This window comes from Hymenobacter sp. UYAg731 (genome assembly GCF_054061335.1).
Window position 1 is genome coordinate 172,485 of sequence record NZ_JBSSEC010000003.1, and the last position, 461,373, is coordinate 633,857.

Sequence of the window (461,373 nt, forward strand, 5' to 3'; positions counted from 1 at the left end):
CCGGCCCCACCGACGACCTGGACGTGACCGTGCGGGCCAGCAGCGAAGCCGGCACCCGGGTATCGCTTCCTCTTGATAATGCCGCCAAGGCTGAGAAGGCGGGCTACATCAAGTTCGTGAACAACAACCCGGTGGGCGATACTGTCATCACGAAAAAGGCTGTGGTGGTGGCCGCGCAGGACAAAGTGGACCTGTCGGGCATCAAGCTGAATATGAACCTGACCATCACGCCGGAGGCTTATGTCGAGATTTTGCTTGATGAAAGCACGGGGGATGTGATTCGAGGCTCGGCAGCCGGGCAGCTGCGCATGGCCATTGATACGCGCGGCGAGTTCAACATGTACGGGCAGGTGGAAATTGTGCGGGGCGCCTACAACTTTACCCTGCAAGGCCTGATTAACAAAGAGTTCGTAGTACGGCCCGGCGGCATTATTTCCTGGAACGGAGACCCGCTGGCTGGCGAAATGAACGTGACGGCGACCTATACGCAGCGCACCTCGCTGGCCCCGGTACTGGGCGCGGGCTCGTCGGGCAGCGTGGCCGTGGTGCCCGTAACGGCCGTGATGAACCTGACCGGGCCGCTGCTGCTGCCCGCCATCAAGCTCAACCTGGAATTCAACGACACGCCGGGCACGCTTCAGGGCGATTTGGCCGCCTTCACCACCTCATTGCGCAACGACGAGCAGGAGCTCAACCGGCAGGTTTTCAGCCTACTGGTGTTTAAGCAGCTTTCGCCGCCGGGCTCGTTCGGCAACACCATTTCCATTCGGGGCCAGGATAACACGGCATTTAAAAGCCTGGGCCAGGTGCTGAGTACGCAGCTCGGCCTGCTCACCTCCCAAATCGACCAGAACCTGGAAATTGATTTCAACATCAACGGCATCACCGCCGAGCAGCTGCAAGCCCTGCAAGTGCGCCTCAGCTACTCGTTCCTGAACGGCCGCTTGCGGGTGACGCGCGAAGGCGGCTTCACCAGCAACTCAAACCTGGTAAACAGCACGAGCGGGGGGACAACTCCCGTGCCCGTGGGCACCGGCAACACCGCCGGCCAGGCCTCCCTGCTCGGCGACCTCAGCCTGGAATACTACCTGCGGGCCGATGGCAAGTTCCGGGCAAAGCTGCGCTACGAAACCACCCCGCGCGACTTGGAAACCATCAATCAGCCCCGGGCGGGCCTCTCGCTGCTGCACACCGAGCAGTTCAACACTTTCGGCGAGCTGTTCACTCGCAAAAACCCCAAAAAGAAGGAGCGCAACACCCAGAAAGCCCGCGAAGGCAAGGAGGTGATGACCGTGGACGAGGACCCGCGCACGAATCTTTAAATTGGCTGGAACTAGGAAAGCACGTTATGCTGGGCGGAGCCGAAGCATGACGTGCTTTTTACTTGTCCCTTCCGTTACCTTTGCCGGATATGGCTGCCCCAACCACTTCTCATTCCCGCAAGAAAAAGCTCGGCTCCTACCCTACTTTGCTCGTGGTGTTCAGCATTACGCTGGCCTTGGTGGTGATTGGCCTGTTTGGCCTGCTACTGGTACACGCCCAAAAGCTGAGCGAAGTGGTGCGCGAAAACCTGGAGGTGCAGGTATACCTCGACCGCGACCTGCCCGAAACAGAGCTGTTGCGCCTGCAACAGGACCTGGGCCAGCAGGCCTTCGTGGCCGAGCGCAACGGCAAGCCCCAAATCCGGTTCGTGAGCAAGGAAGAAGGAGCCCGCCAGCTGCTGCAAAGCACCGGCGAGGACTTCCGCCAGTTCTTGGGCGACAACCCGCTGCGCGATGCATATGTCCTCAAAATCAAGCCCGAATTCACCGACACCACCCACCTGGGCCAGCTCAACCGCAGCATTTCGGCCCAGCGCGGGGTGTTTGAGGTGCAGTATCCGCAGGATTTGTTCGCCAGCATCAACAACAACCTGACGCGGGTGAGCCTTGTGCTGCTGGGCTTTGCGGCGGTGCTGGTACTGGTGGTGGTCATTCTGATTAACAATACCATCAAGCTGGCGCTGTTTTCGCAGCGGTTTCTTATCCGGTCCATGCAACTGGTGGGCGCGACGCGGCTCTTTATCCAGCAGCCGTTTTTGCGGCGGGCTACGTGGCAGGGCCTCGCCAGTGGCCTGCTGGCCGCGCTGATTCTGGTGGCGCTGCTGCAATACGCCTACCTCGAAGTGGAGCCGTTGCGCCTGCTGCGCGACGACCTGCGCCTCGGCTTGCTCCTGCTCGGCGTTATCGGGCTGGGCGTAGTCATCGGCTTTTTCAGTTCGGCCCGCGCCGTGCATAAGTACCTCAAAATGTCGCTCGACGAATTGTATTAACATCCCAGAACGCCATGCCTCGATTTCGTTCAGCATGACGTCCTACCGACAACGAATAACTGACAATCCCATATGCAACCCACCAAACCCGCCTTCCGCTTCGCCTTTGGTCCCCGCAACTACCGCCTGATGTGGGCGGGCCTGGCCCTGCTGGGTGCCGGATTCATCACCATGATGTTTGGCGACAAGGCCAACTACGGCGAAGACTTCGTGGGCATCACACTTGGCCCGCTGCTACTCATCGCCGGGTTCATCGTGGAGTTTGGTGCCATCATGGTGCGCGATAAGTCGGTGGTTTCAGCCACGGAGGCCCATGCAGTCACCCCTGCTTTCACCGCCGAGACGGTGGCAGCTACCAATGCGCCCGCTGCCGCGCCCGCCTACAAGCGCCCTTATTAGTGGTTAACGGTCAGTGATTAAGGATTAATATACTTGACCGTTAACCACTAATCATTAACCGTTAACCATTACCAATGACTTATTGGCACGCGCTGCTCCTCGCCATCGTGGAGGGCATTACCGAGTTTTTGCCCGTTTCCAGTACCGGGCACATGATTATCGCCTCGGCCCTGCTGGGCATTCCGGTTACGCCGTTTTTCAAGCTCTATCTGGTCGTTATTCAACTGGGCGCGATTTTGTCGGTGTTTGTGGTGTACTACAAACGCTTTTTTCAGAACATCGACTTCTATCTGAAGCTGTTGGTGGCCTTTCTGCCCATTGTAGTGGTGGGGCTGCTGTTTAAAAAGCACATCGACGCGCTGCTCGAATCGGTGACGACCGTGGCCGTGATGCTCGTAGTAGGCGGCGTGGTGCTGCTGTTTATCGACCGCTGGTTTCCGCAGGAGGACCCGCAGGAAGGCGGCCACCCCGTTACCAATCCCAGCTTCAAGGAAGCCCTGATAATCGGCCTGTTTCAATGCCTGGCCGTGGTGCCGGGCACCAGCCGCTCGGCGGCCACCATCATCGGCGGCCTCACCCAGAAGCTCACGCGCCGGGCGGCGGCCGAGTTCGCCTTTTTCCTGGCCATGCCCACCATGGCGGCAGCGGCCGTAAAAGACGTTTACGATTACTACAAAGACGCCAAGGCGGCCGGTACCGATGTGGCGCACCTGTTTTCGGCCACGGAGCTGAAGCAGTTGGCGCTGGGCAACGTGGTGGCCTTCGTGGTGGCGCTGCTGGCCATCCGGCTATTCGTGGGCTTTGTGGCGAAGTATGGCTTCCGGGCCTTTGGTATCTACCGCATTATCGCGGGCGGTATTTTGTTGATTATGTTGGCGTTGAAGCTGCCCTTAAATCTGGTATAATGACGAAGACCCTGGCCGATTTCGACTTTGAAACGGGGGAAGTCCTGCTCCTGGACAAGCCCCTGACGTGGACTTCCTTCGACGTGGTGCGCAAGGTGAAGAACACGCTGCGCATCAAAAAAATCGGTCACGCCGGCACCCTCGACCCCTTGGCGACCGGCCTGCTTATCCTCTGCACGGGCAAGAAAACAAAGGAAATCGACCTGATTCAGGCCCAGGAAAAAGAGTACACCGGCACTTTCCGCCTCGGCGAAACCACACCCAGCTTTGACCTGGAAACGGCCGTGGACATGGCCCGCCCCTACGCCCACCTCACCGATGAGCAGATTACGGCCGCCACTCCCCAGTTCACCGGCCTCATCCAGCAGACGCCGCCCATTTTCTCAGCCGTAAAAATCGACGGCAAGCGTGCCTACGAGCTGGCCCGTACCGGCCAGGAAGCCGAAATCAAACCCAAAACGGTCGAAATCAAGACCTTCGAGCTCACGCGCATCGCGCTGCCCGAAATCGATTTTCGGGTGGTGTGCTCCAAGGGCACCTACATCCGCAGCCTAGCCCGCGACCTGGGCGTGGCCCTGGGCTGCGGCGCGCACCTCACGCGGCTGGTTCGCACCCGCATAGGCGAGTTTCGGGTGGAGGATGCCTTTACGCTCGAAGCCATTGAGGCGCTACGGCCGCCCCGGCCCGAGGGCGACGAGCCCGCCCTACCAGGTACGAACCGCCCCCGCCGCGAGCGGCCCCACACGGCCCCCAACCGCGCTGGCCTGCAATATTATGCCGCGCTGCAAGCCGATGCGCTGGCGGCGAAAGAGCATCAGGCGCACCAGGAAACGCCCGAGGCAAGCCCGGAGTAGCCACGCCGGATTCGTGCGTCGCTGCCGCGCCTCACCCCCCTGCCCGTTACCTTCGTGGCGCTTTTTACCTTTAATACGCTTCTCCGGCGCCTTATGCACGTCATCCGCGACCCGGCCCAGTTTCCGTTTCTTGGCAATGCCGTTGTGACCAGTGGCACCTTCGATGGGGTGCATGTAGGGCACCAGCGCATTCTGACGCGGCTGCGCGAGGTGGCGCAGGCCAGCGGCGGGCCGTCGGTGGTGATTACCTACTGGCCGCACCCGCGCCTGGTACTGGGGCCGCCCCCATCCCACCCCGAGCTGCTGGATTTGCAGCTGCTGAACACGCTGGATGAGCGCATTGCCAAGCTGGCCGAGCGCGGCGTGGACTACCTGCTCATCGTGCCCTTCACCAGGGAGTTCGCGCAGTGGACTTCGGAAGAATACATCCAGAACCTGTTGCTGAAAACCGTAGGTGCCAAGCAATTGGTGATTGGCTATGACCACCGCTTTGGCAAGAACCGCGAAGGCGGCTTCGACTACCTCAGCCAGAATGCCGACCGCTACGGCCTGACGGTGGAGGAAATCCCCCGCGAGGACGTGGACGCCGTGGGCGTGAGCAGCACCCGCATCCGGCAAGCGCTGCGCCAAGGCGACATTGCCACCGCCAACCGCTACCTGGGCTACTACTACCCGCTTACGGGCCTGGTAGAGCATGGCCAGAAGCTCGGCCGCACTATTGGGTATCCGACGGCTAATCTGGCCATTCCGGAGCCGCTGAAGCTGGTACCGGCCCGGGGCATTTACGCGGTGTGGGCCACCACGGCGGCGGGCACGCGGCACCAGGCCATGCTCAGCATTGGGGTGCGGCCCACGATTGGCACCGATTTGGCTCAGACGATTGAGGTGAACCTACTTGATTTCAGCGGCGATTTATACGACCAGCTGCTCACGCTGGAGTTTGTGGCCTGGCTGCGGGGCGAAGAAAAATACGATGGCCTGGACGCGCTAACCACCCAATTGGCGTTGGATGCGCAGAACACGCGGGCCGCGTTGGCTGCAAGCACAGAAAAGGCTATTTACCGGGCTATTGACGAAATACTCTGGAATGATTGGGACCCCATTGGAGTAAATGATATTGCACCGAGAGACGAGTATCAAATGTATACTCCCGAAATTTTTAGCTTAAAAACTACTGGGGCAACGGCAGATGTCATTGCCAAAAGATTACACGAACTCGAACAAATAAGGATGGGTTTGTCCGGAAATATTGAGCACTGTAAAGAAGTAGCTCAAAAAATTATTGACCTTTAATAAGAGCTATGCGCTTCCTATTATTTCTTACGCTGCTCACCAATTCGATATTTGCTTCTGCCCAGGGCAAGCTGACCGGCGTGGTACTGGATTCGGTGACGCACGAGCCGCTGGCTTTTTCCAGCGTTTTCCTGGCCAATACCACGCTGGGCGCTACCACCACCGAGCAGGGCAAATTTGAGTTTCCGAAAGTGCCGGCCGGCACTTACGACGTGGTGGGCTCCTACGTGGGCTACCGCCTGGCCAAGCAGTCGGTGACTATGACTGCGGCGACCCAGCAGCTCACGCTACAACTCGCCCCTACCGGCAACCAGTTGGGCGAAGTGGTGGTGAAACCGGAGCCCAACAAGCCCGAAGAGTATCAGAAATTTGCGAATCTATTCGTCGGCGGCAGCACCTTTTCGGCGCAGTGCCGCATCAGCAACCCCGACGATGTACGGGTTTTCTACGACGACTCGACCAAGACCCTGACGGCCCAGGCCAAGGAATTTGTGCAGATTGACAACGAGGCCCTGGGCTACCGCCTGAAATACTACGGCCTGTACTTCGCGGCGAACGACGACGACGGGTCGATTTCCTACTACGGCCAGCCGGTTTTTGAGGAGCTGAAGCCGCGCGATGAGCGCCAGCGCAAGCAGTGGGCGGCCAACCGCCTCACGGCCTACACGGGCTCTTTCATGCATTTTTTGCGGAGCGTGTACAACAACCGCGTGCAGGCCGAGGGCTTCCTGACCCAGAAAATTACTGTGGGCGAGAACCCGCGCTTCGAGCGCGCCGACGAGAAGCGCCGCACCCTGCTGGCCCGCCAGCCCGATAACCGGTTCACGGCCGCCGAGCAGGACTCGCTCGATAAATGGGAGGACATGGCCCCGGTTATTGCCACGCTCAACCAGGCACCGCTGCCGATTGACAGCATCCGCCGGGTGGGACCGAACGGACGGCGCACGTTCCTGCGCTTCACCGGTGAGCTCCAGGTGGCGCATTTCGGCGAGGCTCCCGACCCGCTGTATAAACGGCCGATGTCGCCGCTGGGCTACCCCAAAATCCCGTATCCGACCAAGCGGCAGGTGTCGCGCCTGAAATTGCAGGGCCGGGAGGCCGCCATTCAGGCCAACGGCTCGCTGCTGAACCCCCTAGACGTGTACAACGGCGAATACTGGGGCTTTGAGAAAATCGGGGAGTTTTTGCCGTTTGACTACATGCCGCCCACGGTATCTTCGGCCGCGCCCCGCAAGTAAGCGACCGGGTCGGTTCTTTGCCGCTTCATTCTACCTTTGCCCTGCCCGAATGCGCTTCTCCCCGGTGCTTTTGCTATTGTTGGCGCTGCTGCTACGGCCGGGTGCAGGGCAGGCGCAAGGCCGGTTGAGCGGTGTGGTGCTCGACTCGGTGACGCGCCAGCCGCTGGCCTTTGCCAGTGTGTTTCTGGCTAATACCACGCTGGGCGTGACCACGACCGAGCAGGGCCAGTTCAATTTCCCGAGCGTGCCGGCCGGCACTTACAACGTGGTGGGCTCCTACGTGGGCTACCGTTTGGCCAAACAGCCCATCACCGTAACAGCCACCGCCCAGCAGCTTACCCTCCAGCTGGCCCCCTCGGCCAACCGCCTTGGCGAAGTGGTGGTGCGCCCCAACCCGAACCGCGCCCGCGACTACCAGAAATTCACGGAGCTATTCCTGGGCCGCACCACGTTTTCGCGCCAGTGCCGCATCCGTAATCCCGATGACGTGCTGATTGATTTCGACCCGGAGGCTAATGAGCTGACGGCCACGGCCATCAACTTCGTGCAGGTTGATAACCAGGCCCTCGGCTACCGCATCAAATACTATGGGCTGCGGTTCAACACCAATTTCACCGAGCACGTCGTCACCTTCTACGGCCAGCCCGTGTTCGAGGAAATGACCACCCGCAACACCCGCCAGCAGCGCCGCTGGGAGGCCAACCGGGCGGCGGCCTACCACGGCTCGCTCACGCATTTTCTGAGCAGCGTGCGTACCGGCCGGGTGGCCGAGGAGGGCTTCACGGCCCAGCGCCTGCGCATTGTGCCCAACCCACACTTTGCCCGGGCCGACAGCCTGCGCCGCCAGTTGCTACGCAAGCGCGAAATGCTGGTGCTTTCGGCCGCCGATAATGACTCGATACGAATCTGGCGCAAGGTGCCGGCGGCGTTTTCGATGCTCTACACGAAGGCTTTGCCCGTGGATAGCCTGCGCCGCGTGGCGGCCGGGGGCGAGCCGGTTTTCCTACGCTTCCGCGACGACCTGCAGGTGAGCTACCTGCGCGAAGCACCCGACCCGTTGTACCAGCTCCGCCCCGCGCTACCGGCCAATGCGCCCTTCCCGCCCGCCGACCGGCAAGTGTCACAGCTGGTGCTGCTGGCGCGGGAAATTGAGATTCAACCCAACGGCCAATTGACGAACCCGCTGGCCGTATTTACCGACGAATACTGGGGGTTCGAAAAAATGGGTGAATTTTTACCCGTGAATTACCTGCCGCCGGCCTCAGCCGCCGCCTCCCAAACCCACCCATGATAGACAAAACCGTTCCCAACGTGCAGGCCGCCCTGCAAGGCCTCGCCGATGGCATGACCCTGATGCTCGGCGGCTTCGGCCTGTGCGGCATCCCCGAAAACTCGATTCAGGAAATCCTGCGCCTTGGCGTGAAGGACCTCACCTGCATCTCCAACAACGCGGGCGTCGATGATTTCGGCATTGGCAAGCTGCTGCAAACCAAGCAGGTGCGCAAGATGATTTCGAGCTACGTGGGCGAAAATGCCGAGTTCGAGCGCCAGCTGCTGAGCGGCGAGTTGGAGGTAGAATTAATTCCGCAGGGCACGCTGGCCGAGCGCTGCCGGGCGGGCGGCGCGGGCATTCCGGCCTTCTTCACCCCGGCCGGCTACGGCACCGAGGTGGGCGAAGGCAAGGAAAGCCGCGAGTTCAACGGCAAAATGTACCTGCTGGAAACCGGCCTCATTGCCGATTTCGCCTTCGTGAAAGCCTGGAAGGGCGACACGGCCGGCAACCTCGTCTACAAAGGCACGGCCCGCAACTTCAACCCGATGATGGCCACGGCCGGTAAAATCACCGTGGCCGAGGTGGAAGAGCTGGTACCCGCCGGCGAGCTGGACCCCAACCAGATTCACACGCCGGGTATTTTCGTGCAGCGCATCTACCAGGGCGCGCAGTACGAGAAGCGCATCGAGCAGCGCACGGTGCGTACCACTTAGGGCATAAAAAAGAGAACGTCATGCTTCGACTCCGCTCAGCATGACGTTCTGCTTACTTTTCTGATTAAGCCCATGAAAAAGTCTTCCCTTGCGCTGCTGTTGCTGCTGAGCGGTTACGGAGCCACGGCCCAGGTAGCGGCCCCGGCCCGCAAAGCCGTCCGCCCCGGCAAGGCTCCGGTACCGGCCGCCCCGGCCACCGCGCCCGCCACCATCGACCCGGACGCGGCCCAGCGCCTCGACCAATTGCTGGCTCAATACACGGCCGACACCGGCACGCGCGGCCCCCTGGCGCAGATAATGCCCGACGGCAGCGCGGCGTATCGCCCCGATAAGCACGTACCCGGCGCGGTGGCCCTGGTGCTGCGCGACGGCAAGGTGGTGTACCGCCGGGCCTTCGGCGTGGCTGATATCCCGGCGCAAACGCCGCTGCGCACCGATGCCATTTTTCGCATCGCGTCCCAGACCAAGGCCCTGACCAGCGTGGGGCTGATGATGCTGTACGACGAAGGCAAGTTCCAGCTCGACGACCCCATCGCGAAGTACCTGCCCGCCTTTGCCAACCCTCAAGTGCTGGCCACCTTCAACCCGCAGGATTCGACCTACACCACGGTGCCGGCCAACGGCCCGGTCACCATCCGGCAGCTATTTACGCACACTTCGGGCATCAGCTACCCGGTGATTGGCAGCCGGGAAGCCACGGCCATTTATGCCAAAGCGGGCATTCCGAGCGGCATTGGCACGCCCACGGGCACGCTGGCCACCGCCATGGACGCGCTGGCCAAGCTGCCGCTGCTGCACCAGCCCGGCGCAAAATTCACCTACGGCCTGAGCGTGGACGTGCTGGGCCGGCTGGTGGAGGTGCTCTCGGGCCAGTCGCTAGACCAGTTTCTGCGGCAGCGGCTGTTTCAGCCGCTGGGCATGAAGGACACTTATTTCTACCTGCCCGCCGACAAGCAGGCCCGCCTCGTGGAGCTGTACACCGAAGACGCCACCCGGCAAACCGTCCCCATGATGCCGCAGGGCCGCATGCGGCCCGACTACCCAAAGGCCCGGGGCACGTACTTTTCGGGCGGGGCCGGCCTGTCGTCCACCATCGACGACTACGCCGTTTTCCTGCAAATGCTGCTGAACAACGGTTCTTACCACGGCCGCCAGTTCCTCAAACCCGCCACCGTGGCCCTCATCACCCGGAACCAGATGGGGGCCGTGAGCCAGGGCGGCAACAAGTTTGGCCTGGGCTTCAGCATCACTACTCCCGAGAATGCGAAGGTGCCGGGCCTGTCGGCCGGCTCCTATGAGTGGGGCGGCATTTTCGGCACCACCTATTGGGTCGACCCGCAGCAGAAGCTGGTGGGCCTGATTTACACCCAGAAATACCCCAACAGCACCGGCCGCGACCTAGCCAGCAAGTTCAAAGCGGCCGTGTACGAGTCGTTTGTGCCGGACCAAAAAGTCGCGGCTGCGCCAGTTTCCCCAGCCGCTTCGGGCAGCCGATAATCCGCCGATTTCCCCTCTCAACCGGCCATTTCCCATCATTCCCACTCAATTTCAAATCCGCGAAATCTGTTAAATCAGCTAAATCTGCGGTTCAGGCAATTATGTTAGATAAACACGGCATCGCCCGGCGCATCGCCCGGGAAGTTAAAGACGGCTCCTACGTCAACCTCGGCATCGGCATTCCCACGCTGGTGGCCAACTACATCCCGGCCGGCATCAACGTCGAGCTGCAATCCGAAAACGGCCTGCTCGGCATGGGCCCCTTCCCCACCGAAGACCAAGTCGACCCCGACCTCATCAACGCCGGCAAGCAGACCGTGACCACCCTGCCCGGCTCCAGCATTTTCTCCTCGGCCGATTCCTTTGGGATGATTCGCGGCGAACACGTCGACCTCACCATTCTCGGCGCGATGGAAGTATCGGAGCGCGGCGACATTGCCAACTGGAAAATTCCCGGCAAGATGGTGAAAGGCATGGGCGGCGCGATGGATTTGGTGGCTTCGGCCAAGAACATCATCGTGGCCATGCAGCACGTTGCCCGCGACGGCTCCAGCAAGCTCTTGTCCGACTGCACGTTGCCCATCACCGGCCTGCGCTGCGTGAAGAAAATCGTGACCGAGCTGGCCGTCATCGACGTGACGCCCGACGGCTTCGTGCTGCGCGAGCGTGCCCCGGGCGTGACGGTGGCGCAGATTGTGGCCGCCACCGCCGGCAAGCTGGTGGTGCCCGAGGGCGAGGTGCCGGAGATGGTGCTATAGCATAATAGCTTAGTAACGTATGTTTTAGCTTGCGACGAGCGCAGCAAGTTCAGGCACCCGCACCGCCGGGCCGGCTTACTCGCTGCGCTCATCGCAAGCTAAAGCATATGCTACTCCCCGGCCGTATCTTCGCAGCCACCCATAGCCACGACTTTATGCGCCAAACGTTTACCTTTTTTGCGCTGGCCGCCCTGCCCGCGCTGGCCCAGGCCCAGGTTTCGCCAATAATTGACCGGACCGATATGCCGGCCACCACGACCACCGTGGACAGCCTGCGGCTGAGCGTGGCCAGCCCGGTGCTGCCCAACACCGTGCCGCTCCTAACCCAGCGCGGGGCCAACCAAACCTGGAACTACAGCACCCTCACGCCCGCCTCGCAGCGGGTCGAATCCTTCGTGTCGGCAAGTAGCGTGACGGCAACCTCGCTCACGTACGCCTTCATATTCGGGCCGTTTGGCGGGGCCAACCGGGCCACCGTGGCCTCGCCGCAGGCCCTGCCGCTGCCCGTGGCCCTGCCCATTCCCATCACCGATTCGTACCAGTTCTACGCTACTTCGGCGGCGGCAGCGGCGCAGCAGGACTTCCGTTCCGTGGGCTTTGGGGCTTCGCTCAATGGCGCGGCCGTACCCGTTACTTATGCCAGCGCGGCCCAGCAGGACGTGATTTACCGCTTCCCGCTGAGCTCCGCCAGCCTGCCCGATTCCAGCAATTCTTTCTTTTCGACCCCGGCGGCCATTGCTACCGTTGGCTACCTGAGCCAGAAGCGCAAGCGCGTGAACAAGCCCGATGCCTGGGGCACGCTCACCACGCCCTTCGGCACGTTCCAGACGGTGCGCGTGGTTACTAGGCTCATCGACCACGACAGCGTGGCTTTTGGGGGTATGCCCGGTCAGGGCTTCGACATCCCGCTGACCCGCGAGTATAAGTGGCTGGCCAAAACCCAGCACGTTCCGCTGCTCACCATCACCACGCGCACCATCGGCGGCACCGAAACCGTGACCGGCGTGGAATACCGCGACATCTACCGCCGCATCATCCGCACGGCCACCCGCGACGCGGCCACCGATGCCGTCCTGACGGCCTTCCCCAACCCCTCGGCCAGCGGCACGCCGCTCATGCTGACGGTGCCCGCCGGTAGCGGCCTGCTCACCGTGTCGGCCACCGACGTGGTGGGCCGGCAGCTGTTTCGGCGCAGCTTTAGCGGTAATTCGGGCAGCCTGCGCATTGATGCTGAATTCTTTGGCACCTTCCGGGGCGTACTACTGCTGACGGTGCAAACGGCGCACGGCACGGCCACCCGCCGGCTGGTGCGCGAGTAACAATACTGAAAAATTGCACCGTTTTGACCGTTTTGCCGTTGAAGGACCCGTTGGCGAACGCCGTCAACGGGTTTTTTTACGGGTAAATTTGCCGGGCTGCTGGCGGTGCCCGGCAACCGGACCGCTGGGCGGTCCAACCATTTACACAGCGCTTTTTCGATATTATGGCAACTTCTTCCAACGGCAAATCTGCTGCTTCCAACGGCAAGGCCGCGCCCGGCGGCGCGCCCGCCAAAAAGGTGGGCAAGCTCGCCGATGAGCTCCTCACCCCCACCGCCGTGCCGGCCCACAAACTGGTGCTGCGCACCCTGCGCCGCTCTGATTTCAAGGCCATCAAAGAAATCATGGACCAAGTGTACTCCAACATGGAAGGCGCGTGGTCGGCCGACGAGTTCAGCGCCCTGATTCGCAAGTTTCCCGATGGCCAGATTGGCATTGAGGACAACGGCCGGCTGGTAGCCGCCGCCCTGGCCATCATCGTGGACTATGACAAATACGGCGACAAGCACACCTACGCCAAAATCACGGGCAATGGCAAGTTCGACACCCACGATGCCGACGGCGACACGCTCTATGGCGTCGACGTGTTTGTGGACCCCGAGTACCGCAGCCTGCGCCTGGGCCGCCGCCTCTACGACGCCCGCAAGGAGCTGTGCGAGAACCTAAACCTGCGCGCTATGGTAGCCGGCGGCCGCATTCCCGGCTACGCCACCTACGCCAACGAGATGACGCCCGCCAAGTACGTGGAAATGGTGCGCAACAAGGAGCTGGTCGACCCCATTCTCACCTTCCAGCTTTCCAACGAGTTCTACGTTCGCAAAATTATTCGCGGCTACCTGCCCTACGACTCCGAATCGAAGGCCTATGCCACGCTGCTGGAGTGGATTAACGTGTATTATGAGGAAGAGGAAAAGCTCATCGGCAACACCAAATCCAACGTCCGCATCGGCATTGTGCAGTGGCAGATGCGCGCCACACGCAGCCTGGAAGACTTGTTGCAGCAGATTGAGTTCTTCGTGGATACGGTGAGCGGGTATAAGTCTGACTGCGTGATGTTTCCGGAGTTCTTCAACGCGCCGCTCATGGCCCTCACCAACGAGGATTCGCCGGCGGTGGCCATTCGGGCCATGGCGGCTTTCACCGAGCCCATCAAGGCCAAGATGATGGAGCTGGCCGTGAGCTATAACATCAACATCGTGGCCGGCTCGATGCCCGTGTACCTGGATGAGAAGCTGCACAACGTGGCCTTCCTGTGCCGCCGCGATGGCACCGTGGACGAGCAATACAAGCTGCACGTCACGCCCGACGAGGCCAGCTACTGGGGCATGCGCGGCGGCGATAAGCTGAAATGCTTCGACACGGATTTTGGCAAAATCGGCATTCTGGTGTGCTACGATGTGGAATTCCCCGAGCTCTCGCGCATGCTGAGCGACGAGGGCATGAAAATCCTGTTCGTGCCCTTCTGGACCGATACCAAGAACGCCTATCAGCGCGTGCGCCTCTGCGCCCAGGCACGGGCCATCGAGAACGAGTGCTACGTGGCCATCACCGGCTCGGTGGGCAACCTGCCGCGCGTCGAGAACATGGACATTCAGTACTCGCAATCGGCCGTGTTCAGCCCCTCGGATTTTGCCTTCCCGCACGATGCCATTGTGGCCGAAGCCACGCCGAACACGGAGATGACCCTGATTGCCGACCTTGACCTTGACTTGCTCAAGGACCTGAACACCAGCGGGGCCGTGCGCAACCTGCGCGACCGCCGCAAGGACCTGTACTCGGTGAGCTGGGTGAAGAAAACCGAGCGCGACGACGAGCTGCTGGCCCAGGGCGAGGAGCGCCGGCCCAGCACCGGCTCGCGCCGCAAGGCCATCGCGGCGGGGTAGTATTTAGCATTTCCTTATCTGAACAAGGCGGCCGTCATGTGCATGACGGCCGCCTTGTTCGTTATTTCCATCCTGTTTTAGTTGGCTGCCAACAGCTTATAATATAGCGCCGTGGCGTGCGGCTGCCCGTCGAAATTGATGAAATAGGCCGGAATAGCGCCCACAAACACGTAGCCCAGGCTTTGATAAAGCTGCTCGGCGATGTCGCCGTGGCGGGTATCGAGCACCAGCGTGGTGCGGCCCCGCGTGCGGGCGTGGTCTTCCAGGGCCACAAGCAGCTGCCGGGCCAGGCCCTGGCGGCGCGCCCGCCGGTGTACCAGCAGCTTCGATACTTCGGCGCGGAGCAGGGAGTTGGGGCGGGTGGCCAAGTCAAGCTGCGCGGTGGCCAGTAGCTCGCCGGTGCCGGGCTGGCGGGCCACCAACAACAGCCGATGGCCAGCTTCCAAGGCTGCGAATACGCTTTGCCAATAGCTATGGCCCTCAGCGGTATCCAGTGGCGGCAGGAAACCAACGGACGCGCCGGAGTCAACGGCATCATGGAGCAGCTCGTGGAGTTGGGGCAGCAGCGCCCGGGCTTCGGCGGCGCTGAGCGAGGTGATGAGAGGGGCCATAAGGGACGCAAGAAAACCATTCGGCGGCAAATCGGCTTGCGTAAATGGCCCACCCCGGCGGCGGGCCGGGCTTTTGTGCGTAAACTTCGGCCCCAATTCTTCCCGCTATTTCCTAACCACACCAAACACCTATGCGCGCTTTCATCACCGGAGCCAACCGGGGCCTGGGCCTCGAACTTACCCGCCAGTACCTGGAGCGCGGCGACCACGTATTCGCCGCCAGCCGCCAGCCGGCCCAGGCTGCTGAGCTGCAATCCCTGAAGCAGCAATACGCCGACCGCCTCGTGCTGCTGCCCCTCGACGTGACCGATGCAGCCTCCATCGCGGCGGCCGTGCAGGCCGTACAGGCCGCCACCGATGGCCTCGATGTGCTCATTAACAACGCCGGGGTGTACCCGCACGCGGGCTCCGGCGACGCCCACCAGCGCCTGGGCCACCTCACCCACGACGACGCCATGGAAACCATGCAGGTCAACGCCATTGGGCCGCTGCTGGTGTCGCAGGCGCTGCTGCCGCTGCTGCGCGCCGGGCGCAAGGGGCGCATTCTCAGCATCTCCTCGGGCCAGGGCTCGCTGACGTGGAAAGCCACCGGCGACCCCTACCACTACAGCGCCAGCAAGGCCGCCCTGAATATGTACATGCGCAGCCTGGCGGCCGAAATTGGCCACATGGGCCTGATTTCGGTGCTGGTAGACCCGGGCTGGATGCGTACTGAAATGGGCGGCGACCACGCCACCCAAGAGCCAGCCGATTCGGCCCGGGGCATCATCCGCCTGGTTGAGCAGCTGCACGCCGAGGAAAACGGCAGCTTCGTAACCTGGCAGGGCCAGCCCGTGCCGTGGTAGCCGCCGGGGACGCAGGCCGGGATTTACCCAGACAGTTGGCCTTAAATTAAGGTAACAGGCCGTTTATTAATTGAAGCCCGTTCAGTTGAGCAATCAACGGACGGGCTTTTTTATGGTTCTTCCCGAGCTGCCGCCCGCTGGCTGAGCCACCAGCACCGTTAGTTGTATGAATAAATGCTTTACAAAATATTTTCAATGCTAATTCTTCCAAATTATGAGCGTAATCTTTATGCAATAAACATTCAATTGGCATCCTCACTGACAATAAGCTGCCTTAATCAGAAATTCACAATTATATTCGGCAATTCAGTCACTCCTTTTTCACCAACCAACCACTCACATGAGAAAACACTTACTCTTATTTCTATTCATGGTGCTGGGCCTCACGGCGCACAGCCTAAAGGCCCAGGACCGGAACCTCACCGGCACGGTGGCGGGTTCCGATGGGGCTTCCATCCCGGGCGTGACGGTGCTCGTGAAAGGCACCAAAATAGGCACCTCCACCGATGCGGACGGCAAGTTTTCTCTGGCCGCCCCCGCCACGGCCACCGCGCTGGTGTTTTCCTACGTGGGCTACGCCACGCAGGAAGCAGCCATCGGCGATAAAAAGGCCTTCAGCATCAGCTTAGCGACCGACACCAAGAGCCTCGAAGAAGTGGTGGTGGTGGGCTACGGCACCCAAAGCCGGCGCGACCTGACGGGCAACGTGGCCTCCATCAGCGGCAAGGAGATTGCCACGGCCCCGGTGCAGAGCTTCGACCAGGCCTTGCAGGGCCGCGCGCCGGGCGTGAACATTACCACGCCCAACGGTGTGCTGAACAACCCGCCGGTTATCCGCATTCGCGGGGTTAACTCCATCAACCTGAGTTCGGCTCCGCTGGTGGTGATTGACGGCATTCCGGCCTTCAGCGGCAACAACTCGGCGCTGGGCAGCGTGCCCAACAACCCGCTCAGCAACCTGAATCCGGCCGATATCGAGAGCATGGAAGTGCTGAAGGATGCCTCGGCCACGGCCATCTACGGCTCGCGGGCGGCGGGCGGCGTTATCCTCGTGACCACCAAAAAGGGCAAGAAGGGCCAGAGCCACATCAGCTACGACACCTGGGCCGGCTGGTCGAAACCCGTGCGGCTCTACGACGTGCTGGGCGCGCAGGATTACGTGAACGTGAAAAACGAGGCCGTGCGCAACCTGAACGAAAACCGCCGGGCCATTGGGGCGGCGGCCACCAATGTGGAGGGCTTCAAACTGGCCGATGCCAACGGCAACGCGGCCGACACGCGCTGGTACGACTACATCTACCGCACGGGCTTTTCGCACTCGCATAACGTCAACTTCTCGGGCGGTACCGAGAAGACGAGTTTTTATTCGTCGGTGGGCTACACCAACCAGAAGGGCATGATTGTGAACAACGAATTCTCGCGCATCTCGGCCCGCCTGAACGTGGACCACAAGGTGTTCAAGAACTTTACGGTGGGCATGCGCGTGGGCTACTCCGGCACGCACAACTCCTCGCCCAATACGGGCTCAGTGGGCGACAACTCCTTCGGCTCGGCCGGGCTGGGCCGCGTGCCCATTCTGCTGCCGCCCAACCTGGCCCCCTACAACCCCGATGGCAGCCCGAACGTGAGCGGCACCAGCATCGGGGCGGGCCCCAACCTGAACCCCGCCGGGGGTGCCCCCTTCGTCATCGGCTTCATCAACCCGGTGGTGGACATCAAAAACAACAGCTTTAACTCCGACGGCAACCAGATTGAAGGCAGCGTGTACGCCAACTGGGAACTCATCTCGGGCCTGAACCTGCGCACCACCTACGGCATCAACAACATTTCCTTCGAGGACAAAGCGTTTTATACGTCGCGGCCCGGCTCGCTGACTCCGGCCGGCGAGGCCGACAACTTCTACCGCACCAACAAGCGCTGGAACTGGCAGAACACCGCGCAGTACGACCACACCTTCGGCGACAAGCACAATTTTTCGCTCCTGCTCGGCAACGAGCAGCAGAATACCGACGTGCAGCGCTGGGGCGCCATTCGCACCGGCATCGCCGATGACTTTTTCACCTCGTTTCAGGGCGGCTACACCAACATTGCGTCTTCGGGCCAGTTTCAGGGCACCAACTATCTGGTGTCGTTTTTCGGCCGCCTGAACTACAATTACGACCATAAGTACCTGGCCACGGTGAACGTGCGCCGCGACGGCTACTCGGCTTTTGCCAAGAAGTACGGCAACTTCTACGGGGCCTCGCTGGGCTACGTGGTGTCGGAGGAAGACTTCTGGAAAAACGCGCCGTTCTCGCAGGTCTTTTCGTTCCTGAAGCTCACGGGCAGCTTCGGCAGCGTGGGCAACAACCAGGGCATTGGCGACTTTGCCGCGCTGCAAACCTATTCCTCGGGCCTGTACGGCGCTAACGCCACGCTGTATTTCAGCGGCGCGGGCAACCCCAACCTGACCTGGGAAACCAGCAAGAAAAGCGACGTAGGCCTGGCCTTTGGCTTTTTGCAGGACCGCCTGCGGGGCGATTTTGCCTACTACAACAACCTCGTGGATGGCTTGATTCTGGACGTGCCCCAGGCCCCGTCAAAAGGCGTTCCGAACGTGCCCAATTCGGGTACCGCCGCGCCCGGCACGCTGGGCAACGTCATCCCGGCCAACGTGGGCTCGATGCGCAACTCCGGCGTTGAGTTGAACCTTACCTACAACGCCATTCAGGGCAAGAACTTTAGCTGGACCGTGAGCGGCAACGTGACCTCGCTCAAAAACCGGGTGCTAAGCCTGGCCACCGAAGGCCAGCGCATCGGCACGGCCACGGGCGGCCTCGAAACCTCCAACTTTACCCAAGTGGGCCATTCGGTGGGCGAAATTCTGGCCGTGCGCTCGTTGGGCGTGAACCCCGATAACGGCCAGCGCATGATTCGGAAAGCCGATAACAGCGTGGTGCAGTACAACCACCAGGGTACGACCGGCGTGGGCTCAACCGGCTGGACCACGCTCGACGGCAAAAACGCGTCGGCTCCCACCCAACTCACCGACGGCGAGTATTACGGCCCTACCCTGCCCACGTTCTACGGCGGCTTCGATAACACGTTCCGCTACCAGGCCTTCGATTTGGGCGTGTTCGTGCAGTTCTCGGGCGGCAACTACATCTACAACGGCACCAAGTCGGGCCTGCACGACCAGCGCTTCTGGAACAACCAGACCGACATCCTCAACCATTGGTCCGACAGCAACCGCAACGCCGAGTGGCCCCGCGTGGTGTACGGCGACAACGTGTCGAACGGCTCGGCCCTGGTGATATCATCGAACGTGGAAAAGGGTGATTTTGCCCGCTTGCGGCAGGTGTCGTTGGGCTACACGTTCAACCAGACGCTGCTGAGCCGCCTGAGCGTGGCCAATGCGCGCCTGTACGTGCAGGTGCAAAACGCCGCCCTGCTGACCAAGTATTCGGGCATCGACCCTGAGATTTCGACCAACGGCTCTAACAACACCGGCGCGGGCGTCGACCGCAATTCCGTGGGCCAGGCCCGGACTTACACTGTGGGCTTCAACATTGGCTTCTAACCGTACCTACCCGATGACTATTTTTCTAAACAATAAGGCGGCTGCCGCCCTGTGCGCGGTCCTTTTGGCGGTGGGCACGCCGGCCTGCCAGCCCGATAAGCTTACCCCGGCTCCCCTGACGCTGTTTTCCGACAAGGTGGTGTTCGACACGCCGGCCCGCATCGAATTGCAGGCCAACGGCTTGTACAGCTACGTGAAAACGGGCATCTTTCTGGGCGGTCGGTTCCAGATTTTCAACGACATCCGGGCCAACGACTTCATCAACAAAGCATCCAACCTCGTAACCGGCACGGCCGTGTGGAACCACACGCTCACGGAAACGTCGCAGAACGATGTGGTCAATACCTGGGGCGCGGGCTACGCGGCCATCAACCAGGCCAACGTGTTTCTGGCCGGCCTGGATGCCAACGCGGCTAAGTTTGTGGCCCCGATTTTCCCGGCCGATTTTGCGGCGAAGGCCAACAGCTACCGCGGCGAAGCCCGGCTGCTGCGCGCGCTGAGCTACTATGCCCTGCTACAGCTGTATGCCCGGCCCTACGCCGACGGAGCCGGCAGCAAGCCCGGCCTGCCCCTGCGCCTCAAAGCCGAAGGCGATGCAATTGGCAACGACCTGGCCCGCAGCACGGTGGCCGAAGTGTACGCCCAGATTCTGCTCGACCTGAACTTTGCCGAAACCAACCTGCCGCTGGCCTACACCGGCACCACGGCGGGCACCCTGAACGTGACCCGGGCGCACCGCAACACGGCCATTGCCCTCAAAACCCGGGTGTACCTGAGCATGGGCCGCTACGATGACGTGATAGCGGAGGCCAACAAGCTGGTACCCGCTACGGGCAGCTACGTGGCCCCAACCGGCGTGGCCAATGCCCTGAATGCCTCGGTGGCCGCCATCTTCACGGGCTCGGAGGAAACCCCGGAAAGCATCCTGTCCTTTCCCTTCACCACCTCCGACGGGCCGGGCACCCAGAACCAGTTTGCCTACTACTACCTGCCGGGTGGCACGGGCCAGGGCGGCAACGGCGAATACGCGCTGAATTCCGCCACGGGAGGCATTCTGGCCAATCCGGCCTGGGCCGCTACCGATGCGCGCCGCACCAGTTTCGTGCAGGTAGCGGGGGCCGACTCTTACCTGAAAAAGTACGCGAATGGCAGCAACGCCCCCTCCCCCTACACCGACAAAGCCCCGGTTATTCGCTACGCGGAAGTGATGCTCAACCTGGCTGAAGCGCTGGTGCGCAAGGCCAATGCCGTCAACCCGCAGGCCCTGGCGCTGCTGAACGCCGTGCGCGGCCGCTCCAACCCCACGGGGCAGTATGCCGCGTTTGCTTCCGCCAATGATATGCTGGATGCCCTGCTGCTGGAACGGCGCATTGAGTTCATCGGCGAAGGCCTGCGCAACATCGATATCATGCGCCTCAACGCCCCCATTCCGGGCAAGGGCTCAGTTTCGGCCGTCAACCCCACCGATGTGCTGTACGTGTGGCCCATTCCCTCCACCGAGCTGGCCACCAACAAGCTCATGACCCGCAACTAAGCAGCCCGTACTGCGCCGAACCGGACTCAGCGTTCCACGGGTTTTCGCCGCCCGGAACGTCGCCCGCCACAGCACCCCTCGTTGTCCGCTTAGCGGGCCGTGAGGGGTGCTTCTGGTTTTGGTCAGTAAAAGTAATTGTCATGCAGAGCGTAGCACGGCGGCCTTTTACCTGGTTGCTTTTGCACGACTGCTTAGCGTCAGAATGACCGGGGTTTTATCAAGTATTTTATATATAGTAAATAAATTAGATTAAAACCCTGTTAAAATGAATCCGCTTTGGCCATGGGCGCGTACCTCATTTTCATGCACTTCACTAATTCTTCACAAACATTTTAACTTTTACCCATGCACCACTTTTCCACTTCTTCCCGGCTGGCAGCAACGGCTGCCCTGCTGCTGCTGACGTCCGCCGCGGCCCAGGCCCAAACGGCTTATGGCCTGCAAACTTCAGCCACCGCCACCAGCCTCGTCACGTTTCAGGTGACGGCTCCGGGCACGCTCACGGCCACTACGGCAATCACGGGTCTGGGCACCGGCCAAACGCTGGTGGGCCTGGACAGCCGCCCCAACACCGGCCAGCTATTTGCGGTAGGCTACACGGCGGCCACTACTTCGGTGCAGCTCTACATCCTGAACGTGACCACCGGCGCGCTTACCACAGTGGGCGCGGCCCTCACGCTGGACCTGGGCACCAACACCGCCCGCATCGGCTTTGATTTTAACCCGACGGTGGACCGCATCCGCCTGACGGGCAGCAACAACACCAACTTCCGCCTAAACCCCAACAACGGCGCGCTGGCCGCCACCGATGGCAACCTGGCCTACGCCGCCACCGATGCCAACGCCGCGCAGACGCCGGGCGTGGGGGCCGTGGCCTACACCAACAGCTACATCGGCACCACGGCCACCACCCTCTACGACGTAGACGAGGCCAACTCCCGCCTGACCACCCAGAACCCACCCAACAACGGCGTGCTGAACACCGTGGGCGGGCTGGGACTTCCGGCCTTCGGCAACTCCGACCTGGACATCTACTTCAACCCCACCACCGGCACCAATGTAGCCTACTTCACGGCCGTGCCCACGGTGGTGGCGGGCTCTACCAATAGCAGCCTCTACACCATCAACCTCGCCACCGGCGCTCCTACGCTGGTGGGCGGGGTGGGCGGCAACCTCACGTCGCCCGTCACGGATATTGCCCTGCAAATCACGCGCACGGTGCCCGCTACCCTGACCGGCAACCTCGCCTATGCCCTGGCCGGCACCAACCTGATTACGTTTGATACGGCGCTGCCAGGCACCATTCGCACCTCGCTGGGTGTGACGGGCATGGCCGCCACCCAAACCCTGGTGGGCCTGGACGTGCGGCCCTTCACCAATACGCTCTTCGCCCTGGGCTACGATGCGGCCCTGGCCACGCCGGGCCTGAATGCCCAGGTGTATTCGATAAGCGCGGTAACGGGCGTGGCTACGGCCGTCGGCTCGGCCATTCGCCTGGAGCTGGGCACGGGCAAAGTTGGCTTCGATTTCAACCCGACGGTGGACCGCATCCGCGTCACGTCCGGCAACCGCGCCAACTACCGCCTGAACCCCAACGATGGCACCATTGCCGCCACCGATACCCAGCTGGCCTACGCCGCCACCGATGCCAACTCCGCCGCTACCCCCAACATTGGGGCCGCGGCCTACACCAACAGCGTGGCCGGCCCCCTCGCTGCCACCACCACTCTTTACAATTACGACCTGAGCCTAAACATCCTCACCACCCAGAACCCACCAAACAACGGCACGCTGAATACGGTGGGTGCTTCGGGCATTACGGCCAACGCCACGGCTTCCAGCCTTGATTTGGATATCTACTCATCCGTGGCCGGTACCAACGCGGCTTACCTGGTTGCTAATCCCGGCACCACGGCCAACACGAACCTCTACACCGTGAACCTGACCACGGGTGCCACCACGCTGGTAGGGGCCATCGGCAATGGCCTCGCGGCCCGCGACATTGCCGTGGCTGGCCCGGCCGGCGTGAACACGGCCGTGCGCGACCGTGCCGACCTGGCCGCCGGCGTGAGCCTGTACCCCAACCCCACCAGCGGCCGCACCGCCCTGGCCTTCAGCCTGGCCCGCACCGCCCGCGTCGAGTTGAGCGTGATGGATGCCCTGGGCCGCCGCGTGGCCACTGTGACGGCGGCCATGCTGCCGGCCGGGCCGCAGGAGCTGCGCTGGGAAGCCGGCGCGGCCAAGCCCGGCCTGTACCTGGTGCGCCTCGTGGTGGATGGCCAGTCCGCCGCCACCCGCCAGGTCGTGGTAGAGTAATAATTGCTCGGCCGCCTATTTAGGTGAGCAACAATGCGAAAAACACCCCATCGGACGCATCCGATGGGGTGTTTTTTTGTCAGAAAGCAATGAATTTTCTTAAAAAGAATTGGCTCCAGAAATTTTGCGGCAATGGTTTGCATTGAGTCGCCGGGGAAGTACTTCGGATGTTGTACTTTTAGTTTTCCTATTTTCAAATCGTTTCATCACTACATATCTTTTGCCCGTGAGTAAACCTTTTACCTTCCAAAAGCTAAGCCTGGCCCTGCTCGGCCTGCTGCCGCTTTCTGCGCTGCACGCGCAGTCTATCCCTCCTCAGCAGGCCATGGAGAAAGCGCTGGCCGTGCGCAGCCAGTGGGCCGGCCCCGGCTTCGCGCCGGCCGACCTGCGCCTAAGCAGCGCCTACACCGACGCCAATGGCCTGGAGCACATATATGTGCAGCAGCTGTACCTGGGCATTCCGGTGTTCAATAAAATACAGTCGCTGGCCTTCCTGGGCGGGCGGCTGGCCTCGCACACCGGGGCATTTGTGCCGGCTAAACAGCTGGTGGCCGTGCCCGCCACGCCGGCCATCACGGCCGCAGTGGCCGTGAGCCGCGCCTTGCAGCACCTGGCCCGGCCCTTTGCCGCTACCCCGGCTCGCCTCACGGAGGGAAATAGTCCCGAAGCCCGCCAAACCTTTGCCGCCAGCGGCGTGGCCCGGCGCGACATCGTGGCCAGCCTGACCTGGGCGTTTGACGAGGCCGGCAAGGCCCACCTGACCTGGAATGTCAACGTCGACCTGCTGGATTCGTCCGACTGGTGGAACGTGCGGGTAGATGCCGCCACGGGTGCCATCGTGAGCCAGAACAACTGGACCGTGAGCGAAGCCGCTGCCCACCAAGCCCGGCCCGCTGCGGCGGCCGCTAATGGCTCGGTAGCCAGGGCTGCTAAAACTGCGCAGTTCCTGCCCCCACCGCCCCCCAACACGACCTCGTCGTCTTACCTGGTAATTCCGTTCCCGCTGGAGCGGCCCGCTGCCAGTGGTTTTCAGACCGAAACCGACCCGTGGCTAAAAGCCGGCGCGACCAACAACGCCACCACCCACGGCTGGAATTTCGACGGCACCACCAACTACGCCCTCACGCGGGGCAACAACGTGGCGGCCTACGACGATGCGGCCAACGTCAACTTGCCCGGCAACTACGCTAACTCGCTCACGGCGGCTCCGGCCCTCAGCTTCAGCTACACGCCCAATTTCACCCTCGCGCCCGGCGGTGTTACCAACCGCAACGCGGCCGTGGTGAACCTGTTCTACTGGAACAACATCGTTCACGACGTTACCTATCAGTACGGCTTCACGGAGGCCGCCGGCAACTTCCAGGCCGATAACCTGGGCCGGGGCGGCAGCGGCAACGACTACGTGCGGGCCGAAGCCCAGGACGGCGGCGGCACCAACAACGCCAACTTCAGCACGCCGGACGATGGCAGCAGCGGCCGCATGCAGATGTACCTCTGGAGCGCCGCTACCCCAGCTTACTCCCTGACCGTGACGGCCCCCAGCACCGTGGCCGGCAGCTACCCGGCCGTGGAAGGCGGTTTCAGCACCAACAACAGCCTGGCCACGCTGGGTCCCATTTCGGGGCAGCTGGCCCTGTACAACGACGCGGGCAACCTGGGCTGCGTGGCAGCCACCGGCACCCCGCTCACTGGCAAAATCGCGCTGATTTACCGGGGCACCTGCAGCTTCGCGCCTAAAGTGAAGAACGCCCAGCTGGCCGGGGCCATTGCCGCCATTGTGGTGAATAACGTGGCCGGTGCCTCCATTGTAATGGGCGGCACTGATAACACGGTGACCATTCCTTCGGTAATGATTTCGCAGGCCGATGGCGCGGCCCTCGTTGCCCAGATTGCCAACAACATTCAGGTAACGCTGCCCCGCGCCGCCGCTCCCGGCCCCATGATTGATGGCGACCTCGACAACGGCGTGGTGGTACACGAATACGGCCACGGCGTGAGCAACCGCCTCACGGGCGGCCCCGCCAACAGTAGCTGCCTCGGCAATGCCGAGCAAGGCGGCGAAGGCTGGAGCGACTACCTGGCCCTGATGATGACCACCGACTGGACCACGGCCGCCCTGGCCGACGGCCCCAACGCCCGCCCCGTGGGTACCTACGCCGCCGGCCAGACGGCCGCCGCCAGCGGCATCCGGCGCTACCCCTACTCCACCAGCCTCACAGTGAACCCGTTGACCTACGCCAACGTGGCCACCAACCCCGAGGTGCATGCCATTGGCGAAATCTGGTGCGCGGCCCTGTGGGACATGACCTGGAACGTTATTCAGCAACGCGGCCGCATCGAGCCCAACCTGTATAACGGGGCCGGCAACGGCGGCAACAACATTGCCCTCCAACTGGTGATGCAAGGCATGAAGCTGCAGCCCTGCCAGCCCGGCTTCCTCGATGCCCGCGACGCCATCCTGGCCGCCGACTCGCTGCTTTACCAGGGCCAGTACCATTGCACCATCTGGAACGCGTTTGCCCGCCGCGGCATGGGCTACAGCGCCGTGGAAGGCTCCTCGGGCAGTGCCACCGACCAAACGGCGGCCTTCGATATGCCCCCCCCCATCACGCTACAAAAAGTAACGCCGCTGGTTTCCGGCAACACGTTCAGCAACGAGTATAAGCTGACCTGCAACTGCAGCCTGCCCACCGCACCCTACACCCTCACCGCCGAGCTGCCCACGGGCATGCAATTCGTGAGCAGTACCACCGGCGGCACGCTGGTGGGCAATAAGGTGACGTTCAGCAACCAGACGTTCACGGCGCTGGGCCAGACGCGCACGCTGCGCTTCTTGGCGCAGGCCACGGCGGCCGGAGCCTGCGCCCCAGTTACGCCCGTCAATGATAACCGGGAGGCCAACACGGCGGGCGGCTTCGTGGCCGCGCCCATCACCGGCACTTCTACCTGGGCTACCAGCACCGCCCACGCCAACAGCGGCACCACTTCGTGGTGGGCCACGGCCCCGGCCATTCCCACCGATTTCGTGCTCACTTCGGCTCCGTTCACGCCCACGGGCCTGTCGGTGCTCTCGTTTTATCACTACTTCGACTTCGAGGGCAGCTACGACGGCGGCACGGTGGAAATTTCCACCAACAACGGCACCACCTGGCAAAACCCGGCTACCCTCTGGCTCCAGAATGGCTACAACAGCATCTTCGATGCCAGCACCACGGCGCCCGGTCAGAAATGCTTTTCCGGCACCGGCGGCTTCATCCGCTCGGCGCTCGACCTGCGCTCCTTTGCGGGCATGCCCATGCTCGTGCGCTTCCGCACCCGCACTGACAATGGCAGCCCCAGCACGTTTGAGGGGTGGTTTGTCGATGACATCCAGGTTATCAATGGCTGCGGTGGCAACCAGATTGTGGAGCTGCGCAACGGTGCCAACGTCCTGCAAAGCACCCAGACGGTAACTACCTACCTGCTGCCCGCTGCGGTAACGGCCCAGAAAGCCGGCCTGGCCCAGGCCAGCGAGTTCACGGCTCAGCCCAACCCCTTCGGCGCACCGGGCCTGCAACTACGCCTGAACCTGCCTTCGGCCCAGCCGCAGATGGACCTCAACCTCTACGATGTGGCCGGCCGCCTGCTGCTGCACCGCACCGTGGAGCGCGTGGCCGCCGGCACCAGCACCCTCACCTGGAACGAAGCTGCCGGCCTGCGCGCCGGCCTCTATCTGGTGCGCCTGCAGCTGCCCGACGGCAGCAGCACCATGCTGCGCGTAGAGCGGGAATAATTGCCGGTTAACCAGTCACAAAAAAGGCCCGCTGAGTTTCAGCGGGCCTTTTTTTGCGGGCATAATTGGCTACCGGATAGCCCTCAGCCATGCACCGTCAGGTGGGCGTGGTCGCGCAGAACAGTTTTGAGAAACGGCCCATCCTGCAAGCTGGTCTGAATACCCGTGATGGCCTTCACTTTGTTGGCTACCTCATTCAATAGTAGATAGTTTTCCTGTTTGCTGCCGTGGTATAGCAGTTTGCGAATAAGTGCCACATCGTGGTCAGACAGCGCGGCGGCCTGGGCAAATACCGGCTGGTAGCCCGCAATGGCCGCCACCTCCCCGGCCAGGGGCGTGGTATGGTCGGGCCGTTTTTTGAGGCTGATGACGGTGGTGCCGGCCGCGAGGTCGCCCAGGCGCTGGCCCCGGCCGTTGAGCAGGATGGTAATCAGGGCCACCACGCCCGACGTGGCCACGATTTCGATGGGCCGCAGCAGCCAGCGCAGCAGGTAGTCGCCGAGGCCGGCGCGGGTGCCATCCAGCCGCACCACGCGCAGACTAAGGGCTTTTTTGCCCAGCGTTTGGCCGTTGAAAAACACCTCGCAGGCCAACATATAAAAGGTAGTGGGCAGCAGGGGTATCACCTGGCCGGCCCGCCCGCCGGGGCCGAGGTGGTACTCGCCATTGAGCACGCTCCAGGCAATGAACCAGACGAAATACAGGCCGTAGTCGATGAGCGACGCCAGGATACGGTCGCCGACGCTGGCAATCTCATATTCAAGGGAAACGTTTTGGGTAGTCTGAATGCGGATGGTACTCATGAGCGGGCAGGCGGAAGCAGCGGAATGATGTGAGCAGCTAGGATTAGATGGGGAAAAGTACGCCGCGACCGGGCATATAACCAGTTAGGCGTCACACTTGGCCCAACCTCTTTTCTTCTAACATTCTGCAACTGTCGCCGCTTTCGCTACCTTTAAGGTCCTATCCCACGCCCCATGCGCGAAGCCCTTTTCCTGCGGCAAAACCAGGCCCGCTGGCAGCAATACGAAACCCAGCCCGCCGCCAATCCCGACGAGCTGGCCGCCCGCTTCGTAGCCCTGACCGACGACCTGGCCTACGCCCAAACCTTCTACCCGGAATCGCCCACCACGGCCTACCTCAACGGCCTCGCCGGCAAGCTGCACCAGGCCATTTACAAGAACAAGGCCGAGGCCCGGGGTCGTTTAGGGCACTTCTGGGTGCGCGAGCTGCCGCTGGTGGTGAGCCGCCACCAGGGTGTGCTGGCCTGGACGCTGCTTTTTTTTGTGCTCTGCACGGCCCTCGGGGCCCTTTCGGCGGCGTACGACGACACCTTCGTGCGCAGCATTTTGGGCGATGGCTACGTGAACCAGACGCTGGAAAACATCCACCGGGGCGACCCGATGGCCATTTATAAGAGCGACGAGGAAACGTCGATGTTCCTGTTCATCACCTTCAACAACATCAAGGTGGCGCTCACGGCCTTTGCCATGGGCATCACGGCGGGGCTGGGCACGGGCGTAGCACTGTTCTACAACGGCTTGATGCTGGGGTCGTTCCAGTATTTTTTCTATAAGCAGCACGTCCTGGCGGCCTCGCTGCTCACCATCTGGATTCACGGCACGCTGGAGATTTCGGCCATTGTGCTGGCCGGCGGGGCGGGCTTTGTCATGGCGAAGGGCATCCTGTTTCCGGGCACCCACGGCCGGGCCGAGTCGTTCCGGCACGCGGCCCGCGAGGGCGGCAAGCTGGCGCTGGGGCTGGTGCCCATTTTCATCCTGGCTGGCTTCCTGGAGAGCTTTGTGACGCGCCACACCGAGATGCCGGTGGCGGCTAGCGTGGCCATTATTGGCAGCTCGGCGGCGTTCATTCTGTGGTATTTTGGGTGGTACCCGTGGCGGCTGCGGCGGCAGGGCGCGGCTATGCCAGCCCCCAATTCCTGATTTTTCACCTTTCTTTTCCCTTTATGCTTCCACGTACTACCCTGCGCTTCGCCCAGGAATCAGATTTCCGTCAGCAGCGGGATTTCGGCCAAAAGTTTTCGGCGGCGTTTGAATTCATTGGTGCGCATTGGCGGGGGCTGGGCCAAGCCATGCTCTATCTGGTGCTGCCAGTGGCCATTTTGCAGGGCATCGTGACGGCGCTGCTCCAAAAGCAGATATTTGCCCAAGCCCTGCACGTAACCGGTACCGGCGTGAGCAAGCTGCAGCAGCTGACAATGCTCAACGGAATGTATCAGTCGCCCATTTATTGGGTAAACGTGGCTGTCAGCGGCATTTTCGTCATGTTTCTGGTGCTCACCGTGTACGCCTACGTGCGGTGCTGCCTGCGGCCCATGCCCTCGGCCGAGCCCATTACCGTGGGGCAGGTGTGGGAAGTGGTGAAAGGTGATTTTATCGGCTCGTACCTGTCGTATTTCGGCTTGCTGGTGCTGATAATTATTGGCTTTTTCCTGCTGGGCTTTCCCGGCATCTACCTCTCGGTAGCCTTCAGCTTGTTTTATATCACGAAAGTGGTGGAAGGCACGGGGTTTGTGGCCACTTGCCGCCGCTGCCTGCAGCTGGTGCGGGGCAAGTGGTGGTCCACCTTCGGACTGATTGTGGTGATGTCGTTTGCGCTGGGTATTGTAATAGCCGTGGTGGGCAGCGTGTTGGGCGGCATATCGTATTTCGCGGCGAAGCAGGTTGGCTTCCTCCGGACCGACGACGCCAGCAGCTCCCTGGGCCTGTTCACCGTCATCACCTCGGCGCTTACGGGCTTTTTCAATCTGCTCATCTATCCACCGCTACTGTTGGCACTTGCCTTCCAATATTTTAACCTGGTGGAGCGTCACGACGGCGTAGGCCTGCGCAACATGGTGAGCCAGCTTGGCCAAGCCCCATCAGCCGTGCGCAACACCGACTACCGGCCCGACGACGAAGGCGAATACTAGCGTTATTTTCGGCAGTAGCCGCGCTTGCGCATTTGTTAAAAATCCGTCCTTCTTCCCTATAGCTTTGGCTGCTTTTTCTTCTTGGTTTCGGGCATTGCTGCTGCTACTGGTGCTGATTGCGCCGGCCCGGGCGGCCCTGCCCGACGCCCCCGAACGGCCCGCCGCCACCCGCCCCCTCCCGCCCGATGCCGGCCCGGCCCCGCGCCTGCGCCGCCCCGATGCCGCCCGCCTGCGGGAACTGCGCGGGCAGCGCGAGTTTCAGTACGTGGAGCCGGCCACCCGCGCTGAGCAAAGCACCTGGAGCCTGTTCTGGGGACGGGTGTGGCAGACGATTATGGAGTGGCTGAACAGCCGCAGCTACGGTCACTTCTGGCGCTGGGTGTTCTACGCGCTGTTTCTGGGGGCGGGCGTGTTCGTGGTGCTCAAGCTGCTGCAAATCGACTTCACGGCCATGCTGGGCCGCTCGCCCCGGCGCGGGCCGCTGGCCTACGACACCGCCGCCGAGAATATTCACGAAGTGGATTTTACCAGCCGTCTGGCCGAGGCCGAGGCGGCCGGCAACTGGCGGCTGGCCGTGCGCCTGGGCTATCTGCAACTGCTAAAAACATTGTCGGACCGGGGCCTCATTAACTGGCAAGCTGATAAAACCAACCACGCCTACCTGGCCGAATTACCGCCCGCTGGTTCAATCCGGCACGATTTCCGTGAAATCACCCGGCAGTTTGAGTTTGTGTGGTACGGCGAGCTGGCGCTATCAGGACCGCTGTACGAGCGGGTGCGCGCCGGGCAGCGTACTTTCCAAACGCTGGTGAGCGGTGCCGCCGCCCGTCGCGCCGCCTGAGTTAATTTTCCTATCTCATGACCTCAAATTTCCGCTGGTATCTGCTGGGTTTGCTGGCCCTGTTTGGGGCCTACGTGGCGCTGGAATACTACCGGCCCAAACCGGTGGACTGGACCCCGACACTCGTTAATAAGGACAAGATTCCCTACGGCACCTACGTGCTATACGACCAACTGCCCCGTCTGCTCGGCACCGATTCCGTCCAGACCACGCGCCTGCCCATCTACAACCAGCTCACCGGCCTCTCGCTGGAAGTAACCGATGCGCTGGCCGAATCGCAGTCGCGCACCATTACCACCGAAGCCCGCTCGGAGCCTGCTTCCGGCTCGGCCACAACTATTGAATCCGACTCCACCGCTTCAGAAGCAATTTCTTCTGTGCCGGATTCGGATTCTGAAACCGATTCCGATGCCACGGCTTCAGCCAGCACGCCCACCTCTTCGGAAGAAGCCGCTGAGGCGGATGAATCTGCGGCCACGGACAGCGCTACTCCGACCGAAAGTTCAGCTGAAGAGGAAGTTGAGCCGGAACACGATTGGGTAGCCGACCACCTGCGCCACGCCCGCGCCAACTACCTGTTTGTGAACACCGAATTCGAGGCGGGCAAGGCCGATGCGCACGCCCTGCTGCGCTTCATCGCCAATGGCAACGACGTGTTCATCGTAGCCGAGAATTTTGGCGATTCCACCAGCGCGCTGCTCGATACGCTGGGCGTGCGTACCCGCGTGGTGAAGCTGCCCACCCACGCCGGCCCGCGCGGCCTGCCCGTGCCCGATTCGGTGGCGGTGCGCTTCACCAACCCCGCCCTGGCCGGCCCGCGCTACCACCTGCCGGGCGGCGATGCCAACGTGCGCTTCGTAGTGGATTCGGGCCGTGTAGGCCGTGCCCTGGCCACCGATGCGCAGGGCCGGCCCGTGTTCGTGTGCCTGGACTATGGGCGCGGTCACGTTTACTTGTGCTCAGTGCCCATTGCCTTCACCAACCAGTTTGTGTTGCGGCCGGCCAGCAGCCAGTTGGCGGCCACGGCCCTCTCCTACCTGCCCGCCCGGCCTACGTGGTGGGACGAATACCAGAAGCAGGGCCGCCTGGGCAACCAGTCGCTGCTGCGCCTTGTGAGCGGCCACGAAGCACTGAACACGGCCTGGTACTTGCTCATCATCGGCGGGATATTATTTGTGCTGGTGGAGGCGCGGCGGCGGCAGCGCATCATCCCTACGTTCAAGGCCTTGCCCAATACTACGCTGCTGTTTACGCGCACGGTGGCCAGCCTCTACCGCCAGGGCAGCAGCCACGCCCTGATTGCGGAGAAAAAAGTCGGGCTGTTTATGGATTACCTGCGCACCCGCTTTCAGGAAACGGGCCCGGATTTTGGTGATGAGGACTTTCGGGAGCGGCTCAGCCAGAAGTCGGGCCTCGCCCGAAAGCGGGTCGATGAGCTGTTGCGGCTGGTGAATTTCGCCCGCACCGCTCCGCAGATGAATGACCAGCAATTGCTGCAATTAAGCCGGGCGCTGACTGATTTTAAACGCGAAGCCCGCCGCTAATCAATGCCCGCCATGCTCACCACGTCCAAGCTCGCCATCCTCATCAAGTACCGCTGGGATTACCGACGGTTCAATAAGCAGGGCCTGGCAGATGAAAAAGCACTGCTGGCCGACCTCGACTGGCACATGCTGGCCGAACTTCTGCAAGACCTCACGCTTTACCACAAGCACCTCGTCTCCGACGAGTATGCCGTTAAAATTCACGCCGCCCTGTGCACCGCCTGCGCCGACGACGAAACCGCTCAGACTTTACTTGGCTACGCCAGCACTTTGTAGATGGAACCCGAAAACCTCGACCTGACTCCCCAATCGTCCGCCCTGGCATCGCCCGAAACTACGGCGGCTCCGGTGCCTACCGAAACCGCTGAAACCTCCGCTACCTCGCCGGAAGCAGCCTTTGCCCCGCGCACCGATTTCGCCCGCCTCACGGCCCAGACCGCCGCCATCCGGACGGAAATCGGCAAAATCATCGTCGGCCAGACCGAGTTGCTGGAATTGCTGCTGACGGCCGTGCTGGCCGATGGCCACGTCCTGCTCGAAGGTGTGCCCGGCGTGGCCAAAACCCTCATGGCCAAGCTGCTGGCCCGCACCCTGGAAGTACCGTTCAGCCGCATCCAGTTCACCCCCGATTTGATGCCTTCCGACGTGCTGGGCACCTCCGTATTCCGGCAAAACAAGGCCGATTTCGAGTTTCGACCCGGCCCCATTTTCGCCAGTGTGGTGCTGATTGATGAAATCAATCGCGCGCCGGCCAAGACGCAATCCGCCCTTTTTGAGGTGATGGAGGAGCGCACCGTGACCCAGGACGGCACCACCTACGCCATGCAGGAGCCCTTCCTGGTGCTGGCCACCCAAAACCCCATCGAGCAGGAAGGCACCTACCGCCTGCCCGAGGCCCAGCTCGACCGGTTCCTCTTCAAGCTGCACGTAGGCTACCCCACCCTGGCCGAGGAAGTGCAGATTCTGACCGGCCACCACGGCGGCCAGGGCAGCACCAACCTGGAAGCCGTGCAGCCTATCCTCAGCGCCACCGACCTGGCCCAGCTTCGCCAACAGGTGCGCCAGCAGCGCGTAGAGGCCAATATCCTCGAATACATCGCCAAGCTGGTGGGCCAGACGCGGGCGCACAAGTCGCTGTACTTGGGCGCGTCGCCCCGCGCCTCGCTGGCCCTGCTGAATGGTGCCAAAGCCTTGGCCGCCCTGCGCGGCCGTGACTTTGTGACGCCCGAGGACGTGCAGTTTCTGGCCCCCAGCGTGCTGCGCCACCGCATCATGCTCACGCCAGAACGCGAGATGGAAGGCAGCACGCCGGATGAGGTGGTGAAGCAAATTATCCAGAGTGTGGAAGTGCCGCGGTAAGCATGAAATATTCAACTGAATGGCTGCTTGAACAGTTGGCGCAGGACACCAAGGTTAAGCACCTATTCTTCTGGGGTAATCAGCCCAGTAAGGATGGCACCATCACGAAATCCTGCCTAAGCCAATGGTGGCTGGCCGATTTTGTAGTGGCCGGCATAACTTACCGTTCAACCGAGCATTGGATGATGGCCGAAAAGGCGCGGCTGTTCAATAATGATGAAATAGCAGTCCAGATTCTAGCGGCCAAAAGCCCGGCTGAAGCCAAAAAGCTGGGCCGTGAAATCCAGGGTTTCGAGCCTGAGAGATGGGAAGCGCAAAAGGTCGGCATCGTGATAGCCGGCAACCGGCACAAATTCAGGCAGCATTCGGAGCTGGTGAAATTCCTGCTTTCTACCAACGACCGGGTGCTGGTCGAAGCCAGCCCGGTGGACACCATCTGCGGCATCGGGCTGGCCGCCGACTCAGCTGATGCCGCTAACCCCGCCCACTGGCTGGGGCCTAACCTACTGGGCTTTGCTCTGATGGAAGTGCGGGACAAATTGCGCTAATCATGACCCTATTCCTCACTCCCCGCTTCTTCCAAACGCTGGCCGCAATTGCCAGCGGCTTTGTGGTGGCCTTTTTTCTGCCCTGGCTGTTAGGGCCGATGAAAATCGCGCTGGGCATGTTCGTGGTGCTGGCGCTGCTTGATGCGCTACTGCTGTACGCACCAGCCAAGGGCCAGACTGCGCCGGTTTTCGGGCGGCGGGTGCTGGGCGAGAAGCTGGCCAACGGCTCGGACAACGACGTGCGGATTTACCTCGAAAACCGCTACCGTTTCCCTATTCAGACGGAGACGATTGACGAGATTCCGCACCAGTTTCAGCGGCGCGACGTGCTGTTCAAAACCGCCATTCGTCCCGGCGAAACGCAAATTATCGACTACCAGCTGCGGCCCGTCAAGCGCGGCGAGTACGAGTTTGGGGCGCTGAATATTTACGCCGCCTCGCCGCTGGGGCTGGTGCGGCGGCGGTTTCGCTACGCGCAGGGCAAGATGGTGCCGGTTTACCCGTCGTTTCTGCAAATGCGGCAGTATGAGCTGCTGGCCATCCACAACCGCCTCACGGAGGTGGGCGTGAAACGCATCCGGCGCGTGGGCCACAGCATGGAATTTGAGCAAATCCGGCCCTACGTGCCCGGCGACGACCCGCGCAGCATGAACTGGAAAGCCACCGCCCGCCGCGCCGGCACCGGGGCATCTGATGCACTGGTAGTGAATCACTTCCAAGACGAGCGGGCCCAACAGGTGTACTGCCTCATTGACAAGGGCCGGGTGATGCGGATGCCGTTCGACGGCCTGAGCCTGCTCGACTACGCCATCAACGCCACGCTGGTGGTCAGCAACATTGCCCTACTCAAGCACGACAAGGCCGGCCTGCTCACCTTCTCGAACCGCCCCGGGGCCGCGCTGGCCGCCGACCGCCGCCCCGGCCACCTGCTGAAGCTGCTCGAAATCCTCTACCGCCAGAAAACCAAGTACCTCGAAACCGATTTCGAGCTGCTGTACGCCACGGTGCGGGCCAAAATCAAGCAACGCAGCCTGCTGATTCTGTTCACCAACTTCGAGACGCTGCACGGCATGCAGCGCCAGTTGCCTTACCTGCGCCGCCTGGCCAAGGACCATCTGCTGCTGGTCGTATTCTTCGAGAACACCGAGCTGCGGGCCTTTTTGGAAGCCCCGGCAGCCACTACGGAGGACGTGTATAACCAGACCATCGCCGAGAAATTTGCTCAGGAAAAACGCCAGATTGTGCTCGAATTGCAGCGCTACGGCATTTATTCGCTCCTGACCGCGCCGAAGGACTTAACGGCGAACACCATCAACAAGTACCTGGAATTCAAAGCCCGGGGCCTGATATAGACCACGAATTCGCTCGGATTCAAGCGGATTCAGCTTCGCTGTCCTTCGGTTCACGGATTTTAACTTGCGCTGGCCTCCGGTTGTGGACGACTATTTGTAGGCGGCGGGGCATTCACTTTTAACTGAACACGATGCAGAAGGCTGGAAATGCGGTGAGCACATGCGCCAAATGGCTGATGATAATGTTGGGGCTGATGACACGCCCGGCGGTGGCCCAAACTGCCTACACGCTGCTGCCGCTGCCCGCCGAAGCCAGCTACGGCCAGGGCCGCCTGCCGCTGAAAGCCGCGTTGAAACCGCTGCTGCCAGCCACCGTGGACGCGGCGGTGGCAGACGCGGTGGGCCGTACCATCGGCCGCCTGTCGCCGGGCACCAAGGTTATTGGCCCGGCCATCCTGCAAATCCGCTACGGGCGCGTGGGCCGGCCCGAGCTGTTTGACGAGGAGCGGTACTCGCTGCGCGTGACGCCAATGGGCGTGAGCATCGACGCCGCTACCAGCCTGGGCGTGCTGCGGGCGCTGGCCACGCTGGAGCAGCTGCCGCGCACCGATAAAAAAGGCCGCTACCTGCCCGAGGTGGACATCCAGGACCAGCCGCGCTTTGCCTGGCGCGGGCTGCTGATTGACGCGGCGCGGCACTTTATGCCCGTGGCCGTCATCAAGCGCAACCTCGATGGCATGGCCGCCGTGAAGCTGAACGTGCTACACTGGCACCTCACCGACGACCAGGGCTTTCGCATCGAGAGCAAGGTTTTTCCGCGTTTGCAGACCGTGGGCAGCACCGATGGACTTTTTTACACCCAGGCCGAAGTGCGCGAGGTGGTGGCCTACGCGGCGGCGCGCGGCATCCGGGTGGTGCCGGAATTCGACATGCCCAGCCACACAACGAGCTGGATTGTGGCCTACCCGCGCCTAGCTTCCAACGACTCGGTGTACGCGCCCTACACGAGTTGGCGCACCACCAACGTGGCCATCGACGCCACACGCGAAACCACTTACACCTTTCTGGATTCGCTGCTGACAGAGATGACTGGGCTATTTCCGGACCCCTATTTCCACGCCGGCGGCGACGAGAACGATGGCCGCAACTGGCGGCGCACCCCACGCATCGTGGCCTGGATGCAGGCCCACAAAATGGTGAAAGCCGACGGCAAAACCGTGGACAAGCACCAGCTGCAAACCTATTTTAACCTACGCGTAATGGCGATGCTGCAACAGCACGGCAAAACGATGATTGGCTGGGATGAAATCCTTGGCCCCGACCTGCCGAAGGAGGCCGTCATCCAAAGCTGGCGCGGGAAAAAAGGTCTGAATGAGGCCGCCCGGCTGGGCCACCCGGTGCTGCTTTCAAATGGCTATTACCTGGATTTGAATTTCAGCGCGGCCAGCTCCTACCTCACTGACCCGTTACCGGCCGACACACCCCTCACGCCCGCCGAGCAAAAGCTGGTGCTGGGCGGCGAGGCGGCGATGTGGGCTGAATACGCCGATTCGACGGTGCTCGATTCGCGCATCTGGCCCCGGGCGGCGGCTGTGGCCGAGCGGCTGTGGTCGCCCCAGGCCGCTACCCAGAGCGTGGCCAATATGTACCGCCGGCTGAACCTGCTTTCGCCCCAACTCGAAACGCTGGGCCTGCGCCACCGCCGGGTGCCAGAACTATTGCTGAAGCAAATGGCCGGCACCAGCAACGTGGCTCCACTGCGCAACCTGGCCGATGTTATTGAGCCAGTGAAGGAGTACAAGCGTCATTTTCAAGGCTATAACTACACCACTTCCAGCGTACTGAACCGCCTGGTGGATGCCGCCCCGGCCGAGTCGGAAGTGGCGCGCCGCTTCGCCGAGCGGGTGGATAGCGTGGTGGCGTTCAAGCCCGCTACGCCCAACTGGCTGCCCGCCTCGCTGCGCCAGCTGGCCACATTGCGCGTCCAGGCTGTGCGCTGGCAGGCCAATGACGTACTGCTCCAACCCCTGCTGGCCGCCAACCCAAGCCTGACCGAGTACGGCCCGCTCTCCACCCGCCTCGCGGCCGTGGCAACCGTGGTGCTGGAGCGCCTCACGCAGCTGCAAACCGGTCAGGCCCCTTCCCTGGCCTGGCTGGCCGCCACCCGCACCACGCTGGATGCCGCGCAGGCCCCCGCCGGCCAGGCCGAGCTGGCCGTGGTGAAAGCCGCCCGCAAGCTGGCGGGCCTTTGACCGATGTAGGGACGCATCTTTGCATCTCTACACCTCCCGACTTTGCCAAAATCTACGTTGCGTCTGTACTTGCTCCGTCTGGCTTTGCTGCTGGCCCTGGCTCCCTTCCTGCTGCTTACCGCGTTCAACCAGCCGTTTTTCGACGATTTCCGCAACGGCTACTGGATGCGGGAGCACGGCACCTGGGGCGTACAGCTGTGGCTGTTTCAAACCTGGACCGGGCGCTTCACCACCACCTTCATTATGACGGTGCTCAACCCGGTGGCCTACGGTTGGCTGAACGGTGTGAAAGTAGTGGCGGCCGTTATTTTTCTGGGGCAGTGGGCCAGCTTGGCGCATTTGCTGCGGGCGGGGTGGCACACGGCTTTGCGCCGGGCTTGCTCCTGGGGCCAGGCCTTGTGGGTAGCGGGACTGCTGCTGGCGCTGTTCTGCAACGCCGCGCCCTCGCCGTTCTCGTTCCTGTATTGGTTCTGCGGCATTGTGGCCTACCAGCTGCCGCTGATGGGCCTGCTGAACTTCACGGCGCTGGCTTTGCGGGCGGGCTGGGGGCCGCCCCGTGCGCGGTGGCGCAACGCGGGCCTGGCCTGCCTGCCGCTGGTGCTGGCCCTCACCGGCAACGAGCTGACGCTGGTGCAGACCGTACCCGTACTGGCGCTACTGGGCTTCGTGCTGCCGAAAGCGGCCCGGCCCAAGCTGCTGCTATGGCTCGGCATCGGGGCGGCGGCCACGGCGCTGGCAGCGGCGGCCCCCGGCAATTGGGCGCGCGTGGCTGCCATGGCCCCGCCCTCCGACCCCTATCACGCCTACCGCTGGCTGGTGCTGGCCCCCCGCGCCGCTTATTCGATGGCACTATTTCTCAGCAAGCCGCTGATTGCGCTAAGTGTGCTGGCCGCCGGGGCCGTTGGGCTGTGGATTGGCCACCGACAAGCAATTAATAACCAATTTATTATGCACCTTACCCGTCGGCAGTGGAGCGCGGTATTGCTGGCGTTTGGGCTGCTGAATTTTATCGGCTTCCTGCTGTTCCGGCAGCTCGTGGTGGGGCCGCCGCTGCCCCGGGCTCAGAATGAGATTCTGCTGGTGCTTCTGCTGTCCACGGCCGGGCTGGGGTGGCTGGTGGGCCAACAGCTTCTGCGTCCAGCCAGCGCGGGCAAGGCTTGGCAGCTACCGCTTCAAGCGCTGCTACTGCTGCTGTTCATCGGCATATTCGGAGCCGGCCATGTGCCCGAAGCCTGGCGGGAGTTGGCCACCAGCGCCGCGCCTTTTGATGCCCAGATGCAGGTCCGCTTCACCGCACTGCGGGCGGCACACCGCGCTGGTACGCCCCAGCTTACGCTGCCGCCGCTGCGCCTTTCCTACGGCCGGGTGCTGGCCCCGCTGCGCCAGTTCGGCCCCGATATTGAGTTTGATATTGACCTCACGCCGGGCTGCGCGGGCAACATTAACGGCGTGATGGAGCGCTACTTCGAGGTACCCGACGTGTGCTGTGATGCCGCCACGCCACCCCTACCCGCCGCCCAATAACCCCGGGCCAATAGTTCAGATTAGCCCCATAGCGGCTAACTTGCCTGTTATGCAAGCAGAAATCACCCGGGCGCTGGCCAACCTCGACTTCACGGCCATCGACTTTGAAACTGCCAACGAGCGGCGCGAAAGTGCCTGCGCCGTGGGCGTGGTGCGGGTGCGCGGCGGCCAGATTGTGGAAACTTACGCCACCCTGCTGCGCCCTCGCGTGCTGCGCGTGGACTGGCGCAACCAGCAGGTCCACGGCATCTCAGAAGCCGAGTTGCACCACGCCCCCAGCCTGGCCGACGTGTGGCCCCAGCTCTTGCCCTACCTGCACCAGCAGCCCGTAGCGGCCCATAACTCGGCTTTCGACGTGAGTGTACTCGAATACAGCTGCCGCGATTTCGGCCTGCCCATTCCCGCCTTCCACGCCCTGTGCTCGGTGAAGCTGGCCAAGCTATGCTGGCCCCACTTCGAGCGCCACAAGCTCGACCACGTAGCCGGCCAGTTCGGCATTCCCCTCAACCACCACGATGCCCTGAGCGACGCCCGCGCCTGCGCCGAAATCACGGTGCGGGCCTTCCGCTCGGGCACGGCCTTGCCACTGTGCTTCAAGCAGCGCGAGCTCACGGCCGGGCTGGCGGCGCGGGCGGCCAAGCAGCGCATGGCCCTGGCCCGCTAGGTTTCCGGTTCTAAAACAGCACGGCCACCTGCATGCGGCCGGTGTGTACGGTGTTGAGGTTGCTGGCTTTGCGGCCGTCGTAGGCCAGCGTGATGTTGAGGCCGTTGCTGAGGCGCTGCTCCACGTTCAGGTTCCAGGTGAAGTTGCTGCCGGGGCGCAGGGCGTTGAGAATTTCGATGGCCACCACGGAGTTGAGGGCGGCGGGGTCCACGTCGAACTGCACGCGGGTGTAGTGCGTGGCCGCCGAAATAGTCCGCTTGCTCACCTGGCTCAGGCGGGCTTCGAGGCCCAGGTCGTCGAAGAGGCCGGGGTGGGTTTCGGCCGGGGTGGGCGTGGGCAGCGTGGCCAGAGGCGCATCGAGCGTGTTCTGCTTGAAAGTGTGCGCGTAGGTGCCCGTCAGGCGCAGGGAAGGCGTGGGCTGGTAGCTGATTTCGGGCTGGACGGTGTAAATCAGCAGGCGGTAGTTGCGGGCCAGCAGGTAGCTGCTGGTCGATTCGCGGATGTCGCGCGAGCCCGTGAGGCGGCCCGTGAACGACGTGGCCAGCGTGCGCCGCAGCAATATGCTCTGGGTGGTCAGGTTGCGCAGGTCGGAACCCTGGGCCAATAGCGTTTTTTGCTGGGTCTGCTGCACCGTGAATTCCGCCCCGAATATGGGATTCGACCGATTGAAATACAGCGTATTCCGAAACAGCTGATTGAAGGCCAGCAACTGGTTATCTTCTTTGTTGAAGCTGAACGGGCTGAGGCGCTTGAGCACCGACGGGTCGGTGGTGCGCCGGTCCACGGTGATGCTGGTGAGCGTGGCAAAGCGCGAGGCCGCCGCTCGCCAGCCGCCGGCTTCGCGCCAGCCGCGCGGGGCTGCCGTGGTGAGGCGGTAGGCCAGCCGGTTGGTGAAAGCGGTGATGTAGTCGGTGGTGGGCAGGTAGACCTTGATATAGGTGCGGTACTGCGCATCCGGCGTTTGCGCCTCAAAAAATTCGTCCTTGTCCTCGCGGTTGTTGCCGTTGAGGTCGCCGGCGTAGTAGTGCGTGCCCTGCCCCGCCGGCACGGCCAGAAACGAGTAGTCGCGCTTCAGCTCGCGGCCGGTAGCTACGCTATAGTTCAGTTCGGAGCGAATCTGGTTTTGCAGCAGGCCGGCGTTGTAGAATACCTGCCCCAGCACCGTGCGGTTGCGGGCCAGGCCCAGGGAGTCGAGGTCGCGGAAAGTGCCCAGCACCCGGATGTCCTGGGTTTTGCCGAGGCGCGAGGCCAGCGTGCCCTGCCAGGTTTGGGCGGTGCCGCGCCGTTGCAGGGCGTTTTGCTCGGCGTTGGGGGTTTGGTCGCGGCGGTAGGTGTAGTCGAGGCGGAACTGGGTGCGGGCCGAGTCGCGGCTCTGGATAAACACGTCGTGCTCATCGAAATAGTTAGCCGAACGAATGGTGTCCGTAGTAGCCGACGTGACGCGGTTTTTATCGAACCGATAGGCGTAGCCGGGCACGATGCGCCCGCCCACGAAGCGACCCGTGGCCTCCCCCCGCGCCCAGTTGGAATGGAAGCGCCCGGCATCCGAATTCAGCAGAAACAGCGAGCCGCGCATTTCCAGGTTGCCTACTTTCTGGGCCGCGTCCAGCCAGTGCTGGAGCCCGTTCACCTCCCCCGGCCGGAAGCGGCGGCTCAGGCGGTAGTTCACGCCGTTGTTCGCATCTTTATCGGCCCCCACGCTGAAATTGAAGATATTGTCCTCCCGCGCCACGGGCGTGGTGCCGGTGGCCACCGTGGTACTCACGTTACTCCAGTTCCGGTCAAACTCAATGTCGCGGTAGCGGTCAATCGGCGCGAAACGCTTGCCAGTATATTCATAATCCAGTGTCGAGCGCAGGCGGTAATTCTTCAAAACGCCCGTGGCCAGGGCGGCGGGCAGGCGGCGGTCCTGCATCGCATAGCCGACGTGCATGGCCCCGTCCTGGTCGCTGGCCGGCGAGAAGCGGTTGCGGTCGAGGCGCGAGCGGGCGGCGTCCACGAATACCGTCGTGCTGCTGTCTACTTGGTAGCTGAGGCCGGCCGTCACCATCTGTTTCAGCAGCGGCGTGGGGATGAGGCGCACCGGGCGGTAGCGGCCCAGGCCCGGCCCCAGGTACTCGTACACGGTGCCGTTGGTGGTGAGGAAGCGTGGATTGGTACTACGCACATAATCACCGTTGCCCTGGCCCACATCCGTAAACCGAACCGTATAGGAGCCGCGCAGCGAGTCAATCGGCACATCGACCCCCACGTAGGTGAACACCGGCACACGCTGGCTGCCCACCAGCCGCACGTCGCGGTGGTACTGCACAATGCGGCGGTCGTAGGCCACCGAATCGCCACCGGTGGCAGTAGCCACGGCCACATTGCCGGCCCGGCGCAGGTCGGCGCGCAGGGTGTCGTTCAGGTTGAGGTTGGGGGCGTTGTCGGGGTTGTCGCCTTCCTGGTAAAAGTTGCCGTGTACGCTCAGGCGGCCCAGCTGCTGGTAGTGGCTGGCGGCCACCAGCGAGCGGGAATAGTTGAGGTCCGAATACTCGAAATCAATCTTGATGCGCGAGTTGCGGGTAATGAGGTGGCGCGGCGTGAACGTGACTTCGGCCAGGTTGTAGTCGATGGTGTAGTCGGCATCGAAGCCCCGGCTTTGCAGGCGGCCATCGAGGTACACCTTCTCCGAGTTGGCCAGCACGATGATGAACTGCTCGCCGTTCGGCCCATTCAACCGGTACGGCCCCTGCACGTTCTCAATGGGCAGCACGTCGATGCTGGCAAATTTGCCCTTCGCCACCCCGCCCGCTATCGAGGTCGAGGAGCGCCACGCCAGCCCCTTGCGCACCCCGGCACTGCGCACGGTGGTGCCGGTCAGGCCGGCCTGGTCGCCCACTAGGGGCGCACCGGTGCCGGGCACCTGCCGGTTGGGGTCGGTCAGCTGGGGCTGGCTGATGGCTGGCGGGTTGAGTGTGGCCGGCGACGGCCCAGCCACCCCGCCGCCCGGCACCTGCCCGGCCACACCGTTCAGAAACACTGCGTTGGCCACGCCCTGAGTGGCCCCAAGACCGCTTAAGCCCACGATGGGCGGGCCAAAATTAGCCTCCACGGCCGCGCCCTGAATGTTTTTATAGTAGCGCAGGAAGTAGTCGGGCTTGTTGCGCAGCACCACGTCGCCGGCCGTCAGGTTCCAGTTGGGGTTGGTGAGGGTGATGTAGATTTTATCGAACTGCTGGAGCTGCTGGGTGTTGCCCTCGGGCTGAAACGGCACGTTCTGGTCCGAGATGGCGGCCGTGAGGTGAATATTTTCCGCGAGCTGGCCTTCCAATTGCAGGTTCAGGGCCGAGTTCACGAACACGTTCTGGGTATTGCCAAAGCTCAGGCCCCGGCTCAGATTCCCGGTTTTGCTCACGCCCGGCGTATTCAGAATCTGCTCTTTCACCGAGAAATCCTCGAACCGCGAAATCACCTGCCGGAAGCCCAGGCTGTCCATCAGGCTGCGGGGCCGCCGGAAGCGGGCCGCCGTGAGCCGCAGCGGCAGCACCCGGTAGCACACCAGAATGGAGTCTGCCAGGGGCGCGCCGCTGCTGTCGCGCGGCGCGGGGCGCACCCAGCGGTAGCGGTCGGTGCGCCCGTCGTAGTCCGCACCGCGCCCGTTAATAACCACCGACGAGGGCACCACCGTGAGCGAATCCAGCAGCGCAAAGCTGGTCGTATCGCGTCCCTGGGCCAGCCGCACCCAGCGGCAGCGCCGGGTGCTGGGCGGCGGGGCCTCGCCGGTTCGGGCCGGCCGGGCCTGCGCCTTTGCCTGCCGATTCATAAAAAACAGCGCCGCAACGAGCAGACCCACCAGGGGGAAGCACAGGCGTAAGCGACGAATCATGTGGTAAAGGTCGGGGTTGGCAGGTAACGACAGGGACCGGGGATTTCGTGCCGTGGCGGGGACATTCGGGTGGCTTTATCCAGCCAGCGGCAGTTCGATAAAAAAGTCCGTCCCCACTCCCACTTCGGTTTCAAACCATATTTTACCCCCGGCGCTCTCAATGCCGCGCCGGGCCACCGCCAGCCCAATGCCCGAGCCGCTGGCCTTGGTGGTGAAATTAGGCACGAACACCTTCTCGCGAACGTCCTCAGCAATGCCCGCGCCATTATCACGAATGGCTACCCGTACCCCCTTGCCATCCAGCGCTTCCAGCGACACGTCGATGTGCGGGGCGCGGCCTTCGGGCACGGCCTGGCGGGCATTTATCAGCAGGTTGTTGAAAGTGCGGACCAGCAGGTTTTCATCGGCAAACACCATGTAGCGGCCGGTTTCAGCATCGGGCGGCAGGTGCAGGGCCAGGGTGCCATCGTCGGCATCGGGCTGGTGCAGGCCGGCGCAGCGGCGTAGCACGGCGGCCACGTCCAGCCGCTCGGGGCGCATGGCGGGCAGGTTGGTGAAGGTGCTGAAACTGGTGGCAATGTCGCTCAGCACGTCGATTTGGGTGATGAGCGTCTGGCTGATGCGGCCGATGAGCTCCTCGGCGTTAGGGCGGCGCTCGGCAATGGCTTTTTGCAGGAATTGCAGGCTCAGCTTCATGGGCGTGAGCGGGTTCTTGATTTCGTGGGCCACCTGCCGGGCCATTTCGCGCCAGGCCGCCTCCTTTTCCTGGGCCGCCAGCTCGCGCTTGCTGGCCTCCAGCTTGGTGAGCATGGCATTGTACTCGCGCACCAGCAGGCCAATCTCGTCGTCGGAGCTGCGGTAGTCCAGCAGCTCGTTTTCGCCGGTGAGCGTGGTTTGGGTAAGCTTTTCGGTGATGAGCTTGAGGGGAGCCGTGAGCTGCCGCGCCGCCACGTACGCCAGCCCCAGAAACAACAGAAACATCAGCGTGAAGATGTTCAGAATCGTGGTAAACAGCTCCGTCAGCTTAGTATTCAGCGCCTTTTCCGAGTCGAAGAACGGAATGCCCACGTAGCCCAGAATCGGCCCCGTCGGCATGGCCATTTCATCGGCCGACGACCCGTCATCGTCGTCATACACCGAATTCACCGCGTAAACAGGCCCTTGCTTCGCGGAGCCGTTGGCTTTGGCGTGCCCCAGGGCGTGGCCCGCCAGGTCGGTTGCCACGGCCTCCCCCGCCCCGGCCCGCACCGGCAGGTAGAGCGAATTGAACGACAACGACCCCGCCCGCTCCGTGAGCAGGGCGCGGGGCCGGTTGCGCTCGCGCAGGGCCACCATGGCCTGCGGGTTCACCAGCGGCCCCAGCAGCCCGGCATCGAAAATGAGGGGCTGGCTGCTGGCCAGCAGCTCACCGTGGGCATCGTAGAGGTTGAGGTCGGTTTCGGTGAGGGCGGCCACGTTTTTGGCCAGCGCGGCCAGCGTGGGCCGGGCGGTGCTGTCGGACAGCAGGTGGCGCTGCCGGCGCAGGCTTTCCAGGGCCAGCTGGCCGCGCCGCTCATACGTGCGGGCCAAGTCGCGCTTGTACGAGTCGATGAGCTGACTGGCCGTGGCCACGCTCACCACCAGCAGCGGCACCACAATGCCCACGTTCAGCAGCAGCTGAATGCGCGTGCTGAAGTTGAGGCGGGGCAGTGCCCGGCCGCGCACCAGCAGCGCCGCGCCGCTCAGCAGCAACCAGAAAAACGTCGAGAGCAGAAACTGAAACGAGAAATTAGCCAGCCAGTCGCCGGCCGAATACGTGGCCGTGGTCACCACCACCGTCCGGTCCAGGGAGCCCCGCACCGCAAAGTGTTGGAATCCCTTGCGCGTGAGGCCCGTGGTGTAGAGGCGCGGCGCGGCCAGCAGCCCCGTGGGCAGGCGGTTGGCATAGTCGAAATCACCTTCGCTATACACCAGCCGGCCGTGGTTGTAGCCCGCGTAGCTGAGTTCGGTGGCCAGGCCGGGCTCGAAGAACTTCTGGTCCACCAGCAGCTCCGGCAGCACGCTGTAGGAAGTCAGCTTTTTGAGCGTTAACTCCACCCGCACGGCCCCCAGCGGCAGGCCAATGCCATTCACGCGCTGCCCCGGCACGGTGATGTGCGCCACGTAACGCCGCGAGCCAAACGGGTTGTCGGACTGCAACAGAAATACCCCGGCCTGCCCCGTGGGCGTGGCACTGCGCGCCGTAACCGCACGGGCCTCCCGCAGGCTGGGCGTGCCTTTCGCGGCTCCTATCGGGTCGCCGGCCGCATCATACAAGGTGATGTTGCTCTCGTACTTATCGAAATAGTGACTCAGGTATTGCCGGGCAATGCGCTCGCGCACGCCCTCGGGCCGCCCGAAAGCGGCGGTGAGGGCCCGGCGCACAAACGGGTCGACCGCAATTTTGTGCATCTGCTCGCTCAGTAGGTACTCCCCCTGAAAATCGTTATCCACGAGCAAGTTGCCGGCCAGGCGCTGCTTGTCAACCAGCAATTGCTTTTCAAAGTGTGCGTAGAGCGCCAGCGCGCCGGTGGCCGATGTAAGCGCCAGTAACAGCACCAAAAGCACCGAGGCTTGGTAGTTGCCGGTAATGGGCATAGCGCGCAAATTCACGGCCCGCACCAGCGCGGCAAATAGCAGGATGACCCCGACCAGCAGCAGCCAGGGTTCTCCCAAAGCCAGCCCCGCCCCCAACGCCAGCAAAGCCGCCAGAGCGGGCCCCAGCAGCAGCAGGCGGCGCGGCACCTGTTGCAGCAGCGCCCCGCCCAACTGCGTCAGGCCAAACAGGCCCACCAGCCACGCCGCCGTGTGCAGCAACACCGCCAGCGCCAATACCACCCAGGAACTGGTAATCTGGACACTGCGGCTCACATCTAGGTTCAGCTGCGAGCTGCCGAAAACGGTGGTGTAATAGCTGAACAACAGCCCCAGCAACGCACAAAAAGCCCCTCCTACCGCCACTGTCGCCATCATCTGTCGGCTCGGTGCGTGCGGTGCCCGCACCCGGAGCGGCACCTGAAAATGCCGCCATAAAGCCACGCCCCCCACAGCCACCAGTAGGACAAGTAAGGAATCAAGCAGCAAGTCGCCCAGGGAGGGTGCCCACCACGCCGCCGCATACACGCGCGGGTCGAACAAGGGCAACTCGATGAAGGAATACGGCAGGCCCAGATACAGCAGCAGCGCCCGCAGCACCACCAGCGGCAGCACCAGCGCGGCCACGGCGGCAATGGCCCGCCCGGCCTGCCACCAGCGCCAGGCCAGCAGTAGCCAACCCACCGCATACAGCAAGCTGCCCAGTGCCAGCAGCCCCAGCGGCACATACTGCCCCGTGAGCGGGTTGGGCTGCAAGCGCCTGATAGAAAACAGGTAATGCCCGTCAGAAGCTGCAAACCGCGCCGGGCCTTGGGCGGCGCTATCGGTCACTACCTGTAGCTCCATGCCCCTGAACAGCGCCTGCTCCCCCCCCTCCCGCAGGTACCGGTTGCTGATGTCGTAGTGTCGCTCCAGCGGCAAATAAATCAAAATGAGATAGCGACCCGCCCGGCGGCGCAGTTGCAGGAAACTGCCCACCGATGTTTCCACCAGTCGCTCAGATGCCTTGCTGGCAGCCTCAGCTTCGGGCCGTAAGGTTGCATCGGACCAGTAGCGCAACGCCCCGTTTTCCAGCACGTAGGTGGGGTACGTGGTTTGCGCAATCAGCTTCTGAAAGCTGTAATTGCCCCGCGGTAGCTCGGCGGCGACGGTGTCGGCTTCGCGGCGGGCGGTGGCTTCGGCGCTACGCACCAATTGTTGCAGGCGGGCCACGTCGGTACGCTGCACCACGCCGGGTATCTGCGCATACTGGCTGGCCAGGTAGCCGCCCGCGAAACACAGCGCCGCCCCCAGTAGCAACAACCACGGCAGACGGTGCCATGCGCGAGATGAAACAGGGGAAGAAGTATGATGCAAAAAAAGAAGCTGTCGGAGTCAAAAATCTGGCTAAGCTAACCAGCCGGCTCAAAGGAAAGGCATTCAGGCGTACGCCTTAGCATTTTCCGGTGGTTGCGCAACCCGCAAAAGTTAAGCCTAATAAAAAATGCCACCCCGAGGCAGCATTTTTTATTAGGCTTAACTTTTCAAAACTAGCGGCTTAAATAGCGTGGGTTAAAACTTGCCCCTCCAAATCCGTACAGCATTACCGCACGCGAGTAGCGAAACAACAGCGGCGTTACGGCTAACACGGCGGCCCCTACCGTCACAATGTATACCCAAAGTGGCGGGTCGTGGGCCAGATAGAACAGCAGAAAACCTATTGCCAGCAGAATACCCGTCGAAAAGCCCGAACTGATGTACATCGCGCCGTAGTAGAAGCCCGGTTCCGGCTCATACGTTTGCCGGCATACCGGGCACGCTTCCGGCATCTCCATAAACTTCACGCTCAAGGCCGAATGCGTGAATAGCTTGCCCGTATGGCAACGTGGGCACCGCAGTTGCAGTAGCGCCCCAGCCGTTGAGGCAATAGCCCCGGCAGGCGGCTCCACTATGCTTTGGCAGCCTTGGGGTGCGTGCGGCGATACCAGAAGTAACCCACTGCGCCCATTAAAATATAGGGAACCGTCATTATGTATAAAATGCCCTTATTAAGGCCGGCTACGTCATAATCATCACGTTCCTGCCGGGCCGCTTCCACCTGCGACTTACACATCGAGCATTGCGCCTGAACGGCCAGCGGGGCCAAGCTCAGCATCACTCCCAGCAACATGGCGAAAGCGGCAGCAAAAAATGTCTTTTTCATAACTAAATCAACACGAGAATTGAGGCAAAGTTTCTTGGTATCAGGTATAATACGGCGAAATCATGAAATACACGATAACGCCCGTCACCGACACATACAACCAGACCGGGAACGTCCAGCGCGCAATAGCCTTGTGTTTGGTGTACTGGCCCGTGAGCGCGAAATACAGCGTAAACAGCACCAGCCCCACCGTAACCACTGCCAGGCTGATATGGGTGAGCAACAGAAGGAAATAGATGGTGCGAATAGCTCCAACCCCGCCAAAATGCGTGCTTTCTACCTGCGAGTGGTATGCCACGTAAGACAACAGAAACAGCCCGCCCAATGCGAAAGCGGTACCCATAGCCGTACGGTGAGCCAGCACATTTTTCTGCCGGATAAAATAAAAGCCTGCCAGCAATGCCACGGCAGTCAGCGAATTGAGGCCAGCATTTACGGCCGGCAGCATGCGCAGGTAGGCATCGGCCCCTTCAATCCTGAAAATCCCTTTGAAATAGAACAGCACCGCTACCAGCAGCGGCACCACTATCCCCAAGCCACCCAGGATAATTTTGTAGCGCGTATAGCCCCCGGGAGCCATTACCGGGGGATGCAATTGTTCAGTGGGGGTGTTCATAATCGTAAAGCTGCACGGTTACTTCCGTCAGTAAGCGGTCTATTTCGCGGCCATCGGTGCCATCGTAAATGCCCCGGACCCGGCGCTGATTGTCAACCAACAACAACCGGCCGGCGGGGATGTTGGCCGTGTACACGGCCCCCGGCAGCCGCTTAGGGTCTGCCATCAGGCGGTATTCCTGCTGCGTAAGTCGCTTGAGGGTATCGGCTGCCCCAGTCAGGAAAAACCATTTGCCAGCAATGGTGCCGTATTGCTCAGCCAGTTTGGCGAGGACGGTGGTCTTGTTGGGGTCACCATTCAGCACGAAAGTGACCAGGCGCACGCGGGGCTCGTGCCGAAATTTTTCCTGCACCCGCAGCAATTGGCGGGCTACGCGGGCACTGGCTTCATCTGCGCCGAAAAACTGGGCGATATATAGGCCCTTGCTTAATTCCAGGCTGCTCACCTCCCGCCCGGTTGACGACGGCAACTGGAACGGTGCAATTTGGTGGAAAACAGTATCGCGCTGCCATTCCCCGCCAACCTGCGTGGAATCCACGCGGTCGGGCAGGTAAGTTGGCAGCGCGTAACGGTTGGAGCCGAAGCGGAATAGGAACAAAAAGGCCAGTACCGGCAACAATAGCAACAGCCCCAGCAAAAGGGTTTGGCGGGGCCGCATCTGCTATTTAAACATGCTTTGCAGGACTTCGCCGATGAACGAGCCTTCGGTAATCAGGGCTACCAGCAGCCATATCAATAGCGATACCGGCACGAGGATGGTCCAAATCAGGCCTTTGGTTTCATGCTTGAGGTGCATGAACTCGCCCACAATGAAGAAGGCTTTGAGAATCGTGAGGACGATGAAGATGCTGTTGCGTAGCGTGCTCGGGTGCATCAGGAACACAAAAACGAATTCGACGGCCGTGATACCCACCAGAATGCCGAATACCCGCCAAATCCAGGCGGTGTTCGGCTTGGCAATTTCGCCCGGTGCGAGGGCGTGTTCAGTAGTTGCGTGAGAAGCCATTGGGAGGGAATTATAAATGATGAATTATGAATGATGAGTTGGGACGGTTGCCACGCTCATATTCATAATTCATTATTCAAATTTTATAATTAGAATTAAACGAGGTAGAAGAAGGTGAATACGAATACCCACACCAAATCTACAAAGTGCCAGTAGAGGCCGATTTTCTCAATCATCTCGTAGTGGCCGCGCTTTTCGAACGTACCATTGGTGGTGGCAATGAAGCACCAAATCAACAAGCACACACCCGAGAATACGTGGGTGCCGTGGAAGCCGGTGATGAAAAAGAACAGGTCGGCAAAAAGCACCGGACCGTACTGATTCATTGCCAGGTTAGCGCCGTGAAATACGGTACCATCGGCCATTACCGTGCCCTCAGTGTGGCCGTGGATGAAGTGACCCCACTCCCAAGCCTGGCTACCCAGGAAGGTAGCACCAAACAGGATGGTCCAGAGCAGCCATTTCTGCACATCGGCTTTGTCCATGCGGTGGCCGGCTTCTACGGCCAGCACCATGGTCACCGAACTCAAAATCAGAATCATGGTCATCAAGGCCACGAAACCGAGGGGAACGTTCGCTTCGCCCATGCCGGGAAAAGCATTGAATACGTGGTCGGGAATGGGCCACCAACGCGTGCTGAACACAAAGTCTTTGGCTTCACCGGTGAAAACCTCGTGCTTATGGCGAATCATGCCATAGGTGGTGAGGAAGGCAGCGAAGGTAAATGCGTCAGAAAGCAGGAAGAACCACATCATCAGCTTGCCATAGCTCGCTTTGAAGGGTTCGTTGCCGCCATCCCAGTTGCCGGTGCGCGGGGCATCTTGGGTAGCGGAAGCCGCGGGGTGCGGCAAAGTGGTCGATTGGGCCATAGCAGACAGCGTAACGTCGTTTTAGTGGTTCAAAAGTAAGAACAAATACAGGTACAGCCAAAGCCCGCCTAGAAAGTGCCAGTATAAGGTAGCGTTGCCGATGGAGAGCAGGGCCCGCGAATGCACCTGATAGTTAAGCGTCCGCTTGAGGACTAGGGCCAGAAAAATAAGCCCCGTAACCAAGTGAAAAGCATGCACACCCATCAATACGTATACGAACGAACCGGAAGGATTGGCATCGGCCCCACCAAAGTAGGTATTGCCCGCCACCAAATCGCCGAAGCTGTGGTACTGCCCCACCAGGAAGGCCAGCCCGAGGACCAACGTGATAATCAGGCCTGTTTTAACCCGACTGATTTCATCCTTACGGGCTGAGAAATACGCCCATTGCATGCTGGCACTGCTCAGCGCAATCAGGATGGAGTTGATGAGCAGGGAACCAGGCAAATCAAATTCGCGCCAGTTGCCTTCATCGCGGCGCACAATGTAGCCGCTGGTAAAAGCCGCGAACATCATTACAATACTGAAAATGAGTAGGATGAGTAACACCCGCTTGGGGTGCCAGCCGAGCCCAACTTCCTTTTCGGATAACGTTTCAGAAGGATTCATAATCTAACTATTTAAGTATGAATGGTCAGTTTTCAATTGCTGCTTATTCGGTTTTTTCGGCTCCGATTCACAACTACATTGTTAACAACTGACTACTAGATTTTGTCCAGCACCAAAGCAATTTGTACGATGGGCAAGTACAAAAAAGAGGCGAACATGATGCGCAATGCCGCCTTGCGCGACTGCGTGCGCATGAGCTGCACCGTGAGCAGCAGAAACAGCACCCCGGCCACCACGGCTACCAGCGCCGAAATACGGCCCGAGATATTGAATTCCAGCGGCAACAGGCTCAGCGGAATCAGCAGCAGCGTGTAAGTCATAATCTGGAACGCGGTGCGCAGGTCACGGTTGCCCGGCGTGGGCAGCATCTTGAACCCGGCCCGCTTGTAATCATCATCGGCCACCCAGGCAATGGCCCAGAAATGCGGAAACTGCCACATAAATTGAATACCGAACAGCACCCAGGCTTCGACCCCGATGTAGCCCGTGGCCGCCACCCAGCCAATGAGCGGCGGCAAACCGCCCGGGATTGCTCCCACAGCCACGCAAATGGGCGAAATCGTCTTCAGCGGCGTGTAGATGAAGCCGTAGAGGATGAGTGACAGCAGCGAAAGGCCGGCCGTGAGCGGGTTGAAGTAAAACCAGAGCAGCGACAAGCCAGCCACGCCCAGAAGCACACAGAATACCCACGCCTCTGCTGGCGAGAGAATGCCTAACGGCAAGGGACGCTTGGCCGTGCGCGTCATAAGCTTATCCAACTCACGCTCGTGTACTTGGTTGATGATATTGGCCGAGCCGGTTACGAGCAGGCCGCCCAGCATCACCAGTAGCGCCCGGCTCCAACTGAGCTCGTGCGACCCCAGCATGTACCCAATGGCGCTGGAAAACGCTACCGTGAGCGAAAGCCGGAATTTGAGCAGCTGAAAATAGGCGCGGGCCTTAACCATTAATCGTACTAATAATTTCGTCGCCCGGCCCAACTTGTCGAAGCCATCCTCAACGGGGCCGCAAAGTTACGCAACAACCCGCCGGGGTGCATCCGCAGGTGCAATAGTTTCTGGGCTTTTACGGGCGCGAGCCACGGCTAGTAGTGCGAGGAACTGCACTCCAAACAGCACGGTAGCCAGCGTGAGGTGTACCGGCTGCACAATGGCCGGCAAGGCAAATAATGCCAGCACAAATCCCGCTATAATTTCCAGCCCAATGAGTGCCAGGGTAGCTGTAACCAAGTTGCGCAGGCGCTGTTGAGCTGACTGCCACAGTTCATAGCCTACATACACGTTCAGCAGCAACACCGCTGCCGACATGGTACGATGAATACTAAATACACTACCTAGTTTAGAGACCCATGTTTCGCGCCCCACGTACCCGGCCGCTGCCGACACGATATCAACCTGCTCACGTACTTGCGTACCCAGCACAATCTGCCAAAATGTGAGTAACAATGCTGCCCAAATCCACATTTGTAATGTGGCAGCAGGCCGCTGCATTGTCAGTGGCTTATCCATTTCTGCTCCAGTTGCAAAGGCTCCTTCCACAGTTTGCACCATCCCTGACTTTGCGCGGTCAACGGCATATAGCAATAACGCCACAATCACTAGCGCCAGCGCCATGTGTACCGTTACCATGACGGGCAGCAAATTGGTAGAAACTACTAAGGACCCCAGATACCCTTGCACACCCGTGAGTAAAAACGAGGCAAAAGCCAGCCAAAAAACAGTCCGGTCCCGCCGCCAATAGGGTAAGGCAAACACAACTGTGAGAAATACGAATACCCCAATCAGCGCCCCCAACAATCGGTTTACATATTCAATCCAGGTTTTAACCGGGTTGAAATCTGTCTCGATGTACTGCGTAGGATGTGCGAAAATACTGCCTGCTACTTGGGCAAAACCCATTTGTTGAAGCGTGCGCGCCAGTTTCTGATTTTTAGCCACCCGCTGCGCGGTATAAATTTCTTTATAATTAGCTGGTAACTGACTGGCTTCAGTCGGCGGCACCCAACTACCGAAACATTTGGGCCAGTCGGGGCAGCCCATACCGCTACCGGTACTACGGACTATACCACCTACCAAAATCAATAGATAAACACTCACAACGGTGAGAATTCCGACAAAACGGAAGCGCTGGATGGCGGGGCTCAACTGAGAATTCTGCATAATAAAAAGGCGGTGAGCACTGTCAAAGCATAACCGGAACAGGCAAATCGCGCATTAGATTAAATTCATCAATGGAAACCCGTGGCACAAAAACGGGCCGCCGTTTAGGCGGCCCGTTTCGGGACTTTTCCAAGTGAATTGGTTAATCAAACGTCTCCTAGTTAGTCGGCCAGTTCCTGTTCGTAGGGCAGGTTCGACGACTGTGTTTGCGAGTACGGTATATTCTGAGGAATAAAGTCCACATCCGAACCGGGCTTGCTGTAGTCATAGGGCCAGCGGTATACGGCCGGAATCTCGCCGGGCCAGTTGCCGTGGCCAGGCTCAACCGGCGTAGTCCACTCCAGCGTGGTCGAGTTCCAGGGATTCTCGGTTGCACGACGGCCACGGAAAATGCTGTAGAAGAAGTTAAAGATAAAGATAAACTGCCCTAAGAAGACGATGATAGCCGCAATAGAAATGAACTTGTTCATGTCAGCAAATTGCGAGAAAGCATCGAAGCCTGTCCAAGCATAGTAGCGGCGGGGGAAACCTGCGATACCAACGTAGTGCATAGGCATAAATACAAGATACACGCCAGCAAACGTCAACCAGAAGTGGATATAGCCCAGCTTCTCGTCCATCATACGGCCGAACATCTTCGGGAACCAGTGGTAAACCCCGGCGAACAGGCCGAAGAATGCCGAGCTACCCATTACCAAGTGGAAGTGAGCTACCACGAAGTAGGTGTTGTGCATCTGAATGTCCAGCGTAGCATTGCCGAGGATAATACCCGTCAGACCACCCGAAATAAACAGCGACACGAAACCAATGGCAAACAGCATTGCAGCCGTGAAGCGAATATTACCACGCCACAACGTTGCCAGCCAGTTAAATACCTTCACGCCCGATGGCACCGCGATAATCAGCGTCAGGAACATGAAGACCGAACCCAGGAAGGGGTTCATGCCCGTTACGAACATGTGGTGAGCCCATACTACGAACGACAGCAGCGAGATGCCAATCAGCGAACCAATCATGGCACGGTAGCCGAAGATGGGCTTACGAGCATTCGTAGCCAGTACTTCCGACACCATACCCATAGCCGGCATGATTACAATATACACCTCGGGGTGGCCCAGGAACCAGAACAAGTGCTGGAACAATACCGGCGAACCACCTTGGTTGCTCAAAGCCTGACCAGCAATGTAGATGTCTGACAGGAAGAATGAGGTGCCGAACGAACGGTCAAACACAAGCAGCAGAGCAGCCGAGAAGAGCACCGGAAACGACAGAATACCGAGAATAGCCGTCAGGAAGAAAGCCCAGATAGTAAGCGGCAGCTTGCTCATGCTCATGCCACGGGTACGCAGGTTGATAACCGTCGTCACGTAGTTAACACCGCCCAGCAACTGCGATACGATGAAGAACACCATGCTTACGAGCCACAGCGTCATGCCCGCGCCGGAACCCGGAATAGCTTGTGGCAATGCGCTCAGCGGCGGGTAAATTGTCCAGCCAGCCGCAGCCGGGCCGGTTTCAATGAACAGCGAGGAGAACATGATAACGCTCGATAGGAAGAAGAACCAGTACGAGAGCATATTCATGAAGCCCGAAGCCATGTCGCGGGCACCTACTTGCAGCGGGATGAGAAAGTTTGAGAACGTACCACTCAAGCCAGCCGTCAGCACGAAGAATACCATGATGGTACCATGCATCGTCACAAGTGCGAGGTAAAACTCGGGGTTCAGCTTACCAGCCTGAATCCAACCACCAAGAACCGGCTTCAGCCACTCCATCGTGCCTTCGGGCCAGCCGAGTTGCAAACGGAATAAGCTGGAAAGCGTACCACCGATGATAGCCCACAGCATGCCCGTAATCAGGAACTGCTTGGCAATTTGCTTGTGGTCCTGGCTGAACACATACTTCCACAGCCAGTGCTGGTCGTGGTGTTCGTGTTCGTGGTCATGATGATGTATATGGTCGCCGTGCTTGGTAGCCGGCACCGGAGCGGAACCAATACCGCCCTGCGTTTGCACGCCCGGAGAAAGATTGGGTTTGGGTGTCATGTCTGACATATCGGAATACCGTTAGTAGTTATTAGTAAGAAGCAGCCAAAGGCACGGGAGCAGCTTCTTTCTCCTTAGGCGCGGCAGCTACTGGAGTAACCATCATTTTGGCCTTCTGTTTGAAAGCAGCCAATACATCCGGATTTTTTTGAGCAAATGACTGCTGAGCGGCATACCAATTCTGATAATCGTCCGGCTCATCCACAATCACGGTAGCTTTCATGGCGAAGTGGCTGCCGCCGCACACCTGATTGCAAGCCAATTCATAGTTGAACTTGGGGTTACCCAGTTTAGCACGCATCTCGTCAGTCGTAGTGGTTGGCGTGAACCAAAAGCGAGTCGGCATACCGGGTACGGCGTACATCTGCACACGGAAATGCGGCATGTAAACAGCGTGCAATACATCGCGCGAACGAATCTTAATCAGCACCGGAACGCCTTTGGGAACGTGAATTTCGTTGGTCGTGAAATCATCCAGCGACGACTTGTCACTCAGGTCAAAACCCCACTCGTTCACGGCATCAATCATGCGGTAGTTGATTACACCAAGCTTCATATCGCGGCCGGGGTAACGCACCAGCCAGTTAAATTGCTTGCCCATTACCTCAACGACCACCGAATTTTTTGGCGCGGGACCAGTAATACGAGTCCATGCTTTCCAACCTGCGAAAATCAGCGAAGCCATTACGATGGCTGGGATAATCGTCCAGATAACCTCAATCGTGTTGTTATGAGCAAAGAAGTAAGCGCGACGGCCTTCCTTATGCTGGTATTTGTAAGAGTACCAGAACAACAACGTCTGAGTAATAGCAAAAGCTACCCCAATTACAGCCATTGTAATCCAGAACATCCGCTCCATCTGGTGGCCATGCACCGAAGCAATGGGCGGGTTCATCTTGTTGAAGTTTTCAACGAAAGAGTAGGCAAACCATGCCCCACCACCAACGAGGAAAACCAGCATCAGAATAGCATTGACGCTATTGCTCATGCCAATGTCGCGGGTGAAAGTACCCGAGAAAATAGAGGTAAAAATCTGCAGGCGAAACAGCAGGCCGAACACGACCAACAGCAGCACCAACACCAGCAAAATGGTAAGAGCAGTCATTGAGTTTTAGTATGGAGTACTAAGTATTAAGAACTGAGCGCACGTTTTGTTAACAGTTTGCGCTCAGTTTTTCAATCTAATGTCTAAGTAGTGTGGTGAATGCTCTCGTCAAGGAAAGGGTGATTAACCGGAACCAAGGAGGCTGAAGCCAAGCGGCGCGTGAACAGAATCAGGAAAGCACCGAGAAAAATGGCAGCAATGCCAATCTCAATCAGGAACCCGTTATCGCCACGCAAAGTGCCCGGCATCAGCATTAGATAGAAGTCGGACCAGTGACCGCACAGGATGGCGATGGCCACGATTTTCATGATAATCATTTGACGCTTGGCATCACGCGTCATCAAGCCTAGGAAGGGGAAGACGAAGTTGATGGCAATGTTGAAGAAGAACAAGAAGGTATAGCGACCCTCAAACCCACCCAGACGCTGGTTGAAGTATACTGCTTCTTCGGGAAGGTTGGCGTACCAAATCAGCATGAACTGCGAAAACCATACGTAAGTCCAGAAGATGCTGAAACCGAACATCAGCTTGCCCAAATCATGAAGGTGGCTGGCAGTCAGGGCACGGAGGTAGCCAGCCTGCTTCAGCAGAATGGCGGTTAACGCGATAGCAGCGATGCCCGATACCCACCAAGAAGCAAAAACGTACCAGCCAAACATGGTGCTGAACCAGTGCGTGTCAACCGACATCACCCAATCCCAAGCCGACATCGACGAGGTCACTGCGTATAGTACCAGAAACATCGCCGAAGCATTGATGCTCTTGTGAAACCAAACAGTGCCGCCATTCAGATCTTCCTGTAGCGACAACTGACGCAGTTTCCAACTGAAAAAAGCCCAGATGGAGACGTAAATAATGGTGCGGATGAGATAGAACGGCAGGTTGAGGAAACCGCTTTTGCCGGCGATGATGGCATCATAGTTCGGGCTGCCCTTATCCATGATACCCTCGTGAGTCCAATGGAATATGTCGTGGCGACCAACCAGAAAAACAATCAGCATAATCACGCCTCCCGGAATAACCCAAGCGCTGAGGGCTTCCGCGATACGCTTTACCATCACCGACCAGCCAGCGTAGGCTACGTAATTGATGGCTACGAATACCGTTCCAACGGTAGACACGCCAAGGAAAAACAGGTTGCTGTGCCAGAGGCTTACAAGCACGCGCTTAACCAGCACAGAACTTCCTTCTTCGTGGGCGGCACCGTGCGCGGCCGCCGCATGGCCGGCCGCTTCACTATGCTCAGCAGCACCCCAGCCCATTATCTGGGCCAAAATACCGATAATGAGTACCACCACACCGGTGACGATGATGGCAATAAATGTTTTACGGGCGCCATCCGTAACGACGAGCTGTTCAGCCGTGGCGCTTTCTTGATGCGTCAGAGTTGCCATAGTGCGTTAGTTGGCGGTGCCGTTAGATGCTTTTGTATTTCCTTGACCGGGCGTTTCAGCACCGTTGCCAGCCTGAGCCTGCCCCACCGGGGCCTGGTTAGTGGCATCTTTCATTTCAGTCGAGTCATTGGCCGTGCTGGTCGGGCCTTTGGCAATCAGCTTGCTGAGTGCGTCCGGACCTTCGCCACGCTGCAACACATGCACGTACATGGCAATTTTCCAACGCTCTTCGGGATTGACCTGCGAGCCGTGGGGCATCATGCGGTTGCGGCCCCATTCGATGACGTGAAAGATGTGGCCATCATTCATCGTCTTGTAAGCGCCGGTCGAGTAATTCGGCACCCCCTTGTAGATTATCCCAACCGGGCCCTGACCATTGCCCTGCTCACCGTGACAGTGTGAGCAAATGCGCGTGTAAAGCACTTTGCCTTCTTCCAAGTTAGCCTTAGTGTAAGGGAATGGGTTATGCAGCACCCGCTCGGCTATCCGCACACTATCCTTGGGGATGTGGTCGAAGTAGCTAAGCTTGCCGCGGGGAATGGTGCCGTTGGCAGGAGTTCGCTCATTGATACCGAACGAGTTCACGGTGTTAAACGTGGTCTGGCGCAGGGGCTCGTAGGGGATGGATTCGTACATCTCCGGGGCATATTCTACGCCGGGGTCGTTTCCATCGTGGGTGCAGGCCGTGGTGGCCAGTCCCAGGGACAGCAGCAGCGCCGAAACGCGCAGGCTCAGGGTCAGCGGATGCGTCATTAGTTGTTAGTCATTTCTTTTTGGTTGACTTCCGAAGCGCCATTATCGCGCAACAGCTGGGTCAGCCGGGGAAATTGCGAGCTCGTTTCGTCCAACTCGATGGCCAGTACAAACTTGTCGTCGGTGGCGCGAACATCCATTACCGGCACTTTGAAGCGCGGATACAGGCCCGTTATCGTGAAAAAGGTAATGGCCATGCCGTGACAGGTAAAGAACACCGTCAGTTCGAATGCTACCGGCACAAAGGCAGGTAGTGAAATCGCTGGTTTACCACCGATAATCATCGGCCAGTCGAAGCCTAGCATATAAATCTGCATCCACAGCGCGAAGGACAGACCCGTCATGCCGAAGAAGAAGGCCGCAATGGGCAGGCGCGAACGTTCAATGCCGAGGGCATCATCAATTCCGTGTACCGGGTAGGGCGAAAACACGTCGTGGATTTTCACGCCGGCGGCGCGCACGTTCTCAACGGCGTGCAGCAGTACATCCTCATCTTCGAAGATGCCAAGGGCGAAGCGCTTAGTCATGCTGGTTATAGGTTACGGGAGCCGAAGCAGGCACACCTGGCGTAGAAGTTTGAACGGGGGCGTGGTGCGCCTTTGCGGGGTTGTAAGTCGGACCGTTGTCGACGGTATACTTCAGAATGGTTTTCACCTCGGCCATGTTAATCACGGGGAAGAACTTGGCAAAGAGCAGGAATAGCGTGAAGAACAGACCAAGGGTACCAACATACAGGCCGATGTCGATAATCGAGGGCGAGAACATGGCCCAGCTCGATGGCAGATAGTCGCGGTGCAGCGAAGTCACGATGATTACGAAGCGCTCGAACCACATACCAATGTTAACCACAATCGACAGTGCGAACGTGAGCGGAATGCTGTAGCGCACGCGGCGGAACCACACCAGCTGCGGCGTAATCACATTGCAGGTCATCATCATAGCGTAAGCCCACCAGTAGGGACCAGTAGCGCGGTTAATGAAGGCATACTGCTCAAATTCCACCTGCGAGTACCAAGCGATGAAGAACTCCGTGATGTAAGCCACACCCACGATGGAGCCAGTCACCATCATGATTTTGTTCATCAGCGCGATGTGCTCCAGCGTGATGTAGTCTTCGAGGCGGAACACCACGCGGGTAATCAACATCAGGGTAAGCACCATGGCGAAACCTGAGAAGATAGCACCAGCTACGAAGTAAGGCGGGAAGATGGTGGTGTGCCAGCCTGGTACGACCGAGGTGGCAAAGTCCATCGATACAATAGTGTGTACCGAGAGTACGAGCGGTGTCGAAACGCCAGCCAAAATCAGCGAAACCGTCTCGTAGCGCGACCATGCTTTGGCCGAACCTTTCCAGCCGAAGCTCAGCATAGAATAGCTGAACTTGGCAATTGGGCCTTTGGCGCGGTCACGAATCGAAGCGAAGTCCGGAATCAGGCCGATGTACCAGAACACCAGCGACACGGTGAAGTAGGTCGAGATGGCGAATACGTCCCAGAGCAGCGGCGAATTAAAGTTGGCCCACAGCGAACCCAGCGTGTTTTGCAGCGGGAATACGTAGAATGCCAACCACGGACGGCCCATGTGCAACACCGGGAACATGGCGGCGCAGATTACGGCGAAGATGGTCATTGCCTCGGCAGCGCGGTTGATGGAGCTCCGCCATTTCTGACGGAACAGCAGCAGCACGGCCGAAATCAGCGTACCGGCGTGGCCGATACCCACCCACCACACGAAGTTGGTGATGTCCCAGGCCCAGTTCACGGTTTTGTTCAGGCCCCACTCACCAATGCCGTACCATACGGTGCGGTACACGGAGTAGAAGAACACCCCTAGGAAGAACAGCGCCACGCTCAGAGCAGCCATCCAACGGAGGTTGGGCTTGGCTTCGACCTGATAGCAGATGTCTTGCGTTACGTCGTGTAACGTCTTACCGCCAGTTACGAGCGGCTCGCGTACGGCTGATACGTGCTGCATAGTTGATATAGATTAAGCGTTTTCTTAAGCTTCTTGGCCGAAGAACTCCGACTCAGAGTTCCGAATCTTCGTCAGGTACGTAACGTTCGGCTGCACGTTAATGGAGTCGAGCGAGTGGAAAGCGCGCTCACCATCTTCGCGACGGAGAAGCTTGCTGATGCGGCTCTTGGGGTCTTTCATGTCACCGAATACGATGGCATCGGTGGGGCACGACTGGGCGCAGGCAGTTACAATCTCGCCATCGACCGGGCGGCGCTTCTGCTTTTTGGCTTCGAGCTTACCGAGCTGAATGCGCTGCACGCAGAACGAGCATTTCTCCATCACACCACGGGCACGAACTGTCACGTCCGGGTTCAGCACCATGCGGCCAAGGTCGGTGAACATATGGCCGTTCACGATTTCAAACTTCTCATTCGAGTAGTACGAGAACCAGTTGAAACGACGCACTTTGTATGGGCAGTTGTTGGCGCAGTAGCGCGTACCGATGCAACGATTGTAGGTCATCTGGTTGAGACCTTCCGAGCTGTGCGTGGTAGCCAGTACCGGGCACACCGTTTCGCAGGGTGCGTGGTTGCACTGCTGGCACATCATCGGCTGGAAAATAACCTGCGGGTTCTCCGAAGGGTCTTCCATGGCGGCGTAAGTAGCCACCTTGCCTTTGGTATCGAAGTCACTCTTATGCGTATCCGAGCTGTAGTAGCGGTCGATACGCATCCAGTGCATCTCGCGGCGGTTGATGACCTGCTGCTTTCCTACTACGGCGGTGTTATTTTCGGTCTGGCACCCAATCACGCACGAGCCGCAGCCGATGCACGAATTGAGGTCCACAGCCATGCCCCAGTGGTGGTTATTGTACTGATAGTCCTGCCACAGCGATACTTTACTGGGCGCTTCCATACCGTCGGGCGTGGAAATTTTTTCGTACTCAGTTACCTCTTTGGGATTCTTTTTGTAGTTAGCCAGCGTATTCTCTTGCACTACCGGGCGGCGGTCCATCAGCGTCTGGTGCGTCTGGGTCTGCGCTATGGGCGAGGTTGCGCTCGTCTTCTCCAGCGTCACTACATTCATGTACTGAATGCCGTTAGCCATCAGCGCGAGCGGAGCGGCGTTCTCCCCTACTTTGTCGCCGGCTTTACCAGCCATGGTCCGGCCGTAACCGAGGGCGATGCTCACCGTGCCATTGGTCTGGCCGGGCTGAATCAGCACGGGCAGTTCGATGCTGTGACCGTTAGCAGTCACTTTCACTACATCGCCCTGCTCCCACTTGTTGGCAACAGCCATGGCGCGGGGTACAGCTACGTAGTTGCCCCAGGTTGCTTTCGAAATCGGGTCGGGCAGTTCTTGTAGGAAGGGGTTGTTGGCACCGCAGCCATCCGCGCTCAGGCCTACTTTTTCGTAGAGAGCCAGTTCAACACCGTTCTGCTTGGCGGCACCGCTCAAGTGCGATGCAGCGGCGGCGGCGCTCATGGTCGTCATGGCCGGAGCGGCGGGGAGAGCGGTGCCCATGGCCACGCCATCATGCACTACTTTGTCCCAGGCCGCATCCGTTGGGGTCATCCCGCGCCAGTTGGCACGCAGGAAGCGGTAGTAAGTCGTGTTGTTGCCAGCCCAGTGCAACAGGCTTTCTTGGGCCTGGCGGGTAGTGAAGAGCGGCGTAATTACCGGCTGCGACAGGCTGAGGTAGCCAGCTTTGGGCTCAAAGTCGTTCCACGATTCCAGCCAGTGGCTGTCGGGAGCGGCATACTGGCAGAGGCTGCCGGTTTCATCCAGACGGTCGTTGAGCGAAATGGTTAGCGCCACTTTAGCAATACCAGCCTTCACTTTATCGCCCATCGGGTGGTTGAACACCGGGTTGGCATTATAGAAAATCACGGCTCCTACGCTGCCGTTATTCATGTCATTTACCAGCGCAGCCATCTTGGCATCATCGCCTTGGCGCACGTTGCTCGAAGCCGCACCAATAGCAGTGCCGGCATTGCCTAGAGCTTGGTTGATGGCGGTTACCAGCGACTGCACAGCCGGGTCGTTCGAACCCGAAACCACGAGGCTGGCACTGCCGCTTGCCTTCAACTCAGCAGCGGCGGTAGCCAACTGCTTGCCATAAGGAGCGGAAGTCGAAACGCTGCCACCGCTCACCACAGCATTGTACAGGGCGAGAGCTATGGCACCTTGCTCCGAAGGCTTAACCGGCACACGCACATCGGCGTTGGAGCCGGTGAGCGACATGGCGGTTTCGAACTGGAAGTGGCGCGACATGGTGCGCTTGTCCGTGCTCACCTTGCGGTTTACCACGTACTGCTTGGCGTATTCTACCGGCGAAATCCAGGTACCAAGGAAGTCAGCACCAAGGCTCACAATGACGTTAGCCTTGCTGAAATCGTAGCCGGGAACCACGCCACCGTTGGCTTGCAGCAGGCCGGTGGCCGAATGCGCGTCATACATAACGTGGGTGGTGTTGGGGTAGCGGGCGGCGAATTCGGCAATGGCCTTCTTTGTACTTGGGCTGATAATCGTGTGCGACACGATGGCGATACGGCCCGAAGTACCCGCCAGCTTCGTGCGGATTTCCTGGTCCACCTGCTTCACCTCGGCCTTCTGGCCTTTGATAGCGAAGTTCTGCAAACGGCCACCGTCGTACAGGCTCAACACAGCGGCTTGAGCGCGGGCCGACAGGCCACCTTTGGTGATGGGCGACTCGGGGTTGCCTTCCAACTTAATCGGCCGGCCTTCGCGGGCCTTTACCAGTACAGCGTTGTAGTCCGAGCCGGTGAAGTAAGTGGAAGCGTAGAAGTTGGAAATGAGCGGGTCAATTTCCTCGGGCTTGTTCAGATATGGGATGGCCTTTACTACCGGCGTTTCGCACGAAGCGAGTACGGCAGCACCTACGCCAAAACCCATAAGTTTGAGGAAGTCACGGCGGGGAGCCGAAGTGTCGTCCTTGCTCTCGTGGCTTTCCTTGACCGGCATGAACTCGGCAAAGGCCGATTGCATGAACTCCGGGGCGCTTTCCAGTTCCTCAATTCCTTTCCAGTACTTCATTTGGGAGGGTAATCAGTAATCAGTATTGGGTAGTCAGTAATTAATAACGAGCAGACTAGAATACTGACTACCCAGTACTCTCTACCGAAATCAGCTTATTTTTAGTAGTGGCACTTCGAGCACTCGGTACCGCCGTTTGACGACACGGTGAAGGGGGCCCCGGCATTTTTGGTGTCGTGCAGTTTCACGAGGTTATCATAGTACTTGTTGTTCTTCGTGTTGAGAGGCATCTCGCGGTGGCAGTTGATGCACCAGCCCATGGTGAGGGCCGAATACTGGTACACCACTTCCATGTTCTGGATGGGGCCGTGGCAGGTCTGGCACTGAAGGCCCGCCACCTGCGTGTGCTGTGAGTGGTTAAAGTAAGCCAAGTCAGGCAGGTTGTGAATACGAACCCACTGAATCGGCTGCTTGCGCTCGATGGCGCGGTAGATTTTCTTAATTTCGGGCGACTCCGTCTTAATCTGCGAGTGGCAGTTCATACAGATGTTGGCCGAAGGAATGTTGGCCGACTTGCTCTTATACACCGACGTGTGGCAGTAGGCGCAGTTAATCTGGTTGGTGCCGGCGTGCAGTTTATGCGAGAAAGCAATGGGCTGCGTGGGCTGATAGCCCTGGTTCAGGCCCACGGCCATTACACTTTGTACGCCTTCGTAAAGCAAAACGAGGGCAAAAACGACACCCACAATACCGCGCAGTACGGGCGAGCGGTAAAACTTGCCCCAATCGAAGCGCTGCTCTAGGATTTCGATGTCGCGGCCGTCGAGGTCTTTGCGGCCCCGTAGCACGTCCTTCATCAGGTTACCAATGATAACTAGCGTTACCACCAGCACAATCAGCACTACTACAAGGACAATAAGGAGTATGTCCATGTATTTGCCAGCACCAGCTTCAGCACCGTTAGCACCTGTAGCTCCATCAGCAGCAGCGGCATTGCCAGCAGTGACACCAGTGGGGGCAGCTGCCTTACCTTCTTCCGAAGTGATGTAAGCGACAATCGAGGTGATTTCCTTGTCCGAGAGGGCGAAGGAAGGCATTTGCTGCTTGTTGAACTTGTTGTAGAGCGCTACGGCATACTCATCACCGCTGGCTACTACTTTGCTGGAATTCTTAATCCATGGGATAATCCAGGAGATGGGACGGCGCTTGGAGATACCACCGAGGGCGGGGCCAACTACCTGCTCATTCACGGCGTGGCACTGGGCGCAGTTGCCTTTGAACAGGGCATCACCGGCGGCGATGGCCGCAGCATCACCACCACCGGCGGCCGGAGCAGCAACGGTTGCAGGCGTAGCGGCAGCCGTGGCACCGGGAACTACCCCTTGTTTTTTCACGTCGGCAGCTTCTTGGGCTGAAGCCTGCTGCATACCGGCAAACGTGAGCACTAGCGCCAGCAACAGATGAGGTAAGGAACGAAGTCGAATGCTATTCATAAGAAAATAGACGGTAAAACGAAATGCTAGGGCATTTCAAGGCCACAAATGTAGGTCAGGAATCGTAGGCGGCAAAAAGTGAAATACAATTTCCGGGCAGCGGCGGCCGTTTAGATTGGCCCTTTTGCACGCTTTCGCCGGCCAGGCAGACAGTAAGGGGCAATGAACCACGGAGCAATACCGATAGCAAAAAGCAACCGACGGCCACAGGTTAGGCAGTGATTTCTAAAGCCCTAAATCGGAACTGCTGGCAGCAGCTTTTGTTAGCTTGCGACAATGATTTCGGTGGATATTTTTCATTTGGCAGTGAAGTCCCACATTTGCTTTTATCTCCCCTCCTACTCCCCTCCTACTCCTTATATATAGGTATCACTAGCCGAAGCCACTGACACTGGTGTTTAATGACTGAGTACCGAACGCCGGGGACGCGAGGGTAATTCGGGCAGATGAATGCATTGGCCTTGGCAATGTGCCGGAAAGTCAGTACCTTTGCGCCCCAATCAATTTTTTTCACCCACAATTCACCCCCATCGTAATGGAACAAAGAAATTACGAGACGGTCTTCATCGTGACTCCCGTTTTGAACGAGAGCCAGGTGCAAGAAACGGTCGAGAAGTTCACTCAGGTGCTTAAGGAAAATAGCGCCGCCCTTTTGTCAAACGAAGCCTGGGGCCTGCGCAAGCTGGCTTACCCGATTCAAAAGAAAAGCACAGGCTACTATTTCTGCCTGTCCTACACTGGCGAAGGCAACATCGTAGACGTGCTCGAACTGGCTTTCCGCCGCGACGAGCGCATCATTCGTTTCCTCACGACCGTGCTCGATAAGCACGCCGTGGAGTACAACGCCCGCCGCCGCAACGGCGAAATGAACCAGCAGAAGGCTGCCAAAGAAACCGAAGCCGTAGCCCAATAATTTAGCAACGACATGGCATCTCCCGCATTCAACCGCAACAACGACCGGTCGGCTATGAACAAGCCGCAGGACACCCGTAAGAAATACTGCCGCTTCAAGAAGAACGGTATTAAGTACGTGGACTACAAAGACCCGAACTTCCTGCTGAAGTTTGTGAACGAGCAGGGCCGCGTGCTGCCCCGGCGTCTCACCGGTACCAGCCTGAAATTCCAGCGCAAAGTGACCCAGGCCATCGCGAAGGCCCGCCACTTGGCTCTGATGCCGTACGTAGCCGACGCCCTGAAATAGACTTTAGACATGAGACGTTAGACATGAGAACAGGAGTAAGATTGGGTTCACCCGCTTTCTCATGTATCATGTCTAACGTCTCACATCTCATTAAGACATGGAAATCATCCTCAAAGACGACGTTAAGGGCCTCGGGTACAAGAACGACATCGTGACCGTGAAATCGGGCTACGGTCGCAACTTCCTGTTGCCGCAGGGTTTGGCCATGCTGGCCGACAAGACGAACAAGAAAATCACGGCCGAGAACGTGCGTCAAGCCGCTCACAAAGCCGACAAAATCAAAGGTGACGCGCAGGCCATTGCTGACCAGATTGGTGGCATGGTACTGGAAATCCCCGCTAAGGTGGGTGAGAGCGGCAAAATCTTCGGTCGCGTAACCACCCTGCAATTGGCCGATGCGCTGAAAGCTAAGGGTGTGGACATTGACCGCAAGCGTTTGTCGTTCGACCAGGAGCCTGCTGCGGCTGGCGACTACACCGCTACGGCCAACCTGCATAAGGAAGTGAAGCACACGATTAACTTCCGCGTAGTAGCCGAGTAGTCTCGGTTTCTTTGCTAGTTTGAAAGAGCCCTGCCTGCTGGTGGGGCTTTTTTTATTCCGGTTTTCGGGCCATAGCCCGGTTACGGGCTATTTTTGCTTTAATGTTTAGAACTGAATTGACAATTGCCCCGGCCACCGGCCAGCTGGCGCGCACGGCGCGGGTGCTCACCATGGGTTCCTGCTTTGCCGACAGCATTGGGTCGCGACTGATAGCCAACAAGGTAGAGGCGCGGGTGAACCCGTTTGGCACGGTATTTCAGCCGCTGGCGCTGGCGCGGCTGCTGCGCGCCGCCGCTGGCGAGGATGTGGACTGGCAGCGCCATCTGGTGCAAGCCCGCGGCCGCTGGCAGAGCTACGACCTGCACGGCAGCGTTGGGGCCGATTCGCCGGTGGAACTGCTTCAGTACATCCAGGAAGTGGTGCGGCAAACGGGCGAGTTCCTGCGCAATACGGACGTGGTGGTGCTGACGCTGGGCACGGCCTGGGCCTACCGCCTGCGCGAAACCGGCGAATTGGTGAGCAACTGCCACAAGCAGCCGAGCGACCTGTTCGTGCGTGAACTGCTGACGCCGGATGAAATCATCAATGCATTGGCGGAGACGCATGCTTACCTGCGGCGCATCAATCCCGAATTACGATTTGTGCTGACGGTGAGCCCGGTGAGGCATTTGAAAGACACCTTGCAGCTGAATGCGGTGAGCAAGTCGGTGTTGCGGCTGGCTACGCACATTGTGAGCGACCTGCTACCGGGCGTGGCATATTTCCCGGCCTACGAGCTGCTGGTGGATGATTTGCGCGACTACCGCTTTTACGCGGCGGATATGTTGCATCCGTCGGAGGTGGCCGAAGACTATATCTGGGACAAGTTTGCCCGGACGTATTTCGATGCTGATTTTGGGCGTTTCCGCAAGGAATGGGCGGCGGTGCGGCAGTCGTTGGGCCACCGGCCTTTGCACGAGGGCGCGCCCGAGCACCGGCAGTTCCTCGAAAGCACCCGTGAAAAGCTGGAGCAACTGAGCCTGCGCAAGGTAGATGTGGCCGATGAGCTGCGCACGGTGCGGGCGCGCATTGCGGTGCTCCCGGAGCCGTTGCAAGTGCAAGTGGCAGCTGAGCTGGAGGATGACGAAGAACGGATTGACATTGGTGAAGGGGCAGAGGCTTCGGTGGTGACACGCGTGGCTCCTGCTAATGAAGGTGCGACAATTGAGACAGAACAGTCCAACATCAGTGCTAATACCAACCGCCTGCCCCGTTTGTCGCCGGAAGAATTCCGGGCGCAGCGGACGGGTCGTTCGGGGCGGCCAGAGCGCGGGCGGCGCGATGGCCGGGGCAAAGGCCAGATGGCTTCCCCTACCGAAACGGAAGCATTCCAGGCCGCGAGTTTTGGGGAAGCGGATGAATTTGCGCAGCAGCCTTTCCTAGGCAATGGAGATGCAGCACAATCTGAGGAGCTGATTCCCGTGGCAGCCGCCGCGCCCGAATCCACTATTGGCGCACCGGTTTCGGAACAGGACGCAGATGCAACCGGAGAAGAAATCGGCCGCAAGAAAAAGCGGCGCTCGCGGGGCGGAGCCAAGCGCACGGCGCGCAAACACGCCTTGCGCCTCGCCGCCGAATCGGATGTGGATGAAAGCCAGCTGCCTGCCTCGGAGGCGGCTTTGGAAGCGGCGGCCGGTGCATTGCCTCAAGGGCAGGGTATGAGCCCGGAAACGCCGAAATCCAGCGTTATCACCAAATCGCAGCCGGTGAAACGGGGTGGGCGGCGTAATGAGCCGGGCCGGGTATCGCGGGTGGAGCTATTTGCCGCGCCAGTAGCTGCCGAAGGTCCTGATTCGGAAGGCCCAATGGGTGATGCCGAAGCATTTGCACCGGTTGATTTTGAAGCAGCAGTAGCATTGCCGGACGCGCTCCCCATCAATGCCGAACTTGATTCCAACACTGCTACCACTCCTTCCCGCAGTAGCCGCAATCGCAATAAGAAGAAAGCGAAGAAACTAGCTGCTAATGCAGCCGGCACTGCAGTTCCGGAAACTCCGGCAGCTGATGCGCAGCAAACCCTGCCAATAGCCAGCGCGGAGCAGCTTTCCGGGCCGTCAGAATTGGTTGGTGAGAACCGCCGCGAAAATACGCGCCCGGCGCAGGAGCCTGTGGTGGCACTGCCAGTGGGCAGTCAAGTAACGGCCGCAGTGTCGACAGCGGCCCTTGCTGACGCCGTAGATGCCCCCGTAGCAAACCCGGCCCCAGCCAAGCAGACGGGACGTAAGCGACGGGCTGCTGTTGGTGGCCGGGCAGAAAAGCCGGCCATTGACACGCCAGTAATTCCGGTGGTTGACACTTTGGTTGTTCGTACGCAAGTGGCGGCGGGCCGCATGATGGGCTCATCGGCCACACTGGTGGCTCCAACTCCCGAGCCGAAAGCTACTGCTCCCAAAGCAGTAGTATCGAAGGCCGTCGTAGTCAATAAAGCCGCCCCGAAACCAAAGGCGGCCAAAGCGCTCGTGGTACCGGCACCCCCAGTGCCAAGCGCACCAGTGGCAACCAAAGCCCCATCTGCGGCAACCCCGCCAACGCCGAAGAGCAAGGCAGCAGCGAAGGAAAAAACTGTAGCTACACCTGCGCTGCCCAAAGCACAAGGCCCGGCCGCCACTACTACGGAAACGGCTCCAAAAGCCGCTATCAAGCCGACACCAGCGAAGAAAGCGGCTAAGCCGGTTCAAAAAGCTGCTGCTCCGGCAGCGAAAAATAAAGCACCGGCAGTAGTGAAGGCAGCTCCTAAAAAAGCGGTGCCTGAAGTGGCAGCTCCGAAGCCAGCGGCCACGAAGAAAGAAGTAGCCAAACCTAATAAAGTGGCTAAAACGGCCGCTAAACCAGCGGCCAAACTCAAAACGCCTAAAAAGTCAGCTTAGCTTCCAAACGAAATCCTGCTGAAATCCGGCGTGTTGCGTTATTTATTTCCCAAGCCCGGCCTTTTTCGCCGGGTTTGGTGTTTTAGCACCTCCCCTACTCCGCTTCCCTATGGCCCACGCTGCATCGCACACCAATCGTCTCGCCCAGGAAACCAGCCCTTACCTGCAACAGCACGCCCACAACCCCGTGGATTGGTACCCATGGGGACCGGAGGCGCTGAAGCGTGCCCAGGCCGAGCAGAAGCCCATTCTGGTGAGTATTGGCTACGCGGCCTGCCACTGGTGCCACGTCATGGAGCGCGAGTCCTTCGAGAGCGAGGCCGTGGCGGAAGTGATGAACGCGCACTTTGTGTGCATCAAAGTCGACCGGGAGGAGCGGCCCGACGTGGACCAGATTTACATGGATGCTTTGCACGCCATGGGTCTACAAGGCGGCTGGCCGCTGAATGTGTTTCTGACGGCCGATGCGAAGCCTTTTTACGGTGGCACCTATTTCCCGCAGGGCAACTGGACCAAGCTGCTCACCAATATCGGCCAGGCCTACGCTGGCGAACATCGCACTGAGCTGGAGCAGTCGGCCGAGCGGTTTATGGAGGTGATTGGCAAGAGCGAGCTGGCCAAATACGGCGGGCACAACCGCAACGCCGCCCAGGAGGCCGACTATGCCGCGCTGGAGGCCATTGGCGTAGCGCCGGAAACTGGGCCGGCTGGCGTTTCCGATGAAGAATTCAAACTGTTGGTCTATAACCTGAGCACTGGTTTCGACCGTGAGCGCGGCGGCACAAACCGCGCCCCGAAGTTTCCGATGCCCAGCATCTGGCGGTTTTTGCTGCGGGCCCATGCCGTTAGTGGGAGCCGGGCGGTGCTGGACCAGGCCGTGCTCACCCTGCGTGAAATGGCCTGGGGCGGCATTTATGACCAAGCGCACGGCGGTTTTGCCCGCTATTCGGTGGATGGCGAGTGGCTGGCCCCGCACTTCGAGAAGATGCTGTATGACAACGGCCAATTGGTGAGCCTTTACAGTGAGGCCTTCCAGCTGACGCAGGATGAGCTTTTCCGGGAAACGGTGTACGACACCATCGAATTTACCCGGCTGGAACTGACGAATGATGAAGGCGGATTTTATTCGTCGCTCGATGCCGACAGTGAGGGCGAAGAAGGCAAATTTTACGTCTTCACGAAGGAGGAACTGCGCGGGATTCTGGGTGATGAGGAGCCTTTGTTTTCCGATTATTACAACTGTACCGCCGCCGGTAATTGGGAGCACGGCCGCAACATCCTGCACCGCCGCGAAACCGACGAAGCCTTTGCCGCTGCCCATCAGCTGGCCCCCGGCGTGCTGCCCGAGCTGGTGACGGGCTGGAAGCAGAAAATAATGGCCGTGCGGGCCACCCGCGTGCGCCCCGGCCTCGACGATAAAGTCCTTACCGGCTGGAATGCGCTGATGCTGCAAGGGCTGACGGATGCGTACCGGGCCTTCGGCGAACCCGAATTTCTGGTAATGGCCGAGCACAACGCCCGCTTCATCGAAGCCAACCTGCGCGACGGCGTGGGCCTGTTTCGGACCTGCAAAGACGGCCGGGCCAGCATCAGCGGTTTTCTGGAAGACTATGCCTTGGTTATTCAGGCCTACATTAGTCTCTACGAAGTCACCTTTGCCGAAAAGTGGCTGCGCGAGGCCGAAGGGCTGACCGAGTACGTGCTCAGCAATTTCTTCGACCCGGCCGAAACGCTGTTTTTCTACACCGACACCCGCGCTGAGCCACTTATTGCCCGCAAAAAGGAGCTGTTTGATAACGTGATTCCGGCCTCCAATTCCACCATGGCGCACAACCTGCGCCGCCTGGGCCGCCATCTTGAAAAGGCCCAATACACTGATTTGGCAGTCGAGATGCTGCTCCAACTGCGCCACCTTGTGGTGAAGGAGCCGCAGCACCTCACCAACTGGGCCTCGCTCTACGCCGCGCTGTTATGCCCTGGGGCCGAAATAGCCATTCAGGGTCCGGCGACGGAGGAATTCCGCGAAGAACTTAGCCGGCAGTTCCTGTTTGATACCGTGCTGGCCGGCACCGAATCCGCCTCGGAACTGCCGCTGCTGAAGCTGCTGCCCACGCCCACGGACGGCCGCACGGCCCTGCACGTGTGCCGCAACTACGCCTGCCAGGCCCCGGTGTACGGCGTGGCCGAGGCGTTGGCGGCACTGTAGGGATGGCGCTGCGGTTCGCGCCAACGTCCTGTTATCTTTACTATCCGCCCCTACGATATACCCGTTTTGAGTATCACGCTTGATTTTATTTCTCCCGTGGCCGCGCCCGCAGCCGACCGGGTGACGCTGTTTGCCGACGTTATTCTGCCCCTGCCGCTGCCCCGGCTCTATACTTACCGGGTGCCGTATGAGTTGAACGACAACGTCGTCATCGGGGGGCGCGTCATCGTGCAGTTTGGGGCCAAAAAGACCCTCAGCTGCATTGTGGCAGCCGTGCATGAAACCGCGCCCAAGGATTATCAGGCCAAGTACATCCTCGAATTTATTGATGACGCGCCGGTGGTCACGCAGGCGCAGCTCAAGCTGTTTCGCTGGATGGCCGACTACTACATGTGTACCATCGGCGAGGTGATTAACGCGGCGTTGCCCTCGGCGCTGAAGCTTAGCTCAGAGTCGCGCATTCAGTTGCACCCGGGCTTTTCGCGGGAGGAAAACGAGTACCCGCTTTCCACGCAGGAAGAGCTGATTGTGGACGCGCTGGGCGTGGTGGAAGACGGCAAAGCCCTGACGTTTACCGAAGTCGGCGACCTGCTCGGCATCACGTCTTTCCACAAGGTCATCAAGTCGCTGATGCACAAGGACGTGATTTTCCTCTTTGAGCACACCGCCGACAAGTACGCGCCCAAGGTGGTGAAGAAGGTGCGGCTGGCACACCATTTCATATCAGAAGCCTCGCTGGAACAGCTCTTTGAGCAGCTCACCAGCAAGCCCAAGCAGCTCGATGTGCTGATGAAATACATGCAGCGCGTGCCCGTGTACCAGAACGAGCACGCCAACCAGAACGGCATCGAAAAAGCTTACCTGGCCAGTAGCCCGCACCTCTCCGCCTCGGCGGTGAATACGCTCATCAAAAACGGCGTATTGGAGCAGTTCGACGTGATTGTGTCGCGTTTCCCGCTCGAAAACGAGGGAGCCATTCACCTGAATTTTGCCCTCACCGAGGCCCAGACTACGGCGCGGGATGAGATTATGGCCCACTTTGGCGAAAAGGAAATAGTGCTGCTGCACGGCGTGACCGGAGCGGGCAAAACCGAGATTTATATCGACCTAATTCGTAAGGCGATGGAGGGCGGCGGGCAGGTGCTGTACCTGCTGCCCGAAATTGCCCTCACCGCCCAGATTGTGACGCGCCTCATGCGCGTGTTCGGCTCGCGGCTGGGGGTTTACCACTCCAAATTCTCGGATAACGAGCGGGTGGAAGTGTGGAACGGTGTGCTCTCGGGCCGCTTTCAAGTGGTGGTGGGGGTGCGCTCGGCGGTGTTCTTGCCGTTTGATAATCTGGCGCTCATCATCGTGGACGAGGAACACGAATCGAGCTACAAGCAGTACGACCCCGCCCCGCGCTACAACGCCCGCGAAGTGGCCCTAATGATGGCCAACTTTCAGGGAGCCAAAACGTTGCTGGGCTCGGCCACGCCGGCCGTAGAAACCTACTACCAGGCCAAGCAGGGCCGCTACGGGCTGGTGAGCCTCACCAAGCGCTTTGGTGAGGCCGGAATGCCGGAGATTGTGCTGGTGGACACCCGCAAGGCCCGCGAGCAGAAAACCATGCACAACCACTTCACCGCCGACCTGCTGGGCGAAGTGGAGCGTACCCTGGGCCGCCAGGAGCAGGTGATTCTGTTCCAGAACCGGCGCGGCTATGCGCCCGTGGTGGCCTGCCAGGATTGCGGTTGGATACCGAAATGCACCAACTGCGCCGTAAGCCTGAGCTACCACAAGCACAGCCACGAGCTGCGCTGCCACTACTGCGGCTACCACGACAGCATGGTGAGCAAGTGCCCCGCCTGCGGCTCGCGGGCCGTAAAAACCCAGGGCTTCGGCACCGAAAAGATTGAGGATGACCTCAAAATCATGCTCCCGCAGGCCAACATCCAGCGGATGGACCTGGACACCACCCGCGCCAAAAACAGCTACCAGCAAATCATCGGCGACTTTGAGAAGCAGACCACCAACGTGCTGGTGGGCACCCAGATGGTGACCAAAGGCCTCGACTTTGCCAACGTGAGCCTCGTGGGCATCATCAACGCCGACAGCATCATCCATTACCCCGATTTCCGGGCCCACGAGCGGGCCTACCAAATGTTTGTGCAGGTGAGCGGCCGGGCCGGGCGCAAGGGCAAAAAGGGTAAGGTCATTATTCAAACGGCCGACCCCACGCAGGTGATTTTCGACAAAGTGATTCGCAACGACTACATCGAGTTTTATAACTACGAAATCGTGCAGCGCCATGAGCACGGCTACCCGCCCTTCATGCGCGTCATCAAAATGACGGTGAAGCACATCGACCAGGGCGCGGGCGAGGCAGCGGCCATCCTACTCACCGAGCAGCTGGTGGAGCGCCTGGGCCGCGCCGCCGTGCTGGGGCCGGAAGCGCCCTACATCTTCCGAATTCGCAATTTTTACCTGCAGGAAATCACCATCAAGCTCGACCGCGCCCACACCGTGCTCAAGCAGGCCAAGCAAATGATTTGCGAAGCCATGGACGTGGTGCGTGACCAGAAGGAGTTCAAGCAGGTTCGCCTCGTGGCCGATGTCGACCCCATGTAAAAGGCCGGCATCAACCCACAGAAAAGCCCCGGCTGCCTTATGCAGCCGGGGCTTTTCTGTGGGTTGATGCCGGCAAAGCCTATGCTTGGTCGAGCAGCCAAAGGATGATGAACACCAAGCCAATGATGGCAAAAATGGCCCCGATAACACCAAAAATGCTGCTGATACCGCTGAAAAGCGAAATCAGCAGGCCCACGAGCAGGAAAATCAAGCCCGTGCGCAGGTTGCCGCTGATGGCTGCCGTTTTAGAAGTCGAGGCCGTATTATCATGCTGCCGCAACGCCCCCGATTTCTGAATCATCTTGTCCATTTTGCGGGTCACCTTGTTCATTGCAATGCGCTGCACCAGATTCAATTTGGGAGCCGGAGCATCCACAACCGCAGTCGGAGCCTGCACGGCCACAGCGGGCGTAGCTACGCGGGCCGTAGTTTGGGTGGCTGGCGTAGCCGCAACTTCCGCAGTAGCGGGCTGAGATTCGGCCATTGCAGCGGGAACTGACGCTACTGCAGGCTCGGCAACGGGCACAGCGGCTGTTTCGGGAGTGGCGGGCACGGGCGTGGCCACACGCGTAACGCCGTGGTAGGAGCTACCCTTGGGCAGCATGGCGTACTCAGAACGGCTGCAGCTGCCCAGCGTGAGGGCACAGGCGGCGAGCGCAATGAATTTGGCGAAGGGAGAAAAACAATTCTTCATAGGTGTGCGGGGTAAGAGAAAACTTGAATGCCCATTCTACGGCAAAAATTGCAAATAGGCGATTCCCTGGAATCACTTTGTTTGCTCCGTTCGTTTTTCAGATTGGTTTCCAGCGTGGTTCGCACTACGGTTCAGCTTGTTTCAGGTCGGGCAGTGGCTGAACGCAGCACGATAAATTGCTGTTGAATAGACCGGATGTGCTTACTTGCGAACCGTATGAGATACTGTTTTTCTACCTGGCAACGGGCTTTGGGTGTAATGGGAGTAGGAACGGGAGCCGGGATACTGGTATTGAGCTGCACGCAGCTACCGGCCGAAACCCGCCCCTCGATGAGCAACGAGCGCCGGATGCAGGCCATGCAGGTGGCCGATACCAGCGGCTATGAAACCGCCTCGCCCCGCGACCCCAACGGCATTGGCACCTATTACCTGGGCCGTCAGATTGCCCACGTAATGGGCCACGAAGGCGCGGGCTGGCTGGAGCGCAGGGGCCGCCGCCAGGAAGAAGGCACCGACCTCCTACTGAAAGAGCTGAACCTGAAGCCCACCGACGTGGTGGCCGACATTGGGGCGGGCACGGGCTTTTTCTCATTTCAGCTGGCCAAAAAAGTACCCAAAGGACAGGTACTAGCCGTGGATATTCAGCCCGAAATGATTGCGGCACTCCAGGAAAACAAGCGCCGGCAGAAGGTAACCAACGTCCGTTCCGTGCTGGGCACCACCACCAACCCCGGCCTGCCCGCCGACAGTGTGGACTTGGTGCTTATCGTGGATGCCTACCACGAGTTTGACCACCCGCGCGAGATGGGCCGGGCCATCCGGCGGGCCTTGCGCCCCGGTACCGGCCGGCTGGCCCTGGTTGAGTACCGCGCCGAAGACCCCAACGTGCCCATCAAGCGCATTCACAAGATGAGCATTGGGCAGGCCCGCAAAGAAATGGCCGCCGTGGGCATGGTCCTGGCCGATTCCATCGAGACGCTGCCCCAGCAGCACCTGCTGCTTTTTCGGCGCAAGTAGTGTAAGCTCCGGCTTGCGACCTTTGCAGGATGAACCCCGACCCGCGCCAGCTTGCCATTCTCGATTTCACCTACCCGCTGCCCACCGGGCGCATCGCGCCCGAACCCCTCCCCGACCGCGCCGCCAGCAAGCTGCTGGTGAGCCGCCATGGCCAGCTTACCGATAAAAACTTCCGCGACCTGCCCGGTGAATTGCCGGCCGGTGCGCTACTCGTCTTCAACGATACCCGCGTGGTGCGCGCCCGGCTGCTGGCCCGCCGGCCCACGGGCGGTCAGGTCGAGTTGTTTTGCCTGGAGCCCGTGGCCCCGCACCGCAGCCTGGAGCTGGCCCTGCAACAGACCGGCCACTGCACCTGGCGCTGCCTGGTGGGCAATGGCCGCCGCTGGAAAGAAGGCCCGGTGATGCTGGATTTCACGGCCGCCGACGGCCAGCCCGCCACCCTGCACGCCGAGCGCCAGCAGCAGGAAGAAGGCACGGCCCTCATTGGGTTTCGCTGGGAGCCGGCCGAGCTGCCTTTTGCCGAAGTGCTGCGGGCCGCGGGCCACCTGCCCCTGCCGCCCTACATCGACCGGCCCGACACGGCCGCCGACGCCGTGCGCTACCAGACCGTGTATGCTGCCGCCGAGGGGGCCGTAGCCGCCCCCACTGCCGGCCTGCACTTCACGCCCGAAATATTGGCAGAATTACAGGAAAAAGGCTTTTCGACCGGCCACGTTACGCTGCACGTAGGCGCGGGCACCTTCCAGCCCGTGAAGGCTGACCGCATGGCCGACCACCCCATGCACACCGAGCCCATTCTGGTCACGGCCGGGCTGTTGCGCCAGCTGCTGGCCCACCGCCCCCGGCCGGTTATCGCGGTGGGCACCACCAGCTTGCGCACCTTGGAAACGCTGTATTGGCTGGGCGTGGGCCTCCTGCATCCATCAAACGCCGCCGCTGAGCCCGCCGCAACCGCCGCAGTCGGGCTGCTGGTAACGCAATGGCAGCCCTACGAGATGGCCGAAGTGGCAGCCCACATCAGCCCCGAGATGGCCCTCACGGCCCTGCTCCAGCACCTGGAGGCCACGGGTACCGATACGCTGCAAGCCAGCACGCAGCTGCTGATTGCACCGGGATACGGGTTCCGGTTAGTCAATGGCCTCATCACCAATTTTCATCAGCCCGAAAGCACTTTGCTGCTGCTCGTAGCGGCGCTGCTGGGGCCAGGCTGGCGCGCAGTGTATAAGCACGCGCTAAGCTACGACTACCGCTTCCTAAGCTACGGCGACAGTTCGCTGCTACTGCCCTGAAGCACCTGAAAAAACCGATTATGGCCGCCACCCCAACTGCGGCACACTCCTTGCATCAACCTTTGTACGCAGGGAGCGTACAAACCCCTCATAACCCTTTTTCTTTCTTTTGACCCCATGAAAAAAGTAACCCTGTTGCTCGCATTCTCCGCTTTCGCTACCGCTGCTTTCGCGCAAACCACTCCTTCGACGGAAGTTAAGACGCGCGACAATGGCACCACCAAAGTGGTAACCAAAACCGGCAAAACCAACGTTGGCCAAGCCCTCGAAAACACGAAAGATGCTGCTGGCAACGTAGCCCACAAAACGGGTAGCGCCATGAAGCGCGGCGCGCACAAAACCAGCCATGCCGTGAAGCACGGTGCCAACAAAATGAGCGCCAAAACCAAAGAAGGTACCGAGAAAATGGAAGCCAAAACCGAATAGTCCTTTCCAAGAGCTGTTCCTTTCCGCTTTCCAGCAAGAGAAGCCCCGGCCTTGGTCGGGGTTTTTTCTTGCCTTATTATGTAGAAATGTGATTACTCCGCGCTGGGTTTTTCGCGCACTTCGTGCAGCACTTTTTCTACCACGCTACGCCCGAACAGGCTAAGGCCCGAATTGAGCACGACCAGGGCCGCCGTGCCAGCCATTATCCACTTTGATGCGGGTTGGCGTTGCTCTTTCAGGCTGCCGGCCCAATGCACCATGCTGGCGCCCGCGCCGATGGTGGCCAGCCCCAGCGGGGCAAAAATCAGCCATTTGGATTTATGCGTCATAGAAAAGAAGGGATGAGGGTGTAATGATGCGCCGCTTGCGCCGATTCAGCTTCCGGGCTGCCATCCGCACGTACCTTTCGGCTTTCTGCTTACGCACCGTGCCGGGCCGTGTTTCGCCTACGGATTTCGCCTTCGCTTTATGACGCCTTACGAACAACTGCTGCACCTCGCCTTCACCGCGCCCAACGACGTGAAGTACTACCTCACCCCCAATGCCTTGCAGGCCTACGACCTGCTGCGCAAAGCTTCGGCGGCGCAACGGCCCTTCCGGTTTGAGCAGGTGCGCCTGGGCCTGGCCATGGGGCTGCTCAAGCTGGTATCGGAACTGGGCGACCACGATGAGAGCCGCCAGGTGCTGGATGTGCTGCACCGCGCCCTGAACGAGGCCCGCTCGCCGGAGGATATTGACCGCATCATCGGCCGGGAGGCGCGCCTGTTCGACCGGCTGTACGAGAACCTGTACGTGAACGAAGAGGGCGAAGAGCTGCTCAACCTCTTCGGCCGCACGCTGGATGCCGATGCGCCCGAGCTGCTGGAAGCAGTAGCGCAGGAAGGCGTGGACCTGGCCCGCACCCTGGATTTCAGCCCCGATGGGGACGACTAAAACGCTTATCGGGACGTTGTGCCCAGCCAGCGTCTGCGCAGTTCAGGCATGACGCGCCAATGTGATTCACCCACCCAAAATCCTCCCCTCCCCATGTTTCTCAGCATTCTTGGTTTTATCATTCTGGTGCTGGGGCTCAATGCCAGCCGCTTCTCCGAACGGCTGGAACGGATGCGCGGTGGCCTCATTTTTCTCGGCGGCGCGTTTCTGATTCTGGGGCTGGCCCTGAGCACCATTGTGCAGGTGGGCGTGGGCCAAGTGGGCGTGCAAACGCTGTTTGGGCAGGTGCAGAAGCGCGTGCTGCAACCCGGCCTGAGCGTGGTAAATCCTTTGGTGGACGTGACCCGCTTCGACACCCGGACGCAGAACTACACCATGTCGGCGCAGCACGGCGAGGGCCAGCAGTCGGGCGACGATGCCATCCGCGTGCTCTCGGCCGACGGGCTGGAAGTCGTGATTGACCTCACCGTGCTTTACCATGTGGTGCCGGAACAGGCTCCCAAAATCCTGGCCACCATCGGCGAGGACTACCAGGATAAAATCGTGCGCTCCATTTCGCGCACCCGCATCCGCGACGGAGCCGTGTTCTACGATGCCGTGGCTTTATACTCGACCCGGCGGGAGGAATTCCAGACCCGCATTCTAGCCGCCATCGAAAAGGATTTCCGCACCAACGGCCTGCAACTCGACCAGCTCCTCATCCGCAACATTCAGCTGCCCGAATCGGTGAAACGCAGCATCGAAAGCAAGATTTCGGCCGAGCAGGACGCGCAGAAAATGCAGTTTGTGCTACAAAAGGAGAAGCAGGAAGCCGAACGCAAGCGCGTGGAAGCCCAGGGCATTGCCGACTACCAGCGCATTGTGAATACCGAGCTGAGCGACAAGCTGTTGCAGTACGAAACCATTAAGGCCAACCAGGCCATTGCCACTTCGCCCAATGCCAAGGTCATCATCATGGGCGGTGGGCGCGGCGCAACGCCGCAACTGCTGCTGGGCGATAAGTAGCCGTTGAACCGGAGCCACGGCCACGAAAAAGCCCCGTCGCAGCTGCGACGGGGCTTTTTTGCGTGCTTGAATCTGCCTACCGGTTAGAAGGTCGGATTTTGCACCAGCAACTCGTTCAGGTTGATGTCGTGCTGGGGGATGGGCAGAATCAGCTTGGGGTCGTTGGCCAGCACGGCGGGCACGGCGGGGTTGTCGGGCGTGGCCGGGACTGCGGGTGCGATGGTGGCATTGGTCCGCTTGAGGTCGTAGATGTGGAAGCCTTCGAAAGCCAGCTCCAGCTGGCGCTCGTGCAACACGTCTTCGAGCGTGACGGCGGTGAGCGGCGTTGCGCCCGACCGCGTCCGGATGCGGTTTACGTCGGCCAACGCATCGGCGGCATTGCCGGCTCGTACATCGGCTTCGGCCCGGATGAGGTACATCTCGGCCAGGCGAATGATGGGAATGTTCTGGCCGTAGGTGCGGTATTTGAGGCTGCGCAAGCGGCCGGGCCGGGCACCATCGCCTAGGTAGATGAGCTTGCGCGTGGCCGAAGCCGCCAGCGAATCGGTGCCGCGCGCGTCGCTATCCTCGTACTGGGTCGAGAAAGCGGGCAGTATCCGCACATCGCCCCGGCCCACGCCGCCGTCGCTGGCGAAGTAGGTAGCCAAGCCGTCGTTGGACGTGCCGGCGTTGTTCTGGTCGTTTTGCTGAAGCTCAAACAGGGTTTCGCTGCCGTTGCGGTTGGCGAAGATGGCGGCCACGGAGCCGGCCAGCGACTTGCCGCTGTTGGTGATAACCTCATCGGCGGCCGCGCGGGCATCCGTGAAGTTGCCTTGCTGCAAATACACGCGGGCCAGCAGCGCCTCGGCGGCGTAGGTGGTGGCGCGGGTGCCGTTGCTTTCCGGCAGCTTCTGCATGGCCATTGTCAGGTCGTCAATCACCTGGGCGTAGACCTGGGCCACGGTGGCGCGGGGCAGCTTCACGGTGGCCTGGTCAACGGTCGTGTTGGCCGAGAGCGTGATGGGCACGCCCAGCTGCGCATTGGGGTCGCCGGGCTGGTATTGCTGCGCGTAGAGCCGGACCAGCTCGAAATACATGGTACCGCGTACAAACCGCGCTTCGCCTTCATACTGCGCCTTCAGGCTGGCACTGGTGACCACGGGCAGGGCGCTGAGCACCAGGTTGGCCTGGTTGATGTCCTCGTAGGCCCGCTGCCAGATGCCGGCAGCCGTTGTGTTGAGCGACGTGAACGCCGACCGCGTCGCAATCTGGCGGTAGTTGGTGAACGTGCCATCCCAGCGGATGTAGCCTTCGGGGCCGATGAGTTCGGGCACCAGAATCAGGTCGGTACCGTACAGGCGCGGGTCGTCGAGCTTGGCGTACAGGCCCACCACGGCCCCGCCCACTTTCTCGGGCGTGGTGAGGGCCACCGAAACGTCGATGCCCTGTTGCGGAGCAATTTCCAGGGGGTCTTTGCAGCCGGTGAGGCTCAGCCCCAGGGCCAGGGCCAGCACGGCTGACCCAATAAATGTATGTTTCATATCGGAGAGGAAGTCAAAAGATTAAAAGCCCAGGTTCACGCCGGCCAGGAAGGTTTTGGCCAGCGGCGGCGTATAGAAATCGTGCCCCAGTACCGTGTTGGCATTGAAGAGACCCGATACCACCTCGGGGTCGTAGCCGGTGTATTTGGTGAATGTGGCCAGGTTCTGGCCCGTCACGTACACCCGCACCGATTGCAGGTAGCCCTTTTTCACCAGGTCAGCGGGCAGATTGTAGCCCAGGGTGAGGTTTTTGAGGCGGAAGAACGAGCCGTCCTGAATCCAGCGCGACGAGGTGCCCGTGCCGTTGCCTTCGCCGAAGCGGGCCTGCGGAATGTCGGTGATGTCGCCTTTTTTCTGCCAGCGGTTGAGCTGGTCGATGGTCTGGTTGTCGAAGAAATCGCCGTTTACCGACTGGTAGATGCCCGCGCCGTTGTAAATGTCGTTGCCGTAGGTGAACTGGCCCAGGCCACTAAAATCGAAGCCTTTGTAAGACATATTAAGCGTCACGCCGCCCGTGTATTTCGGGTTGGGGTTGCCCAGCTTCTGGTTGGGGGCGGTAGCGTAGTCTTTGGTCTTCGAGCCATCGGCATTGTAATAGAGCGCATTGCCGTTGTCGGGGTCAACCCCGGCGTACTTTTTACCCCAGAATACGCCAATGGGCTCGCCCTGGCGCACGCGGCTCAGCGTGTTGCCGCCGGGAATGATTTCATCCTTTAGCGTAGTGATGACGTTGCGGTTGAACGAGATGTTGCCGCCCACGCTCAGCTTAAAGTCGCCGTCCAGCACGCGGCCGGTCAGGGCCAGTTCCAGGCCACGGTTGCGCAGCGAACCGATGTTTTCGGTGATGATGCTGTAGCCGCCCGTGAAGGGAAGCTGGCGGTTGAGCAGCAGGCCGTCGGTGGTTTTCTGATACACGTCGGCTTCGCCGGTAATGCGGTTGTTGAGAAGCGCGAATTCTACGCCGATATCAACTTGCTTGGTGTTTTCCCAGGTCAGGTTGACGTTGCCCAGGCGGGTACCGCCCAGTGCCACCGTGGTAACCGGGGCCGTGCCCGACTGGTCGGCGTAGGGCAGCGCCGCAAACAGCGAGCGGGAAGCCAGGTTGGCAATTTCGGCGTTGCCGGTGAGGCCGTAGCTGGCGCGCAGCTTCAGGAAGCTCACCACGGCGTTGTCCTTCAGGAAACTTTCTTCCGAAACCACGTAGCCCACCGAGCCAGCCCCAAACGTGCCGTACGGGTTGTCCTTGCCGAAACGCGACGAGCCATCGCGGCGGATGCTGCCCGACACCAAGAACTTGTTGCGGAACGCGTAGTTCAGACGGCCAAAGTAGGAAATAAACGAGAAGCCCGTGCCAAATGACTGGTTGCCACTGGTTTTCACGGCAGCGCTGGCAATGCGGGTAAACTCCGACGTAGGGAAGCCGCGGCCTTCGGCGGCCGTCAGCTTGGTATCGGAGCGCTGGTAGGAGTAGCCGGCCAGGGCTTCAAAGCGGTTGTCATCGCCGAGGTTGAAGCCGTAGGTGGCCGTGTTGTTGGTGGTGTAGTTGATTACCTGGGTCTGGGCGCTGTAGGCGTAGCCCGTGGAGCCGCCGTCCTGCGTGCCGGCCCCGCGCACCAGGTCTTCGTTCAGGTTCAGGAAGTCGCCGCCCACTTCGGTGCGCAGCGTCAGCCCTTTCAGCGGCTCCCAGCTCAGAAAAGCCGTGCTGAAGGAGCGGAAGTTGCCAGCGCGGTTGCTGCCCAGCTGCTGGTCGAGCAGGTTGTTGTAGTACAGCGTGTTGGGGTTCAGCTTGCCCGATGTGGGGTCGTATACCGGCTGCAAGGGCGGCAGGGCGTTCAGCTGCAAGGGGTTGGCAAAGGCATTGTCATCCGAAACCCGGTCATTCACCGAGCGGGTGAGCGAGAGGTTGATGCCCACTTTCAGCTTTTCGTAGATGCTGTGGTCGAGGTTGAGGCGCACACTACCCCGCCGGAAACGGTTGCCGATGATGATACCCGTCTGGTCATTGAACGTGCCGCTCAGGTAAAAGCGCGTTTTGGCGTCGCCACCGGCCACGCTCACATCGTACTGGCTCACCGAGCCGTGGTCGCGGAAAGCCTGGTCGCCCCAGTTCACATCCGACTTCGAGTTGTAGTCAATTCCGCCAAAATCGGCGAAAACAGAGGCTACATCCGGGTAGGCGTTCGGGTCGGTGGGGTCTACATAGCCCGCGTTGAGAATGGCTTCGCCAAACAGCTCCTTGTACTGGGCCGCGTTCAGGAATTTCCGCTTGCGGGTGGGCGTGCTGCGGCCCACGTAGTAGCCCACGTTCACCTTGGTCTGGCCCTGGCGGCCTTTTTTGGTGGTCACGAGCACCACGCCGTTCGAGGCGCGCGAGCCGTAGATGGCCGATGACGAAGCATCCTTGAGGATAGAAATGCTCTCGATGTCGTTCGGATTGAGGTCGGCCAGCGGGTTGGCCCCGTCGGTATTGGCCTGCGACTGGTCCTGCGAGGTCACCGGAATGCCGTCAATCACGTACAGCGGCTGGTTTGAGGCCGTAACCGAAGCCGAACCGCGCACCCGAATCTGCACGCCCGCGCCCAGCTTGCCCGAGCCCTGGCTGATGGCCACGCCCGGCGTGCGACCCTGAATGGCCTGCTCAAAGCTCACCACCGGCTGGTTGGCCACGTCCTTGGCCGTGAGCTGGGTGACGGCCCCCGTCAGGTCGGCTTTCGTTTGCGTGCCATAGCCCACCACAATGGCTTCGGTGAGTTCGGTGGTGCTGGCGGCCAGCGTCACGTTGAGCGAAGTCTGGCTGCCCACGGCCACCGTCTGCGCTTTGTAGCCTACCGAGCTGATTACCAGCGTAGGATTGGGCTGCACGGTTAGGCTGAAGTTGCCATTGGCACCGGTGCTGATGCCGTTGGTGGTGCCTTGCTCCAGCACCGTAACCCCGGGGATGCCCCCGCCATCGGACCCGACCACCCGGCCGCTGATGGCCCGGCTTTGGGCCCAGGCCGAGGCAGAATACAGGCACGCCGCAAAGAGCAGCAGCAGTCTTAAATGAGTAATTAGTTTGTGTTTCATGAAAAATGGTTGGTTAACTGTTAAAAATGAACGAACCCCCGAATAGCAATTCGGGTAAAACGCAAAAAAAGCTGCCCGAAAACAAAAGACTGGCAATATTTTCATCCACCTAGTGCCAATCTCCTACCTCAAGATGCCTAAACGAAGGTAATTACACATCTTGAATTTATCCTTTCCATTAACATTTTCCGGCAGCCCTGTCATACTTCCCTACCTTTACCGCGCCATTACCCGCAGCGCTCCATCACCAATGCCGCTGATTTTTTCTTTGCTTCTCAATGCCCACCATTCATTACCTCACCACGGCCGAACCCATTGCCGCTGCCGCCGCGCACTTTGCCACCTTGCCGCGCATCGGCATCGACCTGGAATTTGATGATATGCGCCACCGTTATGGCCGCCACCTGGCACTTATTCAGGTGTTTGATGGCAACGAGGTGTATCTGATTGACCCCTTGCCCCTGCCCAACATGGCTGCCGACCTAGAACCGCTGTTCGCGGTGCTGCGCGACCCGGCCGTGGCCAAGATTTTCCACTCCTGCAAGTCAGATATTCTGTTGCTCGACGAGGTGTTCAGCGTCAATTGCCGCAACATCGTCGACACCAGCGTCCAGTTTACTTTATTGGCCGCCGAGGACAATAATATTTCGCTGGGCCGCCTCATTCAGTCCGAGTTAGGCTTTGAAGTTGACAAAGGCGAGCAGAAATCAAACTGGCTGAAACGCCCGCTCACGGAGGCACAAAAGGAGTACGCGGCGAACGACGTGCTCTACCTTTTTGAGCTCACCGACCGCCTCAGCGCCCGCCTCCAGGAGCTGGGCCGCGCCGACTGGGCCGCCCAGGAAAACCTGGCCCTTGAAGCTGTTCGCTACGGCCGCGACGACCCGCGCCCTTGGTCGCGCAACGCCGCCAAATTCAAGATTTCAGCCCAGGAAATGCCCATTTTTCGGGAGCTGTACATGCTGCGCGACGCTGTGGCCCGGCAGCTTGACCGCCCGCCCTACCACGTCCTTAGCAATGACCGGCTGGCCGAGCTGGCCCGCAACCCGCTCGAAACGGCCCTCCAGTTGCGCACCGCCAACGGCCTGCACCCCGAGCTGAAGCGCCCGCCCTACGCCGAGCAGCTACTGGCCATTGGCACCACCGATTTGGAGCCCGATGCCCCGCTGCCGGCCGACCAGCGCAAGTTCCCCTTCCGCCGCCGCCTTAGCGGCCCCGCTGCCGCCCGCGCCGATGCTCGCGAAGCCCTGCTTATGGCCCTGAAAGGCCACCTGGCCACCGACCACGGCAGCACCATGGCCAACATGGTACTCAGCAACCGGCTCATCGCCGACATCATTGAGCTGGGCACCGAGGCCGCCCTGCGCCCCTGGCAGCAGCAGCTCCTGAAAGGTTCGGCCGAGAAGCACGGCGAGGATTACGCCTCGATTGAGCAGCCTTTCTAGACCACGGATTCGCTCGGATTTTTCGGATTAATCGGATTTTGTGGGCGGCGCATCTTTCCGCGTAAATGCATAAAACAGAAAAGGCCACTCATGAGAGTGGCCTTTTCTGTTCAATTCGAGAAGCTCGTTCGCAGTGTTAATCGTCCACAAAATCCGATTAATCCGAAAAATCCGAGCGAATCCGTGGTCTAGAATTGCGCTTCCTCCGTGCTGCCTACCAAGGCGGCAGTGCTGGTCTGATTACTGGTCACTACGTTCTGCACGGCATCGAAGTAGCCGGTACCCACAAAGGATTGATGCTTCACGGCCTGGTAGCCATCCTTCGCCAGCGCAAACTCCCGCTCCTGCAACTCCGAGTAGCCGGCCATGCCGCGCTGGCGGTAGGCCTGCGCCAGCTCAAACATGCTGGTGTTGAGGGCGTGAAAGCCAGCCAGCGTGATAAACTGAAACTTGTAGCCCAGCGCGGCCAGCTCCTCGCGGAAGGTTTCCATCTGCTCCACGCTTAGCTTGGAAGCCCAGTTGAATGAAGGTGAACAGTTGTAAGCCAATAATTTGCCGGGGTATTGGGCATGAATGGCTTCGGCGAATTTACGGGCCTCACCCAGGTCGGGGTGCGAGGTTTCCATCCAAATCAGGTCGGCATACGGCGCGTAGGCCAGGCCGCGGGCAATACCAGCTTCCACCCCGCAGCGAATGCGGTAGAAACCCTCGTTGGTGCGCTCGGCTTCCTGGAGGATGAAGGGTTGGTCGCGCGGGTCTACGTCGGCCGTGAGCAGGTCGGCGGCGTCAGCGTCCGTTCGGGCCACGATGAGCGTGGGCACGCCCAGCACGTCGGCGGCCAGGCGGGCCGCCACCAGCTTGTTGATGGCCTCCTGAGTAGGCACCAGTACCTTGCCGCCCAGATGGCCGCATTTTTTGGCCGACGACAGTTGGTCTTCGAAATGCACGCCGGCGGCTCCGGCCTCAATCATCATCTTCATCAGCTCAAATGCATTCAGATTGCCGCCGAAGCCAGCCTCTGCATCGGCCACGATGGGTGCGAGGTAGTGAATGTCGCTCCGGCCGTCGAGGTGCTGAATCTGGTCGGCGCGCAGCAGGGCGTTGTTGATGCGGCGCACCACGGCCGGTACGCTGTCTACGGGGTACAGGCTTTGGTCGGGGTACATATGGCCCGCGCCGTTGGCATCGGCCGCCACCTGCCAACCGCTGAGGTAGATGGCCAGCAGGCCGGCCTGCACTTCCTGCACGGCCTGGTTGCCAGTAAGCGCGCCCAGCCCGGCCACGTACTCGCGGGTGTGCAGCAGTTCCCAAAGCCGCTCAGCCCCCTGCCGGGCCAGCGAGTATTCGATGTGTACGGAGCCTTGCAGCTTCACCACATCCTCGGGCGAGTACGGGCGCTGGATGCCAATCCAGCGGGGATTATGGGCCCAGTCGAGGGCGATTTCGGCGGCGCGTTGGGTTTGCGTTTTCATGGGACTTGGGGGTTAGGTTTGGGCAAAAGGGGACCGGGCTGCTTGTTGGAGCAGCTTTTTTGGGGTTCGGAAGTGGGATGTAGCGTGGACTCTGTGAGTCCACGCTACAGCGGGTTACGCCAGCTGCTCGTAGGCCGGCACGGTCAGGAATTCGATAAAATGCTCGCTCATCACCAGCTTATCAAACAGCCGGGCCGCGTTCAGGAAATGACCTTTTTCATAAGTTTCCTCCCCTACCTGAGCTTTTATTTTTTCCAGCTGCCCGGGCACCAGCGAGCGGTACAGCTCCGTGGTTACGGGGCGGCCATCGGCCAGCACCGTGCCCGGCGTATGCAGCCACTGCCACACCTGCGCCCGGCTGATTTCGGCCGTGGCCGCGTCCTCCATCAGGTTGTAAATCGGCACGCAGCCGTTGCCGCCCAGCCAGGAAGCCAGGTATTGAATGGCCACGTCGATATTCATTTTCAGGCCGTCTTCGGTGATGTTGCCGGTGGGCGCTTGCACTAAATCGGCGGCGGTGACATGCATGTCGGGGCGCTTGTTTTCGATTTGGTTGGGGCCGGGCATGAGGCGATTGAAGACTTCGAGCGCCACGGGCACCAGGCCAGGATGGGCCACCCAGGTGCCGTCGTGGCCGTTGGTGGCTTCGCGGATTTTGTCTTGGCGGACTTTTTCCAGCGCCGCATCGTTGGCGGCGGGGTCGTTTTTGATGGGAATCTGGGCAGCCATGCCGCCGATGGCGTGTACGCCTCGGCGGTGGCAGGTTTGCACCACCAGCGCCGAGTAGGCGGCCATGAAGGGCACGGTCATCGTCACCTCGGCGCGGTTGGGCAGGCGGAACTGCGGATTGAGGCCCAGGCGCTTGATGTAGCTGAAAATGTAGTCCCAGCGCCCGCAGTTGAGGCCGGCGCTGTGCTCCCGCAGCTCGTACAGGATTTCATTCAGCTCGAAAGCCGCTGGCAGGGTTTCAATAAGCACCGTGGCTTTGATGACGCATTTGGGCTGTTTCAACGACCATTGCGCGAAGCCGAACACATCGTTCCACAAGCGGGCTTCGAGGTGGCTTTCGAGCTTGGGCAGATAGAAGTATGGGGCCGTGCCCCGGGCACAGAGCTCGTGGGCATTGTGGAAATAGTAGAGGCCGAAATCCAGCAGCGAGGCGCTGATGGGTTCGCCATCGACCAGAATGTGCTTCTCCACCAAATGCCAGCCGCGCGGGCGTACCATGAGTACGGCGGTTTTCTCGTTCAACCGGTACTCTTTGGTGGGCGTGCTGAGCGAGATGGTGCGGCGCACGGCATCGCGCAGGTTAATCTGGCCCTGGATGACGTTGGTCCAGGTGGGCGCGTTCGAGTCCTCCAAATCGGCCATGAACACGCTGGCTCCGGAGTTCAGGGCGTTGATAATCATCTTGCGCTCCACGGGACCGGTGATTTCCACGCGGCGGTCGAGCAGGTCGGCGGGCAATGGCGCTACCGTCCAGTCCTGCTCACGCAGGCGCTGGGTTTCGGGCAGAAAATCGGGCAGGATGCCGGCGGCAAAATCGGCCTGGCGCTCGGCGCGGCGCATCAGCAGCGCCTGCCGGGTGTGGTCGAAGCGGCGGTGCAGCTCGGCCACGAAGGCCAGGGCCGAGGGCGTGAGAATTTCGGCAAAGGCCGGCGAGTAGGTGCCGAGGACCTTCACCCGCTCGGGGGTGAGATAAACTGGCGGAAGGGCGGGAGCAACGTCGATGAAAGTCATGGCTGATTCAGGTTAATGGTGAGCAATGAGTGGCAGAAGTTTGTTTTCAGTGATTAGACCTGATGCTTCTTGGCCGGGCCTGACACAAACATACGCTGCGAATTTTATTTTACCAGCGAATATTCGCTAATAAAATAAAATTCGCTAAAATCATGTCTTTAGCTAAGCCGCCGTAGCTTCGTTAAAAGAACCTGTGTGGGGAATGGTGCCGGTTTATGCGGTGAGCCCCCGCTGACTGCAAAGCCAGAATTTTATTTTCCCTATGCTCAATCACGGCCAGGTCGTTCGCCTCATTTTTGGTCTCAAGCTGCGCGAGCTGCGGCAGGAGCGCAGCCTCAGCCCGGCCGAGCTGGCGCGGGTCTGCGACGTGTCGGTGAGCTACCTGAACGAGATTGAGAAGGGCAAGAAGTACCCCAAGGCCGACAAGATTCTGAGCCTGAGCAAGGCCCTGGACGTGCGCTACGACCAGCTCACTTCGCTGGAGCTGCCGCGCCGCCTGGAGCCCATCGGCGAGCTGCTGAACTCCAAGCTGCTGAAGGAGTTTCCGCTGGAGATGTATGGGCTGGAGCCGGCCCGCATCATCGAGCTGATTGCCAATGCGCCGGCCCGAATGAATGCCTTCATCAGCACGATTTTCGAGATTGCGCGCAACTACGAGATGCGCCAGGAACACCTGTTTCTGGCCGCGCTGCGCTCGTTTCAGGAGATGCACGACAACTACTTTGAGGACCTGGAGCAGGACGTGCGCGCCTTCGTGGGCAGCCACCAGTTGAGCACTGCCGCGCCGTTTGACCTGAACCAGCTGGAGCGCGTGCTGACCCAGGAATACGGCTACACGCTGGACCGCGAAACGCTGGGCCGGCACGCCGTGGCCACCCAGGCGCGGCTGCGGAGCGTGTTTCAGCCCAAAACCAAGCGGCTGCTGCTGCGGCCGGGCCTGAGCCGGGGCCAGCAGGCCTTCGTGCTGGGCCGCGAGGTGGCGTTCAATTACCTGAAGCTGACGGAGCGGCCCTACGTGAGCAGCAGCCTGCAGGTGCGGTCCTTCGATGAGGTGCTGAACAACTTCAAGGCTTCTTACTTTGCCGGGGCGCTGCTGATGGAGGAGGAAAGCCTGCTGCGCGACGTGAAGAAGGTTTTCGGGGCCAAAAAATGGCAGCCCGAACTGCTGCTGAGCCTGATGACGCAGTACGACGTGAGCCCCGAGATGTTTATGCAGCGCCTGACCACGCTGCTGCCGCGCCATTTCGGGCTGCAAAGCCTGTTCTTCCTGCGCTTCGACCAAGCCGATTCCCTCGCGCCCTATGAGCTGACCAAGGAGCTGCACCTGGCCCGCCTGCACAACCCCCACGGCAACGAGTTGAACGAGCACTACTGCCGCCGCTGGGTGAGCCTGCGTCTGCTGGACGAGGCCCGCGCCCTGCCCCTGCCCGACACCGCCGAAGCCCCCGTGACCGTGGCCGGCGCGCAAAAATCCCGCTACTTCGGCACCGAGGATGAATACCTCTGCTTCACGCTGGCCCGCGCCGGCACCCCCACCCAAATGGCCCTGAGCGTGACCATCGGCCTGCGCTGCGACGACAACCTGAAGCAGCACGTCCGTTTCCTGGCCGACCCGGCCCTGCCCTTTCGCATCGTGAACGAAACCTGCGAGCGCTGCCCGATTGCGGACTGCGAGTCGCGCGCGGCGGCCCCCACCGAAATTGTGCGGCTGGCCGAACGGGCGGCCTTTGAGGCGGCCGTGGCGGAGCTGGTGGAAGGCAAAGTCTGATGCGGCGCGGCTACTTAATCGGCGGGATATTATTGGTGTTGCTGCTCGGCGTGGCAGGCTATGTGGGGTGGCGCGTGGCATACCGCCCCAACGTCACCGCCTTTGCCGAAGGCCCGGCCTACCTATACATCCGCACCGGCACGGGCTACGCGGCGGTGCTCGATTCGCTTGAAAAACACGAGCTGCTCATCGAGCCCGCCACCTTTCGCTGGATGGCCGAGCACCACGACTACCCGCCCCACGTAAAGCCCGGCCGCTACCGCCTCGACCCCGGCATGGGTAACCTCGACCTGTTGAAAATGCTGCTGCGAGGCCACCAGGACACAGTGCGCTTCGAGCTCAAGCCCTTTCACTACCTCGACCGCCTGCCCCGACAGCTGAGCCGGCAGCTCGAAACCGATTCCTTCAAGCTGGAGCTGTTGCTCGGCGATAATGAGGGCCTGCAACGGCGCTACCACCTCGATACCTGCACCATCCGCACGATGTTCATTCCGGGCCAGTACCGGCTGCTGTGGAACACCAGCGCCCCGGTTTTCCTCGATACCATGGCCGCCCGCTACCGCCGGTTCTGGCGGCCGGAGCGGCAGGCCCGGGCCGATTCGCTGAAGATGACCCGCACCCAGGTGAGCGTACTGGCTAGCATTGTGCAGCGCGAAACTGCCCAGCCCACGGATAAGCCCCTCATCGCCGCCGTCTACCTCAACCGCCTGCGCAACGGCCAGCCCCTGCAAGCCGACCCCACCCTGCTTTGGCCCCTGCACGGCCTGGGCACCCGCAAGCGCGTGCTCAACGTGGACAAGAAAGTTGACTCCCCCTACAACACCTACCGCCACAAGGGCCTGCCGCCCGGCCCCATCACCACGCCGCTGCCCGGCTCGCTGCTGGCCGTGCTCAAACCGGCGCACAACAAAAACCTGTTTTTCTGCGCCCGGCCCGACGGCAGCGGCTTCTCCGATTTCGCCGAAACCTACGCCGCGCACAAGCTGAATGCCCGCCGCTACCAGCACCGCCTCGACAGCTTGGGCGTGAAGCGCTGAAAAAAGACTTTAAGCGTAATCGATTTGAACTGTATACCAATAAACTAGTATCAAAACCGTATCGACCGCGCCCCAACTGCTTTAAAATCTTGTTTGAAGGGGTGCGGCCGTCACCGGAAGGCCTCAAATACGATTTTAAAGCGGTCTGGTCGTTACCGAAGGGCATCCCACAGGTATTCAGGGCACTCCGGCCGAGTCCGGACCGCTTCATACTCCTGTTGGAGGCAGTCCGGCCGTTGCCGGAGGGCTTTATACTGCGTTATCACGGGTCCGGCTCCGGGAAATGCCGCCGAACTTCATTTCTTAACACCTGCCATGCAAGGGCAACTGGGCTGCTACCCGTGGGCTGTGTACATTTGTTTCCCAATTTTCCGCAAAACCGCCCGTATGCGCCAACCTCTTCTTTTTCTGATTCCTGTCTTCTGTGGATTAACGGCTTCGTCGGCCCTGGCCAGCGGCTACGACAGTGGCCCGCAGGGTGCCCGGGTGCTGGGCCTGGGCGGGGCCAGCACGGCTTACATCAACAGCATTGCCGGCCTGAGCACCAACCCCGGCCTGCTGGGCCAGTGGGCCGACTCCCTCACCCGCGTGAGCCTGGGGGGCATCGGCCAAATACGGCGGGCCTCCTTTGTGGGCCAGGACACCTACCAGCGCACCGACCAGGACCTGGTGGTGCAGCCCGGCGGCTACCTCTACGCCACCCACGCCCTGAACAAGCGCGTGGCCCTGGGCCTAGCCGTCACCACGCCCTACGGCTACCACACCAAATGGCCCAGCACCTGGGAAGGCCGCTCCGTGATTCAGGAAAGCCAGCTCAATACCTACTTCGTGCAGCCCACGGTAGGCTTTCGGCTCAACGACAACTTCAGCGCCGGCGTGGGTTTTGTGTATGCCTTTGGCAAATACACCCAGCGCCGTGCCCTAGGCCAGTACGATGACCCGGCGGCTCAAACCCAACTCAGCGCCAGCGGCTCGGGGTTTGGGGTGAACGCGGGCCTGTACGGCCGCAGCGGCGACAACCTGTCCTTCGGCATCAGCTACCGCAGCCCCGTGCAGCTGAAAATGAACAATGGCACCCTCACCACCACCGGCGTGCCTGCCCGCGATGCCAGCGTGGCCCCGGCCTCCTCGGCCTTCACCACCCGCATCAGCATGCCCAGCACGCTGTCCGTGGGCATCGCCGACCGCATCACCAGGAAATTGCTGCTCACCTTTGACTTCTCCTTGAGCGGCTGGAGCACGGTCGATTCGCTGAAGCTGAACGTGGCCGCCACCGGCAGTGCCCCCGCCCGCACCCAAAGCAGCGTGCGCCGCTACGAGGATGCCCTGAGCTTCCGCGTGGGCACCGAGTACCAGGTAAGCCCCAAGCTGACCGTGCTCGGCGGCTTTCATTACGACGAGACGCCCGTGCGCGACGAGTATATTAACCCCGAGTTTCTCGACGCTAACCGCGTGGGCGTATCGGCCGGCCTGTGCTACCAGTTCAGCACCCGCCTGAGTCTGGAAGGCGCCTATTCCTTCGACTACGGCCAACTGCGCACCGCCCGCGTGGCCCTCGCCGATGAGAAGGTGGCCAACGTGGCCGGCACCTACCGCATGGCCGTCAACACGGCCTCGGTGGGCATTGCGGTAGCCTTCTAGGCCCGCCGCACTTCCCCTCATTCTGCATTTTCGTTTCCGATTTCCGCGATGAAGCATTTCTCTTTTACGCTCCTGGGCCGCGCCGGCCTGGTGGCCGCCACCGCCCTGATGCTCACGGCCTGTGCCCCCACCCAGGACACCCCCGCCCCCAGCGCCAGCCTCAACCTGAGCCACTACCTGGCCGTGGGCGACTCCTACACGGCCGGCCTGAGCGCGGGCGGCCTCACTCGCACCAGCCAGGAATACTCGTTTCCAAACCTGCTGGCCCAGCAGTTCGCGCTGGCCTCGGGCGGGGGCAGCTTCACGCAGCCGCTGCTGGAGCCGGGCACGGGCTCGGGCTACCTGAACTTTGTCGACTTCGCGTCTACGGGCTTGGTGCGCAGCACGCGCGTGGCCGGGCAGGCCCTGCGGGGCAGCGCCGTTATCAACCCCGGCACCTGCGGCACCCCCGACACGACGCGTCTGCTGGTGCGCTCAGCCACGGCCAGCGCCCTGCCCCAGAACCTGGGCGTGCCGGGCATCACCCTGGCCCAGCTCGAAACCATCGGCTTGGGCAATGAGGCCAACGCCCGCCCCGGCGTGGCTTTCAACCCCTACTTTGAGCGCCTGCTGCCGGCCGCCGACAGCCGCACCTACCTGCAAGCTGTGACCGATGCGGCCGCCACGGCTACCTTCTTCACCTACTTCCAAGGTCTCGACGACGTGATGCCCTACCTGCGTAGCGGCGGCCAGTGCGGGGCTAATGCGGCCGCGGTGCCCAGCATCACCATCATGCGCAACAACGTCCGCAAGGTGCTCGACCGCCTCACGGCCAAAGGCCAGCCGGGCGTCATTATTCGGCTGCCCACGCTTACCAGCCTGCCATTTTTGCGGGCTGGGCAGGGCCTGAGCCTGGAGGCTCGTCTGCAAGCCAGCTTCGGCGACACGGCCCGCATCTACATCGCCGACCCAATTGGCGTGAACCCGGCGGTGCATATCACCAACGACGACTACGTGCTGGCCACGGCCCTCGGCCGCATTGGCCGCCCCACGCCCGTGGTGGTGAACGGCACAACACTGATGCTGCCCTACGGCCGCGACAGCCGCAACCCCATCCGCGATGCTGATGTGCTCGATAAATCGGAGGAATTGAACCGGATTAACGGCGTGGTAACCAGCTATAATGGCGAGCTTGAACGCTTGGCCAGAGACGTTTACAAGCTCCCCATCCTCACTCCTACGGGCAGCTTAACTACCCTGGACCCGGATTTGCTGCTTTTCAACCAGGTATCCGGTGTTATTTCGGCGGCCGGCGTGCAATACTCGCCCGAGCTGGTGCGGGGCAATTTCTTCTCGCTGGATTACTACTCGCTCACGCCACGCGGCAACGCCCTGCTGGCCAACACCATCATTGCCGCCCTCAACCGCGCCTACCGCACCCAAATCCCGGCCATCGACGTGAACAAGCTGCCGGCAACGGCGCAATAGTGCCGGGCTGGCCGGTCTGTTCATCCTGTTAATTCGATTGAAAGAAACTCCGTGGTCTGGTCCTCTTGAAAGGGCTGAACCACGGAGTTTTTTTCACTGAATAACCGTGTGTTTTGCCGTGACTATTGCAGCCTGTACAGGCGCAGAGGCAGCGAGTCGGCCCGGGCGGCCTGGCACGCGGCCAGGGTTTCGGCGTAGCCCAGCCCCGTGAACTCGGAATGCTCCAGAAACAGCAGCGGCCGGTGCAGCGGCGGCTCGGGCCAGGCCGCCACCGGGCGCTGGGCCTGGAGCGAATCGAACCGGGCCACGCCCGCTACGTGCCGGTAGCCATCAAGTAGCACGTACTGCACGCCCTGGCGGCGCAGGGTGGCCAGCTGCCGCTCATCCGTGACGACGGTCAGGGTTTGTTGCTTATTCAGGTACGGGGCCAGGCCCAGGCTCACGGTGCTGGCCACCCGGGTGGCCCCGTGCTGCCGCAGCCACGCCGCCACCTGCGGGTAGTGCGTGGGCAGCGGCGCGAATAGCTCCTGTTGAATGCGGAATACATTCTGGCCCACGGCCGCCAGCAGCACCCCGGCCAGCGCCCAGCCGGGCAGCACGCGCCGGCCGCTCAGCACGGCCAGCGCAGCCAGCGGCAGGTAGGCAAACAGCAGCCCCCGGGGCGCTTTTACCACCAGGGACATGCCGGTCAGCAGCAGCGCGGCCCACACCAACAGATAGAGCAGCACCGGCCACTGCCGGGTGGCGGCCCACCCACCGGCCCGCCACTGGCGCAGCACAAGCCAAGCGGCCAGCCCCAGCCCCAGCAGCAGCGGCGACTCGAAGCGGCCCAGGTAGCGGAAGTAGTATAGAAAATCGGGTTGCAGCGTAGCCTGCCGGCCCGCCAGGTTAGCAGTTTTGGGCAGGGCCACGCGCACGTAGAAGGCCAGCCAGCGGTACCACGGCAGGCCCACCAGCCACCCCAGCGCGCCCAGCAGCACGTAGGGCGCGGCCAGGATGCTCAACACCCGCCCCCAGACGCGCGGCTGCCGCCACAGGCCGTCGGCCTGCCACCATTCCAGCACTACGAGGATGGGAATGGTGAACAGAAATTTATAATCCACACTCAGGCCCAGCGCCAGCCACAGGGCCACGAGGGGCAGAGCACTGAGCCGGGGCTGCTGCAAGCGCGCCAGGTGGCTGCGCAAAAGCCCCGCAAAAAGCACGAGGTTGAGCGAGCTCATGGTGAAATCGCGGCCCGAAAACGTGAGCAGCAACGAGGTGCCGCCCAGCAGCACCAGACCCGCCGCTTCGGGGCCGCTGAGGCTGGCTTTGCGACTCACCCAGGCCGCGAAAAACCCCAGCCCGGCCACGCCGAGCAGCGCATTGATGGTTTGGAATACCAGAAAGCGCTGCGCGAACAATGCCACCGGCAGGTAGAAAAGATTAAACCCGGGGCTGCCGTGGTGGAAAAGCTGGGAGAAATCGCCGTGCGCCAACTGCTGGGCTATCTGCCAGTTGCGCACCGAGTCGAAGTCGGGTGCGCCGGCCTCGGCCAGCCGCCACAGCCGGGTGCTGGCCACCAGCAGCAGCGCCCCCAGCAGCCACGAGCGGCGGGTAGCGGAGAAGGGGTCGTTATTTGCGGGGTCAGATGGGAGCATGAGCGGTGGCGCGGACGGGCGCGAAGGTCGGCACACCCGTCGCAACATTCGGTTCAGCTTCCGGCTTTACCCGTTTCACTAAAAAAATATGCGTCTCGTTATTCAACGCGTCAGCGAAGCCTCGGTTACCGTCGGCGGTCAGGTTACGGGTCAGATTGGCCCGGGCCTGCTGGTGCTGGCCGGCTTCTCCCCTACCGATAACACGGTTTCCCTCACCTGGATGTGCCGCAAGCTGGTGCAGCTCCGCATTTTCGGCGATGATAATGGCCAAATGAACCGCAGCGTGCAGGACATCGGCGGGCAAATCCTGGTGGTGAGCCAGTTTACACTACTGGCCGATGCCCGCAAGGGCAACCGCCCCAGCTACATCGGGGCCGCCCCACCCGCCGTGGCCGAACCGCTTTATGAGCAGTTTGTGGCGATGGTGACTGCCGAGTTGGGCCGGCCCGTACCCACCGGCATCTTCGGAGCCGATATGAAAGTCAGCCTGCTCAATGATGGCCCGGTGACCATCGTACTCGATTCGCCGGCCTAAACTCCGCCCCTTTATTTTCCAAATATGACCCTCGAAGAAGCCCAGAAGACCGTTGACACCTGGATTACAACCACCGGCGTGCGCTATTTCAACGAGTTGACCAACATGGCCATCCTCACGGAAGAAGTGGGTGAAGTGGCCCGTCTCATCTCCCGCCAGTACGGCGAGCAGTCGTTCAAGGAATCGGACAAGGGCCGCGAGCTGGGCGACGAGCTCGCAGATGTCCTGTTCGTCGTCATCTGCCTCGCAAACCAAACCGGCGTCGACCTCACCGAGGCGATGACCCGCAACCTAGCCAAGAAAACCCAGCGCGACAGCCAGCGACACCAGGATAATGAGAAGCTGAAGTGATTCAAATAGTTATAAAGGCCGTCATACTGAGCGAAGCCGAATCATCTCTACAGCATTAGTAATTATTTACTTACACGGTATAGATGCTTCGGCTTCGCTCAGCATGACCTTCTTCTATGTGCGGACTAACCGGTCCTCCCGCCACACGGGCAACACGTCGGCATAGGAATCAATCCGCAGGCAGAACTCAAAATCCTTGCTGGCCTCCAGTGAATTAAGCCGCCGAACATGGGCCGATTGCAGCAGATACGCTGGCAAGTCAGCCTTGCCCTGCTCCCACAAATTCAGGGCGGCCAGCGTGGCATCGGAGCCGCGCACGTCGAAATCCGCACTCAGCCGCTCGGCCAGCGCACCGCCGAATACGGTGTCTTCGAGGCAGAACTGGCCCTTCCAGCCAGCGCACACCACCAGTACATCGCGCTGCTGGCGGCGGGCGAATTCCGCCACGGCCGCCAGATTCAGGAAGCTGCCCACTACTACCGCTTCCGCCGCCAGCGAGCGGCGCAGCGCCGCCGTGCCATTGGTCGTGCTGATGGCGAGCGCGCGGCCGCGCACCGGCCGGGCCGCATCGAGAAAGCCGAATGGCGAGTTACCCAAATCAAAGCCGGAGGCAGCGAGGCCGTCGCGCTCGGCGGCAGTCAGGCTGCCGTGCTGCTGGCCGTAGGCAGTGCATTCCTCCAGCGAAGCCACCGGGAAAACGTGGGTTACCCCCTCCCCCAGCGCCGTGACGATGGTGCTGGAAGCCCGCAAAATATCCACGATAACGGCCACCTTACCGCGCAGGTTATACAAGGGCAGCAACTCGGGCGAAAAACAAATGTCTAGTTTAGGCATAAAACGAGTAGCGCGAAATTTCATTTCGCGTCGCCGCGCAGCGACGAATAAGACGTTGGATGAAAGCTAAAAAAAGGCGGCACCGCGCCAAATAGCACGGTGCCGCATTCGCCGCAAGGTGGCACCGCGAAACAGAATTTCGCGCTACTCCGGCAGCTACTCCTCTGTGCCTTTGGTCAGCGGCAATTTGCTCACCGTGGCGGGCAGGTTCTTGCCGCGAATCTGGACGAAAATCTGCGTGCCGGGGGCCGCCAGCTCGCTTTTCACGTAGCCCATGCCAATGCCTTTGCTGAGCGAGGGCGACTGCGTGCCGCTGGTGACGTCGCCGATTTTCTGGCCGGCGGCGTCTACTAGTTCGTAGTGGCCGCGCGGAATGCCGGGACCGTCCATCACGAAGCCCACCAGCTTTTTGGTCACGCCGGCTTCCTTCTGCTTCTTGAGGTTTTCGGAGTTGGTGAAGTCCTTGGTGAACTTGGTAATCCAGCCCAGGCCGGCTTCGAGCGGCGAGGTGGTGTCGTCGATGTCGTTGCCGTAGAGGCAGTAGCCCATTTCGAGGCGCAGGGTGTCGCGCGCGCCCAGGCCAATGGGCTTGATGCCGTAGGGCTGGCCGGCGAGCATGATTTTATCCCAAACCATCGCGGCGCTCTCGTTCGGAATGTACAGCTCAAACCCGCCCGCGCCGGTGTAGCCGGTGGCCGAAATAATGACATCGGGCGCGCCGGCGAAGGTGCCCTGCACGAAGGAATAGTACGGAATGCTGCTCAAATCCACGTCGGTGAGCGACTGCAGCGCGGCCTGCGCCTTCGGGCCCTGCACGGCAAACAGGCTGGTGCGGTCCGAGATATCCTCCATTTCCACGCCCTGCGTGTTGTGGTGCTGAATCCAGTTCCAGTCTTTTTCGATGTTGGAAGCATTGACTACCAGCAGGTAGTCCTCATCGGCCAGCTTGTACACCAGCAGGTCGTCCACGATGCCGCCGTCGTGGTTGGGCAGGCAGGAGTATTGGGCTTTGCCATCGGTGAGCTTGCTGGCGTCGTTGCTGGTCACGCGCTGGATGAGGTCGAGGGCCTGGGGGCCGCGCAGGCGGAATTCGCCCATGTGCGACACGTCGAACATGCCCACGGCGCGGCGCACGGTATGGTGCTCATCGAGGTCGGAAGAGTAGCGCACCGGCATGTCGTAGCCGGCGAAGGGCACCATTTTGGCACCCAGCTCGCGGTGCTTGCTATCGAGGGTAACGGTTTTCAGGGAAACGGTCATGTATGTGGCGGGTTGGCGGATGGGTGGGTTGGCGAATGGTGCTGCAAAGGTGGGGCAAAAAAGAAAAGCCGCTTCATTCTGAAGCGGCTTTTTCTGTAGCGCGAACTTTGTAGTTCGCGTCCCGGAACGATTTAAAAGGCGCGGGAACGCGAACTACAAAGTTCGCGCTACGGCTAATTATACAGCCACCATCCAGTTATGCACATCGGCACCTTCGCCGGTGCGAATGGCATCCAGGGCCGCGCCTACGCGCTTCGAGAAGGCTTTGGGGCCAACTGCGGGCAGCTCGTAGTCGTGACCTTCGTAGCCGATAACGGAGATGGGCGCGATGGTGGCGGCAGTACCAGCTCCAAAGGCTTCTTCCAACTTGCCGGCCTGCAGGGCTTCCATGATTTCGCGGCTGCTCACTTTGCGCTCTTCCACGGGCAGGCCCATGTCGTGGGCCAGTTCCAGCACGCTGCGGCGCGTGATGCCATCGAGGATGCTGGTGCTGAGGGCGGGCGTCACCACGCGGCCATCAATCACGAAAATGGCGTTCATCGTGCCCGACTCTTCCACGTAGCGGTGCTCCGAAGCGTCGGTCCAGATGAGCTGGTTGTAGCCTTCCTGCTGAGCCAGCTTAGTGGGGTACATGGCCGCGCCGTAGTTGCCGGCGTTTTTGGCAAAGCCCGCGCCGCCCTCGGCCGAGCGCACGTACTTCTGCTCGAAGCGTACGCGCAGGGGCTTATTGTAATACAGGCCCACTGGGCAAGTGAAAATCACGAATCGATATTCCTCCGACGGCCGCACGCCGATGAAGCCATCGGTGGCAAACATGAACGGGCGGATGTAGAGCGAGCTGCCGGCAAACGTGGGCACCCAGCCCGCATCGAGCTTGATGAGCTCGCGCAGCCCCTGCATGAACAGTTCTTCCGGGATGGTGGGCATGCACATACGCTCGGCCGAGGCGTTGAGGCGCGCCCAGTTGTCGAGAGGACGAAACAAGGCCACGCCGCCATCGGTCTGGTGGTAGGCCTTCATGCCTTCAAAAATGGCCTGGCCGTAGTGCAGGGCCGAGTTGGCCGGGCTCACGGAGAGGTCGCCGTAGGGCAGAATCTGGGCGTCCTGCCACTCGCCGTCGCGGTAATCCACCACGAACATATGGTCAGCGAAAACTTTGCCGAATTCGAGGTTGTCGAAGTCTTGCGTGGCCAGACGCGAGGCCGTGCTTGGCTGCGTATGAATCGGAAGAATGTCTATCATAAAAAGGCAGTTACGAGGTAAGCGTGGGTGGGATTTTCCGAGTACGGAATTGGAGAGCGAGTGGGTAATTAAGCGGGTATTTTGCAGGAGAGAACGTCGCGCATATCATAATCTATGCATGACGTTTTATTGTAGCAGTTCGGTTCAGATGCGGGCCTGCCAGGTCACTTCTTCCACGCCCAACTCGTGGGCCATGGCCCGGCTTAGCACAAACAGAAAATCAGACAGGCGGTTCAGGTACACCACCACCAGTTCGGCCACAAAAGCGTCTTCGGCGAGGTGAATGACGAGGCGCTCGGCGCGGCGGCACACGCAACGGGCTACGTGGGCGTGGCTTACGGCCGGGTGGCCGCCCGGCAGAATAAAGGCACGCAGTTCGGGTAAATCGAGGTTGAGGCGGTCCATTTCGTCTTCCAGCAGCGTCACATCGGCGGCGTGCAGGTCGGGCAGTTTCATTCTCGACTTCTCGGGGTCGGCCGCCAAGGCCGAGCCGATGGTGAACAGGCGGTCCTGAATCTCTTTGAGCAGGGGCCGACGGGCGGCATTCACCTCCTGGTCGCGCACCAGCCCGATGTGGGAGTTCAGCTCGTCCACCGTGCCGTAGCACTCGATGCGCAGGCTACTCTTGGGCACGCGGGTGCCGCCAATGAGGGAGGTCAGGCCTTTGTCGCCAGTTTTGGTGTAGATTTTCATGTTGATTTAAGTGCTAACGCTTTTAAAACGTCATGCTGAGCGCAGCCGAAGCATCTCTACTGCGCAACTAATTGGGTTTACTATTACGGTAGAGATGCTTCGGCTGCGCTCAGCATGACGGCCTTTCTAACGGCCGTTCAACTTAGTGGCCGGCTACGGCGTGCTTCATCACGTCGTGGTTGATTTCGTCCGTCTCCACCAGCCCGTCGCGCAGGCGCACGATGCGGTGGGCGTAGCGGGCAATGTCCTCTTCGTGCGTCACCATGATGATGGTGTTGCCCTTGGCGTACAGCGCCTCAAACAGGTCCATGATTTCGTGGCTGGTTTTTGAGTCGAGGGCGCCGGTGGGCTCATCGGCCAGCAGCACGCTGGGGTTGTTGACGAGGGCGCGGGCAATGGCCACGCGCTGGCGCTGGCCGCCGCTCAGCTCATTGGGGCGGTGTGAGGCTCGGTCGGCCAGGCCCACCGAGCGCAGGCTTTCCATGGCGCGCTCGGTGCGCTCGCGCTTGCTCAGACCGGCATAGATGAGCGGCAGGGCCACGTTATCTAGGGCGCTGGAGCGGGGCAGCAGGTTGAAGCTCTGGAAAACAAAGCCGATTTCCTTGTTGCGCACTTCAGCCAACTGGTTGTCGCTCATGCGGCTCACGTCCTGCCCGTTGAGGATGTACTGGCCCTTGCTGGGCGTATCGAGGCAGCCAATAATGTTCATCAGCGTGGACTTGCCCGAGCCCGACGGCCCCATAAACGCCACGTACTCACCGCGCGGAATCTTGATGCTCACCGAGCGCAGCGCGTGGATTTCCTCGGTGCCCATCACGTAGGTTTTGGCGATGTCCGTGGTTTCAATAACGTTCGGATTCATGGAGCAGGGAGCTTATTGCAGAGGTGAGGAAACGGGTGCTTCGGAGAAGGACGCCCCGGCCGCCGCGCGGGCTGCCTGATGAGCGGTGTACTCCGTTGCTAAAGTAGCATACGTAGCGGGCGGGAGCAGCCGGCGCAGCTGGGCCAGGGCCTCGGCGGCGTATTCGGTCAGGCCGGCATCGGCGGCGGCCAGCACGTAGGCCTTCAACAGCGGCAGCGACTGCGGGTTTTCATCGAGGCCGGTGCGCAGGGCCGAGTAGGCCGCTGTGTAGTCGTGCCGGCGCGAGTAGAATCCCGCCGCCGCGAGGACGGCCGGCGCGTTGAACGGGGCTTCGCGCACAATGCGCTGGTAAAGCTGTTTCTCCAAAGCTGTCTGGCTGCGCAGTCGAGCCAACACAGCCTGACCATAGAGAACAACTCCAACGGGCAATATTTTGCCATTTCCATTTGTCGCTTCAAAAGAGGCTATTTTAGTGAGCCAAGCTTCCAAAGCTACCGGAGTTCTATCTTTTGCCATCGCATCAATATGAACGTTCCAATGCAGTCGGTCCTCAAAATCGCCCCATTTATTATTCATCTCACGAAGGGCTCGCCGTGCATTTTGCTTATCCGTTGAATCTATCAAAGCATTCAATTCCTTTTGAATCACGCTCAGCGAATCCGGCCCATAACTAGCAAGCAGCGCAAATGAACGAGCGGGAAGCGTACCATTAAATCCATTACGGGCGGCCGAAGCTATTTGCTCAGCGGCAACAGCATACTGTTCTTGCTGCAACTGCCATAGCCCTAGCAAATACTGGAAATAGGCCGAAGTAGCCGCAGTACCCGCCGCCAGCGGCAACAGCAGTTGCCGCGCCACCTGCTCCTGCCCCAGCGCGTGCCGCGCCAGCGCCTGCAGAAACAAGAGCTGCTCGTAGTAGCTGGCATTGGCCGGCTGCGTGGCCAAGCGGTTTAGTTGCGTAAACAAGGCAGGCGTGAGCTGGGCCTTGCGCCGGGTCACGTCCCACAGCACCGCGTGGTAGAGCTGGGCAAAGCTGGCTTCGTCCAGCACCTGCACCTCGGCGGCCGGGGCGACGGGCGTGGGCTCCATCGGGGCAGCGGTGCGGAGCTGGAGCAGCGCGTAGTTGCTCATCAGGGCCGGCTCGGTGGTCTTCAGATTCAGCTTGGCCGCGCGCTGGCGGGCATCGGCCAGCAGGTTTTGGCTGAGCAGGAAGGCCAGCTGGTTGGTGCTGCTGGCGTAGCTGCCGGGGGCCAGCCGCTCGGCTTTATCGAGGTAGAAGGCCACGGAATCCGTGATTGTGGTGCGGGTGAAGAGCTGGGCCAAATCGCCGGCCAGCGCCGCGCTGCGCGGGTGGGCTTTCAACCCCAGCCGCAGGATGTCGAGGCCTTCAAACAGGTCATCGGGGTCATTATAGAGCGTGGCCAGGCGCAACGACACCTTTTCATCCGGGCCGCGCAGCAGGGCGCGGCGCAGGGATATTATCTCGTTCCGGCGCTGCTGGCGGAAACGGAAAATCGCCGCCCGGCCAAACTCGGCGTGCCGGTTGGCGCGGTACAGCACGTCGCCGCTTTCGGCGTAGTAGCGCTCGGCCAGGCCGGCGAGGCTGAGGTCGTCGGGCGCAGCTTCGCTTTGCTGGCGCGTGAGGTCGCCGAGGTAGTTGTACTGGCCGGCCATCACATGGTCGGGCAGCGGGAAATTCTGGCGCGACTGCACCGCCACCAGCCCGCCAATCCCCAGAATATATACCGCGTAGAATGGCAGCCGGCGCGGCTCAAACACCACCCGGTACACCCGCAGGCGCTGCCGGATGAGCGGCGCAAAATTCAGGAGCACATACAGCAGAAACGGTGCCCCGAGCAGCAGCAGCGCCAGCCCCGTGAAATCGCGGGCTGCCACCAGCAGCGGCGTATTGGCCGTGGCAAACGCGTAGCCCAGCGACCCGGCCGCGCCCAGCACCACCAGCGGGTACAGCTGTGCCGCCCCCCGGGCATACGGCACCCACGCCGCGTAGCTGGGTGCGCGCAGGCGCAGGCCCAGCCAGCCGGCCACCACGGCCGGCAGCAGCAGCACCAGCGGGTCGAGGCTCAGGCCGGGCAGCAGTTGCAACGCGCCGTCGTTCCAAACATACAGCAGCAGCGTGCCCAGGTAGAGCAGGCTGGCTGCCACAAACGGTAGCAAGCCGAACCGCCCCGCCGGCTGTTCCGCCTGGGTGTTGAACCACAGCAGGGCGCGGATATTCTCCACGCCCACCCACAGCACCAGCAGCCCCACCAGCACCGCGCCGCCCGGCGTAGCATACGCCGCCAGCTGCAACACGGTATCCACGACGGACAGCTGGCTTTGGGCAAGCAGCAAGGCGCTCAGCCCCACCACCACGGTGCCCATCGCCACGGCGCGCCGCCACAGCGGCCAGCCCTCCGCAAAAGCGTGCAGCACGAAGCCCACGCCGCCCACCAGCCCCAGCATCAGGTACAGGAAATACCGCTCGTTGGTATTGAAAATGCCCAGCGACTCGGTATTGAGCGACAGCAGCAGGAAAATAACCGGCACCATGCCGGCCACGAAAGCCGTGCGGGCCAGTGTGCTCACCACCGCCACCCAGCCCGCCAACAGCACCGCCAGCAGCACCAGAAACATGCCCGCCGCCACGGGCTGCGTAAATGGCCCTACCACGTCGTGCGTTAGCGTCACGATGAAGCCACTGGCCTGCACCGGCAGATGCACCGGGCCGGCCGCCACGCTATCCAGCGTTAGCGGCATGGTTTGCAGGTGCGCCACCTCCCGCACGGGCAGGGTGCTGTTTTCGCCCGTGAAATAATAAAAGATGGTCAGGCCTACGGCCAGCGCGGCCAACCAGACCAGCCAGCCGGGCCGCGCCACGGCGCGAGTGCTTACGGATTGCGGCTTCACCAACTATTCCAGCACTTTGGGCACGCGGAAGTAGTCCGAATCCTTGCGGGGCGCGTTGCGCAGGCCGTCCTGGTGGCTCACGGTGTTGCGGGCTTCGTCGTCGCGCAACACGTTGATTTCCTGCGAAAGGTGTACCAGCGGCTCCACACCGGTCGTATCGAGACCTTCGAGCTGGGCCACGAAATCAAGGATATTGTTCAGGTCGCCGAGCATTTGCTGCTCGCGGGTTTCGTCAAATTCGAGGCGGGCCAGATGGGCCAGGCCGCGCAGGGTGCCAAGGTCAGTGCTCATTTATAGTTGGGAGTTTTGAATTAAGAGTTAGGAGTTGGTTGCGGGCTGCTCCTTGGGTGGGACAGCGGCCACCGGGGCGCGCCAAGTGCTGCGACCGGGCTTCATGGCTCCTTCGGGCAGGAAATCGGCAGCTAGTTGCGCATATACCCGCGTCTTCAGTTCCGGAATATCCGCCAAAGTGAGGCCGGCGGTAGGAATAGGTGGGTGAAAAACGATTTTGAGCCGGTGGTAGCGCACGCGCAGGTCCTTTTCCACATCGGGCATAAACATGTGGTTCAGTGGCATGCCCACCGGCACGATGGGAACCCCGGCCTCAATGGCCATCTGAAACGCGCCGTCCAGAAACGGCAGCAGCTCCTTGCCGGGCATGGGCGAAATCCGGCCTTCGGCAAAAATGGCAATGCTGTTGCCAGCGGCCAGGGTACGCCGGGCGGCCACCATGGCCCGGCCCCGGCTCACGGCGCTAGCCCGGTCCACCGTAATATAGACGTTGCCAAAAAGAGGCCCCCACACCGGCACCCGCGCCAGCGAGGCCTTGCCCATCATATTCAAAAAGCCCGGGATGTACTTAAACAGCATCATGATATCGACGTACGAGCCGTGATTGGCCACGTACACGCAGGGCTGCGGATTGGGGCCTTTGCTTTCGCGTACCACTTCCACCGGCATGCCCCACATCGTAATAGAGAGCCACGACCAAAACCGGTTCAGCGCATGCACCACCCCACCGCCCGTGGGCCGCCGGCTGAAATACCACTGCAAAGGGTAAATCAAGACGAAGGGAATAATGAACCACACCACCGCCCACGTAGTGTAAAGGCGCTGGCCAAGGTAACGAAGCATATGGCGCATATCGGCAAAGTTAGGCTAGTTGGCCGTTGTGCATGGCGCAAACGGATTGGGTCAGGCAGCGAAGGGCTTACACAAGGCCGCAAGACTGCTCCCCGAAACCACTACTGAGCGCGGGCGGCCAGCACTTTCTCCGCCTTCAACAGGCCGGCCACGCTGATGCCATCCGTAATGCGGTCGTCCATCACCATGCGAATGGCTTCGGCCAGCGGCAGCTTCCACAGGCGCAGGTCTTCGGTTTCTTCGGGCTCTAGCTCGCCCTGCGTCAGGTCTTCGGCCAGGTACACAAAGCCTTCTTCGTCCGTCACCGAGTTGGAGGTGTGCAGGCGGGCAATGCGCGTCCAGCGCGCTGCCGTGAGGCCGGTTTCTTCTTTGAGCTCGCGCTGGGCCGATTCCAGCACATCCAGCTCGACGAGCCCGCCGCCCATCGGAATTTCCCAGCTGTACTCGTTCAGCGGGTAGCGGTACTGGCCCACCAGCCAGGTATTGCCCTCGGCATCGACGGGCACAATGCCCAGCGCCTTGTTCTTCATCGTAACCACCCCGTAGATGCCTTGGCCGCCGCCGGGGTTCTGCACCTGGTCTTCGCGCACCGAAATCCACGGATTATGGTACTTGATTTCGCTGCTGAGCGTATGCCAGGGATTATGGGTTTCGTCCACATCGGGACGGGTTACGGATTGCATGGCTGTTGGCGAGGGAAGTATGGAGTTGATAATGCAAAAATACGCCGGCTGCGGTCTTCATGAAGTTACCATTCGCAGATGCTTACCCGCCATCCGCCGTGAAAAACGTGCCGTTGGCCGCTTAAATCTTCAGATTAATCCAATAACACTTGCGTTCCGCCCTTCTGGTTTCGTAGCTTTGACCCATAAGTACCCCCGCACGGGCTGGAAATGTGGAAAGGAAGGACCTCTCGTGCGGCGGCGCTCTGGCTGAAAAGGTGGGGTAGACACCTCTAAGCCGGACCCGCCACTTTAAGGCCGTCACCCTTGGGTGGCGGCCTTTTTTGTGCCTTTCTGCTGGCAGATGCCTGCTGGTACGGCACTTAACCCAGAGCGGCTGGCTTTCGTATTAGTATACGGGAACTCACCGTTCACATTCCGGCGCGCTCCTGTACTGCTCATGGCCGATTCCTCTAAAAATAAGAAAGCTGATAACGCCAACGCTGAAATCCAAACCGGCGACCCGCTCTTTAACCTGCACCATGCCCAAGCCGAATCCGAACTGGCCAAGCACAACGGCGGCCTTGGACCGACTACCAACGTCTATGTAACCAACGACGAAGAAGAGAACATCGACGAGGCCAGTGCTCCTATTGATAGCCAGGGCTTTACCCGCGGCGCAGACGAACCTGGCATTACTGGCAGCAACGCTGGCGACCACAAATAGGATTGCGTCCGCTTTCGCAGGCATTCTTTCGTATTCAAAATTTTAAAAAGCCTTGTGGGCAGCTTATTGGGCTGCCCACAAGGCTTTTTGATGCCGCGTAATTGGGCAGGCCACTCATATTTTGATTTTTTTTGCGCTCCTTATGCTCCTTGCTTCCCACACCGGCCACGCACTCGAAGCGGGCCTCGACGAAGCCGGACGCGGCTGCTTGGCGGGTCCGGTGTTTGCGGCGGCTGTTATTTTGCCGCCTGACTTTGCCCCGCGCTTCCTCAACGACTCCAAACAGCTGAGCGCCAAACGGCGCGAAGCCCTGCGGCCCATCATTTGCGCCGAAGCCGTGGCGTGGGCAGTGGGGCGGGCATCGGTGGAGGAAATTGCTGACATCAACATTGCGCAGGCCAGCTACCTAGCCATGCACCGGGCCGTCAAGGCCCTAAATATTACGCCAGCACATCTTTTAATAGATGGCAACCGGTTCGCGCCAATGGTGGGCTTCGAGCACACCTGCATTATTGGTGGCGATGGCTTGTACCGCAACATTGCCGCTGCCTCCATCCTGGCCAAAACCTTTCGGGACGAGCATATGGACGCGCTGGCCGAAGAATTCCCGGAATACGGCTGGCAGCAGAATGCGGGCTACCCCACGGCGAGCCACCGCGCAGCTATCCGCGCCCACGGGCCCAGCCCGCACCACCGCATGGGGTTCCGGCTGTTGCCATAAACGGGCTAATCCTTGAGCTTGAGCAAGTCCAGAAACAAGCTGAACCCATCCACACTAGTCCCGCCTTCGCCGAAAGTGTCGAAGCTCAGGGGCTTGATAATGTAGCCGCTCACGGCCAACTCCTGCGCTTTCAAACGGTCGGATTCGAGGTCGGAAGTCGTCATAATGAAGACGTTCAGATGCATGAATTCGGGGTCGGCGCGCAGCGCTTCCAGCAATTCCAGGCCATTCATGCGCGGCATGTTGATGTCGAGCATCACCAAGCTGGGTTTGGCTATTTGGGGCTCATCGCCTTCGCCACGGAGCATGCGGAGGGCGTCACGGCCATTGCGGGCGTGGATGAGGGGTACGTTGATGTTTTGACGGCGCAGCTCGCGCTGCACGTTCATCACGTCCATCTGGTCGTCTTCCACGAGCAGGATGCTGGGCGTGGGATGGTCGGCGGACATAGGCTAGGCAATTGGCAACAGCGGGAAAATGCCCGCAGGCAGCAGCATGAAGCTGCTACAGAGTAGCGGTTGATACGGTAGAAACGGCTGGTGTGGCCACTGCAGCAGCCACATTTTTGGTTTTGGGTGGATGCTTGGGCCAAGTAAAGATGAACTTAGCCCCCTGACCTTCGGCCGATTTGATGCTAATGCGGCCTCCCTGCCGCTCCACAATTTTTTTCACGATGGCCAGCCCTACCCCGGTGCTTTCGAAGGTATCGCGCTCCGTCAGGGTCTGGAAGATGACGAAAATACGGTCGTGGTATTCCGGGTCGATTCCGGGGCCATCATCGGCCACCGAAAAGGAGTAGAATTCGCCGGCATCGTCGCAGCCAATATGCACGTTACCCATCGCGGGGTGGTCGTGATACTTCACGGCATTGCTGATGAGGTTGGTAAAGACCTGCTGGAGCTGCACGGCATTGGTGGTGAGCGTGGGTAGAAAAAAAGGCAACTCGACCTTAAAGCCAGTGGGCGGGTGCAGGCTGTCGATGATTTCGCGCAGCAGGGTTCGCACAAACACCGTTTCGTTGGCTTGCGTGACCCGGCCCACGCGGGCCAGATCCAGAATGCCGCTAATGAGCTTTTCCATGCGATGGACGCGCTGGCGCATCAGGCCCAGAAACTCGCGGATGTGGGGCGGCAGCGCGTCCTTGCCCATGTCCTCCTCAATCCAACGCGAAGCACTCTCGATGCCGCGCAGGGGAGCCTTCAGGTCGTGCGATACCACGTAGGCAAACTGGTCAAGCTCTTGGTTGCGGCTTTCGAGCTGGTTGATGTTGGCTCCCACGGTGCGGGCCATCACGTTCAGGGCCGCCGTCAGCTCACTCACCTCGTCCTGCTCGTTGTCTACAATGTGGGTATCATAGTCGCCATCGGCCATGCGTCGGGCCAGGTTCAGCATGCCGCGCAGCCGCCGGGCAAACGTCCGCACGATGTACAGCGCCCACAGCAGGCCCAGCACCAGCGCCACAATAGCCAGCCCCACCGACAGCCACTCAGCCCGGGTAATGCTGTCGTCCAAGCGTTGGCGCATGGCCTTGCGGGAAGCGGCTTCCTGCAATTCAAATTTATTAAGCCGAAACCGGATATTATCCATCAACTGCTTGCCCGTGAGGGTTTCGGCTAAGCGTTGATGCGGCATATCGTCCAGCCCGCGCTGCATTGGATTGCGGCGGCGGGCTTCGCGCTTCTCGGCAATCAGTAAGTGGCTGTAACCCAGCCATTGCTGAAAAAGCCGCTGGGTCTGGTCAATTAATTCGCCTTGCTTGGGATGTTCGTCCACCAACGTATGCAACTGCGAAAACCGGCCAACCAAGTCGCGTTCCCCCGTATAATAGGAGTCCAGCGTCAGCTCATTACCAATGAGGACGTAGCCCCGAAACCCGGTTTCCATGTCCACGATGTTCCGCAGCATGCTGATGGCTTCGTTCGAAATGTGCTGCGACGCTTCTACCTGCCGGGAGTTGCGCAGCACTTGGCCCGCCAGCTTGTACGAGAACAATACAATCACCGCGAACAGCGCCAGCAACAGCACAAATCCGGCGAACAACTTCGTGGTGAGGGTTATTTTCATGCACTGGTGCGCGAACGCATCACTTCGGGTCAGGCCTTGGTACGGAGCTTGGTTTCCATGGTTTGGAGCAGGCCCATCATTTCGTCGGCAATGACCTGCAAAGGAGTGTAGCCAGCCCCCGCCTCTTCTACGTGCCCGGCGAGGTAGAGGTCCATCAGCCGGTTGGCTTCCCTGTGAATCAGCATGTGCTGCTGGTCAAACCGTCGGGCTTCGGGAAGGTGCGCGTACACACCGGTCCCGCGCATCCGGATGGCTATCCATTGCCCCAGGCTGCATTGTTCGGGGTCACGCAGCGGGCCTTCGCTGCCAGCATTGCCAAAAAGAAAGGAGCGTAGCTTGCTCTTAAAATGTACGTGCTTGATGCGGGCGGAATCAAAGTCCTGTTTCAGGTCTTCCGTAGTCATGAGCAAATCTATGCCGGTAGGCGAATAATATGGTGCAAACCACCTGTTGCGAAACCGGGAGTTGCCTCGGTGAGAGGGGAAACGGGACTGAGCAATGCGGATGTGCTTACAGATACGCCATAAGGCCGAAGCCGGTTGCCGCTTTGAAATTCGGTACTTTCGCGGTTCAATTATTTTCTCGGGTGAGCCGGCGGCACTGCCACCGGCCACCTTTCACCATTTCCCCCACCATGACCCAAGACCATATTAAGGACTTGAAGGGCCGCGCCGAGGCCCTGAGGAGGTATCTTTGACTACGATGCCCGCAAAGAACAATTAGCCGCTTACGAGGCTAAAACTATGGCCCCCGGCTTCTGGGATGACTCCAAAGCCGCCGAAGCCACGCTCCGCGAAATCAAGCCGATTAAGACCTGGACCGATGATTTCGAGGCAGTGCAGCAAGCACTGGCTGACACCGAAGTGCTTTACGATTTCTACAAAGAAGGCGACGTGACCGAGGCCGAAATGCAGGCCGACTACGATGTCACGCTCAAAAAACTAGAGGCACTGGAGTTCAAACGCATGCTCTCGGACGAGGAGGACCAGCTTTCGGCCATCATCGACATCAACCCCGGGGCTGGCGGCACCGAAAGCCAGGACTGGGCCGAAATGCTCATGCGCATGTACATCATGTGGGCCGAAAGCCACGGCTTTGGCGTGAAGCAAATCAGCTACCAGCCCGGCGAGGGCGCGGGCATTAAGTCCGCCTCGCTCGAAATCGACGGGGACTTCGCCTACGGCTACCTGAAGAGCGAGATTGGGGTACACCGCCTTGTGCGCATGTCGCCTTTCGACAGCAGCGGCCGGCGGCACACCTCATTCGCGTCCGTGTTTGCCTACCCGGTCATTGATGACACCATCACCATCGAAATCAACCCCGCCGACATTTCCTGGGACACGTTCCGGGCCGGCGGCGCGGGTGGCCAGAACGTGAACAAGGTGGAAACCGCCGTGCGCCTCACCCACGCGCCATCCGGCATCATCATCGCCGTGCAAATTGAGCGCAGCCAGCTTATGAACAAGGAGCATGCCCTACGCATGCTCAAATCGCGCCTCTACCAGATTGAGATGGACAAGCGCCACGCCGAGCGCGACAAGGTGGAAGCCACCAAAAAACGCATCGACTTCGGCTCCCAGATTCGCAACTACGTGCTTCATCCTTACAAGCTCATCAAAGACCTGCGCACCGGCATCGAGCGCACCGATGTGCAGAACGTCCTCGATGGGGATTTGGACGAGTACATCAAGGGCTTCCTGATGCAGAGCTGAAGTAGGAGCGCAAAAGTAACCGATTCTTTAAAACAAAAAAGGCTGCCCGATTGGGCAGCCTTTTTTGTTTACGTATAACGGAAATTCGTTACTTTTTGTCCCAGAAGAGCTTAGTCTCAGCCTTGTCACCACCGATGGCGGAAGCAGCCTGCGAGTAGTTAGCGCCATTGATATTTTGCTCAACAACCGGGTACAGCAGACGAACCGGAATACCAGAAACGGCTGTGGTAGGAGCCGTCAGCACGGGGTAGTCGAGACGACGCCATGAGGTCCAGGCTTCTACGGGCTGGTTGTAGAGCGCCACCCATTCCTGGTAAGCAATTCTTTGCATAGGAGTACCGGGAGCCGTGGCGAAAGCTACGTTTGCCTGGGCCAGGTAAGCGGCAGCTTCAGTGGCAGTTCCGCCCCACTGTGGCTCCGTTATCGAAGCAGTAACACCAGCATTGTAGTGCGACTCGGTGGTACCACCTACGGCGAAACCGCGGGCAGATGCTTCAGCCAGCATCAACTCTACCTGAGCGTACGATACGATTACGCCAGGCAGCGTCTGACCCCGCAGTTTGGCACCGGGCAGCGAGTTGGTGGACTTGCTGTTAGTCGAGCCATACGTGCCACCGTTGTAGGTACCTGCCAGGGGAACCGTGTTGGTCGTCACAATGTTGAAGTATTGCTTCAGACGCGGGTCGGTCACACCAGTTGCCGGGCCGGTAGTTCCTTTCAGTTGGTTAACGAAGTAGCTGGTACCAGCGAAGTCGGTACGGGCACTTCTCACCAAATCCTCATACAGCGGGTTGGTGTTGGGGAAAGTACCGTTGAACGTCAAATCGATAACGTCAGCGTTCGAAGCCGGCAGCTTACCAACCGTGGACTCAACCATGGTCTTTGCCTTAGCAGGGTCAACATCTGCAATGACGAGAGCCATGCGCAGTTTCATGGCGTTGGCAAACTTGAGCCAGACTGCCGTGCTGCCACCGTTAAGCAGGTCGTTGGCACCGAGGCCGGTTGATACAGCCGGGTCAATTTTGCCAATAGCTACGTCAAGCCGAGCAATTAGGTCGGCATATACTTTAGCCTGGTCGTCATACGTGGGCTGAGCTTTATTGTAATCAAGCGCATCGGTATAAGGAACGTTTCCGAACGTCTCTACCAGGTTAGACCAAGCGTAGATTTCCAAAATTTCTGCCACGGCCAAGGCGTTGGTCTTGTTAACAGCAGGCACCGTCAAATCGCTCGGAATAGTCGTTTTTGCCTCGCGCAGGTCACGAATGCAATCACGGTACAAAGCAGTCCAGTAAGCGTTTGGAATGTTCCGGGTGTTCTGGTCATAGCGCGACTCCGTGGGGTAGTCGGTGGCAGCCCAGTACTGCACGTAGAAGCGGAACGGATTGAGGTTAACGTTCGTGCTTACGAGCGTCCGAGCCAGCGTACGTTCTGCATTGGCAATGAATCCCGATGCAATAGCAGTGGTAGGGAATTTGGGGTCAACGTTGTAATTGTTCTCCAGTGACCCTACGCAAGAGGTCGTCAGCATTAATGCTGACGCACCAGCAATAAGAATATTTTTCATGTTTGATTAGAAGCTGAGACGGAGGTTAGCACCAAGCGTGCGAATAGCGGGGAACGAGCCGGTGGAGTAGCCCTGGCCAAAGTTGCCGGAGCTAGCAGCATCTTCCGGGTCAGCGTAAGGCAGGTTTTTGTTGATAATCCACAGGTTACGACCCACGATGGAAATATCAGCACCTCTCACGCCACCTACTTTGGCTACCAATGCTTTCGGCAGCGAGTAAGAGAGCGATACTTCGCGCAGCTTCACGAAGCTGGCATCGTATACGAAGGCAGCAGCGGGGTTAACCGTCGTGCCGTAAGCAGTGTAGCCATTCTCGGTGCTGTTGTCAGCACGTACCGTGTTGACCGAGCCATCCGACTGAACGCCGGGGAAGATAACACCACCACCGTTGTCAATGGTATTGCGCGAAGGGTTGCCCAGGTCGTTGAGGCCGGCCGTTACCGGATACAGGCCCGTGTCCAGACCGTATGACTGGTCCAGCGAGAAGACTTGACCGCCTTTGCGAACGTCAACCAGGAAGTACAACGACAGGCCTTTATAAGATACCGTGTTCGATACACCACCGGTCCAGTTGGGGTTGGGGTTACCAATTACTTCGTTGGCCGTTGCGCTCTTCACGTAGTAGCCATCGGTACCAACTACTTTCTGGCCATCCTTATACACGTAGTTGAAGCCACGCAGGGAGCCGAACGGCAGACCAACGGTCGCATTGCTCGAAACACCACCTTGGTAGTTAGCCAACACAATGTTGTCTACACCAGTGGTGAGCGACATCACGCGGTTCTGGTTTTTGGTCCAGTTAGCGTTAATCGTCCAGGTGAAATCGTTCGTTTTAACGGGCGTTACGAAAGCCGTCAATTCCAGACCGCGGTTACGTACGTCACCGGCGTTGATGTAGCGGAAGCTGTAGCCCGAAGCCGTCGAGATGTTAATGGGGATAATCTGGTCAATCGAGTTCGACTGGTACACGTTGGCTTCGAAACCCAGACGGGTGTTCAGGAAAGCCATTTCCACACCAAGTTCGGTGCTCTTCGTGCGCTCCGGCTTCAGAAGGGGATTGTTTTTCGTGTTAGGAACCGAGAACAGGGCTACCGAACCAAAAGCAGTAGGCTTGTCATACACATCACCAACGCTATAGACAGGAGCACCTGCACCTACTTCAGCATAGTTTGCCCGGGCTTTGCCGTAAGATAACCACGGAGCACTTTCTTTCACCAGCTCGGAGAATACAAAGCCCAATGCGGCCGAAGGATAGAAAAAGGTGTTGCTATTGGTTGGCAGCGTAGAGGATTTATCCTGACGAGCGGTCAAATCTAGAAACAGCAGGTCGCGGTAGCCCAAAGTAGCACTGGCAAATACGCCATCAACAGCTTGGCGGATATCCTGCTCAACAGGGGGGCTCAAAGCCGAAACGCTGTTTGACAACGAGTAAAGCTCCGGGATAACAAGGCCGCTGTTGGTGGTAGCACGAATCGATTTCGTAGCTATACGACGCAGGTTGGCACCCAACAGGCCGTTGAAGCTCAGGTTTTCGTTAATTTTGGCTTTGAAGTTACCAATCAGGTCGAAGTTAGCCTCACGGTACGTGCGGTTGAAGCGGCTGTAGCCGGCTACGTTAACGGAACCATAGGCCATGCGCTCTTCCTGCAAGTCATCGTTCGAGTCCAGGGTAACCCGGCCCAATACGCTGAACCAATCGGTTACCTTGTAATTAAGGGCGGCATTGCCGAAAGTGCGGTAGCGCGAATCAGTTTCGAAGCTCTTGGCACGCGAGAAGTAAGGGTTGTTCCAGTATTCTGCTTTGGAGGTAGTGCTGGGAGCCGAAAGGTTCCAGCTGGCGTTCAGACCAGCGTACTCGTAAGCCTGCTTCTGCTCCTTTAGGTCAACGTTGGTCTGCCACCACTGACGGAAGTTGGTCATCAGGTTTTCACCGAACGTACCGCCGTAGCCAGTGCCATAACGGCCTTTGCCATCTACTTGCGAGAAGTTTACAGCTGCGCTAGCCGTCAGGCGGCTCGTCAGGTTCAGCGTACCGGCGAAGTTGACAATGTTCTTATTAACCTGGCTGTTCGGCAGTACACCTTTGTCGCGGACGCTGTTGTAACCGAGTTTGAAGGTGCCTTTTTCGTTGCCACCGTCGATGGTAACGCTGTTATTCAGCGTACGAGCCGTTTCGAAGAAGGTCGAAGGGTCGTTGGCAGCAGCCACCCAGGGCGTAGCCTTACCGAAGCTCGATGTACCCGGTACGAAGGCGTTCCACTGGTACACGTTCAGATTCGGGTCGAAACGCGGACCAGCCGAGGCGTCAGCGTCGAGTTGGTTATAAGTATCGGCAACACCGTCGCCGTTAACGTCATCCGAGTTGAAGGTGGGGCCGTAGCCAGCGCCGTACTCCTTCTGATAGGTAACGAAAGTGCTTTTGTCGATGCGACCGCCGGTGATACCAGCATTAATGGTAACGCCGAGGCCCTGACGGCCTTTTTTGGTGGTAATGAGAATTACGCCGTTGCTGGCGCGCTCACCGTAGAGAGCAGTAGCAGCGGCACCTTTCAGGATGGTCATCGTAGCGATGTCATCCGGGTTGATATCGGATGCGGCATTGCCGTAGTCGTAGCCACCGCCACCGGTTTGCTGGCCAGTCGTGTTGGTGTTGGCGTTGCTGATTGGCACACCATCCACCACGAACAACGGCTGGTTGTTATTCGTAATTGATTTGGTACCGCGAATCAGGATGTTGGTCGAGCCACCCAAGGTGTTGCTCTGACGAATTTGAACACCGGCCACTTTGCCCGACAAGCCATTGATGGCGTTGGGGTTACGAGCAGCAGTTACCTGGCTGCCTTCAATCTGCGTGGCAGCAAAAGGAAGCGAGTTGCGGGTACGCTCCTGACCGAGGGCGGTCACGACTACCTCACCAAGCTGTTTGGTGTCAGCAGCCAGCGAAACGTTGAAAGTTGAGTTGGCACCGATGGGCTGCTCAATGCTGGCAAAACCCACGGAACTGATGCTGAGGGTAGTGGCATTAGCGGGCACACTCAGCGAGAAGGAACCATCCGCATTGGTTGATGCCCCGATGGTGGTGCCTTTTACCAGAACCGTTGCACCGGGCAAACCTTGCCCATTGGAACGGTCCGTCACGCGACCCGAGACGGTTCGGTCTTGTGCATTTACCTGCTGCAACAGGCAGGTCATCAATAAGACGACCATGAAAAAGAAGTGTTTCATGTAGTAATGAAAATGGTGAGTGAATTGAAAAAAAGTGGCAGAAACGAAGAAAAGAGAATTTAACGAAACCAATCTAGTGGCAAGGTATTACAAGTTTTTTTGTTACGCCAATATTTCGCGGCGCATTAGATTCGATAGCAATATTAAGTTGGTTGGATACATAAACCAACTTCACTAAGTTAAGCAAATCTCACCAAACATCAGGTTTTGGCTGCAAGTATTTTGTATTCTAATAGGTTAACTCTGCCAATGGGTCGAGACATTGCGGGATAATCTTCTGACAAGAAAGTACCAGGATGAAGAATAATCTTATCAGAGATGCTCCAACAAGTCTGATTATTCAATGCTGGCGTGACTTGGAGGCGCGCGCCTTGTAATGAAATTCAACTGCCTCCGGAAGGCGGGGGTGTGGCTCAACATTCCGGGCGATGGCCAATCTGCATCCGGGATGGCCCAAATCCAGCCTCCTGCCCTGTATTGTCACGCACCAACCTCAAAATCCGCGCAGTCAATATATCATTAATCAATGAAAAAAATTTAACCAGAATACCTAATTCCCTTCATGCGGTGTGCTTATAGATAGTACGGGCATTGCGCAGTGAGAAAAAGTCATTGGCAGCTAAAGGACTGTCAAAGCGAAATATCGCAGCCCTACTGTAGGTACATTTTCGGCAAATGCCGTACTTTCATCTTTTAGACTGCCACCCCCATACTGTTTTCCCTTTTTTTTCATACACCCACTTTTACAACTCGATGAAGAGAACCTTACTATTAAGCCTGCTCTTGCTGCTGACCCTGGCCGGGCGGAGCTGGGCACAAACGCGACAGGTAACGGGCCGCGTGCTCGACAAAAGCAATAACGAAGGCCTGCCCGGGGTGAGCGTTATCGTGAAAGGCACCACCACGGGCACCGCCACAGATGCCGATGGCAAATTTGAACTGAATGTGCCGGGCTCAGCCGCTACGCTGCAATTCAAGTACTTGGGGTACATCACTACTGAGCAGCCGGTCGGTACTGGCGGTGCGGTAAACGTGTCCATGGCCCTCGACAATAAGCAGCTGGACGAGGTGACGGTAACGGCCCTGGGTATCTCGCGCGAGAAGCGGGCACTGGGATTTGCCGTGTCAGAAGTGAAGGCGGAGCAAGTAGTGCAGAAATCGGAGCCCGATATTTTGCGTACCCTCACGGGCAAAGTACCGGGTGTGAACATCATCAGTTCCAGCGGGGTGCCGGGCTCCTCTTCCCGCATCACTATCCGGGGCAACACGTCGCTACTGGGTAGCAACGAGCCGCTATTCATCGTAGACGGCGTGCCGTACGACAACTCCCAGACGGATTCGGAGAACTCGCTGGTACACGGTGCCGGCTACTCCAGCCGCACTTCAGATGTAGACCCCAACAACATTGCCACCATCAATGTGCTGAAAGGTGCAGCCGCCGCAGCGCTCTACGGGTCGCGGGCTGCGGGTGGGGTAATCGTTATCACCACCAAAACTGGTGGCGGCGGCCAACGCGGGGCCAAAGGGGTGCAGATTGGCTACACCACCGGCTATTCCGTGGAGAAAATCGCGGCCCTGCCCGTGTATCAGAATAGCTACGGCGCGGGGGCCAACTTCGTGCAGACGAACGTGAACGGCTCGTGGGGTCCGCAATTCGGCAGCAGCTTTGCACCGGTCGATATCGCCCATCCGCAGGCGTTTGACCCCATTCTGAATCCGGACTTTCCAAACATTCCGGCGGGCACCAGAATCCCGTACCAGGCCTACCCCAACAACGTGAAGGACTACTTCAATACGGGCCATGTGTTTGAAAACTCGGTTTCGCTGAGTGGAACCGGTGACAATGCTTCGTTTACCACCATTCTGTCGCGCGCCGACCAGCAGGGCATCATTCCCAACTCGTCGTTCATCCGCAATAACGTGAGCGCCGGGGGCTCGGGCCACTTCAATAAGTTCACGGTGAGCGGCAACGTGGCTTACACCAACAGCGAGCAGCACGGACCGCAACTGGGTGCCAACAATGCCGTGGGCAACAATTCTGCCTTTTCACGCATCCTGTTCCTCACCCGCAGCCTCGACCTGCAAGGCCTGCCGAATACCGACCCTATTACCCACGCACCGGTGTTTGCATGGCTGACTGACCAAGCCGACAACCCCATTTGGTCGACCGCCAACAACAGCTACGTTTCGCGCGTTGACCGGGTAGTAGGCAGCGTGGGCCTTGCTTACGCCATCAAGGACTGGCTGACGGTGACCTACACGGGCGGCGTGAACACCTACACCGATTTCCGGCGCACGACGGTGCGCCCCGGCTCAGTGGGCTACGGTAAATTGGGCAACGTGCTCGAAGACAGCTTTCAGAATACCGAACTGGAGCAGACCTTGCTCGTGAACGTGAACAAGAACCTAACTGAAGACATCAGTCTGACCGCCAGTTTCGGTCAGAACGTGAACCAGCGCAAATTTGAGGGCCTGTCGTATACCGGTGGCCCCATCATTGTTTTTGGCATCGACAACATCGAAAACACCGAGCAGAAAAACACCAATGGCTATGCCTATAGCAAGCGCCGCCTTATGGGCCTGCTGGGCAACGTGACGGTGGGCTACAAAAACTGGGCATTCCTGACTGCAACCGGCCGCAACGACTGGTCGTCCACCCTAAACAAGAATGGCGTATTCGGCCAGAGCGGCCGCTCGTTCTTCTACCCCAGCGTAAGCGGTTCGGTCGTGCTCAACGAGGCACTACAGTTTAATACGACTTGGCTGGACCTGTTCAAAGTGCGGGCTGCTTATGGCCGCGTGGGCCGCGATGCTTCACCCTACCAAGCCGGTGCGCCGCAGTATACCATCAACCCCCAGTTTGGTAACAACACGGGCACCACTGCGTTCCCTTTCAACAACGTGCCGGGTCTGGCGCTGAGTAACGTCATTAACAACCCGGCACTGACCCCGGAATTCACCACCGAGTTAGAGGTTGGCACGGAGATTACCCTGTTCCGCAACCGGGTTTCGCTGAATGCTACTTATTATGACAAGCGCTCAACAAACCAGATTTTGCCGCAGTTCATCGCGGCATCAACGGGATACGGGGTGCGGGTGACCAACTTCGGCGAAGTATCGAATAAGGGCGAAGAGATTGCTCTGACGGTGGTACCAGTTGACAACCGGGGGTTCCGCTGGAGCAGCACCTTCAACTTTACCCACAACAAAAACATCGTAGAGAGCCTTGGCAACGGGGGCGATAAAGTAGCCCAGATTCCGTTCGGTACCAACTTTGCCGGCGGCCCCTACTCGGTTCACATCGCGGGCCAGCCTTATGGCGTCATCTTCGGCTCGACGGCCGCCCGCGACGACAAAGGCAATTACCTGATTAACCCCACCACTGGCCGCCTAATTCAGGGCGACAGCAAGATTATCGGCAACCCGAACCCCCAGTTCATCATGGGGTTCATCAACCAGTTTACTTACAAGGGCATCACCCTGAACACCCTGATTGACTACCGCAAGGGTGGCGATTTGTACTCCACGACCTTGCAGCAGGAGCTCGGCCGGGGCACCACCAAAGACACCGAAGACCGCAACCGCCTCATCATCATCAAAGGTGTACAGGGCAGCACGGTTACGAAGCAGCCCATCCGCGATGCCAGCGGCAGCACCGTCCCGAACACAACGGCTATTTCCTTGAACGACCTGTATTTCGGTACGGGCTCGGCGGCCATTGGCGCTTATGATGAGCAGTCGATTTACGATGCTACCACGGTGCGGCTGCGCGAAATCACGCTGGGTTACGACCTGCCTAAATCGATACTGGGTAAAACGCCCTTTGGCTTGGTCAACATTTCCGTGTCGGGCCGCAACTTATACTGGTACTCGCCCAACATCCCGAAGTACACCAACTTCGACCCCGAAACCAGCACCTTCGGCGCTACCAACCAGCAAGGTTTCGAGTACACGAACGCTCCCACCACGCGCCGCTACGGCGTGAACCTGCGGGTGACTTTCTAATCCAAGACTTTTGGCTTCCTAGCTATATGAAATTTCGTCAATTACCCACTGCACTCGCGCTGCTGAGTGTGCTGATTGCCGCCCCTGGCTGCAAAGACTTTTACGACGTAAACGTAAACCCCCTGGCTCCTACCAAAGCGGAGCTGTTCTCACTGCTGCCGGTAACGCAGGTGGCCATGGCTACCGGCCTTGGCGACAGCCCCTCCGGCATGAGCCAGTACACGATGGCCCTGATGCAGCAGCTGGCTTCCGCCCGCAGCATCGGCACTTTTCAGCAGGCCGGCGACTCTTTTTCTAACGAGTGGTCGTCGCTCTACACCGACATGCTGGTCAACAACCAGCAAATCATTACACAGGGCACTACTGAGCAAAGCTGGACATACGTGGGCATTGCCCAGATTCAGCGGGCATTTGTGTTCAGCCAGATGGTTGACATGTGGGGCAGCCTGCCCTACTCCCAAGCGTTGCAAGGCGGCACCATTGGTACCCCCCGCTTCGACAGCGACATGGAAGTCTACAACGGGGGTTCAGGTATTCAGAGCCTGTTTTCGCTTATCGACGAGGGCATCGCCAATCTGGCCAAATCAGCACCGGTAGCGGGGCTGCCCAAGGCTGACCTCATTTATGGTGGCGACAAGGATAAGTGGGCGCGCTTCGGCCGCAGCCTCAAGCTGAAGCTCTACAACCAAATCCGGAAGACCCGCAATGTAGCTGCTGATGTGACCCCACTGCTGACCGCCGACCTGATTAAAAGCGGAGAGGATTTCGAGCTGAAGTACGGCACCTCCATCAACCCCGACAACCGCAACTTGGGTTTTATTGCCGACTACGCTACCCCTGGCCGCGAAAACCGCATCAACCCCAACTTCTATCTCAGTATGAAGGCGGGAACTGACCGGTATTATACCGGGAATGTCGGCGCGCCAGACCCCCGGGTACGCTATTATTTCTTCAACCAAGTACCAGATAACGCTACGGTTGTTACTCCGCAGGACTTTGTTTCTGGCAATTTTGTGACGGTACGCTTCGGCAGCAATGGTCCTTACATTGGCACAGTGGCCAGCAACCTGATTACCCTGCCCGGCCTTTACCCAGTGGGGGGGCGCTACGACGATGGCAAAGGCGGCACCGCCAGCGCCACGTCCAGCATTGCCGGCACCGTAAGCGCCAAAGGGGTAGTAGCCCAGCGCCTGCACACCTACTTCAGCCGTAAGTACACCGAAGCCGAACTGCAGCTGACCGTATTGAACGACAACAATGCCGCTACGAACGCGCTACAGGCTGCCGTGCAGGCATCCTTCGACAAAGTGAACAGCATTGCCATTGCGGATGGCAGCCCGGTGATTGGTCAAACCCTCGTGACCGCATACCTCAACGCAGCTCTAGCCGCTTTCAATCGCTCCGGCGCGACCATTGAAGACAAGCTCGAGGTAATCATGTACGAGAAGTATGTGGCCAGCTTTGGCTATGGCGTAGATATGTACACCGATTTCCGCCGCACCTTCCACCCCCGCATCAAGGTACCCGGCAACTCGGAACCCACCCGGGGCATCATCGACGACAACGACCCGGCAACCGTATCGACCGGGCCATTCCCGCGCCGCCTGTACTACCCCATCAACGACCTGCTGGTGAATCCCAACGGCCCCCAGACACAGGATTCGAAGCCCATTTTCTGGGACAAGTAGCCTGGCCTTGGCCATTTATTCTTTTCAAACCTTCGCTAGTTCATGAAAAAATTATTATTCAGCCTGTTGTGCCTGGCCTCGCTCGCCGGGACCACCAGTGGCTGCCGCGAACAGTCGCGCATTCCCGAGCCCGCTACGGACAGTGTGCCGCTCATCCTGCCAGAAATAAATCCCAACAAGTCCTTCTTCCCTTTTAGAAGGGCTCAATTATCTGAACAGATAAGGATGGACAGCTTCACTTTGAAGCCCGCTTACTATACCCGGCCAGTATTTGAATTTGTTGTCAATCCTTCGCAAGGGTATGCCGAACTGCAAACCGTTGAAGTATACAAGAGTTTCCGGCGGGGCACTACGCTTGGTCCGCGGGTAAAAGTCGCGGACCTAACCAGCTTTCCAGCGACCATCAGCCTCTCCAGTCAGGAGATTTTGCAAGGTTTGTACCCCACTTCTATAGCGGGTACCCTCCCACTTCTGGCCAATCCGACTGTTCTTACTTTGAATAACCGGATTGCCAAGAACGACGCTATTGTCTTTACCTTCGAATACGTGCTGAAAGACGGGCGTAAAATCATTCTGACTCCCCTTTCCACCGTTGATGGTTCGGTGGGTGCCCCAACCGGCACGCTGATTAATGCGCCTTATGCTGCAGTTGCAGTTTTTAAATAGCCGATTAGACACATCTGCTTAAAATGTCGCACACATATTGAGTAAGACCTGCTACAGCAGAAGCAAGACCAAATGCAAAAGGCGCCTATTACGCCTGCCCCTGTTTACTAATCCATCAAAAGTGTACCCGGAATTATCTAATTCCGGGTACACTTTTTTAATTAAAAGCAGTGAATTGAAATTATGACCAGCAGCAGGGTTTTACTCATAAGTTCAAAAAAATAGCATTATTTTATGTAAGCAATTAGAAATCAGGTATTTAATTTTTCAGCCACTTAACAAATTTGGGGGACTTCTATGTTAGGCTTATAAAGCCAGTAAATTTTCTTGCCAAATGCTGTCCTTATGGCAACTGTATGGGAACAATGGCTTATTTTTGATAATCTTAAGCATTCCCCCACTTTTTTACTTTTTTTCAATCTTAACCTCTAGTCCATGAAAAAAATCTTACTCATGAGTATGATGCTCATGTTTACACTTCTTCACGGAGCGATGGCGCAAACGCGCACCGTTTCTGGAAGGGTAACAGACCAGAAGTCCTCTGAGGCCCTGCCCGGAGTAACGGTGCTTCTGAAAGGAACCACGACCGGGGTATCAACGAATTCGAACGGTGAGTATAGCCTGGCAGTGCCCGCCACTGGTGGCACACTGGTGTTTTCGTCCGTTGGAATGGCCACGCAGGAGCGAGCGCTTGGTGCCGAATCTCAGATTAGCCTTGCCCTAGCACAAGACGCCCGCCAGCTGAGTGAAGTAGTAGTAACGGCTCTTGGCATTGAACGCGATACCCGTTCGCTGGGCTATGCTACGCAGCAAATCAAAGCCGACCAGATTTCGCAAAAATCGGAGCCCAACGTACTGAGCGCGCTACAAGGCAAAGTATCGGGGGTGACCATCACCAATTCGAGCGGTCTGCCCGGTTCGTCAACCAACATCAACATCCGCGGCATTACTTCGCTGCAGGGCAGCAACCAGCCGCTGTTTGTGGTGGATGGTATTCCGATTAGCAACAGCTTGGACCGCACCAACGGCGGCTCGCTGGGCACCCTGGGCGGTGCCCAGACCTCGAACCGTGCTCTCGACATTGACCCCGAGTCGGTGGAAAGCATTAACATCCTCAAAGGCCCCGCCGCCGCCGCCCTTTACGGCTCACGAGCTGCTTCGGGAGCTGTCGTTATCACGACCAAATCGGGTCGCAATGCCAACAAGAAGCTGGAAATCACCGCTACCTCCGGCTTTGCGCTACAGCAGGTATATGGTATCCAGAAGTTTCAGAACGATTATGGCCAAGGCCTAAGCGGTATCAACCTCACGGCCATTCCCGCCGCCGGTGGCGTGTACGGTGACATCAATACCGCTGGCGCTGCGTCTTGGGGTCCACGCTTTGGCACCACGCCAACGCTTGCCAACGGTTTACTACTCGGCAACGGTGCGCTCCTTCCCTATCGTGCCTACGAAGACAATATCTCAGGCTTCTTCCGTACCGGCCGCTTGCTGACCAACGGCGTGAGCCTGCGTGGTGGCAACGCCGACCAGAACTTCATTCTCAGTGTCAACAACACCGACCAGAAAGGCATTTCGGAGTTCAACGACCTGACGCGTACCAACATCCAACTGGGTGGCGCTACTAAGCTGCTGAACAAAGTGACGGCAGGTGGTTCGGTGAACTTCACTACCACCAACCAATTGGGCTCGGCTATCGGCAATGGCAGCAGTGCCTTCGGCACGTTGGTTAACATTCCCCGTAGCTACGACCTGCAAGGGCTGCCTTACGTGAACCCTACCACGGGCCGTAGCGTTTTCTTCGCCGGCACTGACAACCCCCGTTGGAACCGCGAGTTCGTGACGACGACGTCGGACCTAACCCGCTTCATCAGCGTGGCAAACGTAGCGTATAATATCACGCCTTGGTTGAATGTGATGTACCGTGCGGGCCTGGACACCTACACCGACCGTCGCAAGGGTGTCTTCACCCCGGGCGCGGCTCGCGTACCTACTGGCCAGGTACTTGACCAGGTGTTCTTCCGCAGTGAGTTCACCGGCGACCTGATTGCCACAATGAAGAAAGACAACCTGTTTGTGGAAGGCTTAAACGCCAACCTGCTGCTCGGCCAGCAAGTAAACTCGCGTCGCTTTCAGAGCGTGACTTCGCGTGCTGATAACTTGCTGGTTGCGGGTTTCCCCAACTCATCGGTGGCTTCGGTTTACTCGAACGGCACGGGCGAAAACACTTCGCTACGCCGTCTGCTGGGCTACTACGGTTCGTTGGACCTGGCCTACAACAACTACTTGTTCCTGACCCTGACCGGTCGCGCCGACCAGTCCTCGACGCTACCCAAGAACAACAACACCTTCTTCTACCCCTCGATTAGCGGCTCGGTTGTTCTGACTGATGCTTTGAAAATCACCTCTGACATCCTCTCGTACGCGAAGTTGAAGGGCGCCGCGGCACAGGTAGGTAAAGACACTGACCCCTACAACTTGGCTACTACTTACAACGTGGTTAGCGGCGGGAATGCCTTTGGCAACAACGTAGCCAACCTGAACTTCCCCTTCAACGGGGCAGGCGGCTTCAGCCTTGGCGACACGCAAGGTAACCCGAACCTCAAGCCTGAATTTACCCGCTCATACGAAGGTGGAGTAGTTTTGGGCTTCCTCAAGAATCGCATTACCCTGGACGCAACGTATTTCTTTCAGACCAGCCGCGACCAAATTCTTCAGTTGACCACGCCGGCTTCCACCGGCTTCCAGCAGCGGGTAGCTAACGCTGGCCGTCTGGACAGCAAAGGCATTGAAGCCACGCTGACCCTGCTTCCCGTACGCAGCACCGCTTTCAACTGGGAAATCACCACCAACTTCACCCGGATTAAAAGCGAAGTGATTGAGTTGGCCCCCGGGGTTATTACCTCGCAAATCAACGGCAACGCTTTCGGCGGCACCATTCCTTCGTTCCAGGTTGGTCAGCCTTACGGCATCATCATTGGCAACAAAAAGCCTACTTCACCCGACGGCAAATACATCATTAACCCCACGACGGGTTTGTTTGCTCCAGAAATTGCTGGTGAAATCATTGCCAATCCGAACTTCAAATGGCAGGCTGGCATCAACAACAGCCTGAACTACAAAGGAGTTAACCTCTCGTTCCTGATTGATACCAACCAGGGCGGCGAAGTACTGTCGTTCACCAACAACTTCTATAAGTCTAATGGCGCGTTGGCCGAAACCGGCGTGAACCGTGAACTACCCCGTGTTATTCCTGGCGTAATTGAGGTGAAGGCTGCCGACGGCACCGTAACCGGCTACCGCCCCAACAACATCCAGGTATCGGCGCAGGACTACTGGCGTTCTTTCGGCCTGCAGAGTGACCTCGGCGTGTACGATGCGACGGTGTACAAGCTGCGGGAGGTTTCGTTGGGCTACAGCCTGCCCAAGACATTGCTGGAGCGTACGCCCTTCGGTGCGGTTAGCCTCTCGCTTTCGGGCCGCAACCTGCTTTACTACGCTCCTAATGCCAATTTCGACCCCGAGTTGAACACGCAGGGTGCTGGTAACATCCGCGGCCTGGATTTGCAAGGTCCACCAAACGCTCGCACGTACGGTGTTAACCTTCGCCTCACCCTGTAATATTGACTTCCTATAAAATGAAATATCCCTCATTTTTTCGTTACGCCGCTGCTAGTGCTTTGCTCCTTGGGGTGACAAGCTGCAACAAGGACAAATTCCTGGGTGACAACCTGGACCCCAACAACCCGCAGGTAGTGCCCCCCGGGGTGGTGCTGACCAGCCTGGAAGCCCACACGGCGTTCGTGATGACCAACACCGTTGGCCGGGTTACTGAACTGTTCATGCAGCACTACGCAGGCATACTCAACCAGCCACTGGGCTACGATACGTACGCCATCCGGGGCGAGTTTGACAACGAATGGCAGTTTGATTTGTATGCCGGCACTTTGGCCGATGCGCAAAACATCATCGAAAACGGCAGCAAGAATGGCCCTGCCTACACCGGCATTGCGAAGCTGATGAAGGCCTACAACTTTGCTCTTGTTACTGACCTGTGGGGTGATGTGCCCTACTCGCAGGCACTGCAACTCTCAAGCTTCCAGCAGCCCCGCTTCGATAAGCAGGAGTACATTTACAAAGGCAACACCGAGTTGGGCATTCAAAGCTTGTTTGACTTGGTACGCGACGGACTGGTTGACTTGGATAAGCCGGCTGGTGCCACGATTCCCACGGCTACTGACGACCTGATTTACCGGGGTGACCTCAGCAAATGGAAAAAGTTTGGCAACACCTTGCTACTCAAGTTTGCTTTGCAAATCAGCAAAAAAGACCCTACGCTGGCCACAGCCGTAATAAAGGAAGTGCTGGCTAAAGGCCCTACCAACTACATCTCGGATAACGCCGACGACTTTCAGTTGGCTTTCGGCACGACGGTGGGCAACCAGAACCCCTTCTACTCTTACAACGTGACCAACCGCCCAAATGACCAAATGGCCAGCAAGCGGTTCATTGACAGCCTGAACCTGCGCAAGGACCCACGCCTGCCCCGTTTCTACACCAACTCTCCAGCCAATGCGTTAGCAACCACCACAGACTTTGGGTTGTTCACGGGTTACAACAACGGTGGTCCAGGTACTATCGCTGGTGTAGGCAACCGTTCGGTATATAACACTTACTTAGTCGGTGGTAGCGGGGAAGCCCCCGTTCGGATGCTAACCAACTTCCAAACGAAGTTTATCCTAGCTGAAGCGGCTGTGTTGCTAAACACGGGCGAAGTTGCTCAGACGCGTTTCACGGAAGCCATCCGTGCCTCGATGACCAAGGCCGGCGTAGACCCCGCTGTTATCACCGCATACCTGGCTGCCCCCACGAGCCAGCGCTACGTAACGCTGGCCGGCACGGCTGACCAGCAGCGCAATCAGATTGTTTCCCAGAAGTGGATTTCGCTGTTGGGCAACGGCTACGAAGCATGGAACGACTACCGTCGTACGGGTTACCCCCGCTTGCAGCCCGTAGATAACCCAAGCCCAGACAGCCCGGTAATTCCCCAGCGTTTCTTCTACACGCTGACGGAGATTCAGTCGAACGCGAGTAATGTTCCCTCCCCGCGTCCGAGCCTCACCGCGCCGGTGTGGTGGGCTACGAACTAAGCTTATGCTTAATGTCTGAACTCTAACATTCTTATGTTCGATACTCCAATGAAAAAAACTCTGATTCGCGTTTTTACGCTTGCCTTGCTATCCGTCAGTGCATTCTCTTGCAAAAAGGATTACGGCGATAAAATTGGTCCTATTCAGGACAGTCTCGCTGCTATTCCGGTAACGGTGAAGAATGCGACTTACTTCGAGCGCGTTCCCATCGTTACGGCCTCAGTAGCGACTGGCACGGTTAACATCACCCTCCAAATTCCATCGGACAAAGGCAAAATCAAGGAAATCACGCGTGTGGCGGCTGGCAATACCCTGGCAAACCTGCAAAGCAGCGAGGCGTACCAGTTGAACTACAGCTCCACCACGAAGACCCTGACCCCGACTCCTGGCAATGGCAGCAACGAAATCACTTACTCGGGTACGTTGGCAGCTTACACGGCGTACCGTGCCCGCATCGCTACTCTTCCGGACTACTCGGCGGGTGTCAACACCGCTGGCACTGCAGCTACGGTTACGATGATTGGCACGCCTCCGGTAGTTGACGAGCGTGCTCCGAATCATCTGCGTTACTGGTTTCTCATCAAACTCGAAGATGGAACCGAAATCGTAACGACAGAAGTCCGGGTTCGTCTCCTGCCCTAGTTTTGACAAACTAACGGCACACAAGAAAAAGGCCCTTGCTCATAAAGCAAGGGCCTTTTTCTTGTGTGCGATGCGGTAAAATGTATCCCACGGGTGTCTACAGGATATACTGGCTCAAGTCCCGGTTCTTCACCATGCTGTTCAGTCGCTCGTTCACCAGTTCCGCCGTGATGAGGATGCGGGCGTTGGCCCCAATCTTATCCGGCACGTCGTAGAGAATGTCGTTAAGCAGGCGGCTCATGACGGTGTGCAGGCGGCGCGCCCCGATGTTCTCAACTTCGGCATTGACCTCGAAGGCAATTTCGGCCACGCGCTCCAGCGCGGCATCTTCGAAGGTCAGCTCTACTTCTTCGGCTTTGAGCAGCGCCTCGTATTGCTTGGTGAGGGCATTTTTGGGGTCTTTGAGAATGCGGAAGAAGTCCTGCCTGGTCAGGCTTTGCAGCTCGACACGGATGGGGAAGCGGCCTTGCAGCTCGGGAATGAGGTCGCTGGGCTTGGAGACGTGGAAGGCCCCGGCGGCGATGAACAAGATGTGGTCGGTGTTAACGATGCCGTACTTGGTGTTCACGGCCGAGCCTTCCACGATGGGCAGCAGGTCGCGCTGCACGCCCTGGCGGCTCACGTCGGGGCCGCCGCCGCCGCTTTTGCCGCCGCTGCTGGCCACTTTGTCAATCTCGTCGATGAAGATAATACCGGCGTTTTCGCATTGACGCACGGCTTCGTCCTTCACTTCGTCCAGGTCGATGAGCTTGGCGGCTTCCTCGTCGAGGAGGAGCTTGCGGGCTTCGGCCACGGTCACCTTGCGCTTGCGGGTTTTCTTGGGCATCATGTTGCCCAGCATGTCCTGAATGCCTGAGAGGGTGCCCTCATCCATGCCGGGAGGCGCGCCCATCACGCCGATGCTGGGGCCGGCCTGGGCCACCTGAATTTCGATTTTGCGGTCTTCGAGCTCACCATTTTTGATTTTCTGGCGGAACCGCTCGCGCGTGCGCTCATTCAGTTCGGCATCGGAATGGGGCACGTCATCTCCTCCCCCACTGCCAAAACCGAGGCTGGTTTTGGCCCCGGCAGGTTGGGTGATGGCCGGAATCAGTGCATCGAGAATGAGTTCTTCCACCGCGTCGGCGGCCTGGGCTTTCACGGCTTCCTGGCGGCGGGCCTTCACGCGGTTGAAGGACTGCTCGGCCAGGTCGCGCACCATGCTTTCCACGTCGCGGCCCACGTAGCCCACTTCGGTGAACTTGCTGGCTTCCACTTTCACAAAGGGCGCATCGGCCAAGTGGGCCAGCCGGCGGGCGATTTCGGTTTTGCCCACGCCGGTGGCCCCAATCATGAGGATGTTGTTGGGGACGATTTCGGCCTGCATATCGGCCGGGGCGTGGAGGCGGCGCCAGCGGTTGCGCAGGGCAATGGCCACATGGCGCTTGGCCTCGTGCTGGCCGATGATGTATTTATCGAGTTCAGCCACAATCTGGGCCGGGGTCAGGAAATCTTGGTTGAGCATGGGCAATGTACGGAGGGAGGCAGAAAAAGAACTGTCATCCTGAGCAAAGCGAAGGACCTCATGACCGTTGAACAGCTAGCAGTATTGATTACTGCAAAAGTCATTTGGGGGTGATAAGGTCCTCCGCTTTGCTCACGATGACAAGCGCTATTCGCTCCAATAAGTTGTTACTCCTTCTTCTTAAACAAGGAATCCAGGTTGCGCGAAATGGTGAAATACTCGCTGGAACCAGCTGCCTGCAACGTGGCGTGGGTATAATCGATTTGAAAGGTGCTGATTTTCAGCATCACGCCAAAAGCCAAGCCGGCGCTGCCGCTGGTGTTGTCGAGGCGCAGCTCACGGCGCTGCAAGTGGTTGTAGGCGGCCCGGAGCTGGAAGCCTTTGCCGAGGATGAGGGCGGCGCTGGCGGTGAAGTGGCGTGCCAGGTTATCGCTGAAGCTTTTGGTGGCCTTTTTCTCGTTGCCGCTGGCATCGAGGGGGCCGCGGGCGTTGGGGTCGAGGTACTGAATGTCCCACTGCTGCAAGTGGTGGGCCGTGAGCGAGAAGCGCAGCGGCATGTGCTCGGGCTTCACGGTGGCCCCGATTTGTACGTCGAGCGGCAGCGGGCCGCGCTCGGTGCCGGGATAGGGCGAGAACTGATAGCCGGCATTTTTCACGGCCAGGCCCGCCGTGAAGTCGGCCGTGGGGTGCTTGTACACCACGCCGGCATCGGCCACGCCGGCCAGCGAGCGGCTGCCCGCGATGCTGGACACGGCCAGCTTAGTGGTGGCCCCAAACGTGAATTTGCCCTTGGTGTAGGAATCACTCACGCCCACGGTGTACTCATTCACGCCAAACGTGCCCAGGCTGTTGCCGGCCGGGTCGTAGCTCTCGAAACTGCCGTAGTTGAGGTAGGTGACGCCTACGCCGAAGCGCCCGGCCTTCTGCGTGTTGAACACGTAGGCGGCGGTGCTTTGCTTGATATCGGCCAGGTAAGCCACGTAGCTCAGGGCCAGGCGGCCGTCCATGTCGGCGTTGAGCAGCGCGGGATTGCCATAAAGCATGGTGGGGTCGTCGTTGCGGTCCGAAACGCTCATGCCGCCCAACGCCGCCAGATGCGCGCTGGGCGGCAGGTCCAGAAACGGAAACACCGTGCGGCCGCCCAGCTGCTGCGCCGCCGCTGGCCGCAGCCCTATCAGTCCCATCAGAAGTAAAAATCCGGTAGCCCGGCGCGTGGAAAGCTGCTTCATTGCTCTAAGTTACGGCCCGGGGCCTGTTGTACCCACTCAACGTTTGCCCAGCGGGTTTTCGCATACCCGGCGCGGCGGGAATTCCGCCGGACGCACGCCGCAATTTCGCCAAACGCGTCCGTGTGCTACACCAAGACTTCCGGGCACGGCCGGGTGGCGTTCGGCCGCGACCGGATTAAATCCGGCCGGGACCGAATGCCACCCGGCCGCAACAGGATTGTATCCCGCCGAGACTGGGAACCATCCGGCCGGAGCCGGATTGAATCCGGCCCCGACCGAGCGCCGCCCCGCCGGGGCCGGATTCTATCTGGCCGGGGCTGAACGCCAGCCGGGCGCGGCCGGCCCCTACTGCACCTCCACGCTCGGGCCGGGGGCGGGCACGGGCTCGTCGCGTACGGGCAGCTTCTGCGGGTGGGGCACCAGCTCATCGAGCAGGGCCACGCGCAGCACGTCGTCCACGCGGTCGGCGTAGTGAATGGTGAGGCCCTTGAGGTAGTCCTCCTGGATTTCCTCGATATCCTTGCGGTTTTTGGGGCAGAGGATGATGTCCTTCATGCCGGCGCGGCGAGCGGCCAGCAGCTTCTCCTTGATGCCGCCCACGGGCAGTACCTTGCCGCGCAGTGTGATTTCGCCGGTCATGGCGAGGTGGGCGCGCACCCGGCGCTGGGTGAAGGCCGAAGCCATGCTGGTGAAAATAGCAATGCCCGCGCTGGGACCGTCTTTCGGCACCGCGCCTTCGGGGAAGTGAATGTGCAGGTCGTACTGCTCAAACAGGCGGTAATCGATACCGATTTCATCGGCCCGCGAGCGCAGGTAGCTGAGCGCCGTAATGGCCGATTCCTTCATTACATCGCCGAGCTGGCCGCTCAGCGTGAGCTTGCCACGCCCCCGGCTCAGCAGGCTTTCCACGAACAGAATATCGCCGCCGACGCTGGTCCAGGCCAGGCCGGTTACCACGCCGGCGGTATCGTTGTCCTGGTACTGGTCACGGTCGAAAATGGCCCCGCCGAGGATTTTGCGGATTTCGGCGGGCTCCATCACGGCCGGCAGGGGCTCTTTGCCGGCCTTTCGGCGGGCCAGGTTGCGCGTCACAGCGGCCAGCTTGCGCTCCAGGCCGCGCACCCCCGATTCCCGGGTGTAGTCGTCGGCCACGCGGTGCAGGGCGGCATCGGTGATTTTCACCTCGGCTTCGCCCAGGCCGTGCTCTTTAAGCTGCTTGGGCCAGAGGTGCTTGCGGGCAATCTGCACTTTTTCTTCCTGGGTGTAGCCGGTCAGGTCGATGATTTCCATGCGGTCGCGCAGGGCGGGCTGAATGGTATCGAGCGAGTTGGCCGTGGCGATGAACAGGACCTTCGAGAGGTCATATTCTACCTCCAGGTAATTGTCGGTGAAGGTGGCGTTTTGCTCCGGGTCCAGCACTTCGAGCAGGGCCGAGCTGGGGTCGCCGCGAAAGTCGCTGCTCACCTTGTCAATCTCATCGAGAATGATAACCGGATTAGAACTGCCGGCCTTCTTAATCTGGGCGATGATGCGGCCGGGCATGGCCCCCACGTAGGTTTTGCGATGGCCCCGGATTTCGGCTTCATCGCGCACGCCACCCAGGCTCATGCGGATGTACTTGCGGCCCATGGCGGCCGCAATGCTGCGGCCCAGGCTGGTTTTGCCCACGCCGGGCGGGCCGTAGAGGCACAGAATCGGCGCTTTCAAATCTTGCTTCAGCTTGAGCACGGCGATGTACTCAAGGATGCGCTCCTTCACTTTTTCGAGGCCAAAATGGTCGGCGTCGAGGATTTTCTTGGTCTGCTTGAGGTTGAATTTGTCCTTGGTGTACTCGCCCCAGGGCAGGTCGAGCAAGAACTCCACGTAGTTCATGCTCACCGAGTAGTCGGGGGCCATGGGGTTGGTGCGGGCCAGCTTCTCCATCTCCTTCTTGAAGTGGAGTGCCACGGCTTCGGGCCATTTCTTGGTTTCGGCGCGGACGCGGAGGCGGTTCACGTCCTCGTCGGGGCCTTCCTGGCCGAGTTCATCCTGCAAGGTTTTGAGCTGCTGGCGCAGGAAATACTCGCGCTGCTGGGCATCAATGCCGGTGTGGGTTTTGGAGCGGATGTCCTGCTTGATTTCCAGCAATTCGGCCTGGCTGAGCAGGGCTTCCAACAGCAGGCGGGCCTGGGCTTCGGGGTCGGCCAGCTCCAGCAGGCGCTGCTTGGCGGGTAGGTCGAGCTGCACGTTGCTGGACAGGAAGTGCGTGAGGAAAGCCGGCGACTGAATGCCGTCGAGCATGGCCCGGGCTTCCATCGGAATCTCGGGCGTGAGCTCTAGCACCTTGGTCGCGGCCTCGCGCAGGGCCTGCAAAAGGCCGAATTCGCCGGGAATTTCGGGGTTCAGCGCCACTTCGGGGAAGTAGCTGACGCGGGCCACCAGCGGCGTGAAGCTCAGCTGCTCTTCCACCGTGAAACGCACCTGCCCTTGCAGAATGATGGTGATGTGGCCATCGGGCTGCTCCAGCAGCTTCAAAATGCGGGCCAGCGTGCCTACGTGGTGCAGCTCGTCGGTGGTGGGCTCGTCGGCATCGGGGTTGAGCTGGGCCACCACGCCGAGGAGCTTGTCGGCGGCGTAAGCTTTGCGTACCAGCTTCACGCTTTTTTTGCGGGATACCGTTACGGGTAGTACCACGCCCGGAAACAGGACGGTATTGCGCACCGCCAGCAGGGGCAACGTGGCGGGGGCATCGTCGCCGCGCAGGAGGTGTTCGGGGTCGGCGGCCATAATGGCAATGGCTTCGGGTTGGGAATTAGCGTCGCTAAGCGTACGAGCCGGAGCCGCCGCAGCAGAATAAAAAGAGGCCAGATGCATGAACGGAGATAAAGCAGAAGCAACGGCCGCAGGTGCCAGAATGGCAGTTTGCAGCCTTTAGATGGGGAAGATACAAGGTACGCTTTCCCGGCGCGTTTGGGCTTCAAGGGCCGTGCCAGCGGGCCGAAGCGGCCAAAGCGGCGTAGCAGCCCCAGCGACAGGCACTCAATATGGCTAATTCCCTAAATTGTTGGCAACTTGCGCAATATTTCATGTCGAAAACTCTACCCATGTCGGCTTTATTGCGTCGAAGCTGGTTGCTTTTGCTGTTAAGCGCGGCCACCGGGCTGCTGGCCGCGCCCACCGCCCAGGCCCAGCGCCGGCCCGCGAAACGGATTCCCGCCGCTGCCTCCCCTTCCGCCGATACCACCAGCGGCGGGGCCTCGGCCGCGCCCAAAAAGGCAGTTCCCACCCGCAAAGCCGCGACGGCGGCTCCGAAACCGGCCATCGCGCCCGGCACCTACCGGGTGCGCGGCCTCAACAGCCGCGTGAGCCGCAAGCTGCACCTGCGGCCGGACGGCACGCCCGATTTCATTTTCATCAACAAATACCCGTTTTTTGAGGATAAGAAGGCCCTTAAAGCCATTAACAAGGCCGAAAAGCGGCGGCAGTACCACCAGACGCGCCTGCTGCTGGAAGACTACGTAGCCAAGTTCGGGCCGGTCAATTTTGAGAAGAACACCAACATGCTCTGGCGGCTGGGCCAGCTGCTGGAACGCGACAGCCAATCGGTGAAAGCCAAGGCTTACTACCGCTTGGCCCTGAAGCACAGCCGCGCCGATACCAAGCGCGTGCAGCTATACTACGACTCGTTGGAGCAGAAGAACACCGACCTGTACGTGCCCCTAAAAACGTACTATGACCTGGTGGAATACCGCAAGAACCTCAACACCTTCCACCCACCCAAAGGCGTGTACACGACCATGGGCGATGCCATCAACAGCAAGGCGGCGGACTATGGGCCGGCGCTGGCCGGCAACGATTCGCTGCTGATTTTCAGCAGCAAGCGCAAGCGGCGCGGGCTGACTGGCGTGGTGGACGAGGACCTGTACCTCTCCCGCCGCGAGGGCGTGAGCTGGAGCGATGCCGAGCCGCTGCCCAAGCCCATCAACTCGCCCAACAACGAGGGCTCAGCCTGCCTGAGCAAGGACGGGAAGACGATTTACTTCGCCCGCTGCGAGTGCGCCACCTGCCACGGCAACTGCGACCTGTACACCGCCACGCGCGGCAAAGACGGCAAGTGGAGCGCCCCCAAAAGCCTGGGCCTGCTGGTGAATTCGCCGGGCTGGGACTCGCAGCCCACGCTCTCGCAGGGCGAGGACACGCTGTATTTCGCCTCGGACCGATTGGGCGGGTTTGGGCTGTCGGACATTTACTACACCCACAAGCTACGCAACGGGCAATGGAGCCCGGCCGAGAATGTGGGGCCGGTAGTGAACACCCGGGAGAACGAGGTGAGCCCGTTTTACCACCCGCTGTACCATGTTTTGTACTTCAGCTCGCGGGGGCAATTGCTAAATTTTGGCGACTTCGACATCTATAAAACCTACCGCGTGGGCGGGCGCTGGCAGGAGCCCAAGAACATTGGTCCGCTGGTGAACGGCAAGGGGTCGGAGTACTATTTCACCATCGATAGGGAGAGCAAGAACCTGTACTACGCCCGCTCGGAAGCGCAGGAAATCAACAACCTCGACCTCTATTCCTTCCCGCTGCCGATGGAGGCCCAGCCGCTGGCCACCACCCGGGTGGAGGGGACGCTGCTGGATTCGGTGAATAGCAAGCCGCTGAAGGGCATCGTGAGTATTATCGATACCGACAACGGCGTGGAGGTAGCCAGCAAGTTTATCCGGCCCGATGGCACGTTTGACTTCGAGTTGATTGAGGGCTCGCACTACGCGATGCTGATTCAGAGCAACGACTTTTTCTCGGTGGAAAAGCAGTTTGCGCTCAAGGGCGACACGGTGATGACCCTGCTCACGAATAGCATCGACTACAAAATACCGCTGATTTTCCGGAACCTGGAATTTGAGCAGGGCAAGGCCACGGTGCTGCCCAGCATGCACAGTACCCTGGACCGCATTGCGCTGTTTTTGGTGGACCATCCCACGTTCCGGCTCAGTATTTCGGGCCACACCGACACCAGCGGCGACCCCGACGTGAATGAGAAGCTCTCGCAGGACCGGGCCGAGGAAATCCGCCGCTACATTGAGCGCAAGGGCAAGCTAGCGCCTAACCGCATCGAGAGCTTCGGCTACGGCTCCAGCCACCCACTCAAAGACGAGGTAACCGACGCCGACGCCAAGGTAAACCGCCGCGTGGAGTTCAAACTGATGAAGCCCGATGGCGACAAGCCCGCCGACGGCGGGGCGTGGAAGTAGCGCGAAGCCGCCCCTACTCCACCACCAGCACGCGCACGGTTTTGCCATTGAAAGTGGCCTCCTCCCCCACCCGAAGGCCCTTGAGCGCCATTGCCACGGGCGCGGCGGGCGATACGGCAAATACGTCGGTACCGGGCAGCTGGCCGGCGCTGATGCTGATGTAGAACCGGCCCATACTGGTACGAACCAAGGCCCCGGGCCGCACGGTATCGCAGGGCAGGTCGGGGCTGATACGGGCCAGCTCGGCTTGCAGCTGCTGGGCCTGCTGCATGTGGGCGGCGTTGCGGTCGCGCTCGGCGTTGGCCATTTCGCGGCCGGTTTCATACTTGTCGCCGGCGCTGCTCTTAGTTTCGGAGGAGGACGATTCCTGGGCCGCCTGCATGGCGGTGCGGGCGGCGGCAATGCGCTGCTCGATGAAGGCGTTGCAGAGGGCGTGGAGGGCGGGCTTGGTAGGGTTCACTTAGGCTATGTGTAAATGAATAACGACTCGTTCGGGAGCCACTGCGGCTATTTGCCGCTCGCATTTCCATTTTGACTGCGGCGTTATTCCCTGAATTGTGTTGCCATCGTCAATAATATCGCCGTGTTCATACACATAGCAAGTATAATTCCACAGAGCCTGCCCAACAGCACCCTCGTCCAGATTTGCAAAGCGAATTTGAAAATCGGGCAAGCCCAGCAAGTGTAGGCCCACGGTATCCATCAGGGTTTCGCCGGCAGTGCCGTTGCTGATGTTGAACAGCCGCACGTTCACAAGGCCATGCAAGGGGCGTTGGTTGGGGTTGGTCCAGGCATCGACTAGGTCGTCGGGCGCAATGAGCTTCTGGGCCGCTACCGGATACACTACCTGCGGGTGTGTGGAGCGGGTTACGGCCACCAGAAAATCCATGAATAGCGTGAGCCGAGTTTTGTAATCCAATGTTCGGGACATGAAATCGGAAACCAGAAACTCGAAGCGGCAAGTATCAGCAGCCTCGTTTGCTTCTGCCCAATGCCAGTTTTGCTGAAAAGATTCGGGGGCAACTTCTGCCTCTTCATTGCCCGCATTTGGCAGGAATATCGTGCATTGAGCCGCGATACTTCCATCCTCAAACTGCACTTCAATATCGGGGAAGAAGTAGAGCAGCGCGCTTCCACTGTCGGGACTTTGAACTCCGGGATGAGTTGTTTGCAGTTCGTTCGTGATGCGTCCCTTATCAATGACTGGCTTATCTGCGAACAGCAGCTTGGCCGTCAGCATTTGCGGATAGTTTCTCAACGGCTCCTCTGGAATGACATCTACCTTTTTCTTTTTTCCGAAATCAAATAATCCCATTGCTCAAGAATTGGTTTGGTTAGCTGCAACTGCTGCTCAAGTTACACTCGGTAGTTACTTAGCCGCGATGAGCCCTTCCGCCACCGTTCTATCGTTCCCCAGACGCGGCACCTTGTTCTGCCCGCCCAGTCGGCCCAGGCTTTTCATGTAGCGCTGAAAGGCCCCGGCGGGCAGCGGCGTGAGCTGCAGCGACACCAGGATGTTGCCCCGGCGCAGGTCGTCGTAGTAAGTGTTACGGCGGCGCAGGGCGGTATCGAGGGCGGCGGCGAAAACTCCAGTATCCTGCGGGGGACGGGCGAATTCCACCAGCCACTCGTGGCGCGAGGGCGTGGCGGGGTCGTCGCTCACGAGCGGGGCCACGGTAAATTCGGTGACTTCAACCTCTGGGGTCTGGGCCATGACTTCGCGCAGGGACTGCTCCACCTCCTCCCCTATCACGTGCTCGCCGAAAGCCGAGAGGAAGTGCTTGATGCGGCCCGTGACCACCACGCGGTGCGGGCGCAGACTCACGAAGCGCACCGTGTCGCCGATACTGTAGGCCCAGAGGCCGGCGTTGGAGGTGAGGACGACGGCATAGTTGCGGTCCAGCTCCACGTCGGCGATGGTGAGACGGGGCGCGTCGGGCTCGAAGAACCGCTCGGCGGGCACGAATTCATAGAAGATGCCGCTGTTCAGCAGCAGCAGCAGGCCCGGGTTGCCGGGCTCGTCCTGGAAGGCCAGGAAGCCTTCGGAGGCCGGAAAAAGCTCAATGCTGTCCACTGGCCGGCCGATGCTTTCGAAGAGCTTAGCGCGGTAGGGCTCGAAGTTGACGCCGCCGTACACGAACAGGTTGAAGTCGGGAAACAGGTCCTTGATGGGCCGGCCGGTGCGGGCCGTGAGGCGGTCGAAGTACATCTGCACCCAGGGCGGAATGCCGGATATCAGCGTCATCTTTTCGCCCAAAGTTTCATCCACGATGCGCTCCAGCTTGGTTTCCCAGTCCTCAATGACGTTGGTTTCGTAGCTCGGCAGCTGGTTGCGGCGGAGGTACGCCGGCACATGGTGGTTGGCAATGCCCGAAAGCCGCCCTGTACGGATGCCGTGGTGCATTTCCAGCTCCGGTGAGCCGGATAGGAATATCAGCTTGCCATCCAGAAACCGGCTGCGGCCGGTGCGATAGATGTAGTAGAGCAGGGCATCCCGGGCCCCTTCGATGTGGTTCGGAATGCTGTCCTTAGTAATGGGGATATACTTGGTGCCGCTGGTGGTGCCGCTGGTTTTGGCCAGGTACAGCGGCCGGCCGGGCCAGAGCACGTCGGCCTCGCCGGCCTGGGTACGGTCGAACCAGGGCTTGAGGGCCTCGTAGTCGCGCACGGGCACCTGCCGGGCCAAATCGGCGGGCGTGCGGATGCCGCCCAGCTCGTGGGCGCGGCCGAAGGCGGTACCGGCCGCCGTGGCGGTCAGCTTCGCCAGCAGCTCGCGCTGGGTGGTTTCGGGGCGGTGCTGCCAGCGGGCGTAGCGGCGGGCAATGTAGCGGGCCAGGGGCTGGCTCAGGGTGGCTTTCAATCCCATATATTCCGAAGTAAAAGGCCGTTGGAAGGGCTGCGAAGGTACGTTGAGGACGTTTGGCTGTGGCTGCTTGAGCAACCTGCGTCGCTGGCCGCCGTTAGGGTTTGCAGGGCGGGCCGTTTTGGCGGCCCGCCAAAGCTTACCTCACTCATTCACCATTTCCCAACTCACCACATCATGGCAGACCATGCAGGCAAAGCCGTCTGGAACGGCGACATCAAAGGCAGCGGCACCCTCAGCACCGATAGCGGCCTCCTCAACGCGCCCTACTCGGTCGGCAGCCGCTTCGAAGGCAAGCCCGGCACCAACCCCGAAGAACTCATCGGCGCGGCTCACGCCGGCTGCTACACCATGTACCTGACCAGCGTGCTCACCAAGCACGGCCACTCAGTGCAGAGCATCACCACGACCAGCACCGTGACGATGAACCCCAACAACGGCCATCCCGTCATCGAGCACATCCACGTTAGCACCGAGGGCCACGTCACCGGCGGCAACATCACGGCCGACGACTTCCAGAAGCACGCCGAAGATGCCAAGGAAAACTGCCCGGTGTCGAAAGTGCTGAGCGCCGTGCCCAAAATGACGCTGGAAGCGAAGTTTGTCGGCTAGGTTTCCTAGCCGAACAGATAGAAGAACGTCATGCAGAGCGCAGCGAAGCATCTTTACCGCAATAGTAAAATTGATTACTTACTGCGGTAAAGATGCTTCGCTGCGCTCTGCATGACGTTCTTGCTTTTGCTGACTCTCGTTCTTTTCGGTCCCTGACAACCGACAACTACTAACTAGCAACTAAATTTGTCGCTATGCCCACTGGTACCACCCGCATCCGCCTCCGCCCCGCCAACACTTCCCGCGTTCCGTTTTGGGGCCAGCTTGCCATCGGCCTGTTCTGGCTGGCCTACGTGGCTTTTGGCCTCTTGAGCAATACCGGGGCGCAGGATTACCACTTTCTGCACTGGGTATTCCTGGTGTTCACGTTCGTCTACCTCGGCTACGTGCTGGTAAACAACGCGCCCATCTTCGGCACCCAGAGCTACCTCGAATTTACGCCCGGCTACATTGTGCATAAAAACGGCCTGTTCCGCCCCAAGCAGGTATTCGCCGCCGAAAACATTGCTGCCCTGGAACTTAAGCCCGCCGTATTGCGCGTACGCCAGAAAGACGGCGAAATCTATGCGCTCAACCTGCGCGAGGTGAAAGGCAAGATGCGCAAAACCCGCTTCCGCGAGCAGGTACGGGACTTTGCCGCCAAGCACAGCCTGCCCTTGCAGGAAGTGAGCCCGACGGCAGCAGCCTAGACTATATTCCTCAGAAACCGAAAGAGGCTCCGAACACTGCACGTGTCTGGAGCCTCTTTTTTGCGTTAACTGCGTCGCAAGTCTTATTTCTTGGCGAACTTCTTCCGCAACTCGTCCACCTGGTCGCGGAATTTCTTGTCCGAATCCACCAAATCCGACACGGTTTGCACCGAATGCATTACGGTGGTATGGTCGCGGCCACCGAAGTGGAAACCAATGGTTTTCAGGGTGTGGGCCGTGTGGTGCTTGGCGAAATACATGGCTACCTGCCGGGCCGTCACCACTTCCTTTTTGCGGGTTTTGTCCTTCAGCAAATCGACCGAAATGCCGAAATAAGCGGCCACGGTTTTCTGAATGAAGTCGAGGTTCACCTCGGCCTCTACTTCCTCGATGATGTGGCGCAGGGCCTGCTTCACCATTTCCAGGTCGATGTCGCGGCGGCTCAGGCTGCTCTGGGCCACCAGCGAGGCGATGACGCCTTCCAGCTCGCGCACGTTGGTATGCACCGAGTTGGCCAGATAATCAACCACATGGTCCGGCGGAATATCAATCCCATCCTGTTCCATCTTGTTGCGGATGATGGCCACCCGCGTCTCAAAGTCCGGGCTTTGCACGTCAGCCGTCAGGCCCCACTTGAAGCGGTTCAGCAGCCGGTCTTCCAGCCCTTGCAGGTCCTTGGGCGGCCGGTCGGAGGTCATCACAATCTGCTTGCCCGACTGGTGCAAGTGGTTGAAGATGTGGAAGAACATCTCCTGCGTCTTGCCCTTGTTGGCCAGAAACTGCACGTCGTCCAGAATCAGGGCATCGACCTGCAGGTAGAAATTTGCAAAATCCTGCACCTGCGCGCGCTGCACGCTGTCGATGAACTGGTTGGTGAACTTCTCGGCCGATACGTAGAGAACGAACCGCTCGGGCGCGGTAGCCTTGATGTGGTTGCCGATGGCCTGCACCAGGTGAGTTTTGCCCAGGCCCACGCCGCCGTATACCATAAGCGGGTTGAAGCTGGTGGTGCCGGGCTTGTTGGCCACCGCGAGGCCGGCCGAGCGGGCCAGGCGGTTGCAGTCGCCCTCAATGTAGTTGTCGAAGGTGTAGGAGCCGTTGAGCTGCGACGGAACTAGGTTGCCGTCCATCGGCCGGGCCTGGTCGAAGGGGTTGCGGGGCGGGGCCATGGTATCGGCTCCGCCGCCGTTGGCGAAGTTGTTGCCGCGCGGCGTGGTGCGCACCGCGCCCGAGTTGACGTAGCGGGCCGAGGCGGCGCGGGCGCTGCCAGCCAGCGGGTTGCCGGCGGGCGTGCCGGGCATGGGCTGGGGCGCGTCGCGCGGGTCGGGCGCGGCCTGCTTGCGGGTGGGCGGCAGGTGCAGGGCACGGGGTGGGGCCTGCTCGTTGCCCTGGTCCACCACCACGCTGTATTCGAGGCGGCCTTCGGAGCCCAGCTGCTGGTAGAGGGCGCGGCGCAGCTCGTCCACGTAGTGCTCCTCCAGCCAGTCGTAGAAATACGCGCTAGGCACCTGAATGGTAAGCACATTGCCCTTCAGCTCGACCGGCACAATGGGTTGGAACCAGGTCCTAAAGCTCTGCTCCCCGATTTCCGCCGAGATGCTGCGCAAGCAGCCAGCCCAAACCGTGCGAAAATCCTTGAGCATTGGAACGATTGAAAGGAAACCGGCAACAAACCGGGAGCAAAAAGAAGACCGAAATGAGCCGCCCGGAGCGGGCGTTATTTTTTAGAGGGGGACAAAATTGTGGAAAACTTCGCACTTAAAAAAGCCGAAATGGGCTTGTTTATATCGTGCTTTTAGCAGGCCGCCCGAACCGGCACCACGGCGGCGCTTGCCAGCCCGGCACGCTTATTTTTTGTTGAAAATTCATAATCCAGCCGGCCCAGGTTGATGCCCGACCAGCCCACCTGGTTGATGAGCGTGGGGTGACCATCGGGACTGGCGATGGGCTCGGGGGCGTCCATGAACGTGTGGGTATGCCCGCCCAGTATGAGGTCGATACCGGAAACCTGAGCGGCCAGCTTGCGGTCATCGAGCTTGGCTTCGGCGTACTTATAGCCGAGGTGCGAGAGGCAGATGACGAGGTCGCATTTCTCAGGACCACGCAATTGGGCCACCATTTCCCTGGCCTTGGCCACGGGGTCGAGGTAAACGGTCTGGCCGAAGTTTTTATCGGCCACCAGCCCGCTCAATTCAATACCAATGCCGAACACGCCTACGCGGATGCCCTGCTTCTCGAACACCTTGTAAGGTGCAAAGCGGCCAGCCAGCGGTGTTTTCGAGAAGTCGTAATTGGCAATGAGGAAGGGGAAGATGGCGTTGGGCAGCTGGCGCTGGAGGCCGTCGAGGCCATTGTCGAAATCGTGGTTGCCGAGGGTGCTGGCGTCGTAGCCCATCTGGCTCATCAGCTTGTACTCGAGCTCGCCGCCGAAAAAGTTGAAGTACGGCGTACCCTGGAAGATGTCGCCCGAGTCGAGCAACAGCACGTTTGGCTCCTTGCTGCGAATATCCTTGATGAGCGCGGCGCGCCGGGCCATGCCGCCCAGCCCGGCCCACTGCCCGCCATTGTCGGGGAAGGGCTCGATGCGCGAGTGCATGTCGTTGGTGTGCAGAATGGTGAGCTTCACCGGAGCCTTAGCACGGGTGGCGGCTTCGGCCGAGTTGGCCAGGCCGCCCAGCACGGTGAGGCCGGCGGTGCCGAGGAGGGAGTTGCGGAGAAATTCGCGGCGTTGCATGATGGTTCGACGGTTAGCGGCTGGCAATTAATTGGCTTTCACCCGGCCTTCGACGCGGGCCGTGATGGGCTGGCCGGCTTTGGTGAGGGCGCGGATGTGGTCGGCGATGGCGGTGCGGAGCAGCACATTGGTGTGGCGCGGCGTGAGGGCCTTGAAGAACGAGAGGTTGTCGCCGCCGGTGGCTAGGTAGTCGGAAATGGCAATGGGATAGGTGCGCGAATCGTTCACATCGAAGGGCTGGCCGCCGATGCGGATGTCCTTGGGCATGCCGTCGAAGGTGACACTGTAGGTAGCGCCGGAAATGGCCATTTTGATGTGGGCCGCGTAGTCGAACAGTTGCTGCACCACCGGGCCGGGCGCGTCGAGGACCACCAACTCGTTTTCAAACGGCATCAGTTCAAACACCGAGCCCAGCGTGACGGGGCCAGCCGCGAAGCCGGCGCGCAAGCCGCCGTTGGTCATCACACCCAGCGCCATGGGCTGCTTGAGCTCGGCGCTGGCGCGGGCGCGCTGCAGGTCGGCCACGAAGTTGGAGAGTGGGTTTTCGCCGGGGCCCTTCACTAGGGGTTGCGGGGCGGTGCCGAGCACCTCGGTCATCTGGGCGGTTACCTTGTCGTGGTAGGGCGCGATGAGGGCGGCAATGGCGGGGTCTTCGGCCTGGGTTTTGCCCACCGCCTGGCTCGTGACGGGCGCGAAATGCGCCGTGGGCGCGTAGGCGGCGCGCTGGCAGGCGCTGGTGGTCAGCAGGACGGCGGCCAGCCAGGTGGCGGCCCGGCGCAGAGCAGGTTGGGTTAACAAATTAGTGAGGGGAATAATGGAAGGGTAAGCCGGCGGACAGCCAAACGGGAAGCCGGGTATCCGCCCGGGTTTGCACGGTGCCATACACGGCTTGCAAAAATACTTTACTCGGGCCAATGCCGGCTCTCCGCCTTCCGGCAGTGGCCCAGTGAGTCCGTCAGCTAGCGGCCGAAATTATAGCCCAGCAGCAACGAAATTGTCTGAGCCCCGCTCAACTGTTTAACTGCCTGCGAGCTGCTGTCAAGCGTATTATAACGGGCTTCGAACTGAAGCGCGCCGGGGCCGGCCGGGACAGTTATTCCCACAGCCCCCGTGGGACCAAAGCCCAGGCTCCGCATTTCTATTTCGCGGGTGGTGGTAGTGGTGCCCACGCCGCCCAGCTTCTGGTTGGTTTCTACAATCAACGCCTGATGCGCGTCGAGCAGCGCTGACACTTCGCCCCCTACTTGGATATAGGGACGCACCAGGCCGCGAGGCAACGTGTAGCGGAGCATCAGGGGGACGCGCACTGTTTGCAGCGTGATTTGCGCATCCCGACTGCTGTTAATGCTGGTTACTATAGCGTTGTAGCGCAGGTACTGGCCTTCGTGAAGCTGTTTCTGGTAGAGCAGCTCGACACGTAGCGCCAGCCGCTCATTGAAGCTGGCCGGGTTAAGAAGCAGCCCGACCCCGAAAACCGGCCGCAGGCTCGAACTCAGGGCTATTTCCCCCTCATCATCGAGCGTGGTAGTGGCGCTTTGCGCGCCCACCACTGCCCCGAAATGAACCTTGGTTCTCCGAGCTGTGGCCGCCACCGAGGCCTGCCCGGGAGCACAGGAATTGTAGCGGTTGAAAATGGCCACGAGCTGCGATTCTTTCAACTCGGCGTTTATCAACATGGGCTGCACCACCGGGCAATCGATGAAAGCGCGGCTCAGCACCTGGCGGAATGGATAGCTCTTCTGCTGCACCAGAACATCGGTCACGGTCACGTTCTGGATGATTTGCACCACCTCGGTTACCGGTCCATCCGTAGTTCGGAAGAAGTACCGACCATTCCCTCCTTCATCAATATAGGAATAGAGCTTGGCTTTTCCCTGCACCAATTGCTGCATAAACAACGTGGTAGGCGCGGCCGACAGAGCCGCCCCGCCGGGGGCCGTGGTGAGGCCGCCAGGCAGCTGGCAGGCTTCGTAGCGGGCACCGCTCTGCAGTCCGTAGGCCTTCAATTCAGTGGGGGTATACTGCGTAGCTGCGGCCCCGGTATTGGCCCGGAACACGCAGAGCAGGCCCATGCGCTGCTGCCCCCGAACATCTATCTCGCCCCGCAGGGAATCGCCGGCGGGCCGCACAATGTAGCCGGGGCGAAAATTTCTTTGAGCCTGCGCGGACGGCGCGGCTACTATTGACAACAGCAAAGTGAACAGTGGGAAGTACTGCTTGAACATAAACCCGAGCTTGGAAATGAGTAGAAAAGAATATCCGGAATGGAAACCAGGGTCAAAGCTACGCCGGCCATCCTGCAAAACCCGTAGTGCCAATGCGGGCGGCGTTGCGCAAGCGGCGGTATCTTTCGGCCCGTTTTGGTTTCTGCCGTCCTTTTTCAGCTGCGTTTTATTGTATGTCCGACACCCTCACGGCCACGCCCGTTTCCTTCGCTGAATTTCCGGCCGTGACCACCGCCGAGTGGCAGGCCCGCCTCACCCGCGAGCTCAAGGGCCAGGACCCGGCCACGCTGCGCTGGCCCCTGCCCGATGGCTTCAGCCTGGAGCCCTTCTACCACCGCGAGGCCCTCGCGGCGCTGGGTGGCCCGCCCGCGCCCCTGCCCCATCCCCTCACGCCCTGGCTGAACGTGCCGGCCCTGACCGTGCCCGCCGGCACCGACGGCCGCGCCCAGATTGACCAGGCCGCCGCTGTCCTCGCCAACGGAGCCGATGGCATTCATTTCATCATTCACGACGTGCCGGCGCTGGCCGTGCATTACCTGGCCGAACAGCTGCCGCTGGCCCGCACCTGCGTGGGCTACACCGTGATGGCCGCCCCCGACGAGCTCCTGAGCCAGCTGGTGGAGGCCGCGCCCGGCACCCAGCTGCGCGGTTTCCTGCGTTTCGCCCCCGGCCCCGTGCCCGAAGGGGCCGAGCTGGCCGACTACCGCGCCGCCCTGCGCCGCTGCGTGCGCCTGACCACCGGCATGCCCGATTTCCGCGCCCTGGCCGTGAACGGGGCCTTTTTTGGCAACCGGGGCGCTACCGCCACCCAGCAGATTGCCTTCACGCTGAACACCGCCGCCGCCCTACTGGCCGAGCTGCCCGACGCCGACACCACGGCCGCCGAAGTAGCCGCCGCCCTGCACCTGCACATCGCCGTGATGCCCGGCTACTTCCTCGAAATTGCCAAGCTGCGTGCCCTGCGCCGGCTGTGGGCCACGCTGTTGCACGGCTTTGGCCTGCCGGCTGAGCTGAACGCCCACCTGCGCATCCACGCCATGACGGCCACCTGGACGCAGACCACCCTCGATGCCCACAACAACCTGCTGCGCCACACCACCGAGGCCATGAGCGCCGTGCTGGGCGGGGCCGATTCGCTGTCCGTGGCCCCGTTCGACTGCCTGTTTGCCGAGGCCAACGAGTTTTCGGCCCGGCTGGCGCGCAACCTCTCGGTGCTGCTGCGCGAAGAGGCCGGCCTGGGCCGGGTGCAGGACCCCGCCGCTGGCTCCTACTATATCGAAACCCTTACCGACCAGCTGGCCCAGGAGGCCTGGACGCTGTTTCAGCGCATGGAAGTGGCGGGCGGGTTGCCGCAAGTGCGCGGCCAGATGCTGGAAGAAATCAAGGCCGTGGCTACCGAAACTTTCCGGCGCATTGCCAGCGGCCAGCAGGTAATTGTGGGCACCAACCGCTTCCAGAACAAGGGCGAACAGTTCCACTTCCACCCCAAAAAACTACTGCGCTCCGCCGATTTCGACGTGACGCGGGCCGCCTATCCCACCGAGGTATTGCGCCTGGCTACGGCCATGCACTTCGAGCGCCGCGACCGCAAGAGCAAGCGCGCCGCCGTGGTACTGCTGGGCGCCAACACCAACCAGGTCATTCTGGACAACTTCATCCAGCTGCTCCAGGCCCACGAGCGGCCCGAGCTGGCCGCCAGCCACCCGGCCGGCACGCTGTCGCTGCTCTACTCCTCGGCCGAGGAGGCCACGCTGATGTACGCCACGCCCGAGCAGTTCAGCAAGTTTGCCCGCTTCATCTACCAGATTCCGACCGAGAAGCAGCAGTTCATCCCGCCGGCCCTGCTCAGCTCCGACCTGGCCACCATGCACGAGGCCGTGCGCGTGTTCGGCTTCCAGGAAATGAAGGTGCAGGGCTATACCACGGAGGAAGTGCTGGCCCGACTACAAGGCCGGTAGCATTAACTGAACGTCATGCAGAGCGCAGCGAAGCATCTTTACCGCCGTAGTAAATGAATTGCATCGCGCGGTAAAGATGCTTCGCTGCGCTCTGCATGACGTTTCTACATCTCAGAATTCCCCACCCATGAAGCCCGACTTCTCTTCGATTCCCTACAACGCTGCCCCGGCCCCCGCCGCCCCCGCTGCGCCCGAAACGGCGGCCACGCTCACGCCCGAGGGCATTGCCATCAAGCCCGTGTACGGCCCGGAGGATGTGGCCCACCTCGACCACCTGGGCTTTGGCGCGGGGCAGGCCCCCTACCTGCGCGGCCCCTACGCCAGCATGTACACGCAGAATCCGTGGACCATCCGGCAGTACGCGGGCTTCTCCACGGCCGAGGCCTCGAATGCGTTTTACCGCCGCAACCTGGCCGGCGGGCAGAAGGGGCTGAGCGTAGCCTTCGACCTGGCCACCCACCGGGGCTACGATTCCGACCACCCCCGCGTGCAGGGCGACGTGGGCAAGGCCGGCGTGGCCATCGATTCGGTGGAGGACATGAAAATTCTCTTCGACCAGATTCCGCTCGACCAGATGTCGGTGAGCATGACCATGAACGGGGCCGTGCTGCCCATTCTGGCCTTCTACATCGTGGCGGCCGAGGAGCAGGGCGTGAGCCCCGAAAAGCTGGCCGGCACCATTCAGAACGACATTCTGAAGGAGTTCATGGTGCGCAATACCTACATCTACCCGCCCGCGCCCAGCATGCGCATCATCGCCGACATCTTCAGCTACACGGCGGCGAAGATGCCCAAGTTCAACAGCATTTCCATCTCGGGCTACCACATGCAGGAGGCCGGCGCTACCGCCGATTTGGAGCTGGCCTACACCCTGGCCGATGGCCTGGAATACGTGCGCGCTGGCCTCGCGGCGGGCATGAAGATTGACGAATTTGCCCCGCGCCTGAGTTTCTTCTGGGCCATCGGCATGAACCACTTCATGGAGATTGCCAAGCTGCGCGCCGGCCGCCTGCTCTGGGCCAAGCTCATCAAGCCCTTCAACCCCACCAACCCCAAAAGCCTGGCCTTGCGCACGCATTGTCAGACCTCGGGCTACTCCCTCACCGAGCAGGACCCTTACAACAACGTGGCCCGCACCGCCATCGAGGCCCTCGCGGCCGTGCTCGGCGGCACCCAGAGCCTGCACACCAACGCCCTCGACGAGGCCATTGCCCTGCCCACCGATTTCTCGGCCCGCATTGCCCGCAATACCCAGCTCTACCTCCAGCACGAAACCGATGTGACCAAAGTGGTGGACCCCTGGGGCGGCAGCTATTACGTCGAAACCCTCACCCACGAGCTGGCCGACCGCGCCTGGGCCCTCATCCAGGAAGTGGAGGAGCTGGGCGGCATGGCCAAGGCCATCGAAACCGGCCTGCCCAAACTGCGCATCGAGGAAGCCGCCGCCCGCAAGCAGGCCCGCATCGATGGCGGCCGGGAAATCATCGTGGGCGTGAACAAGTACCAGACCACCGAAAAAACGGAGGTCGAAGTGCTCGACATCGACAACGACGCCGTGCGCGAAAGCCAGATTGCCCGCCTCAAAACCATCCGCGCCACCCGCGACAACGTGGCCGTGAAAGTGGCCCTGGCCGCCATCACTGAGGCGGCTGGCGCGCGCCTCAGTGAATTAAAAGTTAAAAGTGAAGCGTTAGGAGTTGAGGCCGGAGCCTCTGCTGAATCAACTCTTAACTCAAATAACCTCCTCGCCCTGGCCGTGACCGCCGCCCGCGCCCGCGCCACCCTCGGCGAAATCTCCGATGCCCTCGAAGCCCAGTTTGGCCGCCACCAGGCCACCACGCGCACCGTGGCCGGCGTGTACTCGCAGGAGATGAGCCACAACGCCGCCTTCGAGCAGGCCCGCGCGGCAGCCGAGGAATTTGCTGCCCGCGAAGGCCGCCGCCCCCGCATGCTGGTGGCCAAAATGGGCCAGGACGGCCACGACCGGGGCGCCAAAATCATCGCCACCAGCTTCGCCGATGTCGGCTTCGACGTCGACATTGCCCCCCTCTTCCAAACCCCCGCCGAAGTAGCCCGCCAGGCCGCCGACAACGACGTACACGTCGTGGGCGTGAGCAGCCTCGCGGCCGGCCACAAAACCCTGCTCCCCCAGCTACTCACGGAGCTGCGGCAGCTCGGCCGCGAAGACATCCTGGTCATCGCCGGCGGCGTCATCCCCGCCCAGGATTACCAGTTCCTCTTCGATGCCGGCGTGGCCGGCGTGTATGGCCCCGGCACGGTCATCGCCACCGCCGCGCTGGAGATTCTGTCGAAGCTGGGGGAGTAAACCCGCTTATCTTTCGAGTATGACAGAGCGTTTGATAATCCGCAATTTCGCCGGGCTGGAAGAAATCGATATTGAACTTGGACGGATAAACATATTTATCGGCCCACAGGCGAGCGGGAAGAGTGTGTGCGCGAAATGCTTGTATTGGCTTAAGGCTTTTTTGCCAGATTTACTTGATTCATCCAGGTCTGGTGACGACAAGCGTACGTTCGACACAACGTGTATAAATACCTTTAAGGAATATTTTCCAGGAGTTTGGAGGACTGACAAGCACTTATTGATACGCTATGAAATAGCTGATTATTTTATTCAGCTAGAAAATATAAATGGAAAATTAAAATTAAATTATTCACCTTTTTTTGTTGAGATAGCAAAAATCAACAGACAGGAGCTTTTAGCTGCTGGTAAGGCAGGTTATAGGAGCACTTCTTATCAATGGGAATCAAACCGTTCAGTACAAGCCATGGACGCTGTACGGGATGAGGTTGGCGATGCAGCAGACCTTAGACAATCATTTATTCTAGCAGGCCGTTCTTTCTTTTCTGCACTGAAAGGAGCGACATTGACATTCCTTGCACAGGCTCCAGTTGTAGACCCATTCCTACGACAGTTTTTGAGTTTATATGAGTTAACTCGCCGCTATTTTCTTAACAATAATATAAGCAATAATAAAGACCTTAGCTCTTTATCCGCACACATTATAAAGGGAAAGATAGAAATAAGAGGAGAAGAGGAATTTATTATCAGTCCTAGTGGGCGGCGTAGTCCATTAGCTTATGCATCGTCTGGACAGCAAGAAGCTTTTGCATTACTTCTCATTCTTCTTTACATCGGCATGGAAGGAGAATCTTTAGAAAAACAAGCTGTTTATATAGAAGAGCCCGAAGTACATCTCTATCCAGATTCACAATGGGCAATAGTTCAATTAATGGCTAGTGTATATCATGAAAGCGCTTTTTCACTCCAATATGTTATCACCACGCACAGCCCTTACCTCTTATCTGCTTTCAACAATCTTATTCGGGCTCATCAATTGGCCGAGCAATTCAAAAACTCTCCTGAGCAGTTAAAGGCGCTCTACCGCATTGTACCGAAAAATCAGCAACTAGCCCTAGAGAACTTCCGCGTCTACGCCCTCGCTGATGGCAAAGCCCGCTCCATCATCTCCGCCGAGGACGGCTTGATAGTGGCCGACAAGCTGGACGAAGTATCGGAACGGATTTCGCAGCAATTTGACAAGCTGCTGCACTTAGAAGCCCAAGCCGCTGCGGATGAAAAAGCCCGCTAAGACGGCGCGGGCCGTCCTGCGGCTGGTGCTGGAAGAAGAGCGTAGCAAGTTCATCCTGGTCCACCCCGCTACTATAGCAGTACAATGCATAAAAGTAGATAAGCACCTGCCGCCGGCCGTGGTGCAATGCGACTATGTAGTGGTGCTGCCAACCCAGGCATTGTATGTAGAGCTGAAAGGCAGCGACGTGGAACATGCCGCTGAGCAATTGAAAAGCACACTGACCAACCTGAAAATAGCAATGGCAGCAAAGTTGTTTTTCATCATTCACCACCATTGCCCGCTCCCGGCTACCAAGATTCAGCAAATGAAAACCCGGTTTTTCAAGCAGACGGGCCACTTACTTGAGGTTCGCAAAAGCCCTCATACCCACACGCTGTAGCTTCTCCCCCCAGCTAACCTCAGGCCCGCCCCACCCGGCGGGCCTTCTTTTTGCCCGATGCCCCTTTCCGGGCCACCGCTATGGGTTTCCGGGGTGCCGATGCCGGTTTCCGGGCCTCCGATGGGGCTTGCCGGGGCTCCGATACCGGTTTCCGGCCTTCCGATGGGAGTTTCCGCCGTTCCGATGACGGTTTCCGCCATTCCGATGATGATTTCCGCCGGCGGAAACCGTTGTCGGAACGGCGGAAACTCCCATCGGAATTCCTACCTTGGGCGCTCACTTTTCCCATTTCATTTTCAGTACCATGCAAAGAGCTACCGCAGTGCTTCGGCATTACTCCCAACCCGATGCCATGATGCGCCAGGACATGCGCACCATGCACGAACACTACACCACTAACCAGGCGGCCTTCCTGGCCTTCAACCCCGAGTTTGATGCGGCTTTCGGCACCGATTGGCTGGCCGCCATCGACGCGGCCGATGCTGCCCCCGACCGCACCGTGCGCACCGGCGAGCTGATGGAGGACACCGCCGAGGTGGAGGACGTGATGGGCCGCGCCCAGGCCGCCGCCCAAACCCTGTTTTACTACGTGGGCCGCGCCTACCCGCACAACGCCGGCCGGCTGGCCACCTACGGCCGCAGCACCTACGAAGCCGCCCGCAAGCAGCACGACAAGATGCGCACCCTGCTCCAAACGGCTTTCACCTCGGCCACCCGCGACAAAACGGAGCTGGTAAAAAAGGGCTACACCGCCGCCCAACTGGCCACGCTGGGCACCCTCGTCACGGAGCTGGCCGACACCAACACGACCCAGGAAGTAAAAAAAGGCACCAACACCGAAGGCCGCGACCACTATGTGACCGTCCAAAACCTGGCCTACGGCTACGGCCAGGAGGTGAGCGCGGCGGCCAAGGTGCTCTTCGCCGCCGATGCCGCCACCCTGAAGCTGTTTCGGCTGAGCGGGCCGGCCGCGCCCGCTGGCCTTGAAACCCACGAGCTGACCGTGGCCGCCGGCGGCCTGGGCAGTGTGCAATTCACAACGCCGCTGCTGGCCACCACCCGGCTGCACCTGCGCCTGGCCGTGCCCCAGCCCGCGCAGGAGGCCCTGGTGGGCCGCGTGGTGGCGGCTGGCAACAGCCTCCGCGCCCACGTTACCCTCACCACCGGCGGCAGTGAGCAAGACACCACGGCCGAAGCCCTGGGGCCGGACGGCCAGTGGCTGGAGGTGTTCAACACCAGCAGCACGCCGGTGCGCGTCGAAATCGCGGTGCTGAAATAAACCGCCCGATTTCCCACAAAAAAGGCCCGGATGCGATATCCGGGCCTTTTTTATTAAAGACAACACCACGCCTAGCGCACCAGCAGCGGGGCCGTGGCGGGCTGGCCGTTGCCCAGGGTGGCGCGCAGCTGGTACAGGCCGGGAGCCAGCCCGGCCAACGACACCGGGCAGTCGCCGGCCGTGGCGGGCAGCGCCTGCTGGCGCACGGCGCGGCCCAGCGCATCGAGCAGGGCCAGCTGGCCGCCGCCCACCGGCAGCCGCACCGTGACGATGCCGCTGGCCGGGTTGGGATAGGCCGCCAGCACGAGGCCGGCTGCGGCAGCGCGGGTGGCCAGCACGCCGCCGGCCGTGAGCTTGGCCAGGAAGGCATCGGTACCGCCGGTGGAGGTGATGCTTCCGAGCGACACCGTGGTAATGAGGATACCGGTGACGTAGATATTGCCGCCCGCATCGGCCGCCAGGCCATAGCCCACCGACCCCATCGGGGCCGTGCCCACGGCGCGGTCGGCCCACACGGCATTGCCCTGGCTATCGAAGCGGGCCACGAACAGCTGCTGGCCGACGGACGTGAGCGTGGTGGCGCCAAACACCGCCGTGCCCCCAAACTGCCCGGTGGCGTAGTAGCCGCCCCGGCCATCGGCCACCACCTTGTAGGCAACGGTGGCACCGGTGCCGGTGGCGGTGATGCGCCGCGACCATTGCCGGACGCCCTGGGGGGTGAAACGGGCCAGGTAGATGTCGGGGGTGCCGCACACCACGGCATTGCCGGCGGCATCCACGGCCAGGCCGCCCACGTTGCGGGTACTGGCATCGGCCACGGCCCACACGGGGGCAGCGGCGGCATCAAGCTTGCAGAGAAAGCTGTCGGTTGACGAGGAAAAGGCCGCCGTCAGGGACGTAGCCCCGAAGGCCACCGTGCCGTAGAAGCCCCCCGCGAGGTAAGCATTGCCCGCGCCGTCGAAGGCCAGGGCATTGGGGAATATGGTGGCCGAAAACACCGAAGTGCCCACCTGGGTGGCCACGTTGGTGCCCTGCAAGGGGCTGCCCGTGGGCGAAAGCCGGTAGAAGAAGCAGCCGGAGGTGCCGCTATTGGTTACGGCCACGCCAAAATTGACATAGCCACTATACCCCCCGGCAATGGCCACATTGCCGGCGGCATCGGTGGCAATGCACCGCACGCTGGTGCTGGTGCCCCCGCCCTGCTTGGCCCATTGCAGCGCCCCCTGCGGCGAATATTTGGCCAAGAACGAATCGGAAGCCGCCGAAAGCGTGGTGCCCCCCAGCGTGACGCTGATGGCAAACGGCCCGGTCAGGTACGCGTTGCCTGCGGCATCGACCGCCAAAGCGCCGAACAGATTGGTACCCGCGCAGTCGAGCTGCGTGGCCCAGAGCACAACACCAGCAGCGCTGTATTTGGCCAGGAAAACATGCGACCGGCCAGCCCCCGCCGTGAGCGTGACCGAGCCCAGCGTGAAGGTATTTTCAAAGGTCCCCGTCACGTACTGGCTGCCGTCGGCGGCGACGGCCACCTCGGTGCTTGAGCTGGTGCCGAGGGTGGAGGCACCTCGCTGCACGCTGGCCCAGGCAGGGGCAGGGGCCGTTTGGGCGCGGGCGACGGGAGCAGCCAGCAGGCCCGCAATGGCCAGCAGCAGTAGGCAGGCCCACCGGGCCAGAGAGATAGTAGCAGTACGCATACGCAATTGGGTAGATGGGGAAAAATGTGGATAAAAGGCCCCACCCATTTACAAATGTAGGGAGCTGGCGGCCGGATAAAAACGGTGAAGAATAGCAAGATTTTGTTTTATTTTTTGCACATATAAATAATAAATTTTATATATTTAAACATCTGATATCAGCAGCTACCGCCTGGAACCCTTCAGGACCCGCCGCACAAGGGTTGCTGAAACAGTCCATTCCATCCTTTCATCCCCCTTTCCATTACCCCGATGAAACCACTCCTAATGCTCTGTTTGCTGCTGGCCGGCTCTGCCCTGCGCGCCCAGCCCGCCGCCTGGACCTATGCCCTGCCGGCCACCGCCAGCGTGGCCGCCGTGGCCGCCGATGCCGACGGCAACACCTACGTCACGGGCAGCTTCGTGGGCGGCTCCGCGCAGCTGGGCGGCACCACCATCAGCAGCAGCCTGCCGGGCCGGTGCCTCTACCTGGCCAAGCTGAGCCCCCAGGGCCAGGTGGTGCGCGTGACCAAGCTGGAGGGGGCCGAAGCCGGCAGCAACACCACCGGCATTGCCGTGGACCAGGACGGGAACACCTACGTCAGCGGCCGGCTGCACGGCACCATCACCTACCCCGGGGGCCAGACGGTGGGAGCCATTGCCGAAAACGGCGGCTACTCCATGCTGCTGGTGAAGTGCGGGGCCAACGGCCGCGTGCGCTGGGTGAAACAGGCCCACGGCGGCCAGGGCGCGCCTTACGGGGCCAGCTACGGCACGGGCGTGGCCGTGGACCAGGCCGGCAACAGCTACCTGAGCGGCGACGTGACGGGCGGCACCGTCTACGTCGATGCCCTCACGCTGGGGTCGCACCGGCGCGATGGTTTCCTGGCGAGCTACGACCGCAACGGGCAGGTGCGCTGGGCCAAGGCCCCGAACAGCATCCGGGGCTCCTCGGGGTCGTGCGGGGCGCGGGGCGTGGCCGTGGACCAGGCCGGCCACTGCTACCTCAGCGGCTACAGTGCCGGCGGCTGGCGCCTCGATGGCCTGACGGTGCCCATCGACGGCGCTTCCGACTACCTGGCCCTGTTCGACTCGGGCACCGGGCAGGTGCAGTGGGGCAAGGGGGTGCCCAGCAACAACCCGGGCGGGGCCCTGGCCATTGACAAGCAGGGCGACGCCTGCATTGGCGGCGATTTTGTGGGCACGGCCGATTTCGGCGGCGGCCTCACCCTGACCAGCACCACCCCCACCGGCTACGTGGCCCGCTACGACGCCACCGGCGACGTGGACTGGGCCACGCCGCTCAACAGCCTGGTGAAGGGCGTGGCCGTCGACCAGCAGTCGCGCAAGGTCTTCGTGACGGGCAGCGCCGGGACGCAGGCCTTTGTGGCCCGCCTCGCGGCCAATGGCCGCGTGCAGCAGCAGGACCTGGTGGGCGGCCCCGGCACCAGCGGCGGCAGCAGCCTGGCCCTCGATGACCAGAACAATGTGTACACCGCCGGCTCCTTCACGGGCAGCTGCCACTTCGGGGCGCTGGCCCGAAACGCTGCGACGGCGCAAGGCTACCTGGCCCGCTACGGCAGCCGCCAGCAGAACCGCAGCGGGAGTCAGCCCCAGCCCAACGACGGCGACGATTCCCGGGCTGCCGCCCTCCACTTATTTCCCAACCCTGCCCAAAACCAGCTCACGCTGCGGCTCGACTACGCGGCCCCGGCCGGGCACGCCACGCTGTATGACCACCTGGGCACGCCGGTAGCCACGCACGCCATCCAGCCGGCCGCGGCCGATGTGCGCTTCGATACCTCGGCCCTGCCCGCGGGCCTGTACGTGCTGCGGGTGGCGGCGCAGGGCAAAACCACCACGCAGCTGGTCACAGTGGAGCACTAGCGCGCGGTGGGCCTTACCTTGTGCGCCCCGGCCCGCTGCAACAGCGGGCCGGGGCGTCATTCTTTTTCCGCGTTGCTATGCACTTGCTCAGCCAGTTGCTCATCGGCCTGGTGGCCCTCATTCACGGCTACATTCTGTGGCTGGAAATGTTTGCCTGGACCACGCGGGGGCCGAAAACCTTCCGCTCCCTGCGCCCCGAGCTGTTTGAGCCCACCAAAGTGCTGGCCGCCAACCAGGGCCTCTACAACGGGTTTCTGGCCGCCGGCCTGGTCTGGGCGCTGCTGATAACCGACCCGGCCTGGCACCGCAACGTGGGCGCGTTCTTCCTGGGCTGCGTGGCCGTGGCCGGCATATACGGCGCGTTCACGGCCGGGAAACAAATTCTGCTGGTGCAAACCGTACCCGCGCTGCTGGCCCTGGCGGCCCTGCAGCTGGCCTGATTGCGGCGCTTAGCTAGTCGCGCGAGCGGAAGGCAAAGGGCACCGACATGGTGCGGGCCACGCGCACGGGCTTGCCGCCCACGAGGCCGGGCGTCCACCAGGGCATGAGGCGAATCACGCGCAGGGCTTCTTCGTCGAAGCCGTGGCCGCAGCCCTTGGCCACTTCCGCATCGACGATGCGGCCCTGCTGGTCGACCACAAAGCTCACGTACACCATGCCCGACAGGCCCTGCTTGAGGGCTTCTTCGGGGAAGTGGGCTGTTTGGCGCACGAAGGCGTAGTAGGCCGACTCGCCGCCGGGAAAGGACGGCAGCACTTCCGAAAACTTGAGCACCGTGGCCGGACTGGCCACTTCGACTTCGGCGGCCGGGGCCACCGGTACCGGGCCGGTGGGCGCAGCCACGGCTTTGGTGAGCGACTGCATTTTCACGGTCAGGGAGTTGCCGGCCGCTACGGCCAACGTCTGGTCGCGGTAGCCCTGGCACTTGAACAGCAGCACGGACTTCACGCCGGTGAGGGCCAGCAGGAAATCGCCGGCGGCGTTGGTGCTCGTGGCCTGGGGAGTGCCCTGCACCGCCACAAACACGCCCGGCAGCGGCACCCCCACCTCGTTGGTAACGCGGCCCGCTACGGCGGGGGCCACTAGAGGAGCCGTCAGGCCGGGGTTGGCTTTCGGAGCCGGCACCGGGCTGGCAGCCAGTAGTTGCGTAACGACAAGCAGTGTAGAGAGCAGCATAGGGGTGGGGTTTTGGGTAGGAAATGGTTGTTTACAAAGCGGGGGCGCGTGAAAATCCGTTGGTTACTTTAGCCACAATCGTTTTCGGCAATATGTGGCGAGTAGGTGGCTGAAACAGGCCAGAACCTGGTCACACCAATTGATTTTTTCCGGGCATAGTGTTCATGACTGCCAGAAAGCAAACGTTTGCCTGTCTTACTTAATTTATAAAAATGAGGCCGTCAGCATTCGCCAACCGTTCGTTAACTGCGTTTATTTCAAGGCAAATTAACGATAAAAAGCACAAATACCAAAAAAATAGCTCACGCCCGCCGCTAATAGCTTCAAAAAATATTCATAATCCATGATTAAATCAAGTCATATTCATAAATGCATTATTTCAAGTAAAATTTTATAGCAGTCGGTTTCACCGGAAATATGGCATGACCAAGACGGCGCGCACGCAAAAGCCCCGCCAATACGCCGGCGGGCGTGGTTGGCGGGGCTTTTGCGGCAGATACAGTGCTGGGGTGCTGGGGGCCAGAAATTCCGGGGGGCTACCCTGCCGCCTGCGGCTCGCCGCCCAGCAGCGTCCAGGCCTCGGCATTGCCCTGCTGGCCAGCCAGGTGCAGGGCGGTGAGGCCCCGGGCATCGGTAATGGAGCGGTCGGCACCGGCGTCGACCAGCAGCCGAATCAACTCGTTGCGGCCAAACATGGTGGCGAAAATGAGGGCTGTGGAGCCGCTGGCATTCCGGAGGTTGAGGCTGGCCCCGCGAGCGATGAGCAGCCGGGCAATGGCGGGGTAGCCTTTGAAGCTGACGCCCATCAGGGCGGTGTTGCCGGCGGCATCCTGGGTGTTGGGGTCGGCCCCGGCGTCGAGCAGAAAGGTGGTGGCCTCGGCGTGGTCTTCGTAAGAAGCCAGCACGAGGGGCGTGAAGCCTTTGGGGTTGGTCATATTCACGGCGAGGCCGGTGGCCAGCAGCTCGCGCAGGGCGGGTACATCGCCGCGACGGGCGGCATCAAACAGCAGGTCTTCGGGGCGGGCGGAGGTAACATCCATGAATGGGGGGAATCAATCTGATAAGCAATAGGGAACGGGCGGCGGGACCGGGCGGGCACCCCGGCGCGCTCACCCTTACGGATTGCGGCGGCATTTGATATGCGGGGCGGCATTGGCGGCGGGTTTTCGGCCTCAGAAGCAGAGCAGAATAACGAGCGTCAGAATGGTGAGCAGGGCACCCACGGCGGCGGTGTTGACGTAGGTTTCGGGGGAGTGGCCGGGCCAGGTGCCCACGGCCGCCACGGCCGCCAGCAGCAGCGGCAGCAGGAAAAAGGTGCCGTAGATGGTGCCGCCGTAGGGCTGAAAAGGGGCCGGGCCGTCGGGCGAGGCGGGGGCGCTGATGCGCTGCACGATGCCCAGGATGGGCGTTTGCCACACGCTGATGGTTTCGCCAGCGCGCACGCGGTAGCCAATGGCGCTGGGCAGCCGGAAGCTGGTGTGGGCCGTATGTACGCGGTAGGCCAGCTCGGGGGTGGAAAGCGCGGCCGGCACGGATACCGGGAAGCGGCTCTGCACGGTTTCGTGGGGGTATTGGCGCAGCGGCAAGGCCCAGTCGAGGCCCAGCAGCAGGCAGCAGGCCAGCAGCGCCACGTTGAGGCTGCGGGCAATGCGGGCGTAGTGGTGCCGGCGCGCCTCGGCGGCGGCGTAGTGGGGCGGCAGCGCGGGCGCGGGCTCCCGGGCCAGCAGCACGTCGTAGGCCAGGCGGCGGCGCGGATTGCCTACAATGCCGTAGCCGGCCTCTACCTCGGCGAGACGGGCGCGCATGGCGGGGTCGGCCAGGGCCAGGCGCTTGAGGCGGGTGCGCTGGGTGAGGTACGCCTGGTCGATTTGGGCGGCCGTGGCCGTGGTCCCGACACCCAAAACGCGGTAGTAATTCTGCATAACCCAAAGCACGACAAGGCCCTAAAGTACATGACCGGCCGCAATTGCGGAAACGCGGCCGGCCGGGCGCTATTGCCCGGTACGCGCCAGGGCCGTACTTCGCGGCACCATGAGTGCCTCCCCTGCCGCCCCCGCGCTGCCCCATTCCTCCAGCACCGGGCCTTTGGCGGCCTGGAGCGTGCTGGAAGTAGCCCAGGTGCGTGGCCGCTCGCGGCTCATCGCCTGCAAAAATATTCAGCCGCTGAAGCTGCTGCAGCCGGCCGCGCCCACCAGTGCCTGCCAGGTGGTGCTGAGCAGCTACGGCGGCGGCCTGGTGGCGGGCGACGTTATCCGGCTGCGCATCACCGGACAAGCCGGCTCGCGGCTCGTGCTCACCACGCAGGCCAGCACGAAGGTTTTTCGGTCCATTGATGGGGCCGTGGCCGAACAGCACACCGTGGGCGAGCTGGGCGAAAACGCGCTGGCCGTCATCTTCCCCGACCCGGTGGTGCTGCAAGCCGAAAGCCGCTACCGGCAGGTGCAGGAGTGGCACCTGCAGCCCACGTCGCTGCTGCTGCTGGTGGATTGGCTTCACTCCGGCCGCATGGACCAGGGCGAGCGGTTTGCCTTCACGTCGCTGCATTCGGAGCTGCGGGTGCGGGTGGCGGGCCGGCTGGTGGTGCTGGACCGGTTTGGGTTTGAGCCAGCGGAAAACATTGCCGCCTCGCCGGCCAACTTCGCGGGCTATCAAACCTTCTTCTCGGTGTTTCTGGTGGGCAGCCCCGATGATGCGCGGTTCCGGTTTTTGGGGGAAATGCTGGCGCGACAGCAGATGCCCGACAGCACGGGGCCGCACTTCAGCATCAACGGCCGCGAATGCGTGGTTTCGGTGGCGCGGGCGCGGGCAACCGTGTGGGTGCTGCGGGCGGCGGCGCACAGCCGCATGGCCTTGCAGCCGCTGTGCGAGGAGATTCTGGCGGCGCTGGCCGATGCGCAGCTGCTGGGGTATAACCCACTGGCACGGAAGTATTGATGTAGCGTGGACGCTGCGAGTCCACGCTACAGCTCCTAATTTCCCACGCGGCCCTCCTCGTCGGCGCTGGCGGCGGCGTGGCGGGCCTGGGTTTTGCCACTGCCGATTTTGCAGGTGAAAGTGAGGGTCACGCGGCGGCTTTCCCACTGGTTATTCCAGGTCTGGTTCACGTTGTTGTACTGGAGCGTGCTGCGGAAACGACTGGTGTTGAACACGTCGGCCACGCGCAGGCTGAGGCTGGCGCGCTCGGCCCAGAGCTGCTTTTTCAGGCCCAGGTTCAGCATGCCGCTGGCTTTGGCGCGAAACAGGCCCTGCACGGCGGGCGAGCTGTACTCGCCGCCCACCAGCAGCTTGTAGCTGCGGGGCAGCAGAAAGGTGTGGTTGGAGCTGGCTTCCCAGCTGTAGCTGGTCAGGCGCACGGCCTGGTTTTCGATGCTGGTACGCACATCTGTGTAGCTGCCGCTCAGCTGGTTATCCACGCCCCAGGTCTTCGTGATGTCGGTGTGGCCGCCCGAGCTCAGGGTGATGGTGCTGGCCTGGGCCAGGTTCTGCGGGGTGCTGGTCGACACCTTCGTGTCGTCGTTCTGGGTCACTACCTCGTTCACCGAGTTGCTTTCGTGCAGGTAGCTCAGGCTCAGGATTTGGAAGTCCTTGTGCAGGTAGTTGAACACGAACGACTGCGAGAGCGATGGGGCCAGAAACGGGTTGCCCTGCTGGGCGGTGTAGAAGTCGGAGTAGTTGAGGAAAGGGTTCAGGCTTTGGTAGTTGGGACGGCTGATGCGGCGGCTCACGGAGGCGCTCACCTGGTCCTGGTCCGTGATTTTGTAGCTGGCGAAGGCGCTGGGAAACAGCTGGAAGTAGCTGCGGGCCACCTGCTGGCCGGTGGTGGCCGAGCGGCCGGTGGTCTGGGTGAGCTCGCCGCGCAGGCCGGCTTTCAGCTCGAGGCGGCCGTAGCTGGTGTTGGCGCTGACGTAGCCCGCGCTGATGTGCTCGTCGTATTGGAACTGGTTGGTGCGCAGGGCATCGGGCTGCCAGCCGTTATCCAGTAGCTTATCAAACTGAATGTTGCTGCGCGAAGTCACCCAGCTGGTTTTCAGGCCGGTTTCGGCGCGCCATTTGGTGCCGGCGAAAGGATGCACGTAGTCGATTTTGGCGGCCCGAATGGTGGTTTCCGACGAGGTGGCACTGCGTAGCTGCTCGGCGGGCCGGCTCTGCTCGCTGCCAGCCGCAAATACGACGTTATTGAAGCTTTGGTCTTTGGCGCTGGCGTAGCGCACGTAGTCCACGTCGGCGCTCAGCTCGCGGCCGGTGCTGTCGAGGGCGTTGCGGTAGTACAGGTTCAGGGCCTGGTTGGTGGCGGTGCTGCTCTGCGGGTTGGTTAGCTGGCGGCGGCCGCCGGGGTTGCCGGCCGCGTCGGTGGTTACGGAGTTGCTGGTGCTAAGGGCGGTGGTGTGGTCGGCGCTGCCGCGTACCTGGATACCAATGTTCTGCTTAGCGGTCAGGGCCACGTCGGCCCCGGTGGCGTAGGTGCCGCTGTACAGGAGGGGCCGCCACAGGTTTTCCTGGTTGAAAATGCTATCGCGGATGGTGCGAATCATGGTCAGGCGATTGAAGGAGTTGTAGCGGCCGCCGTTGAGGCGGGCAAAGAGGCGCACCTTGCCCACGTTGTAGCTCAGGTTGGTGCCGGCCGAGCTTTTCTCGTAGCGGCCGTAGCCAGCGCTCAGATTGTAGGTGCCGCTCAGGCCCGGCAGCTGGCTGCGCCGCAGCTTAATGTTGAGCACGCCGGCCGTGCCGGCGGCATCCATTGAGGCGGGCGGGTTGGGCATCAACTCAATCTGGCTGATGGCCGAAGCGGGCAGGGACTTCAGGTAGCTGCTCAGCGCTCCGCCGCTCAGGTAGGTGAGCTTGCCGTCAATCAGCACGTTCACGCCGGTGCTGCCGCGGTACACGATGTTGTCGTCCTTGTCGAGCGTCACGCCGGGGGCTTTTTTCAGGATTTCGAGGGCGGTTTCGCCGGCAGTGTTCAGGCGGTCCACGTTCACGATGGTGCGGTCGGCGTGCTGCTCCAGCATGGGCGTGGTGCCGGTTACAGTTACTTCTTTCAGGGCCGTGGCGGCGGGAGCTAGGCGCAGGGCGGGCACTATAACCGGCGCATTACCCACCACGAAAGCGGCGCTGCGGGCACCGCCGTAGCCCATCATCAGGGCCTTCACGCAGTAGCGGCCGGGCTTCACGCCGCCAAAAACGTAGCCCCCCTGTTCGGTGGTGGTTTGGGAGTTGGCGATGGCCGAATCGGGCAGCTGCACCAGCACAGCGGTGGCGAAAGCCAGCGGCTGGCCGGCGCGGTCGAGCACGGTGCCGGTGGCGGTAGTTTGGGCAGCGGCCCGCTGCGAGAGGGCCGGCAGGGCCAGGAGCAGCAGGACGAAAAGGCGGCGGAAGCAGGTAAAGGTGTTCATCGGAAAGGGCGTTGGCTGGTTGATGGCTCAAAGGTGTGCCGGCCCGTTTGCGGGGTCAAAAACATTATTCCAACGCTTCAAAACCCGCTGTTACTGCCCGCAAAAGGCCTTTTCCGATTTCGCATCATAAAACCGGCCTTTCGCATAAAAAAGGTGCAAGGGCTGGCGGGGGGCGGTAGTTTTGGCCCTGTATTAATCTTCGCATTGTTATGGCCAATCTGCTCACCAAATCCGCTCTTCGCTGGCATGTGCTGGGCTGGCTGCTGTATGGCAGCTACGAGTTTCTGGGGGTGTTTCTACACCCTGGGGGGCACCTGCGCATCAGCCTGTGGCTCATGGCCTCCATCCTGTTCATCCGGTTCATTGAGTTTTACCTGTGCTACCTCGTGGTGTACCCGCGCCTGCTGCGCTCGGGCCGGGGGCCGCAGCTGGTGGCGGCGCTGCTGGGCGTGCTGGCGCTCTACATTGGGGCCCGGGCGCTGATTGAGGAAGTGATTTATCCGGCCGTGCTGGGCTTCCACAACTACTCGCCCGATACGTCGGTAACGTATTACATCTTCGACAACATGTTCTTCGCCAGCCCGATGATTGTGCTGAGCGCGGCCGTATGGAGCGCCCAGGCCGCCCTGTTCCGCGAGCGCGAAAACCGCCAGCTCCGCGAAGAAAAGCGCGCCGCCGAAGTCGCTTTTCTCAAAACCCAAATCAACCCGCACTTTCTCTACAACACCCTCAACATGCTCTTCAGCATGGCCTACCCGATGGCCAAACCCGTGGCCAACGCCATCCTGAAACTCTCGGAGCTGATGCGCTACATGCTGCACGACACCCCCGACGGACAGGTCGATTTGGAAAAGGAAATCGAATACCTGCACAACTACCTGGCCCTCTACCGCCTGCGCTTTCCCGACAATTTCCACGTCGATTTCACCGTGACTGGCGAGCCCGCCGGCCACCGCGTGGCCCCGCTCGTCCTCATTCCCTTCGTGGAAAACGCCATCAAGCACGGCGTGCTCGACGACCCCGAAAACCCCGTACACATTCGCCTCACTATTGAAGGCGAGCAGCTGCGATTTGAAGTCGAAAACCAGCGCAACGACGATAACAAGGACGCCACCACCGGCATTGGCCTGCCCAACCTGCGCCGGCGGCTGGAGCTGCTGTACCCGGAGCGGCACGCGCTCCGCGTGGCGGCGGCGGCGGGGCAATTCACCACGTCGCTGCAGCTGATTGGGTAAGCCCGAACGCTGTAGAGACGCATCTTTGCGTCTCGTCGTTGAACGACAACCTCACACCAACGCAGCAACAACCGTCCACCGCCGAGACGCCGAGATGCGTCTCTACACCCCCTAGCCCATGATTCGCTGCCTCGCCGTCGATGATGAAGCCCCGGCCCTGCTCATCCTGGCCGATTACATCGCCCAGCTGCCCTTTCTCACGCTGGTGGGCACCACCACCAATCCCATCGAGGCCCTGACGATGGTGCAACAGGGCTTGGTCGATTTGGTGTTTCTCGATATCCAGATGCCCAAGCTCACCGGCCTGCAATTCCTCAAGCTGGCCGGCAACAAGTGCAAGGTCATCCTCACCACCGCCTACCCCGAATACGCCCTCGAAGGCTACGAAAACGACGTGGTGGACTACCTGCTCAAGCCCATTTCCTTCGAGCGGTTTTTCAAAGCCGCCCAAAAGGCGCTGGCACTCATGCCCGGCCCGGCGGCCCCCGTGCCAGTGGCTGCGCCGGTCCCGGTGGTTGCTCCCGTTGCGGCCCTGGCAACTGCCGCCAGCCACATGTTCGTGAAAGGCGAAAGCAAGAACAAGTTTCTGCGCATCAACCACGCCGATATTCTCTACATCGAAGGGCTGAGCAACTACGTGTCCATCCAGCTGCCCACGCAACGGGTAGTTACCTACCAGACGCTGAAGGAGCTGGCCGAGACGCTGCCGCAGCCGCCGTTTCTGCGGGTGCATAAATCCTTTATCGTGTCGCTGGACAAGATTCGCATGGTTGATGGCAACACGATTTACATTCAGGACAAGGAGATTCCGGTGAGCGACACGTACCGGGAGCAGCTGTATCGGCTCATTCGGGAGGCGTGAAGTACCGTGGACTCTGCGAGTCCGCGCGTGGTGGAAATCGCTCGGGCTTCGTTCCCGCGCGGACTCGCAGAGTCCACGGTGCTGCTACCGCCTATCCTCGCGCACGGCGGCCAGTGCCCGCGCCTTGGCGGCTTTGATGTGGCCGATGATTTCCTCCAGCCCGTACCCATCCGTGGCGCGGGCGAAGAGAAATGGCCCGTCGCCGCGCATTTTGCGCGAGTCCCGCTCCATTACGCCCAAATCGGCTTTAATCAGGTCTTTGAGGTCGATTTTATTGATGATGAGCAAATCCGACTGCGTGATGCCCGGCCCGCCCTTGCGCGGGATTTTATCCCCGCCCGACACGTCGATGACGTAGATGGAATAGTCGACCAGCTCGCGGCTGAAGTGGGCGGCCAAGTTGTCGCCGCCGCTTTCCACGAAGAGAAAATCCAGGTTGTAATCGAAGCGCTGCATGAGGCCTTCGAGCGCGTCCATGTTCAGCGAAATATCCTCGCGGATGGCGGCGTGCGGGCAGCCGCCGGTTTCCACGCCCACAATCCGGTTTTCATCCAGCGCGCTGTTGCGGATGAGGAATTCCGCGTCTTCGCGGGTGAAAATGTCATTCGTGACCACGCCCAGCTCGAATTCGTGGCGCAGGCGCTCGCACAGAGCTTTTAGCAAGGCAGTTTTGCCCGTGCCCACCGGCCCGCCGATGCCCACCGTGAAGGCCCGCTTGCGGAAGTTGCGGTAGCTGGGCAAGCGGCGGGTTTCGCGCTCGTTGAAGTCGCCGGGCGACTCATAGGCTTCATGCTGGTGGCCGTGGAGGAGCAGGGCGAGTTTTTCGACAAAAGCCATGAGCAGTAGTGCGGACTTTGTAGTCCGCGAATTAAAAATGCGTTGAATCGTTGGACTCGCGGACTACAAAGTCCGCGCTACTCAGTTCTGAAACAGCTTGGAGTAAATGTCCTCGTGCAGCACCTGCGCCACATCGAGCATAAACGCCGAGCGGTTGGCCTCGCCATACCCCTTCCCCACCTGCGCCGCCAGAATATGCCCGAACACCGCGTAGAAATCGTGTTGCAGCCGGTGCCCTTCCAGCGGCCCCAGAAACCCGAGGCGAATGGCGGCGCTGAGCTGGTCGCGCAGCAGCATGTGCAGGTACATGGCATTTAGCTCTTCCAAAGCGAAGCCAACCCGCTGCAAGGCCAGTGTGAAAACCAGCGTGAAATGCGGCGGTATTTCCTGGGTTTTGAACCACTGGGTGATGGTTTCCAACTCAGCTTCGGGGTAGAAGGTGGCCAGCAGCTTCAGCCAGTTGCGGCCCTGCACGGCGCTGGCTTTATAGAGGCTGGGAACGAGCAATTGGGCGTCGTATTCTTCGGCGACGGTCTGGAATTCGGGGCTCCTTTCGGTGAGGTGGAAGGTGGAATGGATAAAGGGTAATTCGGCGCTACCGGCTTGCTGCAAGTAGGAATACAGGTAATTCCTAAACGCAAACGGCGTATTGATTAATCCGAACGTGAGGCTGCTTTCCAGCCCGTAGGAATAGGCGAACGAGCCGGTGGGAATGGCCGAATCGACGAGGTGCAGGAGGCGGGCGAATTGCATGGACTGTAGCGCGGACTTTGTAGTCCGCGAGTGGGACTGGTTGACTCGCGGACTACAAAGTCCGCGCTACAGGCTAAAACAAGTTATACAGCTGCGCCAGCGGCAGCACCTCCGCCGGCTCACACGTCAAATGCACCCCGTCCACCATCACGCGGTACGTTTCGGAGTCGACGGAAATATTGGGCAGGTAGTCGTTCAAAGCCATATCCTTCTTCCCAATATTCCGGCAGTTTTTCACCGCCACCACCTGTTTGGTGAGGCCATAGTCGGCGCGCACCTTTTCAACCGAAGCGCCCGACACGAACACCATCGAACTCTTCCCGATGGCTCCGCCCAGCGCGCCGAACATGGGGCGCGAGAACGAGGGCTGCGGCGTGGGGATGGAGGCGTTGGCGTCGCCCATCTGGGATTGCGCGATGATGCCGCCTTTGAGTATCATCTCGGGGCGGGCGCCGAAAAAGGCGGGTTTCCAGAGCACGAGGTCGGCCAGCTTGCCGATTTCGACGGAGCCGACTTCGTGCGAAATGCCGTGGGCGCGGGCCGGGTTGATGGTGTACTTGGCCACGTAGCGGCGCACGCGGAAGTTGTCGGCCTGGGTGGGCGCGTCTTCGGGCAGGGGGCCGCGCTGCTGCTTCATTTTGTGGGCCGTTTGCCAGGTGCGGGTGATGACCTCGCCCACCCGGCCCATGGCCTGCGAGTCGGAGCTGATGATGCTGAGCGCACCCATATCGTGCAGGATGTCCTCGGCGGCAATGGTTTCGCCCCGGATGCGGCTTTCGGCGAAGGCCACGTCTTCAGGAATGTTGCGGTCGAGGTGGTGGCAGACCATGAGCATGTCGAGGTGCTCGTCGATGGTGTTCACCGTGAAGGGCCGCGTGGGGTTGGTGCTGGAGGGGATGACGTTGGGCTCGCCGCAGATTTTGATGATGTCGGGCGCGTGGCCGCCGCCCGCGCCTTCGGTGTGGTAGGAATGGATGGTGCGGCCCTTAAACGCCGCCGCGCTGGTTTCCACGAAGCCGCTCTCGTTCAGCGTATCGGTGTGGATGCAGACCTGCACGTCGTATTCCTCGGCAATGCTGAGGCACATGTCGATGGCCGCCGGGGTGGTGCCCCAGTCCTCGTGCAGCTTGAAGCCCAGCGCCCCGGCCTCGGCCTGCTCGCGCAGCCCCTCGGGCCGGGAGGAGTTGCCCTTGGCCAGAAACCCGAAGTTGAGCGGGTAGGCCTCGGTGGCCTTCAGCATGGTTTCGAGGTAGAACGCGCCGGGCGTGCAGGTGGTGGCGTTGGTGCCGGCCGCCGGCCCGGTGCCGCCCCCAATCATGGTCGTCACGCCCGAAGCCAGCGCCTCGGGAATCTGCTGGGGGCTGATGAAATGGATGTGGCAGTCGATGCCGCCGGCGGTGAGCAGCTGGCCTTCGCCGGCAATGACTTCGGTGGTCACGCCCACCACCATGCCGGGCGACACGCCGGGCATGATGTGTGGGTTGCCGGCCTTGCCGATGCCCACGATGCGCCCGCCCTTGATGCCGATGTCGGCCTTGTAAATGCCAGTGTAGTCGACCACCAGCGCGTTGGTAATCACGAGGTCCAGCGCGTCGGCCGGCCCGATGCCGGCGGCCTGGCCCATGCCGTCGCGCAGCACCTTGCCGCCGCCGAACTTGCATTCTTCGCCGTACACGCAGTAGTCGCGTTCAACTTCAATCAGCAGGCCGGTATCGCCGAGGCGCACCCGGTCGCCGGTGGTGGGGCCGTACATGTCGGCATACGCGCGACGGGAAATGGGGAGGGACATGTTAATTGGGTAAGACTGGCGGCGTAGAATTGAAAAAAGCGTTGATTCTGTCTAGAAGTGGCGCTATTGGTTTGCGGCCAATCATGATGCTATAAAATTGATTATTCACCGAAGTGTCAATTACCTGCGCGTCCTCGATTTTTAGCAGATATGGAAAGCCTTTTCGCTCTTTGACGCTGTAAAGCATTTTTGAAACATATTGGCTATCCGTGCCGAAATCCACTTTTTTTCCATCCACAAAAACAACCTGAACTGAAGATTCTAATTCAGGCACAATAACTTCTCTGGCAAATTCGACGCTGCTTTTGCGGCTATTGTAACAGAAGAAACGGGCACCATTCATTCGCTCCAGAAACGACTTATAATTCTTTTCAAATTGCTTGTCGCTGAAATAAGAATAGACGAAGAAGAATGGAAGGGCTAAGACAACAAAAAATATAGCAATCGGAATTGCCACCAATCCCAATGCCATTCTTAACCACTCTGGTATTTTTCGCCATAGATTTTCCATACCGCAGAATACGAAAACATATTAGAATTGTAAGCTACTTCTCCAGTTTCTCCAGCGCCTGCTGCTTCTTTCCAGCATCATCCAGCTTACCATCAATGAGCCCATTGCCGCCGTACACGATGCGCTCGCCGGCCAGGGCCACCAGGCGCACGCGCTTGCGCTCGCCGGGCTCGAAGCGCACCGCCGTGCCGGCCGGGATGTTGAGGCGGAACCCGTAGGCCGCCGCGCGGTCGAATTGCAGCGCGGCGTTGGTTTCGAAGAAGGGGTAGTGCGAGCCGACCTGCACGGGCCGGTCGCCCATGTTCACGACGTCCACGTCCACCGTGGCGCGGCTTTCGTTGAGGATGAGTCCGGCTGGGTGCAGCTGGTATTCGCCGGGTTGGGGGTGGCTGGCGTTGGCGGGCGCGGCGCCGGGGGCTGGGGCTTTGCTGAGGCCGGAGCCGTAGAGGGCCAGGGCGGCATCGCCGGTTTCGCGGCAGATGGGGTGGTGCACGGTCACGAGCTTGGTACCGTCGGGGAAGGTGCCTTCGATTTGGACTTCGTGGAGCAAGTCGGCCACGCCGGGCAGCACGTCGGCCAAGCCCAATAGCTGCTTGCCCTTGTCCATGAGCACGGCCACCCGCTCGCCGTCGCGGATGAACTCCAGCAGCTGCGTGGCGATGAGGGCCAGGGCTTCGGGGTAGTTCAGGAGCAGGCTGCGGGCGTAGCGTTTTTGGGCGACGAAACCGGCCTGGTGGAGGATGAGCTTGTCGAGGTCTTTGGGGGAAAGGTGCATGTTGGGAGTTTACGGATTTACAAGAACGTCATGCAGAGCGCAGCGAAGCATCTTTACCGCAGTAGTAAACCATTCAATAGAGTTAGTATCGAGGTAAAGATGCTGCGCTGCGCTCTGCATGACGTTCCGAATTATTGACGTTCTGAGTGGTCATTCTACCATCGCATATTCCCCCATATCATCCACCCGCCGTACCCAATGCATAGCAGCGAGGACAAGGTAACGGTGCTGACCTTGAGCAACCGGCTAATCCGCATACGCTTAGTGAACGGCACGCTGCACAGCCCGGCCACGATGAACATGCCCAGAATAGACCCCACGCCGAAAACCGCGAAGTAGGCTACGCTCAGCCACGGGCTGCGGATTTCGCTCATCACCAGCAGCACCAGCGCGCCGCTGCCGGCCAGGCCGTGGAGCAAGCCCACGGCGTAGGCGGCGCGGGAGGGCGACGCGCCAGGCCGCACCTTGGCGGGCGGGCGGCGCTGGTCGAGCAGCCGGCTGATGCCCATGACCACGAGCATCAGCCCCACGGCCGCCTCGAACCAAGGCGAGGTGAGGAAGGTAACGCGGCCCAGCAGGATGATAGCGCCCACGACTACCAGCGTGGTGGTGTGGCCCAAACCCCAATAGATGCCGTCGCACAGGGCTTCGGCCAAGGTCTCGCGGCGCGAAATCAGGTTGCCCACGGCCAACAGGTGGTCGGGTTCAAAGGCGTGGCCCATTCCGGCTACTGAAGCGAATAAAATGGGCAATACACCTTGCATTTGGAAGGGTAATTCAATGATTAATAGTCCGGCAACGTTTGGGACGCTGAAATTTCAGGGCAATCTGAATTTTTCAAGAAATTAACCTAAACTTATTGGATTAGCGGCCGAATCCGGCAAACGCGCTTGTAACTTACTCTTTCGATGCCCGTGGCGGAGCCGGCCAGATGGCCATTTCGCCGGCGGTGGACACTCCGGCGGCAGGTTTTGACATTGTACACCCGTTACCCACAACGTATTGTTCAGCAGAATTTTATCGCTAATTAACCCTGACTGGAAATAGTAAAGCCTGGGCTACTGCCATTTTTCCTGCCAGCGCGGGGCCGTTCCTTGTAAACGACTGTGCGCGGCTGGCTGGCTTTATGCCGGCCCGTCCTGACAACCCCGCCGAGCGGCGGCACCACTTTTTTGAATTATTAGCCTCCCGATGCAATCCACTGACATTCCTCAAGGCCTGTACCGCCCCGAATTTGAGCACGATGCCTGCGGGACCGGTTTCATCACCTACCTCAACGGCCGCAAAACCCACCAGACCGTGGCCGACGCGCTGACCATGCTCGAAAACATGGAGCACCGCGGGGCCTGCGGCTGCGATACTGACTCCGGCGACGGGGCCGGCCTGCTCATTCAAATTCCGCACTGGTTCCTGCTCGAAGAATGTACCGCTCTCAGCATTCGCCTGCCCGAACCGGGCAGCTACGGCGTGGGCACCGCCTTTTTGCCGAAGGATGATAAGCTGCGCGCCGCCTGCCATACGGTGATAAACGGCGCGGCGGCGCGGCTGGGCTTCCCGTTGCTGGGCTACCGGCCGCTGCCGGTGAACCCGGCCGGCATCGGCCCCACGGCGCTGGCCGCCGAGCCGGTGATGGAGCAGGTTTTTTTCGGCCGCCCAGCCGGGATTGTTACCGCCGAGGATTTCGAGCGCAAGCTGTACGTGCTGCGGCGGCTGATTTTCAAGACCGTGCGCGAGACGGTGCCGGCCGCAATGGACGTGTTCTATTTCGCCTCGCTCTCCTGCAAAACCATCGTGTACAAGGGCCAGCTGACCACTTACCAAGTGCGCGGCTACTTCCCCGACCTCAGCGACGAGCGGGTGGTATCGGCCTTCGGGCTGGTGCATTCGCGGTTTTCGACCAACACGTTTCCGAGCTGGAAGCTGGCCCAGCCCTTCCGGTTTTTGGCGCACAACGGCGAAATCAATACGCTGCGCGGGAACCTGAACTGGTTTTACGCCGGGTTGCGGAATTACGTGTCGCCTTACTTCTCGGCCGAGGAAATGGACATGCTGCTGCCAGTGGTCGATGCCGGGCAGTCGGACTCGGCCTGCCTCGACAACGTGGTAGAAATCCTGCTGCACTCGGGCCGCCCGCTGCCGCATGTGATGATGATGCTGGTGCCCGAAGCCTGGGACGGCAACACCCAAATGGACCCGCTCAAAAAGGCCTTCTACGAGTTCCACGCTACGTTTATGGAGCCCTGGGACGGCCCGGCAGCCCTCATTTTCACTGATGGCCAGCAGATTGGGGCCATGCTCGACCGCAACGGCCTGCGCCCCCTGCGCTACCTCGAAACCACCGACGGCCGCGTGCTGGTAGCCTCCGAAGCCGGCGTGCTCTACATAGACCCGGCCACCGTGGTGCAGAAGGGCCGCCTCCAGCCCGGCAAAATGCTGCTGGTGGATACCGTGGCCGGCCGCATTATCACCGATGAAGAATTGAAGGCCCAGGCCGCCGGCCGCCAGCCCTACGGCGCGTGGCTGAACGAGTACCAGATTCGCCTCGAAGAGCTGCCCGAGCCGCGCCAGATGTTCACGGATTTGGCGGCGGATGCCGTGTTCAAGTACCACCAAGTGTTCGGCTACACCCGCGAGGACATCGACGCGCTGATTACGCCGATGGCGCTGGAGGCCAAGGAGCCCATCGGCTCGATGGGCGTGGACGTGCCGCTGGCCGTGCTTTCGGACCAGCCCCAGCACCTGAGCAGCTACTTCAAGCAGTTTTTCGCGCAGGTTACCAACCCGCCCATCGACCCCATTCGCGAGCGGCTGGTGATGAGCCTGGCCACCTTCCTGGGCAACAACGGCAACATTCTGGACGAGGACAAGCACCACTGCCACTGCGTGGCCCTGCGCCAGCCCATTCTGAGCAACCACGAGCTGGAAAAGCTGCGCAGCATCGATACCGGCATGTTCAATGCCAAGACCTTGCAAACCTATTTCAAGGCCGACGGGCTGCCTGGCGCGTTGGAGCGCGGCCTCTCGCGCCTGTGCCGTTACGCTGAGGACGCGGTGAACGACGGCTTCGAGGTGCTGATTTTGTCGGACCGCGCCGTGGACTCGGAGCACGCGCCCATTCCGTCGCTACTGGCGGTTTCGGCCGTGCATCACCACCTGATTAAGCTCGGTTTCCGAGGCTCGGTGGGCCTGGTGGTGGAGGCCGGCGACGTGTGGGAAGTGCATCATTTCGCCTGCTTGCTATCGTTCGGGGCCACGGCCATCAACCCCTACCTGGCGCTGTCCACGGTACGGACCATGCGCGAGGCCGGCCATTTGAATACTTCGCTGGACCAGTCGCAACTGACCTATAACTACATCAAAGCCGTATGCGACGGCCTGCTGAAGATTTTCTCGAAGATGGGAATTTCGACTTTGCAGAGCTACCACGGCGCGCAGGTGTTCGAGATTCTGGGTTTGAACCAGGCCGTGGTGGACGCTTATTTCTGCGGCGCGGTCACGCGCATCGGTGGGTTGGGGTTGGATGAAATTGCCCGCGAAACGCTATACAAGCACTTCCAGGGCTTTAAAACCACCACGCCCGAGGAGCAGATTCTGCTGCCCGACGGCGGCCTCTACCACTGGCGGCGGCGCGGCGAGGCGCACATGTTCAACCCCGGAACGGTGCATCTGCTGCAGCTGGCGACGCGCACGAATAACTACGCCACCTACCAGCGCTACGCCCGGCTCATCAATGAGCAGACGCGGCAGATGTTCACGCTGCGCGGCCTGTTGGATTTCGCGCATCACCGCGAGGCAATCGCCATTGATGAAGTGGAGCCGGCCGAAAATATCTTGAAACGCTTCGCCACCGGGGCCATGTCGTTTGGCTCAATTTCGCACGAGGCGCACAGCACGCTGGCCATTGCCATGAATCGCATCGGCGGCAAAAGCAACACCGGCGAAGGCGGCGAGGACCCGATGCGCTACGAACGCATGGCCAACGGCGACTCCATGCGCTCGGCCATCAAGCAGGTGGCCTCGGCCCGCTTCGGCGTCACGGCCCATTATTTAACCAACGCCGATGAGCTGCAAATCAAGATGGCGCAGGGTGCCAAGCCCGGCGAAGGCGGCCAGCTCCCCGGCCACAAGGTGGACGAGTGGATTGCGAAAGTGCGCCACGCCACGCCCGGCGTAGGCCTGATTTCGCCCCCGCCCCACCACGACATCTACTCCATCGAAGACCTCGCGCAGCTGATTTTCGACCTGAAAAATGCTAACCGCGCTGCCCGCATCAACGTGAAGCTGGTGAGCAAGGCGGGCGTGGGCACCATCGCCGCCGGCGTGGCCAAGGCGCACGCCGATGTGATTCTCATCGCCGGCTACGACGGTGGCACGGGCGCGTCGCCCATCAGCTCCATCAAGCACGCCGGCCTGCCTTGGGAGTTGGGCCTAGCCGAAGCGCACCAGACCCTGGTGCAGAACCAGCTGCGCAGCCGCGTGGTGCTGCAAGCCGACGGCCAGCTGAAAACCGGCCGCGACCTGGCCGTGGCCGCCCTGCTGGGGGCCGAAGAATGGGGCGTAGCCACCGCCGCGCTGGTAGCCGGGGGCTGCGTGATGATGCGCAAATGCCACCTCAACACCTGCCCCGTGGGCGTAGCCACGCAGGACCCCGAGCTGCGCAAACTCTTCACCGGCCAGCCCGAGCACATCGTGAACCTATTCCGCTTCCTGGCCGAGGAGCTGCGCGAAATCATGGCCGAGCTGGGATTCCGCACAATAAATGAGATGGTGGGCCGCCCCGAATTCCTGAAGGTCCGCGAAGGCATCACCCACTGGAAAGCCCGCCACCTCGACCTGAGCGGCATGTTGCACCCAGCCGCCAACATCTCCGGCGGCACTTTGTATCAGAGCGAAGCGCAGGACCACGGCCTCGATAACATTTTGGATTGGCAGTTACTCAAACACGCCCAGCCGGCCCTGAATGAGCAAACGCCGGTGTACGGCGAGTTTGAGGTACATAACACCGACCGCACCATCGGTACGCTGCTCTCGAACGAGATTGCCAAGCGCTACCACGCCGCCGGCCTGCCCGACAACACCATCAACTTCCGGTTTCGGGGTTCGGCGGGGCAGAGCTTCGGGGCCTTCAGCGTGCGCGGGCTGTCGTTTTCGCTGGAGGGCGAGGCCAACGACTACGTGGGCAAAGGCCTGAGCGGGGCGCAGCTAGCCATTTTCCCGGATGCCGCCGCCACGTTCGTACCTGAAAACAACATCCTCATCGGCAACGTGGCGCTGTACGGGGCCACCTCCGGCGCGCTATTTGTGCGCGGGCAGGCCGGCGAGCGGTTCGCGGTGCGCAACTCCGGGGCCACCGCCGTAGTGGAAGGCGTGGGCGACCACGGCTGCGAGTACATGACCGGCGGCCGCGCCCTCATCCTGGGCCAGACGGGCCGCAATTTCGCCGCCGGTATGAGCGGCGGCATTGCTTGGATTTACGACCCCAACGGCACCTTCTCCCAGAACTGCAACCCCGAAATGGTCGAGCTCGACCCGCTCGATGCTGACGACGAGGCCCAGATTCAGGAGCTGCTCCGGCAGCATGTGGCGCTGACCGGTAGCCAGGTGGCGGCCTTCCTGCTGGGCAATTGGCAGGAGGAGGCCGGGAAGTTCGTGAAGGTATTTCCGAGCGAGTACAAGAAGGTGCTGCAAAAGGCGCAGTACGCGGAGGTGGGGTGAACGATGGAAGGCCGTCATGCAGCGCGGCAGCGAAGCATCTCGCGTGCTCCCACATAATCCTGACAATTGAATTACTACCACATGAGAGATGCTTCGCTGCCGCTCTGCATGACGTTCTAATACGACCACCCATCATGGCCAACCCTACCGGTTTCAAAGAATTTTCCCGCGAGCTGCCGCCCAAGGCTGCGCCGCAGGAACGCGTGGCCCACAATCGCGAGTTCGTGGGCACCTACGCCGAAGACCAGCTCACCCAGCAGGCGGCCCGCTGCATGGATTGCGGCATTCCATTTTGCCACTCCGGCTGTCCGCTGGGCAACATCATCCCCGAATTCAACGACGCGGTGCGCGAGGAGAAGTGGGAAGATGCCTACCAGATTCTCAGCGCCACCAACAATTTCCCCGAATTCACCGGCCGCATTTGCCCCGCGCCCTGCGAGGCGGCCTGCGTGCTTAGCATTCACAGCAGCCCGGTGGCCATTGAGGAAATTGAAAAGCACATCATCGAAATTGCTTTCTCTATGGGCTACGTGCAGCCCACTTCGCCGGTGCTGAAATCGGGCAAGACGGTGGCCGTGGTGGGCTCCGGCCCGGCCGGACTGGCGGCCGCCGCGCAGCTGGCGCGGGCCGGCCACACCGTCACCGTATTCGAGCGCGACGACCGGCCGGGCGGCCTGCTCCGCTACGGCATTCCCGATTTCAAGCTCGATAAATGGGTCATTGACCGCCGCATCAAGCTCCTAGAGGACGATGGCATCAGTTTCCGTTGCAACACCGAAATCGGCCGCGACGTGTCAGGCGTAGAACTCACCGCCAGCTTCGATGCCGTGGTGCTGGCCGGCGGGGCCAGCGTGCCGCGCGAACTAAATATCCCCGGCCGCGAGTTGCCAGGCATTCACTTTGCGATGGACTACCTCACCCAGCACAACCGCCGCGTGAGCGAACTCGACGTGGTAGACGAAGTGCTCTGGGTAGAAGGCCAGGACGTGGTCGTCATCGGCAGCGGCGACACGGGCTCCGATTGTGTGGGCACGGCCAACCGCCAGGGCGCACGCAGCGTCACGCAGTTTGCCCTGATGAACCAGCCCGGTTCCGAGCGTCCCGCCCACACGCCCTGGCCGCTGGAGCCACACGTTTTCCGCAGCAGCACCTCGCACGAAGAAGGCTGCCAGCGCTACTGGGGCATCAGCACTAAAGAATTCCTGGCCGATGAAGCCGGCCAGCTCCGCGCCTTACGCGTGAGCGACGTAACCTGGGAAACCGACATCATGGGCCGCCGCCTGAGCTTCGAAGAAGTACCTGATTCCGACCGCGAAATCCCCTGCCAGCGCGTGCTGCTGGCCCTGGGATTCGCCGGCCCCCGCGTGAAGGGCCTGCTGACGGAGCTGGGCGTGGCCCTCGACGAGCGCGGCAATGTGCGCGCCGACGAACAAGCCTATCGCACCTCCCGCCCCAATGTGTTCGTAGCCGGCGACATGCGACGGGGCCAGTCGCTGGTCGTCTGGGCCATTTCGGAAGGCCGCGAGGCGGCGCGGGAAGTCGATGTGTTTTTGATGGGGAAGACGGCCCTGCCGAGCAAGAATGCGGTGGGGATGTTTGCGTAGTAACCAGTCATTGCGAGTGGAGCATAGTGGAACGCGGCAATCCGCCCGCTCTATGCTACCAATGTAGTAATGTGACAAGCCCCGACATTGCAGAATGTCGGGGCTTATTGTTTCTCAATACTTATTAATCCTATTCATGTCCAATTGCGGATAAACGACCTTTTGAACATAATCCATTATCCAATCACCTGCCTGAATCAATAAATTTTTGCGCCTATTCAATTCCTCAATAGCACGATTCTTTAGATTGGTATCTGGCTTCCAGTCACCTCCATCTTTTACAGAATTATCATAAACAATTATGCACAAGGCATAAAGCAGCACAATCTTTTTATCTGGAAGGGTTTGCGGACTATCCAGTGCCTCAATTATTAACTCCAAGTATTGTACGGTGCCAAGTATCACTTCTTCGTCCTACTGTTCCACATAAAGCTCCTCTTTTTGCGACCATTCCGTAATTAATTCTTTATCCAGCGTGGGCACCGTGAACGAACCTGTAGACCTAATTCCACCACATACAACGCAGCTTGGGCCGAATAATTGAATTGTATCAAAAAGCTCAAAAGCAGCTTCGCGTTTCGTTAGTGCAGCTTTTACTTCAAAGCCGCATTCAGTACACTTTCTATCCACTTGATACTTTTTCATAAAAGGGGTGTACTCAGGAACCGCTTAGCAAAGTAACATCCTCCGAGTTGCATACAATTTGCCCTAATCCACCCGCTCCTCCCCCACCACAGTATACAGCGGGTCGTCCTCCACGTTCACCTCAATAAGCGCCCCCGCGTTGCTCAGCAACTGGCGGCAATCGGGGCTGAGGCGGCGCAGGTGCAGGGTTTTGCCGGCGCGGTGGTAGCGCTCGGTGAGTTTGTGAAGGGCATCGATGGCGGACATGTCGGCCACGCGGCTTTCGCGGAAATCCACTACTACTTCGGCCGGGTCGGTGGCCACGTCGAACTTCTCGCCGAAGGCCTGCACCGAGCCGAAGAAGAGCGGGCCGTAGATTTCGTAGTGCTTCACGCCGGATGCATCGACGTGGTGGCGGGCGCGGATGCGCTTGGCATTCTCCCAGGCAAAGGCTAGTGCCGACACGATGACGCCCAGCAGCACGGCCAGCGCCAGATTCTGGGAAATGGCGGTTACGGCCGTCACGAGCAGCATCACCAGCACGTCGGTGCGGGGCATGCGGCGCAGGATGCGCAGGCTGGCCCACTCAAACGTGCCGATGACGACCATGAACATCACGCCTACCAGCGCGGCCAGCGGCAGCCGCTCAATCACGGGCGCGCCCACCACCACGAACAGGGCCAGCGCCACGGCCGCCACCACGCCCGACAGCCGCCCGCGCCCCCGCGATTCGAGGTTCACCATCGTCTGGCCAATCATGGCGCAGCCGCCCATGCCGCCAGTCAGGCCCGAAGCCACGTTGGCCAGGCCCTGGGCCACGCAGTCTTGGTTGCCCCGGCCGCGCGAGTCGGTCATTTCATCGACCACGGTGAGGGTGAGCAGGCTTTCGGTGAGGCCCACCAGCGCCATGATGAAGGCGTAGGGCAGCACCAGCGCCAGCGTGGCCCAGTTCAGCGGCACCTGCGGCAGGTGCGGGGTGGGCAGGCCGCCCGCAATGGAAGCAATGTCGCCCACGGCTTTGGTTTGCAGCCCGCCGAAAATCACCAGCGCCGACACCGTCACAATAGCTACCAGTGAACCCGGCACCGCCTTCGTGAGCTTCGGCAACGTGTACACAATGGCCATCGTGAGGGCCACCAACCCCACCATCAGCAGCAGCGCCGCGCCCGTGAGCCAGTGTTCGGCCCCGGCCGCGTCGCGCACCTTGAACTGTTCCAGCTGCGCCATGAAGATGATGATGGCCAAGCCATTGACGAAACCGTACACCACCGGTTGCGGCACCAGCCGGATAAACTTGCCCAGTTTCAGCAGCCCGATGGCCATCTGAATCAGGCCCATGAGTACCACGGCCACAAACAGGTATTCGATGCCGTGCTGCGCTACCAGACTCACAATGACCACGGCCACCGAGCCGGCCGCGCCGGATATCATGCCCGGCCGGCCGCCAGATACGCTCGTAATCAAACAAATAACAAACGCCGACCCAATGCCCACCAGCGGGCTAATGTGGGCCAGCAGCGCGAAGGCCACGACCTCGGGCACCAACGCCAGTGCGGTAGTGAGGCCGGCGAGGATTTCGTTTTTAGCGTTGCGCTGGTACTGGGATAAATAAGCGGAAACGGAAGACATAAATCACGGAGGAAAAGGCAAAAGAAAAGCCGCACGCTTCCGGGCGGAAGCGGCGGCTCCAGGGTTTCGGGCCAGTCCTCAGGGTGGAGAAAGCTTGAAAATAACGGGGATAATGGAGAGCATATATGCCCGCAAAGGTACGGGTTGGGGTTCGCCTCACTCCCGGCCCCTCTCCTCCGGGAGAGAGAAGCCATGGCAGCGCATTCTTCAACAATCGTCCGGCTTCCCTCTCCTTTTCAGAGAGGGGCGGGGGATGAGGTGAACCCCAAGGCCCGCCGCTAAAACGTGGCTTTCACAATCTTAAAGCGCGGGGCCGTGGCCGTGTACGGATACAGCACATAGGCATCGGAGCCGCGCTTGGTGATGGTGGTGGGGCTGACCGCGCCTGTGGCGAAGCTGCCCGTGGAGGTAGTGGTGGCCCAGGCATCGGCGGTGGTCATGCGGTACACGGTGCTTTGGCTGCCGGCCACCACCAGCAGCGTGGTGTTGTCGAACAGCAGCAGGCCATCGGCTCCGATGAGGTTTTGCGATTTGCCTACCGTGGTGAAGCCGGCGGGGTTGCTGATGGGCACTTTGAACAGGGTGCCGTCGCTGGTTTTGGCCGTGAGCAGGTAGCCGTCAGGATGATACACAATGCCATTCAGGCCGAAGCCAGTACCGCTCAGCTGCGCATTTTCCAGAAACACGGTGGCGTTGCCCTGCAAATCCACTTTGTAGATGATGGGCGACATGCTGTCGGTGATGTAGGCGTTGCCGTCTTTGTCTACGGCAATGTCGTTGGCGAAGTGGCTGGGGTAGGCAGCGGCGGCGGGAAGCGTAGCCAGATTCACGAAGCTGGTGAGCGCGCCGGTGCTGCTGTTGAAGATGGCCAGAGCCGCCAGCTTCCCTTTGGTGGGCGCATTCATCACGCTGGGGTTGAAGCCATTGTCGGACACGGCGGCCAGCAGGCGCTGGCGGCCGGCATCAAGGTTGAGGCCGATGGTGGAAATCAGGCGGGAATCCTTGCCGAACTCCGTATAGGTGCTGTCGTCGCGCACGGTGCCGACGCTCCCTTTGGTGCGGGAGCTGACGTAAAAGCGCTTGTTGGCTTCGTCGTACTGAATGCCTTCGGGCGAGAGCGCCGGCTGCGGCACAGAGATGCGGGCGGGCGCGGCGGGCGTCGCGGCCACCGGCTCGGAATCTTTGGAGCAGCCGGGCAGCAGCGCCAGCAGGCCCGCCGCCAGGACCGTCAGGCGCACAAAGCGGGGCAATGTAGTGGGGCCGAAGGGGGCTAAAATGGTTTGGGTTATCATAAAGCAGGAATAGTGGTCAATGAATGAGCTATTTGCTTGTACGAACCCAAACCCCACACGGCTGCCCGAAACCGCAGTATGAGGCATTAAAACCACATTAAAATCGGTTTTACATTGCTTGTTGCGCAATGCAAACGCTTCCGCTTCTACCCTATCGCCCGTTGCACCCAGGGCTTGAGCCCTGGCACGCGGGCCAGGCGCACGGCCGCGTTCACCAGCCACGCCTTGTTGCTGAGAAAGCGCATGAGGCGGTAGCTTTTGGCCAGCTTCCGGCCGATTTTGTGCGCTACCTGGGCATCATATTCCCGCATGAATCCGGCGCTAAAATCCTGCTCTGCAAAGCACGCCGCCGCCTGCGCCCCGGCCAGGATGCCGCTCTGAATGGCCGTATCGATGCCGTGGCCCTGCAGGGGGTCAATCAGCGACGCGGCATCGCCGCACAGCATAAACCGGTGCCCACTGATGGGCCGCTCCCGCCCGCCGCCCAGCGGCAGCCCGAAGCCCACAATGGGCCCCAGCGGCCGCGCCTGGGCAAAGCGGCCGGCCAGCTCGGGGTGCTTGCTCAGTACCCGCGTCAGGGTTTCCTTGAGGTCGACTTTGTGTTGCGAGACTATTTCGGACAGCATGCCCAGGCCCACATTGTAGCGGCCCGCACCCACGGGAAACAGCCAGACGTAGCCGGCCAGGTAGTCGCTGCTGAGAAAAAACTCGGTGGTTCCGCTGCTAGCCCCGGCCACGTTTTCGTAGTAGGCCCGCACGCCGGCGCAGTGGTGGGCGCGGTCGAGTGGCGCGGGCAGCAGCTTGCGGCCCACGGCGGAGTTGGCCCCGTCGCAGCCGATGACCAGTTGAACCGTGATTTCGCGGCCTCCGGTGGTGGTCAGGCAGGCGTGGTCGGGCTCAATTTTCAGGGTCTTGAGGCCGGTATTTTCGAGGATGTCGGTGGTTGAATGCTGCCGCACCAGGTCCAGCAGCGCGGCGTCGAACGTTTCGCGGGGGCTGTTGAAGCTGGGCAGCTTCCACTGCAGGGTGAGGCTGGCCCCGCCGGGGGCCACCAGGCGGGAGTCGCGCACGTCGTCGCGCGGGTGGAGCTGCCAGAGCTGCTCCACGAAAGCTGGGTCGAGCTGGCGCAGGGCCTTGAAAGCGTGGCCGGGAATGGCATCGCCGCACACTTTATCGCGCGGGAATCTGGCTTTGTCGAGCAACGCCACGCGCAGTCCGCTCTGGCGCAGGGCCAGTGCGCAGGCCGTGCCCGCCGGGCCGGCCCCGACGATGGCCACGTCGTAATCAAATGGGGAAGAAACAGGCACGGGGCCAAAGGTAGCAGCCGCGCCCGAGCGGCTCCTGCGTCCCCGCCACATTTCCGGCGGATTTGCGTACATTCATTCACACTTCATCTCCTGGCCTTGACTGCTCTACCGAACATCCTGCTCCCGGCCGATGACGCGGCCCGCCTCCAGGCCCTCAGCCGCTACCAGCTGCTGGACGCGCACCGCGAACAAATTCTCGACGATGTGGTGGCTGCCACCGCCCACCTCTTTCGGGTTTCCAATGCCATGCTCACTATGGTGGAGGGCAATACGGTATTGCTCAAAGCGCCTTATAACCTGCCGGTGCCCCTTGAACGCATTCCCCGCGAGCAAAGCCTGTGCTCGGCCACCATCCTGCAAAACGAGACGGCCGTGTTCGAAGACCTTAAGCAAAACAGTGCGCCGGGCGTCGATATTTCCCTCATTCTGCAGTTGGGGCTGCATTTCTACGCCGGCCACAACCTGCGCACGCCCGAGGGCTACAACATCGGCACGCTGTGCCTCTTCGATGGCCCGCCCCGGCACTTCCCCCCCGCCGAGCGCCACCTGCTGGGCCAGCTGGCCACCTTGGTGATGCACCTGCTAGAGCTGCGCCGCACTATGGGGCCGCATTCCGGCCTCACGGCCCTGCTCTGGAGCACCATCTACCGCAGCATGAGCGAGCAGCTGGCGGTGCTCAATACTTTGGCCCGGCACGGTACTTCAGCCCAAAGCCCACTTGCCCCGGATGTGGCCCAGGAGGCTGGTGCCATCGTGGCCAACCTCGACCAGCTGGTGACGGCCACGATGCGCCACAAGTAGCCGCGCAATGCTGCCGGCCGGAGAATTATCCCAGCCCGGTTGGGGTTTGGTTATTATTGCTTCATGCTTCCAGCCCAGTCGCGCAACCCTGACTCCCCGCCCGGGGTACAAGCAGGAACTGACAGTTCGGCGGCACCGGCATCCACCGCCCGGCCCGCCAGAATCATTCGCTTCTTCCTGGCTGCGCCCTCTTACCTGTTTTATTTTGGTTGATAAGTCTATTTCCCTGATACCGGCCAACGACGTGGCCCGGCTCCACGCCCTCGAAGGCTACTACTTGCTGGATGCGCGCAGCGAAAAAGTGCTTGATGACGTGGTGGCCGCCACCGCCCGGCTCTTTGGCGTTTCCAACGCTATGCTGTCCATTGTGGAGAAAGACGAGGTGCTGGTGAAAGCGCCCTACAACCTGCCGGTGGCCATCGAGCGCATTCCGCGCAACCAAAGCCTGTGCTCCGCCACCATTTTGCACGACGACACCGCCGTATTCGAAGACCTGAACCAAGCCAGTGCCCCCGGTGTGGATATTTCCCTGCTCCAGCAGCTGGGCCTGAGCTTCTACGCCGGCCACAACCTGCGTACCCCCGAAGGCTACAACCTCGGCTCGCTATGCGTGTACGATGGCCCGCCCCGTCAATTTGCCCCCGTCGAGCGTGCCCTACTGGCCACCTTGGCTGGCCTGGTGATGCGTCTGCTGGAACTGCGCCGTATCCTGGGCGCGCACGCCGACCGCACTGCCGTGCTCTGGAACCCCGTGTACGGGGCCATCGGTGGGCAGCTGGCGCGCCTCAGCGCCCTGGCCGAGCGCACCACGCCCCCCGGCGGCCCCGCCCAGCTCACCGAGAGTGTAGTAGCCGAGGTACAGGGAATTGCGGGCATTGTCGACCAGTTTGTGACTGCTACGCTCAAGCGGGTTTAGCCCTTGAACGCAGGGGCGGCGTACTTTTGCGCCGTTTCCGTGTTTGCATCATTATGCTTGAAGAAAAGAAGGTAAAAACGCTGGCGTTGCTCGGCGCGACGGGTTCCATTGGCACGCAGGCGCTGGAAGTGGTGCGGCAGCAGTCAGGCCGGTTCCGGGTGGCGGTACTGAGTGCGCAGCGGCAGTGGGAACTGCTGGCCCGGCAGGCCCGTGAGTTTCGGCCCGCCGTCGTGGTTATCGGCGACGAAAACTGCTATCCGCTTCTGAAAGCCGCCCTGGCTGACCAGCCCGAAACCGAAGTCCTGGCCGGCCCCGCCGCGCTGGCCGACGTGGTAACTCTCCCCGAAATCGACATCGTGCTCACCGCCCTTATGGGCTACGCCGGGCTGCTGCCCACGGTGGCCGCCATCCGGGCCGGCAAGGACATTGCCCTCGCCAACAAGGAAACACTGGTGGTAGCCGGCGAGTTGATTACCAGCCTCATCAGGGAGCACAACGTGCGCCTGCTACCCGTCGATTCGGAGCATTCCGCCATCTTCCAGTGTTTGGTGGGCGAGGAGCAGAACCCCATCGAGAAAATCATTCTCACCGCCTCCGGTGGGCCGTTCCGGGGCCGCACCGCCCAGCAGATGGAAGCCGTGACTAAGGCCCAGGCCCTGAAACACCCCAACTGGGATATGGGGGCCAAAATCACCATCGATTCGGCCTCACTCATGAACAAAGGGCTCGAAGTCATCGAAGCCAAATGGCTGTTCGGCCTCACCAATGAGCAGATTGACGTGGTGGTCCACCCGCAAAGCATCGTGCATTCGCTGGTACAGTTCGAGGACGGCTCCCTAAAGGCCCAGCTCGGCCTGCCCGACATGAAACTACCCATCCAGTACGCCCTGGGCTACCCGCAGCGGCTGGCCAACACCTTCCCGCGCTTCTCCTTCCTCGATTACCCTACCCTCACGTTTGAAGCGCCCGACCGGGCCGCGTTTCCCAACCTGGAGCTGGCTTTCGGGGCCATGCGGCGGGGCGGCAACGCGCCCTGCATCCTCAACGCAGCCAACGAAGTGGCCGTGGCCGCATTTTTGCGGGAAGAGGTGGGCTTCCGCCAAATGTCGGACCTCGTGTCCGAGTGCCTGGCGCGGGTATCGTACCTTGCAGAGCCGTTATTGGCCGACCTAGTGGCTACCGACGCGGAAACGCGCCGGCTAGCCGAAAGCTTGGTTTAATTTCTATCGGCCAGACCGTCATGCAGAGCGCAGCGAAGCATCTTTACCTTAGTAGTAATTAATACTACCTCAACGAAGCGGTAAAGATGCTTCGCTGCGCTCTGCATGACGGTCTTCTTTTCTCAACTTCTCCATATCTAGTTCGTTTCCCTTGGCTATCCTCACCATGATTGGCCAGCTTGTGCTGGCCCTTTCTATCCTCGTTGGCTTGCACGAATTCGGCCATTTTGCCTTCGCCAAGCTTTTTAAAATCCGGGTCGATAAGTTCTACATCTTCTTCGACTTCCTGTTTCCGATGCCCAACGTGGCCAACTTCGCGCTGGTCAAAAAGAAGATTGGCGAGACGGAGTACGGCATTGGCTGGTTCCCGCTGGGCGGCTACGTCCAGATTCACGGCATGATTGACGAGACGCAGGACGCCTCGGCCCTGGCCGGCCCGCCCCAGCCCGACGAGTTCCGGGGCAAGCCCGCCTGGCAGCGCCTGCTGGTGATGCTCGGCGGCATCATCATGAACGTGATTCTGGGCATCATCATCTTCACGGCCATGACGGCGCACTACGGCGACACGTTTTTGCCGGCTTCGGAGGCCCGCTACGGCATCTTGCCCAACGGCCTGGGCCGCGAAATCGGCTTCCGCACCGGCGACAAGATTGTGAAAATCAACGGCCGCCCGTTTGCCGAGTTTGATGATGTGTACAAGCCCGAAGTCATCATGGGCGACAATTCCTACTACACCGTGGAGCGCAACGGCCAGCTGGCTGACATCAAAATCCCGAAAAACTTCCTCGACAAATTCGGCAAGCAAAGTGCCGACAGCCTGCTGGTGCGCCCCCGCGAAACCTTTGCGGTGGACCGCGTAACGCCCGGCGGCAACGCCGCCAAAGCCGGCCTGCAAGTGGGTGATGTGATTACGAGCGTGGCCGGCCAGCCGGTGCAATTCTTCGACGAACTTCAGGCCGCCCTGCTGGCCAATAAGGACAAAACCGTGCCCGTGCTGGTGCAGCGCGGCGGCCAGCCCCTCACGCTAAATATCCCGGTTACCAGTTCGGGCCGCATCGGCTTCGAGCGCAAGTCGACCTTGCAACTCGGCACCCGCCAGTACAGCGTGGCCGAGTCCATTCCGCAGGGCGTGAGCAAGGCGTTTGGGGTGATTGGCTTGCAGGCGCGGGCCTTCGGCAAGATTTTCAAGGGCGAGGCCTCGGCTTCGGAAAGCCTGGGCGGGCCGGTTGAGATTGCGCAACAGTTCGGCGGCATCTGGGACTGGCAGCACTTCTGGGGCCTGGCCGGTGGCCTGAGCATGGTGCTGGCCTTCATGAACCTGCTGCCCATTCCGGCCCTCGATGGTGGCCACGTCGTGTTCCTGCTCTACGAAATGATTCTGCGCCGCAAGCCGTCGGATAAGTTTCTGGAAGGTGCCCAGCGCGTGGGCACAGTGATGATTCTGGCCCTGATGGCGTATGTGATTGTGTTCAAGCAGGTGATGAAGCTGTTCCACTAGGAACCGGCAGATTACCTAGAACGTCATGCTGAGCGGAGCCGAAGCATCTCGCGTGCCAATAGTAACTCAATCGTTGGACGAGAGAATTACTATGGCACGCGAGATGCTTCGGCTCCGCTCAGCATGACGTTCTTTTTTCGTTTGCATTTTCCTGCCCCATTTCTCTAAACCAACGCTCGCCCATGCGCCTGCTCACTCTCCTTGCCGCTGCGCTGTTTCCGTTGGCTGGGGCCGCGCCGGCGTTCCACGCCTACCACTCCACCATCACGGAGCTGCGCTACAACGCGGCCAAGAAGCAGCTGGAGATTTCAGTCAAAGTCTTCGTTGATGACTTTGAGAAGGCGCTTTCGCAGGGCCAGCCCACCCGCGTGAACCTCACCGATGCCGGGCCGCGCCCACTGGTGCTGGCCACGGCCTACTTCCAGCGCACCCTACAGGTGAGCGTGGTGACGGGCAAGCCGCTACTGCTGCAAGTGCTGGGCATGCAGGCTGAAAACGACGGCTGCTGGTTCTATTGCAAAGTGCCCCTGTCGGGTCCAGTCACGGCCGTGAAGCTGCGCCAGGCCGTGCTGCTAGACACCTTTGCCGACCAGATGAACATCGTGAACATCGAGGCCAACGGCAAGAAGCAAAGCGCGCTGTTCCGCGCCGGCCACGAGGAGGAAACCCTGGCGTGGTGATGTAGCGTGGACTTTGCGAGTCCGTGTATTGTGCGGGCCATACGCGGACTCGCAGAGTCCACGCTACGTTGAGTCCGCGTTACGCCTCTATCGCGCCGCGCAGAAATTGGCAGAACGGCACCATCGCCGCAAATACATCCACGACATGCGCCCGGAAATCGGCGTGGCTCAGCACTTCAGCGTCGCTCATGATGTGCGTGGCGGTGAAGCTTTTGTGCTTGAGCAGCTCGATTTCGGGGTGGTCAACGGAATAGGCGGCGGGGGATTTTTTGAGCTTGTCGCCGCTCATCTGGCCGAAGTAGCGTCGGAAATCGGGCGCGGCCAGCAGACCTTTAAGCTTGTCGGCATTGTAGTCGATTTCCTGACGGATGGCGGCCAGCTGGGTTTTATCGGGCATATAAAACCCGCCGCCGATGAGCGTATTGCCATTCGGGCCAATCTGGACGTAGTAGCCGGGCGTTTCAATATCCTTGCCGCTGGCCGTGAAGTAGGCCGAAAAGTGCGTTTTGTACGGGTCCTTGTTGTTGCTGAACCGCACGTCGCGGTAGATGCGGAAGATGCTTTTGCGGCCGGCGGGGCCGGCTATTCCCGGGTCAAGCTTGGCCAGCTCCTGAAACCAGAATTCGGCATCTTCCTCGAATTGCTTGCGGAGCTGGTCGTAGGTGGGCTTACGCTCCTGGAACCAGGGCCGGTCGTTGTGGTTAGTGAGGGCGGTGAGGAATGTGAAGAGGGGTTTGAGCTGCATAGCACTGGGTCGGTCAGGAAATGGCGAACTCCCCTCCTTACCAAGGAGGGGATGTTTTCGCGCAGCGAAAACGGGGGTGGTGGCACCGCAGGGTGGTGTTGAACAGCTTTGTTAAACTTTCGTTCGGAATTATTCCACCGCCACCCTGCGGTGCCACCACCCCAGCTGGCGCTGCGCGTCAGCGTCCCCTCCTTGGTAAGGAGGGGAGTTTTTGCTTATTCATCTTCTTCCTCCTCATGCTCCGTTTTGGCCTCGCGCACGGCGGCGCTACGGCGTGGGGCGGGCATACGGCTGTGCTCGCCCCGAATGGCCTGCCAGATATTCTCGTTGAAAGCCATATCGGAGGCGGCGTCTTCGCGGCTCATGTCGAACTTTAGGGAGCGGCGGGCGGGGGCGTTGAGGGCGGTGTTGCGCACATCCTGCGGGGTGGTGGCGGGGCGCAGGGCGTAGGGTTTGAAGTCGGGCTTCGAGGTGAAGCAGGCCCAGAGCGGCGGGGCGGCGGCATCGTACTGGCTCATGGGCGGCAGGCAGAGAATGAGCTCCAGCGTGCGCAGCATGCCGGAGGTAGTGTAGGCGGTATGCACCACGGCGTGGCGGCGAATGTACGGACCCGCGAGGTAGGCCGTGGAGCGGTGCGCGTCGATGTGGTCGGGGCCGTTCTGGGCGTCGTCCTCCACTATCATCACCACCGATTCCTTCCAGACGGGACTTTTGGAGAGGTGCTCCATCAGGCGGCCCAGGGCTAGGTCGTTGTCGGCGGCGTAGCTCAGCGGACTGAGCTCGCCTTTGCGCGCGCCGAACGTGTGGTCGTTGGGCAGGCGGATGATGCTGAGGTCGGGCAGCTGGTTGGCGGCCACGAGGCGGTCGAAATCCTGCTCCCAGATGCGCTCCCGGTCTACGTCGCGCACGTGCAGGTCGAAGCCGGCGTAGGGCTCGCAAAAGTGGCCCTCGATGGCCGGCACGCTGGCTTTGCCCTTGTACACGAACTCGCCGTAGCTACGGTAGCTGCGGCCGGCGCGGCGGCAATAGTCCCACAGAAAGCCGTCCTTGGGCTCGGCCACTTCGCCCCGGTTGCCCTCAAAATCGTACTCGCCGCCCCGGCCACTGTAGTTGCTGGGCCAGCTTTTCTCCACGAAATCGGTGGCGTAGGCGGCGGTGCTCCAGTTGTGACCGTCGGCGCTCACCTCGGCATCCACGTAGAAATTATCGAGGAGCACAAATTCCCGCGTCAGGGCGTGGTGATTAGGCGTCACCTTTTCGGGAAATAAGCAGAGGCTGACGTCGCCGTTACCGGCAGGCAAATCACCCAAAACCTGGTCGTAGGTGCGGTTTTCCTTAATGATGTAGAAGACGTGCTTGATTGGCGAGGCCTCCCCCACGCGGCGGGGCACGGGGCTGCCGGCGGGCACTTCGGGGGCGGCCTCGCGGGCCTTGGTGAAGGGCGTGTTGGCATATACCTGGGCAGAGAACGCGGCAAATGCTTTTTCGTCGGGCACGGGAAGGCGCGAGAGTGAGCCCAGGAGCAGTCCGGCGATGTAGCCCTTACCTTTTTCGCCCACGTCGCGCACGGGGTTGGGACCGTCGGGATTTGGCCGGGAGGTGCTGCCTTTGCCGTTAGCAATCAGGAGCTGATTGCCCACTACGCGCACCGCCGTGGGGTACCAGCCGGTGGGGATGAAGCCGAGCGGCCGGCTGGCGGCCGCATCGCGCACGTCGAACACGGCCAGGCAATTATTATCAGCATTGGCGATAAATAGCTGGGAATCGTCTGCGCTCAGGGCCAGGCCATCGGGCGTGCTGCCGGCGGGCGAGGCGGGAAAAAGCGCCGTATTCAGCGTTTCGGTGACCCGGCCGAGGCGGGTATCAATCACCGAAACCGAGTTGCTGTTGGCGTTGGCCACGAACAGGCGGCGGCCGTCGCGGGTCAGGGCGAGGTCGTTGGGGTGGCTCTCGACGGGAATCGAAGCCAGTAATTGCTGCTTTTCGGTATCGTAAACCGCCACCGCGTGGCCGCCCCAGAGCGTGATGTAGAGCCGGGCACCGTCGGGGCTGAGCAGGGTGCCGTAGGCTTCGGCTGGCAGCTTGAGGGTGCGCAGGATGCGGCGCGTTTTCAGGTCGAAGGTGTAGAGCGAATTGTCTTCCCGCGTCACGGCGTAGAGCACGTTGCGACGGCCATCAACGGCCAGGCCGGCCACGCCGATTTTCTGTTTCGGCCATTTCGCGCCCAGCACCAGGGCGCTATCGGGCTGGAGCTTTCGGCCTTCAATTCGGAAGCAGTGAATGCGGTTGTGCTGCCCGCCGGAGGCGTAGAGCGTGCGGCCATCGGGCGCGAAGGCGAGGCCGGCCCAGGCGGCCGGCACCACGCGGGTATCGAGCACTTGGCCGGTGGCGGCGTCGAGGAGCTGCACCGAGTTTTCGCCCCAGCCGGCGTTGACTACGGCGGCCAGGCGGCCGTCGGGGCTGGTTTGCAGGCTTAGGGGCAGGTCACCGAGGGGCGTGGTGGTGCCGGCGGGGCTAAGCTTCCAGCCATTGGAAAGCCGCGTCTGGCTGGTGCCGGCAATGGGGCCAGGCAGTACGCCGGGCGCTTCGGGCGCGGCCTGGGTGCCAGGGTTGCCGGAGCAGCTTAGCAACGCCAGCAGCGGCAGTAAAGGGGCGAAGCGGCGGAATTTTACTGGATAAAGCATGGCTCAACCGGGACGCGACGCTTTGGCCAGTGCCCGAGCCACGAAGGTAACCGGTCGGGCCAGCAGTAGCGGTTACGGCAGCATTACGAAGGCAAAAGCTTCCGGCGACCCTCCCCGAAACTAATTGCTCTGCGGCATAAAATAGAAATTCCTGAATGCCGTTGTAGCCGCATCCCTCTTTATTCCGGTTGTTTCGATGCTTCTTCGACTCTCGTGCTGCGTGCCGTTGGTATTATCCGTTTTTTAGCTACTGGCCCAGCCCTGCACCACGTCCGCCGATGGCTTGACAGAGGCAAAACCAATTGACTTCCAGGCGCAGCAGCGGCTATTCCCACGGGTACGGGCTGCCGAAGCCACTACCGGCCCCGTGGTAGCCAACCTCCTGCGCACCCACTACCTCGACCCACGCCGGCTGGAAATCATGTTCCGCCTCGTGAAAACCCGCGTGGAGCTGGAAATGTGGGCGCGCAACCAAGGCGGCGGGCCGTTTGAGCTGCTTCGGACCTATCCGCTGGCGGCCACGTCGGGCGCGCTCGGCCCCAAGCGCCGGGCAGGCGACTACCAGGTGCCGGAAGGCTTTTACGAAATCGACCGCTTCAACCCCAACAGCAATTTCCATCTATCACTGGGCCTCAACTACCCCAACGCCGCCGATTTGGCGCTGGGTGAGCCCAACCCCGGCGGCGACATTTTCATCCACGGCGGTGCGGCCAGCATCGGCTGCCTGCCTATCACCGATGCCGGCATCGAGGAAGTGTACCTGCTGGCCATCACGGCGAGGGCGGCCGGGCAGGCGGTGATTCCGGTACATATTTTCCCGTTTCCACTTACGGAAATTGAGTTGGCGAAACACGCCACAAGCCCGCACCTGGCCTTCTGGCGCGGGCTGATGCCGGGCTACGCGTATTTCGAAAAACACCACGAGCCGGCGGCGGTGATGCCACTGGCGGTAAAGTAGCGCGAACTTTTAGTACGCTTTCCCGCGCCGTTAAAACTGTGCAGCTACGCGAACTAAAATTTCGCGCCACTACCTTGCCGCCGTGCCGCGTTTTCTTCTGCTTTTTCTGGTCCTGATTGCCCTGTTCAATGTCAGCCGCGTGCTGCGCGAACCGCGCCCCGATGCGGACCGGCCCATGGATTTCCGGACCTGCTACGTGGGCCAGGCCGTGTTGCGCCAGGGCCTGAACCCCTACGACGATGCCATTCTGAAAGCCGGCTGGCAGCGCATCACGCGGCAGGAAAGCATTGTCAGCTGCACCCAGCCGGGGCTGCCGAACCTGCCGTTTCTGTACCCGCCGTGGGCGGTGGGGTTGTTTGCCGGCACCATCGGCCGGCTGCCCTACGCCGTGGCGTGGCCGCTGTGGTACGGGCTGGCCCTGCTGAGCCTGGCACTGCTGGCCCGGCTGTGGCCCAGGGCGCTGCGCATCAAAAAGACTGAAATGGTGCCGTGGTGGCAGTTTCTACTAGCCGCCGTGGCGCTGAAAGGCACGGTGCCGGCCCTGCTCACCGGCCAGCCCACGTTTGCGGCGCTGGCGCTGGGCGTGGGCGCGCTGGCGGTTGGGAGCGGAATGAACTTCGTTGCGGAAGCCAGAACCAACCTAGCAGATGCCATTGATACTGAAGCGGCAACAGCTTCCCAGACCGCCCGAATAAAACCGCTTTGGCAACCTATTATAGCGGGCGTATTGCTAGGCCTGGCCGCGTTCAAAGTTACCCTGCTCCTGCCCTTCGCCGCATGGTTTCTCTGGAGAAAGCAGTGGCTGACGCTGGCCGTGGCCGCCGCCGTGGTGGCGCTGTTGAGCGCAGTGGCATTCTACTGGGCCGCTTTTCCGGCCGAACTACTGCCCACCTACCAGCACCTGCTGGCCCAGGTGCGCGCCCAATCCTTCGACCCCGCCGACCCCGACTACCCTCTCACCCAGGGCATGACGCTGCGTCTGGAGCTGGGCAACGTGCTGGAGTGGCTGCGCCCCGGCAGCAGCCCCTGGCACCTAGTGCTGCACGCGGCGCTGTGGCTGGCCGCCGGACTGCGGCTGCTGTGGCTCCGGCAGCAGCCAATACGGCTGGCCGACTGGTACCTGTTTCTGGTGGTGAGCACGCTCACGCTGCTTACTACCTACCACCTTTATTACGATGCCGTGCTGCTGTTGCCGCTGCTGCTTTTCAGCCGGTTTCTGCCGCGCCGGTGGCAGTGGGGGCTGCTGGTATTTTTGCTGCCGCTACTGCTGCCGCTCAATGGCCTAGCACTGGCGCTGGGCAACCCGGCAAGGCTGCATTTTCTGTATTTCCTGCCGCCGCTGGGGCTGCTGGGCGTGCTAGGACTGTTGCTGGCGCGGCCGGTGGGGAATACAGCCAGGCATGTCGTGCTGAGCGCAACCGAAACATGAGTTCTACCGAAGCTCTCTGGCCCACACTTGCGTAGGGCCACGCACCATCCGGCACGGTTTTTTCGTTTACGCCGCATTACCATACGCTTCCATTGCCCATGAAACGCCTTTTTCTTGCGCTGCTGCCGCTGCTGCTCACGCTCACGGCCCGCGCCCAGCGCCCCACCGACATCTGGTATTTCGGCCAGCAGGCCGGTCTGACTTTCGCCGATGGCAACACGCCCAAACCCCTGAACGACGGCAAAATGAGCACCTACGAGGGTTGCGCCGTGGCCACCACCGCCAAGGGCGAACTACTCTTTTACACCAACGGCGAAACCGTGTGGAACCGCAAGCACCAGCCCATGCCCAACGGCCGCCAGCTGATGGGCAGCGGCAGCAGTACCCAGTCGGCCCTCATCGTGCCCGACCCCGGCTCGGGCAATATTTTCTACATTTTCACAGTAGCCCCACAGGGCACGCCCAACGGCCTGCGTTACTCCATCGTGGATATGACCCGCGCCGACGGCTTCGGCGACCTGCCCCGCGTGAACCTACTGCTCATCCAGCCGGTGGCCGAAAAGCTGGCCGCCGTGCGCCACGCCAACGGCCGCGATACCTGGATAGTAGCCCACCGCTGGAACTCCAACGCCTTCGTGAGCTACCTCGTCACGGCCGATGGCGTATCGGCCAAGCCGCTGATGAGCAACGTGGGCAGCATGAACGCCGGCCCCGGCCGCAACGCCATTGGCGCGCTCAAGTTCTCGCCCGATGGCAAGCACTTGGCCGCCGCGCTGTGGAAGGAAACCAACAAATTCGAGATTTATGATTTTGACCGCAGCACCGGCAAAGTCAGCAACCCGCGCGGCTTTGGGCCTTATGCCGAGGCATACGGGGTCGAGTTTTCGCCCGATGGCAAGTTCGTATACGGCACCTGCAACGGCGTGGGCGGCGGCGAAACCCAAATCTGGCAGTTCGATTTGGCGAAGAAAGCCAGCCCACCGGTGCTGGTGGGCAAGTCGGCCAACCGTAAAATCGGGGCGCTCCAGCTCGGGCCGGATGGCCGCATCTACGTGGCCCGCGAGGACAACCCCAACCTCGGCGTGATTGAGCAGCCCAACGTGGCCGGCAAGGATTGCAAGTACGTGGACGAAGGCCTGAAACTCGGCGGCCGCCGCAGCAAGCTGGGCCTGCCCGCGTTTGTGGTGGTACCGAATTAGGTGCGTCTGTCATTGCGAGCGTAGCGAAGCAATCCGTCCTCCCAACGCGACCAGCCTTGAGAAGTGACAAAGCCCTTATCAAAAAGCCCCGACACTGTGCAGTGCCGGGGCTTTTCACATTATCAGGTTGGTCGCTGAGAACCGGACGGATTGCTTCGCTACGCTCGCAATGACGAACGGTTCTATTCGCTGCCGCCAATCTTAAACCGCAGCACGCCAAACGCCACCGAGCTATACGGCGAGTCTTCGCTAAGCAGGCCCACCACATCGCGGGTGCTGATGCCGGCTTCCCACACGGGCGACACGAAGGTGAGGCCCAGCGGCAGGCTCTTGCCGTAGCCCGCGCCGCCGGTGAAGCCGCTGCTCAGCTTCAGCCAGTTCAGGGGTTTGTAATCGACGCCGAGGCCCACGAAGGTGGTGGTCAGGTTGCCGGCCACCTTGTTGAGCGGCGCGGTCACGTCAAGGCCGGCTTCGAAGAACTTGTTGATGCGGATGCCGCCGCCCAGGCGCAGCTTGGCGGGCAAGGCGGCCGTGCGCTCCCTGGCCGGGGCGTACTTGAACAGGGTTTTGTTTTCCGCATCAAACTGCGTGCTGAGTTCCTTGAGCACGTTGTAAGTCTGCACGCCGGTGGAAGCGGTTTGCTGGAGCTGCTGGTCGGAGGCTTCGAGCACGTTGGCGGTCCAGGTCATCGAGCCCATGTCGGTGACGGCCGCGCCGAAGCGAAAGATTTTGCCGATTTCGGCCGATACGCCCGCGTCGAAGCCATTGCCGTGGCCCACGGGCTTGAGTCCCGAGCCCGACTCGTAGTTGAAGTTGGACGCGTTGGTAGCCAACCGCCCGTAGTCCACATCAAATACTGGCGAGAGGGCCGTGTAGGCCGTCAGGTTGCCCCCGTTCACCCGGATATCGGCGATGCCGATGCCCTGAATGTAGCGGTAGCCCGCGCCCAACGACAGCTTGAAGGCCTCATTTTGATACACCTGAATGCCGTAGGCCACGTTAAACTCGTTGGTCACGGCCGCCTGAATGCTGGTCCCGTCCAGCACCGTGGAAATGAGCGGTGCATTGGCCGCCGTGGGCGTGGGCGTGCCGCTGGTGTTGGGCGTGGGGTAGTACTGCTTTACCACGGCGGCATTCTGGCCGTTGATGAGGATGTCGGCGGCGTTGCGGTTGAGGGCCAGGTGGCCGCCGATGCGCTGGCGGCTGCTGAAGGCCAGGCCGCCCAGGCCGTTGGGCAGCGTGATGGCCAGACCGAAGAGGTTGGTGTCGAGGTTTAGGTTGAGCACGTTGTCGCCGGAGAGCTGATTTACCAGCGTGGCTTTTTCGGCGGGCCCGATGCTTTGGCCGCCGTCGTAGAGAATGTGCTTGAAGGTGGTTTTAGACAGCGACTGCGAGCCGATGCCCGCCCCCACTTCGCCAATGGTGAAGGCCACCCGGAAGTTGGTGCGGCGGCCCAGGTTAGCGGGGTTGATGCCGATGGCTTGGTAGTCGGTGGCGAAGGTGTTGATGACCCCGCCCCGGCCCGTGGCCGAGAAGTTGCTCAGCTCATTTTGGGCGAAGGCGGTGGCGGGGAGGGCCAGCCCGGCGGCCAGCGATAAGAGGCGGAAAGATGATTTCATAAGCAGAAAATGTGCGGTAAGCTTTAGCTTGCCGTTTAATTGTTGGAAAACGGGCCAATGTCGGCCCTAAAGTTAACCGGCAAGCTAAAGCTTACCGCACACATGCCCCCCAAACGTCTTTCTGCCGCTGAGTACGCCACGGGCATCCGGGCCGGTTCCCGCACGGTGCTGGGCCGCGCCATCACCCTCGTCGAAAGCACCCTGGCCAGCGACCAGGCCCTGGGCCAGGAAGTGTTGCAGGCGGTGCTGCCGCACACCGGGCGCAGCCTGCGGGTGGGCATCACGGGCGTGCCGGGGGTGGGCAAAAGCACGTTTATTGAGGCGTTGGGCCGGTTTCTGGTGGAAACAAAGGGCCTGAAACTGGCCGTGCTGGCCGTGGACCCCAGCAGCCAGCGCGGCGGCGGCAGCATTCTGGGCGATAAGACCCGGATGCCCTGGCTGGCGGCCCAGCCGGCGGCGTTTATCCGGCCCTCGCCGGCCGGCAGCAGCCTGGGCGGGGTGGCACGGGCCACGCGCGAGGCGCTATTATTATGCGAAGCGGCGGGCCACGACGTGATTATCGTGGAGACGGTGGGCGTGGGGCAGTCCGAAACCACGGTACACGGGCTGGTCGATTTTTTCCTGCTGCTGATGCTGGCCGGGGCCGGCGACGAGCTCCAGGGCCTCAAGCGCGGCATCATGGAAATGGCCGATGCGCTGTGCATCACCAAGGCCGACCACGGCAACGAGCAGGCCGCCCGCCGCGCCCGCCTCGACTACCAAAGCGCGCTGCACCTGTTTCCGGCCGCGCCCTCGGGGCAGGTGGTGCCGGTGCTGCTCACCTCGGCGGTGGCGGGCACGGGCGTCGGGGAGGTGTGGGAGGTCATCGAAACCTACGCCGCCGCCACTCGCAGCAGCGGGTATTTCGAGCGCCGCCGCCAGCAGCAGCAGCTGCAATGGCTGCACCAAAGCATCGCGCAGGCGCTGGAAAGCCGGTTTTATGCCGACGCGGCGGTGCGCGAGCAACTGCCGGCGGTGCAGGCGGCCGTGGCGGCGGGGCAGCTCACGCCGTTTGCGGCGGCCGAGGAGCTGCTGGGGTTGTAGGGCGGGCATTGCGGCGGGTCCCGGTTTTCACGCCTTTCTTTATTGTCTCATCAACCGCCTTGCGCGGGCTTTCCTTTTTTCCATGCCCACTCCTACCCGGTTCCGCCTGGCCCTGCTCGGCCTGGTTGCCTTCGCCACACTCACCGCCCGCGCCCAGACCACGCTCTCGGCCGAGCAAATCCACCGCTGGCAGCACCTCGATTTGCAGGCTGACGGCGTGCCCGGCATCAGCGCCGACCGGGCCTACCGGGAGTTGCTGGCTAACCGCCAGCCTACCCCGGTACTGGTGGCCGTCATTGATTCGGGCATCGACTCGACCCACGAGGACTTGAAGGGCATTTTGTGGCGCAACCCGCGCGAAATCGTCGGTAATGGCCTTGATGACGACCACAATGGCTACGCCGATGACGTGCGCGGCTGGAATTACCTGGGCGGCAAAAACGGGCAGAACATTGGCGTCGAAACCCTGGAGCAGACGCGCATCTACCGGCAGTACCGGCCGCAGTTTGAGGGCCAAAAGCGCAAGAGCCTGGCCCCGGCCGACCAGGCCCGGTTCGACGACTACCAGCTGGCCAAGGCAAGCTACGAAAAGGACCTGGCCGCCGACACCAAGCGGCTGGCGGAACTTACCGGAGCGTACGCCAGCAACGCGGAGTCGTTCAATCGGGTGAAGGAAAAACTGGGCGTGGCGGTGCTCGATACTGCCGTGCTGCACCAGGCCATCCGCACCCGACCCGATGTGGCCAGCGCGGCCTCCCTCTACGCCTTCCTGCGCCGCGCCAACTCCGCCAGCACCGACGAGTCGCTAAAGTCGCTGAACGACGCCATCAAGCACTACCGCGACCGGCTCGACAAAAGCCTCAACCCGGAATACAACCCCCGCCCGCTGGTGGTGGGCGACAACCCTGCTGACCTGACCGAAACCGCCTACGGCAACCCCGATACCCAGGGCCCCGATGCCAACCACGGCACCCATTGCGCGGGCATCATTGCCGGGCTGCGCGGCAACGGGCGCGGGGCCGACGGCGTGGCCGGCCCCTCCATCCGCATCATGAGCGTGCGCTCGACCCCCAGCGGCGATGAGCGCGACAAGGACGTGGCCAACTCCATCCGCTACGCCGTGGACAATGGCGCGCAGATTATCAGCATGAGCTTCGGCAAAGACTTTTCGCCCGACAAGGCCGTGGTGGACGCGGCCATGCAGTACGCCGACCAGAAGGGCGTGCTGCTGGTGCATGCCGCCGGCAACAGCAGCCACGACATCGACACCGAACGCAATTTCCCCTCAACCCGCTATCTCAACGGGCAGGACATCCCGAACCTGATAACCGTGGGGGCCAGCAGCCGCCACAACACCCCGGAGCTGCCAGCTGAATTCTCTAATTACGGCAAGCAAACGGTGGACTTGTTCGCGCCGGGTGTCGACATTTTTTCCTCCACCCCGGCCAACACCTACGCCACCTACAGCGGCACCAGCATGGCCGGCCCGGTGGTAGCGGGTGTGGCATCGGTGCTCAAGTCCTATTTTCCGCAGCTTACGGCGGCGCAGCTCAAGCAGATTATTCTGCAATCGGCGGTGCCCTACCACACCAAAGTCCTCAGGCCCGGCACCAAAAAAACGGTCGACTTTACCACCCTCTCGCGCACCGGCGGCATCGTAAACCTGTACGCTGCCGTGAAGCTGGCCGAGCAGCAAACGGTGGTGAAGTAGGTGTGCTGCCGCAAGTCGGAAGCACCGCAGTTAGTTAATTACCAGCGGGAGAAACGAAAGCCAAGAAATGGACCAATACAGTATTTTAAAAACGGTACATAAAGTAGGTCATCCTATTTCAGGCGTTGTAACCGGCTATTACATGTTCGATTTAGGGAATGGCTGGAGGGGTTGCAATATTGAAATGAAAACTACGTCAGCATTCAAATCAATTTTGCCTTATTCTGACCTCTTTGACGAATACGACTACTCTTCGTTCGATGAAACGCTTCTTCCCGCAATTGGCTCGAAACTCGATATGGTCGTCAGTAATTATGTAGACGGAACGCTTTATTTAAGCGCGAAGCCAAGTGATGTGGATGAAAAGCAAGTGGCTGATTTTGTAAACTTCTACAAAATCACCGAGAGCTTACGCGAAGGCGAAATCATAACTGGAAAGGTAAGTAAGGCAACATCATTTGGTCTTTTCATAGAGTTGCCATTTCCTTATTGGGGTCTGATTGAAATTATCAATCAGCAGTTTAGCGACTGTGAACTGCTTCCCTACAACCCTTCGGAATGGCCACTGGAAGGAGAGAATATCGCCTGCAAGATTTCCAGCTTCAGATTCCACAACAGACAAATTGACCTGTGCTGGTTATCCGCCAGTCTATAATGTGCGTCCTGCTAGCGTGCATCTGCGCCGCGCTGCTTACTGCAAAATTAGCCCCGTTTGGGCTTTTTCCTTTCTGATATGCACCAACGGGCGCGGACTCTCAGATTCCACGCTACTCTACCCGCGCCGGGGGCGCAGGGCCAGATAATCCAGATAATACAGCACCTTCACTGACACCGAATTATTGTGCGGGGTGTTGATGGTGTTGCTCAAGTTGTCGAAGTAGAGGGGGGTGGCGGCGTTGGCTTCGAAGAAGGACGCGCCGGCATTTTTCCAGACGATGCTAACCTGGGAGCCGGGCGCGAACCACCACGAGTACACGGCGTCGATGTTGAAGGCGTTGAAGGTATTGTCGCGGTTGCGGGTGTAGGTGGGTTCGGGGGTTTCGAGGCCGTCGGGGTGCAGGCGGGAGAAGTCGCGGTAATGCACGTTGCTCACGTAGTGCCGCAGGCGGATGTTGAACGACATGCGGTTGGTGAAGGTGTAGGTGGCCGTGGCGGTGTTGGTGAAGGTGGTGACGTTGCGGCGGCCGAGGAGCACGTCGCCGGCATCGCCACCGAAGCGGCGGATGACGGGCGCATCGGTGGAGTCGCTGCCATCGAGGCCACCGGCGTAGCCAATCTGGTTCATTCGCCGCTCTAGGCCGATGGAGTACACGAAGCTGAGTTGGTTGCTGGCCCGGTAGCGCGGCCCCAGGGTGAGGGCGTAGGTGTGGCGGCCGGGGCGGTCGCCGTCGGCCGTGAAAAAGCGGGCTCCGTAGTTGATATCCCAGGCAAATTTCTTGCGGTAATCGGAGGAGAAAAAGCCGCTGATGCCGACGTTGGCGGGCTTGCGCACGAAGTATTTGCCCAGGGGGGCGCGGCGCGGGTCGAAGTAGTCGCGGGTGAGCGGGGCGGCATCGAGGTCGACGCCGAGGGTGAGGAAGTTTTTGGTGATGGTGGTGTTGCCGCCGGCATAAAATCCCATGTCCTGGTAGAGGCCGGGCTGTTCGAGCCGCGAGTACGAAGTGCTGGCGTAGGTGCTGAGCTTATTGAGCTTCCAGAAGGGTTTGTAGATGTTGTAGTTGGCGTAGAGGGACTGCGAGATGTTGTTGTTGGCGAAGAGCAGACCCAAATCGTTGGGGTTGTAGCTGTGCGACTCGATGCCGTGGTCGAAGCCCCAGGTGAATTTGCCCGAAATTTTGCCGAAGTTGAGGTAGTACTTGTAGCCGTCCTGGTCCGAAACTTCGTCCTGCAAGCCAAAGTCTTTGCCCCGGCGGCGGGAGTACACCACGCGGCCGTTGAGGGCGTAGGAGTTGGCTTTGTTGGCGAATTTGAAGAGGCCGCCGGTCACGTTGGCGTCGTAGGTACTGCCGGCGCGGGTCACGTTGGTGTTCACCAGGCTCACGTAGGAGTTGTTTTTGAGGCTCTGGTCGAGTACCACGATGTTGTAGTTGCTCAGCGGCTGGGTGAGGATGTCGCGCCGCTGGCCGGTAGTGCTGTCCTGCACGGTGGCGTACACGTCGTTGCTCACGGCATTGAAGATACCCACGCCCAGACCCTTGCTGGTGCGGCCCGAGACTTTGGTGGCATTGAGCAGCCGCGTGATGCCGGGGTTCTGCACAATGAACTCGCCGCCCTGGCGGTGGCCGTCGGCGTTCATTGTGCCGGCGCGCAGCTGCCCGTCCACGCTGCCGAAGCCCAGCGGCTGCGCCCCTACGCGCCGCGAATAGAAGAGCCCGCCCTTGTTAAACAGCTCGGTGCCTTCGGTGAAAAAGCCCCGGTTTTCGTTGTACTGCACCTCGAAGGGTGAAAGGTTGAGCACCTGGTTATCGCTCTGGACCTGGCCGAAATCGGGCACCAGCGTGGCATCCAGCGTGAAGCTTTCGTTGATGCCCCACTTCACGTCGGCCCCGCCGTTGAAGGTGGTGGTGGTGTTCTGCTTGCCCTGCTCGTTGTAAGGGTAATGGTTCACGTAGGCGCTCACGTAGGGCGTGAGCGAGAGGCGCAGCGGCGGCTTGAGGTCGCGCAGGCCGGTGAGCTCGCCCCACTGGTTCACAAAGCCGTCGACCTGCGGCTTCACCTCGTTCCAGAAAAACTTCTGGCGGGAGCTGCGCCGCTGCCGGCCAAAATTCAGTCCCCACACCTGCTCGGTGGCCTTGCTGAAGCGGATGGCGGAGTAGGGAATGCGGATTTCGGCCACCCAGTCGGTGCCGTGCAGGGCAGTGCGCGAGTCCCAGACGGCGTTCCAGCTGCCGTCCTCGCCGTTGGTGGGCGACTGCCGGGCGTCGAGCTGCACCCCGCCCGAACTCACGATGAACTCGTAGCCGTTGAGGTGGTCTTTGTAGGTATCGAAAAATACCCCGAACCAGTCCGAGTTGCCAATATTGTCCCGGTTGCTCAGCTCCCGCAGAATGGAATCCTGCGACACGTCGTGCATGATGGCCCCCACGTAAATAGCGGCGTCGTCGTAGAGCACGCGCACTTCGGTGGGGTGTTTTTCGACGGGGCCGGGCGTGGGCTCCAGCTCGTAAAAATTGGTGGCGATGGGCGCAGTTTGCCACACGGCTTCATCCAGCAGGCCATCGAGCTTGGGCGGGGTGCTGATGCGCGTGGCCTGGAGCTGGCGCTTGGGAGCCGGCCGGGCGGCATCGGTAGCCGCTGGCGCGGCGGCCGGCGCTTGCTGGGCCTGGGCCACCCCGATAAAAAAACTCAGCCAACAAAGCAGTAAAAAACAACGCATAGTATTCGTCCGAAACAGAATAGCCTTCGGAAGGGCCAAGAGATGGGTGTCAGGGCGAAATAGTTGCTTGTGAGCAGGCATTTCCCAGATTATTAAAAAATGACGGGCATAAAAAAGCCGGTTTTCCGCGAGAAAAACCAGCTTTTTCGCTTTCCCTTCGCTTCCTATTCCTGGGTTGAAATCATCATGTTGAAGGTCTTGCCATCGGCGTGGCCGGTGAGCTTACGGTACTTATCGGCCAGCTCGTCCGACTGCTTTTTGCCGTTCACCGTCAGCCCCGCAGCGTTGAGCTGGAACTGGAGGTTTTTCTCATCAGCGCCGATGATGCCATCCTTGCGCAGTTCGTTCCGCAGCTCTTCCGAGTCCACGCGGGGCGGGGCCGGTGGCGCGGGTGGGGCGGCTATCGGGGGCATCGGGGGCATGGGCGGGGCCATGCGCGGGGCGAGGGGCGCTCGCGGCGGGCGGGGTGGCGTAGGTCCGTCGAAATCGTTGTTGATGATGGTGCTGCTGTCGCTGTTGCGGGTTATCACCATGGCGTTGTTGCCGGTCAGTTTGCGGCCGGTATTGCTTTCGTACAGCTTCAGGTATTTCTGAAACACCTTCGCCGACTGTTCCTTGCCGTCAATCACCAGGGCGCGGGCCGTGAGCTTGATTTGGTAGTGGTCGGGGTCTTTCAGCAGGCCGTCCTTCTGCATCTGGCTCACCAGGGCGTCGTTGCGGTCGCGGTCGCGGTCGGCGCGGTCCCGGCTGCGGTCGGCTTGGTCCCGGCTACGGTCGGCGCGGTCCTGCTCCAGGTCCCGCAGCTCTTGCTGCGACTCACGAATGCGGTCCTGGAGTTCCTGGCGGCGGTCGCGGGCCTCCTGGGTCCGGTCAGCGCTCTGGCGGGAGGAAGAGTGGCGCTCCTCCTGGCGCAACTCGGTGAGGGCATCGCGGGTAGCGCGGCGGGCCTCATCGCTGAGGCTGGGGTCGCGCAGGGTGGTTTCGAGGGCGCGGCGGGCTTCGTCGAGGCCCTGGCTGGCGGCTTGCAGGCCAATGTTGAGGCCCACGTTGCCCAGCTTCAGGGCGTTGGTCACGAGCTGGCCCAGGGCCGCGTCGTCAATGTCGATGTGTACATTGCTGTTGATGTCCCCTGCGCGGCGGTTGCTGTCGTAGGTGTACGTGCCGCTCTTGCGGTCCAGCTTGCGGGCTTCCTGGTCCATTTCGCGGCCCATCTTATCCAGCTTGCGACCGGCTTTGTCGAGTTCGCGGCCGGCACGGTCTAGCTCACGGGCGTGGTCATCCAGGCGGCGGCCTTCCCGGTCGTTCTCGCGGCCGGCCTGGTCCAGTACGCGGGTGCTGTATACAATGCGACGCCCTGGGCCGGCTTCGGACACCGGCACCACCGTTACCTGCTGGCCGGCGCGGCGCTCGGCTTTCGAGGGCTTGTCGGTGGGCACGGCCACGGGCTGCCCGTTCACCATCAGGCTGGTCAACCGGCCTTTTTTGTCGCGGGTAATCACCACGGTGCCGGGGTCGGCGGGGCGAGTATCACGGATGGTATCGGCGGCGGTTGGGAAGGCGGCGGTTGGCTGGGGCTGTTGGCTGCGTGGTGCTAAGCTGTTGGCCAGGGCCGGGTGCATCAGGCGGCGCACCGTGGGCAGCGTGGCTTTGGCTAAGGGGCCGGCCAAGGCCACACTGCTACCCAGCAGGCCCAGCCCACCCAGCACCAGCGCGCCGGCCAGCAGGCCTTCGCCCAGCGTGGGGGCCGCGGGGCGGCGCTGCACCAGGCGGCGCACTCGCAGCAGCAGGGCACCGGGCCGGTTCATCGCGGCTAGGGCGAGGCGCGGGGCAGCGGGCACCACGGCGCTCTGGCTCCACTCGGCCAGGGCCGTAAGGGCGCGGGCCAGCCGGAGCGGGTCGCCGCCCACGAGGGCCGTGGCGGTATCGTCGCAGCAGTTTTCGCGCTCGGTACGCACGCAGTTGGCCATAAACCACACGGCCGGATGGTAGAAAAACAGTACTTCGGCCACGGTTTGCAGCAGGTTCACGAGGTAGTCGCGGCGCAATACGTGGGCCAGCTCGTGCGCCAGAATAGCTTCCAGGCAAGCCGGCGACAAGCCCGCCACCGTGCCCAGCGGCAGCAGAATCACGGGCCGCAAGTGGCCCACCACCAGCGGCACCCGCACCAGCGCCGACTCCAGCAGCGCCACCGGCCGCTTCACGCCGCTGCGGGCGGCCAGCGCGGCCAGCCGCTCCTGCCACGCCGCCGATAGCGGGCGCACCCGGTAGTTGCGCAGCCGCTGTACATAGAGCAGGCCGCCCAGCATCCGCAGGCTCATGGCCAGCAGGCCCAACAGCCACGCCACCACCAGCAGCGGCAGGTTATTATCAAAATACCGCAGGCCGGTAGCCAGCCACCCAGACGTCGACGGCCGGGCAGTGGGGCTCCCGGCCGCAGTTGCAACCAGGCGCAAATGCACCGTATTTGCAGCAGCGGTTACCGTATTTCCTGTTGCTTTTAAAGCTGCTGAAACACCCGCCGCAGAAGTTTCCATCTGCCTTAGTGGCATTGTCGGTTGCGTTTCCACGGTGCCCGGACTCAACAAGGCATTCTGCGTCGGGCTCGAATTAAAATACAGCCCAAACGTGATGCCAGCCAGCGCCACCACTACGCCCAGCGCCCCGGCCGAGGCCGCGTAGCGCACTTCGGCCCGCTGCCGGCGCAGCAGCAGCAGCGCCCCGGCCAGCACGGCCGCCACCAGCGCGCCCTGCCACAGCGAGTGCAGCAAGGTCCAGCCCAGAGCCCGCGTGAGTGCGGGCGAAACGAATTGCTCAAGCGTGGTCATCGTCGTCGGAATTAGGAGTGGAATTCTGGATTTCAATGTCATTCAGCAAGCGGCGGATTTGGGCCAGCTCGTCGGCCGAGGTCTGGCGGCTACCCAGGGCCTGCATCACCAGCTTCATCGCCGAGCCGCCGAAAGTAGCGTCCACGAACTTGTCGAGCAGCAGCCCCTGGGTTTCCTGCTCACGCACCGCGGCCCGGTACACATGGCTGCGGTCGGCATCGTCGCGCCGCACCAGGGCCTTTTCCAACATCAGCTGCAAAATCTTGAGCGTGGTGGTGTAGCCCACCTCCACTTGGCGGCGCAGGCTCAGGTGGTCGTTGATGGCCCGCACGGTGGCGGGGCCGTGCTGCCAGAGCACATGCAGGATTTCCAACTCGGAATCCGTAGGTTTGGGGGGCGGTGCTTTGCTCATGTCGAAAGATACGAGGTTACTACGAATTATTTCGTAGGATGAGGCAAAGATTATACGAACATATTCGTAGTTACAAGAAACACCTACGAAATAATTCGTAATTTAAAATAAAATCCTGTTAGTCAGCGCTTTATTTTTATACCCGGTTTTTGTCCGTTGTTTTCCGCTTTCGTTGATGCCTGCCACCGGGTCGCTCGTTGACTTTCGCCTCGCCTACTTCGGCCCCTACGACCACTACATGGGCTGGCACGATGGCTACGACGCCGACCTCACGGTCCTTGATGCCCTATCCCCCGCCGACCGCCTCACCGCCGAAGCCGAGCTCTGCGCCGACCTGCGCACTGGCCTTGCCGACCCGCGCGTGCCCATTGGGCTGGGCCACCTGCGCACCGCCGCCGCCCTGCCCCTGCTGCACGCCAACCTGGGCCGCCTGGGCATGTATGCTCTGCAAGCCATTGCCCACATCGACCCCGCCGCCCTCGATGCGGACCAGGTTCTGGCGCTGTTACGCAGCCCCAGGCTCACCGAGTATCAGCTTTTTGAAATCGTCATTGGACTAGGCGCTTTTTTCACGCTCGCCCAACTCGACCCTCGCCTACCCACCCAGCTGCTGGCGCTACTAGCCAACCGCCATTTTCTGGTACGCACGCACGCCCTCACCGCCCTGCGCAGGCTCTACCACCTGCCCGACCCCAAAGAAGGCGACGGCTCCGTCATCACGCGGGCCGATGTGCTGCGCGACGAGCTGTTCGGCCTCATCAGCACCGATAAGCGGCCCGCCGATTTCAGCCGGGCCCAGGCGCTGTTTCAGGCCCAGGTGGCGGGCATCAGGCCTGCGCCTCCTTCCGGCGCTTCACCAGCGTGACGCGGGCGCGGTGGCAGATGCCGCCCAGTGGCGGGTTGAACTTGCTGACGCTGATACGGACCTTCCGCACGTGCGGCAGCTCGGCCATAATGCGGTCGAGCACGCGGTGGGCGACGTGTTCCAGCAAGCGGGCGGGGGCGCGCATTTCCTCGGCCACCAGGCGGTAAAGCACCTCATAGTTCACCGTCTGCTGGAGCTTGTCGGACTCGCCGGCGGCCAGCAAATCGGTTTTGATGTACAGGTCCACCCCGTACTTATTTCCTATTTTCTGTTCTTCGTCGTAATAGCCGTGAAAGGCGAAAAACTCCATGCCTTCGAGTGCAATCTGGCCCATGCGGTGTGGTGATGAGGTGATGAATTGGTGAGCGTAGCTGGCAAGCGGCCGCCGGCAATAAGGTGGGGCCGCTAACTAACGCGCAAAGGTTGCCCTGTAAAACCAGGAAAGCCCACCACAAGGGCGGGCTTTCCGGTTTGTCAATTGAACAACGGTTGTTAATCGACTGCAGAATCCGATAAATCCGGGGTTAAATTTCATCAAAGAATGACTTCTCCGCCACAACTGCTTCGGCCGGAGCAGCAGCAGCTACCGCCGCCATGCCGGGCTGACCGGGATGCGTAACGGGCGAGGGCTGGTTGATTTCGGGATGGTTAGGAGTCACCGGCTGGATATCGGGCGAAGGCGGCTGCACGTAGGGCGGGTTAGGCTCGGGCACCTGCGAAGGCGCGGGCGGGTCGATGTGCGGGGCGGGCGCGATGCCGGGGTTTTCGGCCGGAGCACCGGGCCGCTCAATTTCGGGGTGCGGGTTCTGGGCGGGGGCACCGGGGTCGGGCTGCTGGCCGGGCTTGGGGTTGTAGCCGGTGGTCTGGGCTGCGCGCTCCAGGGTTTCTTCGGAGCGGCCCAACAACGTGGGCGCAAACGAAACAGGTGTGGCGGCGGCTACGGCCGAGGCCGATGAAACAGCGGCAGTGGAGGTGACTTGCATGGCGGCAGGGGTTTCGGACGTGGGTTCGGCGGCGGCTTCCTTGGGCCGCTCTACCTGTACGCGGGCCGCGCGCGAAAGGATGGCCGCCGTGCCCCCTTTGGGCCGGTTGCGGGCTTTTTCCACTTTATCCAGCGCATCCGAGGCCAAGTGGTGCAGGTCGCGCACGAGGCCGTCGAGCTGCTGCTCCAGGCGCTGGCACTCCTGGCCCAGGCCGCCCACTTCGCGCTGCATGTCGGACACCGTTTTTTCGGCCTGCTGGTAGGCACCGTCCACCACTTCGCGGGCGCGCTGGCGGGCTTCGCTGAGGATGCTTTCGGCCTGAAACTGGGCTTCGCGGATGCGCAGGTCGGCATCGCGCTGGGCCTGCTCGGTGATATTGTTGCCGGTGTCCTCAGCCGTTTTGAGGGTGCGGTAGAGGCTGCTTTCCACTTCGCGCATCTTCTGTACGTCGTGCTGGGCGTGCTCAAGTTTGAGGCGCAGCTCACGGTTTTCGTCGCCCATGCGCTCCCACTGCTGCGAAACGGTGGTTAAAAACGCCTGTACTTCGTCCCTATCAACCCCCCGAAAGGATTTTTCAAACGTTTTCTGGCGGATATCGAGCGCGGTGAGTTTCATTTTTTCAGTTGTCAGTTATTCGTGGCAGGCAGTTCGAATCAGAAGCAGGAATCAGGCATTTTTATCCCCGAAAACTGACAAAGAACCGCCCACAGCTACGCGCCTAATTCCCAAACGGCCAGGCTGCGGTCGTCGCTACACGAAACTAGCCGGTTTTGGTTGCCCGGCCAAACCAGCCGGTTCACCGAGGTGCCGTGGCCGGCGGCGCGGGTCCGGTCCAGGACGCGCAGCAGCGTGAGCGTGGCCGCGTCCCAGAGCTTGATGCTTTTATCGAGGCTGCACGAGGCCAGGTAGCGGCCATCGGGGCTAAAGGCCAGGTGGTTGATGGTGTACATGTGGGCCGGCACGGTGTCGGCCAGGGCGTAGCCGGCGGCCACGTCCCAGCGCCGAATCTGGGCATCGCGGCCGGCCGTGAGCAGGTGCGCGCCATCGGGCGAAAAAGCCACGGAGAACACCGAATTGGTGCTTTCGGCAAGGGTGAATTTGGTTTCCAGCGAGTCTAGGTCGAGCACGCGGGTGAGGTGGTCGGAACTGCCGATGACCAGCTCGTTGCGGCCTTCGTGCAGGGCCAGGGTGCGCAGGCTCTTATCGGTGATGCGCAGCAGCTTTTCCAGTCGGAAATCGGGCAGGCGCAGCACCGCCAGCGTGCCATCGGCCAGCCCCGCATAAAGCCGCTGCCGACTGGGCGAAAACACGATTTCGAAGATGGCTACCGGCGGCAGGGCCGTGGCGTGGGCCAGTTGCTTTTGATTTAAATCAATGGCCTGAATGCCCTGGAAATTGTGCCCCAGCACCAGCAAATCCAACTCCGGCAGGTGGCGCAGGGCATACACCGAATTCTCGACGCGGGCCAGCAGCTCGCCGTCGCGGGCGGGTTCGGCGGCGTCCCAGCCCACCACCATGCCGTCGGCGCTGCCGGAGAAAACCTGGCTGCCAGGGCCGCCCGTGAGGGCGTACACAGCATCGCGGTGGCCGGCGAGGGTGGCCATTCGGGTAACGGGCGGGCGGAAGATTTCGGACATACGGGTGCGGCAAAGGTAGCTTTGTAGTAGCTGTGCAGCCGCTAAAAGAACGTCATGCTCATCTGGCGTTCTTGGCCACCTCTCGTTTCCCACTCCCCGCTCCCAAAATGCCCCTGCACTCCATCCAGCGCCTCTCCCCTACCGCCGTGCTGGGCCTCTGGCACCTCACCGAAACGCCCACCGATTTGTGGTTTTTATTGCCGCAGAAGGCCGCGTACCGACAGCTCCGGCCGGCGACGGCCGATGAGGTCCGCAAGGCGCAGTGGCTGGCGGGCCGGGTGCTCGTTCACGCCCTGATGACGGAAATACTGCCCATGCACCATCCCCCGCTGGTGGTGCGGAACGATGCCACCGGACGGCCCTGGCTGGCAGGCATCGCGGCGAGCGTGGGCCTCACGGTGTCGCTGTCGCACTCCGGCAGCTGGGTGGCGGCGTTGCTGAGCCAGGGCGGCCGGGTGGGGGTTGATGTCGAAATCATCCGCGACAAGGCGCAGCGCTTGGCCAGCAAGTTTCTGGCCGCCCAGGAGTGGGCCGCCGCCCAGGCCGTGCCCGACGGCCCCGCCCACTACACCCTGCTCTGGAGCGCCAAGGAAACGCTCTACAAGCTGGCGGCCCAGCGGGGCATTATTTTCCGCCAACAGCTGTTGCTGCACGAATTTAGCCCGCAGGAAGCCGGCGAAATTCCCGCCACGCTGGTGTTGGGCGGTGCCCAGACCCGGCACCGCATTTGCTATACCCAACCCGCGCCCGGCTACGTGCTTACCTATTGCCACGAACCCGCCGGGTAGCCGCGAGCCCTTGCGCCGCGCCGTTTTGTCTTACCTTACCGCTATGTCTTTCCGTCGCATTTCTATTCTTACCGCCGTGGCCCTGCTGGCCGTGACCCTCGCCGTGGGCGTGGCCCGCGCCCAGGCCGGCGGCACCGTTTCTGATTTCACCCTGAAAACTGCCGCCAACGCCGATGTCGCCCTCAAAAGCTACGCCAAGGACAAGGCCGTGGTGGTGGTATTTCTGAACCCGGCCTGCGCCTTTTCGCGCCTCTACCAGGAGCGGCTGGCCTCGCTCAGCAGCGCCTACCGGGGCCGGGGCGTGCAGTTCCTGTTCATCAACGTGCCCATCAACCTCGACGCACCCGGCACCGCCGCCCCCGGCGAAGTCGAGCTGCCCACCCTCACCGATGCCAGCCAGCAGGTGGCCGGCCTGCTCGGCGTGACCAAAACCGCCGAGGCCGTGGTGCTGGAGCCCGCCGGCAACGGCTTTGCCGTCCGCTACCGTGGGGCCATCGACGACAATCCGCAGGTGGCCGGCAGCGTGCAGCAGCCTTACCTGAAGCAAGTGCTGGATAACGTGCTGGCCGGCCGGCCCGCCGGCGTGGCCGACAAGCGGGCCGCCGGGTGTTTGATTAAGCGGTAGTCGCCCGTCATCGCGAGTGCCGCATTCTGCGCATCATGCCGAGACGGAGCGCGGCCATCTGCCTAACCCCTAAGATGTGAAAACCCCCGATACTGCACAGTATCGGGGGTTTTCGTATTAAAACAGGCTTGTCAATTAACCAATGCCTCTACATCGTTCAGACGATGCCCACTTACTGCGCCGAAAACCTAAAAGCCGCCGGCGTGAGCCCGGTTTTGCTTTTGAAAAGGCGGGTGAAATACTGCGGGTACTCGAACCCGAGCTGAAACGCGGTTTCGTTGATGGTGAGTGAGGTGGTGAGCAGCAGGCGCTTGGCTTTCTCGATGAGGGCCTGGTGGAGGTGCTGCTGGGTGGTTTGGCCGGTGAGGGTGCGCAGCATGTCGCTGAGGTAGGCGGGCGACACGTTGAGCGCATCGGCGAAGTGCTGCACGGTGGGCAGCGGCTGCTCAATATCGACGGCGAAGTAGTTGGTTAGCTGGGCTTCGAAGCGGCTGAGCAGGTCGTGCTCGGGGCTGCGGCGGGTGAGGAACTGGCGGTGGTAGAAACGGTTGGCGTAATTGAGCAGCACGTCGAGCTGCGACACCAGTACGTCCTGGCTGAAGGCATCAATGGGCCGCCCGTATTCGGCCCGGATATTATTCAGCAGCGCATCCAGGGCCGTTTCCTCCTGGGCCGAGAGGTGCAGGGCCTCGTGTACGGCGTAGGAGAAGAAGCCATAGCCGAGAATTTTTTGGCCCAGCGGGTACTTGCGCAGCAGGTCGGGATGAAACACCACCATCCAGCCGCTGATTTGGGAAATATCCAGCGTCCCGTCAATGGCAAACACCTGCCCGGGGGCCTGAAACCCCATCACGCCCTCGCCAAAATCGTAGGACTGGTGGCCGTAATGCACCTTGCCCTTGAGGTTTTTCTTGACCCAGACCGTGTAGAAGTGCTGCACTACCGACGTCAGCTTTTCGGGCAGCACATTGCCCCGGGTCTGCTCCAGGTCGATGACGGTAAGCAGCGGGTGGGCCGGCGCGGGCAGCCCGCACATCCGGGTATAATCCGTGACGGTTTCCAGTACGCGGATGTCGATGGCGGGCTGTTTCATAAAATTAATTTGTTTTTCCCTCCTGTCATGCTGCACCGGCCTTCTGTTAATTAGCAGCGGAAAGCGGCAATTGCTGCACTAAAAACGCCAGAATTTCGGCTTGTAATTTCTGCTGAAACTGCGCCCGGTCGAACCCCGGCGGGTCCTGCGAGGGCGGAAAGGCCGGGCCGGTGCGCTCCGGCAAAAACGGGCTCAGGAACGAATAATGGCCGGCGTTTTCGATGACGCGGTGCTGCACCTGTTGCCGGTCGGTCACGCCGTTGAGCACGATTTGGGCGTGGAACCCGGGCGTCCATTCGTCCTTTTCGCCCATCAGCAGCAGGATGGGCACCCGCATGTCGCGCAAGGCCTCCGCCGCCCGGTACCACACGGTGGCCGGGGCCAGCAGCACCAGCGCCCGCACCCGCGCATCGGGCGTGGTGGCGATGGGCTGCGGCGTGCCATCCGCGTGTTCGTGCGGGAGCGAACCCGGCCGCCCGCCGGCCAGCGCCAGGGCCGTGTAGCCGCCCAGCGAATGTCCGATTACGGCCACCCCATCGGGCCGCAGATTTGCCCCGAATTCCGCCAACAGCCCGTCAATAGCCAGGCTGAGGTGGCGCGGCCGGGCCACGAGGTTATTGGGCGTGTTGTGCCAGGAGTTGTCGTCGCGGTGGTTGGCGTGATGGCGCGGCAGGCCCACCACGAAGCCGTGGCGGGCCAACGAATGCGCCAGCAGCCGGTGCGTGAGCGGCGAGCCACCGGTGCCGTGCGAAATCAGCACCAGTGGAAAAGGACCGGGCTTGATGGGCGCATCCAGTGCGACATCAAGGGCATAAGGGCCAATGGTTTCGGGCTGGCCGGGGATGCTGCTGGGGTACAGCACGAGTAGCGGGAAGGTCAGGCCCAAAGCGGCATCGGTAATTTCCAGGGTGCGGCAGCCTACAAAATCGGGCATGGTTTGGATTGGTTGGTGAGCACCGTTGCTAAGTGGTAAACTTAGCCGCTATTGAGGCAGCGAAAGCTTCAGTTGCACCAACTATCATAGTTCGGGGCAGCGGACGCACCCCGAACCATGACGTTCTGTTGATTATGCGACTCAAGCCGGCATATATGCTGCGCCGGCGGCGCTGCCCACGGGCATAATAGCTTCCAGTTCGGCTAACTCCGTCGCGCTAAGCGCAATATTGGTGGCCGCCACGTTCTCCTCCAAGTACTTGCGGCGCTTGGTACCGGGAATAGCAACCACGCCTTGGGCCAGCACCCAGGCCAGCGCCAGTTGCGAGGCCGAAAACCCTTTGGCGGTGGCCAGAGCTTTCACTTTCTCCACCAAAGCCAGGTTTTTGCTGAAGTTCTCGCCCTGGTAGCGGGGCAGGTTGCGCCGAATATCGGAGGCGTCAAAGTCTTCAAACTTTGTAATCTCGCCCGACAGGAAGCCCCGGCCCAGTGGCGAATAGCCCACGAAGCCGATGCCCATGTCGCGGGTAGCCTGTAATACGCCATCTTCTTCCACGCCCCGGTCGAAGAGCGAATACTCGGTTTGCAGGGCCGTGATGGGATGCACCTGGTGCGCCCGGCGCAGAATATCGGCCGAAACCTCGGACAGGCCGATGTAGCGCACTTTGCCTTCTTCGACCAGCCGGCTCATGGCCCCCACGGTGTCCTCGATGGGCGTGTTGGGGTCGAGGCGGTGCAGGTAATACAGGTCCACGTAGTCGGTGCCGAGGCTCCGGAGTGAGCGTTCGATGGCCTTGCGCACGTAGTCGGGCCGGCCGTTGTAGCCCCAGGTCAGCGTCTCGTTATCATCGATTTCGAAGCCGAATTTGGTCGCGATTAAGTATTTGTCGCGCTGGCCGGCAATGGCCTTACCTACCAGCCGCTCGTTCAGCAGCGGGCCGTAAAGGTCGGCCGTGTCCAGCAAGTTCACGCCCAGCTCCAGGGCCCGGTGAATGGTGGCAATGCTTTCCGTTTCATCGGCCACGCCATACACGTTCATGCCGGCCAGGGTCGTCATGCCCATGCAGCCCAGGCCTTCCACGGGCACTTCCAGGCCCTGGCTGCCCAGGGCTACTCGTTTGATTTCGGTTGTCATTTTGCGGTTTATTCTAGTGACGTTTTAATACCTCAAAGGTCCGGCCCGCCCGCCCCGGTGGGCCTACACAAAACCCCGTTTCTGCAACACAAAACGCGGCTACTGCCAGCCCTGCACGCTGCCGCCGCCAAACACGGCGCGCTTCAGCATGGGCCACACCCGGTCCTGAAACGGGTCCAGAATGCTGGCATCGTCCAGCGTTTGCAGCTGCGCGGGGCTGAGTTGGATTTCGAGCGAGGCTAGGCTGTCATGCAATTGCGCCACCTTGCTGGCCCCTACAATGAGCGACGTGATGCCGGGCTGCGCGGCGGCCCAGGCCAGCGCCACCTGCGCCAGCGGCCGGCCCAGCTCCGCCGTTACGGGCCGCAAGGCCTCCAGCACGCGCCAGTTGTGGTCGGTAAATTTCATGTTGCCGAAGGGGTTCGGCCCAGTGAGGCGGCCTTCGCCGCTGGCCCCGCTGCCTTCCCGCTCGTACTTGCCGGCCAGGAAACCAGCCGCCAGCGGGCTCCACGGCGTAATGCCCAGCCCCATTTCGAGGGCAGCGGGTACGTGCTCGGCTTCGATGCGGCGGGCTACCAGCGAATACTCCATTTGCAGGGCCACGGGGCCGGGCACGCCGTGGGCGGCAGCCAGCGTGGCGGCTTTGGTGGTGTACCAGGCCGGCACGTTGGAGAAGCCGAAGTAGCGGATGCGGCCGGCCCGCACAAGGTCGCCGAGGGTTTGCAGTACTTCTTCCACGGGCGTCACGCCGTCGTAGGCGTGCAGCCAGTACAGGTCGGCGTAGTCGGTTTGGAGGCGGCGCAGGGAGCCTTCCAGCGCACGATGAATGTTTTTGCGACCGTTGCCGCCCACGTTGGGGTTGCCGGCCTGCCCGCCGAAGCTGAACTTGGTGGCCAGCACCACTTGGTCGCGCAGGCGGCGGCCGGCGATGTAGCCGCCCAGCATTTCCTCGCTTTTGCCGCCCGAATACACGTCGGCAGTGTCCACGAAATTGCCGCCGGCCTCGACGTAAGCATTGAAAACGGCTTCGGACACGTCGTCGCCCGAACCCCAGCGCGGGGTGCCAAACGTCATGGTGCCCAGCGCCAGCGGGCTTACCATCAGACCGGAGCGGCCCAGGGTGCGAAAATCGGTGAGCTTCATCAGGGAAGGGGTTTGAGGCCGAGGCGGAAGTGCTTCGGCTACTGAACGGGTAGTACCCCACAAAGGTCTTGGGTCGGGGCGCGGCCGGGCCTACACAAACCGCCGTTTTTGCAACACAAAACGCAGCAGTAGTACCGTGAACAGCTCCAGCGGGGCGACATATCGGTAGAAACTGCCGCTTCCTGAGTTGCAAAAGCCCCAGCGGGGCGACACTCGCTCAACGAATGTCGCCCCGCTGGAACTTTAAGAATCTAAAATTGCTGGTGATACTACCGATATGTCGCCCCCCTGGGGCTTTTATTCCAGAATGCTCAGTAGCAACGCGACCTCGGCCGCTTTCACCGGCTCCTGCAACCGCTCGAAACTCATTTGCAGGTTGCGCATGGCGCGGCGCACGATGTCGAGGTGCGAGCAGGGCTCGAAGAAAATGGGGTTCGGCGTGATGTTGAGCTGGGCCACGTAGTGCTCGATGTCGGTGCGCGAGAGCACCAGGCCCCGGTTGTAGCAGTTGATGTAGAACGGCTCGGCCCCCGGCAATTCGGGCCGGAAGGTGAGCACGAACAGGTTGGGCAGGTTCACCCCGAACACCGGCAGATTCAGGCGCTGGGCCACCAGCAGGTAAATGACGCACAGCGTGAGCGGGTTGCCGCGCTTGGTTTCAATCACGCGCTGGAGCATGGAGTTGGCCGGCGAGTGGAAATGCTGGGTGTTGGCCGCGAACTTGTGCGTCCGGAACATCACGTAGTTCAGGGCCTGCACCTGGTCGGCGGGGTGCATTTCGGGGCGCAGGGCCGTCCAGGTTTCAAAGCGGAGCTGCTCGATGGCGCGGTTCAGGGCCTGGTAGTCGGCATCGGGGTATTGGTAGGTGTTCAGCAGCCACATTCCTTCGAGCAGGTCGGTGGCCCCGGCTTCGCGCCACACTTTGAGGCGCTGCTGCAGGCCCTCAAACTGCAGGTGGTGAATCAAATCCTCCAGCCGCTGCTGCTGCTGGCCGTCGAGGGTTTCCTCCCACGACTCCTCCAGAAAGGGAATAATGCTCTCGCCCAAGTTCTGAATTTTATCCTGGATTTGCGGCGCGATTTCCGGGTCGTCGAGCAGCGAGATGAGGGCTTTGATTTCTTTATTGGTCATTGGATGCGAAAATGCCGCCGCTAGGGTTGCGAGGCCAAATTTAACACGCGGCAAGGCCTTTTGGGTTTCTGTAGCGCGGACTTTTAGTTCGCGTCCCCGCGCCGTTTCAACGGTTGCGAACGGCGCGGGGACGCGAACTAAAAGTCCGCGCTACTACCGAAACAGGTTGGTTTTCGCCACTTCCAGCAGCTCGCTGCCCCGGCCGTTCATCAGCGCTTTCAGGGCATACAGGCCGAAGCCCTGCGCCTGCTTCAGCTCGATGCTGGGCGGCATACTCAGCTCCTGGCGCTTCACCACGGCGTCCACCAGCGCGGGGCCGTCGTGGGCCAGGGCTTCGCGCAGCACGCTTTCCAGGTGGGCGGGGTCGCTCACGCGGAAGCCCTTGAGGCCGGCGGCGGTGGCCAGCGCGCCGAAATCGGGGTTGTCGAGTTCGGTGCCGTATTCGAGGATGCCGGCGGCCTTCATTTCCAGCTCCACGAAGCTGAGGGCCGAGTTATTGAAGACAATGATTTTGACCGGAATTTTGTGCTGGCGGATGGTCAGCAATTCACTCAGCAGCATGGCCAGGCCACCATCGCCGCACATGGCGATGACCTGCCGGCCGGGCTCCACTAAGGCCGCGCCGTAGGCCTGCGACACGGCATTGGCCATGCTGCCATGCACGAATGAGCCGATGAGCCGGCGCTTGCCATTCATGTGCAAATAGCGGGCGGCCCAGATGGTGGGCGTGCCCACGTCGCAGGTAAAAATGGCGTTTTCGGTGGCTATTTCGTCCAGCAGGCGGGCTACGTGCTGGGGGTGCAGGCTGGTATCGCCGGCCTCGCCGGTGGCCAGCTCGGCGAGGTGGGCGTCGTCGTTGCGGTGGCGCTGCTGGGCTTCTTCGAGGTGGGCGCGGTCGGGGCGCGGCGTGAGGTGCGGGAGTAGCTGGCGCAGGGTTTCGGCCACGTCGCCGGCCAGGCCGATTTCGACGCGGGTGCGCCTCCCGATATTCTCGGGCCGGCTATCGACCTGCACTACGCGGGCGTTTTCGGGGTAAAACTGGCGGTACGGGAAGTCGGTGCCCAGCATCAGGATGGTGTCGGCGTCCATCAGGGCGTGGTAGCCGGCGGGCATGCCCAGCAGGCCGGTAAGGCCCACGTCGTAAGGGTTGCCGGGCTCGACGTGCTCCTTGCCGCGCAACGCGTGTACTACGGGCGCTTGCAGGGCGGCGGCAGTATGCACCAGCTCATCGAGCGCCCCCGCGCAGCCGATGCCAGCCAGGATGGTCACCTTTTCGCCCGCGTTCAGCAGCTCGGCGGCTTGCTTAATGTCGGCTGCTGAAGGGCGCAGGGCGCTGCGGCGGCCGTGGGTGGGCAGGCGCACGGCGGGCGCTTCGGTTTCGAGGTAGGCCACATCGCCGGGCAGCACCACCACGGCCACGCCGCGCTGGCCCAGCGCCGCCGCCACGGCGCTTTCGATGGTCCGCACGGCCTGCTCGGGCACCGAAATCAGCTCGCAGAAGTGGCTGCATTCGCGGAACAGGCGCTCGGGGTGGGTTTCCTGGAAATAGCCCGTGCCGATTTCCACGTTGGGAATCTGGGCGGCCAGGGCCAGCACCGGCACGCGGCTGCGGTGGCAGTCATACAGGCCATTGATGAGGTGGGTATTGCCCGGCCCGCAGGAGCCGGCGCACACGGCCAGGTCGCCGGTGAGGTGGGCCTCGGCCCCGGCCGCAAAGGCCCCGCCCTCCTCGTGCCGCACGGCAATGAATTCGATGTCAGCGCGGGTGCGGATGTTGTCGGTGATGCCATTCAGCGAGTCGCCCACCACGCCGAAGACGCGCTTGACGCCGGCGGCCACGAGGGTGTCAACAATAATTGCGGCTACGGATTTTTTGGACATGGCTGGCGGCGGTTGGAGAGTCGAAGGCTTTACGCAAAAAAGAAAGGCCCGGCAGTGCTTGCCGGGCCTTTGGGGGAGTAGCGCGAACTTTAATTTCGCTAATCCTTGGTCGTAGTACGCGCTACGCCGCAACAAGTGCTGCTTTTCGGTGCCGCCGCCACGCCAGCAGCAGCCCCGCCACGCCCACCAGCACGCATACGCCCATCCACAGCAGCATATTATACCGGTCGGTGAAGGCCCGGTACCCGGCGGTGAAGGCGAATAGCACCACCCCCACCACCTCCCACAGCCGGCTTTCGAACAGCGGCGAAGTGGTTTCGGACTCGGCTGGCCGGTTCACCACCACGCGCAGGCGGTTCCAGTCCCAGGCCAGCAGCAGCAGGCCCGCCAGCAGCATGAGCCCGGTGATGACGGATGTGCCCGCGAAGTCGTAGGAAATGGTGATGACAAAGATGTTGGCCATGATGCTCAGGTAGGCCAGCGCCCCCAGCAGGGCAAAGCGCTGCGTGAGCAGCAGCAGCCCCGCCCCGCACTGCGCCACGCCAATAAACTGCCAGTACAGCCCCGATTGGTACATCATCTCGAAGAAATACCCCGGATTGTGGCCGGCCACCGTGCCGTCCATCTGCGTGAAGCGGTGCCCCTTGATTTTAATCAGACTGGCAAACACAAACGCGCCGCCCACCAGATACCGGGTGTAGATAACGGCCAGCTGTACCAGTAGCGCGTTTTTCAGGGTTTGGCGCGTCATGGCAGCGCTATTTCGGGGTATTCAGGCTGCGGGCCGCAGCCCCGGTCAGCACCACCGAAGTGCTGTCCGAAAACCGGTAGCGCAGGCGCGGAATAGCCGTGCCCAGTTCGAGGTGGCCCTGGTGCCCGATGGTCAAATCCGCCGTCTGAATGTGGTTGTCCGCCGCAATGTCTAGGTGGGGTTCGCTGCCGGGGCGGGTGCCGGCTGTGGCCCCCAGCCAGCCCAGCGTGTTGCCTTTCAGCTCAATCTCACTGCTGCGGTCTTGTTGCAGCCGCAGGCTGTCCTGCCGAAAACCCTGCACCCGCACATTGCCGCCGGCCTGTAGCCGGTCAAGCTGCGGCCGGCCAGCCACGGTATAGGTGCCCTCGGTGGCCAGCGCGGCGAGGCGGGGGCAGGAAATCACCACGGCATCGTTGCGGCCCAGCCACTTATACTCCTTCCCGTACGCCAGGGCTACGGTGAGGCGCGCGCCCTGCTGCGAAACATGCACAAACTCGGCAGCCTCCTTATTGACATGCACGCCGAACGGCCCGGCCACAATTTTCACGTTCAGCACCCCGGCCGCCGGCACCGTCACGTTATCGAAGTTGCGAAAAGCCAGCGCATCGTAGTTGTGCAGCGGGTCTTTGTAGTGACCCGTGCGGTATTCGGCGCGCAGGGCAGCATCATAAGTGGCCAGCGAACCGAGCACCAGGGCCACGGCGGCCACGAAAAGCTTATTACTGGTTTTCATCAGGTGGTGGCGTTGATGGGTTGGGGTTGGGCATTTTTGAAGTCCTCGTAGCGGCGCTGCACCTCCGGCAGCCCGATGCCGAGCAGCAGCATGGTGCCGAACACCTCCGGCAATTCCTGGCTCAGAAACCGCTCGCGGCGGGCAGCCTGCACCTGCTCCACGGCGGCCGCAGCCACGAAAAAGCCGATGCCGCGCTTGTTGTAGAGCACGTCCTGGCTTTGCAGCAGCTCGTAGGTCCGCATCACCGTGTTGGGGTTCACCTGCAAGTCGCCTGCCAGCTCGCGCACCGACGGAATCTTGCTATCCGGCGGCCACTTGCCGCGCAGTATCAGCTCGCTCACGTACCCGGCTATTTGCAGGTAGATGGCCTCATTGTCTTTGAATTCCATGGTTTCCTTTTCTTAAACCTGCTTCTCCGTCACCCGCAGGTAGGCCGCCGCCCAGGCCAGCAGCATAATGCCCGTTGGCACCAGCAGAAACCAGCTGTTCTGCGTCGGCTCCAGGTTCACCGAATACCACTCCTTGCCCTCCTGAAAGCTCATGCCCGCAAAGGGCAGCACGCCGCTCACTTCGCGCCCAATCAGCCCTTGCACCACCTGCATGTTCGCCAGCGACACCAGCACCCCGCCGAGCAACAGCGCAAACGCCGTGCGGATAAACTGCTGCTTCTGAAAGAAAATACTGCCCCACAAAAACACCGCATTCACCACCGCGTAGCCCACCAGTGCCCAGTACAGCTTGCTCTCGTTCGAGAACAGGCGCACCATCTCCGGCGTTTTGCCGTGCCAGTCCTCCAGGCTCACCACCAGCGCATCAATCAGGTAGAAGCACCCCACATACACCGCCATAAACAGCGGCACCGAACACAGCCAGCCCACCAAGTATTTTTCCCAGTGCGAAGCCGGCAGCATCAGCGCCGCCGTGGCCTGCTTCCGGTCGCCATAAAACGAGAAAACGGTGCTGGTAAAAAACGCGCCCGCCGCCAGCAGCCCCATCACAAAGATGACGCCCTGCAAATCCGGAACTACCGGCTGGCTCGACGAAATGGCCACGAACCCCAGCACCAGCCCAATGCCGCCCAGCAGCACCCCCGTGGCCAGCAGATAGCCCCCCAGGTGCTCCGTCGTGTGCTTACTGAACAAGCGCCCAAAGCGCGAGAAACTAAAGAACTGGCTCATGGATAGATTGATTTTGAGATAAGTAAGCAGCCAGCGCGGGCGCATTCCCCACCAGGGCATTGAACAGCAGTTCCAAATCGACGCGGCCGGCCCCGCCGCCGTGGTTGGCCCGAATCACCTGCGCGCCCCGCACCGATTCTTCGGCGTAGAGGTCGGCACTGCCCGCTTCCGGCACCGTCGTAAACGTCAGCCGCTCGGCCAGTTCGCCGAGGTCGGCGTTGAGCACGATGCGCTGGCCGTGCAGCACCACCACGGTATCAATCAGGCTCTCCAAATCGCGCACCTGGTGGGTCGAAATGATGAGGCAGCGCTCCTCCGTGAGGGCCGTGGCCAGCAGCTTGCGGAACTGCGCCTTGCTCGGAATATCCAGCCCGTTGGTGGGCTCGTCCATCACCAGCAGGCTGGTGTTGGCGGCCAGCGCGAAAGCAATCATGAACTTCTTCTGCTGTCCGAAGCTCAAGGCCGTGAGCACCGCTTGGGCCGGCACCTCAAACTCGCTGAGGTAGTGGCCCAGCGCCTCGTGGTCGAATTTCGGGTAGAAGCCCGCCGTCTGCGCCACGAATTTGGCGGCCGTGACGGCCGGCACGTAGATTTCTTCGGGCAGAAAAAACAGGTCGGCCAGCACGGCCGGCAGCCGCCGCGCCGCCGGCTGCCCCAGCACCTCGCAAGTGCCGCCATCCGGAAAAGCCAGCCCCACCATGTTCTTGAGCAGCGTGGATTTTCCCGCCCCGTTCTTGCCCAGCAGGCCGTAGATGTGCCCGCTCTCCAGCGTCAGGCTCAGGTTTTGGAAGAGGGGGCGCTTGCGGGCGTACCCAAAGTGAAGGTTGCGGATGCGGACCATGTGCGTGTCTGTCTAGTGTATTATTGTTCTAGTACACTACAAACATAAAGCATGGAACCCCAATCCCGCAAATTTTATTTCTATCTCCACAAAAAAGCCCGTTCCTGGGCAGGAATGGGCTTTTCATTGGAGTAGATTGCGCTCTGCTAAAAGTTGGCCAGAATACTGTTACGCCCCTCATCATATTCTACTTCCGTGATAAGGCCCTTCTGCAACCTGTTTTTTAGGTCCCGCAACTCCACCAGCGTGCGGTTGGCCGCTGGGGCTACGGTTGCTGCGCCCCCGGCGGCCGGGTTGGGGTGCTGGGCGCAGTGGCTACAGGTATCGCCGGCCAGCAGATGGCCGTGTTCGCAATACTTCTTTTTCATGAACAATATCTATATTACTGGACTTCAAATATCCACAATTGTCTCCATGAAGTGCAAAGTCCAAAAATTTCTTTTCGGTTGATTTCATATTATCTTCACCACTGTGCCACACCTTCCCCCACCCCTCCAGGCTGCCCTGCGCGAGGCTGTTGCGGCCCGGTTTGGGCAGCCGCTCCGCTACCCCAGCCACTGCGATGCTCTTGAACTAGAGCTGCAGCAGAACGCCGCTACCGACGGCCGACGCCTGAGCCCCAGCACCCTACGCCGGTTTTTCGGCCTGGTGAATAAGGAAGGTGGTTACCACCTGCACACCCTCGACACGCTGGCCCGCTACGCGGGCCACGCCGACTTCGCCGCCTTTGGCCAATCGGTTTCGGGGCTGGCGATGGCCGAAACCACCGCGCCGAACGGGGCCACCGACATTCCGGAGCTGCTGGCGATGGAGCAGCTGGCCTATCCCGAACGCCTATTGCTGGGCTATTTTCTGGGGCGCATCACGCGGCCGGCCCGGCCCGGTGGGGCGGCCGCGCCGCTGGCCCTGCAACTGGCCACCCACCCGGCGGGCCAGGAGTTTTTCGTCGAATCCTTCGTGGACCTGGCGCACCTGACCAGCGCGTTTGGCGAGGTGCTGGCCACCTACCTGCAGCACAAGCACACGCCCGAAGCCCAGCTGTTCGGGCATTCGGCCTTGTTCCTGGCCGAATTTCTGGCCGAGGACGAACCGGCCTGGCGCCAACGGCTGGCCCGCCTGCTGGCCCTGCCCGTGCCGTCCGAAGTGCATGCTTTCCCAAGGGGCCGGCGGGCGTTTGCCGAGATAGTGACGGCCTGGTACGACGCCCCCGACGGCGTGGTGCCAGCCGCCCTGCTGGCCCGCCTGCACCAGGAAGCTGTTACGGTGCCGCGCACGGTGGTGCCCCCGGCTCCGCTCCCGGCGTTCTACAACCTGTTTCCGGCCGGCTACCATTTTCTGATTGCCGAGGGGCTATTCCTCACCAGCCAGTTTCCGGCCCTGCTCGACTGGCTCGTCCTCACCAACCGCGAGTTTCCCGAGCTGCCCTGGCTGGAAACCAACGTGTTCGACCAGCTGCTGCGCGCCTTCCAGGCCGTGGCCGAGCTGCGCACCGGGCTCATCAGCGCCCGCGCTCCGCACCTGCACTCGCTCTTCAACCTGGAAACCAACAGCTGGCTGCTCGACTATTTCCAGGTGCATATCTGGCTGGTCGAGCTGCACTTCGCGGCCGGTACCGATGCGGCCGAAGAAACCCGGTTGCGCAGCCACATCAAGGAGTTTGCCGCGCTGCACGGCATGCCGTTTTTTGAGACGGTGGCCGGGGGGATAGGCGCGGGGTGAGTTATTGTCAAACGGCGGGCACTCTAGCTGGTGGGGAGGATGGGCATATCCTCTGGTGCAACAGCCACTATTTTGCCGTCGCGGGAGACGATGACCGGGCTCTGCTTATATTTTTTGAAAGCGAGCATAGCATTGTAGGCCGCTACTAGGCCATTCTGCACCTGCTGGCTGAATTTGGCCGTTTCGGCCTGCAATGCTTCTTGCTTAGACATGGTAAGTGGTAGTTAGCTGCTGCCAAATATCGGCATCTGCAATGGTAGTTCCATTCGCATTCCCTTGAGCTATCAATCGTCCCGGTCCGTCAGAATTGTCAATTAATAACCAGTCGTCAACAGCCATGCGATAAGCTCCAAGAAACAGGTTCAATCCACCATCATAGCGCCGCCTAATAGTCAATTCGGGGATGTTATGCCCACCTTCGCGCACCCTGGCAGCAACTCGCTCAACCGCCAAATCAGGTGAGTTGAGCCAGAAAAACAGCAGCCGCACCTGATATCCCTGCTCCCGCGCCTCCTGAATAAACCTCAAGTAATGCCGCGTGGCCAGCGTGGTTTCCAACGCAAACGTTTCCCCCGCCGCCAGCAGTTCCCGCAGCCGCGCCAGCATCAGCCGGCCCGCCTGGATGCTCACCGTTTCGGGCTGGAAGGGTGAGAGACCGCGCGCAATCTCATCGGCATTCACGAACTCACGGCATTCGAGCAGGCCGGGTAGCAGCGTGAAGGCGGCGGTGGTTTTGCCCGCCCCGTTGCAGCCAGCCAGGAGGTAGAGGGTTTTCATAAAGGGCCAATATTATTCGCCAACTTCCCATTGACTGACATCTGCTTCAAGAAGCATCTTCAGCATCTCCTCGCGATTATCAGGCGGTGTTTGGTAACACGTAACAATAGCCAGCTCACCATCATATTCGGCCACCATATTTTGCTTGATTAACAGCGCTTCTTGGTAGTTGCTTTTCCCATCTTCATAGTCCTGAAAAGCTTCTATCGATAGTGCTAAGACCAAGTAACCATCGGAGGTAAATTTGATAATTGCACTCTTGTGCTCGTCTCTCTCAGCGTCAAGGTAAATCCAGAAGCAGCGATTTTTATTAGAAGTCCCGAGTTTAATCAAATCTTCCAAGTCAGCGACTTTCATGTGAATTAGCTCAGCCTCCTCCGAATCATCAAACGATTTGCTGCCCTCTGGCAGTAACAAAAGGTCGGCTCCTTCGATAATTTCTTGTAGCGTTGACTGCTTTACATACGCACTGATAAATAACAGAATTGTGTTCCTGTCTCTACGGGAAGTCAGCACATAAATATCAAACCACGTCATACCTCACACCTGAATAACCCCCACGTTATACGCCTTCTCAATCGGCGCATGGTTGGCCGCTGCAATGCCTTCCGACAGCACCTTGCGGGTTTCCAGTGGGTCAATCACGGCATCTACCCAGAGGCGGGCTGCGGCGTAATAAGGAGATAATTGCTCCTCGTAGCGGGCCTTGATGCGGTCGAGCAGCTCCTTTTCGGCTTCGGGGGTGATGACTTCGCCTTTGGCTTTGAGGGAAGCCACCTGGATTTGTAGCAGCGTATTAGCGGCTGCCGCGCCGCTCATTACCGCCAGCTGGGCCGTGGGCCAGGCCACGATGAGGCGCGGGTCGTAGGCCTTGCCGCACATGGCGTAGTTGCCGGCCCCGTAGCTGTTGCCGACGATGACCGTGAACTTGGGCACCACCGAGTTGGCCATGGCATTCACCATCTTCGCGCCGTCCTTGATGATGCCGCCCTGTTCGCTCTGGCTGCCTACCATGAAGCCCGACACGTCGTGCAGAAACACCAGCGGAATGCGCTTCTGGTTGCAGTTCATGATGAAGCGCGCCGCCTTGTCGGCCGAGTCGGAGTAGATGACGCCGCCCATCTGCATGCCGGTTTTCTTGCTCTTCACGATTTTGCGCTGGTTGGCCACGATGCCCACCGCCCAGCCATCAATCCGGGCCAGCCCGCAGATGAGCGTCTGGCCGTACAGGTCTTTATAGGGCTCGAATTCGGAATTATCCACCAGGCGGTTGATGATGTCCATCATGTCGTAAGGCTTCACCCGGTCCGAGGGCAGCAGGCCGTAGATTTCCTGCTCGTCATGCGCGGGTTTGGCCGGGGTGGCGCGGCTGAAACCGGCCGTGGTGTGCCCGCCCATCTTGTCGAAGATGTTGCGGATGTGGGTCAGGCACTCTTCGTCGGTGTCGAACTTGTAGTCCGTTACGCCCGAGATTTCAGAGTGCATGCTCGCGCCGCCCAGCGCCTCGTTATCAATGGTTTCGCCGATGGCAGATTTCACCAGGTAAGAGCCGGCCAGGAACACCGAACCGGTGCCGTTCACAATCATGGCCTCGTCAGACATGATGGGCAGATATGCGCCACCGGCCACGCAAGGTCCCATAATGGCCGAAATCTGCACGATGCCCATGCTGCTCATCACCGCGTTGTTGCGGAAAATGCGGCCGAAATGCTCCTTGTCCGGAAAAATTTCATCCTGCATGGGCAGGTACACCCCGGCGGAATCAACGAGGTAGATAATCGGCAGCTTGTTCTCGATGCTGATTTCCTGGGCGCGCAGGTTCTTTTTGGCGGTGATGGGAAACCACGCGCCAGCCTTCACGGTGGCGTCGTTGGCTACCACCACGCACTGGCGGCCCGCCACGTAGCCGATGATGACGACCACGCCGCCGCCGGGGCAGCCGCCTTCTTCCTTGTACATGCCTTCACCCGCGAAAGCACCGATTTCGACCTGCGCTGCGCCTTTATCCAGCAGGAATTCAATGCGCTCGCGGGCGGTGAGCTTGCCTTTGGCTTTGTGGGCGGCAATGCGCTTCTCGCCGCCGCCGAGGGCTACTTTCTGAAACTTCTGGCTGAGGTTGAAGCTGAGCTGCTTGAGTTGGTCTTCGTTGCGGTTGAAATCGACGTTCATCAGGAAAGCGGGGTGGGAATTTGGTGGGAATCGGCACAAAAAAATCCGCCCGGAGGCGGATTTCAAAGGTACGGGTAGTTTGAACGTCCAACTAAAAAAACGGTCATGCTGAGCGGAGTCGAAGCATCTCTACCGGGGAAGCAATTAATTACCATTGCAATAGAGATGCTTCGGCTGCGCTCCGCATGACTTGCAGAAGCGCTACTTCACCGTCGAATTCGCTTCCACCTTTTTCACTTCCGTGGTGGTGGTGCCGTCCGGCTTCTTGGTGGTTTCTACCTTGGTCTTATCCTTGCCACCACCGAATACCGAAAAATGCACGTAGCGCTTGGGGTTGGCCTTGAAATCGACCAGCAGGTCGTTGGAGCTGGCGGTGGTAGCGGTCAGGTTATTATACAGCGTGGAGTCGTGCAGGAGCTTGCCCATCGAGCCGGACTGGTCATTGAGGGCTGTATTGAGGCTTTTCACGGTGGTCTGCGCATCGGCCAGCGTGGCGTTGAGGCGGCGCAGGGCCGGGCCAACGGGGGCCGCTTTCAGCGAGTCGGAGAGCTGCGAGAAGTTCACGGCAATTTTATCGAGCTTGCCGGTGGTCTTGTTCAGGGCGGTGCTCATCTGGGCCAGGTTGCGGGTAATGAGCGCCACGTTGGCCTGGTTGGCCACAATGAGCTTTTGCAGCGCCTCGGTACTTTGGCGGGCTCCCAGCAAAGTGCCCTGAATATTGGTCTGGGCATCCTTGTTCAGGAACCCGTTGATGTGGGCCAGCGTGGCCCCCACCGTATCGAGCACGGGCAGCGCCTTGGCCTGGAAAGCATCGGCAATGCTGGAAGGCGTAACGGTGCGGATTTCTTCGCCGCCGGTGTACACCTTCGAATTCTGGCCCAGCGTGAGCGTGATGGCCTTCGAGCCCAGCAACGAGCCGCCCAGGCTGGCCGTAGTAGAGTCGCCCACCACAATGCCCTTATCGAGCTCAATGGCCACACGTACCGTGTTGCCTTTGTCGGGCTGCAGCTCCAGGCTCTTCACCTGGCCTACTTTATAGCCGTTCAGCAACACCTGCGCACCGGCATTCAGGGCATCTACCTTGGGGTAAATGGCGTAATAAGTATGGTTGGAAGAGAGAATGTTGCTGCCACGCAGAAAGTTAAAGCCGATAACAAGAGCGGCAATGGCGACGATGGCGAGAAGCGCCACTTTTATTTCTTTTGACACGGGGGAGGATAATTGGATGAGAACGGAAGGGAGGCCAAGGCGGACTGCAGATACTTACGACGGAAGTGCGGCTGTTGGTCGCCGGGCGGCACAGCACCCTGATGCACCACTTAACTAACCGCCTTCCAGTTCGCGCTTGTACTCGCGGAAGGCGCGATAGATGCCTGCGGCCATATACGATTGATTGGCTTTATCGTTGAGGTAACGCTCTTCGGTCGGATTGGTTAGAAAGCCCGACTCGATGAGCACCGAGGGCATGGTGGATTTCCAGAGTACCAGGAAGCCGGCCTGCTTCACGCCCCGGCTGGGGCGGCTCACGCTGGTGCGCAGCTGCCGGTCCACGCGCTGGGCAAAGCGCAGGCTGTTGGTGATGTAGGCCGACTGGAACAGCGAGAACAGGATGTGCGACTGGGGCGAGCTGGGGTCGAAGCCGTCGTAACGCTTCTGGTAGTCCTTTTCCTGCAGAATTACGGAGTTTTCGCGTTGGGCCACGCCCAGGTTGGCGGTGCTTTTGTGCAGGCCCATGGTCCAGACCTCGGTACCGTGGCTCTGGCTGGGGCCGGCGTTGCAATGAATGGAAATAAACAGGTCGGCGTGGTTGCGGTTGGCAATGGCGGCGCGCTCGTCAAGCTCGATAAACACGTTGGTCTTACGGGTGTAAATCACCTTCACCTCGGGCATGTTTTCCTGAATCTGCTTGCCTAGGGCCAGGATGAGGCTCAGGGCCACGTCGGCCTCGCGGGCGGTGGCTCCGGCGCAGCCCCGGTCTTTGCCGCCGTGGCCGGCATCGAGCACCACGGTGCGCAGGCGGTAGCGGTAAGGCTCATTCGCAGTGCTGATAGTAGCAGCCGGGAGCGCCGAATCGGGGGCGATGCGGGCGGAGTCGGCCGGGGTTTGGGCCTCCGCGTTCCACTCGCCGCTGCCGGCACCCAACAATAGCAAAGCGGCACTGGCCAGGATGACAATAATCCGCACGTTGTTCGTTGAAGGGGCGGTAGCGACCTGCTACCTTTGTAGAAGCCCCAAAAGTAAACGATTTAACTGCTACTATACTTTGCCTGTTTGGTTTGGCCTTCGTTCCGAAGCTGATTTCCGGCCCGCCCCGCGCCGCCGCGCCGGCTTTTCATGGGCCTGTCCGGTCCTGTCAGGCCTCTTTTTTATACTGCTGACGAGCCTGTCCGGCACCGCCTGGGGCCAGGCCGGCACGCCTGCCCAGCCCAAACCCAAAACCGCGCGCAAGGCCAAAATCCAGGCCCGCAAGGCGCGGGTGAAGGCCATTCTGGCCGCGCCCACCAGCCAAGGCGACACAACCACCGTGGCCCGGCCCCGGGCCATTCCGGCCGCACTGCCCGGCCAGCGTGCCGGCAGTGCCACTACCCCACCGGTACGTAATATTTCCGTGGACCCGCGCGACCCCGTGGGGCCGCCCCCGCCCGGCGTGCGCAACACTGGCCAGTCGCGCGTGCCCGGTGCTTCGCACAAGGCCGTGCCCGATACCCTGACCCCGGGCGGCGAAGTCCGCCGGCTCGGCACCACCCCCACCGACACCACGGGCCTAGTGAAAGGCGTGGGCCGCGCCGGCGACTCGCTGCAAGTGGCAGCCCGGCCCAAAGGCCAAATCGAAAGCACGATAAAATACCAGGCGACGGATTCCATTCAGTTCGATGTGACTCAGAAGGTGGCGCGGCTCTACAACAAGTCCAGCGTGACCTATGGCGACACCGACCTGAAGGCCTACCTTATCACCATCAACTACGGCACCAATACCATGCAGGCCGACGGCCGGCTCGATTCGCTGAAGCACAAGCTGGAGGGTCGGCCCGTGCTCAAGGACAAGGGCGGCCTGTACACGGCCGGCAGCATTGCCTACAATTTCAAGAGCAAGAAGGCCAAGGTGACCGAGGCCGTGACCACCCAGGGCGAAGGCTACGTGAGCGCCGCCACCATCAAGCGGCTGCCCAACGGCGACATCAACGGCCTGATGGGGCGCTACACCACCTGCAACCTGGAGCACCCGCACTTCTACATTCAGGCCAAGCGCATGAAGGTGATTCCGGGCGAGAAAGTGGTGACCGGGCCGTTCAACCTGGTCATTGGCGACATTCCCACGCCGCTGGGCTTCCTGTTCGGTTTCTTTCCCACGCCCAATAAAAGCCGGGGCTCGGGCGTGCTCATTCCCACCTTCGGGCAGGCCGCCGACCGGGGCTACTACCTCACCAACGGCGGCTACTACTTCGCCCCCAATGACTACATCGGCATTCGCCTCACCGGTGACATTTACGCCGGCAATGCCCAGACCTGGGGCGGCTTCGGGGCCACGGCCGATTTTTCGTACCTGAAGCGCTACACCTACCAGGGCAATTTCAACTTCCGCTTCTCGAACCGGCCGCTCAACCCCATTCTGGCCACCGATGCGCTCACGACTACGCCGGTTTACATCAAGCCGCCATCGGCCAACTCGTTCTGGGTTACCTGGAACCACACGCCAGTGCCCAAGCCCGGGGGTGGGCGCTTCACGGCCAGCGTGAATGCCGGCACCAGCAGCTTCAACAAGGTGAACAGTCTGGATGCCCGCCGCTACCTGTCTACGCAGTTCAGCTCCAGCATCGGCTACTCGAAGCAGATTCGGAACTCGCCCTGGAACTACGACATAAAAGCCAGCCAAAGCCAGGGCACCGACGGCACCATGACCTTCGTGTTGCCCGACATCAGCGTGGGTCTGGCCCGGCAGTACCCCTACCAGTGGTTCGGCATCCAGCCGGGCGCGGGCGGCAAGCTGGGCACCAACACTTACGAGCAGTTCACGTTCAGCTACAACGTCACGGCCCGCAACGAGCTAAGCAACGTGCTCACGGCCCGCACCCTGAGCAACGGCCTGCCGCTTCTGGGCGGCACCAGCGCGCCCACCAACATCCCGGTGAGCTTCGCCAACATCGGCCGGCTGCTGGCCAACTCCCGCAACGGCATCCAGCACCAGTTCGGCATCGGGCTGGGTTCCTACTCGCTCGGGCCGCACCTCAAGCTGAGCCCGTCGGTGTCGTACAGCGAAGTGTGGTTTGCCCAGAAACTCAACTACAGCTACATCTCCGAGGCCAAGGCCGTGCGCATAGACACTTCGTACGGCTTCAACCGCGTCAACGGCTACTCGGCAGCCGTGAGCCTGAACACCACGTTTTACGGCACCTTCGTGCGCAAGGGCACGCATAAAATCCAGGCCATCCGTCACAAGGCCACTCCCAGCCTGAACTACGCCTACGCCCCGCCCCTGGACAAGCGCGCCAGCGTGTACCCGGTGGGAGCCAACGTACTGCAAGGCTACACCAACCAATTTGGCCAGACCTTATTCGCTGATAACCCTGCCGACGCTGCTATTCTCAATAGCTACACTTTCAACAACTACAGCAATTTTCTGTACTCAGTGCCCGGCGGGGCCAAGCAGAGCCAGGTTTCCTTCAGCCTGCAAAACTCGGTGGAGATGAAGGTGCGCGATTCCAAAGACACCACCGGCCTCAACCCCTTCAAAAAAGTAAGCTTGATTGATGGGCTTGATTTCAACATCGGCTACAATTTTGCCGCCCTCCCCGGCGTGCAGAGACTCACCCCGCTGAACGTGATTTTCCGGACCCAAATAGCCCGCAAGCTCAGCCTCAACAGCGGGGCCAGCTTTGAGGCCTACCAGCGCGACAGCCAGGGCCGGCCCGTCAATAAATTCCTGTTTGAGGCCGACCCGCGCAAGCTGCTGCGCCTCGCCTCGGCCAGCTTCCAGACCAATTACTCCTTCAACCCGGCCACCGGCAAGAAAAAAAGCGCAGTGCCCCGCGCCGTGGCCCCGGCCAACAACCCCAGCCTGGGCTCGGTAGGCCCCAACTACTACGCCGACTACGTCGATTTCGACATTCCGTGGGAGCTCAACTTGTCGTACTCGGCCGGCTACACCACCAATGCCACGCCCCTCACCTCGGAATATCTCCGCAATAACCAGCGCCCGCCCATTCTGGCCCTCAACAACATTCGGGCCGACGGTTCCATCAAGCTCACCGAAAACCTGCGCTTCACCACTGGGTTTGGCTATGATTTCACCAGTCAGGCCGTTACGTTCCCCACCGTGTCGTTCTTTCGCGACCTGCACTGCTGGCAGATTAACGGCACCTGGATTCCCTTTGGCCAGCTCAAGGGCTACAACTTCACCATTGCGGCCAAGAGCAGCCTGTTGCAGGACCTCAAGCTGAACCGCAACCGCTATGCGCAGTACCAGTAGGCCCAGACCAGGCCGTATGCTTCGTTTTTAGCCCCTGCGCTTCGGCCAGGGGCTTTTCGATGCCTGCGGCGCGCCGGGTAACGAAATTGTTGCCAGCTTTGCCCCGTCAAACGGCCTTTTATCTCGCAAACCTGCCCGCCATGTCTCAGCACAAGGAAGTCAAACTCATTACCACCCACCAAATGCTTGCCATGAAGGAGCGGGGGGAAAAAATCTCCATGCTCACGGCCTACGACTACTCGATGGCCCAGATTCTCGACGGGGCCGGCATCGACGTGCTCCTCGTCGGCGACTCGGCATCCAATGTCATGGCCGGCCACGAGACCACCCTGCCCATCACCCTCGACCAGATGATATACCACGCCCAGAGCGTGGTGCGCGCCGTGAAACGCGCCTTCGTGGTGGTCGATATGCCCTTTGGCTCTTACCAGGGCAATTCCTCGGAAGCCCTGCGCTCGGCCATTCGCATCATGAAGGAATCGGGCGGCCACGGCGTGAAGCTCGAAGGCGGTGCCGAAGTGAAGGACAGCATCATTCGCATTCTCACGGCCGGCATTCCGGTCATGGGCCATCTCGGCCTCACGCCGCAATCCATCTACAAATTCGGCACCTACAGCGTGCGCGCCAAGGAAGAAGCCGAGGCCCAGAAGCTGATCGAAGACGCCCGCCTGCTCCAGGAAATCGGCTGCTTCGGCCTGGTGCTCGAAAAAATCCCCGCCTCCCTGGCCAAGCAGGTAGCCGAGGAGCTCACTATCCCCGTCATCGGCATCGGGGCCGGCCCCGACGTGGACGGCCAGGTGCTGGTGGTGCATGACCTGCTGGGCATCACCAAAGAGTTCAAGCCCCGCTTCCTACGCCGCTACGCCGAGCTACACGACATCATGACCGAAGCCGTGCAGCACTACGTAGCCGACGTGAAAAGCCGCGAGTTTCCGAGCAAGGAGGAAGGGTACTAGAAGGGATAACGGCCGTCATCCTGAGCGCAGCGAAGGGCCTTATCACATCTGAATGAATTACAAGGACGTGAGAAGGTCCTTCGTTGCGCTCAGAATGACAGCTACCGACCCGCCCGCCCACTCCCGCCCCTCTTCGTATCTTCGTCGCATCAAAAGCAAGAGCGGAGCGCCCGGTGAGTGTGGTCTGACGACGTGCGGTAGCCCCCGAGGGGCCCCGGCCCGCTCCTGCTACTAGTCCAATAGCCGCCCGTTCCCGCCGCGTGAATCGTCCCAACCTCTGGTCCGAAGGCAGAGAAATTCTGTTCGAAGACAACCATCTTCTCGTCATCAACAAGCCCGCCGGCATCCTCGTGCAGGGCGACGCCACCGGCGACGAGCCCCTCTCCAAGAAAGCCGCCGAGTACCTGCGCTTCAAGTACAAGAAGCCCGGCGAGGCCTTCGTGGGCGTGTGCCACCGCATCGACCGGCCGGTGTCAGGCATCGTCATCCTGGCTAAAACCAGCAAGGCCCTGAGCCGGCTGAACGAGATGTTCCGGGACGATAAAATTCACAAAACCTACTGGGCGCTCACTGGCCGCCCGCCCGTGCCCGAAAGCGGCACCCTCATCCACTGGCTGGTGAAGGACACCGTACGCAACGTGACCAAGGCCTACCCCGAAAAGCACAGCCAGGGCCTGCGCTCCGAGCTGCATTACGAGCTGCTGGGCATGGCCGGCAACCGCTACCTGCTCCAGGTAAACCCCGTGACCGGCCGCCCGCACCAGATTCGGACCCAACTGGCCACCGGCCTGGGCACGCCCATCATCGGCGACGTGAAATACGGCTTCATCGCCCCACTGCCTGACGTGAGCATTGCCCTGCACGCCCGGCAGCTGCAATTGCAGCACCCCGTCACGAAAGAAGCCCTGACCTTCACCGCTCCCCTGCCCGATGCCCCGCACTGGGATGCGGCCCGCGAGTATTACAAGTAGGACTTTATTTTTCAAGAGCAGGAAAACGCTGTCATCATTTATCTGGCGTCCGCTACGCTGGACGTGCAAGATTTTGTCCTTCCAAGTCAAAAAACCCAGCTACGCGCACCGCGGCCGTAATTTTGTATAGTTGCTGCTGAACCTAAGCCCAGCTCTTTTGCTTGTGCGGTCAGCTTCTTCACATCAGCTTCACATGGCTATTCTGATTTTTTTCGTTGCCCACTATTACCTGTCGCTGTTCACGCAGACGTTCTACCTGCACCGCTATGCGGCGCATAAGATGTTCACGATGAACAAGTTCTGGGAGAAATTTTTCTTCCTGTTCACCTACATCTGCCAGGGCAGCAGCTTCCTCTCGCCCCGGGCCTATGCGCTGCTGCACCGCATGCACCACGCCTATTCCGACACTGCGCTGGACCCGCACTCCCCCCATTTCTCGAACAACGCGTTCGATATGATGTGGAAAACCAAGGTGATTTACAACGATGTCGTGAACAACGAGCACGAAGGTGCCAAGCGCTTCGAGGGCGACATCCCCGAGTGGAACTGGCTCGATAAATTCGGCGGCACCGTGTACTCGCGCCTTATCTGGGGTACGGCTTACACGCTGTTCTACATAAACTTCGCCACGGCGTGGTGGCAGTTTCTGCTGCTGCCCATCCACTTCCTGATGGGTCCTATCCACGGGGCCATTGTGAACTGGGGCGGCCACAAATACGGCTACCAGAACTTCGACAACCGCGACAAGTCGCGCAACACCCTGGCCCTGGATTTCCTGGCTTTTGGTGAGTTGTTCCAGAACAACCACCACAAACTGCCCATGCGCGTCAACTTCGGCGTAAAGTGGTGGGAGTTCGACCCTACCTACGTGGCCATCTGGGGTCTTGATAAAGTCGGTGTTATCAAGATAAAGCGCAAAAACATGAACCTGAACACGATGTCAAAACTAGCCAAGCCCAAGCGCGAAGCCATGGCGGCGTAACGTTCAGCACGACGAATGACAAGAAAGCCCTGGCCCTGCGCCAGGGCTTTTTTTATTTCCCCGCCTAGCTAATCCCCTGAACAAACGCTACCTTTGCACTCCCAATTTCGGGAAACCCTCACCCGACGGACGAGCTCCGTCACACAACCCCACCGGTTTATGGCAGTTAAAATCCGCCTCGCCCGCCGTGGCCGCAAAAAGGCCGCGACTTACGACATCGTAGTAGCTGACGCCCGCGCTCCCCGCGATGGCCGTTTCATCGAGAAACTCGGTACCTACAACCCCCAGACCAACCCCGCTACCATCAACTACGACGCCGACCGTGCGTTCTACTGGATGATGACCGGTGCTCAGCCTACCGACACCGTTCGGGCCATGCTCAGCTACCGCGGTGTGCTCTACCGTCGTCACCTGCAGTTGGGTGTTGACAAGGGTGCCATCACCCAGGAAGTTGCTGACCAGCGTTTCGGCGCCTGGAAAGACGAGAAAGACGCTAAAATCGAAGGCAAGCGCACTGGCCTCGTTGATGCTAAGGCAACCGCCAAGAAAGCTGCTTTCGACGCCGAAACCAAGGTAAAAGAGACGCGTTCCGAGAACCAGCGTCAGAAGGCTGCTGCTCTGCTGGCGGCCAACGCGCCCGCTCCGGCCGCCGAAGAAGCTACCGAGGCTCCGGCCGAGGAGGCTACCGAAGCTGCTGCCGAGTAGTTTTTAGGAACCTGAAAACCGAAAGCGTTTGGGAGTTGTGAGCCGGACCGGCTGGCAACCCCCAAACGCTTTTTCGTTATCCCCTCCCCTACTATGACGCTCGACGAAACCTATCAGTTCGGCTACCTTATCAAAACCCACGGCCTGCGCGGCCAGATAGTGGCCCACTTCGACGTGGACGATGTTTCGGCCTACACCAAGCTCAAAACCGTGTACCTCACCCTGGCCGGCGCGCCTACCAAGCTGGTGGAGCACCACATCGAAAAAGTGCAGCCCCAGTCCGGCAACAAAGTTCTGCTGAAGCTGCGCGGCATCGACCGCATCGAGGACGCCGAGCCCCTGCGCGGCTCCCAGTTGCACCTGCCCCTGGCCGCCCTGCCCGAGCTCGAAGAAGACCAGTTCTACTTCCACGACGTCATCGGTTTCACCGTAGTTGATGAAAATATGGGCCCGCTGGGCACCGTGGAGAACTTCTACGAGCTGCCCCAGCAGGATATGCTGGCCATGAGCTACCAGGGACAGGAAGTCCTGATTCCGGTGGTTGATGAGCTGATAAGCCACGCCGACCACGCCAAAAAGGAGATTTACGTGAACCTGCCCGATGGCCTGCTCGATGTGTACCTCAAGCCCAGCACCCGCCAGCAGGACGAAGCCGAGTAACGTACCGTGGACTCTGCGAGTCCGCGCGTCTGAACGTTCAACCTCGCGGACTCGCAGAGTCCACGGTACCACCCCATGAGAATCGACATCCTCACTTGCCTGCCGGAGCTGCTCGTCAGTCCCTTCGCCCATTCTATCGTGAAGCGGGCACAGGACAAGGGCTTGGCCGAAATCCACGTCCATCAGCTGCGCGACAAAGCCATCAACAAGCACGGTCAGATTGACGACTTCGTGTTTGGCGGCGGCGCAGGCATGGTGCTCCGCGTGGAACCCATCGCCGCGTGGATGGATGAGTTGATGGCCCAGCGTACCTACGACGCCATTATTTACCTCACGCCCGATGGCGAAACCCTGCGCCAGCCCCTGGCCAACCGCCTGTCGCTGATGCAGAACATCATCATGCTCTGCGGCCACTACAAGGGCATCGACGAGCGTATTCGCCAAACCTACATTACGCACGAAATCAGCATAGGCGACTACGTGCTGAGCGGCGGTGAGCTCGGCGCGGCCATCCTGGTTGATACCGTGGTGCGGCTGCTGCCCGGCGTGCTGGGCAACGAAGAATCGGCGCTCTCCGACTCTTTTCAGGATGACCTGCTGGCCCCACCCATCTATACCCGCCCGGCGGAATGGCGCGGGCAAGTTGTGCCTGAAATCCTACTATCGGGCAACACGCCCAAAATTGAAGAGTGGCGGCACGAGCAGGCCCTGGTCCGTACCCAGTCCCGCCGTCCCGATTTGCTCTCGTAACACATGCTTGAGCTTGTTCCCGTCTGAAAAGCGCTTGAATTAGCAGCAAATCAGAGGACAAGCTGACTCTTGTTCCACAAACCCCTTGCTATCATCACCGGAAAGCGCTATCTTTGCGCTCCGTTTCGTAAAATACTAATTCCCGACGGCGGCGCCGTCTTTCGCAATTTTCTCAGCCATGAGCGTACTACTTGACTTTATCCAGGCCGAATCGCAGGAGCGCCGCGCCAGCTTCCCTCTGTTCGCCGCCGGCGACACCGTGAACGTGCACGTAAAAATCCGCGAAGGTGCCAAGGAACGCATTCAGCAGTTCCAGGGCGTTGTTCTTCAGCGTCGTAACCCTAGCTCCAACGGCGAAACATTCACCGTTCGTAAGATTTCGAACCAAATCGGTACCGAGCGTATCTTCCCCCTGCTGTCGCCTAACATCGAGAAAATCGAAGTTGTCCGTCGCGGTAAAGTACGTCGCGCTCGTCTGTTCTACCTGCGTGGCCTCTCGGGCAAGCAAGCTCGTATCAAAGAGCGTCGCTTGAACCCGGTAGCCAAGACTGCCGCAGCCTAACGCCCGCACAGCAACAACTTCGGTTGCTTGTAATACATAAAAAGCCGGTCCCACAAGTGGAACCGGCTTTTTTGGGTTTAATCTGATTTCAGAGCAGACGATTTACTTCGTAGCCGGCTCCTCCAATCATGAGGCTGCTTACTTCGAAGCTGAATCGGCTTTTAAATCATCAGCGGGAGAGTTTTCGTCATCTTGGCCCAGTTGCTTGGCAGCGGCCAGCAGGGCTTCACTCAACTTGGCTACGCGGGGCTGGGTGTTGCCATCGGCAAATACGGCGGCGCGGTCAGTGTTGGTACCCATGCGGTGCAGGAGCTTGCGCACCAGCTGTAGGTCGGGGTTGGTAGTACCACCAAAATGGGCTTTGAGGTCCTGCAAATCGACCACTACTTGGTGAAGCTCGGAATTATTCAGGGCTTTGATGTCCTCAATCCACTTCTGCAGGTTGTTATCGAGGCCGGAGCGGGATAGGGCTTCTGCAAGGTCGCCGCCGAGGAGTTCGGTGGTGCTATCGAGGTGGACTTGGTGTTGAACTTCGGTCTTTTCCATGGATGGGTGTTGTTGGTATGATGAACCGTGATGGTTACGGTCTTTAGTCCCAACGCAGTTTTGGCCCGCGAGGTTGGAAAAATTACTGCAAACAAAAGCCCCGCCGATGAGGGCGAGGCTTTTTGCTTCAGGGGCATCTGGCGGCCGGAGCCGGCTAGGCCCTACTCAATTTTATTCAGGCGGTCTTTCACGGCTTCAAGGGCCACGCGCATGTTCACAATGTCGCCACGGGCGGCCTCCTGCTCTTTCAGGTTGGCGTCGATGAGGTTGTTGAACTGCTGGAGCTCGGCGGCGTTGGTGGCCAGCATCTGCTGGATTTCAAGCTTGCGCGCCTTGTTCTTTTCAATGTCTTTCTTGATGGTGTTGGCCTTTTCGATGACGGCCATGTGGTTGTTCTGCGAGGCAACGAGCGCCCGCTCGGCTTCCGAAATCTGCGAAACCAGGTCTTCGCGGTACATCATGCGGGCGAAGTCTTTCAGATACTTCTCAGACGATTTCCACTGCACGGGCGTCGACTCTTTGCCGAGATAGGCATTGCCCAGGTCAATGCTCCACCACACGGTGGTACCGGTGGGCGTGGCATCAACCTTGCTGATAACGCGAATCGGGTTGGGTGCAATTTCTTCGATAACCACCCCGTCCAGCGTGAGCACGCCTTTGTTGTTCTTCAGCTTGCTACCGAACTTATCACCTAACTGCTTGAGCCAGGCGGCTTCTACGCGGCGGTTATCGAGCTGCATGCTTACCTGCTGGCCCTTGCGGGGGATGCTGTTGATTGACTTATCTGCTTCATCCACAGGGGATTTCTGGGCATAGCTGCCCAGCGTAGCCAGGCATATCAGGATTAGAATGAGTACGCTTCGTTTCATGGGAATAAAAACTTATGAAAGCATTAAAAATGGTCGGTCAGAAAGCCGCTGCTAGAGGTACCGTTGTCCGGCTTTTCAAATTTAGGACCTTTATTCTATGCAACTTCTGCCAACCCTTACTTTTTTCAGAATAATGCTGTTTTTGTTGATTTATTCATATCAGGGCCATATTAAATTCTACAAAAGTTTATTATTGCTACTCCGCCACCTCAGAATACTACCAGTGCGGAGCCGTGTGTCGCAACAAAACATTGGAATCGGAGGTTGTAAACCCCTATGCTGATAACCGTTTGCCGCACCGAGCATTTCAACGCTGCCCACCGCCTGCACAACCCCGCCTGGGACGATGCCCACAACCAGCGGGTGTTTGGCAAGTGCAATAACCCAAATTTTCACGGCCACAACTACAACCTGACCGTGCGCCTAACCGGCAAAATCGACCCGGAAACCGGCTATGTGTACGACCTGAAGCGCCTGAGCGACCTCATCAAGGACGAGGTCCTGAACCGCTACGACCACCGCAACCTGAACCTGGATACGGAAGAATTCCGACATCTGAACCCCACGGCCGAAAATATTGCCGTGGTAATTTGGCAGCGCCTGCGCCCACACCTGGACGCGGCCCTGGCCTTGTCGGTCACGCTCTATGAGACGGACCGTAACTTTGTAGAATACCATGGATAACCCTTCCGGCCCGCTTCCGGTCCCCGACACGCACTTACCCACGGGCTTGCGTACGCCGCTGCGCGATGATGCCTTCGTACACTCTGACGAGGATAAAATAACGGCTATCAGTGGCCATTTTGAAGCCATTATGCGCGAGCTGGGCCTCGACCTGACCGACGACAGCCTAGCCGGTACGCCACGCCGAGTGGCCAAGATGTACGTGCAGGAATGGTTCAAGGGCCTCGACCCGAAGAATCGGCCCGAGGTGCGAATGTTCGACAACCGCTACGAGTACCACCAGTTGCTGGTGGAGCGCGACATCACGCTGTTTTCGTGCTGTGAGCACCATTTCGTGCCCATTATTGGGAAAGCCCATGTGGCCTACCTACCAGGAGCTAATGTGGTAGGATTGAGCAAGCTTAATCGCGTGGTGCAGTACTACGCCCGCCGGCCGCAGGTGCAGGAGCGCCTGACGCGCCAGATTGCGGAGGAGTTGAAGCAGAGCCTGGGCACCGACGACGTGGCCGTGCTCATCGAAGCCGACCACCTCTGCGTGATGAGCCGGGGCGTGAACGATACCAGCAGCTCGACGCTCACCAGCGAATACGGCGGCCGGTTTGCGGAAGACGAAGCGCTGCGGCGGGAGTTTCTGCGGCAGATTGGGAAATAGACGGATGGGGCGTGGAGGCTGCTATTCGGGCCGGAGGGCCGGGGTAGCGGCGATGAAGAATGACGGGTTTACTTTTGTTCGAAATACTAGCCATGACCGATACCTCCCCTCGTAAAGTCCTCATCACCGGCGGCACCGGCATGATTGGCACGCGCCTGGCCGAAATGCTGATTGACAGCGGCTACGAAGTGGCCCTGCTGAGCCGCGAGCCCGCCAAGAGCAACCACTACCATAGTTTCCGGTGGGACGTGGAGGCCGGGACGATTGACGAGGCGGCCGTGCCCTACGCCGACTACATCGTGAGCCTGGCCGGGGCCAGCGTGGCCGATGGCAAGTGGACCGACGAGCGCAAGCGCGAGATTATGACCAGCCGGCTGGGCGGCCTCGCCCTGCTGGTCCGCGAGCTGGCCAAGCCCGGCCACCATGTCCAGGCCGTGATTTCGGCGTCGGCAGTAGGAATTTATGGCGATGCCGGCGACAAGCTGGTAACCGAAGAGACACCTCCGGCGCTGGCAACTAACGACTTTTTGGTCGATGTGTCGAACCAGTGGGAGCTGGCGGCCGCGCCCATCGCGGCACTGGGCATCCGGACGGTGATTCCGCGCATTGGCGTGGTGCTGAGCACGGATGGCGGGGCACTGCCCCAGATTGCCCGTCCGGTGAAGCTGGGCGCGGGGGCGGCGCTGGGCAGCGGCCGGCAGTATATGTCCTGGATTCACCTCGACGACTTGTGCCGCCTGTTCATCGCCATGCTGGAGGACCCGGCCTGGCACGGCACTTACAACGCGGTGGCCCCCTACCCCGCCACCAATCAGGCCTTCACCGAAGTGCTGGCCGAGGTGCTGCACCGCCCGCTGATTCTGCCCAAGGTGCCGGCCTTCGGCCTGAAGCTGGCCATGGGCGAGATGAGTGAAATCGTGCTGGCCTCGCAGAACGTGAGCGCGGCCAAGGTGCTAGCGCAGGGTTTCACGTTTGAGTATCCGCAGCTGCGCGGGGCGCTGGGGGCGCTGTACGGGGCGGAGTAAAACGGCCACTGTCGGTCAATCAACGGTTCCGGAAAGGCTTCCAACGCCTCCGCAAATCATTCAACGGTCCCGGAAACCGTTCCAACGGCTCCGCAAGCCAGTCAACGGCTCTGGAAAGGCTTCCAACGCATCCGTAAACCGTTCCGATGGCTCCGGAAGCTCGTCCGATGCACCCGCACGATGTATCCGGAAAGCCGTCCGATGGCCCCGCAAGCCAGCCGACGCATCTGAAAACCGTTCCGATGGTTCCGCAAGCCAGCCGATGGCTCCGGAAACGCATCCGATGCATTAACTACATAGTGCTAGCTTGCCTCCCTATGGCTTCTAAATCAAACTTTATCATCGTGAAACCGCCACTTTCTCAAGCTGCATTTCTGCAATCCTTGGTCGAGCAATTTCCTGAACTTGCCTCAGACGTACTAGACGAGGACTATGCTGGCTTGATTCACCTACAGATTGGCTGTATGGCGAGGTATGCGAACCAACTCCTCAAACAGGCAAGGTTCGATACACTGGAAAGGCTTTTTAGCTTTTTCCAAAACACCGTGGATAAAGTGGATAGCTCGACGGAAAATGCGCTCTACGTTTCGTTTTTGGAACACGTAGAAATGAATGGAGATGATGAGAAGTCAAAAGCTGCTCGGAAGTTTCTGCAACCTAAGTACCTGCAGATATGGCGTGAGTTACAAGGCTAAAAAACGCCTTTACACTTAGCGCCCGCCCTTCACGCTATCCGGTATGCCGCCCCCGCTGTTCATCTGCTCCAGCAGATTGTCGGCGGCGATGGTGTCCACGGCCTCGGCGCGGCGGCGGGTGGGCTCCGCTTCAGAGATGCAGTTATATTTCTTGACGATTTTGACGGAGGCGGCCGGGAAGTGGCCGGGCGTGTAGCCGAGGTCCTTGTCCTTGTAAATCTGCTCCATGAACTTGCCGAAGATGGGCAGGGCCGTGCGGCCGCCTTCGCCCTGCTGCGAGCCAACGAAGTGGATGCTGCGGTCTTCGCCGCCCACCCACACGCCGGTCATCAGGTCCTTGGTCATGCCCATGTACCAGCCGTCGGAGTAGTTGGAGGTGGTGCCGGTTTTGCCACCGATTTGGTTGTCGTTGTGCCAGAGATCGTAGTCCCACAGGGCCTGAGAGGTGCCGCCGGGCTCTTCCATGCCGCCGCGCAGCATGTAGGTCATCAGCCAAGCGGTTTCGGCCGGGATGGCGCGGTGCTGCACGGGGTCGAATTGCTTGATGACGTTGCCGTTACGGTCCTCAATGCGGGTGACGAGGCGCGGGTCGGAACGGAAGCCGGTGTTCATGAACGTGCTATAGGCGTCCACCATTTCGTACACGCTCACGTCGCCCCCCGAGCCGAGGCCGATGCTGGGCACGGCCAACAACGGGCTGGTGATGCCGACTTTGTGGGCGTATTTGGCCACGTTGTCCCAGCCCACCTTCTCGGTCAGCTGGGCCGTCACGGAGTTTACGGAGCGGGCCATGGCGTGGCGCAGCGTCATGTTGATGCCGGTGTATTCGCGGGTCACGTTGTCGGGCTTCCACTCCATGGGCTTGCCGTTTTCGACGTAGTTGATGGTCACGCGCTGGTCGCGGATGCGGTCGCAGGGGGTGTAGCCGTTGTCGAGGGCCGTGAGGTACACGAAGGGCTTGAACGTAGAGCCGGCCTGGCGCTTGCCTTGTTTGACGTGGTCGTATTGGAAAAAGCGGTAGTCGAGCCCGCCCACCCAGGCCTTGATGTGGCCGGTGAAGGGGTCCATGCACATCATACCCGATTGCAGGAAGTGCTTGTAGTAGGCCAGCGAATCGAGCGGCGACATCACTAGCGTAGTGTCGTTGTCGTCATGCTTCCAGGTGAACACCTTCATCGGCCGCTTGGCATTCAGGGCTGAATCCAGGCGCTGGGGCTGGTTTTTGTAATGGTTGGCGAGGGTTTTGTAACTCTCGGTACGCTTCATCTGGGTCAGGACGAAGTCCGGAATCTCGTGGCCTTCGTCGTCCACCCAGGGGTTGGAATCCCGGTTGCGCCAGAAGTTATCGAACTGGCGCTGCAAGGCTTTCATGCGGTCGTGCAGGGCCTCTTCGGCGTGGGCCTGCATCCGCGAGTCGATGCTGAGGTAGATTTTGAGGCCGTCGCGGTACATGTCGTGGCCCGTGCTGTCGCACCACGCATCCACAAACTGGCTGATGGCGCTGCGGAAGTAGGTATCGGGCCCATCAATGTGCTTTTCGACGTGGTAATCGAGCACGATAGGCGTGGCCTTGAGGGCCGTAATTTCGGCCTTGGGCAGCACGCCGGCCTGAGCCATGCGGTCGAGCACTACGTTGCGGCGGCGCAGGGCGGCGGCCGGGTGGAACTTGGGATTATAGGCCGTGGGGTTGTTGAGCACGCCCACCAGCATGGCCGCCTGCTCGGGCCGGAGGCTGTCGGGCGAGGTATTGAAGAAGGTTTTGGCCGCCACTTTGATGCCGAAGGCGCTGGAGCCGTACTCCACAGTGTTGAGGTACATCCGCAGAATTTCCTCCTTGGTGTAGCGTTGCTCCAGGTCCACGGCCGTGAGCCACTCCTTAGTTTTGGCCACGATGGTGCTCACCACCGGGATGTAGCCCAGCGCACCCCGGCTCTGCTGGCGGCGGATTTTGTAAAGGTTTTTGGCGAGCTGCTGGGTGATGGTGGAGCCGCCGCGCTTCTCGCCCCGCAAGGCCGAGAAGGCCCCGCCAAGCACGGCCTCCAGGTCGATGCCCGAGTGCTTGTAGAAGCGCACGTCCTCGGTGGCAATGAGCGCTTTGATGAGCACGGGTGACATCTTATTGAGCGGCACCGGCGAGCGATTTTCGCGGAAGTATTTGCCAATCAAGACCCCATCCGAGGTATATATTTCTGAGGCCTGCTCTACTTTGGGGTTCTCCAAATCGGCCAAGCTAGGCGATTTACCGAAGAGGAACATGAAATTGGTGCTCACTAGAAACGGGTACACCAGGAACAGGATAACCACCAGGCCGAACAGTACCCAGGCCCAACTGGCCACCCGCAGCGGCCAGCGGCGGCGCGGGGCCTTTGACTTGGCACCGGAAGAAGAAGCGGAAGGAGACGTTTTGAGGTCGGCCATGCGAGGCGGCAAGTGGATGACGGGGCCTAAGTCCCGCCGCGAAGAACGGCAAATATACCAGACCCCCGCCCCAATAGTCAGGAGTAAGCGCCCGGGAAAGCAAATCGGGCGTGCGCTCCGGCCGGGAGCCTAGTGGCGCTGCCGGGCCGTCAGAATGGCTTTGTGGTGTACGTTGCGCTGGGCCTTGGCCCTGCGCCGCTGCCAGCGCCAGCCCAACTCGCCCAGGGCCAGCAGGATAATGCCCAGCCCCAGGAAATAGCTCCAGTGCAGCAGGCGAATCTGGCCCCGCGTGGGCGAGTCCAATTCCTGAAACAGAAACAGGCCCCACAGCTCATCGAGCAAAGTGAAACCCCACACCGCCGCCGCAAACACGCGCCCCACGCGCCCCAGCGCCAGCTGCCAGTGCAGCAGGTACAGGGCCACACCCGGCAGCGCCGATAACAGCACCAGCGGCGCGGCCTTCACCAAGGGCAGGCCCAGGAAGATGATGCTCAGCGTTTCCTTGAGAACCTGCGCGCCGGCCAGGGCCCGGCCAAAGCGCGAGAGTTTCGGAACGACGGCCAGCGGGTGCAAGTGAGAAGTAGGCATAGGGCGGGACAATGCAGAGCGGCTAATTGGCCCCCAAGATACTGAGCTTCGGCTAGTAACGCCGCGCCATGGTGCGCGAAGCCTGGCAGCGCCACGTCAGGATGATAATCAGCAGGCCTTTTACGGAATCGAGCAACAAGTTGTCGGGCTTGCCGAAGGCGAAGTAGATGCCCGCGCCGATGCCTATCCACCACACGCCCAGCAGGTAGCACCAGGTAGCAAAGCCGGGACGGCGCTTCCACACCTGCACCACGGCCACGGCCGCCACCAGCGACACAAACAGCAGCAGCCACGCCACGATGTAGGCAAGGAACGTGGTGGCGGGGCCATATTTCACCCCAAACTGCGCCAGGGTGAACACCGGTGCGAAAAACGCGCCCCCCGTCAGCGCCAGCTCGATGAGCAGGGCGATGATGAGCACAGTCAGAAGCAGCTTACGGGCCATGTAGTAGAGACGATGATAGTGCCGTAGCGGGCTATTCTCAGGATGGGAAGCCCAACGGGCTGCCAAGCTAAACAATATTCTCTAATAAATCATTATTTCAAGTTCTAAGGTTCGAACATGAAATCGGAACCAACGGCAATAATTGCTTAATTAGGGTTTAAAAACAGCTTTTGTCGAGGCAGATGGCCAGTTTGTCGAATCCGGCATTTTACATAATCCCCTGATTGAGCAATACCCGAAAACGATTCCCATAAGTAGGTCGCGCCTTCCGAGCTGCGGCTAATCCATTGCAACGCTTCCTAAGCTAAAGCAGGTGAACAGGATAAACCCCACTATTAGCAGCACCACCGCCCCATAAACGGGAAGTACCGTTCCCCACATCAATAGCCGCACCCAGATAGGGCCGCGATACTCCCGCAGCCAAACCCTCAACATCCTGATTACCTGAATACCGCCGGCCTGCATCAGGAGTCCCAACACAATCCAGCTCCCCAGGTGGGCCTTGGGATGGTGCGGCCATATTTCCATCCGAAAAACGATACTCAGGCCTACCATGACGGTGGCGGCCGCCGTGAGCCACAGCCGCGATGGCACCACGGGCCACGGCGGCAGCCAATTGCGATTGTATAAGCTCATGGTTACGAGGGAAAAAGCCGGCCCTACTGCCGCGACCACAGCAGCATGAGTTGGGTGAAGGCCAGCAGCAGCAGGCCCAGCAGCACAATGGTGGCCGGCAGCACGCCGCGTATCAGCCGGCGCCAGCGGGCATCGGGCGAGGCGGCGCGTTCCTGCCAGGCCAGCAGCAGGCCCAGCGCGGCCACATCGCCGATGCAGAATAGGATGCCGAAAAACGTGAGGGCAAATTGGGAAATGGAAGTCATTTTATGCTCTTATTGACAGGTAGTAACTATTGATTTTTCAAATGCTGGTAAGCCTGCCAGTCGGCGTAGGTGAAACCCTGCCAGCCAGTTTGGGCCTGGTGGTGCGCCCGCCAGTTGACCACGGCAACGTTGAGTTGTTGCTGCGCGGCGGTGGCCGTAATGGTGGTGGCGTTGCCGTATTCATCCTCGGTGGTGAGATGGGCGGCGGCATCGAGCCGGCCGCGGTGGGCCACCAGCGTGGGCAGCGTGCGGCCGGGCATGGCCAGCAGAAAACCGATGTCGACGCTGCGGAAACGGGCCTGGAGGTTGTACTCGGCAATCCAGACCTCCCAGTTGCCGGCGGCCAGCAGCAGCAGCACCGCATACGCGGCCAGCGAATTGAGGCGCACGAGGCTGTAGGCCGAGCGGCGCTGCCAGATTTTGAGCAGCACCGTGGCCAGCCCGAAAAACACCAGCAGCAGGAAGAAGCACACCCCAATGCGCTTGTAGGCAATGCCGCTATTCAGAATGTAGTAGTAGTTGCGCAAGCCCACCGAGGTGGCCAGCACGGCATTCTGCACCACCCAAACCGTAGCGCCCCAGCGCAGCCACGGCAGGCCGGGCGCGTAAAAATTGAGGTTGCGGCGGAAGAACCACAGCACAATGCCCATAGCGAGCAGGATGCTGAAGATGAGCACGTACGTGCCTTCGTGTACGAACTGGGCGAGGTCGAAGCCCGGCGCGGGCTCAAACCCAAACCAGAGCCAGTTGATGTCGATGGCATTCACCGCCAGCAGCAGCACATTGACCAGCCCGAAAACGGCGGCGGCGGCCAGAAACTCCTTGCGCAAATCGAGCATCCGGCTAGTGCGGAAGCCGAAATCGGGCCGGCGCACGCCGAAGGAGGCCACCCGGTCGCGCTGCCGCCGAATGAATTCCCCGAAGCGCGATTCGTGGTCGGCGAAGTAGTACACCGGCACTGCTACCACTACGCCGGCCGTCACCAGAAAGCCCAGCGCGATAAACAGCAGATGGCCGATGGAAATATCGGGTAGCAGCCGCGCCAGCCATTCGCCGAGCTGCGCTAGCACCTGGCTGCTCAGGGCGTCGTAGCGGGGGTTGGCCACCGCGAAGAGCAGGTGAAAGGTCCCCAGAATGCCCAGCGGCACCAGAAACAACCGCCCGTAGAACCAGCTTCGGCGCACGCCGGCCCCGGTATTGCGCGGGGTCCGCACACTGGATAGTACGCGCAACCAGGCCTGCGCCACACTATTGGCCGCCGTGAGCAGGGCGTAAAGCACCAGTTTCAGGTGCGGCTGGTTCACGTAGCCCAGCAGCATCAGCACCGAGGCCATGCAGGCCAGCGCCGCCACGGCCGAGCCGTACACCGCCATCATGGCGGCCCCAAACAGGCAGCCGCCCACCATCAGCCAGAAGTAGCCGGAGCGGCGCACGGCTGCGTGGCGCGGCAGCAGCACAAACTGCACGGTGAGGATAAATGCCGTGAACACCAGCATGTTCACCCCACCGCCCTCGCGCCAGAACAGCCAGTCGAACAGCACCACACCCAGCGGCATAAACAGTTTTTGGGCAAGGGAAAGAGGCGTGGCAGCAGCGTATTGCAGCGGCACCGCGTCTGAATCTTGGGACAATGGAAGGACAGGATTCATTGGAAATGAGTTAGATGATGGACGGATTGGAATGAAGAAAATGGAGCAGATAAGCCAGGCAATCAGCTTTTAGCAGGCTTGCTATTTTTATCTAAAGAGCTTTGAATTACAAAGTACAAAGGCAAAAAAAAGAGCCTACGTAGCTTAATTCTTAAAAATCAGGGCCGCAATAGCTTCTCCAGCGTGGCCAGGTGCTGCTGAAACGCGGCCTTGCCGGCGGCGGTGGCGGTATAGGTGGTGTTGGGCTTTTTGCCGATGAACTGCTTGCTGACGAGGACGTATTCGGCTTTTTCGAGGGCGGCGACGTGGCTGGCGAGGTTGCCATCGGTCAGGTCGAGCACTTCTTTCAAGTCGTTGAAGCTCACCGAATCATTGGCCAGCAGCACGGCCATTACGCCCAGCCGCACACGGTGGTCAAATGCCTTGTTGAGGGTATGGATGAGGTGCTTCACCGGGGTACTACTGGTTATTGGACCGTTGCGCCGGCCGCGCCCGGCCGCTCGTAGCGGTTATACATCAGCAGGCCGTAGCCAATGTGGCCCAGGCCAAAGCCAAGCGCAAAGTAAAGCAGGCCCCAGCCGGGTTGCAGCATGGCCAGCAAGCCCAGCCCAATCTGCGTGAGCCCCAGCCACCGGATTTCGTCCAGCGTGTACTTGCTGGCGTTGAGCAGCGCCAAGCCGTAGAACACCAGCAGGCCCGGCACTACCATGCCCGCATCGCCGCCCAGGTACAGCCGCAGGCAAAACAGCCCGCCCGCCACCAGCGGCACCGCCAGGGCCATAGCCACCCGGCGCGCCGGACCGCCCCACAGCGTCTGGCCGCTGCGGCGGGTGCGGCGCTGGGTAAAGAAAAACGCCACCAGCAGCGCCGCCGCAATCATGCCCCCCGAGAGCAGCAGCAGAAACGGCAGCGCCGCCCGCCGTTCCGGCTCCGAAGCCTGCATCAGCCGCAAGTAGCCGTCGGGAAATTCGCTTTGCAGGTAGAAATGGCCGGCCGCCGCGCCCAGCAGCGCCACCACGCCCGCCCCTACCCCACTCAGGCCGGAAAGCGACAAAAAGCGCGAGCTGCGCTCCATGATGGCGCGGATTTCGGTGAGCTGGGCAAGCGGGTCGGGAGCAGCGGCGGGCTTCATATTTATCGAAGTGCTTTGTGATGCAAAGTTGATGAAAAAACGGTATGTTTGCTATTATCCGCTTTTATTTTTTCCAAAAATGCCTAAATCAGCAGCTTCATCACCAACCAGCCCGGTAAATGAAGCTATTGCACTGTGGCTTCTGACCAATGCTTTTGGTTCAACGTTAAGCTGGACGGCGATGTATGCATGGTGGCCTTTTTCCTGGGGAGACGAAGAAATGCTTGCCCCGGTACTCATCGTTTTCCTCATTGGTATCCAATCATTGGTCATCATTCCAATAGCTGGCTATTTCTTCAATAAAGCGTTGGCATTCAATAAAGTGCCAACGCGCTTACTAGCAGTGGCAATGCTGTGCGTTGGTTTATGGCTGGCAGCCTGCTGTGGCCTACTATTATATAAGAACATAATACACTGGAAGGCTCTGACATTGAGCGCATGCGCTTACCTAGCGGCCCTGCTTCTAGCATCAGCAGTAGTCTACCGCCGCTGGCTTATCTATTCTGATGAAACCTCAACTCCGCTGGTTGGTAAATAAAGCGAAGCCACCGAATCACTCTTACCTCACGTAGAACCGCATATATATGCGTCTCCGCCTGCGTCTGTTCGAGTTTGAAGACCTCTCCTGGTTTCCGGCCACCATCCGGGCCGGGATGATGGACTACCTGCGGTTCATGATTTCGGCGCTGGGCACCTACCGGCCCATTGCGCCGCTGCTGGCCGAGGGCCTCGCCCGCACCGCCCAAACTCGTGTGCTGGAGCTGGGGGCCGGGGCCGGTGGCGGCACCGAAACCGTGCTGGCCGCCCTGCACGCCTTGGGCCAGCCGGCCACTATCACCCTCACCGACCTCTACCCCCAGCCCGCCGCCTGGGCCGATATCGCCCGGCGTACCAATGGGGCCGTTAGGTTCGAGCCCGCATCGGTGAATGCGCTGGCCGTGCCCGCGCAACTAGCGGGTTTCCGCACCATCTTTTCGGCGTTCCACCACTTCCCGCCCAAGGCTGCCACCGCCATGCTGCGCGATGCCGTGCGGGCCGGCACCGGCATCGGCGTGTTTGAGGGCGCGGGCAAGCACTGGGCCGAGCTGCTGCTGGCCGTCACGGTGCTGCCGGTGGCGCAACTGCTGCTCACGCCATTTTTCCGGCCGTTCCGGTTTAGCCGGCTGGTGTTTACCTACCTCATTCCGCTCATTCCGCTCTGCACCATCTGGGATGGGTCGGTGTCGCTGCTGCGGATGTACTCCACGGCTGAGCTGCTGGCCCTGGCCCACGCGGCCGACCCCGCCGGTACTTTCGCCTGGCAGGCCGGCAAAAAGCGCCACTGGTGGGGGCCACAGGTCACGTATTTGGTGGGCTGGCCGAATGCTTCGCTCAATTGATAGGGAAGAATGAGGAATGAAGAATTGCCAGAACGACCTTTGCCCCATTCTTCATTCCTTATTTTTCACGCTTCATTGAGAATTGAAAATTATCGGCGGGCGCTGCCACTGCTGCGCATCCCGTTTTCCGTTTACCTCATGCCCGTATTCTGGTTTGGGCTGAGTGCGTTATGCGGGCCGTGGAGCGGCGGGCGGGCCGTGGGCGTGTTCGTGGTGCTACACCTGCTGGCCTACCCGGCCTCCAACGGCTACAATTCCTATTACGATAAGGACGAAGGCAGCATCGGCGGCCTCAAAGCGCCGCCCAAAGTCACGCCCGAGCTGCTGCACCTGGTCTGGCTATTCGATGCGCTGGCCGTGGCGGGCGCGGCACTGCTCTCGCTATCCTTTGCGGCGCTGGTGGTGGTGTATCTGCTGGTGTCGAAAGCCTACAGCTACGAAGGAATTCGGCTGAAGAAGTATCCGCTACTGAGCACGCTGGTGGTGGTGGTTTTCCAGGGCGCTTTCACCCTGCTGATGACGCAGGTGGGCGTGGGGGCCACGCCGGGGCAGCTTTTTGAGAAAACCAATCTGCTGCTGGCGTTGGTGAGCACGCTGTTTTTGTGCGGCTCCTACCCGCTCACGCAGGTGTACCAGCACGAGGAAGATGCCCGGCGCGGCGACCGCACCCTGAGCCTGCGGCTGGGCATTCGGGGCACGTTCATTTTCGCGGCGGTGGGACTGCTGGCGGGCGCGGCGGCGCTGGGACTGGCCTACTGGCTGCGCCAGGAAATGCGCCCGCTGCTGATTTTTCTGGTGGCCACCGGGCCGGTGGTGGCGCTGTTCAGCCGCTGGGCCTGGGCCGTGTGGCATGATGAAAGCGCCGCCAATTTCGAGCACACCATGCGGATGAATCAGGTATCATCGTTGTGCTTAAGCGCAGCCTTTATTGCCATGCTGCTCTGGCGTTGAGCGCCGGAACTATGACTGACGGTAACTCACATGGCCCTTCGGCGCGTATCAATGACTTATTTCACTTCACCTGCCACTGTCATGCGTACCACCCGCCTCTTCCTGCTACTGCCGCTTCTGGCGGCCTGCAACTCCACTCCTTCGGCCGTGAACGAGGGTTCAGTTTCGAAGATGGCCGACCGTCAGGCACCTGATACTACCGCTGCTTTGCCCGCCCCCGATACCGCCCGCACCAAAGCCGTTTCAGTCGTGAGCGACACGCTGCGCGTGGCGCGGCTGGCGCACAATTTCAGCCGCCCCAAAGGCCCGGCCGATAAATTCCAGCTCGTATTTCGCGGCCCATCCATCCTCGAAGGCACCGGCGAATTCACCATCACCGACCCCGAAGGCCAGGTTATTTTCCGTGAAATGCTGACCGAGCCCGACCTCGAAGCCGCCTTGGTGTATGAGATGAAAGGCCCCACCGCCACCCGCGCCGAGCGCGAAACCTTCGTGCTCCGGCGCATCGACCGGTTTTTCCTGCCCGCGCAGTTTCATACGCCCGCCGTGGGAGCTAAAACCGCCTTTCCGGGCGGCATCGAAAACCTCGACCGCGCAACTTGGACCGACCTCCAGAAGCGACCCGACGCCATCGGCTTCGAATACCTGAAGGGCAAGGAAGACCGCCGCCAGATAGCGTGGTCGCCCCTAAAGAAGCAGACTGTGCGGGTGCGCTAGCGGCCCGCTTCCTCGCGCAACAGCTGCTCAAGCCCGGCCTGTAACTGCTCAAACGGCTGGTAGCCACGAGCCAGTACGTAGCCCTGCTCCCCAATCCGAACCACCGCCGTGGGAAAGCCCTGCACGCCGATTCGGGCCACGGCCGCAAACTCCTGCCGGGCAGCCGTAGCCGTTTCGGGGGCCGCCCAGCGCCGCAGGAATTCGGCCTCATCCACCCCAAAAGGGGCGAGCAGCGGCTCATAAGTAACGGCGGCATTCAAATCCTGACCGTCCCGAAAAAAGGCCGTTTGCACGGCGTGGGCAAAAGCCACGGCGCGGGCGGGGTCCTGCGTGAGTTGCCGAAATGCCACGATGGCCCGGCTCGGCGGCTCCGAGTCGTAGTGGTAAGTCCCGGCCTCGCCCAGTGCTTTGAATGGTTCGCCAAACGCCACGCCGGTCACATCTTCCACCTGCCCCAGGGCCTGGCGGATGTAGTCCCAGGTTTCGCCAATCGGCCCGGCATCGTCGCCCCGCACCATGCCACCGCACAGCACCGATACGTCGACGCGGCCCGCAAACTCCCGCTGCACCTGGTTGATGACCGGGCTCATGCCGTAACACCAGCCGCACAGCGGGTCGTGAACATAGAGTAATTCGAGGAGCGGGACGATGAGTTCGGGATTCATACGCAATTTATTTTCCGCCAAAAATAGCGCCCTATTGCTCGCCGGGCAGCTTACGTGGGGTAGGTAAAATTTATTTCCGACGATGATGAATTTATTCTTTCGGACCACAGTTTGCTCCGTGATACCTAGCGTTATTCAAGTAGATAATTTTTATAAGTCCATTTATTGTTATTGACGATTGATATTCTACCGATGGCCCGTTGCAGCAATGTAACGGGCTTTTTTGGTCCTAAGCCCGACTGTTTATACTATTCCCACAAATAGAATAATCCAAACAGCAAGCCATTATTCTGACCCATTAAAAAAGGCCCGCTGCATTGCTGCAACGGGCCTTTTCGCTATTGATAACCGGGCTTCACTAACCGTTCATGGCCAGCAGGAATTCTTCGTTGTCCTTGGTGCCTTTGATGCGGTCCTTGAGGAATTCCATGGCCTCGGTGGCCGTCATGTCCGACATGAACTTGCGGAGCACCCACACGCGGTTCAACTCGTCCTTGCTCATCAGCAGGTCTTCGCGGCGGGTGCCGGAAGCCGGGATGTCGATGGCCGGGAACACGCGCTTGTTGGCCAGCTTACGGTCCAGCTGCAGTTCCATGTTGCCGGTGCCCTTGAATTCTTCGAAGATAACCTCGTCCATTTTGGAGCCGGTTTCGATAAGGGCCGTGGCGATAATGGTGAGCGAGCCGCCGCCTTCCACATTGCGGGCCGCGCCGAAGAAGCGCTTGGGCTTTTGCAGCGCGCCGGCGTCGATACCACCCGAGAGGATGCGCGATGAGCTGGGCTGCACCGTGTTATAGGCGCGGGCCAGGCGGGTGATGGAGTCGAGCAGAATCACCACGTCGTGGCCGCATTCGACCAAACGACGCGCTTTGTCCAGCGCCATTTCGGCGATTTTCACGTGGCGGTCGGCCGTTTCGTCGAAGGTAGAGCTCAGCACTTCGGCTTTCACGGTGCGGGCCATGTCGGTCACTTCCTCGGGGCGCTCGTCGATGAGCAGCACCATGAGGTAAACTTCGGGGTGGTTTTCGGCAATGGCGTTGGCTATTTCCTGGAGCAGCACCGTTTTACCGGTTTTGGGCTGGGCCACAATGAGGCCGCGCTGGCCCTTGCCGATGGGCGCAAACAAATCAAGCACGCGGGTGCTGATTTGGCTGGGCTTGGTGGTCAGCTTCATGCGGTGGTCGGCAAAAAGCGGGGTGAGGTGGCTGAACGGCACCCGGTCGCGGACTTCCTCCACGGTGCGGCCGTTCATGCTTTCCACGCCTACCAGGGCGAAGTATTTCTCGCCCTCGCGCGGCGGCCTGATGGTGGCCACCACCGTATCGCCGGGCTTCATGGCGAACTGCTTCACCTGCTGCGGCGACACATACACGTCGTCGGGCGAGCTGAGGTAGTTATAGTAAGGCGAGCGCAGGAAACCGTAGCCGCCATCGGGCATCAACTCAAACGTGCCGCCGCCGGGCACCACCAAATCTAACTCCTGGCGCTGGGGGCGCTGGTTTTGCTGCTGGTTCTGGTTCTGGTTTTGATTCTGGCCCTGGGGCTGGTCGGGGCGGGGCGAGCCGTCGGGGTTTTGCTGGCGCTGCTGGCGTTGCAGGTCGCGTTGGGCGTAGCGCTCCTCGCGGGTCTGGTTGCGGTTGTTGTTGCCTTCGCCACGGGGCTGGTCGTTGCGCGGCTGGTCCTGGCGGGGCTCACGGTCTTGCCGGGGCTGGTCGTTGCGGGGCTGCTGGTTTTCGCGGTTTTCGCGGGGCTGCTGGTCCTGGCGGGGGCCACGCGGCTGGTCTTGGCGGGGCTCGCGCACCTCACGGTTGTCGCGCTCGAAGCGGTCGGCGCGGTTTTCACGGCGGTCGGCAAAGCCGTTGCCCCCGGATTCGCGGCGGCCGTTGGCATTGCCGTCGCGGGTATCGGCATTGGGTTCGGCAGGGGGCGCGGCGGCGGCAGCGGCTTCATTAGCCGCTTTTTCGGCGGCCATTTCGGCGGCACGCTCTTCGGTGATGGGCCGGCCGGCGCGGTCGACGCGCTCCCGGCGAGGGCGGTCGGTACGCGGGGCGGGGGCAGCATTCTGCTCATCGGCGCTGGCGGCCGTTTCTTCGGTAGTAGCGGCGGGAACCTGGGCCAGGGTGGCCCCGGTGGCTTCGGAAGGCGCAACCAAAGCCAGGCCCTCAATGGAATCCAATATTTCGACCGTGGGGGCGGGCGCGGCAACAACCACCGGAGCCGGCTCCTCGGCTACCGAAACGGCGGCTTCGCGGCGCGGCTGGCGGGCCGGGCGGGCATTTTGAGCTTTAGCTGTGGGCGGTGCTACATCGGAAAAAGGTTGTTCGGCCGTGCTGGGCGCGGCGCGGCGAGTGGCTGTACGGGCCGGACGGGCGGAGCTGGCAGCGGACACTACGGCTGCCGATGTGGCCGCCGCCGGGACGGCAACTGGGGCAGCGGTAGCCGGGGCGGGAGCAGCTTCGGCCGAGCCGGGGGTGAGGGCCTGCTGGTCGAGGATTTTATAAATCAAATCCTGCTTGCTGAGCCGTTTAAAGTTGCCAACGTTTAGTTTTTCGGCAATTTCCTTGAGGTCGGACAGCAGCCGGTCCTTCAACTCGTTAATGGTGTGCATAATGGGAATAAGGGGGGAACATCTGGCTGTAATAGCGCGGGGGGCTGGCTGCCCGCTACGGCCCACTGGGGGCACAAAAAAGCCAGCTACGGCACGGCGGCGGGGCCGCTGGAAACAGTAATTCGCGGGGTTCGAACGAACTACGGAGTAGCAACGCACGGCGCGGGATGAATACGCAAGAAAATGAGGTGCAGAACGGGCCGCTGGAAATCCAGCAAACGGACGAACCAACGACGGGCACTGCGGCCCGCTGGCCCGACCAAGGCGGCCGGTTGCTTTCGCAATGTTAGCGCATTACGGACAAACTGCCAAATCGGATGCCTTCCGAATGGCGTTGGAACGCGGGACGAGGCAAAATAAGTTGCGCGCCGCGCCAAAGCTTTCGCAGCCAAGGCGGTGGTGAGGTCGGTTTTTACTTACGACCTTTGCCCGGCTTACCCCCAACCTGCCCCATGCTACAACTTTCCGTTCTCCGCGACCAGACAGACTATGTGCTGGCCGGCCTCGCCAAAAAACGCTACGCCACCGGCCCCGCCGACGTGGCCGCCATCCTCGACCTCGACCAGCGCCGCCGCCAGCTCCAGACCAGCCACGACTCGGCCCAGGCCGAAGCCAACGAGCTGGCCCGCCAAATCGGCGGCCTCATGAAATCCGGCGACAAAGTCGGGGCCGAAACCCTAAAAATCCGCACCGCCGAGCTCAAGCAGCACACCCAGAGTGCCGCCGCCGAGCTGGCCCAGGTGGAAAAAGAGCAGCAGCAGCTTCTCTATAAGCTCCCCAACCTGCCCCACGCCAGCGTACCCGAAGGCCGCGCCGCCGCCGACAACGAAATCGTGCGTGAGCACGGCGCCAAGCCCGAACTCGGCCCCGACGCCGTGCCGCACTGGGACCTAATTAAGAAGTACGACATCATTGACTTCGAGCTGGGCGTGAAAATCACCGGCGCTGGCTTTCCCGTTTATAAGGGTCAGGGAGCCCGCCTGCAGCGCGCGCTCATCAACTTTTTCCTAGATGAAGCCCGCGCCGCCGGCTACACCGAGATGCAGCCGCCCATTCTGGTGAACGAGGCCAGCGGCTACGGCACCGGCCAGCTCCCGGATAAGGAGGGCCAGATGTACCACGATGCCAAGGATGACCTTTACCTCATCCCCACGGCCGAGGTGCCGCTGACGAATATTTACCGCGACGAGATTATTCCGGTTGAGAAATTGCCAGTGCGCATCACCGGCCACACGCCCTGCTTCCGCCGCGAGGCCGGCTCGTGGGGGGCCGATGTGCGCGGCCTCAACCGCCTGCACCAGTTCGACAAGGTGGAAATCGTGCAAATCACGGAGCCGGAGCACAGCTACGCGGCCCTCGATACCATGGTGGCCCACATCGAAGGCTTGCTGCAAAAGCTGGAGCTGCCCTACCGCGTGCTGCGCCTCTGCGGCGGCGACATGGGCTTCACCAGCGCCCTGACGTTTGATTTGGAGGTGTGGAGCGCCGCCCAGGGCCGCTGGCTGGAGGTGAGTTCGGCTTCAAACTTTGAAATCTACCAGGCCAACCGCCTCAAGTGCCGCTACAAAGTGGACGGCAAAACCCAGCTGCTGCACACGCTCAACGGCTCGGCGCTGGCGCTGCCCCGCATCGTGGCCGCGCTTCTGGAGAACAACCAGACGGCAGAGGGCATCAGGCTGCCAGCGGTGCTGCACAGCTACTGCGGGTTTGGGATGATTGAGTAAGCACTTGAATTGATGGATTCTACCCTGACCTTCAAGAACAACTTCCTGACTTTCCAGGAATATGCCAAAGTAAGCCTTCGCTTCACGGCGAAGGCCAAACCGCTTACCCTCGTGCTGCTGCTGCCGTTGCTCTCGGTGCTGTATTTCTGGGTTCAATTTCCTTGGAAAGAGGCCTCGTTCGCTAGTTTTTGGGATAGCACCGGCTTCTATGTCTGCTTCATGACCGTTCTGCTGTTGTCGATACCTTTTTCGACCTGGCGCGGGCTCAAGAAAACCTATGCAGCAGCTCGCTTCATGCAACACCCGGTTGACTACCAGTTTTCGGAGGCAGGAATGGACATGAACTCCCCGCTAACCCAAATCCAGATGGTTTGGCCTGCCTTTCATTCATTTTATGACTTTGGTCGGTACGGCGTTTTAATGAGCAGTGAGGCTTCCGGCTTTTTTCTTGACTTTGAGGCATTACTGTTACCTGCCATTAAATCCGATTTTCTGACTTTATTGGCTACTCATCAGATACCGGTCAAGTAGCGCCAGCTACCCGATTGGTTTTGCCACATAAAGCGAGAGGCTCAGTGGCCAGCCAAAATTCGGCTGGCCACTGAGCCTCTCGCTTTATGACCTGTGACCTAATATTCCGCCATTTCCTCATCCACGTAGCACCAGAGCCATTGCTCGCCCGGCTCGGCCGATGATACGACCGGGTGCTGGCTGGCATGAAAGTGCTTGGTGGCGTGCTTATTTATGGAAGAATCGCAGCAGCCAACATGGCCGCACGCCTGGCACACGCGCAAGTGTACCCAGGTGTCGCCGAGGGCTACGCACTCGGGGCAGGCGTATTCGGGAGCAGTTTTGAGTTTGGTCAGGGCCGTGAGGTGCTGGCAGGGTTCGGTTTCGGACATGGCGGGGACGAAAAAGCGGTGACGGGAAATAACCGGTCCGACGCGGGCCGGGCCGGAAATGTAGCCATTGTTTTTACGAGTCGAACCGGGCAACCGTCGAGGCCAGGGCCGAAACCGGCGATTGCATGGCCGCCGCGCGAACGCGACCAGGCAGCTTTGGGTATTCGAACTAGGCACTGACGCCGTTTCCCCTCACCGCCCAGCCTTTATTGTCATGGAAAGAAAACACTTTTTGAAAAGCCTGCTGCTCGGTTCCGCCTCGTTGCCGGCCCTGCTCTCGGCGTGCAGCAAAACCTCCGTGTCGCCCACGACCAGCACGGGCACAACCGGCACCACCGGCACCAGCGCGGGCAGTTGCGCGGTGGCCCCCACCGAAACCGAAGGCCCCTTCCCTACCAAGGTACCGTCGACCTACCTGCGCAGCGACATCCGCGACGGCAAAACCGGCTATCAGCTCGACATCACCATCGCCCTAAGCAATAGCAGCGCCGGCTGTACGGCGCTGGCCGGGGCCATTGTTGATATCTGGCATTGCGATGCCGAGGGCAATTATTCGGAGTATGGCGGCTCGGGCATGCAGGCCACCAACTACCAGTCGGTGCATTTTCTGCGCGGCCGGCAAATCACCGATGCCAGCGGGCAGGTGAAGTTCACGAGCATTTTCCCAGGCTGGTACTCGGGCCGCGCCACCCACATCCACGTGCATGTGTATTCGGCCACCGGCACCTCTTTCAAAGTGACACAAATTGCCTTCCCCGAGGGCACCGGCACGGCCGTGGCGGCCGTGGACGGCTATGCCAAGGGCCTGACCGGCTACACCACCAACGCCAGCGACAACGTGTTCAGCGACGGCGTGGCCAACGAGCTGGCAACCGTATCGGGCAGCACCACGGCGGGTTTCCAGTTGGCGTTTTCGATGGGTGTGCCGGCGTAGACGAGCCTTTTTCCACTGTTCACTTCCACCCATGATTTCGCAAACGCCGGGCAAAATCTTTCTGGCCGACGAGCGCGGGCTGGCCGAGTCGGACCAATACCGGCGGTTCAGCACGTTCGGCTTCGGCACGTTTGCGCATCCGCACAAAGGGCCGTTTGGCCGGCTGTTCGGGCTGAATGAGGAAACCCTGGTCGGCGGCCACACCGTCGAATTCATCGTGGCCGAGGCCGCGCAGGTTCTGCTGCTGCCCATCACCGGGGCCGTGGCGGCCAGCGGCTTCGGCTCCGGGGCTGACGAGGTAGTGGCCGAAGCCGGCGAAACCTTGCTCCTGATGCTGCCCGCTGGCGGCGCGTTGCGGCTACGCAACCCCTTCGGCGACGAGCTGGTGAGCTTCCTGCACCTCTGGCTGCAGGCTGATGCGGGCACGGGCACGGGTCCCGCGCAACCCATTGGGTTCGACTTTGGCCAATTGCAAAACCGCCTGTTGCCCCTGCGTCCCGCAGCCCTGGACGCGCCCATCACCGTCAGCCTGGGCCGGTTTGCCGGACGGTACGAGGCCGCATACGCGCTGCACAATCCGGCCGCGAGCGTGTTTGTGTTTGTACTGGCCGGAGCTTTTGAAGTGGAAAGCCGGCTGCTGCACGAAAAAGACGGTCTGGCGCTCTGGAACGTGCCCGTAATCGAACTCGAAGCCCTGAGCAACGACGCGCTGGTACTCGTGCTGGAACTGGCCCCGCTGGTGGTCTAAGCTAGCGCCCGTCGCGGGCCGGGGGCAATTCCAGGTTCAGGGTTTGCTCGCGCATGCACTTGAAATGACCCTGCGGGCACTTGGCAAAGCCGATTTTGGAGCAGGGCCGGCAGCTCAGGCCCGGCACTTCCAGCACCCGGAACTCGGTGCGGTACGGGTACATGCCGAACGCGGGCACGGTATTGCCCCACACGCTGAAAATCTCCTTGCCGAAAGCGGCCGCAATGTGCATCAGGCCGGTGTCGTGGCTCACCACGAAATCGGCCTGCCGCAGCAGCGAGGCCGACTGGTGCAGCGAGTAGCGCCCGCAACCATTGTGGATTAAGGACTTGGGGACCTGGAGATTTGGGGACTTGGAGGGGAAATAATACGGGCTGTCGGGAATGCCAACGGATGGCAGGGCCGCGACGGCTTGCGTCTCAAATGCCTGCTCGATGACGTGGGCTACGCTCTCGTCCTCCGGCCCGCCGAGCAGCACGATGGGCCGAGCCAGTTTAGCGCACAGCTCAATCAGCTTGTCTACGGGCAGGCGCTTGGTGGCGTGCTGCGCGCCAATGGCCACGGCCACGTAGCCGCTGGCGAAAGCGGGGGGCAGCGTGGAAGGGTCCACTTCCTGGCCGGCGGGAATGAAGTAATCAAGGCCCTGGCCGTCATCATGCACGCCCAGCGGCGCGGCGGCGGCCAGATAACGCTGCACGATGTGGATGCGCGGCAGCTTATCAATCTTGAAATTGACCAGCAGCCACTTCTGCCAGTTCAGCTTATCGAAACTGCTGGATTTCACGCCCAACCGCAGCTTGATGAGTCGGGTGCGCAGGTTGTTGTGCAGGTCGATGATGTAGTCGAACCGCTCGGCTTTCAGCGCTTCCACCAGCTCGCCCAGGCTGCCGGTGAGGCAATGAATTTTGGTGATGTAAGGGTTGGTTTCCAGCAGGCTGCGGTAGCCGGGCTTGGTGGCGAAATGCACCTCCGCGCCCGGGACCTGCTGCGCCAGCGCCCGCACCACGGGCGTGGTCAGGACGATGTCGCCAATGGAAGAAAAGCGGAGAACGAGGATTTTCACGCTACTCGAACAACGACTTTTTATATTCCAGCGGCGGTGTGATAGCGGCTTTGCGGGCCTCAAAATAGGCCGCCACTTCCTCCACCGACTTGGCGTTGAACGTCATCTCCTTGGTCAAATGGCCTTTGCGGCCCATCAGTACGCCGTAGCGCATGTCCTCGTAGCCGTTGGTGTGGTGGGCATCGGGGTTGATGCTAAGTTGTACGCCCTGGTCTAGGGCGTAGCGCACCCAGCGCCAGTCGAGGTCGAGCCGCCAGGGGTTGGCGTTGATTTCGATGATGACGTTGTGCTGGGCGCAGGCGTCAATCACGGCTTTGTAGTTGATGGGGTAGCCTTGGCGGCGCAGCAGCAGGCGGCCGGTGGGGTGGCCCAGCATGGTCGTGTAGGGGTTTTCGATGGCGCGGAGCAGGCGGTTAGTGGCTTTGGCTTCGTCCATTTTCAGGTTGGAGTGGATGCTGGCGACGATAAAATCGAAGCTGGCCAGCACGTCGTTCGGGTAGTCAAGGGCACCGTCGCTGAGGATGTCGCTTTCGATGCCTTTGAAGATGCGGAAAGGGGCCAGCTCAGCATTCAGCTGGTCGATTTCGTGGTGCTGCTGGCGCACGCGCTCCACGCTCAGGCCATTGGCGTAGTGAGCGGCCTGGCTGTGGTCGCACAAGCCCAGATATTGGTAGTTGTGGTCGCGCAGCCAAGTGGCCATCTCGCGGATGCTGTGGTTGCCATCCGAGTAAGTGCTGTGGTTATGCAGGGAGCCGCGCAGGTCACCGTCTTCCAGCAGCTGGGGCAGTTTTTTCTCGGCGGCGAGGGCAATTTCACCCAGGCCTTCGCGCAACTCGGGCACGATGAATTGCAGGCCGGCACGCTCGTAGAGGGCTTCTTCCTGCTGAAATTTCTCGCGCCGCGCCAGCTGGCGCAGGGTAGAGTTGTGGAGTTGTGGGTTGGCGGGTTGAGGAATAAGCTCGCTCAAATGGGCTTCGGCGGCGGAATTCAGGAAAACTTCGGTGGTGAAATCCTCGGGCTTCACCAAGAGCACTTCCACCTGCGTGCCCGACTCGGTGGCCGTGCCGCGCCAGGCGAACGGCCCCGAGCGGCGCGGGTCGGGCGTGAGGCCGGCCGTGGTGTTCAGCAGCGCATGCGCGGCGGCCGGCTGCTCGGTGGCGGCCACTAGGCTCACCGTTTCCACGGTTTCGAGGCGGCGGCGGATTTCGCCGGCCACGGCCACCTGCTCCGTTTTCAGGCCATCGCGCAGCAGCTGGGCCAGCTCATTGCCCAGCTTTTCGGCCTGCGGGTAAAGGAGTTTGCCCTTGCTCTGGCCCGCAAATTCCAGCGCTTCGAGGATACTGTCCTGGGTCTTTTTGCCGAAGCCTTTGAGCTTGCTCACCTGGTCGGTTTCGGCGGCTTCGCGCAGCTGCTCGATAGTTTCGAGGCCCAGCTCGCGCCAAAGGCTGCGGATTTTCTTCGGGCCAATGCCTTTGATGCCCAGCATCTCGACCACGCCGGGCGGCGTGACCTCCAGCAGGCGCTGCAAGTCGGAGAAGGTGCCGGTATCGAGCAGCTCGGCCACTTTGGCGGCGGCGGTTTTGCTCAGGCCGGTGCGGTCGGGCAGGCCGGAGCGCTCCACTTCCGCCACCGGGAAGCTCAGGGCATCGAGGGCGCTGGCCGTGCCTTCGATGGCGCGGATTTTGAACGGGTTTTCGTCGTGCAGCTCCATGAGCTGGGCGGCCAGCTTAAAGGCACGGGTCAGGGCGCGGTTATCCACGGGGAAGGGGCTTTGAGGGGCACGAAGGTAGTTTATCCCGAGGCTTACGCGGCGCAGCAGCAGGCGGCCAACCGGCCCGGTCCGGTGGTACCCGGCCCGGCGGCCGTACCTTGGCCACCGGGCCGGGAGCGCGAAACACCCCGCTCAGCCGGCTCCACTGCCATGTTCAAACCGCCTTTTTCGGCCCGGCTGCTGCTGGCTCTGCTCCTGCTGGCCCCTGCGTGCCAGCAGCGCAAGCCGGCCGTCGTCACGTCCTCCCCCACTTCTATGAAACAGCTGGAAGGCACCTGGCTGGCCGCGCACGAAGAAAACCGGGGCGATACGCTGGTTTACCGCCCCAACACCTACAAATTTCCACCGGCGCGGGGCCGCACGGGCTTCGCCATCAGGCCTTTCGGCCGGTTCGAGGAGTTTGACATCGCGCCCACCGACGGCCTCGCCGGCCACCCGGGCACTTGGACCACCGACGGCGACACCCGCCTGCGCATTCACCTCACCGATGGGCAGCAGCCGGATTACACCCTCGAAATCCTGTCTATTGACAAAAAACAGGTGCTGAAAATAAAGCGCTTGAAATAAAATAGTTGTCCTCACAGAAGGATTTTGCAGCCCAACAGCTGCTGCCGCTACCGGCGTTTCACGGCATTTTCATTTCCTGGCAGGAGTTTTGGCATAGCGCCGTGAGCGAAACGGCCCCGGCACCCTATTTCAGCCTCCCGCATCGAACGGCGTGGAAACAAGGAAAGCCCGGGCCACGTTGTCGCAGTCTCTCACTTCTCATTTCTTCGCCTCATGTCATTCGTCCCTTCTTTTGGCCCTGTGCGGGCCTTTGCCCTCGGCCTGGCCCTCGTTAGCCTGGCCCCGGCATGCGCTCAGAAAACCACTGTCAAAACCAAAACCAGCCAGGTTAAAACCAAAGCCAGCAGCGCAGCCGGCACCACCGTGGGCGAACCCAAAGAGGTGGCCGCTGCCGCCGTGCCCCTGGAGCCCATCCCGACTACGCCCGGCATTTCGGCCCCGCAGGTGGTGAAGGCCGAGCTGCCCGCCGGCTGGATTTCGGACCTCGGCGCGGCCCAGGCCCAGGCCAAAGCCACCAACCGGCCCATTGTGGCCGTTTTTTCGGGCTCTGACTGGTGCAAGCCCTGCATCATGTACGAGCAGGAGGTGTTTGCCAAACCTGAGTTTACGGCCTACGCCAAGGACAAGCTGGTGCTGGCCCATTTCGATTTTCCGCGGATGAAAAAGAACCAGCCCACCGCCGCGCAGCTTAAGCTGAACGAAGCCGCCGCCGCCCAGCTTAATAAGGAGGGCGACTTCCCGCTGGCCGTCATCATCGCGCCCGATGGCCAGGTGCTGGCCAAAACCGGCTACATCGCCGGCGGTCCGGCCGCCTTCGAGGCCTACCTGAAAAAGGTGGTGCCCACGCTTTAGGCCGATGGACCGGCCAGTTCCGAACCAATGCCGGCCATTTGGGTTTTGCCAGTAGCATGCACATGAGTTTAAAACCTGGAATTACCGTTTGGGCGCTGCTGGCCATGCTGTTATCGGCGCGGGCGGCCAGCGCACAACCGGTTGCGGCCCCGCGCCACACCTTCACGCGCAGCGCCCACCTCATGGGGTCGCACTTCACCTTCACGGTGGTGGCCGCCGATGATTCGGCCGGGCAGCGAGCCTTGCGGGCGGGGTTGGGCGAAGTGAGGCGCATTGACCGGCTGATGTCGTTCTGGGATTCCACGTCGGAAGTGGTGCGGATAAACCGGGCGGCGGGCCTGCGGCCGGTAGCCGTGTCGCCCGAAACCTTTGACCTGATTACCCGCACCCTGAACCTATCCCGGCTCAGCGGCGGAGCCTTCGATATCACCTTCGCCAGCGCCGACAAGCTGTATAAGTTTGACCGGCAGGCCCACCCGGCCCTGCCCGATTCGGCGGCCGTTCGGGCGTCGGTGCGGCGCATCGGCTGGCAGAAAATTCAGCTGGATGCCGCGAAACACACGGTTTTTCTGCCAGAAAAGGGCATGCGGATTAATCTGGCGGGCATTCTGCAGGGCTATGGGCTGCGCCGGGCCAAGCAGGTGCTCGACAAAATGGACATCAAGGGCGGGCTGATGAACGGCTCGGGCGACATTTACTGCTGGGGGCGGCAGGCCGACGGCTCGCTCTGGCGCGTGGCCATCGGCGACCCCGACCACCCGAATAGCGTGGCGGCCTGGGTGGATGTGACGGACATGGCCGTAGTGACGGCTGGCAACTACGAGCAGTATTTCACGGTGGGCCAGCAGGTGTACGGGCACATCATCAACCCGCACACCGGCTACCCGTCCATCGGGCTGCGCTCGGTCACCATCCTCTGCCCCGATGTGGAGCTCGCCGATGGATTAGACGAAGTCGTCTTCGTGAAAGGCCCAACCGCCGGTTTGGCTTTTATCAACAGCCTGAAGGGGATTGATTGCACGTTGATAACAGACGACAACCGTACGATGGCCTCGCGGGGCATGACGCTGAACTACTACCACGGCGCGACTCCGGCCGCCCGTCCCTGATTTTCCGTAACCCATTAACCGTGAAAAAACTATCCTTATCTGCACATCCCCGCCTGGCGCTGGGGCTGCTGTTGCTGCCCTTGGGGGCGGCACTGCCGAGCTGCGTGTCGGTGAAAGCCTACCAGAAAGTGTACCTCAACGACGAGGACATGAAGCTGGCCAGCAAAACCGTGGAAACGCCCGAAACCAATTTCGAAAGCTACCGCGAAGGGGCCGGCGGGGCCAATGGCGGCAAAGTAGGCGGCGGCTGCGGCTGTAACTGAGCAATGCTGTGGAACCCGCAGGAACGTCATGCGGAGCGCAGCGAAGCATCTCGCTCGGTTCACTAAACAATGGCGTTTTCACGATTGAGTTACCACCACACGCAAGATGCTTCGCTGCGCTCTGCATGACGTTCTATGCTGCTAACCTATTCTTTCCTTTGAAAAAGCTACTCCCCCTCTTACTGGCCCTGAGTGCCTTGGCTATTCCGGCCCTGGCCCAGACCGGCACCACGCAAAACCCCAACCGCATCGACGGCTACGGCGCGCCCGTGAGCCCCTCGGTGCCGGTGAGCCGCGCGGCCGACGAAACCACCATCGACATCATCGGCGGCTACTACCAGCAGACCGGCAGCCACGGCGCGGTGGAAGGTGGCCGGGGCACCCAGCAGCTCACTGATGTGCCCCCGGCCATCATTGTGAACGTGCCGCTGGACACCGTGAGCCGGCTGAGCGTGAACGTGGGGGCCGATTTTTACGCCTCGGCTTCGACCGACCGCATCGACTTTGCGCTGAGCACGCCCTCGGCGCACGATGTCCGCATCCACGGCGATTTCGGGTATAGCCGCGAGCAGAAGGCCAAAGGCACCATCTGGGGCGTGGGCACGGGCGTGTCGAAAGAATACGACTACCTGTCGTTCAATCTGGCCGGCTCCTTCGCCAAAACCTCGCAGGACGGCAACCGCCAGCTGAGCGTGGCCGGGCAGGTGTTTTTCGACCGCGTGACGCTGATTCAGCCCCTTGAGCTGCGGGATAATTACGACCCGGCCAATCCCAATGCCCGCGTCGATAAAAACTACGGCTCCGACACGCGCCAGACCTACAACTTCACGGCCACCTACTCGCAGGTACTCACCAAGCGCTTGCAGGCGGCCATCAGCACCGAGCTGGTGTCGCAGAATGGCTTGCTGAGTACACCATTTCACCGGGTGTATTTCCGGGACAACCCAACCGACAACACGGCCCCCACCAGTACAGGCGATAATTTCTCGCCCCGCGTAGCCAAAGCGGCCCGTATTGAGAATCTGCCCCGCGCCCGCTTCAAGTATCCGGTGAGCCTGCGGCTGAACTACTACGCCACGGACCTGGTGCAGATTCGCGGGTTCTACCGCTTCTATAACGACAATTTTGGCATCACGGCGCACACGTTTGAACTGGAGCTGCCCGTGAAAATTACGCCGTTTTTCGTGGCCTACCCCTTCTACCGCTACCATACCCAGACGGCCGCCAAGTATTTCGCGCCCTTCATGGAGCACTCGGTGAGCGACCCGTACTACACGTCCGACTACGACCTGGCAGCCTTTTCGGCCAATAAAATAGGCCTGGGCCTGCGCTACTCGCCGGTGTATGGCATTGGGCGCTTCCATGTGCCGGGCAAGAATGCGCAGGGCCTGCCCCGCGTCATGCGCTTCAAATCCTTGGATGTGCGCTACGCCAACTACCGGCAAACCGGTTCCTCCATCTACACCGCCGCCAATCGGGCCGACCTGAAAGCCAACATCATCAGCTTCGATTTGGGCTTTGCCCTGTAAGCTGGAGCATGGGGTCTGGTGGGTTGGTGGAGTCCCGTACCGCCGCCAAGTAAGGCCGGACGGCCCGGCTTTCTTTTCTTTGCGGTGTGTAAACCAGCGGCCGGCCGGCATCAATGCCAGTACCGGCCGTTGCTATGTTTGCCCCAATCACCCACCCATCCACCACCCCACCAATCCACTAGCTTGAAACACTGGCTCGTTAAATCGGAACCCGAAGCCTACTCCTGGGCCACCTTCGTGCAGGAAGACGGCACCGCCTGGACCGGCGTGCGCAACTACCAGGCCCGCAACAACCTCAACCTGATGCAGCCCGGCGACCTCGTGCTCTTCTACCACAGCGTGAGCGAAAAAGCCGTGGTTGGCCTGGCCGAAGTAGCCGCCCTGGCCCACCCCGATGCCACCGCCGAGGCCGGCTCGCCCTGGGTGGCCGTGCCGCTGCGGCCGGTGCAGCTGCTGGCCCGCCCCGTGGGCCTGGCCCGGCTCAAGGCCGATGCGCGGCTGGGCGAGCTGGCCCTCATCCGGCAGTCGCGGCTGTCGGTGCTGCCGGTGCGGCCCGAGGAGTTTGACGCCATCCTGGAGCTGGGGGCCGAATAACGGGTTGAACCACCAGACGAAACGCAGAATTCGGTTGTAACTTTAAAGCAGTAGCCACCCGTTCGGAACGGGTATTTACGGTTGCTTTTTACGGCGCTCGGGCATGAAACTTCGCTACCTTTTGCTGTTGATTTCGTTGGCAACACTGGCCGACCCGGCACCGGCGCTCGCCCAGCCAAAGTCCCCGCCGCCGCCCCCCGCCAACGCGCCCCGCCAGCCGGCCCGCACCGAGCTGCCGCTGGAGCGCCACGAAAGCGAGGTACACGTGCAGCCCCTGGCCACCGACAGCACCGTGGTGGTGCTGCTGGGCCGCGACCGGCCGCTGTCGAACAAAACCAAGTTTTCGTTTCAGCAGTATGACCGCGACCTGCACCTGCGGCAGGAGCTGCCGCTGGAAATTGATGAGGAATTTGATTTTGCCCGCATATGCGCCGAGGGCACCACGGTGTACGCTCTGTTCACGTCGCACAACACCGCGGGCCGGCTGCTGGTGGCCGCCTTCGATGGCCGGGTGGGCCAGACCCGCCTCCAGACTTTCGACACCAAGCTCAGCCGCGAGGTGGTGGAGCTGAAGGCCCTCGACGGCCGCTTGTTCGCCACGGTACTGCTCAATGACCAGCAGCATGTTACGGCCCTACTGCTCGACGTGGCCACCGGCCAGATGCAGTTCCTGCCCTCCGTATACGAGCCGCTGCCCACCCAGCTCACCTTCGTGGCCGATGCCGCCACCCGCCGCGCCGAGTACGTGCTAAGCCAGACCAACGGCCGCAAAAGCCGCCTGCTCCTCAAGCAGCTCACCAACAAAGGCCAGCTCGTGAGTTCCGAGTTTGTGCAGGCTGAGAGCGAGCGCAGCCTCATCACGGCCCAGGTCACGCCCCCGCAGGACACCACGGCTCGCCTGCTCATGGGCACCTACTCGCTCCGCGACCCCACCTACGCACAGGGCCTGTTTGCCACCGACCTGCGCCTGGGGGCCAATACCGGCATCAAGCCGCCGCTGCGGTTCTACGATTTCCTGCACCTCAAGCACTTCTTCGACTATCTCAAGCCCAGCCGCCAGGCCCGGCTGCGGCTGCGCACCGACCGGCGCACTGCCCGCGCGGTGCCGCCTCTGCGCTGGCACTACCGGCTGCTGCTGCACGAATTATTACTCCAGCCCGACGGCGGCTACGTGCTGGTGGCCGAAGTGTATTACCCGCACTACCGCTACAACAGCTACGGCAGCTACACCGGCCCGCTCAACAGCGGCATCGGCAACCAATACGGTTCGCCCTACGGCAGTTCCAGGATTTTCGATGGCTACGAAACCACCCACGCCCTGGTGTGCGGGTTCGACCGCACCGGCAACCTCATCTGGGACAATACCTTCGTGGTGGAAAACCTGCGCCGCTCCGAGCTCGAAGAAGCCGTGCGCCTGCAAGCCTTGCCCGATGGCCGCCTCGTGCTGGCTTACCTCGACGAAGACAAGCTGCGCTACAAGCTGGTGAAAGGCGCTGAGTCGTCGCCCAACGACCAGCACGTACCCATCCAACTTGGGGCCGGCCCGAACGACAACGGCGTTGAACACGCCACCGACACCTATCAGGCCGACCTGTTGCCCTGGTTCGGCAGCCGCTTCGTGGCCACCGGCTACCAGCACGTCCGCGTGGAGCACGGCAAGGACCGGGACGTTTTTTTTCTGAATTCGGTAGTTTTTTAAGGTTGAGGCATCCGGTTTATTCGGCCTGCGAATAACCGTGGGGCGGGTTGGGCGCGTACAATGCGCCAATCTTCTCGCCACCTTTGCCGCATGATTACTAAACTTCGCTTCCCCGTTCTCATCCTGTTTTTGCTGCTGGCCGGTTGCCGCGCCGGTGGCCCCGGCACCCCTTCCCGCACCGTTTCTTCGTTTTTCTCGAAGTACGAAGGCCGCGAAGGCTTCAAAACCACCGACTGGTCGGCCGACCTGCTCCAGCGCCTGGCCCTGGTGAAAGCCGCCAAGTTCCTCGGCGGCTCCGACCTTACCAACGCCATCACCGGCATCCGCTCGGCCAAGGTCATCAGCTTTACGCCCACCACTACCTCAGCCAAAGAGCTGGCCAGCCAGGGCTTGCGCAGCGAAGCCGCCGGCATTCTGCAAAACAACAAGTACGACCCACTGACTACCGCTGGCTTCGGCGGCAGCAACTACGCCGTGTCCACGCGCGGCTCGGGCGATAAAATATCGGAGTTTGCCGCCCTCGGCACCCTGCCCGACATGGCTGATTCCTTCGTGCTGGTATCGGTGCAGGGCAATTTCACCAGCGCTCAGGTGGCGGCGCTGAGCAAGTACCTGCCGCAGATTGTGCAGGCGACCAGCAAGTAAGCCGGGTTAGGTTAGCTATTTGGCAGTAATGCCGCAAAAAGCAGAACGTCATGCTGAGCTTGTCGAAGCATCTCTACCGGGGAAGTAAACCTTTCGATTGGATTACTTCCCCGGTAGAGATGCTTCGACAAGCTCAGCATGACGTTCTTTTTATTTTTCGGGTATTCTCAACGGCCTGCCATCAGCGCCTCAATCTCCTCGGCCTGAATCGGAATATTGGCCATCAAATCCTCGTTGCCATTGGCTGTGAGCAGGATATCGTTCTCCAACCGAATGCCCAGGCCTTCGGCGGGAATGTAGATACCCGGCTCCACGGTGTACACCATGCCGGCCTCGAAGGTGCGGTATTTGTAGCCCACGTCATGCACATCAAGGCCGAGGTAGTGGCTGGTGCCGTGCATGAAATACTTCTTGTAGAGCGGCGCGGCAGGGTCCTGGTTCTTCACGTCGGCGGCGTTCAGCAGGTCGAGTTTGATGAGCTGCTGCTCCATGGCCTCGCCCACGGCCTGGTGGTAAGCTTCGATTTCGGTGCCGGGAATGAGGCGCGTTTTAGCAAAATCCATCACGGCCAGCACGGCATCATACACTTGGCGCTGGCGCGGGGTGAACTTGCCGTTGACGGGGATTGAGCGCGAAAGGTCGGCGGCGTAGTTGGCGTATTCGGCCCCGAAGTCCATCAGAATCACGTCGCCGTCCTGGCACTGGTTGTCGTTGGTGGTGTAGTGCAGCACGTTGGCGTTGTTGCCGCTGGCCACAATGCTGCCGTAGGCCGGTCCCCGGCTGCGGTTGCGCATGAACTCATGCACGATTTCGGCCTCAATCTCAAACTCCCACACGCCTGGCTTCACGAAGCCCAGCAAGCGCCGAAACGCCTTGCCCGTGATGTCACAAGCCTGGCGCATCACCCGGATTTCCTCGGGGCTCTTGATGGCGCGCAGCTGATGCAGCAGGCGCGCCGCCCGGCGGTAGGTGTGCAGCGGGTACTGGCTTTGCAGCATTTTGATGAAGCGGGCATCGCGCGTTTCTACCTCCACCACGGCTCGGATGTGCTCGTTAGAGGTCAGATAGACATTCTCAGCCTCATTCATGAGCGCGGGCAGCACCGATTTGAAGCTCTCCAGCCACATAATGGTTGGGATGCCGGAGTTGGCGCGGGCTTCCTCCTTGGTCAGCTTGTAGCCTTCCCAGATGAGAATGTGCTCGGAAGTTTCCTTCAAAAACAGGATTTCGCGGTGCTGCGGCAGCCGCGCATCCGGGAAGATGACGAGGATGCTTTCCTCCTGGTCCACACCGGACAGGTAGAACAGGTCGTTGCTCTGGCGGAAGGCCATGGTGCCGTCGGCATTGGTCGGCATCACGTCGTTGCTCTGGAAAATGGCCAGCGAGGCCGGCGGCAGCAGCTCGCGGAAGCGGCGGCGATTTTCAATAAAAAGCTCGGGGGCAAGGGGAGCGTAGCGCATGGGCAGGAGTTGGGTTGGAATGCGGGCGCAAGTTAAGTAGCCCGCAGCCGGCACCGACCAGCGTCAGAAGATGGCTGCAGCCTGTGCAAAAAACCAAAAAGCCCTTGCTTATCATAAGCAAGGGCTTTTTGAATGGTTAACCGGCAGACCTTACATTTTGGTTGAAGTCTTTTTTACGGTCGTTTTGTTGCCTTTGTAGCGCATATCGGGCGTGCCGTCGGCCTTCATTGGGCCGGTGCTCATCTTGGTGGTTTTGGTCGATTTGTTCTCCGAGTAGCGCATATCGGGCGTGCCGTCGGCCTTCATTTTGGTGCTGCTGGTCGACGTCGATGACTTGCTCATGCCCGAGGGCGTGGTCATGGTGCTCGATTTGCTGGTCGCAGTCGCGCCCTTGGTCATGGTGCTCGACTTGGTCATGCCCGCCGGGTTGGTCATCGTCGACGACTTCACCGTCGTCTTCGTGGCCGGGGCCTGCATGGTTTTGGTCGTCGTCATTTTCGACGAGCTGGTGCTCATCTGGGTGCTGGCTGGCGCAGCGGTTTGGGCCTGGGCCATCGGGCCGCCAAGCAGGCTGAGGGAAACGAGGAATCCGAGAATGCGTTTCATGGAAATGAGCGTAAGCTGAAGAGTGAGAGAATGCGCCTCCTACGCGGTTTCGGGCCGCGTGGTTGGATGGCAATGTAGCTATTTTCTCATATCTCGTGCCAACTTCGTTTTGCCTTTGCGACACGGGTTAAACCTTTCCGGCGGCCCGCCCTCCAACGCACATCTTTCCCCTCATCATTATTCCTGATATCCATGAAAAAGTCTCTGTTTTCGCTGCTGGCCGCCGTTGGTTTTCTGGCCGTTTCCTACACTTCCGTGGCCCAGGTAGTCACGCCCGGCATCAATACCCGCCAGCGCAATGAGCGCGCCCGTATTCGCCAGGGCGTAGCCACCGGCGAGCTCACCCGGCCCGAAGCCGCCCGCCTCAAGGGCCGCGAAGCCGACATCCGGCAGGACAAGCGCGCCGCCCGCGCCGACGGCGTGGTGACGCGCGACGAGCGCCACGACATCCGCAAAGATGAAAGCCAGGCCAGCCGCGCCATATACCGCCAGAAGCACGACGGCCAAGACCGGCCCCGCGCTGTGCGCTAAGCAGCCATCCTATCGGTTCTTGTCACATTGCAAAAATCCCTGCATCTCTTATCAGATGCAGGGATTTTTTATGAAGTATAGCTTATATTTTAAATTTAATACTACTTTAGTGCAATCAAACGCACTACCGGCGGGAATCTGCTGGTTCATCTCTCCACCTCTTGTTGCCTGCCATATGAAGCATCTTCTTTACGCTGTCCTAACTATCAGTTCTTTGGTGCTACTTGGTCCGGCATCGACCAACGCGGCTCCGGCCCGCCGCAGCCTGAACGACACGCCCGCCGATGTGCAACGCAAAGCCGCCGCCCGCGAGCAAAAGGCCGCCGCCCGCGAAAAAGTTGTCGCAGCCAAGAAAGCCTCCAAAATGCAGCGCCTGGCCGTCAAGTCCCGCAAAGTCACCAATAAGCTCCAGCGGGCCATGCTCGTCATTCTCGGCATGGAAGCCAGCAAAGCTGTCACCTCCCCTGCTCGCCTCCACCGCCAGCTCCACACCCACCAGAAACAACTGAAATCCCAAGCGCGCATGGCCGCCCGCGCCCATCGCCACCGCACCCACGAGTAGCCCTCGCTACGCTTACCGTTTTAAAAAGCCCCTTTTCGCCATCGATAAGGGGCTTTTTGCTGTCCATTAGACCAAGCGGTTGCCTTAAAAGGCTAGTTATAACCCCCTACTTATTGAAATAATTTGCTATTTTATTTAAAAATATATATTTTAGTATATAATTAACAGAGAATGATGCACCGCCCGGCTCTGGGAGCACGAGCAGCGAGTTGGCCGGTGACCATCCCCTGATTTATTCACTTTTTGCTGTACCTTATGAAAACGTACTGCTACACGCTACTGGCGGCCGGAGGGCTGCTGCTGCTGCCAGACATGGCCCCCGCCGCGCCGCGCCCGGCTTCCTACTCCGCCGATAACCCGACCGAAATTCAGCGCAAGGCGGCGCGGGAGCGTGCCGCAGCGGCCAAAAAAACAGCCCTGGTCACCCGCACCAACGCCCGCACTACCCGCAAATCGAGCACCAAGCTCAGCCGGGCCATGCTCGTGTTGCTGGGCCTGGAGGCTAGTCGCAAAGTCACTTCCCCCGGCAAGTTGGATTGGCAGTTGCATCAGCATCAGCAGCAACTCAAGCGGCAGGCCCTGCACGCCTCGCAGGCCCGCAAGCGCCGCTGCACCCGCGCCCTTAAGTAGCCCCCGGCGAATTGTTCGGCACTAAAAAAGCCCCTTGCCAATACGACAAGGGGCTTTTTGCAGCACCAAAGCCCGGTGATTACGCCGTAACCTGGGCTTCGAGCTTCTGGGCGAGCACGTGCTTAGGCACGGCACCTACTTGTTTATCAACGATTTGGCCATTCTTGAAGACCAGCAGCGTAGGAATGCTACGGATACCGAACTTCATGGAAGTCTGGGGGTTGGCATCCACGTCAACTTTGCCCACGATGACCTTGCCTTCGTATTCGCCGGCCAGTTCCTCTACCACGGGGCCTACCATGCGGCAGGGGCCGCACCATTCGGCCCAGAAATCGACCAGTACGGGCTTGTCGCCGCTGATGATTTCGTCAAAGTTGGCGTCGGTTATCTCAATTGCTTTGTGTCCCATTTCAATTTGGGTTGGGGTTAAAAATAGTCTGGCGTATACGGCCAACGGGGTCGCAAGGTAGCAGATTGGCTGGTAAAACAGCAGGGCCGGGGGAAAGTTCAGCGGCAAGGAAGGGTCGCCGGCGGTGCTGGATTCCGGCAGGTTCTACGCAATGGGGTGCATGAGGCATAAAGGCCTTATTTTGCGCTTCAATTCCCTTGGCTTTATGCTTTTTAATTCTCTTGAGTTCCTGATTTTCTTTCCGGTCGTAACGGTTCTGTTCTTCCTGTTGCCGCATCGGTACCGATGGCTTCACTTGTTGGTGGCCAGCTGCGCCTTTTACATGGCTTTTATACCGGTTTATATATTTATATTATTACTAACCATTGTCATTGACTACTTCGCTGGCATCCTGATTGAGCAGGCAAGCGGCAGCCAGCGCAAGTTTTACCTGGCCATGAGCCTAGTTGCCAACATTGGCGTATTGGCCGTTTTCAAGTACTACAACTTCTTCATTGACAACGTCAATGCCCTATTGCACCTGAGCAGCCCGGCGGCTTCGCTGCCGCTGCTAAACATCATTTTGCCCATTGGCCTTTCGTTTCACACGTTTCAAGCCATGAGCTATACCATTGAGGTGTACCGTGGCAACCAACCCGCCGAACGGCACTTTGGGATTTATGCGCTGTACGTGATGTTTTACCCGCAGCTGGTGGCCGGGCCCATTGAGCGCCCCCAAAATATGCTGCCCCAGTTCCACGAAGAGAAGCGGTTCAGCTACGATAAGGCCGCCAGTGGCTTGCGGCTGATGGCCTGGGGCCTGTTCAAAAAAGTGGTGATTGCCGACCGAATGGCCACGCTGGTCAACGAGGTGTATACCCGGCCACACGATTTTCATGGCCTGCCGCTGCTGGTGGCAACCATCTTTTTCGCTATTCAGATTTACTGTGACTTCTCGGGCTACTCGGACATGGCGTTGGGCGCCGCCCGCGTGATGGGCTTCGAACTGATGAAGAACTTTGACCGCCCTTACTTTTCCCAAAACATTGCTGAATTTTGGCGGCGGTGGCACATCTCGCTCTCTACTTGGTTCCGCGATTACCTGTACATTAGCCTGGGGGGCAACCGGGTAGCGCTGCCCCGGGCTTGTTTCAATTTGTTTTTCGTGTTCCTGGTGAGCGGCCTTTGGCACGGGGCCAACTGGACGTTCATTGCCTGGGGCGCGCTGCACGGCTTTTTCCTAGTAGTTGGCATGCTCACCAAGCCCGGCCGTACCCGTTTTATTGAACGCACGGGGCTGGCATTTCTGAATAATTCGCTGCTCAACACGGTGCTTACCGGTGGGCTGGTGGCATTTGCCTGGATTTTTTTCCGCGCCAACACGCTGCCCGATGCCTTTTATATCATCGCGCACCTTTTCGAGCGCAGCTCGGGCATTTTACATGACACCACGTTCACCGGCCTGGCCACGGTTAAAGCCTTTTACAGTGCCCAACAGTGGCTCGCATTGGTGGGTGCCGTCCTCATCCTGCTTGTGGTGGAGAAAGCCCAGTTCCGCTTTGCCATAACCAGCCGGCTTGCGCAACAGGCCGCCCCGGTGCGCTGGGCGCTGTACTACGGGGTCGTTTTGTACATCGCACTATTGGGCGCGTTCGACCACGTTCAGTTTATTTATTTCCAGTTTTAGCATGTACGCAACGGCTCAACCAAGCAGTGCGGGACGCCTCTTGCTGAAGGTTCTGCTCATCAGCACGCCTTTTATCGTCCTCCTCATCAGCTATTTTATTTTTGACCCCTTCTCGGCGCTCTATCACTACCAGCGCTTTGACAACCGCTATTCCGTTATTCCCAACCGGGACTATGTAAGTACGCAGATGTACCTGAATACTTACCGCCAGCACCCGTACAGCAGCTTCATTGTTGGCAACTCGCGCACGGTGGCGTTCCTCGTACGGGATTGGACGCCGTATATCGGCGATACCCTGGCCTTTCATTACGATGCTGCCGGGGAGTCGCTTTACGGCGTCTGGCAGAAGCTCGAATTTCTGGAGCAGCACGGTTCGAGCCTGAAAAATGTGCTCTTGATTGGCGATAAGGACCTGCTGAAACAGGTAAGCAACAACGAAGAAGGCCACCTGACCCGCAAGGACCCTCGCATCATGAACGCCTTTCCCTTAAGCTTCCAGCTGTCGTTTGTAAAGGCTTACTTCTCGAATCTGTTCTTCTATCGGTATTTGAAGTACCGGGCCACGGGCACCTTCACCCCGGAAATGGAGGGCATGTTCGAGAGCCGCCATTTCTACTACGACCCGGTAACCAACGATATGTCGGTGCCCGATGTTGACGAAAAAATCAAGCACGATTCCCTCGGCTTCTACGCTCAGAATGACCGGCTGCGCACGGTTCGCAAGCCCGGCATCTCTCCGGCGGTGATTGGGGCCGCCCAGTTGCAGCAGCTGGTGGCCATCAGCAACATTTTCAAACGGCACCGCACCAACTTTCAATTCGTCATTAGCCCGCTCTTCCAGCAGCAGCAGCTAAACCCGGCCGACCTCGCCATTCTGCAGCGCACCTTCGGCGCGAATCAGATTCATGATTTCAGCGGCGTCAATGAGTTTACGGCCTCACCAAGCAACTATTACGAAGAATCGCACTACCGCCCCCTCGTTGGCCGCCAGATTCTGAAGCGCATTTATCCCGCTGCCCCACTCCCCAAGTAGGCTACGCCAATAGCCGAAATCCCGACTGATGCCAGTAAAATGGTTATTCTGACAACGAATAAACCCGAATGCCTGCTGACAGGCATTCGGGTTTATTCGTTAGTAGAGTGACTCCTAAATCAGCGTGCAAACCTCCATGTCCAATTCCCGCATCTTCTCGATAAAGGCTTTGGGCTCAATCTGAAAGCGGCGCGAGAACATATCTACCGCCAGATGCTCGTGCGGCTCCACGAACTGGATTTCGAGCCGCTTGCCGCCCGGCGCGTGCTCGATGGCTTCCTCCAGACGGTCGAGCATGGGGGCGGTTACGGTGCGCAGGTCGAGGCGCACGCGGACGCCTTTGCTGCGCTTTTCGGCCACGTCGGCCAGCGGCTCCATGGTCAGGATGCGCAGGTCCCACTGGTCCTGGGTGTGGCGGCGCAGCTCCTGCTTGAGCTTGACGTACATGGGCGGCACCTGCTCGTTGGGGTAGTTGCGCGGGTTGATAAGGGGGGCAAACTTGGTGTAGTCGTCGCGGAACAGGGCCGGGTTGATGCTCGTCTCGTAGTCCTCCAGGGTGAAGGTGCAGAAGGGCTGGCCGGTTTTGGTAGTCTTGAATAACACGTTGTTAATCAGACCTGCCACGGCAATTTCCTTGTTCTTTATCTCGTCAACTTTTTCCAGGCCACAGGTGCAGTAGGCATCCAGTTCCAGCTTGTAGGCATCGAGCGGGTGGCCCGAGAGGTAGAAGCCCACTACTTCCTTTTCGCGGCGCAGCTGCTCGGTTTTACTCCAGGGCTCCATCTCGTGCATTTTGGGCAGCGGCGCGGCCACGGCCCCAAAGGCTCCCGCGCCGAACAGGCTATGCTGCGCTGATTCCTTGGCCGCAGCGTACTGCTGCCCCACTTTCATGGCCTTTTCGATGAGGTTCTGGTCGCCGGCGGGCGCATCAAGGTAGAGGCGGCGGTGCTTGTCGAAGCCGTCGAAGGCCCCGGCCTGGGCCAGGCTTTCGAAGGTTTTCTTATTCACGGTGCGCAGGTTCACGCGCTTGGCAAAGTCGAAAATATCGGAGTAGTTGCCCGTCTTTTCGCGTTCCTGCACCATGCTTTCCACGGCCAGCTCGCCCGCGCCCTTTACCGCGCCCATGCCGAAGCGAATGGCTCCTTCCTGGTTCACGTTGAATTTCAGGAGGCTTTCATTCACATCCGGCCCCAGCACGGGCACGCCCTGCTTGCGGGCTTCCTCAATGAAGAAGGTCACCTTCTTAATGTCGCCCATGTTGTTGGTGAGCACGGCGGCCATGTACTCGGCCGGATAGTTAGCCTTCAGATAACCAGTCTGGTATGCTACCACGGAGTAAGCGGCGGAGTGCGAGCGGTTGAAGCCGTACTCGGCAAACTTCTCCATCACGTCGAACACGTCGTTGGCCTTTTTGGCCAGGATGCCGTGCAGGTTTTTTGCCCCTTCGATGAACTTCTCGCGCTCCAGGGCCATCTTTTTCATGTCCTTCTTGCCCATGGCGCGGCGCAGCAGGTCGGCTCCGCCGAGCGAGTAGCCGGCCAGAATCTGGGCCGTCTGCATAATCTGCTCCTGGTACACCATGATGCCCTGACTGTATTCCAGGATGGGTTTCAGCAGTTCGTGCGGGTACACCACTTCCTCGCGGCCGTGCTTGCGGTTGATGAAGTTTGGGATAAACTGCATCGGTCCGGGCCGGTACAGGGCATTCATGGCAATCAGGTCCTCAATGTTCGTTGGCTTCAGGTCCTTGAGGTACTGGCGCATGCCTTCCGACTCGAACTGGAACGTGCCGATGGTATCGCCGCGCTGGTACAGCGCGTAGGTCTTCTCATCATCGAGCGGAATCTCGTCGATGTCGATTTTTACGCCGTGGTTGCGCTCAATCAAACGCATGGCATCCACAATAACCGTCAGGGTTTTGAGGCCCAGAAAGTCCATTTTTAGCATTCCGGCCGATTCAATCACCTTGCCATCGAACTGCGTGATGAGCAGGTCCGAATCCTTGGAGGTCGAAACGGGAATGTACTTGGTGATGTCGTCCGGGGCGATAATGACGCCGGCCGCGTGGATGCCGGTGTTGCGCACCGAGCCTTCGAGCTGCACGGCGAGGCGCAGAATCTGGCCCTTGAGGTTGTCCGGCGAAGTGTCGCGCAGGATGTACTCCAATTCCTGATTTTCGGCGAAAGCGCCGGCCAGGGTGGTACCGGGCTTGTCGGGCACCATCTTGGTGAGGTCGTTGGTGTGCGGCAGCGGAAGCTCCATGGCCCGCGCCACATCCTTGATGGACGACTTGGCGGCCATGGTGCCGAAGGTGATAATCTGGGCTACCTGGGTTTTGCCGTACTTATTCACCACGTAGTCAATGACTTTCTGACGGTTCACGTCGTCAAAGTCAATGTCGATATCGGGCATCGACACGCGCTCGGGGTTCAGGAAACGCTCGAACAGCAGCGAGTACTTGATAGGGTCGATGTTGGTGATGCCCACGCAGTAGGCCACCGCCGAGCCGGCGGCCGAGCCCCGGCCCGGCCCCACGGCCACGCCAATGTTGCGGCCGTGGTTGATGAAGTCCTGAGTGATGAGGAAGTAGCCCGCGAAGCCCATCGTCTGGATAATACGCAACTCATAGTCAAGCCGTTCCTCCACTTCGGGGGTGCGGTCGGAGTAGCGCGGCGGCTTGGTCATCGTCACGGTGCCGTTGCCGGCGCTCGGGCCGAAAGCACCCACGTAGGTCAGCTCGCGCAGAAATTCGTCGGCGTTGGCGAAGGGCGCGGGAATGGGAAAGTTGGGCAACAGGATGTCGCGCGCCAGCTTCGGGGGCGTGATTTTGTCGACAATCTCGTTGGTGTTGTCGATGCTTTCGGGCACGTCGATGAACAGCTCGTTCATCTGGGCCTGGGTTTTGAAGAAGAACTGGTCGTTGGCGAAGCCGAAGCGGGTGTGCGGCTTGGGCTTCTGCAGCTCCTCGTCGATGCGGCGCAACTGCTTCTGGGCGCGCTCATCGCGGCCGTGGTCGCGGCGCAGGTTGTCGAGCAGGTCGTATTTTACTTCGCCCCCGCTGGTCATCAGGGTGTAATAGTTGGTACGCATGTCGCCGACCGGGATGCTGTGCTCCTCGCCGGTGTTCACGCACAGCAGCAGGTCGTGGGCGGCGTAGTCGGTCTGGTCGACGTAGTGCGAGTCGTTGGTACAGATGACTTTGACGTTGTGTTTCCGGGCGAAGCCGAGCAGCACCTGGTTCACGTCCTCCTGGCTTTTACCGGTGCCGTCAAAATTCATCAGGCCGTGGCGCTGGATTTCGATGTAGTAATCCTCGCCGAACATATCGAGCCACCACTTCAGCTTTTCCTCGGCTTCGGCTTCGGTTTTGAAGAGGATAGTTTGCGGAATTTCGGCCCCGATGCAGCAGCTGGTGGCAATCAGGCCTTCGTGGTATTGTTCGAGCAGCTCGCGGTCGATGCGCGGGAACTTGGAGTACACGCCTTCGATGAAGCTCATCGAGCAGAGCTTGCTCAGGTTGTGGTAGCCGGCTTGGTCCTTGGCCAGCAGCAGCTGGTGGTGGCGCACGTCGCGCTCCCCTTTCTCGCGGCTGAAGGCCTTTTTGTGGCGGTCCTCCACCAAATAGAACTCGCAGCCCACGATGGGCTTCACGTTGTACTTGTTGGCCTCGGCCACGAAGTTGAACGCGCCAAACATGTTGCCGTGGTCGGTGAGGGCCACGGCGGGCATGCCGTCCTTCTGGGCCTTCTTCATCAGGGCCGAAATGCTGGCCTGACCGTCGAGCAGCGAGTATTGCGTGTGGCTGTGGAGGTGCGAGAAAACGGGCATCGGGGGAGGGCTGAGTTTTGAAGGCTGAGGGTTGGGTTTCCCGCTGATTTAACTCAACATTCAAAACTCAACCCTCAACACTACCAAAGATACCCCCGATTTCAAGGCCTTCCAAAACCCATTTCCCTGCGGCCTGATTCCCTGACTACTGCATTTTCTTCGGCTTGCAAGCCGGCAGTCAGCCGCCTTTTCGCACTATTTTATTTCGTATCCGCCTGCACACGCAGCACTTCGCCCAGCTTTACCGAGGCATCAGATTTGTTATTCCAGGCTTGCAGGTCGGCAATGGTTACCTGATAGCGTTTGGCGATGCTGTACAGGGTTTCGCCTTTCACAACAGTATGTTGGGCAAGCACTTGCACAACCGGTGCAGATTGCATTACAGCAGCTTGGGCGGCCGGAGCAGCTTTTTTGGGCACATATAGCAGCGCCGGATTGATTTGCCCGGCAGCATGCACCGCCGGCGCTGACGTGGGTGCGGTAGCGGGTGCAGCTTTGGCGGCGGGCGCGGGCTGTTGCTCAGTGGCCCGCAACGTGAGCACCTGGCCCGTAACCAGGCCATAAGGCGCAGCCAAGTGGTTGATGGCAATCAGCGTGGCGGGAGGAACATTGTAGAGCCGCCCCACGGAATACACCGTTTCGCGGGCTTCCACGCGGTGGGTAGCATCGGCGGGAATGGCGCGCACGACCACAGTGGCGGGCTTCAATATGGTTGCGGCGGGCACCGGGGCCGGCGCGACGGCAATTGGAGCAGCAGCTACCGGCGTGGCCACCCTCGCAGGGGCCGGCTTTGGCGCATATACCGGCGCTGTTGGGGCATTGGCCACCAGCGCCGGGCGGCTGGCTACCGGTGCTGCCAGGGTCGAATCCGGCTGGCGTAGCTCATCGGTGAGGGGTGCGGGGGCCGGGGCGGCAGCGGGCGGGGGCAGGTAGGTTCTTTTGGCAAACGACGGCTGCGTGGGGGCCGCTGCCGGGGCCGGACGCGGAGGGGCTGGGGCTGGGGCTACACGCACGGGGGCCGCCACCATCGGCGCGGGTACTATGGGAGCGGGGGCTACCGGCGGCACCACTGCGGCAGTCGCAGTAGCCGTTTCCAGCGCCTCGCCCCAGCCATCGGTGCTTTCGGTGGTGACGCGCTTAGTTTTGCCGGACTCGTTTTTGACTTTGATTTTAACCTTGACTTTGCCGTCATTGCCCGATTCGGTGCGGCGGGCGGCGATGGCCTCATTGGCCTGGTCTACCAGGATATCCGTTTCGGTTTCGGCGGCCGTGGTGGCTACGCTGGGGCGCTCCAGGGCCGCGCCCTCGGGCTGGGTACGGTACTCGATGGCGGTTTCGCGGGGGCGGGTGTGCTGGAGCCACAGCACGCGGCCAGGCCGCAGCTCCTCGACGCGGGCCATGCGGTTTTTGCTGTAGATGGCTTTCTGGCGGATGCCGTACTTCTGGGCCACGTCGAAAATCCGCTCGCCGGGCTGGAGGACGTGGTATTCCACGGCGGCTACGTCGCGCTTTTTCTCCAGGAAATAGGGCCGGCCGGTCACCACCTGGTCGAAGGCCGACAATTCGTTGTGTTTCAGGAATTCGCCCAGGCGCTGGTGGCCCCGCTGGGCCAGGTCGGCCATGGTTTCGCCGGGCAGGGCGATGAGGGCGCGCAGGTTATTGAGGCGTACTTCGGCGGCGTTAGTAGCTACGGCGGGCGCACTCAGGAGCTGGCCCCGGCTTTGCAGGCGCTGGTTGGCCACGATGCCGGCGGCCTGCGTGATGTCGCCCACCGGCACGATGAGCGTGTAGGCTTTATCGGCGGGCACGGCGGCGGCCAGCAGCCAGTGGTTGTGCGTGGCCAGCGCGGCCGAGTCGACGTGCAGCGTGAGGGCTTGGGCGTAAAGCGTTTGGCCGGCCACGGCGGGAAATTCCTGGAGCAGCAGTTTCGGCTTGGGGTTGAGGCCGCAGGCGGGCTCGAAGGCCACTTTCTGGGCCAGAAACATCAGCACGTAGGGCGACGTGGCTTCGGTGATGGCCATTTCGGTGGCATCCGCGTCGGTGGGCAGGGTGTAGGGCTTCACGCCGCCCAGGCCGGTGTAGTAGCTTAGCAGGGCGTTCATCCAGTTGTGCAGGCTGGCGTTGCTGCGCGTGAGGTAGCGGGCGGCGGCGCGGGTGCTGGCCGTGAGGTGCTGGCGCTCGTCTACGGCCTCGTTTACCGCCAGGCCCAGGCCGGTGGCAGTTTCCTGCTTGAGCTGCCAGTAGCCCACGGCTTCGTGGTTGCTGCGGGCATTGCCCAGCAGGGCGCTTTCCTGGAGGGCGAGGTAGCGGAAATCGAGCGGCACGCCCTGCTCCTTCAACACTCTATCGATGATGGGAAACGAGGCATCGGCCAAATCGACCCGCGCCTGAAACGAGGGCTGGTGGCGGCACAGGCCGTCGGCCTTTTGCTGCACCAGGCGCTGCGCTTCCTCACTCAGGACGAGGTGGATGCCGGCCACGTCCATGGCGGCGGGCACGTCGGGGTGCGGGCGGGGGGCCAGCGGCTGGGCGGCCAATGCGCCCGTAAACGTCAATAAAAGCCCCAGCAGCAGAATCGAATTTCGCATAAACAACCCCAGGCCGGCAGCAGCTACCGCAGCAGCGTTCGACCCGGAAGCTACAAAGAACCTGATTTTCGGGGGAAATCCAGCCCGTCCCCCACTATCGGGTCGCTCCAGCGGCGCTTTGCAAGCTATTGGGCGGCAAACTCTGCCTCAGCACCGTAGTTGTAGCTGCAAAAAACAGTTTCAGCCCATGTACACGCTCAGCAGCCAGCAGCCGGTCCCGACATACCCGTTCGAGCGGGACGAGGTGACCGGGAGCAAACTATTCACCCTGCTGCGCTCGGAGGGCGAGCTGACTTACGAGGAAAACCTGCTTATTCCGCATCGCAAGGCGTATTATCTGCTGGTGTTTGTAAAGCATAACCGCGGCCGTCATTGGGTGGATATGAAATCCTACGACCGCAAAGACAATACACTGTACTTCTCCACCCCGAACCAGGTGCTGGTAAAAGAGGCTCCCACACCCTTCTGGGGCACTCACTTCACGTTTACGAAAGAGTTTCTGGCCTTGCAGCACAACGCGGCGTTGCGCGAGTTGCCGCTCATTCAGAATCCTTACAATGGGCACGAACTACTGCTCACCGAAGCCGACGGGGCTTTTGTGGAAGAGATGCTGGCCAAACTGGAGGCCGAGTACGGCCGCCCCGGCGAATGGCAGCACCGCATGCTGAGCGCCTACCTCACGGTGCTGCTCACGCACTTAAGTCGCTTGTACACGGAGCAGTTTACGGGCGAAGAACTCTCGGCCGACCAGCAACTGCTGAGGACTTTCCAGGCCCGAATTGAGGAAAGCTACCGGGAGCTGCATGAGGTGGGCGCGTATGCCTCCCTGCTCCATATTTCGGCGGGCCATTTGAGCGAGGTGGTGAAGGCCCAGAGTGGGAAGCCAGCCATCAAGCACGTCCACGAGCGGCTGGTGCTTGAGGCCCGGCGGCTGCTTTTTTACACCCAGCATTCGCTCAAGGAAATTGCCTTTGACCTCGGGTTTTCGGACGCTTCCTACTTCAACCGCTTCTTCAAGCGCGAAACCGGCGTCACCCCGGCCGAGTACCGCGTCACCATCCGCAAAATGTACCAGTAATACCGCGGAATGGGTGCCAGCCCCGCCAATTGGGCCCGGTAATTTTGTGCTGTTAATCAACTGAAAATCATTGACCATGAAAACCGCACTCATTACTGGGGCCAACAAAAGCATTGGCTTCGAAACCGCCCGGCAGCTCCTGCAGCAGGGCTACTACGTGTACCTCGGCAGCCGCGACCTTGACAAAGGCCAGCAGGCCGCCAACCAGTTAAAGGCCGAAGGCTTCACTCAGGTAGAGCCCCTGCAAATCGATGTAACCGACGGCGCTTCCATCAAAGCCGCCCGCGAAACGTTGGGTCGGAAAACGTCCGTTCTGGACGTGCTCATCAACAACGCCGGCATTCTCGGGGCCATGTCGCAGCCGGCGGTCAGCAGTGACATCAGCATGATTAAAGAGGTATTCGAGACCAATGTGTTCGGGGTGATTGCCGTGACGCAGGCCTTTCTCGACCTACTGCGGCAGTCGCCCGCGCCCCGCATCGTGAACGTGACCTCGGGCCTGGGCTCGCTGACGCTGCACAACGACCCGTCGTGGAAATACTACGCCGTAAAGGGCGCGGCCTACCAGCCCTCTAAAGCCGCCCTGAATGCCTACACCATCATGCTGGCCTACGAGCTGCGCGACTCACCCTTCAAAGTGAATGCCGTGGACCCCGGCTACACCGCCACCGATTTCAACCACCACAGCGGCCCCGGCAGCGTGGCCGATGCCGCCGCCCGCGTCGTGAAAGCCGCCGTGCTGGGTCCAGATGGCCCTACCAGCCAGTTTTTCAGCGATGACAATGCGCCGGAGACGGGCATTAGCCCGTGGTAGCGAGCGGCGGTTAGCTGCTTTTGAACAAATAAAAAAAGGCCGTCATGCTGAGCGCAGCCGAAGCATCTCTACCGCAGCAGTAATCATTTACTATTGCGGTAGAGATGCTTCGGCTGCGCTCAGCATGATGTTCCCTTTGTCTTTTTCGACATTCAAAACCAACTCGCCTACTGCGGGCCGCCCCCACCGCCGGGCGGCGGGCCACCGCCCCCACCGGGCCGGCCGCCGCCGCCATCCGGACGGCCGAAGCCCCGGCCTTCGCCGCGCCCGCCACCTTCGCCTTGTGTGGGTGCTATCACGTTGCCGCTGCGGATGTTATAGGTAAACATCAGCATGAAATAGCGCTGCAGAATATTGGTTTGCACGTCTTCGTAATAGGCGTCGGTCACGTTGCGCTGAATGGAGCGGTTCTGGCCCAGCAGGTCGAAAGCGTACACCCGGATTTCGCCGCGCTGGCCGGGAAAGAGCTTCTTGCCAATACTCGCATTCCAGAGCAGGTACTGCTGGTTGTAGCCGGCCGAAAGGCCCGAGTAGGCCTGGTGCAGTAAGTCGGTGGCAATGTTGATGCCGGGGCCCACAATCCAGTTCAGGCGGAAGCGCGACACCTGCGAGAAGTAGTTGGTGTTGAGCCGCGTTTGCAGCGTGTTGATGACGTAATTCTGATTTGAGGTGGTGGAGGCCGTGAAATCGAGGTTGGCGCTGATGTTGGAGCTCAGCGTGAGGCCGGCCCCGAAAGTGGGCACGCGGGCGTAGTTCAGGCCGCCGTTTACCAGGCCCGGGGTTTGGGTGAAGCCGGCGTTGGCGCTCAGGTTCACGTTGGTTTTGATGGCCTTGATGGGTTGGCCGTAGCTCACCAGCGAGCGCACCGTGTACTGCTGGCTAAGGTTGGTGGGCTGGATGAGCTGGCCGCCGGCGGGCAGGCGCACGGCGGGGGAGCCCTCGGGCGTCACGATGGTGTCGCGGGCGGCCACGATGGTGCGGTTCGAAATCGGGTTCTGGGTGTAAGCCCCCGACAGCAGCGCGAAGAAATTGCTCGACACTTCAGGGTTGGAGGCCGAGTAGCGGATGTTGAGCGAATGCTGAAATTCCTGCCGCAGTGTGGGGTTGCCAATGGTGAGCTGCAGGGGGTTGGAGTTGTTCACCACGGCCTGCAACTGGTTCACGCTGGGCGCGTTGGTGTTGGTGCGATAGAACAGGCGCAGGTTTTTCTGCTTCGTGAAGCGGTAGTTGAACATGGCGTTGGGCAGCACGTTCACGAAGTAGTAGCGCCCGATGCTGGGACGCGGGAACTGCGCGTCGCTGTACAGCTCCGAGTACTGCCCGGCCAGCCCGAAACTAGCCTGGTACTTGGGTGTGATGTGCCGGTAGGTAAGCCCGCCCGACTGCGTCAGATAATAGTTCTGGAACACGTTGCTCAGGCCATCATTCTGCTGGCGGGTGTCGCCGGTGAGGATGTCGTAAGTGTATTTGCTGGAGTTGTTGGGCGCGTAGTTGATGGCGTAGTTGCCCTGCAGCACGTCCTGTTTGGTAAGGGCCTCCGTGAGAGCGAGGTTGGCGTTGATGCTGCCGCCGTGCTGGGTAAGGTCGCTGGCCTGGTTGAGGTTGTTGAGGCGCGAGCCAGTATCGGTGGTTTGCAGCGTAGTGTTGCTGTTGCGCTGGGTGTAGGTGCCGCCAATGGTGAGGCTGGCCGTGCGGCCGGCCTTGGCGAAGCGGTGGCGCAGCAGCAGGTCGCCGCCCGTATTTAACCCCTTGTTGTTGGAGCCGTAGAGACTGTTGATTTTGCTCTGCGTGGTGTCGGCGCGGCGCGTAAGGCCGTCCACGGTGCTGTTGGCATCGTTCAGTTGATAGCTGAAACGGGGGCGAAACAGGATGGAGTTGGCCGAGTCAATCTTGTGCTCTAGGCGCAGGTTGAAGCGCTGGTTGGTGTTGAGGCTGTTGGTAAAGGCGTTCTGGGTGTAGCTGGTACCGGCCGGCAGCACGTACTGCCGGTTGGTGTTGCTATTGATTGTGTTATCGGCCCGGTTGAAGAAATAGCTGGCCGCGAGGTCGGTTTTCTTGTTCCAGGAATTCGAGTAGTTCAGGCCCACGGCATTGGTTTTGGTGATGCCGCCGCTCTGGTTCACCAAGAAGTCGCCGGCATTGCCGCCGTTGCCGCCGCCGCCCTGGCCCCCGCCGCCGCGCTGGCCGCCGCGCCCGCCGCCGCCCTGGTTCGAGTTGCCCACCACCCCCAGCAGGTCTTCGGTGCCGAAGTTCTGCTCGTTCACGTTGTTGCTCTGGGCCAGCACCGACATCCGCTCGTTGCCCTTAAACTTGTTCACGTTGCCACTGGCCTTATAGCGGTCCGGCCCCGCGCCGGCCACCACCCGCCCGAAGGTGCCGTTGCGAAATTCCACCTTGGTCACGATGTTGATGGTCTTGGTCGTATTCCCGTCATCGAAGCCCGAAAAGCGGCTCTGCTCGCTGCGCTGGTCGAACACCTCAATCTTGTCCACCATTTCGGCGGGCAGGTTTTTGAGCACCGCGTCGGGGTCATTGCCGAAAAAGGGCTTGCCATCGACCAGCACCTGCTGCACGTTTTCGCCCTGGGCCTGCACCTTGCCGTCGGCCCCGCGGCTCACGCCGGGCAGCTTGTCAATGAGGTCGCCGGTAGTGGCGTCGGGGTTGGTTTTGAAGGCGCGGGCGTTGAATTGGGTGGTATCGCCCTTCTGCACCGATTGCGCGGCCGCGCCCGTCACCACCACGCCTTTCAGTTGGATGCCACCCGTTTGCAGGGCCAGGGTGCCCAACTGCACGGGCGCGCCGGCCACCGTCACCGTCTGCCGGATTTTCTGGTAGCCCACAAAAGAGGCATCAACCACGTAGCGCCCGGCGGCCACGTTATCGAACTGAAACCGGCCCTCGGCATCGGCCGCCGCGCCGCTTTTGGCCGAGTCGGGCAGGTGAATCAACAGCACGTTGGCCCCGATGAGGGCCGACTGGTCCTTGCCGTCCGTCACGCGGCCGCTCACCGTGGTGGGGGCCTGCGCCCGGGCTGCCTGCCAGCCAATCAGCAGGAAAAACAAGACCGTAAAATGCCGCATAGACTTGGTTAAAACGAGATAGAGGTGTCTGACGGTATTCCGGGGCCGAAGGTTGAGCTGGCCAGTTACTGCAAGCGGCTGCTACTTCTTGCGCAACAGCAGCAGGCCATCGCGCAGGGGCAGAAAAACCGGCTCTACCCGCGCGTCCCGGGCCATCTTGTCGTTGAAAGCCCGCACCAGCGGCGTGTCCTTGTCGCCGGCTTTCAATGTGTGCGCGGGCAGCACCTTGCCGCCCCACAGCACATTATCGACGATGAGCAGCCCACCGGGCCGCACCTGGTCAATCACCGCTTCAAAATAAGCGTCGTTATTCCGCTTGTCGGCATCAATAAAGACCAAATCCCACACTTCATCGACCAGGCCGGCCAAAACATCGAGCGCCGCGCCGATGTGTAGCCGCACCTGCTCCGTGCGGCCGGCCGCCGCCACGTAGCGTCGGATGCGCGCCTCCTTCTCCGGGTCGATTTCGATGGTGTGCAGCAGGCCGTTATCGACCAACCCCTCGGCCAGGCACAGCGTGGCGTACCCGCAAAACGTGCCGATTTCGAGGATGCGGCGCGGGCGGGCCAGATGGCTGAGCATGCTCAGGAAACGGCCCTGCACCGGGCCGCTGCTCATGCGCGGCATCAGGAGCTGCAGGTGGGTTTCGCGGGTGAGTTGGGCGAGGAGCGGCGGCTCGTGCGCGGTGTGCAACTCGGCGTAGCGTTGAATGGGGTCAGTCATTACTGGTGGTTTGGCTTTACCGCAGAGGCTTGCGCAGAAGGGCCGCAGAAGAAAGCCCTCTGCGGCTCTTCTGCGCAAGCATCTGCGGCCTCTGCGGTGAAAAAAAACTCAGGCATAATACCGCAGCCGGAATATGAAAACCTGAAAGCCCGACTTGCCCGGCCCATAGCTGGAACCCACTACCCGGTACAATCCTTCGTACCGATACACATCGGGCCCGCCGTCCTCGGCCGGCACTTTGCGTAGTACGCGCACAGGCTGGTCGGTTTCCTCACTTTTCAGCAAGGCCAGGTTGGTGCCGGATGCAAGCTGGTCCGTCACCTGCCGGCCGGTTTTGGGGTCGCGGCCGCCGTTGCCGGAGTAGCGGATTTCGGGCTCGCCAAATTCGTCGTCCTCGTACTGGCCGGCCAGTACAATGCTTTCGGCTCCCAGCGCCTGCGTGCCGCACACGCCCGCCCGGCGCGGCCGGTGTACGCCACTAAAAGCCAGCTCGATGCGGTTGCGAAAGGTGTCGCCCGGCCGGTAGCTGCCTACGTGGCCAAAAACCGGCTGCCGCATTACTTCCCTTCCGGCACGTATTGCAGCACGCTCAAGTGCTCCTCAGTCAGCACTTCGTTGGCCATTTCCTGCAATTCAGCGGCCGAAACCTGCTCGATTTTGCCAAAAATCTCGCTCAGCGGCTCCACGCGACCCAAGTCCAGCGTGCTTTTGCCGAGGAGCTGCATGAGGCCGCCGTTGCTTTCCTCGCTCATGGCGAGCTGGCCCATTAGCTGGTGCTTGGCAATGTGGAGCTGGTTGGTGGTCAAGGACTTTTCGCGCAGCAGCTTCAGCTCCTTCTGCACCAGGCCCAGCGTGCGATTCAACTGCTTGCCCTCGGTGCCGAAGTAGATGCCGAAAAGGCCAGTATCGGTGTAGGGCGAATACGTGCTGTCGATGGTATACACGAGGCCGTATTTCTCGCGCACGGCCAGGTTGAGGCGCGAGTTCATGCCCGGGCCGCCGAGGATGTTGTTCAGCATGAAAAACGGGATGCGGCGGGCATCGTTCAGCGAGTAGGCCGGGCCGCCCAACAGGCAGTGTGCCTGCGAGATGGGCCGGGTTTCGGTCTGCGACTTGCGCTCGTAGCCGCCCACCGGGCGGCGGGTGCGCGGGCCTAACCGGGCCGGCAGCGGGGCCAGGAATTTATCGGCCAGCTTCTTCACCACCTCAAATGACAGGTTGCTCACCGAACTGAACACCAGCCGGTCGGTCCGCAGCTGCTCCTGCAAAAAGGCATGGAAATCAGCCGTCTGGAAGCGGCTCACGCTCTCGCGGGTGCCCAATATGTTCACGCCCAGCGGGTGGTCGCCGAACACGACGGTGTCAAAATCATCGATGATGGCATCTTCCGGAGCGTCTTGGTACATGCTCATTTCCTCCAGAATCACGCCCCGCTCCTTCTCCACCTCGCGGCCGGGAAACACGGAGTTGAACGTTAAATCGGTCAGCAGCTCAAACGCCCGCTCAAAGTGCGTGCTTAGTAATGCGGCGTAGAAGCAGATTTTCTCCTTGGTGGTGTAGGCGTTCAGCTCGCCGCCCACGGTTTCGAGGCGGTTGAGGATATGGAACGACTTGCGCTTTTCGGTGCCCTTGAAGGCCATGTGCTCCCAGAAGTGGGCCAGGCCCTGCTGGTGCGGGGCCTCATCGCGCGAGCCAATATCGAGCAAAAACCCGCAATGCGCTATTTTAGTGTGCAGTACCTGCTTGTGTAAGAGGCGGATACCGTTGGGATATTCGTGGATGTGATAATCAAGCATAAGTAGGGCAAAGGTACCGTAGCGCGGACTTTGTAGTCCGCGTCCCAGAACAATGTTATTATAAATGGCGCGGGACGAATGGCGCGGGACGCGGACTACAAAGTCCGCGCTACATCAACCGGCAACGTGGCCAGTAGTTGCCCCACCTCAATGCCGTAGGCGCAGCGAAAGTGCCCCAGCGGGCAGGCCGCGTGCCCGTGCAGTCCGCACGGCCGGCAGGCCAGCGCCTCCGTGGTCTCCACCACAACCGAAACGGGGCTTAGCGGCCCAAACCCAAACGCAGGCACGGTGCTGCAAAAAACCGCCGTCACCGGTGCGCCCACGGCCGAGCAGAGGTGCATCGGGGCCGAATCGTTCACGTAGTTCATCAGTGCTCCGCGCATGAGCGCGGCCGAAGCCAGCAGGCCAATTTCGCCGGCAATATTGGTCACGTTGGCGCGGCCGCTGGCTACCGCTAGGCGCTCGCAGGCGGCCACGTCGGGCGGGCCACCCAGCAGGTACACCCGCACATTTTGGGGCAGGGCGGCCAGCAATTCCAGCCACTTAGCTTCCGGGTATTGCTTCGTAAACCAGACCGAAGTCGGGGCCAGGCAGATGTACGGGCCGGCCGTGGTGTATAGCGCTACCGCCGCTTCATCAGCGGTTGAAGGATAGAGCCGGGGCGGCACCAACGGCGTGGGCACGACATCGGTGAGCAAGCGCAGGTTGCGCGTCACCTCGTGGGTACCGTCGCCGATGTGGTGGGGCACACGACGCGTAAAGAACCGGCTCAATGGGTTTTTGGCAAAGCCGATGCGCTCCTGGGCTTTGGAAAACGCCGTGAGGAAGCCCGTGCTGGCAAAGCGCTGCAACGTGACCACGCGGCCGTATTGCGCGGCCCGAATCTGGCCCAGCAAGTCCCAGAGGGCGGCGTATTTGCGATGCTTCTTGTTCCAAATCAACACGTTGCGCACATGCGGGTGGCCAGCCAGCAGGCCTTCGTTGCCGCGCCGCACCAGCACGTCGACGGGCGTGGCGGGCGCGGTCTGGTGCAGGTATTCCAGCAGCGCCGTCATCAGAATAACGTCGCCGATGAAAGCGGTTTGGATGAGCAGCGTGGCGGGCGGGGCAGGAGTCGTGGGCACGGCACGAAATTACGGCGGTTCCGGGCAGCCCGGCGCTACGCGGCCCAGCCGCTACCTTTCCGCTGGCAAACCAGCTCATTGGTTTTTCCGTCTCGGGCTGTAATGACCGGTCAGGTTCGCCGATTCAGCTACTACAACCCTAACCAGCCACCATTTTTCCTTTCCACCCTTTCATTTGTTTGTATGTTTTTAGCGGTTACCGTTTCTCTTTTCTACGGCATTCTGGGCGTGCTGGCAGCCCTGGTGTTCATCCTCTTACTGGCCAAGTCCCTGCTCGGCATCGTCGTTATCGGCGAGTTACAGGTGGGCGTGGTGGCCAAAAAATTCTCGCGCCGCAACCTGGCTCCCGGCCGCCTCGTGGCCTTGGAGGGCGAGGCCGGCTTCCAGGCCGATACGCTGGCCCCTGGCTGGCACTTTTTCCTGTGGCCCTGGCAATATTCGGTCACCAAAGAATTCGTGGTGATTGTGCCGCAGGGCGAAATCGGCCTCGTGGTGGCCAACGGCGGCGAGCCCATCCCACCCAGCCACATTCTGGCCCGCGAAATCGACTGCGACAACTACCAGGATGCCCGCGCCTTCCTCACCAAAGGCGGCGAAAAAGGCCGGCAAATCGGCATGCTCACGGCCGGCACCTACCGCATCAACACGGCCCTTTTCTCGGTTATCACCCAGCGCAACGCGGCCACCATGGGCATGCGCCCCGAGGAGCTGTTCATTTACCGCGTGGCCCCCGACGCGGTGGGCATCGTCACCACGCTCGACGGCGTGCCCATCACGCCCGGCGAAATTGCTGGTCCCGTCATTCCCAGCCACAACAATTTTCAGGATGCCCAGGCTTTCCTCTCCGCCGGCGGCAGCCGTGGTTTGCAGGAGCAAATTCTCCTCTCCGGCTCCTGGAACCTAAATCCGTGGTTTGCCCGCGTCGAGCAGGTGCCCATGACCGAGATTCCCATCGGCCACGTCGGCGTGGTCATTTCCTTTGTGGGCAAGCCGGCCATTGATGTGAGTGGGGCCGATTTCACCCACGGCAACCTCGTCGAAGTGGGTCATAAAGGCATCTGGGCCACGCCGCTCTACCCCGGCCGCCAGCCGCTCAACACCCACATTATGAAGGTGGAATTGATTCCGACCACCAACATCGTGCTCAACTGGGCCGTGCGGACCGAAGCTCACCACTACGACGACCACCTGAGCAGCATCACCGTGCGCTCGCGCGATGGCTTCTCCTTCAACCTCGACGTGGCCCAGATTATCCACGTTGCCGCGCTCGATGCGCCCCGCGTCATCTCCCGGGTAGGCTCGATGAAAAACCTGGTCGACCATGTGCTGGAGCCCATTGTGGGCAACTATTTCCGCAATTCCAGCCAAGAATTCACCGTGCTCGACTACCTCACCAACCGGGCCGAGCGCCAGCGCGAGGCGTCGTCATTCATCCGCGCCGCGCTGCTCGACTATAACGTGCAGGCCGTCGACACGCTCATTGGCGACATCGTGCCGCCGGCTCAGCTCATGACCACCCAAACTGACCGGAAGCTGGCTGAGGAGCAGCGCAAAACCTACGAAGTGCAGCAGGCCGCCCAAACCCAGCGCCAGGCCCTGGTGCGCGAAACCAGCATCGCCGACATTCAAAATTCCCTCGTGCAAAGCGAGCAAGGCGTGAACATTGCCGAGCTCCAGGCCAATGCCCAGGTGAAAAAAGTGCGCGGCGAAGCTGAAGCCGCCAAGCTCCGCGCCGGCGGCGAAGCCGAAAGCACCCGCCTCCGCGCCATCGCCGACTCCGAAGCCACCCGCCTGCGCGGCGTGGGCGAGGCCGAAGCCATCCGCGCCATCGGCAATGCCAAGGCCGAAGCCTACCGCGTGGGCGTCGAAAGCCTCGGCACCCGCGAGTTCACCGGCCTGCAGCTGATGCAGATTATCGGCGACAACAAGGTGAAAATAGTGCCCGAAGTGCAGGCCAACGGCGGCGGTACCGGCGCGGGCGGCGGCCTGGTCGAAGCCCTCATCGGCCTGCTGGCCCAGCAGCAAACGGCCCAATTGAGCAACCCCACCACGGCCGCCCCCGCCGGGGCACCAGCCAACGCCGAAAAGCCAACACCTCCTTCCGAATAAAATCCAATTATACAAAACAGCCCCCAGCGCTGCCCCAATCCTTATTGGGAGCAGCGTTGGGGGCTGTTTTATAATCCTGCCGGTACAGCTAGGTCAACTGCGTGGGCCGGTTCACCACTTCTTCCAATGAAATCAGGGTTTCGGTGCGCTCTATGCCGTCAATCGGCTGAATGCGGTCGTGAAGCACGTCGCGCAGGTGCTGGGTATCGCGGCACACCAAGCGGGCGAACACACCATAAGCGCCGGTAGTGAAGTGAATACTCACCACCTCCGGTATTTCACGCAGCTGCTGCACTACGCTGGTGTAGACCGAGCTTTTCAGCAGGTAAATCCCCAGGAAGGCGCTCACACCGTAGCCAAGCTTTTGGTAATCAATGCGCAGGGTGGCACCCTGCACGATGCCCAGCTCCTCCAGCCGGGCCATTCGTACGTGTACCGTGCCGCCCGAAACGTTGACTTTGCGGGCGATTTCGGTATACGGCATTTTCGCATCCTGAATCAATAAGTTCAGGATGTTCCGGTCGGTGTCATCAAGTTCGTAATTTCTGGCCATTTTTTGCGGAAAGGAGTTGGAGAGTGTGTCGAATTAAACGCTAAAAATTAAATTTATTGCAAAGTTCCCGTTAAATGAAAGAATTATTTGCATCATCTAACCAATCAACTTACATTTGTCATAATCCTAGGCAGAAGGCCACGGTGCTAAGTAAGAACCTACTAGTGCTTGAAACAGGGCTGATATTTCGGTAATGTTACACGCTAAGTTCTTCACAAAAGGAAACCTCCTTTTGTTATGGCCGTGGTTGGATACGGAGGAGAAGAGGGGAAAACGAGGCCGCGCATCTGGGTGGGTGCGCTCCTCACACTTGTGAGAGGCGGCCTCTGGGTGGGGGCCGCCTCTTCGTGTTTTCAATCGTTTGGGGTTTGTTGCTGCTACCGCCACAGGACTATCCAACTGATTTTCAGCGCGCCGCCACCGGGCCGCGCTGATTGCGAAACTGCTTCGAGCCAGTTTGCAGGAAGGCGCTGAATTGCGCCACGTCGGGCTCATAGGCAATAGGCGTGACCAAGGGCTTATTGGTTGCATCGTCGGCATCCAGAATCACATAGTAGGGCTGCGCATTGATGCCGTACTGCGTTATCTGGAGGTCGGCGTTCTGCTTGCCGAGGGTGGTTTTCAGCTGGTTATCGTGGGTGGAGGTGTACCACTCATTTTGCGGCAACTCGGTTTTATCGTCCACGTACAGGGCCACCACCACGTAATCGTTGCGGAGTTGGGTGAGCACTTGCGGGTCGCTCCACACGGTGGCTTCCATCTTGCGGCAGTTCACGCAGGCGTGGCCGGTGAAATCGACAAAAATGGGTTTGTGCTGGAGCCGGGCCACGCGCTTGGCCTGCTCCAGGTCGAAGTAGCCGTCGAGGTTGTGGGGCAGTTCCAGGAAGTCGCCGAAGCGGGGCATTTCGCGGGCAGCGCTGGCGCTGGTGGCCACGGCGGGCGCGGTACCGCCTTCAGCCGATGCCACCGAGAAATCGTGCTTGCTCTGGGGCGGCAGGTAGCCGGCCAGCAGCGGCAACGGCGCGCCAAACAGGCCCGGCACTAGGTACACGGTGAAGGCGAAGGCCAGCACGGCCATCAGCAGGCGGCCCACGCTGAGGTGGTCGAGGGGTGAGTCGTGCGAGAGGCGAAACTTGCCCAGCAGGTAGAAGCCCAGCAGCGCCGAAAGCACAATCCAGAGCACAATGTATACGTCGCGGTTGAGCAGGTGCCAGTGGTAGGCCAGGTCGGCGGTGCTCAGAAATTTCAGGGCCAGCATCAACTCGATGAAGCCGAGCACGACTTTCACCGTGTTCAGCCAGCCGCCGGAGCGGGGCAGGCTTTTCAGCCACGACGGGAAGATGGCGAACAGCGTGAACGGCAGCGCAAACGCCAGCGAGAAGCCCAGCATGCCCACGATAGGCGTAATCCGCTCGCCGCGCGCGGCCATGCTCAGAATGCTGCCCACGATGGGCGCGGTGCACGAAAACGACACCACCACCAGCGTGAGGGCCATGAAGAAGATGCCGGCCCAGCCGCCTTTATCGGCCTGCGCATCCACCGAATTCACAATCTGGTGGGGCAGAGTAATTTCGAACAAGCCCAGGAACGAGAGGCCGAACACCACGAAAACCACGAAGAAAATCAGGTTCGGAATCCAGTGCGTGGCAATAAGATTGGGGCCATCCTCGCCTAGCAACACCGACACGAGCACGCCCATCAGCACGTAAATACCGATAATGCTGGCCCCATACACCAGTGCCTTAAGGATGCCGCGCTGGCGGCTGTCGTTGCCGCTTGTGAAGAGCGAAACCGTCATCGGCACCATTGGAAACACGCAGGGCGTGACCAGCGCGGCCAGTCCGAAGGTGAAGGCCAGCAGCGCGAAAGCCCACAGGCCGCCGGCTTTGTTCACGGGGTCGACAGCAGTGGCAACGCTGGCCACGGCGGGGGCAGGCGCTACTTTGACAGCGTTGGCTTCGGCCGGGGCAGCGGCAGCTGGTGCGGCGGCCAGGGCTGGCGCAGTATCAGGACCAGTTACGGCGACGGGAACAGCAGCGGTTGCGGCGGGAGTAGCAACCGTTGCGGCCGTAGCGGCGGGCGTGGTCGCGGCAGCCGGAGCGGCGGCGATGGACGGGGCAGCAGAAACCGAAGCAGCGGGCGATACAGCCCCGGTGGCTTTGGCCGGTGCAGCGGCTGTGCCGGTCACGGTCAGCGGGCCGAATTTTAGAGTTTCGCTGCCGGGCACGCACTTGCCGTCGACGGTAGTGCAGCTTTGGTAGTCGGCATCGGCCGCGATGGTGAGCGGGCCGGGCTGGAGGATTTTGATGCGCTGGCGCATCTGGCCGGTTTTTTCCCAAAAGGCTACTTCGCCCTTGAAAACTTCGTCCTGCTCGTGGTGCGATTTGATGGCTTGCAACTTGCCCACCAATTCATAGGCCGGGCTGGGCTTGAACTTGAGGGTGAACACCACAGGGCCGACCTCATCGCTGAAATCCGAGGCATAGAGGTGCCACTTATCGTCGATGCGGGCGTTGATGATGAGCTCGACTTCCTCGCCCACTTTAGCGGTGGGCTTGCTTAGGGCGGTGCTTAGGTGGGTGGGCGTGAGAATCTGGGCGGTAGCTGAGCCCATCAGGCCCAGCCAGAGCAGCACCACAGGCAGTATCCGAAAATTCTTCATTAGTAGTTGAATGACGCGTTATTATTTGCCACGCCTGGCTTCTTCCTAAGCGGCAAAGGGCCGCTTTTGGGGCAGTTGCAGCGGTTACACTGGTTGGGTAGTCGCCGCGACCTGCTATTTCTTACACCCGCTTCAGGGCACAAAATTACGCCCCGGTGAATGACAAACCGGTGAGTTAAAAGTTCAGCACGCCAACCACCTGCGCCAAACTGCGTACTTTTGACCTACAAAGGCTCCCAGACCGACCGCGTCGCGGGGCCGCCGACATGGGTTTAAAAATACTTTTGACCGTTTTCCTGGTTTTGGTGAACGGCTTTTTCGTGGCCGCCGAATTCTCGCTAATTCGCGTGCGCCTTTCGCAGTTGGAGATTAAAGCCAAGGAGGGCAGCCGGCTGGCCGGCCAGGCCCTGGGCGTGCTGCACAAGCTCTACGATTATCTTTCGGCCACGCAATTGGGTGTCACCATTGCATCGCTGCTGCTGGGCGCGGTGGGCGAAGAGCTGTTCACCGAGATTTTTCTGGGCTTCCTGCCGCGCTTAGGCCTGCCCATTTCGGCCCTCACGGCGCACAGCCTGGCCGTGGGCATGGGGCTGATTGTCCTCACGTTCATGCACGTTTTGTTTGGCGAGCTGTTCCCCAAGGCGCTGGCCATTCAGCGGCCCGAGGCGGTGAGCCTGGCCCTGGTGCTGCCGTTGCGGGGCTTTTATTTCATCACCCGGCCTCTCACTTGGTTTCTCTCCAAAGCCAGCAACCTGCTGTTGGGCGCGGTGGGCATCCAGAATGTGCATGGCACGGAGGCGCACACGTCGGACGAACTGCGCCTGCTGCTCGACCAGAGCAAGGAGAGCGGGGAGATTCAGGACTCTGAGCACGAGCTCATTGAGAACGTGTTCCAGTTCAACGACCGTATGGTGAAGCAGATTATGGTGCCTCGTACCAAGCTCTCCGCCCTCGATTTGAACGCGCCCGCTGAGCAGCTGCTCGACGTTATTTTCAGCGAAGGCTTTTCGCGGATGCCAGTTTACGAGGGCAACATCGACAATATCGTGGGTGTGCTCAACGTGAAGGACCTGCTGCCCATCATCCGGCGCGGCGAGGCCGTGGACCTGGCCCGCATCATGCGCCCGCCCTACTTCGTACCCGAAACCAAGAAAATCAACCGCCTGCTGCGCCAGTTTCAGCGCAAGCACATCATCATGGCCATCGTGAGCGACGAGTTTGGCGGCGTGTCGGGCATTGTGACCATGGAGGACATCATGGAGGAGTTGGTGGGCGAAATCCAGGACGAGTACGACAACGAGGTGCCCGTGGTGGAGAAAGTGGCCGAGGACGAATACCGCGTGAATCCCGCCACGCCCATCTCCGATGCCAACGAGTACCTCCCCTACCCCCTGCCCGAGGGCGAGGACTACGAAACCGTGGGCGGCCTGCTCAACGTCATCTACGGCAGCATTCCGGAAGTGGGCGACGTGGCCGTGCTCGACCCCTACGAATTCCGCGTGCTCCAACGCTCCCGCCGCGCCGTGGAGCTGGTGCAGCTTCGCATCACCACCCCGGCCGAGCGCGAAGGGCCACGCGGCGAGCTGAGCGACGAGGTGTAATTCCGTTATAAATTTAAAAGCAAAAAGCCCGTTTGATTACTCAAACGGGCTTTTTGCTTTTAACCCTGAAGCCAACTGGCGTAGGTTTGATAATTGGCGGCGGTGCGCTTCAAGCCTTCCCGCTGGGTTTCCGTCACGGGCTTGATTTTTTTGGCGGGCACACCGGCGTAGAGAAAGCCCGGCTCGCACACGAAATTTTCCAGCACTACGGCCCCGGCCGCGATGATGCAGCCGGTACCCACCACGGCGTGGTCCATCACGATGGCTCCCATGCCGATGAGCACGTCGTCCTCCACGGTGCAGCCATGCACCAGCGCCCGGTGTCCGATGCTGACGCGGCTGCCGATGCTCAGCGGGGCCTGCTGATAGGTGCAGTGCAGCACGGCCCCGTCCTGGATATTGGTTTCGTCGCCGATGCGGATGCTATGCACATCACCACGAATGACAGCCGTGAACCAGACGGTGCAGTTATTCCCCAACACCACATCGCCGATGATGGTGGCGTTGTCGGCGATGAAACAGTCGGCGGGAATGGTGGGCGCGATGCCGTGAACGGGGAGGATGAGGGCGGGCATAGAACAGAGTGTTAAGGGCGGGGTAGAGACGCATATTTGCGTCTTGTCGTTGAGCGGTGACGGACGGACCACACCCAAATGGCGCGGACGACGAGACGCAAATATGCGTCTCTACACCCCAATCAGGCGCTTCCAGGTCCCCTTTTCCCAGTTATACTTGAGGGTGCTGGGCAGCGCCTGCCAGAAATACTTGCTGGTTTCCACCGCGAAGCTGGGCTGCATGTAGCAATTGATGGTGCAGCCCTCGCAGGCCGGCAGGCGGCCTTCGAGGGCGGCCAGGCGCTGGGTTTCGGGCGCGTTGTAAAGGTCGTACAACTTGCCGTCGATGGGGAATTTCTGCTCGCCGAGGTGGTAGCAGGGCAGCACCAATTCGTTGCTGGGCGAGATGACCAGCGTGGTGCTGGCGGCCCGGCACACCGGCGCGGCCACGTGGTTGCCGCCGTCGCGCCGCAGCTCGATGAAGGCTTCGTTCAGGTACACGCCCTTGCGCTTGCCGAAAGCGGAGAGGTAGTCCAGTTCCTCGGGGGTGAGCTGTTCGCCGGTTTCCACATCGCCGTATTCGAAGGCGGGATTGAGGATGAGGACGAGGCCGTTGGGCTGGGTGATGTCGCGGTACACGGCTTCCAAATCCGCCAGGTTTTTGCGAAAGACGGTGAAGAGGATATCCGGCCGTTCGCCCAGTTCCTTGGCTACGCGAATGCTTTCGAGCACGAAATCATAGCAGGCCACGCCCCGGCCCAGGTCGTGCGTGTCGCGGTCGGCCGAGTCGAGCGAGAAGTGCAGCATATCGACCAGCCCGCGCAGCTTCTCCGCGTTTTTGGGATAAAGCAGGCCATTGGTCGTGACGGTGGTAATGAAGCCCAGCTCCCGCGCCAAGGCCAGAAACTCGGGCATTTGCCGGTGCAGCAGCGGCTCGCCGCCGGTGAAGTCGATAACGGACACGCCCAGCCGCTTGAGGTCGCGCAGGTTGCGGTCCACGTCTTCGAGCGTGATGTAGGGCGAAGGCTTCTCCCAAATGTCGCAAAACGCGCACTTCGCATTGCAGCGGTACGTGACGTAGTAGTTGCAGAGGACGGGGTGCTTGACGAGGCGCATGGCGCAAAGGTACACGCGGGCCGTAGCGCGAACTTTTAGCTCGCGTCCCCGCGCCATTCGAATGGCTTTAACGGCGCGGGGACGCGAACTAAAAGTTCGCGCTACTAATGCGGTAGCTTGCCCCAGGCGGCGGGGTCCCACTCCGTGGGCGTGGCCGCCAGCGCCTCAGCCGTAGCTGCCCCGAAATGCTCCTGGTAGTAGTTGCAAAAGCCTTTCAGCGGGCAGCGGGCGCAGTTCGGCTTCAGAAAAAAGCAAATCTGCTGCCCGTGCCAGTAGTTGTGCTTGTGGAAGTTGAACAGCGTTTCGGCATCGGCCGGCAACAGGGCCAGCAGCACGCTATGCGCCTTCTCCACCGATACTTTCGGCCCCAGAAAACCTACCCGCTGCGCCACCCGATGCACATGGGTATCAACAGGCAGTACCGGCTTGTGGTAATTGAATAACAGCAACAGCGAAGCCGTTTTCAGTCCGATGCCGGGCATTTCCGTCAGCCAGGCCATGCCTTTTTCCGTGGGCCAGTCGGCCAGAAAATCAAGGTCGAACGGCCCGCCCGTTTCGGCCCGGATGCGGCGCAGGATTTCCTGAATGCGCGGGGCCTGGGTATCGGGCCAGCGCGTAGTCCGGATGGCGTGGGCCAGGTCGGCGGTGGGCGCGGCCTCCACGCCGGACCAATCGCCAAAGGCTTCCAGCATACGGTCGTAGGCCAGTTCCTCGTCGGCGTGAGTGGTGCGGTGCGAGAGCACCGTGGAAATGAGCTCCCGCATGGGTGTGCGGCGCGGTTCGGGCGGCAGGTGGCCGTAGAAATAGTCTAGAATCTGATGGTCGGCCCAGGCTTTTTCGGCGGCGGGCGAGGCGTAGGTAGCGTCGGGAGAAGGCATGGCAGGGTGTACCGGTTAGCACGGGCCAGGGTTGCTACGGTGGCGCTTTGCTCCCAGTCAGGCACAAAAAAACCGGCAACCACAGGCTGCCGGTTTTTCAATTTTTGCTGTGAAGCAAGACGATTACAGCTGGCCTTTTTTGGCGGCCTTCTGCATTTTGTCGTTGGCGAAGATGGCTACTTCTACGCGACGGTTAGCGGCTTTGCCAGCGGCGGTAGCGTTGTCGCCCACGGGCTGGGTGGCACCGTAGCCGGTGGCCGTGATGCGGGCCGCATCCACGCCCTGGCCCTGGATTTCGTTCGACACCGCTTGGGCGCGACGCTCCGAGAGGGGCTGGTTGATGGCATCCGAACCCGAGCTGTCGGTGTGGCCTTCGATTACAACATTGGTATCAGCGTATTTTTTCAGCGTGGTAGCCAGCTGGTCAATGTTGCCAGCAGCTTCTGGGGTCAGGCTCGACGAGTTGGTGCCGAACAGGATGCCCGAAGCGAAGGTAATTTTGATGCCTTCGCCTACGCGCTCAACTTTAGCACCTTCTAGGTCACGACGCAGCTCAGCAGCTTGCTTGTCCATTTTGCGGCCGATGAGGGCACCCGCCGTGCCACCTACCACAGCTCCGATGATGGCACCTTTGGCCGTGCCCGACTTACCGCCAATCAAACGACCGGCAACGCCGCCAGCCACCGCGCCACCCAAACCGCCAATGAGGCCGCCTTTGAGGGTTTTGCTCATGCCTTTCGGCTTATCCGTCGAAACGGTGGTAGACTGGGCCTGGGCAAAGTTGTTTACCAACAGCAGCAGGGCCAGCAGGAACGTGAGGGAAGAACGAAGAAATTTCATGTTTAAAAAAGGGTTTGGATAAAAAAGGCCGGCGAAAAGTCGTGGCTTGTGAATAGGCCGGCAAGTACGCTATTTGCAACCACCTTGCCAAACTATTCAGGCCCAACCAAAGCCCCTGCCCGACCAACTACCCGGCGCAGCCCATGGGCCACAAAAAAACGGCTCTACCACCAAGGCAGCGCCGTTCCCTGAGCCATATGCACCGGCGGCGCCGGCCCAACGGCTACTTCTTGTTGTGGTAAGCATTGTAACGGGCCGGGTCCTTTTTCTTGTCCTTATTGCGGCCAATCAGGCCCCCACCGATGACGCCGGCCGCTCCACCAATCAGGGCCCCCTTGCCGCCGCCAATCACGGCTCCGGTCACGGCACCCGCGCCGCCACCAATGGCGGCCCCTTTGGCCTTGTTGCTCCAGCCCTTTTTGGGCGTTTGGGCCTGGGCGCTACCAGCCAACATGAACAGCGCAATAATCAGCAGGAAATACGATTTGAAGGTTTTCATGACGAAATCAATTAGAAAATGAAAACGAATTACAAGGTTTAAACGAGGGCTAATTCGCCGGGGTTGTGCCGCCGGCAAGATTATTCCAAGGCACAAAACGTCAATGAAATAAATAAAAAAAGCCGCCAAAAAAGGCGGCCTTTTTCAAACCCTGTTACGGGCATTTGTTCCGTTAAACAGCTGGCTATAGCACCAACATTGAAGCTTACAGACGGCCTTGCTCGGCAGCCTTTTTCATCTTATCGTTGGCGTAGATGGCAATTTCTACGCGACGGTTGGCCTGCTTGCCTTCCATCGTGGTGTTGTCGCCCACGGGCTGGCTCGAACCGTAGCCCTGGGTGGTTATGCGGCTCGACGAAACCCCTTTGGCGATGGTCGAGTTAGCCACGGCCTGGGCCCGGCGCTCGGACAGGGGCTGGTTGATAGCATCCGAACCTGAGTTGTCGGTGTGGCCTTCCACCAGCACGTTAGTGTCGGGGTACTTCTGCAGAATGGCAGCCATTTTGGTGATGTCCGACTCCGAAGCCGGACGCAGCGTGGCCGAGTTGGTATCGAAGAGGATGCCCGAGTCGAAGGTGATTTTGATGCCTTCGCCTACGCGCTCAACTTTGGCGTTCTGCATGTCCTTTTGCAAATCTTCGGCCTGCTTGTCCATTTTGCGGCCGATGATAGCGCCGGTGGTACCACCCGCAGCAGCCCCTACGATAGCGCCGATGGCCGTGCCTTTGCCGCCGCCCAGCAGGCCGCCTACCACGCCGCCCAGTATAGCCCCGCCGCCCGCGCCCAGCAGGCCGCCCTTGGCCGTTTTGCTCATACCGGTTTTACGGGCTCCGGTTCCGTTGTTAGTCGAGAGGTCGGGCTGCGTGGAGCTGGCTTGCTGCGAAGTGGCGCAGGAGCTGAACAGCAGTACGAAAGCCATCAGAACAGAAAGAAGGGATTTGGAGGTGTTCATGTGAAAATGAGGAATTGGTGAGGTTGTTTTCGGCCCTTATACGGAAAAACCCGCTCCGGGGCCGGAAACGGGATTTTCAAGAAGTGTGCCGAAAATGAAAAAGGGCTGTGCTTTATTGCTGGTGCGCCTTGGTGGTGGCGCGGCGCGGCGCGGGGGCGCTGGCGACCGCCGCTGGCGCGGGCTGCAGCATGCCCAGCAAATCGGCCAGGCGCTGCTTCAGCTCGCGGCGGTCCACGATGAAATCGAGAAAGCCGTGCTCCAGCACAAATTCGGCGCTCTGGAAACCCTTGGGTAGGTCCTTGCCGATGGTTTCCTTGATAACGCGCGGGCCGGCAAAGCCAATGAGCGCGCCGGGCTCGGCAATGTTAAAATCGCCCAGCATGGCAAACGAGGCCGTGACGCCGCCCGTGGTGGGGTCAGTCAGTAGCGACACGTACGGAACGCCGGCTTCGCTCAGCAGGGCGAGCTTGGCCGATGTTTTGGCCATTTGCATCAGCGAGTAGCCGGCCTCCATCATGCGCGCCCCGCCGGAGCGCGAAATCATGAGGAACGGCGTGCGGGTTTGGCGGGCGTAGTCGATGGCGCGGGCAATTTTCTCGCCCACCACCGAGCCCATGGAGCCGCCGATGAACTTGAAATCCATGGCTGCTACCACCAGCGGCTGGCCGGCGCTTAGTCCGTGGGCGGTCCGCACGGCGTCTTTCAGGCCTGTGTTGCGCTCGGTAGCCGCCACGCGCTTGGGGTACTCCTTGGTGTCCACAAAGTGCAGCGGGTCGCCGGAGGTGAGGTTGGCATCAAGCTCCGTGAATTCGCCTTGGTCGAAGAGAAACTCGAAGTAGTCGGCCGCATCGATGCGGTCGTGGTGGTTGCAGTTGCCGCACACGTACAGCAGGCGCTTGTGCTCGGCCATGGTGGCCACGGTTTTACATTCGGGGCACTTGTACCAGAGGCCGTCGGGAGTCTCTTTTTTCTGGTCGGTGGGGGTCACAATACCCTTTTCTACGCGCTTGAACCAGGCCATATTTAGTTAACTAGTAGCTGCTAGCGAGAGGCTATCGGCTTGAATTTTTAGGTAGGAAAGCCGCCGGCTTCGGGCATACGGCGGCCATTTGGGGGGTGCCAAAGATAAGCCATAACTGCGGCCTTGTTTTGCAAATTGCTTTGCGGCAGCAGCCTGGCGCACGGTGCATCGGCCGGCGGCCGGCGGGCGGAGCAACGGGTGTGTTCAAACGGTGCGGCCAGGCGGTTCGTTCGCATTCCCCTTTGCGCAGGTTCCAAAACCCACCCGGAAGGCCCCTGTACTGGGCCAGACGCGGGTTAGGCGCTACCTTGCCTCGCCAACGCGGCCGGGCAGTCCGGCCGCCGATGGCCCGGCGTTGCGCCTTTTTATCCCCGTGAAAACCTTCTCCCCCGCCCTGCTGGGCCTCTGCCTGCTGGCCGCTCCGGTGCTGAACAGCTGCGTAACGGCCAAGAAATACGACGACCTCAGCGCCCGTCAAAAGGCCGATGCTGAGGGCAAAGCCGCCGTCGAGCGCCAGTACCGTGGCGCCACCGCCGAGCTGCAAAAAGCCAGCGACGAGCTGGCCCAACTCCGCCTCACCCAGAAGCGCCTCGTGACCGACTCGGCCGAAACCGGCAATGCCTACCGCAAAACCCGTAGCCTCTACAACGAGCTGAATAACAGCTACGATAAGCTCCTCAAAAACAGCGACCGGGAGCTGGCCAATAAGTCCTCCGACTATAATAAGGTAGCCAAAGACCTGGCCCGCCGCGAAGCCGAGCTGGGCGACCTCGAAACCACCCTCCAGAAAAGCAAAGCCAACAACGACCGCCTCGCCGCCGACCTGCAAACCCGCGAAGTCCGCCTCACCGAGCTCACCAAAGCCCTGGCCGACAAGGACCAGGCCGTGGCCGACCTGAAGGCCCGCGTGAGCAAGGCCCTGCTCAGTTTCAACAGCAGCGACCTGCAAGTGAAGCTGAAAGATGGCAAAGTGTACGTGTCGCTTTCGGAACAATTACTGTTCAAATCAGGCTCCACTAAAGTGGACCCCAAGGGCCAGGAGGCACTGAAAAAGTTGGCCACCGTGCTCCAGGAGCAGAAAGACGTGAACGTGGTGGTGGAAGGCCACACCGATAACGTGCCCATTCTGCGCGGCACGGCCGGCATGACCGATAACTGGGACCTGAGCGCCCTGCGCGCCACCGAAATCGCACGCCTGCTTACCACAGCGGGCGTGTCGCCGGAGCGCGTCACGGCCTCGGGCCGCAGCCAGTACGTGCCCGTGGCCCCCAACGACTCGCCCCAGAACAAAGCCATGAACCGCCGCACCGAAATCATCCTCACGCCCAAGCTCAACGACCTGTTTCAGATTCTGGATGGGAACTCCAGCACGCCGGCTCCGGCCGGGAAATAAACCCGTGCGCTTCAACTCAAAAAAAGCCCGGGCTGAATCAGCCCGGGCTTTTTTGATAATTGGTTTAGTCGGTCAGAAAACTTACGTATGCCCGACTACCTAGAACGACACGTTGACGCGGCCGAAGTAGAACGAGCCGTTGAAGCCGAACTGGTTGGAGCCGTAGGGGAAACGGCCGCGGTTGGTGCCGTCCAGAGTGGAGTAGGCCAAGCTTTGCTCGTTGTTGTTAGGGTCCTGGTAGAGGCGGTCGGGGTAGACGTTGAACAGGTTGTTCACGCCCACGCTCAGGCCGATGTTCTTGATAACCTGGGCACTGATGGTCAAATCCGTTACCCATTTGGCCGAGAATGTCTGGTCGATGAACGAGCGAGTGGGGTCGGCGTCCTTGGTCTGCACTTCACCAAAGCGCACGGTGCGCAGGTTCAGGCCGAAGATTTTGTAAGTGTAATCGGCGCTGAGGTTGATTTTGCTGCGGGGCTGGCCGTTTTCGAGGCGGGCGCGCTGGGAGCGGTCAAACAGCGTGTTTTGCAGGCTGGGGTTATTGTCGATGGTACTGGAGCTGTTGAAGCTGCGCACCACGGTTTCGTTGAAGTTGGCGGCGGCCGTCAGGGTCAGGCGGCTGTCGGGACCCAGGGTGAGGCGGTCGTTCGCCACAATGTCGATGCCCTGGGTGCGGGTATTCACGGCATTGGCGAAGAACTGCACGCCCTGCACCGGGTTCTGGCCGGGGCGCGGGTTGGCCGTGAGGATGGCGGCCACCACCGGATTATTCCGGCTGAACTGCGACGAGAGCACGATGCGGTCGCGGATGTCAATCTGATACGCATCCACGGTCAACGTAATGGTTTTCAGCACGCGGGCCGTGAGGCCGAGGCTGTAGTTGGTCGATTTTTCCTGCTTCAGCGAGCCAATGCCGAAGGCTTTGGTGATGGCATCGTCGTTGTTGGTAGTCAGCACTTCACGCAGCTCGCCGCTGGTGAACTGGGTGCTGGAGTTGGTGAAGTAGCGCTGCTGGAGCGAGGGTGCCCGGAAGCCGTTGCTGAGCGCCCCACGCAGGGCCAGGCCATCGAGAATGCTGTAGCGGGCGGCCACTTTGCCGCTCACGTTGGAGCCGAAGTCGCTGTAGCGCTCGGCGCGGCCGGCCACGTCCACCAGCAGCTTGTCGGTCAGGTCGCTCTCCAAATCGACGTAGCCCGACACGTTGTTGCGGCTCTGGTTCAGCGCATCAGTCGGCCGGTAGCCGGCAAAACCCTGCGAGCCGGCGGCAGCGGGGCTGCCGTTCACCTTGCGGTCGCCGAGAATGTAGGAACCGGTTTCGCCGGCATTAATCTGGAAATTATCCACCCGAAACTCGCCGCCAAACGCCACGTTCAGCGTGGCCAGCGGGCCGGCTTCGATAAACTTGCGGGTGAAGCCCAGGTTGGTGGTGTTCTGCTGGAAAGCCAGCTCGCCGGCGTAGAAGCTCGTGGGGCTGGTGCCGGCCGGCAGCGAGGCGTTCAGGGTATTGTTAATGTTGTATTTAAGGGCGTTGCGGCCGTAGGTGTTGCTAAGGTCGGCGGCGAAGCCGAACACCTTGCCGCGCAGGCCCACGATGGCCGAACCATCGTTCACGGTGCTGTTGATGAAGGGCAGAAAGCCGTTGGGGTACAGGCTGGCATAGGTCTGCGAAACGGCCGTGGGCAGGCGGTAGAGCGCCCCCGACGAGCCCGTGCGGCGCGTGAGGCCGCCCGCAAAATACGCTTCGAGCCCAATGCTGGGGGCCAGCGTGTAGGCCGCGTTCACAAAGCTGCCGTAGGTGCGGGTATCGGAACTGCCGACGCGGATATCGCGGCGGTTGAAGCCGTTCTGAGCCACCAAGGCATTGTCGCGGGTTTTCAGGTCGATTTTCTGCTGGTCGGTGAGACCCGCGGGGTAGGCTCCGCCGCTGGTGCCCAGGTAAATGAGCGGGGCCGTATCGAGCCCGCTGCGGTCCACGTAGCTGCGGTTCGAGAACTGGCCGCTCACGTTCACAAAACCCCGGTGATTGAGGCCGAAGCCCAGGTTGGCATCGGCCTGAAACAGCTGGCCGTCGCTCTTGGCAGTCTGGCCGGTGGTGCTGCTCACGCTGATGCCGGTGGTGTCGTCCTTCAACTGAATGTTGATGACGCCGGCAATGGCGTCGGAGCCGTACTGGGCCGCCGCGCCGTCGCGCAGCACCTCAATCCGCTTGATGGCGGCGGGCGGAATCACGTTCATATCGGTGCCCACCGAGCCGCGCCCGGGCGTGCCGTTGATGTTGACGAGGGCCGAGGTGTGGCGGCGCTTGCCGTTCACGAGCACCAGCACTTGGTCGGGGCCGAGGCCGCGCAGGGTGGCGGGGTCCACGAAATCGGTGCCGTCGGTCACGGTCTGGCGCGTGCTTTGGAACGAGGGCGCGATGTAGGTCAGAATCTGGGTAACGTCGGTCTGGGCGTAAGCCTTTATTTCGCGGGCCGAAATCACGTCCACCGGCGCGGTAGTGAGTATGTTGGAGCGGCCCTCGGTGGCGCGCGAGCCGGTGACCACCACTTCGTTCAGTTCGGTCTGGTTGGCGGCGAGGCGAATTTCGAGGGTCGTGCGGCCGTTCAGTGGCACGGTTTGGGTGAGCGAGCCCACGGCGGAAAAGACCAGCGTGGCCGCGCCCGGCACGTTATTGAGGCTGAAACGGCCGTCGCCGTCGGTGCTGGTGCCGTTGGTAGTGCCTTGCTCCAGCACGGTCACGCCGGGCTGGGTCTGGCCGGTGGCGTCGAGCACGCGGCCGGTTACAGTGATATTTTGAGCCCAGGCGGCGGCGGTGTTCAGCCACAGGAACAGCGCCACTAGCCCGATTCGGGTAGTTGTGGGGTGTATCATACTAAAAAGGGGAAGTAAAAAAGGGGTTGCGGCAACCCTAAAAGCAGGTTTTCAGCCGGATTAACCCAGAAAAAAGAAAAGCCACGGTGTGCTCTGGCCAGAGCGGCCCACGAAGCAGCTCTACCTGGCAAGGCACCAATAAATTCAATAAATACTATATACCAGAAATACCCAACCGGGTTGCTCCACACGCCACCGGCAACGCGGCGGCTACGGCATCGGAGTCAGGCACCCGCTTTTTCCTAGTCTGGCACTCAGCCGGCCGCCCGCCTGCCGGCTAATGCCCTATCCTAACAACAACAGCAACAGCACCCTACAGCAGCCGCGCACAGGGGTGCGGGCTGGCTGGCAAGGTTCGGAGAAAAGCTGGTGGGGGCCAGCCGGTTTCCCAATGGGGAGGCGACTGTGAGGAATTGTATCACGGGGCAAAAAACTAAAACCGGACTACCGGGCCACGGTCGCGGCCGGAATCGAGTGGGTATAAGCGGCAGGCGCGGCAATTGTTTACGGCCGCGCTTTTTTCGCCGACTGCTGTTACGTGATGGATGCTGCCAGCGCGCGTCTGCGGCGCACGGCCAGCAGCAATAGCCTGCTTTACCGCTCCCACCACCGCGAATTGAGCGGGCCGGCGGCTACGTCTACGCGCTGGCCAGGGGCGGGCAGCAGCAGCGGCACCTCGGGGCCGGCGGCTTCGAGCAGGCGCTGCACCGGCTGCTGCCAGGCATGGAAAGCCAGGTTGAACGTGCCCCAGTGCAGCGGCAGCAGCGGGCCGCCGCCCAGCAGCCGGTGGGCCGCCAGGGCGTGGTCGGGGCCCATGTGAATATCGGCCCACTCGGGGTCGGAAGCCCCGATTTCCAGCATCGTCAAATCGAAGGGACCGTAGGCCTCCCCAATCTGCCGGAAGCCCTCCTCGAAGGGGCCGGAATCACCGCCAAAAAACACCTTGTGCGTGGGGCCCAGCAGGCACCACGAGGCCCAGAGGGTATCATTGCGCGTCAGGCCGCGGCCCGAAAAGTGGCGGGCCGGCGTGGCCGCCAGCGTAAAATCGTCGCCCAATTTGGCCGTTTCCCACCAGCTGAGTTCGGTGATGCTGGCGGCGGGCACGCCCCAGCGGCGCAGGTGCGCGCCCACGCCCAGCGGGCAGAAAAACGGTACGTCCAAGCGGCCCAGCACCCGAATGGCGGCCGCGTCGAGGTGGTCGTAATGGTCGTGCGAGAGGATGATGGCGTCCAGCTTCGGCAGCTTGTCTAGGGGCAGCGGCGGGGCAAAAAACCGCTTCGGCCCCACCAGCTGCGAGGGCGACACCCGCTCGCTCCACACCGGGTCGGTGAGGAAACGGAGGCCGTCGATTTCGAGCAGCATGCTGCTGTGGCCCAGCCAGGTGGCGCGCAACGCAGCGGCCGGCACGGGAGCAGCCAGGGCGGCGGCATCAGCCCGGAAGGGACCAAGCGGCTTTTTGGGCTCCCGCTCGGCTTTCTCAAACAGCCAGCGCTTCATGAGCGCGCCGTAGCCGGAGGGCGGGCTCACGGTGGTGGGCACGGCATTTTGATAGATTTTGCCGTGGCGAACGGCTTGCAAGCGGGCGGAGGCTACTGGTTTCATCGAAAGCGTAGACGCAGTGACGGCCGCAATGTTTGATGCAGTGCCGGACTCACTTGGCTAAATAGCAGCTTTCCGGTCCGGCACCAACGTCAGCACTCGTCCCAGGTGTAATCCGCTGCCGCTCATTGCAGCTGCGCTTGCAGTACGGGCAACACCCGTTCGGCCCACTGCCGCATCTGGGCCTGGGAATAGTGCAGGCCGTCGCGGGTGAACTGGCTGCGGTCGGGCGCGGCGGCGCGGGTCAGGGGCGTGATGTCAATGTAGGCCACGCCGGCCTGACGGCATTCGTCCTGCGCCACAGCGTTGAACTGGTCGATTTCCTGGCCGATAGCCGCCGCATCGCCGTCCTGCTGCTGTCCAAACGGCGACTGGCCCCAGTCGGGAATGGACAACACCACGACCCGCCCGGGCCGCCCGCCCGCCAGGCCGATGGCCGCCCGCGCCAGCCCCCGAAACGCGGGGCGGTACCGGGCCACGCCCTGCCCCCGGTACTGGTTGTTTACCCCAATCAGCAGCGACACCAGCCCATAGGTCGAGGCGGGAGGGGCATCGGCGATGGTGGCTTGCAGCTCGGCGGTAGTCCAGCCGGTGCGGGCAATGATGGTGGGCGGCTGCACGGCCAGGCCCTGCTGCCGGGCCAGCGCCGCCAGCTGCACAGGCCAGCGGGCCGCCGCCGCCTCGCCCTCGCCGATGGTGTACGAGTCGCCCAGCGCCAGAAACGACACGCCAGGCACCGCAACGCCGGGAGCCGGCGGCGACAAGGCGCAACTGTTGCAGCAAAAAATCAGAAAAGTAACCAGCAGCGGGCGCAGCGACATCATAAAGGCAGTTTGGCGGTAAGCGGCACACGTACGCCACGCCGCCCACTACAGATTGCCCGCGCCCGCCCTACTACCCCATCACGGCCACCATATGCAGGGCAGCCAGGGCCAGCGCCTCATCGCCGGCCACCTGAGCCCGCTCCCGGGCCTCGGCCGCGCTCAGGCCCTTGGTGAACAGCTGCCACGCATCGGCTGGGGCCAGCGTGAGGGCGGCGGCCGGCGGGGTGGCCCCAGGCGGCTGCAAATACCAGCCCCCGGCGGCGCGGACCAGCTCCCAGGGGCCGCCCGCATTCCCGCTGATAACGACCTGGACGCGGGTGCCCACCGGCGCGGCCACCGCCCGGTAAGCGTGCGGCAGCCCGCGCATCAGGGTTTCGGTGAACGGCCGGAACAGCGCCGGCTCCATCAGCGGCACGGGCTGGCCCACGGCTGCGCGGATTTGCTGCTGGTGATGCCACTTCTCGGTGTAGTCGCGGGCAATGTGGAACCAGTTCAGCGACGCGCTTTCGCCGGCCCAGGCCACCGCAAAAGCCGCCGGAGCCCACAGGTCGAGCGTGTTCAGGTACGCCGTGTACTCGGCCCCCGACTGCGCTAACAGCTCAATCAATACCGCCGGGCTGAGGCGGCGAGCCGCCCGCACCCAGTCAGCATTCAGCCGGTTGAGGTAGGCCACGAGGCCGGCGTAGCTGGTATCCGCCGGCGCTTCGCCAAAGTGGCCGTCGCGCAGCATGGAGAGCGTGCGCAGGTTGCCATCGAGCAGGTGAGCGGCCACGTCCTGCACCGTCCACTCGCGGGCCAGGGTGGGCCGCTGCCAGTCCCCGGGCGCGAGGCTTCGCAGCAGCTCCAGCAGCAGCCGGTCCAGCTCCGGGAAGAGCGGCAGGGTAACGATGGGAACGGGCTGAACAAGTACCATTTTTCAATTAACTGATAAAAAAGAACGTCATGCTCATCTAGCATCCGCGTGGCCGAAGCACCTCCACCGCAATAGCAAATCCAATCGCAAGAAAAGAATTACTACCACAAGCGAGGTGCTTCGGCTACGCGGACGCTAGATGAGCATGACGTTCTTAAGGCCTTTTCAGAGCCTTTGAGAATTATTACCCGATGGCCTGGGCCAAATCCGCAATCAAGTCCTCGGCATCCTCAATGCCCACGCTCAGGCGGATGAGCGAGTCGCTGAGGCCCGATTTGCGGCGCTGCTCGGCCGGGATGCTGGCGTGCGTCATGGTGGCGGGGTGGCCGCTCAGGCTTTCCACGCCGCCCAGGCTCTCGGCCAAGGTGAAGTATTGGAATTTTTCCAGCACGGCAATGGCGTCTTCCTGCTTATCGCCTTTCAGGATGAAGGAAAGCATGCCGCCAAAGTCGCGCATTTGCTTGGCCGCCACCGCGTGGTTGGGGTGGTTTTCGAAGCCGGGCCAGTACACTTTTTCCACTTTGGGGTGCTGGCGCAGGTACTCAGCCACGGCGCGGCCGTTTTCGCAGTGCCGCTGCATGCGGATGTGCAGGGTTTTGAGGCCGCGCAGCACCAGGAAGCAGTCCTGGGGGCCGGGCGTGCCGCCGCAGGCATTCTGGTAGAAGCTCAGGCGCTCGTGTAGCTCGTCGTCGTTCACCACCAGCGCGCCCATCACGGTATCGGAGTGGCCGGCCATGTACTTGGTGAGCGAGTACATCACGATGTCCGCGCCCAGGTCCATCGGGGTTTGCAGGTAGGGCGTGCTGAACGTGTTATCGACGGCCAGCAGGGCACCGCATTCCTTCGCCACGGCCGAAGCGGCGGCAATGTCGATGATGTTCAGCAGCGGGTTCGTGGGCGTTTCGACCCAGATGAGCTTGGTTTTCTCGCTCACCACGGCGCGCACAGCCTCCATGTCGTGCATCGGCACGAAGTGGAATTTGATGCCATACGGCTCGTACACTTTGGTGAAGAGGCGGTAGCTGCCGCCATAAAGGTCGTTGGTGGAAATCACCTCGTCGCCGGGTTTCAGCAGCTTCATCACGCAATCGATAGCGGCCATGCCGGAGGCGAAGGCGATGCCGTGCTTGCCATTATCGAGCGCGGCCACAGCGGCTTGCAGCTGCGAGCGGGTGGGATTGTGGGTGCGCGAGTACTCGAAGCCCATGTTTTTGCCGGGCGAGGACTGCACGTAGGTCGAAGTCTGGTAGATGGGCGTCATGATGGCCCCGGTGGCGGGGTCCGGATGCACGCCGGCGTGAATGGCTTTGGTGGCAAATTTCATGGGTGAGCTATAGAAGTTGAGGGGCCGGATGGGCCGGCGGCAAAGGTCGGGGATTAATCGGAAACGGCCGGCCGGCTCTGCCCTGTCCGGCAGCTTTCGCCGCCGGGTGCCCGGCCCCAGCCCGCATTTCTGCGTACTTGCAGCGCGAAACCCCGCCGACGGATGGAGGGGCTTCGCCCTTGGCCTATGTTCCGATTGCTGCGCGAGCTTTTCCAGAAAAACTTCTCCACGCTGCTTACCATGTTTCTGCTGGTGGCGGTGCCGCTGCTGGGCTCGGCTTCGCTGCTGACGCTGCTGTATGAAAAGCAGGATTTGCTGCTGCACCTCAGCCCGGGGCAGGCGGTACTGTATTTCGTAGTCATTGCGTTCACCATGGCGTTTGCCCTCACGCCCACCACGTTCGTGGCCATCGTGACGGGCTATTATTTTGGCTGGGCGGGGCTGCCGGGCATGGTGCTGGCCTACGCGCTGGCCGCCGCCATCGGCTACGAGCTGGCCAAGCGCCTCGACCACGGCAAGCTGCGCCACTTCCTGCACCTGTTCCCCAAAGCCGAGGCCGTGCTGGGCGAGCTGCAAAACCAGAGTTGGCAGCTCATCCTGCTCACGCGCCTCTCGCCGGTGCTGCCCTTTGCGCTCATGACGTTTGTGCTGGCCATTGTGGGGGTGCCACGCAAGCGGTTTCTGGCGGCTTCGGTGCTGGGCATGCTGCCGCGCAGCCTGTTCTTTTACTGGCTGGGCACCAAAGCCTCCGATGTACTGGCACTGCTACACGACCCCGACGAGGGCACCCTTAGCAAGCTGGTGCTGGTGGGGCTGGTGGCGGCATCGCTGTTCGGGCTGTACTACGTCTTCAATAAAGCGCTGCACCGTGCGCTACGCGGCAGCGCCACCGAAAACCCGCAAAAATCTCCGACTGATTATTAGCCACTTGCTGCCGCCCACGCATTTTTCTTCCCCTAAAAAGTGCGCGTGGCTTGCACCGCCGCTTTTTCTCCTCTTACCTTTGTGCTCCCAACACGGGAAAATGGTTGTGTAGCTCAATTGGATAGAGCATCTGACTACGAATCAGAAGGTTTAAGGTTCGACTCCTTACACGACCACAGAAAAGGCCTCTAGCAATGCGCTAGAGGCCTTTTTTTATTCATGAGTATGCTGAGAGTATAATTCAGGGGCGAGAGGTTGCTGATTTCCTCTGTTACCTGCTTGTTTCTTTTGTGGCCTGAGCGGGTTTTTACCCACCTTCCCCTACTTTCTCTTTTTCGTCATTTGCTCTTGACGATTTCAGCCGCCTTAATACCACCTCAGACCTGGGCACAGAGAGCAGGTAGATGGCAGCGCTCAATACGTACTTTAAACAACTGATATTCAGAGCACAAAAACAATGGAGGTAACAAAAGCGGGGCTAACTCCTAATCTTGGCATTCTCACACGTTTTTCTTACGCCGATGACCCTGAGCCTGACTCCTTCTGAATTACAAATTGTCACTGACCAACTCGTAGCAGCGTTTCTCCCAGTATTCCATAAAGCTGTACAGAAGGCATCCAAAGCGACGGATGAGGCATTGGATTGCCTTACGGTAGAAACTACCGCTAAGCGCCTCAAATGTGACCCCAAGACGGTCCGCAGGTATATCAAAGATGATAAACTGAGGGCCTCCAATTTCGGGACCCTTAAGCGGCCAGTTTGGAAGGTATCGGAAGGGGATTTGGCTGATTTCTATCGAGCGCACCGCAGGTAGCAAGCCCTTACGGCCTGAATCATATATATAATCCGCCCAGGTACTGACTAGAGGCCAGCATTTAGCTACAGTCCCGCGCCCCTGGGCGTGGGATTTTTTATGTGTACCATAATGGCCTTTTACTCTCCCTTTTGACCTCTAAAACGGCCTATTACGCAGGCTCCTGTACTTACCCCCGGCACCCCTTTACCCCCTCCGGCCCCTCCTGCCGGCTACTAAGCCCCAATACAAACATTCGTATCTTCTTATGTCCCATAAAGTAGTCGATACCCTTAAATTTCAGGGGACCGCACTTGCACTATACACCATATTTTTTGCACCTGGAAATGAATCGTTGTTTTTTCAGTCCAAAACCTGCGGATTTGTTTTCGTGGTGAGGTGAAAAGATTTAATGTTTGGGCAACTGCTTACAAACATGGGCCTATTTACGGGCAAACCCCTACCCATGATAGCAGGCACCTACACATACAACAACCTCAAGCAAGAGCTAAAACCCACGGACCGGCACAGCACCATTTATTCCCTGTGCATAGGAAGAGCCAAGCCCTCTGTTTTTGTCAACTACACTGGCAAAGCAGAAGCTTCGGTACCCCGGCCTGCGAAGACCCTGGACACAGAGAACGGCACCGTCTACGTTTTTCAGGTAGATGGCAGCCGCTACTTCTTCGAAGTCCCTGACCTCACAGCAAAGAAATCTACCATCAAAGTCTACAAGCTTTCACCCCGACCGCACGACATCTCATAGTGCAGTCCGCCTCATAAATGAGGAATCATAACCGAATACCCGACGCCATGCCCTGACCCGCTACGTCGGCCTTTGCCCCCCTCACCCCTCACTTGATTCAGTTTGACAAAGCAACCATACTCCTGCGCTCGCTCGACCCCATCACAACCATCCACAAGCACCCTGATTGGGATATAAAATCACGCAAGTCCGACATGCCTACACTGGCAGGGACAGGCGCTGAGAACGCGGAAGCCCACCAGCTCATTTCCTACCGGTATAGCACTCCCAGGGAGCAAAGAACGTCGAAGCTACCTCACCACTTTGCACCCTCGAAATACCCAGGGTTGCATGATATAGAAATTGACATGATAGCGCAGACGGTGAAAATCACTGTCACCAGCAAACTGCTTGCGGACCCCCGGCAAATGCTAACCCTGGGTAACTTTTACCAGGTTTGGGACGCTATCAATGCTACCAACCTGCTTACGATAGACGGAAAAGCTGCTCAGGCGGCGGCGGGGTTGTTAAGTGGCGATACAACCGTTGATATTCAAATGCTGGCCTTCGTGGCTTCATACGTGCGGGTAGTCGCCCGCTACTACACTGGTAACACCTACAGGCCCATTCCCTACGGTCCCAACGTGCTCTGGCAATCAGTTGCGGGAGGTAAGCGCAACAAGCGCAGCCTGACCTTCTATGATAAAAGTCAGGAGTCAAAAGACGCTCACAACTTTAGCTCCAATACTCTGCGATTAGAGCTACGCCTGACGTCCCTAGAAATGCTGCGCAAGTACCTGGGTCTTGAAAACAAGAAATTCATCCCGTTGGAGTCAGCATTAGCAGCCCAGGTGAATCCAGTTGCAACTGCATTTCAGGAAATCCTTGATGGAATTCAGTTAGACTTTGTAATAGCTGCTAGTACAGCTACCCTAGCGAACGCCACAGGCGCTAACCGAGCAACCATGTTTCTCGCTGAGTTAGACACCCGCCAAGAGGGTATTTTCCTTGTTTTGCAACGGGCAGGGTTTAATCTTGACACAATCCGGGTCAGGCTCAAAGGGGACAAAAACGCGAGCCGCCTGCTAGCTCCTTACCGGAAGATGCTCACGGATTGGATTGCTTTTGCTCCTTATACTTGTCAAGACATTGCCCTCCTTCGTGAGCTTATAAGCAAAGTCCTGCCTTCAAGTGACCTAATTCAATCCTTACCTAAGCTAGATTCAAATGCCCAGGCTTAAACACGACACCCCCCGTAAAAATCGATACCTGCGGTGTTTAATCACTGAAGGCATGCTCAAGAGCTTAGAGAATCATTGCAAAGAGGTCAGAAAATCGAAGTCAAAAATGATTCGGGAGCTATTAACCTTTCATTTAAGCCTTTAACGGTTCATTCACCAGGTAATCTAGTGCATATGCAACCTAAATCTATTAGTAGGGCAACTAGAGGGTCATTAGTAGAGCAGGTTGGCCCCTCTAAGGTATAACATGCGTATATAATCGTCAAGAGCAATTCCTTAACTGGAATTGCTCTTCTCATTTGAATCAAAAAGCCCCTGAGCTTCAAAGAGAGCCTTTAATGAATAAGCCCCTGTCTTTCAACTACAAGCAATTCATTTCGAGCAACAGGTTTGTTAAAAGTCAGATTTATCAGCCCTTGTCCGCCCCTCTTAATAAAACTTTCACCCCCTTTTACGCCCCTTTATTTTCTGATTCCGTAACAAACACCGTAACTTAGCGTCATGAATCCAGAAAATCAGTCTCATATCGACCCCGAAAGCCTAGAAGGGCCTGACCTGGATATTGTCTTGCGCGCATTGAAAGAGGCTTTAAAGTCTACAGAGGAGCGCCATGATAACGCTTTAGGTAGGCTGACTGAGGCAAAGAGGGCAGTAGACCTGATTCAAGTAGAAGCTGACGATGCCCTTAAGGAGCAGAAGACCTTAAAACGTCTAATCGGGAGCAGGCATCTGTTTATCAGTTTTACTTATGCGAATGACGAGGACAGCCTAGAGTCTCCCGGTAACACGCATACAGAGTCAGAATCCAACAACGAAGCTCCTGGGTCTACATCAAATCAGGAGGCTGCCACAAACCAAAAAAGACGTCTTAATGTAAGGGGCAAGTTGGTATCCTTAATAACGAATGCCCAAAGGTTTCAGACTACCCGAGAAATATATGACTTGGCTTGCGCAGAGTTCAACCGCGACTTGCCTCTTTCAACAGTAAATGGCAGCTTATCGATTTTGGTTGAGGACGGACTTCTCCACAGGTTCCCTTCAAATGAGGAAAGGACGAGTTTATATGGTCCCCCTGAATGGTTTATAAATAATAAACCCAAACAAGAATACATGCCTGGGCAAGCCCAAAACCCGCTTTTTAGCGCAGATGGAGCTGCTCTAGGAGATGCCGAAAATGATAGAGCAGAGCCAATGAATTCTACAGGGTCTAACACCCAGGAGGAGACAGAGGAGACGGACAACTTTTAATAAACAAATCGGCCCCTGTTGAAGCAGGGGCCGATATAAGGAAAGGGCTTTCTTATTGGTAATCCATCTAGACGGTTAAGGGGTCCAAACCCATAGCCGGGCCTACTGATAAGAAAGAGACCTGGCTTCCAAACCCAGGTCGTCCCTACAATATTGTTCTGCTGAGTTGAGACCTCAGCAGAACATTCTGGACTGCTCCCCCACAAGGTGTGTGGGGACAACGGTCCGGTCACCCTCTTAACCCCATCAGCGCCATGAGAAAGCCAGATGAAAGCCAAGAGTATATTTATACGCCATACATCACTGTAAAGGGCAAGCGAATATACCGAAAAGGCGGCGGCGTGTTTCGAATTCCGGTAAGCCGGATGAAGAAACGCTAGCCGACTGCAAATCAAAACCTGCGATTCAGGATTTGATTAGAGCACCTGAACAGTGCCTTGAGCACTGGTAAAAACGGCAAGAGGGGTCATTATGCTCACGCATGGTGGCTCCTCTTTTCAGTTTGCAAAGCTACGAAAAAGCGGGGATTTTCTAAAGATAGATACGTAGGGAATTGAAAGTTAATACGAAGCATAAATAATTGGATTCCGTACCCAGGACCTCATTTTGTTTCTTAATGGTGGTAATGTTGTTACAGCATTTCCCACCGTGCAGCAAAATCGGCTACAGCATCTTTTCGCTTCTCGGCCTGTCCCATATATCTCTGGAATGCTACCAGCGACTTATGGCCGCTTAGTTCCATTGTTTCAGGGATGCTGTAGCCCATGCTAAGCAGGAGGCTACAAAAAGTTCTCCTGCTACTGTGCGAGCGAATGTGCAGGTGCTTGGCTTCCCACTTCTCAACTACAGTATCACGCTCCATTGTAGTAATCATGATTTTTTCCTGCAAGCAAGGAAGGTCGGCAACGATTTCAGCTAAGTACTGGTTGAATTTCTGGTTGCTAATAGCGGGCAAGGTGAAGCTACCGTTTTCGGCATCTGCGTAGATGTCAAGCACCGCCTGAGCCTGGGGAAATATTGGGATTTGGCGGGTTTGGCCTGTTTTTTCCTCTCTGATATTGATATGCTTCCCCTGGACATGGTGAGACCTCAACCGGATGAGGTCACCGTAGCGCAAACCTGTGAAAATTTGCAGCACCTGCATATTACGCACATCGCCTAGACGGGTATTAGGGAGCAGGGGCAAGTCGATGAGGGCCTGTATTTCTGACTTGCTCAGCACCACAGGCCGTGCGAGTAGTTGCTTATGCAAAGCCTTCACCTTTTCCCGGTTGATGCCTGGTGCGTCATGCTCAGTCAAAAACTGTTTCAGGAGCCGCACGCGCTTAGCAAGTGTCGAATTTTGGTAGTTAAATTCTTTCAGGAGCCAGTTTTGGAAGCTGTCGATTTCTGCGTTGGAAATAGTGCTAAGTAGCCAGGTCTTACCGTTTGCCTTTTGGTATGCTCTAATATTGGCCAGCAGGGTCCGGAAGTTCTTCCGGGTCGCTTCTTGCCACCGAGTACGACCCTCAAGGTAATTGGAAAGCATGTCTACCAATTCAGTTTCCGGTTGTGCCGCTTCCGCTTGGGCTACCGCAGAAGCTCCCATGTGGGCGTTTAACTGGTCTACCGTTGGCAACACGTTGCCGTTGCTTACATAAAGCGCCGTGACTGCCTCATTCAGGCCGCTCAGTACTGCCTTTAGGTGGTTATTGGTCTTAGTCACGTTGGCAGTACCATTAGCCCGCACAAGCTTGCTTTTGGCGTCCCAGTACTTTTCCGCCACTTTGACCCCGGTTGAAATGCGCTTAATCCTGGGCTTGTTGCTATACTCAGCAACAATGGTGTATTGACCGTCTCTGAGATTCCGGGCAGCGAGGTAAGCATTCATTGGGGTGGAGCCTGGGCTAAGTAATTGGTGTCACAATGATACGACTACTTTTCATATTGAGTATGCCTTGAGTATAATTCAGGGGTAGAAAGCAGAGGAAATACCGGACCTCACATTATATAAAAGTGCCTCAAAACGCGTTTAAAGGGAATTTAATGAATTATACGTTACAAAGGTTGGGGTCCTTACATGACCACTAAAAACCCCATTCACAGGCTGTGAATGGGGTTTTTGCTTTTCCATCGGACGGGATATCGGACAGTCAAGCCTGACCGGGGCTGAAAAGACAAAGTTTTTTCGAGCTTCTCCTTAACTGATTACACTTTTGCTTTCGCCAAGAGAAAGTAGTTGCCAACCTATTCTTTCGGCACTTGGAGCCACTTCCTGCTTGGGGTAGCTCTTTTTTGTGAGAGTCGTAGCCTGCGGCTTTTGCATCGGGTGATTCTTCTCCTTTACCGCAGATACGATAGCGCTACGCTCCGGCTGCGCTTAGCGGGCGTTCAAGGTAGCGCGGACTTCCTGCTCTGGTAGGTGGGTGTAGGCGCATAACTCCTGAATGGAAACCAAGGTGCGGCTGGGCGTGGGCCTGGGACCCGAAGCGACGGGCGGCGGGCCGGGCGGCGCGGACTCTGGAAGTGCGGGGCCGTAGGCGTATTCACGCCGAAGCAGTGGCGCAAATTCAACTACAAAAACAGCATGAGCAAGACGACTATAATGTATTCATCAACTGCCCCTTCGACAATAATATAGGAGCCCCTCTTCTATGCCATGGTGTTTACCATCCACCATGCTGGCTTCATTGCTCGCTAAAAAGCCCGGAAACGCATAATATATTAGCCAGAATATCTTGTACATTTGGACCAAGCGGTTTTGTTCTACTCCGGTTCATCCCGAACACCTCCATGTCTATCCTGTTTCCCGAGTTTGAATACGATATTTTCATCAGCTACCGGCACAACGACAATCTATTTGATGGGTGGGTAACAGAATTCGTGTCGCGTCTCCACAAGGAGCTCGCCGCATCGATTAAGGAGCGACTCACCATTTACTTCGACAAAGACCGGGCAGACGGGCTGGGCGATAGCCACCAAGTGGGCCCCAGCCTGGCGCACCGCCTGCGCTCGTTCATCTTTATTCCCCTGATTTCGCAGACCTACTGCGACACGGAGCGGTTTTCTTGGCAGCACGAGTTTCTGCCTTTTCTGCAGCAAGCCGGCCACGACCGGCTGGGGCTGTCGCTCCGCTTGCCCAGTGGCAACTACGGGTACCGGGTGTTGCCGGTGCGCATCCACAACCTCGACCCCGCCGATGTGCAATTGCTGGAACGCCACCTCCACGGCCAGCTCCGTACCATCGACTTCGTATACCAGGACCTGGGCGTGAACCGGCCGCTGCGGCCGAAGGACGAAGAGCTGCCTCGTCTCGCAGAGAGCCTGCTCTACCGCAACCAAATCAACAAAGTGGCCAACGCCATCAAGGAGTTGTTGGCGGCCAGTAAGTTGCTCCCGCCTCCGGCCCCCGGGGTAGTCCTGGCGCCTAGCGTTGCCCCCGCGGCGCTGGCTGCCCCGCCAGCCGGTGCCGGCCCGGTGGTATTTCTGGCCTGGACTTCGAAAGAACTGGCGGCCCGGCGCGAGGAGTTGGCCCTGATGTGCATGAAAGCTGGCATGCAGGTGGTGCCGGCTATCGACTGCCCCTTGGACGAAGAAAAGTTCCGGACGAGGACCCGCGAGGCCCTGGGCGCAGCCACCTGCGCGCTGCACGTGTTGGGCAACGAGTTCGGCCGCCGGTTCGAGGACGACGAAGAGTGCTCCTTTCCCATGTTTGCCTACCAGGAAGCCCGCCGCGCCACGGCCGAGCAAGCCGGGTTCCGGCAGTTTATGTGGTACTGCCCCGACGAAAGCCTGGCGGTGAAGCCCGCGCAACGCGACTTTGTCAACAGCATCCGCAACGAGCTCACGGAGCGCTGCACTTTCACCAGTGCCCCGAGCGCCATGCAGCTGGTGGAGGACCTACGCAGCACGCTGGGGCGGGTGGAGCCGGCGTCCGAAGAGGTCGAGAAAGAAACGGATATCTTTTTCGTTTTCAACGAGCTTGACAGCGAGGAAGCGAACCAGATTACCGACCGGTTGAGCGAGGAATTCCCGTTGGAAATGCTGACCATCGAGCCCGACAGCGAGGACTTGTACAAGGAAATAACGGTCCGCAACATACCCAAAAGCAAGCTGGCCGTGGTGTACTTCAAGCATAGCGCCGACTGGGCCTTGCCCTTCGTGAAGCAGGTGTGGCGGCTGGTAGGCGGCGCTGGTTCGAACACGCCCATCCTGTTTGTGGGCGAAGACGACCCCATGCAAAACCGGATGCGTACCTTCAAGGCACCCCGGGTGATATCCCGCATTCAGCCACACCGCGGCGTGAGCGACGAGGTGCGGCGCGTGTTGCAGCAAATTAACGCCGGCGCGTAGATGGCCGATATTGACGACTCCCTTTCCTCGTTGTTTGGCAACGAAGAGCCGATTTGTCCTTACACGGGGCTGCGCACCTTCACCGAGGACGAGGCCATTTATTTCCGGGGCCGGGAAAGCCACGTCGCCAAGTGCCTGGATTTGCTGGCCGCTCAGCGCTTCGTGATGATTACGGGTGCCTCCGGCGATGGCAAGTCGTCGCTGGTGTTTGCCGGGCTGCTGCCCGAAGTGCGGGCGGGCTTTCTGCGCGCGCGCTACAGCAGCTGGGCCGTGGCCACCTTCCGGCCCGAGCGCAGCCCCCTGCGCAACCTGGCCCAGTCCCTGGCCACGGCCCTGCGGGTGGAAAGCAGCGCCGCCGCCATCGAAACCGAGCTGGAACAGGGCTTTTCGGCGCTGGTGCAGCTCTACCAGGCTTCGCCGCTGTGCCCGCCGGCCACCCTGCCCGAAGGCCTGACGCCGGCCGAACAGCGCCGCTATCAGTTGAAATCAAGCAACCTGCTGGTCGTCGTCGACCAATTTGAGGAGTTCTTTACCAACCCCGAAAACTACACCAAGGACGGCCCCAACGCGGCGGCGCAAACCGTGGTGAACCTGCTGCTGGAAACCACCCGGCTGGCCCAGGCCGAAAACCTGCCCATCTACATCGTATGCACCATGCGGTCCGACTTTGTGGGGCAGTGCGCCGATTTCCGGGGCCTGATTGAGCAGGTGGGGGCCAGCCAGTACTTCGTACCCCGGCTGCTGCGCCACGAGTTCGTGGAAGTCATCAGGGAGCCGGCCCTGCTCAGCGGCAATCGCATCAGCGAGCGGCTGGTACAGCGCCTGCTCTACGACATCCGCAACGGGCAGGACCAGCTGCCGGTGTTGCAGCACGCGCTGCGCCGCATCTGGCTGGCGGCCGACGAGGGCCGCGAGGAGATGGACCTCTTCCATTACGCCATGGTGGGCGGGCTGAGCGATGCCCTACCCGCCGCCGACCAGACGCGGTTTGACGCGTGGCGCGCCACCGTACCCGGCCCGGAGCAGCAATTCCTGCTGGCCCACGCCTCGCTGCGCAACGTGCTCGATGCCCATGCCAACCAGCTGTACTACGCCGCCACCAGCCTCTACAACCAGACCTTTGAGCCGCCGCTGCCGACGGGCACCGCCGAACGGGTGATTGAGCAGACCTTCCGAATGCTCACCCGCACCGACGGGCAGCGCGTGGTGCGCAACCGCCTGACGGGGGCCGAAATCACGGCCATTATCAACGACGAAGCTCTGCCCTGGCCGGTGGTGTGCCGCATTTTACGGCCTTTCCGCCAGCCCGGCACCACCTTCCTGTCGCCGCTGCTGGGCGAGGACGACGACGACCGGGCCGTGCTGCCCCCCGACGCGGTGCTGGACATCACCCACGAGAGCCTAATTCGGAACTGGGACCACCTCGCCCAGTGGGCCGTGCAGGAGGCCGAAGACGTGCGGGTGGCGCAGGATTTCATGCAGCAAGCCAACCGCTGGCAGGCCAACGCCGAAAACCCGGGCTTCCTGCTGCCCATTGGCCCCTACACCTACTTTTCGCAGTGGCGCCGGCGCAAAAAAAGCCTTTCCAGCTGGCTGGCGCACTACGTGGCCAGCGGCAGCAGCACCGGCCCCGAAGCCAGCCACCGCCTGGCACCGGCCGAGGCCCAGGCCGGTGTGCTCACGCGTTTTCTGGAAGCCAGCCGCCGACGCCTGGTGGTGCCGCTGCTGGTGGCGCGCTACGGCATCGGCCGCCTGGCGGCCGTGGTGCTGCTGCCCTTGCTGCTGGCGGGGCTGGGCTGGTGGGCGTGGTCGGCGCGCCAGCGGCAGAGCGACTACGTCGCGTATTCCATTGTCGAGGAGCGCACGCCTTTCCTGGAATCCCCTTACGAGTCGGTCGATGACAAAGCCCACTTCCTAATCCAAACCGACCGGCTGAAAAACGTGGTGTACCGGCCCTGGTTCGGCGGCCGTGCGCCCGAAGCGTACGCCTTCCCCCGAATGCTCGACGCGCTGAAAGACGATAGCCTGGCGCTGGACATTGAGCTGAGCATGTATTCATCGAATACCATGGAATATGATTCCGTGGAGCGGGAAAACCCCTACACCCGGCGGCTGCTCTTCGACCTGAACCACCGCCTGGGCCAGGCGGCGCGACATCTGCCCTCCACGGCAGCAGTACCCATCAGCGCCCGGCAGCGCATCGTGGCCGTGTACACGGCCCGCCTGGTAATGGCTCTCACCCACTATTTGCTGTGCGTAGAGCAGCAAAAAGCTGGAATAGTGGAGCCGCTGGCAGCGCGGCGGGCAGCCATCCAACGCCTGACCGCGATGAAGCTGCTGCTGTTGGGTCGCTTGTACACTTACGTTCGGCAGGAAGCGGAAGCAGCGGCCGGGCCGGCGCCCAGTCCCGTGGAGTTTGGCTTTTGCCTACGGGTGTTGCTGGGGCAGGGCGATTACCAGCCAACGGAGCTGGCTTTTCTGGAAGGCCTGAGCCCTTTTGGCAAACCCGCCACCCGAGCGCAGTTTCGGCGTTTATTCCCGCCTCGGCAGGTGCTATATGCCAACGATGGCAGCATTCCTCACAGCGGCGGCTACCTCAGCAGCGCCATCGCCTTTGCGGCTCTGCGGCAGCCGGCCCGAGTAGCGCAGTGCCTGGATTCGCTCCGCACGCAGGTAACCAAGGTGGACGACCGCGACGGCGGCATTGCTGTGCTGCCCTACCTGGTGAAATACGGGGTTTTCACCCCTGAGAATGCGCTGGATTTGCTGCGGCGCTGTAGCCGCATTGGCGGATATTCTTTTAATGAAACGTACGCGGCGGCCGTGTATAGCTTGCTCAGCGTCACCCCCTCCTACGCCGTGTACGACGTGAGCAGCTTATCCTACGGCAGCACCAATGCTCTGGACGCGGCGCGGGTAGGCACGGTTAATCCCGATAACCTCAATGCGGACCGCGTGAGCTTTACGGTGCCACTAGCTATCCGCGACAAAGCCTGGCAGGTCTTGTTGAGCGCCGCCCCGCGGGTGGCCGCCGGTGAGCCGCTCTTCATTGAGCACAACGAGCATGCATTCCAAGCGCAGCCCATCACGGCCGCTAAGTACCAACGCAACCTACTCTTTTTACAAGCATTCCTGGCCAAGATGCACGGCGTGTACCTGTGGGAGTTAAAGCACCAGCCCGAAGAAGCGGCGCGGTCCTTTTCCGAATTCAGTACTCGTCTGCAGGAGCTTCAGCGGGCGTGCCGGCCCGGCGAGCGGGTTAACACCTTTCAATGGAACCTGAGCACGCCTGTGGCCCTCGGCATTACAGAAGCTAGCACCGTCGAGCAAAATCCCATCACGTTTCTGCGTGAGCCCACCCGCCCTAAAACCTTATTTTTCGAGTCGTACTACACCTGCTCCTTCAGTCCCTTTTTCACCTATCAACTGCAGCACGAAGCGGCCCAACCGCTGCCCGATGCGGGCGTGGTGCAGCTACTAGACAGTGTAGCCTTTGTAGAGGCAGTCTTCCCCGACCGATATTCCGGGGTTCGTGTCTACTCTTTGCGCACCTCTGCCTTGGGGCGTTCCTCCCAAGACATTCCCAATCTGGTTTGGATTAAAGCCCTTACAACCGTGAAGTTGAACAGCCCAACGGCGCGCCAGCAGCGCAACGCTATGCTGTTTATTGTTTCGGCCGCCTTGCAAAGTCCCACGCGCTTACGGCAGTTAACTCTTACACCCAATCTGTTGTCGTTCGTGAGGCAGTTACCAAGCCAGCCGGCGTATAGCCAGGAACCGTTGCAGATTGTTTTTTCAAGCCTAACTGCGGCTTTTGCCCACGAGGGCCGGATACCGGAGGCTTTTAAGCTGGCCAATGCCTTGGGCGAACCTATGGCTACCATTTCCAAGATTCGCATCGCGGAGCAAGCCATGCTGACGAATAACCAAGCGCATCAGGCGATGCTCGACGGATTTTTAGGGCACTACCGGCAGCAAAGCCTTCGGTACCCTGAAAACGCCGCCGGCAGCATCATCAGCGTGTTGTACTGGCGCCCTTATGCCGATGACCGCCACAATGCTACGTTTTACCAGCTAGCCGGGTTCCTTATCAAAGAAGGCAACAGTTTTGTGCAGGGCCACGGGCAGTTGGCCATGTGCAAAGGCCGTAGTCTAGCTAATCACGATTTTGATGCAGTGCGTGATATTCCAGCTTATGAGTCTGAGCGTCTGCGTCAGCCCTATTTCAACGCCGTACTGCTCGGACTGGCCCATCTCAAAACGACTTCTGCTGGTGATGGCTGGCACGAATACGACGATTGGCAACTCGCTTCGCCCAGGGACTACGACGGACCAACAGACTGAACAGGATGTCGATTCCGACATACAGGAATGTGGAGAGGCGACCCTTCGCGTATATTCAATAAACGATTCACGCACAAGAAGACGCGAAGGGTCGCTTCTCTACATCTTCCGACTTGCGGTAGATTGACCCTGCTCCAACTGCCCCAAATCGGGGAATACCCCGTTCCTTAGAGCTTATAAAAGCCCGCTGGCTTTTAACGGTGCGCTGGTTTTAGAGCAATTACTTGAAGTTACTTATCGCCAAAGCCAAAGAGCCCCCACCACTGCATGTGGCGGGGACTCTTTAGCTTTGGCAAGTGTAGCCGACCTTATTCGACCACCAGACGCCGTACCACTATGGCACTGCCTATCTGCAAGCGCAGGGCATAAACACCATGGGCTAGGCTTTGCACGTTTAGCGGCAAACGGGTGCCCGTGGCCACCAGGGACGCTACCTGCTGGAGTACCATCTGACCCAGTTCATTGAAGAGCGTTGCCTGCACTTCCGCAGTGCCCGGCACCCCCGGAATTTGCACCCATACCTGGCTTTGCGCCGGGTTGGGGTACAGGGCAATGTCACGGGTTGCGGCCTGGGCAGTGGTGGCCGTCACCACGGTAGGGCCAAAGCGCAGCTGGAAGCGGTTTTTGATAGGCCCGCTGGGCGGCGCTGCCAGGGTGAAGGAGTAAGTATAGGGCGCGACACCCAGGTTCACGGTATTGTTGCCCTGGAGGTCATCCAAATAAGCAGACACCCCAGGGAGCAGCCCTTGTACGGTATCCGCTTTTATGGTGTAAGTGGCCGTGCCCGTCTGAAAAACCGTTACGGTGAGCGGTACTATCAGACCGCTACTTAGGGCCGAAAAAGCCTTGACGGCAAGCTCGTCTTCCGACGCGAGCGTGGCCGCCGTAATGCCCAAGTTGGGTCCATTGGGATTGATAATGCGGTAAGCATCCCCATTAGAATTCATGCGGCCACTGAACTCATAAACCGCCAGGTGAGGCGGCTTGCCGCCGCCGCCGCCGCCGCCATTACGGAATTCCAATTGTACGCCGCGCCCAACCGCCGCGGGCCGGTTGAAGGCCGGCTGAGTGCCGTAGCTGGTGACGCGCTGGCTGTTTCTGAACCTGAGCCTGGGGACCGGGGGCGTTGCCGACAGGGTGTCCTTCGTGCGCACGAAGAAGGACTGCCCGGATGCCACAATGGGACTGTCGCCCCAGCCATTGATGGAGGCCGTATAGAAGCCCGAACTAGCTCCGGTGCTGACGTAGGTATAAATAGCGGCGTCCAGGTTGGGCCGGTCGGCGGGCGCTACCCGGGTCCAGTCGAGGGGCGCGGGGTAGGGATTCCCCACCAGGTTCCAGCCGGCGTTAGCGGCCAGCGGGCCTACGTTGTTACGGGCCGGGAGGCGCACCGTGAGCGTGTCCGTAAAGAGCGTGCCCACGAACCGAACCTTTGCGTTGACCGGAATCTGAAGGGCATATCCCTTGCCCACCACCAACGGGTCGGTGAGGGCAGTCGGCGAAATCCGGCCCCGCTCAATTGCCGGCAGGCCCGCGGGCGAGGGCGACCCCACCCGGGTGGGGTCGTAGGTGAATACGGTGGGGAAAGGCGTGACTGGCGTAGTGGACGTATTGGTGTTGTACGCCGGGTTGACCACGGGCGTGAAGTTGGCCGTGGCAAGGTCGGCCACCGTGAGGCCGGTCACGGGCGGGCTGTAGTAGCGGTAGCCCGGGCCGGCGTTGAAGGCCGGGTCGATGTAGCGTTCCACGGTGGCGGTGCCCAGCACCCGGCCCGCCGCGCTGTTCACCACCAGGGCCGTGCCCGCCGCCGACGATGGCAGGGTCAGCGTTTGTCCATTGAGGTCAAAATTGCCGGTGCTGGCAATGGTCAGCGCCTGGCTCACCGTGGTGGGAAGGGTAAGTTTGAGAGGGGCTGCAAGGCCTGTAGGAGCAGGAGCATCGTAGGTCAGGTTGCGAACCTGGGCGGGCAAGCCATTGCCTGTTGTTGGGCCCGTTCCTGTGGTGCTCGAACTCGTGTAGATATAGTTGGCATCGGGAGCGAAAGTCCGTGTCCCCGTTTGCACTGCCCCGGTTGAACCAGACGTGGTGATGCCATCCCTATCGCCAACGCTCAGCGTAGCGCCAGCCCGTAGTGCAAAGCTACTACTGCCTGGCATTCGGTTGGGGATGGGTACAAGCTTGGTACTGCCCAAGACCATGGAGGCACCAGTATTCACTGTTGCCGTTTGAACCGGCACCGACGAGGTGCTATTCAAAACAATGGTGCCACCGGTATTCACTGTTGCAGTTTCAACCGACGAGATGAAGCCATTCAAGACCAGGGAGCCACCGGTATTTACTATTGCATCTCCAACCGTGTAGGTGCCACCCATCTGGGCGATGCCACCCGAATTCACGGTTATCGAACCGTAAATACCTGTGGCAACATAGGTTGGAGTGTTAATAATCAGATTGTCACCAAAAACGATGCTAACGGGTGTTGAATTGGTTTGCTGAGTGCCAATCGTAGCTGTGACCGTGAAGGGTGCGGTGAAGGTTCCCGCCCCTCCCTGAACGCCCGTTACCGTCAGGTTTCGGCCGGTCGTGGGATTCGACGAACCCACCGTACCTGGGGCGCCGGGAGGACTGGAGTACCAGGCATAGGTTACATTGGTCAGAACAGGCTGCGAGTTCATGGTATCAGGCCCGCCGGTAGGCGTTAGCCGGGTGATGCCCTTGGCAAACGTGCCGCCTGCGATTACTTTATTATCACTTTGCACGGCTATGGCATTTACGTCTGCCCCTACTGAGGCAGTAAAGCCGGTGTCTAAACGAACCAAGTTGCCTGAACTCGACGAGCCAAAACGTCCTCCTAACAGGATTGAGGTGCCTTGTAGTCCAATAGCAAACGCGCTATTGTTTACACCATTGATGGGGCAGGTAAAGGTCCCGTCAATGGCACCAGCATTTGTCAGCCGCTTGACGACAGCACCATTTACATCCAGGTTGTTGCCCCCCACCAATATACCACTGCCGGTCTGCAGAAAAACAACCTCTACGCTGGGGTTGCCTTGAGTATTAGGTAGCAGCAGTGGAGTAAAGCTGGGGTCATCTCCACCAGCTGACAATAACCGGCTAACGGCGTAACGGGTAGTTGAAATACCCGTGGCATTGTTGATGTAAGCAGTAAAAGCCCCGCCCACTACGATTGAACCGCTTGACTGAATAGCAATGGTTTTGATAGGGGCGTTGAATCTTATCGGGTTTGCCGCGGGAAGGTTAAAGGTATTGTCTTGAGTGCCACTCGAGGTGATGCGAGCAATATAATAACAGGTGTTGTTAGCGCTGTTATTATAGGCGGTAAAGCTTCCCCCCACTACTAGTTTGCCATCGGATTGGATGGCAATGGCATTGACTGTATTATTAAACCCAGTGCCGGTTGCAAAGGTGTTATCTAAGGTACCGTTAGCATTAAGGCGGGCAATACGGTTGCACGTATTCGCGTTAAAGCTTGTAAAGCTTCCCCCCACCACTATTCTACCATCGGACTGGATGACAATGGCATTCACGCCGCTACCATCGAACCCGGTGCCTGTGGCAAAGGTGTTGTCGAAGCTACCATCCAGATACAGGCGGGCGATGTGATTGCATGGGTTTCCGTTGTAGCTGGTGAAATTGCCGCCCACTAGCATTTTGCCATCCGGTTGAATGACAACAGATTTAACTGCGTCGTTAAATCCTAGGCCTGTGTTGAAGGCTGGATAAATCACAGTAGCAGTTAGGCTAATAGAACTGCTGGAAGGCACGGTTATTGGCCCTGCAGGACTTATAGTTACCTGAAATGCAGGATATCCATTGGCGGCAGGTTGTGCATGTACCGCCGTTAAACTGCTCAGCCCAAACACCAGGGCAAGCAGACGAACAAACCACACACGGCTACGAGTACAGTGGGCAAAGAAGGTAGAATGTGTCATGTTATTCGTGGAGTTGCGTAATTGGTAAAAGGAAGATAATAATCTGGCAAACACCCTGCTACACCAGCTCCCGCTCGCGCAGCAGGGTGTAGGAATAGGCATTGGCCGTGCTGTGGCGGTAGTTTTCGCAGAGGCTCAGCAGCTCGCTGTGGTCGCACTTGCGCTGGAACACCTGGCAGCCCGCCGACCAGTTCACGATGCGCGGCGTGGCGCCCATGGAATTGGAGCGGTGAATGTTGATGCCGAAAAAGCCTTCCTCAATCACCTTGGTTTCTTCCGCGAAAACGTCGCGGTCGTTGTCGCGGTACGCCCGCACTTTCCCGTTCTGCTGCACCAGCGCGGGGTGGTCGGGCTTGCTCATGTGAAAGCCCAGCTGGTACACGCCGTGGTACTGGCCGGGCACCAGCACGGCACAGCCGGCCTTGCTGAGGGGCTTCTGTAGGTAAAAGTTGCCGGGCGTGGTGGTGATTATCCAGGCTTTCTGGCGGTCGGTGCCCGCCGTAGCGGCCAGTTGCTGCAGCGCAAACGTGGTGTTGCCGCCCGCAATGCCATCGGCCTTGATGGGCTTGCCATCCTTCCCCACGTAGCACCACGCCGCCAAGAACGCCTGCTGCTGGCGCAAGGCAAGGCCGGCGGGCATGGCCGGCTGGCGCCAGCAGCACACCAGTAAATCGTTGAACACATCGGGCAGCGTGAGCGTGGTCCGAATGCCAATAAGATTCGGCGCCGAGTCGTGCCACTGGTAGCCCAGTTTTTGCAGCGACTGTTTCAGCAAGGCAGGAGTAACGGCTTTCATCGATAGGTATGGGGAAGAAGGTGGAGACTGGGAAGCTGCCCAGGTTGGCAGGGAATTATTCTTTATTAATTGGCTACTGATTTCGCAGAAGTAATACCCGAGCCCTCGTAGGCAACTGTCGCGGCGGGTGCGGGCGGTTCAACTTCGGTCATTTCGGTCCCGCCCGTGTCTTCGGTAGGCAGCACCGCTTCGGCCGTGAGCGCCTCCGTGGCATCGGCATCCGTCGATTCAGCAATGAGCGCATCGGCCGTTGGTGGGGTTGGTTCCGCAACAGCCTGCGTGTTTGATGGGCTACCGGGGGATGCCGAAACCGAGGCGTCTGCCGCAGTTTGCCGCGGAACTTCACCTGCGGGGGTTTCCGGCTGCTCGGACGCGGGCGCAGGTTTTTTGTGTAGGTCGGCCAGGGCATTCTGCATTTGCTGCACCCAGCCGTCCGACTCGGCTTGCAGGACCTGCTCGGTGTGCTCGACCAAGGAGTCGAGGTTGGCTTGCTGCAGTTGCTGCTCGGGCGGCAGGGCATGCCACCAGGCCCGCACGTTCGATAGGTCGGTGGCCGCTTGGTTGTATTTGGTCAGCGTGCTCTCCGTTTGCCGGTACCCCAGGTAGCTGCCCATGGCCGCCACCAGGGCCGTGCTCAATGCTATCCACACCTGTTGGCCGACAGCGGCCAGGTAGGTGCCAATGCCCCCCACAATAAACGTCAACCAGGACAAGGTCTTGAGCTGCTTATCGAGCCGCACGGCTTTCCGGCGAAAATATGCCAACTGATTGCCCAGCCGAATGTCGAGGTAACGGTTAGGCGGTAAAAAGCTTAGCCCGTCGTCATCGGCTCCGGCGGCACCGAGGCCGCGCGGAAACCCCGGGCCCTTGTCGTAGGGCACCAGGGAAGAAGAATTTACTTCGGTGCGCATGGTGCGCCGGGTTATTTCCTCAATCCGCTGGGCCAGTTGCTGTTCGGCATCCTGCTGGTAGGAAGCGGAGCAGGTGCGGTATCGGTAAATCTCCCGCTTAATGGCCTCCGCGCCGGCGCGTAGCAGCAGCCATTTCGAGCCCTGCTTGAAGCGGTTGGTGGCCGTGACCAGAATGGCCAGCGTAATCGGAACGAGTAGCAGAAGATGATGCAGCAGCCACCAGCCCAGCTGGTTATCCTTCAGCAGGACTGCTGGGGCGGCTAGCGTGCTGGTACCGGGCTCTTTGGGGGCATACAGCTGCTGGCCAATGGCCAAGCCTGTGCCCAACAACCCGAGTAAGATAACGGCCTGCTGGAGGTGATGAAACCGTTTTTGTTGAAGATTGGCGTTGGCGTCGTAATCAGCAAAGGTTTCCCAGGCTTGCAGCAACACGTGATTCGCGCCTAGCTCCCGCACCAACAGACGCTCCAGCCCCGCCACCGAACCGCTCACCGGGTAGAAGCGCAGGGTTCCTTCGGCCAGAATTTCGGCCAACGCGGCGTTGTCCGTGGGCGCATCGCGGGTCGGCCAGGCGGCGGCCAGCTCGTCGGCAAGGCCCCCGCTGCCTTCCACTGCCACAATGAGGCGCCGTTGCCGCACCGCTGCCAACATTTCACCGAGCGCACCCGGGCCGCCCCCCACCAGCAACACAACGGCGGGGACGCTGCCCCGCGCTGCCGAAGGCGGCTCCGACGCACCCTGGCCGCCTGGGGCAGCCAAAGCGGCCACCAACTGGTACATTAGTTTCGTTTCCGTGCCCCACTCGTTGCCTTCTACTAGCACGAAGTGCGAGTGGTTGGGCTCTAGCGCCACTCCCGTAGCCGGGCCATCGGGGTAAACCACCAGTCCTTTCGGGGCCACGCCCAGCAGGGTGGTTTGAAATCCGCGGCTGGCCACTCCCGCCCCCATCAGTTCCATTACGCCCGCTTGGGTGCCGCCGTCCACGACGAGCGCGCCCGCCTCTATGGCGGCCTGGGCCACGGCCCGGTCAAAAAACTGCGCCAGTTTTGGGGCAAGTTGGGCATCCAGGCTATCCGCGCTTCCTGCCACCACCAGCACCGCTTTGTATGGTCCGAGGGACAAGGCGCTAAGAATGTCCGTTGCCGTATCCTGTGAAGTGGGCAGGGCCGCCCTTGCGGGCGGCCTTGCGCTGGTGGCAATAGCAAGTGTTTGCATGAGGAAAATGACGAAGCGGGTAGACTTTTTTACCTCAGCACTGCCGCCGGGGCAGGGCCTGATAGTAGCAGGGCAATTTCTTTCCCCATCCCCTTGAGACTAACTGCGTGGCCAGTTTCGTCTTAGGGGCGGTGAGTGCAGGATAGTGTTGAGGCTGAAACCAACTTCAACCACCCCTAAAAGCAGTGGCTCTGAGGTCCCGTTACCTGGCAAATGTACCTGATTTTTTTCATATTTTACCTTTGAAAAGTGAGAGAATTGCGGCGTGCAAAAACAGAACCCAGGTGCGGGTGGGCACGACTGGCTCGTTGCACAAAATTTTAAACCTGAGCAGCCTGCCTGCCACGTTTTTTGCCGCCATGCAAGCCTCTGCTTAGCACTTCTTAGCCATTCAGCCCGGCCTTTGCGGCACCCTTGCCGGCGGGTTTCTTATCGGATTTTCCGATAGCTCAACGAATTGCCCCTGGCGGTGTAACTGAGTTCTAGGCTTTCTTCGTCCACGCCAACTACCTCCCAGCACATGTCTTCCTGGGGCTCAACCAAGTACTTTTCGTTGTCGCCGGGCTGCCCGGCTCCCGGGATTGACGGGCAGGCCCGGTCGAGGACAAAGGCAGACGAGCTGAGTTGCTTGCCGTCGTAATAATCAATATAGCGGTGCCCCTTTAGCTCAATGACACTTTTGGCGTCTTCCCTGCTCTGCCATTTGCCTTGCAGCAGCTGGTAGGTGGTTTTGGTGGCCGCGGCCGGCCGTGGTTGTGCGGGCTGCGGCGCGGCCGAATGGACCACCGAGCCTAGTGGCGCGGCTGCAGCCCCCGGCGTTTCGGGGACCGCAGCCTTCTCTTGCTCGGACGAACAAGCCGCAAGGGCGCTAAGCAGGGCAAATAACAGGGGGATGATTTTCATACAAAGGAGGCTTGGCAAGGCTACGGCGCGGGGGTGGCTGCGGCACCACGAGGGGGCCGGCGTAACTGGGGCTTGCGGGAGCCGTGGCCCTGAGGCATTTGTAGCGGCTGCTCCAGATGAGGTTGCGCTCGACCACCCAGCGGCGTGGCAACAGCACCAAACCTTGTTAGGTGTGTCCATTTTAACTACCTTCAAATCGATGCCTTGTTGCTGCTGGCACCAGCACATCACCGGTACCAGCAGCAAGGCTATGATAACGCTTTATTTTTATCTGTACGCCGCTTGCATTTCTTTCGCCAGTGGGTCCACCTGGGCCCGGTCCTGTTCGCTGGCTGGCATAATCACGGCGGCTAGCAGGCGCTAGACGTGCGGAAGGTCACGTATACCTTGCTTTCCTTGCGCCGATTGACCTCGAACGATTTCCTGCCGGGGACCCAACGAGGACCCGTGGCTATTCTTGCCTATATCAGGCCACACCAGACCAAACAGGGATTGGCAGAGCAGACCGCCAAGAAAGCTAAAGAAGACCGTTTTGCCCGTTCTCACCTAGCCAAATTGATAATTTCCGGGCCTTACACGACCACAAAAAAGGCCCTTACAGCAATATGAGAGACTTTTTCTTTATAGTCTGTGGCATATTAGGCTAATTTTCGGCGAATTGAAGAGCGGTACTTACGCATCGTAGCCAGCGGCACACCAGCGGCCACCTGAATTCTCTTGAAGCGAAGCCCCTCCCCGGCCGATGCTTCGCGCAATAGGTCGCAGAAGGTAATCCAGCCGTGTACGTCGCCCATGATGTTGGGCACGTAGTTCTTCTGCCACGTACCGGTATGCTGGAAGTAGAGGCAGACAGGCAATGAGCCACTCCCTGAAAACAGCGTAGATTCGATGGCCAAAAATATCCGGACAGGGTTGTGCTTTTGGTGGGCAGCCCGTCTAACATGCCATCAAATTGCCCTGTCTGTTGGCTGAAACAGGCAGTCTGATTCTATACTTACCGGTTGCGGAGAGCCGGGTTAATTGCCGGCATTCTCCTGATAATTTTATGGCCAAAGGCAGTAAACGTATTTCCATTCAGGACCTTGCAGCGGAATTGGGCCTTTCGGTTTCGACCATTTCCCGGGCGCTCAACAATGCCGTTGATGTAAGCGATGCCACAAAGGCGCAGGTATGGGCACTGGCCGAAAGGCTCAATTACCAGCCCAACAGCATGGCCGCTTCCCTGCGCAGCGGGCGCAGCAACGTGCTGGGCGTGATTGTGCCCCACATCAACGGGGCCTTTTTTCCGGCGGTTGTGCATGGCATCGAGCGCCTAGCCAGCAAGGCGGGCTTCAACGTGATGATATGCCAGTCGAGCGAGGAAGTGGACCGGGAAAAGAAGCACATCAACGCCCTGCTAAAGGCCCAGGTAGACGGCGTGCTGGTGTCCATGTCCAATACGACGCGGGATTTTGCCCATTTCGAGCAGGTGCGGCGCAAAGGCATTCCGCTGGTATTTTTTGACCGCATGCCCGACCTGCCCAACGTGTGTGGCGTGGTGGTGGACGACTACCGGGGCGCTTACCAGCTCACCGAACACCTGATTGCCCAGGGCTGCCGCCGCATTGCGCACCTCGCCGGCCCCCAGCACCTGAACATCACCTTCAACCGCCACCGAGGCTACCACGATGCCTTGCTGGCGCACGGCTTGCCCTACGACGACCAGCTGGTGGTGCCGCTGCACAACTCACGAATGGAGGGCGGCGCGGAGGCCATGCGGCAGCTGCTGGCAAGAACCGGCCAGCCCGATGCCGTGTTTTCGGCCTATGACTTTGCGGCGGCCGGCGCGTTGCAGGTGCTGGAGGAGCGCGGCATCCGGGTGCCGCAGGACGTGGCGCTGGCTGGCTTCAGCAACGAGCCGTTCACCACCATGGTCAAGCCCCGGCTCACGTCGGTGGACCAGCGTGGCGAACTGATGGGCGAAGCGGCCGTGCAGCTGTTTCTGCAGCTGCTCAAGCGCACCGACACCTTCACCGGCCAGCGCATCATGCTCAAGCCCCAGCTGGTGGTGCGGGAGTCGTCGTTGCACGGCCAAGGGGGCACGCCGCCGGAAAAGCAGCCTTAACGGCACAAGCTGCTCCCGCTCCGCGGCGTTTTACTGCGGCGTGCCGGCCCAGCGGAGCATGTTCAGCAGCAATTGCTGCCCCACGAGGTTGGCCTTGTTGCCGCGCGAGGTATCAAGCGCGGTGAGGGCGGCATTTTCGCCGTCGCCTTCGGCTTTTTTACCGGCTTTCACGCCGCGTAGGGTCGAGAACATATCCAGGGCGCAGAGCACGATGCGGCCCCGGCCGTGCGGCACCACGCTCAGGGCCGAGTACACTTCCTTCTTGTGGTCGGAGACGCAGCCCACGATGGTTTCGCCGTTGAACAGGCGCAGGCCCAGCCGGGCGCGGTCGTAGGTGGCGAAGCACTGATATTCCCAGTTGAAGACGCAGGACTGCGGCAGGCCGGCAAAGAGCGGGTGGCTTTTCACGAAGTAGTTGCCGCCGTACCAGCTGGTGCCCAGCTCCTTGGCACCACGGTAATCCACCACTTCCTTGCGGGCCAGGTGGGTGGCCCACTTGTCGATAGTGCCCACCACGATGAGCGTATGGCCCTCATTCACCCACTCCAGAATGTCGGTAACCAGCGGGTTGCCGGTTTGCTGCGGGTTGAAGGCCCCCACCAACAGGTAGTCGCCCACCGGCCGGCCCGATTTGAATTCTTTGAACGAGCTGACGCCCACGGATTTGAGGTAGCCGGCCAGCACGCCGCTGGTGTCGGCCACCATGCCGGCGGCCGGAATGCCGGCGGTGCTCAGGCGCACGGCAAACAGCTGGTCATCGCCGGAGGCCACGGCGGCATTCCCGTTCAGCAGTTCGGCGCGCACGGTGGTGTAGCCGGCGCTGGCGGGGATAATGGGCAGCCCGGCCGTGAGCAGCTCGCCGTAAGTGGTGCCGCCGCTGGCCTGCACTGGCAGGGTTTTGGTGAAAACGACCTGGCCCTTTTCATCGGTGGCCTGCACGCGCAGGCGGTATTTGCCGTGCAGGTTGACTTCGTTGATGAGGTAGAAATCGGCCCGGCAGGTGTCGCCCACGCCCAGCACTTTGCGGGTCAGCTTCACGGCCACGTACACGGGGCGGTTGTAGCGGGCGATGAGTTGCACGTCGCCCTTGGGGTTGCGGTAGCTATCCACGATGCCGGAGTGGTTTTCGAGCATCATGCTTTCCCAGCCGTTCACGGCGTAGCCGTCGGCGGTGTTGTTGAGGCGCACGTTTTCGATGGCGCGGCCCTGGTAGTAATAGGCGGTATTGCCCATGGCGGTGGTTAGCGCGTCCACCGTTGGGAAGGCCTGCCGGAAGCCGGGCGTGGTGGTCAGGAACTGGTCGTAGGCATCGTACCACTGCAAATAAGCGGCGCTTTCCCAACCGATGTCCTTGCCGGTTTTCAGGATTTCATCCCGAATGAGTTGCAGACGCGGCGGCGTGCCAATGGCCCCATCCTCGCCCCAATAGACGATTTCGTCCTTGTGGTCGGTGAAGCGCAGGTACTTGCCGGGACCAGAATACAGCGCGTTGTTGTACACGCCGGGGCCACCGGCGTGGTGCTGGTCGAACCAGCCGTAGTCGTAGAACTTCGCATCGTAGGGCCGCAGGTGCAGCTTGAAGCGCGGGTTGGGCTGGAGCGTGGGGTCACCGTTGGAAGAGTTGTATGTGAGCAGGCGGGTTTCGTCGAGCTGGTGGGCGGCGCTCATTTCGGTGCGGTCCTGGACTTCGGGCGGCGCGCCGCGCTCGTTGTGGAAGTTGTAGATGATGAGCGAAGGGTGGCTGCGGTCGCGCCGCACCATGCGCAGCACCTTTTCGGTGCGGGCCGCCAGGTAAAAGTCCGCCTGCTTTTTGCCCAGCGAGTCGGTGGCGTTCATCAGGTTGGCCGGGTACTGGTTGCCGCCGGGCTCCTCGAAGTAGAGCAGGCCCAGCTCATCGGCATAGTCGAGCACGTTGGTTTGCCCAATGGTGCGGTGGAAGTTGAGCATGTTCAGGCCCAGCGCCTTGGCGGTTTCCACCTGCTTACGGGCCAGCGCGTCGCTCGGCGCAATGCCGTTTACCGGCCAGAAGCCCCAGGAAATGGCGGTGCGCAGCACAATACGCTTGCCGTTAAGAAAGAACATTCGGTCACCGCCGGCCACGTCCCGGGCCTCAAACCAGCGAAAGCCGAACCGCTGCCGGTCGGTGTCCGTCGCATTGTTCGCGCCTTTCCAGGTGGCCGTGAGCTGGTATAGGTTGGGAGTTTCGACGCTCCAGAGCTTGGCCGACGGCACCTTCACGGTCACGGTTTTGGTATTCAATCCCGAGGGTAAATCCGACAGGGCAACCTCCTGGCTAAAAACCGTTTTTTGCGCTCCGCCGTGCTCTTTCACTTCCAGCCGCAGGGTGCCGCTGGCGGGCTGAGCGGTTTGGTTGGCGGTGGTCACCTGCACATCCACTTCGCGCAGGGCGGGCTTGTTTTTCACGAATACGTCCTGCACGAAAACCGGCGGCGTGGCCACCAGCTCCACCTTGCCCGTGATGCCGCCGAAGCCGTGCGTGGGCTGGGTGCGGTAGCTGCCCCACATGAAATTCTGCGAGTCGCGCCAGTCGAAGTTGCCGTTGGGGTCGGTAATGCGGACGGCCAGCTCGTTGGCCTGCCCGTAGCGCACCAGCTTACTAATGTCGATTTCAAACGGCGTGCTGTTCACCAAATCGTAGCCCGCCAGCTGCTGATTCACAAACACCTCGGCCCGAAACCGTACACTCTCGAAGCGCAGCACCACGCGCTGCCCTTGCAGCGCGGCCGGGACCGCCAGCCGGGTGCTAAACCACGACACGCCCAGGTAATTCCCGCTCAGCCCGAAGGCGTTGCCGTTTTGTCCCCAATAATACTGCTCCACGGTGGCCGGCAGATGCACGGTTTTGCTCTCGGGGCCGGCCAGGGCCGCCCAGCCGCCCGTGGGCGGGTTCACCGGCAATTGGCTGACGTTGACGGGTGGCGCGTAGAGGCGGTCAGTCGCCCACGGCGCGGCTTTGTCCAGCCACAGGTGCCAGTCCTGGCCGGACAGGTCCTGCACGAAGCGGCCGGTGCCGGGTTGGGCCTGGGCGGCCAGGCAAAAGCTACATAAACCAATAAGTAGTAACCGACTAAAGCAGCTGTGAAGGGACATGAGAGAAGGAAGAAACGGCCGAATTTGGGTACCGAGAAGTGATGGAATCAAAAAGCAAAAGCCGTCATGCTGAGCGTAGCCGAAGCATCGCTACCGGGAGAGTAAATGAATTACTGCTGCGGTAGAGATGCTTCGGCTGCGCTCAGCATGACGGCCTATTTATTTACCCCTAATGCCTTTTGGTGCAAAACACCTTAGATATACCGGTTCAGCAGGTTTTCCATGTACTCCTGACGGCCGCTGATGGTGGCCGGCTCGCCGTTCGCGGCGGCGTAGTCGCGGAGCTGCTCCAGGGTGAGCTGGCCCTGCTCGAACGCCTTGCCGGCTCCCGCATCGAAGGAGGCATAGCGTTGCTGGCGCAACTGCTTGTAGTCGGACTTTTGCAGCACGTTATCGGCCGTGATGAGGGCGCGGGCGAAGAGGTCCATGCCGCCGACGTGGGCATAGAACAAGTCCTGCACGTCGGTGGAGTTGCGGCGAATTTTCGCATCGAAATTGATGCCGCCGCCTTGCAGGCCGCCGGCTTCGAGCACCACCAGCATGGCCTCGGTCAGCTCGTAGATGTCGTTGGGAAACTGGTCGGTGTCCCAGCCGTTCTGGTAGTCGCCGCGGTTGGCGTCCATGCTGCCCAGCATGCCGGCATCGGCGGCCACCTGCAGCTCGTGCTGGAAGGTGTGGCCGGCCAGCGTGGCGTGGTTCACCTCCAGGTTCAGCTTGAAATCGCCCAGCAAATCGTACTGGCGCAGGAAGCCGATGACGGTGGCCGCGTCGTAGTCGTACTGGTGCTTGGTAGGCTCCATCGGCTTGGGCTCGATGAAAAAGGTGCCCGTGAAGCCGTTGCGGCGGGCGTAGTCTTTGCAGGTATGCAGGAAGGTGGCAAAATGCTCCTGCTCGCGCTGCATATTGGTGTTCAGCAAGGACATATAGCCTTCGCGCCCGCCCCAGAACACGTAGTTCTCGCCGCCCAGCGCGATGGTCGCGTCGATGGCCGCCTTCACCTGGGCCGCGCCGTGGGCCAGTACGTGGAAGTCGGGGTTGGTGGCGGCACCGTTCATGTAGCGGCGGTTAGAGAACAGGTTGGCCGTGCCCCAGAGCAGTTTCAGGCCGGTTTCCTGCTGCTTTTCCTGGGCGTAGGCCACCATGGTCTGGAGGCGGCGCTCGTTGTCGGCCACGTCGTTGGTGTAGTCCACCACGTCCACGTCGTGGAAGCAATAGTAGGGCAGGTTGAGCTTGGTCAGGAAATCAAAGGCCGCGTCCATCTTGGCCTTGGCGCGGGCAATGGGGTCGCGCTCGGTATCCCACGGAAACAGGTGGGTGGGCTCGCCAAACGGGTCGGCCCCGTTGCCGTTGAACGAGTGCCAGTAGGCCCCGGCGAAGCGCAGCCAGTCCTTCATGGGCTTGCCGGCCACCACGCGCTCGGCATCGTACCAGCGGAAAGCCAGCGGGTTATCAGATTCCAGGCCTTCAAACTTGATTTGCGGGATGCTGGAGAACAGGGTCTTGTTACCGGTGAGTACGCTCATATTGCGGAGAAATAAGGAGGTTGAAATGCGGGAGAAAACGGCCCTGGCGGGCGCTAAAAGTCAAACGGGCTGGGGCTGCTGGGTTACGGCAGCCGGGAGGCGGTGCAGCAGCTGGGTTTTCCAGCGCTGGTAGTGGATTTCGTAAGCCCCGGCGGCCGGGCCGGGGCTCACCAGCCGCAGCGGCTGCATGTGCCGGAACGCCTCCTCGGAAGTAGCGAAAACGCCCGCACCAATGCCGGCCCCCAGCGCAGCGCCCACGCTGCCGTCGGTCTGGTATAGCTCCACGGCCAGACCGGTAACGTCGGCGAAAGCCTGGGCGAACACGTCGCTCAAAAACATGTTGGTGTAGCCCGCTTTCACCACCGTGGGGTGTAGCCCGCCGGCGCGCATCAGGTCCAGGCCGTAGCGGAAGGCGAAGGCAATGCCCTCCTGCGCCGCCCGCAGCAAATGGCTGGGCGTATGCACGTTGAAATCGATGCCATGGAAATGCGCACCCACCTGCTGGTTTTCCAGCATGCGCTCGGCCCCGTTGCCGAAGGGCAGGCACAGCAGGCCCTCGGAGCCCACGGGCACGGCGGCGGCGCGCTCGTTCACCTGCGCGTAGCTCAGCGCGGGGGCCGCCACGCCGCGCACCCAGCGGTTGAGGCTGCCGGTGCCGTTGATGCAAAGCAGCACGCCCAGCCGCGGCTGCTCGGCCGTGTGGTTGACGTGGGCAAAGGCATTCACCCGGGACTTTTCATCGACAAAAAGCTGGTCCGTCACGGCGTATATGACGCCCGAAGTGCCGGCCGTGGCCGCCACTTCCCCGGGCCGCAACACGTTCAGGGAAAGCGCGTTGTTGGGCTGGTCGCCGGCCTTGTAGCTTACCGGAATGCCGGCCCGCAGGCCCAGCTCCCGCGCCACGGCGGCCTGTAGCTGTCCGTGCGCCGCAAACACGTCCTGCACCGGCGGAATCAGGCCCTTATCAAAGCCAAAAAAGCGGAATACGTCCTCCGACAGCTCGTGCCGGGCAAAATCCCAGAAGATGCCTTCCGACAGGGCCGAAATGCTGGTGGTAGCCTCACCGGTGAGTTGCAGGGCCAGAAAATCGCCGGGCAGCAGTACCCTGGCAATGCGCTCGTACACGGCGGGTTCCTCGGCTTTCACCCAGGCCAGCTTGGCGGCGGTGAAGTTGCCGGGCGAGTTCAGCAGGTGGGTTTGGCAGCGTTCCTCGCCGATGGCCAGCCGGGCCTCGTCGCCGTAGGACACGGCCCGGCTGTCGCACCAGATAATGGCATCGCGCAGCACCTCGTTGGCGGCATCTACTAGCACCAGGCCGTGCATTTGGTAGGCAATGCCAATGGCCCCGATGTCGGCCGGGTTGTAGGCCTGCGTGGCATTGGCCCGCCGGATGGCTTCCTGCACATCGTGCCACCACTGCCGGGGCGGCTGCTCGGCCCAGCCCGGTTGCAGGCTGCGGATTTCCCGCTCCGTTTCGGGGTAGCTCACCGCCGCCAGGCAGCGCTGCGTCGCGGCATCCAGTACCGACACCTTCACGGACGAGGTGCCGAGGTCAATTCCAAGCAGTAGCATAGGGCAAGCGTTTATTGGGCGTAACTATTCTATTCTGAACCAGTCGAAATCGGTGTTGCCCGAGTCGTTGAACCGGGTGGGACGGGTGCTGAACAGGCCCACTTTGGCCCCAATCCACTTGCCTTCGCGGGCCTGAAACTCCCCGCCCAGCGGCTGGAAGCTCTGCCCGTCGAGGCTGTAGCTGAACTGGCATTTGGCCCCGGCCTTCACGGCCACGCGCAGGTAGAGCGGCTGCCCGGCGCGGGCGGCTGGCACCTCCACGGCGGGCGTGCTGGTTTCGGCCGTGAGCTTGTCGGCGTTCAGGCAGGTGCTCTGGCTGAGCTGGAGCTTGCCGCCCACGTTAGCCACCGACAGATAAGCATAATCCAGCCCCATTATCAGCAAACCCACTTTTTCGCCCTCCACTCGCGGGGTGAAGGTGAGCTTGGTGGTGGCGCTGAAAACCTGGGCGGGCAGCTTTTGCAGGAGCAGGTTGGGCACCTGCCAGAGGTTTTTGGTGCCCTCGGGCGGCTGCACCGAGTAGAGGCGCAGGTAGCCCTGCGCGCCGTTGAGGTAGGCCCAGTAATCCTGCGGGTTGGCGTGCCACTGCCACTGCAGCCCCAGCGCGTTGCTGCTGAACTCGTCGGAAGTGGCCGGGGTGGCCCAGGGCGGTACCGGGCCTTTGGTGGTGGGCTTGCGGTGCGTGCCCACGGGCTGGCCCTTGCCGTCGCCGTCCGGGTCTTCGCCGATGACGGGCCAGTCATTTTTCCAGACCATCGGCTCCAGGTACACCACGCGGCCATACGGGCCCTGGTCCTGGAAGTGCAGGAACCAGTCTTCGCCGGTGCTGGTGGTCACCCATGCCCCCTGGTGCGGGCCGTTGACGGCGGTTTTGCCCTGGTCCATCACAATGCGTTCCTCGTAGGGGCCGTACACTTTTTTCGAGCGCAGCACCAGCTGCCAGCCCGTGGGCACGCCGCCGGCCGGGGCAAAAATGTAGTAGTAGCCGTTGCGCTTGTAAAACTTCGGGCCTTCGAGCGTGGGCTGGTCCTTGTGCCCGTCAAACACCAGCGCATCATGGCCAATTAGGCGCTGGCCATCGGGGCTCATGGGGCTGATGGCCAGGATGGTTTTGATGCCGGCGCGGCTGCCCGCGAAGCCGTGTACAAGGTAGGCTTTGCCGTCTTCTTCCCAGAGCGGGCAGGGGTCAATCCAGCCGCTGGCCTGCTTCACGCACACCGGGGCCGACCACGGCCCGGCCGGGTTTTTGGCCTTGGTCACGAAGATGCCCAGGTCCGGGTCGGGGTAATAGATGTAGAACTCCTGGTTGTGGTAGCGGATGGCCGGGGCCCATACGCCGTTGCCGTGCTGGGGCTCGCGGTAGCGGGCCAGGGGCGGCTGCTGCTCAAACACCGCCCCGATGATGGACCAGTTCACCAGGTCCCGGGAGTGCAGGATTTGCAGGCCCGGTACGGCGTTGAAGCTCGACGAGGTGAGGTAAAAATCCTCGCCCACCCGCACCACGTCGGGGTCGGAATAGTCGGCGTAAAGCACCGGGTTTTTGTAGATGCCGTTGCCTAGGTCGGGTACCCACACTTTCGACAAGGAGCTTTGGCCCTGGGCCGGGGCTGCTTGCAGGCTTAGCGCCAGCAGCACGAGCAATGCCCCCGTCCAATGGGATGCAACTACCTGTCGAAGGCGCGATAAATCAGGCAAAAGGTGGAATAAATGCATGAATTAACAGGATGGGCACAATCGGCGAAACACCCGATTGATGAAACAAAGTAAAGGTATTTTTTATAATGTCCTATTCGGTATCGATACCGATACAATAACGAATCCCCAAAACAAGTCGTTTTAACAACAGCCAACTCTCAATTCATTGACAATTGCACTTTAGAAAAAAGTATAATCAAAACGCCATCGTGGTCAGGCTTTTGATTTATTACCAAGTATCTGTTTATAAAAAAGTTAATAGTCAATCATTTTCGGATTTAGTTGGCGGGCAACACCTCATTATGCTCCTTTATGCTTGCCAGTTAATAGGTGAACAATAACTCCGGGAACGATGCCGGCATCGTTCCCGATGATTTTTCCAGCCGTTTCCTTGCTTCTTATTAAAGTTATATTCACATTTACTTTATGTTATGCCCTAAAGCCATTTTCTGTCGCTTACTCTCACCCATTGGTACTTGCCCTATGAAAGGATATCGACCAAACTGTTTTCAATCCTTGGGTAAGCCTTATGCATCCCTGCTGGTTTTGGGGTGGCTGATGGCCCTGGCGCTGCCCGCACAAGCGCAACGACTGGTTGCATTTCCCGGCGCGGAAGGCGCGGGCAAGTACACGTCCGGCGGACGCGGGACGAGCACCGCTCCTACTGTGGTATACGAGGTAACGTCGCTGGACGACACCAACCTGCCCGGCACCCTGCGCTACGCCATGAGCCAGCCGGCCACGGCCGCGCCCAGCCGCACCGTGGTGTTTCGGGTGTGCGGCACCATCCACCTGCTCACGCAGCTGCGCATCCCGGCCAACACCACCCTGGCGGGCCAGACGGCCCCCGGCGATGGTATTTGCCTGGCCGACCGGCCCGTGACGGTGAACGGCAGCAACGTGATTGTGCGCTTCGTGCGCTTTCGCATGGGTGACCGGTACCAGAACATTGGCATGGTGGACGGGGCCGGCTCGGACGATGCCTTTGGGGGCCGCTTCAACGTCAAAACCATCGTGGACCACTGCACCATGAGCTGGAGTACCGACGAGGCCTGCTCTTTTTACCAGGGCGACAGCACCACGCTGCAATGGAACCTGATTTCGGAGCCGCTGGACTACTCTTACCATTTCGAAACGGGCGACACCGACTTTGAGCACCACGGCTATGGCGGGGTGTGGGGCGGGCGCACGGCATCGTTCCACCACAACCTGATTGCCCACTGCAAGGGCCGGATGCCCCGATTCTCGGGCAGCGGCGGCCTCACGCCGGCAGTAGCCGGCGCGGAAAATGCCGACTTCCGCAACAACGTCATCTACGACTGGGGCTCCTATAGCACCAACGGCGGCGAGGGAGGCAACTACAACATGGTGAACAACTACTACAAGTACGGCCCCGCCACGTCCAATGGCGCTACCAGCGGCGTGACGATTAAGTCCATGATATTCTACCCGTTTTTTAGCGCGGCGCTGCCCTTTCCGCACGCCTACCTGAGCGGCAACTACGTGGACGGCTACCCGAACACGACCCGCAACAACTGGCTGGGCGTGGCCCCGGGCAGCGCCCCTCGCTCCGATACCGTGCGGGTGAAGGTGACCACGCCCTTCGGCACCGTGGCCCTGCCCGCACAAACGGCGCAGGATGCCTACACGGCCGTGCTGGCCCAGGCCGGCTGCGTGCTGCCCGTCCGCGACCCGCTGGACCAGCGCATTATCAACGACGTGCGCAACCGTACCGGAGGACTGGTTGACGTGCAGGGCGGCTTTCCGGCCCACGTCACGCCCTACAGCGTGTCGCAGGCGGCCTGGCCCGTGCTCACCTGCGGGGCCGCCCCCGTCGACACCGACCACGACGGCATGCCCGATGCCTACGAAGCGTCCCACGGCCTAAACCCCAGCAGTGCTGCCGACCGCCAGGGCCTTGGGGCCAACGGCTACACCAACCTGGAGAACTACCTCAACGGCATTGCCGGCGTGCTGCTGGGCAGCAAAGCCACGGCGGAGCAGGGGGTCCTCGGGGTGTACCCCAACCCGGCCCACGAGCAGTTCACCCTCACGCACCCCAGCGCCAGTCGCGCCGCTACCATCGAAATCTACACGTTCGATGGCCGCCGCGTACGCACGGCCACGGCCCTGCCCGGCACGGCCCAGACGCTGCTGCCGCTGGCCGGCCTGGCCCATGGCAACTACCTCATTCGCTACCAGGGCCCCGAGGGAGCCCTGACGGTGAAGCTGGTACACGACTAACTCTTTTCGGCCTGGTCCGCCGAGGCTAGCCCCGCAATTTTCTTCCCACCCAAACAATTGCTTATGAAACGTTTAATTACCCTTTTCTCCGTGAGCATGCTGGCGCGCTGCGTGTTTGTGCTGCTGCTGGCCCTCAGTGCCACGGCCCAGGCCCAGACCTACGACCTCGTGGTGGCCAAAGACGGCTCCGGGGCTTACACCACGGTGCAGGCCGCCATCAACGCGGCCCCGACGGGCCGCACCACGCCGTTCACCATCTTCATCAGGAATGGCAAGTACCGGGAACGGGTCACGATTCCGGCCAATAAGCCGTTTTTGCAGCTGACTGGGGAGAGCGTGGCCAATACCATTATCACCTACGACCAGGCCAACGTGCCCACGTTTGTCGGCAACTCGTCCACGGTCATCATCAACGCCTCGGACATCACAGCGGCCAACATCACCTTCGAGAATTCCTGGGGAGAATCGCCGCAGGCGCTGGCCATGTACACCACCGGCGACCGCATCGCCTTCAAGGGATGCCGCTTCACCGGAGGGCAGGATACCGTGCAGCTGAACGCGGGCTCGGGGCTGCGCAATTATTTCAAGGACTGCTACATTGATGGCACGGTGGACTTCATTTTCGGGAGTGCGCGCGGGCTGTTCGAGAACTGCTACATCTACCCCAAAACCCGCCGCGACGGCGGCAGCGGCGGCTACATCACGGCCGCGAATACGCAGGCCGGCCAGCCCTACGGTTTCGTGTTCCGCAATTGCACCATTCTCGACAACCGCGGCACCACTACTTACACGCTGGGCCGGCCCTGGCAGAATGATTCGGGCTCGACGCCCACCGACCGCTCGAACACTAAAGTGGTGTGGCTGAACAGCATCATGGGCACCACCATCAAGCCCGTGGGTTGGCAGGTGTGGGATGCCGGCACGGTTACCAGCGTGATTACCTACGCCGAATACAAGAGCCGCGACTTCAGCGGAGCCCTGGTGAATGTGAGCCAGCGCCTGCCGTGGACCATTCAGCTTGCTGATGCGGATACGGCAACCTACACCCGCGCCAACGTGCTGAGCAACTGGAACCCCTGCGCGCTGAGCAGCACATTTTGCACCAGCGCCCCGGCCCCGATTGTGGTATCCAACTTCCGGGCGGTGAAAGGCTCTGCGATGGCACCCTCCACCCTGAACTGGAACCTGAGCTGGCCCGTGGCCGGCGTGCAATATCAACTGCTGCGCAGTACCACACGCCGGGGCACCTATGCGCCGCTCTACACCACCACAAATGCCGTGGCCACGAACTTAAACGCGGGTACCACCGACCCCATCCCCGCGCCGGGCTCCTCGTACTTCTACTATGTGCGGGCTTCCAAAACCGGCCTGGCCGCGCACGTCACCGACACGCTGGAGGTTTCGAGCACGCCCACCATTTTCACCACGGGCATGCTGCAAGCCTTCTTGCAGGGTGGCGGCCAGCCTTCGGCCGCGCAAAGCGTGCTGGTATCGGCTGAAAACCTGACCACGGGCGTGACGGTAACGCCTCCGGCCGGCTTCCAAGTATCGGCCAACGGTGGCACTACTTGGTTCACCAATGCCTCGCCGTTGGTTATTGCCCAGAACAGCACGGGTGCCGTGGCCGGCACCGCGCTCAGCGTGCGCCTCAACGCCAGCGCGCCCGGCACCTCGGCCGGCAACCTGACCCTGGCCAGCGCCGGGGCGGCTACCATATCCATCCCGGTTTCGGGCCTGACGCAAACGGCGGCCCTGCCCCAGTCTGTGACGCTGGAATGGTGGCCCATGGCGCGCAACAACCAAGACAGCACCGCCGTGCGGCCCGGCGCTATCGCAGCCAGCACGCCCACATTGCGCAAGCTCGTGGTGTCGAGTGGGTCGGCTACGGCCACCATTCCACCGTACTCGCGCACCTATGGCCAAGCGCTGGCACCCGGTTCCGATGGCGGCTGGACTGCCGCGGCAAACGGCAACGGCAGCGTTCTGAACCGCACGTACTACGAGCAGTTCACGGTAGCCCCGAGCGGCACAACGGCCGCGCGCGTCGATTCCGTCGTCTTCAACGCTTATTACACGGGCTCTACCAGCAACACGAAAATAGCCGTGGGGTGGTCGCGCAGCGGCTTCACCACGGACTCGGCCGATGTGACCGGCGGCAAAGGCCCCGGCGGCCCGCTGCTGAGCACCGCCAATGGCGCGTTTGCCTCCCCCATTTTCACCACCGGGGCCAGCGCTACCTACCGCCTGGCCTTCGCCGGAGCCACGGGCGTGGCCCTGCAACCGGGCCAGCGCTTCACGTTCCGCGTGTATTTCGCCTGCGGCTCTACCACCACCAGCACCCGGTTTGCCACCCTCAAGAACGTGATGGCAAAGGGCGAAGCCAGTATCGTGACGGCCACCAAAACGGCCCGGACCACCGGGCTGCAGGTATTCCCCAACCCCACGGCTGATGCGCTAATGGTGACGCACCCCGCCGCCGCCGCCGGCGCCGAAGTAGCCGTGTATTCCCTGCTGGGCCAGCGCGTGGCCGTGGTGCCCTGCGCCACGGGCAGCCGGGCCACCAGCCTCCCCCTCCACGGGCTCAGCAGCGGGCAGTACCTGCTGCGCTACACCAACGGCACCGAGCAGTTCAACACCCGCATCATCAAGCAATAAGCTAGGGCACCGCTCGCCTCCGGGTTGCCAAACCGGGGGCGGGCTTGCAGGCAAATCCCCAACGTGTACTCCGAAATTGGGCGCGCCACCGCCCGCGAGCAGTAGGTTCCGCTCATCGACCTCGACCGCGAAAGCCAGGCCCTGCTCCAGTACGGCGTGGAAAATTCCAGGCTGCTATTCAACTAGGTGGTGCCCGGCGAGCACCCCAACTACCCCGGTGGCAAGGAAGACAACACCCACTTCACCGAGTTGGGTGCCCCCAAAATGGCAGAAATCGTGCTGGCCGATATCCGCGCCCTCAAGCTGGAGCTGTCCACCCGCATTGTGCAGCACACCGCCAAAACGGTGGACCCGCGGGCGCGGTAGGCGCGGTAGCGGGCCGGGCATGAATGAATGGCATAAAGGCCAGTCATGCAGAGCGAAACGAAGCATCTCGCTCGTATCTTTAAACGACCGATTTACTGCGGCAAGCGAGATACTTCGCTGCGCTCTGCATGACGTTTTTTTACTCGTTTACTTTTGCGCGACTACTTAATTCACGCTAAATCATCGCGCTTTAAAACCTTGCAGTAGCTATTAGCCCGTTGCTGGCCCCGCCGCCCGCGACTGCTCGTGGAAGGCATCCGGATGGCGGCTCAACTATTTGATGGCTAACACCAAAAAAGCGCCGACCCATCAGCCGGCGCTTTTCAGGATTTGGGTGAATACAAGCCGGATGGGCGGTTTTTTTGCAGCAATACAGCTGCGCGAGTGTTCCGTACTAGTAGTTATTGCTATCGTAATAATGCAGGCCATCGGCATAGCCCTGCCACCACTCGGCACGGCCGGTTTCGCCGGTGCTGTTGTAAAAATCGACATTAGCGAGCGCCTGATGCCACTCATGTGCAATGGGCAGCAGCCAGCAGCAACATTGAAAGTTTGTTCATGGGAATAGGAAGTGAAGTTTGAAAAGTGAACAGCACAAAGAACCCCTGTTCGCCTGGCCGATTCAAGGACAAAGAGGCACTCATTATGACTTACACTTAGCAAGTATCTCGCATTGCTACGGCGGGTACAACCGCTTTACCAGCATCCTGGCCAGCATTGTAGCAGCCCCGTCGGCTGAACAAAGGGCCATCTTTGAGACAACGCCCCTCCCCACCGGACGAAAAATTCCAATGCCGTGCGGGGGCCATTTGGGCAGCGGCGGGTGCTGGTGTTTCATCAGCGCGCCCAACAGGGGCCGCCCGGCCACGTCGGCGGGCGGCAATTTTGTCCCCCCGCCAAGATTGAAATCAGGCCCGTGGGCGCGGGCCCTGAACCAGTGCCTGCGCCCAATGATGTGATAAAAATCAAGCGGTAATCTGATTGTATTCAATGCCCTACCCACCGTAAGGGTGGAACTTTACGCCGGGCCTGCCGCACACGGCCGCGCTGGTCCTGCTGCCGCAAGCGCCGCCCGGAAATGGGGCCTCGTGGCCCGGTTGGCCACCGCCCGCGCCGCCGTTTATCGCTGCTTCTAATGACCGTAAGCTCATGGAAACCCTTGACCAACCGACCACGACCACCGCGCGGGAAAACGTAGCGGATGCCGACATCACGGCGGCCATTGAAATGCTGCTGCTCAGCGGCCGTGGGGTCACGGCGCACCTCATCGACGTGACCACCCTGCACGGCGTGGTGGAGCTCACCGGCTTCACCGACAGCCTGTTATCGAAGCAGCGCGCCCGGGACATTGCCCTGGCCGTGCGGGGCGTGCGCAGCGTAGTGGACGAGTTGGAAATCCGCACGCCGGAGCTGCCCGATGCCGAACTGCGCCGCAACGTGGAGCGCGCCCTGGCCCACGACCCCGCCACCAGCGGCTTCAAGGTGAGCTGCGCCGTAGCCGGCGGCACCGTGACGGTGAGCGGCGTGGTGCAAACCTGGCAGGAGAAGCAGTTGGTGCTGCGCGTGTTGCGCGGCGGGTGGGGCGTGCGCCGCATCGAAGCCGATAACCTGAAGGTGCGCGGCGGCGAAACGATGAATTCCGACGCGGAAATCTCCACGGAAATCCGGGAAGTGCTGGACTGGGATATTCGGGTAAACAGCGCGCTGGTGGAGGTGCATACCACCGGCAAACAGGTGCGGCTGGCGGGCACAGTGGGCTCGGCGGCCGAGAAGGAGCGCATCATCGACGTGGCCTGCCAAGCCGGGGCTACCCGCGTGGATGCCCACGATTTATTTGTGGCCTACTGGGCCGTGGTGGGCGATTTGCGGCGCGAGAAGTTTGCCCACCGGTCCGACGAGGAGCTTGCCAAAGCCGTGCGCGACACCTTTCGCTACGACCCGCGGGTGCTGTCCTACGAGCCCACCGTGCTGGTCCGCGACGGCTACGTTACGCTCACGGGCACCGTGAGCAACCTGCGCGCCAGGCTCGACGCCGAGCAGGATGCCCGCTACGTGGTGGGCGTGTGGGACGTGCAGAACCGCCTGAAAGTGCGCCCGCCCCACCCGCTGCCCGATGCGGTAATCCGGCAAAACGTGCGGGACGCGCTGGCCCGCGACCCCTACGTGCGCGATTTCGACTTCCTGGTGCTGGTGTACAACGGCAAGGTGTGTCTGGACGGGCGCGTGGGCAACCACTTCGAGCAGGAGCACGCCGCTGACGTGGCCGCCGGCATCACGGGCGTGGCCGAGGTAGCTAACCGCCTCGAAGTGACCGGCACCACCTGCGCCACCGGGCTGCGGCCGTACGGCCGCCCGGCCATTGGCCTGCACCCCACCCCGCTCGCCGACCCCGACTATGCCTTGGCCGAGCGCATTCGGCGGCGGCATTACTGGTCGGCCGGCCTCTACCACCAGGACGTGAACGTGCTGGCCGAAAACGGCGTGGCCACGCTCACCGGCATGGTCGACACCTGGTTCGACCGCGAGCAAGCCGGCTTTGAGGCCTACGAAGCCGGTGCCCGCTTCGTGAACAATGAGCTCCAGGTACGCACGCCCGTGCATGGGTAGCACCGGGGGGACTGGCTGCTTTTTCCAACTCGTTTTTCCCGTTCGCCATGTCGCCCTGCCTGGTAGTCCTCACCGATTTTTTCGCCGTTTCCAACCGGGCCCTATCCTGCGCGGCGGGGCTGGCCATGCCCCTAAAGGCGCACCTGCTGCTACGCCCCCTGCACGGCAGCCGGGAAGTAGTACGCATCACCGACGACGAGCACGAGCGGCCCACCGCCAGCGCCTTGCTCGAAACCGTGACCCGCAACTACCTTGTAGCAGACACCCCGGATGCGCCCTTGCACCTGCACGAGCGGCACCACGCCCGCGTGGCCAGCGGCGTGCTCACCGAAGCCGCGCAGCAGGCAGCCGATATGCTGGTGGTGGCCCGGCACCACAGTTTCAGGAGCGGCCTGTTTCATCGCAGCGTCACGGCCCAGCTCATTCAGGAAAGCCCCATTCCGGTGCTGGTGCTGCCCGCTGGGAACTGATAATAAGCACCTTGTCCGCACCACTCTCATCTTTTTTCTGTTGATTCCCTGCCATGGCACCCTCCATTCTGGTACTCGCCAATGTGTCGGCCACCGCCGAGCGGGCCGCCCGCTACGCCGCCAGGCTGGGTGCCCCCCTGCACGCCAACATCGTCCTGCTCAACCTGCTCCCGTTCAATACCTATCCAGTGCTGCTGACCCCGGAACTGGTCGAAATGGAAACCCGGGAAGCCTCCCGCGAACGCAAAGAGCGGCTGGATGGCCTCTGGTCGATTGCGCGGCAGCTGCCCGGCCTGGCCGTGGTGGAAGAAGCGGCAGGTGCCATGTTCGATGCCGTGACGGGGGCCGTGCGGCAGCACCAGTCCCTGCTGCTGGTGATGGGCCTGAGCGCCGAGCACAGCCTGCTCGACCACCTGCTGCACAACCAGATACTGCCCGTGCTGCGCGCCACGCACCTGCCCCTGCTCCTGGTGCCCGAGGCCGCCCCGCCGCCCAAGCTGCCCCACCGCGTGCTGCTGGCCCTCGATGGTGCCCCCTTCACGCCCAATGCCGCGGCCCGGCACCTGGCCCCGCTGCTGGCCGCCTGCCCGGCCACCTACACCATTGCGCACCTGGCCGACGAGGACGAGGCGCTCGAATTCTCCAACCAGCTGGTGCGGGCCGAGCTGCGGGCGAGTATGCTGCTGCCCGTGAGCGCGCCGGTCGAACTGTACCAGATAGTGGACCAGTCGCCCGCCGATGGCATTTTGCAAGCCAGCATCGACACCCGGGCCGATTTGGTGGTGCTCATGGCCCGGCCGCGCAGCTTTCTGGGGCGGCTGTTTCATCGCAGCGTCACGGCCCAGGTCATCGGCCGCAGCCAGAAGCCGGTGCTGCTGCTGCCCGCCGAGGAGTCGGACTAGGCCCCGGCCTTGCTCCGAATTGCCATTCCTGCATTTTTCACCCGTTTTAACTATTCCCGTCATGAAAGCGAAACCCAAAACCACCAAGCGCGCCAGTGAGCCGGCCACCACCGCCCACACCGGCACGCCGCACTACGCCACCTTCGGCCACGAAACCGATAAATTAACCAACCCAGCGCCGGCCGACCCCACCCGCGATGCCGCCGCTGCCCTCATCGCCGAAGGCGGCCCCGAAAGCAAGCTCCACGCCGCCTACGCCGCCGAAGACTCCCGCTATGCCGGCGGCGACGTATTCGACCTGAAGAACGAGCAAACGAGTTTATAAGCCAGCCCTTTGGCCTGAATAGCGCCAGCCTCCGGCCTGCCCCGGGCACCCTGGTGCGGCCGGACTAGGCCACGGTGGGCAGCACCAGCACCGGCACGGGGCATTGCTCCACCAGCCGGGCCGTGATGCTGCGATGAAACAAGTCGCTCATGAAACTGCGTTCGCGGGCCAGGGTGATAACCAGGTCGGCCGCCACGTCCTGCGTGGCGGTGAGCACCCCCTCGGCATAGTCGCTGTCGAGGTAGCCCCGCAGCTCGGGGCTGATAAACTCGACCACGCCGCTGGTCCGCACGGCCCGCAGGGCGGCCGCGCAGCCATCGTCGTCCTCCACCCCGTCCGAGACGTGGGCCACCACCACGCCCGCCGTCCCGAGCTGGGCCAGCAGGGGGCATAGCGCCTGGGCGGCCGGCGCGAGGGCAAAAGGCTCGCGGTCGGCCGCAATCAGGAAGCGGTGCGGCGGGTGGGTGGGCGCGGTGGTGGGCACGGCCAGCACCGGGCAGTGGCTGGCGCGCAGCAGCTCGGCGCACAGGGCCGTCATGCCGGTGTAGTCGGGGTGGTCGGCGTCGGGCTGGCCCAGCACAAACAGCGCCGGGGCGTAGCGGGTAGCCAGCTCGCGGGCGATGTCGGGGAGCAGGTCGGTGGCTATTTCCACGGCGGCGGGCACGTGCAGGCCCCGCGCCAGGTGATGCAGGGCGGCCACGGTATCGGCCTGGCCGGCCAGCTCCTGGCGGTGGTACTTCTCCCCCACCGCGCCCACCAGTTCGTAAGGGTCGAGCAGCGAAGCCCGGTTGACGTGCAGCAGCACCAGTTGCGCGCGCACAGCCTGCGCCAACTTATCGGCATAGTGAATGGCGTGCCGGGCGGGCTCGTAGAAGCCGGACAAAACAATGAGCGTGAGGGGCATGGCGGAAGCGTGTTTTGGTGAGGGACGGGGATGCCGGCCCACGGCTCAACGGCCCGGACCCGCGAGAAGTGAGGCTACAAGCAGCGCGCGGCGGCTTAGCGAATGGCCGGGGCCGCGTGGGCAGTCCCGGTTTGCCGGGCGGCTTCCGGCGCGATTTTGCCCAAATCAACGTCCACCACGCTCACGTTGGCAATCACCAGCGCATCGACGGGCGGGGGCGCGATGAGCGGCGCACGAATGACGACCACCGGACGCTGCCCGGCGGCCAGGTGCCCCCAGAGGCTCAGCCCCAGCAGTAACCCCGGAAAAAGACGTGGTTTCATGGCCGGACACAGGTTGAAAAGTGCGGTTGCAAACCAGGCAATGAAAGCCCGGCGAATCTCCTCCCCTCAAACAGGCGAACAGCCATCGCCTTGAAGTAGAGCCGACTCACACCACAAGTTTCGTCAACTTAAACGCCCAAATCAATGACAAAAATCAAGGCGGCGGCTAAAAATGCGCCGGGTGCCGGCCCCCGGTGGGCGGGCATTGCCGGACAGGTCGCGGCGGCGGCTCCTGCCTGCTTACTCCCCTGCCGCGAAGTGGCCCCCGCTAAGCCGGCTGGGGGGTTGCGGCCCCCACAACGGGCAGCACGTCTTGATGCTGCTCGAAAAACTCATCGCACCAGCGGCACACGTTCTGGAGCTCTTCGCCACGGGCCAGGGCATGTTCTTCCGAAACCCCGATGGATTCGCCCATTTTCCACGGTTCGCCCTGGTTGAGGGCCTGCATGATTGGGGACTGGGAGGCGCGCAGCAGCACGTCGGCCACCTTTTCCTGGCGGGCATCGCCGAGGGGAAATTTGGTGCCGGGGCAGCAGGGGTTGATTTTCCAGAGCTGGATGCTGATTTCCTGCGGCAAATCGGTGCCGCCCAGGAAGCCTTTGGCCCCGGAGAGGATGGCGCAGAAATTATGGCTGGGGTCGCGCAGCCAGATGTCTTTTTCGAGGGCGCGGCCCCGGGCCCAGTTGCCGCCCAGCCACATATCGTCGGTGGCACCCCAGTAGCCCCAGCTCAGGCGGTGGCCTTCCACCAGCAGGTGCTCTTTGTCGATGAGCGGGTCGTGGTCGTAGCCGTTCACGCCCCGGCTCTCGAAGAGGTCGGCGAGGGTCATCAGGCGGGAGCCGGCCATTTTATGGTACCGGTCGATGCTGGCGATGTCGAAGCGCGTCACGCCTTTTTCAATCAGCAAATCGAGGATTTCGGGGGTGAGCAGGTCGCCGTTGGTCTGGAGCATGACCTGGGTACGGCCCTGGTATTTCTCTTTAATTGCGTCCAGAATCATGTACAGCTTCACGCGGTCGGCCACGGGCTCGCCGCCGGAGAGGATGAGGCGGTCTACCTGGTCGGGCAGGTTGCGCACGATGCGCAGGCAGTCTTGGGCGCTGATGCGCGTGCCCTGCGGCCCGGAGCTGTTGTAGCAATGGTCGCACTTATCGTTGCAGAGCTGGGTAAACACCCAATACACGGACTCGCAGTGGTTGAAATCGGTTTTCATGGACGGGGATAGTAATTACTTGAACGTCATGCTGAGCTTGTCGAAGCATCTCTACCGGGGAGGTAATTAGTTACTCTCGCGGTAGAGATGCTTCGACAAGCTCAGCATGACGTTCATTTTAGTTCCTGAAGGGCATTCTGTTGAATATTTTCCCAGAAAGACAGCTCGGCCTGGATATTGGTGCGCGGGTCCTGAATAAACTCCCCCACCGAGGCGAAGGCGCTGAGCTGGCCCCGGTCGAGGTAGCCGAAGCGGGTGCCCACGGTAAGGGCCTCGCGGCTGTCGTGGGTCACAAAAAGGGAGGTGATGTGGTGCTGCCGGCTCACGCGCAGGAACAGCTGCTGCATGTCGGCGCGGGTCTGGGCATCGAGGTTGCCGAAGGGCTCATCGAGCAGCAGCAGGCGCGGCCGGATGATGAGCGCCCGGCCAAACGACACCCGCTGCCGCTGCCCGCCCGAAAGCTGGGTGGGCGCTTTGCGGGCGTGTTCGCGCAGGTCCAGCTCGTCCAGCATCGCGGTTACCTGCTGGTCAATTTCGTCTTTTGCCACTTGGCGGATGCGCAGCCCGAAGGCCACGTTCTCGAACACCGTGAGGTGCGGAAACAGCAGCGGCTCTTGGTAGAGGTATACCATCTGGCGCGCGTTGGGCGGCACGGGGCGCAGGTCCTGGCCTTGCAGATGCAGGGTACCGGCATCGGCAGTTTCCAGGCCGGCCAGGATTTTCAGGAGCGTGGTTTTGCCGCAGCCCGAGCGGCCCAGCACGGCCAGCACCTCGCCCTGATTCAGCGAAAACGAAATGTCGCGCAGCACCGGCTGGGCCGCAAACTGCTTCGACAAATTGGCAACGGTCAGCAGCTCGCTCATACGAGGGCCCCCGCGCCGTACGCGGCGGCATCAATGGTCAGGCGCTCCGGCGCGGGCCGCACGCCGCAGAGCCATTCGGTGAGGCGGTCCATGTAGTTGTCCAGGTGGGTAATTTGCTGCACGCCGTGCTCCACAATGGGGTCCAGGGTGGTGGCCAGCAGGGTGCCGCCGTACGCGTGGGTTTGCCAGGTGATGATGTCGCCGGCCGCATTGGTCTGGATGATTTCGGCCGACGCGGGCACGCGGGTGTACACGCCGTGGGTGTGCCAGCAGGCCTGGCGCGGGGTGAGGCCCTGGTACACGGGATGGGCGTAGTTCGTGTCCGAAACTGGCGGGTTGGCGGGGTCCGTCACCCACCAGTAGTTATTTACCGGCCGGTCTTCCCACTGCGCATCCAGCCAGGTGGTGGACGAGTCGCCTTCCAGAAACACCTTCTTGCCGGCCCGCAGGAAATCGTAGATAATATTTTGTTTATCAGTCAGCACGGCCTGGTTCGACTGGAACGGAATGGCCAGCGCGTCGAGGTCCCGCACGGCGTCGGCGTCGAGGTCATGCACGTAGAGCAGGCGGTACAGGTCGCGGTACTTGGGGGCCGTAGCCAGGGCGTAGTGCGACCACACGCCGTTGAAAATCAAGCCTATCTTAGCCATGAGCGGGAACGGTGGAGGTGGAAATCAGTTGCAGGAAGTTGCGATACAGCGTTACCAGCGCGCTTTCCGAGCGGCCGGCGTAGGTCACGTCGGCCAGCGGGCCGCTGGCGGTGAGCAGCATGCGGCCGGCGGTGCTCACCTCGTCCAGCACCACTACGGGGCGCTGCCAGGTATCGGCCAGCAGCACGTCGGTACCGGGCGCGGCCTGGATATAGCCGCAGGTCCACCAGCCGCTCATGCCGTGCGAGAAGTTGAGCTGGTCGAGGTCGAGGTTGGCGAGCAGGCCGTGGGGGTCGGGGCCGGGCAGGTAGCGCACGTCCTGGGTGCGGCGCGAGTTGTCCATCAGCCACTGGTTGCCGGGCACCCAGGCGGTAAAAAAGCCGTCGCAGCACATCAGGGCTTTGCCGGCATCCAGAAACGCCCGCACTTTATCCTTGATTTTCAGCATGGCGACGTGGTCGGAGCCGTTGGGCACCACCAGCAGGTCGTAGGGCGTGAGGTCGGGGTCGAAGTCTTTGGTGATGAGGCAGGTGGTGTACTGCACCAGCTCATTCGACACATAATACTTTTCGAGCCCCTGGAGGCCGTTGGAAATGAGCAGTGCTTGCAGCATAGTGGGCGGATAAGGCGCGGTAGTAAGGTACGGCTGCGGGCCGAAAGCAGATGTTTTTCGGCAGAAAGATGGAGGCTGGCTGGGGGAGAGGAAGAATTAATATTGTTTTTCAGAACAATCATTCCAATAAAAGAGTTGTCACACCACAATTACAGAACGATTGTTCCATTAACTCATTTCCCTCTTCTTATGAATCGTTTGCAAAACAAAGTAGCCGTCATCACGGGCGGCAACAGCGGCATTGGCTTCGCCACGGCCCAGGAGTTTATTGCTCAGGGTGCCCAGGTAGTCATCACCGGCCGCAACGCAAAGGCCGTGCATGAAGCCGTAGAAAAGCTTGGTAACCAAGCCCACGGCGTGGTTTCCGATACCGCCAGCGTGGCCGACCTGCACCAGCTGGCCGACCAGGTGAAGGCCCTGCACCCGCGCATCGACGTGCTGTTCGTGAATGCCGGCATCGCCCAGTTTGCCCCCATCGCGCAGGTCGACGAAGCCCACTTCGACCAGCAGTTCAACACCAATGTGAAGGGGGCCTTCTTCACCATTCAGCAGCTGCTGCCGCTCTTCAACGACCACGGCTCCATCATTCTCACGTCGAGCACGGCGGCCCATGTAGGCATGGCCGGCGCGTCGGTATACTCGGCTACCAAGGCGGCCCTGACCACCTTCGCCCGCACGCTGTCGACGGAGCTGCTGGAGCGCAACATTCGCGTCAACGTCATCAGCCCCGGCCCGATTAGCACGCCCATCATCACCAAAATGGGGATGTCGGCCGAGATGCAGGCGCAGGTAGAAGGTAGTTTGGTGCAGCAGGTGCCCATGAAGCGTTTCGGAACCCCGAAAGAAATTGCCACCATCGCCACTTTCTTCGCCTCCGATGACTCGTCGTTCGTGACGGGGGAGGAAATTATTGCCGGCGGCGGTATGGCAACGCTGTAATCAGCAAACTTCCTGCTGACAATGCCCCGGACGCGGCGCTACCGAACATTCATCCGTAAATCGGAGGGGTTCGGTAGCGCCGCGTTTTTTGGGCCGGCGGGCCTACGGGCAGCGGCACCAAACGGCGGCCCCGGGCGTTGGGGAACGGCGGGTTGATTGCCGCTGGCGGCGGCGCTATCTTGCCGTATTCTTCTTTTATCTTTTCCCCTTAAAATGGCCCGTCCCAAAGCCTTTGATGAAGCCGAAGCCCTGCAAAAGGCGCTGGACACGTTCTGGCACCAAGGCTACCACGCCACCTCAATGCAGGATTTGGTGGCGAGCATGGGCATCAATCGGGCGAGTTTGTACGACACGTTCGGCGACAAGCATAAGCTTTTTATGCGGGCCCTGAATCAGTATCAGCAGCAAAGTTTTCAGGGGCTGCGGGAACTGACCGCCAACGATGAGGTGGTGTCCCCGGTACGCATTCGCCGGGTATTGGAGCTGATGGTAACCCAGGCCCTGGCTGATGACCAGCAGAAGGGCTGTTTTCTGGTGAACGTCACCACCGAGCTGGCCCCCCACGACGCGCAGGCGCAGGCCCTGGTCTGCGGCAACCAGCAATTTCTGGAAGACCTGCTTACCGATATTCTGCGCCGGGGGCAAGAGCGCGGCGAAGTCCGGAGCACGGCCACCCCGCAGGCCCAGGCCCGCCTGCTCATCAGCGTGCTAAACGGGATGCGCGTGATGGCCAAAGCCAACCCCGACCCGCAAATTCTGCGCGACGTGGTAAACACGGCCATGCTGGCACTGGCGTAGGTTCGGTTATCCGCAGTTGGTGCGCAGAGAAAAGCCCGCCATCATGCACAGAAGCTGGCTCTTATGGCATTGCCTGAGAGGAGTATGACGGCTTGCTCTCACGGAACGGGTTCGCGCATTACTGGCTGACCCAACAATAAGCAACAAGCACCAAGCCACCGCGTTGCGGCTATTCAGCCTTGCGCAGCAGCGCCCGCTTGTTGGCCAGCAGCAGCAGCGCCGGGGGCAGCAGCAGCAGCAGCGAGGCCATGGCCGCCAGCGGCGCGTTGGCCTCGCCCACGTACATGAACACTTGCACCGTGAGGGTCCGCACCTTGCCCACGCTCAGCACGTTGGTCAGCCCGAAATCAAACCAGCTCAGCAGAAAAGTCTGGACCAGCGCCGTGCGCAGCAGCGGCCACGCCAGCGGCAGCAGCACCTGCCGCAGCGCCTGCCGGGGCGTGCAGCCCAAAGTGCGTGCGAGGTGCTCGTATTCGGTAATCTGGGCCGACCAGAAGCTGCGCAGCAGCAGCGTGGCGAACGGCAGCGCCACCAGCAGCAGTCCCAGCAGCACGCCTCCCACCGAACCCGACAAGTGCAGCCGGATAATGAACGGCTGAATGAGCACTGCCAGTAGCACCGGCGGCAGCGCATACGGCAGGTAGCTGGCCGCCTCCCAGCGCGTGGCCCAGCGGCTCCGCGTGATGGCACGGGCCAGGACGAAACCGCCGGCAGTGGCCACCACCGCCACCGTGCCGGCCAGCAGCAGGCTGCGGCCCAGCCCGGCTAACAGGTCGTTGTCGGCCGCCAGCAGGCTCCGCAGCGCCTCCAGGGAATAAGCGGGCGGCAGCGCGGCCGGAAAGCGCCACCCCTCGCCCACCGCCAGCAGCCCAAGCAGGCCGAAGGGCAGTGCGAAGAGCAGGATTAAGAGGAAAACAAGGAGCTTGGAACGCATTGGTGTAGAGACGCATATTTGCGTCTTGTCGTTGAACGATACTGCCTGAACGATGCCCACATGGCGCGAACGACGAGACGCTACGCCGTTCGCACCCGGCGGCTAAGCCGGAGCAATAAGCTAATCAAAACCAGCAGGCCGGCGGCCACCAGGAACCCCGCCAAGTAGGCGGCGGGCAACTCCCGCAGGTCGAAGCGCTGGAGGCGGGTAGCGATGTACACGCTCAGCATCTGCGGGTACGGGCGGCCCAGCAGCAGCGGGATGTCGTAGGCCCCCAGCGTGGCAATGAGGCTGAGCAGCAGCGTGGGAGTTGCCCGCCGCAGCAGCACCGGCCCGGCCACCCGCCGCCGAAACTGCCCCTCGCTGGCCCCCAGCGTGAGCGTGAGCTGGCGATAGTCATCGAGCCGGGTTTCCTGGTAAATGGCCCGGAACAGCAGGGTCAGAAACGGAAACGTGAGCAGCACATGCGCCAGAATAATGCCGAAGCCGGCCCCGTCCTGCACCAGCTCGGGGAAGGATTCGAGGCGCGGAATAAGGCCCAGCCGGAAACTGATGCGCGAGAGCCACCCCGCCCGGCTCAGCAGCTGAAACAGGTAGAAGCCCATCACCAGCGAAGGCATCAGCAGCGGCACGTAGAGGAGGCCCGGCAGCGGCCAGCGCCGCAGCGTGGGCTGCGCCCGCAGCACCAGCAGCAGCGCCAGCCCCGTGGAAATTCCCACCGAGGCCACCGCTACCCACCCGCTAAAGAGCGTAGCGTAGAGAAGGCCCGTATCGGCCCCCAGCGCCCGCCAGTAGCGCCCGGTGAAGCCGGCGGCCAGCGGCCCGGCCAGCCCCACGCTGCCCAGCAAAGCATACGCCAGCCCGGCCAGCGGCAGGCCTACCACCAGCAGGCCGTACAGGCCCAGCAGGGGGCTAGGAAGCTGGAACGGGCGTGCCTTCAATAACATAGGTGCGGAAATCCTTGAACAGGCGCGTCATGTATTCCGGGTCAGGCTCGGGCAGGGCCAGGCCCTGGATGTCCGCACGCCGGGGCGCGTAGCGGCGCGAGGGCAGCTGCTCGAATGCCTGGCGCTGGGCGGCGGGCAGGGCCTGGAGGTTGAGCACGGTGTGGTCGCCCCACACGTCGGGGTCCATCTTTTTGAGCTGGGCCTCGGGCGAAATCAGGAAGTTGACGACCAGCATGGCCGCCTCGGGGTGGCGGGCGTGGCGCACGATGCCCAGGTAATGCGAGTTCTGGATGGTGCCGGGCGTGGGCACGTAGGCGCGGGCCGTGGCCGGGAAAACTTTCTGGTTGACTTTGTTATCGACCTCGGCGTCGTTGTTGGAGAAGGTGAAGGCCACTTCGCCGTTGGCAAAAAGCTGGTGCAGCGGGGCCAATTGCTCGGGAAAGGTCTGGCCCTGCTTCCAGAAATAAGGCTTGCTGGCATTAATCTGCCGCCACAGCGCGCCCGACCATTTCTTATACACGGCCGAATCAAACTTGCCCTGAAACAGCTTCGGGTCGCCCGACAGGGCCATCATCCAGGATTTGAGCAGTGTCATGCCCGTGAATTCGTTCGGGATGGTGAACTGGCCGGGGTGGGCTTTCACGAAAGCCGGCAGCTCGGCAAAGGACTTCGGCGGGCGGGCCACCCGCGCCGAATCGTAGATAAAATTGAACTGCACGTTGCCCCAGGGGCACTCCATGCCCGCGATGGGTTGCTGGAAATCGGTGTTGATGAAGGGATTGGCCAGGTCGAGCAGCGGGGCATTGGGCAGCTTCGCCACGAAGGGCCCCAGCAGCGCATCCACCTGCCGCAGCTGGTAAAATGTCTCGCCGTTAATCCAAAGCAGGTCGGCCTCGCTAGGCTGGTTGGCTTGCTGCTCGGCGGCCAGGGTCTGGACCAGGCCCGCGCCCTGGCCGGCCGAAATTTGCAGGTCGATGCCATAAAGCCGCTTCACTTCGGGCTTCACGTAGGTGCTCATGTACTTGTTGATGAGCGGGTCGCCCTGCCACATCACCATGCTCACGGGCTGGTTTTTGCCGGCTGTTTCAATTTGCGGCCAGGTCTGGGCCAGTACCTGCTGGGGCTCGCGGAGCTTGTCAGAGCCGCAGCCATTGAGCAGCAGGGTGAGGGCGGTGAGGAAAGGGAGAAGTTTTTTCATAGGGGTAAAGTGTACAAGCAAGAACGTCATGCAGAGCGCAGCGAAGCATATTTACCGCCGTAAGTAATCAGTTTACTATTGCGGTAAAGATGCTTCGCTGCGCTCTGCATGACGGCCGGCCTGTTGGGTTCGTTCAACGAGCAACTACAGCGCGTAGCGCAGGCCAAACTGGAACTGGCGCGGGGCACTGGCATTGCGCCGAATGATGCCCGAGCCCGCCGCGCCGGTCTGAATCTGGTTGCTCTGGGTGGCGTTGTTGGCGTAGCCGCTCAGGTTCTGGGTGTTGAGGACGTTGAACACGTCGGCGGTCAGTTCCAGGCGGCTGGTTTTCTCGCCGAAATGCAGCGTGTACTGCGCGCCCACGTCGAAGGTTTTGGACCACGGCAGGCGGTCGGAGTTGCGCCCTTCGCCGGGATAGCGGTCGGCGTTGCCGAGGTAGGCCGTGCTGAAGGAGCTGCCGTCGCCGTTCAGGTCGGTGGTATAGGTCGGATTGCCGCTAGCATCGAGGATGCCGGGCGCGACATAAGCGCCCGTGACACGGTTGATAGGCTGACCGCTTTGCAGCAGGGCCGCCAGGGTAAAGCGCAGGGCTTTGATGGGGTAGTAGCTGCCAACCGCGTTGATAACGTGCGTGCGGTCGTTGATGGAATTGGCGAACTCGGGGCCGTAGTTGTTGGCATCGGCGGCGCGGAAGTTCACGTCCTCGGTGTCGTTTTTCAGGTTCGAGAGAGTGTAGGACACGCGGTAGCCGTACTTGTCCTCGGCAGCGTCTTTCTGCACGTTGAAGCTGGCGGCCATGTAGCGCGAGCGGCCCGCCGATTCGGTTTCGACCACGCTGCGGGCCACGCCGTTCACCCGCTGCCCGTTGATGGTGGCGTAGGTGCCCGTGGCGTCGGTAATGATGGGCACCGGACGGGTGGCATCGGCCGCGATGGGATTGCGCACCACTACGTTGGCAGGGTCGTTTTGCTGATAGGATGACACTGCGTTGACGTTGCGCAGCCGGAACAAGTCATAGGAGCGGTTGTACATCAGGTCGACGTAAAACAGCGTTTTCTGGGTCACCTGGTACTGGTAGCCCAGCGTGGCCTGGTGCGAGTACGGGTTCTGGTAGCCATCCGGGTTCAGAATGCGGCGCTCGCCGCCGAACACCGTGGCGCGCTGGCCCTGCAAGCTGGCGGCCGACGGCCCGTTGAGGTAGGTGACGCCGCTGGTGAGGCCCGCGCCCTGGTTGCCATCGAAGGTGATGCGGTCGATGTTGGTGTTGGCGGGCAGCGCGCCCACCCGCACCAGCTCGCGGAGCTGGGTTTTGTAGTCGGCCGAATTGGTGTTGGCTCCCAGCGCGTCGCTGTACACGGTGTACAGAATCTTGTCGTAGAACAGGCCGTAGCCGCCGCGCAGGCTGCTGCGCTCGCTCAGGCGCAGGTTGAAATTGGCGCGGGGCGCGATGTTGTTGCGGTCACCGTTGGCCGCGCCGCCCTTCGAGAGGTTGTCGTAATCGTAGCGCAGGCCCAGGGTCACGTTCAGGCGGTCGGTCACGGCTACCTGGTCTTCCACGTAAATGTTGTAGAGGTTCTGGGTGGTGCCGAAGGATGCCGGACGCAACTCCACGCCGTAGGATTTCACCAGCACATCGGCCGGAATGTCGTTGATGCTCAGGTTGGCGCCGAGGTTGCGGCCGGCCAGCGCGTTCAATTGCGGCTGCGTCAGCTTCACGGTGTAGCTGCCGTTGGGGTTGCCGCCGCCAAACAGCAGGTGCTCGGTGCTGATGATGCCGAAGCCCCCTTTGAAGGTGTTGCGGCCCTTGAGCAGCGTGAATTTCTGCTGGGCCTGCCAGGTGCTTTGGTGCGAGTCGAAGAGGTAGCCGGGGTGGCCGAGGTAAGCAATGGCGGTTTCACTGGGGTCGAGCACCGTCACGTCGGGGCTGTTGGGGTTCTGGGCACGGGCGTAGTTCCAGCGGAAGCGGGCGTACTGCACGTCGGTTTCCGAAGTGAAGTTGCGGCCCACGTAAATATTCTGGGTCGCAATCTCGACGGAGTTGCGGTCCTGCTTGTTACCGCTGGAAGGGAAGGAAATGCCGCCATCGAGGCCGCCGCCCTGGCGCTCAATGTTCACGATGCCCACGTTGGCCCGCAGCGAGGAGCGGAACCGCTCCGTCCAGCGCTGGTCGAGCTTGCCCGAGAGGTAGGTGAACTTGTTCTGACCGCGCACCGTGGCGGCCACGCCCAGCTCGGGCGAAGTCAGCACGTTGTCCTTGTAGTCGAAGGTTTGCTCGGCGTTCAGGTAGAAAAAGGTCTTATCCTTCACCAGCGCCCCGCCCACGCCGAAGCCGAACTGCTGGCGCTGGAAGCCGCTCTTCACTTGGTTACCAGACAGGTCGCGCTGCGCGAAATCGGTCTTGCCATCGATGCCGGGGCCGGGCCGGGTGAGGTAAAAAGCCTCCGCCGTCAGGTCGTTGGAGCCCGACTTGGTGGTCACGTTCACGATGCCGTTGGCCGAGTTGCCGAACTCGGTGGAGAAGTTGTTGGTGAGCACGTTCACGTTCTGGGCAAAGCCCACCGGAATGGCGAAGCGCTGCCCGCCCAGGAAGTTCTCGTTGTTGTCGAGGCCGTCGATGAGGTAGTTGGTGTAGAGGCCGTTGGCTCCGTTGATGCTCACGTTGGGGGCTTCGGTGAAGAAGCCGGTAGCCAGCGTCACGTTGGGCAGGCGGTAGAGGGCGCGGGTGATGTCGCGGGCCTCGATGGGAATTTCGCGCAGCTCGCGGGCCGACAGCTCGGAGGCCACCTCGGCGTTCTGGGTGTTGAGGGTAGTGCCGTTGCGCGGGGCGCGCACCACTACGCCTTCCAGCGTTTGGGCGCTAAGCTGGGGCAGCACCAGCGTCACGCTGGGGCTGGAGTTGGCGCGGAGCGTGAGGCCAGCTTCGCGCACGGCCTGGTACCGGTCGCTCACGGTGGTGCTCACGGCGTAGGAGCCGGCCGTGCTCAGGCCCCGGAAACGGGCTTGGCCCTGGGCGTTGGTGGGCTGCTCGGCACTGAAACCAATGGCGGCGTTGTCGAGGTGTACGGGCAGGTTGGCGATGGGCTTACGAGCATTGTCGAGCACCGACACCACCAAATCGACCTGCGCCCAGGCGCGCTGCATAGGCAGCAGGAACAATAAGACGAGGGTAAAAAGGGATAAAACCTTCTTCATGGGAAAGAGAAAAATAAGCTACAAAAATGTAATTAGGCCAACGCGGCAGCAGCCCACCATCCGCAAGGGGATAATCGCAGGCTGGTTGCCAAGGCAGCAAATTCCGGAATTTTCAGCAGGCCGGCGGCCCCCGGTGGGGGCGTGCGGCCACGCCGGCGCGCTGGCCAGCGGCGGTAATTGCAGTGGGCAGGGCCACCGGCCGGGGGGCGCGCAGCCGCCGCAACCGGCGCAGCAATAGCCGCGCCAGCGGCAACCGCAAGGCAGCAGTCAGGCCTTGCTCTTCATCAATATCGGCCAGCACGGGTAGCACGCAGGCGCTGGTGTGCTGCTGCCGGAGCTGCCGGAGCAGGGCGGCCCCCAGCTGCGCCGTCTGCCAAGGCAGCTGCGTCCAGTCCTGGCTTTCGAATACCGCGCGCGCCATGCCCAGCAGGTACACCCCGCCGTCGGTGGCGGGGCCAACTACGGCCCCGGTTTGCTGCACGGCGGCTGTGGCTTGCCGCAGCAGCTGCTCAGTCAGTTGGGGGCAGTCGTTGCCCATCACCAGCAGGTACTCGTAGCCCTGGCTGAATACGCGCCGCATGGCGTTGCAGAGCCGTGCGCCGAAGGTGGCCCCCGTTTGCTGGTTTGAGGCGACCCGCACAAAGTCAACCCCTGCCCTGCCCGCAGTAGCCTCTGCTCGGTGGATAAGCTGGGCCGCGACGGCGGCGTTGCCGGCTCGCGTGCCGTGGCTGACAAAACGCTTGTGCGCCGCCTCCTCGCCCGCCGAGCGGGTGAACAATAAGACGGCAACGGGTGAGCGGGACATAAGAAACGGCCCCGCCGCCAAAGCGTGATTGGGGCAGGGCGTAACGCTGGAGACGAGTGAAAACCCACGGCCGAGCTAACGCCGTGCTGCCACATACGGCAACAAGGCCAACTCAGATTCCGGCCGGGGTGGGGCAAAGGTCGTCAGCCCGGGTCATTTCCTCCTGCTTCTGCCATCTACATGGCTAATACGTATCCCGGCGGCGCGGTCCTGGCGCTCGGCGGCGCGGCAGAGCAGGCAGGTGGCGATTGGAGGGCCGGCCCCGGATATCGGCGGCGGCGCTGGCCGGTTTAATCGGCTCGCTGTTTGGGGGGATGCGGGCGGCGTACTCAGCGTTTTTTTGGTGATGGGCAGGGCGTAGTTTGCGCCGGTGCTGCGCGGCCGTGCAGGAGCGCCTGATTGCGCCCGAAGGCTCGTTTGCGGCCTTCGGGCACTCGCTGGCTTACCGTTGCGGGGCCTTCCGATTGGCAGCCTGTACCTGTGCATCACCGCGTTTCTGCCGCTATGCCAGCGGCTCTACCCGCCGGATGGGCAGCCGCTCACCCGCCTCCGGCGCATCCACCACCAGCACAATGGCCCGCGTATGCCCGGCCCGGGCGTACCGCAGCGTTTCGGCCGAGCCGCCCCGGGCCAGCGGGGTAGTCGTTTCCGGGGCGAGGGCGGCGGCATAGTCGGCCTGGGTGCAGGCCACCAGCAGCACATCGCACGCACCCACAATGGCAAAGGCCGTCTCGGCAAACCGCTCGTTGCGGTCCGCGCTGGTGCCGGTGATGCGGACCTCGCGCACGGCGGGGCCTTGTAGCAGGTTTGCTGACCGGGCCACGCGGGCTTGCACGGCGGGGCCGGTGGCGGCTTCTTCGCCGAGCCGGAAATCATCGGGCAGGAAGAAGCCGGCGGGCGGCGTGGGCAGCAACACCAGCTGCGCATAGGCCGGGCGGCCAGCGGCCGGCGCGTGGCGGGCCCGTTCCGCCATCAGCTCAACAAACACGGTATCGGCCCCCAGCGCCAGCGACGACACACCCAGCAGCACGCGGGCCGGGCCGGAATTTTCGGCTTCCAGCTGGTCGAGCACCTGCTCTAGCGTGGCGCGCAAAGCTGTTTCGCCCCTTGGCAGCAAGCGCTTACCGACAAAGCCAACGGCGAAATCCCGGCCTTTTAAGTCACTGGTTTTTTGCTGATTATCGAACATGTTGCGGAGCAGCAGGAAGCTGCATTGGGGGGAGAAGCAGGGTGTAATGCGTGTCGGCCAGCCCTCCGCCAGAGCCGGCAACCGGTCCTTTTACGGCTGGCTACGGCCAGCGTCGTTGGCCAACCGCCTCAACTGTCCAACTAAAACCCGTTACTTCACCGCTGCATTACGCCCGGCAACCCGGTTTTTGCCCGGCGGCCGGGCGCATTCATCCTTAATCCCTTCCCCTATTCCACACCCTTACTACCGTTTTCATGGCAATCAAAGACAAAGACGCGCTGGGCGGCCCGCGTAGGCTACTGGCGCTGGACGGCGGCGGCATCCGGGGCACCATCACCCTGGAAATTCTGGCCGAGCTGGAACGCAGCCTGGAGCAGCGCCTCGGGGCCGGGCCGGGCTTTGTACTGGCCGACTACTTCGACTACATCGCCGGCACCAGCACCGGGGCCATCATTGCCACCTGCCTCAGCCTGGGCATGCGCGTGGCCGATATCCGGGCGTTTTACCTGGCCAGCGGCCCGGCCATGTTCGACAAGGCCAGCCTGCTGAAACGATTCCGTAACAAGTACAAGGACGAGCAGCTGGCCCAGAAGCTCCAGGACGTTATCCGGGAGCGCAGCGGCGAACCGGAGGCCACGCTGGGCAGCCAGGCCCTGCAAACCTACCTGCTGCTGATACTACGCAATGCCACCACCGACTCGCCCTGGCCGCTTTCCAACAACCCCAAGGCGAAGTACAACGACATCACCCACCAGAGCTGCAACCTGCGGCTGCCGCTCTGGCAGCTGGTGCGGGCCAGCACGGCCGCGCCCACCTACTTCCCCCCCGAAGTAGTGATTGTGGGCGGCCAGGATTTCGTGTTCGTGGACGGCGGCGTGACCATGTACAACAACCCCGCGTTCCAGCTTTTCCTCATGGCCACCATCAAGCCCTACAAGCTGGAATGGCCCACCGGCGAAGACCAGCTCCTGCTCGTGTCCGTGGGCACGGGCGCGGCGGCCGGCTCCAACGCCCAGCTGGCCCCCAACGAGATGAACCTGCTCTACAATGCCAGCTCCATCCCCTCGGCCCTCATGTTTGCGGCTTCTAATGAGCAGGATATGCTCTGCCGCGTGTTTGGCCGCTGCCTGCACGGCGGCGAAATCGATAGCGAGGTACTGGACTTGAAGGACGACATCGGCACGGGCTCCATTGGGAAGAAGCTCTTCACCTACCTGCGCTACAACGCCGACCTCTCCCGCGCCGGGCTCACCGCGCTGGGCCTGCCCCACATCGAGCCCGATAACGTGCAGCAAATGGACTCCGTGCAGTACATCCCGCAGCTCCAGGCCGTGGGCCAGGCCGTGGCCAGGGAGGTGGACCTGGCCCACTTCGCGGCCTTCCTGCCGGCCTAGCCCGCAAGCCCTGCCGCCCCCGCCTACCCAAGTAAATCCCGGCACAAACGAGCGCCGCCCTTCCGTACAAACACCCGGTTTTGAAATACCGTATTTCTACGTGGGTGAGTCCCCGGCCCGCCGTTGTTCTTTGTACCGCCGCGATGCCACCGCGCCGGCAATTAAGCCGGCCGCTTCCTGCGCCAGCCAAACGGCCATACGGGTTTCCAAACCGCAATTTCGACTTCCATCAGCATTCCCCAAAGTTCCGCAACCGCATCACTTCACCAATTCTTTTCCTCTAATGAACGATAACGCTGTAGCAACCGCCAGCCCCACGGCAACCACTTCCTACATCCTCAGCCAGGGCGACTACGACCAATACACGACGGCCTGGCAGGCCTTTGCCGGGCAGGCCGGCGGCACCCCCCTCACGGATGCCTTCTTCAAGCCAGATTCTACCCGGGTACAGGCTCTCAGCTTTCCGCTGGGGCGCATCCAGGAGCTGGTTTCGGCGGTGGGCGTGCGCCAGATTAGAGCGCGGTTTGTGCTGATGCCCGGCTCCGCCGGAAGCCAGTTCAACCTCGTCCTGTTTGCCACCGATGCCACCGGCTACCGGCTGTCGGCCTACTGCCTGCCCGACCAGTACTACACGACCAGCGCCCTGGAGGCGAAGGTGCTGGAGACGAAAGCGCCGGAGGACAAGTTGGACGAGCCGATTCCCCAGGACCTGACCTCCATCTGGGAAGGCAAGTGGCAGAACGCGGCGGAAATCACGGCGGATATGTTTACCACCTATACCGCCGCCCCCGCCCACGAACCCACCGTTCTCGAAGGATACAACTTTAAGATTAAGGATTTTGTGACAATGCTCTTCGGGGCCGGACCGGACATCAGCCTGGGCTTCGGCCTGCACGAGTACCACTCCCAAAAGGCCAATTCGGAAGCCGACTGGACGAGGACTTTCGGCCTGGTGCTGCAGAATCCCGCCGCCGGAAATGATGCCCGCAGTGTCGGAGCCGCACAGTTGGATTTCGACATGGCGGCTCCCAGCCCGCCCAATACCTAAGCAAGCCTCCCCCCCCCCCCGACGGCAACCTATTCATGGCCATCACCCCTGGTGGTGGCCTTTTTTTTCCATAGCTGACTTTATGCCTCTTTCCACGCAGGAGCTGGTGGCGCGGTTAACGCTGGTGCCGGTGGTAGTGGCCGGCCTCATTGGCCTGGCACGCTGGCGCCAGCTGCCCGCCAATATGCGCTGTCTCACCGCACTTATCGGCTGGGTGCTGCCGCTGAATTTGCTCGGCTTCGTGTTCATTTTTCTGCACCGCAGCAACCTGTTTTTGATGCCGGTGTATGCCGTGGGCGAGTTCATGTTCCTGGCCCTGGTGTTCCGGCACACGCTGCAGTCGCCCGCTTTCAGCCGTGCCGTGCCCTGGCTGGTGGGCGGCTTTGGGGCTTACGCCTTGTTCGACAGCCTGACCCCGGGCGCGCTGGAGCAGTTCCGGCCCGGCCAGCAGGTGATTCAGAGCGTGCTGGTACTGGGGCTGGTGGGGTTATATTTTCGAAAATTGCTGCGCGAGCTGCGCGTGATGCAGCTGCGGCGCGAGCCGATGCTCTGGGTATCGGCGGGATTATTGATATATTACCTGGGTTATCTGCAGATTGCCATCTTCAGCAACTACCTGCTGCGCTACTCGCAACAGCTGAATAGCAACGTCTGGATGATACATTCGCTTTTGTTCATCGTGCTTTATAGCTGCTACAGCCTGGCTTTATGGCTCCCCCGGCAGAAGTAACGTTCGGCCAGCTACTGTTCAGCGGCATCGCGGTGATGCTGCTGGCGGCCGGCACCCTACTGGTTTTTCTGGTAACGTACCAGAAGCGCCTGCTGCAACAACAGCTTCATATGCGCACGGCCGATGCGGTTCATCAGCAGCAACTGCTGGTGGCCATTATCGAGGCGCAGGAAGGCGAGCGGGAACGCATCGGGCAGGACCTGCACGACGGCATTGGCTCGACCGTGGCCACGGCCAAGCTCCTGATTAACCGCCTCACCAGCCTGCCCAACCAGGCCCCGCCCCCCGATTTGCTAGCCCTCATCGAAGAGCTCATGACGGCCGCCGTGCAGGACGTGCGCAGCGTGTCGCACAGCCTGTACCCGGCCGTGCTGTCGCGCTACGGCCTGGCCGAAGCCATGCAGCACCTGGTGGACGTGGGCAACGAAACAGGCCAGCTGCCCATTGAGCTGGATATGGAGTATGGCCAGCCCCTGGCCCTGGCCCAGGAGCTGGCCCTGTACCGAATTTGCCAGGAGCTGCTGCACAACGCCCTCAAGCACGCCAAGGGGGCCACCTACCTGACGGTGCAGCTGCACCAAGCGCCCCGGCTGCTGACGCTGGTAGTGGAGGACGATGGCTGCGGGTTTGCGACCGGGGCCAGCGGCGGCCTGGGGTCCAAAAATGGCGGAGCGGGCCTGCGCAGCATCGAAGTGCGGGTGCAGATGCTGCGCGCCAGCCTGCACCGCCACAGCGCCCCCGGGCAGGGCACCCGCATGGTGGTAGAGCTGCCGCTACTGTTGGGTTAAATTTATTTTCCTTTCCTTCGTTACTCAATGCCTCTACTCCATGGTCTCCCCCATTCCACCCGCCCACATCGCTCTCCTCGACGACCACCCCATGTTCCGGCAGGGGCTGCGCTACATTCTCGAACCCCTGCCCTACGTGGCCAGTATCACGGAAACGGCCGATGCGGCCGCGCTGGTGGACCTGTGCCGGCGGCAGCTGCCGGATGTGGTGCTGCTCGATTTGCAGATGCCCCAAATGGACGGGCCGGAAGTGGCTCAACTGCTGCTGGTGGAGTTTCCGGAACTGAAAATCATCGTACTCTCGATGTTTTCGGCCGATAAATACATCACCCAGATGATGAAGCTGGGCGCGCGCAGCTACCTGCCCAAAGATGCCACCCAGGAAGAACTGGTACACGCCATTAAGGAGGTGCTCACTACGGGCTACCACTTCACGCCCCGCATTTCGCGGGCGCTGATGCGGGGCGTGCAGAAGCCCAGCCGCCAGCCCGTTACCAAGCTGCCGGAGATGCTGGAGTTTACCCCGCGCGAAAAAGAAGTGCTGCACCTGATTTGCGAAGGCCGCCGGGCCAGCGAAATTGCTGAGCAGCTATTCCTCAGCCGCCGCACTGTGGAAGGCCACTGGCAAAAACTGCTGGAGAAAACCGGCTCGCCCAGCGTGGCCTCCCTGGTTGTTTTCGCCTCCAAGCACGGCTTGCTCGGGGCGTAGTACCGGGCCGGCACGGGGCAGCTTCGGCCAAGGGGTGCCGGCAGTTTTTCCACTATCTTAGGAGAACCAATCCCCGCCTGGGCCACCCCTGGCCCGGCCCGCTTCGCCATGCCTCAACCTGCTGCTGACCACTGGCCCGCTCTGCCCGCCGCCGACTGGGCCGACACCCGCCAAACCCTGCACCTCTGGACCCAGATAGTGGGCAAAACCCGCCTGGCGCTCAGCCCCATGGTGAACCATTGGTGGCAGGTGCCGCTGTATGTGACGCCGCGCGGCCTCTCCACCGGCTCCATGCCCTACGCCCGGGGCTCCTGCGAGGTCGTGTTCGACTTCAACCAGCACTGCCTGCGCCTGCACACCAGCGACGGCCGCAGCTGGGAGCTGGCGCTCCGGCCCCGCTCCGTGGCCGATTTTTACCGCCACTACCGCGCCCTGCTGCGCGAGGCCGGCATTCACGTCCGCATCTGGCCCGTGCCGGTGGAGCTGGAAGAGGCCACGCCCTTTGCCCAGGACGAGCACCACGCCTCCTACGACCCCGTGGCCGTGCAGCAGTTCTGGCAGGTGCTGCTCCGGGCCGATGCCGTGCTCAACGAGTTTCGGAGCGGCTTCACGGGCAAGTGCAGCCCGGTGCACTTTTTCTGGGGCAGCTTCGATTTGGCTGTTACGCGCTTCTCGGGGCGGCCCGCGCCGCCGCACCCCGGCGGCATCCCGCACCTGGCCGACTGGGTGACCCGCGAATCGTACTCGGCCGAGCAGAGCGCGGCGGGCTGGTGGCCCGGCGGCAACGGCCAGGACGCCACCTTCTACAGCTACGTGTACCCCGGCGTGCCGGGCCTGGCCGAGGCCGCTATCCAGCCCGCCGAAGCCGTTTTCAACCCCGAAATGGGCGAATTTTTCCTGCCCTACGAAGCGGCCCGTACTGCCCCGGACCCGCGCCAGACCGTGCTGGACTTCTTGGAAAGTACCTACGCCGCTGCCGCCAACCTATCCAAGTGGGACCGCGCCGCTCTGGAGCGACGCTAGCCGAATACAGCCGCTTATTCTTCGGGCAGCTGGCGGCCGAAGTGGGTTTTCAGGATGTCGTTGACCTTTTCCCGGTTCAGGGGCTTGTTGAGGAAGCCGCCGATGTTGAGCTGCTGCACCCGCTCCACGTCGCGGGGGTGCAGCGAGGTGGTCAGCATCACGATGGTAATGGCCTGGCGCTGGGCGGCAGGCAGCTGCGGGTAGGCTTCGAGGAAGGCAAAACCGTCCATCACGGGCATTTTCACATCCAGCAGAATCAGGACCGGGCAGGTGGCAAAAGGCGTCTGGCAATGCACATGCAGCAGGTCCAGCGCCTCCTTACCGTTGAGGGCCACCAGCACCTGCTCGGCCACGCCCAGTCGTTTCAGCAGCAGCTGGTTGAGGTAGTTGGTGGTGGAATCGTCATCGACGAGCAGGACGCAGGTGAGCTTTTGCATGGGCAGTCAAGCCGCACCCAGGCCCGCAGAGCCGGAGAGTGGCGCATTTCATTGATTCGCAAAGTATACCGAGAATACGCTGCCTGTACCCAGCGTGGATGTTACGCTGATACGGCCGCCGGCATTCTCCACCATTTTTTTCACCATGTACAGGCCAATGCCGGAGCCCTCCACATGGTCATGGAAGCGCTGAAACATGCCAAACAGCCGGTCGATATATGCTGCATCGAGGCCCAGGCCATTATCGCGCACCTCCAGCACGACACCCTCAGCTTCGGCCCAGGTGCGCAGCCGGACGTGCGGCGGCCGCGTGGGGGCGCGGTATTTCAGGGCATTGCTGAGCAGGTTGAACACCACCGAGCGCAGGTTTTTTTCCAAAAACAGCACTGTAGTGGCCTGCACGTCTAGTTCTAGTTGGGCCTCCGTGCTTTGGATGACCGGCTCCAGGTCGAGGCATACGTCGCGGATGACGGCCGCCAGGTCCACCGGCACTGTGGAGCCGCCGTGTTCCTTTTGCAGCCGCGACACTTCGGTGAGGTGCTCGATGGTGCGCTTGAAGCGGTTCACCGAGTCCTGCATCAGGTCGAGCAGCGGGCTTACTTCTTCGCTTTGGGCCGTGGCGGGGGGCAGCTCCATCAACAGGGCATCAAGCAGGCCTTCGATGTTGCTGATGGGCGCTTTGAGGTCGTGCGAGGCGGTGTAGATGAAGTTGTCGAGGTCGACGTTGGCGCGGGTGAGCTGCTCGTTGTTGTCGCGCAGCTGCTGCTGGGCCTGGTCGATGCGCTCCAGGGCCAGCTTCTGCTCGTGAATGTCGGTGCAGGTGCCAATCCACTGAATAATCTCGTGCTGCGCGTCACGCGAGGGCAGGGCCCGGCCCAGCATCCAGCGGTAATCGCCGGCGCGGTTGCGGAAGCGGTATTCCACTTCATAGGGCTCGCCGGAGGCCAGGCATTCCACCCACCGCCGTCCGGAGGCAGACCGGTCATCGGGGTGTAGGTGCTCCACCCAGCCCCGGTCCAAACCCATGGCGTTTTCCTGCCCAATGTAGTCGAACCAGCGGCGGTTGAGGTAGGAATTGACGCCCTGCGGCGTGGCCGTCCAGGCAATCTGCGGGATGCCTTCAAGCACGCGGCTGGCTTCGGCGGCGGCGCGCCCGAGGGCTAGGCGGGCGGCTTCTTCGCGCTTTAGTTCTTCGTTTTTGCGGTCAAGCAGGGCATTCTGCTCGACCACCAGCGCCTGGATGGCCTTTATTTCGCGCTGCGCCGTCAGGTCGGTAACGATGACGGCCAGCGCCGGCGTCTCGTTGAATTTCAGCACGTTCATCGATACCAGAAAGGGGAGCAGCGCCCCGGTCTGGGTTTGCAGCGGCAGCTCGCCCCGGCTTTTGCCGGCCCAGCCCCGGTCCAGCAGCGCGGTCCAGGTTTGCCGGAAGGCCGGGGGCACAAACTCATCGAAGCTGCGGCCCATCACCTCGGCCAGCGGGCAGTGCAGCAGCTCGGCCAAGCTGGCGTTGCAGTAAAGCACGGTGGCGTCCTCAGCCAGCAGCAGTGCGCCTTCGTTCATCTGCTCGATGAGGGTGCGGTAGCTCTGGTCGGCCCCTTGCAGGGTGAAAATGCGCGGCCCCTCGGCACCTTGCACGGCCAGGGCATCCACGGCCCCGGTGCGGATGGCGTGAATCAGGTCCTGGGCTTCCTCCAGTTGCTCGCGCAATTCCTCGTTGGTCCGGGCCAGCTCGGCGGCGGCGGGCTGGAATTCAGTCATAGCGCTTGGCCCCATCATCAGAGGCATTGATGCCCAATGCTTTCAGCACCCGCTCACGGTCCGAGAGGTCGCCCACCAAGCGGCGCACCAAGCCGGGGCTGCGCTTGATGAGCGTGGGCACGCCAATCAGGTCTTCGCGCTGGGCCAGGTCGGGTTGCTGGAAAATATCCACAATCAGCAGCTCGTAGCGCCCTTTTAGGTAGTGCTCGCAAATGTCTTTGATGTTGCGCACGGCGCGCGTCGAGTTCGACGTGGCCCCCGTGATGTACAGGTGCAGCACGTACTCGGGGCCGGCGGGCTCCGGCGGGGCCAGGGGGTCCGTGAAAGGTTCCATGGGCACTTGCGGTTATTTGCTGGTGGCCGGGCGCACATCAAGCCCGACCAGCACCCGCTCTTCGTTCGAGAGGTCGCCGATAATTTTGCGGATGGGCTCGGGCACTTTGCGCACCAGCGTGGGGATGGCCAGAATCTGGTCGCCCTCGGCCAGCTGCGGGTTCACCAATAGGTCCACCACTTCCAGCTTGTAGCGGCCCTTGAGGTGCTGCTCGCAGTACTTCTTCAGGTTGGCCAAGGCCGTCACCGATTTGGGCGTCTGGCCGGCCACGTACAAGCGCAATTCCCACGTTTCCGGGAGGCCTTCTTCTTCTAATTGAACTGCAACTACTTCTGCCATAAAGCGGGTCGTGGATGGGATGCTACGGCATTCCAGATGTTGGGGTTACTGGCCGCTTTCGGCGGTGGGGGCGCTGGGGGCCGGTGGGTTGGCGGCCGCGATGCGCTGGTGGCCGCTGAGCAGGGTTTGCTGGCGGGTTTGCTCGTTGGAGCTGATTTGGCGCAACTCCTCCTCCGCCGACTCGAACTCGGTGCGCAGGTTGGCAATGTTGGCTTCCAGCATCCGGCGGCGGCGCTCCAGTTCGCGGTCGCGGCGGGCGGTTTCCTGCTGGGCAGCCAACACTTCGGCGTGCTCCTGCATTTGCTGGGTGAGACGGCTGGCCCCGGTCACGATGCCGGTGGGACCGAGCACCACATCCAGCAGCTCAATGCCGTGCGGGGTCACGACAAACTCGCGCACCTGATTGGAATGCGCCATGCCGCGCGATTTGAGGATACTTAGGCCGCGGTTGCGCTCGCCCACGCCCTCCAAGTCGCGCACCGCAATCCAGGTATCAACCAGCGACGACACGCCTTCGTCGGTCATTTCCTGTTGGAAGCCGCGGGCGTTCACCAGCGCCGTAAACAGCGCCGTGATGCCATTAACTTTCAGAAAATCGATGAGGCGGGTGAGCATGCTGCGCACCTCGTTCACGTTGCCCACGGAAATGAGGTTGGTGATGGGGTCGATGACCACGGCCGTGGGCTTGAACTCCCGCACCAGGCGGTGCAGCGTCACGAGGTGCTGCTCCAGGCCGTTGAGGGTGGGGCGGCTGGCTTCGATGAGCAGCCGGCCGGCCGCTACGTGTTCCTGCAGGTTGATATTAACCGAAGCCATATTGCGCAGCAGCTGCGCCGGCGATTCCTCGAAGGCAAAAAAGATGCAGCGGCCACCATCCCGGCAGATTTTTTCGGCGAAACCGGCGGCCAAGGTGGTTTTGGCGGTGCCAGCCGTGCCGGTGATGAGCACGCTGCTGCCCTCGTAGTAGCCGCGCAGGCCAAACATCTCGTCGAGGGCCGGAATGCCGGACGAGACAATGTGGTCCGATACTGAATGGTTGAGCTGCAGCGAGGTTACGGGCAGCACCGAAATGCCGTTTTCGGTGATGAGGTAAGGATATTCGTTGGTGCCGTGGGTGCTGCCCCGGTATTTCACCACGCGCAGTCGGCGGGTGGTAATCTGGTCAATCACGCGATTATCAAGCAGAATCACGCAGTCCGACACGTACTCTTCCAGGCCCTGGCGCGTGAGGGTGCCGTCGCCGCGCTCGGCGGTGATGATGGTGGTTACACCCTTTTCCTTGAGCCAGTGAAACAGCCGGCGGATTTCCGAGCGCAGCACGCCTTGGTTCGGAAAGCCCGAAAACAAGGCCTCGATGGTATCGAGTACCACGCGCTTGGCCCCGATGCTGTCGATGGCGTGGCCCAGGCGGATGAACAGGCCTTCCAAGTCATACTCACCGGTTTCCTCAATCTCGGAGCGGTCGACGTGGACGTGGTCGAGGCGCAGCATCTTGCGGGCTTGCAGGTCCTTCAGGTCAAAGCCCAGCGAAGTCACGTTAGCGGCCAGCTCATTGGCGGTTTCCTCGAAGGCCATGAGCACGCCCGGCTCGTTGAAATCCAGAATGCCGCGCACCAGATACTCAATACCAATTAGGGTTTTGCCGCAGCCGGCGCTGCCGCAAACCAGCGTGGGCCGGCCCAGCGGCAAGCCGCCTTCGGTGATTTCGTCGAGGCCTTCGATGCCGGTGGGCGACTTGGGCAGCTGCGGTAAGACGTGGGCAGCGGCAGGATGGTTTTCTTGCATGAAGCAGTGGTACGATAGAATAGTGAAGGTAGTTGTCGAAAAAAAAGCGCCCGGCTGCGCGAAAAATCGCGGCCGGGCATTCAGTCAAAGAAGCTTAAAAAGTAATTCCAGCCTGCCCGACAATCAGCGGTGGCTGGCCTCGAAATCGAGCCAGCCGGCGCGGTGCTCTTCCAGCTCGGCGGGGCTGATGCCGTAGGCGGTGCAGGCCTCCACGGCATCCATGAGGCCTTGTTTCACGGCGTTGAGCACGGCCCATATTTTGAGCTTGCGCTCGGCGGCGGCGCTCGCGTTGTCAGCGGGTTCGGGGCGGCCGTCGGTATCGAAGAAGTCAGGAGAAGCTTGGCTCATAGCTCAGGCAAGATAGAAAGGCTAATATTAACGTAGCGTGAAGGTTAGTCGGATTGGCGGGCTGCGCCAAAGTTTATTTCCAGCGGCTAAAAAACTGGTCAAAACCCTCGCGGTAGCCGTCACTCACGGGCAGGGTTTCGCCGGCAATCTGCACCGTGCCGCGCCCCACCGACTGGATGTGGCCCAGCCCCACAATGTAGCTGCGGTGGATGCGCAGGAACTTGCCGGCGGGCAGCTTTTCCTCCATGCCGCGCAGGCTGGTGAGCGAGAGCAGCGGCCGCGTCTGGCTGGCCAAATGGACTTTCACGTAGTCTTTCAGGCCCTCCACATACACGATATCGGCCAAGGGCACGCGCACCAGCTGGTACTCCACTTTGAGGTAGATGTGGTCGTCCTCGGGCGGGGTGGTGGGGTGGTGGGGTGGTGAATTGGTGGGCGCCGGGGCAGGCGTTTCGCTGGCCTGCTTCATCTCGAAATAGGCTTTGGCCTTGAGGGCAGCACGCAGAAACTCCTGGTAGTCAAAGGGCTTGAGCAGGTAGTCCAGCGCATCGACGCGGAAGCCTTCCAGCGCGTACTGGTTGAAGGCCGTGGTGAAGATGACGCGCGGGCCGAATTGCAGCACCTTGGCCAGCTCCAGCCCGCTGAGGTCGGGCATTTTGATGTCGAGAAACAGCAACTGGGCATCGGGGCGCTCGTGCAGCGAGCGCAGGGCGGCCACGGCGCTTTCGTGCCGGCCCACGAGGCGCAGAAACGGGGTTTGCTCGATGAAGGAGCAAACCAGACCCAGGGCCAGGGGCTCGTCGTCGACGGCCACGCAGTTGATGACGAACAGGGCGGCGGCCGGGATTACAGATTCAGGTGCAGGCATACTTCGTATTCGTTGGCGGCGGTGCAGGGGGTCACGCGCACGGTGTGGGCGTGGGGATACAGTAAATCGAGGCGGCGCTGGGTGTTTACCAAGCCAATGCCGCCGGGCTCGTCGTCGGGGTCGGCGGGGCGGTTGGGAAACACCGTGTTGCGCACGCACAGCTCCACGGTATAGGCCGTGGGCTGGCGCAGTTGAATGGTGATGCAGCTGGGCGCGGTGGCGCTCACGCCGTGCTTAAACGCATTCTCCACGAACGGCTGAAACAGCATGGGCGCGATAAAAGGGTCGGGGCTAAGCGGGCCGTGCCCGGCAGGGTCGGGCATCTCGAAACGGACCTGCACTTTGGTGGTCAGGCGCAGGTGCATCAGCTCAATATAATCGCGCAGAAAGCCGATTTCCTGGCTCAGGCGCGTGTGGCCGGCCGGCGACTCGTACAGCACGTAACGCATCATGCGCGAGAGACGATGCAGGGCGGCGCGGGCCTGGTCGGCATCGAGCAGCGTGAGGGCGTAGATGTTGTTGAGGGTATTGAAGAAGAAGTGCGGGTTGATTTGGGCTTTGAGCAAACTCAGCTCGGTGGCGACCTGGCGGCGCTCCAGTTCCAGGCGGCTTTCGGCATCGCGCTGGCCCTTTTGCATGGCCGCGAGGCTGGTGGCGATGCCTAGCACCAGCAGCGTAATGAGCAGCACACCGGTATTGAAGAGCGGGCGGCCTTCGTCGGGGCCAAGTTGCGGGTGCGGGCGCGGGCCGGACCACGGGTTGGGCGGGTTGAGGACGGCCTCGCGGGCGGTGGCCACCAGCTCGGGCACGCCCAAGCGCTGCTCCACCTGCTGATGAATGGCCAGCACCGCCAGCACCAGCCCGGCATTCAGCAGCACGTAGGCCCAGGCCTTGCCGCCGTACAGCAGGCGCGGCGCGGCCCAGGCCACGTTCAGGTAAAAAACGCCCACCAGCAGGCCAAATACTACGGCCTGGGTCAGCCAGAACTCGGTGGGTTTGGGGCCGGGGTAATCGGGCTGCTGCGCCACCAGCAGCACCGCCACCAAGCCCCAGACCAGGGCGTGCAGCAGCAGCGTGGAAGCCGAACGGAGGAGCGGTAACGCCATGGAGTTGGTGAAAGAAAATTGCTCCGCAAGCTACAACGGAGGCCCCGGGTCCTTCAGCCTCGCATCGGCCAGCGGGGGCCGGGTATCGGCCAGTTGGCACTTTGGGCCGCTGGCGGGCGCGGGGAGCGGATGAACGGTTTTGGGCCGCGCCGTTTGGGGAGCTAAATGGGCGAACGGGCGACGCCACAAACCAACTCGGCGATTGGAGTTGGCCTTAGCTAAAGAGGAACCGCACATTTGAACCGAACCCGCCGCTCCCCGACCAGCCGGGCTGCCGCTTTCCCCTCCGCTCCTCCCCGCTTTTCCGATGGCCTCGACTGTACTTCCCCGGCTTGCTTCGATGGTGGCCGCCGCCGCGCTGCTGGTGGTAGTGGCCTGCCAGAAGCAAGCCGCTACGCCCGATGCCACTGAGCTGGCCACCCTCACGGCCCTGCCGCAGGTGGCATCCGCGCCGGCCAATAACCCCGGCAGCCCGGCCAAAATTGCGCTGGGCCGCGCCCTGTTCTGGGACCCCGTGCTGTCGGGCAGCAAGGACGTGAGCTGCGCCAGCTGCCACCACCCCGCCAGCGGCTACGCCGACGCTCTTGAGCTGAGCATCGGCAGCAACGGGCAGGGGCTGGGCACCGCCCGCCACTTCCGCGCCCCCAACGACATTGCCTTCGTGAAGCGCAACTCGCCCACCGTCCTCAATGCCGCCTTCAACGGCATGGCCACCGATGGCACGACCCAGCCCGCCACGGCCGCCATGTTCTGGGACCTGCGGGCGCAGTCGCTCGAAACGCAGTCGCTGATGCCTGTGGCCACGCTGGAAGAGATGCGCGGCCATCAGTATGCCGAGGGCGTGGCCCTCGATTCGGTGGTGGCGCGGCTGCGTGGCATCGCGGCGTATGGGCCACTGTTCAGCGCGGCGTTTGCGCAAGCCACGCCCATCACGTCAGTGAATATCGGCAAGGCCATTGCCTGCTTCGAGCGCACGCTGGTAGCCACCGATGCACCCTTCGACCAGTATATGCGCGGCGACAAAAGCGCCCTCACGGCCCAGCAGGTGCAGGGATTGAATGACTTCGTGACCAGCGGCTGCGCCAAATGCCACAGCGGCCCGATGCTCAGCGACTACCAGCTGCACGTCCTCGGCGTGGCCGACAACGGCAAAAACCCGGCTTCTGACGCGGGCGCGAACGGCAGCTACGCCTTCCGCACGCCCAGCCTGCGCAACGTGGCTCTCACCGCGCCCTACATGCACAGCGGCACGCTGCCCAACCTGCAGGCCGTGCTCAATTTCTACGACCCCGGCCGGGGCCAGGCCCCTTCGGCCAACCCGCATGTGCCCGTGGGCCAGCGCGACCCGCTATTCCCCGGCAAAGTTGCTAATCCGCAGAACATCATCGCCTTTCTGCAGTCGCTCACGGCCGCCAGCTACGACCGCACCGTGCCCGCCGCCGTGCCCAGCGGCCTGGCCGTGGGCGGCGACATCCACTAAGCCATTTCCCCATTTTTTTCAATTCATTTTTTCAACCACCATTTTCCTCATAATCATGCGTTTAACTTCTGTACTTCGTTTTGCCAGCGCTGCGGCGCTGCTGTGTTCCATGAGCAGCTTCTCGGGCTGCGAGAAAGAGAATGTGGGCCCCAACGGCGGCTGCACCAAGAAAACCACGACCACGACCCCAACGACCACCACCACCACCACGGGCACAGGTACAGGTACCGGCACGGGCGCGAATTAATCCGGCGCAACGGAACCTCACCCCCGGCAGGGGCCGGAGGCGAGGTTTCCACGCTGATGCCGCCGCCAGATTTAGTATCTTCATTACCACCATGAAACATCTCCGCTCGCTTGGTCTGCTACTGCTGTTGCCGCTGGCGGTATCGGCTACGCACATTGTGGGCGGCGAGCTGGATTTGCAGTACAAGTCCGGCAGCACCTACACGCTCAGCCTCAACCTCTATTTTGATGCCATCAACGGCGACCCACAGGCCCTCGACCAGAGCTTAGTGGCCAGCATTTTTGTGAAAGCTACCAACCAGCGCGTAGTGAACGTGACGCTGCCCCTCACGGCCAACACCTTCGTGCAGTATACTAACCCGGCCTGCGCCGTGAGCTCGCTGAGCACCCGCAAGCTGGTGTATACCAAAGAAATAATCCTGGATGCCGCCACCTACGCCAACCCCGGCGGCTACTACGTGGCCGTGGAGCGCTGCTGCCGCAACAACGGCATCAGCAACATTATCAGCCCCGGCGGCGCGGCCCAGACCTTTTACCTCGAATTTCCGGCCGTTGTCCGCTCGGGCGCGGCTTTCATTGACTCCACGCCGCGCATTTTCCCGCCCTTGGGCGACTATGCGTGCCGGGGCGAGTTGTTTTACTACGATTTTGGCGGCGTGGACCCCGATAAGGACTCGCTCGTTTACGACATGGTGACGCCGCTGAATGGCCACGCCACGGCGGCCGTGGGCAACACCGCGCCGCTGCCCAGCGCCGCGCCCTACGCCCCCATCACCTGGAACCCGGGACTGAGCACTACCAACCAGATTCCAGGCACGCCAGCTTTGGGCATCGATGCCCACACCGGCCGCCTCACAGTGCGGGCCAGCAGCCTGGGCCTGTTCGTGTTTGGGGTGCGCTGCGCGGAATTCCGCAAGGGCGTGAAGATTGGCGAGACGCGGCGCGACTTCCAACTCTACGTGCTGAACTGCCCCACCAACGTGGCCCCGAAGCTCCAGGTGCGGGCGGCCAACAGCGCCACGCTGTACCGCCCCGGCCGCGATACGCTGCGCCTGCTGCCCGGCGGCAGCCGCTGCCTCACCGTCCGCTACACCGACCCCGACCCCAACTCAGTACTTACGATGAGCACGCGGGCGGTCAATTTCACGGTGCCCGCGCCTACCTTCACCACCAGCACCAGCGGCACGGTGCGGGCCGCCGGCGCGCCCGATACCCTCACCGCCACCCTCTGCTTCCCGGACTGCGCCGATACCAAGGGCCAGGTGTATTTGCTCGACCTCATCGTGGCCGACAACGGGTGCAGCCTGCCCAAGCACGACACCCTGCGCGTGGCCTTCACCGCCACGCTGGCCCCCAACGCGGCCCCGGTGCTCACCAGCAGCTTCCCGCCCGCCCCGGCCCCCACCGCCGGTGCCGCGCCCACGGTGGTGCGCGTGACGCTGGGCCAGCGCTACACCGCCACCCTCACCGGCACCGATGCCGACCGCAACGCCCTGGCCCTCGCGGCCGTGGGCGAGGGCTTCGACCTGGCCGTGATGGGCATGCAGTTCGCGGCCCAGAACGGCGTGGGGCTGGCCAACGGCACTTTTGCCTGGGAGCCTACCTGTGCGGCCGTGACGGCCATTGGGGCTAGTAATGACGTGGTCGTGCATTTCACCCTCACCGAAACCGGGCCGTGCGTGCCGCTGCCCCAGGAGCGCGCCATTCGCTTCGAGGTGGTGCCGGTGGAGGAAACGGCCGCCTTCCGCCCGCCCAACGTCATCACGCCGAATGGCGACGGCTTGAACGACTTCCTGCGCATGCCCGACCTGCCGGTGGATTTCTGCGACAACAAATTTGCAGGCATCAAAATCTTCTCGCGCTGGGGGCAGCAGGTGTTTGCTTCGGCGGAGCGCGGGTTTCAGTGGGGCGGCCAGGGCGCGGGCGGGCTGTATTATTACCTGGCCACTTACACCGATGGCCGCAAGTTTAAGGGCTGGGTGGAGGTGATTCCGTAGCGGGTTGGCGCTGCCGAATTTTCGGTCATGCAGAGCGCTGCGCAGCATCTTTATCGCTCAACGCATTCCAGCCGATAGCATTTACTACTGCGGTAAAGATGCTGCGCAGCGCTCTGCATGACGGGCTTTTTGGAGCCAGCTCCAACCCGTTCTACCTACCTTTCCTCTCCCATGAAGCTCAAGCCCAACATTGCCACCAGCGAGGCCGGATTCATCTTCAATCCCGCCACCGGCGACTCCTTCGCGGCCAACCCGCTGGCGGCCGACATCCTGGCCCGCGCCAAGACCGGGCTGGATGCAGCCACCATCAAGGCCGACATTCTGGAGCGCTACGACGTGGCCCCCGGCCAGCTGGAAAAGGACTGGGACGACCTGTTGGCCCAACTGCGCGACTTCAACTTGCTAGACTGATTTTTTCAGAACTCAGAGCTTAAGACGTAGAGCTTAGGTTTCTTGACAATACGTTTCAAATCTTCTAAGCCCTACGTTCTAAGCTCTAATATCTTAATAATGCCCACTGCCTCTGCCCGCCCGCGCCTGACCGTGGCCGTGACCGGCCTCAACGCCACCGACAGCCCCGGCCCGGGCGTGGCCGTTATCCGCGCCCTGCGCGAGAGCCCGGACTTCGACCTTCGCATCATCGGACTGAGCTACGAGGCGCTGGAACCGGGCATTTATTTGCGTGAATTGGTGGATAAGACCTACCAGCTGCCCTACCCGGCGGCCGGCACGGCGGCGCTGCTGGCGCGGCTGGCCCACATCCGCGAGCGGGAGGACGTGGCCGTGCTCATCCCCAACTTCGATGCCGAGCTGTTCAACTTCATCAAGCTGGAGCCCGAGATGCGGGCGCTGGGCATCCACACGTTTCTGCCCACGCTGGCCCAGCTCGATGCCCGCGACAAGCTGAACCTGGCCGCCTTCGGGGCCGCGCACGGTTTCAGCACACCCGCCAGTCGGCCGCTGCACAGCGCCTTCGAGCTGCCCGCCGCCGCCGAGACGCTGGGCTGGCCGCTGGTGCTGAAAGGCCGCTACTACGATGCCGCCGTGGTACACTCGCTGGCGCAGGCCGAGCAGGCGTTTGCGCGGCTGAGCGGCTTGTGGGGCATGCCGCTCATCGCGCAGCAGTTTGTGGCGGGACAGGAAATCAACATTGCCGGGCTGGGCGACGGGCACGGCCGTGCCCTGAGCGCGGTGCCCATGCGCAAGCTCACCATCACCGACCGGGGCAAGGCCTGGGCGGGCATCACGCTGGAAGATGAAGCGCTGCTGGCCCTGGCCCGCCGCTTTGCCGAGGCCACCCGCTGGCGCGGCGGCTTCGAGCTGGAACTGATTCGCACGGCAGCCGATGAGCTGGTGATTCTCGAAATAAACCCCCGTTTCCCGGCCTGGATATACCTCACGGCCGCCGCCGGCCAGAACCAGCCCGCCGCCCTGCTCCGCCTGGCCTTGGCCCTACCCGTGCCCATGATGGAAGGCTACGCCGTGGGCAAGATGTTCGTGCGCTACGCCTGGGATTTGATTACCGACCACACCGAGTTCCAGCAAGTAGCTGCGCTGGGCGAACTTTGAGCTCCCCTCCTCAGCTGAGGAGGGGAGTTATCTGCTGGCTCATTACCATTCTTCATGAAACAACCTTACGAACGTCCCACCCTCCGCAAGCTCACGGCCGGCGCGCTGCACAAGTTTGGGCCGCGCGCAGGGGCCGCGCCCACTGCGGCCCTCGACGGGGTGCCCGTGGCGGAGCTGGTGGCGCGGTTCGGCTCGCCGCTGTTTGTGCTGAGCGAGCGGCAGTTGCGGCGCAGCTACCAGGCGGCGGTGCGGGCCTTCGGCACGCGCTACCCGGCGGTGCAGTTGGCGTGGTCGTACAAAACGAACTACCTGAATGCCGTATGCCGCACTTTCCACCAAGAGGGCGCGTGGGCGGAGGTGGTGAGCGGCATGGAGCTGGAAAAGGCCCTGCTGAACGGTGTGCCCGGCCCGCACATCCTCTTCAACGGCCCCGGCAAGCGGCGCGCCTATTTGGAACGGGCTTGTGCGGTTGATGCCGTCATTCACCTCGATAATGCCGACGAGTTGCACCTGCTGCTGGACGTGGCGGCCGGCCGCGCCACCCGGCCCCGCGTGGCCCTGCGCGTGAACCTCGACGCCGGCATCTACCCGCAGTGGGACCGATTCGGCTTCAACCTGGAGAACGGCGAGGCCTGGCAGGCATTGGGGCGCGTGGTGGCCTCGGGGCGGCTGGCGCTGGTAGGTCTGCACTGCCACATCGGCACGTATGTGCTCCAGCCCAAGGCATATAGCACGGCGGCCACCAAGCTGGCGGCCCTGGCCCGGCGCTGTCAGTTGGAGTTGCACACGGCCATTCAGTACCTCGACCTGGGCGGCGGCTTCCCCTCCACCAACACCCTGAAAGGTGCCTACCTGCCCGCCGCCGACACCGTGCCCCCGCTCGATGAGTACGCCGAAGCCATCACCGGGGCGCTACTGGGCGCGGGCTTCCCGGCCGATGAGCTGCCGCTGCTGGTGCTGGAAGCCGGCCGGGCGCTGGTAGACGACGCGGGCTCGCTCATCGGCTCGGTGCTGGCCAACAAGCGCCTAGCCGACGGCCGCCGCGCCACCATCCTCGACTTTGGGGTGAACCTGCTCTTCACCTCCTTTTGGTACGACCACCACATCAGCCCCACCCGCGAGTTCTCGAACCAAACCGAGCCCACCGTGCTCTACGGCCCGCTCTGCATGAACATCGACCAACTGCGCGATAGCATTGCCCTGCCCCTGCTTGCTCCTGGCGATACCGTGGTGGTACACAAAGTGGGCGCGTACAACCTGAGCCAGTGGCAGCAGTTTATCAACCTGCGGCCCAACGTGGTATTGATTGACGAGGCCGGCGCGGTCCACCTCATCAGAGCCGCCGAGACGCTGGAGTATTTGCAGCAGCTGGAGCGGGTACCGGCGCACTTGCAGTAACATCATTTCTCTAAATCCCTTTCCTTGCCGTTGATTTAGCCCCTTACGTTCGCCTCACCCCCCGGCCCCCTCTCCGATGGAGAGGGGGAGCCTGACGAATTCGTTGAGAACATGACTGGTGCCTCCTCTCCATCGGAAAGGGGGCCGGGGGCTGAGGCGCTGTCGTGAGGCATTATTGCCGATTATCCTACTATGCCTTCCCTCTCCTCCTTCTTCCGCGCCGTGCTGCACAGCTACGCCATGCTGTTCTTTTCGCAGCACCGGGGCTTCGCGGCCGTGCTGTTGCTGGTGTCGTTTGGGCACCCGGCGGTGGGGGCGGCGGGGCTGGCCAGCACCTGCCTGGCGGTGGCCGGGGCGCGGTTGGGCGGCTTTAATAAAGAGTGGACGGACAGCGGCGTGTACAGCTTCAACGCCCTGCTCACCGGACTGGCGCTGGCTTCGTTCTTTGCGCCGGGCTGGGGGCTGGCGGGGCTGGTGGTGGTGGGCGCGGGCGTGGCCCTGCTGCTGAGCGTGGCCCTGGGCGGCTGGCTGGGCGGGCGCGGGCTGCCGGCGTTGTCCCTGCCGTTTGTGGGCACGGTGTGGGTGCTGCTGCTGGGGGCCGGACCGCTGCTGCACCTGCCGGCGGCCGAGGGCGGCATCTACTGGCTGAACGAGGCCTACGCCTTGGGCGGCTCCCGGCTGGTAACGGCTGCCCAATGGGTGGGCGAGTGGCCCTGGCCGCCCCTGCTGGCCACCTACCTGCGGGCCTTGAGCGCGGTGCTGTTTCAGGACAGTGCGCTGGCGGGGCTGCTGGTGGCGGCGGGGCTGCTGTGGCACTCGCGCATTGCGTTTTCGCTGTCGGTGCTGGGCTTTTTGGGGGCGTATGGAGTACTGCTCCTGACGGGGCCGGCCGGCAGCGGGCCGCCCGACTACAACCTGGGGGCCAACTACGTGGTGGCGGCCGTGGCCGTGGGCGGCGTGTTCGTCATCCCCTCGGCGGCCAGCTACGGGTGGGCTTTGCTAAGCGTGCCCGTGACGGTAGTGGTGCTGGCGGCCCTCACCACGCTGCTGGACCGGTTGGGACTGCCGGCGCTGTCGCTGCCCTACTGCGCCACGGCGCTGCTGTTTCTGTACGTGTTGCTGCTGCGCCAGCGGCCGGGCGCGGGCCTCGTGCTCACGCCCATCCAGCGCTACTCGCCCGAGCGCAACCTCTACGCCTACGCCACGGCCCGGGTGCGGCTGGCTCCGTACCCGGTGGCCCTCACCCTCCCCTTCCTCGGCGCGTGGACCTGCACGCAGGGTTATACGGATGGCGGCCCCACCCACCTCGGCGACTGGGGTCAGGCCCTGGACTTCGTCATCACCGATGCCGACGGCCGCACCTACTACGGCTCCGGCCTTAGCCTGAGTGACTACTACGCCTACAACAAGCCCATCCTCGCCCCCGCCGACGGCGTAGTGCAGGAGGTCATCCAGCACATCGAAGACAATGCCATCGGCGAGGTGAACACCCGCGAAAACTGGGGCAACACCGTCGTTATCCGCCACGCACCTGGCCTATTCACCCAGCTTTCGCACCTGCGTGCCCACTCCGTGCCGGTGAAGGTGGGCGACTACGTGCAGCGCGGCGACATCATTGGTACCTGCGGCAGCTCGGGCCGCTCGCCGGAGCCCCATCTGCACTTCCAGGTGCAGGCCACGCCTTACGTGGGCTCGAAGACGCTGGCCTACCCACTGGCCTATTTCGTGGCGGAACCGGCAGTGGGCTCAACTACTGCCACCGAGATGCAAACCCCGCCACTGAAGAAGCTAAAGCAGCAGTTTCAGGCTTCGGGTTCAGCAGTCAGCATTTTAGCTGAATCCGACGCGCTGCTGGACCACCCCAAGACGCTGTTGGGCGAAGCCAACACCTCCTTAGCCTTTCCCCAAACGCTAACCGCTGCACCCAAAACGCCCCAGCTCCGGCACTTTGCCGTGCCCGTGGCGGGCGAAGTCGTGCGCCCGCCCACCTTCAACCGCACCCTGAGCCAGGCTCTGCGCCTGCCCCCCGGCTACGCCCTGGACGTTCGCGATGCCGCCGCGCCAGATGCGCCGGCCCAGCGCTGGGAGGTGTTCACCGATGCCTACAACCTGGCCTACCTGCGCTGCCAGCGCACGGGAGCCGTGCTGTATTTCGCCGGCGATGCGTCGGTGTTCTACTGCACGGCCTTCTATGGCGATGAAAGCTCGTGGCTCTACCTGCTCTACCAGGCAGCCTACCGGGTGCCGCTGGCCAGCCTGCCCGGCCAAACCGTGCATGACGAATTCCCGCTGACCGTGGTGCGCAACCCCGTCCTGACCTGGGCGCAGGATGTGCTGGCCCCGTTCTACCGCTTCCTACGCCCCACTTTTTGGGCCGAAGAAGTGCCTACCGCCGCCGGCCACTGGCCTGGCGGCCCGGTGCGCCTCCGCAGCCGCGTGGTGGTATCGGGCTTCGGCCGCGCCCGCGAGGTGCAGGCCGCCGAGCTGCTGTTTGCCGAAGGCCGGCTGGCCGAGCTGCGCGTGCGCCGGGCCACGGGCAGCCTCACCCTCACCTGCACAGTGGCCGGCGCATGAGGAAATGGAACATCCTGCTACTCTTGCTGCTGGCCGGGGCCACCGCCGCCCGCGCCCAGGCCCCGGTGCCCGACTATGCGGCCACCGACAGCCTCGTGCAGGCCCTGGCCGGGCAGTACCGCTGGGCCGCGCTCGACTCGGTGGGGCAGGCCGCGCTGCGCCTCGGGCTTGACTACCCGGCCCTGCGCCGCCGACTGGGCCAGGCCGCCCTGGCCCACGACCGCCCGGCAGCGGCCATCCGGCACTACGGCCGCGCCCTGCGCGAAAACCCCACGGACACCACCGCCCGCTACGGCCTGGCCCTCGCCTACCTCAGCCTCAACCAGCCCGGCCCCGCCGCCCTGGTGGCGCGCGGCCTGCCCGACTCGCTCCGCCGCCCCCTGCACCTCAACGGCTTCCAGCTCTTGAGCCGGGTGGAAGTGGAAGCCAGCGGCCAAAGCACCCGCCAGCCGCACCGGGGTCCGGCCGGTTTCCTGCGCCTGGGCGTAGGCACGCGCCTCAGCCCCCGCCTCAGCCTGAGCCAGAGCGTGAGCTATTTCGGGCAGAACATTGAGCTGCCCGACCACCAGCGGCGCGGGCGCGGCGATGCCTATCCCGTGCGCCAGAACGAGTACTACGCCCTGCTGGCCGGCCAGCTGGCCCCGCGCTGGCGCGTCCTGCTCGGATACCATTTCCTGGACAGTGATTTCGGCCGACTCGAAACCACCAACGGCCACCTCGGCTACGCCGCCCTGGCCTACACCCGCCCCTACTGGGCGGTGCAGGTGGGCCAGTACGTGGGCACCCTCACCGACACCGCCCGCGCCCAAACCGACCTGCGCCTGACCCTATACCCGCTCGGCAACCTGCGCCTGTATGGCTTCGGGCAGGCCAGCGTGGTGCGCTCCAACGGCCGCAGCTACCCGCACGCGCTGCTGGGCGCGGGCGGCCGGCTGCACCGCCACGCTTGGCTCGACGTGTACGGCGGCCTGGGCCAGGTGCCGGTATTGGCCGGGCTCGATGGGCTCTATGTTTATAATCTGCTCGACCCCTTGCAGGCCCGCGCCGGGGCGGGCCTGCTTATTTTGCTGCCCCAGCGGCTTTCCCTGCGCCTGAGCGCCGGCTTGGAGCGCCGCCGCGACGCCGTCAACGGCTCCCTCTATAACTTGCAATCCCTTAGCACCGCCCTCGCATGGACCTGGTAAAGCTGACCCTCGCCACTGCGGCCCTCGCGTATGCCGTGCCGGCCGCCGCCCAGGCCCCAGACCAGACCGCCGCCTTCGCCACCAGCTACGCCGCCGAGGCCAAGGCCGACTACGCCGAAGCCATCGCGCCCATCAAAACCATCTACACCGGCACCTACGAGCAGAACCTGCGCCTGGGCTGGCTCTACTTTCTGGCCAAGAACTACCCCGCCGCCGCCGCCCACTACCAGAAAGCCGTGGAGCAGCGCCCCTACGCCATCGAGCCCAAGCTCGGCCTCATCAAGCCCCTGAACGCGCTGGGCCAGGTCGAAAAGATGCTGAGCACCTACGAGGGCATCCTCAAAGTAGACCCCCAGAACACCCAGGCCAACTACTGGACCGGCGTCATCTACCTCAACCGCAAGGCCTACGGCCCGGCCGCCCGCTACTTCGAGCACGTCGTCAACCTCTACCCGTTCGACTACGATTCCACCATCTCCCTGGCCTGGGCCTACTTCAACCTCGGCAAGAAATCCGAGGCCCGCGCCCTCTACACCAAAGCCCTGCTCATCCGCCCCGGCGATGCCGCCGCCGCCGCCGGCCTGCGCCGCCTATAGCGCGGCCCCTACGCCGCCGGCAGGCAGCGCACCACGTAGGCCACCAGCGCCTGAAACGTGTCGGCCCGCCGCAGCTCGGCATCGTCGAGCTGCACGTAGCAAGCCTGCTCCACTTCGCAATACAGCTCGTTGCGCTCCATCTGGCTGGCAAACACGGCGCTCAGCTTCCGGCGCGGTACCAGGCGGGAAGGGGCGATGAGGTGCCGCCGGAAAATCCGGCGGAGAATGCGATATATCTGCTTTTTCATGGTGGACGAAGGATAACAAGAACCGGGATAACCGACCGGCTAAAACCAGGTTTAGGCAGGGGGCCAGCGGCCAGGGCCGGGCGGCCGGCGGGCCGGTTTGGTGCGTCAAAGTTGCCGGGCCGCCGCCGGGGCTTCACCCCCCAATCGCCCAGCCGCGTCGCCACGCCGACTACCGGCCCGGTTGCACCGCTTGCGGGCCACTGCCGGGCCACTCGGACACAAAGCGAAGCCGTTGGCAGCAGCAGAGCGGATGTTCATCGACTTTTTGAACGAAGCCGTCGATTAGCAGCCCCATTTACATACTCAGGCTCACATATTTGGTCTGATATTTACGGTTCCTTCCCCGCCGCTCCGGTCACGGCCTGTTCCCCACGCATTAGTTGCTGTTCCCATGCCCGAAGCCTCCGGCCACATCACCGCTCAGGAAACTGCGACTGCCCCCGTCAGCGGCTGCGCCGTTTCGCCCAATGTCGTGCCCGGGTCCCGCCTGCTGGCAGATGCGCCCGGTGCGCAGCGCCTGGCAGATAGCCCGTTTGTGCTGGGGCAGAACTACCCCAACCCCCACCACGGCGAAACCACCGTCCCATTTACGCTACCAATAAATGCCGATATTCACCTCGATTTATTTGACTGCCTGGGCCGTAAAATGGCCGGAGTGGTGCGCAAAGGCCGCATCGCCGGGTCGCAGAATATAAAGTTGAATCTGGAGGGCTTGGGATTGCCGGCTGGCGACTATATTTACCGTCTACAGGTCAGCAACCGGTTCGGGATATACCAGCAATCGAAGCAGATGACCATCGAATAAAAACGACTGAAAGTGAGTGGGCTGACTAGTGCTGCCCGAGGCCGACCGCTGCAACGGTCGGCCTCTTTTTTGGGGGTCCGGGGCCGGCAGTCGCATTCGTTTGGCCGAAACCTTTCAGGTTAGGCAGCGCCGCCCGTACTTTGCCGTTGGGGCCGCCGCCGCTGGTGGCCCGCTTGCTCACCTGCTTCACCTCCCACCGCGGCCCCGCCGCATAGCTTTTTTCTTATGGCTGACCAAACCCTGACCGGCCTGCGCGCCGGTGTGCTGCACGGCGACGAAGTGCAGGCCCTCTTCCAGCACGCCAAGGCCCACGGCTTCGCCCTGCCCGCCGTAAATGTGACCGGCACCAACACCGTGAACGCCGTGCTTGAAACCGCCAAGGCGGTGAACTCGCCGGTTATCATTCAGTTTTCGAACGGCGGCGCGCAGTTCTTCGCCGGCAAATCGGTGCCCAACGGCCAGCAGCAGGCCAGCATTGCGGGCGGCATTTCGGGGGCCCAGCACGTCCATCTGATGGCTGCCTTGTACGATGTGCCTGTGATTCTGCACACCGACCACGCCGCCAAAAAGCTCCTGCCCTGGATTGACGGCCTGCTCGATGCCGGCGAGAAATACTTTGCCCAGCACGGCCAGCCGCTCTACAGCTCGCACATGCTGGACCTGTCGGAGGAGCCGATTGAGGAGAACATCGAAATCTGCAAGCGCTACCTGGAGCGCATGGCCAAAATCGGCATGACGCTCGAAATTGAACTCGGCGTAACCGGCGGCGAGGAAGATGGCGTGGACAACTCCGACGTGGATTCCAGCAAGCTCTACACCCAGCCAGAGGAAGTGGCCTACGCCTACGAACAGCTGAGCGAAATCAGCCCGCGCTTCACCATCGCGGCCGCTTTCGGAAACGTACACGGCGTGTACAAGCCCGGCAACGTGAAGCTGCAACCCAAGATTCTGCACAACTCCCAGGAGTTTCTGCGCCAGAAGCACAACATCGCCGAAGCCCTGCCCATCGACTTCGTGTTTCACGGCGGCTCGGGCTCCAGCCAGGAGGAAATCCGCGAGGCCATCAGCTACGGGGCCATCAAGATGAACATCGACACCGACCTGCAATGGGCGCTGTGGGAAGGCATCAAGGACTACTATGTGAAGAACGAAGGCTTCCTGCAAGGCCAGATTGGCAACCCCGGCGGGGCCGACTCGCCCAACAAGAAGTACTACGACCCGCGCGTGTGGCTGCGCAAGGGCGAAGAGACGTTCTCGGCGCGTTTGAAAACGGCGTTTGAGGATTTGAACGCCATCAACCGCCGGCCCTAGTTTGCTAGGGAGCGGGCCTGTTATTGCGAGCGCAGCGCAGCAATCTGTTCTGTTTTTCGCAACCAGCCCACTAATATGCTAAGCCCTGACGCCCGCGACGGCGTCAGGGCTTATTATTGTCGGAGGATTTAGACCTCATCACAACTCAAGGGCTGGTCACAATGGGAGGATGGGTTGCCGCGTTCCGCTGCGCTCCACTCGCAACGACAGACGTCCACCAGTTTCTCCAACCAACATGCCGTACCAGCCCAGCCCCGCCCGCTACCGAGCCATGACTTATCGCCGCTGCGGCCGCAGCGGCCTGAAACTGCCGGCCCTCTCCCTCGGTCTGTGGCACAATTTCGGCGATGTGGACCTGCTCGCCAACTCCCGCGCCATCCTGCATCGTGCTTTTGACCGTGGCATCACCCACTTCGACCTGGCCAACAACTACGGCCCGCCCCCCGGCTCGGCCGAGGAGAACTTCGGCCGCATCCTGCGCGAGGATTTCCACGCCCACCGTGATGAATTAATCATCTCATCTAAGGCCGGCTACTACATGTGGGAAGGACCCTACGGCGAGTGGGGCTCGAAGAAATACCTCGTCTCCAGCCTCGACCAAAGCCTGAAGCGCATGGGCCTGGAGTACGTCGACATCTTCTATCACCACCGCCCCGACCCCGATACGCCCCTGGCCGAAACCATGGCCGCTCTCGACCTCATCGTGCGCCAGGGCAAGGCCCTCTACGTGGGCCTGAGCAACTACCAGCCCGCCGAGGCCGCCGAAGCCTTCGCCCTGTTGCGCCAGCTGGGCACGCCCTGCCTCATCCACCAGCCCAAGTATTCCATGTTTGAGCGCTGGGTAGAAGGCGGCCTGCTCGACCTGCTGGGTGACGAAGGCGTGGGCTGCATCCCGTTCTCGCCCCTGGCCCAGGGTTTGTTGACCGACAAATACCTACACGGCATCCCCGACGACTCCCGGGTGGCCAAAGGCGTGGGCTTCCTCACCGAAACCAACCTCACCCCCGAACGCCTTGACCAAGTCCGCCGTCTCAACGACCTGGCAATAACCCGTAACCAAAGCCTCGCCCAAATGGCCCTCTCCTGGCTGCTGAAAGACGAGCGGGTAACCTCCGTCCTCATCGGGGCCAGTAAACCTGAGCAACTGGATGACTCGCTAAAGTGCCTGGAGAATCTGGCATTCAGTGGGGAGGAACTGGCGGGTATTGAGGAGATTTTGAGGAATTAGAACGAACGACAGAACATCATACCGAGGGTAGCCGAAGCATCTTGCGTGGGGTAGCAACTCCACCTTCCAATAATGCGAGCCAGATGCCTCGGCTACGCTCGGCATGAACTTTTATCTCTACTTCCCAATCGACCCAATCTTGGGCTGAATCTGGATGATAAAGCGCTTATTAAGCGCCTCCTGGCTGCCGGTGTAGCGGCCGGCCCCACGGAAGCCGCTGCCCGCCGCTACCACCTCTAAATTAGCCGGAAACCGCAGTCCCGCCTCCTCCCAGAGCCGAATCACAGCCAGCGCCCGGCTGTAGCTCAGTTGGCGCACGGCGGGCCCATCGAGGTTGTGCGGGTCGTTGGCGGGATAGCGCAGGTCTTTGGCAGCGCGGCCCTCCACCACGATGAGGTACTGCACGTTGTCGTCGTTTTTTATCGACTGCATCTCGCTCAGCAGGAAGCGGCCGGCTTTTACGAGTGGGGTCTGAGCCTCGTAGGGCAGCACGTCGCTCTTGGGCGCAAAGGTGACCGGAAATTTCAGCTCGTATCGCTTGTAAGTGGGGTTGTACTCGAAGTAATTGCTTTCAAGACGCTTAAGGGCGGCTTTGATTTCATCGAGCTTACGTTTCTCTGCTACCTGCACTTTCAGCTCCGAAATCAGGCGTTCATTCACACGCTGCTTGTCGTTGGAGCGCTTGAAACCCAGCACGAACAGCACGAGCATGATGAGGAACAGGGCCGTCATCAGGTCCACGTAGCTGGGCCAGAAAAAGTCTCGGCTCTCTTTCATAGACCACGGATTTTAGCGGGTTTTTCGGATTTTGTAGTCGATTCTCTATTTCCGCCTTCACTTCAATGGTAAGCTGGCTTGATAGTCGTCTGGCTCCCCTCTTCTGAAAGGTGCCGGGGGTGGTGAGGTGAACGGCTACTTCTTGCCCAGCACGGTGCGCTGAAACCAGTTCGGTTTGGTCAGCTCTTCCAGCACTTTGTTCGTCCGGTCCACTTGCAGCAGCAGCTGCTGCTGGAGCTGGGAATCGACCAGCAGGCGGCCCTCCAGGCGTTGCATGGCCTGGGCCGTTTGGGTTGCCTGGCGCTCTTGCAGCACATTGAGGTCCTTTTGCTGAGCCGGGAGTTGGGTGAAGGGATTAAGGTACTCGGTGATTTTCTGGTAAACGTTGTTCTCGTTGAGGCGGCGGAAATGCTGCTGCCATTGCTCGTGGGCGGCACTAGCTTCCTTTTGCAACTCCTGCAGGCGGCCATCCAGCTCGGCATCCATGCGATGCACGCCCTCGCTCACACCCTGACGGATTTGTGCGCCGAGGTCGGCCAGCAGCTTGCCGTGCTGGCTGAAAAACGCTACCTGCTGGCGTAGCGCATCGTCGTGCTGCTGCAAGTATTGCGGCACGCTGGCGAGGCCCTGCTCCAGCGCAGTAAGGCGGTTGAGCAGCGCGCCAATGGTCTGGGCGGCCTCATTGCTGTGAACTACGGTGGTGTTGAGGGCCTGTTGGTAGCCCAGGAATTTCTCGAAAGTCTGAGCACTTTCATCCACCCTATCAAACACTTTGATGGTGGCATTGGCCAGTTCCGAATAGCCGATTTTTTCCAGCTGCTCCAGGAAATTCTTTTGCACGCTCACGTTCTCAGTGATGCTGGCGATGAGCGGCGTGAATTCGTGAATCTTGCTGAAAAAATCGTTCTGAATCTGGCTGAAGAACTCCGTATTAAACGAATCAAGTACCGATTTCAGGTTGCTCATCCCAGCCTGCATGTCGGAGTTCAGCTTGGGCAGCAGGGCCTTTTGCAGGAAGGTGTAGTAGGCATTTTTGTTGCGGTCGCGCACGGCGCGGGCCTGTTTCAACAGTTGGTTGCCGGCCAGCGTGAAGGCGAGGCCGAACAGGCTGCCAATCATGGCAATGAGCACGCCACCGAGAAAATGCTGCACGTCGGTATTGCTGAACGACGTATCCTTCGCCGGGTCCGCCACCACGCTGGCAAAGGGGTTGCCCACCAGCGCCAGCAAGCCCAGAATGGCCCCCGTAAACGTGCCCAGCAAACCCAGATACAGCGGCGTGGCAATCTGGGCCTGAATCTCTTCATCCAGCGCCTCGGCGTGGCGCTCGGAAATGTCTTTCAGGATACCAAAATCAGCCGCCGCACCCCGGTTGTTCAGCAGGTACTCGTTGGTATCGGTAATTATTTGGCCGAACTCCGGCGAGGCATCACGGGTGATGAGGGCATCGTACTGGATATCAAAATTCTTTTCGGGCTGCGCAGCCGTGAACGTGATGGGCTGCACGGCTACCGCGCCCGCCAGCGGGTACATGGCCTGCACCTGACTGGTCAGCTGGCGGTTGCGCAGGAACACCAGCGCCTGCCAGGCCACCAGCGCCAGGATGAGAAGGATTTCAATTAGGAGCATAGCTAGGATTTACGGCGAAGGTAGGGAGGCATATTTGCGTCTCGTCGTTGAACGACGAAAACCGCGCCGCTGGAAAACGGGCGCGGTCCTCATTCAACAATCAATATTTAAAGACGAGACGCAAATATGTGTTTTACACCTAACTCAGCGCGATTTCCGCCTTCTGCACGACGTGCCAGGCGTCATCGCGCTTTTCAAGCCGGCCGGGCGTCAGGTTTTTGATGGTGGTGAACTGCTCAGTGGGCGGCAGCTCAAACTGAAAAAACTCCTTCAGCTCGCGCACGCCGTTGCCGATAATGCGCGACTGGTCGGCCTGCGGGCTGAACGAGAATTGCGCCGTTTCGGCCGCCGCGTGGGGCAGCGTGATGAGCAGCGGCATCTGCGGCAGCGGGTGGGGACTGAGCTTGCGGTGTTCGATGCTGGGCACGTCGGGAGCCGGCGCATAGTAGTGTAGCGGGCCGTTGGAGGCCGCAGGGGCGCTGGCCGAGGTATCGGAGGCAGCTTCCGAAGCTGCGGCGGCAGGCTCAGAAGCTGCAATCATTTCCTGAATGGCGGGCGGCGTGGAAGTGGGCGCGGCCCACTCGATGGTCTGGCCGGTTTCAAGCGGCTGGTCGTTGCCGGGCAGTGGCGGGGTTGGCGCGTTCGGATTCATAGTGGCGGAGCGGTGGGGCACCGGCGGCCAGCCCCCGGGCGGGGTATCGGCGGCCGACGGGCGGGAATTAAAATTCGGCTTGTTCTTCTTACTGCTCCCCGTTGGCTTATTCGAGGTTTTGGAGGCAGTTCCCTGCGCCTCACGCATCGACTGTACTGATACGTTGCGGGCCGTTTTCTCAGGCACCGGGGTACTGGGAGCCACTCCTGGAGCCGAAGAATCAGACGCGGCAGTAGATGGTGCAGCCGGCGACGGCGGGGATTTCCATACATTCTGGACGGGCTTTTTCTGCCCTTCTGCGGGCGAAGGCACGGGCCGGGTATCACCCGCCTGGGGCACCGGGCGGGATGGCCCCGAATTGCGGCGCGCCCACAGCCAAGCACCCAGCACACCAATCGCCACCCCAAACAGCACGCTCACTATCGTGGACCAATTGGAAGCCGGCGCGGCAGCTGGCACAACTGCGCCGGGAGCAGCTACCGTATCGGCCGGGGCTCGTGTAGTGGGAGCGCTGGCAGCCGGCTCCTTAGCAGCCAACGCAGCGCTGGCCGATACGCGGACGCTGCCTCCACTGTCCTTTGCCAAACCGACCGTGTCAGCAGCCTTCAACTTAGGCACCGCAGTGCCCGCCGGCGGCTGCGCCCACGCGGCTAGGCTACCTCTCAGCAGCCCCAGCAGCAAGAGTAGCAGCAACAGCCGGCTGCCCTTACGCGGGCAGCCGGCCGGCTTGAGCAGGCTCACCGAGCCCGCCATGTAACTAGTTGAGCGGCTGCGCATCGTGAAGCACCTTGGATAGCTCATACAGGGCGTTTTTGAACGGCAGGAAGAACAGCGTTTCGGGCACGGTATCACCGTCGCGGAGTACGTCGGCGTACTGCTGGCGGTAGAGATTGAAGGAGTCGCCGAGGCTGCGCTCCAATGTGCTCATCACAAGGCCCTGGTCGTTTTTCACGCCCAGGTCAGCCTGCACCCGTTTCAACTCGGGGTCTTCAAGCAGCAGCTTGAGACAGGCGCGGGCGTTATTCAACACGGCCTGCTTGATTTCGTCGGTCACGGCCGTGGCTTCGAGGTGGTGCTCACCTTTGTCAGCCAGCGGGTTTTCGGGGTCGGGCAGCACGCCGACGGGGCGCACCAGGGGCGGGTCCTGCGGAATCTGGCCGGTGGCAAGCACGCCGCCGTTGGCCGTGGTTTGCTTGGGGTCGTCAGCCAGCTTAATGCGGAAGTCGGTCGGCACGGTTTGGCCGGTGGCTTTTTCCATGATGAGGCGGGCCAATTTTTCCACCGGCTGCAGGTTGGAGCCGGCCGCCAGCAGGCGCACGTAGAGGCTGCCGCGCCCCGTGAAGCACAGGTAGCGCGGCAGCTGCTGGCCGTTGGCCACCGTCACCTGCGCCACATGGTAAATCAGCGCGCCGAAGTGCAGGTAGAACAGCACGCGCAGGTGCTCGGCCCGCAACAGCCGCTCGCTGAAGCCCAGCAATTGGTCGTAGTTGAACAGGAAGCTGGCCACATCTTCGGAGCCGAAATTATCGGTTCCTTCGGCCACCAGCACGTATTCGCGGGCCCGGCGGGCGGCGGGGCTCAGCACCGCGCTTTGCACACCGGCCACGCCGAAACGCACGAGGCCGTTGTCCTTCGAGCCGCGTACTTCGGCCCCGCCATCACCCCACAAATCATTGCCGGCGAAGCGGAACGAGGTGCTCAGCACCGGCTTGCGGTCGGCGTAGAGCAGCACGTCGGTGGTGCCGCCGCCGATGTCGATGAAGGCCGCGTTTTCGCCCGGTCCCAGGGTCACGATATTGCGGCGGGTGAGGTAGTAGTACGGCGCGGTCGACTCCACCATGCAGGGCATGGAGTTGGTCGTCTTGAACACGTCGTGGAACAAGGTGTCCCACTCGCGCTGGTACAGGTTGCGCTGATAGGTCGAGAAGCTCAGCGGGGCAAACCAAGTGATTTGCGTGGCTGCGAGGTTGCCGCCGTTCAGGGCCACCTTAGCGCGGCACAGCAACAGGATTTCCTTGAAAAACGCCCGCACGCGGTTGGTAGTGGCGATGTTCAGCGAATTATCCCACTTCAGATTGGTGTGATAGTTGGGCCGGCGCTGCTCCTCGGTGATGATGCCGAAAGCCACGTTGATGTTGCCGAGCACGCTTAGCTCCTGAGTGGCGTAGTTGGCCGCCTCGTAGGTGGCGGTGCGGGCCGGGAAGGCGTAGGGCGAACTGTCGGCCCCGATAATCGGGGGCACGAATTCGCGCTCCTGGTACTGCTGCCAGCGCTTGATTTGCACGAAGTTGGCCGGGTCGTCGTCGATGCCGCGGTACAGACGCTCGTAGGCGCTGCGGTCGGGCTCGGCGGTAGCTTTTTTCAGCAAAGCCACCGGCGTATCGCTCAGGCCGAAGCTGAAGGGCTTGGGCTCCTGGCCGGGACTGTCCTGCATGGCCACATGGGTGTTCGTAGTTCCGAAGTCGATGGCAAAACGGTACTCCTTGGTGCCCTGGCGCTGCTCGGGCCAGCGTGGGATGATGAGCGCACGGCCCTCGGCCGGGGCCGGGTTCAGCACTTCGAGGTAGTCGAAATGGGTGCCGCGTATCTCGAAATAGGTGCTGCCTTCGTCCTGGCTGGTTTTGGGGGTGCGCTCGTAGCGAGTGGCACTCTGGTCGGTGCCGGTTTCGCTGAGCTGGTGGCCGTTGGCCCAGAATTTCAGGTCGACCTTCTTGGTCACCATGCTCGGGTCGATGTTATTGGCATCCACCAGCATGACCTTGTAGAAGTCGTTGAACTGCGGCGCATCGGCCACTTTCACGAACGGGAAAACCGACAGCGCCACGTTGGTCACGCGCAGGCGGCCCATGCCCTCGCCCTGCGGGTTATCGTAGTAAGCGCGCTCATAATCAACATAGTCACCGCCACTCACCGGTATCCGCAGCTTCACCCGGATGCAGGCCGATTCCAGCTCCATGGTGAGGTGCTCGGCCAAATCCTGCTGCGTGAAGTAGTCGAAATACGCGGGCTTAATGGGCAGCAGCGGCCAACTGCTAGGCCGAAAGCCGGGCGCAATTTTCAGGTTGCCAACGAAAAAACGGGTTTCGTCCACCTCGTAGGGCACGGCCAGCAGGGTTTCTTCCAGCAGGTCGTTCACCGTGAGGTATGGGTAGGGCAGCTCCGGGCCGGGCAGCGTGCGCTCCTTTAGCGGGCGCGCATCGGCGGCAGGCACGGTCGCGCCGCTATCGGCAAACAGCGTTTCGTTGTAATACTTCTTGCCCACCGCTTTCAAACCAGGGCGCAGCACTATCGGCAGCGGCCCCGCTACCCCAGCCCGCGTGGGCCGGATGAACAAGTCGGAACCGCGCACGGTGCCCTCGTCGGGCCGCACACGCAGCAGCACGCCGGCCACGTCAATCTGGTTGTTCGAGGCGTCGGTGAGGATGGGGAAATTGCTCAGGCTGGCGGTGCCATCCATCGCCCATTTTTGCAACTGGCCGCGGTCCAGCGTGTCGCGCACCAGCGGGGCCATCGTCGTCAGAGCCGGGTCGCCCACGAACTCCTGGTACACGTAGTCGCGGAACGCGGCTTCGCGGTTGGCCAACGGCACGTATTGGTTATCAAAATAATAGCCCCCCCCCTGCGGACGCTGCACCGGCAGCGGCTTCACATTCGGGGCCGGGAAAAACAGCGTGAGGGGCGAAGTGCCCCCAATGAGCTGCGGTACGCCATTCGCGCCGGGGAAGTAGATGAGGTGCATCTCCGACAGCTTCGCAAAGCGGCCGTCGAGGTACAAACTCAGCACGTCGGCCAGCGGGCGGGTGGCGGGGTTGGCGCGCAGTTTGGCCAGCTCCTCGTCCTTGCGCCAGGCCCGGATTTGCAGGCGCTGGCTGGCCAGCTTGCGCTGGTGGAAGTTGAACACCATCTCCCACACGTCCCAGAAGTGGCTGACGAGCTGATGATACACTGAATCCTGGCTCACGCCGCCCTGCGTCACGAAGCGCAAAGCCGTCTCCACCAAGTGCATGCGGGCGAAGGGGGAAGGAATCGAAACCGCCACCTTGGCGGCGCGGCCACCTTGCGGGTCGAGCAGGCGCTCCACTTCATGGGGGCCGATTTTACCAGTCGGCCCCCAGCCCTCATGGGTGCTGGAGCCGGTGTCGTGTAGTCGCAGGATTTTAGCCATGTTTTGATTTATAGTCGAAATCAGCACGTCATGCTGAGCGCAGCCGAAGCATACCCCCTCAATATTAAATGATTACTTGCGCAGTAGAGATGCTTCGGCTGCGCTCAGCATGACGTTCTTTGATATACCAGAAATAAATTGTTTGGGCGCTTAGGAATACTGTAGCTTCTTGTCCAGAATCTCGCCCGTCGCCTCTTCAAAGGCCTTCACCACCCAGCGCAGCGCCTCATTCTCCGTCGGGTTGCTCAGCGTCGCCTTCCCCACCGCCTTCGTTAGCTCATCGCGGAAGAAGCCGGGCGTGATGCCTTTGCTGAAAATGCCGGTTTCCACGGTCTTATCGCTCACCATTTTATTAAAATCAACCTCATCGGCGCGGATGGCCGTGTAGCGGCGCTGGTTCACGCCCAGCTCGCGCAGCCACTCGTTGTAGTCGCCGAAGAAGTCGGTCAGCTCGCGTAGGGCGCGGTTGTTTCGCAGTTGGGCGGCCAAGTCGCCGGCTTCGTAGTAGGGCGCTTTGGCGTCGTCGGGGGTGTGCTTGAGAAAGTAGCGGGCGAAGTAGTGCAGCTGGATGAGCGGGCGGGCCACTTCCTGGCGCATCTCGGTGGGTAGCTGGCCGAAGTCGATATCGGTAGTGTCGGCTTTCAGGCCATACTCGTGGTAGAGGGGCTGGTTACCATCGAGCTGGTTGTCGGGCACTTCCATGAAGTGGGGCACGGCCAGCGCGCCCAGCAGTTCCAGCAGGTGGGCCTGGTTGCGCTGCTCGGCGCGGCCAGGGTGGTTGGCCAGCGGCTGGCCGGGCTGGTCGCCAAGGTAATACATGGCCTCCAGCCCTTTCAGGTTATCGGCGTAGTACGAAAGGGCCGTTTTCGTCTTCGTGATGAAGGTATTCGAATCGATGAAATCCTGGCCGGCCGACTTCTCATCCGCCGATGGGTCCTGCAATTTGAAGTACGGCAGCATCACCAGCGCGCCGGCTTTGAGGCGGCGGCGGATTTCGGGGTGGGCCAGCGGGGAGTTGGCGTCGCGCAGGTTTTTCACCAGCAGCGGGAAGCCGGCCGCGCCCGTCCCGCCAAAAATCGAGCTGATGAAGAAGGCCCGGTCCCCGTCCTGCAGGCTTTGGGCGAGGTAGCGCATTTCCTTGGATTGCACCACGGCGTTCAGCACCACCGAGCCCACGTTGGGCGAGCCCCGGAAGCCCACGTCGAGGTTGGCCGCGAGGCTGTCCTGGGTGAAGAGCAAATCGACCAGCCCCTGGGTTTCCACCGAGAGGTCGTTGTACTTCAGATAGTCACGGAAGGGCTGGCTGATGCCGCCGAAATCGTACACGAACGAGTCGCGCAACTCCTCGCCGCCGCCGCTGGTGTTGAGGTGGGCCAGCGTGTTCATGGGCTGGCTGAAGAAGCCGGTTTTTTCCTTCTGGCCGTCGCCGTACAGGGCTTCGTGGATGCGGGCGTAGCGCTTGAGCAGGGCCACGGTGCGGGTCACGTCGCCGTTCTGGGTATCAGGGTCGATGAGGACGGGTACCACTTGGTCGCAGTTCGGAATGCGAACCCCGGATGCCAGCAGCATGGTGAGGGAGCGCAGCACGCGAGCCCCTGTGCCGCCCACGGCAAAAATGAATAGTTTGGACATAGCATTGAGAAGTAGCACGAAGCTCCAGCTTCGCGGGTCATTGAACGGCTTTAGAGTACTTGCGGGCGGCGCTACTGGCGCAGCCGGTACGCGAAGCTGAAGCTTCGCGCTACATCGTTAGAACGGTCCTACAAACGGCGTGGTGCGGGCATACGTGCTCCACCGCTTCAGCAGCACCGAAAAAAGCAGAAACCACAAGGCTGCTACCAGCATATTGACAACCACGAAGTAGCCGAGATAGCTGCTCACTTCCGCCCCGTGGCTTTTGCTGAGGCTATTGGCCAGAAATACGCCCAGCCCGGCAGCCAGCGCCAGCGTAAGGGCCCAGTGCGGGGTGCGAAACATGCCGGTACGCAGGGCCGAGTTGAACACGTAGTAGAACGCCAGCACCAGCAACAGGCTCACGCCCAGCGTGCTCCAGCCTACAAGCGAGAACAAATCCGTTTTATACAAGCCGTAATCGGCGGGGCGCTGGCTTTGAAAAATGGAAATCAGCGCCGAGTACAGGCTGGTGAAGAAGGTTTGCATAGGTTGAAAAAAGGGGTTTAGAGCTTAGTACCAAGAACTCAGAGCTTAGAAAAAAAGAGGTCGAATCCTGGAATTCTAAGTTCTTGGTTCTACGCTCTAAGTTCTAAAATCTCATTTGTCACTTTTGAGCGGAAGCTGAACCGTAAATACGGCGGGCAGCGTGGTTGGATACGATTGACGTATGCCGGCCAGGATTTGGTCGAGGCCAAACGTGCGGGGCGTGGGCGTATTGTCGTTGGTCGTGCTCCAGGCCGAAACCCAGGCCGGCGTTTCCGGAGCGGGCAAACTCACGGTGAGCGTGGCCGTGGGGCTGGCCAGCTTGCTCACCCGCAGGCGCACTACGTGGGTGTAGGGCGCGAGCACGGGCTGACCGCTCTGCTCCTCATCGGTGAGCGGGCGCACCGAATTGGGCAGCAGGCTGGCCTGGCCGTTGGGCAGGCGCACCTGCAGATGTTGGGCCAGAAATGACGAATTCTGCCAGGCCACGGGCAATTCCTTCAAATCCAGGCCCACCGAAAAGTCCACCGGGTCGTCGGAAGGGTTCAGGGTCAGGCCGTTGTTTTCGGCGTACACCGTGCCGCCGCTCGACTTTAATTTCGGGTCCGTGAGCTTAGTGAGGAGCGGCGCGAAGGCCGGCGTGCTGGTTTTCAACCCAAAAAATGCCTGCTGAGCCGGGGCATTTTTGAATACCTCAGCCGCGTAGCGGGCCACCTGCGCGGGCGGGCCGATAACCCACACATAGTAAGGCACTTTCTCGCCATTGAGCGTGCGCTTCTGCACCGGCGTTTTCACGGCCGGGAAGTAGCTGCCGTAGAAATGGGAGGTTTCGCCGAACACCGCCACGGCCAGTTGCTGCCGGCTCACGGGCGCGATGGAGGTGCGAATCAAATTCGGCAGCTGCGAGAAATCCGACTTGCGGGCCGGGCCATAGATAAAATCCGAAATCACCACGCTCACCTCCTCCCCGGCTTTGGGGCGGTTCAGGATTCCTTCCAGCATCTGGGGCAGCTCGGTGCCGAGGGCGGCTTGGCTCACTTCGCCCTGCACCACGTCGCGCAGCTGCTCGAACTTCACGGGCCGGGGCGCGGCGTTTTCGCAGAGATAATATTTGCGCTCGGCCACCGCCCCGTTCACCTGGGTTTCGGTGATGAGCGCGCCGATGCGCTTTTGGAATTCAGTGGCCGGCTTGTCGGCCCCGCCACGCGGCACGAAGCCTTTCATGCCGCCCGAATATTCCAGAAAAATGCTGACGTGCAGCGGCGCGGCCTCGGCGCTGGCGGGCATTCCGGCAGTGGCTTTTGCTCCTTTACCGGGCTTGGCGGCAGTGGTTTCGGCCGGCTCCGAGCCGCAGGCGGTCAGCAGTGAAATTGTCCCCAAAAACAGGCCGGCGAGCCGGAAACAACGAAACAGACGCGGCGCGGGCACACCCACGAAATCGAAAATCGGCATAGAAGAAACGCTAGGCTATGTTTTGGGGCGAAGTATAGGCATTACGCAGCGAACTACCCGCCGGCCGAAAACCAGGCCATTAAACGCAGGCAACCGGCTGGTGGTACGTGCCCTTTTGCCGCCGACCAAAGTTCGCTGCTTTCCGTAGTTGTTTCTTCTGGCCGCCGCGCGGCGCGTCATTGGCCTGTCTGCTCCTTTTTCCCCGTGCCGCTTATGCGTCTCATTGCCTTTCGCCCCGAATACCAGATTACCGCCGAGCCGGGCCGCAACCGCATCTTCTACAAGCACTTCGCCGAGCTGGCCCAGGCCCACGCCCTGCCCGAATACCTCCACGACTGGCAGGTGGCGCTTGATGCCGTGCGCCCCGGCTTCACCATTCTGAGCGATATGACCGAGCTATCGGAGATATCGGAGCCGCTGGCCGAGCTTTTTGCGCAGGTTCAGCAAATGCTCAACGGCCGGGGCCTGCGCCTGATTGCCACGGTGTACGCCCCTGGCAAGGCCCACCCCCATGAAGAATCGACGCCCGAGCGGCCCCGGCGCATCTTCACCGACCTCTGGGAGGCCGATAAGTTTCTGGACGAGCTGGTGGCTGAGGGCTAGATTAACGACTTTCGAGCCAACGTTTTGGGGGCCGGGGCTGTTATAAAACGAGCGGCCGATTGGCCGCCCCAACCCCGACCCGTACCTTTGCGCCAACGGCCTCCTACGTTGTGGCCGCTTCAAAGCCGACGCCCGGTTAAAGGCACTTACCGCATTTATGTCCAACACCATTTCCACCGATATCTGCATTATCGGCGCCGGCCCGGTCGGTCTGTTTGCAGTTTTTGAAGCGGGCTTGCTCAAGCTCCGCTGCCACGTTGTTGATGCCCTGCCGCAGCCCGGCGGCCAGCTCTCCGAGATTTATCCCAAAAAGCCGATTTACGACATTCCGGGCTTCCCCGAAATCCTGGCCGGCGACCTGGTCGACAATCTGATGAAGCAGATTGAGCCCTTCCACCCCACCTTCACGCTGGGCGAGCGGGTTGAAAAGTTCGAAAAGCTCGACGACGGCTCCTTCCAGCTATTCACCACCGACGGCACCGAAATTCACTGCAAAGCCGTAGCCATTGCCGGCGGCCTGGGCTCCTTCGAGCCCCGCAAGCCAGCCGTGGAAAACCTGGAGCATTTCGAAGGCGGCAAAGGCGTGCATTACATGGTGCGCGACCCCGAGCACTTCCGCAACAAGAAAATCGTGATTGCCGGCGGCGGCGACTCGGCCCTTGACTGGACCAATTTCCTGGCCAATGTGGCTTCGGATGTCACGCTCGTGCATCGTGGCACCACTTTCCGTGGCGCGGCCGACTCGGCCGAGAAAGTGCAGAAGCTGCATGAAGCCGGCAAAATCAAGCTCGTGCTTAGCTCCAACGTGACGCACCTGCACGGCAACGGCGAGCTGAAGGAAGTGACCATCACCGGCAATAACGGCGAGGCCGAAACCGTCCCGCTCGACTGCTTCATTCCGCTATTTGGCCTCACGCCCAAGCTCGGCCCCATCGGCGAGTGGGGCTTGGAAATCGAGAATGATGCCGTGAAGGTGAACACCGTGGACTACAGCACCTCGCTGCCCGGCGTGTACGCCATCGGCGACATCAACACCTACCCCGGCAAGCTCAAGCTCATCCTTTGCGGCTTTCACGAGGCCGCGCTGATGTGCCAGGGCGCATTCAAATACATTTTCCCCGACAAAAAGTACACCCTGAAGTACACGACCGTGAACGGGGCTCCCAGCATGTAATCTGGCAACACAGCACGTCATGCTGAGCGGAGCCGAAGCATCTCTACCGCGCAAGTAATTGATTTACTATCGCGGTAGAGATGCTTCGGCTCCGCTCAGCATGACGTTCTTTTGTCCAAAGTATCCAAGTTCAAATCACCACATGGAAGAAGACATCCGTATTTACGTCGAAGAGGCTCCCGGCCAGCGCACGGAGCTCATCGGCCCTACCGACATGGGCCTGAGCCTGATGGAGCTGCTGAAAGCCAGCGGCTACGACATTCAAGCCACCTGCGGCGGCATGGCCCTGTGCGCCACCTGCCACGTTGAGGTACTGGCCGGCCCCGCCCTGCCCGAGCCCGAAGATGCCGAGCTCGACATGCTCGAAACCTTGCCCGTGGTGCATGAAGGCTCCCGCCTGAGCTGCCAGATTCGCCTCACGCCCCGCACCGATGGCTTGGTGGTGCGCCTCGCCCCAACGGGCGCATAGGTGCCATTTGCAGTTGCGAGCGCAATGCAGCCAACGAAGTTCAGCGTTGCTAATGCTGTTTTATCGATGCAGAAAGCGCTTTAAAGGTAAAAAGCCCCGACGCTGGAATAGCGTCGGGGCTTTTTGGCAATAAACTGGTGCTGGCACATCAGTTGGCGCGCCGCTGAGCACAGGAAGCATTAGCGACGTTGAGCTTCGTTGGCTACACTCCACTCGCAATGGCAGAATGTTACCCGGCTGCGGTCAGCCGCTCCCGCATCCGTTCCTTGGCCGCTTCCGAAAGCATTGGGCCGGCCGTGGCGCGGGTGGCGGCCGAAGCGCGTGCCCACTGGGCAATCAGCACGGTTTGTTTGGCGTAGCGGTTGCAGTAGGGGCAGTAGCGCAGGTGCAGCCACAGGCTGGCGCGCTGCTCGCGGGCCAGGGCGTGGCCGGCCTGCTGCTCGATAAGCAAGGTGGCGTGTTGGCAGGTGATAAGTCGTAGCATAGCGGATAGGATAGTTAGTTTTTGCCTAGGCCGTGTTTCTCGAGGCAGCGGCGGAGTTGAAGCTTGGCCCGATGGACGATAACCCAGTAGTTGGCCGAACTCAAGCCCAGCTCCTGACAAATTTCTTCGGCCGATAATTCCTCCACGAAACGCAGGGCAAACACGGCCCCTTGCTGCGGCGGCAGCCGGTCCTGGCAGCGTTGCAGAATGTCGTGCAGTTCCTGCTGCTCCAGGGCGGCATCGGCCCGGAGCCAGCTGGCGGGGGCCTGCGGGCCGGTCCAGTGGCCGTTTTCGGGCACGAAAAAGTCGGCTTCGGTGGGGCCGCCATCTCCGACTTCATCCAGCCCGATGTGGGTGGCGCGGGCCTGCCGCCGGTAGTAGTCGATAATTTTGCGGCGCAGAATCACGAACAGCCAGGTGCGCTCCGAGGCCTCGGCCCGAAACGTGGCCAGGCCATCCAGCGCACTAAGGAAGGTTTCCTGCACCAGCTCTTCGGCCATTTCCGAATCGGAGACGCGGCTCAGGGCAAAGCGGTAGAGCTCGTCGCCGAAGCGGGCAGGCCATTGGGCCGGAACAGGAGTGGTTGGGGTCATGCGGGGCGACGGCTGGGTGGGCAAAGGTCGCACTGCAATATTACACTGCACTGAGTGAGTAGGCCTGTATCAGTTATTCGGCAAGTATCCTAAATTTCCCGGATAACTGCTCACTGCTCATTGCCGACGGCTACGCTGGCCGCGCCCACAATGCGGCGCGAGGCCACCTCCTGCACCAACACCACGGCCCGCAGGCTGGGGCGCTTCCAGTTGGCGGCAAGTTGCAGGGGTGGGCTGGCCGCGAAGGTGCCATCGGCCCCCACCCGGCCCAATGGCACCAACTGGCGCACCACGGCCGCGTGGTGCAGCAGCAGGCCCGAGTTTTCGCCCCGCCCAATCTGCGAGGCCAGGCCGCTTTCGGTGATGGCCAGCAGCACTTCGGTGGCGGGCGTGCCGGAGGGCAGGCTGCTCACGCGCACCTGCGCCGTGCTGCCGGCCATGGCCACCGTCACGGCCGCTTGCGGGACTTTGGCAGCTTTGGCCACGGCGGCGGCCAAATCGCCGGAGCGGCTGCCCACCAGTTCGTAGCGGCCATTCACCACGGCCTGGGGCGTGTAGGAACCCGTGCCGAAACCGGCAGCATACTCCCGCTGCCGCGCGGTATAGGCCGGGGCCGAGAAGCCGTCCTTCCAACCCAGCCGGTTCCAGTAATCGACGTGCTCACCCAGCGCGATAACCTCCGCGCCGGGCACCGACTGGGCTTTTTCCAGCTCACGTAGCGCCGCATCGGCGGCTGGGCAGCTGGAGCAACCTTCGGAGGTAAAAAGCTCCACGATAACCGGCACCCGGCCGGCTCCGGGCGCTGGAGCCCCGGGCCGCGCCGGCACCAACGCCACTGCACTTCCCAATATCGGAACGGCCAACAACCATCTTAATGCTTTCATGACAACCTGAAAAAAGCCGACGTGAAGGCCGCCGGACGCAAACGCGGCCAGCACCTCCCTTGCCTGGTCAGACGCGGCGCGGGCCGTAGCCTTACACTCGGCGCATAGAAAAGCCCCCAACTCGCCGGGGCGCGCTGAGGGCTTTTCAGGGATTGGGTTGAGTGCAAGCTGCCGCTTGCTGCCGCTTGCTGCCGCCGCTACTGGCCGCGCTTGGCCGGAACCTGGCCGGTAGTGCCCGCCGGCACCGCCGGTGCCGGCGCGGCCGGGGCAGCGGCGGCAGCCTCGGCCGCGCCGGGCGTGAAGTTGAACATCTCCAGCGCGATGCGCCAGCCGGCATCGGCTTCGCGGCGCCAGATGCGCAGGAAGGTGCCGTTTTCCTCGGGGTGGTTGGTGCTGGCCGGGCGGTGCAGCGAGCCCACTACGTAGCCCAAATCGCCGGCGGCGGCCAGGTAGCCGGTATTGGCAATGAAGAGGTAGCCCCCGTCGATGGATTTCATGTTGGCCGAGGCCGCCGCGCCCTGCATCATCGACAGGCCCGAACGGTACAGGCGGGTTTCGGCGCTTAGGTACTGCTGGTAGGTGGCCCCGGGCTTCATGAGCTCGGCGGCGGCAAACTTGCTGTCGACGTCGAGTACGATGTTGGACGGCGCGGTGCTGGGCGTGGCGGCAGCGGCCATCAGGTGGGGCCGGGCCACGGTGGTCACCTGCGCGGGCACCGCCCCAATGCGCTCAATGCCCATATCCACGGCAAATTTCCAGCGGCCATCCAGTTGCTTGCGCCACACGGTCACGTACTCGCCGGCCGACACCGGACGGTTGTTTTGCAGCGTGGTCCAGGGGCCGGTGGTGTAGCCCAGGTCGCCCGACTGCGCCGCATCGGCCAGCACCGGATACCAGGTCAGCTTGCTGCCGGGGCGCGAGGGGCGCGTGCGCCACACTTCCTGGGCGTTGGCCAGCTTGCCGTTCTCGGTCACCAGGGCTGTGGGGGAACTATTGGCCAGAAATGCGGCCTCCGTACTTGTCTGCGTAGCCTGGGCAGCAAATGCCATTTCGGCTGCTACCACCGCCTCGTGGGGCGACTGCCCAAAGGCTGCCATCGGAAACAGAATGGCTACGGCAGCGCTTATAGTCAATTTATTCTTCATAGGATACAGGTAAAGGTAATTCCTCCTGCTAAGGTACGCGGTCCGGTATAATTATACTTTTGGTACAATTTTCACTTTGGCTTTCCGTGCCGAACTTGCGGCCCTATTGGCCTCACCAGGCCGGTTTTGGCTTTTCGGGCCTCTTGCTTTATTCGTTTTTTTCCTTGCCTTTATGAAATTATCCGACCTCACTGCCCGGGCTCGCCGCATTCGCCTGGTTCTCACCGATTGCGACGGCGTGCTGACCGATGGAGGGGTATACTATTCCGAACGGGGCGAGGAGATGAAGCGCTTCAATATCCGCGACGGCATGGGCGTGGAGCGCCTGCGCAGCCACGGCATTATGACGGGCATTATGACGGGCGAAATGTCGCCTTCGGTGCGTACCCGCGCCGCCAAGCTGCGCATCGAGGAATTGCACCTGGGCATCAAGGACAAGCCCGCCTGCCTGCACGAAATCCTGGCCCGCACCGGCCTGGCGGCCGGGGAAGTGGCCTTCATCGGCGATGACACCAACGACGTGGAGATTCTGGGCCTGGTCGGTTTCTCGGCCTGCCCCGGCGATGCTACTTCCTTTGCCCGCGCCGTGGCCGACTTTCATTGCCAGACCGCCGGGGGCCACGGCTGCTTCCGCGAGTTGGCCGAGTTCATCATCGCCGCACAGAGTGGCGGTGAGTAAGCGTCATGCTTCGTGGCGCGCTGCATGACGTGTTTTCAGCTCACACTCTCCCCTATTCCGGCAGCAGGCCCTGGCGGGCGGCCAGCTTGATGAGGGCGGCGGTGTTGCGGGTCTTGGTTTTCTCCATGATGTTCTGCCGGTGGGTTTCGACGGTGCGCTTGCTGGTGAACAGGCGCAGGGCGATTTCGGCGTTGGTGAAGCCTTCGGCCACCAGGCTCAGCACTTCCATCTCGCGCTTGCTCAGGCCCAGGCTCAGGCGGGCGGCGGTGCCATCAACGGGCCGGGCCAGGTGCAGCCGGTTTAGCAAGGCCAGGCCGAGGGCCGAGCAGAGAAACGGCCGGCCGGCCGCCACCGTGCCCAGGCTGTGCAAAAGCTCCGGCAGCAGCGAGGTTTTGAGCAGGTAGCCGTTGGCCCCCAAATCGAAGGCCCGGGCCACGTAGTGCTCATTAGTGAGCTCGCCGCGCGCCAGGATGCGCAGCTGGGGGTACTGCTCGCGCAGGGCCACCAGCACCGCGAAGGGGTCGGGGCCGGGCAGGCTCAGGTCGAACAGCACCACCGAGGGATTCAGCGTGGGCAGCTGGGCCAGCAGCTCCTCGCCAGTTGCGGCTTCGCCCACTATTTCCAGGCCGATGGCAGCTCCCAACCCAATGCGCAGTTCCTCGCGGGTCAGGCTACTGCCATCGGTGAGTAGCAAACGAATCATGAACGGGGGAAAAGGGAGAGCAGGCTGCTGAAAGGTATCAAATTCTCAGGTTACAAATCAAGAAAATGAGAATAATCAACCCGAAACTACCGTTTTTGCTAAGCTCAACTATAACCTACGCAACAAAAGCAGTATAAATCCCTTCTAAAAGCCTGCTTAATCCGGACGATTTAGTACAAATACGTAGCCTCGGATTACGTACAATAGCATGCTGCCAACCTTGTGGCGTGGCGGCCGTTTTGGCTAGTTCTAACTCTCTTCCCGCTATGACCAGACTTCTGCTTGCCGATGACCACACCATCCTGCGGGATGGCATCCGCGCCCTTCTTTCTGCCGAACCCGACCTGGAGGTAGTGGGCGAAGCCAGCAACGGAGCCGAGGTGCTGGCCCTGCTCGAAACCACGCCCGTGGACGTGGTGCTGATGGATGTGCAGATGCCCGTGCTCGACGGCTTTGCCACCATGCCGGAGCTGCGCCAGCGCTTCCCCGAGGTGCGCGTGCTGGTGCTCACCATGCTCGACCACGAAAACTACGTGGCCCGCATGCTGGAAGCCGGCGCGCTGGGCTATGTGCTCAAAAACGCGGCCATCAGCGAAATCACGCATGCCATTCGGACCGTGGCGACGGGAAACCCATTTTTATGCACTGAAATCGGCCTGAACATGCTTTACAAGGCCGTGGCCCAACGCAGCAGCACCGAGGATGCGGCGGCCGAAGGCCACTCCGGGGCCGACCTCACGGCCCGCGAGCTGGAGGTGCTCAAGCTCATCGCCGAAGGCATGACCAACGGCGAAATCGCCGATAAGCTCTTCACCAGCAAGCGCACCATCGAAACCCACCGCCAGAACATCATCGCCAAAACACAGGCCAAGAACACCGCCGCCCTCATCAAGCTGGCCGTGGGCCGGGGGCTCATTTCTTAGTAGTTAACGGTTAACGGTTAGTGTGGTTCCACTAACCGTTAACCGTTAATTCAGCATTCCGCCGAGGGTGCCGATGGTGAGGGCCACGATGACGGTGTTGAAGATGAAGGCAATGAGGCCGTGCAGCAGGGCCGCACGGCGCAGCTCGCGGTTGCCGATGCCGATGTCGGCGGTTTGGGCCGTCATGCCGATGACGAAGGAGAAGTAGGCAAAATCCACGTAATTGGGCGTGAGTTTGGAGTCCTGGTCCTGGCCCTGGTCGTCGGGAAATACCAAGCCGCCGGTGTCGTGGCCGGTATCTTCGTCGGCATTGTAGTAGGTGTGGGCGTAGCGCAGCGTGAACACAAGCTGTACCAGCATCCAGGCCAGTACCACGGCGGCTACGCTGAGAATTACGTGTACCTCGCGTAGGTCTTTCGAGATGCCTTTGAGCGAGCCCATCAGGCCCACTACCGCGCCCAGGCTGGCCATGGCCGCGCCTACTACCAGCACGAAAGCCTGGGTGCGCGGCAGGTCCTCGGAGGCAGCTACGCGGCGGATGTCGTCGGTGTCGGCCTGCCACATGCCCGTGAGTATCAGGGCCAGGTCGGTGGCGGCGAAGCCTACCCAGCCCACCACCACGCGGGCCAGCGTGCCCAGTAGGTGCGGGGCCAGCAGCGCCGCCGCCACGCCGATTATTAAGGCAAGGGCCAGCCGCCAGCGCACGTCCATAGTCCGCGCCCAGTTCATGAAGCGCGGGCTTTTTGTCTTCTTTTTACTCATTTGGCCGGCAAGGTAATGCGGCCCCGCCGATGCCGGCGCGGCGGCCACTCGGGCCGTAATGGCCGCCGGGCCGTAAGCGAATGCGTCGTTTCGCTGTTATTTCGTGGTATGAATGCTGCCCCCCTCTCCGGCCTCTACGCGCCCTCGCTCGCCCTCGTCACCGATTTATACCAGCTCACGATGGCCTACGGCTACTGGCAGCAGGGCCTGCAGGACCGGGAAGCGGTGTTTCACCTGTACTTCCGCAAGGCCCCGTTTCAGGGGGGCTACGCGGTAGCAGCCGGGCTGGCCTTGGCCGTGGACTGGGTGGAGAACCTGAAATTCTCAGACGATGATTTGGAATATCTCGGCAGCCTGCGGGGCAGCAAGGGCGGGGTAATGTTCCCGCCCGACTTCCTGCGTTACCTGCGCGAGCTGAAGTTTACCTGCGACATTGATGCCATGCCAGAGGGCACCGTGGTGTTCGGCAACGAGCCCATTATGCGGGTGCGCGGGCCGCTGCTGCAAGCCCAGCTGCTGGAAACGGCGCTGCTCACGCTCATCAACTTTCAGACGCTGGTAGCCACCAAAGCCGCCCGCATTCGCGAAGCGGCCGGGCCGACGGACCAGATTCTGGAGTTTGGCCTGCGCCGCGCCCAGGGCTTCGACGGGGGCCTGGGAGCCAGCCGGGCGGCCTACCTGGGCGGCGGCGATGCCACCAGCAACGTGCTGGCCGGACAGCGCTACGGCATTCCGGTGCGCGGCACCCACGCCCACAGCTGGGTGATGGCCTTTGAGAATGAAATCAAGGCGTTCTCGGCCTACGCCCAGGCGTTTCCCGACGATTCGGTGTTCCTCGTGGATACGTATGACACGCTGGAGGGCGTGCGGCAGGCCATTCACGTAGCGCGGGACATGCGCGCCAGGGGCCATGAGCTGGCCGGCATCCGACTCGATTCGGGCGATTTGGCCTACCTCAGCCGGGAGGCGCGGGCGGTGCTGGACGAGGCCGGCTTCACGGAAACGCGCATCGTGGCCAGCAACGATTTGGAGGAAAACCTCATCACCAGCCTCAAGCAGCAGGGCGCCCGCATCGATACCTGGGGCGTGGGCACGCAGCTCGTGACGGCCTACAACCAGGCCGCCCTGGGGGGCGTGTACAAGCTGGCCGCCCTGCGCAAGGCCGACGACTCGGGCTGGGATTTCACCATCAAGCTCTCCGAGCAGGTGGCCAAAACCAGCATCCCCGGTATTTTGCAGGTGCGCCGCTACCTGAACGAGCACGGCAAGCCCCGCGCCGACATGCTCTACAACACGGCCGAGCATCTGCCCAACCACCTCATGCTGATTGACCCGGCCGACAGCACCCGCCGCCTGCCCATCCGGCCCGAAACGCAGTACCGCGAGCTGCTGGAGCCTGTATTCCGGCGCGGCCGCCGCGTACTCGACCTGCCCACCCTGGCCGAAAGCCGCGCCCTTGCCCAGCGCGAAGTGCAGAGCCTAGACCCCGGCGTGCGCCGCTTCCTCAACCCCCACACCTTCCCCGTAGGACTCGAAATGGGCCTCTACGAGCACCGCACCCGCCTCATTCTGGAGAAGCGGCCAGTGCGCCCGGCGTAGGGTGCAATTATGACCAGTCGCCAAACAACAAGAAAGCTACCCCGATGAAAATGACTACGGCAGCCACACTCATCATCAGCGCCAGAAAGTTGCTGAAGCTGCTATTCGAGACATTCGCTTTGCGTAGCCCCGCCGCCAGATAGACCAGTAAGCCCCCCACTACCAGCCCGGCGACGCCTAAAAAGTTGGCAATAGGCTGAAGCGAGCCAAGCAGTAAGAACGGTTGCATGGAGGGGGTAAAAAGCGTCTGCAGAGTCGAATATAGACCTACTAGCACCGTTACGCTGTGGGCCGCGCCGGCGGCACTTCGCAGCGGCCGATGGCCAGCAACCAATCCTCGCCCCAGCGGCTGAGGCGGTACTGGCGGCGTGGCCCGATGCGCTCCCACGTCAGCAGCCCCACCGCCACGAGGGCGTTGTGGGCGCGGCTGCCAGCCACCCGCTCGATGCTGGCGGCGGCGGCCATCTCGCAGCCGGTCTGGGTTTCGTTGCGCAGGAAGCAGGTCATCATGCGGGCCTGGGTATCGTTGCCGCGCCCGTTGCTGTGGGGCACCAGCGGCTCCAGCGCCGCCATCAGGCGCGCATGAAACTGGCCGGGCTCGTACGGGTCGGAGTAGGTGACCACGGGCGGCGCATCGCGCCGGGCAATGCGCCCGGCCAAGCCCTCCAGCAGTGGTTCGATGGTGCGTTTGGCGGGGGTAGCCATAAGGTGCGGCAGCGGAAGAGCCTGCCGCGACTAAGTTACGATACAAACTCGGGCAGTTTGTATCGTTGCAATTGCGCGTTGTTCACATATTTGCGCGGTTAGTATCGTTGCAACGGCGCGTTGTTCGCATTTCCAGGTAGTTTGTATCGTTGAGAATACGCGTTGTTCGTGTTTCTACGCAGTTTGTATCGTAGTACGCACGTGTTGTTCGCTTTATCACGAGGTTTGTATCGTTGCAACGGCGCGCTGTTCGCATTTCTGTGCCGCTTGTATCGTTGCGGGCATCCGTTGGGCTGTATTTGGCGGAGTTTGTATCGCTATAAGTGATAACTCCAGACAAGACTATGCATCGTCTTGCTGCTCATTTTCCTCAATTTCTTCTCTTGTCCATTTTGCGCCGACAAATTCGCGGGTTGCCATTTGTCCCGTTGGCAAATTGAATAGTTTGTTTATCGATTGGTCGTGTTTCACAACTTCTTCCAGACAAACAACCATTATGTCCTCGTCTGTCACATCATCTTCGGACCAGAACTGCCATGCGCCGTCGTCGTTGTCGTGTACTACGCGCAGTATTGGTTGACCTTCTTTAAGGATTTGCCTTGCTACAAAAGCAGCAACGTTTCGATGCTCAAAGAATTTAAAGTCAAGCTTACGGTCGAGCAAAGGCTGGTCGAATTCGTAGCTCTTATCAAATTCCGGCTCCCAGGGAAATTGGCTGGCTTTATCCGTCCAGAATAATTGCAGCGCTGGAAAGGCTTCGTAATCGTAAAACCACTGGGCATAGCCAAAATAATCAACGATGTTGTCTGCATCAATCTGGCGAAACTGAACCGGATGTAGCTCCAGAATCTCGAAGTTATCAACAGCTATTTTCAATGGATTTCCCGCCTTGATTAGGTCCCCGGCATCGTTCAAAATGGCGTGCATCGTATCGAGTGGAAGACCAAAAGCAATTATTTCAGGATGGTTAAAATTCTTCCAGAGGCCAATGGTGTAAGCGAATTTGGGAGTAGCAGTGTCTGCATCAAATAAACAGACTGTCCATCCGTGTTTTTCAACATCGTTTTTGATATTGATTTCGGCCTGTGTATCATGTTTTTCGTGCGACATAGCGGTAAAAATAGCTTATCCTTTGCCACAAAAAAGCCCTGTCGTCAATCAAGACGACAGGGCTTGCAATTTGATTAACCGACCTTATTCATACCGCAACTCGCCCGCGCCCACGCGCAACGTTACGCCGGGCTCGGCGGTGAGGTGGCCGGCCACTTGCGCCGAATAGCCGCTGGCTTGTAGCGAGGCCACCACGGCGGCGGCGCTGGCGTCTTCCGTCACCAGCAGCATGCCGGTGCCCATGTTCCAGTAGAGGTAGGCCGTTTCGGCGTCGATGCCGCCGATTTCGCAGAGGCGCTGCATGGCGGGGAAGGGCTCAAAGATATTATCCAGCACCGCGCCGAGGCCGTTTTTGAGCACCCGCTTGAAGTTGTCGGCCACGCCGCCGCCTGTTATGTGGGCCACGCCGTGCAGCGGCAGGCCGGCATCGAGCAGGGCCGCCACGCCGGGCGAGTAGATGAGCGAGGGCTCCAGCATCGCCTCGCCCCAGTTGGCGAACTGGTCGGGGCCGTCGTAGGGCGCGTCGTGCCAGTTCTCGCCGAAGAGGCGGGTGAGGGTTTTGCGGGCCAGCGAGTAGCCGTTGGAGCGGAACGAAGGCGAGCGCAGAGCCACGACTACGTGGCCTGCCTGGGCGGTTTTGCCGCTCAGGGGCTGGGCCAGGCTGGGGTGCAGCACCCCGATGGCCGTGGAGCACCAGTTGAAGTTCATCTTCGCGCCCGGCCAGCCGCCGATGCGGTTGCCCAGCTCCGCGATTTCGCCGCCCGTGATGGCGATTTGGGCGAAGTTGGCGGCATCGTGCAGGCCGCGCATCAGTTGGTCCACCACGTCGTAGTCGAGGTGGTTCACATCGATGATGTTGGAGAGGTTGGTGGGTACGAAGCCGGCCGCAATGAGGTCATCGGCCGTCATGGCGATGAGGTCGTAGCCGAGGGTATCGTAGCGGTTCAGGCGCTCGGCCACCTCAATCTTGGTACCGATGCCGTCGGAGCTGATGCCGAGGCGCTCGGCCCCAAAGCGGATTTCGTTGGAGAAGCCGCCGTCGAGGTCCTGGGCGGGTTCGCCGGGCTTGCCGGCGCGGTTGGCGAAGGTTTTTTTCGACCAGTTATAGGCGTTGCGCGAGGCGGCGTTGCCTTCTTCGATGGAGTAGCCGGCGGGGTTAGTCATGGGCAGTTGAAACGAAACTCCCCTCCTCAACTGAGAAGGGGATGTTTGCGCGGAGCGCAAACGGGGGTGGTTGAATTCGGTGAACGACTCGCGTCGGGTTCGTTTGAGTATTTGGGCGGAGGTCGGGCAGGTGTCGTTCAACGATTCAACCACCCCCGTTCGCGCTAAAGCGCGAACATCCCCTCCTTAGCTGAGGAGGGGAGTGATGTTCTCCCCTCCCCCATTTGCTCCTTAATGCTCCGTCGGCTCCGGCGCTTTCGCGCTCACCGACTTCTTCTTTTCCTTCTTTTCGCCGCGGTGGCTGGCGCGCTCCTCCTGAATGTGGCGCAGGTAGTGCGTCACATCGCCCGTCGGGTACTTGCCCGAGAAGCAGGCGAAGCAGCTGCCGCCGTGGCCTTTTTCCTCGGCGAATAGCTCCTCCAAATCCGACAAATCCTGGTAAATAACCTTATCGGCCTCGATGTAGCGGCAGATTTCGTCCGTCGTGTAGTTGGCCGCAATCAGCTCAGTGCTCATGGCCATGTCAATGCCGTAGATGCAAGGCGACACAATGGGTGGCGCGCTGGAGATGAAGTACACTTCCGAAGCGCCTGCCTCGCGCAGCAGCCGCACGATGCGGCGCGAGGTGGTGCCGCGAACGATGCTGTCGTCCACCACGGCCACCTTTTTGCCGGCCACAAACTCGCGGATGGGGTTGAGCTTCTTCTTCACCACATCTTCGCGCCCGGCCTGGGTGGGCACGATGAAGGAGCGGCCCATGTGGTTGTTTTTCACCAGCGCCCGGCGGTAGGGCACGCCAATGGCCTCGGCCAAACCGGAGGCCGCGAAGTAGCCGGACGACGGCACGTCAATGACCATATCGGGCTTCAAACCGGCATCGACCACCTTGCGGGCCAGGATTTTGCCCAGCCGCACCCGCTCCCGCGCCACCAGCCGCCCGTGAATCACGGAATCTTCGCGGGCGAAATAAATCTGCTCGAACGCGCAGAAATTCTTGGGCAGCGCGTAGGGGTTTTTGCGGTGGACCTGGTAGTTGTTGTCGATGAAAATGGCCTGGCCGGGGCCGACATTTTCCACGAACTCAAAATCCAGGTAATCAAAACAGGTGCTTTCCGACACGAAGGCATAGACCGGGCCGTTGGGCGTTTCGCGCCGCCCCAGCGACAAGGGACGAATGCCCAGCGGGTCGGTGAAGGCCAGCAGGCCGTGGCCGGCAATCATGGTGATGGTAGCGTAAGCACCCTTCACCAGTTCCTGGGTGGTTTCCACGGCATCGAAAATATCGACTACCGAGATGTGGTCGAGGTCTTTCACGCGCAGCTCCGAGGCGAAGGTGTACATGATAAGCTCCAGGTCGTTGGTGGTTTTGGGCAGGACGTGGTACTTGTCGTGCAGGCGCTTGGCCACGTCGCGGAAGTTGATGACATTGCCGTTGTGTACCATCGCCAAGCCAAACGGGTAGCTGGTAGTGAAGGGCTGCGCGAGGTCCGAATCATTGGCCCCCTGCGTGGTGTAGCGCACGTGCCCGATGCCGAGGTTGCCCTTGAGCTTCTTCACATGCTTGGGCTTGAACACGTCGTTGACGAGGCCCTGACCCTTGCAGAGGTGAAACGAGTCGTCGAACGTGGCAATACCGGCCGCATCCTGCCCCCGGTGCTGGAGGGCGGTGAGGCCAATTATCATGTCGCCTACGACGTTATCGGGACCGTGAAAACCTACTATTCCGCACATGGGATGGGGTGGTTAATTTGTAGCGAGAGGGGTATTTGTCATGCAGAGCGCAGCGAAGCATCTTTACCGCTTCGTTGCATTCGCATTAATTACTATTGCGGTAAAGATGCTTCGCTACGCTCTGCATGACGGGCTTTTTTTATCAATTCAGCCAGCGTTTCCGCGTACAGCTCATGCTCCACGGCCAGGCCGCGGCGCTCCACTTCGGCCAGCGTATCGGCCCCGCGCAAATCCACGGTTTGCTGGGCGAGAATGGGGCCGGTATCCAGGCCTTCATCCACCAGATGCACGGTAATTTTGGTTTCGAGCAGCTTGTTTTCGAATGCCCACTCGTAGGCGTGCAAACCCTGGTGCTGGTGGGTGTCAGCGGGATGAATATTGATGATGCGGCCCGCGAATGGCTGAATGAAGGCCGGCGAGAGAATCCGCATGTAGCCCGCCAGTAGCACCAAATCGGGCTGATACTGCTGGAGCAGCTGGGCTGCTTCGGCATCAAAGGTTTCCCGTTTGCGGCCCTGGCTGGGCAGCGAAGCCACCGGGCAGCCTAGCGCGGCGGCAGCTTCCAGGCCAAAGGCATCGGGCTTGTTGCTGAAGACTACCACGACTTCGGCCAGGCCTTTCAGCACGCCGGTTTTGGTGGCTTCCAGCAAGGCCAGCATATTGGAGCCCCGGCCCGAGAGCAGGATGGCCAGCCGCGCCGGCTTACCGGCCCCGCCCCATTCGCGGGCAAGAGCAGCCAGACCACTTTGCTCGAAGGATTCGAGGAGCTTCATCGTTTTCGAGCGCGTTTCTGGTATCATCTGGCTTCAATTTACAACAGCGCCCGCCAGCACCGGCGCGGGTCGCTGGGCAATGTCGGGGCGGAAATAAGCATCCTGGAACGTGACGCGGGCGCAGGCTTCGTAGGCGCGGGCGGTGGCTTCTTCCAAGTCCTGGCCGTGGGCAGTGAGCACGAGGACCCGGCCGCCGTTGGTCACGATTTGGGCGTCCTCGTTGCGCCGGGTGGCTCCGTGGAAGGCCCGCACACCGGCCGGCAGGTTGTCGAGGCCGGTGATGGGAAAGCCGGTGGGGAATTTCGGGGCCGGGTAGCCGCCCGAGGCCAGCACCACGCCCACGAACGCACCCGGCCGCTGCTTAACGCCCTGCCTGGAAAGGGTGCCGTTAAGGGTGGCTTCAATCAAATCGAGCAGGCTGCTATCCAAGGCGGGCAGCAGAACCTCGGCTTCGGGGTCGCCGAGGCGCACGTTGTATTCCAGCAGCTTGGGGCCGGTGGGCGTGAGCATGATGCCGAAATACAGGAAGCCCCGGAACTCGAACTGCTCGTTTTGCAGCCCGCGCAGGGTGGGGTCCACGATGTCGCGGCGCAGGGTAGCCAGCACGTTGTCGTCGGCGAAGGGCACGGGGCAATACGCGCCCATGCCGCCGGTGTTGGGACCTAAGTCGCCGGCCAGCAGCTGCTTGTGGTCTTGGGAAGTGGCCAGCAGGCGAATAACGTGGCCATCGGTGAGGCCGATGATGCTGATTTCGGGGCCAGTCAGCTTTTCTTCGAGCAGGAAGGAAAACCAGCCCGAATAGCTCGTCTGCAAGTCATCGAAAGCCGCTTCAGCTTCTTCCAGCGATGCGCAAACGTACACGCCTTTGCCAGCGGCCAAGCCGTCGTATTTCACTACCACATGCCCGCCCAGCTCGGCCGCTTTGGCGCGGGCGGCGGCAATGTTGTCGCTCCGAAACGGCCAGGCCTGGGCGGTGGCCACGCCGTGGCGGCGCATGAATTCCTTGCTCCACACCTTCGAGCTTTCCAGCCGCGCCGCCGAGCGGGTCGGTCCGAACACCTTGATGTCGGAACCCGCAAAGAAATCGGTGATGCCGGCCGCCAGCGGCGCTTCCGGCCCCACCACAATCAGCCGGGCATCATGGGCTTGCGCGAAGGATTTCACGGCCTCGAAATCGAGCGGGTTCACCTCAGGGTGGCTGTTGGGGATGCCGGCATTGCCGGGCAGCACATGCACCGTGGCCCCGTCGCGGGTCAGCTTTTCGGTCAGGGCGTGCTCGCGCGCGCCAGAGCCGAGGAGGAGAAGGGTTTTAGAATCAGCCAAGGGAATAGGGACTTAAGCGTCGTCGGGACTTAACTAATGTCTTCGATGGAAATAATTTGGCCGTCTTCAACCTGAAAAACGGTCTTTCCCTGCAGATGCAGGGAGTCTCCCGGTTTGAGGCCGTTGGGAAATTCAATGGCGGCAACCGCTCTATAATCAACAGCGACTTCAACCAGTTTGCCATTCACCTGCCAATCGGTAACGCGCTGCTCACGCGCCGAGAAATACTGCGTGGCCTGCTCAGCCTGTTGCCGAAAAGCATCTTTACCGGTCAGTATCAGCGTTATTTCGCCGTTGGCAACGTTTCGGAACACAACGTCATCGCGTAAAGGCGCAAGCATTCCAGCTACATCGAAGCGGTTGTACGCTTCGATGTAGGCTTCAATAAGTTGCTTGGGCGCGGCGGTTTCCATCTGGGTTGGGTTTTTTACAGTACCCGCAATTCCTCGTCGGCCGCTTTCAGCTTGGCTTTGGTGGCGAGGATGTCCTTGCTCAGCCGTTCGCGCAGGCGGGGCAAGTTGAGGGCGCGGAGGGCGGCCTGGGCGGCGTTATCGGGGCGCACGACGGTGAGGTTGGGGGTACCGCTGGGCATGATGACCGACGAATTCAGGTTCATGGCCAGTTCGGCGTAGTCCTTGTAGGGCGGGCACGAAATGACGGGCACGTTCACGTTGGCGGCCAGCGCGCCGCCGAGGCCGTTGCTCAGGCCGGCCACGGCGATGATGACGCCGGGCTCGATGCTGTTGTTCCAGATTTCGGCCATGCCGGCGATGGCTTCGCCGTTTTTGTGGGCCGAGGTCACGCGCAGCTGAGTGAAGATGTCGTAACCCTCAAACTGCTGGCGGATTTTCTCGCAGTGCTCCTTGTCGGCGGGCGAGCCCATCACGATGTTCACCCAGGCGTCCTTAATCAAACCGGCGGCTACTAGGTTAGCCAGCAGGCGGGCGCGGGCATCGTGGCGGCCGGAGCCGGGGGCATCGGCGGTTTCGGGCTCGGCGGTGGGCAGGGGCTCGCCCACGATGCGCTCGTAGATGTCGAGGTAGCGGCGGCTAGCTTCCTGGGCCACTTCGGGCGTGAGGGCGCGAGGATACTGGCCGTCTTTTTTGTTGGCAATGAGCCACTGGCGGACGTACTCCTTGTCCATCTGCTCGGCCGTTTCGGGATTCTTGGCATAGTCCTCGGCGCTCCAGAAGCGTGAGGAATCGGGCGTGTGCATCTCGTCGATGAGAATGAGCTTGCCGTTCAGCAGGCCGAACTCATACTTGGTATCAACCAGAATAATGCCTTTTTCGGCCAGCAGCTTCGAGCCCACGGCAAACAGCATCAGCGACTTCACCGCCATCTGGTCGTACAGTTCTTTGGTCACCCAGCCTTCGCTCACCAGGTTTTCGGGCGTGATTTCGCGGTCCGATTCTTCCTTGGTGGTCGGCGTCACGATGGCCTGCGGGAAGGGCTGGTTTTTGGTCAGTCCATCGGGCACGGTCACGCCCGAGAACGTGCGCTGGCCGGCCTGGTAGCCGCGCCACATCGAGCCCGTCAGGTACTGGCGCACAATCATTTCCACCTTGATGGGCTCGGCCTCCTTCACCAGCATGGCGTTGGCGTCAACGAGCTTGATGACGTGGTTGGGGATGATGTGGGCCGTCTTTTCGAACCAGAAATTGGCCAGGCCGTTCAGCACCGCGCCTTTGTGCGGGATGGCGGTTTCGAGCACCGAATCGAAGGCCGAAAGGCGGTCGGTGACGATGATAAGGCGGTCGCCGGAGGGGGCGCGCAGGCTGTCGCGCACTTTGCCGCGGTGCAGCAGGGGGAGTTGGGGAGAAGCGAAGTGGGTGAGGGTGTTCATTAGCTACGTTTCTGGGAGACTAGTTTTGGTTAGCGAGTTGCACGGCCGGGGCCGTAACGGTATTTTTCTGGGCGATGTGCGCCACGATATTCTTGAAAATCTGCAGGCCCGCTCCTTCCTCAGAAGCATCCGGGTTCTGCCGCCGACGGCGGGCCCAGTCCGGGTGGTTGTAGGCCGACAAAAACGCCTCCGGATGCGGCATGAGGCCGAAAACCTGGCCCGTGGGGTCCGTCAGGCCGGCGCAGTTCAGGGCCGCGCCGTTGGGGTTGAATGGGTAAACATCGGTAGCGCCGCCGTCGAAATCGGCGTAGGTCAGGCAGTTCAACCCGGCGGCTTCAATGGCAGCCTGGGTGGCTTCATTGGGAATCACCAGCCGGCCCTCGCCGTGGCGCACGGGCACTTCCAGCGTCTCGATTCCTTTGAGGAAAGGCGTATTTGACGCGGGGTTCACGCGGAGCGTCACCCACCGGTCTTCGTAGCGGCCGCTGGCGTTGTGGGTCAGGGTGACTTCAGGCGTCACATCGCCGCCCAGGTTGGGCAGCAGGCCTAGTTTCACCAGCACCTGGAAGCCGTTGCAGATGCCGAAAACGAATTTACCATCGGCAATAAACTGCTTGATATCGTCGAGCAGCGTGCGGCCGTCGGGACCATTCTGGCGGTAGCGCAGCTTGTTGGCCAGCACTACGCCCGAGCCGAGGTCGTCGCCGAAGGAAAAGCCGCCGGGGAAGTTCAGGATGTCGAAATCGTGGATGCTCACCTGCCCGTGCAGCACCTGGTTGAGATGCACGATGGTGGCTTCGGCCCCGGCCAGGCGGTAGGCGGCGGCGAATTCTTCTTCGCAGTTGATGCCGAATCCGGTTAGAATTAGCGCGTGAACCATGAGATTAGTGCGAAAGAATGGAGGAAGACACGCCGAGCAGCTGGTTCACCGGACCGTTGGTCCAGGCGGCGCGCAGGGTGGCGGTATTGGCCGAAATGACCGTTTGGCCGGCGTGGCGCACGGTCAGCTGGCCGTCCAGCGTCACGCGGCCGAGGCGGATGGCCCGCTGGCCCAGCAGCTGCTCGAACGCCACCACGTCTTCCGGCGCTACCGTGGTGATGAAGCGCGAGTGCGACTCGGAGAACAACTGAGTGGCTAGTGAAAGGTCCGTTTCCGGCAATTCAATATCAGCCCCGTAGCCGTAGCCGAAGGTGGTTTCGGCCAGCGCCACGGCGAGGCCGCCGTCGCTCAGGTCGTGGCAGGATTGAATGAGGCGTTGGTCATTGGCTTGGCCCACGAGCGTGTACAGCGCCTTAGCGTTTTCGAAATCAACCTTGGGCACGTTGGCGCCGAGCTGGCCGTGCAGGGCGTAGAACTCGGAGCCGCCCAGCTCGTCGTGGGTTTCGCCGAGGAGGTACACCACGTCGTCGGCCTGCTTGAAGTCGGAGGTGATGGCGCGGCGCACGTCCTCCATCTTGGCCGTCATCGAGTAGAGCACGGTGGGGGGCACCGAAATCTTCACGCCGTCGGCCTTGAAGTCGTTTTTCATCGAGTCCTTGCCACTGGTGAGCGGAATGCAGTAGGCGGCCGTGGCGTCGCGCAGGGCCTCGCACATGCGCACCAGCTTGGCCAGCTTCTGCTTGCCATCGGGGTTGATGACGGGGTCGTACACCGAATCGGGCACGCAGAAGTTGTCGTTCACCGACCAGAAAATCCCGTCGCCGGGCGTCAGGTTGGGCAGCTTCCCTCCTACCGCGATAATCTGGCGCACGGCCTCGTCAAACGAGCCGGCCGACATATCATACGCATCCAAATCGCCGTAGCGCGGGATGATGCCGTTGCTCACGGCCACGCCTTCCCAGCTCTCGAAATTGAAGCGCACCACGGCCGCATCCTGCGGCGCCTGGCCGGTGGCACCCATCAGCGGCTTCACAATCGTGCGGCCCTTCACCTCGTGGTCGTACTGGCGAATCACGGACTCGCGCGAGCAGATATTGAGTGAGCCCAGCAGCTGCGTCAGCGTCTCGGTGTAGTCCGTGGCCGCCGGAATTTCCGGCTCGGTGGCGGCAGGTTTAGTCCACTCCGCTTCCAGAATTTTGCGCGGCACACCCTCGTGCAGGAAGTGCATGTTGAGGCGGGCCACCGGCGCGCCATCGAAGCGCACATCCAGGAAACCATCGGCGGTGAAAAAACCGATATCGGTCAACTCCACTTCCATTTCCTGGCCCAGCGCCGTGATTTCGGCCATTTTGCCGGGCTCCACCACCAGCGTAAACCGCTCCTGCGACTCGCTCACGAAAATCTCCCAGGGCCGCAGGCCGGGGTACTTCAGCGGCACCTTTTCCAGTTCCACCACCGCGCCGCCTGAGATGCCCGCCAGCTCGCCCACGGACGACGACAGGCCGCCCGCGCCGTTGTCGGTGCTGCATTTCAGCAGGCCGCGCCGGGCCGCTAGCATCAGGAAATCCATCGCCAGCTTCTGGGTAATGGGCGAGCCAATTTGCACGGCCGTGGCGGGCGCGGTTTCATCGAGCTCGATGCTCGAAAAAGTCGCGCCGTGAATGCCGTCCTTGCCCACCCGGCCACCGGCCATGATAATGCGGTCGCCGGCATCAATCTTCTTTTCCCAGGAATCCAGACCCGCGAATTGCATCGGCATCACCGCGCCAGTGCCACAGTACACCAGCGGCTTGCCGGCGTACCGGTCATCGAATACAATCGCACCGTTCACCGTCGGCACGCCCGACTTATTGCCGCCGTCCTCGATGCCCTTGCGCACGCCTTCCAGAATGCGGCGCGGGTGCAGCTGCCCGGTCAGCAGCGGCCCATCATATTCCGGGTTGCCGAAGCACAGCACGTTGGTATTGAACAGCAAGCGTGCCCCGCCGATGCCGGTGGCCAGCGGGTCGCGGTTGTTGCCCAAAATGCCCGTGATGGCCCCGCCGTAGGGGTCGATGGCGCTAGGCGAGTTGTGCGTCTCCACCTTCCACACGAACAGCGAATCGGCATTAATACGCACCGCGCCGGCGTTGTCCGAAAACACTTTTATCAACCAGTCGTTGCCGTTGGCGCGGAGCTGGCGGTCGACTTCCGAAGTGGCATCTTTGATGTAGGTTTTGAACAATGAATCGACCTGCTTCTCCTCGCCCGTTGCCAGGTCTTTGTAGTTGATGAGGGCCGAAAACTCCTTGTGTTTACAGTGCTCCGACCACGTTTGGGCGATGATTTCCAGTTCGCAATCCGTGGGGTCGGCGGGCAGGCCGGCGGCTCTCCGCTCCTCCTGCGTATCAGCGGCGGCGAAATAGTCGCGCACGGCGCGCATTTCTTCCAGGTTCAGCGCGTAGATGTTCGCCTTCGAGAGCTGCACCAGCTCCGCATCACTCAGGCCGGTCAGCGAAATGACTTCGGTAATGGCCTCCGCCCCACCGCCGGGGCGGGGCGTGTAGTCGCGGATGCCATCAGCCACGCGGCCCACTTCCAGCCAGTTGATGAGCTTGTTGCCGAGTAATTCCTCCGCGATGCGGCGCAGGTCCGTCTCGGGCAGGTCGTTTTCGAGCAGGTAGAGCTTTTTGCTGAAAATGTGCTGCGTATGTACATCCAGCGGCTCGTTCAGGATATCGGCGAGGGCATTCTGGGCGGAGGTGCCTTCGTCATCGGTCACGCCGGGGCGGCGGGCTACCAATATGTAAGTGGCGAAGCCTTCGGCGGCCGTCAGCTCGTTCAGGCGCACGTCGTGCAGCACCGGGTCGGCGAGGCAGCGGGTGGCGAAATCGTGCAGTTGGGTTTCGGTGAGCGGGTAGCGCACCGTGTAGAGGGCGGCGCTGCGCACGCGGCCGGTGGCCAGGCCCAGGTGGCGGGTGGCGGCTTCGGCCACGCGCTGGCCGTCGCCGTCGTGCTGGCCGGGTTTCAGCGTGAGCTGGATGGTGTGGGTGGTGTTGGGGGTGTTATCGGACATCAATAATATCGGAACGTCATGCTGAGCTTGCCGAAGCATCTCTACTGCACAACTAATTATTTACTATCACAACGAAGCGGTAGAGATGCTTCGGCAAGCGGACGCCAGATGAGGCATGACGTTCAGGCTAAGGCTGAACTACAGAATCAAAACGCTTTCTCCGGCCGGCTGCCGGGCTTCACTACCGGCACGCCGGCGGCGCACAGGGGGCAGCTCTCGGGTGCAAAGGTCGCTGCCTGCACCTGTAAAAGCGCAAAATGTGGGAAATCCAGCCCACCTTTTCCACCCGTGCGGTCAATCAGCGATGCCACGGCCAGTACTTCCGCGCCCATTTCTCGCAGCACCTTAGCCACTTCCAACGTGCTTTTGCCGGTCGTCACCACGTCTTCAGCGATGACAACTCGTTCACCGGGTTCGATGGTAAAACCGCGCCGCAGGGTCATCTGCCCCTCCGCGTCGCGCTCCGTGAAGATGCCGGGCACGCCCAGCTGCCGGGCCAGTTCATAGCCAATCACCACGCCACCCATGGCGGGGCCAACTACGGTATCCGGCTGCAAGCCGGCCGCCTGAATCTGACCCGCCAGCGCGGCAGCGGCCGGCGCGGCCAGCTCCGGGCGGCGCAGAAAGCGGGCGCACTGCACGTAGGTATCGGAGTGCAGGCCCGACGACAGCCGGAAGTGCCCGCGCAACAGAGCATCTTCTTGCCGCAACTGCTGGGTCAGCAGTTCGGCATCGAGGGCAATGGGCGAATGGGTTTCGGGGGTTTCAGTCATCTGATTCAGAAAAGCTAACATGCAAAAAGCCGCGTTGCAGCGGCTTTTTGGGTCAGGCGTGGGCCGGGCTCGTCACAGCCCGGAATTCGTTGATTTGGTCTTTCAGCTCCCGGGCGGCAGCCCCGGCGTCCTTCGCCTGCCAAATCCCCCGCGAGGAATTGATGAGCAGGCCGCTGCCATCGGCCCGCAGGCCGGCGCGGAGCGTGGCAGTCAGGTCGCCGCCCTGCGCGCCGATGCCCGGCACCAGAAACCACTGGTTCGGGCAGGCGGCGCGGACTTTGGCCACGGCGGCCGGCTCGGTCGCGCCCACCACCAGCCCAATAGTCGACTCGGTCAGTTCCTCGTCCATGAGGCGGGCCAGACGGGCCGCCCAGTCGCTGATGGAGCCGCCCCGGGTCATGGCCGCGTCTTGCAGGCCGTGGATGGGTTTGTTGGACGTTTTGGCGAGCGAAAAAACCATTTTGCCGGGCCGCGCAAACGGCCGGATGGTGTCGTCGCCCATGTAGGGGTTCACCGTTACGGCATCGGCCCCCACAATGTCGTAAGCGAAGCGGGCGTACTGCTCGGCGGTATTGGCAATGTCGCCGAATTTGCCGTCCAGAATTACCGGAATGTCCTTCGGAATGCTGCGCACGGTTTCCTGGAGCAGGGCCACCCCGTTTTCCCGGCTCAGAAAAAAGGCGAGATTGGGTTTGAAAGCGGCAGTATAGGCCGCCGTTTCGGTGATGACTTCGCGCAGCCGTTGGGCCACCTGGGCGTCATCGCCCGTAGGGTCCAGGCCCACGCAGAGCAGGGAATTGATGGTTTCGACGCGGGTGAGGAGCTTTTGCATGGCGATACGCGAAGAGGGTTTGGGTGGGATTTGGGAAGAAGTTAAACTGAAATTTATGTAGCACGTCATGCAGAGCGCAGCGAATTATGTTGCCAGCCACCACTAATCCAATCGTAGCATTGATTACTACCCCGAACAAGATGCTTCGCTGCGCTCTGCATGACGGCCGGGACTGATTATTCATACTTCACATTATGCATTACTTCCGAGGCTAACCGCGCCGTGAGGCCCGGCGACAGCCACTCGCCGCTGGCCACTTGCACGGCCTGGGCACCCACGCGCAGGTAGTCCTGCACGTCGCGCAGCGTGAAAATGCCGCCCGTGCCGAAGATGGGCAGCGTCAGGTTTTCATCTTGGGCCAACTCCCACACGCAACGCTGGGCCAAGGGCCGCAACGCCTCGCCCGAGAGGCCACCCACCAGCGGCGCGGCGGCACGGTCGGCGGGCAGGTGCAAGACTTTCAGGGTGTTGGTGGCGGCAAGGGCGGTGGCCCCGCCCTCCTGCGCGCCCAGGGCCAGGCCCCGGATGTGGTCGGGCCACGGCGGCAGCTTCACAATAACGGCCGCGTCGGGGTGCAGTTCGTTGCGCACGGCCTCGGTGGCTTCGCGCACGAAGCGGGCCGTCACGTCGGCTCCGGAGCCGCCGGGCGGCACCGTGATGTACACCTCCAGCCCGGCCAGCTGCTCGCCGGCTTCGCGTTGCAGGTACCGCGCAATCTTGCGGAAGCCGGGCACGCCGGGCGCGGTGATGCTCACAAATACCGGCACGCCGAAGCGACGCAGGCGCGGCAGGTGCTCCTGCACCAGCAGCTCCGCACCTTCGGTGCGCAGGTCGGTGCGGTTGAGCAGGGTCTGGTCGGCCACTTGCAGGATGCCTTCGTCGCCGGGCAGGCCGGCGCGGGGCTCCATGGTCACGGTTTTCGTAAAAATCGCGCCCAACTGCTCGTAGCCATCCCCGTCGAGGTCCCAGGGTGCCGCCGCCAGGCACACTGCATTCTGTAACGTAATGGCCCCAAGTTTCATAAGTATCGCGTAAGTAATAAAAACGAACATTCACCCGCACTTCGGCAGCGCCAAGTGCGGGTGACGTTCGGCTGGCAAGCCGGCGAAAGGATTCCTTAAATTACGTTATCGCGGTTAATCAGGAAGGGCACGCACTCGCGGATGTCCGTCTGGCCGAGGATGAACTGGGCCACGCGGGCCATGCCTACACCGGCACCCGAGTGCAGCTTCACGTCGTGCTCCTCGTGGAAGCCGAGGTACCACTCGAAGTCTTCCAGCTTCATGCCCTGGCGAATGAGGCCGGCCAACATCGAGCTGGTTTCCAGCTTGTGGCGCAGCTTAGCGCCGTTGAACTCACGCTCGGCCGAACCAGCCGACTCGCCGGCCAGCGGCAGCAGCAGGTCGGAGGAGTTCACCACGCGCGGGTCCTCGTCGTTGTTGCGCATGTTGAAGAACTTGATGTCGGCCGGGTAGTGGGTGATGAAGATGGGGCCTTCCAGCTCGGTCAGGCGGTTTTCCTCAGCCGCGCCCAGGTCGTCGCCCCACTGCAGGTCGGGGAAGCCGTTGGGCTTCAGCAGCTCAATAGAATCGGCGTAGGTCATGCGCTTGAAGGTGAGGTCTTTGATGTCCTCTGCGTCGCGACCGAACAGGGCCAGCTCCTTGGCGCACTTGGTGGCTACTTCGTTGGCGGCGGTGCGCACAATGCCGCTCAGGTGGCCCAGCAGCTCGTCGAGGTCGCCGAGGTGCTCAATTTCGAACAGGGTGAACTGCGCCAGGCGGCGGTTATCGGCGTTCAGCTCCTTGCGGAAGCTCTGGATTTCGCCGCACACGCGGCCGCCTTCCACGGCCTGGGTCAGCATCTCGATGTAAAGCTGGTTGCTCTGGGGCAGGAACATCTTCTTGCCGTCGTACCAGTCGAGGGTGAACAGGGTGTCGGTGTTTTCGCAGGCACCGGTTACGCCCACAATGTGGGGCATGTTGTGGATGGTCACGAAGCCTTGCTCTTCGCAGTATTTGCGGGCACCGCGCATCATGGCATCCCATACTTTGATTACCGCCATGCGCTTGGGGTCGGTGCTCAGGTTGCGGTTGCCGGCGTGGGCCGAGGCGATGGTAGCCGCAGCTACCTTGGGGGCGAGGGTGTTGGTATCCATGAGATATTAGTTAAAAGGGGGTTTAGACTAAAAAGCTGGGGAGAAAACCGAACCAACCGCGCATAAAAAAACCGTTTCGGAATCCGAAACGGTGGCGGGGCAATAATCAGAAAAAACAGCGGAAATACCGGAGGCAAAATCGGCAAAACCGACGGCGGCAAAGACCTTCCGGTCCTCTCGCGGGTCGCTGCTGAGCAGGGTCCCGCGCTTCATCAACGGGTTTTTGGGTTGAAGCACGATGCAAAATTACGGAATCATTTCGCCGGGCAAAGGTTGGTAATGTTACCTTTTTATTGCGCACCTTTTTTTCGACTTTTATTTTCGCCGTAACTGGCTAATCAACGCACTTTTCGACGCGCTTTTCTCAGTCGAAAAAAATTCCGGCATTTGTAACCAATTGCTTTGCAAGCACAACCCGCCGTAACTTTGGCTCTTTATTCCTGAAGTGTAGGCCTCGGCCACATTTAGCAGGCAGCAAAAAGCCCATGAAATACCGTGTATTTCATGGGCTTTTTAATTTCCGGTCAGCTTACTTATTACAAGCGTAATTAATCAGCCAAAAACCAGCTTGCAAGCACGATATCAGCTCGTAGGGCCGGTATCTACTTTCGACTCGATGGTGCTTTGCACGGTGGTGCTCACGGCCGACAGGATGTCGTAGCCCGTAGCGGCTTCAATGGCATTCACGCTGGTGCGGTAAGCCCCCCAGGCCGTGCCGATGGAGTTGGTGTTGGGCATATTCACGGCGATGATGCGGGTGCTGGTGGTTACGCGGCTGGCGTCGGAGCTGCCCTCAGGTAGCACCACCATCACCTTCCAGCAGTTGCTGGGCACGGCAATGCGGCCACTACTGATGGTCGTAGCATAACCGTTGGAGCCCGTGCCGCCGCTGCCGTAGCTACCGGCAATGATGTAGACTTCGTAGCCCTGGCCCACCAGGGTGCGGCCGTAGTTCTCCAGTCCGGCCCAGGTTTGCTGGTTGTTGGTGGGGGCCTGGGGCATCATGTTGGTCATGAGGAACGTGGCGGTGTTATCAGCCACCGAGCCGGTGCGGTCGGCGCTGGGGCAGTTGTGGCCGCGGTCGAAGCCCGAACCCGAGTAGCTGGTGCTGCCCACATGGTACCACGAAGAAGGCAGGCTGGCATCGGAAGCGAAATTGTCCTGGCGGGCGGTGCTGCCGAGCCAGGCGCTGCTCAGGTGCCAGCTCACCCAGTTCGGCTTGCCCTTGTCGCGGCTATACGAGAGGGTGTACTGGGTTTTGGTCATCAGATAGTTGTTGGGCGAGTTGGTCGCGTCGGTCACGGCACCGCTGGGGTTGCCCATGGCCAGGTTGCTGTCGCGGGTAGCGTCCTGGTTTACGGTGGTGGCGGTGGGCTGCTGGCTGGGGGCTACTTGCTCGGTGCGCGAGCACGATGCGGCCAGGGCCAAAAGCAGCGCGGCGCTGCTGATGCGGGTAATCGTTTGCTTCATAAAACAGGTTGAGAAATGGGATTACGAATGGTGACCGCAAAATTCCTTCGTTGGAATTGCCTCACCGCCACCGTAATGTTACCGCTACATTACCAATCGCCTAAATATTAGACCATCAACATTTTGGCATTTTTAACACATCATCACATAATCATAATTTGACTATTCATTATACCGTAAACAGGCCTTTAAACCGTCAGCTCAGCATTGCCACCATGGGCAAGGGTTTATTCCGGTTGGAACATTTGGCATCGAACCGGCTGACAGTCAGCTGCCTCAAACACAAAAAAAGTCCCATTGGCGGGGCCAACGGGACTTCCTGATAATCGTATCTGAGCTATCGGCCGCCTACCTCCAGCCGCTGCGTAGTCAGCCGCTGGCCGGCCGCATCACGCAACACCAAGTGGTAGAGGCCGGGAGCCAGCCGGGGCAATGCCAGGCCGGTAGTTGCTGCGCCAACCGGCTGCTGGCTCACCAGCTGGCCCATTTCCGAGTACGTCTGCACCAGGCCGCCGGCGGCGGGCATGTTCACGAGACGGACCTGCACCGCCTGGGCATCGGGGGCTGGGTTGGGGTAGGCTTCGAGCTGCGGCACGGCCAGGGCTTTGCCCACCGTCATTACCACCACGGGCGAGAAGGACTGGGTGCCGTCGTTATCCACCTGCCGCAGGCGGTAGTAGAGGGTGCTTGTGCCCAGGGTGCCGGCTTCGGCATCGCGGAACTTGTAGGCCAGGGGCCTGGTGCTGCTGCCGGCCGCCGCTACCTGGCCCACGGCTTTGAAAGCCGCCTCGCTGCCCGTGGAGCGCTCCACGGCAAAATAGCTGCTGTTCTTTTCGGTGGCGGTGGTCCAGCTCAGGTCGGCTGCGCCATTGGCCCACTTGCCCACGAAGGACGTTAGCTCCACGGGCAGCGGCACAATAGTGGTGATGATGCCCCCGGCCAGGTTATCGGCAAAGGCCTGGAATACGTTGATGTTCACGCCCAGGGCCACAGTGGAGGAAGCGCTGATTTGGATGGAGGCGAAGTTCTTGGTGGTGAGAAACGAGACTTCCTGCCGGCCATCGGGCAACAGGTTCAGCGATAGGAGCGACGCGCCCGAGGCGCTTTCCAGCAGGTTGCCGGCCGCATCGTACGTGGTGAGGGTGAGGCGGCTGAGCACGCTGGCATCGAGCAGGCCGCTGTTGTTGCTGATAATCATGCCGGCGCGGTAGCCGGCCACGCCCACGTCGGTTTTCACGGTTCCGCCGCCCGGGGCGCGCAGGTCCAGCTTCAGCTCGGCGGTAGAAGCAATGCCACCGCCAATGTTGATAACGGCCTTGCTGACGGGGTCGTTGTCGGCCGCGCCGGCGGGGTTGGTCACGCCACAGGCGGCGCACAGTACGGCCGAGGTGTTCACATCGTAGTTGGTAGTCGAGACGGGCTGCCCGAAGTCCGACAGGTAGCGCGTGGTGCCCGTGAAAGCAGCGGGCTCCACGCCGAAGCCGTAGTAAATATCCAGGTTGTCCAGGACCGCCAGGGCACCAATCTGCTCAATCTTTACCTCATCGAACGCACTCGTGGTGGGGAAGCTCACCTGGTATTTGCCATTGGGCAGCAGCTTCACGTCCAGCAGGTTGGCTCCGGTAGCCGATTCCTGCTTCACCGATACGCCGTTGATGGTCTTATAAGTAGTGATGCGCAGGGCCGACAGGGCCGCCAAATCAATAATGCCGGAGCTGCCCAGCACGAAGCCCGCGTAGTAGCCGGCCGGGGCCGTTTTCGAGCTTTCGAGCTTGACGCTGAGCGAGGACGGGCAATTCGCCGAGATGAAGGTGCCGAAGGTGGCATAGTTCGTCAGGTCGTTATCAACCGCGTATTCCGGATGCGTGATGTTGGTGTTGCCGCACACGCTCACCACATCGCCGGGCGTGATGGCCGTGTTGTAGTAGGGCGTAAGGTCGCTGGCGGGGAAGTGCGACGTGAGCCCACGCACCGGCTGTTGCACCAACGACTGCACCGCGTAGGCGTAGTAAATGTTCAGGCGGTACAGCGCGTCCACCGTGCCGCTCGCCTCCAGCTCAATATCATCGAAGGCCAGCCTGGCCACAAACTCCATCTGGACCGGCCGGCCGGTGCTCGCCGCCAGCCGCAGGCTTTGCACCACCGCCAGCGAAACCACCTGCGTTTCCACGGGAGAGTTGCTGCCGCGCAGGTAGGTGCGCAGTGTATAAGTACCCAGCGCGCTGGCACTCAGCAAGCTGGCCTGGGGGGCTACCAGCATCCCGGCGCGGTCGCCGGCACTGGCCTGGCGGTCGAGCCCCAGGCGCAGGCTCACGCTCTTGCCGACGGCCACAAATTTTACAAGCGTAGCGTTATCCCCGGTGTCGGAGCCGTTGGCAGCCCGCCCGGGGTTGTCGACCCCGCCGCCCAGCAGGGCGCAAAGCGCGGGCACCAGGCAGCTGCTGCTGGCCGAGGCGACCCCGGTGGTGGAATAGATTGGAGCGCCAGCGGCGCTGGCGGTATGCATTGCCAGTACCAACAGAAAGGAGGCCAGCAGCCACGCCCGCAATTGAACCAGTGAGACGGAAGTTGGAGTAAAGGACTTCATAACAATTCTCAAAAAATATTTAACTCTTTGGCCCTGTGCCTGCCCTAACCTTGCAATTCCGTGACCATGTCGGCCAAACCCCTTTCTCAGCCTACCAGCCAATTATATATAACTTTCAAGATATTATATTTATTTCCCATTATTGGAATAATGTCCTCAAATGAGAATTTATCAATAATGCCACCTCAATCCGATTGCAATTCTAGTTCGTACATGCCTTATTATGGCCTTTTTCTGCCCTATATCCTATTTATTGCGTATTTTTGTAATGTAATTTTTCTAATGAAACTTTTCCCATAACTATCGTAAGTCAGCTTGTAAGCCGACAGTTTTCAGCTGACGCGGCATTATATTAGGCATCCTTACCACCTTCTGCATGAACCCTGCTCTACCTTTCAAAATTTTCGTCGTCGAGGACAACGAGTGGTATGGCGAGCTGCTCCTGCACCGCCTCAGCCAAAACCCGAACCACAGCGTTTCGCGCTTCACCACCGCCCGGGCCTGCCTGGAGCAGTTGGGCGAGAAGCCTGATTTTATCACGCTCGACTACTCACTGCCCGATGCCAAGGGCGAGCAGGTACTGCGCCAGATTCGGGAGCGGCTGCGGGGCACCGAGGTCGTGGTGATTTCGGGCCAGGAAGATGTGAGCACCGCCGTCAATATGCTCCAGCAGGGGGCCTACGACTACCTGGTGAAGGATGAGAACACCCTCGACCGCCTCTGGAACCTGGTGGGCAAGGTGGAGCAGCAGGTAAGCCTGCGCCGCGAAAACACCCAGTTGCGCCAGCAGATTGGGGCGCGCCACGGGGCCGGCCAGGCCCTGCTGGGCGAGCACGCATCGATGCAGGCCGTGCAGAACCTCATCACCAAGGCGGCCCGCACCACTATTACGGTGAGCGTGAGCGGCGAAACCGGCACCGGCAAGGAGCTAGTGGCCAAAGCCATTCACTTTCAGTCAAGCCGAGCCAGCCTGCCCTTTGTGGCCGTGAACATGGCCGCCATTCCGCGCGAGCTGGTGGAGAGCGAACTGTTCGGGCACGAGAAAGGCGCCTTTACCGGGGCGGTGGCCCGCCGCGTGGGCCGGCTGGAAGAAGCCACCGGCGGCACCCTGTTTCTGGACGAAATAGCCGACCTCGACCTGAGCCTGCAAGCCAAGCTGCTGCGCGTGCTGCAGGAGCGCGAAGTAACCCGCGTGGGCGGCAACCAGGCCATCCCGTTCGATGTGCGCCTGATTGTGGCCACGCACCGCGACCTGCTGGCCGAGGTGCAGGCCGGCCGCTTCCGCGAAGACCTGTACTACCGCCTGCTGGGCCTGCCCATTGCCCTGCCCCCGCTGCGCCAGCGCGGGGCCGATGTGCTGATGCTGGCCGAGGTGTTCGTGCGCGATTTCTGCCAGCTCAACAACCTGCCGCCCCGCCTGCTCACCGACTCGGCCCGCGAGCAGCTGAAGGCGCACTCGTTTCCGGGCAACGTGCGTGAGCTGAAGGCCGTGGTGGAGCTGGCCACCGTGCTGGCCGACGGCGAGTTTATTCAGGGCGAAGACCTGCCCCTGCGCGCCGGAAAGGCCACCATTGGTGCCGGGAGCCAGCTTTCGCTGCGCGAGCAAAACAAGGCCATTATCCAGGGTTGCCTCGATGAGCTGGACGGCGACGTGCTGGCCGTGGCGGCGCGCCTGAACATCGGCAAGTCCACCATTTACCGTATGTTACAGCAACGGGAGCTGCGCATCGCTTAAGAGCCGCTCCCAACAAGGCGTTGTTACTCCGACGCTGGAGGAATTGTGATGGCTATTGGTTTAATGATTTTAACCAACTGCCTGCCTTCGTCGGAATGACTGGTTTGCGGCCCGATAGCCTCGAAGCACTGCCCGGCTGCCCGGGCCGTTTCGCGTTTTTGGTTCGCTTTCTATTTGCTTGCGCCATTATTTTACGCTTAGTTCTTTTTCAATGCGTCGTTCTCGTTATCCTCGTCTGGCTCGCCGGGCAGCTGTGCCGGCTGCCCGGCGGGTAGCCGAACGCACGATGCAGTCCACCCCGCTCCCGCCCGCCGGCTATGCGCCCGCCTCAACGGACGCAGTAGTGCCGGAACAGGCGCTGGCCGACCGGGTTCCCCTTATCCTGTTCAGCTACGACTGGCGGCTACGCCAACTGGTGCATTGCAACCAGCATTGTCACACCGTGCTGGGCTACTCGGCCCAGGCGCTGCAGGACCTGGGCGCGGCCCTGAGCCAGCAGGTAATGCATCCGGATTCCCTGGCTCAACTCCTCAAGTCCGACATCAACCAACTGCTGACGCGAAACCAGACGGCCAGCTGGGACTGCCGCGTGCGCCACCACGATGGCAGCTGGCGCCTGTTGCGCCTGCGGGTGCGGGCCAGCGTGCTGGGTCCCGAAGGCCAGGTTTGGGAGATTATGGGCAGCGCCGAGGACGTGACCCGCCACCGCGCCGCCGTGGACGAGCTGCGCCAGAGCCGCCACCAGCTGCGCCAGGTGCTGGACGTGGTGCCCAACCTAGTGGCGATTTTCGACCTGCAACAGCAACGCAACACGTATACCAACCGCCGCATCGAAACCCTGCTGGGCTATACCAGCGAGGAAATCATGGCTTTCCCGCCCGGCCGCCTGCTCCCGCACCTGCTGCCGCCCGAGTCGCTGGTGCATTACCAGGCCACTATGGAGGCCGTGGTCCAGCTGCCCGATGGCCAGGGGCTGACCATTGAGTTCACGACCCGCCACCGCGACGGCTCCATCCGCTGGCTGCACAGCAGCCTTGCGCCTTTTGGCCGCGATGCCCAGGGGCAGACTATCAGCATCATCAGCGTGACCGAAGACATTACCGAGCAGCGGGCCGCCGACGAGCAGCACCGCCTCGCTACCGCCCGCCTCACCGAGCAGCACCGCTTGTTCCGGCAGGTAATTGATGCCCTGCCCCACCCCATCTATTTAAAAGACGAGCACGGCAACTACCTGTTGGCCAACCAGGCGCTAGCCGCTTTATACGACCTGACGCCCGATGAGCTGGTGCGTGCCGGCAAGCCGGATATTCCGCCGACGGCGGATACCGACCGCTACCGGCAGCAGGACCAGCAGGTTCTGGCCACCGGCCGGGACCTGACGCTGGAGGAGTCGTTCACGAATCCTGATGGCCGCATCGACTGGTTCAGCAGCGTGAAACGGCTTTTTGTGCAGGACGACGGCACGGCCCAGGTGCTGGGCGTGGACAGCAACATCACCGAGCTAAAAAGTACGCAGCAGGCCCTGGAAAGCGCCATTGCCACGGCTCAGGTTGATGCCCAGGCCAAGGAAGACTTTCTGGCCAACATGAGCCACGAAATCCGCACGCCGCTGCACGGCATTCTGGGCCTGACGGGGGTGCTGGTGAAAACCACCCTCAGCCGCAGCCAGCACGACTACCTGCGCCTGCTGGGCGAGTCGGCCGAGCACCTGCTCAACGTGCTGAACGACGTGCTGACCACCGCCCGCCTCGGCGCGGGCAAGCTCCAGCCCGAGGCCATGCCCTTTGCCCCCGCCGAGCTGCTGCGCGGCTGCGCGGCCCTGCTGCGGCCCCGCGCCCGGGAAAAAGGCCTGCGCCTGCGCCTCGAAAAGCCCACCCCTGCCATCCAGGTGCTCGGCGATGCCCACCGCCTGCGCCAGGTACTGCTCAACTTGGTCAGCAACGCCATCAAGTTCACCGAAACCGGCACCATCCGCCTGCGCTGCCGCGTGGTGCCCGGCCCCCGCCAGCCGGCCGAGCCCGCGGGCACGGTGTGGCTACAGTTTATGGTGAGCGACACTGGCCTGGGCATCGCCCCCGAAACGCTGGACAAAATTTTCGAGCCCTTCACCCAGGCCACCGCCAGCACCGACCGCGAGTACGGCGGCACGGGCCTGGGCCTGAGCATTTCGGAAGGCCTAGTGAAGCTCATGGGCGGCACACTGCAAGTGTGCAGTGAGGTGAGCCAAGGCAGCACGTTTGCCTTCACACTGGCCTTCCAGCCGGTGGCGGCAGCCAGCCCGGCGGCCCCCGAAACCCCGGCCGAGGACGCGCCGCTGGCCGAGGCCGGCCGCATTTTGCTGGTCGAAGACAACTTGGTGAACAGTCTGCTGGCCGAAACCGTGCTGCGCAACTGGGGCTGGCAGGTGACTACCGCCGCCAGCGGCCCGGCCGCCATCCAGCTATTTGAACATCGGACCTTCGACCTGGTCTTAATGGATATCCAGATGCCGGGCATGGATGGCGAAACCGCCGCCCGCGCCCTGCGCCAGCACCCCGACCCGGGCCGGGCCGCTACTCCGGTCATTGCCCTCACGGCCCGCGCCCAGGCCGGCGAGGCCGAGCGCTTGCAGGCATCCGGGTTTGCCGGCTACCTTGCCAAGCCCTACCGCGAAGAGCAGCTCCTCGAAACCATGCACGCCGTGCTGGCACGCCACCACCAGGTAAGCGAGCCCACGCCTGCTTACCTTATCACTCCTGCCATGCCTTCCACTCCTCCGCTCTACAACCTGAGCAACGTGCGCCAGCTGGTGCGCAACGACGAAACCATTGTGCGCCGCTTGGCCTGGGCCTTCATCGAAACCACGCCCGCCATTCTCACCGCCCTCGACGAGGCCCTGACCAAAGGCGACTGGGAAGCCCTCGGCGATGCCGCCCACCACCTCAAAAGCTCCCTCGATGGCCTGGGTGTGGAAAGCCTGCGCCACGTCATCCGCGAGGCCGAAGCCTACAGTGACACGCCGCCCACCCCAGCGCACGCCGCCCAGCAGGTCACCCTCATCCGCACCGTCACGGAGCAGGTAATGGCCGGCCTGCGCACGGAATTCCCGGAGCAGAAAAATTAGTCGCCCATGCCGCTGCCCTTCCCCCTGGCCACCCCGGAGCCACTCATCCACACCGATACGCTGGTGATTGGGGCGGGCCAGGCCGGGCTGGCAGCAGCCTATTACCTGCAACAGCACGGCGTTGATTTCCGGGTGCTGGATGCGGCCCCCGCCGCCGGCCACGCCTGGGACACCCGCTACGATTCGCTCCGGTTGTTCTCGCCCGCCTGGGCCAGCGGCCTGCCCGGCCGGCCCTGGCCCGGCCCCCGCCTCCGCTACCCCACCCGGGCCGAAACCAGCGCCTACCTGCGCGACTATGCCGCTCATTTCGCCTTTCCGCTCGATGCCAGCCAGCGCGTAATCCGTGTCACGGCCGCCCCCGGCCAGCCCGGCTACCACGCGTACACCGCCGCCGGCCGCACCTACGCCGCCCGGCGCGTGATTGTGGCCACTGGCCCTTACACCACCCCCAAAATACCAGCGTGGGCCACCCAGCTGCCCGCCGCCGTAGCGCAGCTGCCCAGCCGCGACTACCGCCGCCCCGGCCAGCTTCCCGGCACCGGCCCGGTGGCCGTGGTGGGCAGCGGCAACTCGGCCCTGCAAATCGCGGCCGACATCGCGGCCACCGGCCGGCCCGTCTTCGTGGCCTTCGACGACAAGACCCCGGCCATGCCCAACAACCAGCTCATGTGGGCCGCGATGGCCGTCACGGGCCTGATGCGCTTCCCGCGCTACACGGCCTTCGGCCGCTGGATGATGGGCCAGCCCGAGCCCGTGGTGAGCGGCGACTTGGCCCGCCTGCGCCGGCTGCCGGCGGCCACGTTCATGGGCCGGGGTCTGGCGGCACTGCCCACGGGGGCCATTCAGGGCCAGCGGGCGGCCTCGCCCCCGCTCGATGCCGTGGTATGGGCCACCGGCTACCGCCCGGATTATAGCTGGCTGGAGCTGCCCATTTTGGAGGCCGATGGCCAGCCCCGGCACCAGCGGGGCCTCACGGCCGCGCCCGGCGTGGCCTTTCTGGGGCTCGGCTGGCTCGACAGCCGCAATTCAGCCCTGCTCAACGGCATTGGGGCCGATGCCCGGCGCGTTGTGCAGGCCCTGCTGCAAATGCCCTAATCTTATTGAAACCTGCCCGGGCCTTTCGGGGTTGAATACTTTAGATGCAGCTTACTGAAACAGGCTGCTTTTTATCCACTCGATTTTTCTGTAGCATTATGTTTATTTTCATGCTTGGCCTCTTGCTGGTCACCGCCATCCTCGCGCTCAAAACAGTATCCAATGTGGAGGAAATGCTCACGCCCATCCCGGTGCGTGCCCAATAATTTCTTCGTTTTTGTCAATAAAAAAAGCAGCCCGAAAGCTGCTTTTTTTATTGACTGATAATTGGCTCCTAATTACCCTAATTGCTGGTTAGCGAATAACCAGTTTGCACATCTGGCTGGTGTTATCCGACTCCAGCCGCACGTAGTACAGGCCGTTGGCGAATTTGCTCAAATCAAGCGTCCGGGAATATTTGTCGTTGAGTTCCGTCACGGTTTCGTGGTACAGCACCGAACCGATAACGTTCAGCACGCTCAGCTCCACTTTCTTGCCCTGCAAGTTATTGATGGTGAGGTGAACGATGCCGGTGCTGGGGTTAGGATATACCAGCAGGGTTTTATCGTCGCCGGGCCGGCCTTGCTGGCCGTGGTGGCGCACAGCAGCGGCCGAAACGGTAGGCACCGTGCGCAGCAACGGTCCCATACCAAGGCTGAGACCAACGAATAATAGCAGAGTTAAAAGTAGGCGTTGCATCATAGTATTAATTAGTGGGTGGGTAGAAAGAGCGGCGGGTGTTGAATTAACGGAAAAAGTTTCTTTTGGTTGGCAAAGATACGGCACTTGTGCAGTAAGCCGCACCAGAATATCCGAAAATCTCGATAAACCACTCTACTTTCGCTTCCACTGCTCTTATTTCACCGACCAGTTAAATGGACATTTTATTGATTGGCGGCGGGTTGGCCGGTTTGGCGGCGGCCCTGGACCTGGCCCGGCGCGGCCACCGGGTGGCGCTCGTGGAACGCAAGCAGTACCCGTTCCATAAAGTATGCGGCGAATACGTGAGCAACGAGGTGCTACCCTACCTGCGCCGCCTCGGGGCCGACCCGGCCGGGCTGGGGCCAGCGGCTATTTCCAAATTTCTACTGTCGTCGCCGGGCGGCCGCACGCTCAGCAGTCCGCTCGACCTGGGCGGCTTCGGCGTGAGCCGCTACCTGCTCGATGATTTTCTCTACCAGCAGGGCGTGGCGGCGGGCGTCACCTTTCACCTCAAAAACACGGTGACGGATGTGGCCTTCGACCCCGCCACCGACCGGCACACCGTGACCCTGGCCGACGGCCGTACCCTCACGGCCCGCGTGGTGCTGGGTGCCTACGGCAAGCGCGCCAACCTCGACCGGCAGTTGCAGCGGCCGTTTTTCACGCAACGCTCGCCCTACCTCGGGGTGAAGTACCACCTGCGCCTGCCGGGCTTCCCGCGCGATGTGATTGCGCTGCACAACTTTGCCGATGGCTACGCCGGCATTTCGGCCATTGAGGAGGATAAGCTGTGCTTCTGCTACCTCAGCACGCGCCAGAACTTGAAAGACCACGGCACCATTCCGGCGCTGGAGCGGGAGGTGCTGGCCCGCAACCCGCGCCTGCGCGAGATTCTGGACGCAGCCGAAGTGCTGTACCCGCAGCCCGAAGTCATCAACGAAATATCCTTCGCGCCCAAGCAGCCCGTGGAGCAGCATGTGCTGATGTGCGGCGACGCGGCGGGCCTCATCACGCCGCTGTGCGGCAACGGCATGGCCATGGCCCTGCACGGCGCGGCGCTGGCGGCGGCGGCGGCCCACGACTTTTTGGCGGGCCGCACCAGCCGCCCGCAGATGGAAAACGACTACGCCCGGGTCTGGCAGGCGCAGTTTGGGGCGCGGCTGCGGGTGGGCCGGGCGGTGCAGCAGCTCTTTGGCGGGCCGCTGCTGAGCGAGGCGGTAGTGGGCAGCCTGCGCCACTGGCCGGGAGCCGTGCGCGCCCTGATGCGCCGCACCCATGGCCAGCCGTTCTAAAACCTGACGGTGGCGTGGTAGGTTGCGGAGTTGAGGCCGGAATGTTATTAGGCTTTTTTTCCGGCCAAACGTGTAAAATCCTGCCTTATCCCGTAAGTAGTGGGCCAATGCGCGGGGCCGCTCGTACTTTCAGCCGCCAGGCGCGTTGGCGTTTATTCAATATCCGAATCCGAAAATCCTTCCCGGCATGCCGAGTTATTTAGGTGCCATTGGCACTGCCAATCCTGTCCACCGTATTGCGCAGCCGCAAATTGCTGATTTCATGGCCCAGGCCCTGGAGTTTGGCGAGGCCGACACGCGCAAGCTGCGGGCGCTGTACCGGGTGTCGGGCATTGCGCACCGCTATTCAGTGCTGCCCGACTACGGGCGGGCCAACGGCAACTACACGTTTTTCCCCAATACGCCCACCCTGGAGCCCTTCCCCAGCGTGGGCCAGCGCATGGCCGTGTACCGCCGCGAAGCCCTGCCCCTGGCCACCGAGGCCGTGCAGGAGTGCCTGCGCCAAGTGCCCGACGTGGCAGCCGCCAGCATCACGCACCTGGTGACGGTGAGCTGCACGGGCATGTATGCGCCGGGGCTGGATATTGAGCTGGTGCAGGCCCTGGGCCTGCGCCGCGACGTGCGCCGCACCTGCGTGAATTTCATGGGCTGCTACGCCGCCGTGAACGCTGTGAAGCTGGCCGATGCCTTCTGCCGCGCCGATGCCCAGGCCCGCGTGCTGATTGTGAGCGTGGAGCTATGCACGCTGCACTTCCAGAAAAGCCCCGAGGAAGACCACCTCATCAGCAACGCGCTGTTTGGCGACGGCGCGGCGGCCTGCTTGGTGCAGGCCGCGCCGCTGCCCAACGGCGCGCCGAGCCTAGCGTTGCAGGCCTTCCATTGCGGCCTGGAGCCCGATGGGCACGACGACATGGCGTGGCACATCAACGACTTTGGGTTTGAGATGACGCTGAGCAGCTACGTACCGAAGCTGATTCAGCGCGGCATCCGCAGCCTGACGGATGGGCTGCTGGCCAGCCTGCCCGTGGAGTTGGGCGACATCCGGCACTTCGCCATTCATCCCGGCGGGCGCAAGATTCTGGAAACTATTGAAACCGAGCTGGGGCTAACCCACGACGACAACCGCCACGCCTACCGCGTGCTGCGCGACTACGGCAACATGTCGTCGGCCACGGTCCTGTTTGTGCTGCGCGACGTGCTGGCCCACGCCACGCCAGCCGATAATGGCGCACCCGTACTCAGCTTCGCCTTCGGCCCGGGCCTCACGATGGAGGCCATGCTATTGGAGGTGAGCTATGAGTTAAACGTTATGAGTTATGAATTGAGCGAATCAGAAGCGCTTGCACCCGCGCAGTAATTTCCGCGCAAACCCATCCAACTTGTTAGGAGGCGTATAATTCGTCTCATAACTCATAACTCATAACTCATAATTGGATTTCTCTGAACGAGCTTCCGGCCCGGAGCTGATGGACGACCTGACGCTGGCCAATGATGCCCTGCGCCAGAACCTCGACGAGTTGGAAACCATCAATACCTGGCTGGGCGGCTACGCGCCGGTGCTGAACGCGCTGCAACGCCTGAAAAGCCGTTTCCCAACCGGCCGCCCCCTGCGCTTGGCCGACCTGGGCAGCGGCGGCGGCGACACCCTGAGCCACGTAGCCCGCTGGGCGCGCAGAAACGGCGTTTCCGTGGAGCTGACGGGCATCGATGCCAACGCCTTCATGCTGGAATACGCCACGGCCAAGAGCCGGGAATATCCCGAAATCAGCTACCGGCAGTTCGATATTTTCTCCCCGGAATTTCAGGCTCAGCCTTACGATGTGCTGACGTGCAGCCTGTTCTGCCACCATTTTACGGATGAAGAACTGGTGCGGCTGCTGCGGCAATGGCACCAGCAGGCCGGCGTGGCCGTGGTCATCAACGACCTGCACCGGCACTGGCTGGCCTACCACAGCATCAAGTGGCTGACGCGGCTGCTGGGCGGCTCTTACCTGGTGCGGCACGATGCGCCGCTGTCGGTGGCCCGGGCCTTCCGGCGCCAAGACTGGGTGGCGCTGCTGGCGCGGGCGGGCATCACGAGGTATGAGCTGCGCTGGCGCTGGGCCTTTCGCTGGCAGGTAATAATTTAATCGACAATAGGTTGGTAGCCATAAAGCCAGGGCCAGGGCGGCTTTGGCCATGCAGTGTTTTATGCTTCATTCCCTACCCCTATCGGCGCTGACCCACGGGCCGGCTTAGTTTTTTTTGACGCGTGCCCGCATGGAAACCAGCACCGTGTAGGATACGGCCACGGGGCAGCCGTGCTGCCGGCCCGGCGTGAAGGGCGGCAATTGGCGCACGGCGGCCAGCGTGGCCTCATCGCAACTGCCGCCCACCCCTTTTAGAAGGCGGGCGTCTGTAACAGCACCCGCCGCCGTTACCACGAAGGTTACGAATACGCGGCTATCGCCGCAGCCACCGGCTCCGGCGGCACTCAGCCTTTCCCGGATGGCCGCCGCCACGGCCGCGCCGCTCCCCCCGTAGCCAGGTAGTTGGGGCATTTGCTCGACGTAGGTGTACACTTTGGTAGAGTCGGCAAGCCCATTCCGGGCCTGCCGGGGGACGGTCCGGGCCTGCCCCGCCGCAGGGCCAGGCAACGCGCCAAATACAATCGCGGCTAGGCAGAGTGACCGCCAAAAAGTCAATAAATCCATATCCTAAATATAAGCTAGTCTGACCGTTGCAGAGGCGACCCTGCTTTCCTGCTCCTACTACCCCCACAGCCCGGCCGCTACCCGGTAGGTGTTGGCGTGGGCTTCCACGATGTCGATGATGCGCTCGGAGTAGCCGCCGCCCATGCATACCACCACGGGCAGGTGGTGGCGGTGGCAGAGGCCAAGCACCAGCTCGTCCCGCCGTCGGCAGCCTTCGCGGGTGAGAGCTAGGTGGCCGAGCTTGTCGGTGGCCAGCACGTCGACGCCGGCCAGGTAGAACACGAAATCGGGCTGCACTTCGTCGAGGAGGCGGGGCATGGTTTCGGCCAGCAGTTTCAGGTAGTGGGCATCGTCGGTGCCGTCGGGCAGGGGCAGGTCGAGGTCGGAGATTTCCTTTCGGGCGGGGTAGTTGCGGCCGCCGTGCATGGAAAAGGTGAACACCCGGGGCTCGTGCTGAAAAATAGCGGCCGTGCCGTTGCCCTGATGCACGTCGAGGTCCACGATGAGGACTTTTTGCGCGTGGCCGTGGGCCAGCAGCCACGCCGCGGCAGCGGCCTGGTCGTTCAGCAAGCAAAACCCTTCGCCCCGCGCCCGAAATGCGTGGTGGGTGCCGCCTGCAATGTTGAACGCCACGCCGTGCTTCAGCGCGTGTCGGGCCGCCTCAATGGTGCCACCCAGGATGGTGATTTCGCGCTCAAACAGCTCCCGCGACCACGGAAAGCCGGTGGCCCGCTCCTCCGGCCGGGTGAGCTGGCCAGTGCGCAGGCGATGGTAGTAGCCGGCATCATGCACCCGCAGGATGTCCGCCTCGGGCGGGGGCTGGGCCACGAAGAAATCGGCGGGCGTGGCCGTGCCTTCGTGCAGGAGCTGCTCGGGCAGCAGTTCGTACTTGAGCATGGGAAAGCGGTGGCCGGCGGGCAGCGGGTGGGCGTAGCAGGGCGCAAAAGCAATGGGCAGCATCGGGACAAAAGTTGGTAGAATGAGCGGTGGAATTGGCCACGCAATTTTATAACACCAAACTCACCTTAAATACTTGTGTTTGTGCGCGCCGGTGTGCTTCTTGCCTATGCGAATACGGCCACCAGCTACTGGCAAAGCTGAGGAAACCCCAGAGACATCATAAAAACGCCCCGGCTGCGCAAGTCGGGGCATTTTTATGCCCGCTTGCGGCACCCGTAGCGGGCGGCTCTATTACCCGGGTCTCTACGAACTGATAGCCGCGCCGCGCCTTGGCCAAAACCGGGGACCAACCAATAAAAAACCCTCACTGCAAGGCGCAGCGAGGGTTTTTGTGAGGCGTATTGGGCTCGAACCAACGACCTCCACCGTGTCAGGGTGGCGCTCTGAACCAACTGAGCTAACACCCCGGAACTGGCCGCGCCCGCAGGCCGCCGCTCCAAAGGTAGCGCCGCCCGGCGAATGCAGCGAAAGGAGACCACTTTTTTTCGTCAAATAGGGCCCTCAGGCAACCTTCTGGTCCCGGCAAAGTATAGGGGCAAACGGGAATAGTAATCTTCCCCGGCTTCTGGCCTATTACCCTCACTTCATTTCACCCATGAAAAAGACTCTTCTCTTATTGTTGCTGGCCGTTACTTCAGCTTCTTCTGCGTTTGCACAGGCGGCTCCCGGCGGTGCCCTTTCCTCAAAAGACTACACCGGCGGTAAAACCACCAACTCGCGCAATACCGGCTTTGGCGTGAAGGCCGGCTACAACCTCAACAGCCTGCGCGGCGATGCCGTGAACGACGCGGCCAAGAAGGCCATCAGTCGCAACGCGCACAGCGATTTCCACGCCGGTGTTTATGGTCAATTTGGCCTCAATGAATTTTCGTCGATACAGGCCGAGCTGCTGTATTCACGCCAGGGCTTCAGCGGCGACAATGGGGTGACCACCGCCACATACAACATGGACTACATTGCGCTGCCTATTCTCTACGTGGGCAACTTCACCGACAACCTAAGCTTTCACGTAGGCCCCCAGGCTTCACTGCTCATCAACGCCCGCCGCGACGGCAATTCGCTGGGCCTGTCGGAAAACGGTTTCCATACCCTGGACTATGGCGCTGCGGCTGGCTTGGAGGCCCGCGTAGGCCCTGCCCGCCTGGGTGCCCGCTATAACTTGAGCCTGGGCAAGATTTTTCAGGACCCTACCTCCTCCAACCCCGTTTTTAATACCGACCCCAACAAACGCAACATCTACAACAGCCTGGTGCAATTGTATGTGGGCATTGGGTTCACGCAATAGGCTCACTGCCTCGCATTTTTGTTAAGAAAAGGAAGCCTCAAAAGGGCTTCCTTTTTTTCTTCCTTCTCCCCTCCTTGCCATTGCCATGCCCGCCGCCCCTGCCGCCGTCGATATTGCCAGCCTATTTATGGCCCGTGAGCTGCTGCTGGGCCGGGGCCTGGCCGTGCTGGCCGCCTGGGTGCTCCTGAACCTGGTGGGCAGCGGTTACTACCTGGCGCATAGCGACCGGCGGCACGAGCCCTTCTATTTCCACGGCATGAACGTGGGCTGGGGGCTGGTGAATGCCGGGCTGGCCGCGTGGGGCATTCTGCATCTGCACTTTGTGGCCCCCGCCGGCCTCACGGTGGCCGAGCTATTCCAGACCCAGTTATTCAACGAAAACCTGTTTTTGCTCAATGCCGGGCTCGATGTGGCCTATATCATGACGGGCTACTACCTGCGGGCGCGGGCGCTGGGGCCGGGACAGGCGCTCCCCGTGCGGATGCTGGGCTTCGGCCGCTCGCTGTGGGTGCAGGGTGGGTTTTTACTGGTGTTCGATGCCGCGATGTGGAGCCTGCTGCACTGGTTGGGCAACGGCTGGTTTGGGCTCCTAGGGTGAGGGGCAGCGGCATCCCAGAATGGGACCACAGACCCATTTTGAGAAAGCCCGCTTTCCGTTCGCGTGGCAATTAGTCCCGCAAGGCGACGAAAAGGGCCGGTTCGACGGGAAACCAATCCGTTGAAAATACGGGTGGTAGAGCTTTGCGTAGCTCTCTCACCTCCGCCCTCGCCCCAAGTATTCTGGGAAGGACTGGTTTTCAGCCGCCTGCTTATGCGCTCTTTCTTCTCCGTTCTCGCCGCCATTTGCTTGCTGCTGGCCTTCGGCGCGCAGGCCAGCACCCTCGACCGGGTTGAAACCGTGGTGCTTTCGGCCCCGGCCGGCGGCACGCGCCTCAACGGTATTCTGCGACTGCCCACCGGCCCCGGCCCTTTTCCGGCGGCCGTGCTGCTGCCCGAGCACGAAGCCGGCACCCTGGCCCCCACCCTGGCCGATAAGCAGCTGCTGAACAGCCTGGCCGATTACCTGGTGGCCCAGGGCATGGTGGTGCTGCGCCTCCAGGAGCGCGGCAACGGCGAAGGCGGCACGGTGGCCGAACGCTCGGCCGATGCCCTGGCCGCCCTGAACTACCTGCGCACCCGGCCCCAGGTCGATGTGACGCGGCTCGGCCTCATCGGCCACGGCGAGGGCGGCAACGTGGCCCTGCTGGCCAGCGCGCAGCTGCTGGCACCCACGTTCGTGGTGGCGCTGGCGGCATCGGGGCTGCCGGGCCGCGATTTGCTGGCCGCTCAGCCCACCATGTATGGCAAGGTGCTCGGTAACGACTCGACCGATGCCCAGCGCCAGCGCAAGTATCTGCTCGACCAAATGGCCGCCGGACAGGAAGCCGCCAAAATGCGTGCCCACGGCTCCAACAGCGCCCAGGTGCAAACCTATCTTGACCAGCAGCGCCTGCGCCAGAAAATGGCCGTGCGCCGCGACGAGGAAAACCTGGTGAAGCACCAGCGCGCCATGCTGGAAATAGTGCGCCAAACCCCTGACAATGCCCAGGCCCAGGCCATTCTGAGCAACATGCTGCGCCAGCGCTATCCCGGTATCGCTCCGCAGGATGTGCAGGCCAGCGTGCAAACCCTGACCATGCCCGCCTACCGCAACTACCTAGCCTTCGACCCCTTGCCCATGCTGCCGAAGGTGCAATGCCCCGTACTGCTGCTGCAAGGCGACGACGATGCGGAGGTTAATGCCCCGATCAACCTGGCTCTGCTCAAGAAAGGCCTCCGCAACAATGCCCGCGTGACCGAGATGCACGTTCCCGGCCTCAACCACGCCTTGCAGCTGAGCAAAGCGGAGGCCGGCGGGATGTCGCCCGCACCCGTCTCACCCGATGCTCAGGCCAGTATTCACACCTGGATTATGAGTCAGAAATAGCCCTAGCTGCTTTCTGATTTCGTGCCTGAAATAAGGTGTGAGGCCCGGCAATTTGGTTTGCCGGGTTTTTTTATTGCCCGTGGGCGCGGCGGGCTTGGTCAGCAAAGTTGGGCCGATGGTCGGGCAGGCACCGGGCCAGGCCGATTATGGGCCGCAGAAATCAGCTTTTTGCAACCTGCTTTCGTATCGGTAAATGGCTCGCCTACAAACGCGAAGCAATGCTACCGTATATGAATATATTTTTGCCTGGCCGGGCGGCCCTGCTGCTGGTGCTGCTGAGCGTGGCGGCCTGCAACTCCAAGAAGAAAGACGACGAAGCCGGCGGTAAGGGCGGTAAGGATGGCGGCCCCGCGCCCATCAAGGACTACCCGGTGCTGGTGGTGCGGCCTGATACGGTGACGCTGTTCCAGGACTACCCAGCCACCATTCAGGGGCAGCAGAACGTGGAAATCCGGCCCAAGGTGGACGGGTTTGTGGAAGCCATTTACGTGGATGAAGGGGCGAGCGTGAAGAAGGGCCAGAAGCTCTTCCACATCAGCGCGCCGCAATACGAGCAGGAGGTGCGGACGGCCCGCGCCGGCATCAAAACCGCGCAGGCCGACGTGGACGCGGCCCGCATGGGCGTAGAAAAAGTGCGTCCGCTGGTGAACAAGGGCATCATCAGCAAGTACCAGCTCGAAGGCGCGCAATACACTCGGGAGGCGAAGGAAGCCGCGCTGGCCCAGGCGCAGGCCACGCTTTCCAATGCCCTCACCAACCTGGGCTACACCACCATCACCAGCCCGGTGGATGGGGTGATGGGCACGATTCCCAATAAAATCGGCAGCCTGGTGAGCAGCGCTTCGGCCGACCCGCTGACCACTATTTCGAGTGTGGGCAGCGTGTACGCGTATTTCTCGCTCAGCGAAAAAGCGCTGCTGGATTTTGCCCGCCGCCGCCCCGGCAATACGCTGCAAGAGAAGCTCTCGCATGTGCCTGACGTCCTGCTGGTGCTGGCCGACGGCAGCTTGTATAACCATCCCGGCCGCGTGAAAACCGCCATTGGTCAGATTAACACCGAAACCGGGGCCAGCAGCTTCCGCGCCACCTTCCCCAACCCGCAGGGCCTGTTGCGGAGCGGCAGCAGCGGCTCGGTTCGCACCCAGCACCCCATCGATAATGCCCTCATCATTCCGCAAAGTGCCACTTACGAGTTGCAAGGCAAGCGTTTCGCCTACGTGGTGGGGCGAGACACGGCCGCCCACGCTGCTGCCATCACAGTAGTGCCCACCCCGGACGGGACTTCGTTCGTGGTGCAAAAGGGGCTGAAAGCAGGCCAGCAGGTGGTGCTGGAAGGCATCAGTGGGCTGAAGGAAGGCATGAAGATTCGGCCCAAGGTGGTGAAAGCCGCGCCGAAGGAAAAGGAAGTGGCGGCAGGTAGTTAAGAAGAGCCATAACTATTCTGAACGTCATGCTCTACTTGCCTCAGATATAAAGCAGAGTATTCAACCCAGGTTTATGCTAAAAATATTCATTGAGCGCCCCGTGCTCTCAACCGTTATTTCGGTAATAATTGTGCTATTGGGCGTGCTGGGGCTGTTGCAGTTGCCCATTGCGCAGTATCCCGACATTTCGCCGCCCACCGTGCAGGTATCGGCCAGCTACGCGGGTGCCAATGCCGACGTGGTGCTGAAAAGCGTGCTGGTGCCGCTGGAGGAGCAGATAAACGGTGTGGAAGGCATGACCTACATGACGTCTTCGGCCACCAATGAGGGCGCAGGCAGCATTCAGGTGTACTTCAACGTGGGCACCGACCCCGACCAGGCGGCCGTGGACGTGCAGAACCGCGTGGCCAGCGCCACCAGCCTGCTGCCCCAGGAAGTGACCTTGGCGGGGGTGACGGTGCGCAAGCAGCAGAGTAGTAACCTGTTGATTTTCGCCCTGTACTCCGATAATCCAGCCTACGACCAGACCTTCCTGCAGAACTACGCCCAGATTAACATCGTCCCGCAAATCAAGCGGGTGAACGGCGTGGGCAACTCCAACGCTTTCGGCTCGCGCGACTATGCCATGCGCGTGTGGCTCAAGCCCGACGTGATGGCCATCTACGGTCTCACGCCGGCCGATATCTCGGCCGCGCTGGCCGACCAGAACGTGGAAGCCGCCCCCGGCAAATTTGGCGAAAACTCCGACCAGAGCTTCCAATATGTCATCAAGTATACTGGCAAGCTGCAATCGGTGGAGCAGTTCGAGAACATTGTGCTCAAAAGCACCGGCCAGGGCCAGCTGCTGCACCTCAAGGACGTAGCCCGCCTGGAGCTGGGCGCGCAGGCCTACAGCAGCAACAGCGCCACCTACGGCAAGCCCTCGGTGGGCATTTCGGTGAACCAGACGCCAGGTTCCAACGCCCGCGACGTGATTGAGAAGTCGCTGGCCGTGCTGAAGGAGGCCGAGAAGTCGTTTCCAGCCGGCATCCACTACACCAACCTGGTCAATATCAACGACTTCCTGGACGCTTCCATTGACAAGGTGATTCACACGCTGCTGGAGTGTTTTGCGCTGGTGTTCCTGGTGATTTTCATTTTCCTCCAGGATTTCCGGTCCACGATTATCCACGGCGTGTCGGTGCCGGTTTCCATTATTGGCACCTTCTTCTTTTTGAAGGTTTTCGGTTACAGCATCAACCTACTCACCCTCTTTGCGTTGGTGCTGGCCATTGGCATCGTGGTCGATGACGCCATTGTGGTGGTAGAAGCCGTGCATGCCAAGCTGGAGGGCGGCTACACTTCCCCGCGCAAGGCCGCCATTGATGCCATGAACGAGATAACCGGGGCCATTCTCAGCATCACGCTGGTGATGGCGGCGGTGTTTCTGCCGGTCACGTTCATCAGCGGTTCGGTGGGGGTTTTCTATAAGCAGTTCGGCATCACGCTGGCGGTGGCCATTCTGATTTCGGCCGTAAATGCCCTGACTTTGTGCCCGGCACTGGCGGCGCTGTTCCTGAAACCGCCGCACCACGAGGGCGAGGCCACGGAAGGCGGGGAAAACCACGACGGCCAGCAAGCCAAAGCTGCGCCGGAAAAAAAGACTTTCATGCAGCGCTTCAGCATCGCCTTCAACGCGGCCTATGACGCGCTGGTGGGCAAATACACGAAGGCCGTAACGTTCCTTTCGGGCCGCAAGTGGCTATCGTTGATTGCCGTGGCGGGCTTCGGGGTGGGACTGTATTTCCTGATGACGACCACGCCGAGCAGCTTTGTGCCGAGCGAGGACATGGGCACTATTTTCGTGAACGTGAGCCTGCCACCGGCCTCCACGCTGGAGCGCACCACAGCCGTAAACATGGAAGTCGACAGCCTGATTCGGACCATTCCGGCGGTGAAGGGCACGTTGCGCATCACGGGCCAGAACTTCCTGGCCGGACAGGGCAGTGCCTACGGCATGGTCATCGTGCGCCTCAAGCCTTGGGACGAGCGCAAGAAGATGAACAACGAGGCCGTTATCAAGGAAATCACCAAGCTCACGGCCCACATCCGGGCCGGCGATATTCGCAGCAACTCGCAGCCTACCATCACCGGTTTTGGGCAGACGGGCGGCTTCACGTTCCAGCTCCAGGACAAGGGCGGGCACACCACGGCCGAGTTCTACAAAGTAGCCCAGGACTTCCTGGCCGAGCTCAGCAAGCGCCCCGAAATCCAGTACGCCACCACGGCCTTCAACCCCGGCTTCCCGCAGTACCAAATGGCGGTGAACGTGGCCAAAGTGAAGCAGGCCGGCCTCACCGAAAAGGACATTTTGAACGCCATGCAAGTGTTCTACGGCGGCTCCTACGCCTCCAACTTTAATCAGTTTGGCAAGCAGTACCGGGTGATGATACAGGCCGACTCGGCCTACCGCGCCAACCCCGAGGGCCTGAGCAAGGTCTTCGTGCGCAACGCCGCCGGCACCATGGCTCCACTCACCGAGTTCGTAACCCTGACCCGCACATACGGCCCCGAAAGCCTCTCCCGCTTCAACCTCTTCACCTCCATTTCGGTGAATGGCTCGCCCAAGGAAGGCACCAGCTCGGGGCAGGCCCTGATTGCCATTCAGGAAGTGGCCCAGAAGCTGCCGGCCGGCTACGGCTACGAATTTTCGGGCATCAGCCGCGAGGAGCAGAACAGCGGCAAGCAGTCGCTCTACATTTTCGCGCTGTCGCTGGTGTTCGTGTACCTGCTGCTGAGTGCGCAGTACGAGAGCTACATTCTGCCGTTCGCGGTGCTGTTTTCGATTCCGATTGGCCTGTGCGGGACGTATTTGTTCGCCAAGGTTTTCGGCATCGACAACAACATCTACCTTCAGATTTCGGTGATTATGCTTATTGGCCTGCTGGCCAAAAACGCCATCCTCATCATCGAATTCTCGCTGGCCCGCCGCCGCGACCACGGCCTGGAAATAATGGATGCCGCCCTCGAAGGGGCCAAAGCCCGCCTGCGCCCCATCCTGATGACGTCGTTCGCCTTCGTGTTTGGCCTGATGCCCCTGCTGTTTGCCAGCGGCGCGGGGGCCAACGGCAACAAGAGCATCGGGGCCGGCGCCATCGGCGGCATGCTGTTTGGCACGCTGGTGGGCGTGTTTTTCATCCCCGTGCTTTTCATCATTTTTGAAGGATTGCAGGAGCGCATCAGCGGCCCGCCCAAGACCAGGGAGCAGCTGGAAAAAGAAGAAACCGAAGGCGGCCCGCCCGCCAAGGACGGCGAGAAAAAGCCGGAAGAAAAGCGGGAGCCGGCGTTGGCCTAGAGATTTGCCCTCAACTCAGGCCTGCGTATAGGTATTAATTCCATTGCAATGACTGCCAGCAAATTCCTCAAGTATCTTTCCCCTGTGCTCTTGCTGGCGGCTGGCTGCCAGCTGCTGCACCCCTACAGCCGCCCCGAAACGGCCACCACCGGCCTCTTCCGCGACGCGGCCACCACCGACACGACTTCCCTGGCCACCCGCCCCTGGCAGCAGCTCTTCACCGACCCGCAGCTGCAAAAGCTCATCACTGAAGGCCTCGCCAACAACCGCAACCTGCAAGTGGCCCTGGCCCGCATCGAGCAAAACCAGGCCCTGCTGGCCCAGAGCCGCGCCGCGTTTCTGCCCAGCTTGAGCGGCCGGGCCACCACCACGCTCTCGCGCATTGGCGGCGCTTTCGTGAGCACGGGCACCGGTGGCAGCACCACCACTACGGGCACCACGACTGGCGGCACCACCGGCGGCACGACCACGGGCGGCACTACTACCGGGGGTACGACCACGGGCGGCACCACCACGGGCGGAACCACTACGGGCGGCACTACGGGCACCACCAGCACCGACCAATCCACGGTGGTCACCGGGGGCACGGCCCACCAGTACCTGCTGGGCCTGAGCAGTAGCTGGGAGGCCGATGTGTGGGGCAAGCTGCGCAGCACCAAACGCTCCTACGTAGCCGCCGTGCGCCAAAGCGAAGCCTACCGCCGCGTGGTGCAAACCCAGCTCATCGCCGACATTGCCGACAACTATTACGCCCTGCTGGCCCTCGATGCCCAGCTCGACATCACCCAGCAAACCGTTCAGAACCGCATCAAGGACGTGGAAACCATGCGCCTGCTGCTGGAAGGCGACGTGGTGACTGGCGCGGCCGTGGTGCAGAGCGAAGCCCAGCGCTACGCCGCCGAAGTCACCATTCCCGACCTTCAGCGCAACATCCGCCAGACCGAAAACCTGCTGGCCACGCTGCTCGGCCGCACGCCCGGCCCCGTCGACCGCAGCACGCTGGCTGCCCAGGATGCCGCTCCGCCCCTGCTCACGGGCGTGCCCGGCCAGCTGCTGCGCAACCGCCCCGATGTGCAGCAGGCCGAATTCGCCTTCGAGTCGAGCTTCGAGCAGAGCAACGCGGCGCGGGCCTACTTCTACCCCAGCTTCACCATCACGGCCAACGGCGGCCTCACCAGCACCACACTCAGTAATTTGTTCTCGCCCACGGCCGTATTTGCCAGCATTGTGGGCGGGCTGGCGCAGCCCATTTTCAGCCAGGGCCTCAACCGGGCGCGCCTGCGCCGGTCGGAAGCCTTGCAGCAAGAATACCTCGCCACCTACCAGCAAACCATGTTTGTGGCCGGCCAGGAGGTTTCCAACGCCCTCTTTTCCTATCAAAGCGCCACCGACAAAGCCCGCATACGCGCCCTGCAGTTGGAGTCGCTGCGCAAGTCGGTGGAATACACGCAGGAGCTGCTGCGCGCCGGCTTCGCCAACTACACCGAGGTGCTCACGGCCCGGCAAAACCTGCTACAAGCCCAGCTCAATGGCGTGAACGACCAGCTGCAACAGCGCCAGGCCGTGACGGACCTCTACCACGCGCTAGGCGGCGGCTGGCGGTAGCGGGTTCGGTTGGCATAACCAAAAGAGAGAACGTCATGCTGAGCGAAGTCGAAGCATCTCTACCGCGTAACTAATCCTTATAATTGGGATTACTACTGCGGTAGAGATGCTTCGACTTCGCTCAGCATGACGTTCTGGTTTCAGCCAAATCGTTTAGCCGAAAACGGCAGGATACCTTAGTTCTGCCCGCCGTGCTGGGGCTCCAGCATCTCCTCCACAATCTTCTTGTTGAAGGCCGGAATGTCTTCCGGCTTGCGGCTGGTGATGAGGCCGTGGTCGCACACCACTTCAGAGTCTTCCCATTGGGCCCCGGCATTCTTGAGGTCGGTGTGCAGGCTGGGCCAGCTGGTCATGCGCTTGCCGCTTACCACGCCGGCTTCAATCAGCGTCCAAGGGCCGTGGCAGATGGCGGCTACCACTTTGCCCGAGCCGGCGAACTCCTTCACAAAAGCCACCACATCCTTGTTCAGGCGCAGGATGTCGGGGTTCATCTGGCCGCCGGGCAGCACCAGGGCATCGTAGTCGGCGGGCTTCACGTCGGTGATGACTTTGTCGACATCGACTTTGCTGCCCCAGTCCTTGTTGGGGCCATCCCAGCCCTTGATGGAGCCGCTTTTGAGGGAGATGACATGGGTTTCGGCCCCCTCGCCTTCGAGGTATTTCTTGGGCTCGTCGAGCTCGGCCTGCTCGAAGCCGTCGGTGGCAATGATGGCAATTTTCTTGCCCTTGAGTTTGTCGCTGCTGAAGATGCTCATCGTGGTTTGGAAAGTAAGAAGTGTAGCGCCGGAAGAATGCCCGGCTGCCTGGGTTTACGCCCGAAAAAGCCACAGGTTGGATAAAATTCGGGCATTAATGCCTGCGGGCGGCAGCATTGGCGCAATCTGCCTACGCCTTGCCCGTCTTGGCTATTATCTTGGTTTTGGCCTCGCGCCAGCTGTATTCGGGCTCGTAGCCCAGCTCGCGGCGTGCTTTTTCAATGGAGAGCAAGGTTTCGTGTCGGCCCAGCTTCTTGCGCACTTCCACCGTCGGGAATACCTCAGCCATCAACTCCGTCGAGGATTTTGACATCACGGTATCGGCATTGGCGATGATGAAGGCGTGCATGCCGGTAGCCGCCCACTCCACGGCTTTGCGAATGGCCTGGGCCCCGTCGCGGGCATCGATGTAGGCCCACATGTTCCATTTGCGCTCCTGCGGGTCGTCGTCATAGGCCGGGAATTTGGCGTAGTCGGCGGGCTCCATCACGTTACTGAAGCGCAGGCCCACGAGCTTCATATCCGGCGTCTGGTAGCAGAACTGGCGGGCCATGTCTTCCATCAGCACCTTGGCCAGGGCGTAGGCACTTTTGGCGCGCAGCGGGTAGTCCTCGTCCACAGGCGCGTAGGGCGCGGCTTCGTCGAAGGGTTCGCCCAGCGTGGTTTCGCTGCTGGCCCAGATGACGTTGCGGATGCCCAGCCGGCGCGCCGCCTCGAACACGTTGTAGGTGCTCATGATGTTGTTCTGGAAGATGTGGGCATCGGGAGCGATGCGCGGGGTGGGAATGGCCGCCAGATGCACCACCGCATCAAAGGCCTGCGGGGCCACGCCCGCGTAAATCTCCTGGCCCACGGAGGACAGCGCATCCAGCGCCTGCCCGAAATCGGCAAGGTCGGCCACCATGTGGGGTACGCCTTTGTCGGCCGGCACAGTGTCGACCACGAATACGTCATAGCCGTGGGCCTGCAAATCGGCTACGCACACTTTGCCCAGCTTGCCGGTGCCGCCCGTGACCAGCACGCGGGGGCGGGGCTTTTGGTTGGTTGATTTCATGAAATGGAATGCAATAGGTTTGGGCCGCTATACGGAATTCAGGGCAGAAGAACCGGGCCGCCGGGATGCAAAAAAGCAAGAAGCCCGAAGCAGAATACCGCAGGAGTGCCCGCCCCAACCCGCCCGCTACCCGTCAATAAAAAGACCACCGCCCCCATCACCAACCGGAGTAAACTCAACCCCAATGCCACCATCCGGCCCGGCGACTTCCGCCTCGCCAGCCACGAGTGGGACGTGACCTACGCCGGCATGCAGCGCGCTTCCGAAACCACCGGCGACTCCAAACTCGCGGCCTGACCCAGCAGGAAAACCAAACGGTGTAGCACGGACGCCAGCACCGGGGTTTTCGCGCCCGTCCCGTCCCCTACTGTGCTGAGCCGCCCCCACT

The 461,373-nt window shown here is 61.2% G+C and carries 381 protein-coding genes, 2 tRNA genes and 1 pseudogene (1 of these 384 cut by a window edge); 182 read left to right on the forward strand and 202 right to left on the reverse strand.

Annotated features, from left to right (window positions below; translation table 11 throughout):
- The 13 genes from ACVWYF_RS08900 to ACVWYF_RS08960 form a co-directional block, all read left to right on the forward strand.
- Nucleotides 1-1,322: the 3' end of a translocation/assembly module TamB domain-containing protein gene (locus tag ACVWYF_RS08900; RefSeq protein WP_457066810.1), read on the forward strand. It extends 3,298 nt beyond the left edge of the window; the window shows 1,322 of its 4,620 coding nt (coding positions 3,299-4,620); its start codon lies off the left edge, out of view; its stop codon occupies nt 1,320-1,322.
- A gap of 89 nt (nt 1,323-1,411) precedes the next feature.
- Complete coding sequence (locus tag ACVWYF_RS08905; protein WP_457066813.1) at nt 1,412-2,311, forward strand: cell division protein FtsX; 900 nt, start codon at nt 1,412-1,414, stop codon at nt 2,309-2,311.
- A 72-nt stretch (nt 2,312-2,383) separates the two neighbouring features.
- On the forward strand, nt 2,384-2,710 hold the full coding sequence (locus ACVWYF_RS08910) for a DUF3098 domain-containing protein (RefSeq protein ID WP_457066819.1): 327 nt from the start codon (nt 2,384-2,386) through the stop codon (nt 2,708-2,710).
- A 74-nt stretch (nt 2,711-2,784) separates the two neighbouring features.
- Nucleotides 2,785-3,615, forward strand: a complete 831-nt coding sequence (locus ACVWYF_RS08915; RefSeq protein WP_457066822.1) for an undecaprenyl-diphosphate phosphatase — start codon at nt 2,785-2,787, stop codon at nt 3,613-3,615.
- Nucleotides 3,615-4,469, forward strand: a complete 855-nt coding sequence (gene truB, locus ACVWYF_RS08920; protein ID WP_457066825.1) for a tRNA pseudouridine(55) synthase TruB — start codon at nt 3,615-3,617, stop codon at nt 4,467-4,469. The genes ACVWYF_RS08915 and truB overlap by 1 nt, the downstream gene beginning before the upstream one ends.
- A gap of 93 nt (nt 4,470-4,562) precedes the next feature.
- Complete coding sequence (locus ACVWYF_RS08925) at nt 4,563-5,762, forward strand: bifunctional riboflavin kinase/FAD synthetase (RefSeq protein ID WP_457066828.1); 1,200 nt, start codon at nt 4,563-4,565, stop codon at nt 5,760-5,762.
- Nucleotides 5,763-5,770: 8 nt separating this feature from the next.
- On the forward strand, nt 5,771-7,000 hold the full coding sequence (locus tag ACVWYF_RS08930; RefSeq protein WP_457066831.1) for a carboxypeptidase-like regulatory domain-containing protein: 1,230 nt from the start codon (nt 5,771-5,773) through the stop codon (nt 6,998-7,000).
- Nucleotides 7,001-7,049: 49 nt separating this feature from the next.
- Nucleotides 7,050-8,291, forward strand: coding sequence for a carboxypeptidase-like regulatory domain-containing protein (locus tag ACVWYF_RS08935; RefSeq protein ID WP_457066834.1), 1,242 nt, complete (start codon nt 7,050-7,052; stop codon nt 8,289-8,291).
- A complete protein-coding gene (locus tag ACVWYF_RS08940) occupies nt 8,288-8,986 on the forward strand; it encodes a CoA transferase subunit A (RefSeq protein WP_457066837.1) in 699 nt (232 codons plus the stop codon). The genes ACVWYF_RS08935 and ACVWYF_RS08940 overlap by 4 nt, the downstream gene beginning before the upstream one ends.
- A 72-nt stretch (nt 8,987-9,058) precedes the next feature.
- Nucleotides 9,059-10,483 (forward strand): serine hydrolase domain-containing protein, encoded by a 1,425-nt coding sequence (locus ACVWYF_RS08945; RefSeq protein ID WP_457066839.1) that lies wholly within the window; start codon nt 9,059-9,061, stop codon nt 10,481-10,483.
- A 101-nt stretch (nt 10,484-10,584) separates the two neighbouring features.
- Nucleotides 10,585-11,241, forward strand: a complete 657-nt coding sequence (locus ACVWYF_RS08950) for a 3-oxoacid CoA-transferase subunit B (protein WP_457066842.1) — start codon at nt 10,585-10,587, stop codon at nt 11,239-11,241.
- A 155-nt stretch (nt 11,242-11,396) separates the two neighbouring features.
- A complete protein-coding gene (locus ACVWYF_RS08955; protein ID WP_457066845.1) occupies nt 11,397-12,560 on the forward strand; it encodes a hypothetical protein in 1,164 nt (387 codons plus the stop codon).
- A 344-nt stretch (nt 12,561-12,904) separates the two neighbouring features.
- Nucleotides 12,905-14,443: a GNAT family N-acetyltransferase gene (locus ACVWYF_RS08960; protein WP_457068209.1), complete on the forward strand. Its 1,539-nt coding sequence runs from the start codon at nt 12,905-12,907 to the stop codon at nt 14,441-14,443.
- A 77-nt stretch (nt 14,444-14,520) separates the two neighbouring features.
- Here the strand turns inward: ACVWYF_RS08960 and ACVWYF_RS08965 are convergent, their stop codons facing one another.
- Nucleotides 14,521-15,054, reverse strand: coding sequence for an N-acetyltransferase family protein (locus ACVWYF_RS08965; RefSeq protein ID WP_457066848.1), 534 nt, complete (start codon nt 15,052-15,054; stop codon nt 14,521-14,523).
- A gap of 131 nt (nt 15,055-15,185) precedes the next feature.
- Between ACVWYF_RS08965 and ACVWYF_RS08970 the strand changes: the two genes are divergently transcribed.
- From ACVWYF_RS08970 to ACVWYF_RS08990, 5 genes are all read left to right on the forward strand, one after another.
- Entirely contained in the window at nt 15,186-15,899 is a 714-nt protein-coding gene (locus tag ACVWYF_RS08970; RefSeq protein WP_457066851.1) for an SDR family oxidoreductase, read from the forward strand.
- Nucleotides 15,900-16,239: 340 nt separating this feature from the next.
- Entirely contained in the window at nt 16,240-19,458 is a 3,219-nt protein-coding gene (locus ACVWYF_RS08975; RefSeq protein ID WP_457066854.1) for a SusC/RagA family TonB-linked outer membrane protein, read from the forward strand.
- A gap of 13 nt (nt 19,459-19,471) precedes the next feature.
- Nucleotides 19,472-20,992, forward strand: a complete 1,521-nt coding sequence (locus ACVWYF_RS08980) for a RagB/SusD family nutrient uptake outer membrane protein (RefSeq protein ID WP_457066857.1) — start codon at nt 19,472-19,474, stop codon at nt 20,990-20,992.
- A gap of 345 nt (nt 20,993-21,337) precedes the next feature.
- Nucleotides 21,338-23,308, forward strand: a complete 1,971-nt coding sequence (locus ACVWYF_RS08985) for a DUF4394 domain-containing protein (protein ID WP_457066860.1) — start codon at nt 21,338-21,340, stop codon at nt 23,306-23,308.
- A gap of 226 nt (nt 23,309-23,534) precedes the next feature.
- Nucleotides 23,535-27,080, forward strand: coding sequence for a M36 family metallopeptidase (locus tag ACVWYF_RS08990; RefSeq protein WP_457066863.1), 3,546 nt, complete (start codon nt 23,535-23,537; stop codon nt 27,078-27,080).
- An 83-nt stretch (nt 27,081-27,163) separates the two neighbouring features.
- Here the strand turns inward: ACVWYF_RS08990 and ACVWYF_RS08995 are convergent, their stop codons facing one another.
- Nucleotides 27,164-27,883 (reverse strand): RDD family protein, encoded by a 720-nt coding sequence (locus tag ACVWYF_RS08995; protein ID WP_457066866.1) that lies wholly within the window; start codon nt 27,881-27,883, stop codon nt 27,164-27,166.
- A 174-nt stretch (nt 27,884-28,057) separates the two neighbouring features.
- Between ACVWYF_RS08995 and ACVWYF_RS09000 the strand changes: the two genes are divergently transcribed.
- From ACVWYF_RS09000 to ACVWYF_RS09050, 11 genes are all read left to right on the forward strand, one after another.
- Complete coding sequence (locus ACVWYF_RS09000; RefSeq protein ID WP_457066869.1) at nt 28,058-29,023, forward strand: stage II sporulation protein M; 966 nt, start codon at nt 28,058-28,060, stop codon at nt 29,021-29,023.
- Between the two features lie 23 nt (nt 29,024-29,046).
- Nucleotides 29,047-30,012, forward strand: coding sequence for a hypothetical protein (locus tag ACVWYF_RS09005; protein ID WP_457066872.1), 966 nt, complete (start codon nt 29,047-29,049; stop codon nt 30,010-30,012).
- A gap of 64 nt (nt 30,013-30,076) precedes the next feature.
- Entirely contained in the window at nt 30,077-30,853 is a 777-nt protein-coding gene (locus ACVWYF_RS09010) for a DUF4129 domain-containing protein (protein WP_457066875.1), read from the forward strand.
- A 17-nt stretch (nt 30,854-30,870) separates the two neighbouring features.
- Nucleotides 30,871-32,397, forward strand: a complete 1,527-nt coding sequence (locus tag ACVWYF_RS09015) for a DUF4350 domain-containing protein (RefSeq protein WP_457066878.1) — start codon at nt 30,871-30,873, stop codon at nt 32,395-32,397.
- A gap of 12 nt (nt 32,398-32,409) precedes the next feature.
- A complete protein-coding gene (locus ACVWYF_RS09020; protein WP_457066881.1) occupies nt 32,410-32,673 on the forward strand; it encodes a hypothetical protein in 264 nt (87 codons plus the stop codon).
- On the forward strand, nt 32,674-33,756 hold the full coding sequence (locus ACVWYF_RS09025; RefSeq protein WP_457066884.1) for an AAA family ATPase: 1,083 nt from the start codon (nt 32,674-32,676) through the stop codon (nt 33,754-33,756). It abuts the gene before it with no gap.
- Between the two features lie 2 nt (nt 33,757-33,758).
- The gene (locus tag ACVWYF_RS09030; protein ID WP_457066887.1) at nt 33,759-34,304 is read left to right on the forward strand and encodes an NADAR family protein; all 546 of its coding nucleotides are present in this window, start codon (nt 33,759-33,761) and stop codon (nt 34,302-34,304) included.
- A gap of 2 nt (nt 34,305-34,306) precedes the next feature.
- Complete coding sequence (locus ACVWYF_RS09035) at nt 34,307-35,656, forward strand: DUF58 domain-containing protein (protein ID WP_457066890.1); 1,350 nt, start codon at nt 34,307-34,309, stop codon at nt 35,654-35,656.
- Between the two features lie 131 nt (nt 35,657-35,787).
- Nucleotides 35,788-37,848: a beta-N-acetylhexosaminidase gene (locus ACVWYF_RS09040; protein WP_457066893.1), complete on the forward strand. Its 2,061-nt coding sequence runs from the start codon at nt 35,788-35,790 to the stop codon at nt 37,846-37,848.
- Nucleotides 37,849-37,890: 42 nt separating this feature from the next.
- Nucleotides 37,891-39,372, forward strand: coding sequence for a hypothetical protein (locus ACVWYF_RS09045; RefSeq protein WP_457066896.1), 1,482 nt, complete (start codon nt 37,891-37,893; stop codon nt 39,370-39,372).
- A gap of 49 nt (nt 39,373-39,421) precedes the next feature.
- Nucleotides 39,422-40,036: a 3'-5' exonuclease gene (locus ACVWYF_RS09050; protein WP_457066899.1), complete on the forward strand. Its 615-nt coding sequence runs from the start codon at nt 39,422-39,424 to the stop codon at nt 40,034-40,036.
- 10 nt (nt 40,037-40,046) lie between these two features.
- On the opposite strand, the gene ACVWYF_RS09055 is transcribed toward ACVWYF_RS09050, so the two are convergent.
- The 19 genes from ACVWYF_RS09055 to ACVWYF_RS09145 form a co-directional block, all read right to left on the reverse strand.
- Nucleotides 40,047-43,904 carry a hypothetical protein gene (locus tag ACVWYF_RS09055; protein ID WP_457066902.1) on the reverse strand — a complete coding sequence of 1,286 codons (3,858 nt, stop codon included), beginning with the start codon at nt 43,902-43,904 and terminating at the stop codon, nt 40,047-40,049.
- Between the two features lie 75 nt (nt 43,905-43,979).
- The gene (locus ACVWYF_RS09060; RefSeq protein WP_457066904.1) at nt 43,980-47,873 is read right to left on the reverse strand and encodes an ATP-binding protein; all 3,894 of its coding nucleotides are present in this window, start codon (nt 47,871-47,873) and stop codon (nt 43,980-43,982) included.
- 173 nt (nt 47,874-48,046) lie between these two features.
- Nucleotides 48,047-48,340 (reverse strand): DUF983 domain-containing protein, encoded by a 294-nt coding sequence (locus tag ACVWYF_RS09065; RefSeq protein WP_457068211.1) that lies wholly within the window; start codon nt 48,338-48,340, stop codon nt 48,047-48,049.
- Nucleotides 48,341-48,444: 104 nt separating this feature from the next.
- Nucleotides 48,445-48,699, reverse strand: a complete 255-nt coding sequence (locus ACVWYF_RS09070; RefSeq protein ID WP_457066907.1) for a hypothetical protein — start codon at nt 48,697-48,699, stop codon at nt 48,445-48,447.
- Between the two features lie 40 nt (nt 48,700-48,739).
- Nucleotides 48,740-49,315: a DUF420 domain-containing protein gene (locus ACVWYF_RS09075; protein ID WP_457066910.1), complete on the reverse strand. Its 576-nt coding sequence runs from the start codon at nt 49,313-49,315 to the stop codon at nt 48,740-48,742.
- Nucleotides 49,299-49,973, reverse strand: a complete 675-nt coding sequence (locus tag ACVWYF_RS09080) for an SCO family protein (protein ID WP_457066913.1) — start codon at nt 49,971-49,973, stop codon at nt 49,299-49,301. The genes ACVWYF_RS09075 and ACVWYF_RS09080 overlap by 17 nt, the downstream gene beginning before the upstream one ends.
- A gap of 3 nt (nt 49,974-49,976) precedes the next feature.
- Nucleotides 49,977-50,321, reverse strand: a complete 345-nt coding sequence (locus ACVWYF_RS09085; protein WP_457066916.1) for a cytochrome C oxidase subunit IV family protein — start codon at nt 50,319-50,321, stop codon at nt 49,977-49,979.
- A 95-nt stretch (nt 50,322-50,416) separates the two neighbouring features.
- Nucleotides 50,417-51,190, reverse strand: coding sequence for a cytochrome c oxidase subunit 3 (locus tag ACVWYF_RS09090; RefSeq protein ID WP_457066919.1), 774 nt, complete (start codon nt 51,188-51,190; stop codon nt 50,417-50,419).
- 21 nt (nt 51,191-51,211) lie between these two features.
- Nucleotides 51,212-51,799 carry a cytochrome c oxidase subunit 3 gene (locus tag ACVWYF_RS09095; RefSeq protein ID WP_457066922.1) on the reverse strand — a complete coding sequence of 196 codons (588 nt, stop codon included), beginning with the start codon at nt 51,797-51,799 and terminating at the stop codon, nt 51,212-51,214.
- A gap of 95 nt (nt 51,800-51,894) precedes the next feature.
- Entirely contained in the window at nt 51,895-52,746 is an 852-nt protein-coding gene (gene cyoE / locus ACVWYF_RS09100; protein WP_457066925.1) for a heme o synthase, read from the reverse strand.
- A gap of 66 nt (nt 52,747-52,812) precedes the next feature.
- The gene (locus ACVWYF_RS09105) at nt 52,813-53,958 is read right to left on the reverse strand and encodes a COX15/CtaA family protein (protein WP_457066928.1); all 1,146 of its coding nucleotides are present in this window, start codon (nt 53,956-53,958) and stop codon (nt 52,813-52,815) included.
- A 161-nt stretch (nt 53,959-54,119) separates the two neighbouring features.
- Nucleotides 54,120-56,003, reverse strand: a complete 1,884-nt coding sequence (locus ACVWYF_RS09110) for a cytochrome c oxidase subunit I (RefSeq protein WP_457066931.1) — start codon at nt 56,001-56,003, stop codon at nt 54,120-54,122.
- Nucleotides 56,004-56,034: 31 nt separating this feature from the next.
- Nucleotides 56,035-57,108, reverse strand: a complete 1,074-nt coding sequence (locus ACVWYF_RS09115; RefSeq protein ID WP_457066934.1) for a cytochrome c oxidase subunit II — start codon at nt 57,106-57,108, stop codon at nt 56,035-56,037.
- A gap of 83 nt (nt 57,109-57,191) precedes the next feature.
- Nucleotides 57,192-58,502 carry a quinol:cytochrome C oxidoreductase gene (locus tag ACVWYF_RS09120; RefSeq protein ID WP_457066937.1) on the reverse strand — a complete coding sequence of 437 codons (1,311 nt, stop codon included), beginning with the start codon at nt 58,500-58,502 and terminating at the stop codon, nt 57,192-57,194.
- A gap of 6 nt (nt 58,503-58,508) precedes the next feature.
- Nucleotides 58,509-59,255, reverse strand: coding sequence for a c-type cytochrome (locus tag ACVWYF_RS09125; RefSeq protein ID WP_457066940.1), 747 nt, complete (start codon nt 59,253-59,255; stop codon nt 58,509-58,511).
- A complete protein-coding gene (locus tag ACVWYF_RS09130; RefSeq protein WP_457066943.1) occupies nt 59,255-59,782 on the reverse strand; it encodes a DUF3341 domain-containing protein in 528 nt (175 codons plus the stop codon). The genes ACVWYF_RS09125 and ACVWYF_RS09130 overlap by 1 nt, the downstream gene beginning before the upstream one ends.
- Nucleotides 59,775-61,229 (reverse strand): NrfD/PsrC family molybdoenzyme membrane anchor subunit, encoded by a 1,455-nt coding sequence (gene nrfD / locus ACVWYF_RS09135; RefSeq protein ID WP_457066946.1) that lies wholly within the window; start codon nt 61,227-61,229, stop codon nt 59,775-59,777. The genes ACVWYF_RS09130 and nrfD overlap by 8 nt, the downstream gene beginning before the upstream one ends.
- Before the next feature lie 24 nt (nt 61,230-61,253).
- Nucleotides 61,254-64,268: a TAT-variant-translocated molybdopterin oxidoreductase gene (locus ACVWYF_RS09140; RefSeq protein ID WP_457066949.1), complete on the reverse strand. Its 3,015-nt coding sequence runs from the start codon at nt 64,266-64,268 to the stop codon at nt 61,254-61,256.
- Between the two features lie 101 nt (nt 64,269-64,369).
- Nucleotides 64,370-65,701, reverse strand: coding sequence for a cytochrome c3 family protein (locus tag ACVWYF_RS09145; protein WP_457066952.1), 1,332 nt, complete (start codon nt 65,699-65,701; stop codon nt 64,370-64,372).
- Between the two features lie 535 nt (nt 65,702-66,236).
- On the opposite strand from ACVWYF_RS09145, the gene rpsF reads away from it, so the two are divergent.
- The 6 genes from rpsF to priA all read left to right on the forward strand — a co-directional run bounded on the left by rpsF (nt 66,237) and on the right by priA (nt 75,165).
- On the forward strand, nt 66,237-66,614 hold the full coding sequence (gene rpsF, locus ACVWYF_RS09150) for a 30S ribosomal protein S6 (protein ID WP_457066955.1): 378 nt from the start codon (nt 66,237-66,239) through the stop codon (nt 66,612-66,614).
- A gap of 54 nt (nt 66,615-66,668) precedes the next feature.
- On the forward strand, nt 66,669-66,902 hold the full coding sequence (gene rpsR, locus ACVWYF_RS09155) for a 30S ribosomal protein S18 (protein WP_035561439.1): 234 nt from the start codon (nt 66,669-66,671) through the stop codon (nt 66,900-66,902).
- A 97-nt stretch (nt 66,903-66,999) separates the two neighbouring features.
- A complete protein-coding gene (rplI, locus tag ACVWYF_RS09160) occupies nt 67,000-67,443 on the forward strand; it encodes a 50S ribosomal protein L9 (protein ID WP_457066958.1) in 444 nt (147 codons plus the stop codon).
- A 101-nt stretch (nt 67,444-67,544) separates the two neighbouring features.
- Nucleotides 67,545-70,349 carry a GSCFA domain-containing protein gene (locus ACVWYF_RS09165; protein ID WP_457066961.1) on the forward strand — a complete coding sequence of 935 codons (2,805 nt, stop codon included), beginning with the start codon at nt 67,545-67,547 and terminating at the stop codon, nt 70,347-70,349.
- A gap of 109 nt (nt 70,350-70,458) precedes the next feature.
- On the forward strand, nt 70,459-72,555 hold the full coding sequence (locus ACVWYF_RS09170) for a thioredoxin domain-containing protein (RefSeq protein ID WP_457066964.1): 2,097 nt from the start codon (nt 70,459-70,461) through the stop codon (nt 72,553-72,555).
- Nucleotides 72,556-72,621: 66 nt separating this feature from the next.
- Nucleotides 72,622-75,165, forward strand: coding sequence for a replication restart helicase PriA (gene priA / locus ACVWYF_RS09175; RefSeq protein ID WP_457066967.1), 2,544 nt, complete (start codon nt 72,622-72,624; stop codon nt 75,163-75,165).
- A 79-nt stretch (nt 75,166-75,244) separates the two neighbouring features.
- On the opposite strand, the gene ACVWYF_RS09180 is transcribed toward priA, so the two are convergent.
- Nucleotides 75,245-75,859 (reverse strand): hypothetical protein, encoded by a 615-nt coding sequence (locus tag ACVWYF_RS09180; protein WP_457066970.1) that lies wholly within the window; start codon nt 75,857-75,859, stop codon nt 75,245-75,247.
- A gap of 216 nt (nt 75,860-76,075) precedes the next feature.
- Here ACVWYF_RS09180 and ACVWYF_RS09185 point away from each other — a divergent pair, with 216 nt between their 5' ends.
- The 3 genes from ACVWYF_RS09185 (at nt 76,076) to ACVWYF_RS09195 (ending at nt 78,591) form a co-directional block, all read left to right on the forward strand.
- A complete protein-coding gene (locus tag ACVWYF_RS09185) occupies nt 76,076-76,876 on the forward strand; it encodes a class I SAM-dependent methyltransferase (protein WP_457066973.1) in 801 nt (266 codons plus the stop codon).
- A gap of 29 nt (nt 76,877-76,905) precedes the next feature.
- A complete protein-coding gene (locus ACVWYF_RS09190) occupies nt 76,906-78,165 on the forward strand; it encodes an S-adenosylmethionine:tRNA ribosyltransferase-isomerase (RefSeq protein ID WP_457066976.1) in 1,260 nt (419 codons plus the stop codon).
- 117 nt (nt 78,166-78,282) lie between these two features.
- Nucleotides 78,283-78,591 carry a hypothetical protein gene (locus ACVWYF_RS09195; protein ID WP_457066979.1) on the forward strand — a complete coding sequence of 103 codons (309 nt, stop codon included), beginning with the start codon at nt 78,283-78,285 and terminating at the stop codon, nt 78,589-78,591.
- 92 nt (nt 78,592-78,683) lie between these two features.
- Here the strand turns inward: ACVWYF_RS09195 and ACVWYF_RS09200 are convergent, their stop codons facing one another.
- Entirely contained in the window at nt 78,684-78,920 is a 237-nt protein-coding gene (locus tag ACVWYF_RS09200; protein WP_457066982.1) for a hypothetical protein, read from the reverse strand.
- Nucleotides 78,921-79,059: 139 nt separating this feature from the next.
- On the opposite strand from ACVWYF_RS09200, the gene ACVWYF_RS09205 reads away from it, so the two are divergent.
- Both ACVWYF_RS09205 and ACVWYF_RS09210 read left to right on the forward strand, forming a co-directional pair.
- A complete protein-coding gene (locus ACVWYF_RS09205; RefSeq protein WP_457066985.1) occupies nt 79,060-79,524 on the forward strand; it encodes a hypothetical protein in 465 nt (154 codons plus the stop codon).
- Nucleotides 79,525-79,617: 93 nt separating this feature from the next.
- Nucleotides 79,618-80,529 (forward strand): prohibitin family protein, encoded by a 912-nt coding sequence (locus ACVWYF_RS09210; RefSeq protein WP_457066988.1) that lies wholly within the window; start codon nt 79,618-79,620, stop codon nt 80,527-80,529.
- 83 nt (nt 80,530-80,612) lie between these two features.
- Here the strand turns inward: ACVWYF_RS09210 and ACVWYF_RS09215 are convergent, their stop codons facing one another.
- Nucleotides 80,613-82,049: a RagB/SusD family nutrient uptake outer membrane protein gene (locus ACVWYF_RS09215; protein WP_457066991.1), complete on the reverse strand. Its 1,437-nt coding sequence runs from the start codon at nt 82,047-82,049 to the stop codon at nt 80,613-80,615.
- A 21-nt stretch (nt 82,050-82,070) separates the two neighbouring features.
- Nucleotides 82,071-85,115 (reverse strand): SusC/RagA family TonB-linked outer membrane protein, encoded by a 3,045-nt coding sequence (locus ACVWYF_RS09220; RefSeq protein WP_457066994.1) that lies wholly within the window; start codon nt 85,113-85,115, stop codon nt 82,071-82,073.
- Nucleotides 85,116-85,393: 278 nt separating this feature from the next.
- On the opposite strand from ACVWYF_RS09220, the gene ACVWYF_RS09225 reads away from it, so the two are divergent.
- On the forward strand, nt 85,394-86,560 hold the full coding sequence (locus ACVWYF_RS09225; RefSeq protein ID WP_457066997.1) for a ribonuclease D: 1,167 nt from the start codon (nt 85,394-85,396) through the stop codon (nt 86,558-86,560).
- Between the two features lie 188 nt (nt 86,561-86,748).
- Here the strand turns inward: ACVWYF_RS09225 and aceA are convergent, their stop codons facing one another.
- Together aceA and aceB are read right to left on the reverse strand one after the other, a co-directional pair.
- The gene (aceA, locus tag ACVWYF_RS09230; protein ID WP_457067000.1) at nt 86,749-88,032 is read right to left on the reverse strand and encodes an isocitrate lyase; all 1,284 of its coding nucleotides are present in this window, start codon (nt 88,030-88,032) and stop codon (nt 86,749-86,751) included.
- A gap of 114 nt (nt 88,033-88,146) precedes the next feature.
- Nucleotides 88,147-89,772: a malate synthase A gene (gene aceB / locus ACVWYF_RS09235; RefSeq protein WP_457067003.1), complete on the reverse strand. Its 1,626-nt coding sequence runs from the start codon at nt 89,770-89,772 to the stop codon at nt 88,147-88,149.
- 262 nt (nt 89,773-90,034) lie between these two features.
- Here aceB and ACVWYF_RS09240 point away from each other — a divergent pair, with 262 nt between their 5' ends.
- The 4 genes from ACVWYF_RS09240 (at nt 90,035) to ACVWYF_RS09255 (ending at nt 95,685) form a co-directional block, all read left to right on the forward strand.
- Complete coding sequence (locus ACVWYF_RS09240; RefSeq protein ID WP_457067006.1) at nt 90,035-91,540, forward strand: helix-turn-helix domain-containing protein; 1,506 nt, start codon at nt 90,035-90,037, stop codon at nt 91,538-91,540.
- The gene (gene mltG, locus ACVWYF_RS09245; RefSeq protein WP_457067009.1) at nt 91,540-92,577 is read left to right on the forward strand and encodes an endolytic transglycosylase MltG; all 1,038 of its coding nucleotides are present in this window, start codon (nt 91,540-91,542) and stop codon (nt 92,575-92,577) included. Before ACVWYF_RS09240 ends, mltG begins: the two co-directional genes overlap by 1 nt.
- 387 nt (nt 92,578-92,964) lie before the next feature.
- Nucleotides 92,965-94,218: an OmpP1/FadL family transporter gene (locus ACVWYF_RS09250; protein WP_457067012.1), complete on the forward strand. Its 1,254-nt coding sequence runs from the start codon at nt 92,965-92,967 to the stop codon at nt 94,216-94,218.
- Between the two features lie 48 nt (nt 94,219-94,266).
- The gene (locus tag ACVWYF_RS09255; protein WP_457067015.1) at nt 94,267-95,685 is read left to right on the forward strand and encodes a hypothetical protein; all 1,419 of its coding nucleotides are present in this window, start codon (nt 94,267-94,269) and stop codon (nt 95,683-95,685) included.
- 122 nt (nt 95,686-95,807) lie between these two features.
- Here ACVWYF_RS09255 and ACVWYF_RS09260 read toward each other — a convergent pair whose 3' ends face one another.
- Nucleotides 95,808-97,325, reverse strand: coding sequence for a hypothetical protein (locus ACVWYF_RS09260; protein ID WP_457067018.1), 1,518 nt, complete (start codon nt 97,323-97,325; stop codon nt 95,808-95,810).
- An 88-nt stretch (nt 97,326-97,413) separates the two neighbouring features.
- Here ACVWYF_RS09260 and dtd point away from each other — a divergent pair, with 88 nt between their 5' ends.
- Together dtd and ACVWYF_RS09270 are read left to right on the forward strand one after the other, a co-directional pair.
- Nucleotides 97,414-97,860 (forward strand): D-aminoacyl-tRNA deacylase, encoded by a 447-nt coding sequence (dtd, locus tag ACVWYF_RS09265; RefSeq protein WP_457067021.1) that lies wholly within the window; start codon nt 97,414-97,416, stop codon nt 97,858-97,860.
- A 24-nt stretch (nt 97,861-97,884) separates the two neighbouring features.
- Nucleotides 97,885-98,211: a nucleotide pyrophosphohydrolase gene (locus tag ACVWYF_RS09270; protein ID WP_457067024.1), complete on the forward strand. Its 327-nt coding sequence runs from the start codon at nt 97,885-97,887 to the stop codon at nt 98,209-98,211.
- A 114-nt stretch (nt 98,212-98,325) separates the two neighbouring features.
- Here ACVWYF_RS09270 and ACVWYF_RS09275 read toward each other — a convergent pair whose 3' ends face one another.
- From ACVWYF_RS09275 to ACVWYF_RS09315, 9 genes are all read right to left on the reverse strand, one after another.
- Nucleotides 98,326-99,045 (reverse strand): 2-phosphosulfolactate phosphatase, encoded by a 720-nt coding sequence (locus ACVWYF_RS09275; protein ID WP_457067027.1) that lies wholly within the window; start codon nt 99,043-99,045, stop codon nt 98,326-98,328.
- A gap of 156 nt (nt 99,046-99,201) precedes the next feature.
- Complete coding sequence (gcvT, locus tag ACVWYF_RS09280; protein WP_457067029.1) at nt 99,202-100,305, reverse strand: glycine cleavage system aminomethyltransferase GcvT; 1,104 nt, start codon at nt 100,303-100,305, stop codon at nt 99,202-99,204.
- Nucleotides 100,306-100,482: 177 nt separating this feature from the next.
- On the reverse strand, nt 100,483-101,547 hold the full coding sequence (locus ACVWYF_RS09285; RefSeq protein ID WP_457067032.1) for a branched-chain amino acid aminotransferase: 1,065 nt from the start codon (nt 101,545-101,547) through the stop codon (nt 100,483-100,485).
- A 144-nt stretch (nt 101,548-101,691) separates the two neighbouring features.
- A complete protein-coding gene (locus ACVWYF_RS09290) occupies nt 101,692-102,240 on the reverse strand; it encodes a cob(I)yrinic acid a,c-diamide adenosyltransferase (protein WP_457067034.1) in 549 nt (182 codons plus the stop codon).
- Nucleotides 102,241-102,382: 142 nt separating this feature from the next.
- Complete coding sequence (locus ACVWYF_RS09295) at nt 102,383-103,102, reverse strand: ABC transporter ATP-binding protein (RefSeq protein WP_457067037.1); 720 nt, start codon at nt 103,100-103,102, stop codon at nt 102,383-102,385.
- A 12-nt stretch (nt 103,103-103,114) separates the two neighbouring features.
- Complete coding sequence (locus tag ACVWYF_RS09300; protein WP_457067040.1) at nt 103,115-106,012, reverse strand: hypothetical protein; 2,898 nt, start codon at nt 106,010-106,012, stop codon at nt 103,115-103,117.
- 3 nt (nt 106,013-106,015) lie between these two features.
- On the reverse strand, nt 106,016-106,303 hold the full coding sequence (gatC, locus tag ACVWYF_RS09305; RefSeq protein WP_168671800.1) for an Asp-tRNA(Asn)/Glu-tRNA(Gln) amidotransferase subunit GatC: 288 nt from the start codon (nt 106,301-106,303) through the stop codon (nt 106,016-106,018).
- Nucleotides 106,304-106,330: 27 nt separating this feature from the next.
- Nucleotides 106,331-107,146 carry a lysophospholipid acyltransferase family protein gene (locus ACVWYF_RS09310; RefSeq protein ID WP_457067043.1) on the reverse strand — a complete coding sequence of 272 codons (816 nt, stop codon included), beginning with the start codon at nt 107,144-107,146 and terminating at the stop codon, nt 106,331-106,333.
- A gap of 110 nt (nt 107,147-107,256) precedes the next feature.
- Nucleotides 107,257-107,838, reverse strand: a complete 582-nt coding sequence (locus ACVWYF_RS09315; protein WP_457067046.1) for an NUDIX domain-containing protein — start codon at nt 107,836-107,838, stop codon at nt 107,257-107,259.
- A 439-nt stretch (nt 107,839-108,277) separates the two neighbouring features.
- On the opposite strand from ACVWYF_RS09315, the gene ACVWYF_RS09320 reads away from it, so the two are divergent.
- Together ACVWYF_RS09320 and ACVWYF_RS09325 are read left to right on the forward strand one after the other, a co-directional pair.
- Complete coding sequence (locus tag ACVWYF_RS09320; protein WP_457067048.1) at nt 108,278-108,544, forward strand: hypothetical protein; 267 nt, start codon at nt 108,278-108,280, stop codon at nt 108,542-108,544.
- Between the two features lie 142 nt (nt 108,545-108,686).
- Entirely contained in the window at nt 108,687-109,265 is a 579-nt protein-coding gene (locus ACVWYF_RS09325; protein WP_457067051.1) for a ribonuclease HII, read from the forward strand.
- A 5-nt stretch (nt 109,266-109,270) separates the two neighbouring features.
- Here ACVWYF_RS09325 and ACVWYF_RS09330 read toward each other — a convergent pair whose 3' ends face one another.
- The 3 genes from ACVWYF_RS09330 to ACVWYF_RS09340 are packed head-to-tail and all read right to left on the reverse strand — an operon-like array spanning nt 109,271 to nt 111,733.
- A complete protein-coding gene (locus tag ACVWYF_RS09330) occupies nt 109,271-109,714 on the reverse strand; it encodes a response regulator (protein WP_457067053.1) in 444 nt (147 codons plus the stop codon).
- A gap of 55 nt (nt 109,715-109,769) precedes the next feature.
- Complete coding sequence (locus ACVWYF_RS09335; RefSeq protein ID WP_457067055.1) at nt 109,770-111,329, reverse strand: sensor histidine kinase; 1,560 nt, start codon at nt 111,327-111,329, stop codon at nt 109,770-109,772.
- A gap of 29 nt (nt 111,330-111,358) precedes the next feature.
- The gene (locus ACVWYF_RS09340) at nt 111,359-111,733 is read right to left on the reverse strand and encodes a CZB domain-containing protein (protein WP_457067058.1); all 375 of its coding nucleotides are present in this window, start codon (nt 111,731-111,733) and stop codon (nt 111,359-111,361) included.
- A 230-nt stretch (nt 111,734-111,963) separates the two neighbouring features.
- Between ACVWYF_RS09340 and prfB the strand changes: the two genes are divergently transcribed.
- A protein-coding gene (prfB, locus tag ACVWYF_RS09345; RefSeq protein WP_457067060.1) for a peptide chain release factor 2 occupies nt 111,964-113,041 on the forward strand; the annotation gives its coding sequence in 2 pieces (ribosomal slippage) (nt 111,964-112,023 and nt 112,025-113,041; 1,077 coding nt in all).
- 88 nt (nt 113,042-113,129) lie between these two features.
- On the opposite strand, the gene ACVWYF_RS09350 is transcribed toward prfB, so the two are convergent.
- Nucleotides 113,130-114,608: a SusD/RagB family nutrient-binding outer membrane lipoprotein gene (locus ACVWYF_RS09350; protein ID WP_457067063.1), complete on the reverse strand. Its 1,479-nt coding sequence runs from the start codon at nt 114,606-114,608 to the stop codon at nt 113,130-113,132.
- Nucleotides 114,609-114,614: 6 nt separating this feature from the next.
- On the reverse strand, nt 114,615-117,833 hold the full coding sequence (locus ACVWYF_RS09355) for a SusC/RagA family TonB-linked outer membrane protein (protein WP_457067066.1): 3,219 nt from the start codon (nt 117,831-117,833) through the stop codon (nt 114,615-114,617).
- A gap of 753 nt (nt 117,834-118,586) precedes the next feature.
- On the opposite strand from ACVWYF_RS09355, the gene ACVWYF_RS09360 reads away from it, so the two are divergent.
- The 6 genes from ACVWYF_RS09360 (at nt 118,587) to ACVWYF_RS09385 (ending at nt 129,984) form a co-directional block, all read left to right on the forward strand.
- The gene (locus tag ACVWYF_RS09360) at nt 118,587-121,838 is read left to right on the forward strand and encodes a SusC/RagA family TonB-linked outer membrane protein (RefSeq protein WP_457067069.1); all 3,252 of its coding nucleotides are present in this window, start codon (nt 118,587-118,589) and stop codon (nt 121,836-121,838) included.
- 26 nt (nt 121,839-121,864) lie between these two features.
- Nucleotides 121,865-123,526, forward strand: coding sequence for a SusD/RagB family nutrient-binding outer membrane lipoprotein (locus tag ACVWYF_RS09365; RefSeq protein WP_457067071.1), 1,662 nt, complete (start codon nt 121,865-121,867; stop codon nt 123,524-123,526).
- 42 nt (nt 123,527-123,568) lie between these two features.
- A complete protein-coding gene (locus ACVWYF_RS09370; protein WP_457067073.1) occupies nt 123,569-124,192 on the forward strand; it encodes a hypothetical protein in 624 nt (207 codons plus the stop codon).
- 492 nt (nt 124,193-124,684) lie between these two features.
- Nucleotides 124,685-127,813 (forward strand): SusC/RagA family TonB-linked outer membrane protein, encoded by a 3,129-nt coding sequence (locus tag ACVWYF_RS09375; protein WP_457068213.1) that lies wholly within the window; start codon nt 124,685-124,687, stop codon nt 127,811-127,813.
- Nucleotides 127,814-127,884: 71 nt separating this feature from the next.
- Nucleotides 127,885-129,342, forward strand: a complete 1,458-nt coding sequence (locus ACVWYF_RS09380; RefSeq protein ID WP_457067075.1) for a SusD/RagB family nutrient-binding outer membrane lipoprotein — start codon at nt 127,885-127,887, stop codon at nt 129,340-129,342.
- Between the two features lie 48 nt (nt 129,343-129,390).
- A complete protein-coding gene (locus ACVWYF_RS09385; protein ID WP_457067077.1) occupies nt 129,391-129,984 on the forward strand; it encodes a hypothetical protein in 594 nt (197 codons plus the stop codon).
- 97 nt (nt 129,985-130,081) lie between these two features.
- Here ACVWYF_RS09385 and hslU read toward each other — a convergent pair whose 3' ends face one another.
- The 3 genes from hslU to lon form a co-directional block, all read right to left on the reverse strand.
- Nucleotides 130,082-131,488 (reverse strand): ATP-dependent protease ATPase subunit HslU, encoded by a 1,407-nt coding sequence (hslU, locus tag ACVWYF_RS09390; RefSeq protein ID WP_457067079.1) that lies wholly within the window; start codon nt 131,486-131,488, stop codon nt 130,082-130,084.
- 167 nt (nt 131,489-131,655) lie between these two features.
- A complete protein-coding gene (gene porQ / locus ACVWYF_RS09395) occupies nt 131,656-132,717 on the reverse strand; it encodes a type IX secretion system protein PorQ (protein WP_457067081.1) in 1,062 nt (353 codons plus the stop codon).
- 345 nt (nt 132,718-133,062) lie between these two features.
- Nucleotides 133,063-135,570, reverse strand: coding sequence for an endopeptidase La (gene lon, locus ACVWYF_RS09400; RefSeq protein WP_457067083.1), 2,508 nt, complete (start codon nt 135,568-135,570; stop codon nt 133,063-133,065).
- Between the two features lie 257 nt (nt 135,571-135,827).
- Between lon and ACVWYF_RS09405 the strand changes: the two genes are divergently transcribed.
- On the forward strand, nt 135,828-137,948 hold the full coding sequence (locus ACVWYF_RS09405; RefSeq protein ID WP_457067085.1) for an OmpA family protein: 2,121 nt from the start codon (nt 135,828-135,830) through the stop codon (nt 137,946-137,948).
- A gap of 13 nt (nt 137,949-137,961) precedes the next feature.
- Here the strand turns inward: ACVWYF_RS09405 and ACVWYF_RS09410 are convergent, their stop codons facing one another.
- Genes ACVWYF_RS09410 through ACVWYF_RS09420 form a run of 3 tightly spaced genes read right to left on the reverse strand, consistent with a single transcriptional unit; the run spans nt 137,962 to nt 140,814 of the window.
- Nucleotides 137,962-138,408 (reverse strand): 3-oxoacyl-ACP synthase, encoded by a 447-nt coding sequence (locus ACVWYF_RS09410; RefSeq protein ID WP_457067087.1) that lies wholly within the window; start codon nt 138,406-138,408, stop codon nt 137,962-137,964.
- Nucleotides 138,409-139,263 carry a DUF4261 domain-containing protein gene (locus ACVWYF_RS09415; protein ID WP_457067090.1) on the reverse strand — a complete coding sequence of 285 codons (855 nt, stop codon included), beginning with the start codon at nt 139,261-139,263 and terminating at the stop codon, nt 138,409-138,411.
- 54 nt (nt 139,264-139,317) lie between these two features.
- Nucleotides 139,318-140,814, reverse strand: coding sequence for a GH3 family domain-containing protein (locus tag ACVWYF_RS09420; protein WP_457067092.1), 1,497 nt, complete (start codon nt 140,812-140,814; stop codon nt 139,318-139,320).
- 174 nt (nt 140,815-140,988) lie between these two features.
- Here ACVWYF_RS09420 and ACVWYF_RS09425 point away from each other — a divergent pair, with 174 nt between their 5' ends.
- Both ACVWYF_RS09425 and ACVWYF_RS09430 read left to right on the forward strand, forming a co-directional pair.
- A complete protein-coding gene (locus tag ACVWYF_RS09425; protein ID WP_457067094.1) occupies nt 140,989-141,423 on the forward strand; it encodes an OsmC family peroxiredoxin in 435 nt (144 codons plus the stop codon).
- A 194-nt stretch (nt 141,424-141,617) separates the two neighbouring features.
- Nucleotides 141,618-142,112, forward strand: a complete 495-nt coding sequence (locus tag ACVWYF_RS09430; RefSeq protein ID WP_457067096.1) for a hypothetical protein — start codon at nt 141,618-141,620, stop codon at nt 142,110-142,112.
- Nucleotides 142,113-142,195: 83 nt separating this feature from the next.
- Here ACVWYF_RS09430 and dnaA read toward each other — a convergent pair whose 3' ends face one another.
- From dnaA to ACVWYF_RS09450, 4 genes are all read right to left on the reverse strand, one after another.
- Nucleotides 142,196-143,755, reverse strand: a complete 1,560-nt coding sequence (dnaA, locus tag ACVWYF_RS09435) for a chromosomal replication initiator protein DnaA (protein ID WP_457067098.1) — start codon at nt 143,753-143,755, stop codon at nt 142,196-142,198.
- 152 nt (nt 143,756-143,907) lie between these two features.
- The gene (locus ACVWYF_RS09440) at nt 143,908-144,846 is read right to left on the reverse strand and encodes a bifunctional metallophosphatase/5'-nucleotidase (RefSeq protein ID WP_457067100.1); all 939 of its coding nucleotides are present in this window, start codon (nt 144,844-144,846) and stop codon (nt 143,908-143,910) included.
- Nucleotides 144,847-144,873: 27 nt separating this feature from the next.
- Entirely contained in the window at nt 144,874-145,644 is a 771-nt protein-coding gene (locus ACVWYF_RS09445; protein WP_457067102.1) for a 5'-nucleotidase C-terminal domain-containing protein, read from the reverse strand.
- Nucleotides 145,645-145,805: 161 nt separating this feature from the next.
- Nucleotides 145,806-147,041, reverse strand: a complete 1,236-nt coding sequence (locus tag ACVWYF_RS09450) for a porin family protein (RefSeq protein WP_457067103.1) — start codon at nt 147,039-147,041, stop codon at nt 145,806-145,808.
- A 203-nt stretch (nt 147,042-147,244) separates the two neighbouring features.
- Here ACVWYF_RS09450 and ACVWYF_RS09455 point away from each other — a divergent pair, with 203 nt between their 5' ends.
- The 5 genes from ACVWYF_RS09455 (at nt 147,245) to ACVWYF_RS09475 (ending at nt 154,304) form a co-directional block, all read left to right on the forward strand.
- On the forward strand, nt 147,245-149,029 hold the full coding sequence (locus tag ACVWYF_RS09455) for a methylmalonyl-CoA mutase family protein (RefSeq protein WP_457067106.1): 1,785 nt from the start codon (nt 147,245-147,247) through the stop codon (nt 149,027-149,029).
- 127 nt (nt 149,030-149,156) lie between these two features.
- Complete coding sequence (scpA, locus tag ACVWYF_RS09460; protein WP_457067108.1) at nt 149,157-151,355, forward strand: methylmalonyl-CoA mutase; 2,199 nt, start codon at nt 149,157-149,159, stop codon at nt 151,353-151,355.
- A 19-nt stretch (nt 151,356-151,374) separates the two neighbouring features.
- Nucleotides 151,375-152,643, forward strand: a complete 1,269-nt coding sequence (locus ACVWYF_RS09465; protein ID WP_457067110.1) for an AAA family ATPase — start codon at nt 151,375-151,377, stop codon at nt 152,641-152,643.
- Complete coding sequence (locus ACVWYF_RS09470; RefSeq protein ID WP_457067112.1) at nt 152,627-153,025, forward strand: hypothetical protein; 399 nt, start codon at nt 152,627-152,629, stop codon at nt 153,023-153,025. Before ACVWYF_RS09465 ends, ACVWYF_RS09470 begins: the two co-directional genes overlap by 17 nt.
- 304 nt (nt 153,026-153,329) lie before the next feature.
- Entirely contained in the window at nt 153,330-154,304 is a 975-nt protein-coding gene (locus ACVWYF_RS09475; protein WP_457067114.1) for a hypothetical protein, read from the forward strand.
- A 71-nt stretch (nt 154,305-154,375) separates the two neighbouring features.
- Here ACVWYF_RS09475 and ACVWYF_RS09480 read toward each other — a convergent pair whose 3' ends face one another.
- Nucleotides 154,376-155,998, reverse strand: coding sequence for a hypothetical protein (locus tag ACVWYF_RS09480; protein ID WP_457067116.1), 1,623 nt, complete (start codon nt 155,996-155,998; stop codon nt 154,376-154,378).
- A 252-nt stretch (nt 155,999-156,250) separates the two neighbouring features.
- Here ACVWYF_RS09480 and ACVWYF_RS09485 point away from each other — a divergent pair, with 252 nt between their 5' ends.
- Together ACVWYF_RS09485 and ACVWYF_RS09490 are read left to right on the forward strand one after the other, a co-directional pair.
- A complete protein-coding gene (locus tag ACVWYF_RS09485; protein ID WP_457067119.1) occupies nt 156,251-157,864 on the forward strand; it encodes a T9SS type A sorting domain-containing protein in 1,614 nt (537 codons plus the stop codon).
- A 77-nt stretch (nt 157,865-157,941) separates the two neighbouring features.
- Nucleotides 157,942-158,304: a DUF1304 domain-containing protein gene (locus ACVWYF_RS09490; RefSeq protein ID WP_457067121.1), complete on the forward strand. Its 363-nt coding sequence runs from the start codon at nt 157,942-157,944 to the stop codon at nt 158,302-158,304.
- Nucleotides 158,305-158,317: 13 nt separating this feature from the next.
- On the opposite strand, the gene ACVWYF_RS09495 is transcribed toward ACVWYF_RS09490, so the two are convergent.
- The 3 genes from ACVWYF_RS09495 to ACVWYF_RS09505 form a co-directional block, all read right to left on the reverse strand.
- Complete coding sequence (locus ACVWYF_RS09495) at nt 158,318-159,040, reverse strand: TonB family protein (protein ID WP_457067124.1); 723 nt, start codon at nt 159,038-159,040, stop codon at nt 158,318-158,320.
- A 536-nt stretch (nt 159,041-159,576) separates the two neighbouring features.
- Nucleotides 159,577-160,080 (reverse strand): ankyrin repeat domain-containing protein, encoded by a 504-nt coding sequence (locus ACVWYF_RS09500; protein ID WP_457067127.1) that lies wholly within the window; start codon nt 160,078-160,080, stop codon nt 159,577-159,579.
- A 132-nt stretch (nt 160,081-160,212) separates the two neighbouring features.
- On the reverse strand, nt 160,213-160,962 hold the full coding sequence (locus ACVWYF_RS09505; RefSeq protein ID WP_457067129.1) for a J domain-containing protein: 750 nt from the start codon (nt 160,960-160,962) through the stop codon (nt 160,213-160,215).
- A 109-nt stretch (nt 160,963-161,071) separates the two neighbouring features.
- On the opposite strand from ACVWYF_RS09505, the gene ACVWYF_RS09510 reads away from it, so the two are divergent.
- A complete protein-coding gene (locus tag ACVWYF_RS09510; RefSeq protein ID WP_457067131.1) occupies nt 161,072-161,974 on the forward strand; it encodes an urease accessory protein UreD in 903 nt (300 codons plus the stop codon).
- Between the two features lie 35 nt (nt 161,975-162,009).
- Here ACVWYF_RS09510 and ACVWYF_RS09515 read toward each other — a convergent pair whose 3' ends face one another.
- Nucleotides 162,010-164,430, reverse strand: a complete 2,421-nt coding sequence (locus tag ACVWYF_RS09515) for a TonB-dependent receptor domain-containing protein (protein ID WP_457067133.1) — start codon at nt 164,428-164,430, stop codon at nt 162,010-162,012.
- A 209-nt stretch (nt 164,431-164,639) separates the two neighbouring features.
- Between ACVWYF_RS09515 and ACVWYF_RS09520 the strand changes: the two genes are divergently transcribed.
- Nucleotides 164,640-165,665, forward strand: a complete 1,026-nt coding sequence (locus ACVWYF_RS09520; protein ID WP_457067135.1) for a sensor histidine kinase — start codon at nt 164,640-164,642, stop codon at nt 165,663-165,665.
- Between the two features lie 118 nt (nt 165,666-165,783).
- Nucleotides 165,784-166,527: a LytR/AlgR family response regulator transcription factor gene (locus tag ACVWYF_RS09525; RefSeq protein WP_457067138.1), complete on the forward strand. Its 744-nt coding sequence runs from the start codon at nt 165,784-165,786 to the stop codon at nt 166,525-166,527.
- A gap of 84 nt (nt 166,528-166,611) precedes the next feature.
- On the opposite strand, the gene ureG is transcribed toward ACVWYF_RS09525, so the two are convergent.
- The 6 genes from ureG to ACVWYF_RS09555 form a co-directional block, all read right to left on the reverse strand.
- Nucleotides 166,612-167,364, reverse strand: a complete 753-nt coding sequence (gene ureG, locus ACVWYF_RS09530) for an urease accessory protein UreG (RefSeq protein WP_457067141.1) — start codon at nt 167,362-167,364, stop codon at nt 166,612-166,614.
- 81 nt (nt 167,365-167,445) lie between these two features.
- Nucleotides 167,446-168,117 (reverse strand): urease accessory protein UreF, encoded by a 672-nt coding sequence (locus ACVWYF_RS09535; protein ID WP_457067144.1) that lies wholly within the window; start codon nt 168,115-168,117, stop codon nt 167,446-167,448.
- Nucleotides 168,118-168,190: 73 nt separating this feature from the next.
- The gene (ureC, locus tag ACVWYF_RS09540) at nt 168,191-169,906 is read right to left on the reverse strand and encodes an urease subunit alpha (RefSeq protein WP_457067146.1); all 1,716 of its coding nucleotides are present in this window, start codon (nt 169,904-169,906) and stop codon (nt 168,191-168,193) included.
- Between the two features lies 1 nt (nt 169,907).
- Nucleotides 169,908-170,417: a hypothetical protein gene (locus tag ACVWYF_RS09545; protein WP_457067148.1), complete on the reverse strand. Its 510-nt coding sequence runs from the start codon at nt 170,415-170,417 to the stop codon at nt 169,908-169,910.
- A gap of 34 nt (nt 170,418-170,451) precedes the next feature.
- Nucleotides 170,452-171,192, reverse strand: a complete 741-nt coding sequence (locus ACVWYF_RS09550; protein WP_457067151.1) for an urease subunit beta — start codon at nt 171,190-171,192, stop codon at nt 170,452-170,454.
- Nucleotides 171,193-171,347: 155 nt separating this feature from the next.
- Nucleotides 171,348-171,914 carry a HupE/UreJ family protein gene (locus tag ACVWYF_RS09555; RefSeq protein WP_457067153.1) on the reverse strand — a complete coding sequence of 189 codons (567 nt, stop codon included), beginning with the start codon at nt 171,912-171,914 and terminating at the stop codon, nt 171,348-171,350.
- 469 nt (nt 171,915-172,383) lie between these two features.
- Between ACVWYF_RS09555 and gltB the strand changes: the two genes are divergently transcribed.
- Both gltB and ACVWYF_RS09565 read left to right on the forward strand, forming a co-directional pair.
- A complete protein-coding gene (gene gltB / locus ACVWYF_RS09560) occupies nt 172,384-176,907 on the forward strand; it encodes a glutamate synthase large subunit (RefSeq protein WP_457067156.1) in 4,524 nt (1,507 codons plus the stop codon).
- A 134-nt stretch (nt 176,908-177,041) separates the two neighbouring features.
- Complete coding sequence (locus ACVWYF_RS09565; RefSeq protein ID WP_457067158.1) at nt 177,042-178,511, forward strand: glutamate synthase subunit beta; 1,470 nt, start codon at nt 177,042-177,044, stop codon at nt 178,509-178,511.
- Between the two features lie 414 nt (nt 178,512-178,925).
- On the opposite strand, the gene ACVWYF_RS09570 is transcribed toward ACVWYF_RS09565, so the two are convergent.
- The 4 genes from ACVWYF_RS09570 to ACVWYF_RS09585 form a co-directional block, all read right to left on the reverse strand.
- Nucleotides 178,926-179,156 carry a hypothetical protein gene (locus ACVWYF_RS09570; RefSeq protein WP_457067160.1) on the reverse strand — a complete coding sequence of 77 codons (231 nt, stop codon included), beginning with the start codon at nt 179,154-179,156 and terminating at the stop codon, nt 178,926-178,928.
- Nucleotides 179,157-179,219: 63 nt separating this feature from the next.
- Nucleotides 179,220-180,764 carry a SulP family inorganic anion transporter gene (locus ACVWYF_RS09575; protein WP_457067162.1) on the reverse strand — a complete coding sequence of 515 codons (1,545 nt, stop codon included), beginning with the start codon at nt 180,762-180,764 and terminating at the stop codon, nt 179,220-179,222.
- Nucleotides 180,765-181,042: 278 nt separating this feature from the next.
- On the reverse strand, nt 181,043-182,056 hold the full coding sequence (locus tag ACVWYF_RS09580; RefSeq protein ID WP_457067164.1) for a hypothetical protein: 1,014 nt from the start codon (nt 182,054-182,056) through the stop codon (nt 181,043-181,045).
- A 146-nt stretch (nt 182,057-182,202) separates the two neighbouring features.
- Nucleotides 182,203-183,363, reverse strand: coding sequence for a geranylgeranyl reductase family protein (locus tag ACVWYF_RS09585; protein WP_457067166.1), 1,161 nt, complete (start codon nt 183,361-183,363; stop codon nt 182,203-182,205).
- Nucleotides 183,364-183,459: 96 nt separating this feature from the next.
- On the opposite strand from ACVWYF_RS09585, the gene ACVWYF_RS09590 reads away from it, so the two are divergent.
- The 5 genes from ACVWYF_RS09590 to ACVWYF_RS09610 all read left to right on the forward strand — a co-directional run bounded on the left by ACVWYF_RS09590 (nt 183,460) and on the right by ACVWYF_RS09610 (nt 188,478).
- Complete coding sequence (locus tag ACVWYF_RS09590) at nt 183,460-184,164, forward strand: GAF domain-containing protein (RefSeq protein WP_457067169.1); 705 nt, start codon at nt 183,460-183,462, stop codon at nt 184,162-184,164.
- A gap of 205 nt (nt 184,165-184,369) precedes the next feature.
- Nucleotides 184,370-185,080, forward strand: a complete 711-nt coding sequence (locus tag ACVWYF_RS09595; RefSeq protein WP_457067171.1) for a GAF domain-containing protein — start codon at nt 184,370-184,372, stop codon at nt 185,078-185,080.
- Nucleotides 185,081-185,133: 53 nt separating this feature from the next.
- Nucleotides 185,134-186,300: a 1-deoxy-D-xylulose-5-phosphate reductoisomerase gene (locus tag ACVWYF_RS09600; RefSeq protein ID WP_457067173.1), complete on the forward strand. Its 1,167-nt coding sequence runs from the start codon at nt 185,134-185,136 to the stop codon at nt 186,298-186,300.
- A gap of 151 nt (nt 186,301-186,451) precedes the next feature.
- Nucleotides 186,452-187,798 (forward strand): RIP metalloprotease RseP, encoded by a 1,347-nt coding sequence (gene rseP, locus ACVWYF_RS09605; protein WP_457067175.1) that lies wholly within the window; start codon nt 186,452-186,454, stop codon nt 187,796-187,798.
- A 182-nt stretch (nt 187,799-187,980) separates the two neighbouring features.
- Nucleotides 187,981-188,478: a DUF6702 family protein gene (locus tag ACVWYF_RS09610; RefSeq protein WP_457067177.1), complete on the forward strand. Its 498-nt coding sequence runs from the start codon at nt 187,981-187,983 to the stop codon at nt 188,476-188,478.
- A 79-nt stretch (nt 188,479-188,557) separates the two neighbouring features.
- On the opposite strand, the gene ACVWYF_RS09615 is transcribed toward ACVWYF_RS09610, so the two are convergent.
- Nucleotides 188,558-189,223: a DUF2461 domain-containing protein gene (locus ACVWYF_RS09615; RefSeq protein ID WP_457067179.1), complete on the reverse strand. Its 666-nt coding sequence runs from the start codon at nt 189,221-189,223 to the stop codon at nt 188,558-188,560.
- Nucleotides 189,224-189,438: 215 nt separating this feature from the next.
- Complete coding sequence (locus ACVWYF_RS09620) at nt 189,439-191,907, reverse strand: beta-propeller fold lactonase family protein (RefSeq protein WP_457067181.1); 2,469 nt, start codon at nt 191,905-191,907, stop codon at nt 189,439-189,441.
- A gap of 367 nt (nt 191,908-192,274) precedes the next feature.
- Here ACVWYF_RS09620 and ACVWYF_RS09625 point away from each other — a divergent pair, with 367 nt between their 5' ends.
- The 3 genes from ACVWYF_RS09625 (at nt 192,275) to ACVWYF_RS09635 (ending at nt 195,493) form a co-directional block, all read left to right on the forward strand.
- Nucleotides 192,275-192,865 carry a L,D-transpeptidase family protein gene (locus tag ACVWYF_RS09625; RefSeq protein WP_457067183.1) on the forward strand — a complete coding sequence of 197 codons (591 nt, stop codon included), beginning with the start codon at nt 192,275-192,277 and terminating at the stop codon, nt 192,863-192,865.
- An 82-nt stretch (nt 192,866-192,947) separates the two neighbouring features.
- A complete protein-coding gene (locus tag ACVWYF_RS09630; protein WP_457067186.1) occupies nt 192,948-194,294 on the forward strand; it encodes a glycosyltransferase 87 family protein in 1,347 nt (448 codons plus the stop codon).
- Nucleotides 194,295-194,392: 98 nt separating this feature from the next.
- Entirely contained in the window at nt 194,393-195,493 is a 1,101-nt protein-coding gene (locus tag ACVWYF_RS09635; protein ID WP_457067189.1) for a hypothetical protein, read from the forward strand.
- A 182-nt stretch (nt 195,494-195,675) separates the two neighbouring features.
- Here the strand turns inward: ACVWYF_RS09635 and ACVWYF_RS09640 are convergent, their stop codons facing one another.
- Nucleotides 195,676-197,112: a DUF5723 family protein gene (locus tag ACVWYF_RS09640; protein WP_457067191.1), complete on the reverse strand. Its 1,437-nt coding sequence runs from the start codon at nt 197,110-197,112 to the stop codon at nt 195,676-195,678.
- A 102-nt stretch (nt 197,113-197,214) separates the two neighbouring features.
- On the opposite strand from ACVWYF_RS09640, the gene meaB reads away from it, so the two are divergent.
- From meaB to ACVWYF_RS09655, 3 genes are all read left to right on the forward strand, one after another.
- Complete coding sequence (meaB, locus tag ACVWYF_RS09645; protein WP_457067193.1) at nt 197,215-198,195, forward strand: methylmalonyl Co-A mutase-associated GTPase MeaB; 981 nt, start codon at nt 197,215-197,217, stop codon at nt 198,193-198,195.
- Between the two features lie 82 nt (nt 198,196-198,277).
- The gene (locus ACVWYF_RS09650; protein WP_457067196.1) at nt 198,278-199,906 is read left to right on the forward strand and encodes a S8 family peptidase; all 1,629 of its coding nucleotides are present in this window, start codon (nt 198,278-198,280) and stop codon (nt 199,904-199,906) included.
- 67 nt (nt 199,907-199,973) lie between these two features.
- A complete protein-coding gene (locus ACVWYF_RS09655) occupies nt 199,974-200,561 on the forward strand; it encodes a hypothetical protein (protein WP_457067198.1) in 588 nt (195 codons plus the stop codon).
- Between the two features lie 117 nt (nt 200,562-200,678).
- Here the strand turns inward: ACVWYF_RS09655 and ACVWYF_RS09660 are convergent, their stop codons facing one another.
- The 3 genes from ACVWYF_RS09660 to ACVWYF_RS09670 all read right to left on the reverse strand — a co-directional run bounded on the left by ACVWYF_RS09660 (nt 200,679) and on the right by ACVWYF_RS09670 (nt 206,519).
- On the reverse strand, nt 200,679-203,282 hold the full coding sequence (locus tag ACVWYF_RS09660; RefSeq protein WP_457067201.1) for a DUF5916 domain-containing protein: 2,604 nt from the start codon (nt 203,280-203,282) through the stop codon (nt 200,679-200,681).
- 164 nt (nt 203,283-203,446) lie between these two features.
- The gene (locus ACVWYF_RS09665) at nt 203,447-206,107 is read right to left on the reverse strand and encodes a M56 family metallopeptidase (protein ID WP_457067204.1); all 2,661 of its coding nucleotides are present in this window, start codon (nt 206,105-206,107) and stop codon (nt 203,447-203,449) included.
- Nucleotides 206,094-206,519 carry a BlaI/MecI/CopY family transcriptional regulator gene (locus tag ACVWYF_RS09670; RefSeq protein ID WP_457067206.1) on the reverse strand — a complete coding sequence of 142 codons (426 nt, stop codon included), beginning with the start codon at nt 206,517-206,519 and terminating at the stop codon, nt 206,094-206,096. The genes ACVWYF_RS09665 and ACVWYF_RS09670 overlap by 14 nt, the downstream gene beginning before the upstream one ends.
- Nucleotides 206,520-206,694: 175 nt before the next feature.
- Between ACVWYF_RS09670 and ACVWYF_RS09675 the strand changes: the two genes are divergently transcribed.
- On the forward strand, nt 206,695-207,384 hold the full coding sequence (locus ACVWYF_RS09675) for a hypothetical protein (RefSeq protein ID WP_457067208.1): 690 nt from the start codon (nt 206,695-206,697) through the stop codon (nt 207,382-207,384).
- Here ACVWYF_RS09675 and folB read toward each other — a convergent pair.
- From folB to ACVWYF_RS09690, 3 genes are all read right to left on the reverse strand, one after another.
- Entirely contained in the window at nt 207,347-207,718 is a 372-nt protein-coding gene (gene folB / locus ACVWYF_RS09680; RefSeq protein WP_457067210.1) for a dihydroneopterin aldolase, read from the reverse strand. The two genes, ACVWYF_RS09675 and folB, sit on opposite strands and share 38 nt — an antisense overlap.
- Nucleotides 207,719-207,908: 190 nt before the next feature.
- Nucleotides 207,909-208,982 (reverse strand): DivIVA domain-containing protein, encoded by a 1,074-nt coding sequence (locus tag ACVWYF_RS09685; protein ID WP_457067212.1) that lies wholly within the window; start codon nt 208,980-208,982, stop codon nt 207,909-207,911.
- A 95-nt stretch (nt 208,983-209,077) separates the two neighbouring features.
- A complete protein-coding gene (locus ACVWYF_RS09690; RefSeq protein ID WP_457067214.1) occupies nt 209,078-210,004 on the reverse strand; it encodes a WD40 repeat domain-containing protein in 927 nt (308 codons plus the stop codon).
- A gap of 107 nt (nt 210,005-210,111) precedes the next feature.
- On the opposite strand from ACVWYF_RS09690, the gene ACVWYF_RS09695 reads away from it, so the two are divergent.
- Complete coding sequence (locus ACVWYF_RS09695; protein ID WP_457067216.1) at nt 210,112-210,792, forward strand: 4'-phosphopantetheinyl transferase superfamily protein; 681 nt, start codon at nt 210,112-210,114, stop codon at nt 210,790-210,792.
- A gap of 43 nt (nt 210,793-210,835) precedes the next feature.
- Entirely contained in the window at nt 210,836-211,417 is a 582-nt protein-coding gene (locus ACVWYF_RS09700) for a redoxin domain-containing protein (RefSeq protein WP_457067219.1), read from the forward strand.
- A 172-nt stretch (nt 211,418-211,589) separates the two neighbouring features.
- Here ACVWYF_RS09700 and ACVWYF_RS09705 read toward each other — a convergent pair whose 3' ends face one another.
- The 12 genes from ACVWYF_RS09705 to ACVWYF_RS09760 all read right to left on the reverse strand — a co-directional run bounded on the left by ACVWYF_RS09705 (nt 211,590) and on the right by ACVWYF_RS09760 (nt 222,604).
- A complete protein-coding gene (locus tag ACVWYF_RS09705) occupies nt 211,590-212,510 on the reverse strand; it encodes a helix-turn-helix domain-containing protein (RefSeq protein WP_457067221.1) in 921 nt (306 codons plus the stop codon).
- A gap of 46 nt (nt 212,511-212,556) precedes the next feature.
- On the reverse strand, nt 212,557-213,444 hold the full coding sequence (locus tag ACVWYF_RS09710) for an alpha/beta hydrolase family protein (protein ID WP_457067223.1): 888 nt from the start codon (nt 213,442-213,444) through the stop codon (nt 212,557-212,559).
- Between the two features lie 141 nt (nt 213,445-213,585).
- Entirely contained in the window at nt 213,586-214,578 is a 993-nt protein-coding gene (locus ACVWYF_RS09715) for an aldo/keto reductase (protein ID WP_457067225.1), read from the reverse strand.
- A 99-nt stretch (nt 214,579-214,677) separates the two neighbouring features.
- A complete protein-coding gene (locus ACVWYF_RS09720) occupies nt 214,678-215,721 on the reverse strand; it encodes an aldo/keto reductase (RefSeq protein ID WP_457067228.1) in 1,044 nt (347 codons plus the stop codon).
- 297 nt (nt 215,722-216,018) lie between these two features.
- Nucleotides 216,019-216,852 (reverse strand): transglutaminase-like domain-containing protein, encoded by an 834-nt coding sequence (locus tag ACVWYF_RS09725; protein WP_457067231.1) that lies wholly within the window; start codon nt 216,850-216,852, stop codon nt 216,019-216,021.
- A 153-nt stretch (nt 216,853-217,005) separates the two neighbouring features.
- Nucleotides 217,006-218,733 (reverse strand): ubiquinone-dependent pyruvate dehydrogenase, encoded by a 1,728-nt coding sequence (gene poxB, locus ACVWYF_RS09730; RefSeq protein WP_457067233.1) that lies wholly within the window; start codon nt 218,731-218,733, stop codon nt 217,006-217,008.
- Nucleotides 218,734-218,854: 121 nt separating this feature from the next.
- Nucleotides 218,855-219,484 carry a hypothetical protein gene (locus ACVWYF_RS09735; protein WP_457067235.1) on the reverse strand — a complete coding sequence of 210 codons (630 nt, stop codon included), beginning with the start codon at nt 219,482-219,484 and terminating at the stop codon, nt 218,855-218,857.
- 7 nt (nt 219,485-219,491) lie between these two features.
- Nucleotides 219,492-220,217: a hypothetical protein gene (locus ACVWYF_RS09740; protein ID WP_457067237.1), complete on the reverse strand. Its 726-nt coding sequence runs from the start codon at nt 220,215-220,217 to the stop codon at nt 219,492-219,494.
- Nucleotides 220,217-220,606 (reverse strand): GntR family transcriptional regulator, encoded by a 390-nt coding sequence (locus ACVWYF_RS09745; RefSeq protein ID WP_457067239.1) that lies wholly within the window; start codon nt 220,604-220,606, stop codon nt 220,217-220,219. The genes ACVWYF_RS09740 and ACVWYF_RS09745 overlap by 1 nt, the downstream gene beginning before the upstream one ends.
- Before the next feature lie 12 nt (nt 220,607-220,618).
- On the reverse strand, nt 220,619-221,395 hold the full coding sequence (locus ACVWYF_RS09750) for a hypothetical protein (protein ID WP_457067241.1): 777 nt from the start codon (nt 221,393-221,395) through the stop codon (nt 220,619-220,621).
- Entirely contained in the window at nt 221,379-222,236 is an 858-nt protein-coding gene (locus tag ACVWYF_RS09755; RefSeq protein WP_457067243.1) for an ABC transporter ATP-binding protein, read from the reverse strand. The genes ACVWYF_RS09750 and ACVWYF_RS09755 overlap by 17 nt, the downstream gene beginning before the upstream one ends.
- A 146-nt stretch (nt 222,237-222,382) precedes the next feature.
- Nucleotides 222,383-222,604 carry an SHOCT domain-containing protein gene (locus tag ACVWYF_RS09760; protein WP_457067245.1) on the reverse strand — a complete coding sequence of 74 codons (222 nt, stop codon included), beginning with the start codon at nt 222,602-222,604 and terminating at the stop codon, nt 222,383-222,385.
- Between the two features lie 103 nt (nt 222,605-222,707).
- Between ACVWYF_RS09760 and ACVWYF_RS09765 the strand changes: the two genes are divergently transcribed.
- On the forward strand, nt 222,708-223,955 hold the full coding sequence (locus ACVWYF_RS09765) for a hypothetical protein (RefSeq protein WP_457067247.1): 1,248 nt from the start codon (nt 222,708-222,710) through the stop codon (nt 223,953-223,955).
- 23 nt (nt 223,956-223,978) lie between these two features.
- On the opposite strand, the gene ACVWYF_RS09770 is transcribed toward ACVWYF_RS09765, so the two are convergent.
- The 6 genes from ACVWYF_RS09770 to ACVWYF_RS09795 all read right to left on the reverse strand — a co-directional run bounded on the left by ACVWYF_RS09770 (nt 223,979) and on the right by ACVWYF_RS09795 (nt 228,983).
- Nucleotides 223,979-224,167, reverse strand: coding sequence for a hypothetical protein (locus ACVWYF_RS09770; protein WP_457067249.1), 189 nt, complete (start codon nt 224,165-224,167; stop codon nt 223,979-223,981).
- A complete protein-coding gene (locus ACVWYF_RS09775) occupies nt 224,160-224,732 on the reverse strand; it encodes an AAA family ATPase (RefSeq protein WP_457067251.1) in 573 nt (190 codons plus the stop codon). Before ACVWYF_RS09775 ends, ACVWYF_RS09770 begins: the two co-directional genes overlap by 8 nt.
- Before the next feature lie 12 nt (nt 224,733-224,744).
- Nucleotides 224,745-225,269, reverse strand: coding sequence for a hypothetical protein (locus tag ACVWYF_RS09780; RefSeq protein WP_457067253.1), 525 nt, complete (start codon nt 225,267-225,269; stop codon nt 224,745-224,747).
- Between the two features lie 3 nt (nt 225,270-225,272).
- Nucleotides 225,273-226,901 (reverse strand): acyl-CoA carboxylase subunit beta, encoded by a 1,629-nt coding sequence (locus ACVWYF_RS09785; protein WP_457067255.1) that lies wholly within the window; start codon nt 226,899-226,901, stop codon nt 225,273-225,275.
- Nucleotides 226,902-227,102: 201 nt separating this feature from the next.
- Nucleotides 227,103-228,110, reverse strand: a complete 1,008-nt coding sequence (locus ACVWYF_RS09790) for an MlaD family protein (protein WP_457067257.1) — start codon at nt 228,108-228,110, stop codon at nt 227,103-227,105.
- Nucleotides 228,111-228,224: 114 nt separating this feature from the next.
- On the reverse strand, nt 228,225-228,983 hold the full coding sequence (locus tag ACVWYF_RS09795) for an N-acetylmuramoyl-L-alanine amidase family protein (protein WP_457068215.1): 759 nt from the start codon (nt 228,981-228,983) through the stop codon (nt 228,225-228,227).
- Between the two features lie 181 nt (nt 228,984-229,164).
- Here ACVWYF_RS09795 and ACVWYF_RS09800 point away from each other — a divergent pair, with 181 nt between their 5' ends.
- The 8 genes from ACVWYF_RS09800 (at nt 229,165) to rplS (ending at nt 237,954) form a co-directional block, all read left to right on the forward strand.
- Entirely contained in the window at nt 229,165-232,368 is a 3,204-nt protein-coding gene (locus ACVWYF_RS09800; protein WP_457067259.1) for a putative LPS assembly protein LptD, read from the forward strand.
- 140 nt (nt 232,369-232,508) lie between these two features.
- Nucleotides 232,509-233,324 (forward strand): 3-methyl-2-oxobutanoate hydroxymethyltransferase, encoded by an 816-nt coding sequence (panB, locus tag ACVWYF_RS09805; RefSeq protein WP_457067261.1) that lies wholly within the window; start codon nt 232,509-232,511, stop codon nt 233,322-233,324.
- 260 nt (nt 233,325-233,584) lie between these two features.
- Entirely contained in the window at nt 233,585-234,295 is a 711-nt protein-coding gene (locus ACVWYF_RS09810; RefSeq protein ID WP_457067263.1) for an RluA family pseudouridine synthase, read from the forward strand.
- 193 nt (nt 234,296-234,488) lie between these two features.
- Nucleotides 234,489-235,277 carry an acyl-CoA desaturase gene (locus ACVWYF_RS09815; RefSeq protein ID WP_457067265.1) on the forward strand — a complete coding sequence of 263 codons (789 nt, stop codon included), beginning with the start codon at nt 234,489-234,491 and terminating at the stop codon, nt 235,275-235,277.
- A 159-nt stretch (nt 235,278-235,436) separates the two neighbouring features.
- Nucleotides 235,437-235,982 carry a 30S ribosomal protein S16 gene (locus tag ACVWYF_RS09820; RefSeq protein WP_457067267.1) on the forward strand — a complete coding sequence of 182 codons (546 nt, stop codon included), beginning with the start codon at nt 235,437-235,439 and terminating at the stop codon, nt 235,980-235,982.
- A gap of 93 nt (nt 235,983-236,075) precedes the next feature.
- Complete coding sequence (gene rimM / locus ACVWYF_RS09825) at nt 236,076-236,642, forward strand: ribosome maturation factor RimM (protein ID WP_457067269.1); 567 nt, start codon at nt 236,076-236,078, stop codon at nt 236,640-236,642.
- A 75-nt stretch (nt 236,643-236,717) separates the two neighbouring features.
- The gene (trmD, locus tag ACVWYF_RS09830) at nt 236,718-237,392 is read left to right on the forward strand and encodes a tRNA (guanosine(37)-N1)-methyltransferase TrmD (RefSeq protein ID WP_457067271.1); all 675 of its coding nucleotides are present in this window, start codon (nt 236,718-236,720) and stop codon (nt 237,390-237,392) included.
- Nucleotides 237,393-237,570: 178 nt separating this feature from the next.
- Nucleotides 237,571-237,954 (forward strand): 50S ribosomal protein L19, encoded by a 384-nt coding sequence (gene rplS / locus ACVWYF_RS09835; RefSeq protein WP_457067273.1) that lies wholly within the window; start codon nt 237,571-237,573, stop codon nt 237,952-237,954.
- 138 nt (nt 237,955-238,092) lie between these two features.
- On the opposite strand, the gene ACVWYF_RS09840 is transcribed toward rplS, so the two are convergent.
- Complete coding sequence (locus tag ACVWYF_RS09840; protein WP_457067275.1) at nt 238,093-238,500, reverse strand: hypothetical protein; 408 nt, start codon at nt 238,498-238,500, stop codon at nt 238,093-238,095.
- A 161-nt stretch (nt 238,501-238,661) separates the two neighbouring features.
- Complete coding sequence (locus tag ACVWYF_RS09845) at nt 238,662-239,369, reverse strand: hypothetical protein (RefSeq protein ID WP_457067277.1); 708 nt, start codon at nt 239,367-239,369, stop codon at nt 238,662-238,664.
- A gap of 276 nt (nt 239,370-239,645) precedes the next feature.
- Here ACVWYF_RS09845 and ACVWYF_RS09850 point away from each other — a divergent pair, with 276 nt between their 5' ends.
- The 4 genes from ACVWYF_RS09850 (at nt 239,646) to ACVWYF_RS09865 (ending at nt 242,425) form a co-directional block, all read left to right on the forward strand.
- Nucleotides 239,646-240,053: a 6-pyruvoyl trahydropterin synthase family protein gene (locus tag ACVWYF_RS09850; protein WP_457067279.1), complete on the forward strand. Its 408-nt coding sequence runs from the start codon at nt 239,646-239,648 to the stop codon at nt 240,051-240,053.
- The gene (folE, locus tag ACVWYF_RS09855) at nt 240,046-240,705 is read left to right on the forward strand and encodes a GTP cyclohydrolase I FolE (protein WP_457067281.1); all 660 of its coding nucleotides are present in this window, start codon (nt 240,046-240,048) and stop codon (nt 240,703-240,705) included. Before ACVWYF_RS09850 ends, folE begins: the two co-directional genes overlap by 8 nt.
- A gap of 92 nt (nt 240,706-240,797) precedes the next feature.
- A complete protein-coding gene (locus tag ACVWYF_RS09860) occupies nt 240,798-241,730 on the forward strand; it encodes a TIGR01777 family oxidoreductase (RefSeq protein ID WP_457067283.1) in 933 nt (310 codons plus the stop codon).
- 317 nt (nt 241,731-242,047) lie between these two features.
- On the forward strand, nt 242,048-242,425 hold the full coding sequence (locus ACVWYF_RS09865; protein WP_457067285.1) for a DUF7674 family protein: 378 nt from the start codon (nt 242,048-242,050) through the stop codon (nt 242,423-242,425).
- A 15-nt stretch (nt 242,426-242,440) separates the two neighbouring features.
- On the opposite strand, the gene ACVWYF_RS09870 is transcribed toward ACVWYF_RS09865, so the two are convergent.
- The 8 genes from ACVWYF_RS09870 to ACVWYF_RS09905 all read right to left on the reverse strand — a co-directional run bounded on the left by ACVWYF_RS09870 (nt 242,441) and on the right by ACVWYF_RS09905 (nt 249,538).
- Complete coding sequence (locus ACVWYF_RS09870; RefSeq protein WP_457067288.1) at nt 242,441-244,843, reverse strand: penicillin-binding protein 1A; 2,403 nt, start codon at nt 244,841-244,843, stop codon at nt 242,441-242,443.
- A gap of 129 nt (nt 244,844-244,972) precedes the next feature.
- A complete protein-coding gene (locus tag ACVWYF_RS09875) occupies nt 244,973-245,431 on the reverse strand; it encodes a hypothetical protein (RefSeq protein WP_457067290.1) in 459 nt (152 codons plus the stop codon).
- Nucleotides 245,432-245,483: 52 nt separating this feature from the next.
- Entirely contained in the window at nt 245,484-245,876 is a 393-nt protein-coding gene (locus tag ACVWYF_RS09880) for a hypothetical protein (protein WP_457067293.1), read from the reverse strand.
- A 279-nt stretch (nt 245,877-246,155) separates the two neighbouring features.
- Nucleotides 246,156-246,512: a hypothetical protein gene (locus ACVWYF_RS09885; RefSeq protein WP_457067296.1), complete on the reverse strand. Its 357-nt coding sequence runs from the start codon at nt 246,510-246,512 to the stop codon at nt 246,156-246,158.
- Between the two features lie 23 nt (nt 246,513-246,535).
- Entirely contained in the window at nt 246,536-246,757 is a 222-nt protein-coding gene (locus tag ACVWYF_RS09890; RefSeq protein WP_457067299.1) for a hypothetical protein, read from the reverse strand.
- A gap of 26 nt (nt 246,758-246,783) precedes the next feature.
- Nucleotides 246,784-248,388, reverse strand: coding sequence for a DUF4153 domain-containing protein (locus ACVWYF_RS09895; RefSeq protein WP_457067302.1), 1,605 nt, complete (start codon nt 248,386-248,388; stop codon nt 246,784-246,786).
- A 176-nt stretch (nt 248,389-248,564) separates the two neighbouring features.
- A complete protein-coding gene (locus tag ACVWYF_RS09900; protein WP_216680160.1) occupies nt 248,565-248,858 on the reverse strand; it encodes a winged helix-turn-helix domain-containing protein in 294 nt (97 codons plus the stop codon).
- 14 nt (nt 248,859-248,872) lie between these two features.
- The gene (locus ACVWYF_RS09905) at nt 248,873-249,538 is read right to left on the reverse strand and encodes a hypothetical protein (RefSeq protein ID WP_457067305.1); all 666 of its coding nucleotides are present in this window, start codon (nt 249,536-249,538) and stop codon (nt 248,873-248,875) included.
- 79 nt (nt 249,539-249,617) lie between these two features.
- Between ACVWYF_RS09905 and ACVWYF_RS09910 the strand changes: the two genes are divergently transcribed.
- The 4 genes from ACVWYF_RS09910 to ACVWYF_RS09925 all read left to right on the forward strand — a co-directional run bounded on the left by ACVWYF_RS09910 (nt 249,618) and on the right by ACVWYF_RS09925 (nt 252,585).
- The gene (locus ACVWYF_RS09910) at nt 249,618-250,076 is read left to right on the forward strand and encodes a hypothetical protein (RefSeq protein WP_457067308.1); all 459 of its coding nucleotides are present in this window, start codon (nt 249,618-249,620) and stop codon (nt 250,074-250,076) included.
- Between the two features lie 46 nt (nt 250,077-250,122).
- Nucleotides 250,123-250,917: a class I SAM-dependent methyltransferase gene (locus ACVWYF_RS09915; protein ID WP_457067311.1), complete on the forward strand. Its 795-nt coding sequence runs from the start codon at nt 250,123-250,125 to the stop codon at nt 250,915-250,917.
- 138 nt (nt 250,918-251,055) lie between these two features.
- Nucleotides 251,056-251,868, forward strand: a complete 813-nt coding sequence (locus ACVWYF_RS09920; RefSeq protein WP_457067313.1) for a UbiA family prenyltransferase — start codon at nt 251,056-251,058, stop codon at nt 251,866-251,868.
- An 81-nt stretch (nt 251,869-251,949) separates the two neighbouring features.
- Complete coding sequence (locus ACVWYF_RS09925; RefSeq protein ID WP_457067315.1) at nt 251,950-252,585, forward strand: hypothetical protein; 636 nt, start codon at nt 251,950-251,952, stop codon at nt 252,583-252,585.
- Here the strand turns inward: ACVWYF_RS09925 and ACVWYF_RS09930 are convergent.
- Together ACVWYF_RS09930 and rho are read right to left on the reverse strand one after the other, a co-directional pair.
- Complete coding sequence (locus ACVWYF_RS09930; RefSeq protein ID WP_457067317.1) at nt 252,582-253,250, reverse strand: DsbA family protein; 669 nt, start codon at nt 253,248-253,250, stop codon at nt 252,582-252,584. The genes ACVWYF_RS09925 and ACVWYF_RS09930 overlap by 4 nt on opposite strands.
- Before the next feature lie 358 nt (nt 253,251-253,608).
- A complete protein-coding gene (gene rho, locus ACVWYF_RS09935; protein ID WP_457067320.1) occupies nt 253,609-255,858 on the reverse strand; it encodes a transcription termination factor Rho in 2,250 nt (749 codons plus the stop codon).
- Nucleotides 255,859-256,310: 452 nt separating this feature from the next.
- On the opposite strand from rho, the gene serS reads away from it, so the two are divergent.
- Together serS and ACVWYF_RS09945 are read left to right on the forward strand one after the other, a co-directional pair.
- The gene (serS, locus tag ACVWYF_RS09940) at nt 256,311-257,582 is read left to right on the forward strand and encodes a serine--tRNA ligase (RefSeq protein ID WP_457067323.1); all 1,272 of its coding nucleotides are present in this window, start codon (nt 256,311-256,313) and stop codon (nt 257,580-257,582) included.
- Between the two features lie 12 nt (nt 257,583-257,594).
- Entirely contained in the window at nt 257,595-258,113 is a 519-nt protein-coding gene (locus tag ACVWYF_RS09945) for a hypothetical protein (protein ID WP_457067325.1), read from the forward strand.
- 98 nt (nt 258,114-258,211) lie between these two features.
- Here the strand turns inward: ACVWYF_RS09945 and ACVWYF_RS09950 are convergent, their stop codons facing one another.
- Entirely contained in the window at nt 258,212-258,484 is a 273-nt protein-coding gene (locus ACVWYF_RS09950) for a UBP-type zinc finger domain-containing protein (RefSeq protein ID WP_457067327.1), read from the reverse strand.
- A gap of 214 nt (nt 258,485-258,698) precedes the next feature.
- Here ACVWYF_RS09950 and ACVWYF_RS09955 point away from each other — a divergent pair, with 214 nt between their 5' ends.
- Nucleotides 258,699-259,418, forward strand: coding sequence for a dioxygenase family protein (locus tag ACVWYF_RS09955; RefSeq protein ID WP_457067330.1), 720 nt, complete (start codon nt 258,699-258,701; stop codon nt 259,416-259,418).
- A 31-nt stretch (nt 259,419-259,449) separates the two neighbouring features.
- The gene (locus ACVWYF_RS09960) at nt 259,450-260,166 is read left to right on the forward strand and encodes a pirin family protein (protein WP_457067333.1); all 717 of its coding nucleotides are present in this window, start codon (nt 259,450-259,452) and stop codon (nt 260,164-260,166) included.
- Nucleotide 260,167: 1 nt separating this feature from the next.
- On the opposite strand, the gene ACVWYF_RS09965 is transcribed toward ACVWYF_RS09960, so the two are convergent.
- Together ACVWYF_RS09965 and polX are read right to left on the reverse strand one after the other, a co-directional pair.
- Complete coding sequence (locus ACVWYF_RS09965; RefSeq protein WP_457067335.1) at nt 260,168-261,229, reverse strand: glycosyltransferase family 9 protein; 1,062 nt, start codon at nt 261,227-261,229, stop codon at nt 260,168-260,170.
- A gap of 1 nt (nt 261,230) precedes the next feature.
- Nucleotides 261,231-262,988, reverse strand: coding sequence for a DNA polymerase/3'-5' exonuclease PolX (gene polX / locus ACVWYF_RS09970; protein ID WP_457067338.1), 1,758 nt, complete (start codon nt 262,986-262,988; stop codon nt 261,231-261,233).
- 162 nt (nt 262,989-263,150) lie between these two features.
- Here polX and ACVWYF_RS09975 point away from each other — a divergent pair, with 162 nt between their 5' ends.
- The 8 genes from ACVWYF_RS09975 to ACVWYF_RS10010 all read left to right on the forward strand — a co-directional run bounded on the left by ACVWYF_RS09975 (nt 263,151) and on the right by ACVWYF_RS10010 (nt 270,258).
- The gene (locus ACVWYF_RS09975) at nt 263,151-263,567 is read left to right on the forward strand and encodes a hypothetical protein (RefSeq protein WP_457067341.1); all 417 of its coding nucleotides are present in this window, start codon (nt 263,151-263,153) and stop codon (nt 263,565-263,567) included.
- A gap of 213 nt (nt 263,568-263,780) precedes the next feature.
- Entirely contained in the window at nt 263,781-264,419 is a 639-nt protein-coding gene (locus tag ACVWYF_RS09980) for a thioredoxin family protein (protein WP_457067343.1), read from the forward strand.
- Nucleotides 264,420-264,481: 62 nt separating this feature from the next.
- Nucleotides 264,482-265,528 (forward strand): FAD:protein FMN transferase, encoded by a 1,047-nt coding sequence (locus ACVWYF_RS09985; RefSeq protein ID WP_457067345.1) that lies wholly within the window; start codon nt 264,482-264,484, stop codon nt 265,526-265,528.
- A gap of 65 nt (nt 265,529-265,593) precedes the next feature.
- Complete coding sequence (locus tag ACVWYF_RS09990) at nt 265,594-265,791, forward strand: DUF4266 domain-containing protein (protein ID WP_425293343.1); 198 nt, start codon at nt 265,594-265,596, stop codon at nt 265,789-265,791.
- A gap of 158 nt (nt 265,792-265,949) precedes the next feature.
- A complete protein-coding gene (locus ACVWYF_RS09995; RefSeq protein WP_457067347.1) occupies nt 265,950-267,320 on the forward strand; it encodes a DUF3570 domain-containing protein in 1,371 nt (456 codons plus the stop codon).
- Between the two features lie 183 nt (nt 267,321-267,503).
- Nucleotides 267,504-267,914, forward strand: coding sequence for an EVE domain-containing protein (locus tag ACVWYF_RS10000; RefSeq protein WP_457067350.1), 411 nt, complete (start codon nt 267,504-267,506; stop codon nt 267,912-267,914).
- Between the two features lie 103 nt (nt 267,915-268,017).
- A complete protein-coding gene (locus tag ACVWYF_RS10005; protein ID WP_457067352.1) occupies nt 268,018-269,613 on the forward strand; it encodes a hypothetical protein in 1,596 nt (531 codons plus the stop codon).
- Between the two features lie 90 nt (nt 269,614-269,703).
- Nucleotides 269,704-270,258: a DUF4252 domain-containing protein gene (locus ACVWYF_RS10010; RefSeq protein WP_457067354.1), complete on the forward strand. Its 555-nt coding sequence runs from the start codon at nt 269,704-269,706 to the stop codon at nt 270,256-270,258.
- A 167-nt stretch (nt 270,259-270,425) separates the two neighbouring features.
- On the opposite strand, the gene ACVWYF_RS10015 is transcribed toward ACVWYF_RS10010, so the two are convergent.
- Nucleotides 270,426-271,718: an aminopeptidase P N-terminal domain-containing protein gene (locus ACVWYF_RS10015; RefSeq protein ID WP_457067356.1), complete on the reverse strand. Its 1,293-nt coding sequence runs from the start codon at nt 271,716-271,718 to the stop codon at nt 270,426-270,428.
- Between the two features lie 150 nt (nt 271,719-271,868).
- Nucleotides 271,869-272,324: a hypothetical protein gene (locus tag ACVWYF_RS10020; protein ID WP_457067358.1), complete on the reverse strand. Its 456-nt coding sequence runs from the start codon at nt 272,322-272,324 to the stop codon at nt 271,869-271,871.
- A 192-nt stretch (nt 272,325-272,516) separates the two neighbouring features.
- Here ACVWYF_RS10020 and ACVWYF_RS10025 point away from each other — a divergent pair, with 192 nt between their 5' ends.
- The 3 genes from ACVWYF_RS10025 to ACVWYF_RS10035 all read left to right on the forward strand — a co-directional run bounded on the left by ACVWYF_RS10025 (nt 272,517) and on the right by ACVWYF_RS10035 (nt 274,047).
- A complete protein-coding gene (locus tag ACVWYF_RS10025) occupies nt 272,517-272,855 on the forward strand; it encodes a hypothetical protein (RefSeq protein ID WP_457067360.1) in 339 nt (112 codons plus the stop codon).
- Between the two features lie 175 nt (nt 272,856-273,030).
- Complete coding sequence (locus ACVWYF_RS10030; RefSeq protein ID WP_457067363.1) at nt 273,031-273,417, forward strand: hypothetical protein; 387 nt, start codon at nt 273,031-273,033, stop codon at nt 273,415-273,417.
- A gap of 255 nt (nt 273,418-273,672) precedes the next feature.
- Nucleotides 273,673-274,047 (forward strand): hypothetical protein, encoded by a 375-nt coding sequence (locus ACVWYF_RS10035; protein ID WP_457067365.1) that lies wholly within the window; start codon nt 273,673-273,675, stop codon nt 274,045-274,047.
- A 79-nt stretch (nt 274,048-274,126) separates the two neighbouring features.
- On the opposite strand, the gene trxA is transcribed toward ACVWYF_RS10035, so the two are convergent.
- Nucleotides 274,127-274,456, reverse strand: a complete 330-nt coding sequence (gene trxA / locus ACVWYF_RS10040; RefSeq protein ID WP_092677057.1) for a thioredoxin — start codon at nt 274,454-274,456, stop codon at nt 274,127-274,129.
- Between the two features lie 322 nt (nt 274,457-274,778).
- On the opposite strand from trxA, the gene ACVWYF_RS10045 reads away from it, so the two are divergent.
- Complete coding sequence (locus tag ACVWYF_RS10045; RefSeq protein ID WP_457067368.1) at nt 274,779-276,122, forward strand: MBOAT family O-acyltransferase; 1,344 nt, start codon at nt 274,779-274,781, stop codon at nt 276,120-276,122.
- A gap of 40 nt (nt 276,123-276,162) precedes the next feature.
- Nucleotides 276,163-277,155 (forward strand): hypothetical protein, encoded by a 993-nt coding sequence (locus ACVWYF_RS10050; protein ID WP_457067371.1) that lies wholly within the window; start codon nt 276,163-276,165, stop codon nt 277,153-277,155.
- Between the two features lie 114 nt (nt 277,156-277,269).
- Here the strand turns inward: ACVWYF_RS10050 and dnaE are convergent, their stop codons facing one another.
- Nucleotides 277,270-280,983, reverse strand: a complete 3,714-nt coding sequence (gene dnaE / locus ACVWYF_RS10055; protein ID WP_457067374.1) for a DNA polymerase III subunit alpha — start codon at nt 280,981-280,983, stop codon at nt 277,270-277,272.
- Nucleotides 280,984-281,183: 200 nt separating this feature from the next.
- The gene (locus ACVWYF_RS10060; protein ID WP_457067376.1) at nt 281,184-283,571 is read right to left on the reverse strand and encodes a LysM peptidoglycan-binding domain-containing protein; all 2,388 of its coding nucleotides are present in this window, start codon (nt 283,569-283,571) and stop codon (nt 281,184-281,186) included.
- A gap of 187 nt (nt 283,572-283,758) precedes the next feature.
- Here ACVWYF_RS10060 and ACVWYF_RS10065 point away from each other — a divergent pair, with 187 nt between their 5' ends.
- Nucleotides 283,759-284,649 carry a helix-turn-helix domain-containing protein gene (locus ACVWYF_RS10065; protein ID WP_457067378.1) on the forward strand — a complete coding sequence of 297 codons (891 nt, stop codon included), beginning with the start codon at nt 283,759-283,761 and terminating at the stop codon, nt 284,647-284,649.
- A gap of 76 nt (nt 284,650-284,725) precedes the next feature.
- Nucleotides 284,726-285,463, forward strand: a complete 738-nt coding sequence (locus ACVWYF_RS10070; protein ID WP_457067380.1) for an SDR family oxidoreductase — start codon at nt 284,726-284,728, stop codon at nt 285,461-285,463.
- A 167-nt stretch (nt 285,464-285,630) separates the two neighbouring features.
- On the opposite strand, the gene ACVWYF_RS10075 is transcribed toward ACVWYF_RS10070, so the two are convergent.
- From ACVWYF_RS10075 to ACVWYF_RS10095, 5 genes are all read right to left on the reverse strand, one after another.
- Nucleotides 285,631-288,543 (reverse strand): outer membrane beta-barrel protein, encoded by a 2,913-nt coding sequence (locus tag ACVWYF_RS10075; RefSeq protein ID WP_457067382.1) that lies wholly within the window; start codon nt 288,541-288,543, stop codon nt 285,631-285,633.
- Nucleotides 288,544-288,624: 81 nt separating this feature from the next.
- Nucleotides 288,625-289,266 carry an O-methyltransferase gene (locus ACVWYF_RS10080; protein WP_457067384.1) on the reverse strand — a complete coding sequence of 214 codons (642 nt, stop codon included), beginning with the start codon at nt 289,264-289,266 and terminating at the stop codon, nt 288,625-288,627.
- 108 nt (nt 289,267-289,374) lie between these two features.
- Entirely contained in the window at nt 289,375-289,824 is a 450-nt protein-coding gene (locus ACVWYF_RS10085) for a YDG/SRA domain-containing protein (protein ID WP_457067386.1), read from the reverse strand.
- Nucleotides 289,824-291,062, reverse strand: a complete 1,239-nt coding sequence (locus tag ACVWYF_RS10090; protein ID WP_457067388.1) for a M16 family metallopeptidase — start codon at nt 291,060-291,062, stop codon at nt 289,824-289,826. Before ACVWYF_RS10090 ends, ACVWYF_RS10085 begins: the two co-directional genes overlap by 1 nt.
- Nucleotides 291,063-291,157: 95 nt before the next feature.
- Nucleotides 291,158-292,186 (reverse strand): glycosyltransferase family 9 protein, encoded by a 1,029-nt coding sequence (locus ACVWYF_RS10095; RefSeq protein WP_457067391.1) that lies wholly within the window; start codon nt 292,184-292,186, stop codon nt 291,158-291,160.
- Nucleotides 292,187-292,369: 183 nt separating this feature from the next.
- Here ACVWYF_RS10095 and ACVWYF_RS10100 point away from each other — a divergent pair, with 183 nt between their 5' ends.
- Complete coding sequence (locus ACVWYF_RS10100) at nt 292,370-294,295, forward strand: SPFH domain-containing protein (RefSeq protein WP_457067394.1); 1,926 nt, start codon at nt 292,370-292,372, stop codon at nt 294,293-294,295.
- 88 nt (nt 294,296-294,383) lie between these two features.
- Here the strand turns inward: ACVWYF_RS10100 and ACVWYF_RS10105 are convergent, their stop codons facing one another.
- On the reverse strand, nt 294,384-294,848 hold the full coding sequence (locus tag ACVWYF_RS10105) for an Lrp/AsnC ligand binding domain-containing protein (RefSeq protein ID WP_168671949.1): 465 nt from the start codon (nt 294,846-294,848) through the stop codon (nt 294,384-294,386).
- A gap of 406 nt (nt 294,849-295,254) precedes the next feature.
- Nucleotides 295,255-297,510 carry a cytochrome c biogenesis protein CcdA gene (locus tag ACVWYF_RS10110; protein WP_457067397.1) on the reverse strand — a complete coding sequence of 752 codons (2,256 nt, stop codon included), beginning with the start codon at nt 297,508-297,510 and terminating at the stop codon, nt 295,255-295,257.
- Nucleotides 297,511-297,794: 284 nt separating this feature from the next.
- Here ACVWYF_RS10110 and ACVWYF_RS10115 point away from each other — a divergent pair, with 284 nt between their 5' ends.
- Nucleotides 297,795-299,111, forward strand: coding sequence for a hemolysin family protein (locus ACVWYF_RS10115; RefSeq protein ID WP_457067399.1), 1,317 nt, complete (start codon nt 297,795-297,797; stop codon nt 299,109-299,111).
- Between the two features lie 59 nt (nt 299,112-299,170).
- Here ACVWYF_RS10115 and ACVWYF_RS10120 read toward each other — a convergent pair whose 3' ends face one another.
- The 7 genes from ACVWYF_RS10120 to accD all read right to left on the reverse strand — a co-directional run bounded on the left by ACVWYF_RS10120 (nt 299,171) and on the right by accD (nt 304,971).
- Nucleotides 299,171-299,686 carry a gamma carbonic anhydrase family protein gene (locus tag ACVWYF_RS10120; protein ID WP_457067402.1) on the reverse strand — a complete coding sequence of 172 codons (516 nt, stop codon included), beginning with the start codon at nt 299,684-299,686 and terminating at the stop codon, nt 299,171-299,173.
- Between the two features lie 111 nt (nt 299,687-299,797).
- Nucleotides 299,798-300,781: a radical SAM protein gene (locus tag ACVWYF_RS10125; RefSeq protein WP_457067404.1), complete on the reverse strand. Its 984-nt coding sequence runs from the start codon at nt 300,779-300,781 to the stop codon at nt 299,798-299,800.
- A 104-nt stretch (nt 300,782-300,885) separates the two neighbouring features.
- Nucleotides 300,886-301,659 carry an endonuclease III domain-containing protein gene (locus ACVWYF_RS10130; protein ID WP_457067407.1) on the reverse strand — a complete coding sequence of 258 codons (774 nt, stop codon included), beginning with the start codon at nt 301,657-301,659 and terminating at the stop codon, nt 300,886-300,888.
- Between the two features lie 123 nt (nt 301,660-301,782).
- Nucleotides 301,783-302,499 (reverse strand): OmpA family protein, encoded by a 717-nt coding sequence (locus ACVWYF_RS10135; protein WP_457067410.1) that lies wholly within the window; start codon nt 302,497-302,499, stop codon nt 301,783-301,785.
- Nucleotides 302,500-302,722: 223 nt separating this feature from the next.
- The gene (locus ACVWYF_RS10140) at nt 302,723-302,998 is read right to left on the reverse strand and encodes a YMGG-like glycine zipper-containing protein (RefSeq protein WP_457067413.1); all 276 of its coding nucleotides are present in this window, start codon (nt 302,996-302,998) and stop codon (nt 302,723-302,725) included.
- Between the two features lie 205 nt (nt 302,999-303,203).
- On the reverse strand, nt 303,204-303,917 hold the full coding sequence (locus ACVWYF_RS10145; protein WP_457067415.1) for an OmpA family protein: 714 nt from the start codon (nt 303,915-303,917) through the stop codon (nt 303,204-303,206).
- Nucleotides 303,918-304,062: 145 nt separating this feature from the next.
- A complete protein-coding gene (gene accD / locus ACVWYF_RS10150) occupies nt 304,063-304,971 on the reverse strand; it encodes an acetyl-CoA carboxylase, carboxyltransferase subunit beta (protein WP_457067417.1) in 909 nt (302 codons plus the stop codon).
- A gap of 373 nt (nt 304,972-305,344) precedes the next feature.
- Here accD and ACVWYF_RS10155 point away from each other — a divergent pair, with 373 nt between their 5' ends.
- Nucleotides 305,345-306,364, forward strand: a complete 1,020-nt coding sequence (locus tag ACVWYF_RS10155) for an OmpA family protein (RefSeq protein ID WP_457067420.1) — start codon at nt 305,345-305,347, stop codon at nt 306,362-306,364.
- Nucleotides 306,365-306,463: 99 nt separating this feature from the next.
- On the opposite strand, the gene ACVWYF_RS10160 is transcribed toward ACVWYF_RS10155, so the two are convergent.
- From ACVWYF_RS10160 to ACVWYF_RS10180, 5 genes are all read right to left on the reverse strand, one after another.
- On the reverse strand, nt 306,464-309,235 hold the full coding sequence (locus ACVWYF_RS10160; RefSeq protein WP_457067422.1) for a TonB-dependent receptor: 2,772 nt from the start codon (nt 309,233-309,235) through the stop codon (nt 306,464-306,466).
- Nucleotides 309,236-309,829: 594 nt separating this feature from the next.
- Nucleotides 309,830-310,837 (reverse strand): MBL fold metallo-hydrolase, encoded by a 1,008-nt coding sequence (locus tag ACVWYF_RS10165; protein WP_457067425.1) that lies wholly within the window; start codon nt 310,835-310,837, stop codon nt 309,830-309,832.
- A gap of 122 nt (nt 310,838-310,959) precedes the next feature.
- Nucleotides 310,960-311,658 carry an SGNH/GDSL hydrolase family protein gene (locus ACVWYF_RS10170; protein WP_457067427.1) on the reverse strand — a complete coding sequence of 233 codons (699 nt, stop codon included), beginning with the start codon at nt 311,656-311,658 and terminating at the stop codon, nt 310,960-310,962.
- Between the two features lie 70 nt (nt 311,659-311,728).
- Nucleotides 311,729-312,571, reverse strand: a complete 843-nt coding sequence (locus ACVWYF_RS10175; protein WP_457067430.1) for a maleylpyruvate isomerase N-terminal domain-containing protein — start codon at nt 312,569-312,571, stop codon at nt 311,729-311,731.
- Nucleotides 312,572-312,755: 184 nt separating this feature from the next.
- The gene (locus tag ACVWYF_RS10180) at nt 312,756-313,895 is read right to left on the reverse strand and encodes a cystathionine gamma-synthase (protein ID WP_457067432.1); all 1,140 of its coding nucleotides are present in this window, start codon (nt 313,893-313,895) and stop codon (nt 312,756-312,758) included.
- Between the two features lie 186 nt (nt 313,896-314,081).
- Here ACVWYF_RS10180 and ACVWYF_RS10185 point away from each other — a divergent pair, with 186 nt between their 5' ends.
- The 7 genes from ACVWYF_RS10185 to ACVWYF_RS10215 all read left to right on the forward strand — a co-directional run bounded on the left by ACVWYF_RS10185 (nt 314,082) and on the right by ACVWYF_RS10215 (nt 318,847).
- Nucleotides 314,082-314,819 (forward strand): TVP38/TMEM64 family protein, encoded by a 738-nt coding sequence (locus ACVWYF_RS10185; RefSeq protein WP_457067435.1) that lies wholly within the window; start codon nt 314,082-314,084, stop codon nt 314,817-314,819.
- A gap of 102 nt (nt 314,820-314,921) precedes the next feature.
- Nucleotides 314,922-314,995, forward strand: a tRNA-Arg gene (locus tag ACVWYF_RS10190).
- Between the two features lie 345 nt (nt 314,996-315,340).
- Entirely contained in the window at nt 315,341-315,634 is a 294-nt protein-coding gene (locus ACVWYF_RS10195) for a helix-turn-helix domain-containing protein (RefSeq protein WP_457067438.1), read from the forward strand.
- A gap of 445 nt (nt 315,635-316,079) precedes the next feature.
- Nucleotides 316,080-316,379: a hypothetical protein gene (locus ACVWYF_RS10200; protein WP_457067440.1), complete on the forward strand. Its 300-nt coding sequence runs from the start codon at nt 316,080-316,082 to the stop codon at nt 316,377-316,379.
- Nucleotides 316,380-316,471: 92 nt separating this feature from the next.
- Nucleotides 316,472-317,599 carry a hypothetical protein gene (locus tag ACVWYF_RS10205; RefSeq protein WP_457067442.1) on the forward strand — a complete coding sequence of 376 codons (1,128 nt, stop codon included), beginning with the start codon at nt 316,472-316,474 and terminating at the stop codon, nt 317,597-317,599.
- A gap of 52 nt (nt 317,600-317,651) precedes the next feature.
- Nucleotides 317,652-317,744: a ribbon-helix-helix protein, CopG family gene (locus ACVWYF_RS10210; protein ID WP_457068218.1), complete on the forward strand. Its 93-nt coding sequence runs from the start codon at nt 317,652-317,654 to the stop codon at nt 317,742-317,744.
- A 356-nt stretch (nt 317,745-318,100) separates the two neighbouring features.
- Entirely contained in the window at nt 318,101-318,847 is a 747-nt protein-coding gene (locus tag ACVWYF_RS10215; protein ID WP_457067444.1) for a hypothetical protein, read from the forward strand.
- Nucleotides 318,848-319,478: 631 nt separating this feature from the next.
- On the opposite strand, the gene ACVWYF_RS10220 is transcribed toward ACVWYF_RS10215, so the two are convergent.
- Complete coding sequence (locus ACVWYF_RS10220) at nt 319,479-320,717, reverse strand: tyrosine-type recombinase/integrase (RefSeq protein WP_457067447.1); 1,239 nt, start codon at nt 320,715-320,717, stop codon at nt 319,479-319,481.
- Nucleotides 320,718-321,619: 902 nt separating this feature from the next.
- Between ACVWYF_RS10220 and ACVWYF_RS10225 the strand changes: the two genes are divergently transcribed.
- Nucleotides 321,620-323,179 carry a hypothetical protein gene (locus ACVWYF_RS10225; protein ID WP_457067449.1) on the forward strand — a complete coding sequence of 520 codons (1,560 nt, stop codon included), beginning with the start codon at nt 321,620-321,622 and terminating at the stop codon, nt 323,177-323,179.
- Nucleotides 323,180-327,523 carry an nSTAND1 domain-containing NTPase gene (locus ACVWYF_RS10230; protein ID WP_457067451.1) on the forward strand — a complete coding sequence of 1,448 codons (4,344 nt, stop codon included), beginning with the start codon at nt 323,180-323,182 and terminating at the stop codon, nt 327,521-327,523.
- A 308-nt stretch (nt 327,524-327,831) separates the two neighbouring features.
- On the opposite strand, the gene ACVWYF_RS10235 is transcribed toward ACVWYF_RS10230, so the two are convergent.
- From ACVWYF_RS10235 to ACVWYF_RS10260, 6 genes and pseudogenes are all read right to left on the reverse strand, one after another.
- Nucleotides 327,832-329,493: a T9SS type A sorting domain-containing protein gene (locus ACVWYF_RS10235; protein WP_457068220.1), complete on the reverse strand. Its 1,662-nt coding sequence runs from the start codon at nt 329,491-329,493 to the stop codon at nt 327,832-327,834.
- A 717-nt stretch (nt 329,494-330,210) separates the two neighbouring features.
- Nucleotides 330,211-331,578: pseudogene (locus ACVWYF_RS10240) on the reverse strand (delta-60 repeat domain-containing protein); the annotation flags it as partial.
- Complete coding sequence (locus ACVWYF_RS10245; protein WP_457067453.1) at nt 331,535-332,272, reverse strand: hypothetical protein; 738 nt, start codon at nt 332,270-332,272, stop codon at nt 331,535-331,537. The gene ACVWYF_RS10245 and the pseudogene ACVWYF_RS10240, both read right to left, overlap by 44 nt.
- A gap of 65 nt (nt 332,273-332,337) precedes the next feature.
- Nucleotides 332,338-334,398, reverse strand: a complete 2,061-nt coding sequence (locus tag ACVWYF_RS10250; protein WP_457067455.1) for a DUF4231 domain-containing protein — start codon at nt 334,396-334,398, stop codon at nt 332,338-332,340.
- Between the two features lie 429 nt (nt 334,399-334,827).
- Complete coding sequence (locus ACVWYF_RS10255) at nt 334,828-335,301, reverse strand: hypothetical protein (protein WP_457067457.1); 474 nt, start codon at nt 335,299-335,301, stop codon at nt 334,828-334,830.
- 638 nt (nt 335,302-335,939) lie between these two features.
- Nucleotides 335,940-336,197, reverse strand: a complete 258-nt coding sequence (locus tag ACVWYF_RS10260) for a hypothetical protein (protein ID WP_457067459.1) — start codon at nt 336,195-336,197, stop codon at nt 335,940-335,942.
- Between the two features lie 149 nt (nt 336,198-336,346).
- Between ACVWYF_RS10260 and ACVWYF_RS10265 the strand changes: the two genes are divergently transcribed.
- Complete coding sequence (locus ACVWYF_RS10265; protein ID WP_457067461.1) at nt 336,347-337,405, forward strand: LacI family DNA-binding transcriptional regulator; 1,059 nt, start codon at nt 336,347-336,349, stop codon at nt 337,403-337,405.
- Between the two features lie 30 nt (nt 337,406-337,435).
- Here the strand turns inward: ACVWYF_RS10265 and ACVWYF_RS10270 are convergent, their stop codons facing one another.
- The 4 genes from ACVWYF_RS10270 to ACVWYF_RS10285 all read right to left on the reverse strand — a co-directional run bounded on the left by ACVWYF_RS10270 (nt 337,436) and on the right by ACVWYF_RS10285 (nt 345,306).
- The gene (locus tag ACVWYF_RS10270) at nt 337,436-340,516 is read right to left on the reverse strand and encodes a glycoside hydrolase family 2 protein (RefSeq protein WP_457067462.1); all 3,081 of its coding nucleotides are present in this window, start codon (nt 340,514-340,516) and stop codon (nt 337,436-337,438) included.
- Between the two features lie 194 nt (nt 340,517-340,710).
- The gene (gene xylA / locus ACVWYF_RS10275) at nt 340,711-342,039 is read right to left on the reverse strand and encodes a xylose isomerase (RefSeq protein WP_457067464.1); all 1,329 of its coding nucleotides are present in this window, start codon (nt 342,037-342,039) and stop codon (nt 340,711-340,713) included.
- Between the two features lie 60 nt (nt 342,040-342,099).
- Nucleotides 342,100-343,611, reverse strand: a complete 1,512-nt coding sequence (locus tag ACVWYF_RS10280) for a xylulokinase (protein ID WP_457067466.1) — start codon at nt 343,609-343,611, stop codon at nt 342,100-342,102.
- Nucleotides 343,612-343,635: 24 nt separating this feature from the next.
- Nucleotides 343,636-345,306 (reverse strand): glycoside hydrolase family 43 protein, encoded by a 1,671-nt coding sequence (locus ACVWYF_RS10285; protein WP_457067468.1) that lies wholly within the window; start codon nt 345,304-345,306, stop codon nt 343,636-343,638.
- Between the two features lie 516 nt (nt 345,307-345,822).
- Between ACVWYF_RS10285 and ACVWYF_RS10290 the strand changes: the two genes are divergently transcribed.
- The 8 genes from ACVWYF_RS10290 (at nt 345,823) to ACVWYF_RS10325 (ending at nt 354,875) form a co-directional block, all read left to right on the forward strand.
- A complete protein-coding gene (locus ACVWYF_RS10290; RefSeq protein WP_457067470.1) occupies nt 345,823-347,550 on the forward strand; it encodes a T9SS type A sorting domain-containing protein in 1,728 nt (575 codons plus the stop codon).
- 63 nt (nt 347,551-347,613) lie between these two features.
- A complete protein-coding gene (locus ACVWYF_RS10295) occupies nt 347,614-350,205 on the forward strand; it encodes a pectinesterase family protein (RefSeq protein WP_457067472.1) in 2,592 nt (863 codons plus the stop codon).
- Between the two features lie 189 nt (nt 350,206-350,394).
- Nucleotides 350,395-350,571, forward strand: coding sequence for a hypothetical protein (locus ACVWYF_RS10300; protein ID WP_457067474.1), 177 nt, complete (start codon nt 350,395-350,397; stop codon nt 350,569-350,571).
- Nucleotides 350,572-350,851: 280 nt separating this feature from the next.
- Nucleotides 350,852-351,139, forward strand: coding sequence for a hypothetical protein (locus ACVWYF_RS10305; RefSeq protein WP_457067477.1), 288 nt, complete (start codon nt 350,852-350,854; stop codon nt 351,137-351,139).
- 581 nt (nt 351,140-351,720) lie between these two features.
- Nucleotides 351,721-353,178 carry a BON domain-containing protein gene (locus ACVWYF_RS10310; RefSeq protein WP_457067479.1) on the forward strand — a complete coding sequence of 486 codons (1,458 nt, stop codon included), beginning with the start codon at nt 351,721-351,723 and terminating at the stop codon, nt 353,176-353,178.
- A 47-nt stretch (nt 353,179-353,225) separates the two neighbouring features.
- Nucleotides 353,226-353,648: a universal stress protein gene (locus ACVWYF_RS10315; protein WP_457067482.1), complete on the forward strand. Its 423-nt coding sequence runs from the start codon at nt 353,226-353,228 to the stop codon at nt 353,646-353,648.
- Nucleotides 353,649-353,701: 53 nt separating this feature from the next.
- Nucleotides 353,702-354,550 (forward strand): universal stress protein, encoded by an 849-nt coding sequence (locus tag ACVWYF_RS10320; RefSeq protein WP_457067484.1) that lies wholly within the window; start codon nt 353,702-353,704, stop codon nt 354,548-354,550.
- A 61-nt stretch (nt 354,551-354,611) separates the two neighbouring features.
- Nucleotides 354,612-354,875 carry a hypothetical protein gene (locus ACVWYF_RS10325; RefSeq protein ID WP_457067486.1) on the forward strand — a complete coding sequence of 88 codons (264 nt, stop codon included), beginning with the start codon at nt 354,612-354,614 and terminating at the stop codon, nt 354,873-354,875.
- A 64-nt stretch (nt 354,876-354,939) separates the two neighbouring features.
- On the opposite strand, the gene ACVWYF_RS10330 is transcribed toward ACVWYF_RS10325, so the two are convergent.
- From ACVWYF_RS10330 to ACVWYF_RS10355, 6 genes are all read right to left on the reverse strand, one after another.
- The gene (locus ACVWYF_RS10330; RefSeq protein ID WP_457067488.1) at nt 354,940-355,779 is read right to left on the reverse strand and encodes a universal stress protein; all 840 of its coding nucleotides are present in this window, start codon (nt 355,777-355,779) and stop codon (nt 354,940-354,942) included.
- A 95-nt stretch (nt 355,780-355,874) separates the two neighbouring features.
- On the reverse strand, nt 355,875-356,102 hold the full coding sequence (locus ACVWYF_RS10335) for a hypothetical protein (RefSeq protein ID WP_457067490.1): 228 nt from the start codon (nt 356,100-356,102) through the stop codon (nt 355,875-355,877).
- A 268-nt stretch (nt 356,103-356,370) separates the two neighbouring features.
- Complete coding sequence (locus ACVWYF_RS10340; protein ID WP_457067492.1) at nt 356,371-357,315, reverse strand: radical SAM protein; 945 nt, start codon at nt 357,313-357,315, stop codon at nt 356,371-356,373.
- A gap of 113 nt (nt 357,316-357,428) precedes the next feature.
- Nucleotides 357,429-358,178 (reverse strand): ABC transporter ATP-binding protein, encoded by a 750-nt coding sequence (locus tag ACVWYF_RS10345; protein ID WP_457067494.1) that lies wholly within the window; start codon nt 358,176-358,178, stop codon nt 357,429-357,431.
- On the reverse strand, nt 358,175-358,828 hold the full coding sequence (locus tag ACVWYF_RS10350) for a hypothetical protein (protein ID WP_457067496.1): 654 nt from the start codon (nt 358,826-358,828) through the stop codon (nt 358,175-358,177). The genes ACVWYF_RS10345 and ACVWYF_RS10350 overlap by 4 nt, the downstream gene beginning before the upstream one ends.
- Nucleotides 358,821-359,441, reverse strand: a complete 621-nt coding sequence (locus ACVWYF_RS10355; RefSeq protein WP_457067498.1) for a hypothetical protein — start codon at nt 359,439-359,441, stop codon at nt 358,821-358,823. Before ACVWYF_RS10355 ends, ACVWYF_RS10350 begins: the two co-directional genes overlap by 8 nt.
- 189 nt (nt 359,442-359,630) lie before the next feature.
- Between ACVWYF_RS10355 and ACVWYF_RS10360 the strand changes: the two genes are divergently transcribed.
- Nucleotides 359,631-360,380: an SDR family oxidoreductase gene (locus ACVWYF_RS10360; protein ID WP_457067500.1), complete on the forward strand. Its 750-nt coding sequence runs from the start codon at nt 359,631-359,633 to the stop codon at nt 360,378-360,380.
- A 213-nt stretch (nt 360,381-360,593) separates the two neighbouring features.
- Nucleotides 360,594-361,178: a TetR/AcrR family transcriptional regulator gene (locus ACVWYF_RS10365; protein WP_457067502.1), complete on the forward strand. Its 585-nt coding sequence runs from the start codon at nt 360,594-360,596 to the stop codon at nt 361,176-361,178.
- A gap of 169 nt (nt 361,179-361,347) precedes the next feature.
- On the opposite strand, the gene ACVWYF_RS10370 is transcribed toward ACVWYF_RS10365, so the two are convergent.
- The 6 genes from ACVWYF_RS10370 to ACVWYF_RS10395 all read right to left on the reverse strand — a co-directional run bounded on the left by ACVWYF_RS10370 (nt 361,348) and on the right by ACVWYF_RS10395 (nt 369,443).
- Complete coding sequence (locus tag ACVWYF_RS10370) at nt 361,348-362,112, reverse strand: ABC transporter permease (protein ID WP_457067504.1); 765 nt, start codon at nt 362,110-362,112, stop codon at nt 361,348-361,350.
- Nucleotides 362,113-362,192: 80 nt separating this feature from the next.
- Nucleotides 362,193-363,059 carry an ABC transporter permease subunit gene (locus ACVWYF_RS10375; protein ID WP_457067506.1) on the reverse strand — a complete coding sequence of 289 codons (867 nt, stop codon included), beginning with the start codon at nt 363,057-363,059 and terminating at the stop codon, nt 362,193-362,195.
- Nucleotides 363,025-364,257, reverse strand: coding sequence for an ABC transporter substrate-binding protein (locus ACVWYF_RS10380; protein ID WP_457067508.1), 1,233 nt, complete (start codon nt 364,255-364,257; stop codon nt 363,025-363,027). The genes ACVWYF_RS10375 and ACVWYF_RS10380 overlap by 35 nt, the downstream gene beginning before the upstream one ends.
- A gap of 144 nt (nt 364,258-364,401) precedes the next feature.
- Nucleotides 364,402-367,449, reverse strand: a complete 3,048-nt coding sequence (locus ACVWYF_RS10385) for a TonB-dependent receptor (protein WP_457067510.1) — start codon at nt 367,447-367,449, stop codon at nt 364,402-364,404.
- Between the two features lie 112 nt (nt 367,450-367,561).
- Complete coding sequence (locus tag ACVWYF_RS10390) at nt 367,562-368,254, reverse strand: TIGR04282 family arsenosugar biosynthesis glycosyltransferase (RefSeq protein ID WP_457067513.1); 693 nt, start codon at nt 368,252-368,254, stop codon at nt 367,562-367,564.
- 502 nt (nt 368,255-368,756) lie between these two features.
- The gene (locus tag ACVWYF_RS10395; RefSeq protein ID WP_457067515.1) at nt 368,757-369,443 is read right to left on the reverse strand and encodes a hypothetical protein; all 687 of its coding nucleotides are present in this window, start codon (nt 369,441-369,443) and stop codon (nt 368,757-368,759) included.
- Between the two features lie 254 nt (nt 369,444-369,697).
- Here ACVWYF_RS10395 and ACVWYF_RS10400 point away from each other — a divergent pair, with 254 nt between their 5' ends.
- From ACVWYF_RS10400 to ACVWYF_RS10425, 6 genes are all read left to right on the forward strand, one after another.
- Complete coding sequence (locus ACVWYF_RS10400; RefSeq protein ID WP_457067517.1) at nt 369,698-370,837, forward strand: patatin-like phospholipase family protein; 1,140 nt, start codon at nt 369,698-369,700, stop codon at nt 370,835-370,837.
- A gap of 283 nt (nt 370,838-371,120) precedes the next feature.
- Nucleotides 371,121-371,885 carry a hypothetical protein gene (locus ACVWYF_RS10405; protein WP_457067519.1) on the forward strand — a complete coding sequence of 255 codons (765 nt, stop codon included), beginning with the start codon at nt 371,121-371,123 and terminating at the stop codon, nt 371,883-371,885.
- An 82-nt stretch (nt 371,886-371,967) separates the two neighbouring features.
- Nucleotides 371,968-372,615, forward strand: a complete 648-nt coding sequence (locus tag ACVWYF_RS10410; RefSeq protein WP_457067521.1) for a hypothetical protein — start codon at nt 371,968-371,970, stop codon at nt 372,613-372,615.
- Nucleotides 372,594-373,403 (forward strand): sensor histidine kinase, encoded by an 810-nt coding sequence (locus tag ACVWYF_RS10415; protein WP_457067523.1) that lies wholly within the window; start codon nt 372,594-372,596, stop codon nt 373,401-373,403. Before ACVWYF_RS10410 ends, ACVWYF_RS10415 begins: the two co-directional genes overlap by 22 nt.
- A gap of 40 nt (nt 373,404-373,443) precedes the next feature.
- Nucleotides 373,444-374,112 (forward strand): response regulator, encoded by a 669-nt coding sequence (locus ACVWYF_RS10420; protein ID WP_457067525.1) that lies wholly within the window; start codon nt 373,444-373,446, stop codon nt 374,110-374,112.
- A gap of 108 nt (nt 374,113-374,220) precedes the next feature.
- Nucleotides 374,221-375,135: a DUF5996 family protein gene (locus ACVWYF_RS10425; protein WP_457067527.1), complete on the forward strand. Its 915-nt coding sequence runs from the start codon at nt 374,221-374,223 to the stop codon at nt 375,133-375,135.
- Nucleotides 375,136-375,149: 14 nt separating this feature from the next.
- On the opposite strand, the gene ACVWYF_RS10430 is transcribed toward ACVWYF_RS10425, so the two are convergent.
- The 8 genes from ACVWYF_RS10430 to ACVWYF_RS10465 form a co-directional block, all read right to left on the reverse strand.
- Nucleotides 375,150-375,572: a response regulator gene (locus tag ACVWYF_RS10430; protein ID WP_457067529.1), complete on the reverse strand. Its 423-nt coding sequence runs from the start codon at nt 375,570-375,572 to the stop codon at nt 375,150-375,152.
- A gap of 48 nt (nt 375,573-375,620) precedes the next feature.
- Nucleotides 375,621-377,333: a sensor histidine kinase gene (locus ACVWYF_RS10435; RefSeq protein ID WP_457067531.1), complete on the reverse strand. Its 1,713-nt coding sequence runs from the start codon at nt 377,331-377,333 to the stop codon at nt 375,621-375,623.
- On the reverse strand, nt 377,326-377,667 hold the full coding sequence (locus ACVWYF_RS10440) for a circadian clock KaiB family protein (protein WP_457067533.1): 342 nt from the start codon (nt 377,665-377,667) through the stop codon (nt 377,326-377,328). Before ACVWYF_RS10440 ends, ACVWYF_RS10435 begins: the two co-directional genes overlap by 8 nt.
- Before the next feature lie 12 nt (nt 377,668-377,679).
- Nucleotides 377,680-378,006: a circadian clock protein KaiB gene (gene kaiB / locus ACVWYF_RS10445; protein WP_457067535.1), complete on the reverse strand. Its 327-nt coding sequence runs from the start codon at nt 378,004-378,006 to the stop codon at nt 377,680-377,682.
- A 45-nt stretch (nt 378,007-378,051) separates the two neighbouring features.
- Nucleotides 378,052-379,791, reverse strand: a complete 1,740-nt coding sequence (kaiC, locus tag ACVWYF_RS10450) for a circadian clock protein KaiC (protein ID WP_457067538.1) — start codon at nt 379,789-379,791, stop codon at nt 378,052-378,054.
- 123 nt (nt 379,792-379,914) lie between these two features.
- Nucleotides 379,915-380,139 carry a hypothetical protein gene (locus tag ACVWYF_RS10455; protein WP_457067540.1) on the reverse strand — a complete coding sequence of 75 codons (225 nt, stop codon included), beginning with the start codon at nt 380,137-380,139 and terminating at the stop codon, nt 379,915-379,917.
- A gap of 73 nt (nt 380,140-380,212) precedes the next feature.
- Nucleotides 380,213-381,007, reverse strand: coding sequence for a LytR/AlgR family response regulator transcription factor (locus ACVWYF_RS10460; protein WP_457067542.1), 795 nt, complete (start codon nt 381,005-381,007; stop codon nt 380,213-380,215).
- Nucleotides 380,986-382,113: a sensor histidine kinase gene (locus ACVWYF_RS10465; protein WP_457067544.1), complete on the reverse strand. Its 1,128-nt coding sequence runs from the start codon at nt 382,111-382,113 to the stop codon at nt 380,986-380,988. Before ACVWYF_RS10465 ends, ACVWYF_RS10460 begins: the two co-directional genes overlap by 22 nt.
- Nucleotides 382,114-382,420: 307 nt before the next feature.
- Here ACVWYF_RS10465 and ACVWYF_RS10470 point away from each other — a divergent pair, with 307 nt between their 5' ends.
- The 9 genes from ACVWYF_RS10470 to ACVWYF_RS10510 all read left to right on the forward strand — a co-directional run bounded on the left by ACVWYF_RS10470 (nt 382,421) and on the right by ACVWYF_RS10510 (nt 393,157).
- Complete coding sequence (locus ACVWYF_RS10470; protein WP_457067546.1) at nt 382,421-383,593, forward strand: cytochrome-c peroxidase; 1,173 nt, start codon at nt 382,421-382,423, stop codon at nt 383,591-383,593.
- 55 nt (nt 383,594-383,648) lie between these two features.
- The gene (locus ACVWYF_RS10475; RefSeq protein WP_457067548.1) at nt 383,649-383,840 is read left to right on the forward strand and encodes a hypothetical protein; all 192 of its coding nucleotides are present in this window, start codon (nt 383,649-383,651) and stop codon (nt 383,838-383,840) included.
- 91 nt (nt 383,841-383,931) lie between these two features.
- Nucleotides 383,932-385,836, forward strand: coding sequence for a T9SS type B sorting domain-containing protein (locus ACVWYF_RS10480; RefSeq protein ID WP_457067550.1), 1,905 nt, complete (start codon nt 383,932-383,934; stop codon nt 385,834-385,836).
- A gap of 171 nt (nt 385,837-386,007) precedes the next feature.
- A complete protein-coding gene (locus ACVWYF_RS10485; RefSeq protein ID WP_457067552.1) occupies nt 386,008-386,247 on the forward strand; it encodes a PqqD family protein in 240 nt (79 codons plus the stop codon).
- 99 nt (nt 386,248-386,346) lie between these two features.
- The gene (locus ACVWYF_RS10490) at nt 386,347-387,405 is read left to right on the forward strand and encodes an ATP-grasp domain-containing protein (RefSeq protein WP_457067554.1); all 1,059 of its coding nucleotides are present in this window, start codon (nt 386,347-386,349) and stop codon (nt 387,403-387,405) included.
- Between the two features lie 54 nt (nt 387,406-387,459).
- On the forward strand, nt 387,460-388,803 hold the full coding sequence (locus ACVWYF_RS10495; RefSeq protein WP_457067556.1) for a diaminopimelate decarboxylase: 1,344 nt from the start codon (nt 387,460-387,462) through the stop codon (nt 388,801-388,803).
- Nucleotides 388,804-388,995: 192 nt separating this feature from the next.
- Nucleotides 388,996-391,377, forward strand: coding sequence for an urea transporter (locus ACVWYF_RS10500; RefSeq protein WP_457067558.1), 2,382 nt, complete (start codon nt 388,996-388,998; stop codon nt 391,375-391,377).
- Nucleotides 391,374-392,561, forward strand: a complete 1,188-nt coding sequence (locus ACVWYF_RS10505; RefSeq protein ID WP_457067560.1) for a tetratricopeptide repeat protein — start codon at nt 391,374-391,376, stop codon at nt 392,559-392,561. The genes ACVWYF_RS10500 and ACVWYF_RS10505 overlap by 4 nt, the downstream gene beginning before the upstream one ends.
- A complete protein-coding gene (locus ACVWYF_RS10510; RefSeq protein WP_457067562.1) occupies nt 392,549-393,157 on the forward strand; it encodes a tetratricopeptide repeat protein in 609 nt (202 codons plus the stop codon). The genes ACVWYF_RS10505 and ACVWYF_RS10510 overlap by 13 nt, the downstream gene beginning before the upstream one ends.
- A gap of 8 nt (nt 393,158-393,165) precedes the next feature.
- On the opposite strand, the gene ACVWYF_RS10515 is transcribed toward ACVWYF_RS10510, so the two are convergent.
- Nucleotides 393,166-393,405, reverse strand: a complete 240-nt coding sequence (locus ACVWYF_RS10515; RefSeq protein ID WP_457067564.1) for a hypothetical protein — start codon at nt 393,403-393,405, stop codon at nt 393,166-393,168.
- A 391-nt stretch (nt 393,406-393,796) separates the two neighbouring features.
- Between ACVWYF_RS10515 and ACVWYF_RS10520 the strand changes: the two genes are divergently transcribed.
- The 3 genes from ACVWYF_RS10520 (at nt 393,797) to mgrA (ending at nt 396,749) form a co-directional block, all read left to right on the forward strand.
- Nucleotides 393,797-394,210: a hypothetical protein gene (locus ACVWYF_RS10520; RefSeq protein WP_457067566.1), complete on the forward strand. Its 414-nt coding sequence runs from the start codon at nt 393,797-393,799 to the stop codon at nt 394,208-394,210.
- A gap of 225 nt (nt 394,211-394,435) precedes the next feature.
- On the forward strand, nt 394,436-395,521 hold the full coding sequence (gene fbaA, locus ACVWYF_RS10525; RefSeq protein WP_457067568.1) for a class II fructose-bisphosphate aldolase: 1,086 nt from the start codon (nt 394,436-394,438) through the stop codon (nt 395,519-395,521).
- Nucleotides 395,522-395,756: 235 nt separating this feature from the next.
- Complete coding sequence (mgrA, locus tag ACVWYF_RS10530) at nt 395,757-396,749, forward strand: L-glyceraldehyde 3-phosphate reductase (RefSeq protein WP_457067570.1); 993 nt, start codon at nt 395,757-395,759, stop codon at nt 396,747-396,749.
- 117 nt (nt 396,750-396,866) lie between these two features.
- Here the strand turns inward: mgrA and ACVWYF_RS10535 are convergent, their stop codons facing one another.
- From ACVWYF_RS10535 to ACVWYF_RS10545, 3 genes are all read right to left on the reverse strand, one after another.
- Nucleotides 396,867-397,526: a hypothetical protein gene (locus ACVWYF_RS10535; protein ID WP_457067573.1), complete on the reverse strand. Its 660-nt coding sequence runs from the start codon at nt 397,524-397,526 to the stop codon at nt 396,867-396,869.
- A 135-nt stretch (nt 397,527-397,661) separates the two neighbouring features.
- Complete coding sequence (locus tag ACVWYF_RS10540) at nt 397,662-399,155, reverse strand: hypothetical protein (RefSeq protein ID WP_457067575.1); 1,494 nt, start codon at nt 399,153-399,155, stop codon at nt 397,662-397,664.
- Between the two features lie 139 nt (nt 399,156-399,294).
- Nucleotides 399,295-399,807 carry a hypothetical protein gene (locus tag ACVWYF_RS10545; RefSeq protein ID WP_457067577.1) on the reverse strand — a complete coding sequence of 171 codons (513 nt, stop codon included), beginning with the start codon at nt 399,805-399,807 and terminating at the stop codon, nt 399,295-399,297.
- A 118-nt stretch (nt 399,808-399,925) separates the two neighbouring features.
- On the opposite strand from ACVWYF_RS10545, the gene ACVWYF_RS10550 reads away from it, so the two are divergent.
- On the forward strand, nt 399,926-400,564 hold the full coding sequence (locus tag ACVWYF_RS10550) for a hypothetical protein (protein ID WP_457067579.1): 639 nt from the start codon (nt 399,926-399,928) through the stop codon (nt 400,562-400,564).
- Here ACVWYF_RS10550 and ACVWYF_RS10555 read toward each other — a convergent pair whose 3' ends face one another.
- The 4 genes from ACVWYF_RS10555 to ACVWYF_RS10570 all read right to left on the reverse strand — a co-directional run bounded on the left by ACVWYF_RS10555 (nt 400,565) and on the right by ACVWYF_RS10570 (nt 407,581).
- Nucleotides 400,565-403,972: a hypothetical protein gene (locus ACVWYF_RS10555; RefSeq protein WP_457067581.1), complete on the reverse strand. Its 3,408-nt coding sequence runs from the start codon at nt 403,970-403,972 to the stop codon at nt 400,565-400,567.
- A 150-nt stretch (nt 403,973-404,122) separates the two neighbouring features.
- The gene (locus tag ACVWYF_RS10560; RefSeq protein WP_457067583.1) at nt 404,123-405,604 is read right to left on the reverse strand and encodes a hypothetical protein; all 1,482 of its coding nucleotides are present in this window, start codon (nt 405,602-405,604) and stop codon (nt 404,123-404,125) included.
- A 117-nt stretch (nt 405,605-405,721) separates the two neighbouring features.
- Nucleotides 405,722-406,132 carry a hypothetical protein gene (locus tag ACVWYF_RS10565; protein WP_457067585.1) on the reverse strand — a complete coding sequence of 137 codons (411 nt, stop codon included), beginning with the start codon at nt 406,130-406,132 and terminating at the stop codon, nt 405,722-405,724.
- 111 nt (nt 406,133-406,243) lie between these two features.
- The gene (locus tag ACVWYF_RS10570; protein ID WP_457067587.1) at nt 406,244-407,581 is read right to left on the reverse strand and encodes a hypothetical protein; all 1,338 of its coding nucleotides are present in this window, start codon (nt 407,579-407,581) and stop codon (nt 406,244-406,246) included.
- Nucleotides 407,582-407,794: 213 nt separating this feature from the next.
- On the opposite strand from ACVWYF_RS10570, the gene ACVWYF_RS10575 reads away from it, so the two are divergent.
- The 3 genes from ACVWYF_RS10575 to ACVWYF_RS10585 all read left to right on the forward strand — a co-directional run bounded on the left by ACVWYF_RS10575 (nt 407,795) and on the right by ACVWYF_RS10585 (nt 409,827).
- Nucleotides 407,795-408,184 carry a hypothetical protein gene (locus ACVWYF_RS10575; protein ID WP_457067589.1) on the forward strand — a complete coding sequence of 130 codons (390 nt, stop codon included), beginning with the start codon at nt 407,795-407,797 and terminating at the stop codon, nt 408,182-408,184.
- A 157-nt stretch (nt 408,185-408,341) separates the two neighbouring features.
- Nucleotides 408,342-409,358, forward strand: a complete 1,017-nt coding sequence (locus tag ACVWYF_RS10580; RefSeq protein WP_457067591.1) for an NAD(P)/FAD-dependent oxidoreductase — start codon at nt 408,342-408,344, stop codon at nt 409,356-409,358.
- Between the two features lie 142 nt (nt 409,359-409,500).
- Nucleotides 409,501-409,827 (forward strand): 2Fe-2S iron-sulfur cluster-binding protein, encoded by a 327-nt coding sequence (locus ACVWYF_RS10585; protein WP_210520191.1) that lies wholly within the window; start codon nt 409,501-409,503, stop codon nt 409,825-409,827.
- A gap of 229 nt (nt 409,828-410,056) precedes the next feature.
- Here ACVWYF_RS10585 and ACVWYF_RS10590 read toward each other — a convergent pair whose 3' ends face one another.
- The 4 genes from ACVWYF_RS10590 to ACVWYF_RS10605 all read right to left on the reverse strand — a co-directional run bounded on the left by ACVWYF_RS10590 (nt 410,057) and on the right by ACVWYF_RS10605 (nt 412,933).
- Nucleotides 410,057-410,311: a hypothetical protein gene (locus ACVWYF_RS10590; protein WP_457067593.1), complete on the reverse strand. Its 255-nt coding sequence runs from the start codon at nt 410,309-410,311 to the stop codon at nt 410,057-410,059.
- A 14-nt stretch (nt 410,312-410,325) separates the two neighbouring features.
- Nucleotides 410,326-410,904, reverse strand: coding sequence for a sigma-70 family RNA polymerase sigma factor (locus ACVWYF_RS10595; protein WP_457067595.1), 579 nt, complete (start codon nt 410,902-410,904; stop codon nt 410,326-410,328).
- Nucleotides 410,905-411,014: 110 nt separating this feature from the next.
- Nucleotides 411,015-411,788 (reverse strand): DUF1223 domain-containing protein, encoded by a 774-nt coding sequence (locus ACVWYF_RS10600; RefSeq protein ID WP_457067598.1) that lies wholly within the window; start codon nt 411,786-411,788, stop codon nt 411,015-411,017.
- Between the two features lie 197 nt (nt 411,789-411,985).
- Nucleotides 411,986-412,933: a hypothetical protein gene (locus ACVWYF_RS10605; RefSeq protein ID WP_457067600.1), complete on the reverse strand. Its 948-nt coding sequence runs from the start codon at nt 412,931-412,933 to the stop codon at nt 411,986-411,988.
- 172 nt (nt 412,934-413,105) lie between these two features.
- On the opposite strand from ACVWYF_RS10605, the gene ACVWYF_RS10610 reads away from it, so the two are divergent.
- Complete coding sequence (locus ACVWYF_RS10610) at nt 413,106-413,612, forward strand: KdsC family phosphatase (protein ID WP_457067602.1); 507 nt, start codon at nt 413,106-413,108, stop codon at nt 413,610-413,612.
- A gap of 52 nt (nt 413,613-413,664) precedes the next feature.
- Here ACVWYF_RS10610 and ACVWYF_RS10615 read toward each other — a convergent pair whose 3' ends face one another.
- Nucleotides 413,665-414,315: a LuxR C-terminal-related transcriptional regulator gene (locus tag ACVWYF_RS10615; protein ID WP_457067603.1), complete on the reverse strand. Its 651-nt coding sequence runs from the start codon at nt 414,313-414,315 to the stop codon at nt 413,665-413,667.
- Between the two features lie 266 nt (nt 414,316-414,581).
- Here ACVWYF_RS10615 and ACVWYF_RS10620 point away from each other — a divergent pair, with 266 nt between their 5' ends.
- The gene (locus tag ACVWYF_RS10620; RefSeq protein ID WP_457067605.1) at nt 414,582-415,238 is read left to right on the forward strand and encodes a response regulator; all 657 of its coding nucleotides are present in this window, start codon (nt 414,582-414,584) and stop codon (nt 415,236-415,238) included.
- Nucleotides 415,239-415,283: 45 nt separating this feature from the next.
- Here the strand turns inward: ACVWYF_RS10620 and ACVWYF_RS10625 are convergent, their stop codons facing one another.
- Nucleotides 415,284-416,000 (reverse strand): DUF1345 domain-containing protein, encoded by a 717-nt coding sequence (locus tag ACVWYF_RS10625; protein WP_457067607.1) that lies wholly within the window; start codon nt 415,998-416,000, stop codon nt 415,284-415,286.
- Nucleotides 416,001-416,108: 108 nt separating this feature from the next.
- On the opposite strand from ACVWYF_RS10625, the gene ACVWYF_RS10630 reads away from it, so the two are divergent.
- Nucleotides 416,109-417,599, forward strand: a complete 1,491-nt coding sequence (locus tag ACVWYF_RS10630) for a nicotinate phosphoribosyltransferase (RefSeq protein WP_457067609.1) — start codon at nt 416,109-416,111, stop codon at nt 417,597-417,599.
- Nucleotides 417,600-417,606: 7 nt separating this feature from the next.
- Here the strand turns inward: ACVWYF_RS10630 and ACVWYF_RS10635 are convergent, their stop codons facing one another.
- The 18 genes from ACVWYF_RS10635 to ACVWYF_RS10720 form a co-directional block, all read right to left on the reverse strand.
- The gene (locus ACVWYF_RS10635) at nt 417,607-417,828 is read right to left on the reverse strand and encodes a hypothetical protein (RefSeq protein ID WP_457067611.1); all 222 of its coding nucleotides are present in this window, start codon (nt 417,826-417,828) and stop codon (nt 417,607-417,609) included.
- A 50-nt stretch (nt 417,829-417,878) separates the two neighbouring features.
- A complete protein-coding gene (locus ACVWYF_RS10640) occupies nt 417,879-418,304 on the reverse strand; it encodes a hypothetical protein (protein ID WP_457067614.1) in 426 nt (141 codons plus the stop codon).
- Between the two features lie 342 nt (nt 418,305-418,646).
- Nucleotides 418,647-419,414, reverse strand: coding sequence for a DUF4262 domain-containing protein (locus ACVWYF_RS10645; protein WP_457067617.1), 768 nt, complete (start codon nt 419,412-419,414; stop codon nt 418,647-418,649).
- 84 nt (nt 419,415-419,498) lie between these two features.
- On the reverse strand, nt 419,499-420,578 hold the full coding sequence (locus tag ACVWYF_RS10650) for an AIR synthase-related protein (RefSeq protein ID WP_457067620.1): 1,080 nt from the start codon (nt 420,576-420,578) through the stop codon (nt 419,499-419,501).
- Nucleotides 420,579-420,809: 231 nt separating this feature from the next.
- Nucleotides 420,810-422,309: an amidophosphoribosyltransferase gene (gene purF, locus ACVWYF_RS10655; RefSeq protein ID WP_457067623.1), complete on the reverse strand. Its 1,500-nt coding sequence runs from the start codon at nt 422,307-422,309 to the stop codon at nt 420,810-420,812.
- Nucleotides 422,310-422,401: 92 nt separating this feature from the next.
- On the reverse strand, nt 422,402-423,082 hold the full coding sequence (gene purN, locus ACVWYF_RS10660; RefSeq protein WP_457067626.1) for a phosphoribosylglycinamide formyltransferase: 681 nt from the start codon (nt 423,080-423,082) through the stop codon (nt 422,402-422,404).
- 33 nt (nt 423,083-423,115) lie between these two features.
- Complete coding sequence (gene purD, locus ACVWYF_RS10665; RefSeq protein WP_457067629.1) at nt 423,116-424,405, reverse strand: phosphoribosylamine--glycine ligase; 1,290 nt, start codon at nt 424,403-424,405, stop codon at nt 423,116-423,118.
- Nucleotides 424,406-424,434: 29 nt separating this feature from the next.
- Nucleotides 424,435-424,818 (reverse strand): nuclear transport factor 2 family protein, encoded by a 384-nt coding sequence (locus ACVWYF_RS10670; protein ID WP_457067632.1) that lies wholly within the window; start codon nt 424,816-424,818, stop codon nt 424,435-424,437.
- Between the two features lie 14 nt (nt 424,819-424,832).
- Complete coding sequence (locus ACVWYF_RS10675) at nt 424,833-426,251, reverse strand: phosphoribosylaminoimidazolesuccinocarboxamide synthase (RefSeq protein WP_457067635.1); 1,419 nt, start codon at nt 426,249-426,251, stop codon at nt 424,833-424,835.
- A 19-nt stretch (nt 426,252-426,270) separates the two neighbouring features.
- Nucleotides 426,271-427,131: a phosphoribosylformylglycinamidine synthase subunit PurQ gene (locus ACVWYF_RS10680; RefSeq protein ID WP_457067638.1), complete on the reverse strand. Its 861-nt coding sequence runs from the start codon at nt 427,129-427,131 to the stop codon at nt 426,271-426,273.
- A 4-nt stretch (nt 427,132-427,135) separates the two neighbouring features.
- A complete protein-coding gene (locus ACVWYF_RS10685; RefSeq protein ID WP_457067641.1) occupies nt 427,136-430,186 on the reverse strand; it encodes a phosphoribosylformylglycinamidine synthase subunit PurL in 3,051 nt (1,016 codons plus the stop codon).
- 146 nt (nt 430,187-430,332) lie between these two features.
- Nucleotides 430,333-430,959 (reverse strand): orotate phosphoribosyltransferase, encoded by a 627-nt coding sequence (pyrE, locus tag ACVWYF_RS10690; protein ID WP_457067644.1) that lies wholly within the window; start codon nt 430,957-430,959, stop codon nt 430,333-430,335.
- 52 nt (nt 430,960-431,011) lie between these two features.
- Nucleotides 431,012-431,791: an orotidine-5'-phosphate decarboxylase gene (pyrF, locus tag ACVWYF_RS10695; RefSeq protein ID WP_457067647.1), complete on the reverse strand. Its 780-nt coding sequence runs from the start codon at nt 431,789-431,791 to the stop codon at nt 431,012-431,014.
- A gap of 176 nt (nt 431,792-431,967) precedes the next feature.
- Nucleotides 431,968-432,813: a dihydroorotate dehydrogenase gene (locus ACVWYF_RS10700; RefSeq protein ID WP_457067650.1), complete on the reverse strand. Its 846-nt coding sequence runs from the start codon at nt 432,811-432,813 to the stop codon at nt 431,968-431,970.
- 95 nt (nt 432,814-432,908) lie between these two features.
- On the reverse strand, nt 432,909-433,946 hold the full coding sequence (locus tag ACVWYF_RS10705; RefSeq protein WP_457067653.1) for an amino acid--tRNA ligase-related protein: 1,038 nt from the start codon (nt 433,944-433,946) through the stop codon (nt 432,909-432,911).
- A gap of 27 nt (nt 433,947-433,973) precedes the next feature.
- A complete protein-coding gene (locus ACVWYF_RS10710) occupies nt 433,974-434,183 on the reverse strand; it encodes a hypothetical protein (RefSeq protein ID WP_457067656.1) in 210 nt (69 codons plus the stop codon).
- Between the two features lie 345 nt (nt 434,184-434,528).
- Entirely contained in the window at nt 434,529-435,416 is an 888-nt protein-coding gene (locus ACVWYF_RS10715; protein ID WP_457067659.1) for a DNA/RNA non-specific endonuclease, read from the reverse strand.
- A gap of 337 nt (nt 435,417-435,753) precedes the next feature.
- A complete protein-coding gene (locus ACVWYF_RS10720) occupies nt 435,754-438,003 on the reverse strand; it encodes a hypothetical protein (protein ID WP_457067662.1) in 2,250 nt (749 codons plus the stop codon).
- A 376-nt stretch (nt 438,004-438,379) separates the two neighbouring features.
- On the opposite strand from ACVWYF_RS10720, the gene ACVWYF_RS10725 reads away from it, so the two are divergent.
- The 3 genes from ACVWYF_RS10725 (at nt 438,380) to ACVWYF_RS10735 (ending at nt 443,936) form a co-directional block, all read left to right on the forward strand.
- Nucleotides 438,380-439,738 carry a sigma-54-dependent transcriptional regulator gene (locus ACVWYF_RS10725; RefSeq protein WP_457067665.1) on the forward strand — a complete coding sequence of 453 codons (1,359 nt, stop codon included), beginning with the start codon at nt 438,380-438,382 and terminating at the stop codon, nt 439,736-439,738.
- 211 nt (nt 439,739-439,949) lie between these two features.
- Nucleotides 439,950-442,841, forward strand: coding sequence for a PAS domain S-box protein (locus ACVWYF_RS10730; protein WP_457067668.1), 2,892 nt, complete (start codon nt 439,950-439,952; stop codon nt 442,839-442,841).
- A gap of 6 nt (nt 442,842-442,847) precedes the next feature.
- Entirely contained in the window at nt 442,848-443,936 is a 1,089-nt protein-coding gene (locus tag ACVWYF_RS10735; RefSeq protein ID WP_457067671.1) for a flavin-containing monooxygenase, read from the forward strand.
- 294 nt (nt 443,937-444,230) lie between these two features.
- Here the strand turns inward: ACVWYF_RS10735 and ACVWYF_RS10740 are convergent, their stop codons facing one another.
- On the reverse strand, nt 444,231-444,617 hold the full coding sequence (locus ACVWYF_RS10740; RefSeq protein WP_457067674.1) for a T9SS type A sorting domain-containing protein: 387 nt from the start codon (nt 444,615-444,617) through the stop codon (nt 444,231-444,233).
- Nucleotides 444,618-444,790: 173 nt separating this feature from the next.
- Between ACVWYF_RS10740 and ACVWYF_RS10745 the strand changes: the two genes are divergently transcribed.
- From ACVWYF_RS10745 to ACVWYF_RS10755, 3 genes are all read left to right on the forward strand, one after another.
- Nucleotides 444,791-445,909, forward strand: coding sequence for an NAD(P)/FAD-dependent oxidoreductase (locus ACVWYF_RS10745; protein WP_457067677.1), 1,119 nt, complete (start codon nt 444,791-444,793; stop codon nt 445,907-445,909).
- Between the two features lie 187 nt (nt 445,910-446,096).
- A complete protein-coding gene (locus ACVWYF_RS10750; RefSeq protein ID WP_457067679.1) occupies nt 446,097-447,266 on the forward strand; it encodes a type III polyketide synthase in 1,170 nt (389 codons plus the stop codon).
- 73 nt (nt 447,267-447,339) lie between these two features.
- On the forward strand, nt 447,340-448,038 hold the full coding sequence (locus tag ACVWYF_RS10755) for a methyltransferase domain-containing protein (RefSeq protein WP_457067682.1): 699 nt from the start codon (nt 447,340-447,342) through the stop codon (nt 448,036-448,038).
- A 105-nt stretch (nt 448,039-448,143) separates the two neighbouring features.
- Here ACVWYF_RS10755 and ACVWYF_RS10760 read toward each other — a convergent pair whose 3' ends face one another.
- From ACVWYF_RS10760 to ACVWYF_RS10770, 3 genes are all read right to left on the reverse strand, one after another.
- The gene (locus ACVWYF_RS10760; protein WP_457067684.1) at nt 448,144-448,449 is read right to left on the reverse strand and encodes a TonB family protein; all 306 of its coding nucleotides are present in this window, start codon (nt 448,447-448,449) and stop codon (nt 448,144-448,146) included.
- Nucleotides 448,450-448,659: 210 nt separating this feature from the next.
- Nucleotides 448,660-449,562, reverse strand: a complete 903-nt coding sequence (locus ACVWYF_RS10765) for a histone deacetylase family protein (RefSeq protein WP_457067686.1) — start codon at nt 449,560-449,562, stop codon at nt 448,660-448,662.
- A gap of 332 nt (nt 449,563-449,894) precedes the next feature.
- Nucleotides 449,895-449,969: transfer RNA gene (locus ACVWYF_RS10770), tRNA-Val, on the reverse strand.
- A gap of 188 nt (nt 449,970-450,157) precedes the next feature.
- Between ACVWYF_RS10770 and ACVWYF_RS10775 the strand changes: the two genes are divergently transcribed.
- The 6 genes from ACVWYF_RS10775 (at nt 450,158) to ACVWYF_RS10800 (ending at nt 459,176) form a co-directional block, all read left to right on the forward strand.
- Nucleotides 450,158-450,847, forward strand: coding sequence for a porin family protein (locus ACVWYF_RS10775; RefSeq protein ID WP_457067689.1), 690 nt, complete (start codon nt 450,158-450,160; stop codon nt 450,845-450,847).
- Nucleotides 450,848-450,932: 85 nt separating this feature from the next.
- Nucleotides 450,933-451,445 carry a DUF6992 family protein gene (locus tag ACVWYF_RS10780; protein WP_457067692.1) on the forward strand — a complete coding sequence of 171 codons (513 nt, stop codon included), beginning with the start codon at nt 450,933-450,935 and terminating at the stop codon, nt 451,443-451,445.
- Between the two features lie 213 nt (nt 451,446-451,658).
- Nucleotides 451,659-452,813, forward strand: a complete 1,155-nt coding sequence (locus ACVWYF_RS10785) for an alpha/beta hydrolase (RefSeq protein WP_457067694.1) — start codon at nt 451,659-451,661, stop codon at nt 452,811-452,813.
- Nucleotides 452,814-453,043: 230 nt separating this feature from the next.
- Complete coding sequence (locus tag ACVWYF_RS10790; protein ID WP_457067697.1) at nt 453,044-454,237, forward strand: efflux RND transporter periplasmic adaptor subunit; 1,194 nt, start codon at nt 453,044-453,046, stop codon at nt 454,235-454,237.
- 73 nt (nt 454,238-454,310) lie between these two features.
- Complete coding sequence (locus ACVWYF_RS10795) at nt 454,311-457,571, forward strand: efflux RND transporter permease subunit (protein ID WP_457067700.1); 3,261 nt, start codon at nt 454,311-454,313, stop codon at nt 457,569-457,571.
- A gap of 48 nt (nt 457,572-457,619) precedes the next feature.
- Nucleotides 457,620-459,176 carry an efflux transporter outer membrane subunit gene (locus ACVWYF_RS10800; protein WP_457067702.1) on the forward strand — a complete coding sequence of 519 codons (1,557 nt, stop codon included), beginning with the start codon at nt 457,620-457,622 and terminating at the stop codon, nt 459,174-459,176.
- A gap of 176 nt (nt 459,177-459,352) precedes the next feature.
- Here ACVWYF_RS10800 and ACVWYF_RS10805 read toward each other — a convergent pair whose 3' ends face one another.
- Both ACVWYF_RS10805 and ACVWYF_RS10810 read right to left on the reverse strand, forming a co-directional pair.
- Nucleotides 459,353-459,931 carry a type 1 glutamine amidotransferase domain-containing protein gene (locus ACVWYF_RS10805; protein WP_457067704.1) on the reverse strand — a complete coding sequence of 193 codons (579 nt, stop codon included), beginning with the start codon at nt 459,929-459,931 and terminating at the stop codon, nt 459,353-459,355.
- A 130-nt stretch (nt 459,932-460,061) separates the two neighbouring features.
- Nucleotides 460,062-460,985 carry an NAD-dependent epimerase/dehydratase family protein gene (locus ACVWYF_RS10810; RefSeq protein WP_457067706.1) on the reverse strand — a complete coding sequence of 308 codons (924 nt, stop codon included), beginning with the start codon at nt 460,983-460,985 and terminating at the stop codon, nt 460,062-460,064.
- 105 nt (nt 460,986-461,090) lie between these two features.
- On the opposite strand from ACVWYF_RS10810, the gene ACVWYF_RS10815 reads away from it, so the two are divergent.
- Nucleotides 461,091-461,282, forward strand: coding sequence for a hypothetical protein (locus tag ACVWYF_RS10815; protein ID WP_457067708.1), 192 nt, complete (start codon nt 461,091-461,093; stop codon nt 461,280-461,282).
- Nucleotides 461,283-461,373: the final 91 nt, after the last annotated feature.

Coding starts and splice junctions, on each gene's coding strand:
- ACVWYF_RS09210 (WP_457066988.1), top strand. CDS start 79,618: ATGTTTCTCAGCATTCTTGGTTTTATCATTCTGGTGCTGGGGCTCAAT.
- ACVWYF_RS10545 (WP_457067577.1), bottom strand. CDS start 399,807: ATGAATCCGAACGCGCCAACCCCGCCACTGCCCGGCAACGACCAGCCG.
- ACVWYF_RS09165 (WP_457066961.1), top strand. CDS start 67,545: ATGTTTAGAACTGAATTGACAATTGCCCCGGCCACCGGCCAGCTGGCG.
- ACVWYF_RS09985 (WP_457067345.1), top strand. CDS start 264,482: ATGAGTTTAAAACCTGGAATTACCGTTTGGGCGCTGCTGGCCATGCTG.
- ACVWYF_RS09685 (WP_457067212.1), bottom strand. CDS start 208,982: ATGAAACTCACCGCGCTCGATATCCGCCAGAAAACGTTTGAAAAATCC.
- ACVWYF_RS10045 (WP_457067368.1), top strand. CDS start 274,779: ATGGCTTTTATACCGGTTTATATATTTATATTATTACTAACCATTGTC.
- ACVWYF_RS09775 (WP_457067251.1), bottom strand. CDS start 224,732: ATGAAAACCCTCTACCTCCTGGCTGGCTGCAACGGGGCGGGCAAAACC.
- ACVWYF_RS10360 (WP_457067500.1), top strand. CDS start 359,631: ATGAATCGTTTGCAAAACAAAGTAGCCGTCATCACGGGCGGCAACAGC.
- ACVWYF_RS10295 (WP_457067472.1), top strand. CDS start 347,614: ATGAAACGTTTAATTACCCTTTTCTCCGTGAGCATGCTGGCGCGCTGC.
- ACVWYF_RS10700 (WP_457067650.1), bottom strand. CDS start 432,813: ATGAAACTTGGGGCCATTACGTTACAGAATGCAGTGTGCCTGGCGGCG.
- ACVWYF_RS08970 (WP_457066851.1), top strand. CDS start 15,186: ATGCGCGCTTTCATCACCGGAGCCAACCGGGGCCTGGGCCTCGAACTT.
- dnaA (WP_457067098.1), bottom strand. CDS start 143,755: ATGCTCAAGGATTTTCGCACGGTTTGGGCTGGCTGCTTGCGCAGCATC.
- ACVWYF_RS09205 (WP_457066985.1), top strand. CDS start 79,060: ATGACGCCTTACGAACAACTGCTGCACCTCGCCTTCACCGCGCCCAAC.
- ACVWYF_RS10005 (WP_457067352.1), top strand. CDS start 268,018: ATGAAACTTCGCTACCTTTTGCTGTTGATTTCGTTGGCAACACTGGCC.
- ACVWYF_RS09750 (WP_457067241.1), bottom strand. CDS start 221,395: ATGAGCCAGTTCTTTAGTTTCTCGCGCTTTGGGCGCTTGTTCAGTAAG.
- ACVWYF_RS10620 (WP_457067605.1), top strand. CDS start 414,582: ATGACCAGACTTCTGCTTGCCGATGACCACACCATCCTGCGGGATGGC.
- ACVWYF_RS09215 (WP_457066991.1), bottom strand. CDS start 82,049: ATGAAACATACATTTATTGGGTCAGCCGTGCTGGCCCTGGCCCTGGGG.
- ACVWYF_RS10485 (WP_457067552.1), top strand. CDS start 386,008: ATGAAGCTCAAGCCCAACATTGCCACCAGCGAGGCCGGATTCATCTTC.
- ACVWYF_RS09780 (WP_457067253.1), bottom strand. CDS start 225,269: ATGACGTGGTTTGATATTTATGTGCTGACTTCCCGTAGAGACAGGAAC.
- ACVWYF_RS09040 (WP_457066893.1), top strand. CDS start 35,788: ATGCAGAAGGCTGGAAATGCGGTGAGCACATGCGCCAAATGGCTGATG.
- ACVWYF_RS10590 (WP_457067593.1), bottom strand. CDS start 410,311: ATGCTACGACTTATCACCTGCCAACACGCCACCTTGCTTATCGAGCAG.
- ACVWYF_RS09760 (WP_457067245.1), bottom strand. CDS start 222,604: ATGAAAAAGAAGTATTGCGAACACGGCCATCTGCTGGCCGGCGATACC.
- ACVWYF_RS10570 (WP_457067587.1), bottom strand. CDS start 407,581: ATGCCGATTTTCGATTTCGTGGGTGTGCCCGCGCCGCGTCTGTTTCGT.
- ACVWYF_RS09240 (WP_457067006.1), top strand. CDS start 90,035: ATGCTCAATCACGGCCAGGTCGTTCGCCTCATTTTTGGTCTCAAGCTG.
- ACVWYF_RS09290 (WP_457067034.1), bottom strand. CDS start 102,240: ATGAAAATCTACACCAAAACTGGCGACAAAGGCCTGACCTCCCTCATT.
- ACVWYF_RS09190 (WP_457066976.1), top strand. CDS start 76,906: ATGAACCCCGACCCGCGCCAGCTTGCCATTCTCGATTTCACCTACCCG.
- ACVWYF_RS10375 (WP_457067506.1), bottom strand. CDS start 363,059: ATGTTATTGAAGGCACGCCCGTTCCAGCTTCCTAGCCCCCTGCTGGGC.
- ACVWYF_RS09170 (WP_457066964.1), top strand. CDS start 70,459: ATGGCCCACGCTGCATCGCACACCAATCGTCTCGCCCAGGAAACCAGC.
- ACVWYF_RS10465 (WP_457067544.1), bottom strand. CDS start 382,113: ATGGCGTTACCGCTCCTCCGTTCGGCTTCCACGCTGCTGCTGCACGCC.
- ACVWYF_RS08985 (WP_457066860.1), top strand. CDS start 21,338: ATGCACCACTTTTCCACTTCTTCCCGGCTGGCAGCAACGGCTGCCCTG.
- ACVWYF_RS09845 (WP_457067277.1), bottom strand. CDS start 239,369: ATGAAACGAAGCGTACTCATTCTAATCCTGATATGCCTGGCTACGCTG.
- ACVWYF_RS10060 (WP_457067376.1), bottom strand. CDS start 283,571: ATGCGAAATTCGATTCTGCTGCTGGGGCTTTTATTGACGTTTACGGGC.
- ACVWYF_RS10350 (WP_457067496.1), bottom strand. CDS start 358,828: ATGGCTAAGATAGGCTTGATTTTCAACGGCGTGTGGTCGCACTACGCC.
- ACVWYF_RS10480 (WP_457067550.1), top strand. CDS start 383,932: ATGAAACATCTCCGCTCGCTTGGTCTGCTACTGCTGTTGCCGCTGGCG.
- ACVWYF_RS09050 (WP_457066899.1), top strand. CDS start 39,422: ATGCAAGCAGAAATCACCCGGGCGCTGGCCAACCTCGACTTCACGGCC.
- folE (WP_457067281.1), top strand. CDS start 240,046: ATGGATAACCCTTCCGGCCCGCTTCCGGTCCCCGACACGCACTTACCC.
- ACVWYF_RS08965 (WP_457066848.1), bottom strand. CDS start 15,054: ATGGCCCCTCTCATCACCTCGCTCAGCGCCGCCGAAGCCCGGGCGCTG.
- accD (WP_457067417.1), bottom strand. CDS start 304,971: ATGGCCTGGTTCAAGCGCGTAGAAAAGGGTATTGTGACCCCCACCGAC.
- ACVWYF_RS09355 (WP_457067066.1), bottom strand. CDS start 117,833: ATGAAACACTTCTTTTTCATGGTCGTCTTATTGATGACCTGCCTGTTG.
- ACVWYF_RS10220 (WP_457067447.1), bottom strand. CDS start 320,717: ATGAATGCTTACCTCGCTGCCCGGAATCTCAGAGACGGTCAATACACC.
- ACVWYF_RS09700 (WP_457067219.1), top strand. CDS start 210,836: ATGTCTTTCCGTCGCATTTCTATTCTTACCGCCGTGGCCCTGCTGGCC.
- ACVWYF_RS10080 (WP_457067384.1), bottom strand. CDS start 289,266: ATGACTGACCCCATTCAACGCTACGCCGAGTTGCACACCGCGCACGAG.
- ACVWYF_RS09385 (WP_457067077.1), top strand. CDS start 129,391: ATGAAAAAAACTCTGATTCGCGTTTTTACGCTTGCCTTGCTATCCGTC.
- ACVWYF_RS09440 (WP_457067100.1), bottom strand. CDS start 144,846: ATGCAACGCCGCGAATTTCTCCGCAACTCCCTCCTCGGCACCGCCGGC.
- ACVWYF_RS10225 (WP_457067449.1), top strand. CDS start 321,620: ATGTCTATCCTGTTTCCCGAGTTTGAATACGATATTTTCATCAGCTAC.
- ACVWYF_RS09035 (WP_457066890.1), top strand. CDS start 34,307: ATGACCCTATTCCTCACTCCCCGCTTCTTCCAAACGCTGGCCGCAATT.
- ACVWYF_RS09340 (WP_457067058.1), bottom strand. CDS start 111,733: ATGACTACGGAAGACCTGAAACAGGACTTTGATTCCGCCCGCATCAAG.
- ACVWYF_RS10325 (WP_457067486.1), top strand. CDS start 354,612: ATGAAAGCGAAACCCAAAACCACCAAGCGCGCCAGTGAGCCGGCCACC.
- ACVWYF_RS10705 (WP_457067653.1), bottom strand. CDS start 433,946: ATGGATACCAACACCCTCGCCCCCAAGGTAGCTGCGGCTACCATCGCC.
- ACVWYF_RS09185 (WP_457066973.1), top strand. CDS start 76,076: ATGAGATACTGTTTTTCTACCTGGCAACGGGCTTTGGGTGTAATGGGA.
- ACVWYF_RS09580 (WP_457067164.1), bottom strand. CDS start 182,056: ATGATAACCCAAACCATTTTAGCCCCCTTCGGCCCCACTACATTGCCC.
- ACVWYF_RS09295 (WP_457067037.1), bottom strand. CDS start 103,102: ATGAATCCGAACGTTATTGAAACCACGGACATCGCCAAAACCTACGTG.
- ACVWYF_RS09335 (WP_457067055.1), bottom strand. CDS start 111,329: ATGAAAATAACCCTCACCACGAAGTTGTTCGCCGGATTTGTGCTGTTG.
- ACVWYF_RS10505 (WP_457067560.1), top strand. CDS start 391,374: ATGAGGAAATGGAACATCCTGCTACTCTTGCTGCTGGCCGGGGCCACC.
- ACVWYF_RS09360 (WP_457067069.1), top strand. CDS start 118,587: ATGAAGAGAACCTTACTATTAAGCCTGCTCTTGCTGCTGACCCTGGCC.
- ACVWYF_RS10615 (WP_457067603.1), bottom strand. CDS start 414,315: ATGATTCGTTTGCTACTCACCGATGGCAGTAGCCTGACCCGCGAGGAA.
- ACVWYF_RS09915 (WP_457067311.1), top strand. CDS start 250,123: ATGCGTCTCCGCCTGCGTCTGTTCGAGTTTGAAGACCTCTCCTGGTTT.
- ACVWYF_RS09875 (WP_457067290.1), bottom strand. CDS start 245,431: ATGCCTACTTCTCACTTGCACCCGCTGGCCGTCGTTCCGAAACTCTCG.
- ACVWYF_RS10230 (WP_457067451.1), top strand. CDS start 323,180: ATGGCCGATATTGACGACTCCCTTTCCTCGTTGTTTGGCAACGAAGAG.
- ACVWYF_RS09125 (WP_457066940.1), bottom strand. CDS start 59,255: ATGACGCATCCGCTGACCCTGAGCCTGCGCGTTTCGGCGCTGCTGCTG.
- ACVWYF_RS10305 (WP_457067477.1), top strand. CDS start 350,852: ATGGCTAACACCAAAAAAGCGCCGACCCATCAGCCGGCGCTTTTCAGG.
- ACVWYF_RS09020 (WP_457066881.1), top strand. CDS start 32,410: ATGCTCACCACGTCCAAGCTCGCCATCCTCATCAAGTACCGCTGGGAT.
- ACVWYF_RS09850 (WP_457067279.1), top strand. CDS start 239,646: ATGCTGATAACCGTTTGCCGCACCGAGCATTTCAACGCTGCCCACCGC.
- ACVWYF_RS10795 (WP_457067700.1), top strand. CDS start 454,311: ATGCTAAAAATATTCATTGAGCGCCCCGTGCTCTCAACCGTTATTTCG.
- ACVWYF_RS09080 (WP_457066913.1), bottom strand. CDS start 49,973: ATGCGGCCCCGCCAAACCCTTTTGCTGGGGCTGTTGCTATTGTTGCCG.
- ACVWYF_RS09115 (WP_457066934.1), bottom strand. CDS start 57,108: ATGACTGCTCTTACCATTTTGCTGGTGTTGGTGCTGCTGTTGGTCGTG.
- ACVWYF_RS09635 (WP_457067189.1), top strand. CDS start 194,393: ATGAAACGCCTTTTTCTTGCGCTGCTGCCGCTGCTGCTCACGCTCACG.
- rpsR (WP_035561439.1), top strand. CDS start 66,669: ATGAACAAGCCGCAGGACACCCGTAAGAAATACTGCCGCTTCAAGAAG.
- ACVWYF_RS08925 (WP_457066828.1), top strand. CDS start 4,563: ATGCACGTCATCCGCGACCCGGCCCAGTTTCCGTTTCTTGGCAATGCC.
- aceA (WP_457067000.1), bottom strand. CDS start 88,032: ATGAAAACGCAAACCCAACGCGCCGCCGAAATCGCCCTCGACTGGGCC.
- hslU (WP_457067079.1), bottom strand. CDS start 131,488: ATGCTCAACCAAGATTTCCTGACCCCGGCCCAGATTGTGGCTGAACTC.
- ACVWYF_RS10075 (WP_457067382.1), bottom strand. CDS start 288,543: ATGCGGCATTTTACGGTCTTGTTTTTCCTGCTGATTGGCTGGCAGGCA.
- ACVWYF_RS10335 (WP_457067490.1), bottom strand. CDS start 356,102: ATGAAACCACGTCTTTTTCCGGGGTTACTGCTGGGGCTGAGCCTCTGG.
- ACVWYF_RS09485 (WP_457067119.1), top strand. CDS start 156,251: ATGAAACCACTCCTAATGCTCTGTTTGCTGCTGGCCGGCTCTGCCCTG.
- ACVWYF_RS09575 (WP_457067162.1), bottom strand. CDS start 180,764: ATGTCTTCCGTTTCCGCTTATTTATCCCAGTACCAGCGCAACGCTAAA.
- ACVWYF_RS10065 (WP_457067378.1), top strand. CDS start 283,759: ATGTACACGCTCAGCAGCCAGCAGCCGGTCCCGACATACCCGTTCGAG.
- ACVWYF_RS10010 (WP_457067354.1), top strand. CDS start 269,704: ATGATTACTAAACTTCGCTTCCCCGTTCTCATCCTGTTTTTGCTGCTG.
- ACVWYF_RS10400 (WP_457067517.1), top strand. CDS start 369,698: ATGGCAATCAAAGACAAAGACGCGCTGGGCGGCCCGCGTAGGCTACTG.
- ACVWYF_RS09615 (WP_457067179.1), bottom strand. CDS start 189,223: ATGCAGCTCAAACCCCTCTTCACATTCCTCACCGCCCTCACTAACCAC.
- ACVWYF_RS10725 (WP_457067665.1), top strand. CDS start 438,380: ATGAACCCTGCTCTACCTTTCAAAATTTTCGTCGTCGAGGACAACGAG.
- ACVWYF_RS10165 (WP_457067425.1), bottom strand. CDS start 310,837: ATGAAACCAGTAGCCTCCGCCCGCTTGCAAGCCGTTCGCCACGGCAAA.
- ACVWYF_RS10805 (WP_457067704.1), bottom strand. CDS start 459,931: ATGAGCATCTTCAGCAGCGACAAACTCAAGGGCAAGAAAATTGCCATC.
- ACVWYF_RS10410 (WP_457067521.1), top strand. CDS start 371,968: ATGCCTCTTTCCACGCAGGAGCTGGTGGCGCGGTTAACGCTGGTGCCG.
- ACVWYF_RS10280 (WP_457067466.1), bottom strand. CDS start 343,611: ATGCTACTGCTTGGAATTGACCTCGGCACCTCGTCCGTGAAGGTGTCG.
- ACVWYF_RS10780 (WP_457067692.1), top strand. CDS start 450,933: ATGCCCGCCGCCCCTGCCGCCGTCGATATTGCCAGCCTATTTATGGCC.
- ACVWYF_RS09270 (WP_457067024.1), top strand. CDS start 97,885: ATGACCCTCGAAGAAGCCCAGAAGACCGTTGACACCTGGATTACAACC.
- mgrA (WP_457067570.1), top strand. CDS start 395,757: ATGCCGTACCAGCCCAGCCCCGCCCGCTACCGAGCCATGACTTATCGC.
- ACVWYF_RS10245 (WP_457067453.1), bottom strand. CDS start 332,272: ATGAAAGCCGTTACTCCTGCCTTGCTGAAACAGTCGCTGCAAAAACTG.
- ACVWYF_RS09330 (WP_457067053.1), bottom strand. CDS start 109,714: ATGTCCGCCGACCATCCCACGCCCAGCATCCTGCTCGTGGAAGACGAC.
- ACVWYF_RS10395 (WP_457067515.1), bottom strand. CDS start 369,443: ATGTTCGATAATCAGCAAAAAACCAGTGACTTAAAAGGCCGGGATTTC.
- ACVWYF_RS10745 (WP_457067677.1), top strand. CDS start 444,791: ATGGACATTTTATTGATTGGCGGCGGGTTGGCCGGTTTGGCGGCGGCC.
- ACVWYF_RS10070 (WP_457067380.1), top strand. CDS start 284,726: ATGAAAACCGCACTCATTACTGGGGCCAACAAAAGCATTGGCTTCGAA.
- ACVWYF_RS10785 (WP_457067694.1), top strand. CDS start 451,659: ATGCGCTCTTTCTTCTCCGTTCTCGCCGCCATTTGCTTGCTGCTGGCC.
- ureG (WP_457067141.1), bottom strand. CDS start 167,364: ATGGCTTTTGTCGAAAAACTCGCCCTGCTCCTCCACGGCCACCAGCAT.
- ACVWYF_RS09705 (WP_457067221.1), bottom strand. CDS start 212,510: ATGAAACAGCCCGCCATCGACATCCGCGTACTGGAAACCGTCACGGAT.
- ACVWYF_RS10435 (WP_457067531.1), bottom strand. CDS start 377,333: ATGACTGAATTCCAGCCCGCCGCCGCCGAGCTGGCCCGGACCAACGAG.
- ACVWYF_RS09550 (WP_457067151.1), bottom strand. CDS start 171,192: ATGCACCTTTCCCCCAAAGACCTCGACAAGCTCATCCTCCACCAGGCC.
- ACVWYF_RS09505 (WP_457067129.1), bottom strand. CDS start 160,962: ATGCAGAATTACTACCGCGTTTTGGGTGTCGGGACCACGGCCACGGCC.
- ACVWYF_RS09415 (WP_457067090.1), bottom strand. CDS start 139,263: ATGGGATTATTTGATTTCGGAAAAAAGAAAAAGGTAGATGTCATTCCA.
- ACVWYF_RS10490 (WP_457067554.1), top strand. CDS start 386,347: ATGCCCACTGCCTCTGCCCGCCCGCGCCTGACCGTGGCCGTGACCGGC.
- truB (WP_457066825.1), top strand. CDS start 3,615: ATGACGAAGACCCTGGCCGATTTCGACTTTGAAACGGGGGAAGTCCTG.
- ACVWYF_RS09105 (WP_457066928.1), bottom strand. CDS start 53,958: ATGCAGAATTCTCAGTTGAGCCCCGCCATCCAGCGCTTCCGTTTTGTC.
- nrfD (WP_457066946.1), bottom strand. CDS start 61,229: ATGCAGCACGTATCAGCCGTACGCGAGCCGCTCGTAACTGGCGGTAAG.
- ACVWYF_RS09640 (WP_457067191.1), bottom strand. CDS start 197,112: ATGAAATCATCTTTCCGCCTCTTATCGCTGGCCGCCGGGCTGGCCCTC.
- gcvT (WP_457067029.1), bottom strand. CDS start 100,305: ATGACCGTTTCCCTGAAAACCGTTACCCTCGATAGCAAGCACCGCGAG.
- ACVWYF_RS09520 (WP_457067135.1), top strand. CDS start 164,640: ATGGCCAATCTGCTCACCAAATCCGCTCTTCGCTGGCATGTGCTGGGC.
- ACVWYF_RS09755 (WP_457067243.1), bottom strand. CDS start 222,236: ATGGTCCGCATCCGCAACCTTCACTTTGGGTACGCCCGCAAGCGCCCC.
- ACVWYF_RS08910 (WP_457066819.1), top strand. CDS start 2,384: ATGCAACCCACCAAACCCGCCTTCCGCTTCGCCTTTGGTCCCCGCAAC.
- ACVWYF_RS10160 (WP_457067422.1), bottom strand. CDS start 309,235: ATGATACACCCCACAACTACCCGAATCGGGCTAGTGGCGCTGTTCCTG.
- ACVWYF_RS10560 (WP_457067583.1), bottom strand. CDS start 405,604: ATGTCCAAACTATTCATTTTTGCCGTGGGCGGCACAGGGGCTCGCGTG.
- ACVWYF_RS09885 (WP_457067296.1), bottom strand. CDS start 246,512: ATGAGCTTATACAATCGCAATTGGCTGCCGCCGTGGCCCGTGGTGCCA.
- ACVWYF_RS10600 (WP_457067598.1), bottom strand. CDS start 411,788: ATGAAAGCATTAAGATGGTTGTTGGCCGTTCCGATATTGGGAAGTGCA.
- ACVWYF_RS10555 (WP_457067581.1), bottom strand. CDS start 403,972: ATGGCTAAAATCCTGCGACTACACGACACCGGCTCCAGCACCCATGAG.
- ACVWYF_RS09570 (WP_457067160.1), bottom strand. CDS start 179,156: ATGAAAAAGTATCAAGTGGATAGAAAGTGTACTGAATGCGGCTTTGAA.
- ACVWYF_RS09090 (WP_457066919.1), bottom strand. CDS start 51,190: ATGGCCCAATCGACCACTTTGCCGCACCCCGCGGCTTCCGCTACCCAA.
- ACVWYF_RS09320 (WP_457067048.1), top strand. CDS start 108,278: ATGGCCGATTCCTCTAAAAATAAGAAAGCTGATAACGCCAACGCTGAA.
- ACVWYF_RS10090 (WP_457067388.1), bottom strand. CDS start 291,062: ATGCTTGATTATCACATCCACGAATATCCCAACGGTATCCGCCTCTTA.
- ACVWYF_RS08955 (WP_457066845.1), top strand. CDS start 11,397: ATGCGCCAAACGTTTACCTTTTTTGCGCTGGCCGCCCTGCCCGCGCTG.
- ACVWYF_RS09055 (WP_457066902.1), bottom strand. CDS start 43,904: ATGATTCGTCGCTTACGCCTGTGCTTCCCCCTGGTGGGTCTGCTCGTT.
- ACVWYF_RS10195 (WP_457067438.1), top strand. CDS start 315,341: ATGACCCTGAGCCTGACTCCTTCTGAATTACAAATTGTCACTGACCAA.
- ACVWYF_RS09015 (WP_457066878.1), top strand. CDS start 30,871: ATGACCTCAAATTTCCGCTGGTATCTGCTGGGTTTGCTGGCCCTGTTT.
- ACVWYF_RS10645 (WP_457067617.1), bottom strand. CDS start 419,414: ATGTCGCACGAAAAACATGATACACAGGCCGAAATCAATATCAAAAAC.
- ACVWYF_RS10385 (WP_457067510.1), bottom strand. CDS start 367,449: ATGAAGAAGGTTTTATCCCTTTTTACCCTCGTCTTATTGTTCCTGCTG.
- ACVWYF_RS09095 (WP_457066922.1), bottom strand. CDS start 51,799: ATGAATCCTTCTGAAACGTTATCCGAAAAGGAAGTTGGGCTCGGCTGG.
- ACVWYF_RS09120 (WP_457066937.1), bottom strand. CDS start 58,502: ATGGCAACTCTGACGCATCAAGAAAGCGCCACGGCTGAACAGCTCGTC.
- ACVWYF_RS10200 (WP_457067440.1), top strand. CDS start 316,080: ATGATAGCAGGCACCTACACATACAACAACCTCAAGCAAGAGCTAAAA.
- rplS (WP_457067273.1), top strand. CDS start 237,571: ATGAGCGTACTACTTGACTTTATCCAGGCCGAATCGCAGGAGCGCCGC.
- ACVWYF_RS10100 (WP_457067394.1), top strand. CDS start 292,370: ATGTTTTTAGCGGTTACCGTTTCTCTTTTCTACGGCATTCTGGGCGTG.
- ACVWYF_RS09070 (WP_457066907.1), bottom strand. CDS start 48,699: ATGAAAAAGACATTTTTTGCTGCCGCTTTCGCCATGTTGCTGGGAGTG.
- ACVWYF_RS10120 (WP_457067402.1), bottom strand. CDS start 299,686: ATGCCCGCCCTCATCCTCCCCGTTCACGGCATCGCGCCCACCATTCCC.
- ACVWYF_RS10535 (WP_457067573.1), bottom strand. CDS start 397,526: ATGAAAGAGAGCCGAGACTTTTTCTGGCCCAGCTACGTGGACCTGATG.
- ACVWYF_RS08915 (WP_457066822.1), top strand. CDS start 2,785: ATGACTTATTGGCACGCGCTGCTCCTCGCCATCGTGGAGGGCATTACC.
- ACVWYF_RS09910 (WP_457067308.1), top strand. CDS start 249,618: ATGCCTAAATCAGCAGCTTCATCACCAACCAGCCCGGTAAATGAAGCT.
- ACVWYF_RS09665 (WP_457067204.1), bottom strand. CDS start 206,107: ATGACCACGCTTGAGCAATTCGTTTCGCCCGCACTCACGCGGGCTCTG.
- ACVWYF_RS09720 (WP_457067228.1), bottom strand. CDS start 215,721: ATGAAGCTCACCGATTTTCGCACCCTGGGCCGCTCCGGTCTGATGGTA.
- ACVWYF_RS09220 (WP_457066994.1), bottom strand. CDS start 85,115: ATGAAACACAAACTAATTACTCATTTAAGACTGCTGCTGCTCTTTGCG.
- ACVWYF_RS10265 (WP_457067461.1), top strand. CDS start 336,347: ATGGCCAAAGGCAGTAAACGTATTTCCATTCAGGACCTTGCAGCGGAA.
- ACVWYF_RS10765 (WP_457067686.1), bottom strand. CDS start 449,562: ATGCTGCCCATTGCTTTTGCGCCCTGCTACGCCCACCCGCTGCCCGCC.
- ACVWYF_RS10580 (WP_457067591.1), top strand. CDS start 408,342: ATGTCCAACACCATTTCCACCGATATCTGCATTATCGGCGCCGGCCCG.
- ACVWYF_RS10540 (WP_457067575.1), bottom strand. CDS start 399,155: ATGCTCCTAATTGAAATCCTTCTCATCCTGGCGCTGGTGGCCTGGCAG.
- ACVWYF_RS10255 (WP_457067457.1), bottom strand. CDS start 335,301: ATGAAAATCATCCCCCTGTTATTTGCCCTGCTTAGCGCCCTTGCGGCT.
- ACVWYF_RS10370 (WP_457067504.1), bottom strand. CDS start 362,112: ATGCGTTCCAAGCTCCTTGTTTTCCTCTTAATCCTGCTCTTCGCACTG.
- ACVWYF_RS10140 (WP_457067413.1), bottom strand. CDS start 302,998: ATGAAAACCTTCAAATCGTATTTCCTGCTGATTATTGCGCTGTTCATG.
- ACVWYF_RS10210 (WP_457068218.1), top strand. CDS start 317,652: ATGCTCAAGAGCTTAGAGAATCATTGCAAAGAGGTCAGAAAATCGAAG.
- ACVWYF_RS10500 (WP_457067558.1), top strand. CDS start 388,996: ATGCCTTCCCTCTCCTCCTTCTTCCGCGCCGTGCTGCACAGCTACGCC.
- ACVWYF_RS10680 (WP_457067638.1), bottom strand. CDS start 427,131: ATGGTTCACGCGCTAATTCTAACCGGATTCGGCATCAACTGCGAAGAA.
- ACVWYF_RS09510 (WP_457067131.1), top strand. CDS start 161,072: ATGAGTGCCTCCCCTGCCGCCCCCGCGCTGCCCCATTCCTCCAGCACC.
- ACVWYF_RS10430 (WP_457067529.1), bottom strand. CDS start 375,572: ATGCAAAAGCTCACCTGCGTCCTGCTCGTCGATGACGATTCCACCACC.
- ACVWYF_RS09475 (WP_457067114.1), top strand. CDS start 153,330: ATGCAAAGAGCTACCGCAGTGCTTCGGCATTACTCCCAACCCGATGCC.
- ACVWYF_RS09195 (WP_457066979.1), top strand. CDS start 78,283: ATGAAAAAAGTAACCCTGTTGCTCGCATTCTCCGCTTTCGCTACCGCT.
- scpA (WP_457067108.1), top strand. CDS start 149,157: ATGAAGCCCGACTTCTCTTCGATTCCCTACAACGCTGCCCCGGCCCCC.
- ACVWYF_RS09925 (WP_457067315.1), top strand. CDS start 251,950: ATGCGTACCACCCGCCTCTTCCTGCTACTGCCGCTTCTGGCGGCCTGC.
- ACVWYF_RS09145 (WP_457066952.1), bottom strand. CDS start 65,701: ATGAATAGCATTCGACTTCGTTCCTTACCTCATCTGTTGCTGGCGCTA.
- ACVWYF_RS09555 (WP_457067153.1), bottom strand. CDS start 171,914: ATGGGCCACGCCTTTGAACCCGACCACCTGTTGGCCGTGGGCAACCTG.
- rho (WP_457067320.1), bottom strand. CDS start 255,858: ATGCACACCATTAACGAGTTGAAGGACCGGCTGCTGTCCGACCTCAAG.
- dtd (WP_457067021.1), top strand. CDS start 97,414: ATGCGTCTCGTTATTCAACGCGTCAGCGAAGCCTCGGTTACCGTCGGC.
- kaiC (WP_457067538.1), bottom strand. CDS start 379,791: ATGCAAGAAAACCATCCTGCCGCTGCCCACGTCTTACCGCAGCTGCCC.
- ACVWYF_RS10800 (WP_457067702.1), top strand. CDS start 457,620: ATGACTGCCAGCAAATTCCTCAAGTATCTTTCCCCTGTGCTCTTGCTG.
- ACVWYF_RS09365 (WP_457067071.1), top strand. CDS start 121,865: ATGAAATTTCGTCAATTACCCACTGCACTCGCGCTGCTGAGTGTGCTG.
- ACVWYF_RS10475 (WP_457067548.1), top strand. CDS start 383,649: ATGCGTTTAACTTCTGTACTTCGTTTTGCCAGCGCTGCGGCGCTGCTG.
- ACVWYF_RS10675 (WP_457067635.1), bottom strand. CDS start 426,251: ATGAACACCCTCACCCACTTCGCTTCTCCCCAACTCCCCCTGCTGCAC.
- ACVWYF_RS10215 (WP_457067444.1), top strand. CDS start 318,101: ATGAATCCAGAAAATCAGTCTCATATCGACCCCGAAAGCCTAGAAGGG.
- ACVWYF_RS10110 (WP_457067397.1), bottom strand. CDS start 297,510: ATGAAGAATTTTCGGATACTGCCTGTGGTGCTGCTCTGGCTGGGCCTG.
- ACVWYF_RS10520 (WP_457067566.1), top strand. CDS start 393,797: ATGCCCGAAGCCTCCGGCCACATCACCGCTCAGGAAACTGCGACTGCC.
- ACVWYF_RS10365 (WP_457067502.1), top strand. CDS start 360,594: ATGGCCCGTCCCAAAGCCTTTGATGAAGCCGAAGCCCTGCAAAAGGCG.
- ACVWYF_RS09740 (WP_457067237.1), bottom strand. CDS start 220,217: ATGAAAACCAGTAATAAGCTTTTCGTGGCCGCCGTGGCCCTGGTGCTC.
- ACVWYF_RS10405 (WP_457067519.1), top strand. CDS start 371,121: ATGAACGATAACGCTGTAGCAACCGCCAGCCCCACGGCAACCACTTCC.
- ACVWYF_RS09690 (WP_457067214.1), bottom strand. CDS start 210,004: ATGTCCGAAATCTTCCGCCCGCCCGTTACCCGAATGGCCACCCTCGCC.
- ACVWYF_RS09715 (WP_457067225.1), bottom strand. CDS start 214,578: ATGACAACCGAAATCAAACGAGTAGCCCTGGGCAGCCAGGGCCTGGAA.
- ACVWYF_RS09860 (WP_457067283.1), top strand. CDS start 240,798: ATGACCGATACCTCCCCTCGTAAAGTCCTCATCACCGGCGGCACCGGC.
- ACVWYF_RS09865 (WP_457067285.1), top strand. CDS start 242,048: ATGGCTTCTAAATCAAACTTTATCATCGTGAAACCGCCACTTTCTCAA.
- ACVWYF_RS09425 (WP_457067094.1), top strand. CDS start 140,989: ATGGCAGACCATGCAGGCAAAGCCGTCTGGAACGGCGACATCAAAGGC.
- ACVWYF_RS08950 (WP_457066842.1), top strand. CDS start 10,585: ATGTTAGATAAACACGGCATCGCCCGGCGCATCGCCCGGGAAGTTAAA.
- ACVWYF_RS09660 (WP_457067201.1), bottom strand. CDS start 203,282: ATGCGTTGTTTTTTACTGCTTTGTTGGCTGAGTTTTTTTATCGGGGTG.
- purF (WP_457067623.1), bottom strand. CDS start 422,309: ATGTGCGGAATAGTAGGTTTTCACGGTCCCGATAACGTCGTAGGCGAC.
- ACVWYF_RS10625 (WP_457067607.1), bottom strand. CDS start 416,000: ATGAGTAAAAAGAAGACAAAAAGCCCGCGCTTCATGAACTGGGCGCGG.
- ACVWYF_RS10130 (WP_457067407.1), bottom strand. CDS start 301,659: ATGCCTTCTCCCGACGCTACCTACGCCTCGCCCGCCGCCGAAAAAGCC.
- ACVWYF_RS10610 (WP_457067602.1), top strand. CDS start 413,106: ATGAAATTATCCGACCTCACTGCCCGGGCTCGCCGCATTCGCCTGGTT.
- ACVWYF_RS09350 (WP_457067063.1), bottom strand. CDS start 114,608: ATGAAAAATATTCTTATTGCTGGTGCGTCAGCATTAATGCTGACGACC.
- pyrF (WP_457067647.1), bottom strand. CDS start 431,791: ATGCAAAAGCTCCTCACCCGCGTCGAAACCATCAATTCCCTGCTCTGC.
- gatC (WP_168671800.1), bottom strand. CDS start 106,303: ATGAGCACTGACCTTGGCACCCTGCGCGGCCTGGCCCATCTGGCCCGC.
- ACVWYF_RS09275 (WP_457067027.1), bottom strand. CDS start 99,045: ATGCCTAAACTAGACATTTGTTTTTCGCCCGAGTTGCTGCCCTTGTAT.
- rplI (WP_457066958.1), top strand. CDS start 67,000: ATGGAAATCATCCTCAAAGACGACGTTAAGGGCCTCGGGTACAAGAAC.
- ACVWYF_RS08980 (WP_457066857.1), top strand. CDS start 19,472: ATGACTATTTTTCTAAACAATAAGGCGGCTGCCGCCCTGTGCGCGGTC.
- serS (WP_457067323.1), top strand. CDS start 256,311: ATGCTACAACTTTCCGTTCTCCGCGACCAGACAGACTATGTGCTGGCC.
- cyoE (WP_457066925.1), bottom strand. CDS start 52,746: ATGGTTAAGGCCCGCGCCTATTTTCAGCTGCTCAAATTCCGGCTTTCG.
- ACVWYF_RS09725 (WP_457067231.1), bottom strand. CDS start 216,852: ATGACCAATAAAGAAATCAAAGCCCTCATCTCGCTGCTCGACGACCCG.
- ACVWYF_RS08960 (WP_457068209.1), top strand. CDS start 12,905: ATGGACCAAGTGTACTCCAACATGGAAGGCGCGTGGTCGGCCGACGAG.
- ACVWYF_RS09085 (WP_457066916.1), bottom strand. CDS start 50,321: ATGGCTTCTCACGCAACTACTGAACACGCCCTCGCACCGGGCGAAATT.
- ACVWYF_RS10630 (WP_457067609.1), top strand. CDS start 416,109: ATGAATGCTGCCCCCCTCTCCGGCCTCTACGCGCCCTCGCTCGCCCTC.
- ACVWYF_RS10425 (WP_457067527.1), top strand. CDS start 374,221: ATGCCTCAACCTGCTGCTGACCACTGGCCCGCTCTGCCCGCCGCCGAC.
- ACVWYF_RS09840 (WP_457067275.1), bottom strand. CDS start 238,500: ATGGAAAAGACCGAAGTTCAACACCAAGTCCACCTCGATAGCACCACC.
- ACVWYF_RS10455 (WP_457067540.1), bottom strand. CDS start 380,139: ATGAGCCAAGCTTCTCCTGACTTCTTCGATACCGACGGCCGCCCCGAA.
- ACVWYF_RS09310 (WP_457067043.1), bottom strand. CDS start 107,146: ATGCTTCGTTACCTTGGCCAGCGCCTTTACACTACGTGGGCGGTGGTG.
- ACVWYF_RS09670 (WP_457067206.1), bottom strand. CDS start 206,519: ATGAGCAAAGCACCGCCCCCCAAACCTACGGATTCCGAGTTGGAAATC.
- ACVWYF_RS09420 (WP_457067092.1), bottom strand. CDS start 140,814: ATGGGATTGAAAGCCACCCTGAGCCAGCCCCTGGCCCGCTACATTGCC.
- ACVWYF_RS10125 (WP_457067404.1), bottom strand. CDS start 300,781: ATGCGCCTCGTCAAGCACCCCGTCCTCTGCAACTACTACGTCACGTAC.
- trmD (WP_457067271.1), top strand. CDS start 236,718: ATGAGAATCGACATCCTCACTTGCCTGCCGGAGCTGCTCGTCAGTCCC.
- ACVWYF_RS09675 (WP_457067208.1), top strand. CDS start 206,695: ATGCCTGCCACCGGGTCGCTCGTTGACTTTCGCCTCGCCTACTTCGGC.
- ACVWYF_RS09375 (WP_457068213.1), top strand. CDS start 124,685: ATGGCGCAAACGCGCACCGTTTCTGGAAGGGTAACAGACCAGAAGTCC.
- ACVWYF_RS09140 (WP_457066949.1), bottom strand. CDS start 64,268: ATGAAGTACTGGAAAGGAATTGAGGAACTGGAAAGCGCCCCGGAGTTC.
- trxA (WP_092677057.1), bottom strand. CDS start 274,456: ATGGGACACAAAGCAATTGAGATAACCGACGCCAACTTTGACGAAATC.
- gltB (WP_457067156.1), top strand. CDS start 172,384: ATGCAATCCACTGACATTCCTCAAGGCCTGTACCGCCCCGAATTTGAG.
- ACVWYF_RS09815 (WP_457067265.1), top strand. CDS start 234,489: ATGGCTATTCTGATTTTTTTCGTTGCCCACTATTACCTGTCGCTGTTC.
- ACVWYF_RS09880 (WP_457067293.1), bottom strand. CDS start 245,876: ATGGCCCGTAAGCTGCTTCTGACTGTGCTCATCATCGCCCTGCTCATC.
- lon (WP_457067083.1), bottom strand. CDS start 135,570: ATGCATCTGGCCTCTTTTTATTCTGCTGCGGCGGCTCCGGCTCGTACG.
- ACVWYF_RS09695 (WP_457067216.1), top strand. CDS start 210,112: ATGCCCCTGCACTCCATCCAGCGCCTCTCCCCTACCGCCGTGCTGGGC.
- ACVWYF_RS09515 (WP_457067133.1), bottom strand. CDS start 164,430: ATGAACACCTTTACCTGCTTCCGCCGCCTTTTCGTCCTGCTGCTCCTG.
- ACVWYF_RS09180 (WP_457066970.1), bottom strand. CDS start 75,859: ATGAAGAATTGTTTTTCTCCCTTCGCCAAATTCATTGCGCTCGCCGCC.
- ACVWYF_RS10340 (WP_457067492.1), bottom strand. CDS start 357,315: ATGAAAACCGATTTCAACCACTGCGAGTCCGTGTATTGGGTGTTTACC.
- ACVWYF_RS09950 (WP_457067327.1), bottom strand. CDS start 258,484: ATGTCCGAAACCGAACCCTGCCAGCACCTCACGGCCCTGACCAAACTC.
- folB (WP_457067210.1), bottom strand. CDS start 207,718: ATGGGCCAGATTGCACTCGAAGGCATGGAGTTTTTCGCCTTTCACGGC.
- ACVWYF_RS10515 (WP_457067564.1), bottom strand. CDS start 393,405: ATGAAAAAGCAGATATATCGCATTCTCCGCCGGATTTTCCGGCGGCAC.
- ACVWYF_RS09610 (WP_457067177.1), top strand. CDS start 187,981: ATGCGCCTGCTCACTCTCCTTGCCGCTGCGCTGTTTCCGTTGGCTGGG.
- ACVWYF_RS08940 (WP_457066837.1), top strand. CDS start 8,288: ATGATAGACAAAACCGTTCCCAACGTGCAGGCCGCCCTGCAAGGCCTC.
- ACVWYF_RS09000 (WP_457066869.1), top strand. CDS start 28,058: ATGCGCGAAGCCCTTTTCCTGCGGCAAAACCAGGCCCGCTGGCAGCAA.
- ureC (WP_457067146.1), bottom strand. CDS start 169,906: ATGTCCCTCCCCATTTCCCGTCGCGCGTATGCCGACATGTACGGCCCC.
- ACVWYF_RS10740 (WP_457067674.1), bottom strand. CDS start 444,617: ATGATGCAACGCCTACTTTTAACTCTGCTATTATTCGTTGGTCTCAGC.
- ACVWYF_RS10605 (WP_457067600.1), bottom strand. CDS start 412,933: ATGAAGAATAAATTGACTATAAGCGCTGCCGTAGCCATTCTGTTTCCG.
- ACVWYF_RS09565 (WP_457067158.1), top strand. CDS start 177,042: ATGGCCAACCCTACCGGTTTCAAAGAATTTTCCCGCGAGCTGCCGCCC.
- ACVWYF_RS09480 (WP_457067116.1), bottom strand. CDS start 155,998: ATGCGTACTGCTACTATCTCTCTGGCCCGGTGGGCCTGCCTACTGCTG.
- ACVWYF_RS10510 (WP_457067562.1), top strand. CDS start 392,549: ATGGACCTGGTAAAGCTGACCCTCGCCACTGCGGCCCTCGCGTATGCC.
- ACVWYF_RS09620 (WP_457067181.1), bottom strand. CDS start 191,907: ATGCTTTATCCAGTAAAATTCCGCCGCTTCGCCCCTTTACTGCCGCTG.
- ACVWYF_RS09255 (WP_457067015.1), top strand. CDS start 94,267: ATGAAGCATTTCTCTTTTACGCTCCTGGGCCGCGCCGGCCTGGTGGCC.
- ACVWYF_RS09920 (WP_457067313.1), top strand. CDS start 251,056: ATGCCCGTATTCTGGTTTGGGCTGAGTGCGTTATGCGGGCCGTGGAGC.
- ACVWYF_RS10025 (WP_457067360.1), top strand. CDS start 272,517: ATGAAAAAGTCTCTGTTTTCGCTGCTGGCCGCCGTTGGTTTTCTGGCC.
- ACVWYF_RS09200 (WP_457066982.1), bottom strand. CDS start 78,920: ATGACGCATAAATCCAAATGGCTGATTTTTGCCCCGCTGGGGCTGGCC.
- xylA (WP_457067464.1), bottom strand. CDS start 342,039: ATGAGCGTACTCACCGGTAACAAGACCCTGTTCTCCAGCATCCCGCAA.
- ACVWYF_RS10685 (WP_457067641.1), bottom strand. CDS start 430,186: ATGTCCGATAACACCCCCAACACCACCCACACCATCCAGCTCACGCTG.
- ACVWYF_RS09225 (WP_457066997.1), top strand. CDS start 85,394: ATGCCCACCATTCATTACCTCACCACGGCCGAACCCATTGCCGCTGCC.
- ACVWYF_RS09955 (WP_457067330.1), top strand. CDS start 258,699: ATGGAAAGAAAACACTTTTTGAAAAGCCTGCTGCTCGGTTCCGCCTCG.
- ACVWYF_RS10420 (WP_457067525.1), top strand. CDS start 373,444: ATGGTCTCCCCCATTCCACCCGCCCACATCGCTCTCCTCGACGACCAC.
- ACVWYF_RS09820 (WP_457067267.1), top strand. CDS start 235,437: ATGGCAGTTAAAATCCGCCTCGCCCGCCGTGGCCGCAAAAAGGCCGCG.
- ACVWYF_RS10175 (WP_457067430.1), bottom strand. CDS start 312,571: ATGGTACTTGTTCAGCCCGTTCCCATCGTTACCCTGCCGCTCTTCCCG.
- ACVWYF_RS10330 (WP_457067488.1), bottom strand. CDS start 355,779: ATGCCCCTCACGCTCATTGTTTTGTCCGGCTTCTACGAGCCCGCCCGG.
- ACVWYF_RS09735 (WP_457067235.1), bottom strand. CDS start 219,484: ATGACGCGCCAAACCCTGAAAAACGCGCTACTGGTACAGCTGGCCGTT.
- ACVWYF_RS09960 (WP_457067333.1), top strand. CDS start 259,450: ATGATTTCGCAAACGCCGGGCAAAATCTTTCTGGCCGACGAGCGCGGG.
- ACVWYF_RS09545 (WP_457067148.1), bottom strand. CDS start 170,417: ATGGAAAATCTATGGCGAAAAATACCAGAGTGGTTAAGAATGGCATTG.
- ACVWYF_RS10460 (WP_457067542.1), bottom strand. CDS start 381,007: ATGCCTGCACCTGAATCTGTAATCCCGGCCGCCGCCCTGTTCGTCATC.
- ACVWYF_RS09470 (WP_457067112.1), top strand. CDS start 152,627: ATGAAAAAGCCCGCTAAGACGGCGCGGGCCGTCCTGCGGCTGGTGCTG.
- ACVWYF_RS10085 (WP_457067386.1), bottom strand. CDS start 289,824: ATGCGGCAGCCGGTTTTTGGCCACGTAGGCAGCTACCGGCCGGGCGAC.
- ACVWYF_RS09455 (WP_457067106.1), top strand. CDS start 147,245: ATGTCCGACACCCTCACGGCCACGCCCGTTTCCTTCGCTGAATTTCCG.
- ACVWYF_RS09525 (WP_457067138.1), top strand. CDS start 165,784: ATGATTCGCTGCCTCGCCGTCGATGATGAAGCCCCGGCCCTGCTCATC.
- ACVWYF_RS08945 (WP_457066839.1), top strand. CDS start 9,059: ATGAAAAAGTCTTCCCTTGCGCTGCTGTTGCTGCTGAGCGGTTACGGA.
- ACVWYF_RS10380 (WP_457067508.1), bottom strand. CDS start 364,257: ATGAAAAAACTTCTCCCTTTCCTCACCGCCCTCACCCTGCTGCTCAAT.
- ACVWYF_RS10635 (WP_457067611.1), bottom strand. CDS start 417,828: ATGCAACCGTTCTTACTGCTTGGCTCGCTTCAGCCTATTGCCAACTTT.
- ACVWYF_RS09710 (WP_457067223.1), bottom strand. CDS start 213,444: ATGCCCGATTTTGTAGGCTGCCGCACCCTGGAAATTACCGATGCCGCT.
- pyrE (WP_457067644.1), bottom strand. CDS start 430,959: ATGACTGAAACCCCCGAAACCCATTCGCCCATTGCCCTCGATGCCGAA.
- ACVWYF_RS09600 (WP_457067173.1), top strand. CDS start 185,134: ATGCTTGAAGAAAAGAAGGTAAAAACGCTGGCGTTGCTCGGCGCGACG.
- ACVWYF_RS10170 (WP_457067427.1), bottom strand. CDS start 311,658: ATGATGTCGCTGCGCCCGCTGCTGGTTACTTTTCTGATTTTTTGCTGC.
- ACVWYF_RS09110 (WP_457066931.1), bottom strand. CDS start 56,003: ATGACACCCAAACCCAATCTTTCTCCGGGCGTGCAAACGCAGGGCGGT.
- ACVWYF_RS10575 (WP_457067589.1), top strand. CDS start 407,795: ATGCGTCTCATTGCCTTTCGCCCCGAATACCAGATTACCGCCGAGCCG.
- ACVWYF_RS09465 (WP_457067110.1), top strand. CDS start 151,375: ATGACAGAGCGTTTGATAATCCGCAATTTCGCCGGGCTGGAAGAAATC.
- ACVWYF_RS10470 (WP_457067546.1), top strand. CDS start 382,421: ATGGCCTCGACTGTACTTCCCCGGCTTGCTTCGATGGTGGCCGCCGCC.
- ACVWYF_RS09490 (WP_457067121.1), top strand. CDS start 157,942: ATGCACTTGCTCAGCCAGTTGCTCATCGGCCTGGTGGCCCTCATTCAC.
- ACVWYF_RS09075 (WP_457066910.1), bottom strand. CDS start 49,315: ATGAACACCCCCACTGAACAATTGCATCCCCCGGTAATGGCTCCCGGG.
- ACVWYF_RS10145 (WP_457067415.1), bottom strand. CDS start 303,917: ATGGCTTTCGTACTGCTGTTCAGCTCCTGCGCCACTTCGCAGCAAGCC.
- ACVWYF_RS09285 (WP_457067032.1), bottom strand. CDS start 101,547: ATGATAGACATTCTTCCGATTCATACGCAGCCAAGCACGGCCTCGCGT.
- ACVWYF_RS09130 (WP_457066943.1), bottom strand. CDS start 59,782: ATGACTAAGCGCTTCGCCCTTGGCATCTTCGAAGATGAGGATGTACTG.
- ACVWYF_RS10315 (WP_457067482.1), top strand. CDS start 353,226: ATGTCGCCCTGCCTGGTAGTCCTCACCGATTTTTTCGCCGTTTCCAAC.
- ACVWYF_RS10670 (WP_457067632.1), bottom strand. CDS start 424,818: ATGGAAACCGCCGCGCCCAAGCAACTTATTGAAGCCTACATCGAAGCG.
- ACVWYF_RS09945 (WP_457067325.1), top strand. CDS start 257,595: ATGGATTCTACCCTGACCTTCAAGAACAACTTCCTGACTTTCCAGGAA.
- ACVWYF_RS09025 (WP_457066884.1), top strand. CDS start 32,674: ATGGAACCCGAAAACCTCGACCTGACTCCCCAATCGTCCGCCCTGGCA.
- ACVWYF_RS10585 (WP_210520191.1), top strand. CDS start 409,501: ATGGAAGAAGACATCCGTATTTACGTCGAAGAGGCTCCCGGCCAGCGC.
- ACVWYF_RS09975 (WP_457067341.1), top strand. CDS start 263,151: ATGTTCAAACCGCCTTTTTCGGCCCGGCTGCTGCTGGCTCTGCTCCTG.
- ACVWYF_RS10030 (WP_457067363.1), top strand. CDS start 273,031: ATGAAGCATCTTCTTTACGCTGTCCTAACTATCAGTTCTTTGGTGCTA.
- ACVWYF_RS08905 (WP_457066813.1), top strand. CDS start 1,412: ATGGCTGCCCCAACCACTTCTCATTCCCGCAAGAAAAAGCTCGGCTCC.
- ACVWYF_RS09905 (WP_457067305.1), bottom strand. CDS start 249,538: ATGAAGCCCGCCGCTGCTCCCGACCCGCTTGCCCAGCTCACCGAAATC.
- ACVWYF_RS09770 (WP_457067249.1), bottom strand. CDS start 224,167: ATGTCTAAGCAAGAAGCATTGCAGGCCGAAACGGCCAAATTCAGCCAG.
- ACVWYF_RS10720 (WP_457067662.1), bottom strand. CDS start 438,003: ATGAAGTCCTTTACTCCAACTTCCGTCTCACTGGTTCAATTGCGGGCG.
- ACVWYF_RS09260 (WP_457067018.1), bottom strand. CDS start 97,325: ATGCTCCCATCTGACCCCGCAAATAACGACCCCTTCTCCGCTACCCGC.
- ACVWYF_RS09370 (WP_457067073.1), top strand. CDS start 123,569: ATGAAAAAATTATTATTCAGCCTGTTGTGCCTGGCCTCGCTCGCCGGG.
- ACVWYF_RS10715 (WP_457067659.1), bottom strand. CDS start 435,416: ATGAAGCAAACGATTACCCGCATCAGCAGCGCCGCGCTGCTTTTGGCC.
- ACVWYF_RS10035 (WP_457067365.1), top strand. CDS start 273,673: ATGAAAACGTACTGCTACACGCTACTGGCGGCCGGAGGGCTGCTGCTG.
- ACVWYF_RS09500 (WP_457067127.1), bottom strand. CDS start 160,080: ATGGATGTTACCTCCGCCCGCCCCGAAGACCTGCTGTTTGATGCCGCC.
- ACVWYF_RS10415 (WP_457067523.1), top strand. CDS start 372,594: ATGGCTCCCCCGGCAGAAGTAACGTTCGGCCAGCTACTGTTCAGCGGC.
- ACVWYF_RS10440 (WP_457067533.1), bottom strand. CDS start 377,667: ATGGAACCTTTCACGGACCCCCTGGCCCCGCCGGAGCCCGCCGGCCCC.
- ACVWYF_RS09535 (WP_457067144.1), bottom strand. CDS start 168,117: ATGCAATTCGCCCGCCTCCTGCACCTCGTCGATTCGGCCATTCCCACC.
- ACVWYF_RS09250 (WP_457067012.1), top strand. CDS start 92,965: ATGCGCCAACCTCTTCTTTTTCTGATTCCTGTCTTCTGTGGATTAACG.
- ACVWYF_RS10345 (WP_457067494.1), bottom strand. CDS start 358,178: ATGAGCGAGCTGCTGACCGTTGCCAATTTGTCGAAGCAGTTTGCGGCC.
- ACVWYF_RS09430 (WP_457067096.1), top strand. CDS start 141,618: ATGCCCACTGGTACCACCCGCATCCGCCTCCGCCCCGCCAACACTTCC.
- ACVWYF_RS09980 (WP_457067343.1), top strand. CDS start 263,781: ATGTCATTCGTCCCTTCTTTTGGCCCTGTGCGGGCCTTTGCCCTCGGC.
- ACVWYF_RS10355 (WP_457067498.1), bottom strand. CDS start 359,441: ATGCTGCAAGCACTGCTCATTTCCAACGGCCTCCAGGGGCTCGAAAAG.
- ACVWYF_RS09650 (WP_457067196.1), top strand. CDS start 198,278: ATGCCCACTCCTACCCGGTTCCGCCTGGCCCTGCTCGGCCTGGTTGCC.
- ACVWYF_RS09315 (WP_457067046.1), bottom strand. CDS start 107,838: ATGCAATCCGTAACCCGTCCCGATGTGGACGAAACCCATAATCCCTGG.
- ACVWYF_RS09655 (WP_457067198.1), top strand. CDS start 199,974: ATGGACCAATACAGTATTTTAAAAACGGTACATAAAGTAGGTCATCCT.
- ACVWYF_RS10390 (WP_457067513.1), bottom strand. CDS start 368,254: ATGTCCCGCTCACCCGTTGCCGTCTTATTGTTCACCCGCTCGGCGGGC.
- ACVWYF_RS09030 (WP_457066887.1), top strand. CDS start 33,759: ATGAAATATTCAACTGAATGGCTGCTTGAACAGTTGGCGCAGGACACC.
- ACVWYF_RS09930 (WP_457067317.1), bottom strand. CDS start 253,250: ATGAATCCCGAACTCATCGTCCCGCTCCTCGAATTACTCTATGTTCAC.
- ACVWYF_RS10270 (WP_457067462.1), bottom strand. CDS start 340,516: ATGTCCCTTCACAGCTGCTTTAGTCGGTTACTACTTATTGGTTTATGT.
- kaiB (WP_457067535.1), bottom strand. CDS start 378,006: ATGGCAGAAGTAGTTGCAGTTCAATTAGAAGAAGAAGGCCTCCCGGAA.
- aceB (WP_457067003.1), bottom strand. CDS start 89,772: ATGACTTTCATCGACGTTGCTCCCGCCCTTCCGCCAGTTTATCTCACC.
- ACVWYF_RS10020 (WP_457067358.1), bottom strand. CDS start 272,324: ATGAAACGCATTCTCGGATTCCTCGTTTCCCTCAGCCTGCTTGGCGGC.
- ACVWYF_RS10135 (WP_457067410.1), bottom strand. CDS start 302,499: ATGAAATTTCTTCGTTCTTCCCTCACGTTCCTGCTGGCCCTGCTGCTG.
- porQ (WP_457067081.1), bottom strand. CDS start 132,717: ATGAAGCAGCTTTCCACGCGCCGGGCTACCGGATTTTTACTTCTGATG.
- ACVWYF_RS09785 (WP_457067255.1), bottom strand. CDS start 226,901: ATGAACGTCGATTTCAACCGCAACGAAGACCAACTCAAGCAGCTCAGC.
- ACVWYF_RS10495 (WP_457067556.1), top strand. CDS start 387,460: ATGAAACAACCTTACGAACGTCCCACCCTCCGCAAGCTCACGGCCGGC.
- meaB (WP_457067193.1), top strand. CDS start 197,215: ATGCCCCCCAAACGTCTTTCTGCCGCTGAGTACGCCACGGGCATCCGG.
- ACVWYF_RS10810 (WP_457067706.1), bottom strand. CDS start 460,985: ATGAAATCAACCAACCAAAAGCCCCGCCCCCGCGTGCTGGTCACGGGC.
- ACVWYF_RS10185 (WP_457067435.1), top strand. CDS start 314,082: ATGTTCCGATTGCTGCGCGAGCTTTTCCAGAAAAACTTCTCCACGCTG.
- rimM (WP_457067269.1), top strand. CDS start 236,076: ATGACGCTCGACGAAACCTATCAGTTCGGCTACCTTATCAAAACCCAC.
- ACVWYF_RS10750 (WP_457067679.1), top strand. CDS start 446,097: ATGCCGAGTTATTTAGGTGCCATTGGCACTGCCAATCCTGTCCACCGT.
- ACVWYF_RS10310 (WP_457067479.1), top strand. CDS start 351,721: ATGGAAACCCTTGACCAACCGACCACGACCACCGCGCGGGAAAACGTA.
- ACVWYF_RS09325 (WP_457067051.1), top strand. CDS start 108,687: ATGCTCCTTGCTTCCCACACCGGCCACGCACTCGAAGCGGGCCTCGAC.
- purN (WP_457067626.1), bottom strand. CDS start 423,082: ATGAAGCTCCTCGAATCCTTCGAGCAAAGTGGTCTGGCTGCTCTTGCC.
- ACVWYF_RS08935 (WP_457066834.1), top strand. CDS start 7,050: ATGCGCTTCTCCCCGGTGCTTTTGCTATTGTTGGCGCTGCTGCTACGG.
- ACVWYF_RS10640 (WP_457067614.1), bottom strand. CDS start 418,304: ATGGCTACCCCCGCCAAACGCACCATCGAACCACTGCTGGAGGGCTTG.
- ACVWYF_RS10730 (WP_457067668.1), top strand. CDS start 439,950: ATGCGTCGTTCTCGTTATCCTCGTCTGGCTCGCCGGGCAGCTGTGCCG.
- ACVWYF_RS09495 (WP_457067124.1), bottom strand. CDS start 159,040: ATGCTGCTCTCTACACTGCTTGTCGTTACGCAACTACTGGCTGCCAGC.
- ACVWYF_RS08995 (WP_457066866.1), bottom strand. CDS start 27,883: ATGAGTACCATCCGCATTCAGACTACCCAAAACGTTTCCCTTGAATAT.
- ACVWYF_RS08975 (WP_457066854.1), top strand. CDS start 16,240: ATGAGAAAACACTTACTCTTATTTCTATTCATGGTGCTGGGCCTCACG.
- ACVWYF_RS10735 (WP_457067671.1), top strand. CDS start 442,848: ATGCCGCTGCCCTTCCCCCTGGCCACCCCGGAGCCACTCATCCACACC.
- ACVWYF_RS10320 (WP_457067484.1), top strand. CDS start 353,702: ATGGCACCCTCCATTCTGGTACTCGCCAATGTGTCGGCCACCGCCGAG.
- ACVWYF_RS10565 (WP_457067585.1), bottom strand. CDS start 406,132: ATGCAAACCTTCTTCACCAGCCTGTACTCGGCGCTGATTTCCATTTTT.
- mltG (WP_457067009.1), top strand. CDS start 91,540: ATGCGGCGCGGCTACTTAATCGGCGGGATATTATTGGTGTTGCTGCTC.
- rpsF (WP_457066955.1), top strand. CDS start 66,237: ATGGAACAAAGAAATTACGAGACGGTCTTCATCGTGACTCCCGTTTTG.
- ACVWYF_RS10760 (WP_457067684.1), bottom strand. CDS start 448,449: ATGCCCCAACTACCTGGCTACGGGGGGAGCGGCGCGGCCGTGGCGGCG.
- ACVWYF_RS10790 (WP_457067697.1), top strand. CDS start 453,044: ATGAATATATTTTTGCCTGGCCGGGCGGCCCTGCTGCTGGTGCTGCTG.
- ACVWYF_RS09870 (WP_457067288.1), bottom strand. CDS start 244,843: ATGGCCGACCTCAAAACGTCTCCTTCCGCTTCTTCTTCCGGTGCCAAG.
- ACVWYF_RS09005 (WP_457066872.1), top strand. CDS start 29,047: ATGCTTCCACGTACTACCCTGCGCTTCGCCCAGGAATCAGATTTCCGT.
- poxB (WP_457067233.1), bottom strand. CDS start 218,733: ATGTCCAAAAAATCCGTAGCCGCAATTATTGTTGACACCCTCGTGGCC.
- ACVWYF_RS09890 (WP_457067299.1), bottom strand. CDS start 246,757: ATGACTTCCATTTCCCAATTTGCCCTCACGTTTTTCGGCATCCTATTC.
- ACVWYF_RS08930 (WP_457066831.1), top strand. CDS start 5,771: ATGCGCTTCCTATTATTTCTTACGCTGCTCACCAATTCGATATTTGCT.
- ACVWYF_RS10650 (WP_457067620.1), bottom strand. CDS start 420,578: ATGACTAACCCCGCCGGCTACTCCATCGAAGAAGGCAACGCCGCCTCG.
- dnaE (WP_457067374.1), bottom strand. CDS start 280,983: ATGCCCGTTTTCTCGCACCTCCACAGCCACACGCAATACTCGCTGCTC.
- ACVWYF_RS10180 (WP_457067432.1), bottom strand. CDS start 313,895: ATGAAATTTGCCACCAAAGCCATTCACGCCGGCGTGCATCCGGACCCC.
- panB (WP_457067261.1), top strand. CDS start 232,509: ATGTCTCAGCACAAGGAAGTCAAACTCATTACCACCCACCAAATGCTT.
- ACVWYF_RS10595 (WP_457067595.1), bottom strand. CDS start 410,904: ATGACCCCAACCACTCCTGTTCCGGCCCAATGGCCTGCCCGCTTCGGC.
- ACVWYF_RS09745 (WP_457067239.1), bottom strand. CDS start 220,606: ATGGAATTCAAAGACAATGAGGCCATCTACCTGCAAATAGCCGGGTAC.
- ACVWYF_RS10250 (WP_457067455.1), bottom strand. CDS start 334,398: ATGCAAACACTTGCTATTGCCACCAGCGCAAGGCCGCCCGCAAGGGCG.
- fbaA (WP_457067568.1), top strand. CDS start 394,436: ATGGCTGACCAAACCCTGACCGGCCTGCGCGCCGGTGTGCTGCACGGC.
- ACVWYF_RS10105 (WP_168671949.1), bottom strand. CDS start 294,848: ATGGCCAGAAATTACGAACTTGATGACACCGACCGGAACATCCTGAAC.
- ACVWYF_RS10775 (WP_457067689.1), top strand. CDS start 450,158: ATGAAAAAGACTCTTCTCTTATTGTTGCTGGCCGTTACTTCAGCTTCT.
- ACVWYF_RS10015 (WP_457067356.1), bottom strand. CDS start 271,718: ATGCGCTACGCTCCCCTTGCCCCCGAGCTTTTTATTGAAAATCGCCGC.